The organism is Streptomyces sp. CB03234 (genome assembly GCF_001905885.1).
Classification (GTDB): domain Bacteria; phylum Actinomycetota; class Actinomycetes; order Streptomycetales; family Streptomycetaceae; genus Streptomyces.
The window spans coordinates 230,115-683,017 of record NZ_LIYH01000005.1 but is presented as its reverse complement, the minus strand read 5'-3'; the positions used below and the strand labels follow the sequence as shown (position 1 = coordinate 683,017).

Genomic DNA, 452,903 nt, shown 5'->3' with positions numbered 1-452,903 from the left:
GTCCGAAGGCAGGGGCCACGGGCTCTTCCAGAACTTCAACCTGGACCCGCTGCGACAGGTGGCTGCCGAGCGGCACCCAGAGGACATCATCCTCAGTCGCGCCATCGAGGATGCCACGGAGACGATCAACGAAGGCGTACGCAAGGTACAGGAGGTCATCGCCCAGTTCTCCCGCCTCGCGACGCTGGGCACCCTGGTCGACGTCGTCCTCCACGACGGACGTACCGCCCTTTCCCGCATCGGCGTGGGCCTTCGTCGTCTCGGCAAGATCACCACAAAGGTCGAGACCCACGATGTGGAGCTGTCAGCTGCGCTGGACAAGCTGCGGACGGACTTCACCGCACAAGAAAGGGCTCTCGACCGGCTCTTCACTCGCATCGAGCCCCTCAGCGGACGGAAGCGTGGACGGCCCCGCCGGCTCTCTCTACACCAGAGCATTTCTGAAGCCGTTGACGTGCTGGAGTCGGAGATCACCAAGCACGGTGTAGATGTACAGATCAGCGGGGAGGACGTGATCGTCACCGCCGAGCCGGGTGACATCAGGACTCTTGTGGTCAACCTCGTGAGCAACGCCGTGTACTGGCTCTCCACAATGCCCAAGGGCACTCCCCGCGAGATCCTGATCGAGACGGAGCGCAATCACGAGGGCGAACTGGACGTGGTCGACATCACGGTCAGCGACAACGGCCCTGGGGTGCGCGAGAAGATCAAGGACCTGATCTTCGATACCTACTTCAGTGAAAAGCCGGATGGCGTCGGCCTCGGTCTCAGCATCGCAGGCAGCGTCGTGAAGGACTTCTACGACGGCGAATTGGGGCTGGTGAGCCCCGGCACCCTCTCGGGTGCGAGTTTCCGGGCACGACTGCGAAGGAGAGTTGGGTGACGTCGACCGACGTTGCGTATCGGGTGCTCATAGTCGATGACGACGCCCAGATGATCGCGGACCTTCGCGAAGTGCTGGCCGAGGAGCTCACAGACCTCGGGGAGATCCACTTCGAGTCCGAGCAGGACTTCTCCGCAGCCGAGCAGCGGTTGATTGACGAGGACTTCGACCTGGTCATCCTCGACGTCCGCGACGCCGCCGATGGCATACCCTCCGCTGCCGTCGAAGGACGCGGACACGAACTGTACGACGCCATCGCCGGCGCTCGGTGGCTGCCCGTGGTCTTCTTCACAGCTGTCCCCCAGCAGGTGCGTGACCTGGAGAAGCCTCCCCTCATCCGTGTGGTGACCAAGAACGCCTGGGACGAGGTCGCTCCCGCAGTCCGGGACGGGTTGCTCTCGGGAGTGTCGGAGTTGAGACGCCGTATCTCCGATCTCGTCGAACGCAAGGTCCGCGTTTTCCTCCGTGACGTCGTGGCCCCGCACTGGCACGAGATGGCGGGCGCTGATCCCCACGAGATCACCCCGATCATCGTCAACCGCCTCGCGGCCGAGCTCCGGGAGAACGGCCCCAGCGAACTGGGATACGCCGGGGACGGCGAGGCGGTCGCTACTGCTGGTCAACCCTCCGCTGCTCGGGTCTACTTGAAGCCGTTCGTGACCCATCACCTCACCGCCACGGACCTCGTGGTCAGCCCCGAGGGCGATTGGTGGATCGTCCTCACCCCTGCTTGCGACCTGTATGAGGACCACCCGGACGCCAACGTGGCGAGACCTCGTAAGGCCAAGGCACAGTACGTTCGCCTGGCCAAGGCTGACCGCATCTTCACCGAGGACGGCGAGGAGTCGGAGTCGCCAGCGATCGCCACATGGCTGGCCAGCTCGAAGAGCAACAGCCACAAGGACCAGGCCAAACAGGTCTTCGGGGACAAGCAGAACCGGTACCGCGCTCTTCCTGGCTACCTCGACATCCCCGACCTCTTGGTCGACTTCGAGAACGTGGTATCGGTCCCGCTCGCCGAGGCACGAACCTGGCGACGTGTCGCAACCCTCGACAGCCCGTTCTCGGAGGCGATGCTCATCGCCTACAGCCGCTCGGTGGGGCGTATCGGAACCCCGGACCTCAGCTTCGAGGACGTGAAAGTGCGGTTGGAACTCGAGAAGCCGAAGGCCAGGCACGTGCCGACGCAGGCTTCAACGTCATCAGCGAACGGCGAGATTGTGAAGGACTGAGCTTCCAGGCATTCGGACAGCGTGCGCGATCATCAGCGGAGGGTACGCCGGGCTCGGAAGCCTTGGCCCTCGTTGTGGTCGACACAGGGATGCCTTGGCATAGACGTACACGCAGCCGGTGGGCACCACGCCCGGGGAGCCATCTGGGAGCCGACCCGCTCCCCGAACCCCTTCCAGGCCCCGCGACACCAACCGAGCCCACCCATCTGACCTGCGGAAACGCCATCGAGGCTGGCAGGATCACCAACCGAACCTCATTCGGGACGAAGAGGTCGTGGGTTCAAATCCCGCCACCCCGACAGCTGAAACACCAGATCAGGGGCCTGATCCGCGAGAGCGGGTCGGGCCCCTGAGTGGTTTCCGGAGCCTTGCCTCGGCGTCGTCCAGCGCGGTCCGTCGGCCAGCGCGGTCCACCGTGGTCCGTGCCCCTGGTGGCCGGCTGGACCCTTCGCGGGCCTTCGCCGTGATCGCGCCTGCGCCGGACGCCTCGTACCGGCCCGCGCGCCCTCCATCCGCCGCGTCGTTCGGCACCGGTCCCTCCCCTCGTGGGGACCGGTGCCGAACGATACGGGCGGCGTCGATCCGTGCCGTAGCGGCGGATCGCGTAAGGGCCTGACCCGTGGTCTGGTACGGGCTGTCCGGGCGATGCCCGGGTAGGTGCGCTACTGGTCGAGATCCTGCCAGCCGTGGCCCCCACCGAGGAGGCTCCGGCATCGAGTCGGCGACTTAACCGCAGGTCAGCCATATAGGGTGTGTTTTCCGGTCCGGATGTCCAGGTGCGGGGGAAGTAAGGAGTGGAGACCTTGAGTTCCGACTCAGGGGCACGCACAGCCTTCGCGGAACGTCTTGCGCTGCTGTACAAGGAGGCCGGTAACCCTCCCCTCAAGCGCGTGGCCGAGGCCGTCGTCCGGCTTCAGCGGGTCGACGAACGTGGCCGGCCTGTGCGGGTGTCCGCCCAGCGGATCAGCGACTGGCGGCGGGCCAGGAACGTGCCCGCCCAGTTCGCCGCCCTCGCAGTAGTGCTGCACATCCTGATACCCGAAGCGCGGCGCTCGCGGCCCCAGCCCGTCTCCCCCGGCCTGTACGACCTGGCCCAGTGGCAGCGCCTGTGGGAGCGGGCGGTTGCCGACCCGGTCGGCGAACGCCCCGAGGCACCCGCGGAACAGGAGGAACGGCCCCCGGGCGAAGCCCCGGCCGTCCCCGGTGGTGTGTGCCCTTACCGGGGGCTGGCTCCGTACCGTCAGCAGGACGCCCGGTGGTTCTTCGGCCGGGAGCGGAGCACGGACGCCCTCGTCGCTCAGCTCCGCGCGGCGGAGAGGACCGGTGGCCTGGTCATGCTCGTGGGCGCCTCGGGGGCGGGGAAGTCCTCCCTGCTGAATGCCGGTTTGGTGCCCACCTTGCGCAACGGCGCGAGGGAGGTGCTCCAGCTCGTACCGGGAAGCCATCCTGTCGCAGAGCTGACCCACCGGATCCCTGAGCTCGCACCCGTCGTCGCCGCGGAGGAGCCCGGTACGCCGCGATTCGAGCACGCCGCGAGGGAGGCCTTCACCGCATGGGCGCGACGCCGGACGTCCGCCCCCGCACGTCCCGTCGTCATCGTGGACCAGTTCGAGGAGGCGTTCACCCTCTGCTCCGACGGGGCGGACAGGCGCACGTTCATCCAGCTCCTCCACGCCGCGTGCACGCCCGCCGACTCGGATGAGCCGGCCCCCGTGCTCGTAGTCCTCGGCATACGCGCCGACTTCTACGAGCAATGCCTCTCGTACCCCGAACTGGCCGACGCGCTGCAGCACCGGCACATGGTGCTCGGGCCGCTGACCACCACGGAGCTGCGCGAAGCGGTGACCGGCCCGGCCAAAGCCGTGGGTATGGAACTCGAACCGGGGCTGGCGGAGCTGATCGTCCGGGAAGTGAGCGCCGACGGCCCCCGCGGGGGGCACGGCGCGGGCGCGCTGCCGCTCCTCTCCCACGCCCTGCTCGCCACCTGGCAGCGGCGGAAGGCGGGAAGGCTGACACTGGCCGGCTACCGCGCGGCGGGCGGAATCCAGGGAGCGGTGGCGGCGACCGCCGAGCGGGCCTGGTCGAGCCTCGACCCGGCGGCACGCACGGCCGCGAGGCTGCTCCTGCTCAGGCTCGTCCGGCTGGGCGAGGACACCCAGGCCACCCGTAGGCGGGGGACGCGGCGCCAACTGGCGGAGGAGTCGACGGACCCCGGCAAGACGGAGGAATCGCTCGAAGCGCTGGTGCACGCCCGATTGGTGACGCTCGACGCCGAGACCGTGGAGATCACCCATGAAGCGCTGCTCCACGCCTGGCCACGCCTGCGGGACTGGATCGACGAGGACAGGAACGGGAACCTGCTCCGCCAGCGGCTGGAGGAGGACGGCAGGGCCTGGGAGGGCGCGAACCGCGACACGTCGCTGCTCTACCGGGGTTCTCGTCTGGAGCAGGCCCGCACATGGGCGAAATGCGCCGGTGACGCCTCGCTGACCCGGAGCGCGGTGGAATTCCTGGCTGCTTCGGTCAGGCTGCGCAGGCGCACGGTCTGGCTCAGCCGTGGTGCGGTGGCGGCTCTGGTCGTCCTGGCGATGCTGGCTGTCGGTTCGGCGGTGGTCGCGTGGCAGCAGCGGGACGATGCCGTCTTCGAGCAGGTGGTCGCCGAGGCCGATCGCGTCCAGTACACGGACCCCTCGTTGTCCGCCCAACTGGACCTGGTGGCCCACCGCTTGCGGCCGGACGACGAAGGCACGAGCAATCGGCTGATCTCGATTGTGAACTCGCCGCTGGCCACGCCGCTCCTCGGCCACACCGGCGCCGTCTACCTCACCTCGTTCAGCCCGAACGGGCGGGTCCTGGCCACCGCCGGCTACGACCGGACCGTCCGGCTGTGGGACGTGGCGGATCCGTCCCGCCCGGCACCACTGGGCAAGCCGCTGACGGGCCACACGAGTTGGGTGAGCAGCGCGGTGTTCAGCCCGGACGGCCGCACCCTCGCCAGCGCTTCGGACGACGGCACGGTCCGGCTGTGGGACGTACGGGATCCCAGCCGGCCCAAGCCGCTCGGTACGCCCTTGACCGGCCACGACGGCACGATCTACCTGCTCGCCTTCAGCCCGGACGGGCACACCCTGGCCTCCGCCAGTGAGGACCGCACCGTCGGGCTGTGGAACGTGGCCGACCCGCGCCGTCCCACGGCGCTCGGCGCCTTGACCGGCCACGCCGAAGCCGTGCGCTCCCTGGCGTTCAGCCCCGACGGGCGGACGCTGGCAGCCGGTGGCGACGACGACACGATCAGGCTGTGGAGCATGGCCGCTCCGCGCCGTCCGGCACCCGTCGACACGGTGCTGACCGGCCACGCGGGCACGGTGCACTCCGTCGCCTTCAGCCCCGACGGCCGCACTCTCGCCAGCGGCAGCGCGGACGACACCATCCGGCTGTGGAACGTGGCCGACCCACGTCACGCGGTACCGCTCGGCGCGCCGCTCACCGGCCACACCGGTCGCGTATGGTCCGTGGCCTTCAGCCCCGACGGATCCATGCTCGCCGCCGGCAGTGCGGACAGCACGGCGACCTTGTGGAACGTCAGCGACCCGGCATACCCGTCGCAGGTCGGCGAGCCGCTGGCAGGAGGCAGCGGCGAGATGTACGCGGTGGGCTTCAGCCCGGACGGCCGGACCCTCGCCACCGGCAACGGCGACAACAAGGTCCGCCTGTGGTCGATACCGACGTCGGACATGATCGGCCGTATCGGAGCGTTCCGCCCTGACGGGCGGGTGCTCGCCACGGCCGCGCGTGACGGAAGGGTCCGGCTGTGGAACGTGGAGAGCCCCAAGCGGCCCGTCGCGCTGGGCAAACCGTTCATGCCCGGGGAGGGCGACGTCCGTTCGCTGGCGGTCTCCCCCGACGGCCGCACACTCGCGGTGCTGACGGGAAGCCGCGCAGTGCAACTGTGGGACGTCACCGACCCGGCCCGGCCTGCCCCTCATGGGCCGCCCGTCGCGCTGCGGACGCGGTTCGCCGGCCCCGGCGCGCTGGCGTTCAGCCCGGACGGCCGCACGCTGGCGACCGCCCATGACGACCGCACCATACAGCTGTGGAACGTCAGCGATCCGTCCCGCCTCCGTCCCCTCCACGCGCCGCTCACCGGCCACAAGGGCTACGTCAACGCCCTCGTCTTCAGCCCGGACAGCCGCACTCTGGCCAGCGGCAGCGCGGACGACACCGTCCGGCTGTGGAACGTGGCCGACCCGCGTCACGCCTCCCGGCTCGGCGCGCCGCTCACGGGGCACCTCGGCCCCATCAACGCGCTCGCCTACAGTCCGGACGGCCGTACATTGGCCAGCGGCAGCGACGACAACACGGTCCGGCTCTGGAACGTCACCGACTCCCGTGAGGCGACCCGGCTGCGCTCTCCCCTCACCGGCCACACCGAAGCGGTCGTGTCGCTGACGTTCAGCCCGGACGGCAGCACCCTGGCGAGCGGTGGCAACGACAACACGGTCCGGCTCTGGAACGTCACCGTCCCGTCCAAGGCCGCTCCGATCGGCCAATCGATGAGCCCCAACGCCAAGACAGGCAACTTCCTGTCGTTCAGCCCCCGGAGCCACATGCTCGGAGTGTCGAGCGGGACCGATACCGTCCGGCTGTGGAATCTGGATGTCGACGAGGCCATCAGCCGCATCTGCTCGACCACCCGGGGCGTTCTGACGCCGGAAAAGTGGCACGAGTACCTGCCCCGCCTCTCGTACGAGCCTCCGTGCGATCAGTGACGGAGCCCGCGTGATCCCGGTCACAGGCGGTTACAGCTGAGCATTCGGCTCCCGCCGCACAAGCAGCCTTGTTAGTCTTGCCCACAGCCCGACCGCTGGTGCATCCCCCGTCGCCAGCGGTCGGGCACTTTTCTGTCCTGTGGGCAGGCCCACCTCCGGTCGTCAAGACCTCTTGAGGAGTCATATGCTGGCAATGGCCCTCGATCGGAACGGTGAGCACCATGGCAAAGGCGTACGAGAAGATCGCCGATGAGCTGCGAGATGCCATCCGCGCCGGCCGCCTGCACCCGGGCGACCGGCTTCCGGCCGAGTCCGCGCTTGCCGAGCGGCACAGGAAGAGCGTCCCGACGGTGCGCGAAGCGCTCCGCCTCCTGCAGGACGAAGGGCTGATCGAAAAGCAACACGGCCGCGGCAACTTCGTCCGCCGGCCCCGGACCCGCGTACTGCGCACCAACACGCGCCACCAGTGGGAGAAGCGCCGCGCCCGCGAGCCCGAGCAGGAGCGGCTGCAGACCGGCGCCACCGAGCACGACACCGGCCTCCAGGTGAACGACCTCGTCTTCCACGCCTCCTACGGCGAGGCCAAGGCGGACACGTCCCTGGCCGAGGCCTTCGGTGTTCCCGAGGGCACGGCCCTGGTCGAGCGGATCTACCGGACGCGGTACGCGGCGGAGACCGCGCCCTTCGCACTCGTGAGCTCCTACCTCGTGCGCGACATGGTCGCCGTCAACCCGGACCTGCTGGACGAGACCAAGGAGCCCTGGCCCGGCGGCACGCAGAATCAGCTGCTGACGCTCGGTATCGAGCTCGACCGCATCGAGGAGCGGATCACCGCCCGCCCGCCGACGCCCGAAGAGGCCGAGGAACTGGAGCTCCCACCGGGGACGTCAGTCATCGTCCTCCGCAAGACCTCCTACGACACCGACGACCGTGCCGTGGAGATCTCCGACGTGACGCTGCCCGGCGACCGCACGGAACTGCTCTTCACCACTCCTCTGGAAAGGTGGTGAGTGCCGTGACCCGGCGCATCGTCATCGTCACCGCCGTCCACGCCCCGTCGGCCCGGTTCCTGCCGGACGCGTACAAGTCGATCTGCGAGCAGGAGCTCCCGGACGGCTGGGAGTGGCACTGGGTGATCCAGGAGGACGGCAAGACCGACCGGGTCGCCCCGCACGTCCCCGACGATGAGCGGGTGACCTTCCGGCAGGGCCGGCCGGGCGGCCCCGGCGTCGCGCGCATGATGGCGCTGGCCCACGCGGACGGTGACCACATCAAGGTCCTGGACGCCGACGACCAGCTGGCCCCCGGGGTGCTCGGCCGCGATCTGGCCGCGCTCGAAGCGGACGCGTCCATCGGCTGGGCGACCTCCCGCGTGCTCGACCTGCTGCCGGACGGCTCGACCGCCGGCTTCCCCGGCGACCCGGAGCCCGGCGCGATCGAGCGCGGCGAGGTCCTGGCGTACTGGAAGGCGAACAACTTCCGTGCCCAGGTCCACCCGGCCACGCTCCTCGTCCGCCGGGACCTGCTCCTCGCCGTCGGCGGCTGGATGGCTCTCCCCGCCTCGGAGGACACCGGACTGCTCCTGGCCCTCAACGCGACGAGCCGCGGCTGGTTCTCGCCGGAGGTGGGCCTGCTCTACCGCAAGTGGCCCGGACAGGCGACGAGTCAGCCGTCCCACACGGAGGCCGCGGAGCGGGATGCCCGGATGGCTGTCGTGGAGGCGCGGGCACGCTCCCTCGCGGACCTTCAGTGGCGCTACCCGGCCGAGGGCCGACGGCTGACCTGAACCTCGTACGCCCTCGCGCACAGCGCCCTCGGCCGCCTCGCCTCAGGGGAGCGTGTCGGCGTCCACCCTGGAGAAGACCAGATCGCTCTCGCCCGTGAGGGGCCCGTCGAGTCGTTCCGGAACGCGGGCGGCCCCGCGAAGCGCCGCCACGTAGCTCTCCGGCGTGTAGTCGTTGACGAGCCGGTACGGATGGAAGCCGTACGCCCCCATCGCCTCCAGGAGTTCGTCGGCGGAGTCTCCGAGCCGCGCCATCCGCTCCGGGGTGACCTCCACGGTGATCTCCGCGTCCGGCCGGAGCCGGGAGAGCAGCGGAGCCATCCCGCGCACGACGCTTCCCTCGGCGCCCTCCACATCGATCTTGATCACGCGGGCCCCGGCGATCTCCTCCGCCGTGAGGAGATCCGGCAGCGGTCGCGCCTCGGTCTCGAAGGCCGACTCGGCCGGCCCCTCATACGGAACGATGCTGTTCGCGCCCATGTTGGCGGAGCTGGCCAACACGAACGTCAGGGTCTCCCGGGTGTCCGAGACGGCGCCGTTGACCGCGCGGATGTTGCCGTAGTCGTTGAGTGCGACGTTCCGGAGGAGGTGCTGGTGGAACACCGGCGACGCCTCGATGGCGACGACCCGGCCCTCGTCCCCGACCAGCCGCGCGGCGAGGAGGCTGTAGTAGCCGATGTTGGCGCCGACGTCGATGTACGTGTCCCCGGGGCGTAGTCGCCTCCGGAGCCAGCCGGTCATGTACGGCTCCCAGACCCCGAACAGGTAGAGGTACCGCTGGATGAGGTCCTGGGTGTCGACGGCGACCAGGGCGCCGAACCCGGTCTCGGTGACGCGCCGGCGGGGGTGTTCCCGCAGGTGGGGGTTGAGGACCCGGCGGGCGAGCAGGGTCTTGCCCGCGGAGACCGGAGCATCACGTACGTACCGGCGTCCGAGGGTCACCAGGGCCTCTGACACGGGGGTGATCATCCGCTTGCCTCTCTGTGGGCGTCACCCGGAACCGTAGCGCTCGGCGCCGCTCCCGCGCCTCGTTGCCTCGGTCAATTGGTTCCGGCATCGCTCTGGCCTCCTCGAAGGGTGCGTGTCACCCTGCCGCCGACGAGCGCACCGCTAGACGAGGAGACGGCCATGACCGCACCCCACGGCACCGCCCAGTCCGAGGCAGCCCTTCGCGCCCGCCACGGTGCCCGCGCACGGAGTGCCGTGGACCGGGCGGTGGCGGCGTGCCGCCACGCCCGAGTCGACGACAGCCAGGCGAAGCTCGTGCCCAACAGCCCGGAGTCGAAGGCCGCCCACGCGGTGCGCCTGGCCGGCCAGGCCGTGGACGCCCTGGCAGGGAGCGTTCCCGACGCCGCGGCCGACGCGCGGTGTGCCCGGAACGCCGCCGCCACCGCCACCGTCGCCGCCCAGGTGGCGCTGGCGCACGACGGCGGTGGCGAGCTTGCCGAGGCCGCCTGTCGGAGCGCGCTCCGGGCATCCCTGGCCGCCGCGGAGGCGGCGGGCGGCCGGGCCCTGGGGCGGGACGAAGAGCTGAACATCAGGGCCGAGGACGCGGAGGCGGCGGCCGTTGCCGCGGCCAGGGCGGCGGGCTGGATCTAGCACCGTACGGCGCTTCCGTACGGCGCTTCCGTACGGCCATTACGTCCGGCCATTACGTCCGGCGGTCGGCGTGCGAGCCGGCCGCCGGACCGCGTCCTGCCGCTCAGCGGCTGCCCGGGACGGCGGACAGGTCCCGGTCGAAGGGCAGATCGAGCATCCGGATCGCGTTGCCCCGCAGGAGCTTGTACACGACATCGTCGGGAAGACCCGCGACGTGATCCGCCGCCACCTGCTTCGTGTGCGGCCACGTCGAGTCCACGTGGGGGTAGTCGGTCTCGAAGGTGGCGTTGTTGACGCCGACCGTCTCGATCGCCTCGATGCCGTGCTTGTCGCGGAAGAAGCAGCAGAAGATCTGCCGGTAGTAGTACGTGGACGGGGGCTCGGGGATCAGGTCGCGGACCCCGCCCCACGCCCGGTGCTCCTCCCACACGTCGTCGGCGCGCTCCAGGGCGTACGGGATCCAGCCCATCTGGCCCTCGCTGTAGGCGAGTTTCAGCCGGGGGAACTTCACCAGGACCCCGCTGAACAGAAAGTCCATCATCGATGCCATCGCGTTGTTGAAGCTCAGCGCGGCCTGGACGGCCGGCGGGGCGTCCGGGGACGCCGCGGGCATCTGCGACGACGAACCGATGTGCATGTTGACCACCGTCCCGGTCTCCTCGCATGCCGCGAAGAAGGGGTCCCAGTAGCCGGAGTGGATGGACGGCAGCCCCAGGTACGTCGGGATCTCGGAGAAGGTCACCGCGCGCACGCCCCGGGCGGCGTTGCGCCGGATCTCCGCCACCGCCAGGTCGATGTCCCACAGCGGGATCAGGCAGAGCGGGATCAGCCGGCCGCCGCTGTCACCGCACCACTCCTCCACCATCCAGTCGTTGTACGCCCGGACGCAGGCGAGGCCCACCTCCTTGTCCTTCGCCTCGGCGAAGGTCTGCCCGCAGAAGCGCGGGAAGGTGGGGAAGCAGAGCGAGGCCTCCACGTGGTTCATGTCCATGTCGGCGAGCCGGGCCTTCGGGTCCCAGCAGCCACGGCGCATCTGTTCCCGGGTGATGCCGTCGAGAGTCATCTCGTCGCGGGAGAAGCCAACGGCGGCGATGATCCGCTTGTACGGGAAGATCTCGCCCTCGTACCGCCACCAGTCCGTGAGCTGGCCGTCCGGGTCGGTCGTGAACCGGTACTTCCCGCCGATGTACTCCAGCTCCCCGATGCCGGCGGTGAAGGGCTTCGGCCCCCGGTCGCGGTACTTGCCCGGCAACCAGGTCTCGAAGAGGTGGGCGGGCTCGATCACGTGATCGTCCACGCTGATCACCCTCGGGAGATCCATGGTGCCGCTGTCGTCGGTAGCCACGCCGCTTACCCCCTGCCCCTCGCCGGTCTCCCGACAAGGATCTGACGATCCATCAGATCCAGGTTATGGGCAGGCCCCGTAAGCGGCAAGGCCGGGCGGGGCGGCGGTACCCCTTGTCAGCCGAGCGCCGTTCCGCTGAACTGACGATCCGTCAGAACAATTCTGGGAGGGCCCTCGATGCAGACGATCTGGCTCGACGGAGCCGAGTGGACAGCGGTTCTTCGGATAGGCCTCGGCCTGTGGTGGCTGGAAAGCTGGCGCCACAAGGACAAGAAGGACTGGTTCGCCGGCGGCGGGATCCGCTGGGCGGCGGGGGTGGCGGCCGAGCACCGCTGGGGTTTCGTCCGCCAGGGCTTCGACCGCGTCGTGAAGCCCCGCCCGCGCCTGATGGCCCACCTCGTCGCGCATGCGGAGCTGGCCCTCGGCCTCGGGCTCGTCCTCGGCTTCCTGACCCCGATCGCGCTGATCGCCGGGCTGATCCTCAACCTGATCTACCTGATCCTGATGATTCACGACTGGGGCGAGCAGGGACAGAACCTGATGATGGCGCTGATCTCGGCCGTCGCGTTCTTCGGCATGGGATGGCAGACGTGGTCACTGGACAGCGGCCTGGGAATTTTCGGCTAGTACGGGCCGCACCTCGGACAGCAACTCCTAATATCCTCTGGACACCTGAATCAGCATCATGTCCGGGGGACGGGGACGCATGGGGAGCGCCGAGCAGTGGGTCACGATCGCCGCGGTGTTGCTGGGCGCGCTGACCACCCACCTCACGACGTACGCCATGGAGCGCCAGCGCAAGAAGCACGAACTGGTGACTCGCTGGGACGGCAGGAAACTCGAAGCGTACGAGCACTACATCGACAGCGTCCGCGCCTGCGTCTTCCTGGCGGTCCACCTCTATGAGTGCCGCGAGGGCCTCCGGGAGCGGGACAAGTCCGACCAGGAGCTGCTGGCCGAGATGTCGGAGGCCGGCCGGACCCGGGGCCGGGCCTTCGAGCGGATCATGCTCCTCGCCGGTGACAACGTGGTGGAGGCCGCGCACGAGCTGAACGCCGTCGCCCTCCAGGTCGACTGGCAGGCCAACGGCAAGGTCGACGGGACGCTGGAGGAGTGGCGCGAGCGGAACCGTGCTGCGTTCCGGGCGATCAACGAGTTTCACGAGCAGGCACGCAGGGACCTCGGCGTGGACGGCAGCGTCTCCGGCGAGAAGCACCCCGAGCGCGACCTCCTGCTCCCCTCAGCTCGTCGCCAGGGCGACACCCCCAACAGCTCCTGAGTGCTCGGGCACGCGCGGGGCACCGGGGGTGCTCGGGGGTGGCTCCGGGGGTGTCGGGGGACGCTCGGGGGGTGTCGGGGGACGCCCCGAGGGTGTCGGGGGTCGCTCCGGGGGTGTCGGGGCGCCTCGCCGACGTGAACCGGCCGGCGTGGGCGCCCCGCACCAGAGACGCGGTCAGGCGTCCGGGGCACCGCCGAAGCGCGCCCGGTAGGACTCCAGGTCCTCCTCCGTGATCTTCGCGAAGAGCACCGGCGGCACGGTGAACGCGGTGCCGGCCGGGACCGCGTCCAGGGACTTGGCCTGCTCAGCGGTCACCCAGGTCGCGGTGTCGTTCTCCAGCGCGAAGGCCCCGCGCATAGCGGCCGCCGAGGCCGGGATGAAGGGCTCGGAGACGACCGCGTACAGGTGGATCAGGTTCATCGCGGTACGCAGGGTCAGCGCCGCGCCGTCCGGATCCGTCTTGATCTCCAGCCAGGGAGCCTTCTCCTCCAGGTAGGAGTTGCCCGCCGACCACAGGGCACGCAGCGCGGCGGCGGCCTTGCGGAACTGGAGCGCCTCCATGTGCTCCTCGTACTCGGCCAGCAGACGCGCGATCTCCTCGCCCAGCTTCGCCTCCGCCTCGCCGGCGGTGCGGCCCGCCGGGACGTCGTCGCCGAACCGCTTGCGGGAGAAGGACAGCACGCGGTTGACGAAATTGCCGAGGGTGTCGGCCAGGTCCTTGTTGACCGTGGCGGTGAAGTGCTCCCAGGTGAACGACGAGTCGTCCGACTCCGGGGCGTTGGCGATCAGGAAGTAGCGCCAGTAGTCGGCGGGGAGGACCTCCAGGGCCGCGTCCGTGAAGACGCCGCGCTTCTGGGAGGTGGAGAACTTGCCGCCGTAGTACGTCAGCCAGTTGAAGCCCTTGACGAAGTCGACCTTCTTCCACGGCTCACGGACACCCAGCTCGGTGGCCGGGAACATCACCGTGTGGAAGGGGACGTTGTCCTTGGCCATGAACTCGGTGTAGGTGACGTCGTCGGCCTCGTACCACCAGGACTTCCAGTCGCGCCTCTCACCGTCCGGGGCCGCGTCCGCCCATTCCTTCGTCGCGCCGATGTACGCGATCGGGGCGTCGAACCAGACGTAGAAGACCTTGCCCTCGGCGGCCAGCTCCGGCCAGGTGTCGGCGGGGACGGGCACGCCCCAGTCCAGGTCACGGGTGATCGCACGGTCGTGCAGGCCCTCGGTCAGCCACTTGCGGGCGATGGAGGAGGACAGGTGCGGCCACTTCTCGCTCACCGCGTCGATCCACGCCTCGACCTCGTGCTGGAGCTTGGACTGCAGCAGGAACAGGTGCTTGGTCTCACGGACCTCCAGCTCCGTGGAACCGCTGATCGCGGAGCGCGGCTCGATCAGGTCGGTCGGGTCCAGGACGCGCGTGCAGTTCTCGCACTGGTCACCGCGGGCCTTGTCGTAGCCGCAGTGCGGGCAGGTGCCCTCGACGTACCGGTCCGGCAGGAAGCGGCCGTCGACCGGCGAGTACACCTGGCGGATCGCGCGCTCCTCGATGAAGCCGTTCTCCTTGAGCTTGCGCGCGAAGTGCTGGGTGATCTCGCGGGTCTGCTGGGAGGAGCTCCGGCCGAAGTAGTCGAAGGCCAGCTCGAAGCCGTCGTACACGGCCTTCTGCGCGTCGTGGGCCTGCGCGCAGAACTCGGCGACGGAGAGCCCCGCCTCCTTGGCGGCCAGCTCGGCCGGCGTGCCGTGCTCGTCGGTGGCGCAGATGTAGAGGACGTCGTGACCGCGCTGGCGGAGGTACCGGGAGTACACATCCGCCGGAAGCATCGACCCGACCATATTGCCCAGGTGCTTGATCCCGTTGATATAGGGAAGCGCGCTGGTGATCAGGTGTCGAGCCATCCTGGGATGCTCCATTTCGTGCGTACGGCGCCGGTGACAGTGCCACGGCGGACCCAAGTCGGGAGGCTGCAGCCGGTGCGATCACACGCACCGGGACGTCGACGTCACACATGGTGACGGAACGGGTCTACAGGCCATCGCCATCGTATCGAAGCGGGGGTTTCTCCATCCCCAGGGTTTTCCGGCCGGCCCCGGCGGAGCGCGAAAGGGAACTCGGCCGTCCGGGACGGGTGGCGGCCAGGCGAGTCCCGTCACCCGGATGGGCTTGGTGGGGTCGCGGGGTGGGTGGGGGCGCGGGACGCTCGGGGAATGAGCAACCCGTCCGAGGGGCCGAGTGGCCCGGTTCATCACGCGTATGCCCATCACACCGCTCACCAGGAAGCCGGGGGCGGCGGTGGGGGTGGGTGGGCTTCCGGTGGAACCATGTTCGCCGGCGTACTGCTGATGGTGGGGGGCGTGCTGGGCATGCTCCAGGGGATCGCGGGCATCGCCGAGGACGACGTCTATGGGCGCGTGGGGGAGTACGTCTTCGAGTTCAGCGTCAGTGCGTGGGGCTGGATCCACCTGGCGCTCGGGCTGCTGGTCGCCGCCATCGGTGCGGGGATCCTCAGCGGGGCGGAGTGGGCGAAGGCGATCGGGGTGGCACTGGCCGCGCTGGCGGTGATCGCGAACTTCATCTGGCTGCCGTACCAGCCGGTCTGGGCCATCGTCTCGATCGCGATCGCCGTCTTCGTCATCTGGGCGCTGTGCGCCGAGGACACGACTCCCGTGGCGCCCATGAAGCATTGAGGGGCCGCCGGCGCAGCAGTCGCGGACGAGCCGTGAGCCGGCCTCGTCGTCCAGCCCAGGACGTCGGTGAGCGGGGCGCTCAACCGGCTGCCTGACGTGGACCGCCGGCCGGGACCGCCGCGTCGCTCGTCGCGCCCGGCGGGTTCCTCCAGGTGCCCGCGCGGACGATGTCGTACGCGGTGTCCGGCACCGCCTCGGCCGCGTCGTACACGTCGGCGGTCACGAACGCGGCCCGCTCGGGCGTGAACCCGATGCCGGCGGCGAGGGACCGCGGGCTGCCGGCCTCACCGATGGTCGGGGAGTACACGCGCCGGAGGTTATCCACAGGCTGGGGGCGCGGCGAGCGCATTGTCGTGGCGACCGGGTTGACTGGGGAAGCAGGCGGCGGACGGTACGCGCCAGGTCACCGACGTGTGCGCCCAACTACCGCTGGGGGCCCGCTCTTGTCACCCAGCCTGCGAAGACCACTTGCGATCGCAACTGATAGAAAGACAGCTCTGGAGCACTGGGCATGTCACGTGGGTCAAAGGGGGCTCACGGCACAGGCGAACGCGAATCGGGAGGTACGGGGTGACGTTCGCGGACGAATGGACTCATGTCAAACAGGACGCCGCAGCACGGATGAACCTCGCCGGCGCGGACGGCGACGGCTGGGGCGGGGGCGAGGGAAGCGACGGGCTCAAGACCAGTAAGGCCGCCTGGACGAAGGCGGGAAGCGGCGTCGGGTCGCTGAGAGGCACCATCAAGGAGGGCCTGACCAAGCTGGAGGACGCCCAGCAGGGCCTCGGTGCGGGATCCACCGGCAGCGGCGCTCTGCAGAGCGCGGCCGCCCAGCGGGAGCTGCACACCTCGTGGAAGCGGTACATGGAGAACGTCAGCGGCAGGTGCGGGGCCATTCAGAGCCTGCTGGAGAAGGTCGGCAGCGACCAGCTCAAGACCGACCAGGCGATTGAGTCCGAGTTCGCGAAGCTGGGCAAGTCGTACGAGGACACTCCCGCCGTCGGCGGCCAGAGCCGAGGCCGGTGATCGGCGGCCATGGACTACGCGACGCTCAAGGCCCTGAAGATCTCCGAGTTCGAGGAGGCCGCGGACGGGTACCGCGCGGCCTGCGACATGGCCGGCAAGGCCAAGGACCGGATCGAGAACGAGATCACCGCCGGCATGCGCAAGCAGCTTGAAGGCAAGGCCCTGGACGCCGCCGCCGCAGAGCTGCGGGACCTGGCCACCAACTTCCACTACACGCAGGTCGAGTGCGGTCTCATCAGCACGGCGCTCAACGCGCTCGCGGCGGACCTGACCGGCCCAAAGAAGGCACTTGACGCCGCCGTCGCGGACGCGGAGGCCGCCAACTTCGCCGTCCTGCCGGACGGTTCGGTCCGCTATCCCGCCGGTGGGGAGAAGGTCGACGGCAAGGTCCCGGAGGGCGGCACGGTCACCGGAAGTGCCAAGGGAGCCGGATCCTCCGCCCCGATCGACCCAGCCGGGGACGCGAACGACCTGGCTAGCGCCCTGGAGCGGCAGGCGGCCAACATCCACCCCAACCCGAACTTCGGCCGGGCGGTCGAGTTCGCCAACCGCATAGCCCAGGCGATCTCCGACGCCACGGAGGCGGACGCGCGGTGGGCACCGAAGCTGCGCGCGCTGAAGGCCGACGACGACCTGACCGTCTCGAAGGAAGACTGGGCGGACGTTCACGCCGACACGGGTGGGGTCCGCGCGGGCGCCAAGGACTACCTGAAGAGCATCGAGGCACCGCCCAAGGACGGCAGTCCGGCGCAGAACGCGGCATGGTGGCAGGGCCTGTCCCAGGAGGAGCAGGAGAGCTACCTCTCGCTGAATGCGGCCACGATCGGTGCGATGGACGGTCTCCCGGCCACGGTCCGCGACGAGGCCAACCGCGTGGTGCTCCGCGACGAGCAGAGCAGTACGGCCATCGCACTCCAGAAGCACCTGTCGGGCGAGCCGAAGCGCTACGAGATGAAGTACACCCTTCGCGGTGACCCGATCGGGGAACGGGAGACCGACGAGTGGAAGAAGTGGAACGAGGAGAGGGAACGGCTGCAGGGCCGTCTGGACGGGATGAGCGCCATCCAGAGCCGCTTCGACGCGACGGGCAAGGACGGCCTCCCCGAAGCGTACCTCCTGGGCTTCGACCCCGAGGGCATGGGCAAGGGGAAGGTCATCCTGGCCAACGGCAACCCGGACACGGCGGACCACACGGGTATCTATGTGCCGGGCACGGGTACGAAGCTGTCCGACATCGGCGGCGATCTGAAGCGGGGCGACGTCTTGTGGAGGGCCAGTGACAGCCTCTCGGCAGGACAGAAGGTGTCGACGATCACCTGGTTCGACTATGACGCCCCGCTCTCGGCGAAGCCGTACACCGATGGGGGCGGGCTGTTCCCCGAAGCGATGTACGACGACCAGGCGAAAGAAGGAGGCCCTCTCCTGCGCTCGTTCCTCGACGGGAACCGTGAGGCCCACTTGACCGCGACCGGAGAAAAGGGTCACACGACCCTTATCGGGCACAGTTATGGCACCACTCTTATCGGCGACGCCGTGAAGTCCTACTCGCCGGGCTTTTTCGACGGTCCGCTGAAGGCGGACGACATCATCGCGGTGGGAAGTCCCGGCATGCAGGTGGACCACTCCGCCGACCTGGGCGTGGAGAAGGGCCACATGTGGGCCATGGCCGCCGAGCCCTCGAAGGACCAGGTGCCTTCGATCGGTCGCGTGGTGGGCCTGGGCGACCATGGGGTCGTTCCGACGGACCCTGAGTTCGGGGCGAACCTCATGCGGACCGACTCGGACGACCACAGCGGCTATTGGCACATGGACGAGGAGGGTCACGCGTCCCTCAGCCTGCGGAACCAGGCCCTTGTCATCATCGGAGACCACGAAAGGGTGGCCCTTGAGTAAGGGAATGCCGGTAAGGGTGCCCAACATCTACCGAATGGCGGTGCATTGCTGCGTCGCATTGGGTCTTCTACTGATGGCTGGATGTGGAAACATGGACGAGAAGAACGCGGAGGAAGTACTCGGCTACCAGCCCGAGGTGCGAGAGATCGCCCCGGCCAAGCGCGAGGTGAATGACATCTCGAGCCGGGTCCTGGACTGGATGGGGGTCGAGGGGACCACGTCGCAGTCGGGGGCGACGGCCACCCACTGCGATGCGGTGGATCCGGACCTGAAGACGCACTACAGGATCTACCACCCGTGGGGAATCCACGACCTGCGCAAGGGCACCTTCGAGCAGGCGATGCAGAACCTGCGCGTGCAACTCCCCAAGAACGGATGGAAGATCACCAAGGACGGTCCGGCGAAGACCAAGGCGAAGGACCCGCAGATCATCGCCGTGAACACGGCGAGCCATCACACCATCGCGATCGAGTGGCTCAGCAACAGAGCCGGCACGCTCAAGGACATGATCAGTGTCGATGTCACCTCGCGCTGCTACCGCGCGCCCGAGGGCACGGACATCTACCAGGAGAAGTGACCCGCACGAGCCGCTGCGACCATCGGGTTACATGGACGCATGACTGAACCGACAGATACGCAGGCACAGGCCATGCCCGATTGGGAGAAGCGGTTCCGGGCGCCGCGGGTGTCGTTGCCGGAGTGGGCGTGGGACGCGCCGGGCAGGGCGTTGTTCGTGTCGAACGCGACCGGGACGTACGAGCTTTACGCCTGGGACCGGGGCACCGGTGAGCAGCGGCAGGTGACGGACCGGACCAACGGGACGACGGACGGCGTGTTGTCGCCGGACGGGGAGTGGATCTGGTGGTTCTCGGACACGGACGGCGACGAGTTCGGCGTGTGGATGCGCCAGCCGTTCGGGGGCGGGGAGGACGAGCCGGCCACGCCGGGGCTGGAGCCGTCGTATCCGGCGGGGCTGGCGATCGGGCGGGACGGCACGGCGGTGGTCGGGCGGTCGACGGACGAGGACGGTTCGACGATCCACGTCGTACGGCCCGGGCGGTCGCCGCTGGAGATCTACCGGCACCGGGAGTCGGCCGGGGTCGGTGACCTGTCGCACGACGGGACGCTGATCGCGGTCGAGCACACCGAGCACGGTGACGCGATGCACGCGGCGCTGCGGGTGGTCCGGCCGGACGGGGCCGTGGTGGCCGAGCTGGACGACACCAAGGGCGGGACGGAGGAGCTGGGGCTCACCGTGCTCGGCTTCGCTCCGGTGGACGGGGACACCCGGCTGCTGGTCGGGCACCAGCGGCGCGGGCGCTGGGAGCCGATGCTGTGGGACGTGGCGTCCGGTGCGGAGACGGAGCTGCGGCTGGACCTGCCCGGTGACGTGTCGGCGGAGTGGTACCCGGACGGGTCCGGGCTGCTCGTCGTCCACAGCTTCGAGGCGCGCAGCGAGCTGTGGCGGTACGAGATCGCGACGGGCCGCCTGGCGCGGGTGGACACCCCCGCCGGGTCGGTGTCGAGCGCGACGGCACGGCCGGACGGCACGGTGGAGTATCTGTGGTCGTCCGCCGCGCACCCCCCGGTGGTGCGGTCCACGGCGGGCGGCGTCGTCCTGGAACCGCCCGGCATGAAGGCGCCCTCCTCGGTGCCGGTCGAGGACGTGTGGGTCGACGGGCCCGGCGGGCGCATCCACGCGCTCGTGCAGCGGCCGGCGGGCGTCGCGGACGGGCCGCTGCCGACGGTGTTCGAGATCCACGGCGGGCCCACCTGGCACGACAGCGACGCGTTCGCCGCGGCACCCGCCGCCTGGGTCGACCACGGCTACGCGGTGGTCCGGGTCAACTACCGGGGCTCCACCGGGTACGGGCGGGAATGGACGGACGCGCTCAAGCACCGGGTCGGGCTGATCGAGCTGGAGGACATCGCGGCGGTACGGGAGTGGGCGGTGACCTCCGGCCTCGCCGACCCCGGCCGGCTGGTCCTCACCGGCGGCTCGTGGGGCGGTTACCTGACCCTGCTCGGGCTCGGCACGCAGCCGGACGCCTGGGCACTGGGCCTGGCCGCCGTACCGGTCGCCGACTACGTCACGGCGTACCACGACGAGATGGAGGCCCTGAAGGCCCTCGACCGCACCCTCTTCGGCGGGTCGCCGGAAGAGGTGCCCGAGCGGTTCGAGGCGTCGTCGCCGATCACCTACGTGGACCGGGTGCGGGTGCCGGTGTACATCTCGGCGGGCGTCAACGACCCGCGCTGCCCGATCCGGCAGATCGACAACTACGTGGACCGGCTCGCCGCCCGGGACGCGGTGCACGAGGTGTACCGGTACGACGCCGGGCACGGCTCGCTCGTGGTGGAGGAACGGATCAAGCAGGTACGGCTGGAACTGGACTTCGCGGCCAGGTATCTCGGGACCCGGGCGTAGGGGAAGTGGGAGTGTTCCGTACCGTGGGGGTGTGTACCGGTTCCTGACGACGCCCCGCTGGTGGGGGATCAACATCTTCGTCGTGCTGGCGATCCCCTTCTGCGTCTTCATGGGGACCTGGCAGCTCGGCAGGTTCGAGGACCGCGTCGACTCCCACCAGGAGGCGGAGCGGCGGCCGGATCCGGGTTCGGTGAAGGCCGCGCCGCTCGACGAGCTGCTGCCCGTCGACAAGGAGACCTCCGGCCGCCACGCCACGGCGACCGGGCGGTACGGGGATCAGTTCCTGGTCCCGGGACGCGAACTGGACGGCAAGGACGGCTCGTACGTCCTGACCCTGCTGCGCACCGAGGGCGGTAAGTCGCTGCCGGTCGTACGCGGCTGGCTGCCCGACGGCGGCAAGGCCCCGGCCCCGCCGGCCGGCCCGGTCACGGTGACCGGCGCCCTCCAGGCGTCCGAGCACACCGGCAGCGCGGGTGTGCACGCGACGGGCGCCCTTCCGCGTGGCCAGGTCGGCATGATCAGCGCGGCGTCCCTGGTGAATGTCGTCCAGGACGACGTCTACGACGCCTGGATCACCCTCTCGCACTCCCCGGCGGGCCTCACCCCGGTCCCGGCTGCCGCCGCGGAGGGCAGCGGGCTGGACCTGAAGGCGTTCCAGAACCTCGGGTACACGGGTGAGTGGTTCGCCTTCTCGGGCTTCGTGCTCTTCATGTGGTTCCGCCTGTTCCGCCGGGAGGCCGAGCAGGCGCGCGACGAGGCCCTCGGCCTTGGCACGCCCCTGCGGCCCGGGGCGGAGGCAGGGGCGGCTCCTGAGCCCCGGCCGGGAGCGGAGCCTGCCGCACGCTGAGGCCACGGCGCCGGGGCCTCCCCAGGGCCGGCGCCCGGAACCGAGCCGGCGCGCGGTGGCGCTGAGGGCTTGGCACTGAGGGCTCGGCGCTGAGGGCTTGGCGCTGAGGGCTCGGCTTGGGGCGCCTCAAATCGGGTCCCTGCGGCCGGGCGTGAAACGCCGGTGGTCGCGCCGGGCACACCGGAGCGACGGAGACCTTCCGCACGCCCCAGCGGGCCACCCCGCAGGGGCCACCGCCCTCGAACGCCCGCCCCGCGCCCGCCCACCGGGCACACTGCGCGCTCCCCCGCCCCGGACCAGGGCGGCCTCGGCGCCCTCCCGGCGGGCCGCCCGCCGCCCCGGCACGTCCGGGAGCCCTCGCGCTGGGGCCGAACCGCCGCGTTACTGAACCGGCAGCAGGCCCGTCCGGTAGATGGTGCCCGCACAGGCGTTGGGGATGGCGGCTTCGGCCGACGGGGCGCCCGGCTCCGCGGTGTGGGTGACCGTGACGCTGCCTTCCGCGCGGGTGCCGGTGCCGTCGTCCTCCTTGCCGAGCTGCGGTTCCGTGGCGGCCGGGCCCGTACCGTCCGAGCCTGCGCCCGCCGACGACGTACCGTCCGTGGGCGTGGTCGGGTCGGGCGAGGCTTCGCCGCCGCCCGCGCCGCCGCTGCCGTCACCGCCGCCGTCCACCGGGCACGTCTCGCTCGGCACCCAGGCGAACTTCACCTCGTACGCGCCCGACGGCTTGAGGAGCATCGGCGCCGGTGCCTCCTGGGACGGGTCGGGCAGGCCCGTCGCGGGGTCACCCGCCGCGTGGGCGACCACCGTGATCTTCGCCTGGTCGGCCGCGCCCATCGCCTGGAAGGCGACGCTTCCGGCGCCGGCGATCGAGCAGTCGGTGCCCGATACGTTCGCGATGCGGAAGGTGCCGTACACCTTGCCCTCCGCGTCCGGCTGGCCGGCCGCCGCGGAGGCCACACCCAGCTGGGCCGCCTCGCACAGCGGCACGCTCTCCGGGACCGAACTGGTCGGTGCCGCCGTGCCACCCACGGTGCCGTCCGAGGTGCCGACCGCGGGCTCACCCGGCTTCTCCACGGGGTCCTCGCCGTCCTTGCCGCCACCGCCGGTCCCCTGACCTGCCGCGGTGCTGGGCGCGCCCTGTCCGGCCTCGCCGCCGGTCTCCTCACCCGTGCCGCCCTGCACCTGCTCGCCGTGCCCGGCGTTCACGGGGCGGTCGTCGGAGGTGCCGCCGGAGCTCGCGACGTGGACGAACGCCGGGACCGCCGTGCCGAACAGCAGCGCGGCGGCGGCCGCCCCCACCAGGGCCTGCCGCTTGCGCGCCCGCCGCGCGGGCACCGCCCGGCGCAGGTGGTCGAGGGAGCCGTCGGCGGGCCGCAGGTCCTGCACCGCGCCATGGAGCATCCGGCGCAGCGCCAGCTCGTCGGCACCCAGCTCACCGGCGTCCGGGAGGCCCGGGACGTCGGGGGCGTCGGGGGCGTCGGGGGCGTCAGGGGCATCCGGATGATCCGAGAGATCCGACAGCTTCTTTTCCGGCCTGTTGTGCCCGTTGTGGCCGTTGTTCACAGTTCCGTTCCCAGTCCGGTCGTTCTCGTTCAACGGCCCGTCCGGCCCATACCGCTCAAAAGAACTCATGCCGTGGCCTCCATGGCGACGCGCAGCGCCGCTATGCCACGTGACCCGTACGCCTTGACCGAGCCGAGCGATATGCCCAGCGTCTCGGCGACCTGCGCCTCGGTCATGTCCGCGAAGTACCGCAGCACCAGCACTTCCCGCTGGCGGCGCTGCAGCCCGCGCATGGCCTTGATCAGCGCGTCGCGCTCCAGCTGGTCGTACGCGCCCTCCTCCGCGCTCGCCATGTCGGGCATCGGCTTGGAGAGCAGCTTCAGGCCCAGGATGCGGCGGCGCAGCGCGGACCGGGACAGGTTGACCACGGTCTGGCGCAGATACGCCAAGGTCTTCTCGGGGTCACGGACGCGGCTCCGCGCGGAGTGGACGCGAATGAACGCCTCCTGAACGACGTCCTCGCACGAGGCGGTGTCGTCCAGCAGCAGCGCGGCGAGACCCAGCAGCGACCGGTAGTGGGCGCGGTAGGTCTCGGTGAGGTGGTCGACGGTCGTACCCGCGGTCGGCGTCGCCTCGGCGCTCTCGGCGGTCTCGGCGCCACGCTGGGACGGGATACGGGTCGTACGCCTAGCGGCGGGCATGGGCGCGATCACCGGCATGCCGCCGGGCCGACGAGGCCGCCGGAGCGGGCGCACCGCGCCCATGCCCACGCCGACCCCGCCGCCGGTCCCTGCTCCGCGAGTGCGGAGCGGAACCACCGCTGTGATGTCGAGTACCTCTGCCACGCCTGTTGGACACGCTTCCCCCCGTCAGGGTTGTACGCGCACGCAGCCGCTTTTGACGGTGCGTCGTTTGCCCTCATGCGTACCCGCTCTTCCCCAATGCCCCGAAATGGCGGGCGCCACGAAGGGGCGACCGCATAGACGCTTCCCGCCCGACCACCGGTTGCGGCAAGGGGGTACAGCATCGTCGAACATGCCATCGCCCCAGTTCAAGTGGCACAGACCGAAGACTTGCTCACAGGGCGTTCACAGATCCTACAAAGATCCGACGATCCGATCATCGCGGATTACGCCGAGATCAGGCGGAGATCAGGCCGAGATCAGGCCGAGAACTCGGCGGCGACGGCCTCCGCGATCTGAGCGGCGTTCAAAGCGGCGCCTTTGCGTAGATTGTCGCCGCAGACGAACAGCTCCAGCGCCCGGTCGTCGTCCAGCGACCGCCGCACCCGCCCCACCCACGTCGGGTCGGTGCCCACGACGTCGGCCGGCGTCGGGAAGTCCCCGGCCGCCGGATCGTCGTACAGCACCACACCGGGCGAGGTCGCCAGGATCTCGTGCGCCCGCGCGACCGTCACCTCGTGCTCGAAACGAGCGTGTACGGAGACGGAGTGGGCGTTCAGGACCGGTACACGTACGCAGGTCGCCGCCACGCGCAGCTCCGGCAGGTCCAGGATCTTGCGGGCCTCGGCCCGGATGCGCAGCTCGTCCGAGGACCAGCCCTCCTCCAGGAGCGCCCCCGACCAGGGCACCACGTTCAGCGCCAGGGGGGCGGCGAACGGCCCGGTGTCGTCGCCGACGGCCCGGCGCACATCCCCGGGGCAGGCGCCCAGCTCCGTACCGGCGACCAGCGACAGCTGCTCGCGCAGCGCGGTGACGCCGGCCTGCCCGGCGCCGCTGGCTGCCTGGTACGCGGAGACGACCAGTTCGCTCAGACCGAACTCGGCGTGCAGGGCGCCCACCGCGACGATCAGCGCCAGCGTGGTGTCACCGGGGCACGCGACGATCCCGCGCGGGCGTACGCGTACGCAGTGCGGGTTGAGCTCGGGAACGACCAGCGGGACGTCCGGGTCCATCCGGAACGCCGGCGAGGCGTCCACCACCACCGCGCCCTTGGCGGCCGCGATCGGCGCCCACTGGGCGGCGACGGCCTCGGGCACCAGGAACAGCGCCACGTCGGCGCCCTCCAGCGCCTCCTCGCCGAGTGCGAGGACCTCGACCTCCTCCCCGCGCACGGCCAGCTTGCGGCCGGCCGAGCGCGGGGAGGCGATCAGGCGTATGTCGCCCCAGACGTCGGCGTGCTGCGACAGGATCTGGAGCATCACCGCACCGACGGCCCCGGTCGCTCCCACGACCGCGAGCGCCGGCTTGCGGCTCGTCACCGGCTCGTCACCGCCCGGTGCCTCCGTACACCACTGCCTCGTCGGAGTCGGAGTCCAGGCCGAAGGCGGTGTGGACGGCGCGGACGGCCTCCTGGACGTCGTCGGCACGGGTGACGACCGAGATGCGGATCTCGGAGGTCGAGATCAGCTCGATGTTCACGCCCGCGTCGGACAGCGCCTCGAAGAAACCGGCCGTGACACCCGGGTTCGTCTTCATGCCCGCGCCGACCAGGGAGATCTTGGCGATCTGGTCGTCGTAGCGCAGCGACTCGAAGCCAATGAGGGCCTTCTGCTTCTCCAGGGCGTCGATGGCCTTGCGGCCCTCCGCCTTGGGCAGCGTGAAGGAGATGTCGGTCAGCCCGGTCGACGCGGCGGAGACGTTCTGCACCACCATGTCGATGTTGACCTCGTTGTCCGCGATGGTACGGAAGATCGCGGCGGCCTCGCCCGGCTTGTCCGGCACTCCGACGACAGTGATCTTCGCCTCGGACGTGTCGTGGGCGACACCGGAGATGATGGCCTGCTCCACCTTGCGGTCCCCTCGCGGTTCGTTGCTGACCCACGTGCCCTGGAGGCCCGAGAAGGACGACCGGACGTGGATCGGGATGTTGTAACGGCGTGCGTACTCGACGCACCGGTGCAGCAGCACCTTGGAGCCGGAGCTGGCGAGCTCCAGCATGTCCTCGAAGGAGATCCAGTCGATCTTCCGGGCCTTCTTCACGACCCGGGGGTCGGCGGTGAAGACACCGTCGACGTCGGTGTAGATCTCGCACACCTCGGCGTCGAGCGCCGCGGCGAGCGCGACGGCGGTCGTGTCCGACCCGCCGCGTCCGAGGGTGGTGATGTCCTTCTTGTCCTGGGAGACGCCCTGGAAGCCCGCGACGATGGCGATGTTGCCCTCGTCGAGCGCCGTACGGATCCGGCCCGGCGTGACATCGATGATGCGCGCTTTGTTGTGGACCGAGTCGGTGATGACGCCTGCCTGGCTGCCCGTGAACGACTGGGCCTCGTGGCCCAGGTTTTTGATCGCCATGGCCAGCAGGGCCATGGAGATCCGCTCTCCGGCGGTCAGCAGCATGTCGAACTCACGCCCGGCAGGGATCGGGGATACCTGCTCGGCGAGATCGATCAACTCGTCCGTCGTGTCGCCCATCGCCGAAACCACGACGACCACCTGGTGGCCGTTCTTCTTGGCATCGACGATTCGCTTGGCGACGCGCTTGATGCCCTCGGCATCGGCAACGGAGGAGCCTCCGTACTTCTGCACGACAAGGCCCACGTGCGCTCCTCGCTCAGTCCGTTTGCGGTCAGCTCAGTCTAACGAGCGGCCGGGAAACGCCCCCGCCATATCAGATCGTGAGATGTCCCGCTCACGACGTGATCATCGCGGGGGCGCCTCCACGGCCGCTCGGCTTGTGCCTGCCCCTCCCCACGGGGCGTACGCGGAATGTGTGGCGGGTCACGTGCCGGGGCAGGTCGCGGGCCCCGCGTGCCGGAGCAGGGCGCGGGTCCCGCGCCGCGGTACGTGGCAGGTCACGTACCGGAGTACGGCGACAGGCCACGCGCCGGCCACGCGCGCCGGACCGTGCCCGGAAGCCCGACGCCGGGTCTACTTGACCGTACGCATCCCCAGCGGGCCGAGGATCTCCTGGGCCATCACCCGGCCCGCCTCCTCCGCGAGCGCCTCCTCCGTCAGGTCCTCGTCCGTGTCCAGTCCGTCCAGTTCCTCCAGCGGCTGGTCCAGGCGGACGTGGGACACCAAGGACTGCAGGGCCCGGAGGGTCGCCGAGGCGGTCGGGCCCCAGTTGGAGAAGTACGAGAACTGCCACCACCACAGGGCCTCCGTGGTGCGGCCCGCCCGGTAGTGGGCCAGCCCGTGGCGCAGGTCCATGACGATGTCGGCCAGGTTGTCGGAGATCCGGCACGGCACGGGCGCCTTGCGCGGCTCGTACGGGTCGAAGACCTCCGAGAAGACGTCCACCGGGTCGAGCATGGCCGCGAACCGCATCCGCAGGTCGTCGACGTCCTGGTCCGGTCCCGTGTCCGGTTCGTACCGCTCCTCCGGGATGATGTCCTCGTGCGCCCCCAGCCGGCCGCCGGTGAGCAGCAACTGGGAAACCTCCAGAAGCAGGAACGGGACCGCGCTGTCGGGCTCGTCGCCCTTGGCCACTTCCGTGGTGGCGACGATGAAGGACTCGATCGAGTCGGCGATCTGGACCGCGAAGCTGTCGGGGTCCAGGGAGTGCGCGTGCAGTGTGGCGTCAGACATCGAGGAGTCGTCTCCCTTCGAACGCACGCCCGAGCGTGACCTCGTCGGCGTATTCCAGGTCTCCGCCAACGGGAAGTCCGCTGGCGAGGCGCGTGACCTTCAGGCCCATGGGCTTGACCATGCGCGCCAGGTACGTCGCGGTGGCCTCCCCTTCCAGGTTGGGGTCGGTCGCCAGAATCAGCTCGGTGACCGTCCCGTCCGCCAGACGGGCCAGCAGCTCGCGGATCCGCAGGTCGTCCGGGCCGACGCCCTCGATCGGGCTGATCGCGCCACCGAGGACGTGGTACCGCCCACGGAACTCGCGCGTCCGCTCGATCGCGACGACGTCCTTCGGCTCCTCGACCACGCAGATGACCGCCTCGTCACGGCGCGGATCCCGGCAGATGCCGCACCGTTCCTCCTGCGCGACGTTGCCGCACACGGCGCAGAACCGCACCTTGTCCTTGACCTCCAGGAGGGCATGGGCGAGGCGGCGTACGTCGGTGGGCTCGGCCTGCAGGATGTGGAAGGCGATCCGCTGGGCGCTCTTGGGACCGACGCCTGGCAGCCTGCCCAGCTCGTCGATGAGGTCCTGAACCACGCCTTCGTACAACGGAACGCCTCTCGTGGAGTGCTGTGATGCTTACGGTAGTTGCTGTGCGTACGGGTTAGAAGGGCGGGCGCCGGCGCCCGTACCGGAAGGGCTAGAAGCCCAGGCCCGGGATGCCGCCGCCGCCCAGGCCCTGGGCCAGCGGGCCGAGCTTCGCCTGCTGCAACGCCTGCGCGTTCTCGTTCGCGGCCTGGACGGCGGCGACGACGAGGTCGGCGAGGGTCTCGGTGTCCTCCGGGTCGACCGCCTTGGGGTCGATGACCAGGGAGCGCAGCTCTCCGGCGCCGGTCACGGTGGCCTTCACCAGGCCGCCGCCCGCCTGCCCGTCGACCTCGGTCCGCGCCAGCTCCTCCTGGGCGCGCGCGAGGTCCTGCTGCATCTTCTGGGCCTGCTGGAGGATCTGCTGCATGTTGGGCTGGCCACCACCGGGAATCACGGTCACTCCTGGCATTTCGACGACGAGTATTCGGTAGGCCGAGCCTACGTGGTCGCCGGACGGTGTGCCCCATCCACACGGCCTCACTCTTTCGAGTGAGAAACGGGCGCGCCCCCTTCGTGCCCCCTAGCTGATCAAGACGCTCTTGCGGGCGGAAATACCGGGATTCCGCACTTCTGGCCCACCATTCGGCGGTAGGAAAGGGCATGCGCACCAGTACGCACACGCGCACCGCACCGCCCGCACGATACGGATTGTCACGCAGAGCGCAGAGGAGTGCCCCGGTGAGCCAGCCGGAGATGCAGCCCGGGGGCCCCGCCCGGGGGGAGGGCGACAGCCACGACCGGTACGGCGGCCACGGCGGTGATCTGACCGGGCGGCCGTTTCCGCTCGGCGACTGGGGCGAACCGGCGGAACGGCTGGACGAGCTCTACCGGTGGGTCGAGAGCCAGGCGCTGCGGACGGCCGAGTGGTACCTGGAGGACCGCCTCTGGAAGCGGCGCGGCGCCCGGGCCCTGCGGATCGGTACGGCGCTGGGCGCGATCGCCGGCGCCGGGCTGCCGCTGCTGGACCTGACGGGCGCCCTGGACGGGGCGTCGGGGTGGGGGTACGTGTCGCTGCTGCTGGGCGCCGCGTGCCTGGCCTGCGACCGGTACTTCGGGTTCACGTCCGGGTGGATGCGGGACGTGGCGACGGCGCAGGCGGTGCAGCGGCGGCTCCAGGCGTTCCAGTTCGACTGGGCGGCGGAGAGCATCCGGGAGGTGCTGGGCCCGACGGAGGGCACGGCGAGCGAGGCGGCGGAGCGGTGCCTGGGGGTGCTGCGGCGGTTCTCCGAGGACGTGACGGAGCTGATGCGGGCGGAGACCGCGGACTGGATGGTGGAGTTCCGGTCCGGCCCGGCGCCGCTGGTGATGCAGTCGACGCTGTCGTGCGCCCCGCCCCGGGCGGAGGGCGGCCACCCTACGGGCCGCTTTCCGCTCCCTCCCGGCACCCGCCCCAACATGCCGCGCCAGCGCCCGCCGGAGCCCCGCTGAGGCCGTGGGCCGGGCCGCGATCAGCTGAAGATGATCATCGAGCCCTGACCCAGGCTGCGCGTCGCCGCGGCGTGCAGCCCCAGCCACACATGGCGCTCGCGGGCGAAGGGACTCTCGTCGTACGGGATCGGCCCCGCGGGCTCCTCCAGGGCCGTGGGCCGCTCCGGCGGGTGCGGCGCGGCCGGGGGGTTCGCGGGGTCGATGCCGATCGACGGGGCGACGTACTCAAGCTCCCGCAGCAGGCCCTGGGCGGAGCCCAGCGGGCCGCCGCCCGCGAGCAGCTCCTCGTTGGACAGCGGCGCGGGGAAGTCGACGGGCACGTACGCGCCCGCGTGGTCGTAGTGCCACACCAGGTGCGACTGCTGGGCCGTCGACTCGAACATCTCCAGCAGCTGCTCGTAGTCGCCGCCCAGCTCGTCGACCGGCGTGACGGCGAGGCCGCAGATCTGCAGCAGGTAGGCGCGGCGCAGGAAGTGCAGGGCGTCGTAGTCGAAGCCGGCGACCGGCGCGACGTCGCCGGACAGGCCCGGCATGTAGGCGAAGACGGGCACGGTCGGCAGGCCGGACTCGGTGAGGGCCTTGTCGTACGCGGCGATCTCTTCGGCGAAGGGGTTGTCGGGGCTGTGGCACAGCACGTCGACGAGGGGGACCAACCACAGGTCACAGGCCAAGGGAGACTCGCTCTCCTTCAGTTCGCGTTCACGGCAGGCGGTCGGGACGGGCGGTCGGGACGGGCAGTCGGGACAGGTTAATGCGCGGCTCGAGTGCACATCCCATACCCATACGGCACGGGCGGTAAGAGCGGCACGAGCCGTCAGCGCAGCCCGTCCAGATGGTCGGCCCACCGCATCGAGTGCTCGTTGTACGCGTCGACGACCGCCATCACCGCCTCGGGGTCGGCGCGCGTGACCGCGTCGACAAGCTCCTCGTGGCCCTTCCACAGCCACGCGCCGGGCTCCCGGGCGGCGCGCAGGTGCGGCACCGCGAACACCCAGGCCTGGACGCGCAGCCGGTGCAGGAAGTCGGCGATGTAGCGGTTGGCGACGAAGCCGCTGAGCTCGCGCCAGAACCGCAGGTCGTACCCGATCAGGACGTCCAGGTCCCCGGCGCGCGCCGCCCGCGCCGCCTCCTCCGCCCGCCGCCGTACCGAAACCAGCGGCGCCCCGTGGACGGCGTTCATATGGGCGCACAGGCGGCGGAAGATGCCGTCCACGATGAGCGCGCGGGCCTCGACCATGCCCCGGTAGTCCTCGACGGAGAACTGGTGGACGCGGAAGCCCTTGTGCTGGTCGGAATCGAGCAGGCCCTGTGCCGTGAGGTCGACCAGCGCTTCCCGTACGGGCGTCGCCGACACCCCGTACTGCTCGGCGATGTGCTTGACCGTGAACTCCTGCCCCGGCTGGAGACGGCCCGCGAGCACTTCGTCACGCAGCGCGTCCGCGATCTGCTGCCGCAGGGTGTTGCGGGTGACAGCTCCGCTCGCGGGCATGGCTTCTGGCCCCCTCCGTCCGGTTCCGGACACCTTAAGCCAGCCGGAGGGGGCGTACGGAGACGGTTACGCGGTGTGCTCGTCGGCGACCGAGAGGGCGGCGTCGAGGGCGGCGAGGCCCTCCTTGGCCTCCGCCTCGGTGATGTTGCAGGCGGGGACGGCGTGGGTGCGGTTCATGTTGATGAAGGGCCACAGGCCGTTCTTCCTGCAGGCCGCGCCGAAGGCCGCCATGGGGGCGTTCGCCTCGCCGGTCGCGTTGTACGGGACGAGCGGCTCGCGCGTCTCCTTGTTCCGGACGAGGTCCAGCGCCCAGAAGGCGCCCAGGCCGCGCACCTCGCCGACGGACGGGTGGCGCTCGGCGAGCTCGCGGAGGCCGGGGCCGAGGACGTTCTCGCCGAGGTGGGCGGCCTGCTCGACGACCTTCTCGTCCTCCATGACCTGGATGGTGGCGACGGCGGCGGCGCAGGCGAGCGGGTGGCCCGAGTAGGTGAGGCCGCCGGGGTAGGGGCGCTTGTCGAAGGTCGCGGCGATCTCGGCGGAGATGGCGACGCCGCCGAGGGGCACGTACCCGGAGTTGACGCCCTTGGCGAAGGTCAGCAGGTCGGGCACGACGCCGAAGTGGTCGGCCGCGAACCACGCGCCGGTGCGGCCGAAGCCGGCCATGACCTCGTCGAGGATGAGGACGATCCCGTACCGGTCGCAGATCTCACGTACGCCGGCGAGGTAGCCGGGCGGCGGGGTCATGATGCCGGCAGTGCCGGGGACGGTCTCCAGGATGACCGCGGCGATGCTGCCCGGCCCTTCGAAGGCGATGGTGTCCTCCAGGTGCTGGAGGGCCCGCTCACACTCCTGCGCCTCGGTCTCGGCGTAGAACGGCGAGCGGTAGAGGAACGGCGCCCAGAAGCGCACGACGCCGGCGGAGGCGGTGTCGGAGGCCCAGCGGCGCGGGTCGCCGGTGAGGTTGATCGCGGTGGAGGTGGCGCCGTGGTACGAGCGGTAGGCGCTCATGATCTTGGGGCGGCCCGTGTGCAGCCGGGCCATCCGGGCGGCGTTCTCGACGGCCTCGGCGCCGCCGTTGGTGAAGAAGATCTTGTCGAGGTCGCCCGGGGTGCGCTCGGCGATGAGGCGTGCGGCCTCGGAGCGTACGTCGATGGCGAAGGCGGGCGCGAAGGTCGTCATCTTCGCGGCCTGCTCCTGGATCGCGGCGACGACCTTGGGGTGCTGGTAGCCGATGTTGGTGTAGACGAGGCCGCTGGTGAAGTCGAGGTAGCGGTTCCCGTCGTAGTCCCAGAAGTACGCCCCTTCGGCGCCGGCGACGGCGAGCGGGTCGATCAGGCCCTGGGCGGACCAGGAGTGGAACACGTGCGCGCGGTCGGCGGCCTTGACGGCGGCACCGGCCTCGGGATCGGCGAGAGCGGGATGAGGGGTCATGCCGCCCAGGGTAAGGACGCGCTGGTGGGCGCCGGTATGGCCATCTTGTATGCCGGAAGGCGCGGGGGTCGGCAGGGTGTCGGGCGTGGGCGCGCGAGAAAGGATGTTGACAGCATTCTGTCGATGTGACAGCATTCTGTCATCGTCAACGAACGGCTGAACGACTGAACGGCTGAACGACCGAACGCACGGGCTCAGGAGGCCACCATGTCCGGCACCACCCCCGCCCCGGGAAAGACCGTCCATCTCGCCGTCTACGACACGCTGGCCGACTGGGAGACCGGACACGCCACGGCCTGGCTCGCGCGCAGCGGGTACGACATCCGCACGGTCGGCCCCACGACCGACCCGGTGACCAGCATCGGCGGACTGCGCATCACGCCCGACCTGGCCCTGACCGACCTGCGACCCGAGGACAGCGCGCTGCTGATCCTCCCGGGCGGCGACCTGTGGGACGCGGGCGACGACCTGGCGCCGTTCGCCGCGAAGGCGCGGACGTTCCTCGACGCGGGAGTGCCGGTGGCCGCGATATGCGGCGCGACCGCCGGCCTGGCGCGCGAGGGGCTGCTGGACGACCGCGACCACACCAGCGCCGTCTCCTTCTACCTCGCGGCCACCGGCTACAAGGGCGGCGATCGGTACGTGGAGGCCGACGCCGTCACGGACGGCGACCTGATCACCGCCGGGCCGACGGAGCCAGTCGCCTTCGCCCGCGAAGTCCTCGGCAAGATGGGCGCTTTCGAGGGTACGAAGCTGGACGCCTGGTACCGGCTGTTCCACGACTCCGACCCGGCCGCCTTCGAGGAACTGAACTCGTGACCCGTCTCGAAAAGGACCTCCAGGAGCTGCTCAGCCGCACGGCGCTCGGCGTCTTCCGGCTGAACGGCCAGTTCCTCGCCGTATCGGAGAAACTGGCCAGGCCGGCCGGGCTCACCGCCGCGTGGTGGCAGGTCCTCGGGGCCGTGCTGTCCGAACCGCTGCCGGTCTCCGGGATCGCCCGCACGATGGGCATCACCCGGCAGAGCGTGCAGCGGATCGCGGACCTGCTGGTCCACGAGGGCCTGGCCGAGTACCTGCCCAACCCGGCCCACCGCCGCGCCAAGCTCCTCGCACCGACGCACCTGGGCCGGGTGACGGTCGCCCGCATAGAGCCCGCCCACGCCGAACTGGCGGCCCGCCTGGCCACCGAGCTGGGCGAGGAGGGGTTTGCCGAGACGGCACGAGTACTGGAGCGGCTGTCGGAGGTGATGGACACCGTCACGGCGTCACCGATCCCTGCGGCCGGGCCGGTTGACCCGACGGGAAGCGGCTGACACGGCCGGTACGGGAAGGGCGGTCGGGTAGTGTTGTCGTCTTCAGCAGGAGACCCACCGAGGAGGTGAGACCCATCAACGCCAGGTCAGGCCGGGCTCTCCCCTCCCACGGCTCGTAGGACACGGACACAGGTCACCGAGTCACGCGGGAGCGCCCACAGGCGTCCCGAAAGGCTTCCGCTTCCCATGTCCGCGACACCGGTTCCTCTCTCCTTCTCCACCACCGTCACCAGGCTGCGCGCCGCTGGCTGCGTATTCGCCGAGGACGAGGCGGAGTTGCTCCTGTCCACCGCCCGCACCGACGACGAACTCGACGCGATGGTCGCGCGTCGCGCCGCCGGGCACCCGCTCGAACACGTCCTGGGCTGGGCCGAGTTCCGTGGCCTGCGCATCACCGTCGACGAGGGCGTCTTCGTGCCACGCCGCCGCACCGAGTTCCTCGTCGCCCAGGCCGAGTCCCTCGCCCCGCCCGGAGCGGTGGTCGTCGACCTGTGCTGCGGCACGGGCGCGCTGGGCGCCGCCCTCGTCTCCGCCCTGGACGGTGCCGACTTGTACGCGGCCGACATCGACCCGGCGGCCGTACGGTGCGCCCGGCGGAACGTCACGGCAGCAGGGGGGCGGGTATTCGAGGGCGACCTGTACCAGCCGCTCCCGGACGAGCTGCGGGGCCGCGTCGACGTCCTGCTCGCCAACGTTCCCTACGTACCGACCGAGGAGGTGGAGCTGCTCCCCGCCGAGGCCCGCGTCCACGAGGCCCGCGTCGCGCTGGACGGCGGCGCGGACGGGCTGGACGTGCTGCGCCGGGTGACCGCCGAGGCGGCGGCATGGCTCAGGCCGGGCGGCAGCCTGCTCTTCGAGACCAGCGAGCGCCAGGCATCCACCGCCACGGCCGTCGTCGCCGCCGACGGCCTCACCCCGCGCGTGGTGACCTGCGAGGACCTGTACGCCACGGTCGTCATAGGCACCCGGGAGTAGCCAAGCCGCCGGACCGCCGGCCGGCGATCAGCGTGCTGTGGAGCAGCACGGGGCGCACGAACCGATCGGCGGCGGTCGGCGGCGGTCGGCGCCGGGCAAGGACCAGGTACGTTCGCCGAGCGCGGGCACCAGCACGTAACTCACGGTGCCGAGACACGCGTTGAACGGCACCCACCCCACGCCCCCCGGGGGGTGGGCCGTCCGGTACTGGTCACCGTTCCGGGCCGCCCTCCCTCCCGAGAGTCGCGGGCTCCGGCACCCCCAACCCACGCCCCAGGGGCGGGCCATCCGGTACTCGTCACCGTTCCGGGCCGCCCTCCCACCCGAGAGTCGCGGGCTCCGGCACCCTGTCAAGGGCGCTTCGCGTCGGCTTCGCCGATGGGCTTCGCCCACCCTTGACAGGCCGCCTCCGCCCGCGCGTTTTCTCTCGGAGGGCGGCCCCGGGAGCAGGCATCCCGGGGGGCCAGCCCCTTCCCGGGCGCTCGTTGCCGAGGCGGCCCGGCCGGGGCAGGCGCGGCAGAGGAATGGGGCGGTGACGGCTCGGCTAAGCGGCTGCGGCCCGTCTTCCGGTTGCGGCACAAGACCTCGCTCCGGTGAGTGGTGGGTGCGCCTCAGTGCAATGGGGCTTCTGGGCTGGGTTCGGCGACTGCGGGCGGGTGAGGGGCCGGGGTTCAGGCAGGTGGCTGAGGTGGGTGCGGGGCTGGGCCCGGGTGTTGCCCTGTCCGGCCGGGGGCACGGCGGGGACGTCGGGCCCCGGGACGGTGAAGCTCCCGGCGTGGTCCGGTCTCCGGCTCGGGCGCGGGCCGGGGCCGGTCCGGCCGCCCCGCTGCTCCCCCACCCGGGACAGCCCGGGAAGGGGTGGCCCCTCCAGTCACAGCCGTGACAGCCCCCCGGGGTTGTGTGCGGGATCGGACACCCCTGCCCGGATGCGCCTGGCCGGGAGGTGTCCCACGCCGCCCACAACACCCCAGCCCCGATACCGGTGTGACGGTGGGGACCAGTGAGGCGTCCTGGTGGGGCAGGCGGGGTCCCTGGGACTCTCGAGCCCGGCACGCCACGCCCGCGAGGCGCCAAGCGACGGCCGTCATGCCCCGTCAGGGACCAGGGCGAGGCCCAGCCGACTTCCTGTCCGGCACCCTCCTGGGGCGCGCCCTTCCCCTGGCAGCCCCCAGGGCCCCGGACACGTCATCGGACCCACCGGGCGGGCCCCTCCGCCCCCTCCAGTCACACCCGTCTCGCCTCACCGGAGTTGTGGGCGGGATCGGACACCCACAGCCCCCGACACCACGGCGGGGAGGTGTCCCACACCGCCCACAACTCCCCGACCCCGGCACCACTGTGACCAAGGGGACGGGTGGGGCTTCCCCTGTGGGGCAGGCGGGGCCGGTGAGGTGCCCGGGAGCAACCACGGGCGGCACAGGCCCCCGACCGGGCCCGCGAGCCGACCGGCCGGGCAGCCGGGCAGCCAGCCGCCCACCCACACCCACGCCTCCACCCCCGCCGCCAGGCGGGGCAACACCCAGGCCCAGCCCCGCACCCACCCCAGCCACCCGCCTGAACCCCGACCCCTCACCCACCCGCAGACGCCGAGCCGACCCCAGAAACCCCATGCCACTGCCGCGCACCCACCACCCACCGAAGCGAGGTCCTGTACCGCAACCCACAGACGGCCGCCAGCCGCCTAGCCAAGCCGCGCCGCCCCATTCCACTGCCGCGCCTGCCCCGGCCGGGTCGCCTCGGCCACGAACCCCGCACCGCAGGGCGCCCCCCCCGTGGGCCCGTTCCCCCGGGCCGCCCTCCGAGTGGGAAAAGGCGGGCGGAGGCGGCCGGTCAAGGGTGGGCGAAGCCCATCGGCGAAGCCGACGCGACCGAAGGGAGCGCCCTTGAGGGGCCGCCGGAGCCCGCCACACTCGGAGAGAGGGCGGCCCACACGCCCACCATGACCAGCACGCCCACCCCCGGGACACGGCGAGCCCACACGCCCACCATGAACAGCACGCCTACCCGCCGGGCGCGGCCGAGTAGGGTTGATCGTAGGAATCACCCGAAAGGGGGCGACATGTCCGCGATCAGGCAGAGCGTCGAGATCTCGCGTCGTCCCGAGGACGTCTTCTCCTACATGACCGACCCCTCCCACCTGCCCGAATGGCAGGAGAGCGCCGTATCGGCCACCCCGGTAGGGGACGCCCCCGTGGGCGTGGGCTCGCGGGTCAGGGTGACTCGGCAGATCGGTCGTCGGCAGATGCCGATGACCATGGAGATGCGCGAGTACGACCCTCCGCGAAGCTTCCGGATGGACGGTATCGACGGCCCCGTCCGGGGTCATGTGCACGGGACGGTCGAGCCGATCGGCGACGGCGAGCGGTCGCGCGTGACGCTGGACCTGGACTTCGAGACGCACGGGATCGGAAAGGTGATCGTGCCGCTGGTCGTCCGCCCGCAGGTCAAGAAGGAGCTGCCGAGGAACGAGCAGCACCTCAAGGACCTGCTCGAACGGCGCGCCTAGGCGAGAAGCGGGGCCCGGAATCCGGGTCCCGCATCCTGTTACTGGTCGGAGTACTACTGGTCGGGTCCCGCCCAGTCGAAGGTGATGTGCTTGCTGGACTGGCCCTCGCGGCTCCACTGGAATCCGTACGCGTCCGCCCGGTCCGCCGTTGCGCGGCCCCAGGTCGCCACCTGTCCCGGCCCCGTTTCGGAGCCCGGCAGGTTTGTGGTCTGGACGCGTGCGCCCTCCGGGGTCGTCGGACCGGTGAGCGCCTCGGCGCGGGCCTCGACGCGCCCGGGGATGCCGGCGCGCCAGGAGCCCAGGTCGTCCTCGATCGCGAACTCGATGGGGGCGAATTCCATGCCCCGCATCTCCATGTCGGCGACCTTGACGAATTCGGCGGGCCAGCTGCCCGCCTGACCGCTGAAGATCGTCTGTATGGCGTCGCGCTGGGCGTCGTCCGCGCGCTCGTCGATGAAGATCGCGGCGTACGAGTCGGTGTGCTCACCCCAGACGTTGCCGACGAAGGAGCCGAGCATCAGGACGTTGAGGCCGTCGAGGGTGACATCCCCGTAGCGGCCCTCGCGTATGTGCCAGGCCAGGATCCCGTCGCATTCGCCGAAGGTCGGCGGCTGCGCGAAGGAGCAGGGGCACGGGACGTTGCATTTGCAGGTGTCGAACCAGTCTCCCTTGACGTGCCATCGGGGAATGGTCTTCGGTGTCTGAGTCGTATCGGTCATCTTCGGACCTCCTCCACCTCACCTTCCATGCTGCACCCTCCACCGATCGCCGGACCAGGGTCGGCGTGCTGTCCTGGAAGGGGAGGAGGAGTGCTGTGACGACCGCGTATCACCGCCGGATGACCACCGAGCCGCCGCTGCGGCCGGGCAACCTGCTTCCGCCCCGGGTGCTCGTGACCGCCTGGTCCCTGCTCGTGCTGATCGCCCTCCTCGCGTGGGTGCTGACCGTCGGACAGGCCCGGCACATGGGCATCGAGCCGGGGACCATGGGGATGGGCGTCCCGCTGTTCCTGCTGCTGTGGCTGGCGATGATGGCCGCGATGATGCTGCCGTCGGTCGCTCCGGTGGCGATCACCTGGGCGCGGAGCATCGGCCGGGAGTCGGCGGGCGTGGCGCGGGCCGCCCGGACGGCCGGTTTCGTCGGGGGCTACCTGCTGGTCTGGACGGCCTTCGGGCTTCTCGCGTACGCGGCCCTGGCCGCGACCGGAGACCTCGTCCGCACGCACCCCGACGCGGGGCGGTGGATCGGCTTCACGGCGTTCCTGCTGGCCGGGCTCCAGCAGCTCGGGCCGCTGAAGAACGTCTGCCTCCGGCACTGCCGCAGTCCGATGAGCCAGCTGATGCGTTACGCGCAGTTCCGGCCGTGGGCCCGGGATTTCCGGGTGGGGGCACACCACGGGCTGTACTGCGTCGGCTGCTGCTGGGGGCTGATGGTCGTCCTCATCCCACTCGGGGTCATGAACATCGCCGCGATGGCCGGGGTGGCGGCGGTGATCTTCACCGAGAAGCTGTGGCGGCTGGGGCCGGTGTTCTCGACGGCGGTCGGGCTCGCCTTCCTGGTGCTGGCCGGTCTCGCGCCGTCCCAGGACTGGCTGCTGCCGGGGCTCCAGCCGTCCGACGCGCCGATGCCGCCGATGCCCTGACGGGTGGTGCGGAGCCGGGCGCGCTCCGGTCCCGCACTCCACGACGTGGTGGCCCCGGTAGCGCCCGGGATCGGCGCTGAGGACCGGGCGGCCCCGATGTTGGCGCATCGCGGGGGCATTTCGTTTGGGTGCCGTGAATCCAGCGCCAGGCGAAGCGAACACCGCAATCAACAACGGTCGGCCATACGGTCATTCCAAAGCCGGAGGCCTGAACCCCGGTCTCCGGTGCGACCTGCGGACCAGCAGGCGTCGCGGCATGGGCGGGCCTTTCCGTGGGGGGATCGGCCCTGCGGAAGCGCGAATGGTCTGCACCTGTCAAAGCCGGGACCAGAGCCCGCGACGGTTGAACATTGGGCGAACTCCTGCTCGTACGCCGCCAGTTCGAGCGGCGCGTGCCTACCGTGAAGCGTGTGGAGTGGCTGAATCCCGAGAATGTCATCGCCGTCGCCACGGCCCTGCTCGGCGTCCTCGTCTCGGCCGCCATGCTCTGGTACGAGCGCCGCGTCCCGCCCCGCCGCAAGCGGATCGGTTACCGCGTCCAGCTCGACACCCCCATCGGCAGCGACCCCCGCAACGGCGGCCGGGCCAACGTACGGCTCGGGCTGTTCAACGAGACGCCCGACATGTCCGACGCCACGCTCGTGCTGCTCCGCGTCGAGAACGACGGCGCCCAGTCCATCGCCGGGGACGACTACACCGCGCGCGGCTCCCACGGCCTCACCGTGGAGTTCACCGACCGGACCGTACGGGCCATCGCGGTCACCCAGTCCCCCGGCGCCGACCACCTCATGGAGCACTTCACGGCCGCCGCCGGGCTCCAGCACCGCGACGGCACGATCCACCTGCCCCGCGTCCCCCTCAACCGGGGCGAGCACTTCAAGCTCCTCGTGCTGCTGACCGGCGCCGGGGTCGGCAGCCCGGTCACCGTCACCGGCGGCATCCGGGACGGCAAGGTACGGCCCAACCGCGCCGCCACCCCCGACGAGAAGCCCCCGCTCTTCAGCCGGGCCGCCCGCACCGTCACCGTGCTCCTCACCGCCTGCGTCATCACGCTCGCCGCGATCATCGTGCGCGAGGAGCCCCCGCCGCCCATGGGCTGCGCCAAAGGCACCCTGACCGTCACCGGCTCCACGGCCTTCGCACCCGTCGTACGGGAGCTGGCGGCGAAGTACGAGAAGGACTGCCCCGGCGCGACCGTGCAGGTCGACGCGCACGGCAGCACCGCGGGGATACGTGAGCTCGCGGACCGGGGCGCGAAGAGCAAGGACGGATCCCCGGCCGTCATCGCCCTGTCCGACGGCCCCAAGCCCGGCGGCTACCCGCAGCTTCGCGAGAGCCGCGTCGCCGTCTCCCTCTTCACCCTCGTCGTCAACGACAGCGTGACCGTCGGCAACCTCGCCCTCAAGGACATCAGGCGGCTCTACAGCGGCGGCGTCACCAACTGGACCCAGCTCGACGGCCCCGACCTGCCCGTCCTCCTCGTCAGCCGGGACGCCAACTCCGGTACGCGGGAGGTCTTCCAGCGCCGCGTCCTCGGCCGCAACGAGCCCGGCCCGTCGTCCCGCGACTGCGCGACGAAGGACGACCGCGAGGCTCCGGTGCTGCGGTGCGAGCTGGACAGCACGGAACAGGTCCTGGCGACCGTGGCCCGGCTGCCCGGGGCGATCGGGTACAGCGAGGTCCGCTCGGGCAGCGACCTCGGCGGGCTGCACCGGCTCGCCATCGACGGGCGCAGTCCGGATGTCGACCAGATCCGCCAGAGCGGCTACCCGTACCGGGAGATCGAGTACGCGTACACCTACGGTCAGCCGCCCGCCGACTCGCTCACCTCCTCCTTCCTCACCTACCTCAGCCGGGGCAGCGGCCAGGACGTCATCCGTACGCACGGACACCTGCCCTGCGCGACGCCGGAGGGGCTGCGGGTCTGCGGTGAGGGGTGACCCGCCTCGGGACTCTGGCATGCTCTGTTCGCGTGGAGCCTCTGAGTGGTGAAGACCCCGTCCAGATCGGCCCGTTCCGCCTCCTCGGCAGGCTCGGGTCCGGCGGCATGGGCCGCGTCTACCTGGCCCGGTCGGCCGGTGGCCGGACCGTCGCGGTCAAGGTCGTGCACGCCGAACTCGCCGCCCAGGACGAGTTCCGGCGCCGCTTCGCCCGGGAGGTGGCCGCGCTGGAGAAGGTCGGCGGCGCCGGCACCACGCCCGTGCTGGGCGCGGACACCGCCGCCGAGGCGCCCTGGGTGGCCATCGGGTACGTCGCCGGACCGTCCCTGCGCACCGTGGTCGGGGACGAGTACGGGCCGCTGCCGGCGGCGTCCGTGCGGTCGCTGGCCGTCGGGCTGGCCCGCGCCCTGGAGCACATCCACGCCGCCGGGCTGGTCCACCGGGACCTGAAGCCCGGGAACATCCTGCTCACCGTCGACGGGCCCCGCATCATCGACTTCGGCATCGCCCGCGCCGTCGACACGGTCACCGACGGCGGGCTGACCAGCACCGGCGCGGTCGTCGGGTCACCCGGCTTCATGTCGCCCGAGCAGGTGCGGGGCGAGCGGCTCAGCCCCGCGTCGGACATCTTCTGCCTCGGCTCGGTCCTGGCGTACGCGGCGACCGGCCGCCCGCCGTTCGGCACCGCCGACAGCGGCGTCCACGCCATGATGTTCCGCATCGCCCACGACGAGCCGGACCTCACCGGGCTGCCCGCCGAGCTGGACGGCCTCGTCCGTTCCTGCCTCGCCAAGGACCCGGCGGCCCGCCCCACCGCCGCCCACCTGGCCGCGCACGTCGAGCCCGCCGACCCGTGGCTGCCCGCCGGGCTGCTCGCCCAGCTCGGCCGACTGGCCGCCCGGCTCCTGGACGAGGACGGCGAGCCCACCCCCGTACCGGTCCGTAAGAAGAGCCGGCGCCCGCTCCTCATCGGCGCCGCCACCGTCACCGCCCTCGCCGTCGCGGGCGGCCTCGCCTTCACCTTCTGGCCCCGCACGCACAACGCCCCCATGGGCGGGTCCAGGGTGGAGAACCTCATACCCGTCGCCTTCCACGGCGCCTGGGAAGGCGTCGTCAAGGGCACCCGGGAAGCCCCGTACGAGACCGCCCGCATCGAGATCGTCCCCGGCGTGCCCGGCGAGAAGACGGGCACGTACGTCCAGGTCACCGGCGAGCGGCTGTGCATGGGCCGCTCGAAGCTCGTCTCGGCGGACGAGAACAAGGTGGTGTTCGGCGAGAGCGACGTGACGACGAGCGTGCCCGCCAGGGAGTGCACCCCGGCCGCGCACCAGACGCTCACCCTCACCTCCCCCGACGTACTCCAGTGGAGGTCGGGCGCGGTGACGGCCACGTTCCGGAAGGTGCAGGCGGCGCCGGAGATCATGCCGCCGAAGATGGTCGGCACCTGGGAGCAGGTCCCGCACGCGGAGGTCCCGGAGGCGGAGCGCGACCTCTTCACCTCCGAGATCACCATCAGCCAGGGCCCCATCGGCGCCCAGCTCGTCCACTTCCAGGACAGCCACCCGAAGACGGACGAGGAGACCGGCGAGCTGACCGGCGGCTCGCTGAACTGCGCGAGCACCTCGGTCGTCGGCGGCGCGGGCGGCCTGGTGGTCATCGGCCCGCCGACCCTGGACCCCGGCGCCGACCCGGAGTGCCGGGACTACCTGCTGGGCTCGTCGCAGAACCTGCGGATCCAGCGCGCCGAGGGCAAGGACGTGCTGCTGGTGTACGGCATGAGCGCGGACGGGGAGCCCGGCGAGTACGTCAAGACGTACTGACCGGGCCCCCCGTCGTCCGCGCCCTTACAGGAACGAGTTGATCTCGATCGTCTCGGTGCGGCCGGGGCCGACGCCGATCGCCGAGATCGGCGCGCCCGACATCTCCTCCAGCGCCTTCACGTACGCCTGCGCGTTCTTCGGCAGGTCGGAGAAGGTCTTGGCCTTGGAGATGTCCTCGGACCAGCCCGGCAGGTACTCGTACACCGGCTTCGCGTGGTGGAAGTCGGTCTGCGAGTACGGCAGCTCCTCGACGCGCTTGCCGTCGATCTCGTACGCGACACAGACCGGGATCTGCTCCCAGCCGGTGAGCACGTCCAGCTTGGTGAGGAAGAAGTCGGTCAGGCCGTTGACGCGGGTGGCGTACCGGGCGATGACCGCGTCGAACCAGCCGCAGCGGCGGTCGCGGCCGGTGGTGACGCCACGCTCGCCGCCGATGCGGCGCAGCGCCTCGCCGTCCTCGTCGAACAGCTCGGTCGGGAACGGGCCGGCGCCCACGCGGGTGGTGTACGCCTTGAGGATGCCGATGACCCGGCTGATCTTCGTGGGGCCCACGCCCGCGCCGGTGCAGGCACCGCCGGAGGTCGGGTTGGAGGAGGTCACGAAGGGGTACGTGCCGTGATCGACGTCCAGGAGGGTGCCCTGGCCGCCCTCGAAGAGGACGACCTTGCCCTCGTCGATGGCGTTGTTGAGGATCAGGGTCGTGTCGGCGACGAACGGCTTGATCTGCTCCGCGTACTGGAGCATCTCCTCGACGATCCGGCCCGGCTCGATGGCGCGGCGGTTGAAGACCTTGGCGAGGAGCTGGTTCTTCTGCTCCAGCGCCGCCTCGACCTTCTGCGTCAGGATCGACTCGTCGTAGAGGTCCTGGACGCGGATGCCCACGCGGTTGATCTTGTCGGCGTACGTCGGGCCGATGCCGCGCCCGGTCGTACCGATCTTGCGCTTGCCGAGGAAGCGTTCCGTCACCTTGTCGAGGGTGACGTTGTACGGAGTGATCAGGTGAGCGTTACCGCTGATCAGGAGCTTCGACGTGTCGACGCCACGCTCGTTCAGCCCGCTCAGCTCGGAGAGCAGGACCGCCGGGTCGACGACGACACCGTTTCCGATCACCGGGGTGCACCCCGGCGAGAGGATTCCGGAAGGGAGAAGGTGCAGCGCGTACTTCTGGTCGCCTACGACAACCGTGTGGCCGGCGTTGTTGCCGCCCTGGTAGCGCACCACATAATCAACGGATCCACCGAGGAGGTCGGTGGCCTTTCCCTTGCCCTCGTCACCCCACTGAGCACCGAGCAGCACAAGTGCGGGCACAGGCGTACACCCCTTCCGGGCGGGGCATGTCCAAGGCGCGGGGAGTACATACGTCGTACGACGGTGTACGACACAACCTGAGCCGTCGGACCGGGTGCCCCGGAATAGACGAAGCCCCTGGCGCAATAGCGCAAGGGGCTCTTGCACAAAGATGCTACCCGAGGAAGGACCGAGGTGTCGGCTCCCGACCAGCTGCTGGTCGTCATCGACGCGGTCGCGCGCCGGAACGACGGTGAATCCGTACGGATCGCGAAGGACGTCCTGTGCGCCGGGGCGAGCGCGAAGATCTGCCTGCCGGACACTCCGGCGGAGTTCGCCCGGGCGCTTTCCCGGCGTGGTGCGCGCCGGCCGGTGGTGATCGGGGACGACCGGGCGCTGCTGCGGGCGGTGGGGCTGCTGCACCGGGAGCGGGAGCTGGCGGACGGGGCGCTGTCGCTGGTTCCGGTGGGGCCGCGCGGGGCGGTGGAGCTGGCCGGGGCGCTGGGCGTGCCGCTGGGCGCGGTGGCCGCCGCGCGGGCGGTGCTGGACGGGGCGGCGCGGCGGCTGGACCTGCTGGTCGACGACAGCGACGGCGTGGTGGTGCGGGGGCTGCGGATCCCGGAGGGGCCTTCGGGGCTGTCGGTGGTCGAGCCCGGCTCGGTGTGGGACACCTGCCGGTCCCTCGTCCGGACGCTGGTCCGCCCGGCGCCCTCGGTCCCGGCGATACGTACGGCACGGCCGCACCGGCTGCGCGTGGAGGCCGACGGGCGGCTCCTGTGCGACCTGAACGACCCGGTGGAGGGCGTGACGGTGCTCTCCCGGGGCGGGATCGCCGAGGTCGTCGTACGCCCCAGGGCGGCGGAACCGGTACGTGCGGAGGCGACCGCCGTCACCATCTCGGGCGCCTCGTTCCGCTACCGGGCGGACGCGCTGGTGACGGGGCCGGTGTGGACGCGTACGTGGACGGTGCGCCCGGCGGCCTGGTCGCTGACGCTGCCGGCGGGGTAGGGCGGCGCCTACAGGGCGTCGAGCGGGCCGGTCATGGGCGGGGTCGACGTGTCGTCCTCGTCGTCGTCCGGGCTCCCGGGGAACAGCAGCCACGCGCCGGCACTGATCATGCCCAGCGAGGACAGGCCCAGGGCGGACTTCAGCAGCCGCATGCCACCCACCCGGTCGTGGGGCGCTCCGAACACGACCCAGAAGCCGGGGGCGGCCCCGGCGATCAGGACGGCGACAGCGGCGGTGCGACGCAGGACGACAGACATTCGTCCATGATCTCATTCGGGCCGCGTCGCACTCCGGTGCTCCCGCCAGCGGTCCAGCAGTTCGCGCATCTCCTTCTGCAGGAAGGCGAAGAACTCCGCCGTCTCCGCCACCCGTGCCCCCGCCGCCGAGTCGGGGCCCAGCGTCTCGGCACCGTCGCGCAGGACCGTCTCCCAGCGGGAGAGGATCTGGTCGCGACGGGTGAAGGTCTCGTACCAGAGCTCGTTGTGCAGGACGTACCGGTCGCGCCGCGAACCCGGCTCGCGCTCGCGGCTGACCATGCCGACCTGGTTGAGGTAGCGGATGGCGCCGGACACGGCGGCCGGACTGATCCGCAGCCGCTCGGAGAGCTCCGCGGAGGTCAGCGAGCCGCTCTCGGAGGCGAGCAGCGCGGCGAACACCCGGGAGGCCATGCGCTGCATGCCCGCCTCGGCCAGCTCGGCGGCGAAGCGCTCCACGAAGCGGCCGGCCGGCTGTTCTCCGTCGGAGCGGCTGACCGGCTCCGGCGATTCCTCGTTCCCCATGGACATGCCCCTGACTTTATACGGTTCCTTAACTTCACAAATTTGTGAAACCACCCTACGTTCAGAAGCATGACGAACGCCATCACCGTCTCCGGACTCCACAAGTCGTTCGGACGGACGCACGCACTGGACGGGCTCGACCTGACCGTCGCGACCGGCGAGGTCCACGGCTTCCTCGGCCCCAACGGCGCCGGCAAGTCCACCACCATCCGCGTCCTGCTGGGTCTGCTGCGCGCCGACTCCGGCGCCGCCCAGCTCCTCGGCCGCGACCCCTGGCACGACGCCGTCGAGCTGCACCGGCGCGTGGCGTACGTCCCCGGCGACGTCACCCTGTGGCGCAACCTCTCCGGCGGCGAGGTCATCGACCTGTACGGGCGGCTGCGCGGAGGGCTCGACACCGCCCGCCGCGCCCGGCTCATCGAGCGGTTCGAACTCGACCCGACCAAGAAGGGGCGTACGTACTCCAAGGGCAACCGCCAGAAGGTCGCCCTCGTCGCCGCCTTCGCGTCGGACGTGGACGTGCTGATCCTCGACGAGCCGACGAGCGGCCTCGACCCGCTCATGGAGGAGGTCTTCCAGCGGTGCGTCACCGAAGAGCGCGAGCGCGGCCGGACGATCCTGCTCTCGTCCCACATCCTCAGCGAGGTGGAGAGCCTCTGCGACCGCGTCAGCATCATCCGCAAGGGGCGCACCGTCGAGACCGGCTCCCTCGCCGAGCTGCGCCACCTCACCCGTACGAGCGTCACCGCCGAGCTGGCCGGGCCGCCCAACGGCCTCGCGCACCTGCCGGGCGTCCACGACCTCGACGTACGGGGCAACCGCGTCAGCCTCCAGGTGGAGAGCGACCGGCTGGACGCGGTGCTCAGGTCCCTGACGGAGACCGGCGTCCGCTCCCTGACCAGCACCCCGCCCACCCTGGAGGAGCTGTTCCTCCGCCACTACGAGGAGGCCGGGCGATGAGCGCCCTCACCGGGACCGGTACCCTCACACGGCTCGCGCTGCGCCGCGACCGGCTGATGCTGCCGCTGTGGACCGTGGTGGTCGGCGGCATGGTCGCGAGCGGCTCCGGCTCGCTGAAGGCCCTGTACGACACGCCCGCGAAGCGTGCCGACGTCGCCGCGTCGATGACCGCCAACAGCTCGATGCGCTCGCTGTACGGGCCGGTGTTCGGCGACTCGACCGGCGCGCTGGTCGCCTGGCGGTTCGCCACGTTCGCGGCGGTGCTGGCGGCCGTGATGAGCCTGATCATCGTCGTACGGCACACCCGGGAGGAAGAGGAGACGGGCCGTCAGGAGATGCTGTCGGCCGCCCGGGTGGGCCGCCGGGCGCCGCTGACGGCCGCGCTGCTCACCGCCCTCGTCGCCAACGCCGCCGTCGCGCTGATCATCACCGCCGGGCTGTCCGGCGAGGGCGTGGCAGGGGCGCTCGCGCTCGGCCTCGCGGTCGGCGGCACCGGCATGGTCTTCGCCACCATGGCCGCGATCGTCGCCCAGCTCACCGAGAGCGCCCGGCTCGCCAAGGGCCTGACGGCGGCGGTCCTCGGTCTCGCCTTCGTCCTGCGGGCGGCCGGTGACGCGGGGGACTCGCGCGCACTGACCTGGCTCTCCCCCGTCGGCTGGGCGGAGAACGTCCGCGCCTTCGCCGGCGAGCGCTGGTGGGTGCTCCCGCTGATGGCGGGGGCGGTCGCCGTCCAGGGCACGGTGGCGTACGCGCTGGCAGGGCGCCGCGATGTCGGCATGGGCTTCCTGCCCGCCCGCCCCGGCCCGGCCTCCGGCCGCATCGCCACGGCGGGCGGCCTGGCCTGGCGGCTGCAGCGCGGCAGCCTGCTGGGCTGGACGCTCGGCTTCCTGGTCGCAGGCGTGGTCTTCGGCGGCATGGTCGAGGGCGCGAGCGACCTGGTCGGCGACAACGAGCAGGCCAGGCAGATCTTCGAGCGGATGGGCGGGCAGTCGGGCCTGGAGAACGCCTTCCTCGCCGCCATGGTCGGCCTCTTCGGAATGGTCGCGGCGCTGTACGTCGTCGGATCGGTGCTCAGGCTGTACGGCGAGGAGACCTCGCAGCGGGCCGAGCCGGTCCTCGGATGCGCGGTCGGCCGGCTGCGCTGGGCGGCGGGCCATCTGGTCATCGCCTTCGGCGGCGCGGCACTGCTGATGGTCGCGGCGGGCGCCGGGCTGACGCTCTCGTACGGCAGGGACGGCGGCCCCGTGCTGGGCGCCGCGCTCGCCCAGCTCCCGGCGATCTGGGTGCTCGGGGGCCTGGCGGTGCTGCTGCACGGGGCGTTCCCGAAGGCGGCGGTCGCGGCATGGGGCGTGGCGGGGCTGTGCCTGGTCCTGGGCTGGATCGGCCCGGCGCTGGACCTGCCGCAGGCCGCCCTGGACCTGTCACCGTACGGGCACCTGCCGAAGCTGCCGGGCGCGGAGATGTCCTGGACTCCCGTCCTGCTCCTCGCCGCCCTGGCGGCCGCCCTGGTGGCGGGCGGCCTGGCGGGGCTGCGGCGGCGGGACGTGCTGACCTGAGGACCTGGAGGCCCATGAGGCCGGACCCGGAAGCACGGACCCTGACAGGCAGGCTCAGACCTCCACCACCAGCCCCTCCAGCCCCCGGATCACGAAGTTCGGCTTGCGCTCCGGCTCCTTCACGAGCCGGAGCGCGGGCGCCCGTTCCAGCAGCGCCTCCATCGACGCGGCCAGCTCGATACGGGCCAGCGGGGCGCCGATGCAGTAGTGGACGCCCGCGCCGAAGGAGATGTGCGGGTTGTCCCGGCGGGACAGGTCCAGCGTGTCGGGGCGGTCGAAGGCGTCCGCGTCGCGGTTGGCCGAGCCGAAGAGCAGGGCGATCTCCGAGCCGCGCGGGACGGTGGTGCCGTCGATCTCGATGTCGTCCAGCACCCAGCGCTCGAACATCTGCAGCGGGGTGTCGTGGCGGAGCAGCTCCTCCACAGCTGTGGACACCTCGACGCGACCGGCGCGCAGGGCGGCGAGCTGCTCCGGGTGCCGGAACAGGGTCCACCAGCCGCCCACCGTGGCGTTCACCGTCGCCTCGTGGCCGGCGTTCAGCAGCAGGACGCAGGTGGAGATCATCTCCTGCTCGCTGAGCCGGTCGCCCTCCTCGTACGCGCCGATCAGCGCGCTGATCAGGTCCTCCCCGGGGGATGCGCGCCGCTCGGCGATCAGCTCCCGCAGGTACGCGGAGAACTCCAGCGACGCCCTGACCGCGCGGGCGGCCGTCTCCTCGTCCGGGTTCAGCTCGTACATCCCGCAGATGTCCGCCGACCACGGCCGCAGCGGCGCCCGGTCGGACTGCGGGATGCCGAGCATCTCCGCGATGACGGCGACCGGCAGCGGTTCGGCCACGGCCGTCAGCAGATCGCCCCCGCCGTCCGCGACCAGGGTGTCGACCAGCTCGCCCGCCAGCCGGTGGACGTACGGTTTCAGCCGCTCGACCGTACGCGGGGTGAACGCCTTCGACACCAGGCGCCGGATGCGGGTGTGGTCCGGCGGCTCCAGGTCCAGCATCCCGTGGTCGTTCAGGACGTGGAACGGCTCGTGCGCGGCCGGGGGCGGCGTACGGCCGAACTCCTCGTGCGTGAACCGGTGCCGGTACGTCCGCCCCAGCCGCCGGTCACGCAGCAGCGCGGACACGTCGGCGTGGCGCGGGACGAGGAACTGCCGGGCCGGCTCGAACCAGTGCACCCGGCCCCGCGCACGCAGCTCGGCGTACGCGGGGTACGGATCGGCGACGAACGCGGGCGACCACGGGTCGAAGTCCATGCGCCCGACCTTATGCGGGGCTCAGCCGGGAGTCACCAGCCTCGCCTCGTACGCGAACACCGCCGCCTGCGTACGGTCGCGGAGGCCGAGCTTCACCAGGATGCGGCTCACATGCGTCTTGATCGTGGACTCGGCGACCACCAGGTGGGACGCGATCTCGCCGTTCGACAGGCCCTGGGCGATCAGCACCAGCACCTCCGTCTCCCGTTCCGTCAGGTCGCCCACCTGGGCCAGGGCCGGCGGGCGGGACGCTTCGGCGGTCTTGGCGAACTCGGTGATCAGGCGCTTGGTGACCGTCGGCGCCAGCAGCGCCTCGCCGCCCGCCACCACTCGTACCCCGTCCGCGAGCTGCCGCGCGGAGGCGTCCTTCAGCAGAAAGCCGGACGCCCCGGCGCGCAGCGCCTGGTAGACGTACTCGTCCAGGTCGAACGTCGTCAGGACCAGCACCTTCGCGTCGCCGTCCGCGGCGACGATCTCGCGGGTGGCGTCGATGCCGTTCATCTCCGGCATGCGGATGTCCATCAGGACCACGTCCGGGCGCAGCGCCTCGACCTGCCGGACCGCCTCCCGGCCGTTGACGGCCTCGCCGACGACCTCGATGTCGGGCATCGCGTTCAGGAGGACCGAGAAGCCCTCCCGGACCATCATCTGGTCGTCGACGATCAGTACGCGGATGGTCATGCCGACTCCTGCCGCTGCGCGGGGATGAAGGCCGCGACCTCGTAGCCGCCGTCCCCGGTGGCCTCGGCCGTCATCTCGCCGTTCAGCATCGCCACCCGCTCCCGCATGCCCGTGATGCCGTGCCCGGCACCGGGGGACGGCTTCACCAAGCCGCGCGCCGGGCCGTTCACCACCCGCAGGCCCAGGCCGCCGAGCACGTACGACACCTCCACCTTCGCCGCCGCGCCCGGCGCGTGCCGCAGCACGTTGCTGAGCGCCTCCTGCACGATCCGGTACGCGGACAGCTCCACGCCCTGCGGCAGCTCGCGCGCCGCGCCGGTGACCGTGGCGTCCACGCTCAGGCCCGCGTCACGGACGTTGGCGATCAGGGCGTCCAGGTCGGCGAGCGTCGGCTGGGGCGCGTCGGGCGCCTCGTAGTCCTCGGCCCGTACGACGCCGAGGATGCGGCGCAGCTCGGTCAGCGCGGCGACCGCGTTCTCGCGGATGGTGGCGAAGGCCTGCTCCAGCTCGGGCGGCGGGTTCTCCACGCGGTAGGGGGCGGCCTCCGCCTGGATGGCGACGACCGACATGTGGTGGGCCACCACGTCGTGCAGCTCGCGGGCGATGGTGGTGCGCTCCTCCAGCAGCGTGCGCCTGGACCGCTCCCGCGCGGTGACCGTCTGCTGGGCGGTGACCTCCTCCTTCGCCTCGCGGCGGGTGTGGAGGACGGTGACGACGAGCAGGGCCATGGCCGAGACGACCAGCATGGGCCCGACGGTCGAGCTGTACCCCCGGCCGAGGACGGCTTCGGCGAAGGCCCCGTACAGCGCGGTGAGGGCCCACATCCAGACGGCGGTGCGCGGCCGGGTCCGGGCCGCCACCACGGTCAGCACCACCAGGTGCGCCACCATGTAGTCGGGCGACCAGGGCCAGTCGCCCCAGCCGCCGCCGCTCACCAGCACGACGAACGGTGCCGACAGCAGCGACAGCCAGAACGCGGCGACCGGCCGGACGAGCGTGAGCAGGACCGCGGCGGCCGGGACGACGCCGAACACGAAGTGGCGCACGTCGTGCGCGACGGCCAGCACCAGCAGGGCCGCGCCGGCCACCAGGGCGTGCGGCGTCCAGGCCGCGTACCGGCGTATCCGGCCCGGGAGCCGCCTGGTCACCGGGCCGTCGGTGCGCATGGGCGGCAGCAGCCGGTAGGCGAGGACGTCATGGAACAGCTCGCGGCGCAGCCCTTGGAGCAGGCCCTGCGCCAGCCGGTACTCCGGGCTGCGGGTCTTGGTGTCGGTCACGTCAGCAACGGTAAGCAAGGGCGGGGACGCGGTCGTCACCTTGAATGCGGATCCTTCCGCGTCCCCCTGGAGTACTACACCGCTGATCCAGCGGCTGATCAGGGGCATGATCAGGCGCCTGATCAGGCGCGGAACGTGTCCGCGTGCTCCCTGGCCCACTGGGCGAACGTCCGGGCCGGGCGCCCTGTGACCTTCTCCACGGTGTCGAGGACCGTACGCCCCTCCACCGGGGTGTCCCGGTACACCGCCACCAGGAAGTCGATCACGTCCCACGGCCGGCCCTCCGCCCGCCACCGCTCGACCGCCTCCGCCTCGGACATCTCCACCAGCCGTATCTCCCGGCCCCGGGCCGCCGCGATCGCGTCGACCTTGTCCTGGAGCGTGAGCACCTCGGGACCCGTGATCAGGTACTCCTGCCCGGCGTGCCCGTCCTCGGTGAGCGCCACCGCCGCGACGGCGCCGATGTCGCCCTCGTGGACCATGGCGCTGAGCCGGCCGGTGAAGGGCTCGCACACCTCGTCCTTCGTACGGATGCCCTCCGCCCACTCCAGGGCGTTGCCCATGAACTCCACCGGCATGAGCACCGTCCATGGCAAGCCGCTCCCGCGCACCGCGTCCTCCAGCGGGGTGGGGCCGCCGCCGTTGAGGACGGTGACGCGCCGTACGCCGGCCTCGCGGGCCAGCTCCATGATGCGCGGGCCGGTCTCCAGCGGGGCGAAGTACGCGCCGCCGAAGGTGATCAGGTGCAGGCCGGTGGCCCCGTCCAGGGCGGCGGTGAGGGTGCCGGGGTCGGTGAGGTCGCCGCGTACGACCTCGACGCCGTCCGGGAAGTCCGCCGTGGCGGGGTCACGGGTCAGGGCGCGGACGGGCTGCCCGAGGCGCAGCAGTTCGGCGACCACCTGGCGGCCGACGGTTCCGGTTGCTCCGGTCACGAGGTTCGTGTGGTTCGTGTGGTTCGTCATGCCGCTGACGCTACGCACCCTCGCGGTCAGCTCCTGTCCTCAACGGCGGGGCTCACCAGGCCAGTTGGGCGATCTCCTCCGCGACCACCGCGCACGCGTCCGCCGCCGGGTCGATCAGCGGGAAGTGCCCGACACCGTCCAGCAGCGTCAGCCCGACCATCTCGCCCGCCTTCGCCGCCGCGTCCACATACGCCTCGGCGACGGCCTGCGGTACGACGGTGTCCTCGCGGCCCTGGACCACCGCCGTGGCGATCCCGGTCGGCAGCAGCGCGGCCGGGTCGGCGTACCCGGCGCGCAGCTCGGCGCCGGCGCCCTCGCCGAGCAGCTGCGTCACCGCGCCCCCGCACACGTCCAGCTCCACCGCCCGCTCGAAGTGCGCGATGGGCGACAGGGCGACGACCCCGCGCAGTGGAGGCGGGGCGTCCAGCCACCAGCGGGCGTCGACGGGCAGGACGTGCCGGGCGGCGGCCCACAGCGCCAGGTGCCCGCCCGCCGAGTGGCCGGTGACGACCGTACGGCGCGGGTCGGCCTGCGGCAGATGGGCGCGTACGAGACCGGGCAGCGCGTCCAGTGCGGCGGCCACGTCGTCGAACGTCTCCGGCCACCGCCCGGCGACCGGTCCGGCGGCGCCCTGCGCGGGGATGTCCCTGCCCCGCCGGTACTCGACGTTGGCCACGGCGAAACCGCGCCGGGCCAGATAATCCACGAAAGGAGTGATGTGCCGCCGGTCGTACGGCGCCCGCCACGCCCCGCCGTGCAGCACGACGACGAGCGGTGCGCGGTCGCCCCCGCGCGCCTCGCGAGGGGCGTAGAAGTCCACGACCTGGTCCGGGTGCGCACCGTACGAAGCGGTGGAGTCCGGGTCGACGGCCGGATGCGACAGGGCCGATGCTTCCTCGGCGGCGTCGCGCGCGGCGGGGTCGGGCATGGTGCTCAACCTTTCGGTGACGGGGCCGAATTGACCTGACCTGCGGGGACGGTACCAGGACTGGCGCCCCCGCAGATCAGGCCGAACATCAGCCCAGCACCTGCGCGAGAACGCGCGCCGCGCGCTCCGCGTCCGCGAACGAGACGTACAGCGGTGTGAAGCCGAACCGCAGCACGTCGGGGCGGCGCAGGTCGCCCACGACGCCCCGGGCGATGAGCTCCTTCATCACGGTGGGGGCGTCCGGGCAGCTCAGTGCGACCTGGCTGCCGCGCTCGTCGTGCGCCTCGGGCGTGACGGACGTGACCCGGCCGTCCGGGACGTACGCCCGTACGCACTCCAGGAAGAAGTCCATCAGGGCCAGCGCCTTCTCCCGTACCGCCTCGATGGGCACCCCGTCCCACACGTCCAGCGCCGCCTCCAGCGCCAGCATGGACAGGATGTCGGGCGTGCCGACGCGGCCGCGCACCACGCCCTCCGCCGCCGTGTAACCGGGCGTCATCGCGAAGGGGTCGGCGTGCGAGTTCCAGCCGGGCAGCGGGGAGTCGAAGCGCGGCTGGTGCCGTTCCGCGACGTACAGGTAGGCGGGCGCACCGGGGCCGCCGTTGAGGTACTTGTACGTGCAGCCGACGGCCAGGTCCACGCCGTGCGCGTCCAGCCCCACGGGCAGGGCGCCCGCGCTGTGGCACAGGTCCCACACGGCGAGTGCGCCCGCCGCGTGGACGGCCGCCGTGATGCCGGGCAGGTCGTGCAGCCGGCCCGTGCGGAAGTCGACGTGGTTGACGAGCGCGACGGCCGTACGCGGGCCGACCGCGTCCGCCACGTCCCCGGGCGCCACGGCCACCAGGCGCCTGCCGGTCAGGCGGGCGGCCGACTCGGCGATGTACCCGTCCGTGGGAAACGTCGTGGCGTCCACGACGATCTCGTCCCGCGTCTCGTCGGTCAGCCGTACGGCGCCCACCAGCGCCTTGAAGACGTTGACGCTCGTCGAGTCACCGACCACCACCTGGCCGGGCGCCGCGCCGACGAGCGGCGCGATCCGGTCGCCGATCCGCTCCGGCGCGGTCCACCAGCCGCTCTCCTCCCAGGACCGGATGCGCAACTCGCCCCATTCGCGACCGATGACGTCGGCCATGCGGTCCGGTACGTGGCGGGGAAGCGCGCCGAGCGAATTGCCGTCGAGGTACACGACACCGTCGTCGAGCGCGAACAGCTCGCGGTGCTTGGCGAGTTGGTCGTGGGCGTCGAGCGCCGCCGCCTTCGCTGTCAGATCAGACATGGCTGCGCGCCGTCCACACCTCGGGGAACACGTTCTTGCGGGCCCGCTTCTCCAGCCAGGCCACCCCGGCCGAGCCGGCCGTGCCCGTCTTGGAGCCCATCGCGCGCCGCGTGGCCACCAGGTGGTCGTTGCGCCAGCGCCACACCAGCTCGCCGACGTCCGTCAACGCCTCGCCGAGCCGGATCAGCTCACTGTGCTGGTCCGGGTCGGCGTAGATCCGGGCCCAGATGTCCTCGACCGCCTGCGACGGCTCGTACTTCTGCGACAGGTCGCGCTTGAGGACACTGTCCGGCACCGGCAGCCCGCGCCGTGCGAGGAGCCGCAGCACCTCGTCGTACAGGCTCGGCTCGTGCAGCGCCTTCTCCAGCTCCGCGTGGACGCGCGGCGCGCCCCGGTGCGGCACCAGCATCGACGCGGACTTCTCGCCCAGCAGGAACTCCAGCCGCCGGTACATCGCCGACTGGAAGCCGGAGCCCTCGCCCAGGGCGCCACGGTAGGAGTTGAACTGGGCGGGTGTGAGCCGGGCGAGCGGCTTCCAGGAGGCGTTCAGCGCCTCCAGCTCGCGTACGGAGCGCTCCAGCGCGTCCATCGCCACCGGGATCCGGTCTTCGCGCAGGGCGCGGCTCGCGGTCTCCCACTCGTGGACGATCACGGTGAACCACAGCTCCATGACCTGGGTCGTGACCAGGAAGACCATTTCTCCCGGATCGTCCGAGAGCGGGTGCTGGAGGTGGGTGAGGACATCCGCCTGGACATAGTCCTCGTACGGCGTCGTGCCTGTGTACTCCAGGTTCGGGGTGTCCGAACCGGGCGCGGAGGCATCGGGGGAAGTAGACATCGCTGTCTCCATCAATGCGTGCTACCGGGTAGCGGTCTGCTCCTCCCTTTTCGGGCGCTCGGTTCGCCTCCGGGGCGCCTGCTGCGTGCGTCGACGGTCGATCGTGCTCGGGTCACTCGTACCTCGCGACCCTCCGCGCGTTCTCCCTTTCGACGCCCGCGCGCCCCTTTGGCTCACTCGCGATGCGACCCGGCAGGTGGAGCCCCGGTCCCCTCGGGACCGCGGCTCTGTTCCGGGTCCCAGTCGCATCATGACATGAGCGGCCCTTCGATGTACCGGCCGCCGGGGTCGTACGGCACGGCGTGGGACACGCACCCGTGCAAGCCCTTGATCTGCTGTGTCATCGCGGGCGCGGGCCGCGAGCGAACCGTTCAGCAAGATCCAAAACTGAGGCCCGCCTCACCGCGACCGGAAGTAACCGGTCCGGGCGGGCGGGCCTCAGCAGGGTGAGAACCCCCAGGTCAGCCGAGGGTGTCCGCGGCCAGGGGCGACGATTCACGGAGGAACGTCGAGCATCGCTCGTACTCCTCCTGCTCACCGATCGCCTGCGCGGCGCGCGCCAGGGCGTTCAGCGCCCGGAGGAAACCGCGGTTCGGCTCGTGCTCCCACGGCACCGGGCCGTGGCCCTTCCAGCCGCTGCGGCGCAGGGCGTCCAGGCCCCGGTGGTAGCCGGTCCTGGCGTACGCGTAGGACTCGACGGCCCGGCCGGCCTCGAACGCGTCGTCGGCGAGCTGGGCCCAGGCGAGGGAGGAGGCGGGGTACTTCGCGGCGACGTCCGCCGGCGCGGCGCCGCTCGCGAGCAGCTCGCGCGGCTCCGGGTCGTCGGGCAGGTGAGTGGGGGGAGGTCCCCCCAGCAGGTTTTCGTGGATACCCATGCCACCAGTGTCACAGGCCCGGCACCGCGGAGGCGATGCCGGGCCTGTGCGTGGCGCTCGGAAGCGTTACTTCAGCTTCGTACCGGTCGAGCGCAGCGCCGCGCACGCCTCGGTGACGCGCTTGGCCATGCTCGCCTCGGCCAGCTTGCCCCAGGTGCGCGGGTCGTAGGTCTTCTTGGAGCCGACCTCGCCGTCGACCTTCAGCACACCGTCGTAGTTCTTGAACATGTGGTCCGCGACGGGGCGGGTGAAGGCGTACTGGGTGTCCGTGTCGAGGTTCATCTTCACGACGCCGTTCTCCAGCGCGGTGGCGATCTCCTCGGCCGTGGAGCCGGAGCCGCCGTGGAAGACGAAGTCGAACGGGTCGGCCTTGCCGAAGCGCTCGGCGACGCCCTGCTGGAGGTCCTTGAGCAGCTCGGGGCGGAGCACGACGTTGCCGGGCTTGTAGACGCCGTGGACGTTGCCGAAGGAGGCGGCCAGCAGGTAGCGGCCCTTCTCGCCCAGGCCGAGCGCCTCGGCGGTGCGGATGGCGTCGTCGACGGTGGTGTACAGCTCGTCGTTGATCTCGTGGCTGACGCCGTCCTCCTCGCCACCGGTCGGGGTGATCTCGACCTCGAGGATGATCTTTGCGGCGGCGGCCTTCGCGAGCAGCTCCTGGCCGATGGCCAGGTTGTCGGCGAGGGTCTCGGCCGAGCCGTCCCACATGTGCGACTGGAACAGCGGGTTCTCACCCTTGGCGACACGCTCGGCGGAGATGTCGAGCAGCGGACGTACGTAGCCGTCCAGCTTGTCCTTCGGGCAGTGGTCGGTGTGCAGGGCGATGGTGACGTCGTACTTCGCGGCGACGATGTGGGCGAACTCGGCCAGGGCGACCGCGCCGGTCACCATGTCCTTGCTGTACTGGCCGCCCAGGAACTCCGCACCACCGGTCGAGATCTGGATGATGCCGTCGCTCTCTGCCTCCGCGAAACCACGCAGGGCGGCGTGCAGAGTCTGCGACGAGGTGACATTGATGGCCGGGTAGGCGAACTTGCCTGCCTTCGCCCGGTCGAGCATCTCGTTGTAGATCTCGGGGGTTGCGATGGGCATCTGTCCGCTCCTTGTGATCTGCGGTTGCGTTGCGTTGCTGATCCCTGACCTGGGGGCGACGTCATCGTCGCACCTATCTTTCCAGACTCCGCCGTGGGCTCCACCCCGCGTGCCGCGAGGGGCGGACCGTTTCACGTGAAACAGTCCGCCCCTCGGAAAATCCGCAGGTCAGGCCCTATGCGGCTCAGGCCAGGCCCAGCTCGTCCAGCGCGTACGCGTACAGGTACGGCACCCCGGCCGTCTGGCTGATCTTCTCCGCGGCGCCGGTCGCCCGGTCCACGATCGTCGCCACGGCCACGACCTCGGCGCCGGCCTCGCGGACCGCCTCCACAGCGGTCAGCGGCGAGCCACCGGTGGTGGAGGTGTCCTCCACCACCAGGACACGGCGGCCCTTGATGTCCGGGCCCTCGACGCGGCGCTGCATGCCGTGCGCCTTGGCCGCCTTGCGGACGACGAAGGCGTCCAGCGTCCGGCCACGCCCGGCGGCGGCGTGCAGCATCGCCGTCGCGACCGGGTCGGCGCCCAGGGTGAGGCCGCCGACGGCGTCGAAGTCCAGGTCGGCGGTCAGATCGAGCATGACCTGCCCGACGAGCGGCGAGGCCACGCCGTCCAGGGTGATCCGGCGCAGGTCGACGTAGTAGTCGGCCTCCAGACCCGAGGAGAGGGTCACCTTGCCGTGCACCACGGCCTTGTCCTTGATCTGCTGGAGCAGATCGGCTCGTACGTCAGTCATGCCCCTGAGCTTAAGCGCCGCCGCTCAGGCCGGCCGCAGCCGCCGCCAGGTCCAGGTGGTGGCGATCTCCAGCGGCTCGATCGGTGTGACCAGCTCGGGAGCGGTGGTGAGGCCGTTCGGCGGGCCCGACTGGGGCTCCACGCAGACGGCGGCCTCCTGCTGGTCGTACACGACGACCCAGGGGGCGCGGCTGGTCACCTTGAGCTTTAGCTGCCCGGGCCAGGTGAGGGTGACGTCCACCCCGTCCGGCATGCCGAAGCAGTCGTCCCAGGGGCCGGGCGTGGGCGCGATCCGGCGGCCGGTGGGCAGATGGTCCTCGCCCCGCTCCTCCTGCCACTCGGGCGTGAAGTCGATGCGTACGGCGCTGTCACCGAGGGTGCGGTTGAACCACGGGTGCCAGCCGGCCTGGGCCGGGAAGGAGTCGCCGTACGTCTCGACACCGAGCTGGAGCGTGAGCGCGTCCTCGGTCAGCCGGACGGTCTGGGTGACCCGGCCGGGATACGGCCAGGGCTCGGCGAGGTCGTAGGTGAACACCGCCTCCGCCTTGTCGGCGAGGGCGACGCGCCACGCGGTGTCACGGCCGGTGCCGTGGATGGCGTGCGGCGGCGAGTTGAGCGGCAGCTGATGCCATGTCGCCCCGCTGAGGAACCGGCCGTTGGCGATCCGCCCGCACCAGGGCACCATCGGGAAGCAGCCGTACCTCTCCCCTTGCCGCAGCAGTTCCGACCCGCCGATCCGCAGGCTCTCGATGCGGCATCCGTTGTCCGGACGCACCGTCAACTCGACGTCTCCGGCCGCGAGCCGGACGCTCTGTTCGCTACTGGTCACGTCACCGACACTACTTGCGGCGCCGCAGCGCGCGCCCGACCACCACCGCCGAGGCGAGGGCAAGCGCGGCGGCGGGGGCCAGCCACCGCAGCGTGGCGGTCGTCGACGCGGCCTCCGGCCCGGGCGTGGGCGCGTACCGGCCGCGCGGCGGGGCGTGGTCGACCTCCTCGGCGCTGCGCCCGATCATGGTGCGCCGGGCGTGCGCCGCCTCGACGCCCGGGTCGGGCAGCGCGCCGTCGGGCATGTCGGGCACCTCGAACTCGGCCTCGGCGAGCGGGTCCAGCGACGGCGGCGGTACGGGGGCGTCGAACACGGACCCCGCGCTCTCGGCGCCCTGGTCCACCCCGTCGTCGTCGACGTCCTGGTCGTCGGTGACGTCGTCGGTGACGTCCTGGTCGTCGGTGGCGTCGTCGGTGACGTCATCGGGAGCCTCGGCCGTTGCGGAGGCGGCCGACGCGGCCGAGGTCGCGGTCGTCGCCGCGAGCGACTCGGCGAAACGGTCCAGCAGGCGGTGGGCCGCCGAGACCGCCGCGTCGTCCGACAGCTCCGCCAGCCGGCCCTCCGCGCTCGTCGTCCCCGAGAAGCGCAGCGTCGTGCCGCCGTCCACCGGGGACAGCCGTACGGTGAGGGCCAGCTTCGCCGAGCCGGTGCCGCGCACCTCCGCGCCCTCACCCTCCACGGCGTAGGCGCCGTCCTCCTGGGCGACGATGTGCAGGGCGCCCCGGTAGGTGATCGAGTGCCCGCCTGCGCGCACCTTCAGGCGGCCCGAGAGGGGGCCGGCCGACGCGTCCGCGTCCTGCTGGAGCCCCGGTACGCACGGGGCGACCCGCGCGGGGTCCGCCAGCACAGCGCGGAGGGTCTCGACGTCAACCGGAACGAACACCTCATGCTCCATGGAGCCCGAGCCTACCCACGCCCGGCGCTCACGTCTGCCATGTGCGCAAGGCCAAAGGGGTCACTCCCCGTACCTGGGGTGCACCAGCGTCGACGGCGGCAGGCCCATGGGCCGCGCCCCCGCCGGGCGGCGCACCCCCACCACCTCGCCCGGGTCCGGCGGCGCCCGGTGCCGCGCGGCGAGGAAGAAGCCCCAGTCGTACGGCGCCGCCGTGCCGTCCGTGGACCGGTCGGGGCCCGCGGCGAAGCCGGACAGCCGCCCGGTCGCACGGTAGGGCCGGGTGGTGAAGCCCGCCGACCGCAGCGTGGCGTCCACCGTCCAGTACGTGTGCGGCCTCGACGCCATCGGCCCCGCGTGGACCGCGAGCCGTCCGCCGTCGGTGAGGACCCGCGCGGCCAGACCGTAGAACTCCGCCGAGTACAGCTTCGTGCTGGCCGTGATGCCCGGGTCCGGGAGGTCCGAGATCACCACGTCGTACGCCGCGCCCGTCGCCGCCGCCTCCCGCAGCCGCACGAACGCGTCCCCGTACACCACCCGCACCCTCGGGTCCCCGTACGCCTGCCCGTTCAGCCGGGCGAGCGCCCGGTCCTTCCGGGCGAGCCGCACGACGCCCGGGTCCAGCTCGACGACCGTCACCGACTCCACGCCGCCGTGCCGCAGCACCTCCCGCGCCGCCAGCCCGTCGCCCCCGCCCAGGATCAGCACGCGCGCGTGCGGCCCACGCATCACGGGGTGCACCAGCGCCCGGTGGTACCGGTGCTCGTCCCGGCCGCTCACCCGTAACCGCCCGTCCAGGAACAGCTCGGGCGGCTCCCCCGGCCCGCCCGTCAACACCACCTCCTGGACGTCCGTCTGGACGGCGATCCGCACCCGCTCCCCGTACACCGCCCGCCGCGCCGCCCGCTCGAAGTCGTCCACCAGCACCGTCGCGGTCGCCAGCACGCCGAGCACCGCCACATTGCCCACCACCACCAGCCACCGCCCCCGCGCGGTCAGGTCCCGCCCGAACAGCCACAGCACCAGCGCCCCGCCCGCCACCGCGTTGACCGCCCCGGTGAGCAGCGCGCTTGTCAACTGCCCCAGCCACGGCAACAGCAGGAACGGGAACGCCAGGCCGCCGACGAGCGCCCCCACGTAGTCGGCGGCGAACAGGTCCGCGACCGTCCCGCCGGCGTCCTGCTCGGCCCGCCGCGAGATGCGCTGGATCAGCGTCATCAGCAGCGGTATCTCCGCCCCGATGAGCACGCCGATGGCCAGCGAGAACGCCACCAGCGCGTACCGCGACTCGCCGATCCACGCGAACGTGGCGTACAGGACGAGGGCCGAGCAGCCACCGACCAGCGCGAGCGCGGCCTCCAGCAGCCCGAAGCCGACGGCCGCCCGGCAGCGCAGCCGTTTCGCGAGGAGCGAGCCCACGCCCATCGCGAAGACCATCACCGACAGGACGACCGACGCCTGCTTGACGGAGTCCCCGATCAAATACGAAGCGAGCGCGACCAGTTCCAGCTCGTACACCAATCCGCACGCCGCGCAGATGAAGACCGTGGCCAGCACCAGGAAGCGCCCCGCCCGCTGCCGCACGGACGGCGATGCCGGACCGCCGCCCGGTGCGGGCGGCACGGCGACGGAGACGTGCGGCGCTTCGATCACGCACTTAACGCTACGTCACGACCCCATGGCTAATTGTCACCCACACGGGTGTTACTAGAGCGGTGTGTGCATACGGACGCCCACGCTGGTCCTGGTGACCACCAGCTGTCCCTCTTGCGGATAGGCGTGCCACGTGCGCCACCGCACCTGGCCCTCGTCCCGCTGCGCGAGCATGGCCGTGAAGGCGTGCGGCGAGCCGGGGAACGTACCGGCGAGACCGTTCGGGTGGTCCGCCACGAGCGCCAGCAGCTCCTGCGCGCGCCCCGCGAACGACCCCTTGGACAGCGTCTCGACGCGCGCGGCGAACTCGTACTCCCACGCCCCGATCCGCTTCGCCACACCCAGCGGCAGCGGGGTGCTGCTCCCCGGCATGCAGGCGACGGTCTCCGAACAGCGGCCCCGCTCCTCCTCCAGCAGCACCTGGTGCGAGGCGCCGAGGAGTCTGAGCTGGAGCGTGGCACCGGACAGTTCGAGGTCGAGCACGGCGAGGGCGGGCAGCGCCTCGCGACCCAGCGCCCAGGCCAGGTCGGCGGCGCGCGTGTCGGTGTAGGAAGTTTTGAGCGTCGTGAGCATGGTCGGCTCCGCAAACAGGGTTTGACGGGTGGACCGGGGGCGTCCCGGAAGACGTTCAGGGGGACGAGGGGATCTCCGTCTCGAAATCCACACACGAGGTCCGCGGGCTGGATGTTTTCGACAGCGAGGGAATCATGAACTGCGACTGACTCACAGCGTTTTTACCCAACTTGACGTGGTTTCCATCCCCTGGGGGGCCTGCCGGTTCAACTGTTCAACAGGAACCGACCGAGTGGTTCCACAAAGTGCCAACACGAAGGCGCCCGGCGGTAGTTCACTGCCGAGCGCCTTCCCGTGGTCGCGGACCGGCTGCCCCGTGTCAGCTGCCTCCGCCACCACATCCACCGCCGCCGCCCCCACACGACGACGACCCTCCCCCGCAGGACGATCCGCCCCCGTCCCCGGACCACCAACCGCCGCCGGCGGCGGAACCGCCGGCGCCGGAGCGCGAACGGCGCCGGCTCTTGCCACCGCCCGCCGCGCCGACCGCGATGAGGAACCCCACCAGAACGATCAGTCCGGCGACGACCAGGCCCATCTCCATTCGGATCACCATCCCCCGTGTCGTACGTGAGAGGGGGATGCCCCCGCTCCCACCCCTCCCAATCCGAATTGAGGAAGTCCAGAGGTTCAGCTGCAGGACGATCCGCCTCCGCCTCCGCACGAGGAGCTGGAGCCGCCGCACGAGGACCAGCCGGAGGACGACGATGACGAGGAGGACGAGGCCGAGGAGTCCCCGGACCACCAGCTGTCACGCCGCTTCGGGGGCTCGCCTCCCAGCGCGGACCGTACGATCCCTATGACGGCGAGGACCCCCACGAAGATGAACCACGCCTCGAAGAACCCTGCTTCCACCATGGCCCCCACCTGCCTTCGCTCCGGATGTTCCGTATGTGTGGCAGGGAGATCCCCCCGGTGATCACGCCTCAAAGCCCACTTGAGCAACTCCAGAGCTTCGCCCCAGGATGGCCGCCATGAAACGACCGCCGCTCAACCGCCGCCTCGCCGAGTTCGGAACGACGATCTTCGCGGAGATGTCCGCCCTCGCCGCCTCCACCGGCTCGGTCAACCTCGGCCAGGGCTTCCCCGACACCGACGGCCCCGAAGCCGTCGCCGAGGCGGCCGTCCGGGCCATCCGGGACGGCCGGGGCAACCAGTACCCGCCCGGCCCCGGCATCCCCGAGCTGCGTACCGCCGTCGCCGACCACCAGCGCGAGCGGTACGGCCTGGCGTACGACCCCGACACGGAGGTCCTCGTCACGGCCGGCGCCACCGAGGCGATCGCCGCCGCCCTGCTCGGGCTGGTGGAGCCGGGCGACGAGGTCATCGCGCTGGAGCCGTACTACGACTCGTACGCCGCCTGCGTCGCCATGGCGGGCGGCACCCGCGTCCCGGTCACCCTGCGCCCGCGCGACGGCCGGTTCGTCCTCGACCTGGACGAGCTGCGGGCCGCCGTCACCGACCGCACCCGCCTCATCCTGCTCAACACCCCGCACAACCCCACCGGCACCGTCCTCACCCGTGAGGAGCTGGCCGCCATCGCCGCGCTCGCCGTCGAGCGCGATCTGCTCGTCGTCACCGACGAGGTGTACGAGCACCTCGTCTTCGGCGGCGCCGAGCACCTCCCCATCGCCGCCTTCCCCGGCATGCGGGAGCGCACGGTGACCATCTCCAGTGCGGGGAAGACCTTCTCGTTCACGGGGTGGAAGGTCGGCTGGGTCACCGCCGCGCCCGAGCTGATCACGGCGGTGCGCTCGGCGAAGCAGTACCTGACGTACGTCTCCGCCGGGCCCTTCCAGTACGCGATCGCCGAGGCGCTGCGCCTGCCGGACACGTACTTCAGCGAGCTGCGCGAGGACTTGCGGGCCAAGCGGGACCTGCTCGCGGACGGGCTGGCGCAGGCGGGATTCGAGGTGTTCCGGCCGCAGGGCACCTACTTCATCACCACCGACATCCGCCCGCTGGGCGAGCACGACGGCATCGCGTTCTGCCGCGCCCTGCCCGGGCGCTGCGGTGTCGTCGCCATCCCCCACGCGGTCTTCTACGACCACCGCGACCAGGGGGCGCCGTTCGTGCGGTTCGCGTTCTGCAAGCGGACGGAGGTGCTCCAGGACGCGGTGAAGCGGCTGGCGGGCCTCTAGCGGTTCCGGGGCGCCCTGTCACGGCGACACGCGCGCGTGCGGCGGTCCGGCGGCCGGGACCACCCGGGCGGGCTGCCAGCACTCGCGCCGGGCGCGGGCCGCGCCCAAGGTCGGGGTGACCGTTCACGCGCGCACGGAGGTGCCCCCTGTCCGCCGAGACCTTCGACCATGCGACAGCCTCCCGTGCCCGCCCGGTGCCGCGCCCGCTGGCGGCGTTGCACCGCGCGGCACCGGCGCTGGGCCTGTTCGCCGCCGCCCGGCTCACCGGGATGCTGGTGATGGCGCTGTGGGCGTGGCACACCGGCCGCTCGCCACGCGCCCTGCTGGCCCTGTCCTGGGACTCCGACTGGTACCTGGGGATCGCCGCGTACGGCTACGGCACGACCCTGTACTGGCCGGACGGCACCGTCCAGTCCGACCTGGCGTTCTTCCCGCTCTACCCGGCGCTCGTCCGGGCGGTGACGACCGTGCTGCCGGTGGCGGGCGGGACGGCTGGGCTGCTGGTGTCCTGGGCGGCGGCGGGGACGGCCGCGTGGGGGATCTTCCTGCTCGGCGAGCGGCTGTACGGGCGGGGCGTGGCGACCACGCTGGTGCTGCTGTGGGGCCTGCTGCCGCACTCGATCGTGCTGTCCATGGCGTACACGGAACCGCTGCTGACGGCGTTCGCGGCCTGGTCGCTGTACGCGGTCCTCACCCGCCGCTGGCTGTGGGCGGGCGCGCTGGCGGCGCTGGCGGGGGTGGCCCGGCCGAACGGCATCGCGGTGGCGGCGGCGGTGCTGGTGGCGGCCGCCTGCGCCCTGGCGCGCGACCGGGCCGACCGGCGGGCGTGGGCGGGTGCGGCGGTGGCGCCGGCCGGCTGGGTGGGCTACCTGCTGTGGGTGGGGGTGCGCAAGGGCGATCCGCTGGGCGGGTACTTCGCCGTGCAGGCGGGCTGGACGTCGCGGTTCGACTTCGGGGTGGGCACCTTCGGCTTCGTACGCACGGTGGTGACCAGGCCGATGGACCTCGGCTTCACGATGGCGCTGGCGCTCACGGCCGTCGGGGTCGTGCTGTTCGCGCTGCTCGTGCTGGAGCGGCCGCCGCTGCCGCTGCTGGTGTACACGGCGGTGCTGGTGGTGATCGCGGTGGGCGGGTCGGGGTTCTTCGAGTCGAAGCCGCGCTTCCTGCTTCCGGCGTTCCCGCTGCTGGTGCCCCTCGCGTGCGCGGTGCGCAGAGCCCGGCCGAGGGCGGCGGCCGTGGTGGTCGCCGCCCTGGCCGGGCTGTCGTTCGGCTACGGGACGTATCTGCTGACGCTCGCCCCGATGGCGCTGTGAGGGCTCAGGCCTCTTCTTCGCCCTCGGACGACTCCAGGCCGAACTGCTCCACGAGCCACTTGTCGAACTCGATCGACGCGCGTACCCAGCTGACCGTCGACTGCACGAAGTGCTCCAGGCTCACGCCCGTGCCGATCAGCATCTGCGCCTCGCCGATGAGCCGCACGGTCGCGCCGCCCTGCTCGTCCTCGTGGAGGTGCGTGTAGACCTTGGGCCACAGGGTGCGGCGGTTCCAGTCGTCGATCGTCTCCAGGATCTGCGCGCGGTTCTCGACCGGGTGCGGGCGGTCGTAGAAGGTCCGCACCGAGAAGACCTGCTGCTCGTCCTCGCCGCGGAACATGAAGTACGTGCGGAACTCCTCCCACGGCGCCGCGAGGTCACCCTCGTCGTCGACGACGTACTTGAGCTCCATCTGCTCCAGGAGCTGCTTGACGAGGTCCTGGTCCGGGACGACGGGGCCCGCCGGTCCTGCGGCCTGCTGGGGCTCGGGCTGCCCACCGAAGTTCGGAATGGAGGCCGGGTCGATGCTCACCGTGAATTTCCCTTCGTACGATTCCTGCCATCCTCTCCCATGGCGGGCCGTGGCTGGCAACCCCGGACACGGGCGATCCGCTGCGAGCTGACAGGATCCCGGCCGTACGAGGGCGGGGGCACCTCCCTCGTACGCCTCCTCGCGTGCACCACCTGACCTACCGCGCCGCCCCCACGACGAGCCCGTCCCCGTCCCGCTCCACGCGCACGGTGTCGCCGTCCGTGACCTCGCCCGCGAGGATCTCCTTGGCGAGGCGGTCGCCGATGGCCGTCTGGACCAGGCGGCGCAGCGGGCGCGCGCCGTACGCCGGGTCGAAGCCCTCGACGGCGAGCCACTGAAGGGCCTCCGGGGTGACCTCCAGGGTGAGCCGGCGCTCGGCGAGGCGGGCGGCCAGGCGGTCGATCTGGAGCCGGGCGATGTGGGCGAGCTGGTCCCGGTCGAGGGCCGAGAAGACGACGATGTCGTCGAGGCGGTTGAGGAACTCCGGCTTGAAGGAGGCCCGTACCGCCTCCAGCACCTGCTCCTTCTTCTGCTCCTCCGGCGTCACCGGGTCCATCAGGAAGTGGCTGCCCAGGTTGGAGGTCAGGATGAGGATGGTGTTGCGGAAGTCGACCGTGCGGCCCTGCCCGTCGGTCAGGCGGCCGTCGTCCAGCACCTGGAGCAGGATGTCGAAGACCTCGGGGTGGGCCTTCTCCACCTCGTCCAGCAGCACCACGCTGTACGGGCGGCGGCGCACCGCCTCCGTCAGCTGGCCGCCCTCCTCGTACCCGACGTAGCCGGGGGGCGCGCCGACGAGCCGGGCGACGCTGTGCTTCTCGCCGTACTCGCTCATGTCGATGCGGACCATCGCCCGCTCGTCGTCGAAGAGGAAGTCCGCCAGCGCCTTGGCCAGCTCGGTCTTGCCGACGCCGGTCGGGCCGAGGAAGAGGAACGAGCCGGTGGGCCGGTCCGGGTCGGAGATCCCGGCGCGGGTGCGGCGCACGGCGTCCGACACCGCCCGTACGGCCTCGGTCTGGCCGATCAGACGGCGGCCGATCTCGTCCTCCATGCGCAGCAGCTTCTGCGTCTCGCCCTCCAGCAGCCGCCCGGCCGGGATGCCGGTCCAGGAGCCGACGACGTCGGCGATGTCGTCGGGCCCGACCTCGTCCTTGACCATCGTGTCCCTGGCGGCTTCCTGCTCGGCCTCGCTGGCCGCCTCCAGCTCCCGCTCCACGGCCGGGATCTCGCCGTACAGCAGCTTGGAGGCGGTGTCGAAGTCGCCGTCGCGCTGGGCGCGCTCGGCCTGGCCGCGCAGGTCGTCGAGCTGCTCCTTGAGCTCACCGACGCGGTTGAGGCCCTGCTTCTCCTTCTCCCAGCGGGCGGTCAGGCCGCGCAGCTCCTCCTCCTTGTCGGCGAGGTCGCGGCGCAGCTTCTCCAGGCGCTGTACGGAGGCGGGGTCGGACTCGTTCTTCAGCGCCAGCTCCTCCATACGGAGGCGGTCGACGGCGCGCTGGAGTTCGTCGATCTCGACCGGCGAGGAGTCGATCTCCATGCGGAGCCGGGACGCGGCCTCGTCGACGAGGTCGATGGCCTTGTCGGGCAGGAAGCGGGAGGTGATGTACCGGTCCGAGAGCGTGGCGGCGGCCACGAGCGCGGAGTCGGCGATCTGGACCTTGTGGTGGGCCTCGTACCGGCCCTTGAGGCCGCGGAGGATCGCGATGGTGTCCTCGACGCTCGGCTCGGCCACCAGGACCTGCTGGAAGCGGCGCTCCAGGGCGGGGTCCTTCTCGATGCGCTCGCGGTACTCGTCGAGGGTGGTGGCGCCGACCATGCGCAGCTCGCCGCGGGCGAGCATCGGCTTGAGCATGTTGCCGGCGTCCATGGCGGAGTCGCCGCCGGCGCCCGCGCCGACGACCGTGTGCAGCTCGTCGATGAACGTGATGATCTGGCCGTCGCTGGCCTTGATCTCGGACAGGACGGTCTTCAGCCGCTCCTCGAACTCGCCCCGGTACTTGGCGCCCGCGACCATCGCGCCGAGGTCGAGCGCGACCAGGCGCTTGTTCTTCAGGCTCTCCGGGACGTCGCCCTTGACGATGCGCTGGGCGAGGCCCTCGACGACGGCGGTCTTGCCGACGCCGGGCTCGCCGATGAGCACGGGGTTGTTCTTGGTGCGGCGGGACAGCACCTGCACGACGCGGCGGATCTCCTGGTCCCGGCCGATGACCGGGTCCAGCTTGCCGTCGCGGGCGGCGGCCGTGAAGTCGGTGCCGAACTTCTCCAGGGCCTTGTACTGGCCCTCCGGGTCCGGTGTGGTCACGCGGCGCCCTCCCCTCGCCTTCTCGAACGCTTCCAGCAGCTTCTTCGCACTCGCGCCCTGCCGCTCCAGCACCTCGCCGGCCCGGCCGCCCTTGGCGGCGATGCCGATGAGCAGGTGCTCGGTCGACAGGTACTCGTCGCCCAGCTCCTTGGCGCGCTGCGAGGCGTCGGCGATCACGGCGAGCATCTCGCGGTTGGGCTGCGGCGGGGCGACGGTGGAACCGGTGACGCTGGGCTGCGCGGCGAGCACCTGCTCGGCCCCGGACCGTACGGCGGCCTGGTCGGCGTCGACGGCGGCGAGCAGGTCGGTGATGTTCTCGTTGTCCTGGCCCGCGAGCAGCGCGAGCAGCAGGTGCGCGGGGGTCAGGTCCGGGTGTCCTTCGGACACGGCGCGGCTGGTCGCGGCGTTCAGCGCATCCCGGCTCTTGTTGGTCAGCTCGGCGTCCACGGGCGGTCTCTCCTCCTCGTTGCTGCGGGTCCCACTACTATGACTCGTCCAACGTCTGCAAAGTTGAGTCTATTCCACTCAAGGTGGTTCGCGACACCCGTCGCCGGTAGGTTCGCGGCATGGCCATCGACCCCCGTGACCCCGGCGACTCGTATCTAGGCTTCTGGCGCGAGTACCACATGTGCACCCTGACCACGCCCCGCCCGGACGGCACCCCGCACGTGGTGGCGGTGGGCGTGACGTACGACCCCGAGGGCGGCGAGAAGGGCATCGCCCGGGTGATCACCAACAAGCACAGCCACAAGGTCGCCAACGTCCTGGCGGCGGGCCCCGAGGGCGCGCGGGTGGCGGTGTGCCAGGTCGACAAGGGGCGCTGGGCGACGCTGGAGGGCGTCGCGACGATCCGTACGGAGCCGGAGGCCGTCGCGGACGCGGTGGAGCGTTACGCGGCCCGCTACGGCCGCACGCCGACGCCGAACCCGGACCGGGTCGTCATCGAGATCGCCCTGACGCGGGCGATGGGGCGGGCGTAGCGCCCGGACCCGTACGCGCGCAGCACAGCGGCGCCATCGTGTTCAGGTCCACGATGGCGCCGCTGTGTGGGGGAAGCACCTGGGCGATTTACAACGACGGGGGAATCGCTCAGGCGCTGCGGGGGGTGGCGGTGGTGGTCTCCGGCTCGACCAGCTGGTGGTCACGCTGGTCGAGGTTGACGAAAATCATGCCGTACCGGATGGCACATCGGACGGGCTGCGGAGCTCCGCGGGGCCGCCGAAGGCATCGGTAGGCTCGGATGTCCTCGTCGTCTCCGCGCGTGATGACGATCGGCTCCCCGAAGAGGGTGACCATCAACGAATCGCCACTGTGCGGCACAGCCGTGACGAGGTCGATGAAATGCCACCCGGACCGGTAAGCGGATGCCATCTCGCGCCGGAAGCGCGAGTCGTCGGGAACGTTCATGCGCCGACGCGAGTCCAGCTGGGGTCGTTCTCCGCCAGGCCCGACCCGGCGGGCACGGCGGTCCAACTTGGGTCCTGTGCGACGGCCGTACCCGACCTGACGGGTTCGGCGGTCCAGGAGGGGTCGTTCACGATCAGGCCCGACTTGGCGGGCGCGGCGGTCCAGCTGGGGTCCTGCGTCGTGGTTCCGGTGCCGGGAGCCGCCTGCGAGTCCTGACCCTCGGCCGCCCCCAGAACCCCTACCGCGCCGGCAGCGATGAACGCACTGGCAACCACTGCGCGTATGAGTCTCTTCGTCATCACCGAGCAACCTCACTTGAAGGCAACGTCTCTTTCCAACCCCCGCGGCTACGACGATTGCTCACTCTCCACGCTTCCACCACCTACGACAGGCATCATGTTCCTGAGATGCAGGAGCCTGGGGGTGTACAGATGAGCGCAAAATCGGACAAGCCTGGCCACCCCCATTCCCACGCGGAGTTGTGCGAGGCGGGTTCGGAGCTCTATGCCAACGCCTTGCGCAGCGGGCGAATACCCCGGTCAGAGGCGGATGAGGTGCCGTGCCTGCTCGACCTGGCGCTCCTGCACCCCGACCCGGACGACGCCCAGTGGCTGCGTCCCCTCCCGCCCTCCTCGGCCCTGGCGCAGCTGCTCCAGCCCATCGAGCGCGAGATCCTGGAGCGTAGACGTCTCACCGTCGAGCTGTCCGACGCGTTCGAGCCATTCATGGCGATCAGCGCCCAGAACGCGCCCACCACGCACGCCATCACCGTGCTGGAGGGCCTGAGCCGGATCAACGCGACGCTGGACCGCGTCGTCGCCGGCTGCGAGAAGGAGCTGCTGACCGTCCAGCCCGGCGGCGGGCGCCCCGCCCACGGGCTGAGCGAGGCGCTGCGCCGCGTACGGCCGCTGCTCGGCCGGGGCATCCGGATGCGCACGCTGTACCAGCACACGGCCCGGCACACCGAGTTGACGCTGACGTACCTGGAACACGTGGGGCCCGAGGTGCAGGTGCGCACCCTGGAGCAGATCATCGACCGGCTGATCATCGTCGACCGCGAAGTCGCCTTCGTACCGGCGCGCAGCGACCGCCAAGTGGCCCTGGAGCTGCGCCACCCCGGCCTGGTCGCCTACCTCGCGGGGGTCTTCGACCAGTTCTGGCAGCTGGCCGTGCCGATCAACGAGGAGATCCCGTACGACCTGAAGTCCGACGGCATCAGCGGCGTCCAGCGCTCCATCGCCAAGCTCCTCGTCGAGGGCCATGTCGACGAGGCGATCGCCCGCCGCCTCGGCATGAACGTACGGACCTGCCGCGCCCACATCGCCAAGCTGGCGTCCGTCCTCGGCAGCGGCAGCCGCGCGCAACTGGGGTACCTGATCGCGCAGTCCGGCATCCTGGAGCGGGACCACTGACCATGCGCGACCACGTCCCCGCCACGCCCACCGTCATGCTGCGGTCCGGCGCCGGCACGCTCGACGTCAGGGGCCCCGGCCTCCCGTACGTACGCCTCGTCCGCGCGCCCGGCACGGAGCCCGGCCCGCACATCCCGATCGGCACCCGCGACCCCGCCCTGCTGACGCTCACCGTCGACGGGCGGCCGGCCCGCGTCTCGCCCGCCAAGGGCCGGCTGTCGCGCCGCTCCTACCGCGTCGACGCCCGCGTCGGTGACGCCCGCTACCGGCTGGTGCCCTGCGGCGACGAGGAGAGCCGGCTGCTGCGCGACGGCCGCCGGCTCGGCGAGCTGGAGTCCTCCGGCGACGGCCGCGTCACCGCCGACTGGGACGAGGACGCCAGGCCGACGGCCCAGGACGTCGCCGTGGGCACGGCCCTGGCGGCGGCCTTCGGGACGGGCGCCCAGCCGCTGTGGGAGACCACCCTGGACGCCGTGACCGAGCTGATCCCCTAGGCCCGGTCGCAGGGCGCCCAGGGCGTGACCTCGACCACGCCCGTACGAACGAAAGGCCCCCTCCGCCGCAGCGGAAGGGGCCTCACCAGGCGTGTCACTCGCCGCGCTTGGGCGGACGCCACACCACCAGCGCGCTCGCCTGCTGCACGTCCTGGTACGGCACCAGGTCGCGCCGGTACGAGGCGTGTACCTGGGCCTCGCGCTGCCGCATCGCCGCCGCCGCGCCCTCGACCGCCGCCGTCAGCTCGGCGACCCGGGCCTGGAGGGCGGCGACCTGGTTCTCCAGCTCGATGATCCGCTTGATGCCCGCCAGGTTGATGCCCTCGTCCTGCGACAACTGCTGCACCTGCCGCAGCAGTTCGATGTCACGGGCCGAGTAGCGCCGGCCCCGCCCGGCCGTACGGTCCGGCGAGACCAGGCCCAGCCGGTCGTACTGGCGCAGGGTCTGCGGGTGCAGCCCGCTGAGCTGGGCCGCCACCGAGATGACGTACACCGGTGTCTCGTCGGTCAGCTCGTACGGATTGCGACGGCGTCCGTCCATCTCAAGCCCCCTTCGCGGCCTGGAACAGCTCGGCCCGCGGGTCCACACCCGCTGTGGCCTCCCGGTACGTTTCGAGCGCCTCGCGCGCCTTGTCGCTCAGGTCCTTGGGCACGGCCACCTCGACCGTGACGAGCAGGTCCCCGCGCGTGCCGTCCTTGCGGACCGCGCCCTTGCCACGGGCGCGCATGGTGCGGCCGTTGGGCGTGCCGGCCGGGATCTTCAGCGTGACCGGGGGCCCGCCGAGGGTCGGCACCCTGATCTCGCCGCCGAGCGCCGCCTCGTCGAACGTGACGGGCACCGTGACGGTCAGGTTGTCCCCCTTGCGGCCGAAGACCGGGTGGGCGTCGACGTGCACCACCACGTACAGGTCACCGGCCGGGCCGCCCCGCTCGCCGGGCGCGCCCTTGCCGCGCAGCCGGATGCGCTGCCCGTCGAAGACGCCCGCGGGGATGCGGACCTGCATGGTGCGGGACGACTTGGCGCGGCCGCTGCCGTGGCAGACGTCGCACGGGTCCTGGGCGATGAGCCCGCGGCCCTTGCAGTCCACGCACGGGTCGGTCAGCGAGAAGGAGCCGCTGCCGCCGCGCGAGACCTGTCCGGTACCGACACAGGTGGGGCACACGCGCGGCGTGCCGTTCTTGTCGCCGGTGCCCGAACAGGCCTTGCAGGGCTGCTGGCTGGACATCCGCAGCGGGACCGTGGCCCCGTCCACCGCCTCGGTGAAGCTGAGCGTCACCTCGGACTCGATGTCCTGGCCCCGGCGCGGCTGCGTGCGGGTGCCCGTGGTGCCGCCCCGGTTGAACAGGCCGCCGAACACGTCCCCGAGGCCGCCGCCGAAGCCGCCGGCACCACCGGCTCCGCCCTGGGCGCCGCCGAAGAGGTCGCCCAGGTCGAAGTTGAACGTGCCCCCGGCCCCGCCGCCGGGACCGGCGCGGAAGCCACCGTTGCCGAACAGGGCGCGGGCGTCGTCGTACTCCTTGCGCTTCTTGGGGTCACCGAGGATGTCGTTCGCCTCGGAGATCTCCTTGAAGCGCGCCTCCGCGCTCGCGTCACCCTTGTTGGCGTCCGGGTGGAACTCACGGGCGAGCTTCCGGTACGCCTTCTTGATCTCAGCCTCGGTGGCGTCCTTGGGGACGCCGAGAACCTTGTAGTAGTCCTTCTCCACGAAGTCCTTCGTGCTCATCGACGTCCCTCCTTCCGATGACCGGTCAATGCGTCAGCCCTCCTCGGGGCCACCGCTCTCCTCGTCGGCCGACTTCTGCTGTTCTTCCTTGGGCGCCTCGGCGGCCTGGCCCTGGGTCTGGGCCGCCGGGGCCGCCGGGGCCGCTCCGGGCTGGGGCTCGGCCACCGCCACGCGCGCGGGCCTGATGGTCCGCTCGCCGATGCGGTACCCCGGCTGCAGGATCGCCACGCAGGTCGTCTCCGTGACGTCCGGTGCGTACGAGTGCATCAGCGCCTCGTGGATCGTCGGGTCGAAGGGCTCGCCCTCCTTGCCGAACTGCTGCAGGCCCATCTTGGCGGCGACCGTCTCCAGCGATTCGGCCACCGACTTGAAGCCGCCCACCAGCTCGCCGTGCTCACGGGCGCGGCCGATGTCGTCGAGCACCGGCAGGAGCTCGGTCAGGAGGTTCGCCACGGCGATCTCCTTGACCGTGACCCGGTCGCGCTCGACCCGGCGGCGGTAATTCTGGTACTCGGCCTGGAGCCGCTGCAGGTCCGCGGTGCGCTCGCCGAGCGCGGTGCGGGCCTGGTCCAGCTGGGCCGTCAGGCCGGCGACAGTTGCGGTCGCGTCCCCTGCCGGGGCCGCCGGGCCCTCCTCCGCGGGGTTCGCGGAGGGAGTGGCAGCGGCGGCTTCGGCGGCGTCATCAGGCGTGGCGCCGGAGGGGACGTCGGGCTTCTCCTCGAAGCCCGGGGTCTCCTCCGTCATGCGGCCCCCTTCGGCTTCTCGTCGTCGACGATCTCGGCGTCGACGACATCGTCGTCGGCAGCGGCACCCTGGGCGGCACCCGGAGCCTCACCGGCACCGGCGGCCCCGCCCGCGGCCTGGGCGTCCGCGTACATGGCCTGGCCGAGCTTCTGCGAGACGGCCGCGACCTTCTCCGTGGCGGTGCGGATCTCGGCGGTGTCCTCGCCCTTCAGCTTCTCCTTGAGCTCGTTCACCGCCGTCTCGACCTCGGTCTTGACGTCGCCCGGAACCTTGTCCTCGTTGTCCTTGAGGAACTTCTCCGTCTGGTAGACGAGCTGCTCGCCCTGGTTGCGGGTCTCGGCGGCCTCGCGGCGCTTGTGGTCCTCCTCCGCGTACCGCTCGGCCTCCTCACGCATCCGGTCGACCTCGTCCTTCGGCAGCGAGGAGCCGCCGGTGACGGTCATCTTCTGCTCCTTGCCCGTGCCGAGGTCCTTCGCGGTCACGTGCATGATGCCGTTGGCGTCGATGTCGAAGGCGACCTCGATCTGCGGGACGCCGCGCGGGGCCGGCGGCAGGCCCGTCAGCTCGAACATGCCGAGCTTCTTGTTGTACGCCGCGATCTCGCGCTCGCCCTGGTAGACCTGGATCTGCACCGACGGCTGGTTGTCCTCCGCCGTCGTGAAGATCTCCGAGCGCTTCGTCGGGATCGTGGTGTTGCGCTCGATCAGCTTGGTCATGATGCCGCCCTTGGTCTCGATGCCGAGGGACAGCGGGGTGACGTCGAGGAGCAGGACGTCCTTGACCTCGCCCTTGAGGACACCGGCCTGGAGGGCGGCGCCGATGGCGACGACCTCGTCCGGGTTCACGCCCTTGTTGGCCTCGCGACCGCCGGTCAGCTCCTTGACGAGCTCGGCGACGGCGGGCATACGGGTGGAGCCACCGACGAGAACGACGTGGTCGATCTCGGAGAGGGCGATGCCCGCGTCCTTGATGACGTTGTGGAACGGGGTCTTGCAGCGCTCCAGCAGGTCGGCGGTCAGCTGCTGGAACTGGGCGCGGGTGAGCTTCTCGTCCAGGTGCAGCGGGCCCTCGGCGGACGCCGTGATGTAGGGCAGGTTGATCGAGGTCTCGGTGGACGAGGACAGCTCGATCTTGGCCTTCTCGGCGGCCTCACGGAGGCGCTGGAGGGCCATCTTGTCCTTGGACAGGTCCACGCCGTGCCCGGACTGGAACTGCTTGACCAGGTACTCGACGACGCGCTGGTCCCAGTCGTCACCACCGAGGTGGTTGTCGCCGTTGGTGGCCTTCACCTCGACGACGCCGTCGCCGATCTCCAGCAGCGAGACGTCGAAGGTGCCGCCACCGAGGTCGAAGACCAGGATGGTCTGGTCGTCCTTGTCCAGGCCGTACGCCAGGGCGGCGGCCGTCGGCTCGTTGACGATGCGCAGGACGTTGAGGCCCGCGATCTCACCGGCCTCCTTGGTGGCCTGGCGCTCGGAGTCGTTGAAGTACGCCGGGACGGTGATCACCGCGTCGGTGACCTTCTCGCCCAGGTACGCCTCGGCGTCGCGCTTCAGCTTCTGCAGGATGAAGGCGCTGATCTGCTGCGGGTTGAAGTTCTTCCCGTCGAGCTCGATCTTCCAGTCGGTGCCCATGTGACGCTTGACGGACCGGATGGTCCGGTCGACGTTCGTGACCGCCTGACGCTTGGCCACCTCGCCGACCAGCACCTCGCCGTTCTTGGCGAAGGCGACGACGGACGGCGTGGTCCTGGCGCCCTCGGCGTTGGTGATGACGGTGGGCTCGCCGCCTTCCAGAACGCTGACGACGGAATTAGTCGTGCCCAGGTCGATGCCGACCGCACGTGCCATTTTCGATTCCTCCAGCTGACTTGAGTGGAACAGGCTCAAGGATGCACGACAGCCAGACCGGAGTCAACAGAGTTGAGCCACTTACGCTCAACTTATACGCGGGGCGGAAGCGCGGGCGGCGGCGCGGGCCGGACGCACGGGCCTGCGCACGCGTCGGACGCACGGGCCGGACGTACGGGACGGAAGCACGACCCGCCGCGTACCCGCGAACCACCGTCCCCTCACACACCACCGTGCGATCGTTTGACCAACGAAGCAAAAGCCGCATGAGCGGCCATTAGCCGCAAAGTCGTCAGGTGTGTACCCATGCGCCCCTCCCCCCACCCCAAGCGCATCCTCGATCTGGTCCTCGGCTCGGCCCTGCTCGCCCTGGCGGCGCCGCTGCTCCTCGCGGCCACCGTCACCACCGCCCTGAGACGCCCGCCCGGCGGTGTCTTCGTGACGGAGACCAGAACCGGCCTCGACGGCCGGCCGTTCACCCTGCGCCACCTGCCCGTCCGCCGCTTCCGGCTCGACGCGCTCTCCCGCCTGCCCCATGTCGTACGCGGCGAGATGTCGCTCGTCGGCCCGGCACCCCTGCCGCCCGGCGCCCCCGCCGCCGACGCACCCTGGCGCCGCAGCGTCAAGCCGGGCCTGACCGGCCTGGCCCAGATCCGGCGCTCCTCCACCCTGCCGTGGGACGAGCCGCTGCTGCTCGACCAGCACTACGTGGAGCACCACTGGATCGGCCTGGACCTCGCCCTTCTGCTGCGTACGTTGCGGAGGGTGGCGGGTCAGGCTCGCCTGAGCGACGCAGATCACCGCCTGCGCGGCTACAGTGCGGCCGATTAAGTGGGTACGCTCAGCACGAACTGAATAAGTTACCGCTTAGTAGTACTCAGGCAGTACGCCGAGCGGTGACACTGGTTGTGCCGAATCTCCCACCTCGCAGGCCCGAGGAGCCCCCATGCAACTCGCCGCGATCATTGTGTCGCTGACCCTGACCGTGGTCGGCGTTGCTCTCATCGCCCGAGCCGTCGCGCAGATCTACCGGTTCGTGAAGCTCGGTCAGCCCGTGCCGGCCGGCAGCCGCACGGACGACCCGAAGGCGCGGACGATCACCCTGGTCAAGGAGTTCCTCGGCCACACCCGGATGAACCGGTGGGGGATCGTCGGCTTCGCCCACTGGTTCGTCGCGATCGGCTTCCTGACCCTGCCGCCCACGCTGGCGCAGGCGTACGGGCAGCTGTTCCAGGCCGACTGGGTGCTCCCGGTCGTCGGCGGCTTCCTGCCGTTCGAGATGTACATCGAATTCATCGGCCTGATGACGGTGGTCGGCATCGCCGTCCTGATCGCGATCCGGCTGCTCAACCTGCCCTCCCGGGCCGGCCGCAAGTCGCGCTTCGCGGGCTCCAAGGCGTGGCAGGCGTACTTCGTCGAGTACGTCATCCTCACCATCGGCCTCGCCATCCTGGTCCTGCGCGGCCTCGAGGGCGCGATCCACGGCGTCGAGCACTACGAGGCCGCGTACTTCGCCTCGTACCCCCTGGTCCTGGCCTTCGAGGGGCTGGACGTCGGCACGCTCCAGACGCTCATCTACTTCACCGCGATGATCAAGATCGGCGTCTCGCTGATCTGGATGATCACGGTCTCGCTCAACACCAACATGGGCATCGCCTGGCACCGCTTCCTCGGCTTCCCGAACATCTGGTTCAAGCGGAACGCCGACGGCTCGACCGCCCTGGGCGCGCTGCAGCCGATGACGTCCGGCGGCAAGGAGATCGACTTCGAGGACCCGGGCGAGGACGACGTCTACGGCGTCTCCCAGGTCGAGCACTTCTCCTGGAAGGGCATCCTCGACTTCTCCACCTGCACCGAGTGCGGCCGCTGCCAGTCGCAGTGCCCCGCCTGGAACACCGGCAAGCCGCTCTCCCCCAAGCTCCTGATCATGTCGCTGCGCGACCACGCGCACGCCAAGGCGCCGTACCTGCTCGCCGGCGGCGGCAAGACCATGGAGGGCGAGGAGAAGGCCTCCGAGGAGGCCCTGAAGGACGTCCCCGCCTCCGCCCTCGCCGAGGCCGAGCGCCCCCTCATCGGCACGCTCGAAGAGAACGGCGTCATCGACCCGGACGTCCTGTGGTCCTGCACCACCTGTGGTGCGTGCGTGGAGCAGTGCCCGGTCGACATCGAGCACGTCGACCACATCGTCGACATGCGCCGCTACCAGGTCATGATCGAGTCCGCCTTCCCCAGCGAGGCCGGCACGATGCTGAAGAACCTGGAGAAGAAGGGCAACCCCTGGGGCCTGGCCAAGAAGCAGCGCGTGGAGTGGACCAAGGAGGTCGACTTCGAGGTCCCGATCGTCGGCAAGGACGTCGAGGACCTCTCCGAGGTCGACTACCTGTACTGGGTCGGCTGCGCGGGCGCCCTGGAGGACCGGGCCAAGAAGACCACCAAGGCCTTCGCGGAGCTCCTGCACATGGCGGGCGTCAAGTTCGCGATCATGGGCGGCGACGAGAAGTGCACGGGTGACTCGGCCCGCCGCCTGGGCAACGAGCCGCTGTTCCAGCAGCTCGGCCAGGAGAACGTGGCGATGCTGAACATGGCGTTCGGCGAGGACGAGGACGACGAGTCGACTCGTAAGCCCAAGTCCGCGAAGAAGATCGTCGCCACCTGCCCCCACTGCTTCAACACGATCGCGAACGAGTACCCGCAGCTGGGCGGCGAGTTCGAGGTCATCCACCACACGCAGCTGCTCCAGCACCTCATCGACGAGGGCAAGCTGATTCCGGTGACGGCGGTCGACGGCCTGATCACTTACCACGACCCGTGCTACCTGGGCCGCCACAACAAGGTCTACACGCCGCCGCGCGAGATCATGTCGGCCGTCCCGGGCCTGCGCCAGCAGGAGATGCACCGCCACAAGGAGCGGGGCTTCTGCTGCGGCGCCGGCGGCGCGCGGATGTGGATGGAGGAGCGGATCGGCAAGCGCATCAACACCGAGCGTGTCGACGAGGCGCTGTCCCTCAACCCGGACATCGTCTCCACCGCCTGCCCCTTCTGCCTCGTCATGCTCACGGACTCCGTGAACGGCAAGAAGAACGACGGCAAGGCGAAGGAGTCCCTCCAGGTCGTGGACGTGGCCCAGCTGCTGCTGGAGTCCGTCAAGAAGCCGGTGGACCGGACCCCGGCGGAGGGCGACGGCGACGGCCAGGACCAGGGCGCGGACGCCGAGCCCGAGCCGGTGAAGTAGCCCGTCGTACGGAAGCGGCCGGACCTGCCCCCAGGGGGCGGGTCCGGCCGCTTCGTCTCCCCTAGGGGATGTCACAGCTCCGCAGCAAAGGCGCCCTTCGTCCCGGCCCCGGACTCCGCCCACAGCGGGAGCCGGTAGTTTCAAGGGGTGGCTGGATTCAGGATCGGACGCGGCCGGGACAACCGCACACGGCAACAACACCCGCAGGCACCGCAGCAGGCGCCGTACGGCAGCGCGCCGCCGCCCCCGTACGCGGGGCCGCAGCAGCAGTGGCCGCAGGGCCGGCAACCGTACGGTGAGCCGGAGTACTTCGGCGACCCCTACGCGCAGCAGCCCCCGGCCGCACCGCACGACCCGTACGCGGCGAACAACCCGGGCCACACGCGCGCCTTCAGCATCCACGACGACGCGTACGGCGAGGGCGCCGCGTACCAGGACGGCGCCACCTACCAGGCGGGCGCAGCCCCGTCCCCGGCCGGCCCGCGCCTGCACTGGAAGCAGCTGCTCAGCGGCATCGTGCTGCGCCCGGGCCCGACGTTCTGGCAGATGCGCGACCACGCCGTGTGGGGCCCCGCGCTGGTGGTGACGTTCCTCTACGGCCTCCTGGCCCTCTTCGGGTTCGACCAGGCCCGCGAGGAGGCGATCAACGCGACGCTGTCGACGGCGATCCCGTACGTCCTGGTCACCGGCGTGATGTTCGTCATCGGCGGCCTCATCATGGGCGCGGTCACGCACACCCTGGCGCGCCAGCTCGGCGGTGACGGCGCATGGCAGCCGACGGTCGGCCTCTCCATGCTGATCATGTCGATGACGGACGCGCCGCGCCTGGTCTTCGCCCTCTTCCTGGGCGGCGAGAACACCCTCGTACAGGTCGTGGGGTGGCTGTCCTGGGTGGCGGCGGGAGCGCTGTTCACGTCGATGGTCAGCAAGTCGCACGACCTGCCGTGGCCGAAGGCGCTGGGCGCGTCGGCGATCCAGCTGGTGGCGCTGCTGTCGCTGATCAAGCTGGGCACGATCTGACACACGAAGGCCCCCGGGTGAGGCGAATTCCAGGGGTCGATGCAACACCGCGGTGAGTTGATCAAGCCGTGAGCAGTTCGGACAGACGCTCGGCTGGGGTTTCCCAGCCGAGCGTCTTGCGTGGACGGCGCTTGGGGGGTGTGCCGGGACAGGTCGGTGCCCTTCGGGAAGTACTGCCGCAGCAGGCCGTTCGTGTTCTCGTTGGAGCCGCGCTGCCAGGGGCTGGCGGGATCGCAGAAGTGGACCGGGATGTCGGTGGCGACAGTGGACGAGCGGTGAGCGGCCATCTCGCAGCCCTGGTCCCAGGTCAGGGAGCGCTTCAGATGAGGCGGCAGCGTCTGGACGGTGTCTGCGAGCGCGGTGCGGACCTGGGCGGCTCCGTGCCCGGGCGGGAGGTGGACCAGCGTCAGGTAGCGGGTGCTGCGTTCGACCAGGGTGGCGATGGCGGACCGGGACATGCTGCCAACGATCAGATCGCCCTCCCAGGGGCCGGGACGGCCCGGTCGTCGGCTTCCGCGGGCCGCTCGCTGATCATGACCATCTCCCGCGGGAACCGCTGCCTGCGGCGTGCCGAGCTGCGGTGCGGCACCTTCTCCCTCAGCCGGTCGGCGATATGGATACGGTCGGCCTCGCCCAGGTACCGGGACGGGCCGCCGGTCGGTTCAGGATCGCCATCGCTTGCCCGTGCGGCGGTTGACGCCGACGATCCGGCAGGCTTCCGTGTTCCCTATTCCAAGATCCACAAGCCGAAGGTATTCCTCCCGCTCACGGACCAATTTCCTGGGCCCCTGGGGCCGCCGGTCCTCCCGGATCTCGAAGTCCATCGCACCCCTTGAGCTGGGGTGTTGCAACGACCACTAGAACGGAAGCAAGGCGGGGGCCTTTCACGTATCCGGCCGGACTCAGGCGTCCAGCACCTGCCCCGACCTCTGCACCACGGGCTTCTCCACGCTCCAAGGGAAGTTGACCCAGTCGTCGGTGCGCTTCCAGACGTACTCGCACTTCACGAGGGAGTGCGACTTCTCGTAGATGACCGCGCTGCGCACCTCGGCGACCGTGCCGAGGCAGAAGTCGTGCACCAGCTTCAGGGTCTTCCCGGTGTCGGCGACGTCGTCGGCGATCAGCACCTTCTTGTCGCTGAAATCGATCGCGTTCGGCACGGGAGCGAGCATGACCGGCATTTCCAGGGTGGTCCCCACCCCGGTGTAGAACTCCACATTGACCAGGTGGATGTTCTTGCAGTCCAGCGCGTAGGCGAGCCCACCGGCCACGAACACCCCGCCGCGGGCGATGCTCAGCACGATGTCCGGCTCGTACCCGTCGTCGGCGATGGTCTGCGCGAGCTGGCGGATCGCGGTCCCGAACTTCTCGTAGGTCAGGTTCTCCCGTACGTCACTCATGCTCACACCTGCGTCCGATGGAAGTTCTGGAAGGACCGCGAGGCGGTCGGCCCCCGCTGCCCCTGGTACCGCGACCCGTACTTCTCGGAGCCGTACGGGAACTCGGCCGGCGAGCTGAGCCGGAACATGCACAGCTGCCCGATCTTCATCCCCGGCCAGAGCTTGATCGGCAGCGTGGCGAGGTTCGACAGCTCGAGCGTCACGTGCCCGGAGAAGCCGGGGTCGATGAACCCGGCGGTGGAGTGCGTCACCAGCCCGAGCCGCCCGAGGGAACTCTTGCCCTCCAGCCTGCTCGCGAGGTCGTCCGGCAGGCTGATCACCTCGTAGGTGGACGCGAGCACGAACTCCCCCGGGTGCAGGATGAACGCCTCGTCACCCTCGGGTTCGACCAGCCGCGTCAGATCCGCCTGCTCGACGGCCGGATCGATGTGCGGGTAGCGGTGGTTCTCGAACACCCGGAAGTAGCGGTCCAGCCGCACGTCGATGCTCGAGGGCTGCACCATGGAGTCGTCGTACGGGTCGATGCGTACCCGCCCGGCGTCGATCTCGGCCCGGATGTCCTTGTCTGAGAGAAGCACTCCCCGAGGATACGCAGAGCGCGCGGGCCCGCCCCAATCGGACAGCCTCCGCGCGCTCGCCACCCCTCTCCGCTACCGCCGCTGGAGCCCCACGGGCACGGCCTGCCGCAACCGCGCACACCGCGGACACCGCAGCAACCGCCCGGGCCCGATCCGGCCGGCACCGAGCTGCTGCATCGGGAACGAAGCGGTACTGAAAACGTGCCCTTCGGCACAGCGGACGACGGTGCGCTCCATGGAGTCCATCGAGTCCCTTCCCCAACCAATGCGTGGACGAGAAAGCCACATTAGGGGATCAACAGGACACCATTCCAGGCGGCACTCCGCACCCACACGGTACGCCTCAACTCCCGCCCACCGCACCCGGATCCATCCCCCACACAGCACAAAGACCCCGCGGCGCGATACACCGGGGGCCTGCCAATGAGGTACAGTGAGCGACGGTACGGCACCGGTCCTCCGGTGCGTATTACGCGGGTGTAGTTTAATGGTAGAACATGAGCTTCCCAAGCTCAGAGCGCGGGTTCGATTCCCGTCACCCGCTCCATGACGAAGGCCCTGGTCAGAGACCAGGGCCTTGCTTGTTGTCTAGACCATTTTGGGGCGGCGTGCCATTCGCCTGCCATAAAACCGCCTCTGACCAGCGCCAACCGCGCCGAGGAAGCCCCGGGCACGCCACCTGACCCGGCGTCGTCTCATATTGCGAGATCGACTTTCGGTGACCTGCGTCACGGTCGTGCGTCGAAGGCGTCGTACGCGAACGCGAAGACGTCCTCCCCTCAGCGCCTGGCAGCGCCGCGTCCGGCTCCGGGCGAGCGCGGCACGAGAGGGTGGACGGTCGCGCCACCGCCGCCACTCTGCACCGCCTTGATCTGCTGGCGGCGCACGTCCAGATCGATGTCGGCTGCCAGCTTGCGCTGATGCTCCTTGGTGGAGTGCTGATAGATCAGCTGCGCCTTCTCGGACGACTGGCCGGCGCGGACCATGAGGTCCTTCAGCTTGGCGCCGGTGTCGGCGGCGAGCGTGTTGCCGGTGTGCCGCAGGTCGTAGAAGCGGAACTCCTTCGGCAAGCCCACCGTGTCCCGGGCCTTGCGCCACTTGCGGCCGAAGGTGGTCCCGCGCAGTGCGGCGCCCTTCTCCCCCACGAACACCAGCCCGTCCAGGCCCGGCTGAGCGAACCACTCAAGATGGCGGCGAACGTCCTCGTGCAGGAAGGAGGGCAGCACGATCTCTCGCCTGCCCGCCCGGGACTTGGGGCCGCCGATGACCCGGCGGCCGGTGTTCAGCTCAGGCGCGGCGCGGCGCACCCACACCGAGCCGACGTCCAGATCGACGTCGCTACGACGGAGCTCGGCCAGCTCCTCTGGACGCATCGAGGCGAATGCGCCGAGCAGGACCATCAGCCGCCACCGCAGACCAATCACGTCGGCGACCGCGAAGACCTGCTCGACCGTGGCGACGGGACGCTCGTCGGCGTCCTCGCGACCGGCACCGCGGATCCGGCAGGGGTTCTTGCGGATCATGTCGTCCTCGACGGCCGTCTCCATGATGGCCTTCAGCAGCCGATACGACTTGGCGACCGTGGTCGCGCCCGTGGCCCTGAGCCGCTCCGCCCGCCAGGCCCGGACCCGTGCCGGGCTGATCCTGTTCACGTAGAGGTCCCCGAACGTCGGCTCCAAGTGCAGCCGCAGGAGCCTGCGGTACAGCTCGTCCGTCGTCGGCGCGACACCTCGCTCGTCGATCCAGCGCGTCGCGTACTCGGCGAACAACACCTCACCGGCGGATGGGTCGATCCAGTCGCCCCGGGTCTGGTCGGCCTGGATCTGTGCGAGGAAGACCTCGGCGTCGCGCTTGGTCTCGTAGGTCTCCGGAGCTGCGCGGAGCACGCCGTCGGTGCCGGGGTAGCGGGCCTGGTAACGCCCGGAGGGCAGCTTGCGTATCGCCCCGAAGCTACGGCGCGGGGCGCGCGTGCGGCTGCGGGGCATCAGGCCGCCTTCCCGTAGCGGGAACGCCTGCTGGGCACAGGCTCGACGGTGCGCTCCTCTATATAGGCGGCCAGGGCACTCTCGGCAATGCGGACGTGCTTGCCGACCTTGACGTACCGGATGCGGCGCTCGGCGACGAGGCGCCGGATAAAGCGCACACCGGTGCCGAGCCGCTCGGCGGCGTCGGCCACGGACAGGAGCCGATCAGGTTGGCGGGTCACCTCCTTCGCGGCAGGGGTGGCGTGGAGGCCGACGGAAGGCATGGCGGATCGGGGCAAGGATGTTCCTCTTCTGGCGCGCGAGGGTCAGGCTCCCTGGGCAGCGCCGTGGGCGTAGTTGACGGAAGGCGAAGCGGCTCGGGCAGTGCCGGCTTACGAAGAAGTGCGCCCCTGGAGAAGGGCGAGTGGCGAGACGTGCAGGGCGTGGGCGATGGCGACGAGATCGTCCATGTCGCAGCGGCGCTGGACACGTTCGATGCGGGACACCGTGGTGTTGGACATGGGGTGGCCGAGCGCGGTGCAGCGGGCAGCGAGTTGACGCTGGGAAAGGCCGCTCTCGGTGCGAAGGATTTCGAGGTTGCGGGCGGCCTGTATCCCTGCGGGGCCGATTTCTAGCGATCGAGCTGGCATATCTCCGTTGTAGCTTCCATTCGCCGGTTTGGTGAACCGGCGATCGTCGTCTATGTTCCGTCGGCGCGCGCCGCAAGAGGAGGGTCGCTTCGCGAGTTCTGCGGCCTCGGCGTGCACCGGACAGCCACGTCACAAGCGTGCTGTGACCTGGGGTGTTGTGTTGTAGCTTCCCCATCGGCCAGAGGTCAACGGTTTGCCGATGTGATCTTCCTGGCTCGCCCCGGCGGGCAACTATTTGGTCAACCGCCGATCGCCATTTACTGTTTTGGCACCGCGACACCGACCCATTTCCCTAACTGGCTTCTGCCGTGAGAGATAGGGCTGGACTTGTGCGGTCCGGGTGTGGCTATGTTGACGACACCCCGGGAATTGCACGACATACCGTCAGCGCCCGAAGCGCGCGGGGCAGTAGAAGCCACCGCACCCACCCACATCCCCACGCCGCCTTGCCGCGACGAACGACGGTGAGCCCTGGGCACCTCCGGCCCGGCCACCAGGAGAGGACCGCCTCACTTGGCACGCATCCGCACCATCAAGCCCGAAGCCTTCGCCTCCGAGTCCCTCGCCTCGGTCAGCCTCAGCGCCGAGCGGACCTTCTTCGGCCTGCTGACCCAGGCCGACGACCACGGACGCTTCCGCGACCAGGCCGCCGTCATCGCCGGCCTGCTGTGGTCGCTACGCCCGGATCACGGCCCGCTCGGCGTCGAGGACGACCTGACCCAGCTCGCCTCGGCCAACCTGATCTGCCGGTACGAGGGCAGCGATGGCAAGCGGTACCTCCACATCGTCACCTTCGACAAGCACCAGAAGATCAACCGGCCCAGCGGCGTCCGCTACCCCGACTGCCCCCACCACCACGGCGGCCAGCCCGCCGCCTCGGCGCTGGCACCCTCGGCGCACGGAACCCTCACGTACGCCTCCGTGCGCCCTCACGGAGGCGTACGTGAGGACGCACCGCGAACACGCGAGCCCGCAGTGAATGGCGAAACCGCAGGTCAGGAGCACTTCAGTGAGCCCTCACCGCAGCCTCACGGCGAAGTACGTGAACTCGTGGTGAGAGCTCAGGGTCCGGATCTAGGACCTAGGACCCTGGATCAGGGATCTACCCCGTTGGGGGGCGCGAGCGCCCCCGCGCCCGAGGCCGTCTCGGCGAAGCACCTCGTCACCGAGTACGTCGCCGCGTGCGCCCACCGCCCGCCCAGCAGTGTGCTCGCTCGCCTCGGCCAGGAGATCGCCAAGCTCCTCGCCGACGGCATCGCCCCCAGCCACATCCGCGCCGGACTAGAACGACTCCGAGCCAAGGGCCTGCACACCAGCGTCCTGCCCAGCCTCGTCAACGAGGCCATGAACGCCACGCCTTCCGTCGCAGCAAGCCCTTCGAGGCACCGGCCCTACACCAACCCCACGGACGCCGAGGCCGCCTACGGGGGCGCCCTGTGACCGCACCCACCCGGCAGGCGCAGCGGGCCGAGCGGCTGACCCGCCGACTCGACGGGATCCTCGCGTCGCTGACGATCGATGTCGGCACCGTCCCCGAGGAGCCGCAGCAGGCCCCGGTCACCGCGTTGGAGCTCGCCGACCGCCGGATTCCGGCCCGCTACCACCGCGCCGTCGCCGATCACCCGGACGTCCTGGCCTGGGCCAGTGAGATCACCCGCCGGGGGCGCCCCGGCCCTGGCGGAACGACCGGCATCGCCAACGGCCCATCACTGCTGATCGCCGGCCCCACCGGCACAGGCAAGACGCACCAGGCGTACGGCGCCGTCCGCACCCTCCTTGCAGCCGGGGTACGCCTGCGCTGGGCGGCCACTAACACCGCCGACCTCCACGCCCAGCTCCGTCCCCGCCAGGGCCACGACCCCGAGCGCGTCTTCCAGGACCTGGCCCACAGCCCCCTGCTCATCCTCGATGACCTCGGCGCCGCCAAGCAGACCGAGTGGACCGAGGAACTGACGTACCGGCTGATCGACCGACGCTACACGTGGATGCTCCCCACACTCATCACCACCAACGTCCCCATCCCTCAGCTCCGCGAAGCCCTCGGCGACCGCGTTGCCTCCCGCCTCGCCGAGATGACCACCCGCGTCATCCTCCAAGGCCCCGACCGCCGCCGCACACCCGTGCCAGCCACAGTGGCAACCCCTCCGCCGGTTTCGGTTCCAGGACGCACCCGCTGAGCAGCAGTCCGCCCGAGGAGCGTCTGCGCGCCAGCCTCCACTGAACGCTGCGGCCAGACTCGCGGAACCCACCGAACGGGACCGTCGACCTTGGCGCCGGAGTACCTCGGGACGGGGACCGCGGACCAATCGAAACCGCACGGCCCCCTCCATGACCGGGCACCGGAGCAAGTTCGGGACCGGGGACCACACTCGGGACACGCTCCCCTCGGGGACCGGGGATCGAGCCTCGTTCGAACTGGGGACCACGCTGGGGACCGGGGACCACGGTGACGGGACCGCGCGCAGCGGGACCGGGAGCGAGGCCCGCGCGCAGGGGACCGGACCATAGGCCCGCCGTACCAGCATCACCGCAGGTCACCCGCCGATATGCCGGTCCGCCACACCGGTCCCGCAGCAAGACCCGGGGACCGAGCCACGGTCCCGTGGGGACCGTGGCTGCCTGCGCACCCCTAGACGGTCCCCGTGATCCGCAGCAGACCCCGTTCGGGGACCGTCCCCATGTCTGGGAACGAGAACCACCCGGGACCCGGGACCGCGCGCTGGGGACCGCGCACGATCGGGGACCACGGTCCGCAGGGGACCGAGACACACAAGGGGTGGGGACCAGACACGGTCCCCATCAAGCCGCTGGTCCCGGGTGAAGGCCATGGGCCAAGAACATCCCCGAGACGGCAGAGGCAGATCACGCGCCCACCATTCCCCGGGCCGCTCCCCTCGGCGCATTCGGCATCCCACCAAACACAACCACCACGGAGACACCGCGCATGCACCGCCCACACACCAACCACACGCCCGCGCAGCAGGAGGCGACCACCCCAGCCACGAGCGCAGCAAGGTATGGCGTTGGACCGTCCAAGGGCCGGTCCAACGCAGGGTCCTCCGCCCCGGGGGTGGCGGAAGACCTCGGGCACCAGGGGGTGCCCGAGCAGGAGAAGCCCACCGACGCCGCCGTGCCGCTGCCGCGTGCCGCTGACGCCGCCGCGCTGCGTCGTGCCGCCCGTCGCCGCAAGCGCAAAGACGAGCAGCGAAAGGAGCGTGTCGACGTGCGCTACAGCGTCGACGAGAAAACCGACATCCTCGCCAAGGCCCGATCTCTGAACGTCGCCGGCGCCCACTACGTCGGCGCCGTCGTCATGGCCCACGTCCACGGCGACCTCACCCTTCCCGGCCAGCGCACCCAGCTCGACGACTACATCGACGAGCTGACCGCCCTGCGCCAGCAGGTCTCCAAGATCGGCCACCTCGTCAACCAGGTCACCAAGAAGCTGAACTCCGGCGGCCATCCACACCCTGGGGACACCGCCGTCCTGGCCCAGGCCGAACGCACCCTGGGCGCGGTCGGCACGGCCGTCAACCACATCAGGGAAGCCGCCAACCAGGCCGTCTCCACCAAGGCAGCCGGGTGATCGCCAAAATCAGCAGCGGCAAGGACACCGCCGGCCTCATCCGCTACCTCTACGGCCCCGGCCGGGCCAACGAGCACACCGACCCCCACCTGGTCGCCTCCTTCGACGGCTACGCCCCCGACCCCGGCCGCGCCGACGACCCCGCCGCCACAAAGAAGCTCCTCGTGGCGGACCTCGACCTGCACGTGAAGCAGGCCCGGCGCCACGGCCGTGCGCCCGAGCGGCACGTGTGGCACTGCTCCATCCGCGCCGCCGAGACCGACCGCCACCTCAGCGACTCCGAGTGGGCCGACATCGCCCGCCGCGTTGTGGCGGCCACAGGCATCGCCCCCGACGGGGACCCGGACGCGTGCCGCTGGGTCGCGGTGCGGCACGCCGACGACCACATCCACATCGCCGCCACCAAGGTCCGAGGCGATCTCCGGCCAGCGCGCCACTGGAACGACTACCTCACTGCTGACAAGGAACTGGTCGCCATCGAGAAGGAGTACGGCCTCCAGCAGGTCGTACGCGGCGACCGGACCGCCGCCAAACGGCCAACCCGCGCCGAGAAGGAGAAAGCCCAGCGGGCCGGCCACGCGATGACCGCCCGCGAGCGCCTGCGCTTCACCGTCCGCACCGCGGTCTCGGTGGCCACCAGCCCCGAGGAGTTCCTCGGCATCCTCGCCGCCACCGACAGCGTGCTCGTCGAGATCCAGCGCTTCCCCTCCGGCGACATCCGTGGATACAAGATCGCCATCGAAGGCGACACCAACGCCGTCGGCGAACCCGTCTGGTACTCCGGCTCCAGACTCGCCCCCGACCTGTCCTTCCCCCAGATCCGCGACCGCCTCACCGCCGCCGACCAGCTCACCCAGACGCAGCAGCACCGGCCCGACCCGTGGCACCAGGCGACCGCTGCCGCCGAGCACATCCCCCACCACCTCGACCAAAGCGACGATGCAGCCGCCCAGGCCCACATCGCCGCCTTCGGCCAAGCCCTCGACGCCCTGCCCCTCCTCACCCTCAAGGAAATCCGCCCCCAACTTCGCCAGGCCGCTGCCGCCTTCGAACGCGCCACCCGCTCCCGCATCCGCGCCGAACATGAACACGCCCGCGCACTGCGCGGCGCCATACGAGCCCTGCGTACGCAGCCGGCACCGCGCGACGGAGCCATGCTGGCGATGTTCCTCGACGTGGCCATCCTCGCGGTCATCGCTGCCGGACGCTGGCACCAGCTCCGCCAACACGACCAGCAAGTCATCGCCGCCCGCCAAGCGCTCGTCCACCTGCAGGCTGCTTACGACCAAGCCGCCGCAGTCCCGCTGGCCACCCTCGACCACCGCAAACCGTCAGCGCCCACGGTCGAGCGGCTCGCCGCCCTGGTCTACGAAGCCGTACCCACACACGCCCAGCGAGTCCTCGACGACCACGCCTGGGCAGCACTCGCCACCGCCCTCTCCGACGCCGAAGCAGCCGGGCACGAACCCACCACGCTGTTGAAGCAGGCAGTCGACCAGCGGCCACTGGACGACACCCGATCACCGGCACGCGCACTCATCTGGCGCGTCAGCCGCCTCGTCCAGCTGCCTACCTCCAGCTCCCGAGCCGCCCAGGCCCGCACGGTCACGGATACGCGAACCGTCCGCCCAATCCAGACGGAGTCGCTGCCCCCGCACCAGCCGAGCGCGCCAGGGATGCAGGGACGAGGTCGCTGACGGCTGAAGATCAGGCAACAGCAGCCAAGCAGGTCCGACGAGCCATCACGACATACGCGGCGGGCTCTGACCTCCGGTAGGAGAGGTCAGAGCCCGCATCGAGAGGAGGCCCCGCCCTTTCGCGAGACCCGTCGACCACCGTAGACCTGCGGTTCCGTCGGCGGCATCACTCGATAGAAGGTGTTTCGAGCCCGGCTATCACGTTGGGTACCCAGACGTATGAAGCCGCGGGCTGTCCAGCCAAGGACAGCCCTGTCGGCTTACGTTCAAGGCACCGAGAGCGTCAACACCTGCCTCCAGCGGTCCGCTCACCGGTTTCTCCGGTAACCGTGGGGCGTACCGCTGTTGGTCGGCCGGCCCCGTCGCTGCGCACCACCGTTCATCACGGTAGGCACTGATGTCATCACTCCCAAGTGCACTAGGTTCCGTTTTGGGGAAGCGGTACCCGTCCTCGATCCCGCAGAGTCCTCGGGGGACGGGACGGACATTCCACGGCCTCCTCCGGAGGCTCGCCTCGGCCTGCTTCACTCCTATGCGATCAGGGCAATTGGTCGCTGTATCCACAGACCCAAGCGAGGGCGTCATGTGCTCCGCGGGTGTAGTCACGGTTGCCGACTGGGGTGGTGGGATCCTCAAGTTGGATGACCGCCGCGTCCACTTCGGCGGTCAGGAGCCCTAGGTCGGGGATGCCGTGCACCTCTGCGCCGGTGACTGGTGAGCGGACAGTCTGGCCCATGGCCCACTCATACGCGGCAGCCGCGCCTGCGGAGAACCGGGGTGCTGATTTCCGGCGAACTACCAGACCGTTGAGCGCGACGTCAACCTCCGCGTAGCTGCGAACACCGACACGCCGCTCATCCGAATGCATGTTCGCGGCCACGTTGGTCACCTTCCCTTCGTCAGCCGGGGCTGAGTCCGTCCTCCACTGCCTCTGCTGCCGAGTCCCGGCAGCACTGCGGCCGGCCTCGGCAGTGGCGCAAGGACAGCCCGGACCGGATCGTCAAGTTCCCGCCATCTTGAAGGCTCACCAGGGCAGGAACGCGTGAACCTCCTTCCCTCCCTCGTGAGGCACGATGCTGACCTGGCGAGAGAGCGCCTGGATGAGATGCCAACCGAGGCCGCCGGCACCGCGCGCCGGGTCACAGGGCCGGGGTGCGGGTGGGCTGGGGTTGTGGTCCCCCACTGCCACATGCACCCCGTCGAAGGCGCGTCGTATCCGCAGAGTGAAGGGGCCGGGGGCGTACTGGATGGCGTTGGCCGCCAGTTCGGTCACCACGAGCAGGATGTCGCCCCAGCTCTCCGAGTCGGTCGGCGGGTCCTGGTGCGCCAGGCTGCCGAGAAATAGCCCTGCCGCCCGACGCATGTCGGTAAGGTCGCCGATCTCGCCTTAGAAGCGGACCGCGAAAGCATCGACGGCCTCGGGTCGCACGCTGCTTGCGTCGTCGCTGAGGGGCCCGGCAACCATCGCGCCCTCCTACCTTCCGTCGTAAAGTGTCCGTTTCATGATGGATTGCGTCTTCCCGTTCTCCGGCCAACTACTCGCACAATCCAGAGAGGCAGCGGGTTGCTGTCCGAGTTCATCGGTCGGACGCCTATCTGCCTGCCATTTCTTTCGTTGTGCAGCGCAAGCAAGAACCGCACCTATCACAGTTTCTTCCGTAAAGAAGCAGAATCACCTGAATGGGGCAGGCTGCGACGACCGACACCGGGCAGGTAAAGATCATGACTGACCTTGCCCAGCTGCTGCAAAGTGCGATGCGACGCACGCACCTGAACGCGCAGGCCCTCGCCGACCGTACAGGGATTCGCACCCCGCGGATCCGTGTCTTCGCTGAAGATGGCGCCAGTGGCCCCGTACAGCCCACTCAACTGGAACTGGCCGAACTCGCGGAGGCTCTGGCATTGCCCCAGTCCGATGTCCGGCAAGCCGCTCGTACGGAGGCTGTATTGTCCGGCTGACCGCGACACCGGGAAGTCATCCCTGCTGTCAGACGACCTATCGCTCGAGTGGGCGGCGGCATGCGGGGCGACCGTGCCGTTGATGAACCAGCGGAACTGGGTCACCTTCTCCTGACCACCGCCCATTCGTATGTCCAGCGCGGCCCGATCGGCGTCGACCTGGTAGCCGTCCATACTGGTCCAGATCAACGGCGGCCAGCCCTTGAACGCCGCCTCGTCCTTCAGGGCCGGGCCCCGGATCCGGTCTGGCTGGGCGACAGGCCGCTGGCGCGGACCAACTGAGGGAACTCAAGCCAGGCGGGGCTGACCTCGAGCGACACTAAGCGGACGGTGACCGCATACCGCCCGGCGGCATCTATCCGCCGCCGCGAGGCGCGGGGCACCTCTACTCGCCCTTCAGCAGACTGGCCAGCTCGTCGTCCATGTCGAACCACTGCGCCACATTCTGCACGTCGAGCAGACCTCCCGGCGCCGACGCCCCTGCCGCCGCTGGGCCAACACCGCCAGTGGGGGATTCGGTCGCGGCCCAAGACCCCCTTCGCCTTCGGTTCCGCAAGTCCTTCCCGGGCAGGAGGGTGCCAGACCCAGTTCGTGACAGGCGCATGGCGAGCGCCTTTTGGGGTAGCGGCTTGTCGCAACTGGCTTGATCACTAGGCTGGGTTCCGTGATGGCGATGGTGGAACGTCTGGTGCCGGACGGGTTATGGGAGTTGTTCCAGCGGGTGGTGCCGGCTGCTCCGGTGCGGCCGCAGGGCGGTGGTCGGCAGAGGTATGGCGACCGGCAGGTACTGGCGGCGATCTTGTTCGTGGCCACGTCGGGTTGCACGTGGCGGCAGGTGCCGCCGGGCTTCGGCCCGTCCGGGCCGACCGCGCACCGCCGCTTCACGGAGTGGAGTCGGGCCCGCGTATGGGGCAAACTCCACCGCCTGGTCCTGGATGAGCTCGGCGCCCGAGGCGAGCTGGACTGGTCGCGGTGCGCCATCGACTCGGTGAACATGCGCGCGATGAAAGGGGGGACCTGACGGGTCCGAATCCCGTAGATCGCGGCAAGAAAGGATCAAAGATCCACTTGATCACTGAGCGGACTGGTCTGCCCCTCTCGATCGGCATCTCCGCTGCGAACACCCATGACAGCCAGGGTCTGGAGCCACTGGTGCGGGGTATCCCGCCGATCCGCTCCCGGCGCGGGCCCCGCCGGAGGCGGCCCGCCAAACTCCATGGCGACAAGGGCTACGACTACGACCATCTGCGGAAATGGCTCCGAACCCGGCACATCGTGCCTCGCATCGCCCGCAGAGGCGTCGAGTCCTCCGCCCGACTCGGTCGGCACCGCTGGACCGTCGAGCGCACGGTGAGCTGGCTGGGCGGCTGTCGGCGCCTGCATCGCCGCTACGAGCGCAAGGCCGAGCACTTTCTCGCCTTCACCGGCATCGCTGCGGCTCTGATCTGCTATCGCCGACTCCCCACCTGACGGCGTCAGAGCCAGGTCCCGTCAAGGATGATGGTCCCTGTGAATGGAGAGATTGAGCGCGAAGCCCTCGTAGCCCGTCTGTGGCAGGAACACTTGGACGCGCCGTTCCCCGCCAGGCTGCGCGGCGCGGAACTGGAGGGCATCGACATGGTGATGCTTGACGCGGACATCGCCGGATGCGTATCGACCTGGCGCGACAACGGCGGCTCCCTCGACGCATGGCGCTACCAGGTCCTGCGCGACTGCATTTCCGAACTCGACAAGATCCTGCCCCACCTCATGGAAGCGGAAGATCTCCGGTACTACGAGCGCCTACACCAACTGGCGACACTCACTTCGCAGACTGCCCCACGCCTCAACAAATGACACGACGTCTAAGGAGAGGGCCGGTGAATCAGGGAGGGGTCTTGGCAGTGCTGACGACGGCGACGAAGACGAGTTCGGATCGCAGCCAAGTGGACACGCCACTGGTGGAGGACCCAGGAGGGCTCGCCCCGCAGGACGCTCGTACGCTGTCGAAGCACTTCTTCGATCAGCTCGCCTCGCTGGAGAGGGGACACCGGAGCATCAGTACGCGCGCAACACGCTGATCGAGATGAACATGTCCCTGGTCCGCTACGCGGCCAGACGGTTCCGTCATCGCGGCGACGACATGGAGGACGTCGTCCAGGTCGGCATGATCGGACTGATCAAGGCCATCGACCGGTTCGAGCTGTCCCGCGAAACCCAGTTTGTCACCTTCGCCGTCCCCTACATCGTCGGTGAGATCAAGCGGTTCTTCCGCGACACCTCGTGGGCCGTACACGTGCCGCGCCGTCTGCAGGAGGCACGCCTCGAACTCGCCAAGGCCACCGACGAACTGAGCACCCGACTCGGCCGTGCACCCACGACCAGCGAGCTGGCCGCCTTGATGAACCTCACCGAGGACGAGGTCATCGAAGCCCGTCTGGCCGCGAACGGATACAACTCCACCTCCCTCGACGCCGCCAGCAACGGCGACCACGAAGACAGTGAAGCCGCGCTGGCCAACTTCATCGGAGCCGAGGACCCGGCCATGGAGCTCGTGGAAGATTTCCACAGCCTCGCCCCGCTCGTCGCCCGACTCGGCCACCGCGACAAGAGGATCCTGCACCTGCGCTTCGTCGAGGAACTCACTCAGTCGCAGATCGGCGAGCGCCTGGGCATCTCAGATGCATGTCTCACGCCTGCTTTCCCAGACCCTGGCTCGACTGCGCAAGGGCATGCTCACTCACGCCTGACCGCGCCATGCTTCGCGTCAGGCGCCTGCTCACCATCGCGTCGCAGGAGCGCGTCTTGGGTACGACCGCCTCTCCGCCGGAGCGATCCCGCTCCGGATGCGGAACCGAGCATTTGTAGCGCCTTCGGCTGAACGAAGGTCGACAACGACCGGGCCGACGAAGGTGTAGCCGTGTTCGGCGGCGTGACGGCGTACCTGGTTCGCGAGGAGTGACTCCACCGGCACGGCGTGGGACGAGAGCTGCCGATGGATGTCCGGACGCAGTTCAATGACGAACTTGTTCGGGGCCACGACTCGCTGCCGGCCAAGGATCAGGCTGTTGTCGTCGCATTGCCGCAGGAGTATGGCGAGCACCTCGCCCTGCTGCTGTCTGGCGGGAAGCAGGAAGCCCCACAGGGCTGTTGTCCATCGCTCCACCACGTGTTCGGCGGTTCTGAGAAATCCCATCGTGTGCGCCTGCCCGACAGCCTGGCCGACAGGCTCGCCCACGAGGGTGCACTTGGCGCCGGTGCGGAGGTGGTGTTCTCGATGGCGGTCGAGTCCGTTTGGCCCTAGAGGGGCGCTAGCATCAGTGCGCCGCTGATGTCCGATCGAGAAGGCGATGCCTGCGATGGCCGATGACGCTCACCTCTTCTTGCTTCCTGACCGGCATCCGCTGCTGGGGGCCGCCTTGGCCGCTGTCGGTCCGCTGGAGTGCGCGGAGACACCAGCCGTACGCGGGTGGCTGCAAGCCCACGCCGTCTCGGCCGCTTCCGAGCAGGTCCGGATCCTTCCCGCCGGGTCGGAGGTACTCATCCCCGAGGACGCCGAGCACCTGCCCGTGCCACTGAGCGAGGACGAAGCACTGCGGGTCCAGCAGGAGTGCGCACCCCAGTCCGTCACGGACGTGGAGGCCGAGCTCCTTGATTTCCGCGAGACGACCCAGGACTGGGAAGCCCTCGTCCACCGCGCGCTGACCGCAGGCATCCCGGCACCCCGGATCGCCCAGCTGACCGGTTTGCCCCCGCAAGAGATCGGGCGCCTGACGCAAGCATGACTTCATCGGTGCCGCCTGGCGCCACGATGCCTGTTCGTGCCCTCCGCTCCACAGACGCACATGAATTCGGGCGGTTCACGCCGGATCCGTACGGCCGAACAGTCCGGCATGCCCCGGCGGAAGCTGCGTCAGAATACGGCGCAACAGGACGTCGTCCGCCACCTCCGCGAGGGTGGCAAGCACCGCGGTGACAGCGCGGCGAGCCGCCGCCGCGTCCATCTCGTCGCGTGCCGCCACAGCGTCGATGAAGCCCGAAGGCGTCAGTGGTTCGCTGGCCGGCGCTCCGTCGGTGAGCAACGGAGCGCACTGACGCGGCAGCAGACGTGCGAGATCCGTACGGTCATCTCCCACAAGGTGCGCTCCCAGGACATCGAGCACGCTTTGCACCGCGCGGACCGCCTCTTGCCGGCCGGCGTAACCGCCGCGTACCTGGACCTGGTCAAGCAGTGCTTCGACGGTTCTGTCCACGACTGGCTCCCATCGTTCCCCTGGTCAGGGAGTTCGCCCTGGCGCACACCCTGACCGAACGTGAGAGGTCGCCTACCCCCAGTCATGCCATTAATTCGGCCCATTGGGCGGGGTGCCGGGACACCCCGTTGAGAGCCCCGCGCCGGGCGTACTCACGGAGCGGATGAGTGCTGCGACGCGCCCACCCGCAAGAGTGACACGCTACGCGTTCGAGTGATTGCGCTGGGTAATCAAGTAGGTGGTCAGCCCGGCACCCGCACCCCCGTGGCGGCCGGGCGAAACGAGAGGATGAAGCAGTGGCAGAGATCACCAAAGTCAACGTCCAGTTGATCACCGCGACCGAGAGCGAAGCCAACGTCGGCGGATGGGTGTACGTCAGCATCGCCGGCCGGGAATTCAGCCTGGACGCGGACCACAACGACTTCGAACCCGGTGACAACTTCACCTACACGTTCGGGGAGGGCTCCAACGTCCTGTACGCCGACCGCAACGACCCGCGCTTCCCAGCCCTGGACACCGACGATCTGGATCGCTACCCCGTCTACCTGCGGTACGAGCCGCCTGGCAGCGAGCCGAACGAGAGCTGGTGCCTGGAGCGGGTCATCGTCACGGTCAACCCGGGAGGCGAGTTCACCGCGCGGTACGACAACCTGCGCCTGGCCGGCAGCGCCGCCAACCAGAAGATCTGGCTCGGCCAGCGCTACGGCAAGGCCGTGAACCTCCGCCGGGTCTAAAGCCTTCCAGAAGCGGCCCCGGACGCGGACGACGCACGTCCCGTTCGGGGCCTGCGCTCTTCGCTCTCGATACATCTGGTCGCTCTCGATACACCTGGCTGAGCACACCGCTGGTCAAAGTCCATGGACGTCAGGGATTGGATCCACGTTGTCGACCCAGAGGCCGTTTTCGTCCAGGCAGAGATCGAACTCGACCCGTTGCCCCTCCCTCAGCCCCCATGCGCAATCGACGGCATTGCGCTCCACAGTCACTGGGGAGCCGCCACTATCAGGCTGGATGACGCCGACGCCTTTTCGTGGATCGAATGACCGTACGAAGCCATGGGGCATGTGTCACCTGCGCTGAGGCGCAGGACGAACAGTGAGAGAAGTGCGGATATGAACCATGGTCATCCTCCCGGCCTCACACGGGCCCGAAGAAGCGGGACGGGTCCGTAACATGCGCGACGACCGCCTACCCATCATCAAGGTGGACGGGTGGCGAAGCGTGGCGATACTACGGCTACCAGGCACTATGAAGATACGGTGAACGTTCATTCTGTGGACACGACTTCGCTCATGAGGGCACCTCCACAACGCCAGTGGCCACGGGCCGGCTCATACGCTGCCCCGGTCGCTGCATCACCGCTCGACCGACGCAAGAGAGCTGCCGAACCAGGGTGGGCAGCATCCCGGCCATTCAGCAGGAAAGCGAGAGAGAGGAAGCGTGAGCGGAAGGTCGGAGTGCGCCCCGGCGGCTCCGTCCAGCTGCCGCCGTCCCCCGTTCCATGACCGAACCACCGGGTAGCCGCCGATGCGCAGGTCGGAACGGCGTCCTTGCGCGACATCTGTTTCACGTTGCGCAGTTCCTGGTTGAATCCGAAAGTAGCGACCCCGCCACCCGACCATATTTGAACTTTGCATATTGTCCTATTTTTCTCTCCAGCTCTTGTCATGCCATCCGGTTATGCACATAGCTATGTGCTGCGCCCGCTTCCGCTCCGGGTTCCCGATGAGCCCTGGGCAAGGCCGGCAGTGCATCGGAGCCCCCGTGCGCCGCCGGCCAGGAAAGCGGTCGTGAAACCTGCACCTGAGGAGAGGTCATGAAGAAGGCTTACGAGGCGCCGACGCTGGTCCGGCTGGGGACGTTCCGCAAGAAGACCGGGCTCCTGCAGAGCTCCGGCAACGACCGGCTCATCCTCAGCAAGAACTGACGACCGACGGTTCCTGACCTGACGTCATGACTGAACTGCACGCAAGTGCGGGGACGGGCCCCGGCGACGCGCACTTCGCGGTCTTCACCGACCGCGAGGACGCGGCCGCCGTGGCCCGCTCCTTCGCCCTCCCCGGAACGCGAACCCTTCGACACGCCTCCGGCCGGCCGTGGCTGGTGGGGCACTGGGACGACCAGGAGCTCGTCACCGCGCACACCGGTCGCGCGGCCCTCGCCATTATCGGCTGCTGCCCGATCGATGCCGCCGGACTGAAGCGCCACGCAGAACGCCTGCGCGATCTGGCGGAACTGGACGCGCTGGCCCGGTCCCTGCCCGGGAGCTTCCACCTCGTCGCCACCCTCGACGGCCGGCTCAGGGTGCAGGGCACAGCGTCCGGGCTGCGGCTGGTCTTCCACGCCGCCGTGGACGGCGTACAGGTGGCCGCCACCCGCGCCGACGTACTCGCCGACGCGCTCGGCACCGCTCCCGACGAGCAGCAGCTGGCGGTACGGCTGCTGTGGCCGGTGCCCTATCCGCTGTTCGAGGCGCCGCTGTGGCGCGAGGTCACCGCCGTGCCCCCGCATGACGCGCTGGTCATCGGGGCGGACGGGCACAGCGCACGTCACTCGCGGTGGTGGACACCGCCGGAGCCGGTCCGCACGCTCGCCGACGGCGCCCCGCTGGTCCGTGAGGCCCTCACCGAGGCCGTCGGCGCCCGCACCCGCCAGGGCGGTGTGGTCAGCTGTGACCTGTCCGGAGGGCTGGACTCCACCTCCATCTGCTTCCTGGCCGACCGCTCGCCCGCCCGGGTGGTGGCCAGTACCTGGCCGGGGCGCGATCCGGCCGACACCGATCTGTACTGGGCCGGGCAAGCGGCGAAGCACCTGCCGCACGTCGAGCATGTGGTGTGGGACGCCGATGCCTCGCCGCTGGTCTACGACGATCTGCTCTCCATCGACGACCTGCTGGACGAACCCACCATCGGCGTCATGGACCGTTCGCGGGTGCTGCACCACCTGCCGGGCATGGCGGAGCGGGGCAGCCGGCTGCACCTGACGGGCATCGGGGGCGACCATGTGGCGTGGTGCTCCGAGGCGTACTACCACAGGCTGCTGCGTACGCGTCCGCTGTTCGCGATGCGGCAGTTGCGCGGCTTCCGGGCACTGTGGCAGTGGCCGCTGGGCAGCACCGTCCGTGCGCTGGCCGACTCACGGCCGTACGGGAAGTGGCTCGCCGATCGCAGCGGCCGGCTGCGCGATCCCGTCCCCGCCACGGTCACCACCAGCCTCGGCTGGGGCATGCCTCCCCGCCTCTTCGACTGGGTGACGCCCGACGCGGAACGGCTGGCACAGCGGGCGCTGCGGGAGGCGGCCGCGACCGTCACGCCGCTGCACCCGGACCGTGGCCTGCACACCGACCTGGAGCAGATCCGCTCCTGCACCCGCATCATCCGCCAGTGGGACCGGATGGCGGCCCGTGCCGGCGTACCGATGGCCTCGCCGTTCCTCGACGACCGCGTCATCGAGGCGTCCCTCGCCGTCCGGCCGAGCGAGCGCGTGTCGCCCTGGCAGTACAAGCCCCTTCTCACCGCCGCCATGCGCGGCATCGTGCCCGACGGCTGCCTGCGGCGCACCACCAAGGCCGCCGCTTCCATGGACGCCGCCGACGGACTGCGTCGCCACCGTGGCGACCTGCTGACGCTGTGGGAGGACTCGCGGCTGGAGCAGCTCGGGCTGGTCGACGGGAACGCGCTGCGCCGCCTCGCCCAGCGGCCCTCCACCCCGGCCCTGCGCGACGCCATCCTCTACTCGACCATCGCCGCCGAAGTCTGGCTGCGCGGCTTGTCTGCCGCCCGTACACGCTAGGCCCTTCACCGGAGAAAGGCAGTCACCCACCATGGCATTGCGGTTCGGCCCCGATGTCTCCGCCGCGGAGACCGACTACGGCACCGTCCTGCTGGATCAGCGCAGCGGAAACTACTGGGAGCTCAACCCCACCGGCACCCTGGTGGTGAAGACCCTCCTGGAAGGCGGCGACGAAGCGGCGGCCGTCGACGCGCTCGTCACAGAGTTCGACATCGACCGGGCCCGGGCGGAGCCGGACGTCACGGCTCTCGTGCAGGAACTGCGGACGTCGGGGCTGGCCTCATGACGACCCCGAGCGCGCTGGAGCGGCCCACCGGCGTTCCCCTCACCCGGCGTCTGGCCGCCCGCCTCGTACTGCTTCCTGCCGTCGTCCTGTCGCTGTTGCCCCCGCGCCGGATCCGCGCCGTCCTCGGCGCCGTACGCCGCGGAGCCGCGCCCGCCACCGCCGCGCAGGCGCAGAGCGCCCGGGACGCGATGTGCGCGGTCAGTCTCCTCTGCGCCGGGCCGAAGGGCTGTCTGCCCCGTTCGCTGGGCGCGGCCTTGCTGTGCCGGCTGACGGGCAGCTGGCCCACGTGGTGCACAGGGGCGAGCGTGGTGCCCCCCTTCAACGCGCACGCCTGGATCGAGGCGGAGGGCCGGCCCATCGGCGAAGGCGTGCCCGACGACTACTTCAGGCGTTTGCTCGCGGTGGGGCCCGTGACCGCGAACCGGCCGAGCCGCCCATGACGGCCGCCCCGGCACAGGTGCCGGACCGCTCGACACGGGCCGCGGTGGCCACCATGTACCGGTTGACCACCGGGCACCGGGCCTCCGTCGTCGTGGCGACCGTGCTCACCCTCGTGGGCTCCGCGCTGGGGTTGGCGCAGCCGCTCGTCGCCAAGCAGATCGTGGACGTGAGCGGCGACGGACGGGTGTTCTGGCCCCTGCTGCTCCTCCTGGCCGTTCTGTTCGTGACCGAAGCGGCCACGGGGGCCGTCGGCCGCTTCGTCCTGGAACGCATGGGTGAAGGGGTCGTACGGCAACTCCGCCACGGGCTGGTGGGACGGCTGCTCAGGCTGGAGATGAGGGAGTACGACCGGCACCGCAGCGGCGATCTGATCTCCCGCGTGACCGCCGACACCACCCTGCTGAGGGAGGTGGTGTCCCAGGCCCTCGTCGACCTGGTGACCGGGGCGCTGGTCGCGGCCGGTGCGGTCGCCCTGATGCTGTGGATCGACCCGCTGCTGCTTCTCCTGGTCGCCCTGACCGTGGCGGCCGCGGCCGCGGTGGTGGCGTCGCTGCTGAAAGGCATCCGGGCCGCCTCCGAGCAGATGCAGAACTCCGTCGGCGCGATCGCCGCCGACCTCGAACGCGCGCTGGGCGCACTGCCGATGGTGCGAGTACACCGCGCCGAGGACCGTGAGGCGCGGCGCATCGGCGAGCGCATCGAGTCGGCACACGATGCTGGCGTACGGACCGCGAAACTCGCGTCGGTGATGAGCCCGGCGGTCGAACTCGCCGTCCAGGGTTCCTTCCTGCTCGTCCTGGTCATCGGCGGCCTGCGTGTCACCGGCCACGCCACTTCCCTCGGCGACCTCGTGGCCTTCCTCCTCTATGCCTCCTACCTCGTTCTGCCCCTGTCGTCGGTCTTCCGCGCGGTCGGCCTGATCCAGCGCGGCATGGGCGCATACCAGCGCATCGAGCACGCCCTCGCCCTCCCCGTAGAGCCCTCGCAGGCCCAGATGCCGGCGGTACGGGCGCGTACCCGTGAACCGGCTCGGCAGGCCGCCGCGTACGAGGAGCCCGCCCTCGCCCTGCGGGACCTCACCTTCGGCTACGACCCGGACCGGCCGGTCCTGCGCGGCGTCACCCTCACCGTCCCGCACCGGCGCCAGACGGCCCTGGTGGGCCGGTCGGGAGCCGGCAAGAGCACGATCTTCGCCCTGGTCGCCAGGTTCTACGAACCGGACTCCGGAGCCCTCCTCTTCGACGGACGGCCCGCCGGCGAACTGACCCGTGCCGAGTGCCGCGAACGCATCGCCATCGTCGACCAGAACACCCATGTCGTCCACGGCACCCTGCGCGACAACATCACCTACGCCGTACCGGACGCCCCGGAGGCCGAAGTACGGCGCGTCGTCGAACTCGCCCAGCTCGACGATGTCGTACGCCGACTGCCCGGCGGCCTGTCCGGTCTGCTCGGCGAGCGCGGCAGCACCCTCTCGGGAGGTGAGCGCCAGCGCATCGCCCTGGCCCGCGCCCTGCTGGGCCGCCCCGAACTCCTGCTGCTCGACGAGCCCACGTCCCACCTCGACGCCATCAACGAAACCGCGCTCACCAAGGTGATGAAGGACATCGCGGGGGAATGCGCCCTGCTGGTGATCGCGCACCGCCTCTCCACCGTCCAGCACGCCGACCAGATCGTCGTACTGGAAAACGGCCGAACCACCGCCTGCGGCCGCCACGAGGAACTGCTCACCTGCAGCCCCACCTACCGCGAACTGGCGGCCGGGCAGATGCTCCGCCCGGCCACCCCACACCCCTCCCCTATGACGACCGCTCGGTCACACCCGCACAACCAGCTATAAGCCGGAGCGGACACAACGGTGATCGCGGACGGACTGCGAAGGCACCCCATACGAGGTGTCGCCGCCGAGTCCGATGCCGCCGGGCCGCGCTCCGCCGAGGGCATTACCCGGAAGCGGCACATGAGCGGCCTCGACCTGACCACCCTCGTGAACCGGGGACCTTGACCGCTCTCGTCCGGCAGCCAACCCGCACAGCGACTCGTGGGCGCCGGCTGAATTGTGGCTCTGGCTCCCATTCCAGGTCTGCGGAGCGTGAACGCGGATCCCAGGCTCGTACACCGATGTGACCGGCCCCACGATCGTGGTCAGCAAAGAGGTCACAGCCCGCTGGGGACCGCCTTACAGTGCCAGTAGGCATGGACAGTTGGCCCATGCCCTGATCGCAGCCGGGCGGTGAAGGGCCGGAGGACATATGCGTCTGACGTTGGCAGTCCACGAGGGCAGCAACAGGCAGGAGGCAGACGCGCTGCGCGTCTGGCTCACGCAGGAGCAGATGCTGCGTGGCCAGGTGCGGATACCCGTAGACAGCGTTCCCCTGCCTGGGGCCATGGGCCAGCCGCTCGAACTGGTCAGCGTCCTCCTGTCGAACACCATAGCCCTGGGCAATCTGCTGGTGGCGGTAGCAGCCTGGCGGCAGTCGCGACCCCGGCAGCCTTCCGTACGCATCGAGGTCAATGGCCGCTCGTTCATACTCGATACGAGCAATCCCGGCGAATTGGAAGCACTTGCCCGCGCGCTGCGCGAGGCCGACGGGTCCGCTACGGACGGCTGAAGGTGAGCCAGGAATCCGCCGGTAGCGTCTCGTACCCGAAAAGGTCACGAGCAGTGCTCTTCGGATGCCATGCCTACCGCCACCTGGACGGCATCCCCGCTGTGCAGAACAACCTGGCGGCCTTGCATGAAATGCTGCTCGACCCCAAGTGGGGCAAGCCCGGCATGGACGTCACTTCATTGAGCCCGTGGGCCGGCGCCGACGAAATCCTTGAAACGGTGGCAACCGCAGGCGAGCAGGCGCAAGACACGCTCATCGTCTACTTCGCAGGCCATGGCCTGATCCATCCGAAAAACGGGGAGCTCTATCTTGCACTGCACAATTCGCGCCTGCAGCGCTGGGGCGTAGCCGCTGGCCTCCCGATCAGCGACCTCAGACACGCCATCCTCGACCACGAGAACACTGCCGACAACAAAGTACTGCTCCTCGATTGCTGCTTCAGCGGGCGCGCTATGGCAGGTGGCATGGGCCCCGCTGGTCCGGAGAACAAGGCCGACCTCGCGGCGATCGAGGGAACCTGCGTCACCACGTCCTCGTCCAGCACGTCCCTCTCCTTCGCCGTGCCAGGAGACCGGTACACCGGGTTTTCCGGCGCGTTGATCGAGGTGCTGGAGTCCGGCGCGCCGGGTGAAGGCCCGATGCTTACCATGGAGGCCGTCTACCGGCAGGTCGATGCCCGATTACGGGCCAGAGGACTGCCTCGCCCCCAGCAGCGCAACAGCAATCTGGCCGGCCACATCCCGATCGCCCGCAACCGCGCTTGGATCCCGTCCGCCGGAGAACAAGCGCCTCCACCCGGGCCGGCGCCGCGGACCGTCCCGGCCCGGCGCAGCCGCGTCCAGAGCTTGCGCATCCACTGGCGTCGGTACCGGAACAGATACGCCGCAGCCCTTTTCGCCATCGTCATCATGACCATAGCCGTAGCGTCTTCCGTTCTTCCTGCTGGTACTCCTGATCGCGGCACACCTGCGCCTTTCCCGCCCAAGCGACAAGACGCTGGATTACTCCAAAGCGCTTCCAACAAGGGAAAGGACTGCGTCCGACATATCGGTGACCCGCCGCTAGGGAGCGCGCCCATCGGGGCATGCGACGCGGCACAGGTGGACTGGTCGATGTGGACCTTCCCCAACGACCATGTGCGGTTTATCAGCCAGCGCATACCCGGGGTGTGTCTAGGGGCAGACATTCACGCGCCCGCCAAGCCCGTCGGCACCTGGGGCTGCGACGACCCCGCCTCCGCCTGGGTACTGCAGCCACAGACAGACGGGTCCTTCCATCTGGTGAACGAGCAAGCTCTCGACAATGGCTTGAAGAAGAGGTGCGCTGCTCGCCATGACACTGCCATTTATCTCGACGAATGCAGAGATGACACCAACCATGCATGGCTCGTCCCACAAAGTCACTGATCGAATGCCGGGTCCTGCGGACGATGCGGATGGCGCCCTTCACCTCCGGGCCGGTCGTGGCCACAACAACGCGGCCCGGATCGCAACTCGTGATCGCGGGAGTGGTCCCCCTCCGTGGGTCTGGCGCGGAATGTGAGCCAGAGCCCGTATTCGACCGGCCGAGACGACTCGCTGCCTACATTCCGGGCATACGTCTGACCCAGGAACTGTCAGACAGCGCCCGGAGGAAGCGATGGTGCAGCCACCCGAGGCACAACACCCCGACCCCTCCGGCAGGAGGCATATCCGCACAGCCGGACAGGCACGAGATGTCACGCGAGGCTTCCTGTCCTCCGTGGGCCCTTCCGACAACGCCGAAGCGGAAGCCGTGGTTTTGGCTGTGTCCGAGCTGGTGACCAACGCGGAACGGCATGCAGGCGGCGTCACAGGATTCCGGCTGGACGCCGCACCCGGCAGCGTCACCGTGACCGTCTCCGATGCCAGCACAACCCCGCCACGCTTCCGGCGCACCGACGCCTTCGAACCCGGCGGGTTCGGCTGGCCCCTCGTCCAGGAGCTGGCTACAAAGGTGAGCGTCACCATCCACCCACACGGCAAATCAGTCCGAGCCGTGCTTCCGCTGGCGCACTGACCACAGGAGGCGGGACCAGTGTGGACATCACAGCCCGCTGTTTTGGCCGCGTCGGCTTGCCATTGCTCCGCAACCCCGCACCTGCACGCCTCCGCGTGTCCTGTCATGGGCTGCGCTGGAAGCCTGTCTCGGGTCCGCCACGACCGGTGAGCCGTCACACAGCAGCGGTGCAGAAGCGGTAGCGTCCGCCCGGCTGGGGTCGGTGATCAACCTTGTCGGGTGCCGGCCCCAGTGCGTTGCAGACGCTGGTGGTTCAGCATCTCGCGTCTGCCGCACAAGGGCCGCCACGTGGGCGGGTGACGGATGGGCTCGGGGCGCTGGTGGTCATCTCGAGGGCGGCTTTTGGGACCCCGTGTTAGTCAGTCTGGTGGAGGCTGATGGCCTCGCGCCACGGGGGCACGCAGGTTCTCATGCCCCACCAGGCACGGACAGACCCCAAGCGGCGTAGTAGGCGTGCAAGGCGGCTTCGCTGCCCGAAGCCCATGGCCGTCATGATCCGCTGGAAGCGGGCGGAGCGAAGGTCGCCGGCGACGATGACCCGGGGTGCTGTTCCGACGGGAGGCAGTAGCCGGTCGCATTGCGGATGACGCCGCCGGCAGGGGCGGCAGAAGCGTTGTCGATGCTGAGGAAGACGCCGTCCGGCCGTGATGGTCTGCCGTTCGCCGCCCCGGCCCAGCACTTCGGCCGTCGTCGCCGTGCCTTCCGCCGCATGCAGGGTCAGGTGCTCCATCGAGAGGAGGGTGACGCGGGGGTCGTTGTAGATCTCCTCGACCTTGTAGTCGTCGCTTTCCGGGTACACCACGAGCAGACGGGTGTCGGTGGCCTCGTGGGCGCGTAGGAAGGTGCCGATCGGGCGGTCGCCGCCGAGGATGAGGAGGGTGCGGCCTTCGGCGTCGTCCTGTTCTGCCTGCCACAACGGGGGGAGAGTAAGACCGGAGGGGGCAGTGATCCAGGGAACGTCCCCTGGCTGTAGAGCCCCGACACCCGTGGCGACGATCACGTACTGAGCGGTCAGGTGGGTGCCGGCGTCGAGCGTGACGGTGACGTGGTCATCGTAGGCGCGGAGTTCCGTAGCGCGGCGGCCGAGTTCGAGGCGTCTCCCGCGCCGGCGCCGCCAGGCTGCCGTACAAGATCGCCTGGAAACTGCACCTCCCCCTCGACGGCGCGGTCCGCTTCAGCGAACCCCGCGCCATGCGCGCCGACGTCTTCGCCTACGGCATCGTCCCCGGACAGCGGATCGTCCTGGTGGACGACGAGATCACCACCGGCAGGACACTGGCCGACCTCACCCGTCGGCTCCGAGAGGCCGGCACCGTCCCGCTAGCGGCTGCCTGCCTCGTGGAGGACACCACGCGCGGTGGCCGCGCGCTGCTCGCCGACCTCGGAGTCCCGCTGGTCTCCCTCACCACCATCGAGGGACAGACATGAGCACACTCGCCTCGGCGGGGAACCGTTTCCATCCCGGCACGCAGATCCACCCCGCCGGAGCCATACACACCACACCACTTGGTTATGACCGCATCGACCTTCCCGTCGGCACACCGCTCCCCATACCCGCCTCCACAGAACTCGTCGACCCTCTGAACACCTGCGGCGAGATGGAGGTGGCCTTCGCGGGGAAGCTCGGAGACACCCTGCTCGCCCTGTCAGCCGTCCGTGGGGCTTCACCGCACGGGTCAGCTGCACATGAGGCTGCGGGCCTTGGGCGACGGTCGCGCTGGTTCACATGCCGGGGGCCGGCCAGGAGTCCGCATCGGCCGCTGCCGGTCGATCGGTGCACAGCTCACGCCGGCATTGCAGGGAGTGGGGGCGTGCGCGCCCCAGGCAGGCGGAGTGCGGCGGTGTCCCGCGGCGTCAGCAGGTCGCGCCCGGCTTCACCGGCTTGAGGTCGATGAGGTAACTGTCCACGGCGGTATCCACGCAGCTACCGCCGCGCCCGTACGCAGTGTGTCCGAGTCCCTCGAACGTCAACAGCATGCCCTGGGGTAGCTGCCGGGCCAGGCTCTCGGCCTCGTGATAGGGCGTGGAGGGGTCGCCGGTGGTGCCTACCACGAGGACCGGCGGAAGACCATCGGCACTGACCCGGTGCGGGCCGGGCCCGCGATGCGGCCAGCCCTTGCAGCCGAGCGCGGCGACCACGCTCTCGGACCCGTAGTCGCCCTCGGCGCGGTGTGCCTGGTCGAGGGCTTGCCAATACTTCTGGGAGTCCCTCGGGTGGGGAATGTCGACGCAGTCGACCGCTGTGATGGCCACGTCGGAGTTGTCCGGGTGGCTTTTCTCCCCCTGTTCCTCCTCGTCATCGCTGCCGGTGTCCTCGTCCTCTGAGGCGTCTTCCTCTCCCGCGGCGATGCCGGCGAGCCGCGTTCCGTCACCGCCGGCCGCGTCGCTCAGGCCGTGGGACAGCGGCTTCCACTGCTCTTCGGGGGTGTACATCGACGTGACGATGGCGCTGTGCAGGGTCGCCGCGTCCAGGCCCCCGTCGCTGTCGTCGACCGGCAGCGGCTCCTTGGCGGTCTGCTCGTAGAGACCGTCAAGGAGCTCGCGGATGCCTTCAGGGGTGTCGGCGGGGCAGGCGTCTCCTACCACGTCGGCGCAGTGCTCGGCGTAGTCGTCGACCGCCTTGCGGAATCCGGCGGCCTGGCTGAGGGCCCGCTCGGACCAGTCCAGCGAGGGGTCGACTGCCCCGTCCAGCACCATCGCGCGTACCCTCCAGGGGAACAGCTCGCCATAGGTGGTGCCCAGAGACGTGCCGTAGGACCAGCCGAGATAGCTCAGCTTGTCCTCGCCGAGCGCGGCGCGCAGCACGTCCATGTCGCGTGCGGCGTCAGCTGTTCCGACGTGCGGCAGGATCGAGCCGCTGTACCTCTTGCAGGCCGCGACCGCGCTCTCGGCGTCGGCCAGGGCGGCCCGGCGCTGCTCAGCCGTCGCGGGGTGGAGCGGCTGCGGTGAGACGTCACCGGCCTGCGTATCAGCCCCTCCCTCTTCGTCAGGGCCGCAGTCGACGGCGGGCTTGCTGCCGGCCACGCCGCGCGGGTCGAACCCGACGATGTCGAAGCGGGCCCGTATTTGCTCACTGAACGACTCTGCTCCGCCGTCCTTGAGCAGGGCGACCCCGGATTCTCCGGGGCCGCCTGGGTTGAAGACCAGCGATCCGATGCGGCGGGCCGTGTCAGTCGCGGTGGCCCTTACCAGGGGGAGGGTGAAGGTCTTGCCGTTGCCGGCCGCCGAGTAGTCCATGGGGACCTTCAGCGTGGCGCACTCCTCCTCGCCGCAGGGCTTCCACTGCGGCTTCTGGTGGTAGAAGACGCGCAGATCAGCGCGGGCAGCCGGATCGGCGGCGGCATCGGGGGCGCCCTGAGTACAGCCGCTCAGCGAACCGGCGGCGAGGGTCGCCGCCACGGCCAGGACGACGGCACGGCGGTGCCGCTTGCCATGAGTGAACAAGGGAGGTGCTCCGAGGTCAGAGTGAGCATCGCTGCGGCGTGTCAGCGTCGAGGACACGGTACGAGCAGAATCCCAGACCCACATCGTTCTCAGGTAGAGGCCGCCTTTCCCCTTTTCGTCCGGAGGCATGACAACCAATGCGCCGCCGAAAAGCTCACCCGGCCTTTCGCCACTGAGCCGATCCGCCCCGCCCTCGCCGCCCACTGGCCTGCGGCCGAACCTGTGGTGCCAAGCCCCGATGACCGGGACCGGAGGGCAGTGGATGACAGGCCGGGGGCAGCCCCAAGAAAGCCAGCGTGGTGCGAGGGCCATCATCCCTCGACCGCGCGTCTTGTACCGCGCACACCACGAGCGGCGGATGCAGGCCGCCCAGGACCGGTTCGCCATCCGTGTGAATCACGGGGCCGTCGCCGCCCGGAGCGCGTGGTGGCTCGCCGAGGCCCCGCCGAGCCGATAGGTCTTCGCCATGGCCTTTTGACCAATGTTTTCGACCGGCCAGGCCGGTATGCGTATGAGGTGACCCGGGGGCTTGTCGAGGCATTCGGCGCGGAGCTGTCCCACTGGCCCCAGGGCTTGGAGGACACGGCGGAGTTGCTGTTCGGCCTGTCTCGGAACCTCCCCCACCAGTCCTTCCGGCGTGTCTTGGAGTCCGTCGGTCCCATGGGCAGTGCGGCCTGTCTGACGAGCCAGGAGGAGCAGTTCGCGCACTCGGTTCTCGCGAAGGCAGCGTCCGGTCTGGAGCAGGATCTCTGGATGAAGCTGTACGGCTGTGCCCTGGTTGTCGACGAGCGGCGTAACGAAGTGGCGTCATCGCACCTTGGGTTCGAGCAGTTCGAGGGCCTGCTCCCATCGGAACTTGTCACGCCCGCCGCCCGCCTTGGGCTGGTGGGGTTCGTACTCCCCGATCAGGACGCCCATCTCGCGTAGCCGGTCCAGGCTCTGCCGGTACGCGGGGTGGGCGGCCTGGGCTGCGTTCAGGTAGGGCAGGACGGCGGTCGGGATGCCGAAGCCGTACGCCTCGCACAGAATGCCCAGCGCGAGGGTGTCGGAGATCCCGGCGGCCCACTTGTTGATGGTGTTGAAGGTGGCCGGGGCCACGGCGATCGCGTTGGCAGGCGGCAGTGGCCGAGGGTCGTCGGGTGAGCGCCACGCCGAGCGGATCGGGTACCCGGTCTGGGCCTGGACGGCGGCCACGTCGATGAAGCCGAGGCCCTGGGGGGTGGCGACCACGCCGACATCCCAGTGCCGCTCCTGCGCTGCGGTGATCAGCTTCGCCACGTCATCGGCGATACCGGCCGCGCAGACGACGACGTACAGGAAGGGCTTCTTCGGCTGATCACTCACGCGGGGACCCCCAGTTGGCGACTGAAGTGGTGCAGCTCTGGAAGCGTACGACGGCGGTCGCGGGCGGCCATGTCGGCGACCAATTCGCGGACGGCCGGGCGACGGATGTCCTGGGCAGCGCAGCTCTCGGCGATGCGCAGCGCCTGGTAACCGTCGGCGAGCCGGCCCTGCTGGCTGTAGGCGCGCGCGGTCTCCACCCACAGTGCCGCGCGCCGCTCGGGCACTGGGATGTGCCGGCGCATGAGAGGGCGGGCGGCCTGGAGGGCGATTCCCGCGTCTCCGAAGGCGACGGCGGCGCTCACCTCGTGGAGCGCCACGTTGGTGAGGCTGAAGTTCGCCCAGGCGTCCGGACGGTCCAGGGCCACGAAGCGCGCGACCTCCTTCGCCTCCGCCAGGAACTCCTGGCTCGCCGTCCTGTTGCCCCCGCTGCTGGCAGCGGTGACGCCACGCAGCAACAGAAGCCCGAGCGCCGCGAGGTATCGCGGTGATCGTTGGTCGTAGGCCCCGGTGAGCTGGTCGGCGGTGTGCCGGACGAGCGTGATTGCCTGGCCGGTGTGCTTCTCGCGGGCCAGAACGTGCGCGTGGACTCGGACGCTGGAGGCGAGGACGACCGGGTCGCCGGAGCGTTCGGCCTCGGCCATGGCTCGGCCCACGGCGAGCCAGGCGTTGCCATGGTCGCCCTGCTTGAGCAGCAGGCTCACCGAGGTCTGGTACGCGGTGGCCAAGAGCCCCGACAGGTCGGCCGATCCAGGAGAAGCGCCGACGGCCTCCCGTAGATCGCCGATGAGACCGGGCAATGTGCGCACAAGCTCCGCGTAGTCGCAGGTGCAGAAAAGCCGACGCACCGTGGTGACACGACCACGCAGTCCGGCCGGGTCCATGCTCTGGCCGGTGGGATCAGGGGTGGGGCCAGGGAGAAGTGCCTGGACGAGCGCGTGCTGGGCGGTGGCAGGTGTCGCCGGGGTCGCCATTGCGGCTATACCCGCAGCGAGGAAGGTACGGCGGTGCATGTCCTCAGTCTCGGGATCGGTCGGGCGGGCCTCCGAGCCAGCTGCGAGGCCCAGGGTCTGCAGCGGAATGTCGAGGACCCTTGCGATCTCTCGGAGTACACGGACGTCCCCAGTCCCTCGGCCGGCCTCCAGGCGGCTGACCTTCGACTGGTGGTAGCCAAGCGCATCGGCAACCTGCGCCTGGGAGCGCCTCTGTAAGACACGCGCCTGGCGGATCACCTCACCGATCCGTCTCGCTTCGCTCTGCGCGTCGGCCATCTGTGCCACGGCTCCTCCCGCCGTCGCCGATCCTGCCTGCTCAACCGAGCGTAATGGCATCGCACTTGGCCGTGATGCGGGACGTGCATAAGCGATGCAGGCGCAGCACATAGCGTCGCAGACGGTCTTCCGGAACCGGTTCCTTGGAGTGGCCGCTCCCGACCAGGAGGCCGCTCATGGAAGCGCACCAACTGAGCCTTTCCGTATCCGGAACCCCTTTGGCTGCCGCTGAAGCACGACGGCAGATCGCAGGTGAGATACGGAGCTGGGACACGGACATCGACTCCGATGCGCTGCACAGCGCGGAGTTGGTGACCGGAGAACTGATCGCCAACGCGGTGCAGCACGCGGGCCACGGCCCCGTCTCAGTGACTGCCCAGCTCAACGGCACGGCTCTGCGGATCGAGGTGTGCGACTCCAGCGGTGAGCTGCCCTCTCCAGGACTACCGGGCATGCACGACGAGTGCGGACGAGGACTGTTCATCGTCGCTGCTCTGGCCGACCGCTTCGGTGTCGAACCGACCCCGTCAGGCAAATGCAGCTGGGCCGAAATCTCGGCCGCCGGCAGACCTGCTCATCTTCCCCTGACGCCTCAAAGGAGTTGATCGTGACCATCATCCAGGCCCGCGCTCGTGCCGATGCCGCCGAGGTGATCGCGGTCCGACCTGGGCGCCCGCTCTCCGGCGCGGTGAAGGTCGACGGATCGAAGAACGCGGCGCTGCCCCTTCTCGCCGCCGCTGCCGCGCTGCACCGCACCGTGCACCTGAGCAACGTCCCGGCGAGTACGGACGTCCAGACCATGCTGGCACTGCTGCACCAGGCGGGTTGGCATGTGGCCAGCCCCGTCGACGTGCCGGACTCCGTCGTGGTCCTGCCGGCCGGTAGCGCCGGCCGGACTATCCCTGACCTCCCTGATGCCGCCCGCATCCGGGCGTCGTACTACCTCGTGCCCGCATTGCTGGGCGCGTACGGCCTGGCTCGCCTTCCCTGGCCGGGCGGATGCCAAATCGGTAATCGCGGAATGGACCAGCACTTCCGGGTCTACGGGGCCTTCGGCGACCGCGTGACGGTCGATGACGGCGGATACCTGGTCGAGAAGGTCAAGCCGCGACCCGGCACGGTGTCACACGTGCTGCCGTTCCGCTCCCGCGGGGCGACGATCGCCGCCGTGTTGCGGGCCGTCGTCGCCGGACAGCCGTTACGCCTCGGGCAGCCGAATCTCTCACCCGAGGTCATCAGCGTCCTGGAGGCGCTTCGATCCGCGGGTTGGGAGAGCCGGGCGAGCGACCGGGTCCTCACCATGGAACCGCCTGCCACTGCAGCGGACGAAGCAGTGGTGTGGGGGGTGCCGGGCGACAAGATCGAGGCTGGGACGCTGGCGTGCGCTATGGCCACGACCGGCGGCACCGGCCGTATCGAAGGCGTACGTGGCAAGGACGTCGCTCCTCTGGTCTCCGCCCTTCGGTGGCTGGGCATCCCCGTGCGTACCGAAACCGACGCTCTCACTGTCCACGCCCAGGAAGCACGGCCGACCGGCCACCCCCTACGCGCCGTCGCCTCGCTCTCGCCCGGTGGCTTGGACGCTGACTTCGAGCCGCCGCTCATGGCCTTGGCCCTCGGCCTGCCCGGCACCCATCTCTTCGCCGACGCGATCAACACGGGTCGGCACGGCAACCTGCTCCCGCATCTCGCCCGGCTCGGAGCGGTCATCGAGGAAATCTCCCTCACACAATGCCGCCTGACCGGCCCGCAGCGGCTCACAGGAGCCGGCGTGGAAGCGACCGATATCCGGACCGGATCCGCCCTGCTGATCGCCGGCCTCACCGCGCGCGGCGTCACCACCCTCGGCGGCCTGAAGCAGCTCCGCCGTGGCCACGCCGACCTCCCGGGAAAGCTGCGAGCGCTGGGCGCGGACATCTGTGAGGTAACGACATGACCTCCCGTGTCCTGAACAGGATCGTCGCCACCACCGACGTCCACTCCTCCTTTGCCGCTGCGGACCCGATGCTGTCCCACCTGCACGCCGCTCGGCGGGACTCCCTCATCGTCGACTGCGGCGACTTCTTCGAAGGGACTGGGTACTACCGACTCGGTCGGGGCGAGATCGAGCGGGCAATCCTCACCGGCCTGTACGACGCGATCGCACCGGGCAACCACGGCTGGTCCCACCACTTCGAACCCGCGTTGCACCGTCTGACCGTGTGCGCCAACGCCGTCGACGCATCCTCCGGTCGCCGGCTCTTCCGCTCGCTGCACATCGCCGTCATCGGCGGCCAGCGGATTGGCGTGACCGCCGTGATCGGCCAACAGGCTTTCAGCGCTATCCCCATCGGGCAACGCGCCTCACACCGAACCACCGACCCGGTTGCTGCCCTGCGGGAAGTGATGCTGGCCCATCACGACGAGGTCGACACCTGGGTCCTGCTCAGCCACTCCGGCTTCAGCGAAGACCTCACCCTGGCCGCTGCCTGCCCGTTCCTGGACGTGATCTTCTCCGGCCACTGCCACAGCCCTCAGTACGGGCCTGTCCACGTCGGCGACACCACGGTCCTCAAGGGGCCGGAACTCGGTGCGGGCTACGCACTTGCGCGACGCGAAGGAAGCGCGTGGTCCTGCCACAGCGCGTCCTTCCCTCTCACAGCCCTCAGCGACTTCCCCGCCACTCTCACTCCCGCACGAGACAAGATCACAGAAGCTCATCGGAGGCTGTCCTCCCGTCTCGGCACCGTCGCCGCGCCCTATCGCAACCGGCTCGCCGATCGACGCGAACTCCTGACGGACCTTGCCGTTCGCCTGCGCGGCGGTCTAGGCGCGGACGCCATCGTCTTGAACGAAACCGCCCTCCGCCCTGCTCCACTCGGCGAGCACCTCTCTCTCGGAGATCTCGTCGCCATCGAGCCGTTCGGCAACCAGCTCGTTCACGCACACGTGCCGGCCGCCCACCAAGATGCTCCTGAATCGCTCCTCGCGTACCTCGCCGAGCGGGCCGGCCCCCTGGTCGCCGCACCGGGTCCGCTGCCCCGTCACCTCACCACCGTGCTGACCACCGACTACCTGGCCAACAGCTACCTGGGCGGCCGCACCCACCAAGCGGGCCTCCGCCTCGGTCAAGCCCTCCAGCACCTCCTCACCGAAGGAGACGAGCGATGATCCTCACCGGCCCCGAGATCAGCGCGGCCGCACACGACGGCCGCCTGCGCATCACTCCGTTCGACCGCGCGCAGGTGAACCCCAACAGCTACAACGTCCGCCTCGGCCACACCCTGCTGACGTACAGCACACCCGTGATCGACGCTCACCGCCCCAACCCCACCCGCGAAACCACGATCGACGACACCGGCTTCGTACTCCAGCCTGGCGAGCTCTACCTCGGCCACACCCTCGAAGAGGTCGGCTCCGACACCTTCGTCCCCCTCCTCTTCGGCCGCTCCTCCGTCGGCCGACTCGGCCTCTTCGTCGAGATCACCGCCCCGATCGGCGACATCGGCTTCCACGGCCAGTGGACCCTCATGCTCTCCCCGATCCGACCGCTGCGCGTGTACGCGGGAATGAAGATCGGCCAGATCATGTTCTTCGTCGCTATCGGCCCCGTCGACCTGTACGCGGGCAAGTACCAGGCCGCCGCCGGCCCCCAACCCTCCGCGTTCTGGCGTGACACCACCCCGCTGCGGTCGGTGGCATCGTGATCCTCACCGGCCACGCCATCGCAGCTGCCCATGCTGCGGGCGAGATCACCATCGACCCCTACGACCCCGCCTGCGTGTCTCCGAACGCCTACGACTGGCGGCTCGGCGACACCCTCCGCGTATGTGACGGCGACCTCGACGCCGCGGCCCCCACCGCCTTCACCGAACTCCGTCTCCCCTGCAGCGGTCTGGTCCTGGAGCCGGGGGTGCTCTATCTCGGGGTCACGTACGAGAAGACCGGCTCGGAGACGTACGCACAGTTCCTCAACGGCGACCGCACGATCGGGGCTCTCGGCATCTGGGTCCATGTCTCCGCCCCGCTCGGCCACCAGGGCCACGCCATCCGTTGGACGCTGGAGATCCGCGCCGCCCGTCCCGTACGCGTCTATCCGCGCATGACCTTGGGGAAGCTGGTGTTCCTCCAGCCCTTCGGTGCCGCCGCCAGCTACCAGCAGCACGGCCTCAAGTACATGGCCAGCCAGGGCATCGAGACCTCCCGCCTGTACGAGGAGATCGTCGGAGGCTGTGCGTGAACCCCGTGGTGGCAACCGTCCTCGACCTGCCGTTCGGCAGCCCCGGCGGAAGCGTCGAGCTCTTCCAAGACCTCTACGTCGGCCCAGAGCCCCTCATCCCGTCCCGCGCCTTCATGCTGAAGCCGACAGGACCACACCACCGACCACCCATCGGGCTGGAGCTGCTGCCCGGCGCCGGTAAGTGCCTCGACGGGCCGGGGTTCCGTCGCTATGTCGCCATGCTGCGCGACGCCTTGACCAGTGCCTTGCGTCCCTCCGAGATCGACCTTCTCCACCTCCAGCACCTGGCCTTCGGTGGCACGCCGGCCCTCCTCCGGGCTCTTCCCCGACACCCCCGCATCGCCCTGGTGCACGGCACCGACCTGCTCTTCGCCGAGACGCACCGAGACCAGCACCAGGTTCTCGGCGAGGCCGCGCGAGCAGCCGACGCCATCGTCGTCCCCACAGGTGCCATGGCCGACCGTCTGCTCCGCCTCGCGCCCAAGACCGATCACCGCAAGATCGAGCAGATCCCATGGGGTATCCCCGACCACCTGCTGACCGATCCGCCGCCACGGCGGGCCTACAGGCCGACCGGCCACCTGCGGCTGCTCTACGCAGGACGCCTCACCGCCGAGAAGGGAGTCGAATCCCTGCTCCAGGCCCTGCCGCTCATACAAGCCGCCGAGCTCAGCATCGCCGCACCCCGCGCCCAGGTCCACGCCCTTGCTCCACTGCTCCGCCGCCAAGGCATACACGTCCGCTACCTCGGCTGGCTCGGCCGTCCACATCTGTGGAAAGCCTTTGCCGGCCATGATGTCCTCGTCATGCCGTCCACCACGATCGAGGCCATGGGCCTGGTCGCGCTCGAAGCCCAGGCGTGCGGCCTACCGGTTCTGTACCAGCCCGTGCCCGGCCTGACCGAGGCCCTCGCCGCCTCCGGCGTAGCTACCGACTTCACCGACCCAGCCACCCTCGCCCGCGACCTCGACCGGCTCCGCACCACTCCTGGCCTGTTCGCCGCCCTCCAAGCAGCCGGCAGGAGCAACGCAGCCCGGTACCCGCTCACCGCTACCGCGTCGGCTCTGACCGACCTCGGCAAACAGCTCATCTGACGTCCCCGTGGCGCAACCCGGCCAGCCGCGGTCGCGTCACTACGCTGCCGACGGGACGTCGCACGCCACAAAGATCGGGAGACCATGAGGCTCAACACCGACCGCATCGAGAAGCTCCTCCAGGACGGCGTGCGCGACACGGTCTACCCCGGCGCGGTCTGGGCCGTCGGCGATGCCGACGGCACCTATGCCAGCGGAGCGGTGGGCCTTCTCGACCCCACACGGCCGGACGAACCCATGCGACCCGACACCGTCTTCGACGTCGCCAGCCTCACCAAGATCCTCGCCGTCTGGTCCTCCATCGGCACCCTCGTGGAGGACGGCAAGCTCCCGCTCGACGCCCCACTCGGCAGCTTCTGGAGGGAGGTCGAGGGCTACCCCCTCGCTGACGTCACCGCACACCACCTGCTCACCCACACGGCCGGCGTCCCCTTGCGCGCCAGCCTGAAGGCTCTCTACGGCACCGACTCCCAGGACATCCGCGACGGCGTCCTCCACGAAGCCCTCCACCGCCCGCCCGGCGAAGCCGTCGAGTACACCGATCGCGCCGCGCTCATCCTCGGCTACCTCGTCGAGCACCTCTTCGACCAGCCCCTCGACAAGGTCGCCGCCAGCCGCGTCTGGGAACCGCTCGGCATGACCGAAACCCGCTTCGGCCCCCTGCCACCCAGGGTGAAGGCACGGTGTGCACCGACCGAACTCGACGAGGTGACCGGTGAGCATCTCAAGGGCATCCCTCATGATTTCTCCGCCCGCCTCCTGGGAGGGGTGTGTGGCATTGCCGGGGCCTTCTCGGTGCTGGACGACGTGGTCCGGTTCCTGCGCTATCTGCTCGCCCCTGCCACTGCGGCAGAGAAACCGGGATTTGGTACGGGCTGGGTCGAGGAATCCCTGCAGATCCACACGGGTGGGCTTGCTCCGCCGCGCGGTTTGTTCTGGCACCCGGCTCCCGGCTGCTCACCGATGGACGACGTCTGGGTGCACTACGGCTTCACCGGCACAGGCATGTGGGTGTCCCCCAAGCAGAGCCGTTGGGCTGTCCTCCTGGCCAACAAGCTGTACTACACCCGCGAGCGCGAACCTCTCACCGCGCTCCGGAACAGCTATCGCACATTGGCCTTCTTGCCCGGCTAGGCCGAAGTCCATGTCTCCGGTCCCCCACCCCTCCACTCGCACACCTCACGGTCGTCCAAGCAGACGTCGTCAGGCTCTGCGCCGGCCGCTTGGAGGAGCTTCGCGATGTCGCTGAGCCGGAACGCCCAGCCGAGGACGCGGCCGCCGTAGGTCACCATCCGTACACCCGCGATGGCGGGTGGATAAATGATCAGGCGCGGAGCAGCCATACCTCAATTGTGGGACGGTCCGGGCTAAGAGTGCCCAGGCAGTCCCACAGACGGCGGCCCTGTCAAAACTTGATCTTCGACGGGGTACAGGGCTGGCGCTCGACCTCCACCTACGCCGGGACGAGGTCACCCAGTACGCCGAGCAGGGCCGATCCGGCAGCCGACCCTGCTCGGGCCATCTGCCGGAGATCGTCGCTGTTCAGGTAACGGTAGCTCTGCGGGGGATGGAAGGCACCCATGGCCCGAAGGGCATTCAGCGGCACCGGCTCGTCGAAGGCCACAGGATCTTCGAGCGTGACGCCGCTGGCCTGGGTGGCGCCGCTCATGTATTCGTCGTACTCGCGTCGGCTGATCCCGGTGTGCACGCGGTGTGCCGTCCATACCTGCCTGGGGGAGCCGACGTGGACCGCGGCGATGCGTGCCTTGCCCACCAGGGCCATGGTGGGTGCTGTCGCATACAGCAGGACTGTCGTCCCTGGCGGTGCGGCGACGCGCTGGCGCCTCACCTCCACCGTCTTGCTTCCCGCGAGGATCGCTGTCGCGAAACGGGGATGGACAGACAGCAGCATCGCGCGGTCCAGATCGTTCACGTCCTTCGGTGCCCCTCTTCGTAGACCGCCTGGAACAGCTCGTTGCTGATCTTCGACAGCGACATCAGGGACAACCGTAGTCCCAGGCTTCCGGCCAGTGCGTTCAAACGCCGCAGCGTCACCGGCTTCGGGAAGATCTCGGTGTCCGAGAACCTCAGGGCCATGGCTCGGCCGGATGAGTCGGCGGCTGCGCGAACCTCATCCCGACCATATACGCCCAGGTGTTCGAATTGCGAGAAGAGCACATCGGGTATGTCGATCAGCACGTCGTCCAACCGGGAGCAGGCGACGACCTGTTGGCCCTCTTGGTTGCCTGTTCCTTTGCTGACGTACCAGAGCAGCCGGGCGGGAACGCTCTCGTTGCGGTGCCCGGACGAACGGTAGTAGACGTGCTCCCTGCTGATCCCGAGCACGTCGCTGCGCGGCAGCAGCATGGCAGGCACGTTGAACAGCTCCGTGGACCAACGGGGCTCGATCGGCACCAGGAAGGAAGGCATCAGGGAATCGATGACCTTCGCCGGCCACCAGGCGCGCTCCACCACGCTCGCCACCTCTGCCGGCAGTTCGGCGTGCAGTTCGGCGACTTCCACGCCCAGCTGAGGAGCCAATCCCCCGGCGGCCGCCGCGACTTCGTCTGCGGTTCCGCAGACGTCCACGAGCAGTGCTACGAGTCCACCGTCCCCCTCGAAGAAGCCATCGTCTCCCGAGGCCGCCTTCGCCACCGGAGAGGGAGCAGTGTCGGTGATACGGATGATCTGCGCTCCGCACTCCCTGCCGAGCCGCTTCAAGGAGAACAGCAACTGCCGTGCCAGCGTCTCCTCAAGCGGGTGGGCAGCGGTACGCAGCACGGGCACCGTCAGCGTCCGGCCATCGAGGGCCCATACGTAGAGAGCGATGGGACGCCCTTGCCCATCACGCAGTAGCTCGCGATGCCAGACAACCGCATCTGTGCCCAAGGACTTGAGTCTCTCGGCGAACTCGGAGCCGCTGTCGCTTCCCGACTGGTCGAAGAACGCGACCAGCTCCTCTTCCGCCCCTGGTGCTACTTCTCCCGCCCTGAACTCCGTGCCCAGAAGGTCCGCCGGGCGATACACCTGCGCCTGCCGCAACTCGTCCACATGCAGGGTCACAACGCTCGGCGAGACGACTCGGACACGGGCGACTTCCCACGCCACGTTCGCCAAGCGGGTCAGCAGCGGATCCCGAGTGGCCAGGACCTGAAGGCCGGCACACGAGGTCTCCGCCACGTACTGCAGGCCCCGTCGCAGCGCCTCATCGTCGGGCAGTTGCGGCAGCGCCTTGCGCACAGCGTGCAGCAGTTCGCCGTGGCGCGCCGCCACCGCGTCTGCGTCCGGCGTGATCTGGCGCAGCCCGTGCAGAGCAGCACGTTGGTGCTGGCGCTCGCCCGTGTCAGGGATATCCCGTACATCCCGGTGCAGTTGGGGTGTGAAGGCCAGCTCGACGAGATCAGCCAGCCATCCCGCCTCAAGGGCCTGGGACTCGCGCACATCCCTGGTGTGCTCGGTTCCCCGCAGATCCATGAACACGCCGTGGTCGACGGTCACCACCAGCAGGGCGTCGCTCTCCACCCCGGTGAACAGGTCCGGATGCCCCAGATCAAGCCACCAGCCGTCCAGCATCTCGCCGTCACGACCCCGTCCGCGCACTTCGCCGCGGGGTACGAAGCCGAGGCTCGTCCACATGCCGCTCAGGCCGTAGTCGCGTCGGCACTTGGCCTTGATCCCCAGCCGCTGCGGGTACCGCTTCTTGATCGCATCCACCAGCATGCGGGCGACACCCTTGCCGCGATGCTCTTCCGCCACGCACAGATGCGCCAGACCGATATGCGGGCTCCGCTTCGGCAGACGAAACAGCGCGTAACCGATCAACTCGTCGCCCTCAAGAGCTACGAGAAGCCCTCCGTCCCCTGCCATCTTGCGGTACGCGGGCGGCGTCATCAGGCCCAGCGTCTTGGTGTAGCGGTCCCCTAACGCCACCGCCGCGTCGATCAACTCATCCTGCGCCTCAGTTACGGGCAGCACCTTGATCCCCATCGACTCCCCTCCCCGGAATACCGGCCACCGGCCGGCCGAGCCTCTGGTGTCAGTACATACAGGCAAACGTGACCCAAACCAAGACCGCGATCAGTACCCGCGGCGGGCCAGCCGGACTCCGTGCCGACGGTTGCTCGGGCGTCTCTTGCCGCCAGGGCTGGTACTGGCACGGCCAAGACTGTTCCGGCGGGCAGGGGCCTGCCCGCCGGACCGGGTGACTTTCATGCCGCGATTCGCTTGCAGGCTTCCGCCCAGGCTGCTCGGTCGCCGCTGATGTGCAGGGAGGTGTCGCCTTCCCACAGTTTCCTTCGATGCCGGTCTGTCGCGCCGGCCAGCAAGTTCCTGACCGTCTGCTCCCGCAGCTCCTCTGACAGTCCCGTGGGAACGCAGACCCACAGCTTGCCGCCGGGACTGCTGTCTCCCACCGCGTACCCCAAGGAGCGGGGGTCGAGCCGCGGGTCTTCGACCACGTTCGCCCCCATATGAGCTGTCACCGTTTCGAGCAGTGGCAGGGCGTCCGGGGTGGCGCACTCTTCCGCTACCGCGATGAGCTCACCGAGGTCGGCTCGGAGCTGCCTGGCCTCTGTCAGCGACAGGTACCCGAAACCGCCGCCGTGACCCTCGATGGCGAGAGCAAGGGCGGGAAGGCGCCCGTACGCCAACTGTTCCAGGTGCACTTCCACACGTTCAGGCAGGATCGCCCCGTCGCGGCCCTTCTCCGGATGTTGCAGGGTCAGCTCTACGGAGCGTTCCGCCCCGCAGTGGTAGCGGTCCTGCAGACAGTCCGCGCCGTGCCCTTCCGTTCGATACTTGCACCAGGCAGGGCAGGGGGCGGTGATCTCCACCGGATGGCTGGGTGCCGGGTCACCGATGGGGGTGCTCGTCAAGTCGGTGCCGGCGAGTACGGCCGCATAGCGGTGCCGCAGAGCATGCAGGGCGACGGTGTACTCCTCCAACTCTCGGATGACCGACCCCAGCTGTGCCAGATCGAGCTCGCACCAGCTTCCCGAAGTCCCGAACCAGATTTCCGGTTCATGCCCATCGGCCTCGTCGTCGCACAGAAGCGCGATGGACGCGGAGAGCGCCGCTGCACCGCTGGGACCACTGGGCCCAGTCCACTGCACCTCGGTGCTTTCATGGGCGCCGTGGTCGCTTCCCTTGGTGCTACCGGCGCACCAAGGCGGACAGATGAGGGGGACCGGTTCGGTAGCTTCATCCCTCGTGACCTGCATGGCAGTGTCTGTCATGACTCCTCCTGTCAGCGTTTGCCCTTTAATGCAGCATGGCTTGACAGAGGGGAAGAAACTCCAGAAAGATACTTTTTGGCACTATTAGCCGCTTCAGCCCACTAAACTTCGCATCGCCATCCCGGAGGCATGGTTTGTCCGCCGAGCCTGTGCGGAGTGGCGCCCGCACCATGGACCTCAACCGCGCCGGTCTCTACGGCACTCCGCCAGCCGACTGCTGTACGGGCACGGCGTCGTTTCCGAGCGACATGAAGTCTGCGGCCGCTCCTGCCTCAGGAGCGGCCGCAGACCGTAGGGGTCGCGGGCGCGCCGAACCCTTGAAGGACCTATGCGGCCTGCAAGCCCATCAACCGGGCAATCAGGTCGTCCAGGCTGATCAGGCCGGTGAGACGGCCCTTCCGGTCACGGACCAGGGCCAGTGAGGCACGGTTCCGGCGGAGTTGCTCGACCGCGTGGGAGACGCTGTCGTCTTCGTTCAGCTCCGGTACCGGGCGAGCCAGCTGGCGTGCGGTGACCTTGCGGCCGCGGGTGCGGGCGACAAGGGCGTCGCGGGCGTGGACCGATCCCAGGATGGTGTCGCCGTCGTGGACGAGGAGGCGGGAGCGGTCGGCCTCCGTGGCCTTGGCCAGGATCGCGTCCAGGTCGGCGTCGGCGGGGACGGTGATGATGTCGCCCGCCGGGGTCTGGAGGCCGGAGACCGGCGTCTGGGGTTCGGTAAGGGAGCGGGTGATCAGTTCGGAGTCGGTTCGGTTGATCAGGCCGAGGCGTTCGGACTCGGCGACCAGGTGGGTGAGCTGCTCGCGGTTGTGGACGGCCGTCAGCTCGTCGCGCGGGTGGACGCGGCACAGCCGTACCAGTGCGTTGCTGACCTTGTTGAGCAGCCAGATCAGCGGCCGGACCGTCTTCACCAGGGCGCGGAAGGGCGGTGTGAGGAGCATCGCGGATCGCTCGGGGTGGGCGATGGCCCACGACTTGGGTGCCATCTCGCCGAGCACCATGTGGAGGAAGACGACGACGATCATGGCGAAGGCGAAGGCGATGCCGTAACTGAGCCCGCTGGGCAGGCCGAGCTTCACCAGGAGCGGGTCGACCTGGTGGGAGATGGCGGGCTTGGAGATCGAGCCGAGGCCCAGGGTGCAGATGGTGATGCCGAGCTGGGCTCCGGCGAGCATCAGGGACAGCTCCCGCATGCCGGCGAGCGCGGCCTTGGCGCCGCGCTGCCCGTCGGCGGCCGCCTTCTCCATGCGGTGCCGCTTGGCGGCGACCAGCGCGAACTCGGCCGCGACGAAGAAGCCGCTGCCGATCAGAAGCAGCACGGTAACGAAGAGGGCCATCGGGAAACTCATGCCTGTGCCTCCTCGGCCGGCTGCTCCATGCGCTGCATACGTACGCGTTCGGGGACGTGCCGGTCCAGGCTCAGGACCTGGATCTCGACCCCGTCCACGGTCAGACGGTCCCCGATCGCCGGGAAGCGGCCGAGCCGGTCGATGATCAGGCCGGCCACGGTGTCGTAGTCCTCTTCCTCGGGCAGCGCGATGCCGGTCGTCTGCTCGACCTCGTCCAGGCGGCGCCCGGCGTCTACCAGCCAGCCGTCCCCGTCGGCGACGGCGAGCTCGACGACGGTGTCGGTCTCGTCCGCGATGTCGCCGACCAGCTCCTCGGCGATGTCCTCGTACGTGACGATCCCGGCGACGCCGCCGTGTTCGTCCAGGACGACCGCGAACTCGTCGTCCCGCTCACGCATCTGCGTCACCGCGTCAGGCAGCGGCAGCGTGTCGGGCAGGAGCAGCGGTCGGCGAGCCGCTTCCCCGGCGGTCGTGCGCTCGAAATCGGCGGCGGGCAGCCGCATCAGGTCCCGTACGCCGAGGACGCCGGCGACGTCGTCGGGGTGGTCGCCGAGGACCGGGTAGTTGGAGTGGCCGTGCTTGGCGATCAGCTCGACGGCCTCGGCGACGGTGGCGTCCTTGCGAACGAATAGGGCGTCCACGCGCGGCACCATCACCTCGTCCAGGGTGCGCTCGGAGAACTCCATCGCGTGGTCGAGGAGTTCGGCGGTGTCGGCGGGCAGGTGACCCTGCTCGTGGGACTCGCCGATCAGATGGCTCAGCTCTTCGAGGGTGGCGCCGTGGTGGAGCTCCTCGACCGGTTCGATGCCGACCTTGCGCAGCAGCCTGTTGGCGGCGCCGTCGAAGACGTGCACGACAGGTCCCACGATCTTCAGGTAGACGAGGGTCGAGCCGGCCAGGGACTTCGCCAGCCGCTCGGGAACGGCCAGCGCGAGGTTCTTCGGCGCCAGCTCACCCAGCACCATCTGCACGACCGTTGCCAGAACGAAGGCGAGTAGGACGGAGACCACCGAGACGGCACCGTCGGGCAAGCCAAGGCCACCCAGCACGGGCTTGAGCAGCGCGGAGACGGACGGCTCGGCGAGGAAGCCCACCACCAGGCCGGTGACGGTGATGCCCAGCTGAGCGCCCGACAGCATGAAGGAGAGCCGCTCCAGCACCTTCAGTGCGCGGGCGGCCCGCTTGTCACCCGCTTCCGCCTCGCGAGCGAGTGCGAGGCGGTCGGCGGCGACGTACGCGAACTCCTGGGCGACGAAGTAGCCGGTGCCGGCGGTCAGGACGAGGACGGCCAGCAGGCCGAGTACGGCGGCAGTCATCGCGGTGCCGCCGGGGGGTCCGTCGGTCTGGCGGACAAGTGGTGCTCCTTCTGGATGGCCTTCTGGATGGGTGGATCAAGGCAGCGCTGGTGTCGGCCGGTTACACGGGGGCTGCCGGGCCGACGAGCTCTTCGAGCACGTCCTCCATGGTCACGAAGCCGATGACCGCGCCCGCTTCACCGGTGACGGCGGCCAGGTGGCTGCCGGCGGCACGCAGCGCGGTGAGGGTGTCGTCCAGCGGCGTGTCGATGCGGACCCGGGTGACCGGGTGCAGCGCGGTGCGCGGGAAGGGCTTGTCCCGGTCGGCCACGCCCAGAGTGTCCTTGATGTGCAGGTAGCCCAGGACGGCCCCGGTGGGACCGGTGACCGGGAACCGGGAGAACTTGGCGGCCGCCGCAGTCCGCTCCAGGCCCGCCGGGGTGATCGTGTGGGGGACGGTGTGCATCTTCTGGGCGGGTACGACGATCTCGCCGACCGGCCGCGTACCCAGCTCCAGGGCGTCCCGCAGCCGCTCGCTGTCGGCGGGCGAGAGCAGCCCGGCCTCGCTGGAGTCCTCGACCATGCGGGCGAGCTCGTCATCGGTGAAGACCGACTCGACCTCGTCCTTCGGATCCACCTTCATCAGCCGCAGCAGGGCGTTGGCGAAGGCGTTGATGGAGAACACCAGCGGGCGCAGGGCGCGGGTGAGGGCGACCAGCGGCGGGCCGAGCAGCAGCGCCGTCTTGGCCGGAGCGGCCAGAGCGATGTTCTTGGGGACCATCTCGCCGATCAGCATGTGCGCGTACGTGGCGAGGGACAGCGCGATGACGAAGGCGACCGGGTGGACCAGGACGTGCGGCAGGTGGACGGCTTCGAAGCCCGGCTCCAGGAGGTGGGCGATGGCGGGCTCGGCGACCGCTCCGAGGACCAGCGAGGACGCGGTGATGCCGAGCTGGGCCGTGGCCATCATCTGGGAGAGGTGCTCCAGACCCCACAGGGTGATCCGGGCCCGCGTGTTGCCCTGCCTGGCGGCCGGTTCGACCTGGCTGCGGCGTACGGAGATCAGGGCGAATTCGGCCGCGACGAAGAACGCGTTGGTCAGCAGGGTGAGCGCCCCGATGAAGAGCTGCACAGTGGTCATCGGGCCTCCTCCAGCTGCCGCTCCCGGGCCGGCTGCTGCTGTGTCTCGCGGGCGGGCTCGGTGATGTGGACGCGGTCGGCGCGGTGGTGCTCGACGTCCAGGACGTCCAGTCGCCACCCGTCGACGTCCACCGTGTCTCCCTGGGCGGGGATGCGCGCGAGGCGGGTGGCGATCAGGCCGGCCACGGTCTCGTACGGCCCTTCGGGCGCGATGAGCCCTATGGCGGCGAGCTGGTCGATCCGTACGCTGCCGTCGGCTTCCCAGGTGGCGCGGCCGTCCTCGGTCGCGGGCGCGGGCAGCAGGTCGGGGATCTCCAGCGGGTCGTGCTCGTCGCGTACCTCTCCGACGACCTCCTCGACGATGTCCTCCACGGTCGCGACGCCCGCCGTGCCGCCGTACTCGTCGATGACGACGGCCATGGTGCGCTGGGCGCGCATCCGCTCAAGGAGCCGGTCGGCCGGGAGGGTGTCCGGCACGAGCAGCGGCGGGGTGGCGAGGGCGGTGACCGGGGTGGTCGCCCGCTCCTGCGGGGGCAGGGCGAGGACGTCACGGATGTGGATCGTGCCGATGACCTCGTCCAGGCTGTCGCGGTAGACCGGGAAGCGGGACAGGCCGGTGGCCAGGGAGAGGTTGGCGGCGTCGGCGACGGTGGCGTGCGCTTCGAGCGCGACGACGTCCACACGCGGGGTCATCACGTTCTCGGCGGTCAGCTCGCTCAGGTGCAGGGTGCGTACGAAAAGCTCGGCGGAGTCCTGCTCGATCACGCCGCGCCGTGCGGAGTGCTCGGCGAGTGCCACGAGCTCCTCCGGGGTACGGGCCGAGGCCAGCTCCTCGGCCGGCTCCAGGCCGAAGCGGCGTACGAACCGGTTGGCGGTGTGGTTCAGGTGCCGGATGAACGGTCCGAAGGCGGCCGTGAAGCCGCGCTGCGGCCCCGCCACCACCTTGGCGACCGCCAGCGGATGCGAGATCGCCCAGTTCTTCGGGACCAGCTCACCGATCACCATCAGCACGACCGTGGACACGGCGACGCCCAGCACGGTGGCGACGGACGAGGCAGCGCCGCTCAGGCCGATGGCCCTGAGCGGGCCACGCAGCAGGGCCGCGAGTGACGGCTCGGCGAGCATGCCGATCACCAGCGAGGTGACGGTGATGCCCAGCTGGGCGCCGGAGAGCTGGAAGGTGAGCTTCCGTACCGCCTTCAGTGCGCCTTCGGCGCCGCGCTCACCGGCATCGGCGGCGCGCTCAAGCTCGCCGCGCTCGACAGTGGTGAGGGAGAACTCGGCCGCGACGAACAGCGCACAGGCCAGCGTCAGAGCCAGAGCAAGGAGCAGCAACAGGACTTCGATCACCGTGCCACCCCCGATCGCTCGCTCCTGTGGTGCGGGCAGGCGGCGGCACGGCTGGTACTGGGAGGTTCACCCATCGCGGGTCCGTAGCTCCTTCTCATACGCGGAAGACAGTGAGTCAGAAGCGGCATGCTTCTACACCCACTGTAAAGGAAAGGCAAACGAAGACGGCAGGCGTGCCGTGGGGCGCTGCCGCGCCGGTGCAGGCCAGGCTGTCGGCGAAGCCGTCCGGGGCCATATCAAGACTCGCCATCCGAAGTCTCGGAGTTTCCTGCCACACGAGGACAGCCCGCCCCTATGCTTCTACATGCGTGTAGATGAAGCACGCGCTGTTCTCGAAGCAGCGAAGTAATCACCGGCCCGCCGCCCGGCCGGGGCGGCGGGCCATGACGAGAGAACCACACGCATCACAAAGGAGTGAACGCCACGATGGTGTTCAAACGGCTGCTCGGCTCGATCGGTGTCGGCGGTCCCGCCGTGGACACGGTCCTCACGCCAGGAGCGGTACTTCCCGGCGGAAGCCTCACCGGTGAGGTCCAGCTCAAGGGCGGCAACGCGGACTTCGACATCGAGCACATCAGCCTGGAGCTGGTCGCCCGCGCCGAGGCCGAGACGGACGACGGTGAGCACGAGGGCACCGTCGCCTTCGAGCGGTACACGGTGGCCGGCGGCTTCCGGCTGGCCGAGGGCGAGCAGCGCAGCATTCCGTTCTCGGTGACGCTGCCGTGGGAGACCCCGATCACCGAGCTGCACGGACAACCGCTGGGCGTCGTACTGGGCGTACGCACGGAGCTCGGCGTGGCCGGCGCCAAGGACAAGGGCGACCTGGACCCGCTGACGGTGGGCCCGCTGCCGGTCCAGGAAGCGATCCTGGAGGCGTTCGGGCAGCTCGGCTTCGGCTTCAAGTCGGCCGACCTGGAGTACGGCCACATCGGCGGTACCGGCCAGCATCTGCCGTTCTACCAGGAGATCGAGATCACCCCGTCGCCGCAGTACGCGCACGCGGTCAACGAGATCGAGGTGACCTTCCTCGCCGGCCCCGGCGGGATGGAGGTGATCCTGGAAGCCGACAAGCGCGGCGGCCTCTTCTCCGGCGGCCACGACGCGCTCACCCGCTTCACCGTCACCCACGACAGCGTCGCCCACACCGACTGGAACACCGAGGTCGACGGCTGGGTACGCCAGCTGATCGAGCACCGCTCCTCGCACGGCACCCACGCGTCGTACGGACACGGTGACCACCACCACGGCGACGGACATGGACACCGCTCCGGCCCCGGCATGGGGACCGTCGTCGCGGCCGGTGCGGCCGGACTCGCCGTCGGCGTGGTCGGCGGCATGGTCGCAGCCGAAGTCGTCGACGAGGTCGGGGACTTCTTCGAAGGCGAGGAGGACGAGGGCGAAGAAGGCTGAGGCACTCTTGCGCCCCTGATAGCTTCTACAGCAATGTAGAAGACGCGGTGGTCCGGGTCGGCTGGAGCCCCCGTCCGGTCCGGACCACCCCGACGATTACGGAGTTCTCATGGCCCTGTGGGACCGCCTCAAGGAGTCCGCATCGACGATGCAGACCCAGCTCATGACGAAGAAGAACGACCTCAAGAGCGGTGCCTTCCGTGACGCGTCCATGGCGATGTGCGCCTTGGTCGCCGCCGCCGACGGCACCATCGACCCCTCCGAGCGACGCCGCGTCGCCGAACTGATCGCCACCAACGAGGTGCTGCAGAACTTCCCCGCCGACGACCTCCAGCGCCGCTTCGACGACAACCTCAACAGGCTCACCGCCGACTTCGACTTCGGCAAGGTCAGCGTGCTCCAGGAGGTCGCCAAGGCAAAGAAGAAGCCCGCCGAAGCCCGCGCCGTCGTCCAGATCGGCATCATCATCGGCGGTGCCGACGGGGACTTCGACAAGACCGAGCAGGCCGTCGTACGCGAAGCCTGCTACGTGCTCGAACTTCCGCCGCACGAGTTCGACCTCTGATGCGGTAGCCGCTGCCCGCCGCCCCGATTCCCTATGGGGCGGCGCCAGTGAGGAGCACCTGCACAGCGGACAGCCTGGGAGGGGACTGCCATGGGGAATTCGTGCATCGTGGCCGCGATCCTGATCGCCGCCTTCTGGGCCTACTCGGCCGACTGGTCCCGTAGAGACACCGACGTGCCGGCGCCTTGTGGCCGGCCGTCACCAGAATGGGCGTCACCGCCGCCCGGGTGTCACGAAGCACGAGGGCATCGCATGGTCCGTTCGCAATCTCCCGTGCCCGGCAGGCGTGGCGTCACTCGGACGCGGCGAAGCCCCCTCCGACCGCCTTCCCGCCCTTCTGCCCGTTGAAGGGCGGGAAGGCCCGCAACGAAATCCCGGCCCCGCCGGCCAAGCGTCTAGAGCGGGGTCGCCGCCTTCAGGATGAAGAAGAGGGTGACGGCCGAGTTCGCCGACGACAGCGCCGACACCGTGGTACCGGCTGCCGCCCCCCAAGCTGCGAGCCCCACCGTCGTGGAGACGGGCGGCCAGACCCGTTCGGCAGGCGCGGGTTCCAGCAGGGCGGCCACCCGGCGCGGAACCGGGCCGGTGGTCGCGAACCCCGCGAGCGTCGCGATGGGTGCCCCGCGCGAGACCAGAGCCGCCTTGCCGATCGCCCGCGCCACCACACGCCGGCTGCCGACCGTCGCGGCCGCCTCCTCGTCCGCCCACCGCTCCGCGGTGTAGGTCACGGCGGTACGCAAGGGACGCAGGAACGGATTGGCGCGGGCCGCGAGCTGCACCACCAGCAGGAAGCGATGGTGCCGGCCCACCAAGTGCGCCCGTTCATGCGCGAACAGCGCCCGACGCTCGGGCGCGCTCAGCCCGTCCAGCATCCCGGTCGTGACCACGACCCGGCCGCGCCGCTTGCCGGGAAGGGCGTACGCGTACGGCGTCTCGTCGGGCAGCACGGCCACCGAGCGGGAAGGCACCGATGACAGAACATGCGCGGCGCTTCTGCGTACGCGCACGTGCCGCCACACCGTCCTCGCACAGGAAGCGATCACCACGATCAGGGCCGGGATGGACACCTTGCCCGCGATCTCGTCGTACGGCACCGCCTCCCGCACTTCGGGATCCGACCAGCCGTCGGGCAGCGGATTGCCGGGCAGTTGCGCGGTCCCCACCACCACGAGCAGCGCCAGGCACAGGGTGCTGCACACGGCCAGCACGCCGGCGACCCCGGACAGGAGCCAGGTGGCCGCGCGCGGATGCAGATGCTGCTCGGCGAGCCGGGCGATCGGCCATGCGCTTAAGGGCAGCACCAGCGGCAGGAAGACGAAGACCCCCATGACGGTCAGTCTTCCCCTTCGTCGGCCGCCTGGGCCAGCAGGTCGCGCAGCAGTTGCTCGTCCCCCGGCGACAGCGCGGTCACGAAGCTCGCCAGGACGGCCTCCCGGTCCGACTCCGCGTCCAGCACCTTGCGCATCCGCAGGGCGGCCAGCCCGGCCTCGTCGGCGGTCGGCGTCCACTCGAAGGAGCGGCCGGCCCGCTCCCGCGTGACCGCGCCCTTCGCATGCAGGCGGGTCAGGATGGTCACCACGGTGGTGTACGCGAGTCCGCCCCCGAGCCGCTCCTGCACCCACCCCGCGTTCACGGGACCGGGTGCTTCGCGCAGCGCGGCCAGCACCTGCGCCTCGAGCTCACCCTGGCCGCGCCGACGGGGTTGGTGAGGGGCACCGCCCTGGTTCTGGTCCGTCATGCCGTCTCCCTCCCGTCCCCTCCGGCCCGCATCCGTTCGCTGGAGCGGTTCATCGTACTGAGTCGTGGCGCGGTCGTCGGCCGTTGTTCGGCTGGTGTTGGCGAGGCTGCGGCACGGCACGCGAGCCATGACGCGCCACAGGCGCCGAGCATCCAGATGTGCTACCCCTCACCACTCATCTTCTACGTCGTTGTAGATTCGTGCATCCGTCGACACGGATCGGGGACCGGACGGACACGTAACAGACAGCAGGGCCTGTGGGGCCGGGGTGCGGGAGGGCAGCAACATGAGCGGGCAGCGGGGCCGCCGCAGGCGAGCGGAGCGCGCGACGAAACTTCGGTTGACCCGGCGCGGCCGGTACATGGCCTGGACGGGCGGCGTCCTGGTCGCGCTGCTTCTCGGTGCGGGCGGGGCGGGAGCGTGGCTCTACCAGCAGCTGGACGGCAACATCCGCGCCGGTGACATCGACAACAGGATCGGGCAGGACCGCCCGGTCAATCTCAGCCCGGGCGCGAAGAACATCCTCGTCGTCGGGTCCGACAGCCGGGCCGGCGCGAACGCCAAGTACGGCAAAGACCTGGACACCATGCAGTCGGACACGCTGATGGTCCTCCACATAGCCGCCAACCGGGAATGGGCCGCGGTCGTCTCCCTGCCCCGGGACTCCTGGGTCGAGATACCCGCCTGCGACCGCGGCGACGGGACCACGTCCGCCCCGCACCGCTCCAAGATCAATGAGGCGTTCGCCATCGGCGGCACCAAGGGTGACGTCGGTGGAGCCGCCGCCTGCACCATCAAGACGATCGAGCAGAACACCGGGCTGCGCATCGACAACTTCCTGTCCGTCGACTTCCAGGGCTTCAAGGGCATGGTCAACGCCCTGGACGGCATCGAGGTCTGCCCCGAGCAAGCCATACGCGACAAAAAGGCGCACCTCGACCTTGAAGCCGGCTGCCAGACCATCAAGGACGAGCAGGCCCTCGGCTACGTCCGCACCCGCTACAGCGTCGGAGACGGCTCCGACATCGGACGCATCGGACGCCAGCAGGAGTTCATGGAGGCTCTCGCCGCAAAGTCGCGGGAGAAGCTGACCAGCCCAGGCGACCTGTACGACGTACTGGACTCGGCGACCAAGTCCGTGACCACCGATCCGTCCCTCGCCGGGATAAAGCCCCTGACCGACCTCGCCACCACCCTCCAGGGCATACCGAAGGACCGCCTCACCTTCCTGACCGTCCCCAACTACCCGCGAGAGCTGGACGTCCCGACCGACAAGGCCAACATCTCCTGGCAATATCCGCACGCCCAGGAACTGTTCACCGCCCTGGCGAAGGACCAGGAGGTCGACAAGTCCCGGATGACCACCCCCGCCCCGGCACCGGCCCGCAGCGTCAGGGTCCAAACACTCAACGGAACGGGGACCACGGGCGCGGCGGCCGCAGCCGCGGAGCATCTGCGTACGGCCGGCTACACCGTCACCGCGACCGGCAACGCCCCCGAACCCACCGCGACCACGACCGTGACGTATCCCCCCGGTCTCGAACAGCAGGCGCTCGCCGTGGCGGCGCGGTTGAGGACCACGGTCGTACCGCGGGACGACGCGAACGCCGCAGCCGACGTCGTCACCCTGACCATCGGCCGGGACTACTCCGGCCTACGAGGCTGAAATACGGGCATGCCGACCAAGCGAGCCCCCGTCACCTTCTACAGTGCTGTAGATTTTTGACGGACTTCAGCCGGACCGACGGCCCGGCACCGCGTACGACGGGAAGGGATGCGACATGGGTGTGAGCCTGGCCAAGGGCGGCAACGTCTCACTGAGCAAGGAGGCCCCCGGGCTGACCGCCGTACTGGTCGGCCTGGGCTGGGACGTCCGTACGACCACCGGCACCGACTACGACCTCGACGCGAGCGCGCTGCTGCTCAACGAGACCGGGAAGGTCGCCTCCGACCGGCACTTCGTCTTCTACAACAACCTCACCAGCCCCGACGGCTCGGTCGAGCACACCGGCGACAACCTCACCGGTGAGGGCGAGGGCGACGACGAGGTCATCAAGGTCGACCTCGCCGCCGTCCCCGCCGACGTCACGAAGATCGTCTTTCCGGTCTCCATCCACGACGCCGAAGCCCGCGGGCACAGCTTCGGCCAGGTACGCAACGCCTTCATCCGCGTGGTCAACCAGGCCGGCGGCACGGAGCTCGCCCGCTACGACCTGTCCGAGGACGCCGCGACCGAGACCGCCATGGTCTTCGGCGAGCTGTACCGGCACGGCGCGGAGTGGAAGTTCCGGGCGGTCGGCCAGGGTTACGCCAGCGGGCTCTCCGGCATCGCCGCCGACTTCGGCGTCAACGTCTGACCCGTCGCCTCCATCCCACGGCCACTTCGAGAAAGCGGGAACCGATGTTCGGACTCAGCGAGCTCGCGATACTCCTGATCATCATCCTCATCGTGTTCGGCGCGAAGAAGCTCCCGGAACTGGCCCGCAACGCGGGAAAGGCGGGACGCATCCTGAAGAGCGAAGCCAAGGCGATGAAGGAGCAGGACTCCTCCCCCGAACAGCAGTCGGCTCCCCGCGTGATCCAGGTCCAGCCCACCAACGGCCCCGCCTCCCAACCGGGCGGCGAAGGGCCGGGCAACGGCCCCGTACGCACCTGACCCGTGCAGCCGGCTCCAGTCCACACACCCGTACGAACGAAGAGGCACACCGCATGTCCGTGAACCTGACCAAGGGCCAGCAGATCAGCCTGAGCAAGTCCGACGGCGGCGCACTGAGCGTCGTACGCATGGGCCTGGGCTGGAAGTCCGCACCCCGTAAGGGCTTCCTGGCCCGGATGACCGCACGGGAGATCGACCTGGACGCCTCGGCGGTGCTCTTCGCCGACAAGCAGCCGGTGGACGTCGTCTTCTTCCAGCACCTCGTCAGCGACGACGGCTCCGTACGCCACACCGGCGACAACCGCGTCGGCGGCGCGGGCCAGGGCGGCGACGACGAGTCGATCCTCGTGGACCTCCAGCGCGTCCCCGTACACATCGACCAGATCGTCTTCACGGTGAACTCCTTCACCGGGCAGACCTTCGAGGAGGTCGACAACGCCTTCTGCCGCCTCCTGGACGAGACCACCGGCCAGGAACTGGCCCGCTACACCCTCACCGGCGGCGGCCGCCACACCGCCCAGATCATGGCCAAGGTCCAGCGGGGCGGCACCGGCTGGCAGATGGCCGCCATCGGCAGCCCTGCCGACGGACGCACCTTCCAGGACCTCATGCCGGCCATCGCCGCGCACCTGTGACCACCACCTGATCCAGTGATCACCAGCGCACCGGGCGCGCCACGGCTGCCGGTGTGCTGTTCGAACGGGCCGGCTCATCACCGCGGCGCCCATCGGGGTGGGCGTCCGTGATGGGCCGGCCTTCGCACAGGCCAAGACCAGTCGGCCCGATGCATGATGCAGCGGCTCGATGGCGCGGACTGAGCCGACGGGCTTGATCCCCCGAGATGAGGGCCGGAGAGGCTTGTGTCGCCTCCGCCCTCCGAACTCGCGTCGAGGGTGCGGCATGCCCTGAGCCAGGCGGGTTTCCACCTGGCCGGCGATACGGACGACGGCAGGCCGGGGCTTCGGGTGACAGCACGAAGGCCATCGTGCAGGCGGCGGTCACGGGCTTGCTGGTGCAGATCGGACACAGGTCGCAGACCCGGGCCCTTCTTGTTGTCCGGATCCCGGAGGGGCGCCGCGCCTGTCATCGACCCAAGGCTTCGTCGTTGCCCAGGAAGCGAGATTCATTCCGCGACCGGCCGTCGCCCGCATCACCCGCGAAGACGACCCCGGCGGCCATGCCGGCGCGCGTCACCGGCTCCTTGGACATGGCCTGGGGCAGCGGAGGTCGCACATGTCGATCACCGGTCGCCGCCGCGGCGCTTCCCTCAAGGCGCACGCCGAACGGTTACCTCGGCACCTTCGGTCCCGTCATGATCATGACGGAGTTCGCGCGAGGAAGGTAACGACATGACCGGTTCCGGTCCGCACGAAGCATTGGCGGGAGCCTTCGAACAGCAGCGTGAGCGTCTGGTGGCGGTCGCCCACCGGATGCTCGGGTCGCGGGTGGACGCCGAGGACGCGGTGCAGGAGGCGTGGATCCGGCTGGCGCGACAGGACGCGGCCGCGATCGACAACCTGGCCGGCTGGTTGACCACCGTGGTCGGCCGGGTCTGCATCGACGTGCTGCGCTCGCGCAAGACCCGGCCCGAGTTGTCGTACGACAACCAACTGCCCGAGCTGGTGGTGACCGTGGACGGCGGGGCGGCACCCGAGGACGACGCGATGCTCGCCGAATCGGTCGGGCTGGCACTGCTGGTGGTGCTCGAAACCCTCACGCCGACCGAACGGTTGGCGTTCGTACTGCACGACATGTTCGCGGTGCCGTTCGCCGAGATCGGCGAGATCACCGGGCGGTCCACCGACGCGACCAAGATGCTCGCCAGCCGGGCCCGCCGGAAGGTGCAGAGCACATCGGTGCCGGACGAGGAGCCGCGGCGGCAGCGCGCAGTGGTCGACGCGTTTCTTGCCGCGGCGCGGAACGGGGACTTCGAAGGGCTCGTACGGCTGCTCGATCCGAAGGTGACCTGGCGCACGTACCACCCGCAGGGCGTGATGACCAGGGCAGGGGCGGCCGAGGTCGCCGAACCGGTCCTGCGCGGCGCCCGGTCGATGACCTCGGTGCTCCCGGTCCTGGTCAACGGCGTGCCGGGGTTCGTGGCCTGGGGTGCGAGGGGCAAGGTGCTCGGCGTGGTGGCGTGCACCGTGGTCGACGGCCGGATCGTCGAGCTCCTGACCGTCAGCGACCGCAAGCGCCTCGACGCCATGGGTCTGCCCGCGCGACCCGAGTAGCGCACGTCGAGACGTCGAGCGCATGGGGTTGTTACCTCTTGGATGAGTCCTTCGTCGTAGTGGTGCAGGCATCCGAAGGCGAAGGAGACCGAGATGGAATGCCGGATCAGGCGGAGCGGGCGGCACGGGAACTCACCGAGCAGGGCACGCGCCTCGCCGACTCCAGCGGCGTCACCGATGAGGCGTGGGCGAAGGCGGCGAAGCACTACGACGAGGACCAGCTCATGGCCCTGGTGGCCCTGATCTGCGTGATCAACGCCTTCAACCGGCTGAACGTGATCACCCGGACGCCCGGCGGTGAGTACCAGCCCGGTCAGTTCGGCTGACGCGGACCTTTCCCCTCAGGCTCCCAGGCGGACCCGGGACGACCCCGGGCGTCCCCTCGCCCCCCCCGACATCGTGCCAAGGGCAGGACTCATGAACATCGCACTGTGGATCATCACCGGCCTGCTGACCGCCGTCTTCCTGTTCTCCGGCTTCGGGAAGCTGTTCGTCCCGCGAGAGAAGATGGCTGGGATGGCCGAGGCCGCGCGCTGGGTCCTCGACTTCAAGCCCGGCACCCTCAAGGCCATCGGAGCACTCGAGATCCTCGGTGCCGTGGGCCTGGTCCTGCCGGCCTTGCTCGGGATCGCGCCGATACTGGTACCGCTGGCGGCCGGCGGCCTGGCGCTGATCATGACCGGCGCCATGATCCTGCGGATCCGCCGTGGTGAGCCCAAAGCCGCGCTGGGAGACGGGGGCTACCTTGCCCTGACCGCCTTCGTGGCGATCGGCCGCTTCGCTCTGGAACCCTTCACCGGCTGACCGGCCCGTCACGCGCGCGCGGGAACGCCGTTGGTCGATTCGAGTCCCGCTCCCCGGCTGATCCCCTGGACCACGGCAGGGGACATGATCGACTGGAACCGCGCCGGAACCGCAGCCTCCGCCATCCCGGCAACGAGCGCGGGCCCATCTTGCCGGTCGATGGCATGGTGTTCCTTCGGGTGGTCAGGGAGCATGGGGAGCCTTGCAGGGGACACCGGTGCGGAGGCGAGACGCCGATGGGTCATGGAAAGCAGGACAACCCTCTGACCCGTCCCAGGCCCTACATCGCGCCATACCGACCGCGGGAGGGATCGTGCCGTACAGCAGGAAGCGGAGGGCGGAGCCGGATCCGGACCTCGCGGCCGAGGTGACGGCCTTCGGTGAACTGCTGACCGCGCATTCCTTCCAGCCGGGAACTCCCGGAACTCCGCCGGAAGCGGTGGAAGACTGGGCGCGCGCCCTCGACGCGTACGAGGCGGCCGGTCGGGCCCTGCGCCGCGACGGCCGCGAGGACGTCCTTCGGCACCTGGACGACGGCCGGAACGCCATGGCCTGTCTGGAGTCACGCCTGACGGGTGGGCCGTTGCCCGCACGGCTCCCGCTCTGCTTCTTCGACCCTCGGCACGGACCATCGACTGCTGAAGTGCCGTGGACGCCCCCGAGTGGCACGCGGCGCCCGGTCCCGGTGTGCGCGGCGGACGAGGTACGCCTGCGCGAGGGCTCGTTCCCGATCGCCAGCGGCCACCCCGCACGGCGCCCGCCGGCCCCGTTGCCGTCGCTGCGCGACCGTATCGACTGGGGCGATCTGGTGGTGCCGGGAGTGGCGACCGCGCTCATCGGCTACGCGGCACTCCTGTATGCCGCCGGCGACGTGGTGGGAGCCGTCCTCTATCTTGCCGGAGGCTTTGTCCCGGCGGCCTTCGCCTTCATATCGGGCTTCTATCTCTTCTCATCGGTATCCGGCCTGTGGGCGCTGATCCGCCGGGGCCACCGGACCCGCGCGGACTTCGACCGCTCGGAAGTGACCTCGTCGGGCCACCAGGACGTCCACGCCGTCACCGACGTCGCCGGTCGGCGGTACGAGCACGTACGGAAGGTGAGCCGTCCCGCCGTGAGACCCCTGCCGTATCAGCGCGTCTGGTACGTGCGCGGACGTGCGAGTGCGGGCGAGAACGAGGGCGGGGGCGAAGTCCTCGGTTTGTGGGCCGTCCTGCGACTGCCTCTCGTCGTCCTGGTCTCGCTGCCGGTCTTCGCCGCGAGCGCGGCCGCCACCCTCTACCTGATCCCGGGGCGGTTGTTCCTCGCCCTCCTCTCGTGACAGCCACAACCGCACAGGCCGACACCGGCCTCGGCGCTTTCGCAGCGGGGCCGCTGCTCCGGTCACCGGCTGACGTTGCGCGAGGGGCGTGCCACAACGTGCCAGTAGAGGCGGTCAACAGCGGTCGCCACGGCTCCGCCCGAAGCTGCCAGGAGGAGCCATAGCTGCGTGTTTACGCTGGTCAGACGATATGCACCCACTCAACTCTTCAGGGCCCCGCGTCCTCCGCGTGCCCCAAGCCGACGGAAACGCCTTGCCGGAGGGCCATCGGCGCACGGCGGGCGATCACGCACGGGTTGCGACGAACGACCTGCATCGTCGCGCCTATCGCCGGGTTGATGACGGGGTAATCACCGCGTATTTCACCGAGCCCCAGACCAACCACGCTGTTCCGCACTGACGCCCCCTTGGTCGAAGCCGGATCCGTGCGCCTGACATGCGCGGCAGGGCATGACATACCCGCGCCGCCAGTGCCCCGAACGGGGTCACCGCGGCGAGTTCCAGCGCCCGTGGCCCCAAGCGGTTGCTGAGCGACTCCAGGAACTGGAAGGCCCACAGGACAACTGATCGCCTCCGTCATTGCTCCACAGTTCCTCGGCAGGCTCAGCGCACCGAACGTCACGCCCTCCACGTAGCCCGAGAGGTCTGGATGCAAGCCCTCCTGGGGGCACGGAAGCACATCGGCACAGTCGCCGGCAGCCGACTTGCTCACGCCCGGAGAATTCATTGAACGGATGTCCGAACGCCGCCCTCGCGCGGTCGGTTCGATGCAGGACCAGTTCGTGGGTCGTCGATGTCGACTGTGATCTCGAACCCCGAGGTCGAGCTGAAGGCAGCGACGTTCTGCGACAGTTGAAGCCGATCAAATGGGTTGGATTCCGCTGCGAAGGACACGTGGGAGCGGTCAAGGTTCTTGCCTGCCGGGTCCCACGCCCGCCGGTAGTTCCCCGCGTCGACCGGCCGGGGTCAGGCCGTGGCCAGCGACATCTCGGTCGACTTGATCAGGGCGACGACGGAGGAGCCGGCCGCGAGTTCCAGGTCGTCGGCTGCTTCCTTCGTGATGGCGGCTGTCAGCTCGGCGCCCTGGACATCGATCTTGACGCCCGCCATGGCACCGCCGGTGGCGATGTCCGTAACGGTCCCGGGGAGCTGGTTGCGGATGCTCAGGCCCCGCACCGGGCCGGTGGCGAGCGACACCTCGGTGGACTTGACGAGTACGCGCACCGCCGAACCCTCGCCGATGCCCAGGTCCTCGACCGCGTCGACCGTGATGGCGGCGGTGACCTGCTGCCCGCCGTCGAGCCGCACCTTCACGGTGGCCATGACCTCGCCCCGCGTCACGGATACGACGGTGCCTGGGATCTGGTTCCGAATGCTCAAGGTCATGATGAATGCTCCACAGGGGGCGAATTGCCAGGGTTTGCCTGTCGGGTCGTGATCACTGTAGCCACGCTCGCGGCAGCCCGCCGGGCCCGCCTCTCAGGGGCCGGTCCACGCGCCTTGGCGCTTTCTCCATTCGTATCGCATCTGCCATGGAGAAAGGCTCAAAGGGTTGGATATAAGAGCCGCACCCTCCTATCGTGTCGCATATGCAGTCCTACACAATTGGTCAGGCCGCGCGGCTCCTGGGCGTCAGCCCCGACACCGCGCGCCGCTGGGCGGACGCCGGCCGGGTCGCGACCCACCGTGACGAAGCAGGCCGCCGCCTCATCGACGGCCGGGACCTGGCCGCGTTCTCGATCGAGGTCGCCCAGGGCGGCCAAGGAGAGGACGACAGCTCGTACACCACGGCCCGCAACGCCTTCCCCGGCATCGTCACCGCCGTCAAGCTCGGCGATGTCGCGGCCCAGGTCGATATCCAGGCCGGGCCGCACCGCCTCGTCTCCCTGCTCACCCGCGAGGCCGTCGAGGAACTGGGGCTGGAAGTCGGCATGCAGGCCACCGCCCGCGTGAAGTCCACCAGCGTGCACATCGACCGGACCTGATCAGCGGCGTCGCCGTCCCGGCGCGGCTTGCCCACCCCGTCCAGCGCCCCGGGCGGTGCCCGCCCGTACGCACGTCACACCAGGAGTCGACCCTCATGTCCCAGCGCCCCACCCGTCACCGCGCGGCGGCGGCCGTGATGACCGCCGCCCTGCTCGTGCCGCTCGCGGCCTGCGGCAACGACGACGACGGCAAGGAGGACCCCGCGGCGTCGCCCAAGGGGAGCGCCGGCTCCGTGCCGAAGGCGAACCTGACCGTGCTGGCCGCCGCGTCGCTGACGAACGTGTTCAAGACGGCGGGGGCCGCGTACGAGAAGGCCCACCCCGGCACGAAGATCACCTTCTCCTTCGCGGGCTCCCAGGAACTCGTGGCCCAGGTGAAGCAGGGCGCCCCCGCCGACGCGCTGATCACCGCCGACGCCAAGAGCATGCACGGCGTGGAGGGCGAGACCGGCACACCGGCCGTCATCGCGAAGAACCGGCTGGTCATCGCCACCGTCGAGGGCAACCCCAAGAAGGTCGACGGGCTGAAGGACCTGGGCGACCCACGGCTGAAGGTCGTCCTCGCGGCGCCCGAGGTGCCGGCCGGCAAGTACAGCCAGAAGATCCTGGACGCGCAGAAGATCACCGTGAAGCCGGTGTCCCAGGAGCCGAACGTCCGCGCCGTCCTCAGCAAGGTCGAGCTCGGCGAGGCCGACGCGGGCCTCGTCTACAAGACCGACGCCGACAGCGCGCCGGGCAAGGTCGACGCCGTCGCCATCCCCGACGCCCAGAACGCCATCGCCGAATACCCCGCCGCCGCCCTGAAGGGCTCCAAGAACGCCGAGGCCGCGGCCGCCTTCGTGGCGTGGCTGTCCTCCCCCGAGGGCCAGAAGATCCTCCAGGACGCCGGCTTCCAGAAGCCGTAGTCCCCGATGCCGTACGAGGGTTGCCCGCTCGGGGGACCGGGCAGCCCTCGTGCCCGTACCAGCAGGAACCGCCGATGAAACGCTTCATCCCGCGCACGCCCGTCGCCCTGGTGCTGCCCGCGCTGCTGGCGGTGGCGCTCCTGCTGCTGCCCCTGGTCGGCATCCTGGCCCGTACGTCCTGGGGCGAGCTGGGCACGCACCTGAGCAGTGAGCAGTCCGTGGAGGCCCTGCGGCTGTCGCTCGTCGTGTCGTTCTGGGCGCTCGCCCTGTCCCTGCTGCTCGGCGTGCCGCTGGCCTGGCTGCTCGCCCGGGTGTCCTTCCCCGGCAAGGCGCTGGTCCGCTCGCTGGTGCTGCTGCCGATGGTGCTGCCGCCGACCGTGGGCGGGGTGGCCCTGCTGCTCGCGTTCGGGCGGCGCGGGGTGCTCGGGCCGTGGCTGGAGGACTGGTTCGGCATCACCCTGCCGTTCCACACCTCCGGCGCGGTCGTCGCCGCGACGTTCGTCGCCATGCCGTTCCTCGTCATCAGCCTGGAAGGCGCGCTCGCCGGGCTGAACAAGCGGTACGAGGAGACGGCGGCCTCCCTCGGCGCGTCGCCGTTCCGGGTCTTCCGCACCGTGACCCTGCCGATGGTGGCCCCCGGGCTCGTCGCAGGCGCCGCGCTGACATGGGCGCGGGCGCTCGGCGAGTTCGGGGCCACGATCACCTTCGCGGGCAACCTGCCCGGCAGCACCCAGACCCTTCCCCTCCAGGTCTACCTCCTCCTCCAGGACGAGCCCGAGGCGGCAACGTCCGTGTCCCTGCTGCTGCTCGTCATCGCCATGGCCGTCCTCGTCGCCCTGCGCGGCCGCTGGACCAGCACGGCCGGCGGCACCGCGCGAACAGTGCGGAGCCAGGCCCCCGATCAGGCTCCGGATCCCGCCCCGGATCAGGCCGCGGATCACGCCCCGGACGAGGACGACGCCGCCCCACCGCTCACCAGTCCCTCACCCACCGACTCACCGGCATCTCGAGGATGGGCCCTGCACGCCGAGGTCACCGGCTTCAACGACCTCGTCCTCGACGCCGCGCCGGGCACCACGATCGCCGTCGTCGGACCCAACGGCGCCGGCAAGACCACCCTCCTGCGCGCCCTGCTCGCCCTCACCGACCGCGCCCACGCCCGCCTCCGGCTCGGCGACACCGACGTCACCGGCCTCCCGCCCCACCGGCGCGGTGTCGCCTGGGTCCCGCAGGACGGCGCCCTGTTCCCGCACCTGACCGCCCTCGCCAACACCGCGTACGGGCTGCGCACCCGAGGCGTACCGCGCGGCGAGGCCCGCCGCACCGCCCAGCAGTGGCTCGACCGCCTCGGCGTCGGCCACCTCGCCCACCGCCGCCCCGGCCAGCTCTCGGGCGGCCAGGCCCAGCGGGTCGCTCTCGCCCGCGCACTCGCCGCCCGCCCCCGGCTGCTGCTCCTCGACGAACCGCTCGCCGCGCTCGACCAGACCACCCGCGCCCACGTCCGCCACACCCTGCGCCGCCACCTCGACGGCTTCGGCGGCGTCTGCCTCATCGTCACCCACGACCCGGTCGAAGCCGTCTCCCTCGCCGACCGCGTCCTCGTCCTGGAGGACGGCCGGGCGCTCCAGGACACCTCGCCGGCCGAGGTCACCCGCCACCCCCGGTCCCCCTGGGTCGCCCGCATGCTCGGCCGCAACGCCTGGCCGGGCACCGCGACCGCCGACGGTCTCGCCCTCCCCGGCGGCACCGCCGTCATCGCCGCCGACCCCGTCCCGCCCGGCACCGAGGCACTCGCGGTCATCGCCCCCGAGGCCGTCTCCCTGCACCGCGACAAACCCACCGGCAGCCCCCGCAACACCTGGCCCGGCACCGTACGCGAACTCACCGCCGTCGGCAGCCGACTGCGTGTCCTCGTCACCTCCGACCACGCCCCCGACCTCGTCGCCGAGATCACCCCGGCCGCCGCGGCGGACCTGGGCCTGACCGACGGCACAGCGGTGTTCGCCAGCGTCAAGGCCACCGAAGTCACGCTGGTGGCCCGGTAGGGCCGTGGATCCCGGCAGGGCAGTGGACCCGGGTAGAGCCGTGGAGCCCGGGTAGTGCCGTGGAGCCCGGCAGGGCCGTGGATTGCGCACCATCGCCACGGGCCCCCGCTCCACGACAAGCGAGGCCCTGGTCACAGGGACCAGGGCCTCGCTTGTCGTCGTTGTCCGACGTCCTAGAAGAGCCGGAGCTTCGACTGCCAGCCCGTGCCGATCTTTACGGTGGAGCCGAAGGAGCCCTTGCCGTTGCCGTTGTTGCGGAGCAGGTCGCCGGCGGTGTTGCGGGTGATCAGGTCCGGGCGGCCGTCGCCGGTCACGTCGCCCGCGCCGACGAAGGCGTTGCGTCCGGTGGCCCAGTTGGTGCCGAAGACCAGGGCCCGCGGCTTGAGGGTGCCGGTGGCGGTGGAGTCGTAGCGCCACAGGCTGTTGGCGCCGTCGACGGCGAGGAGGTCGCCGAGGCCGTCGCCGTTGAGGTCGCCGGCGCCGAAGATCGCCCGGTAGCCCTTCCAGCCGGTGCCGATGCGGCCCCGGGGCTTCAGGCCGCCCGCGCCGTTGTCCGCGTACAGGTAGACGTCACCGGTCGTGGCCTGGCGGGCCACCAGGTCCGGGCGGCCGTCGCCGGTCAGGTCGCCCGGCGAGGTGAGCACGTTGAACTGGCCCCACACCGTGCCGAGGGAGGTGTACGGGTGCTTCGGGTTCAGGTAGCCGTGGCAGGAGCCGTGGTAGCGGCGCAGCTCGTTGCCGAGGCGGACGAGGACGTCGCTGCAGCGGTTGCCGTCCATGTCGCCCATCGGCACCACGAGGGCGTTGGTCGGCCAGCCGGTCACCGACGTCGTACGGGAGTAGCCGCCCGTTCCGTTGGCGGCGTGGACGGCTATGTCGCCGCCGGAGCCGAGCGACAGCAGGTCGGGCCGGCCGTCGACGGTCAGCGAGGTTTCCGGCGTCGTTCCGGTCGAGCTGTGGTCACGCCAGACCGCGGCGCCGGTGTCGAGCATCAGCGGCCCGGACGTGGACAGGGCTGGGCCCTGGCCGTTGGCGGGCTGGGCGGTCAGCTCCCAGGTGTAGGCGCCGTTCGGCGCGTACCCGTCGGCGGTCCTGCCGTCCCAGGTGAGCTTGACGAGGCCGTTGTGGTCGGTGCCGGTGACGGTGTGGAACACCCGGCCGGTGGCGGTGTGCCGGAACTGGAGCCGCCAGCTGCTCGTCGGCCGCGACAGCTGCAGGCGGAGCCGGAGCTCGTAGCGGTACGGGTCGAACAGGTACGTGTCCACCAGGGCCAGCGGGTCGGTGGGGACACCGCTGGGCGCGAGGTGGATCTTCCCGTCCGCCGCCACGTAGGCGACGGGTCCGCCGAACCGGTCGACCGTCCAGGTCACCCCGCGCTGCGGGGCCGTCGTGGCGGGCAGGTCGCCGACGGTCTGCGTGGTGTCGGCGACGCCGTCACGGAACTCCGTCAGCAGCAGCTTCCCGGCCGCCTTGTCGTGCCGTACGAGATAGCCGTCGCCGATCAGGGCCTCACCGGACGGGACGGGGATGCTCTTCCTGGCCGTACGGTCGTACACGCCGGCCGGGCCGGAGGCGCCGCAGGACCAGTAGAGCCAGCGGCCTACGGCCTGGAGTTCGGTGGCGCGGCAGGGTGCGCCGGTGGAGAAGGTGGAGTGGGCGCCCGTGACGAGGTTGTCGACCTTCAGCTGCCCTGCCGTCGTGGTCTGGCTCCAGACAAGCCGACCCCACACGGTCGTGGCGGTGATGGCCTGGGTGCGCAGGGTGTTGCGGCCGTACACGGTCGGGCTCAGGTCTCCGATGTACTGCTTGCCCGTGTCGGTGCCGTTGACGACCGCGTAGCGGCCGGTGATCTCGACGAGACGGGCCTTGGTCGCCGGGGCCTGGTAGCCCGCCGTGAACTCCCCGGGTTCGAGGAAGGCGTTCACGCCCCAGGAGGTCCCGTCCGCCGCCTCTGCGGTGAGGACCGCTCGGCCCTCGCCGGTGGCGTGGGGGCCCTCGACGCCCGTACGGAAGCTGTCCGAGCGGAACACGTTACGGCCCGGGACGAGCCGCGCCCCGTCGGTGGTGACGGACCGGGTGTAGTAGGTCGGGTAGTTCCGGTCCGCCGATGTCTCCTTGGTGGCGAGGAGCCCGTTGGCCATCGACAGCCGGGAGATGCTGGACGGCATCGGCGGGACGTCGGCGAGGGCGCCGACCGTGGGGGCGCCGCCGTTCTCCCCGGCGGTCACCCGGTGCACCGCCCAGTGCGACGAGTCGGTACCGCCCACCGCAAGCAGGCCGCCGCCCGGTACCTGTCGCAGTGCGGGCACGGCGTGCTCCAGCAGCGGCACGGCCTGTCCGCCGTCGAGCGGCAGGGCCGTCAGGGACCCTCCTCGGTAGCCGTCGTCGGTCCTCACACGTCCTGCCACCACGACCCAGTCGCCGAGCATGCCGAGGGACAGGTCGTCGGTGCTCGGCGCGGGCAACGTGACCGGTGCCGACAGGGGCGCCGAGCGCGGTACGACCTTGATGGTCGCGCTGAGGTCGTCCCTCCAGGCCAGCCGGTCGTGGCCCAGGGAGACGACGTGGCCGTGCGTGTACGAGGTCACCTTCGGACCCGTCGTCAGGCGGCCGGTGCCGACATCCAGCAGGCCGAGCCGGTCACTGCCGGCGGAGTCCTTGACGTTCAGCACCACGGTACGGGCGTCCGAGGCGTACCTGTGCGCGGACAGGACGATGCCCGCGTCCGCCTCCACCTGCCGCGTGACGGTGCCGCCGTCGTCACCCAGCCGGTGCAGGTACAGGTCGGTCGCGGACGACGTACGAGTGAGGACCGTGTCACCGTAGGTGCCGAGGTAGGTGTGGTCCGCCGGCAGGGTGAGCGTGCGGGACGTGCCGTCGGCCAGGTTGCGGAGCTCGACGGACGAGCCGTTGCCGATGCCGATGACGTCGGAGCCGGAGCTCCCGCCGATGTACGTGTCCAGACCGGGGACGGGGGTGCTGCGCCCGTCGGCCAAGCTGGTCCACAGGTAGCCGCTGGTGCCCTCCTGGGAGCGCAGGACCCCGTGAGGACCGACGGAGTAGAGCCCGGTGCTGCGCGGCGTGTAGCGGTCGTTGTCGATGACGGTGTGCGCCGGCAGCGGTGCCGGCTCGGCGGCCACGGCAGCGCCGCCGAGCGGCGCGACCGTACCGATGACGAGGCCTGCGACCAGGGTGGCGCGGACGATGGCATGACGTGACAAGAGATCCCCTCCCCTGAACCGCCTGAGTGTGGGGAGGTGTTGGCGTACGCCGCCGTCCACCCCTCGCATGGCCCCCCGGCCGAAGATCCCCACCTCGCGGTGGCTGGATCGTAACAGGGGGGACTGACACACATGTGCGAGGTCAGGTGGCCGGCAGGACGGGTTGGCGCGCCGGCGCTCGTGGGCACGCCCGGGACCGCCACGGGATCGCCCCGGTGCGGGCCGGGATACCGGCGGCGGGGTGTTGCCGTCGGGCCACCGGCCCTCATCATCGCCCCGCTGGGCGGCTTCGCCGTCGCCTGCTCGGCCGAGAACGCCGACGGGCGGCGTGCGCCGACGGGTGTCGGGGTACGCCGCCCTCCGGCGGGATGGCCGCGGGACGCGGCCCGCATGGTCGCGGTCACTTCGGGTCGCGATTGAACACCGCCTTCGACCACAGGTAGCCGAGAACGGTCAGCGCCAGGCACCAGGCGATCGCGAGCCATCCGTTGTGGCCGATCTCGGTGCCGAGCAGCAGGCCGCGCAGGGCCTCGATGGCCGGCGTGAACGGCTGGTACTCGGCGATCGGCTGGAACCAGCCCGGCATCGCGTCGACCGGCACGAAGGTGCTGGAGATGAGCGGCAGGAAGATGAGCGGCATCGCGTTGTTGCTGGCGGCTTCGGCGTTCGGGCTGACCAGGCCCATCCCGACCGCGATCCAGGTGAGCGCCAGGGCGAACAGCGTGAGCAGCCCGAACGCCGCCAGCCACTCCAGGGCGGTGGCGTCGGTGGAACGGAAGCCGATGGCCGCGCCGACGGCTCCGACGAGGACGACGCTCATGATCGACTGGAGCACGCTGCCGACGACGTGCCCGACGAGCACCGAGGGGCGGTGGATCGCCATCGTGCGGAAGCGGGCGATGATGCCCTCGCTCATGTCGTTGGCGACGGACACCGCGGTCCCGATCACGGTGCTGCCGATGGTCATCAGCAGCAGGCCCGGCACGAGGTAGGCGATGTAGTCGGAGCGGTCCCCGCCGCCGATTCCCGCGCTCATCGTGCCGCCGAAGATGTAGACGAACAGCAGCAACAGCATGACCGGGGTGAGCAGCAGGTTCAGCGTGAGCGAGGGGTAGCGCCGGGCGTGCAGCAGGTTGCGGCGCAGCATCGTGGACGAGTCGCGCACGGCCAGGGACAGGGAGCTCATCGGACCGCCTCCTTGGGCTGGTTGGGGACGCCCGCGCCGGCGCCGGTCAGGGCGAAGAACACGTCGTCGAGGTCGGGGGTGTGCACGGTCAGCTCGTCGGCCTCGATGGCGGCCGAGTCGAGCCAGTCGAGGATGGCGCGCAGCTCGCGCTGGCTGCCGTCGCTCGGGAGCTGCAGCGCGAGCGCCTCGTCGTCCCGGGAGGCCTCGCGCAGGGCGGAGGCCGCGCTCCGGTACGCGGCCGGGTCGGCGAAACGCAGTCGTACGTGCCCGCCGGGGACGAGCCGCTTCAGCTCGCCGGCGGTGCCCTCGGCGGCGATCCTGCCGTCGTTGAGCACGGCGATACGGTCGGCGAGTTCGTCGGCCTCCTCCAGGTACTGGGTGGTGAGGAAGACGGTGACGCCGCCCGTGACCAACTCGCGGATGATGCCCCACATGTTGTGCCGGGAGCGGGGATCGAGGCCGGTGGTCGGCTCGTCGAGGAAGATGATGCGCGGGCTGCCGACCAGCGTCATGGCGATGTCGAGGCGCCGCTTCATGCCGCCGGAGTAGGTGGAGGCGGGCTTCTTCGCGGCCTCGGTGAGGTCGAAGCGCTCCAGCAGGCCGGCGGTGACCTGCCGTCCCTCGCGCCTGGAGAGATGGTGGAGGTCCGCCATGAGGAGCATGTTCTCCTCGCCGGTGATCAGGCCGTCGACGGCGGAGAACTGCCCGGTGACGCCGATCGCGGCACGCACGGCCTGCGGATCGGCGGCCGGGTCGTGTCCACCGACGCGGATCGCACCGTCATCGGCGCCGATCAGGGTGGAGAGGATCTTGACGGCGGTGGTCTTGCCGGCGCCGTTCTGACCGAGCAGGGAGAAGATGGTTCCTTCCGGGACGGCCAGGTCGACGCCGTCGAGCACGACCTTGTCGCCGTAGGACTTGCGCAGCCCGTTCGCCGCGATGGCCAGGTTCGTCATGAGGGGTGATCCTTTTCGAGGTCAGAGGCTGCGGGCGGTGATGTCGCCGTGGGAGGTGGTGGCGCGGATGTCGAGGCCGGCGGCGCCTCCGGTGTTCCTGAGCGCGTTGTGGATCCGGCCGTAGCCGGTGCCGGCGTCCAGCGAGGCGGACACTCCGTGGGCGGCACCGATGGAGACGTCGCCCATCAGGGTGGTCAGTACGACCGCGCCACCGGCGGCCTCGGCGATCTTGATGTCGCCCTGCTGCGTGCTGATCTCCGCGGGGCCGCCCAGGCGGCCGACCACGACGTCCCCGGCGAGGGCGGTGAGGCGGACACTCGCGGCCTCGTCGATCTTGATCGCGCCGTTCGCGCCGTCGAAGGCGACGTCGCCGAGCCGTCCGACGCCCCGGAATTCGGCGCAGGACGACTTCCCCTCGACGCGCGAGCCGGCCGGCACCTGGACGGTGACCTCGATCGAGCCGGAGGGGCCGAAGTACTGGCTCTTCGCCGCCGGGGCCTCGATCCGCAGGATGCCGTCGCGGTAGTCGACGGTGGCCTGCTCGGCGGCCTTGACGTCGCGGCTCTTGGCGGGGTCGGCGGGGCGGACCTCGACGGTGGCGTCGGTCCGGTCGGCGGCGATGACCTGGACGCGGCCGGCGGGGATGTCGACGACAGCGGCGACCGGGGCGGGGGTCTCGAACTTCTGCATCGTGCTCTCCTGTGCTCGTTGACGTTTCCGGCATCGCAAAAGCTACGTTGCGTTCGAGAATGTGGCAACGCTGTCGTTGCACACTAATCGCGTCAGCGCAGGTGGACGCCGTAAATTCGTTGCAACGGCCATGGATTCAACGCAACGTCCGTGAGTCCGTTCGTTGCATTGGATAAGGAGTGAAAGCTACAGTGGCGGCAAGAAGGAAGCGTGGAGGGAGATCACGGTGCCGGGAGGCAGACTCACCCAGCAGGAACGTCAGCAGATCGCGCTGGGGCTGGCCGACGGGCTCGCCTACGCGGAGATCGCCAGACGTCTCGACCGCCCGACCTCGACCATCACGCGCGAGGTCATGCGCAACGGTGGTCCCGTCGCCTACCGTGCCGACCTGGCCCACCGCGCCACCGAACGCCGCGCCCACCGGCGCAGGCAGGCCGCCCCCCGAGGGCAGCAGCCCCCGGCACCGGCCCAGGGACGCGACGCCGAGGCCGTGCGCGAGTACGAGGAGACGTTCACCACCCTCTTCATGCAACAGGGCCTGCCCAAGATGACGGCTCGGGTGCTGACCTGCCTCTTCACCACCGACGCGGGCAGCCTCACCGCGTCCGAACTCGTCCAGCGCCTCCAGGTCAGCCCGGCGTCCGTCTCCAAAGCGATCGGGTTCCTCGAAAGCCAGGGACTCGTCCGCCGTGAACGCGACGAACGCCGCCGCGACCGCTACATCGTCGACAACGACGTCTGGTACCAGTCGACGATGGCCGCCGCCCGGTCCAGCGCCCAGCTCGCCGAGATCGCGCGGCAGGGGGTCGGCATCCTGGGCCCCGACACCCCCGCCGCCGTCCGCCTCGAAAACATCGCCCGCTTCAGCGACTTCATCAGCGAGAGCATCATCCGCGCCGCGGAGCAGTCCCGCGAGGTCCTCTACACCAGAGCCGGAACGACCTCGGGCGGCACCGCCGAGCCACGTCCGGATCACTGACGCACAGCCGTCCCGGTGACCACCGCGCCGCACGGGAGGCCCCTATGGGCCGAGGCCGCCCGCCACGGAGGCCCGCGGCCTGCTCGACGCCTCGCGCACGGGTGCTCCCGCGCGGGTCAGGGCGAGCGAACGTGTCGGGGGCCGACTCGGCACACCTACGCCGACTCGGCACACCTACGGGGTGAAAGGATGGCGCTGCCCGAGCGCCTCGGTCCGGCCGGGAGTCAGGTGCGGGGCTCCCAGCGGAATTTGCGGGCCGCGATCCAGGCGAACAGAGCTGTCCACGCGATCGCCAGCACGCTTCGGACCAAGCCACCCCCCGCTGTCAGCTCACCGGTCCACCCGGAGCGCACCAGGTCCACCGTCGGGGACAGCGGCGCGAACAGCAGTGCGTCGCCGAGCGCCTCGGGCAACACCTCGCGGGGGACGTAGATCCCGGAGATCATCGGCAGGACGAAGACGGCCGGGAGCGTGGCGACCAGCACGGACTCGACGGTCCGGCACAGTGCGGCCGTCGCGGCCGCCATCGCCGTCATCAGTACGACTCCGGTGAGCAACCCGGCGGCTGCCGCCAGCGGTTGCCGGGGCGCCACACCGAACATCACCGACAGCACGGCCGTGACCGCCAGGATCTGCACCACGGCGATCGTGATGTACATGGACGCGCCGCCGGCGAGGATCACCGGGTCGGAGACCTCTCCCGTACGCAGCCGCTTGAGCACCAGTTCCTCCCGGCGCGCCACGTACAGTCCGGTGACGGACGAGTACAGGGAGAAGATCAACAGAATCCCGGCGGCGGTCGACACCATCACCGGGCCCGGGTTGAGGCCGTGTTCGGTGAGCTCCATCTGGTCCTGCACGAACCTCATCGACACCAGGAGCATCAACGGCACGAACAACACGAAGATGTAGTTCGCCTTGATCCGGTTGAACAGCTTCCACTCGATACGGAACAGGGCCTTCATGTGCCGCATGGCCGGACCGTTCACTCCGCCGCCCCTTCCTGGCTCGCGATGCTGATGAACGCCTCTTCGAGGGAGGCCGGACGCGCGGTGAACCGGTCCAGCGTCACGCCGTGGTCCTCGGCCCAGGCCAGGAGCCGGGTGGCGTCCTGCTGCAGCTGCCCGGTCGTGACGGTCACCCGCCCACCCCGCTGCTCCGCCCTGCCGCTGACGGGCAGGTCGTGAACGCCCCACGTGTCCGGCAGGCCGAACGACAGCGTCGACGAGTGGCCGGCGACGATCTCCGAGACGGTGCCGGAAGCGGCGATCCGTCCCCGGTGCATGATCGCCAACTCGTCGGCGAGGGACTCGGCTTCTTCCAGGTAGTGCGTGGTCAGCAGGATCGTCGTGCCCTGCTCCTGCAGGCTCCGTACGAGCTGCCAGGTGGCGTGGCGCCCCTCGGCGTCCATGCCGGCGGTCGGCTCGTCGAGGAACAGCACGTCGGGATGGGACAGCGTGGCGACGGCCAGATCGAGCCGGCGCCTCTCGCCGCCCGAGAGGTTCTGCACCATCACGTCGGCGCGGTGGGGCAGCCCGGCGAGTTCGATGGCCTCGGCGACGGGGCGGGACCGGGAGGTGAGCTGGGTCCACATCTCCACGCTCTCCGCCACGGTCAGATGGGATATGAAGCCGCCCTCCTGCAGCATCGCCCCGGTACGGGGCCGGATCCGGGCCCGGTCGGCGACCGGGTCGAGGTCGCCGAACAGACGGATGCGACCGCGATGCGGGACGGCGAGGCCCTCGAGGAGTTCGACGGTGGAGGTCTTGCCGGCGCCGTTGGTTCCGAGGAGAGCGAACAGCTGCCCGGGCCGGACGGTGAAGCTGACACCCCGTACGGCGTCGAACGCGCCCTTCCCCCGCCCGTATCGGCGCCATACGTCCTCGGCATGAATATGACTACGTACCTCTTGCCCCATGGACCCTTCCTCAAATGAATGCGTGAGGGATCGATCCTTTCACGCGGGAACAGTGAGAGGCGAGGCTCGGAATTGCAGATTCCGTGAAAGCGGACAGACGCAACCGGAACCTCAAATTCCACGAAAATAATCACGCTGTGACGCCGGTCACGCAGGTAATTACTTGATCAAGTGGAGCTGGTCGCTCATATACTGACGGCACGTTCACCGACGGCGGGGACTGACCATCCTCCGCCCGGTGCCGCGGACCGCCCGATGCTTTCTCGCTTCCTCGCCCCGCCCTCCAGGTGTGGCCGTCCCGGGCCGTCCGCGTAGTTCACGTGATCTCAGTCAAGGGGGAATCTCATGCTTCTGGACAAGGTGAATCAGGACGTCTCGCTCGCGGGTTTCGTCGCTGAGCACGGCCCCGGGGCGCGTATCGCGCCCGTCATGGCCACTCCTGCCATCTTCACGCCGGCCGCCGTCAAGGTGGGCGCCTGCGTCGGCGCCGCCGTTGCCACGTACGTGGCAACCAAGGCGGTCAAGTAGTCCTCGCGGCGCCCGTCACGGCCGCCGCCACCACACCCGCGTACGCACGCCCGGTTCTCCGTGGCCCGCGTATGCCCCGGTGCAGCACTTCGGTAAAGCCGGCGCAATAAGCCATTCATCGAGGGTTTTCTCCACACGGCGGCCATCGCTGCGGCTTTCCATATCCGGGCCTACCGTTTATTCGGGCGAGTGCATCGGCTTTCTCGACTCTCTGAGTGACATCGCCCTTTCCATCCGACTTCCCGCCGCGGGCATTCTGCGCGGTGGCGGGATATTCCCTGCCCCGACACACAACGGAGAGGAGGAAAACACATGCTGACGCAGAAGGTGAACGCCGACGCGTCCCTCAAGGGGGCGCTCGATGCGGGCGCGCCCGCTCGCGGCACGGCTCCCGTCATGGCCACTCCGGCCATCTTCGCGACCCCCGTGATCGCCAAGGCCGCTGGTGCCGTGGTCGGTGCCGGTGCGGTTACCGGCGCTGCCTACGCGGCGTACAAGGTGGCCACCGGCTGAGCCCGGTGAGCCCCCGGTTCCGGGGGACTCCGGTTCTGGCAGACAGTCCACGTGTCTGCCAGAACCGGAGCGCTTCCCATGTATCAGATTATTGGAGGATGCACCATGTCCGTGCTCGTTGAGAAGGTCAACGCAGGCGCCGGCCAGGCGGCCGACGGCTCGGTCGCTCCGGTGATGGCGACCCCCGCCGCGTTCGTGGCGGGCGTTGTGGCCGGCGGCAAGGTGTCCGCCGTCATCACTGCCGCCGCCGGCGTCGGCGCCGCTGTGAAGGCCGCCCAGAAGTAACGGGTGTTGGCGGGAAGCCTCCAGCGGTTCGGGGTTTCCCGCCTCTCCCTTTCACCGCCCGCGCGTCCTCGCCGCCCCGCGCGTCCTCGCCGCCCCACGCCACCTCACGCCCCGCGCGCCCTCGCCGCCCCGCGCCACCTCAACTGACATGCGACCAGGAACAGATCATGCTGTCACGTCTCCGCAGAGCCGCTGAGTCGGCGTGCGCCAAGCCGCTCACGACCGCCGAGCGGCTGTCCGCCGCCACACACCTGCTGTCCAGCCTCGAGTACCTGGTGCGCAGGACCGACCGGGAACCCGGTGGCCTGAACGACTGGACCCACACCAGGTCCCAGGTCCCCGCCAAGACGAAGGCGATGCAGGCCGTCAAGGACTTCATCGCCCGCGAACCGGTCACGCAGGCCCTCCACGGCTCCCGTGCCCTGGCAGCGGCGGTACTCATCTCGCCGGTGAAGAGCAACAAGGTGCGCATGGCCGCCAACGCCTACCTGGCGGGAAGCCAACTCCTCATCTATCCTCGCCACTTGTTCGGCACCGACGGATCCGATCAGGTGTCGTTCCTGGTGCAGACCGCCGCCGCACTCGGCCGGGCCGGCGGCACCGACGCCACCCGTACCGCCGCCGTCCAGTTCATCGGCGCCCAGACCGTCCTGTCGTACGGGGCGTCCGGGTGGGCCAAACTCCCCGGCGACGCCTGGCGGTCCGGCGACGCCCTCGCGAAGATCATGCGTACCCAGACGTACGGCGACGAGTGGTTCTACAACCAGCTGGAGAAGTACCCGGCCGTCTCCCGGGCGGTGTGCCACACCGTTCTGGCCCTGGAGTGCGGATTTCCGCTGCTGCTGCTCAAGAAGGGCAAGTACATCGACGCCGGGCTGCTCGTCATGGGCGCCTTCCACATCGCCAACGCCCGCTTCATGGGCCTGTCCCGCTTCGCCTGGGCGTTCGCGTCCACGTATCCGTCCGTCAGGGCACTCGCCAAGAGGACGGGGGAGGCGGCATGAGCAGGCTGACGTTCCCGAAGCTGACCACGGCCGGTCTGGCCGCGTGCCTGGCCGCCGGTCTCGCCCACCAGGGCTACGCCACACTCGCCTCCCGGTCCGGCCACGCCGGTTTCGAGCGGCGCCGTCTGCGCTGCGACAGCGGCAACCTCATCACGTACCACGTACGGCGTGGTGAGGCGGGCGGTCCGACGCTGGTGTGCGACGCCGGCCTGATGAACTCGTCCGCGGCGTGGCTGCTCGTCGCCGACCACCTCGACCCGGCGATCTCGCTGGTGCTGTACGACCGGGCCGGATACCGGTCGTCACTGCGGCGCTGCCCGGAGGACTACGCGCTCGGCGAGTCCGTCAACGACCTGACCGACGTCATCGCCGACGCCGTCGCCACCGACGGCCCCTGCGTGCTGGCCGGGCACTCCCTGGGAGGCTACCTCGCCCACCGTACGGCCGCCGCCTCCCCCGACCGGGTCCACGCACTGGTCCTGGTCGACCCCACCCATCCACGTGAACTGCTGCACTCCCGCAGGCAGCGCGAAGGCTCCCGCGGGGTGAACCTGACGATGAAGCTCGGCCCGTGGTCGTCGGTGTTCGGCGCCGGCCTGCTCATCGACAAGAAGGGCCTGTTCTCCTTCGCGGAGAACAGCCCCCACCTGCGGACGCTGCGTCTGGAAGGCTCCGCCCCCGCCACCTGGCGCGCCGGGCGGCGCGAGTGGGACTACTCGTACGCCTTCATGCTCGACGGCGGGCGGCCCCTGGACCGGCTGCGGATCCCCGTCTCGGTGGTGGCGGCCGAGTCGACCATGCGGGACACCCCCGAGCACCAGGACCTGTACGACGAGTACGTCACGTCGGGCAGCGGCGGCCGGATCGTGACCATCCCCGGCTCCACCCATCTGTCCATCACGGGCGGGGTCGCGCACGCCCCGCTCACCACCAGGGCCATCGAGGACGCGGTGGCCGCGGCCGCGGCGCGGTACGCCGGAGAAGACCGGCACGAGCAGGGGGATACGGCGTGAGCAGGACGTCCACGGTGATGGAACGGGCGGTACCGGCGATCCTCGCCGGCTGGTTCGTGGCCTCGGTACTGGGCCAGCACCCCGACCGCAGCTACGACAAGGTGCGCAGCGGTGACAAGACGGGCACGGGGATCCTCATCCCCAACTGGCGGTTCTTCGCCCCCAACCCGGCCGTCGAGGACCAGCACTTCCTCTACCGGCTCGCCAATGAGGACAAGACGGAGCACACCGAGTGGCGGGAGGTGTACTCCATCGCGCCCCGCAAGCTGCTCCACGCCTTCTGGTTCCCCGGCCGCCGCGCCGAGAAGGCCATCTTCGACGTGGCGTCCACCCTGTTGAACAACCCGGGTGCGATGACCCCGCTGCACAAGGAGGCCAAGGAGTCCGCGTACCGGCTGGTCAACGAGTTCGTCCGTCAGCGCCTCACTCCGGAGCCGGGGTTCCCGCTGTTCCAGGTGCTGCTGGTGCGCTACTCCGGCTACGACCACAGCGAGGACCCCACGTACGACATGGTCTTCGACTACGAAGAGGTGAACCCGTGACTCAGCACGCGCTGGACGCGATACACGCGCTGGACGCGCCGGACGCGCCGGTCACGCGGGACGTGCAGTACGGGACCGCGGTCGCGTCCGTGTACGACTCGCTGATCGCACCCGCCCTGCCCGCCGAGGCCACCGTCGTCCGGCTCCGCCCACACGTGACCGGGGCCCGCGTCCTGGAGATCGGCGTCGGGACGGGCCGTGTCGCCCTGCCCGTCGCCGCCATCGCCGCCCAGGTGGTCGGCCTGGACAACTCCCGCCCCATGCTGGAGGCGCTGCGCGCCAAGACCGTCCCCGGGAACGTGTCGCTGGTGCGGGCCGACTTCCGGGAACCGCTGCCGGTCACCGGCCCGTTCGACGCCGCGTACTCCACCATGGGCTCGCTGGCGTGCGTGGCCGACCGCGACGAGCTGACGGCCGCCCTCGCCCACGTACGCGCCGTACTGGCACCGGGCGCGACCCTGTCGCTGGAGTACTACGCCACCGGCACCTACCGGCCGCTCGTGGCACAGCACACGGTGACGCTGCCCACCCCGCACCATGGCGGCACGACCACCTTCACCATCACCCTCGACGACGCGGACGTCCTCACCATGGGCACCCGCATCGACGCGGACGGCGAGCCGCCGGTGGAATTCAGCGAGCGTGTCCTCCTCATCGAGCGCGACGAGGTCGAAACCTGCCTGCGCCGGGCCGGATTCACCGTCGAGCACGTGTACGCGGCACAGAGCCCGCAGCCGTACGACTGGTACACCGCGCGCGCCGCCAGGTAGACGCCGCCCAGTAGACGCCGTCACGTAGACGCCGTCACGTAGACGCCGCCGAACAGACAGGGAAGGGAGGGGTCCGGCAGTGCTGACAGCAAGCCGTCTGACGTGGTTCGTCATCGCCTTCGCCTTCGCCCTACCGAGCACGCTGGTGATGTTCCGCGACAACGGCGTGGTCACTCGGGACGCGTGGGTCAAGAGCTTCGTCTTCGCCGCGGCCGTCGCCGCGGTCATCGCGGTCGTCTTCGGTAAGGGCAGCCAGTGAACATATCCTTGATCGTCCGCCGTCACCGGCTGCTGCTGGGCGCCGGCACCCTCCTCGGCCTCATGGGCACCGCCGCCACCCTCGTACAGCCGCTTCTCATCGGCGACCTGATCGAGGCCGTCGCGACGGACCGGCCGGTGCTGTGGCCGATCGTGTTCATCGCCGCCCTGTTCGCCGCCGACGCGGCTCTGGCGGCGACGCACTTCTATCTGATCGGACGTGCCGGGGAGAACATCGTCCTCGACATGCGCACCACGCTCACCGGCCGTCTCCTGCACGCCCAGGTACGGGCGTTCACCAAGCTGGAGCACGGCGATGTGTTCACCCGGACCGTCGCGGACACCTCGATCGCCAGGATCGCCCTGTCCTCGTCCGTGGCACAGATGATCACCTCCGGGTTCACGGCCGCCGGCTGCATCGCCGTCATGGCGTGGATCGACTGGCGGATGCTGCTGGCCACGGCCGGCTGCCTCGGTGCCGCCTCGGTGGTCTCCCTCGGGCTGGCCCGCGCGGTCCGCCAGGCGGCGGTGGACAACCGGGAGGACACCAGCGACTACGGCTCCGGGCTCCTGCGGGTGCTGGGAGCCCTGACCACGGTGAAGGCGTCGAGGGCCGAGCAGCGCGAGGAGGAGCGCCTCCACGCTCTCGCCGACGCCGCACGCGGCAGCGGGCTGCGCGTCACCCGGCTGTCGGCGATGCTGATGCCCGCCATGAACGTCGGTACGCAGGTGTCCCTGGCCGTGGTGATCGCCTGGGGCATGGCGCGCACCGCCACCGGAGCCCTGCCCGTCCAGGACCTGACGGCGTTCATCATGTACCTGTTCTATCTGGTGGCTCCGCTGGTGATGCTGTTCATGTCGCTCGGGGAGTTCCAGCAGGGCCGGGCCGCCATCGACAGGGTGCGGGACCTGGCCGCCATCGAGCAGGAGGAGACCGGCGACGCGACCGGCTCCAACGCCGTCGAGGGGGCGCCGGCGGTCGAGTTCGAGGCCGTCACCTTCAGCTACGGCGACACCGCCGCCCCCGCGGTGAACGACGTGTCGTTCACCCTGCCCGCCACCGGAGTGACCGCGATCGTCGGCCCGTCCGGCGCCGGCAAGACCACGCTGTTCCAGCTCCTCGAGCGTTTCCTCACACCCGACCGGGGCACGATCCGCATCGCCGGAGCCGACACCTCGGCCATGCCGCTCGGCGAACTGCGGGCCCGGATCGGTCTGGTGGAGCAGGACTCCCCGCTGATGCGCGGCACGGTGCGGGAGAACCTCACGTACGCCCGCCCGGACGCCACCCCCGCGGACATCGCGGAGGCGGTGGAGGCCGCCCACCTGACCGAGGTCGTCGACGCCCTGCCGGACGGCCTGGACACCGAGCTCGGTGAGGGCGGCACCGGGCTGTCCGGCGGCCAGCGGCAGCGCCTCGCCATCGCCCGGGCCCTGCTGGCCAGGCCCGAGGTGCTGCTCCTCGACGAGGCCACCTCGAACCTCGACTCCGACTCCGAGACGGCCCTGCGCGACGCCCTCACGACCATCGGTGCCCGCTGTCAGGTCCTCACGATCGCGCACCGCCTGTCCACCACCATCGGCGCCGACCGCATCCTCGTCGTCGAGGACGGCCGCCTGCGCGCCATCGGCACGCACGCCGAACTGATGGACGGCGACAGCACCTACCGGCGGCTCGCCGGCCGGCAGCTCGCCCCTCCCGGGACCGCCACCACCGGGACGGCAACCGCCGGGACCGCCACCGCCGGGACGGCAACCGCCGGGGCCGCCCGTTCGGGGGTCGCCTCATGAGCCGTACGACGGACGCCGCGATCGTGGGCACCGGGCCCAACGGGCTCGCCGCCGCCGTGACCCTCGCCCGGGCCGGCCTGAGCGTGTCCCTGTTCGAGGCGGCCGACACCATCGGCGGCGGCCTGCGTACCGAGCCGCTCTTCGACCAGGACGTGGTGCACGACATCTGCTCGGCCGTCCACCCGATGGCCGCCGCCTCCGCGTTCTTCCGCCAGTTCGACCTGCCCGCGCGCGGAGTGCGGCTGCTGCAGCCCGACATGCCGTACGCCCATCCCCTGCCCGGCGGGCGGGCGGCGGCCGCGTGGCGCAGCGTCACCCGCACCGCCGGCCACCTGGGCGCCGACGGCCCGCGCTGGGCGCGGCTCATGGGCCCCCTGGCCGCCCGGTCCCGGGCCGTGGTCGACCTGCTCCTGTCCAGCCAGCGCACCCTGCCACCGGATCTTCCGACCCCCCTGCTCCTCGCGCCCCGCGTGCTCGCCCACGCCACCGAGCGCACCCCCTTCACCACCGAGCCCGCGAGGGCGCTGCTGGCGGGTGTGGCCGCGCACGCCGTCGGCAAGCTGCCGTCGGTCGCGTCGGCGGCGGTCGCGATGCTCCTGGCGCACACCGCCCACAGCAGCGGCTGGCCCCTGCCGCAGGGGGGCAGCGCCCGCATCGCCGACGCCATGGCCGCGGACATCACCGCGCACGGTGGCGTCTTCCACACCGGGCACCGCGTCAGGGACCTGTCCGAACTGGGCGACGTCCCGCTCGTCCTGCTGGACGTCGGCCCCAAGGAACTCCTGGCCATCGCCGGCGACCGGCTGCCCTCCGGCTACCGGCGCGCCCTGCGCCGCTTCCGCTACGGCCCCGGCGCGGCGAAGGCCGACTTCCTCGTCTCCGGCCCCATCCCGTGGGCCAACCCGCTCGTGGGGCAGGCCGGCACGGTGCACCTCGGCGGCACCCGGGCCGACATCTTCCGCCAGGAGACCGCCACCGCCGCGGGCCGGGCGGTCCCCGACCCGTTCGTCCTGGTCGTCGACCCGGCCGTCACCGACCCGTCCCGGGACGCCGGGGGCAGACGCCCTGTCTGGGCCTACGCCCACGTCCCCCACGGCGACACCCGCGACCCGGTCGAGCTGATCCGCCGGCGCATCGAGGGGTACGCACCGGGCTTCACCGACACGGTCATCGCTTCCCGTGGCGTCTCGGCCGCCCAGTACGCGACGTACAACCCCAACTACGTGGGTGGCGACATCGCCGCCGGAGCCATGACCCTGCGCCAGTCGCTGGCCCGCCCGACGGCGCGCTGGGACCCGTACACCACGCCACTGCCCGGGGTGTACCTGTGCTCGGCGTCCACCCCTCCCGGGCCTTCCGTGCACGGCATGTGCGGCCATCTCGCCGCCTTGTCCGCGCTCCGCCGCCACCACGGCATACGGACCCCGCCCGACCTGTCCCCATCGAAGAAGGAGTTGATGTGATGCGCGCCGGCCTCCCGGTCGCCGCGGCGGCCACCGCCGCGGCCACCGTCTGCGGCCTGCTCGCCGCCACCGCCCCGGCCACCGCCGCGTCCACCACCGCGGACGGCAGCACACCCGCCCGTACCGTCGCGTGGTCCGCCGGACACGGGAGCGCCACCGCCGCCGGCGACCGGTGGATCGAGCAGCCCGGGAACCTGGTGCTCCGCGGAACGCTCTCCCACACCGGTGAGGGCTGCTACTCGCTGTGGACCCGGTTCGTCAACGACTTCGCCCCTGGCCCGCTCACGAAGCAGGCCGAAGTGTGCGGCCCCGGCACTGTCGCCCTCACGGCACGACACGCCTACCGGCTCATCACCACCGGCCGGCTCGCGGTCTGCAAGGGCACCGAAGACGTCCAGGACTGCGGTCCCTGGCACACCATCACGTCGTGGCCGGTCAACCGGGACCGACCACGCCCACCGAAGGGAGAAACAGCATGAACGGCATCGACAAGAAGGACCTGGACGAGGTCATCGCCAAGACCTTCAACGAGGTCAAGACCGCCGTGAACTCGCACAGCGAGAAGAGCATCCAGATGTACAGCACCGCCCTGCGGGCACTGGTGGAGCTGCGGCAGCAGATCCTCTCCGAGGAGCGCGCCGGCAACTAGCCTCCGCGAAGCGCCGGTCCTCAGCCCCTGATCGCGGTCCTGAGGACCGGCGCTGTCGTCTACGAGGCCGCTGTCCGGCGGCCGCGCCGGGACGACCCCGCCCGTCGCAGGCCAGACGGATCTATGCTGCCGTGGGCATGCCAGCTGATCGCGCGCTCCGGCGCAACGGGGATGGCGGGGACATGAAGAAGCACGTCACGTACACAACGATCGCCACGGTCCTGATGTTGTCGCTCGGACTCGTCACAGGCTGCGACGCATCCGGCGACACGCCATCCAACGGGGGCAAGGAGGGCAGTTCCGGAGCTCCGGACAACGGCGAGAAGCCCAAGGGCCCGGTCTACGACGGCCCGGCGATACCCGGCCTCGGCGAGCAGCCCGCATGGAGCATGCCGCGGGCCGACGCCATCGACCTCGGTGACACCTTCCTCTTCGTCTCGTACGCCGACGGCCGGTACTCCACAGACGACAAGCCCTCCTACGTGCCGCCCGGCGCTGAGACCAGCACGCTTCACGCCAGCGACGAGCCGGAGCCCGTCACCCTGGAATTCCGGGATGTGAAGACCGGTGCCGTACGCAAGACCCTGAAGGTGAAGGCCACCTACGTCACCGCGACCACCTGGCACAACGGGGTCTCGGCGCTCGAAGTGCGCACTAGCAGCACCTCGGCGGCAGACGGACTGACCGCGGAGAAGACCGTCCACACCGTCACCGTCTACGGAGGCGACGGTTCCCAGCTGGGGAAGGCGGAGCGCCCCCAGGGCGACTTCGACGTCCACGAAGGCCACATCATCGAGTCGGTCGACGCCGCGACCCTGCAGTTGACCCCCATCGACGGCGGGAAGCCCCGCAAGGTCACCTGCACCGGACGCCTGGCGAAGTGCCGCTTCGACGGCGGCAAGGACGTCTACGGCCAAGGGGCGCGCGGCCCCCTGGTCACCGGCGGCTACGTCTTCCACGTGGCGTTCGCGCCCACGTACAAGAAGGAGCAGGCGCAGCTCGTCATGTCCGACCTCGCCACCGGCGAGAAGGTGTGGAGCACGGCGGACGTCACACCGCCCGCGGGCGTCGAGCTGAACGAGAACAAGCAGCCGGCCAGCGGCGAGATCCGCGTACTCGACGTACGCGACGGCAAAATCCTCACCGCGTGGGGCGCGGACACCTTCGCGTCGGACACATGGGTCACGGCGACGTACGACGTGACGACCGGCAGGCAGATCGGCGGCGCGGTCAAGTACGCCTACGTCGATGCCGCCGCCGACGCGGTCAACAGCGACGGCTCCTTCATCCGCTCCCCCGACCACCAGCTGGCCGCGTCCGCGACGGAGAACGGCACCGCCGTCTGGCAGATCGCCGAGGGCAAGGAGCTCTGGGCCCAGCAGGCCGGTGAGAACCCCATGACACCGCGGCGCTTCTCCCCGAACGGCGTGCTGTACGGCACCGTCGGCACGGACGACATGACGGCGCTCGCCCTCGAGTCCCGCACCAAGAAGGTCCTCGCCAAGAACCTTCCGACGGCGAACATCCCGCTGTTCAACGAGCCGTCCGGATACGGCTACTTCAGCACGGGCAGCGGCTTCTTCGTCTTCCCGTCGCGCGCGGCGTGGTAGGAGCCGGCGCGGGGCAGCGCGGCCGGTCGTGGACCGGGCGGAGCCGCCGCGCCCGACGGGGGGACCGGCGCGGATGTCACCGGGCGGTGGGCTGTCGCTCGCGCCACCAGGCGACCGTGGCCTTGACCTGCTCGTCGACCGGTGTGGCCCGTACGGCGAACTCGGCCTCGTAGGCGCGGGAGTCGACGACGAAGGGGCGGTCGAACTGGTAGCGGATCTTCTTCAGTTCACGGATCAGCGGGGAGAACAGCGACGCCACGCCCAGTACGGCCGGTGGCAGCCTGCGGACCGTGATCGGTGCCGTTCCCGCGTGGGTGGCGAGGCGGGTGACCATGTCGCGGGTGGACAGTGGGGGCTCGGTCGGGATGTGCCAGGCGCGACCCCAGGCGCGTTCGTCGACCGCGGCCTCGGCCATGGCCCTGGCCACGTCGGGGAGGTAGCTCCAGCTGTGCGGGGCGTCGAGGTTGCCGAGGGTGGAGACCGGTTTGCCGCGCAGCAGGCGTGGCATGACCCGCGCGGCCAGGTGCCCGCCGTCGGTCACGCCGGGGCCGAAGAAGTCCGAGGCGCGCAGCTCGACCGCCTTGATACGCCCCTGCTCGTGCAGTTTCCGCGCCCGCTCCCAGACGGCGGCGCGTACGCGGCCCTTGGTGCCGGTGGCCGCGAGGGGAAGGTCCTCGGTCATGGGGCCGTCCACCGGGCCGTAGCCGTAGAGGTTGCCCAGCATGACCAGGACCGCGCCGGTCGCCTCGGCCGCCGCGCAGAGGGACGCGGCCAGCGGTGGCCATTCGCTCGCCCAGCGATGGTAGGGCGGTGCCGCACAGCTGTGGATCGCGGCCGCGCCCCGCGCCGTTTCGATCAGCCGCGCGCTGTCCGTGGCGTCCAGCGCGACATGCTCGATACCCGGCTCGGGGCTACCGCCCGACCTGGTGACGACCCGTACCTCATGGCCCTGTTCGGCCAGTAGCCGAGCAGTGGCCGCTCCGGCGGGCCCGAATCCACATACGACATGAAGGCTCACGCCCGCACACTAGCGCGAGCGGTCGGAACAGTAGGCGGCGATGGGCAGTTGGAGGCGCTGATCACGTGACAGCAGCTCCCCGGGGCGGCGGTCCACCGCCACGCGGGCGTGAGCCCCTCGACGACGCACCAGGTGGGTGCCTCCGTCGACCCGCCGAGGGCCGGCACGGGCGGACCGTCAGCGACTACCAGGCCGTCACGGCCGGCCGGCCGGTTCCAGGCCCGGGTGGGTGGCGTCCGGCTCCTCCTCGCTCGGCCCGGCGGCCGGCCGCCGGCGCTGCTGGGCCGCGCCCGGGCCCGGGTCGGCCGCCGTACGGCCCCATGCCGTACCGGCCAGGATCAGCACCACGCCCACGAGGCCCGGCCATCCCGGCCGGTCACCGGCCAGGGCGATACCGGCCACGGCAGCCCACACCGGTTCCGTACCGAGCAGCAGGCTGACCCGGGAGGGGGAGGTACGCCGGACCGCCCACATCTGGACGAAGAAGGCGAACAGGGTGCAGAACACCGACAGGTACAGCAGCCACGCCCAGTCGGCGGGCCCGAAGTCCGCCGCTGCCGCCCACGGGGTGGCACCCATGCCCGGGGCCGCGCACAGCAGGGCGAACACCAGGACCGAGCCGCCCAGTTGGACGGTCGTCAGCGACATGGCGTCCGCGCCCTGGACCGAGCGCATCCGCGACATCGCCAGCACGTGCACCGTACGGGCGACGGCGGCGCCCAGCATCAGCAGGTCGCCCAGCGACGGCTCGCTGAAGCCCGCCCCCTGGGTCAGCAGCAGCACACCGGCGACCGAGAGCCCCGCCGCCGCGACGAACGAGCGCGGCAGGCGTGTGCCGCGCAGCCGGCTCTCCGCGAGGGGCGTGAAGATCATGGTGAGGCTGATGATGAGCCCGGCGTTGGTCGCGGAGGTGTGGACGACGCCGTACGTCTCCAGCAGGAAGATCACGGCCAGGATCAGCCCGAGCACGCCCGCCCCGCGTATCTGCGCGCCGTTCAGCGCGCGCAGTTTCCGCCACCCTGCGGCCACCAGCACGGGCAGGACGACGGCGAACCGCAGTACCAGGACGGCCAGTACGGTGCCGCTCGTGGTGACGCCCTTCGCGGCCAGGTAGCTGGAGCCCCAGACGACGGCGACCAGCAGTACGGGCAGGTCGGTAAGCCAGGCACGGCGGGCCGCGGTGACGGTCATGGGTCTCCTCGGACGGAAGGGCTGCGGCGCCCCAGCAGCAGCTCCGCCCGGGCCGGCACAGCGTAGTGGCGGACCGGCGTCCGGCTCCGTCCGTTTTTCGTCCCCGTCCGCCCGCACCCGGTGGCGGGACCCACCCTCCCTCCGCTAAGTTAGGCAAGCCTTACCTAATACGCACGCCCGCGAAGGACGAGGAGCACGTGATGAGCAGCGACACCGGCGCCCGCCCGCCCGAACCGACCCCCGCCGAACGGGTCCGCTCGGTGCTGGCCGCCGCGCGGTCGCTGACGGTGGTCACCCACGGGTACCGCTGCGACCTGACCGGCGCCCACCGCCTCGACGACCGGGCCCGGCTGACGTTGCGCCTGCCGGCCGACGGGCACCTCGCCGCGGCCGTGGGCGGCGCGCCCCACGGCGACCTCGCCGCCATGCTCCAGTTCACCGATGTGGCGCCGACCGCCGTACGGGACCGGGTACGCGCCCGCGTGACGCTCTCCGGGTGGCTGACCCAGGCCGGTGCGGCCACCGCGGCGGGCGGCGTCGACCTGCGCCTGGACCCCGTGCGCGTCACCTTCGGCACGGCGGACGACGTCGTCTTCGTAGGCCTGGACGAACTCGTCCTCGCCGAGGCGGATCCGCTCGCGGAGCACGAGGCCGGGCTGCTCCTCCACCTGGCCGACGACCACCCCGACGCGGTGGAGCGGCTGGCGCGCCTCGTCCCGCCGCACCACCTGCACGGCGTACGCCGCGTGGCGCCCCTGGCCGTGGACCGGTACGGCGTGACGCTCCGGCTCGAACACGCCCGCGCCCACCACGACGTCCGGCTGCCGTTCGCCGTACCCCTGCGCGACGCCGCCGAGTTCGGCGACCGCGTCCAGGCCCTGCTCACCGCCGCCCACGGCTGCCCCCGCCGGCGCCGCGGCCTGCGCACCCGGCCGTGACACGGCAGCCCGCCCGGCGCGATCACGTCGCGGCGATCATCCGCGCCGCCCCCCTCGCCGCCGCGCTCTACACGCCGCCGGCCCGCGAACCGTCAGCCGAGGCGTACGGGCAGCGAGGTGTGCCCGTTGGAGATGAACGAGTCCACCGGCCGCAGCTCCTCCGGCGGCACCGCCAGGACCATGTCCGGGAACCGCTCGAAGAGCGCCGGTAGCGCGATACGCGCCTCCATGCGGCCCAGCGGGGCGCCCAGGCAGTGGTGGACGCCGTAGCCGAAGGCCAGGTGCTCCTTGTCGGCCCGGGTGACGTCGAAACGGTCGGCGTCCTTCCCGTACCGCTCCGGATCGCGGCCGGCGGCGGCGTACGCGGCGAGGATCGCCTCGCCCTTGCGGATGACGCCCCCGCCGCCCGGGCAGTCCAGCGCGATGTCCTCGACCGCGTACCGCAGGGGCAGGCTGGCGACCGGCGCATCCGAGCGCAGCGTCTCCTCGATCACGTCGTCCCACGAGGCGCGGCCCGACCGCACGTGCGCGAGCTGGTCGGGGTGGGTGAGCAGGGCGTGGATGGCGTTGTCGATGAGGTTGACCGTGGTCTCATGACCGGCCCCGATCATCAGCACCAGGGTGTCGAGCAGCTCCGCCTCGGTCAGCCGGGTGTCGCCCTCGTCGTCACGCGCGGCGATGAGGCCGCTGGTCATGTCGTCACCGGGGGCCTGCCGCTTGGCGGCGACGAGGTCACCCATGACGGCGTAGAGCCGGGCGTAGGTGGTGGTGACCTCGTCCGGGTCGGCGGAGGTGTGGAAGATGCTGTCGACGATGGACCGCAGCTCCTCCTGCCGCTCCTCCGGCAGCCCGAACAGTTCGCTGATGACCTGGATGGGGAGCGGGTACGCGTACGACTCGCGCAGGTCCACCACGGCGTTGTGCCGCCCCGCCTCGGCGATACGGTCCAGCAGGTCCGTGGTGATCTCCTCGACGCGCGGCCGCAGCGCGGCGGTCCGGCGGGCGGTGAACGCCTTGGCGACCAGCGTGCGCAGGCGCCTGTGCTCGCCCCCGTACGCGGTGAACATGTTCTGCACCGCGACCCAGGTGAACAGGGGCCACTGCGGGGAGATCTCCCCGTTGATCCAGGCCGGCCAGTGGCGGCGCGGATCCTTGGACACCCGGGGATCGGTGAGCAGCCGCTTCAGCAGCTCGGGGCTGCTGACGGCCACCGCCTCCACCCCGCCGGGGAGTTCGACGCGCGCGAAGGGTCCTCGCGCACGTAAGCGGGAGGCTTCTCCATGTATGTCGCGGCCGGTCGGGTCGATCACCAAGCGGGCCTGTTCGCGCATCAGCGGCTCCCTGCCACTCGCATTCCAGTAGGGCGCATCACGCTACGCGCGGTACGGCTCCGGAACGAGACGGCACCGGGTCGATCGTGAATGGGCGAAACCAGCCAGTAACCACATCGCCATATGGTGTGCTTTTCCCCGCCGTGGAATCCACGGTTCACCTTGGGGAGGACTTTTGAAGGCTCGTTTCGCCGTCTCGGCCGCCGTGGTGGCCACCGCCGTCGCGGGCGGCCTGCTGACCACCGCTCCGGCCGCCCAGGCCGCCGGGGGCGTCAGCATCTACCGCGTGTACTACAACTCACCCGGCAGCGACGACCGTTCCAACACGTCGCTGAACGCCGAGTGGGTGCAGCTGTACAACTCCAGCTCCTCCGCCATCTCCATCAGCAACTGGAAGCTGAAGGACCGGGCCGGCTGGACGTACACCTTCAGCGGCACGATCGGCGCCAAGCGGTACGTGACGGTCCACACCGGCAAGGGCAGCAACACCGCCGGGCACCGGTACTGGGGCCGGGCGGCGTACGTGTGGAACAACGACGGGGACACCGCGTACCTCCGTAAGTCGTCGGGCACGCTCGTCGACTCCTGCTCGTGGGGCTCCAGCGGGTCGTCGAAGTACTGCTGACGGTCCAGGCCCCCGCCCCGCCCCGCCCCGGCGACGCGGAGCGGGCGGGGGCCTGCGGCGTACCCCGCCGCCCTGCCCGTACGTACGGCGGGCCGACGGCCCCGTACGCCTGGGCCACCTAGCCGGTGCGGCCGATGGAGCCGGTGCGGCCGATGGAGCCGAGCGCCGCACCGACCGTCGCCCTCAGCGCCGCCGCCTCGACTCCGCGCGCGGGCGCGGAGGTTCAGCCCGTAGGCGACCAGGGCCAGCAGCTCGGCGGTGGCGTCGAGGCCGGCGCCGCCGTCGACGCCGACGAGCTGCCCCCGCGCCTCGGCCGAGCCGAGCGCGGCGCGCATCGCGTCACGCAGGAGCCGGTGGTGCTCATCGAGGAGTACGCGGACGTCCGGGTCGCCGTTCTCGGCGCCGGCGTGGGCGTTGCAGACCATGCAGCCCCAGCGGGCGAACTCGCCCGTACAGCCCGCCTCGATGAGCACGGAGAAGAAGTCCACGATGGCGGGCATACCGCGCCCGTCCTCCGCGAGCCCGCGGAACAGGGGACGGGCCCGCTGGTCCATGTAGCGGCGCAGGGCGGCGAGGTAGAGGTGCTGCTTGCCGCCGAAAGTGGCGTACAGGCTCGACCGGTTGACGCCGGTCGTGGTGACGTCGGCGCCCAGGCCCCGCGCTTCACCCTGCCCGCCGCGAACGGACGCACCGTCAGCCTGGATGCCCTGCTCGCCGAAGGCCCGGTCGTCCTCACCTTCTACCGCGGCGCCTGGTGCCCGTACTGCGACATCGCCCTCCGCGCCCTCCAGCAGCACCACCACGACATCACGGCGCGCGGCGCGCGGCTGGTCGCCGTCTCGCCGCAGGTCCCCGACGAGTCCCTGACGACGGCCGAGAAGCACGGGCTGGTCTTCGACGTCCTCAGCGACGTCGGCTCCGACACGGCCAAGCAGTACGGCCTCGCCTTCGACCTGCCCGACGACCTGCCCGACGACCTGGCCGCCCTGGACGCCCTGGACGCCCTCGCCGCCAACGGCTGATCCAGCGCCGGAACGAAGAGCGTGCGTGCGCAGTGGGACGGCCCTGGAGCCGGCGTGGGCGCCGGAAGTGTCCCACCGCGCCCACTCCTCAGGGGGTCGCCGCGGCGTGCAGTCGGCGCATGACGTGCCGGCTGGGGACCACGAAGAGGGCGCCGTCCTCCGGGAGGCCGCGCCCGGTCACGGCGTGCAGCAGCGCGCCGCTTTCGGTGCGCATGGTCTCGTGCTCGACGGGCTCCTCGATCAGGTTCGCGCGACCGGCCGCCCGCAGCGCCTCCAGCCCCCGCGCTGGTCATCTGCTTGCGGATGATCGAGTTCTCGTCGTACCCGCCCGTCATGGCTCGGTGGGTGTCTCCGAGGTGAAGCAGTGGCCGAGTTCGGGGGCGAGGCCCTGATAGTGACGGAAGTTGAAGATGAGCGGGCTCCAGAGCGTGGGGTTGATGTGCTGGGTGCCGGGCACGACGATGCGCCGGTCGGCGTGGACACGTGCGACCGCGCACTCCACGATCAGGAAGTGGCCCTCCACGTCCGGTGACCTTCGCCGGACCTGGGCCTCGAGCTGGAGCGGGCACTCGGCGACGCGCGGAGCGCGTACCGTCTCGGACGGTACGGGCGTGAGCCCAGCCGCGGCGAACTTGTCGGGCTCGTAGCGGTAGCCCCGTGCCCGCTTGGCGGCGGGCACGGGGGATGCTCCCGTGAGCGGGGCGAGCCGCTCCACCGCGCCCCAGAGGCCGGGCGACGGAAGGTTGATCACGAGTTCCGGCCGGGTGGCCAGGTTGGCTGCGGTCTGGCTGTCGGCGCCGAGGCCGAGCACCACGGTCTGCCCGAGCGCCCAGGCAGAGGAGACCGGGGCCAGGTTGGCCGAGCCGTCCTCGTTCTCGGTGGTCAGCAGGGCGACGGGGGTACCGAAATAGAGAATGCTCGGGGTTATCGCGATGTGCGAGGGCGCGTATGTCGCTGTCGTCATGGACTGGAACCCTAAGGTCCGGACCCTTCGTCGGTGGCCGAACTGTCGCCGGGCGAGACTGTAGGGGTGACCAGCTTCGACCGAACTCATGCAGACGGCCCCGACCTCGCTGACTTCGCGGGGCTATTGGCGGACCGTACTCGCGCGGCGTTCTGTCTGGCGTTGCTTGACGGCCGTGTCTGGACCGCGTCGGAGCTGGCACGCACCGCGGGTGTCGCACAGTCCACCGCCAGCGCGCACCTCGACCGGCTGGTGCGGGGCGGCATCCTGGCCGAGGAGCGGCAGGGGCGGCATCGGCTGCTGCGGCTGGCGACCGCGGACACCGCCGAAATGATCGAGAACCTGGCCGCCCGGGCCCCGTCCCGGCCGGCCCCGGTGCGCTCGCTGTCTGATTTCAACCGCCGCCGCGCCTTGGCGCACGCCCGTATCTGTTACGACCATCTCGCAGGCGCGCTGGCCGTGGCGATCAACGATGCGATGACGGAACTCGGGCTGTTGGCCTGGGACTACGGGCCGGCCCTCACCGCGGCGGGCCGGGACTGGCTGCGCGACCTCGGTATCGCTGACGACCGCCCGAACGCCTCATGGCGACCTCATGTCCGTACGTGCCTGGACTGGACGGAACAGCGCCCGCACCTGGCCGGCGCAGTGGGCGCGGCGCTCTTCCGACACGCGCTGGACTCATCCTGGCTGGTGCACCGGAGCACGACCCGGATGGTCACCGTGACCGATGCGGGCCATGCCGCCCTGCGCACACGGCTCGGCCTCACCGACGATGTGCTCGCCTGTTCAGCGGCGCAGGCCGGGGGGTCGGACAGCGGGGCTGCCGCTGGGCAGCTGTAGAGGGGCAGGCCGACAGGCTCGGTGCCCGTGACAGCTTTCCCACGGCACTGCCGTCATTTCTCCTCGATATCCATGGGCTGGTTGATCGCCAACTGCCTCCCAACCTCGCCGACAAACGCTGTTGCCAGAGATGCACGAAGCCACTGCCCGCCAACGTGAATGCACAGCGCGACAAGTCCAGTGCTCATTGGACAGATGCATGCTCAGTCACACGAGTGCGACCAGCCCACGCCACTGGTGGTGCGCGCCGTTGCCAATCTCCTCACATCGCTGTTCGGCGTCAGTCGTCAGCGCGGCCACGACGCCGGGTTCAGCGTCGCTCACGTCCGGTCCCCTCGGGTCGCCTGGACCTCGGCCACAGCCGCGCTGACGGCCTGGTCAAAAAGCGGGTCCTGGCGTGCGGCGACGCGGCCCCGGAACTCTTCGATCACGGCGACGACGGCGGAGAAGTCGGCGGGGTCGGCGTGGTTGATTTCCCTCGCGAGGGCTGCCTCGAACTCGTCGGCGTTCCCCGGGAAGCCATACCCAAGCGTCAAAGCGGCGCGGATCTCGCCCACTGTGCGTAGCGGTGGGAGATCGCCCGCGCCGCGGTCAGGCTGTGCTGTCATCTCCTGCACCCCTTCCTGCTTCCTTGACCTTCCCGGTGCTGAGGTTACGCGCCGACGGAGCTTTCCAGTGATGCTCGCCGCCACTGCGACCGGCCGAGGACCGACTCAGAACCCGTGGCGAGACCGCGCTCATCGCTCGTCCGCCGCCCGGTCGTGCCGGCCGGACGCCAGAAGGTCGAGCGCGTCGGGCAGCTTCGGGAACAACGGCGCGCAGTCGCAGCAGGCGTAGACGTTGAAGCCGGGACCCGATCCGGAATGCACCTCGGAGACGAGGACCGGAGCGGTGGTGAACCGGTCGCAGCGTACGCACATCCGCACCGGCTTCCGTGCGTCCACCCGCCGCGCACGGGCCTCCGCGCCGGTGGTGGCCGTGCCCGGCGGGCCACCTACCGCCGTGCCGGCCGGGCAGCCCGCGGCGCACACGACCGCCTTGGCGCCGTACGGGTCCGGACGCCACGGGCCGCGCCGGTTCCCGCACCGGGCGCACTCGGGCACCTGCGGCTCCAGGCGCTCCCCCGTCGCGCTCACCAGGCCACCTGCCCAGCACCTGCCAGATGCGGGTCCAGGTCGATCCCGAAGTCCGCCGCGAGCACCAGCGCCAGCCGCCGCTGACGCTGCTCGTCCGCCACGAGATAAGGGCGGACCATGGCGCTCCCACGCCCGTCCAACGGCACGTCCAGCCCATACGGCGACCGCGCCGCGGGCAGCGGTACCGGCCGGGGCGGCACGGGAACGGCGGCGCGATCAGCCGCGCGGGCGGCTGGACGAGCACGATGCCGGCCCCCGGCACGCGGCCGGAACACCAGCCTCGCCCACAGGGCGAAGGCGCGGATAAGGTCATGCATGTCGACGCTCCGATTCTTCAGCGTTGGCCACGCCCCGGGAGGTCTGGCCACCTCGCCGGGGTCCTCAAGGAACGCACCTACTTATACCTGTATATAGCTGTGGGCACCTACAGATGTCTATGTCCGGCCGTGCGCTGCTGCGTACAGTCCTCAACGTGATCGAATTTGACCCCACACGGCCCAAGTGGGTGCAGATCGCCGACGTCATCCGGGAACGGATCGCGACCGGCGAGTACCCGCCGCGTCATCTGATCTCCGAGGTGCGGCTGGAGCAGGAGTACGGAGTCGCGCGAATCACCGTCCGGAAGGCCACCGCGGCCCTTCGAGAAGAGGGCCTGATCACGACGACCCCGGGCATGGGATCGTTCGTCGCCGAGCGGCCGCCCTCCAAGCAGTCCGAAGACGGCACCCCCGCCGACTGACCCGACCGCCCACGCTTTCGGTCATAGCGGTGCTCCGCCGCCGTCGCGGCGCCATGTGGTCAGCGGTACGCCGTCCTCATCCCACGTGTCCTCGTCGCGGAGTGAGGCGGGGGTGCTGTCGAAGAACTGCCGGGACCGCAAGACCCCGTTGGGATACCACTCCTTCCATTCGCCCACCGACTGCCCGTGCCGGGCCACGCCTTCGGACCGCGGGGACCCGTCCTGGTACCACTCACGGGACAGTCCGTTCGGGACCCCATCGGTGTACTCGTCCAGGCTGATCAGGTGTCCGCTCTGGTACTCGGCCACTTCGCCGGTGAAAAGCCGGCCACGGTAGAGCAGGCGCTGGGCACCATCCATGTCGACATCTGGATCGTCGATGTCGATTCGCGGTACAGAAGCCATCAGAGATCAGGTGGGGTACTCCCCGAGCCAGGCCCGGTTGAGCAGCTCGCTGGGGAGGTAGTCCGACTCGACCTCGATCGGGAAACCGGCGTCGTGGGCGAGGCACGCGATGGCGAGCGGGCCCAGCGCCAGGTACCCGGCGACGCTGCGTTCCCGCTTCTCGGATGCCGTCCAGTACAGCTTGTGCATCTCCAGGGCTTCGACGAGGGCCTGGTTGAAGGCAGCGTGGTCCTTGCGCAGGAAGCACTGGAAGAGGTTGACCGGCTGGTAGAGGATCCGCTCCACCAGCTCCATGTCCGCCACCGCGATGGCGTTGGGGTGCGAGGCCTCGATCGCGGCCAGCAGCTTCTCGCCGAGCCCCGGGCGCTCCAGCCAGTACGTCTGGAGGGCGTCGATCCAGAGGTAGACGAACTCGTCGTACTCAGTGCCCGAAGCGCGCAGCACGTCGAGCGGCACCTCGCACAGCGCGGTCATCCGCGCCTGATCACGGCAGACGATGGCCAGCCAGAACGCGGTAACCCAGTTGCCGGGGTTGGCGTGCAAGCCCGCGCCCAGCGCGCGCAGGGTCCGCGTCTCGTCGGCGATGCGGCACTCGACGGTGCCCTCGGACCGAGTGGCGACGGCGAACATCGCCGAGCCGACCTGCATCGCGGCGACGACGGCTTCCCACGTACGGAGGTCGGACGCGTCGGGATTGACCGCCAACCGCGCCTGCACGTGGAGCATCGCCGTATCCAGAGCTCCGTCCAGCCTTCCGGGCGATTCCTCCAGGGACGCGACCGTCCGCAGCAGGTCCCTGCCCAGGGACTCCGCGTACCTCTGATCGTCAGGGCCGGGCCCGCCGTGCCGGACCACCGTCACCGTCATTGCAGCCCTCAGGTCGGGTACTCCCCCAGCCAGCCGTGCTGGAGGAGTTGCTTGGGCAGGTACTCCGACTCCACGTCGATCGGGAGCTTCCCGTCGTACGCCAGACAGGCGATCGCCAGCGGGCCCAGCGCGATGCTCCCGTCGATGTCGGTCGCTCGGTCCTCGGTCAGCGTCCAGTACGCCTTGTGCAGCTTGAGCGCTTCCACCAGGGCGGGGCTGAAGCCCTCCTCGTCACGGCGGACGAAGTGGTAGAAGAGGTTGATCGGCGGATAGAGCAGGCCCTGCAACATGTCCCTCGGGGCGATTCGCGCCACCGACGGGTCGGAGGCCTGAAGCGTGGCGGTGAGTTTCTCCACCAGTCCGGGACGACGCAACCAGTACGTCTGGAGCGTGTCGACCCAGTGGTAGACGTACTCGTCGTAACGCCCGTCGGGCGACCGGAGACGGTCCAGCGGGATCTCGCACAACTGCGTCATCCGCTGCTGCTCACGGCAGACGACGGCAAGCCAGAACGCGGTCAGCCAGGCACCGGCGTCGGCGGTCATCAGCGGTCCGACAGCCGGGAGAGTCCGGTTTTTCCGGTTGATACGGCACTCGACGGTTGCCTCGCTCGTGCCCGTCACGGCGAACAACGCCGAACCCACCTGCATCGCGGTGACCACGGCGTCCCAGGTCTCCACGAGCGCTGCTCGTGGGTCGACAACACAACGGGCATGGAGGACCAGAAGGGCCGTGTTGAACGTCGAGTCGATCAGAGCGGTGGAGGACTCAAGGTCCTCCACCCGCTCGGCGAGGTGATCACTCAGCCGCTCCGCGAGCCCTTCGGCGTCCGGTCCCGCCGGTATGCCGTGACGGCCTACGGTTCCGATCACGGTGTCCGTCACAGCAGGTCGGTGAGGTCGGGCCCGAGTCCGTCGATGATGTCGGGCGCCTTGAGCCCATGCCCCTCGGCGACACCGAAGTACGTGGGCTCACCGGGCTCGGCCGCCACTCCCAGCAGGGCGTCCAGACCGCTCAGTGCCGCTGCGAGGCGGGGGGCGTTGCGCGTGTACACCTGGGGGTGCGGTTTTCCCCTGAAGTCGCAATGGCCCCAGACATCGTGGTGAACGGAGACCTCCGCCCAGACGCTGACCGGATCCGGAGACACAGTGAGCTCCACCAGGCGGGGTTCGTGATGGCCCTTGCCATCGGCGTCGAACCATGTCCCCGAACCCACCACGGTGAACGATGACATCTCGGCCGCCGGATGGCCCACCGGCTGGCATGCCCTCATCTCAGCGGCGACCGCGGCGTCGTCGAGGGCACGGCCCGTGAGGTCCAGGCGGCTGTGAATTCCCAGGCCACCCTGGCCCACTTCGAACCAGTTCCACTCCAAGGAGCCCGGCTCCAGCAACTCGTGTTCCCGCAGGACGGCCGACATCCGTGCGGCCGTCTCAAGCGCTGCGTCCAGACCCGGCGCCATCACATCGTCGAGGTCCCAGAACCACGAGCCGCATTCTCTCGGCGCGCGCATCAGCATCGACATGTACGTTCCTTACGGCTTGGTCGCATTGGTCGGGAAAACGGTGATGGAACCGTCTTTGAAGCGTAGCTCAAACGACGCGTTAGTCCGGTCCGCCGCCCTCTGAACGGCCTTCAGGGCTCGCTCGTCCATGGCGCTCTTCACGTCATTGATGTCGAGAATCCCCACCTTGACCTTGACTCCAGAACCCGCGAGCTGCTTTTCCGCAATCTTAGTCACTGCCGACTTGATACCGTTGGCGCTTTTCACGTCCTTCAACTGAGCGCCGTATTCAATGCCGTTTTCGGACCTGACCAGAACGTCCAGGTCGAGATTCTGCTCAGGCAGCTTCAGCTCGAACCCGATGTTGTCCACTCCCTTCGCCTGCAATTCGGCGGCATGCTCCATTGCCTGGTGGACCGCAGGCATCATGTCCTTCTGCTTCACCTGGGAAATCAGATCCTTGTAGCCCGGCATGTCGGCGAACCGTCCGCTCGCGATGTACTCCGCGACAGCCGCGCCATACTCCGACTTCCGGAGCTGGGTCAGCATGCGTCCCTGGTCCACCGGAGCGACCTTCGACTGCACCAGCGCCTCGGTGACGGCCTCTTCCAGCTGGGAAGATTCCATCTTGCCGGTGCCCTGCTGCGCCACGCGATCGCCTTCGAGCACGACCGGAGGCTCACCGGAGTTACCTCCCCCGGTGCCGTCGCCGCCGGAACCGCCACCGCCGGTACCGCCACCGCCCTCGGCGCCGGACCCGCCCTGTCCGTCATGGCCGCCCGGCGTACCGCTGTCGGTCGTCGAACCGCCCGGTACGCCGTTGTCGGCCGTGGAGCCACTCGGGACGGCGTTGTCGGCCGTCGAGGCGCCGGGCGGGACGTCGCGGGAGCCGCCGGTGGTGGGGGTGTCCGCATGGCCGCCACCAGGCACGTCGCGGTTGCCGCCCGTGCTCGGCGTGTTGTCCAGGTTGTTGGTGGGCAGGTGGTCGCCCGCGCCGCCGCCGGGGAGGTTGTTGCCGGCCTGGCCCGTGGGCATGTTGTCGGCGAGGCCGCCCGGGGTGTCCGGGACGCGTACGGGGGCGTCGTCGCCGACGCGGCCCACGTCGCCCAGGTTGGTGTCCAGGCTGTTGCCGAGGCTGATGGCGGTGTTGTCGCCCGCGTGGACCGCCGCGCCCGCCATGGCCGGGACCTTGGCCGGGGTGTCCACGCGGGGGTTGTCCGCGCCCGTGGTGGGCGTGGCGTCGGGGTCGGTGCCCCGGTCCACCACGTCCTTGGGCGCGTTCTTGACGTCGCCGACGACCTTGCCGTTCTCGTCGAGGATGTTGCCCTTGCCGTCCAGGTACTGCGGCGGGTCGCCCTCCTTGACGGGGAGGGGCGTCGCGTCCGCGGGCACCGTCGGGGTGTCCTTGGGGACGGCGACCGTGCCCTCCTGCAGTGGCGTCGAGCCCGCCGGGGCCGGGGTGTCGTCCGGGAGCCTGACCATGCCGTCGCCGAGGTCGACCGCGCCGGGCGGGACCGCCGTGCCCTCGGGGAGGCGGACCGTGTTCGGGGGCACCTCGACGGCGCCGGGAGGCACCGGCGTGCCGTCCGGGAGGTGGATCGTGCCGTCGGGGCGCATCAGGGAGCCCTCGGGGAGGACGACCGTGCCCTCGGGGATGGGCGGCAGGTCGATGTTGCCCATGCCCTTGAGGCCGGTCATCACGTCGCCGATCTTCGTGATGCCCGCGCCGGCGCCCTTGAAGAGGTACGTCGTCGGGTCGATCGCCCGGCCGGCCTTGCCCGCGAAGGAGATCGCCCGGGCCGCCGCGCCCGCCTTGCCCGCGCCCGACACCGCGCCGCCCGCGCCGCCGGTGAAGACCGTGGTGAGGACGTTGAAGGTGACCGCGCCGGCCGCGCGGGCCGGGTTGGAGCCCCACTGGTCCCAGGCGACCAGCGCCTTGCCGGTCTCCTTCATGGCCGTACGGGAGTCCCGTATCCAGCCGGGGAGGTGCTTGTCGTCGGCCGTCCAGTACACCGCGGCCAGCGGGGTGGCGCTGATGACCAGGCCCGTGGCCAGCAGGCCCAGGCCCTTCCACGCCTGCCCGGCCGCCTCCCAGCCCTGGAAGCCGACCAGGGTGCCCAGGCCCTTGATCGTGCCCCACACGCCGTCGACGATGACGCCCTTGCCGAAGTCGTAGGCGTGCTCCCACACCTGCCACCACGGCGTCGACTCCTCCACCGCGTCGCCCCACGGCAGGCTCTTGGCCTGCTTGAGGGCCTCGGCGTCGTAGCCGTACATGCCTTCGCCGTTGGAGCCGTCGTTGACCTTCAGCGCCTTGCCGCCGACCAGGGCGACGATCTTGGCGTGGGCGGCGCGCTCGGCGGCCTGGAACTGGGTCCAGACCTCGGCGATCTCGTTGCGGCGGTCGTTGTTCTCCTCGACCAGGTCGCCGTCCTCACGCCACTTGTCGTCCTCGGCGATCTTCTGCCGGAAGGCGACGGCGTCCTGGCGCAGTTCGTCCAGCCGCTGCTTCAGGGGGCGGATGTCACTGGCGTACGTGCCCAGTGCGCCGGCGATGGTGCACATGTCGCCACTGATGTCGAGCGCCTTGTCCTTCACCGGCTGGGTGGTGGCGAACAGCTGGTCCGCCTCGGGGGCCTTGTAGAAGGCGCTCAGGCCGCCGAAGGAGCTGTGGACGTCGCCGGCGGCGGTGGCGATCTTGCCGCCGGCGCCGGACAGCGCCTTCACCTTCTCGTCGAGCAGTTCGAGATCGCCGGTGAAGACCGGCACTTCGGCCGGGTTGACCGGCTGGTTCTCGCTCACTTCTTCCCCCCGAGCTCCTTCAGCAGGTCCAGGCGCACCTGTCGGGCCGCGTCCTGGGCCTCCTTGGCCTGGGTCAGGTCGCCCTCGACGTACTCATTGGTCGCCGTGGCCGCGCCGATGACCGCCGCCTGGATCCGCTTCGCCATGGGCTCGAAGTGCGTCTTCTGCCGGCCGGCCATGTACTCGGCCAGCGCCGCGCCCACCGGGCCCGTCGCCTTCTGCGTCAGCGGCGCGCCCGAGGCCGTCGGCCCCTGCAACGGGATGTTCGCGGCCGAACCGGGCACCGCCGTACCCGCCGCCTGCGCGGCCTGCTGCATGTCCGTGACCAGGGCGTTCAGGGCCTTCTCCAGGTCCCCGGCATGCGTGCCGACGACCTTCAGCTGACCTTGCACCCCCTGGGGCTGGATGTCCCACGCCGTCATGAGAAACGCTCCCCCGGTACCCCGCGTCAGCCGATGTTGTCGACCGCGGCCTTCGCGCGCTGCAGTGTCGCCTGCGCGGTCGCGTCGTTCTTCTCCAGCGTCGTCTTCAGCAGCTGGATGATGTTGCGGACCTCCTGCGAGGCCGCGTTCCAGCGCAGTTCCTTGCCGTGGTACTCGTCCGCCACGCCGTCGGCGGCGAAGTCCGTCATCGCGGCCTTCACCTGCGCGTCCCGCGCCGTGATCACCTGCTCCAGCCGCGCGATCACCGCCTGGATGTTCATCTGTGCCTCGGACGAGGCACCCGTGTCGTACGAACGACGGTCGCTACCCGCAGCAGCCATCAGCAATCAACTCCCCGTGTACGGATCGGTGTACGGATCGATGTACGGATCGGTCTAGCGGCCCGAGAAACGCGCCGCGTCGAAGTTCGCCGACGACATCTGCGTCCGCGCGTTGTCGCCCTGCTCCTGGTCACCGGTGCCGAACGCCGACTCCATGCCCGACTGGCCGCCCAGGATGGCCGCCAGCGAACCGTTCAGCGCCGCCGTGATCTCGTCCGAACGCGACTTGAACGAGTCGAACGCCACCTTGCCCGCGCCGTTGAACTTGCCCTCCAACGGTGCCGCCGCCTGGACCAGCTGACGGATCAGCAGGCCGAGGTCGTTGCTCGAACCCTGCGACTGGGACATCAGGGTGGAAAGGACCTGCGCCCCCATATCGAACTTCATCGGGCTACCCCCGCTGCGATGGACGATCGTATGGATGGATCGAATGTACGACTACATGCCTATCAACTCACGCGTCGCTCCTGCAATCAGCAATCGCGCACAGGCGGTCGTCTGTGACGAACACATGACATCACTCGCCCTTCAGGTGCCGCACCAGCCGCTCGAAGTCCTGCCACCCCGACAGGTCGGACGGGTCGCCGGGCAGCGGGTAGTACAGCGCCGGCCGGGATTTCGGGCCGAGTTGGACCGGCGCCGCTCCCAGCGGCGTGTTCCGGGCCCGGTCGGCGGGCATCGCGCGGACCTCCTCCGCGCCGAGCACGAAGGCCAGCGGCACGCCCGGCCCCTCGAAGCGCGGCGGAACCGCCAGGTCACGGCGGGCTTTGCGGAGTTGTACGAGCATCGACCGCAGGCGGTGCCGGGTGGCCAGCACCTCGGCCGCCCTCGGCACGGCGTCCACCGGCGGCTCCTCGTCCGGCCCGTAGCCGAACGCCAGCGTGACCTCCTCCTCCACGCCCGCCTTCGTACGGCTGACGCGTACGGTGGCGAGTCCCGGCCGCTCCGGGCTGCCGACCACGACCACCCAGGTCGGCTCGGGCGCCCGCTCGTGCGCCACGTCCGTCAGCCGGCGCAGCGACCACGGCAGGTTGGCGGGCTCCGCCGTGCCCCACCCGGCCGGCGCCCCACCGGTCAGCTCACGCCACACCGCCTCCAGCGCGCCGCCCAGCACCAGCCGGTCGTCCGCCGGGTGCACCGTGCGGAACGTCACCGCCAACTGCCGCTCACCGGTGTCCTCGACACCCTCCTGGTACGAGGCGGCCACCCGCGCCCGCACCTCCTCCTCCGTCGACTCGGGCCCGGCGACCGGGAAGAACATCCCCTCCTGCCACGCCAGCACCGCCCCGGACAGCCCGTCGTAGTAGCCGTCCCGCTCGTCCTGCACGACCCACCGCGACGGCCAGCCGGACAGCGCGCCCCGTACCGCCGGGGAGAGCGTGGAGCCTGCCGGGCTGACGATCTGGAGGCCCAGCCCGCCCTCGGCGGCCGCCCGGAACGCGTCCGCCAGCCATGCCGTCATGGCCACCACCGGGCGGTCCTGGATGACGACGGCCACCTTGTCGGTGAGGACGTCCACGGCGGGCCGTTCGGCGGCCTGCGGCGGCGCGACGCCCACCCCGTCCGACGCCACCACGGCCAGCGACCGGGCGGCCTCCGGCGGCCACGCCGAGCCGCCCGTCAGCGACACCAGCCGGGCCGCGAACGTGCCCGCCAGCCGCTCCGCCTCCGCCACCCCGGTCGTGGCCCGCGCCTCCGTCCACCAGAACGGCACCGGCGGAGGCGTCGCCCCCAGCAGCCGCTCGGCCTCGCCCGCGACCTGCACCAGCAGCGGCGCCTCGACGGAGACGAGCGGCCGGCCCTCCTCGTCGCAGAGCTGTACGACGGCGTCCTCACCGGCCGTGTTCACCAGCTTGTCGGGGCCGCCGGAGAGCAGGCCGGCGAGCACCGCCCACGGGTCGGGCATGCGCTCGGTGAGGGCTATGACGTCCTTGGTCATGGGTACGTCCGGTCCTTCTTCGTCATGAGGTTCAGGGTTCGGGTGTGAACACCGTCTGGATCAGGCGGTTCGACTGGCCCCTGCGGATGAGCACGCCCCGCCCCGGCGGCTGCTGTGAGGCGTACACGCCCGGGAACAGCTGTCCCTCGCTGCGGTCGCCCGCCATGAGGATCGCCGACGCGCCCGACTCGCGCAGGCCCTGCACCAGCGGCTCGTACATACCGCGTGAGGCGCCCGCGACGCGGCGCGTCAGGACGAAGTGGAGGCCGATGTCGACGGCGGAGGGGATGTACGGCAGGAACGGCGCGAGCGGCGCCTGCCCGGCCGTCGTCAGCACGTCGTAGTCGTCGACGAGGACGACGATCCGCGGGCCGCTGCCCCAGATGCCCGGCTCCAGGTCCTCCAGGGCGGCGCTCTCGTCGGGAAGCCGCTTCTCCAGCTCGGTGGCGATACCGGCGGCGAGTCCCCCGCACAGCTTGGCGTTGTACGCGTACCCGCCGAGGAACTCCTCGGGCACGACGCCCCGCAGGCCCCGCCTCGGGTCCATGACGGCGAGGACCAGCTCGTCCTCCCCGTACCGCTCGATCAGCCCGGCCGCGATCGTCTTCAGCAGGTTCGTCTTGCCGCACTCGCTGTCGCCCATCACCAGCAGGTGCTGGTCATGGGCGAACAGGTCCAGCAGCACGGGCGCGAGCGCCGTCTGGTCCAGGCCGATCGGCACCCGCTTGGGCTCGGCGACCGGCCCGGGCAGCAGGTGCGGCTCCAGGACGTGCGGCAGGACCCGCACCGGCTGGGCGACCTCGCCGCTCCAGGCGGCGCGGACCTGCCGGGCGGTGCGCTCCAGGACGGCGCCCAGCTCGGTGGCGTCGGCGAGGGAGTCCGTACGGGGCAGGGCGGCCTGCGCGAACAGCTTCCCGTCGGTGAGGACGCGACCCGGCTCGTCGGGCGCGAGGGTCTCGGCGAGCTTGCGGTCGATGCTGGTCTCGGTGGCGTCGTTGAGGCGCAGCTCGACGCGGGTGCCGAAGTACGACTGGGTCGCGATGCGGACGTCGTTCCAGCGGAGCATGCCGGCGACGACGTGGATGCCGTACCCGCCGCCCCGCTTGAGGATGTCGACGACGGCGTCGTCCAGCTCGTCGAAGTCGTCGCGCAGCGCGCCGAAGCCGTCGATGACGAGCACGATCTCGGCGGAGGCCAGCTCCGGCAGTCGGCCGGCCGCGTGGAGGGTGCGCAGCTGCTCGACGGAGTCGATGGTGTGCTCGCGGAACAGGTCCTCGCGCAGGGCGAGCATGTTCCGTACCTCTTCGACGGTACGGGCGGCCCGCTCCCGGTCGGCGCGGCTCGCGATGCCGCCGACGTGCGGCAGGCCGGCCAGCGCCTGGAGGCCGCCGCCGACCAGGTCGAGGCCGTAGACGCCGACCTCCTGCGGGGTGTGCGTCAGGGCGAGCGAGAGGACGAGCGTACGGAGGAGGGTGGTCTTGCCGGACTGCGGGCCGCCGATGACGGCGGCGTGGCCGCCCGCCACCGTCAGGTCCAGGAACCACTGCCCCTGCCACTGCTTCGTCGGGTCGTCGAGCAGGCCGAGCGGCACCTGGAGGGGACCCCGGCGGGCGGCGAGCTGCATGCCGCGCGGGCCGGCCTGGAGCGGGCCGGCGACCTGGTCGAGGGCGATGGCGGCGGGCAGCGGCGGCAGCCAGATGCGGCGTACCGGATCGGTGGGGGCGTTCTCCAACTGCTCGACCATGACGCCCAGTTCGGTCGGCCCTGTCTCGCGGCGCCGTACCGTGCTCTCCTTGGGGCCGGTCTCCTCCGAGGCGCCGAGGGTGTTGTACGCCTCGTACTCCAGGGCGAGCGGCCCGGTGTCCTCGTCCTCGGCGCGCCGCACCGGGCCCCGGTAGGCGCCGGAGACGTAACTCGCCTTGAACCGCTCGTAGTGGCTGGTGTCGACCTTCAGGTAGCCGAAGCCGGGCAGCGGCGGCAGGTGGAAGGCGTCGGTGGTGTCCAGGACCGTCCGGGACTCGTCGGCGGAGAAGGTGCGCAGGCCGAGCCGGTACGACAGGTAGGTGTCCAGGCCCTTCAGCTTGCCGCCCTCGATGCGCTGGCTGGACAGCAGCAGGTGCACGCCGATGGACCGGCCGATACGGCCGATGGACAGAAACAGGTCGATGAAGTCCGGCTTGGCAGTGAGGAGTTCGCCGAACTCGTCGATGACGATGAACAGGTGCGGCAGCGGCTCCAGGTCGGGCCGCTTCTCGGCACGCAGCGCCGCGTAGTCGCCGATGTCGGCGACGTTGCCCGCGTCCTTGAGGACCTGCTGGCGGCGCTTGACCTCACCGGCGAGGGAGGCGTGGACGCGCTCGACGAGACCGGCCTGGTTCTCCAGGTTGGTGATGACCCCGGCGACGTGCGGCAGGTCCGCGAACGGGGCGAAGGTCGCGCCGCCCTTGTAGTCGACGAGGACCAGGGCGAGGTCCTCCGGCGGGTGGGTGGCCACCAGCGCCAGGACCAGGGTGCGCAGCAGCTCCGACTTTCCGGAGCCGGTTGCGCCGACGCACAGCCCGTGCGGGCCCATGCCCAGCTCGGAGGACTCCTTCAGGTCCAGCAGCACTGGCTCGCGCGCGTCGCTGATGCCGATCGGTACGCGGAGGAAGGCGCGCTCACCGCGCGGCGCCCACAGGGTGGCGAGGTCGAGGCGTGCCACGTCGTCGATGCCGAGCAGGTCGGCGAAGTCGACCGGCCCGGACAGCGGCGCGTCGACCAGCGACTCGGCGGACAGCCGCAGCGGGGCCAGCATCCGGGCGAGGCCCTCGGCGAACGGGACGGACACCTCGTCGACCGTGCCGTGCGCGCTGATCGGCTCGTCCTGGCGGAGGTCCTCGATGACGACCTGGTCGCCGTCGACGGTGATCCGTACGCCGACGTGGCCGGGCTCCTGGACACGCCGCTCCAGCAGGTGCAGGACGGTCACGCCCATCTCGCGCAGGCCCACCGCGTCGTCGGGGCGCGGCAGCTCCACGGCGTCCTCACCGTGCCCGTCGGTGACCACCAGCAGCCGGGACGACATGGACAGGGCGTCCTTGCCGGACAGGCCGCGGCGCACCTCGGCGGCGTAGGAGGCGCGGCGGCGCAGCTCGGGGCCGAGCTGCCGGGCGAGCTGGGGCGCGGACGGGGCGATGCGGCGGGCGGCGACGGGCCCGTCGAACTGCTCGGTGTCGAGCAGGTGCGGCATCCACTTGGCCCACTCCCAGTCGGCCAGCCGCTCGCCGGGCACCGCGAGCGCGATGGCCACGTCGTCGGGGGCGTGCAGGGCGGCGGCCTGTACGAGCAGGGCGCGCGCGACGCGCAGGCAGTCCTCGCGCGGCCCGACGACGCTGATGTTGCCGACGCGGTCGAGCGGGACGGTCAGCGGGAGTTCGGTGCCGGTGCGGAAGCGGTCCATCAGCGCCGACGCCTCGTTGAGCATGAACCGGTCGGGCGGGGTGAGGACGGACGAGCCGCCCTGGTCGCCGATCCTCAGGTCGCGTACGGGCATCTCGCCGGTGCCGACGCGTACGCGCAGGAAGTCGGCGTCCAGCCGGCGCCGCTCCCACAGGCGCGCCGGGTCGCGGACGATGTCGTACAGCGCGTGCGGCGGCGGGTTGAGCACGTCGGCGCGCTCGCGCCGCTCCCGCTCCTCGCCGGACAGCTCCTCGCGCAGGTCCTCCAGGTACGCGAGGTAGGCCTCGCGCTGGGTACGGCGGGTGCGCTGCGCCTTGCCGCGCTGCGAGAACACCAGCACGAGCGAGCCGATGATGGTGACGACGAGGATCAGCGCGCCCAGCGCGGCGAACTGGCTGTTGCGTACGACCGTCATCATCACGACGGACGACATGACACCGGCGACGGGAAGCAGCGACATCGCGATGTTGCCGGCCTTCCCCTCCGGGAGGTTGGGCGGGGCCTCGATGGTGCGCGCCTCGGAGGCGGCGGGGGGCCGGGTGGTGCGGGCGGGGCGGTGTATCAGCCGGGTGCTCATCGGTCTCCTCCCCCTCAGTGGCGCTTCTGGGAGAGCTGGAAGACGTCGGCGGCGAGGCGGGTGGCGGCCTGCCGGGTGGGGTGGGCGAGCAGCTCGGTACGGATCGGGCCGCCGGCCGCCAGGTGCCGGTCGTACGGCAGCACGTGGACGGTGGCCCCGGTGGAGCCGAGCTTCCGCGCGGCCTGGTCGAGGTCGAGCCCGGCGTGCGGAACGAGTTGGGTGAGGACGACGACGGTGCCGGCGATGACGTGGCGGGGCAGGCCCTGCATCCACTGGAGCACCGCATGGGTGCTGACGACGCCCTCCATCGTGGCGGGCGTCGTCAGGACGCGTGCCTGGGCGGCGGACAGCGCCACGCGGGCCACCTCGGCGGGCAGGGTCTCGCAGTCGACGACGGTCACGCCGAAGTAGCGGCGCAGCGCCACCATGACGCGCTCGTACGCCTTGGTGTCCAGCATCGCGCCGATCTGGCCCTGACTGCCGGGCAGGAGCCAGGCGTTGTCGGGGAGCTGGACGAGGTAGCCGGTGATGTCGAGGAGCGACATCTGCGGCTCGACGATCCCGGCGACGTCCCCGGTGGTCCACCGCAGCGTCTCGGCGCCGAGCCGCAGCGGCAGCGACCCGAGCGCCGGGTCGGCCTCGACGAGGAGGACGGGGTCCTGCCGGTAGTGCGCGTACGTCAGCCCCAGCAGCGCGGCGACGGTCGACTTGCCGGCGCCGCCCCGGATGGACGTGACGGCGATCTGCCGCCCGGTCGTCACCGGCTGCTGCAGCGTCTCGGCGGTACGGGTGGTCTCGGCGACCTCCCGCGCGGCGGAGGAGGAGACGGTACGGCGGACGGCCCGCACGGCCCGGGTGGCGAACCCCTCCCCGTGCCGCGGCTTCCGCCCGGCGGCGGCGAGCCCCTTGTCGACGACGGGACGCGAATCGGGGGTGGCGGGGTGTTGCGCGTACCCGGCCGGGGCGGGCGGAGTCCCGCCGTGCTGGGCACGGGCCTGCCGCTCCTGGGCGGCCTGCGTCAGCCGCGCCTGGGCGTGCGGGTCGTGGGCCTCCTGGGGCGGGACGTACGCGGCGGGCGTGGGCACCTGGGGTGCCTGCGCTTGAGCCTGAGGCCGCGGCGCCTGCCCGGGATGGGCGTGGGCGTGCGCCGCCGGGACGGCCCCGGCCCGGCGGGACGCGCCGGGGGCGCCCTGACCCGGCGCGCCGTGTCCGGGCACGCCCTGTCCGGCGGCGACCGGGGCGCCGGGGGGCTGGGTGTGGGCCACGGGGGCCTGGGGGTACCCCGCCGGGGCGGGCGCGCCCTGCGGGCCGGGGCCGTGCGGCGTCTGCGCCCCGCCCGGAGCAGCGGCCTGCGAGGCCTGGGGCCGCGTACCGGGCCCGGGCGCGCCGGTGGCGATCCCCGTACCGGAGGCACCCCCGGGCCCGGGGGCACTCCCCGCGCCCGGCGTCGCGGTGGGGGCCTGTGGGGCCCGCGCCCCGCCCGGCGTGGACGTGCCCGGGGTGTCCGGGCCCGTGCCCGGCGCCGCGGTGGGGGCCTGCGGGGCCGACGCCCCGCCCGGCGTGGACGTGCCCGGGGTGTCCGGGCCCGTACCCGGCGTCGCGGTGGGGGCCTGTGGGGCCCGCGCCCCGCCCGGCGTGGACGTGCCCGGGGTCTCCGGGTCCGCGGCCGGGGTCTGGGCGCCCTCCTCCGGTGTGGCCTGCCGGGGTGTGCCGGCGCGCAGGTCGCGCAGGACGTCGCCCTGCCAGTTGTCTCCGTTCGGCATGTCTGCCCTTCTCCCGCCCTGCCGCAGAACTCAGAACTTGTCGAGCAGCTGTCCGTACACGCCGAACACACCGACCGCCAGCGGGAACAGCCCCACCATGCCGATGGACTCGACCAGGTCGGCCATGCGCCGCAGCCGCACCCGCACGTGCTCCGGCGGCTGGACCGCCAGGGCGGCCAGCGGCAGCACCGCGGCCGCGCACAGCACGGTGAGCGGCCCGGCGCCGCCCGCGTGGTCCATCCACAGCGTCACGAGCCGTACGACCAGGACGGCCGCCGCCACGAACAGCGCCACCACCTCCGCGACCAGCGGGAAGGCCCGCGCCCTGGACAGCAGCACCACGGCGATGACCGACGGCAGGACGACCGTCCAGACGGTCGGCCGGTCCGCCAGGGTGAGCAGCCAGCCGCCCGCGGCCGCCGACAGCGCGGTGACGATCGTCGCGAGGGCGAGGCCCCGGTGCGTGGCCGCGAGGGCGTTGGCCACCTGGTGGCGGCTGACGGAGGCACCGCCCGAGCGGCGGTCGTCGAGCGCGGTGAGGCCGGACGCCATCAGGGCGAGCCGGGGCAGCAGGCCGAGCAGGACCACGGAGAAGACGGCCATGACGGCGCCGAGCCGGGCCGGTTCGGCCTGGACGGCGGCGACGGCCTCCCAGACGAGGGTGATCCCGGCGGTGGCCGCGGCCCCGACGAGCCCGCCCCGGCCGAGCGGTGAGAAGTACCCGAGCGCCGCCAGCGTCACGACCAGCGCGCCCGCCACGGCCGCGAGCCGCACGGCGCCGGACCAGTCGTACGCGTCGGCGGCGTTCCAGGCCGAGAGGACGCCGAGGCTGCCGGAGGCGAGCAACAGCGCGGTCGCGAGGCCCCGGTTGCCCTGCCCGATCCGGGCGACGAGCGCACCGGCGGCCAGGAGGACCAGCGTGACGGCGGCGAGCGCACCGGCCAGGGCGCCCGGCGCGAACTCCCGGCGGGCCAGCAGGGCGGCGATCACGGCGAAGGCGACCGTCGCCACGCCCGCCCCGGCCCGGCGGGCGGCGGGGCGCCACCGCCAGGCCTGGAGGTCGAGGTCGTCGGCCACCTGGTCGGTGACGTCGTGCACCACGGGCGCGGGCGGCGCGGAGTGCGCCCTGACGAGCCGGAGGACGGCGCCGTCGGCGACCTGGGCCGACGCCAGCGTGGCGTCGTGCGGCAGCGCGGAACCGTCGGAGGTGATCAACTGCCGTGTCATCGGCCGGGACGCGGCCCGGTCGTCCAGCAACTGCAGGATGTCCGGGAGCAGCTGACCGATCGGGGTGTCGGAGGGCAGGACGATGTCGGCCCGGCGTCGCTCACCGACCAGGGTCACCCGGCTCAGTTGCGCCCGGGAAGTCGTTGCTGTGGTCACCACTTACGGGAACCTATCAGGCCGGTTCCACCGGTTTCGATCGTCTGCATTGCCAGCGTTCCCCCATTCCCTTTACGGGAGTTACTGCGAACTCTTCCCGGATTCCGCGGACTTCTCCTGCTTCTCCTGCTTCGCCGGTTGCTCGTACCGCTGTTCCTGCTTCCGCTGCTCGGCCTTCTGCTTGGCCAGCGTGTGCTGGAGGAAGGACCACCCGACGCACCCCGCGCACAACACGGCCGCGATGGCGATGCCCGCGAAGACCTTCCCGAGCCGCTCGTCCGCCGTGCGCCGCGCCCGCTGGGCGCCGAACAGCAACGCGTCCCGCATTCTGCGCCGGCGTACCGCCACCGACTCCAGGAGCTGACTGTCGTAGTCCCGTGCCATGTGTCGTCCGTCCCCCTTGCTTTGCCTCCGCAACATAAGGCATCGGCGAACGGGCAGTACACCCCAGGGCTGCCGGGCCCGGCGGCCCGACCGGCGGCCCGGTCAGTGGCCCGGTCAGTGGTCGGCGTGTTCGCCGTGGTCGGAGGTCTGTGCGGCGCCCCACCGGTGCAGGGCGTCCACCAGGGCGGGGTCGGTGGTGCGGAACCGTACGACGGCGCCGTCGGGGAGGTCGGCGTACGAGATCCGGATGCCGGCCGCGCCCGCGGCCAGTTCCTTGAGCCCGGGCATGTCGGTGCCGTGGATGCGGGCGGGGTCGGCGTAGTCGCCCTGGCGGAACCGCCGCGCCTCGTCCGCCAGGTGCTCCCGGATCAGCCTGATCTGCCCGGCGTCCCCGGGCTCGTCGGCGACGACCTGCTGCACCAGCCCGTCGGCGTCCGGTGTGAACCGATGGGTGGTGCGTTCGAGGTCGAACGGCATGACGGAGGCGCCGTTGCGGGCCACTTGTTCCTGCCGGGACGGTGCCCCCTCCGGGGACGCGCCGCATCCGATGCTCAGCAGCGCCACGAACGGCACGAGCAGACGTACGCCTCTACAGGTCACGGCTTGCTTCCTCCAGCAGGCGCAGTGCTCGGATCACGGCCGGGCGCTGCGCCTTGGGCACCCTGTCGAGGAGTGTGGAGAGCCGGTCGGCGCGGCGGCGTGCCACGTCGGCCGCCACCCGCCGGCCGTGTTCGGTCAGTCCGACCAGTTGGACGCGGCCGTCCGTGGGGTCGGCGGACCGGTCGGCCCAGCCACGCGTCATCAGCTGGTCGACGAGCCGGCTCGTGGTGGATTTGGTGAGGTTCAGCCGTTCGCCCAGCGCCCGCTGCGACATACGTCCGGGGCGCAGCACGGTGACGGCGTGGGCCTCCGCCGTGGACAGCGGGGCGCCGCAGGGGGTGCGATCGGCGTCGAGCAGGCCGAAGGTGCGTACGAAGCGTACGAAGGCATCGGAGAACGCTTCCGCCGAAGCGTCGTCGGGGCGACCGGACATGGTTGCAGACTAGAACTATCTAGTCCCGTTCTGCAACTACTTTCGGGCGCGGCCGGGTCCGGCTCACGGTGCTGCCGGGCCCGTGCCCGTGCCGGTGCCGGTGCCCGTGCCGGTGTCGATGAGGATGTGGGTGGCGTCGGTGACGTTGTCGGCCCGGACCGCTCGGGCCATCGCGCTGCGCGCCGCGTCCGCAGTCGCGTGCGGGGGGACGACCAGGAGGGTGAAGTAGTCGCGTTCGCCCCGGGTGATGAGGACGGTGTCGTCGCCGACGGGGAACGCGTCGATGTGGACGACGCGATCGTCGATGACCAGACGTACCGGGAGCCCTTCCCATGCGTCGGCGTCCAGGCCGACGCGCGTGACCGGGCCGAGGTGCTCGGTCAGCGCGCTGATCAGGTTGGGCAGCTCGGTGCCGATGTCGCGCGAGCGCGGCCACCACGCGCCGTCGAGGATTCCCTCACGGGATCGGGTGGTCTGGAGCCTCAGCAGCGCCGTACCCGGCTTCACCTCGTGGTGAATGGCGTCCGGGAGGAGCTTGCGCGGGGGCGGGGGCGGGGAGGAGGAGTCCGAGTGCGTCATGGTGGTGCCGCCCGTCTACGGATCCGGCGCTTCGGCCGGTCGGTGATTTCACCGTACTCCGCCCGCCCTCCCCGCAGTGACGTTACGGACGCCGCGAGCCGGGAAGACGCAGGGGGTGACCGACGGCGGAGCAGCGGCGGCACGCTCGGCCCGACGCACCCGACGCACGGCCCCCTCCCCCCGCGTGAGGAACGACCTGACCATGAGCACCGCGGAACCCATGCCGGCGGCCGGACACGCCGAGGTCCGGATCGTCGCCGCGTCTCCCGAGACGGCGCGGCGCGTCGCGGAGGTCCTCCGGCGCTGCTTCGACGCCACGGAGCAGCGCAGCTACCCCGCCGGGGGTGAGGGAGGGACCAGGCTCCACCTCACCCTCGACACCACCCGCGCGGCCGAACCCGCCCGGTCCTGGCTGGCCTCCAGCAGGTCGGCGGACGACGCCCCGCCGCGGGAGGACGAGACCTGACGTACCGGATCCGCCGGTGCGGTGGCGCCCGTCGGCGCGCGGGCGGAGGCTGGACAGCGAGAACGCGAGACCGACCGTACGGACCCGCTCAGAGGGCAGAACGCATGATCCAGTCAGCAGATATCCGCGAGTGGCGCAATCACGACGTCGTCGACCCCAAGGGCCACAAGATCGGCGTGCTGGAAGCCATCTACGTGGACACCATCACCGACGAACCGGCCATGGCGACCGTCAAGACGGGGCTGCCCACCCGGCAGCGGCTGGTGTTCGTCCCGCTCGACGGGGCGATCGTCGGACCGGGCTACCTGAAGGTGTCGCACCCCAAGGGTGAGGTCCGCAAGTCGCCGTCCATCGGCACGGACGACGTTCTGCCCGCCGAGAGCGAAGTCGCGATCTTCCAGCACTACGGCATGTCCTACGAGCCCGGCGCCAACGGCGAACGGAAGCTCGCGCGCCGCTGACCGTCCGCCCCGTCCTCCAAGAGGTGCTCATCCCATGGCGCTGTTCCTGTTCCTGATCATCGTCGCCATCATCCTCGGGCTCATCGGTGTCGTCGCCGAGGGCCTGATGTACCTGCTGATCATCGGCATCGTCGTGCTGGTCATCGACGTGATCTTCTTCGCCGTCCGCTGGTCCCGCCGCTCCCGCAACCGCCCGCTCCGGTAGGCGCGTCAGGCCGGCCCGCCCAGCAGCGGGCCGAAGACGTCGCGGCCGAGCGCCTCCGCCCGGTCGTGGCCGAGGATCTCGACGGGCACCTCCGGGTGGTCGTCCGCCCAGCGCCGGGCCGAGGCGGGACCGGCGAAGAAGTTCAGGGTGCCGCAGCAGACGTCCACCGCCGGGCCGGCGCACGACCCGGTCCGGGCGAGGACCACCGCCGAGGGCGGCTCCCACACCGCCGTACCGTCCCGGAAGGCGACCGTGACGGCCTGCCCCGTCACCGGGTCGGCCGACCGGATCTCCACGTCCCGCCCGAGCATCGGCGCGATACCGAGGGCGTCGACCGCGCACATGGCCCACACCTCGGGGCCGCCCGCGATCCGGACGCGGTGCGCGGTGGGGACGGGCGAGAAGGGGTACGCCGCCCGGATGCGGCCCCGGGCGTCGACGCTCAGGTGGTCGGCGGCCGACAGGGCGGCGAGCACCCGGTCCACCGGAACCCCGTACGGCTCGGCCGCCGCCGTCAGCTCCGCCTCCGTGGGCGCCCGGCCGTGCGTGGCGAAGGCACGCAGCACCGCCTGCTGCACCGCCCGCTGCCCGCCGTCCACCGGCGCCAGGCGCCCCCGGCCGCCCCGCGCCACCATCCCGGCGGCCCCCGCCCCCGGCCCCGCCTCCGCGAGGGCGGCACGCAGCCGCTCCACCGACGGCGCACCCGCGCCCACCCGGCACGACAGGCTCGCCGTCTCCCCGTCCCGTACGAAGGGATCGGCACCGTTCACCAGCAGGGTCGGCGAGCCGTGCATGCCGAGCCGTACCGCCTCGGCCTCGTCCCGCACCTCCCGCCACTCCACGCGTACGTCGTCCCGCCCGGCGAGGGCCTCGGCGAGCCGCTCCCGCAGCACGCCGGCCGTCGGGCACTCGGGCACCATCAGCACGGTCAGTCGCATGTCGTCCATGTCGTCCATACCGGCGACGCTAGACCTTCCAGCGCGGTGGAAGGTCAAGGCGTACGGTGGAGACATGCGTATCGGAGCCCTCGCCACCACGGCCGGGATCAGCACCAAGGCGGTCCGGTTCTACGAGCAGGCCGGGCTGCTGCCCGAGCCGCCCCGCACCCCCTCCGGCTACCGCGACTACCCGCCCCGGGCGGCCGACCGGCTGGCCTTCATCCGCAACGCCCAGGCCGCCGGGCTCACCCTCGCCGAGATCCGCGAGGTCCTCACCGTCCGCGACAGCGGCGAGGCCCCGTGCCGCCACGTCGGCACGCTGGTCGCCCGGCACCTCCAGCAGGTCGAGGAGCGGATCGCCGAGCTGACCAGGGCCCGCACCGCGCTCCTCGACCTGAAGGACAAGGCCGACGCCACCGACCCGGCCACCTGCCCGGAGGGCCCCATCTGCCGGATCCTCGGCACCGGCTGACGCGGCACCGGCACCGGCTGACGCGGCACCGGCGCCGCGTACGGCCCGCCGCCGCGTACGGCCCCGCGACGCATTCCGGCCGGTGTCGCGTACGACCCGCCGCCTACGTCCCGGTGTCCCCTACGTCCCCTTCTCCGGCCCGGCGCCGGTCGGTTACGGACCGGTGGGGCGTACGGGCGACGACACCGGCGCGGTCGGCGCCTTCGCGCGGGCCGCGCAGGAGGCGGCCCGGCGGGTGGGAGCGGCTTCCGGCGCGGGGTGATCGCGGCACGCGCGGGCGACGGCGTCGGCCTGCTGGACCATCGGGTAGACCGCGTTGATGCTCGGCACGCGTGACGACGAGGTGACGCCCACGGCCCAGATGCGCTCCGGCACCGGGCTGCCGGGGAAGCGGACGCGCACGTCCTCGCCGATGCCGGGTGCCGCTCCGGGGTGACGGCACCCGGCACCGGTCAGGTGGAGGTGGTCGCCGGACACGTGGAGCGGCGGATCGCCGTACCCGGCGGCGGTGACCACGGCGTCGTACCGCTCGGCCGCCTCTCCGCTCCACACCGCCCGCCAGCGGCGCGGGCCGGGTGCGATCTCCACCGGCACGCCCCGGCGGATCGTCAGCCGCCCGGCCTCCACGTGCCGCAGCAGGGTCCGGGCGGTACCGAGCGGGATGGCGCCGAGGTAGCGGAGCAGAGGCGCGCACCGCCGCAGCGCGGCCGCCCGCGTCGGGGCGTCCAGGGCGGGCAGCACCTGGTTGGCCGCGTCGACCGTCGCGCACAGGATGTCCTGCCAGTCGGTACGGCCCTCCTCCGCGAGCCGGATCTCCCGGCGCAGCCGCTCCACCGGGTCGTCCGGCACGGGCACGGGCACACGCACCGGCGTGGCCACCTGGTCACGGAGCCGCCGGCCACTGACGGTGGACGCCGCCCTGGCGACGAGCGCGACGAGCTGCCGCTCGAACCGGGGGCCGGAGAAGTCCAGGGCGGCGAGGTCCGGGGTGAGCGGCGGGCCCGGGCGTGAGCCGGTGCGTGTGCGTACGGCGGGCAGCTCGCCCGAGGGGGACGCCATGACGACGCGGTGGCCGGCCCCGCACAGGAGCAGGCCCGCGTCGATGGCGGACAGCCTGGTTCCCAGGACCAGGACGCGGGAGGCGGGCCCCGGCATCGCCGTGAGCAGGGCGCCCTCCGGACAGGGCCCGATGAAGAGCCGGTCGGCGCCGAGATGGGGGCGCAGTGTCCCGGGTACGACAGGGTCGCCGTAGCCCTGGCAGAGCAGGACGTCGGTGGCGTCGAGGCGGCGGCCGTCGTCCAGCACGACCTCGTACCCGCCACCGGGGACACGGCGTACGAAGCTCGCCCGCCCGCGCACGTGCCCGCCGGCCCCGCCGCCCCGCCTGTGCAGCACCCGGTACGCCAGGTAGCGGTCCCTGACGTACCGGGAGAAGTGGAAGCGGGGGACGAAGGCGTCCCGGTCGGCGGGGACCCCGCGCGCCAGCAGGTGGTCGAGGAAGTCGTCGGGGGCGCCCGCCACCAGGGACATGATGCCCACCGAGGTGTTGCACAGCAGCGCCGGCCGGGTCGTCGCGAACGCCCTGCCCGAACCCACGGGCAGCGGATCGACGATGTCGACGCGTGCCGCGACCCGATGCCGGACCAGCGCGGCGAACGCCGCGACACCAGTGGCGCCCCCGCCGACGATGACCACGCGCCGCCGCACCGGTCACCCCACCTCCCCGTGCGACGCCCCGCCGAACCGGTCCCGGTGCGCGGCGAGTTGGCGCGGGTCGTCCCGCAGGAACGGCAGGTCGGTGCGGACCATCGCCCGCATGGCCAGCAGCGGCACCGGGCTGCGCAGCGGGCGGAAGTCCCTGTTCCACAGGCCGGGAACGGCGGGCGGACCGTCGTGGAACTCCCCGACCATCAGCCCCCGTTCGACGAACTCGGTCTTCAGCGCACGCTGGGCGCCGTCGATGGCCCAGACCACGTCGTCCCGGGTCAGCGCCGGGAAGAGGACCAGCAGCGCGGCCCACCGCCGGTCGCCCACCCCAGGCACGGCGCCGCCGCTGCCCATGAACCAGTCCCGGTACGCGCGCATCACCGCGACCACCTGCCCCACCCCCGAGGGCCGGTCCGGCCACACCACCGCCCGCAGACCCCGGTGGGCGAGCGCGCCGGGGACGTACGGGCAGACGGGGCCCGGCCGCCCGAGGTCGCCGTGCGGGCGGGCCAGGTACTCCCGTACCCACTCCACGACCGTGCGGCAGGCGCCCGGGTGCGCCACATCGGGCGGTACCGCGTCGAGCGGCCACGGGGCAGGCAGCACTGCCGCCCCATGGCCGTCGTCCGCGCACCGCCGGGCTGTCCGCTCCCGCGTCGTCGCCGGTCCGGTGAGCATGTTCAGCGCGCCACCGCGAAGTCGGCGATCGGCTCCTCCGTGGTGTAGAACCGCACGGCGGTGTTCAGCACCTCGTCCACCGAGACCAGCCCGTCGCCGTCGGTGTCGAGCTGCGCCGCCTTGACCCGCGCCCGCTCCGGGGTGGCCCGCATCGCCCGGAGCATGCGCTCCCACTCCTCGACGGTCACCTCGCCGCTGTCATCGGCGTCCGCGACATCGACCACGGCGACGGCCCAGGGCCGCACCATGTCCACGAATCCGGCGGGGTTGTCGAGGAGGTGGTCGCAGGCGGCCTGCACGAACTCGTCCTCGGTGATCCGGCCGTCGCCGTCCCTGTCCGCGATGTCGGCGAAGGACTGCCAGAAGTGCTGCGCGCCCCGGAGCAGGGCGTTGCCCTTGGGCGCACTGGGGGATTCGTCGAACTCGGCCAGGATCGACCGGGCCAGCTGCTGGAAGTCCGCCTCGGTCACGACGCCGTCTCCGTCACGGTCGAATGTGTCGAAGCGCGAGGCGATCTTCTGGCGGTAGTCACTCAGGCTCACGGAGATGTCTCCTTCTGTTGCGAACCGCTTCCGCGGCCGGACCGGCCGGACCGGCCGAGACAAGCTGTAGCGACGGGCGTCCGGAGCGACCACCTGGCGCGGCGCGCGAAACGTGCCGCCGATTGCAGCAAAACGGCAGGTCACGCCACCGTGTCCGGTCACCTTGAGGAGCGGGCTGAACGGTGGAGGCTCCGCCGTGCGCGTCGCCGGCCGGGGCTCCGCCGCCAGGCGGGTGGAGGACCGGGACCGGATCGCCGCGCCCCCGAAGTGGATCAACATTCAATTGTTGAAAACGATTGTCATTGTGTTACGGTCCCGTCCGCCCCCCGCCGCTCGTCCCCGCCCGGAAGGGTTCCCGTGCGCCTGCCCACCCGTCTCCTCCACGCCGCCGCCCTGGCCTCCGTGTCCGTCCTGCTCACCGGCTGCTTCAGCGCGCCGGACAGCGCCTCGGGCGGTGACGGCAAGCGCATCCGCGTGGCGATGATGAACCCGCCGCGCTCCGGGCTGTCCCCACTCTCCGACGACGCCTTCAAACTGTCCCGCTGGTCCACCGCCGAGACCCTCGTCACCCTCGACGCCAACGGCGACCCGCGCCCCGCCCTGGCCACCGCCTGGCGGCAGACCGGCCGGACCTGGACCTTCACCGTCCGCGACGGCGTCACCTTCCACGACGGCAGCCCGCTCACCGCCCGGGCCGTCGCGCACTCCCTCACCAAGGCCGCCACCGCCTCGCCCAAGCCCCGCATCCTCGACGGCGTCGACCTCTCCGTGACGCCCTCGGGCTCCGGCAACACCGTCACCGTCACCACCGCCACCCCCGACCCGCTCCTCCCGCAGCGGCTCAGCTCGCCCCAGCTGTCGATCCTGTCGGCCAAGGCCTACCGCGGGAAGACCGTCAGCCCCGTCGGCACCGGCACCGGCGCCTTCCGGCTCACCAAGGTCAACGGCACCTCGTCCGCCGCCCTCGACCGGTACGACGGCTACTGGGGTACGAAGGCCAAGACGCCCGGCATCGACGTCACCTTCGTCCCCGACGGCACCGCCCGCGCCGCCGCGCTGCGCAGCGGGGAGGCCGACATCGTGGAGGCCGTCCCGGTCTCGCAGGCCGCGCTGCTCGACCAGGAGCTGATCACCGAGGTGCCGATGCCGCGCACCAACACCCTCTACCTCAACACCGCCAAGGGCCCCTTCAAGGACCCCGGACTCCGGGCCGCCGCCCGCGAGGCCATCGACCCGAAGGCGATCGTCGACGGCGTGTACGAGGGACGGGCCGACGTCGCCCGCGGCCTGCTCGGACCGGCCCTCCCGTGGGCGTCGTCCCTTCGCTCCGAGCCCAAGCGCGCCAAGGCCGCCAACCCGTCCGGCGCCGCCATCACCATCGGCACCTTCACCGACCGCGCCGAGCTGCCCGAAGTCGCCCAGACCCTCCAGCAGCAGCTCCAGAAGGCCGGGTTCACGGTGAAGCTGGAGGTGCGCGAGTACGCGAACATCGAATCCGACGCGCTGGCGGGCGCGTTCGACGCGTTCATCCTGTCCCGGGCGACCGTCCTCGACTCCGGCGACCCCGCCGCGTACCTCTACAGCGACTTCGCCTCCCGGGGCTCCTTCAACATCTCCCAGCTCGCCGATCCCACCGTGGACAAGGCCCTGGACAAGGCCGCCGCGACGGCAGCCGGTGACGCGCGCCGAAGGGCCGTGATGGCCGCCGAGGCCTCCGTACTCGCCACCGACGCCGCGATCCCGATGCTGCACGAGCGGGTCGTCCAGGGCGACGCGGCGGGTGTCGTGGGCGCCGAACACGACCCGCGCGAGCGGCTGCTCGTCACACCCGCCACGTACGTCAAGTGAAAACCGGCGTCACGCGCGGCGCCGGGCTGGCCGGGGCGCTCGCCGCCGTCCTCGCGGTCGTCGGGCTGCTGCCCTGGCTGTCCGGCCGCGACCCGGCGCTGACCGTGCTGCGCGCCCGATCCGCCGAGCAGGAGGCCACGCCCGAGGCGCTGGACGCCATCCGCGCCGACCTCGGGCTGGACGCCGGACCGCTGTCGCTGCTGGGCGGCTGGGCCGCCGGCCTCGTCCGGGGCGACCTGGGCACCTCGTGGGTGTCGGGCACCGACGTCCTGCCCTCCGTTACAACCGGGCTCCAGGTGTCGCTGGCCCTGATGGGCGCCGCGCTCGCCGTCGCGCTGCTGGTGGCCGTCGCCCTCGCCGCGCCGGTGCTCATCAGCGGCCGGGGCACGTCCGGGGCGTTCGCGGCGATGCTCGCGGCCGTGCCCGAATTCCTGCTGGCCACCGTGGTGTTGATCGTCGCCGGGGTGTGGCTCGGCTGGCTGCCGACGTCCGGCTGGCAGGGGCCCGCGCATCTGGTGCTGCCCGCCGTCGCGCTGGGCGTTCCGGCGGGCGGGCTGCTGGGGCGGCTGGTCGCCGACGCGCTGCCCGCCGTGTACGACGAGCGGTGGGTGGAGCTGTGGCGCGGGGCGGGCGTCTCGCGCGTACGGGTCGCCCTGGCCGCGCTCCGGCGGGTACTGCCGCCGCTGGTCCCGCAGTTCGGCATGGTGGCGGTGGGGCTCACCGGCGGGGCGGTCGCCGTCGAGACGGTGTTCGCGGTACCCGGCATCGGGCGTACGTCGCTGGGCGCGGCCAAGTCCCAGGACCTGCCGCTGCTCCAGGGCTCCGTACTGGCACTGCTCGCCCTCGGGCTGACCGTCGGCGCGCTCACCGCCCTGGTACGGCGGCGGCTGCTCGGGCCGGGCCTGCGGGACGCGGGCCTGACGCTGCCCGCCGCCCGGCCGGTACGGGTGGCCCCCGCCGTACCGGCCGGCCTCGCGGTGGTGCTGGCGGCCGTCATCGGATGGGGCCTGCTGCGCGACCCGTACACCGTCGACACGGCCGCCCGGCTCGCCCCGCCGTCCCTGGTCCACCCGCTGGGCGCGGACGGCCTCGGGCGTGACGTGCTCGCCCGGCTCGGGCACGGGGCGGCGACCACGGTCGGCACGGCGGCCGCCGTGTGCGCGCTCAGCTGGCTGCTGGCGGTCGCCCTCGGCTTCGTACCGAACGTCACGTCCGGCCTCTCCGACATCGCCAACGCCCTGCCCCCGGTCATCGTCGGCATCCTCGTCGCCGCCGTCCTCGGCCCCGGCACGGGCGGCGCCGCGCTCGCCGTGGCCCTGATCTCCTGGCCCCCGCTCGCCGCCCACGCGGCGGCCCTGGTCCAGGAGGTACGGGCGTCGGGCTTCCTGCTCGCCCAGAAGGCCATCGGGGCGACGCCCCGCTGGATCCTGTGGCGGCACGTCCTGCCGTCCGTCACCGCCCCGGTCGCCCGCCACGCCGTCCTGCGCCTGCCCGGCATGGCCCTCGCCCTGGCCTCGCTCGGCTTCCTCGGCCTGGGCGCCCAGCCGCCCGCCCCGGAGTGGGGCCTGCTGCTGGACGAGTCCCGCGCCTACGTGGAGCGTGCGCCGTGGGCCGCGCTGGCCCCCGCCATGGCGCTGGCGCTGCTCGCCGGGCTGGCGGTGTCGCTGTCCGCGTACACGACCCGCCCCGGGAAGGGGACCGCCCATGGCCGCTGAACCACTCCTCTCCGTACGGGACCTCTCGGTCTCCTTCGGGGCCGTGGACGCCGTACGCGGGCTGTCCTTCGACGTGTACGACGGTGACGTCCTCGCCCTCGTCGGCGAGTCGGGCGCCGGGAAGTCCCTGACCGCCCGCGCCCTGCTCGGCATGGCGCCACGCGGGGCGACGGTGAGCGGCAGCGTCCGGTCGCGGACGACCTCCGGCGGGGCCGACGAGCTGGTCGGCGCCCGCGCGGACGGCCTGTGGGGACGGCGCGTGGCCCTCGTACCGCAGGACGCGCTGTCGGCGCTGTCGCCCGTGCACCCGGTCGGCGACCAACTCGCCGCCGCCGTCCGCTCCGTACAGCGCCTGTCCCGCCGCGACGCCCGCGCCAGGGCCGCCCTCGCCCTGGAACGCGTCGGCGTCCCGGCGGCCAGGTCCCGCGCGTACCCGCACGAGCTGTCCGGCGGGATGCGGCAGCGTGCCGTGATCGCCATGGCGACGGTCAACGAACCCGAACTGATCGTCGCCGACGAGCCGACCACCGCCCTCGACCCCGACCTGCGCGACCAGGTCCTGCACGTCCTCACCGAGCAGCGGAAGGCGGCGGGTGCGGCGCTCGTCCTGGTCACCCACGACCTGGACGCGGTCCGCGCGCACGCCGGCCGGGTGCTGGTGATGTACGCGGGCGGGCACGTCGAATCCGGCCCGGTGGACCGGGTGTTCGCCCGCCCCCGCGCCCCGTACACCGCCGGGCTCCTCGCCTCCCTGCCCCCCGCTACGGGACGGGTCCGCCGACTGCCCGCGATGGCCGGGGCGCCGCCCGCCCCCGGCGCGCTGCCGCCCGGGTGCGCCTTCGCGCCGCGCTGCCCGCTCGCCGAGGACCGCTGCCGTACCGAACGCCCGGTGCCCCGGCCCGTGGACGGCCGCGAGGTGTCCTGCCACCGCTGGGACGCCGTGCCCGAGTCGGCCGCCGACCTGTTCCTGGAGCACGTATGACGCCCGACAGCCTCCTCGAGGTCCGTGACCTGGTAGTCCAGTACGGACCGACCGTCGCCGTCGACCGCGTCTCCTTCGACCTGCGCGCCGGGGAGACCCTCGCCCTCGTCGGCCCGTCCGGCTGCGGCAAGTCGTCCACGGCCACCGCCGTGCTGCAGCTGCGCCGCCCGGCCGCCGGCGAGGTGTGGTTCGACGGCCGCGAGCTGACCCGGCTGGGCGAGCGCGAACTGCGGCCGCTGCGCCCCGCCATGCAGCCGGTCTTCCAGGACCCGTACGGTTCCCTCAGCCCGCGCCGCACCATCCGCGACGCCGTCGCCGAACCGCTGCGCGTCCAGCGCCGCTGGGACGCCGCCACCGGCCCGGCCCGGGTCGCCGAACTGCTCGCCCTGGTCGGCCTCGACGACGCCGCCCACGGCGGCCGGCTGCCGCAGGAGCTGTCCGGCGGCCAGTGCCAGCGCGCCGGGATCGCCCGCGCCCTGGCGAGCGAGCCCAAGCTGCTCGTCCTCGACGAACCGGTCTCCGCCCTCGACCCCTCCGTCCGCGCCGGCATCCTCAACCTCCTCTCCGACCTCCAGGAACGCTTCCGGCTCGGCTACCTCTTCATCTGCCACGACATGGCCCTCGTACGGCACTTCGCCGACCGGACCGCCGAGATGCGGGCGGGCCGGATCGAACGGATCACCACCCCATGAGCCCCCTCGCCCGCCTCCTCATCGGCAGCCAGTTCGCCTTCAACACCGGCTTCTTCGCCGTCCTCCCCCACCTCGCCGACCACTTGAGCGACTCCCTCGGCCTCGGCGGCTGGCTGGTCGGCCTCGTCCTCGGCCTGCGCACCTTCAGCCAGCAGGGCCTGTTCGTCGTCGGCGGCGCCCTCACCGACCGGTTCGGTCCACGCCCCGTCGTGCTGGCCGGCTGTGCCCTCCGCGTCGCCGGGTTCCTGTGGCTGGCGGTCGCGGGGACGGTGTGGACGGTGACCGGCGCGGTCCTGCTGGTCGGTTTCGCCGCCGCGTTGTTCTCGCCCGCCGTCGAGTCGGAGATCGCACGGGAGGCGGTACGCCACGAGACGGCCACCGGCACCCCGCGCACCCGCCTGCTCGCCCGCTTCTCGGCGGGCGGCCAGGCGGGCGCCCTGATCGGCCCGGTACTGGGCGCCCTGCTGCTGTACGGGGGGTTCGGCGCGGCCTGCGTGGCGGGGGCGGCGGTCTTCACCCTCGTACTGGCGGGGCACTGGCGGCTGATGCCCCGCCGGCAGCCGACGGCAGTGGCCGGCCCGCCCGCCCCTCCGCACCCCGTACGGGAGCTCTTCCGCCACCGCCGCTTCCTCGCCCTCACCTTCGCGTACTCCTCCTATCTGCTGGCCTACAACCAGCTGTATCTGGCGCTGCCCGCCGAGCTGGAACGGGCGACGGGGTCGCAGGCCGCGCTCGGCTGGCTGTTCGCGCTGTCGTCGGTGCTCGTGGTGGCGGGGCAGCTCCCGCTGGAACGGTGGGCGGCGGCCCGGCTGTCGTGGGGCGCCGCGATCCGTACCGGGCTGCTGCTGATCGCCGCCTCGTTCGCGGCTGCCGGGGCGCTGCTGCCGGTGGGCGGGCTGTGGCCGTCGCTGGTCTTCGTGGTGCTGCTGACGGTCGGCCAGATGCTGGTGGTGCCCGCCACCCGCGCATGGCTGCCGGACCTGGTGGACGAGCGCCGGCTCGGGTTCTGCACGGGCGCGTTGTCGTCCCTGTCGGGTGCGGTGGTACTGGCGGGCGGCGCCCCGGCCGGTGCCCTGGTGGAGGCGGGCGGCGCCTGGCCGTGGGCGGCACTGGCGGCCGTGCCGCTGGTGGGCCTGACCCTGGTGCCCCGCCGGTCGGGCGGCCGGGTGGCGGTCAGTCCCCCAGCCGACCCGGCGGGGTGCCCGGACGGTGCCGCCCCAGGACGGTGACCGCCCCGTTCGGTCGGGCTGGGCCGGCGCACGCCGTCATGCACATACGTGGCAGTTCGTTGCGCCGTCACGCCTCCATTCGGCGCCATGGCGGGCCCGGACCGTGCCTTCCGGCCGGTCGGTGACGTTTACGGAGTACCGCAGACCGACCCGGAAGCCCGACCGGAAAGAAGCTCATGACCAGGACCCGCCGCGTCACCGCCCGTATCGTCGCCACCACCGCCGCCACCGCGACCCTCGCCCTCGGCGGCGCCGCCACCGCCCAGGCAGCCGCCGCCGACCCCCTGAGCGGCGTCACCGGCGGTCTGCCGGGCGGCCTGCCGGGCGGTCTGCCCGGCGGTCTGCCCGGCGGCCTCACCGAGAACCTGGGTGGCGGCCTCCTCGACAGCGCTTCCGGCCCGCTCGGCAGCGTGACCGCCCCTCTCAACAGCGCCAGCGCACTCGGCCTCTCGGGCGCCACCCAGTTCGCGCAGGGCCTGCTGAGCACGCTCACCGCCGTGCGCTGACGGCGGCACCGAGAGCAACGCCAAGAGCGCGGGGCCGTGACCGGGACGTCCGGTCACGGCCCCGCGCCGTGCGGTGCGAGCGGCGGTCAGCACCCGCCGGACGTCACCGTTCCGCCGATCTGGAGGGTGGCGGGCGTGCCGCAGCAGCCGCCGCCGCTCTGCGGGGCCTCGGACGCGTCCGGCTCGTCGAAGACGCCCGCGCCGCCGCACACCCCGGTCTCCGGGAGCGTCAGCTCGACCCGCTCGGCGGCCTCCCGGTCGCCGGCGAGGGCGGCCGCGACGGAACGGACCTGCTCGTAGCCCGTCAGGGCGAGGAACGTCGGGGCGCGCCCGTAGGACTTCATGCCGACCAGGTAGACGTCCTTCTCGGGGTGCGTGAGCTCGTTCACGCCGTGCGGGTAGACCGTGCCGCAGGAGTGGACGTTCGGGTCGATGAGCGGGGCCAGCGCGAGGGGCGCCTGCAGGCGCTCGTCCAGGCCCAGGCGCAGCTCGCCGAGGAACGACAGGTCGGGGCGCAGCCCGGTGAGGACCACGACCTCGTCCACCGGGTCCAGGCGGCGGCCGTCGTCGCCGACGAGCACCAGGCCGCCGTCGGGGCGGCGCTCCACCGCCTCCGTACGGAAACCGTTGACCGCGCTCGCGTGGCCGGCCTCGACGGCCGCCTTGGCGCGCAGGCCGAGGGCGCCGCGCGCCGGGAGCTGGTCGGCCTCGCCGCCGCCGAACGTGGAGCCGGTGATGCCGCGGCGCAGGATCCACACGGCGTGGGTGTCCGGTTCGTCCTTCGCGAGGTCGGCGAGGAGGGCGAGGGCGGTGAAGGCGGAGGCGCCGGAGCCGACGACCGCGGTGCGCTTCCCTGCGTAACGGGCCCTGACCGCCGGGTCGGCGAGGTCGGGCACGCGGTACGCGATACGGTCGGCGGCCGTCCGCTCGCCGAGTGCCGGGAGGCCGTCGCCGCCGAGCGGGTTCGGGGTGGACCAGGTGCCGGAGGCGTCGATCACGGCACGGGCGAGGATCCGCTCCTCGCGGCCGCCCCCGCTGCCGTCCGTCCACAGGATGTGGACGGTGAAGGGCCGGTCCTCGCGGCCGGCGTCGACCACGCGGTCGCGTCCGGCCCGGGACACCCCGGTCACCCGGGCACCGAAGCGGACCCGGTCGCCCAGGACGTCGGCGAGCGGCTGGAGGTAGGCGGCCACCCAGTCACCGCCGGTGGGGTACGTGTTCCCCGCGGGCGCCGTCCAGCCGGTGGGCGCGAGCAGCTTCTCGGCCGCCGGGTCGACGAGCTCCGCCCACGTGGAGAAGAGCCGCACGTGCGCCCACTCCCGTACCGCCGTACCGGCGGAGGGCCCGGCCTCCAGTACGAGCGGTTCCAGGCCGCGCTCGGCCAGGTGCGCCGCCGCCGCCAGGCCCACCGGGCCGCCGCCGATCACGACCACCGGAAGGTGCTGCTCGCTCATGGCTGGTCTCCCTCACTGATTCGACAAATGTCGATGTCCTGGCTCCGAGCTTGCCAGTTGTATCGATAGACGTCAACATAGACGTATGTCGAATACGAAGCCGGCCGGCCTGCCGCTCATCGAGCCGGGGGAAGCCGTGCCCTGCTGCCCGCCGCTGACCTCCGAGGCCCTCTCGGAGGAGGACGCGGTCAGGACGGCGGCCATGTTCAAGGCGCTGGGCGATCCGGTGAGGCTGCGCCTGTTCTCGCGGGTGGCGTCGCACCCGGGCGGCGAGGCGTGCGTGTGCGACATCTCCGACGTCGGCGTCTCGCAGCCGACCGTCTCCCACCACCTGAAGAAACTCAAGGACGTCGGACTGCTGACGTCCGAGCGGCGCGGGACCTGGGTCTACTACCGCGTCTCCCCCGGCGTCCTCGCCGCCATGGCCGCGATGCTGACGACGGGGTGACCCGTCAGCCGCCGCGCGGCGCGTACATGATGACCGCCATGCCGACGAGGCAGACGAGCGCCCCGACGACGTCGAAGCGGTCGGGCCGGTAGCCGTCGGCGACCATGCCCCAGGCGATCGACCCGGCGACGAACACCCCGCCGTAGGCCGCCAGGATGCGCCCGAAGTTCTCGTCGCTCTGGAACGTGGCGACCACCCCGTACAGACCGAGAGCGATCACTCCCGCGCCGATCCAGACCCAGCCCCTGTGCTCACGGATGCCCTGCCACACGAGCCAGGCGCCTCCGATCTCGAAGAGCGCGGCGACGGCGAACAGGGCGGCGGAACGGGCGACGAGCACGGCGGCAGGGTCCTTCCGGGCGGAGTGCGTCGGGGGGAGCGGGGCGAGCGGGCGAGGGGGCGAAGGGCGCCAGGGGGCGACTCCAGCTTGGCGCATGCACCAGCCCAGTACGCACTCGCCAAGACCCCAAGGCCACCGAGGCCACCGAGGCCACCAAGCCCACCCGCGTACCCCGCAGACCCGACCACCCCCGCACCCGCACCCGCACCAATCCCGCCATTCCCCACACCCCCGGGCAACGCAACGCCCCTCCACGCCCTCTTCCGGCTCGGCAACCGCAACCCGACCCCCCACGAAGGGACGCATGGTGGTTACGAGCAACGCGAGACGAGCGACCCTGGCACTCACCGCGATCGGCGCCGTACTGGCGCCCATCTCACCGGTGCACGCCGCCCCAGCCCCGCCCCGCGTCGACCTCCGGGCGGACGTCGACCGGGACGGACGCGTCGACGTCACCGGCGCGACCGACACCGCCGGTGAGGACACCTGGACCCCCGCCCGCGGCACGGTGTTCCTGCCCAACATCGACGACGACACCAAGCGGTGCCCGACCGCCGGGCCCGGCGGCAAGCCGCTGTCCGACGCCAAGCTAGCCGCCTGCAACGACGCGGCCGACGCCGTCGTCAACGGCACCGCCGACCTCGCCGACCTGGCCCGCGTCCGCGCCGTACCGATGGCGAACCTGCCCGCCACGGCGACCGGCGCCGTGAGCGTCCCGGCCGGCGGGAAGCACACCCGGGTGTTCGTCAAGCGAGCCACCGGCTGGGCCCACGTCACGGGCAAGACCCGCCTGAGCGCCGCCGAGTTGCGCGCCGGCGTCGAGTTCGGGGTCGAGAGCACCGACATCGTCCGCGACAGCAAGGTCTGGGACGGACGTGCGGTGATCCGCCTGACCGTGACGACGCCCAACGGACCGGCCACCACCGACGACATCACCCTCCGCGTCGCGCCGCTGCTGACCCACCACCACCTCCAGCGGGCCCAGCAGGTACTGGTCACCAAGGTGCCCGGCAAGGACGACTACGCGCGCCGTCAGCAGGCGTTCGTCAACGGCCTCGCCAAGGAGGTGAAGTCGGCGGGAATCAGCCAGCCGCTGATCACCTTCGACAAGTACCAGGACATCTGGGCACAGGACTTCGTCGAGCCCGGCTATGTGAGCATGACCGGCCCCGGCGGGCGCCGCCAGGTCATCCGCGTGATGCTGCGCTCGGCACAGCCCGACCGTGAGGCGGGCCGCGAACTGTTCGAGAAGATACGCGGCAACGGCATAGGCGTCGTCCAGGTCTCCGGGGTCCGCGACTCGGAGGAGTGGACCCTGAACTCGATGGGGAACCTGGAGACCATTCCCCCGTACACGAACGGCGGCCGGTCCTTCCCCGCCGGGCGGATCATCATGGGCGAGCGCAAGGACGACGGCTCCAAGCCCGCGCGAGTCATGCGCACGATGCTGGCGTCCCAGGGCTTCCAGGACCCGCTGCTCCTCGACACCTCCTGGCTGCACGTCGGGCATGTGGACGAGTTCGTGCAGTTCCTGCCCGCGCCGGGCACCCCGCGCGGCTGGAAGATCGGCATCGCCGACCCCGAGGCGGGGCTGAAGCTGCTGCGGGACGCGCAGAAGGCCGGGCACGGCAAGACCAAGATGTTCTCGGTGCCGGGCAGCAAGGACACGCCCGCGCCCAAGGAGACCATCGACCAGGCGCTCGCCTCCAAGTGGCTCGTCACCGACAACACCATGGCCGCCGCACGCATCAAGGCGAACCTGGCGGTCCTCCAGCGGGAGACGGGCGTCACGGACGCCGAGGTCGTACGCGTACCGGCGCTGTACACGCGCGGTACGGAGCAGGTGGGCGAGCGCGGCGACCGGATGCCCCGGCTGTCGCGGCTGGGCGCCGGTGAGGTGCCGGAGGCGGTCAGCGAGTACGGCCAGCAGAAGGCCATCGAACAGCGGGACGGCCGGGCCGCCGGCCCGGGCACGGTCATGACCAGCGCGTACGTCCCCGGCGCGGTCAACGGCATCCTGCTCGGCAACGACCGGTACCTCGCCCCGCGCCAGTGGGGGCCGGTCATCGGCGGCAAGGACATCTTCACCGCCGCCGTGACCGCCGCGTACACCGGCGCCGGGATGAAGGTCTCGTACATCGACGACTGGGACACCTACCACCTGGGCATGGGCGAGGTGCACTGCGGGACGAACACGCTGCGGGACGCCTCCGCCGCGTGGTGGAAGCGGTAGCCGGCGGGGAGCATGGGTGATGTGCCCATGCTTGTCGGAACCTCGGGGTGGCAGTACGCGGACTGGCGCGGCGGGCTCTACCCGGCCGGGCTGCCGCAACGGCTGTGGCTGGAGGAGTACGTCCGCCACTTCGCGACCGTGGAGAACAACAACGCCTTCTACCGGCTGCCGTCCACGGAGGTCTTCACCGCCTGGCGCGAACGGACCCCGGAGGGGTTCGTCATGGCGGTGAAGGCCAGCCGCTACCTGACCCACATCAAGCGGCTGCGCGACCCCGAGGAGCCGGTGCACCGGCTGATGAGCCGCACGGCGGGCCTCGGCGACCGGCTGGGGCCCGTCCTGGTGCAACTGCCGCCGAACTTCCGCGCGGACACCGGCACGCTCGACGCCTGCCTGCGCTGCTTCCCGGGCACCGTCCGGGTGGCCGTCGAGCTGCGCCACCCCTCCTGGTGGGAGGCGGAACGGGACCTGCGGGCGGTGCTGGAGCGGTACGGCGCCGCCCTGTGCTGGGCCGACCGGGACTCCCGCCCCGTGACGCCGCTGTGGCGCACGGCGCCCTGGGGGTACGTACGGTTCCACGCCGGCGCCGCCCGGCCGTGGCCGCGCTACGGGCGGCAGGCGCTGGCGTCCTGGGCGGGGCGCGTCGCCGCCGCCTGGGCGGACGAGGCCGACGTGTACGTGTACTTCAACAACGACCCGGGCGGCGCGGCCGTCCGGGACGCCGCCCTGTTCGCGCGGGCGGCGGCCGGACTGGGCCGGACGGTCACCCGAACACCGCCACCGTGACGACCCGGCGCCCTAGACTCACCGAACGGTGCTTGTTCCGGGGCGACTTGGGGGGAACATGGTCACGGTCCTGTTCGTGCACGGTACGGGGGTTCGCGAGCCGTCCTACGCCGCCGCCCTGGAGACCGTCCGCGGCGGCCTCGCGCGCGTGCGGCCCGATGTGCGGGTCGAGCCGTGCGACTGGGGCTCCACTCTCGGCTCGTACCTGCGCGCGGGCGGCGTCTCCATCCCCGGGTACGTCACCGACTCCGCCGACGAACCGCTGCCCGTGCGGGAGGACGACGAGGACCGGCTGCGGTGGGCGATGCTGTACGCCGACCCGTTCGCCGAGCTGGGCGCCTACGCGCTCGCCGACCACCCCTCGGGCGACACGCCCGCCTTCGTCCCCGGCACGGTCGCGCCCGGCGACGCGCTACTGGACCGGATCGGCCGGCTGGACGGCTCGCAGGCAGTACGCACCGCCTGGGACGCCGCCGTCCCCGCCGTACCACTCCCCGAGGCCGTCGCCGCCCTGCTCGCCGCGCCGCGACTGCGCCGCGCCGCCGCCACGGCCGCCCCCGAGGGCGACGCCCTGCCCCGGCTGACCGCCCGCGCGCTCACTGCCTGGGCGCTGGTACGCGCGGAGGGCGCGGCGGGCCAGGTGCCGGTCGCGGCGCGCGACGACCTGGTGGACACGGTCACCGCCGAACTGGGCGGTGACGTCAAGGGCCTGAGCGACGCGCTGGTCTCCGCGCTCGGCTTCTCCGCCCGGCTCTTCGAGCGGTCCCTCGGCTCCCGGCTGCTGGTGTCCCGGCGGGCCGCGCTCAGCGGCCGCTCGGTGGGCTTCTTCGGCGACATCCTCAGCTACCTCACCCGGGGCCAGGCCGTGCGCGACCACGTCGCCGCCACGATCCGCGCGCTGCCCGGCGACGCCGGCCCGGTCGTCGTCCTCGGCCACAGCCTCGGCGGGATCATCGCCGTCGACCTGCTCACCGATCCGCCCACCGGCGTGTCCGTCGACCTGCTGGTGACGGTCGGCTCCCAGGCACCGCTGCTGTACGAACTCGACGCGCTGCCCTCCCGCCCGTACGGGACCGGGCTGCCCGGCGCGTTCCCCCGCTGGCTCAACGTCTACGACCGCCGCGACCTGCTGTCCTACCTGGCCGCCGGGGCGTTCGGGAACGACCCGAGGATCACCGACGCCGAGGTGGACAACCGCCAGCCGGTCTCGGCCGCCCACAGCTCCTACTGGGCCAACGATCAGTTCTACCGGGTGTTGTCCACAGCGCTTCCCGGCTGAACGGAAAAGCCCTTAATCTTGGCCATCCGGTCGGCAGGGCAGCACACGGCACGGTGCGAGGGGGGACGCGCGTGGCCGCCACGGGAGTTTTCGACGGCGTACAGCTACGGATCCTGCGCGCGTTCGTGGAAGCGCTGGAGGATCCGGCCGTCCGGCTGATCAACGACAGCGGCAGGGACCTGTGGCGCCAGATGGTGCACCAGCACATCCCCGGCCTGACGGCCGTCAGCTTCTCCGTGCCGCGCCAGGAGTTCCTCAGCGTCGTCAACAACTGCGCGGCGATCGACGGCGGCATGGACGGGCTCGTCGACGCCACCTGCCTGGTCGCGCCCGCCCTGGAGCCGGTCCTGGCGCTGCTGCTGGCCGAGTGGAAGGCCCGCCTCGCCTTCCCCGGCCCCGACTGGACACCGTTGCGCCGCGTGCTGGAGGTCCCGGTGTCCGAGCTGGGCGCCCTGGTGGACCGGGCCACGGACGGCCTCGTACCGCTGCCGGAGCACTGCACCACGCCGTGGGAGGCGTTCGTCCACCTCGCCGACCGCAACAGCCGGCCCGGCGACCTCATGCCGGCGCTGGCGTTCCTGGAGTACACGGCAGCCCTGTGCCCGGAAGTCGCCTCCGGGATCGGCGAATTACGGGCGTGGAACGATCACTTCGCCCGGCAGTGGCACCTGACCGGCCCGCTGACCGCGCTGCGTACGAGCCTCAGCGGCGCGCCCCTGACCGAAAGCGTCACCCACGACCCGCACCCCGGCCGGCCCGCCCCGGCCGTCAGACCGCTGATCAGGATCTACGTCAAGGTCGAGCCCGACCGCACCCCCCAGGGCGGCGTCGGCCGCCGCCGCGCCGCCCGCACCCAGCGGTACTACGTCTCCGCCTGCGTGAAGTACACGGACTCCAGCGCCCTTCACCGCGACCCCCACACCGAGCCACGAGAGTCCGTGACCCGCTCCCAACTCCCCGTCGCTGTGGCAGAGTTGCTCACGCATATGACACAGCTACGCCACTCCCGCGCCGAGAACGCCGCCCTGGAGCTGTTCCTCCCGGCGGAGCTCCTCAACGAACCCGTGGAGTGGTGGGACCGCGACCCGTCCCTGGGGTTCCCCAACTCCCTGCTGAGCCGCTACCGGGAGATCCTGCTGCACAGCCTGGAGCGGGTGCAGCGCCCCGCCTTCCACAACGCCTGGCGGGCCCGCTGGGCGCACTGGCGGACCGGCGAGGGCCCCGGTCTGGTGCACGAGTGCGACCCGGAGACGCTGTCCGACACCGAGCACCTCGCCCTGCTGGACGCCAAGATCGGACGGGACGACGACGTGGTCGGCATGGTGCTCAGCAGACCGCCCCACCGGGACAGCGAGTTGGGCTTGAGGGAGATGAGTCTGGCCCTCGACCTCGGGGTACCCATAGTGGTGTATCACCGCGACGACCCGGCGTCGGAGGTGTTCCGCAGCATGATCCGAGAGACCTTGGCCAACGAAGGACTGGCAGGGCTCCCCGAGCGTGCGCAACAGTGGAAGTCCGACGTCGCCGTCCGTGCCACCACCACCGCCGCAGGCGGGGCGAGCGCCGTGACCGACAGGGACGTCGAAGCGATCCGGTCCATGAGCATGATCTGGGACGACCCCGAGCTTCTTCTCGAGGGCGGGCAGAGCGCTCCCGCCACCTTTGTAGGGGGGACCGAGTGAACGCGGCGCACCATGGCGGGCCGCTCTACCGGGGCACCGGAGAGCTGTTACCGGACACACCGTACGAAGACAGGAGCTGGCCCGAGGGCCCGCCGTGGCGCGACTTCCGCGCCCCGGCGACCATGCCCCCGCCGCCGGAGGACGACGAGGCCGACCGGCGCCTCGGCCCGCCCGGCCGGCCCCGCACGCCGCGCCCGGAGGAGGTGCGGCTGGTCAACGCCGCGCTGCTGCTGCGCCGCCCGCTGCTGGTGACGGGCCGCCCCGGGGTGGGCAAGTCGGGCCTGGCGTACCGGATCGCGCGTGAGCTGCGGCTGGGCCGGGTGCTGCACTGGCCGGTGACCAGCCGCACCACGCTCGCCTCGGGGCTGTACGAGTACGACGCCATCGGCCGCGCCCAGGCGACCCGGGAGGGCGGCGACGACGACGCCCCCGCGACCCGGCCGGGCATCGGGAACTACGTACAGCTGGGACCGCTGGGCACCGGGCTGCTGCCGTACCGGCTGCCGAGGGTCGTCCTGATCGACGAGATCGACAAGTGCGACGCGGACCTCCCGAACGACCTGCTCACCCTCTTCGAGGACGCCTGGTTCGAGGTGCCGCCACTCGTCCGGGTGAAGCAGGCGGAACCGACGGCGACCGTCCATACGGCTGATCCCGGAGGCACCGCCGTCGTCGAGAACGGGGTGGTCCGGGCGCATACGTTCCCGGTCGTCGTCATGACGTCCAACGGCGAACGGGAGTTCCCCGAGGCCTTTATGCGCCGCTGTCTGCGGCTCGACATTCCCGACCCGGACGCCGAGACATTGGGCGAACTCGTCTCGGGCCATTTCGGCGACCGCCTCGGACCGGCGCAGGAAGCACTGATCCAGGATTTCCTCCGGCGCAGCGGCCGGGTGGGCGGACTGGCCGCCGACCAGTTGCTGAATGCCGCCCATTTGGCGACCTCGGGCCTCTACCGGCAGGACGGAAGCGATGCGGGGGAGTGGCAATCGGTCCTCGCCGCCATTTGGCACCCTCTGGGTGGTGAAGGGGCGGATACGGCGTGACCGGCGAATCATCGGCGGCCCGCGGCGCTGAAGGGCGGCACCGGCGGGACGGCCCGGCAGACCTGCCGGGCGACCCCCGCCTGCCCAACCCCGGCCTGCCCAACCCCGGCCTGCCCAACCCCGGCCTGCCCGGTACCGGGCTGCCCGACACCCGCCTGCCCGTCACCGGGCTGTACGCGTGGGAGGTCGCCGACGCCGTGTGGCTGGCGGCCAACCACCCGTGGCTGGCGGGCGGGGAGGCGGCCGAGGGAGCGGAGGAGGTCAAGACCGACGCGCCCGGGCAGCCGCGGCCCCCGGCTCCCGGCCGGCCGTCACAGCAGGACGCCACCCCCGACGCCCCCACCGACGACACCCCGCCGCCGCAGGCCCCGCCCGAGGCCCCCGGCACCCCCGACACCCTCGACGCCCCCGTACCCCTGGACGACGAGCCCCCGCACCCGGCTCCCTCCCCCTCCCCCTCCGCCGTCCCCGCACCCGCCCACGCGCCCGCCGCCCTGACCCGGCCGCCCCGCCCGCCCGGGCCACGCGAGCTGGGCCGGGCACTGCGCCCGCTGCGTACGCACCGCGACTCGGCGCACACCCACGCCCTGGACGAGGCGGCCACCGCCGAGCGGATCGCGACCGCCCCGCACCTGCCGCCCGCGTTCGCCCCCGAGCCGGAACGGCAGTGGAGCGCCGTCCTCGTCGTGGACAGCGCCCCGCACATGGCCCTGTGGCGGCCCGCCGTCGACCGGTTCCGCGCCGCCCTGGACGGGTACGCCGGGCTGCGCGGCGTCGACGTCCTCGCCCTCGACACCGCCCACCCCGAGCGGGCGGTGCTGCACGCCCCGGGCACGGCCGGCCGGCCGCAGCCACCGCGCGGCCTCGTCGACCCGACCGGGCGGCGCATCGTCTTCCTGCTGACGGACGGGGCCGCACCCGCCTGGCGGTCCGGCGCCGCCCAGCGGCTGGCCGCCCTGTGGGGCAGGTACCAGCCGGTCACCGTGGTGCAGACGCTGCCGCAGCGGCTGTGGGCCGGCACCGGCCTGTTCCCGGTCCGGGTACGGCTGCACGCCCACGGGCCCGGGTCGGCGGGCGGGCAGGTGCGGTGGACGCCCGCCGAGCCGCTCGCCGCGTCGCTGCTGCCCGACGCACCCGGCCGCGTGGTGGCCGTACCGGTCCTGGAGCTGAGCCCCGACTGGCTCGGCCCCTGGGCCCGGTTCGTCTCCGGGACCGGCCCGCGCTGGGCGGACCTCCCGGCGATCCTCACCGGCACCCGCCCGCCGCGGCCCGCCCCGCCACCCCCGTCGCGGCGGCCGACGGCGGCCGAACTGGTGGCCCGCTTCCGCAACCGCGCCTCCCTGGCCGCGTTCGACCTGGCCACCCGGCTGGCCGCCGTCCAACTCGACCTGGACACCATGCGCGAGGTGCGGCGCCAGACCATGCCGCACGCCACGGACGCCCATCTGGCGGAACTCGTCATCAGCCCCCTGGTGGAACCCCTCCCCGGCTGCGACGGGCATTCGTATCTCTTCGTCGACGGCGTACGGGAGGAACTGCTCGCCGCCGGCAGCAGGACCGCCACCGAAAGCGCCCTGAGAAAAGCCGCCGAATTCCTCGCCCCGCACAACGAGGCGGCCCGCGAACTTCTCGACTACCTGGAAAGCGCCGCCCATTCACCCGCCCCCGCGTTCCGCGAGGAAAGCCTGGCGGCCGTCGAGGCGACAGCCGAGAACCTCCGTTTCCGGCAGGCCGAGCACGCCGCGCTCCAAGCTATTTCCGGTTCCCATCTGCGCCGCGCCCGAAAGCTCGGAGAACAGATCGGAACCACACCTCCGAACGGCCAGACCGGCGTTTCACCGGTCGCCGCCGATGAGAGACTCCCCGACGACAGCGACTACCCCGTTCCCCCGTTTGGAGGCCCCCACGTGAGCACGGTCCCCGCCCCGGCACAGACACCGGCCCAGCAGCCTCCGGCCGGAGGGGGTGCGCGACCGGCCATGCCCGCCGTCTGGGGGAACATGCCGCCCAGGAACGTCGTGTTCACGGGCCGGGAAGAGCTGCTGGTCGCCCTGGAGAACGGGCTGCGCCACGGCCCCACCGCCGTCCTCCCGCACGCCCTGCACGGAATGGGCGGCGTCGGCAAATCGCAACTGGCCCTGGAATACGTCTACCGGCACGCGTCCGAATACCAGGTCGTCTGGTGGATCCCCGCCGAACGGACCACGCAAATTCAGCAGGCGTTCGTCGAACTCGCCCGCCGTCTCCACCTCCCGGCCAGCACCGAGGCCATTACCGCCGTACCCGCCGTACTGGAAGCACTGCGCACCGGTAACCCGTACAACAGCTGGCTACTGGTGTTCGACAACGCCGAAAGCCCGGCAGCCGTACAGGAATACTTCCCGAGCACTCCCGAGGGCGGGCCGGTAGGCTCCGTCATCGTGACATCGCGCAACCCTCAGTGGAACACCTTGGCCCATCCGCTGGAAGTCGATGTGTTCGAACGGGAAGAGAGCATCCAGCTGCTTCGGCGGCGCAATCCCGACCTGTCCGACGAAGACGCGGACATGCTCGCGGAAATCCTCGGCGACCTGCCGCTCGCCGTGGAACAGGCATCGGCGTGGCGCGCCGAAACAGGAATGCCCCCGGCCGAATATCGGAGGGTGTTCGAGGAAAAGAGCGCCGAGCTGATGGCGGTGTCACCGCCCACCCAGTACGAGAAGACCGTCGCCACCGCGTGGAACGTGTCCCTGGACCACGTGGAGGGCAAGAACGCCGGCGCCATCCAACTCCTCAAGCTGTGCACGTACTTCGCGCCCGAACCGGTCAACCGGCAGTTCTTCTCCAACTCGGTGTCCGAACCCATCGCCCCCGAGCTGGACCGCATCTTCACCGACCCCATCCGGCTCAGCCGCGCGATCCGGGAGATCAGCCGGTACTCCCTGGCGAAGATCGACCACCGCACCAACTCGATCCAGATGCACCGGCTGGTCCAGGCGGTGCTCGAAGCGCGCATGACCGAGGAACAGCGCCGGATGTTCCGCCACGGCGCGCACCTGCTGCTCGCGGCGAACGCCCCCAGCGACCCGCTGGCACCGCAGAACTGGCAGCGGTTCGGGGAGCTGTATCCGCACGTCATCGCGTCGAAGGCGGCGCTGTCGGCGCACCGCAACGTACGCCAGCTGGTCTACAACGTCGCCCGGTACCTCTTCTACTGGGGCGACCACGCGGCGGCCCTGGAGTTCGCCCAGGAGACCTACCGCGACTGGTGCCGGCTCTTCGGCGAGGACGACCAGCAGACCCTGGCCCTCGGCAGGCACCTGCGGTTCGTCCTGTGGCGGGACGGCCGCTACAAGGAGGCCGCCGAGCTGGGTGAACGGATGCTCGCCACGCTGGAGGGCGCCGGACCCGACCTGGAGGAGGAATACCTGCGCGTCAAGGGCCAGGTCTCCGGCGACCGCAGGGCACGCGGCGACTTCCGGGGCGCCCTGGAGTTCGACGAGGAGGTCTACGAGCGGGCCGTACGGGCGTACGGCGACGAGGACCCCGAGACGCTGCTGCACGCCCACAACCTGGGCGTCACGCTGCGCGTCAACGGCCTGTACGCGCGGGCACTGGAGCTGGACCGGGCGAGCTGGCACACCAAGGTGCAGCTCTTCGGGGCCGACGCGCCCACCACCCTCAGCTCCGAGGCGTCCCTCCACCTGGACAAGCAGGAACTCGGGGAGTACGCGGCGACGGAGAAGGCGTACGAGGAAGCGATCGACATCCACCGCGACACGTTCGGCGACATGCACCCCAACACGCTGAAGGCGATCGCCCGCCTGGGTGTCGCCCAGCGCAAGGCGGGCCACCACGCGGCCGCCGAGGCCAACACCCGCAACGCGCGCAGTGCGCTGGCCGAGCGGTACGGCGAGCGCAGCCCCGACACCCTCCAGGCCTCGCTCAACCTCTCCATCGACCTGCGCCAGAACCGCTCGCTGGAGGAGGCCCTGAGGCTGAGCGAGCGGACGAGGGCCCTGTACGCGGAGATCTTCGGCCAGGAACACCCGCACACCGCCGCGGCGGACGCCAACGCCGCGATCACGCTGCGGCTGCTGGACCGGGTGGACCAGGCCCGCAAGCTGAACGAGTCGGCGCTCGCCCGCTTCCGCGACAAGCTGGGCGACAGCCACCCGCACACCCTGATCTGCGCGATCAACCTCGCCAACGACCTGTTCGCGCAGGGTGACGCCGCCGGTGCCCTGGCACTCGACCAGCGGACGCTGCCCCTGCTGGTCGAGGCCCTCGGCGATGAGCACCCCACGGTGCTCGTGCTGCGCGGCAACATGGCCGCCGACCTGCGGGCGCTGGGCCGCACAGGCGAGGCGGAGGAGCTGCACAGGGCCGCCATCGACGGCGTCCGGGCCAAGCTCGGCGAGAATCACCCGGCGTGCGCGGACATGCTCGCCTGGCGCCGGGCCAACTGCGACATCGATCCGATGCCGATCTGACTCCGGCGCCGGTCAGGATCCGGTGCTGATCCGGATCAGGTGCCGATCAGGATCAGGTGCCGATCCGGACGTCCGCAGGGGCGCCCTGGCCCAGCCACCGGGCCAGGGCCACCGGGTCCGGCGGGCGGCCCGAGCGGCCGCTGACCGCCCGGTGGACGGCCGCGACCAGCTCCGGCACCTCCGTCAGGGCCCTGACCGCCTCCGGCGCCTCCCCGGTGTCCATCAGCACCAGACGCAGACCCGTCCACGCCCCGGGCCGCCGGCTCAGGTCCCGGAGGTGAAGGCGTCGCGCGCCGGCCGCGTCCCCGCAGGCCCACAGCAGGTCGCCCCGGCTCGCCCCGGTGACGCCCGGCACGGTCTCGCCGGGGCGGTCACGCATCGTGTCGAGGGCCGCCGGGTCCATCAGGCCGATGCGTACGAGCATGGCGCGGGCGTCCAGGTACCGGGTCCCCCGGTCCCGTGGCGCCGCCTGGCGCACCGGAAGCCCTGGGCGCCTCCCCGCGCTCCAGGCGGCCGCCAGGGCCACCACGTCCTCGGGACACGGGCGTACGTGTGCCAGTCGCCACGAGGCCCGGTGGTCGGCTGCCATCCGGCGGGCGAGCCGCTCCTCGGGGCCGTCGCCGCACGCGTCGCCCAGCCGGCGCACGGCACCGAGCAGGTCCTGTAACGCGCTGCGGCCGGTGGTGGTCAGCGCCGGATCGGCGGCCAGTTCCGGCACGACCCGTCGCAGCTGTCCCAGCCACAGGGTGCTGTCGAACCGGGCGAGGCCACTGCCCGCGTCCCCGGGGTGCCGGATGGCGTACGCCTGCCAGAACCGGGCCACCGCCGCGAACGCGTACGCCCCCTGGAGCATTCCGCCGAGCGGGCGGGGATCGTCGCGCCAGGGCGCGTAGTACAGCCGCCCCGTCTCCCGCGCCTCGTACAGCGGACGCAGGTGCATCAGCGCGCTGAGCTTGCTGTGCTGGAGTTCGTGGACCAGCGTCGCCGCGCACAGGGCCACCGACTCGGGCAGCGAGGACGCCATGCCGCCGACGCCGTGCCCGCTGGTGACACTGCGGACCCGGAAGGGTTCGTGGGCGGGCATGGGCTGGAGGGAGCGCAGCAGTACGGCGGCGGCGCGGGCGGTCGGCGGGTCGACGTCGGCCAGCAGGGCGTACGCCTCGCGCAGCAGGCCGCTCCAGGTGCCGTACGCGGCCCGCGTCAGCCGCTCGGCCGCCCCGTGGGGCAACGGGGCTATCCGGTGGGTGCCCAGGTCGTCCAGGACGATCCGGCGCGGGCCGCCGGGGGTGAGGGCCGTACGGCGCACCGGCAGCCATCCGGGTGCGTGCCGCTCGGGCCGGCTCGGCGGGGACAGCCGGCCGTACCGGCCGCTGATCGTCAGCCGCCCGGCGCAGGCCCGTATCTCGGCCGTGTCCCAGGGGGCGTGGTGGCGATGCGGCGTGGCGAGCCGGGCCAGGCCCAGCGTGGGCAGCCGGACCGCGCCCCGGTGAGCGGGGACGGGCAGCGAGAAGTCGAGTCCGGCACGGGCGGCGGCGACAGCGGCCAGCGTGTGGAGGTGGCCGCTGTCCGCCCACAGCGGTGTGCCGTCCCGCCCGGGGGCGCGCAGCCGGGCCAGCAGCCGGTTGAGCCAGAGCCCCGTCTCGGGCAGCAGGAGGAGTTCCTCCACAGGAGCCGGGGCGTGCCGCTGCGCGGCGGCCAGGAGGTCCCAGGCCCGCTGGGGGGCGGGCAGGGGCCCGGTCACCCCGGTCAGCGGGGTGAGGGTGTCCATCAGCAGATCGAACAGCAACAGGCGATGGCTGAACTCGGCCCGGGCCAGCGTGGTCAGAGCGCCGGTGCCGCCCTCACCACGGGCGAGTTCGTGGAATTGGCGTGAGGTGAGGGAATGCCGCGACTCCGCTTCGTGCGTCGGGTCAGGGCGCATACCGTCCCTCTGCGTCGCCGCCGTGCCGGCGCATCAGACCGTCCAGCTGCCGTTCTCGCTGCCCGGTGATTCGTTCCCGGCCGCGCGTCCCGCGTCCGCCAGCAGCCGGGCCTTGGCCGCCGCTCTGCTCTCGTCGGGACCGGAACGCAAGTCCTCCAGGGAGGTGCCCGTGAGATCGGGCAGGTCCGACATGATGGCGGTTTCCGGCTTTTCCACTGCCGTAGACCTCCCCCGGTGTCCGAGCGGTGTTCGATCCGCCGCCCTTACATGATGTCCTAAGCACCCACCGCTGGAAACATGCGCTACCGGACAGCCTGCACCCCGCCCGGGGCGCCGTGGCCGAATCGCGGAGGCTCAACCGCCGTTCGCACCGGGGTCGGTGAACCATTCCGGGTAGTCCCGCAGAACCTCCAGGAGGGCCTCCGCCGCCGGTGTCCCCGGGTCCACCAGGGACACCGCCTCCCACAGGGGGGTCAGTCCGTCGCTGAAGGTCACGCACGTGTCGATGAGCCCCAGGATCTCCAGGCGTGTCTGCGCCTGTCTCGGGACGCTGCCCGCCATGGCGTCGGGCAGGAGGCCGATGATCTGGCCGCGCGACTCGGGGCGGCGCATCACGTCGACGGCGGCGAGCGCGTCGTGCAGGCGGCGTTTGTCGGCCAGTTCCAGTCTGCGGCCCGGTGTCGCCCGCCGGGGGGCCGGGACCGTGGGGCGGTGGCCCACGGTGCGGTGCGCTTCGCCGTCGCCCTCGAACCAGAGGGAGGTGGTGTTGCCGAACGTGCCGCGCAGCGCTTCGGCGAGCGGCCGGGGCGAGGTGCGCCAGTCGGGGTGGTCGCGCAGCAGGCGGAGGGCCTCGGTGCTGAACACACCGGAGCGCATGCCGTTGCGGGTGGTTTCGCCGGGGCCGCAGGCGAACAGGACGTACTGGTCGGCCTGTTGGCGTGGGGTGGCGCGGGGCAGGGGATCGGGGCGCAGCGCGCCGGCGGTCGCCGTCGTGTCGGCGTACGTCTGGCAGGCGTCGAGGAGCCACAGCTGGCGCGGGTGGCCGGGGGCGCCGTCGGAGCGGTAGAGGGCGAGGGCGGCTTCGACGTCGAGGCACCGCAGGTCGCGCTGGACGGCGTCGGCGAACAGCAGCCGGCGGTTGCGGTCGGCGTCGATGAGCCCGTGGCCGGACCAGGCGACGAGGAGCCAGTCGCTGCGTTCGTCGGCCAGTTCCCGGGCCAGCACCCGGTGGACGGTGTCCCGGTCGGCCGGCCGGTGGGGCAGGCCGGCGGTGTCGGCGAGCGCCCGGTTGCGGGCGAGCGGTGACAGCAGGAGCGTCATGTCCCGTTCCGCCACGCCGAGTTCGCGCAGCCAGCGTACGTAGCCGAGCGCGTCGCGCACCGGTCCGTCCAGGTCCCAGGCCGACCCCGCCTCGTAGGACTCCACCCCGGCCACGAGCGCCCGCATCCGTACCTCCCCTGCTCCAGGGTAGACCTCAACGGCCGTTGTCAGCACCGATGTTCAGCAGCTCCAGGGCCTCCTCCCAGCGGAAGCCGTCGGCCGTGGTGCGGCCGGGGTCCTGGGTGCCGATACGGACGCCCATCTCGCGCAGCGCGTCCAGGCTGCGCCGGTAGGCGGGGTGGGCGGCCTGGGCGGTGCTGAGGCACGGGAGGGCGGCGGTGGGGACGCCGGCTCCGTACGCCTCGCAGAGGATGCCCAGCGCGAGGGTGTCGGACATCCCGGCGGCCCACTTGTTGAGGGTGTTGAAGGTGGCGGGCGCGACCGCGATGGCGTCCGGGTCGGGCAGCGGGCGCGGATCACCGGGGCGGCGCCAGGCGGACCGGATCGGGTACCCGGTCTGCGCCTCGATGGCGGGGGCGTCGATGAAGCCGAGGGCGAGGGGGGTGGCGACGACACCGACGTCCCACTGCCGCTCCTGCGCGGCCGTGATGAGCTTGCCGACGTCGCCGGCGACTCCGGCCGCGCAGACGACGACGTACAGGAAGGACTTCGGCCGGCGCTGGTGGGGCACGTGCGGTCTCCGCTCGGTGAGGGTGGCGTGGCGTACGTCGATGGTGGCGCAGTGCGCACGGCGCGCGGTAGGTACCCTGAGCCCGTCGCGGACTCTCCCATCACCTCGCCCGTACGGCGCAGTTGTTCCGCCGGCGTCGGCTGGGGTGGCGGATCGATCGGAATCAGGCAGGTGCACAGGGTGCTGGTGGCGGATCGGTACCGGTTGGAGTCGCCCATCGGCCGCGGCGCGATGGGCGAGGTGTGGCGTGCCACGGACGAGGTGCTGGGCCGGCCGGTGGCCATGAAGCTGCTGCTCGGGGACGATTCGGACGCGGAGACGGCGGCGCGTTTCCGGCTGGAGGGGCAGACGGCGGCCCGGCTGAGCCACCCGCATGTGGTGGCGGTGTTCGACTTCGGGGCGTGGGAGGGCCGTTTCTACCTGGTCATGGAGCTGGTGGAGGGCCGAAGCCTGGCGCAGGAGCTGGCGGTCGACGGGTCGCTGCGGGCGCCGCGCGTGGCGGCGGTCGCCGCGCAGACGGCGGCGGGGCTGGCGTCGGCGCACCGGCAGGGCATCGTGCACCGGGACATCAAGCCCGGGAACCTGATGTCGGACGCGGACGGGACGGTCAAGCTCGGGGACTTCGGGATCGCCCGGTTCGTCGACGATCCGGCCGCCGCGCTCACCACGGCCGGGCAGATCGTCGGCACCAGCCTCTACCTGGCGCCCGAGCGGGCGCTGGGGCAGCCGGCCGGTCCGGCGTCCGACGTGTACTCGCTCGGGTGCGTGCTGTACCAACTGCTGACGGGACGCCCGCCGTTCCACGCCGACACCGCGACGGCGATCCTGTACCAGCACATCGACGCCGCGCCGGTGCCGCCGCTGCGGCTCGGGGTGGACGTGCCGCCCGCGTTCGAGAACTACCTGCTCGGGATGCTCGCCAAGCAGCCGGAGGAGCGGCCCACCGCCCAGGAGGTCGCCGACTGGTTCGCCTCCGGCGCCTGGCAGGGGCGGGCGCAGTCACTCCCGGACCCGAACCCGGCGCCGGCCGCCGGGCCCGCCCCCGCGTCGGGACCCCGGCACGCGCCGGGCGTACACGCGCAGGGCCCCGGGCACGCCGCGCCCATGGCGGCGCCGCCCGCCCGTCCCGGCGGCCCGCTGCCGACCCCGGCCCCGGCCCCGGCGCCCGCGCACGGGTCGCCGGAGAGCGGCACCGCGACCACGTACATGCTGCCCAGCACCCCCCGCCAGGGCGGCCGGGGCCGCCGCGCCCTGCCCGCGCAGACCGGCACGGGCGCCGCCCGGCAATTCGTCAGGCGGCGGCCCCGGGTGGCGAGCCTGATCGCCGGGTCCGTGGCCTTCTTCGCCGCCGTACTGGTCGGCATGGCGCTGTTCTCGCCCGACACGACCTCGCCGGACACGCCCCAGGTGGAGATCGCGGTGACGCCGAGCACCCTGGGCGCGCACGACGGGCACTGAGCGGCCCGGCGCGGCCTGGAGCGGCCCTACGGCACGTCGGTCATCGTGGGCATGTCCCCCTGGGCCGTGCTCATGTCGATGACGGAGAACGACGCGCCCTGCGGGTCCCTCAGCGTCGCGAACCGGCCGAACGGGGTGTCCATCGGCCCCCACAGCACGGCCCCGCCGCGCTCGGTGGTCTTCGCCACCGCCGCGTCGCAGTCGTCGACGCCGAAGTACACGTTGATGTACGGCGGGACCTCCGGCAGGAACTCGTCCGTCATCGCCATCCGGCCCAGTACGGGGTCGTCGCCCACGTGGAAGACCCTGAAGTCCATGTGGTCGGGGGTCTCCATCGTCTTGGCGCGGTACGGGAAGACGGCGGGGAAGAAGGCGTCGGACGCCGCCGGATCGCGGGTGAAGACCTCGGACCAGCAGTACGCGCCGGTCGCGCCACGCGCCTGGAACCCCTCATGGGTGCCCGCCTGCCACACCCCGAAGACGACACCACCCGGGTCGCGGGCCAGCACCATGGACCCGAAGTCGCCGACCCGCATGGGGCCCGTCATCACCTCGCCACCGTTGTCGCGGATCTTCCGCGCGGTGGCCTCCGCGTCCGGCGAGGCGAAGTACAGGCACCAGGCCGACTGCTCCTCCGCGCCGGGCATCGGCGGCACGACGGCCGCCACGGCCTTGCCGTCCGCGTACGCCTCCGTGTAGTCGCCGAACTCCGACGACGCCTCGCCGAACGTCCAGCCCAGTACGTCGCCGTAGAAGCTCTTCGCGCCCTCGACGTCCGTGAACATCGCGTCCGCCCAGCACGGCGCGCCTTCGGGTTGTACCGCCATGGTTCCGTCCCTTTACCGCTCACACTCGATACGTGGTCCGATTTGTCACGCTAGCGAGCGATACCCCGGTACGCTCGCCGAAACCGGGAGAGGCGCGGACGGAAACTCGACCGAAGGTCGACCCGACACCCTTGACGAGGTGTCATAATGCGAACGTAGCCCATCGTGCATCCCCCGTCGCGATGGGCTACATCCCTGTCCGGGCCCCGGCCCCGGCCCCAGTCCGGGCACATCGCATCAGGCATACGCCGGCATACACGGGCAAGGGACTCCCCTCGTGGCCCCCTGCCCGTGTTTTTTCGAGTTAACAGTGACGTAGAGTGCTTGCGCAAGTCTGCTTCTGATGCTGGAGTGGGATGCTCCACTTTGTCGCTGATGCAAAGACGCCAACGTTCTGTGTCGATTACAGTACGAGCCCGTTGACCGAACTCGAACATCGCGCGACGTGGGGACCCGGATGGACAACGGCGAACAGCGCAACGGCGAACAGCGCCCGCCCGAACTGCGGACGTTGCGGCAGAAGGTCGAGTACATGGTCGAGAAGACCTTCCCGGGCCAGAAGATCTCCGGACGGGTCTTCGCCGACCTGGTCAAACAGCGCGGCGGCTCCCTCTCCCACAGCTATTTCTCCAACATCCTGGCCGGCAAGGTCACCCACCCCTCCGAGGACATCCTCAAGGCGCTGGGCCTCGGCTTCGGCGTCGACTGGCGCTTCTTCAAGGACGAATCGGAAGTCGTCGGCGATGTCGTCGCCGGCCTGCAATTCCTCGCGAAACGGCGCACCGGGGACATCAGCGCGGTCGCCGCACGCGGCAACGACGAGGACGGGATCCCGGCGGAGCTGCTGGAGTTCGCCCTCTCCCTGCTGGAGGAGACCAAGCAGAAGGACTCCGACGAGCAGCGACCGGACGGCCGGTAAACTCGCGGATCATCACGAGGGCAAGAGGCGTTCATGTCCATGCGCGAGCTGCGGAAAGAGTGCGAAGCCGGACTCGCCGACCTTCCCATCCCGGCCCCCTTCACCATCGAAGGGCTCGTGGCCAACATGGAGGTCGCCCGGGGCCGCACCATCGTCCTGCGCGAACTGCCCGACCACCTGGCGCGCGTCAACGCCGCCTGCGGGCTGCGCCTCAGCTCCGGCACGACCAGCATCGTCCTGTACCGCAAGCGTCCGACCGCGTACCAGACGCAGCACGTCATCCTGCACGAGCTGTGCCACGAGTGGTTCGACCACGGCACCTCCCTCGACGCCGGCCAACTGCGCCGCCTCCTCCCCGTGTTCGACACCTCGCTGATCTCCCGGGTCCTGGACTCGGGCGCCACCGTCCAGGCCCGTGCGCAGTACGACACGCACGACGAGCGGGTCGCCGAGTTCGGCGCCTCGCTCATACCCCGGATGGCGCGCGACGTGACCAGCGACGACATGGTGGGACGGCTCGCCAACTCGCTGTCCCGGCCCGTCGCCCACCGGCGGCGCCGCCTCTTCCGACGTACCCCCAAGGATTCCGCGTGACCGCCCTCGACCTCGCCGGCTACCTCATAGCCGGCCTGATGACCGCCGTCGCCCTGTGGCGCATGCCGGCCGCCCTGTGGGGCGACGAAGAGGACCGGCGGCGACGGGCGCTGTGGGGCTGTTACGCGGGGTTCGCCGCCGCGCTGTGGACCAAGACCGAGGCCGTACGCACCGGGCTCAACAACAGCCCCGTCGTGGACCTCGCCGTCCTCATCAAGCACTACACGGCGACCATCGCGATCCTCGCCATCCTCAGCTACATCGTCGCCATCTACGGCCACTACCCGGAGGGCGGCGGCGTCCCCCGGCACGTGCGGTTCGCACGCGTCGTCCAGCACGTGGCGGCGAAGGCGTCCGTCGCGACACTGATCCTGCTGACCGTGCTGTTCTTCACGGTCGTCGACCGGTCCGTCCCCTCCGACCGGTTCGTCTCCGACCACGCCGGGCAGTGGGGCGCCACGCTCTACATGAGCGTGTTCTACCTGTACTTGGGCGCCGCGTCCGCCGTCTGCGCCTACCAATGGGCGCTCGCGACGGGCAACGCGCGGCTGCGGCACCTCAGGGCCGGGCTCGGCATGATGACCGCCGCCATGTTCATCGGCGTGGGCTACACCGTCAGCCGCACGCTGTTCATGTGGATCAGCGTCGTCCACCAGCCCGGCCACGGCTTCGCGCAGACCTTCGACAAGGTCACCGAGCTGGCCCAGATCCTGCTGTTCGCGCTCTTCGCGGTGGGCGCTTCCCTCCCCGCGTTCAGCAAGGGCTGGCGGCGCGTGAAGCTGTGGCGGGCGCAGGCGCGGCTGCACCCGCTGTGGCGGGAGCTGATGACCGCCTTCCCCGACCAGCCCTTCGAGCCGCCGGCCCCGCTGGTGCGGGAGCTGACCCGGTTCGACACCCCCGCCGACCTGCGCGTCGACCGGTGGGCCGCCGACATCGCCGACGCGGTCGAGAAGCTGCGGCACTACGTGCCCGACGGCCTGGTCGGCGCGGCCGCGCACGCCGCCGGCGGCCCCGGCCCGCTCGCCGACGCGTACTGGATCAAGGCCGCCCTCGCCGCCAAGGCGGGCGGCGCGCCCGCCGGGAAGGCCGCCGCCGTCGAGGCCAGGCACGCCACCGACCAGGACGACGAGGTGGCGTGGCTGGTGCGGGTCGCGGCCGCGTACCGCAGAGCCGACGACGACCGGGCGCGTGCCCTTCTCGCGCCCCTGGAGCACAGCGCATGACCAGCACGGACACCACCGCCCGTACCGACACCGCCCGTACCGTCACCGACGTCCTCCAGCCCCGCAACGTCCTGCTCGTCGGCATGCTCGCCATCGGGTGGGCGGCGGCCGGTCACTGGAGCGGCCTGCCGTGGGGCCTCCTCGGCGCGCTGTGCGCGGGGCTGATCCCCGCCGGGTACATCGAGTGGGAGCGGGGGCGCGGCACGTGGGGCGACCGGCACGTCGTCGACCGCACGAAACGCGCGCCGATCTTCTTCGTGATACTCGGCTCCATCGGTACGGGCTCGGTGGTCATGGTCCTCGGGCACGCCCCCACGGGCATCCTCGTGGCGATGCTCGCGCTGTGGGTGATGACGGTCGGGCTGCTGGTGGTCAACACCGTCTGGAAGATCTCGGTCGACTCGGCCGTCGCCTCGGCCGTCGTCGCCCTGCTCTCGGTGGTCCACTCGCCCTGGTGGCTGGCGGCGTACGCGATGACCGTCGCCGTGTGCTGGTCACGCGTGGCGCTCGGGTACCACACGGTGGCGCAGACGGTGGCGGGCGCGTCGCTGGGCGCGGCGACGGCGGCGGCGTCCTGGCTGATGTGAAGCGCGGCTGATGTGAAGCCCGGCTGATGTGAACCGGCGGCCGTGAACCGGCGGCCGTGAACCGGCGGCCGTGAACCGGCGGCCGTGAATCAGCGGCTGTGAAGCCCTGCGGCTGTGAGCCGGCGGCTGTCAAGCCCGGCGGCTGTGAACCAGCGGCTGTCAAGCCCGGCGGCTGTGAACCGGCCCCCGCCCGGTGTCACCCGGTGGCCAGCAGCTCCGCCAGGAACGCGTCCAGGTCCTCCAGCCGCTCCTGCCCCGCCGGGACCTCCTCGTAGGTCCGCGCCAGGAAGCGCCACAGCGACGGCACCCACACCGTGAACACGGCGGTGTTCAGCAGCTCGATACGCAGCTCCTCGCGGCTGCCGTTGAGCGCCGGCCACATCCGTACGTCACCCTCGCCGACCGGCTGCGCCATCCCGTCCCGCAGCATGTCGCGGTCCAGGCGCCATTCGGCGTACACGAACCCGCCGTGGGTGAAGCCGACCGTGACCGCGTACGGGTCACGGGCGTCGTAGACCAGGTGGGCCAGGACGGGAAGCTCGTGGCCGTCCGGCGAGAGAAGCCGCATGAAGACCTTGTCGCGCAGGACCGCGTTCATGTCGTTCCTCCAGAGGGATGGGGGACGAGGACCCCCTCTCAGGTGCCCCGGGAAACCCGCGATACTCCGGTCGGCCGCACATCACCCTGCGGCCGCTCCGGCCCGTCCATACCGTGGCTGAATGATCGTCAGTTCCCTCGTGGCCGCCGCCCTGCTGCTGCTCCCGTCGATGCCGGCCGCCGACCCCGCCACCGGCCCGCGCCCCGTCGAACCCGTGCCGCCACCGGCCGCCGTACCCGTCGACCCGGCGGTCCTGCACCGCCCCGGCACTCAGGTGCGCCTCCCGCCCGGCGTCAAGGCCCCGCCCCGGCTGTCCGCCCGGTCGTGGCTGGTCGCCGACGCCGCCACCGGTGAGGTCCTCGCCGCCCGCAACGCCCACCGGCGCCTGCCGCCCGCCTCCACGCTCAAGGCCCTGTTCGCACTGGCCGCGCTGCCCGGCGTATCACCCGAGCGGCAGCACACGGTCAGCAGGCACGAGCTGCGGGGCATCGGGGACGGCAGCAGCCTGGTGGGCGTACGCGAAGAGGTCACCTACCGGGTCGCCGACCTGTGGCGCGGGGTGTTCCTCAGCTCCGGCAACGACGCCGTCCGCGTCCTCGCGGGCCTCAACGGCGGCTGGGCGGAGACCGCCCGCGAGATGCAGGCCACCGCCCGGTCGCTCGGCGCCCTCGACACCCGGGTGGTGTCCCCCGACGGGTACGACGCGCCCGGCCAGGTCTCCTCCGCCTACGACCTGGCGATCTTCGGCCGAGCGGGGCTGCGCAACCCGGACTTCGCCCGCTACGCCGCCACCGCCTACGCCAAGTTCCCGGCCGGCCGCTGGTCCTACAGCATCCGCAACACCAACCGGCTGCTCACCGGCGCCGACGGCGTACGGCGCTACCCGGGGATCCTCGGCATCAAGAACGGCTACACCACCAACGCCGGCCACACCCTGATCGCCGCCGCCCGCAAGGGCCCGCGCACCCTGGTCGTCTCGGTGATGAACCCCCGCCGGGGCGGCGCCTACGCCGTGTACGAGGAGGCCCGCGACCTGCTCGACTGGGGCTTCGCGGCGGCGCCCCACGCCCGCCCGGTGGGCTCCCTCCTCCCGCCGCGCGCTTCCCTCCCGGTCAGCGCGGCGGCCCCGCCGGCCCCGGCGCCCGCGCGCTCGGTCCCGCCGACCGCCGCCGTCTCCGTCGCCACCCTGCCGGACGGGGCCCACGGAGACGGCCCGCACCTCTTCCTGCCCCTCACCTTCGTCGGGTCGGCGTGCCTGGCGGCAGCCACGCTGTGGCTGGTGCGCCGCCGTGCGCCGCGCTGATTCACAGGGGCAGGTCGTCCGGTTCCGGCAGAACCCGGAACGCCTTGTGACGGCCCAGCGGCCGCACGGCACGGAAGTCCTGGCGGTCGAGGGTGAGAACGACGTCGGTGTCGTACTCGGCGGCCAGGGCGACGTTCACCGCGTCGGCAAGGCCGAGGTCGAGCGCGCGGTGGCGGGCGCGCACCGACTGCGCCACGCCGAGAGGGTCGTCGGTGATCTCCGGAACGGCGACGCGCCCTCTGCGCGTCCAGAGCCGGATGTCGTCCACGGCGCTGACCGCGGCCTCCCGGCCCAGCTCCCGCGTGGCGACGTGGTCCGGCTCCGCGAGCAGCGACGCCGTCCTTCGTGGGCGTGCGTCCCGCGCCCTCGAAGGTGCGGGAGAACAGCGGCTCGTCCCATGTGACGCCTTGCCGCGCGTGCCCGCCCGCCCTCCGCCGTCATCCATGACACTGCCTCCATGACACCCATCCCCGTGATCCTGGACTGCGACCCCGGGCACGACGACGCCTTCGCCATCCTGCTGGCCGCCGCCCACCCCGCCATCGAGCTGCTCGCGATCACCACCGTCGCCGGCAACGCGAGCGTCGCGAGGACCGCCCTCAACGCGCGCCGCGTGTGCACGGTCGCCGGTATCGGGGGCGTACCGATCGCCGCCGGGCTGGCGCTGCCGCTGCACGGGGCCGGGATCGTGGCCGGCGACCTGCACGGGGAGTCGGGCCTCGACGGCCCCGGCTTCGGCGAGCCGACCGTCCCGCTCGACCCTCGCGACGCGATCACGCTCCTGCGCGAGACGCTGCTCGCCCACCCCGCCCCCGTGACGCTCGTCCCGACCGGACCGCTCACCAACATCGCCGCGTTCCTGCTCGCCCACCCGGCCCTGGCCGCCGACCGGGTCGACCGGATCGTGCTGATGGGCGGCTCCACCGGGCGCGGCAACCGCACCCCGGCCGCCGAGTTCAACATCGCCGCCGACCCGGAGGCCGCCGACATCGTGTTCTCCAGCGGGCTGGACGTCACCATGATCGGGCTGAACGTCAGCCACCAGGCCCCGGCCACCCCCGACGTCCTCGCCCGCCTGGAGGCGCTCGGCACGCCCCTGTCACGGCTGTGCGTCGACCTGCTGACGTACTTCGGCACCACCTACCGCGAGGTCTTCGGCTTCGCCGCCCCGCCCCTGCACGACCCGCTGACCGTCGCCCACCTCATCGACCCGGACCTGATCACCACGGTCCGCGCCCCGGTCGCCGTCGAGCTGACCGGTACGCACACGCGCGGCGCCACGGTCGTCGACCTCGACGGCGTCACCGGCCGCCCCGCCAACGCCCGCGTCGGCACCGCCGTCGACGCCCCCGCCTTCTGGGACCTGATCATCGACGCCGTACGCACGCTGTCCGGTCGCGCCGCTACTCCTCCGAGCAGTCCAGCCCCTCGCGCGAACCGCTGAGCCGTTCCAGGAGGGTGCGCAGCGAGGCGCGATCCCGCTCGGAGAGGGCGGCGAACAGCTCGCGCTCAGCCGCGTTCAGGGCGGTGTCGACCTCACGCAGCGTCGCCGCGCCCTTGTCGGTGATCTCGACGATGTGGCGGCGGCGGTCGGCGGGGTCGCGGCGGCGTTCGGCGAGGCCGGCGCCCTCCAAGTCGTTGAGGATGGCGACCAGTTGGCTCGGGTCGACCTCCATCGTGTCCGCGAGCGCCCGCTGGCTCGTGGGGCCGGCCGCGAGGTGCATGAGCGTCATGGCCTGACGCGGCGGCAGTCCGGTGACGCCGAGCGCGCGGCGGATCCGGGCACCGGCCAGCTCACCGCGCCAGGCGAGGACGAATCCGAGGCGGTCCGTGGGGGCGGGGTTGCCGTCTGCTGCTGCCATGCGCACACCGTAACAGTCACTCCATTGTGGAGCTGAAGAAATGATTGATACTCTTCAATCATTCCGAGCCATCCACTATTGGGGTGCATCAGATGTTCATCGCGTACGCCGTCGTCGCCGGGGCCCTCGCCCTCGTACTCACCGCCTCCGCCACCTTCACCTACGCCCGCAACGAGCAGATCACCGGCTCCATGACCAAGCTCGGCGTCCCGGACACATGGCTGCCCGGCCTCGCCACCGCGAAGGCGGCCGGCGCCGCGGGGCTGCTCCTCGGGCTCGTCGTGCCGTTCATCGGGTCCGCCGCCGCGATCGGCGTGGTGCTGTACTTCCTCGGTGCCGTCATCACCCACGTACGCGCCCGGGACTACGCGCTCGCCCCGGCGGCCGTCCTCACCCTGGCCGCCGGAACCGCGCTGATCCTCCGGATCGCGTCGATGTGACGGCCGGCGGTCAGCGACGCAGCGCCCACTTCTGTACGGATTCCAGCGGACCCGTCGGGAAACGGCGCAGCCACAGCTTGGAGCCCACCAGCAGCACCACCGACACCGCCGCCCACAGCCCCATCACCCACCACGGCCGCCACGGCTCACCGAGCTCGGCCGCCAGGCCCAGGCCGATGCCGTACGAGACGAGCATGCAGATCACGTTCTGCGCGACGTAACCCGACAGTGCCATCCGGCCCACGGACGTCAGGCCGTTCATCACCGGCCCCGGACGCCGCACACGGTCCACCACCGCCCCGATCAGGCCGATGTACCCGACCGCCATCAGCGGCGCCGCCCCGTACCGCCCCAGCAGGAAGAAGTCCCCACCGCCCACCGCGACCGCCACGTTCAGCGGAACACCCAGCCCCAGCCCCCACGCCAGCATCCGCGCCCGGATCCGCCGCGCCGCCTCGTCCGCCCCGAAGGCGCCCGCCCGGAAGAGCCGTACGCCGAGGAGGAAGAGGAACAGGAGCAGGAAGAACGTCAGGACCGGCTCCATGCGCAGGGCGATCGCGTTCTCCAGGCGGAAGGCGATCTGGTCCGCCCAGCTGCCGTGCGCGTACAGGTCGACGACCTCCCGCGAGACGCCGCCACCGTCCGCCGGGGAGCCCTCCGGGGCCGACGCCAGCGCCGCCGTCAGCAGCCCGATCACCGTCAGGTGCACCCCGGCCGCCCACCACATCACGCGCCGCCACGCCCGCTCCGAGCGGGTCAGCAGCCAGGCCACGAGCAGCGCGGTCACCGCGTACCCCATCAGCACGTCCCACGCGAAGACCAGCACGAAGTGCACGGCCCCCTCCCCGAACAGGAACAGCGCCCGCCACTTGTACCGCCCCGGCCACGGCTGCCCGCGCCTGGCCGCCGAACCGTACTGGATCGCCAGCCCGACCCCGAACAGGATCGTCAGCATCGACAGGAACTTCCCGTCCGCCAGCAGCCGGAACACACTCTCGGCCGCGTCCGGGAACGACCCGAACGACGTCTCCCCCAGGGAACCTTGCAGGACGCCCCACTCCGCCCCCGGCCCCGTGAACACCCACACATTCGTCATGAGCGTCCCGAGGATCGCCACCCCGCGCAGTACGTCGAGGAGGGCGAGCCGTTTCGGGGAACCGGCGGTCGTCGGTGCGGGAACGCGAAGAGTCTCGGTCATACGTCCAGCGTCCCGGCGGCCGGGGCCCGAAACGTCGTGAGCACAGACGAACTCGCGCTACATCGAAGGATGTACGTCCACGCAAAACGCGGTGGACAAGCGGACCACCCCCGCCGGATAGTGCGCCTCATGGCTTCTCTCGTGCGCCACCTCACCTTCGACTGTTCCGACGCCTACAGCCTGGCGCAGTTCTGGGCCGCCGTCCTCGACGGCAAGGTCACCGACGAGGACTCCCCCGGCGACCCCGAAGCCCTGGTCGTCGCGCCCGGCTCGGCGCTGCTGTTCGTGGCCGTGCCGGACACCAAGACCGTCAAGAACCGGGTCCACGTGGACCTCCAGCCCCAGGACCGGTCCCGGGACGAGGAGGTCGAGCGCCTCGTCGCGCTGGGCGCCACGGTCGTCGCCGACCACCGCGTGCCCGACGGGCGAGGCTGGGTGACCCTGGCCGACCCCGAGGGCAACGAGTTCTGCGTCGAGCGGGGCCTCGCCGAGCGGGACGACGCGCCCTAGAGGGAAGACCGGCTCACGCTACGGCGCCCTCCCCGCCCCGGGGCGGGCGTGCTGGTCATCGCTGGCCGTGTGGGCCGCCGCCCTTGGGGTGGGCGGTCCGGTCATGGTGACCGTGCGGGCCACCGCCCTCGGGCTGGGCGCCCAGCCCATGGTGGCCGTGTGGGCCGCCCTCTCTCCGAGTGTGGCGGGCTCCAGCGCCCCCTCAAGGGCGCTTCGCGTCGGCTTCGCCGATGGGCTTCGCCCACCCTTGACCGGCCGCCTCCGCCCGCCTTTTCCCACTCGGAGGGCGGCCCGGGGGAACGGGCCCAGGAGGGGCGCGCCTTTCCCCGTGCCGTTCGTGGCCAGGAGGCGGGCGCTGGAGGGGCGCGGCAGTGGAATGGGGTGCTCACTGTCGGCTCGGCGGCGGGCCGCCGTCTGTGGGTTGCGGTACAAGACCTCGCTCCGGTGAGTGGTGGGTGCGCCCCAGTGGCATGGGGCATCCGGGCCCGGCTCGGCGGCTGCGGGTGGGTGAGAGGTTGGGGTTCAGGCGGGTGGCTGGGGTGGGGCGGGGGCTGGGCCGGGGTGTTGCCCTGGCGGAGCGGCGCCCGAGGCTCACCGGCCCCGCCTGCCACGCAGGGCAGGTCCCACCCGTCTCCTCGGTCACAGCAGCGCCGGGATGGGGGAGTTGTGTGCGGTGTGGGACACCTCCCCGCCGTGGTGTCGGGGGCTGTGGGTGTCCGATCCTGCCCAGAACTCCGGTGAGGCGAGACGGGTGTGACTGGAGAGGGCGGAGGGGCCCGCCCGGTAGGTCCGATGACGTGTCCGGGCCCCCCGGGGACGCACCTTGCGGGGCACCGGTGACCGGACCCCGCCCGACTCCTCGAGGCGAGGGGGCTGGGTCCCGGATGCCGGGGCCGACCTGGCACCGTCACGGGGCACGACGGCTGACAGGACGCCTCACCGGTCCCCGCCACCACACCGGCACCACAGCCGGGGAGTTGTGTGCGGAGCAGGACACCTCCCGACCACGAGCATCCCGACACGCGTGTCCGATCCCGCACACAACCCCAGTGAGCCGACACGACTGTGACCGGAGAGGCCGAAGGGGCCGCCCCTTCCCGGACTTCGAGCGCCCCGGGCAGGGCAGCAGCAGGCATGCCACGGCGGCCGGTGTCGGAGGCCGGGCCGACCCGGCCGCGCCCGACCGTCCGGAGGCCCCGGCCCCGGGCCCGCCGGAGACCAGGCCGCGCCGGGAGCTTCACCGCCCCGGCACCCGGTGCCCCCGCCGGGTCCCGGCCGGACAGGGCTACACCCCGGCCCAGCCCCGAACCCACCCCAGCCACCTGCCTGAACTCCGACCCCTCACCCACCCGCAGCCGCCGAACCCAGCCCAGATGCCCCACACCACTGGGGCGCACCCCCACCCACCGGAGCGAGGTCTTGTACCGCAACCCACAGACGGCGGCCCGCCGCCGAGCCGACAGCGAGCACCCCATTCCACTGCCGCGCCCCTCCAGCGCCCGCCTCCTGGCCACGAACGGCACGGGGAAAGGCGCGCCCCTCCTGGGCCCGTTCCCCCGGGCCGCCCTCCGAGTGGGAAAAGGCGGGCGGAGGCGGCCGGTCAAGGGTGGGCGAAGCCCATCGGCGAAGCCGACGCGAAGCGCCCTTGAGGGGGCGCTGGAGCCCGCCACACTCGGAGAGAGGGCGGCCCACACGGCCACCATGGGCTGGGCGCCCAGCCCGAGGGCGGTGGCCCGCACGGTCACCATGACCGGACCGCCCACCCCAAGGGCGGCGGCCCACACCGGCCGCCATGAACAGCACGCCCACCCCCGGAGCCTGTTGACCGTTTCGTCCGCGTTTATGGGGTACCCGTATCGCATGAAGACGCAAGCAGGGCCCAGCAGCGAGTCCGTGCCCGGCATACCCGAGGTCACGGAGTCCCTTGACCGGCCGATCGCGATGAGGCGTGAGCTCCGTGGACGTATCCGCCTGTACCAGGCCGCCGTTGTCGGTACGGAGCCCGAAGCTCCCGTGCGGGACGGCAACATCGTCCGGGGCGAGGACTGACAGGAGCCGGTGACCCGTTCGGCGGGTCCGGCCGTGCGGGCGGGCCCGGGCGCACGCACCGTGGGGGAGTGACAGCGACAGGCAACGCGTACGTCTCCGGCCTCGTGGCGTTGCTCCTGGCCGCCGCCACCGGATGTGCGGCCGACGCGGCACAGCCCGAGGCACAGCCCGAGGCGCCGCCCTCGGCCAGGAGCAGCGCCGGCGCGGCCGAGTCGACCGCCCCGCCCCTGCCGGAGCTGGCGTCCCGGCTCCAGGGGTACGTGGCCGCCGTCTGGCCCCGCACGGCGCGCATCTGGCCCGGTGCGGACTTCACCCGCCATGTCCTGCTGGTCTCGGACGGGCGGGGCGCGTGGGCCGTCGACAAGGACGGGAAGCGGGAGGTGCCGCTCGCGGACCTGGCGAAGGGCGGGATCACCGTCCCGCCGAACGAGGACGGTTTCGAGGCCGTGACCTGGGGCGGGCGCCGGGGCATCATCGTCAGGCCGCCGCGCACGGCGGGTGTGGGCCCGACCGGCTTCGACACGGCCGACGTGGCGGTACACACCTTCGGCCTCGCGACGCACGAGCAGTTCCACACCTACGTACAGAAGGACAAGGGCGGCGGCTGGGCCTGGCAGTCGCTCCGTGCGCTGGAGGAGCGGGCAGAGGGCAGCGAGGACAGCCGGGCTCAGCACTATCCGACGCGGTCCGACCCCGTGCGTACCGCACGATGGTCTACAACAGCCTCCTCGCCGCCTACCAGGAGCCGGGCGAGCGTCGCCGGAAGCACCTGGCGGCAGCGGCGCACTGGCAGCGGAGCTGGGCGGCGACGTACCCGGATGAGGCGAAGACCCAGCCCATGCTGGACGCGATGGAAGGTTCGGCGCGCTACTTCGAGTCGATGGCCGTGGCCATGGCGTCGGTGGAGGGCCCCGACGACCCCGCCCAGGTGCGGGGCCGGCTGACCGGCACGCTGAAGCCGCTGAGGGCCGTGAACAAGAACTTCGAGCCGTACGCGGTGGGCGCGAACGCCCTCTTCACCGCCGACGCCATGGGGCTGAACGCGCGGCGGATCCTCGTCGAGGAGCCGGAGCCGGTGACCCCTCAGGACATCGTGCTGAAAGGCGTCGTCCCCGCCGCACAGCCCCTGCCACCGGACGTGAAGCGCGGCATCGAGGACAGCGCGGCCGCCCTGGACAGGAAGCTGGCGCCGGACATCGAACCGTTCGTCGCCGGCATGAACGACAAGAGCAAGTGGATTCTGCTGGCCCCCCTGAGCGCGGCCACCGGCACCCTGGGCGGGACGGGTTTCTACACCACGGACGAACTGCCCCTCACCATCGTCACCAAGGCCCGTCTGCACTTCAGGCTGCGCGGTGGAAACCTCGGCATCGACGGCGTCACCGTCGCCGAGGTGCCCATGCAAGGACAGCTCTACTACGGGACGCCCCTCGACCCCCGGGACAGGGACGTGTCCCTGAAGGGCGGGACGCTGACGCTCACGTCCCCTCGCCTGAAGGGGACCTTCCAGGTGACGTCCAGGACGGACGAAGGGCAGCGTTTCCTCTACGCCCGGGCTCCATGACGTCAGACCAGGTGGGCGTATGAGCGGGGGTGGGCCGTGAGGTATTCGCGGAGCGTCATCGGGGCGTGGCCGGTGAGGCGGCGGACCGTGTCGGCTACCGTGCTCATCTCGCCGGCGGCGATCGCCTCGTAGGAGGTGACCCAGCCGGTGACCTCCCAGTGCTCGGCGCCGTACCGGGCGCGGGAGGCGTAGGCCTCGGCGCGGGTCTCGGGGACGTAGGTGATGGTGCGGCCGGTGGCGCGGGAGAGTTCGGCGGCCGCTTCGGCGAGGGTGAGGGCCTCCTCGCCGGTGACGTCGTAGGTGGCGCCGTCGTGGTCCCCGTTGCCCAGCAGGACCGCCGCCGCGACGTCCGCGATGTCCTCGTGGGCGACCGCCGCGACCCGCCCGTAGCCCGCCGGGCCACGGATGACACCGTCCTCGCCGGTCATCGCGGCGAACCCGGCCAGGTACCAGCTGTCGCGCAGGAACGTGTGCGGGACGCCCTGTCCCTCGATGTACCGCTCGGTGTGCCAGTGGTCGCGCGCGAAGGTGAACGTGGCCTGCGGCGCGGCGCCCAGGAACGACACGTACACGATCCGCCCGACGCCCGCCGCGAGCGCCGCGTCGATCGCCGTGCGGTGTTCCTGGATCCGGTCGGGGCTCTCGTGCGCCGACACCAGGAACAGCGTGCCGGCGCCGTCCAGGGCGCGGCGCATCGCCTCGCCGTCCCCGTACGGCGCGGGCGCCTTCACCGCGCCCGGCAGCTCCGGCAGCCGGGCCGGGTCGCGGCCGAGCAGCCGGGTCTTCACGCCCCGGTCGGCGAGGCGGCGGGCGACGCGGCCGCCGATACGGCCGCTCGCCCCGGTCACAGCGATCACGGAGGACATACGGCCGAGTCTGTCAGCCGTGGACCTCCGTGACCTCCAGCACGCGCGCGGTGATGCGGCCGTCCGGCGTACGCTCCGGGTCGGCCAGGTAGGCGCGGTAGGCGTCCTTCGACGGGAACGTCAGCAGGTGGACCTCCGACAGGCCGTCGGCCGTGCGCAGCCGCCGCTCCAGCCGGCCGCCGTGGCGCGGGAGGAGGGCGAGCGCCTTGTCCTCGTACGCCAGGGCGTCCTCGACCGCGTCCGCCGGGTGGTCCAGCAGCACGGCCAGCCGGAAGAGGGGTGCGGCGGACGGCTCCAGGGACTTGTAGAAGTGGACGTCGACGTTCCCGCCGGGGATGCCCTCGGAGCGGCCCGTCTCGACGTACCCCAGGCGCCGGTAGAAGGGCGGCGCCTGGAACGAGAACGACGACACGATCATGCGGTCGCAGCCGCGCCGCCGCGCCTCGTCCTCCGCCGCGCGCATCAGCTTCGTACCGAGGCCGGTGCCGCGCTGGTCCTGCCGCACCCACAGCATGCTGACGCCGCCGAGGCCGCCCCACGTCCAGCCGGTGAGCCCGCCGATGATCTCGCCGGACTCGTCGTCGGTGGCCCGCACCGACAGTTCGGCCTCGTCGTGGGCGCCGGTGGCCGCGTTGTTGAAGGCGGTCAGTTCCTTGTCGAGGCGCGCGGACAGTTCCTTGTCCTCGCCGCCCACCGTGATGGTCACTTGTCCTCCAGGTCGCCCTCGGTCTCCAGGAACACCTGCCGCAGCTGCTCCAGGACGGCGGGGTCGGGCTTGGCCCACATGCCGCGCGACTCGGCCTCCAGGAGCCGTTCGGCGATGCCGTGCAGGGCCCAGGGGTTGGCCTCCTGGAGGAAGGCCTTGTTCTCCGGGTCCAGGACGTACGTCTCGGTGAGCTTGTCGTACATCCAGTCGGCGACGACGCCGGTGGTGGCGTCGTACCCGAAGAGGTAGTCGACGGTCGCGGCCAGTTCGAAGGCGCCCTTGTAGCCGTGGCGGCGCATCGCCTCGATCCAGCGCGGGTTCACGACGCGGGCGCGGAAGACGCGGGAGGTCTCCTCGACGAGCGTGCGGGTGCGGACCGTCTCGGGGCGGGTCGAGTCGCCGATGTACGCCTCGGGGGCCGTGCCCTTGAGCGCGCGGACGGTCGCCACCATGCCGCCGTGGTACTGGAAGTAGTCGTCCGAGTCGGCGATGTCGTGCTCGCGGGTGTCGGTGTTCTTGGCCGCCACCGCGATGCGCTTGTACGCGGTCTCCATCTCGGTGCGGGCGGGCTTGCCTTCGAGGCCGCGCCCGTACGCGTAACCGCCCCACACCGTGTACACCTCGGCGAGGTCGGCGTCGGTGCGCCAGTCGCGGGAGTCGATGAGCTGGAGGATGCCCGCGCCGTACGTGCCCGGCCGGGAGCCGAAGATGCGGGTGGTGGCGCGCCGTTCGTCGCCGTGTTCGGCGAGGTCGGCCTGGGCGTGGGCGCGTACGTGGTTGTCGGCGGCCGGCTCGTCGAGGGAGGCGGCGAGGCGTACGGCGTCGTCGAGGAGCCCGATGGTGTGCGGGAACGCGTCGCGGAAGAAGCCCGAGATGCGGAGGGTGACGTCGATGCGCGGGCGGCCCAGCTCGGCGAGCGGGATGGGCTCCAGGCCGGTGACGCGGCGGGAGGCGTCGTCCCAGACGGGGCGGATGCCGAGCAGGGCGAGCGCCTCGGCGACGTCGTCGCCTGCGGTGCGCATCGCGCTCGTACCCCACAGGGACAGGCCGACGGAGGTGGGCCAGTCTCCGTTGTCGGTGCGGTACCGCTCCAGGAGGGAGTCGGCGAGCGCCTGTCCGGTCTCCCAGGCGAGGCGGGAGGGGACGGCCTTGGGGTCGACGGAGTAGAAGTTGCGGCCGGTCGGCAGGACGTTGACCAGACCCCGGAGCGGGGAGCCGGACGGGCCGGCCGGGACGAAGCCGCCGCCCAGGGCGTGGACGGCGTTGTCGAGTTCGTCGGTGGTGGCGGCGAGGCGCGGGACGACCTGGCGGGCGGCGAAGTCGAGGATGGCGGCCACCTGCTCGCCGTGGCCCTCGGCGACGGAGGCGACGGCGGCCGGGTTCCAGTCGGCGGCCTCCATCGCCTCGACCAGGGCGCGGGCCTTGGCCTCCGCCTCGTCGGCGGTGGTGCGGGTCGCGGCGGACTCGTCCAGGCCGAGGGCTTCGCGGAGGCCGGGCAGGGACTGCGTACCGCCCCAGATCTGGCGGGCGCGGAGGATGGACAGGACGAGGTTGACGCGCTCGGGGCCGGTCGGGGCGCCGCCGAGGACGTGCAGGCCGTCGCGGATCTGGGCGTCCTTGACCTCGCAGAGCCAGCCGTCGACGTGGAGGAGGAAGTCGTCGAACCCGTCGTCGTCCGGGCGGTCCTCCAGGCCCAGGTCGTGGTCGAGCTTGGCGGCCTGGATGAGCGTCCAGATCTGGGCGCGGATGGCGGGCAGCTTGGCCGGGTCCATGGACGAGATCTGCGCGTACTCGTCGAGCAGCTGCTCCAGGCGCGTGATGTCGCCGTACGACTCGGCGCGGGCCATCGGCGGCACCAGGTGGTCGACGAGCGTGGCGTGGACGCGGCGCTTGGCCTGGGTGCCCTCGCCGGGGTCGTTGACGAGGAACGGGTAGATCAGCGGGATGTCGCCGAGGGCCGCGTCGGGGCCGCAGGCGGCGGACAGGCCGGCGTTCTTGCCGGGCAGCCACTCCAGGTTGCCGTGCTTGCCGAGGTGGACCATGGCGTCCGCCCCGAAGCCGCCGTCGGAGGCCGGGGTGCCGATCCAGCGGTAGGCGGCCAGGTAGTGGTGCGAGGGCGGCAGGTCGGGGTCGTGGTAGATCGCGATCGGGTTCTCGCCGAAGCCGCGCGGCGGCTGGATGAGGACGAGGAGGTTCCCGCGCCGGAGGGCGGCCAGCACGATGTCGCCCTCGGGGTTGCGCGAGCGGTCCAGGAACATCTCGCCGGGCGGCGGGCCCCAGTGCTGCTCCACGTTCTCGCGCAGCTCGGCCGGAAGGGTGGCGTACCAGCGCTTGTAGTCGGCGGCCGGGATGCGGACCGGGTTCCTGGCCAGCTGCTCCTCGGTGAGCCAGTCCTGGTCGTGGCCGCCCGCCTCGATGAGGGCGTAGATCAGCTCGTCGCCGTCGCCGGAGGCGAGGCCGGGAACCTCGTCGTCGCCGAAGTCGTAGCCCTCCTCGCGGAGTCGGCGCAGCAGTGCGACGGCGGAGGCGGGGGTGTCGAGCCCGACGGCGTTGCCGATGCGGGAGTGCTTGGTGGGGTACGCGGAGAGGACCAGCGCCAGGCGCTTGTCTGCGTTCGGGATGTGGCGCAGCCGGGCGTGGCGTACGGCGATCCCGGCGACGCGCGCGGCGCGCTCGGTGTCGGCGACGTACGCGGGCAGGCCGTCGGCGTCGATCTCCTTGAAGGAGAACGGGACGGTGATGAGGCGGCCGTCGAACTCGGGGACGGCGACCTGGCTGGCGGCGTCGAGCGGCGACAGGCCCTCGTCGTTCTCCTCCCAGGCGGAGCGCGAGCCGGTCAGGCACAGGGCCTGGAGGATGGGGACGTCGAGGGCGGCGAGCGCGCCCGCGTCCCAGGACTCGTCGTCGCCGCCCGCCTGGGCCTCGGCGGGCTTGGTGCCGCCGGCGGCGAGGACGGTGGTGATGACCGCGTCGGCCATCCGCAGGCTCTCCAGGAGCTCGGGCTCGGGGGCGCGGAGGGAGGCCACGTACAGGGGGAGGGCCTGGGCGCCGGCGTCCTCGATGGCGTCGCACAAGGTGTGGACGAAGGCGGTGTTCCCGCTCATGTGGTGGGCGCGGTAGTACAGCACGGCGACGGTGGGGCCGGTGGTGGTGCGCGCGGTCCGCTCCAGGGGGCCCCAGGTGGGGGCGGCGGCCGGGGGCTCGAAGCCGTGGCCGGTGAGCAGGACGGTGTCGGAGAGGAACCGGGCGAGGTGTTCCAGGTTGTCCGGGCCGCCGTGGGCGAGGTAGGCGTGCGCCTCGGCCGCGATGCCGATCGGGACGGTGGAGGTCTCCATCAGCTGGGCGTCGGGGGCCTGTTCGCCGGTGAGGACGACGAGGGGCTTCTCCGTCGCGCGGAGGACCTGGAGGCCGTCCTCCCAGGCGCGGATGCCGCCGAGGAGGCGTACGACGACGAGGTCGGCGCCGTCGAGGAGGCCGGGGAGGTCGTCGGCCGCGAGCCGGGCGGGGTTGGCGAACCGGTACGCGACGGGGCCGGCGGCCGCGCGGGCGCTGAGCAGGTCGGTGTCGGAGTGCGACAGCAGCAGGATCGTCGTCGCCTCGCCACTGGTGGCGGGCGTGGTCGCGTGCGTCATGGCGTGCGCAGGCCTTCCTCGGGGTGTCCGCGCCCCGGGTGGTCGTAGGACGGCGGGAGTTCCTGACTCGTCCGGTTTCCGTGGCCGGACTCACAGTGGCGGGACCGCGCCGGATTCTCACCGGGCTTCCTCCCTAGGGCCCTGGGACCCTGTGCCGTCTGCATAGTAGAGGCTGCGCGTATGCTCGCCGCCATGCCGCCCAGCTCACCAAATCCCCAGGACCGGGGTGAAGCTCACATACGGGACCGTGTCCGCGACCGTGGTGACGCCTGCCCGGGTGCGCTGCGGCTGCACCATGCCGATGACGGCGCCCTGGCCCGCCTCCGCCTGCCCACCGGCGTACTGACACCTCGTCAGGTCCGGTCGCTGGCCGACGCGGCCGACCGCCTGGGCGACGGGCACCTCTCCCTCACCTCGCGCGGCAACATCGAGCTGCGGGGCCTCGGCGAGGGCTGCGGGCTCGGGCTGGCGGACCTGCTGCGGGAGGCGGGTCTCCTCCCCTCCGAACGGCACGAGCGGGTACGGAACATGGTGGTCTCGCCGCTCGCGGGCGCGGAGGTGCAGGCATGGGCCGCGCGCCTGGACGAGCTTCTGTGCGCCGAGGACTGGACGCCCGAGCTGTCGGGGCGCTTCCTGTTCGCCGTGGACGACGGGCGGGGGGACGTGGCGGGCCTGGCCCCCGATGTGACGTTGCTCGCAGCCTCCGGGGGCGGTGCCCTGCTGCGGGTCGCCGACCGGGCGTACCGCGTGGCGGCCGCCGACGCGCCGCGCGCCGCGCTCGCGGCGGCCGGGGCGTTCCTTGCGGCCGCCCGGGAGGCGGGCACCGGCGCGTGGCGGGTGCGGGAGCTGCCGGCGGGGCAGGACGTGGACGTGACGGGACACCTGCGGCGGGCGGGCATCGCGGCGCAGCCCGTACCGGACGCCGCCCTGCCGGCCGGGGGGCCGCCCGCGCCGGGCGTCCTCGGCGACGGCACGGACTTCGGCGTCTCCGTCCTGGCCCGCCTCGGCCGGGTGACGACGGCCCAGTTCCGGGCGCTGCTGCCCGCGCGGGAGGTACGCGTCACCCCGTGGCGCGGTTTCGTCCTGCCGGGCCTCGCCGGCCGGGCGGCGGCCGAGGAGCGGCTGCGCGCCCTCGACGAGGCCGGGTTCATCACCCGTACCGACTCCCCCTGGATCGGCGTCACCGCGTGCACCGGGCGCCCCGGCTGCGGCAAGTCCCTGTCCGACGTACGGGCGGACGCGCGGCCCCGCGAGGACGGGTTGCCCGTCCACTGGTCGGGGTGTGCCCGCCGCTGCGGCCACCCGCAGGGCGTCACGTGGACCGACAGGGTGGCGACCGCCGAAGGCGCGTACGAAACGACCGTGGTGACCGTACAAGGATCGACGAAATGAGCGAGAGCGCAGTGTTCGACTACGAGAAGGACGGGGCGGAGATCTACCGCCAGTCCTTTGCCACCATCCGCGCCGAGGCGGACCTCGCGGGCCTGCCGGCCGACGTCAGCCAGGTCGCCGTGCGGATGATCCACGCCTGCGGCATGGTCGACCTCGTCCGCGACCTGGCGTACACGCCGGACGTGGTGGCCCGCGCCCGCGAGGCGCTGCGCGCCGGCGCGCCGATCCTGTGCGACGCGCAGATGGTCGCGAGCGGCGTCACCCGCAAGCGGCTGCCCGCCGGCAACGACGTGATCTGCACGCTCTCCGACCCGTCCGTCCCGGCGCTCGCCGCCGAGCTGGGCACCACGCGCAGCGCGGCCGCGCTGGAGCTGTGGCGTGACCGCCTCGAAGGGTCGGTCGTCGCGGTGGGCAACGCCCCCACCGCCCTGTTCCGGCTCCTGGAGATGATCGGGGCGGGCGCGCCGCGCCCGGCGGCGGTGATCGGCATCCCGGTCGGGTTCATCGGGGCGGCCGAGTCGAAGGACGCGCTGGCGGCGTTCCCCGGCCTGGAGCACCTGGTGGTGCGGGGCCGGCGGGGCGGCAGCGCGATGGCGGCCGCCGCGATCAACGCGATCGCGCACGAGGCGGAGATCCAGGCATGACGGGCGTGACGGGCATGACGGGCGTGAGCGGCATGAGCGGCAAGCTGTACGGCGTGGGGCTCGGCCCCGGCGACCCGGACCTGATGACGGTGGCGGCGGTCAGGGCCATCGCGGCCGCCGACGTCATCGCGTACCACTCGGCACGGCACGGCCGCTCGATAGCGCGGTCGATCGCGGCGGAGCACATCCGCGAGGACCACATCGAGGAGCGGCTGATGTACCCGCTCACCGTCGAGACGACCGACCATCCGGGCGGCTACCGGGGCGCGCTGAACGACTTCTACGAGGAGGCGTCGGCGCGGCTGGCCGCCCACCTGGACGCGGGCCGGACCGTCGCCGTCCTCGCCGAGGGCGATCCGCTCTTCTACGGCTCGTACCAGCACATGCACAAGCGGCTGGCGCACCGCTACGAGACGGAGGTGATCCCCGGGGTCACGTCCGTGAGCGCGGCGGCCGCCCGGCTCGGCGAGCCGCTGTGCGAGGCCGAGGAGGTCCTGACGATCATCCCCGGCACGCTGCCGGAGGACGAGCTGACGGCGCGGCTGGCGGCCACGGACTCGGCCGTCGTCATGAAGCTCGGGCGGACCTTCCCGGCCGTGCGCAGCGCCCTGGAGCGGGCGGGCCGGCTGGAGGACGCCCGGTACGTGGAGCGGGCGTTCATGGCGGGTGAGCGGACCGGGGCACTGGCGGACGTGGACCCGGAGTCCGTGCCGTACTTCTCGGTGGCCGTGCTGCCCTCCCGTATCGACGCCGAAGCGCCCGCGAGCCGGGAGACCGGCGGTGAGGTCGTGGTCGTGGGCACCGGACCGGCGGGCGCGCCGTGGCTGACGCCCGAGTCGCGCGGCGCGCTGGTGAACGCCGACGACCTGGTCGGCTACACCACCTACCTGGACCGGGTCCCGGTACGCCCCGGCCAGAACCGGCACGGCTCGGACAACAAGGTCGAGTCGGAGCGGGCCGAGTTCGCCCTGGACCTGGCCCGGCGCGGGCGCCGCGTGGCGGTGGTGTCGGGCGGCGACCCGGGCGTGTTCGCCATGGCCACGGCGGTCCTGGAGGTGGCCTCGGAGCCCGCGTACGCGGACGTCCCGGTCCGCGTCCTGCCGGGCGTGACCGCCGCGAACGCCGCCGCCGCGAAGGCGGGCGCCCCGCTGGGGCACGACTACGCGACGATCTCGCTGTCCGACCGGCTCAAGCCGTGGGACGTGATCGCCGAGCGGCTGCGCGCGGCGGCGGGCGCGGACCTGGTGCTGGCCCTGTACAACCCGGGCTCGAAGTCCCGTACGCACCAGGTCGCGGCGGCCCGCGAGCTGCTGCTCGAACTCCGCTCGCCCGAGACGCCGGTGGTCGTGGCGCGGGACGTCGGCGGGCCGGAGGAGTCGGTTCGCGTGGTGACCCTGAAGACCCTGGAGCCGTCGGAGGTCGACATGCGCACGCTGCTGCTGATCGGCTCGTCGCAGACGCGAGCGGTCGAGCGGGGCGACGGCCGGACGATCGCCTGGACGCCGCGCCGGTACGGCTAGCGGTCCGGACGTCCGAGCGGTCCGGACGTCCGAGCGGTCCGGACGTCCGAGCGGTCCGGACGTCCGAGCGGTCGGGTCGTCCGAGCGGTCGGGTCGTCCGTCTCGAAGAAGCGTGCGGGGGCGGGGCAACCCTGCCCCCGCCTCACGAGTCACCCCGCACCTCCGCCACGGCCGACGGCAGCGTGGCGGGCGTCTACGACTGGTACGCCGTCGTCCAGGGCCGCGTCCGATCACCTCTCGCGCATGACCCAAGCGGCCGCCTCCTCCACGGAGGCGGCCGTTTCCACGTCCTGCGGGACCGGTGGGCGGCGGACGACGACCACCGGGATGCCGGCCTCGCGGGCCGCCGTGAGCTTGGGGGCGGTGGCGGCGGCCCCGCTGTCCTTGGTGACGAGGACGTCGATCCGGTGCCGGGCCAGCAGCTCCCGCTCCCCTTCGAGGGTGAACGGGCCGCGGTCCAGGAGGACTTCGGTGCGGGCCGGCATCGGGGGCTCCGGGGCGTCCACGGACCGGACGAGGAACCACTGCGGGCAGGCGGCGAAGACGGCGAGGCCCATCCGGCCGGTGGTCAGGAACACCTTCTCGCCGAGCCCGGGCAGGGCGGCCGCGGCCTCCTCCAGGGAGCCCACGTCGTGCCAGTCGTCCCCGTCGACGGGGACCCAGCCGGGGCGGCGCAGGGCGAGCAGGGGAACATGGGCGGTGGCGGCCGCCCGGGCCGCGTGGAAGCTGATCCGCTCGGCGAAGGGATGGGTGGCGTCGATGACCCGGTCCACGCCGTGCTCGCCGATCCACCGCGCGAGCCCGTCCGCCCCGCCGAACCCGCCGATCCGCACCTCGCCCTCGGGAAGCCGCGGCGCGGCCACCCGCCCGGCCAGCGAGCTGGTCACCCGGGCGTGCGGGCGGAGGAGGCCGGCGAGGACGCGGGCCTCGGCGGTCCCGCCGAGAATGAGAACGTGCACGGGAGTCCCTTCATGAGCGCAGGCGGCGGTCGCGAGGCCCAACTCAAGCACACCGGTCTGCGGCCGGGGTGGACGACCGGGGCGTGCGCGACGGCGGCGACGACCGCCGCGTACACCGCCCTGCTGGCCGGGGACTTCCCCGACCCGGTGACGATCACCCTGCCGAAGGGCCAGACGCCGTCGTTCGCGCTGGCGGCGGAGGAGCTGACCGGCGCGTACGCGATGGCGGGCATCGTCAAGGACGCCGGCGACGACCCGGACGTCACGCACGGTGCGCTGGTGCGGGCCACCGTGCGGGTGCTGCCCGCCGGTTCCGGTGTGGTGTTCCGGGCGGGTACGGGCGTGGGGACCGTCACCCGGCCGGGCCTGCCGCTGGAGGTGGGTGAGCCCGCCATCAACCCCGTGCCCCGGCGGCTGATGCGCGAGCACGTCGCGCGGGTCGCGGCCGCGTACGGCGGCACCGGGAACGTCGAGATCACGGTGTCCGTCGACCACGGCGAGGAGATCGCCCGCTCCACCTGGAACCCGCGCCTGGGCATCCTGGGCGGGCTGTCGATCCTCGGTACGACGGGTGTCGTCGTGCCGTACTCGTGCTCGGCCTGGATCGACTCCATCCGGCGCGGTGTGGACGTCGCGAGGGCGGCGGGCCGCACACACGTGGCCGGGTGCACGGGCTCCACGTCGGAGCGGACGGTCACCTCCCTGTACGGGCTGCCCGAGGACGCCCTGCTCGACATGGGCGACTTCGCGGGCGCGGTCCTGAAGTACGTACGCAGGCACCCGGTCGACCGGCTCACCATCTGCGGCGGCTTCGCGAAGCTGTCCAAGCTCGCGGCGGGGCACCTGGACCTGCACTCGGCGCGCTCCCAGGTCGACAAGGGCTTCCTGGCGGAGCTGGCCCGCCGGGGCGGCGCCGACGAGGAGCTGGCGGCGGAGGTCGCGGCCGCCAACACGGGGCTGGCCGCGCTCCACTTGTGCGCGGCGGCCGGTGTCCCGCTGGGCGACCTGGTGGCCGGGGCCGCCCGCGACCAGGCCCTCGCGGTGCTGCGCGGCGCGCCCGTCACGGTCGACGTGGTGTGCGTCGACCGCGCGGGCACGGTGGTGGGACGCAGCGAGCCCCGGGCCCTTCAGCAGACGTGACGGTCGCGTTCCGGTGAGTACAGGTGGCTGTCGCGGAACTGCGTGGCCGCGAGGGTGCGGCCGACCAGGATGACGGCCGTACGCGTGATGCCGGCGTCCTTCGTGGCGGCCGCGATGTCGGCGAGCGTGCCGCGCAGGATGACCTCGTCGGGGCGGCTGGCCATCGCGACGACGGCCGCCGGGCAGTCGGCGCCGTAGTGCGGGGTGAGTTCGGCGACGACCCGGTCGACGTACCGGGCCGCCAGGTGCAGCACCAGCAGGGCGCCGCTGCGGCCCAGGGTGGCCAGGTCCTCGCCCTCCGGCATGGCGGTGGCCTGCTCGGCGATCCGGGTCAGGATGACCGTCTGGCCCACGGTCGGGACGGTCAGCTCCCGCTTGAGCGCGGCGGCGGCGGCCGCGAACGCCGGGACGCCCGGGACGACCTCGTACGGGATCCCCGCCGCGTCCAGCCGCCGCATCTGCTCCGCGACGGCGCTGAAGACGGACGGGTCGCCGGAGTGGAGGCGGGCCACGTCGTGGCCCTCCTCGTGGGCGCGGACCAGTTCGGCGGTGATGGCGTCCAGGTCGAGGCGGGCGGTATCGACGAGGCGGGCGTCCGGCGGGCACTCGGCGAGCAGCTCGCGCGGGACGAGGGAGCCCGCGTACAGGCACACCCGGCAGGAGGCGAGGGTGCGGGCGCCGCGCACGGTGATCAGGTCGGCGGCGCCGGGGCCCGCGCCGATGAAGTAGACGGTCATCCTTCTGTCTCCTGCTTGGTTGCGGACCATTGCGTGACCGGCATGGCCTGGCGCCAGCCGGTGAAACCGCCCACCGGGACGGCGTGCGCGACGGCGAGCCGTACCAGTTCGCCGCCGTGGCGCCGGTAGTGGTCGGCGAGCAGCGCCTCCGATTCGAGGGTCACGGTGTTGGCGACCAGCCGCCCGCCCGGTCGCAGAGCCGCCCAGCAGGCGTCCAGCAGGCCGGGCGCGGTCAGCCCGCCGCCGATGAACACCGCGTCCGGCGCCTCCAGTTCCGCCAGCCCGGCCGGGGCGGCGGCGGTGACGACCTTCAGTGCGGGTACGCCGAGGGCGGCGGCGTTGCGGGCGATACGGGCCGCCCGCTCGGGGTCGCGTTCGACGGTGATCGCGCGGCAGGCGCGGTGCGTACGCATCCACTCGATGCCGATGGAGCCGGACCCGCCGCCGATGTCCCACAGCAGTTCGCCGGGCGCGGGCGCCAGCGCGGCGAGCGTCGCGGCGCGCACGTGCCGCTTGGTGAGCTGGCCGTCGTTCTCGTACGCCGCGTCCGGCAGCCCCGGCACGGCGCCGAGCCGCAGGGCGTCGCCGGAGCGCGCACACGACACCGCGATGACGTTCAGCGGGTCGCCGGGCGGGTGGGGCCAGTCGTCGGCGGTGCCGGTCACGGCCCGTTCCCGGCCGGAGCCGAGCTGTTCCAGGACGGTGAGCCGGCTGGGCCCGAAGCCCCGGTCGCGCAGCAGGCCCGCGACCTCGCCCGGGGTCGCCGCGCCCGCGCTCAGCACCAGCAGCCGGCGCCCGTCGTGCAGCGCGGCGGCCAGGGAGGCGAGGGGCCGCCCGACGAGCGTGACGGTCTCGGTGTCCTCCAGCGGCCAGCCGAGGCGGGCGCACGCGTACGAGACGGAGGACGGGTGCGGCAGGACGTGCAGCCGCTCGGGGCCGGCCGTCTCGGCGAGGGTGCGGCCGATCCCGTAGAACATGGGGTCGCCGCTGGCGAGCACGGCGATACGCCGGCCGGTGTGCTCGGCCAGCAGGGCGGGAACGGCGGGCCGCAGCGGGGAGGGCCAGGCGACCCGCTGGGCCTCGCATTCCTCCGGTACGAGGGCGAGTTGCCGTCCGCCGCCGATGACGACGTCGGCGGCGCGCAGGGCCGCGCGGGACGTCTCGGGGAGCCCGGCCCAGCCGTCCGCGCCGATGCCGACGACGGTCACGGGCGGAGAGGTGCTGGTTACGGGGCCGGGGCTGCTCACGGGCTGGAACCCTACCCGCCGGTCGCCGGACCTCGGGGCCGGGGGCACGACCAACACCGCACCCGGCGGCCCACCACTCGCGCCGTCGGCGAGGCGGGCCCTACTTGCGGTTGTACAGCCGCATCGTCACCGCGCCGAAGACCGTCACGAACAGCGCCGACCAGCCCAGCGACCAGCCGATGTCGGCCGCCGGCCACTCGCCCGCCATCAACTCCCGTACCGCGCTCGCCAGGTGGGTCACGGGGCTGTTGTTGACGAACGCCTGGAGCCAGCCCGGCATGGTCCTCGGGTCGACGAAGATGTTGCTGAGGAAGGTCAGCGGGAAGATCACCATCATGCTGACGCCCATCACGGACTTCTCGCTGCGCATCAGCAGGCCGAACATCGTCCAGATCCACGAGAACGCGAACGAGAACAGCAGCAGCAGCGCCACCCCCGCCGCCACGCCGACCACCCCGCCGTGCGGGCGGTAGCCGATGACCAGGCCGACCGTCAGCATCACGGCCGACGCGATCAGATAGCGCAGGACGTCGCCGAGGAGGTAGCCGACCATCGGGGCGGGCCGCCAGATCGGCAGGGTACGGAAGCGGTCGAAGACGCCCTTGGTGATGTCGGTGTTGACCGAGACACCCGTGTACATGGTGATCATCACGACGCTGAGGGTGAGGATGCCCGGCAGCAGGAACTGGATGTACGCCGAGACGGACCCGGCCAGCGCGCCCCCGAAGAGGTACGTGTACATCAGCACCATCATGATCGGGAACGCGGTCACGTCGAAGAGCTGCTCCGGCACGTGCTTGATCTTCAGCATGGCGCGCCAGCCGAAGGTCAGGGAGGGCGGAGAGCGCGCTGGGGCGCGGGGGCCGGTCGCCCGCGACGAGCAGGGCCGCCAGGTCCTCGGTGCGGGGGCCGGTGAAGGTGGCGTCGTCGGTGGCGGTGCTCATGCCGTGGCCTCCCCGGCCTTGTCCGTACGGTCCGTGAGCGCCAGGAACACCTCGTCCAGGCTCGGCTGGCCCAGCGCGAAGTTGTCCACCATGACGCCCGCCCGCGCCAGCTCCGCCAGCGCCCGCGCCGCCTGTTCGGCCGCGCCCAGCTCCGTGCCGTGCCCGTCGACCGTCGCGGTCAGCGCCACCGGGTCGGGGTCGAGCTGCACGGTCGCGTTCAGCGCCGCCGTCAGCACCCGCTCCGCCTCCGGCCGCTGCCCCGCCTCCCGCAGCCGTACGTGCACGGATCCGGAACCGACCGACGCCTTCAGCTCCCCCTTCGTACCCTCGGCGATGACCCTGCCGTGGTCGATCACCGCGATCCGGGAGGCCAACTGGTCGGCCTCGTCCAGGTACTGCGTGGTCAGCAGCACGGTGGTGCCCTGGGCGACGACCGCGCGGACGATGTCCCACACCTGGTTGCGGCTGCGCGGGTCCAGCCCGGTCGTCGGCTCGTCGAGGAAGAGCAGGTCCGGGGTGTTGAGGATGGACGCGGCGATGTCGATACGGCGCCGCATGCCGCCCGAGTAGTTCTTCACCTGCCGGTCGGCGGCGTCCGCCAGCCCGAACGCCTCCAGCAGCTGCCCGCTCCGCTCCCGCGCGGCCCGCTTCCCGTGCCCGAGGAGACGGCCCAGCAGCACCAGGTTCTCGGTGCCCGTCAGGTCCTCGTCGACCGACGCGTACTGCCCGGTGAGGCTGACCCGCCCGCGCACGGCGTCCGCGTCCCGCACCACGTCCTTGCCGAAGACCCGCGCCTCCCCGCCGTCCGGCCGCAACAGCGTCGCCAGCACCTTCACGGCGGTGGTCTTGCCGGCGCCGTTCGGCCCGAGGACGCCGTAGACGGTGCCGGCGGGCACCCGCAGGTCGACGCCGTCCACGGCCCGGTTGTCGCCGAAGACCTTCACCAGGCCGTTCGTCTCGATGGCCAGGTCCGTGCTCGTCATCGTCACTGTCCTCGGGGGAAGGCGGGCGTACGGGCGGGGCGGCATCCCGCGGCACGATCCCTCCCAGTGTCCGGCCCGCGCCCGTAGCCCGCCACCGGTTTTCACGGCGGCGTGGCGACGCTACTCGTGTGTGTAGAACACGTAGAACGCCATCAGCCCCGACGACACCGCCAGGACCAGCGAGACCACCGCCACCGTCAGGACGCTGTTGCCGGACAGGCCGTACAGGAAGCCCACGCTGAGGCCGAACAGGAGCCCGAACGCGGCCGCCCGGGACTCACGCGGCAGTGCGCGGCGGACCCGGAGATAGCCGTACCAGAGGGCACCGAAGCCCACCATGCTCACCACGGCGAGCACGGCCTGCCCGCCGGTGAAGGGACCGTCACCGTGGCGGACGATCACCTCGGCGTAGAGGCCGTAGAGGACGGCGCACACCGCGAGCACCATCAGGGTGGACCGGCGTACGTGGTGGCGGGTCGCCGCCCGTTCCTCGGTGCGGCGGTGCCGTCCGGGCAGCGTGACGTGTGCGGCCATGGCGCGCTCCTTCCACTGGCCTCCCTCCAGGGCACACCCGCGACCGGCCCCCGGCAAGTGGATCAGACCGACCCGGGGGACGGGCGCCGCAGAGCCGTGAGAGGGTGACGGCTTGGCCGATTCGTACACCTCGCACCTGCTGCGCCGGGCCGCCACGTGGGCCGCCGGGCTGCTGCTCGTCGTGCCCACCGCCGTCACCGGCTGCCGCCTCTTCGGCACCGACGCCGTCACGCCCGTACCGCAGCTCCTCGCCCTCCTTCCCTGGCTCGCCGTCCCCGCCGGGCTCGCCCTGCTGCTCTCCCTGCCCGCCCGCCGGCCGCTGCTGACCGCCTGGGCGGGCGGGGCGCTCGCCGTCACCCTGTGGTTCACCCAGCCGTACGGGCCCGCCGGCACCCCCGCCCACGGGCCCGTCACCGCGCGGCTGCGGGTGCTGACCGCCAACGTCGAGTTCGGCGACGCGACCGCCGAGCTGCTCGCCACCGCCCGCCGCGAACGCCCCGACCTGCTCTTCGTCTCCGAGTGCGACCCCGACTGCGCGCGCACCCTCGGCGCCCGCTATCCCTACGGCGCCCACGTCGCCGCCGCCGGATCCGCCGGTTCCGTCATCCTCGGCGCCCGGCCGCTGACCGCCGAGCCCGCCCTGCCCGGCACCACCATGGGCATGCCCGGCGCCACCGCCCGCGTCGGGGGGAAGGACGTGACCCTCCGGCTCGCCCACCCCATGCCGCCGCTGCCCGGCCGGATCGGCCTGTGGAAGCACGAACTGGGCCTCGTCGGCGCATTCGCCGCCGCCCACAAGGGCCGCCCCGTCATCCTCGCCGGCGACTTCAACGCCACCCAGGACCACGCCGCCTTCCGCTCCGTCCTCGACGCCGGCGCCCTCCACGACGCCGCCCGCCTCGGCGGTGCCGCCCGGACCGGCTCCTGGCCGCAGGACGGGACGCTGCCGCCGTACGCGCAGATCGACCACGTCCTGGTCAGCGACGACTTCTCGGTGCGCGGCGCCCGCTTCCTCGACCTGCCCGGCAGCGACCACCGCGCGCTGCTCGTCGACCTCGACCTGCACGCCCGGCCGTGAAGCGGGAAGGTGGACACCATGGACAACGAGCAGATCCTCGACCACATCGGTGCGCTCGTCCGCGAGGAACACGCCCTGCGTGACCGGGAGGGCGGCCTCACCGACGACGAACGCGTACGGCTGCGGACCCTGGAGGTCCAGCTCGACCAGTGCTGGGACCTGCTGCGGCAGCGGCGCGCCAAGTCCGAGTTCGGCGACAACCCGGACAACGCGACGACCCGGCCGCCCGGCGAGGTGGAGGGCTACCTCAGCTGAGCCCCACGACCGTACGGCTCGCGCCGCCCGAGTGGCTCATGCGCGGACTGCGCCCGCAGCCCGCGCCGGTTCCCTGGGCCGCCGTCGCGCGCGCCGCCGTCGCCCTCGCCGCGCCGCTCGCCGTCGGCCTCGCGGCCGGCCGGCCGCTGTACGGCGCGCTGGTCTCCATGGGCGCCCTGTCCGGCGTCATCGGCGACACCGCCGACGCGTACCGGATGCGGATCCTCAACATCGCCGTACCGCAGCTGTTCGGCGCGCTCGGCGTCACCCTCGGCACGCTGGTGTACGGGGAGGGCTGGGCGGCCGTCGGCGTCCTGACGCTCGTCGCGCTCGTGTCCGGGATGATCTCCTCGATCGGCGCCGTCGCCTCCGCGTCCGGGCTGCTGCTCCTGCTCAACGCCGTCGTCGGCGCCGGCCTGCCGATGCCCAGCCCCTGGTGGAAGGCGCCGCTGCTGCTGACGCTCGGCGGCGCCGTCGTGCTCGTCCTCACCCTGCTGGGCTGGCCGCTGCGCGGCGGCGTCCCCGAACGGTCCGCCGTCGCCGCCGCCTACCGGGCGGTCGCGGATGTGCTCGCGGTGGCGGGCACGCCCGCGTACGACGAGAAACGGCAGGCCGTCACCCAGGCGCTCAACACCGCCTACGACCTCGTCCTCGCCCGCCGCACCCGCGACCGGGGCCGCACCCCCGGCCTCGTACGCCGACTCGCGCAGCTCAACGCCCTCATCCCGGTCGTCGAAGCCGCCCCGGCCGCCCACCTGAGCGGCCGCCCGCTCCCCGCCGAGATCCCGGCGGCGGTCCGGGCCCTCGCGACCGCCGTCGAGACCGCCGACGGTCCGCGCCGCCGCAAGCCCGCCGGCGGTCCCCCGGGCAGCCACCTCGGCCCGCCCGGCACCCCGGGCAGCCCCGTGGGCCCCACCGGCCCGTTCGCGCTCCGCCTGCCCCCGCCCGCCACACCCTCCGAGCGGGCCGTCGACCACGCCCTGCGGCACGCCGCCACCGTTGTCCGCCACGCCGAACCCGACCCCCACAACGTCGACGACCTCCTCGGTCGCCCCGCCTCCCTCCGCATCCGCACCCGCCGCGCCCTGCGCGACGCGCTGCTGTCGCGCGGCTCCTGGCGCTACGGGCTGCGCCTGGCGCTGTGCATCGGGCTCGCCCAGGCGCTGGTCTCGCTGATCGCCGTGCCGCGCTCGTACTGGGTGGCCCTCACCGTCACGTTCGTCCTCAAGCCCGACTTCGGGTCCGTCTTCTCGCGCGCCGTGCTGCGTGCCCTCGGCACGGCGGCCGGGCTGGTCGTCGCCGCGCTCGTCCTGGCCGAGGTGGAGCGCGGGTGGTGGGACGTGCCGGTCATGCTGGTGCTGGCGGCGCTGATCCCGGCGTCCACCGCCAAGGGGTACGCCTTCCAGACCGCCGCGATCACCCCCGTCATCCTGCTGCTGTCCGACTGGCTGAACCAGCAGGGCTTCGACCTCGTCCTGCCGCGCCTGTACGACTCGCTCCTCGGCTGCGCGATCGTGCTGGTCGCCGGGTACCTGCTGTGGCCGGAGAGCTGGCACACCCGGATCGGTGACCGGCTCGCGGACACGGTCGCGGACGCCGCCCGCTATGTGGCGTGCGCGTTCGGACCGGAGGCGGACGCGGACCCGGCAGCGCGGGGGCGGGCCAGGCGGCGGCTGTACCGGGACCTGGCGGCCGTACGCAGCGAATTCCAGCGCGCCCTGACGGAGCCGCCGCCCACCGGGACGCGCGCCGCCGCGTGGTGGCCCCTGTGCGTGGCCGTGGAACGGATCGTGGACGCCACGACGGCCGCCCGGGTGCGCGTCAGTCACGGCGCGCCGCCGCCCCCGCACGTGGAGGTCGCCGACGTCGAGCGGCAGCTGCGCGAACTCGCGGCGGGGCTGCGGACCAGCCACGTCCTGGTGGAGGTCCGGGCGGAGCTGGAGGGCGACGAGGAGGGCGTACTGGCACCCCTGCGCCAAGAGGTCCGCGCGGCCCGCGCCATCGCCTCCCCGCAGCCGAACCGCCCCTGACCATGCGCCGCAAGGGACGCCCACCAGGACGTGGCTGGTCCGCAGCCCATGGGCGCCGCCCGCGCGCACCGGCCGGGGCGCCCACCGGGCACCGCCCATGGACGCCAACCACGCGCAGCGTCCAGGGCACCCGCCCAGGGCACCCGCCAGGCACCGCTCAGGCACCGCCCGTTGGCCCCACCCACGCGCACCGACCGGGGCCCCCGCCCAGGCCCCCGCCAGGCACCGCCAAGGGCACCCGCCCAGGCCCCCGCCAGGCGCCGGCCAGCGCCCGACTGGCACCGCCCATGGGCGTCCACCACGCGCGCCCCCGCATTCCGGACGGCATCCTTCCGGGCGGCGTCACCGCACCGCTTCCGCCCGACTACGATGCGCACGACTCGCGCGTGCCGCCCCATGCCGCAGCATGCGGGGGCTGCTCCTGTTGTTCCGCCATATGCCGTGCCATACAAGGACATTCGCCATGCGCAGCGTCACTCCCAGGGGTCTCCAGCCCAATGTCCTCGGTAGGCTCGACACGATCGTGATGGCCGTCGCGGGCAGCGCGCCCGCCTACTCGCTCGCCGCCACCAGCGCCGTACTCGTCGGTGCCGTCGGCTTCGCCGCGCCCGCCGCGCTGCTGTACTGCGCGATCCCGATGCTCGGCATCGTGCTGGCGTTCAGCCGGCTCGGCCGGATCGACGTCAACGCGGGCGCCAGCTACTCGTGGGTCGGCCGAACTCTCCACCCCGCCCTGGGTTTTCTGTCCGGCTGGGCGCTGATCGTCGCCGCGACGATCTTCATGGTGGCCGGTTCGCTGCCCGCCGGGCAGCTCACCCTGGCGCTCCTCGCGCCCGGTCTGGCCGCCGACACCGCACTGGCCACCGCCGTCGGCGCCGGCTGGTTCCTGCTGATGCTGCTGGTGGTGCTGGGCGGCGCCCGGCTCACCGTACGGGCGCAACTGCTCATGACGGGCGTGGAGTTGCTCATCATGCTGCTGTTCATCGTCGGTGTGGTCATGCACCGGGGCGCGGCCACCGCCTTCGACTGGTCCTGGCTGGGCTTCGGGCACTTCGACGGGGTGTCCGGCTTCGCCTCCGGGGCGCTGGTCGCCGCCTTCTACTACTGGGGCTGGGACGTCACCAGCAACCTCAGCGAGGAGACCCGCGACAGCCGCCGCACGGCCGGCCTCGCCGCCCTCGTCGGCATCGGGGTCGTCTTCCTCCTCTTCGAGGCGTTCACCATCGCGGTCAACGTCGTCCTGTCGGCGCAGGAGGTCGGCGCGGGCGGCGCGAACGTACTGGTGCTGCTCGGCGACGCCGTCTGGCCGGGCATCGGCGGCAAGCTGCTGATCGTGGCGGTGATGCTGTCGAGCGTCGCCACCCTGGAGACCACGCTGATCCAGGTCACCCGCTCCCTGTTCGCGATGGGCCGGGACCGGACGATGCCCGCCGCCCTCGGAGCCGTACACCGCCGCTGGAACACCCCGTGGGTGGCGATCACGGTGGTCGGGGCGGTGGCGCTGGCGATGTTCGTGGCGGCGACGGCGCTCGGCTCGGTCGGCGACATCCTCAGCAGCGCGGTCCACGCGATGGGCCTCCAGATCGCCTTCTACTACGGGCTGGCGGGCATCGCCGCCGTGGTGGCCTACCGTGGGATGCTGCTGAGGTCCGTACGTGACTTCGTCCTGGGCGGCGCGTGGCCGCTGATCGGCGCGGCCTTCATGTTCTGGATCTTCTTCGAGTCGCTGGGCGGCCTGACCGGTACGGCGGTCGCGATCGGCCTGGGCGGACTGGGGGCGGGCATCGTGCCGATGGTCTGGTACTGGCGGCGGGGAAGCTCGTACTACCGTCCGGCACGCCTGGACGCGGTACGCGTGATGGCGGCGGCGGGGCCGTACGACGACGTACCGCGACAGCACCACCGCGCCGATGGGAACGAAACGCTGGCGACCGACTTCTAACACCCCGACGGGGATTGGTTTTCGCGCTTTTGACGGGGGGACAGTGAATTGGCCGTACGCCGCAGCCGCCGCTCCATACGTTTCGAGCCGGAATTCGACCCGGACTCCGGCGACCGGGCGCTGGGCCGCGCCCGGCACGACATCGTTATCGGCCGCTGGCAGGGCGTACGTGACCTGCTGCGCGACACCGGTGACGACTGGGAACTCCGTACGCACCGGCTGCGGCTGCTGTCGCACGCGGCGGCCGGCAGCACGGCCGTCGAGGCGTGGCGGGCGGCCGAGCCGGACAACCCGGACGCGGCGGTGCTGCGGGCGGCGACCGAGGTCGTACGGGTCTTCAACAAGGCCATCGCGGTGGGGCGCGGCGGGGCGGTGGACCGGGCGCGGCTCGACGTCACGGTCATGGCCTGCCTGGGTGCCGCCGACGCGCGGCCGGCCGACCCGATGCCGTGGGTGTCGCTGCTGACGGTGGCGCGGCTGTACGAGGGCGGGGTGGGGCGGGCCGAGCTGCGGCGCTGGTGGGACGAGCTGCGGCGGCGCGACCCGCACAACCTGGAGGGCCATGTGCAGCTGCTGCGGTACTGGTCGGCGCGGTGGCACGGCACGCACGGCTCGATGTACGACTTCGCGCGGGACGCGGCGGGGGCGGCGCCGCCCGGGTCGCCGCTGCCGGTGCTGGTGCAGATCGCGCGGGTGGAGGAGTACCGGTACATCGCGGACGCGGCGCGCGGCCAGGGGCCGGTGCGGGGCTTCGACCAGCACTGGAAGCACGAGCTGGCGGCGACGGAGGTACGGCGGACGTGGGAGCGGTGGCTCGGTGGGCGGCCGCCGGGCCCGGTCCTGCCGGAGGAGGTCGAGCCGCTGAACTACCTGACGCACGCCGCCTGTTACGCGGGGCTGCGCGAGGTGTACGAGGGGCTGTTCCGGCTGCTGGAGACGCGGGCGTCGTGGGTGCCGTGGTCGTACACGGGGGATCCGGCGGAGCAGTTCACGAGGTGGCGCGGGGGGACGGCCCGCGCCACCTCATGACCCCCGTGCGTCAGACGCCGATGTTCCGGCCGTCCTTGCGGTACACGACGACGACCGACGGGCGGACGATCTTCCCGGGGCCGTCGGGCCAGGTGGAGGCGGGCTTCTCGACGGACGCCCCGTCGACCTCGCCCGGGTGCTGTACGGCGACGAGGACGCGGCGCTCCTGGATGATCGGGCCGCACGTCTCGGCGCCGGTCGGCACGGTCAGGAACTGCTTGATCTCACCGCGCCGCTCGCCCTGCGTGGCCACACCGAACAGGCCGTCGTGCGAGCCGAGCTGGTTGCCGTCCGTGGACAGCCACAGGTTGCCGTACGGGTCGAAGGCCACGTTGTCGGGGCAGGAGATGGGGCTGACCTTCTCCTTGGGGTAGCCCGCGAAGTACGTGGCCGGGTCGTTCGGGTCGCCCGCGACGAGGAACAGCCGCCAGGCGAAGCCGTCGGAGGCGGGGTCGTCCCAGTGCTCGGCGAGCTCCAGGACGTGGCCGTGCTTGTTGTTGTTGCGCGGGTTGGCCTCGTCCGCGCCCGCCTTGCCCGCCGCGCCACGGTCCTTGTTGTTGGTGAGCGCGACATACACGCGGCCGGTGCGCGGGGACGGCTCGACGTCCTCGGGGCGGTCCATCTTGGTGGCGCCGACCTTGTCACCGGCGAGGCGGGTGAAGACGTACACCTCCTCGGCGGTCATGCCGGGGACGTGACTTGTGTCCCCGGTCGCGAGCGGGATCCACTGGCCGCTGCCGTCGAACTCGCCGTCGTTCGGGAGCTTGCCGGTGCCGTCGATGTCCTGCGGGCTGTCGCCGGTGAGCTTGGCGACGTACAGCGTGCCCTCGTCGAGGAGGGTGAGGTTGTGCTCCCGGGCCTTGCGGGAGTCGCCCTTCATCATCCGCTTGGACGAGACGAACTTGTAGAAGTAGTCGAACCGCTCGTCGTCGCCCATGTAGACGACCGGGCGGCCGTCGGCGGTCAGGCGCGGCTGGGCGGCCTCGTGCTTGAAGCGGCCGAGCGCGGTGCGCTTACGGGGCGTGGAGTCCGGGTCGTACGGGTCGAGCTCGACGACCCAGCCGTGGCGGTGCGACTCGTTGGGCTCCTGCTTGGCGTCGAAGCGCTTGTCGAACCGCTCCCACTTGCGCTCGGTGGCGCCGGTTCCGATGCCGTACCGCTTGTCGGTCGGGCTCGATCCGTTGGCGAAGTACTGGTTGAAGTTCTCCTCGCCGTGGAGGGTGGTGCCCCAGGGGGTGGTGCCACCGGCGCAGTTGTTGAGCGTGCCGAGGACCTTGCGGCCGGTCGGGTCGGCGCTGGTGCGGAGCAGCTTGCCGCCCGCCGCCGGGCCGGTCAGCTCGAACTCGCTGGTGGCGGTGAGGCGGCGGTTGAGCGGGTGGCGGGTGACGGGGGTCAGCCGGCCGTCACGGTGCTGTTCCTGGACGACGACCACGGACAGGCCGTGGGCGGCCCAGGCGATCTCGACCTGCTCACGGGTCGGGTTCTCCGGGTCGTACCCCTTGAACATCAGGACTTCGTCCGTGTACTCGTGGTTGGCCACGAGGACCTGGCGGCCGTGCTCGCCCTTCAGCGGCAGCAGCGACAGGAAGTCGTTGTTGTACCCGAACTGCCCGGCCTGTGCCGTGGCGGTCTGCTTGTCCGGGTCGAAGGCGGGCGCGCCACGGAGGATCGGCTCGCCCCACCGGATGACCACGCTCTGGGCGTAGCCGTCCGGGACGGTGACCTTGTCGTCCCGGTTGGGCGCGACGGGCGTGAAGCGCAGCCCCCGGGCGCCCGCGCTCTTCCCCGCCGTACGGGGCGTCGCGTCGGTGCCGGGCGTCGCGGCGACCGCCTCCTGCGCGGCTCCCTGCGCGACGACGGCACCGCCGGCGGTGGCGGCGACGGTGACGACGGCGGCGGCGCGCATCATGGAACGGCGCGACATGGCGCCGGCTATGACGTCGCCGACGTACTCGTTGTCACTGGTGTTGGGCACCTCGTGGAAACAGGCGTCACCGCACCGGTAACGGCAGGTGAGGGCGGACCGACCGCCCCCGTGCGGGTTGGTGCTCAGCAGCGGCAGCAGCTTGCGCACTACATCCTCCTCCGGCGCAGCCTGCGCCGACATGGTGTCGGGAATTGGTCCGGCGGTGACGTTAGAAGCGTAGATGTGCAGGTCGGCGGCGGTGGGGTGAACGCGGGGTGAATCCGTCGCGTCGGGGGTGGGGTTGACGCGAATGCCCCTTGCCTTTACGCGCCACTCGGGGCGGCTAACCTTACGTGTCCGCCCTGGCCAGGGATGATTCCCAGCAGTACGGACATACACGGCACCCAACATGCGAAAGGCCTCGCCCATGGGCATTCGGAGCTTGCTGCGCAAGGTGTTTGGACGCGACCGTGCGGAGCGCAACGAGACGGCAGCCGCCTCCGTCCCGCCCCAGACGGAACGCGCGGTGCCCCGGGAGGAGCCCACGGCGACGGTTCCCTCCCCGACGTCCGCGTCCGCGTCCGCGTCCCCGTCCTCGGCGGACCGCGCCGCGGAACGGGCCGCCGAGCTGGCGGCGGCGGACCTGGTGGCCGCGTCGTTCGACAAGGCGCGCCGCGCCTCGGTCCCGGCGGCCCGGGAGGCGGCCCCGGAACCCCCCACGCCCCCGAAGGCGGGCATCCCGCCCCAGGCGGAAGCGGAACCGGCCCCCAAGCCGGAACCGGCCACCGCCGCCGAGGAGGCCCCCGCCCCGGAAGCCGAGGTCCCCGAGGCGGACGAGCCCGCCACGGAGCCCCCCGCCCAGCCGGAACCGGCCGCCGCCACGGAGGAGGTTCCGCAGGCGGACGAGGCCCCGGCCGACACTCCCACGGCACCGGAACCGGCCGCCGCCGCGACCCCGGCCGCCACCGAGCCCGAGCCCGAGCCCGAGCCGGAGCAGCCCACCGAGCCGCAGGCCGAAGCCCCCGCCGAGGAGGCCCCGACCACCGCCCCCGCCCCGGACGCCGACGCCCCGCAGGCCGACGAACCGGCCGCCCAGGACGCCGAAGCCCCCGAACCGAAGGCCGACGCCCCGGAGCCGCAGGCCGACGAACCGGCCACCGCTCCCGCCACCGCCACCGCCACCGCCACCGCCGCCGGGGCGGACGCCCCGGCCCAGGACGCCCCCGGCGCCAGCAGCGACGACGCGCCGACCGGCGAACCGGCCGCCCCGCAGGGGGACGCCCCCGCCCCCGCCGCCGAGGCGGACGCACCCGCTCCGAAGCCCGCCCTCACCGCCGCGCGGGTCAAGGCGCGAGCGCCCCAGCTCAGCGACGCGTACAAGGCGGCGGGCGCGGCCCTCCGCAAGCGGGGGCTCGTGGGGGCGCGGGCGACCGTGTACCTGGTCCTCGACCGGTCGGGGTCGATGCGGCCGTACTACAAGGACGGCAGCGCCCAGCACCTCGCCGAGCAGGCCCTCGCGCTGGCCGCGCACCTCGACGAGGCCGCCACCGTGCCCGTCGTGTTCTTCTCGACCGAGATCGACGGCACCGGCGAGGTCACCCTCGACGACATCGACGGCAGGATCGAGGCCCTGCACAACAGCCTCGGCCGCATGGGCCGGACGAACTACGACCGGGCGATCGCCGAGGTGCTGACCCACCACGGGAAGTCCGGCGCGGCCGGCCGCCCCGCCCTCGTGCTGTTCCAGACGGACGGCGCCCCCGAGTCGAAGACGGCCGCCACCCAGGCCCTCACCGACGCGGCGACCAGTGCCGAGAACGTGTACTGGCAGTTCGTGGCGTTCGGCGAGGAGGACTCCAAGGCGTTCGACTACCTCCGCAAGCTGGAGGCACCCAACGCCGGCTTCTTCCACGCGGGCCCCGCACCCCGCGACGTCCCGCACGCCACCTTCTACCGCGAGGTCCTCGCGACCTGGCCCGCGCCCGGCGCCTAGCCGACGCCGACGCCCGGGGCCTGGTCGTCCGCCGCCGACACCGGCAGCCGCACCGTCACGACCAGGCCCCCGCCCGCCCCGCCGGGGACAGCCGTCACCGTCCCCCCGTGCGCGGCGGCGACCGACCGCACGACGGAGAGCCCGAGCCCCGCGTCGGGCCCCATCCGGTCCCGCCCCTCACCTCGCCATCCGGGCAAGTCGTTCGAGTTCCCGGAGCTGGTGTCGCGAGTGCGGGCCCTTCGGCGGCGCAGCGCCCGGCCGCCACCCGCGGCAGGTCGTGGTCCAGGACGCCGGCGTCGTAGTCGTACAGACCCAGGTACGCGAGGGCCGCGTCCCCGCTGTAGACGGTGTAGACGGTGTAGACGGTGTGGACGGTGTGGACGGTCTCGACGGCGAATCCGGCACGCCGCAGTCGTCTCCATCCCCCCACGTTTCGCGAACGTCTCCGCCTCCGTCTCCCTCTGTGAACGGAAATGAGGACGGCTTTTGCCGCCCGATAGGATTTCGACCATGGCGGCCACTGGATCCGAGAAGCAGGGGACGAAGGCGTACTACGTCTCGACCCCCATTTACTACGTCAACGACGCTCCTCACCTGGGCCACGCCTACACGACCGTCGCAGGCGACGTGCTCACCCGCTGGCACCGCCAGCGCGGCGAGAAGGTGTGGTTCCTCACCGGCACGGACGAGCACGGTCAGAAGATCATGCGCACGGCCGACGCGAACGGCGTCTCGCCGCAGGAGTGGTGCGACAAGCTCGTCGAGGAGGCCTGGAAGCCCCTCTGGGAGCACCTGAACATCGCGAACGACGACTTCATCCGTACCACCGAGAAGCGGCACACGGACCGCGTCCGGGAGTTCGTGCAGGACCTGTACGACAAGGGTGAGATCTACAAGGGCGGGTACGAAGGCCCGTACTGCGTGGGCTGCGAGGAGTACAAGCTCCCCGGCGACCTCATCGAGGCGGAGGACGGCACCGAGCTGTGCCCCGTCCACAAGAGGCCGGTGGAGATCCTCAAGGAGGAGAACTACTTCTTCAAGCTGAGCGAGTACGGCCCGAAGCTCCTGGAGCACTACGAGGCGAACCCGGACTTCATCCAGCCGGAGTCGGCCCGCAACGAGGTCCTGAACTTCGTGAAGCAGGGCCTTCAGGACCTGTCCATCTCGCGCTCCACCTTCGACTGGGGCGTCCCGGTCCCGTGGGACGACAAGCACGTCATCTACGTGTGGGTCGACGCGCTCCTGAACTACGCGACCGCCGTCGGCTACAACGAGAACCCGGCGAAGTTCGACGAGACCTTCCCGGCGAACGTCCAGCTGGTCGGCAAGGACATCCTGCGCTTCCACGCCGTGATCTGGCCGGCGATGCTGATGGCGCAGGGCCTGCCGGTGCCGGGGAAGATCGCGGCGAACGGCTGGCTGATGGTCGGCGGCGAGAAGATGTCCAAGTCGAACCTGACGGGCATCAAGCCGCAGGACCTGACCTCGCACTTCGGCGTGGACGCCTACCGCTGGTACTTCCTGCGGGCGATCGCGTTCGGCAGCGACGGCTCCTTCTCGTGGGAGGACTTCACCGCCCGCTACACCTCCGAGCTGGCCAACGACTACGGCAACCTCGCCTCGCGCGTCGCGGCGATGGTCGGCAAGTACTTCGACGGCGCCCTGCCGGAGGCCACGGCCGCCGGTGACGCCGAGCAGGCCATCCACGACGGCCTGGCCAAGGCGGTCGCGGAGGCGGACCGGAGGATCGGCGACGAGCTGGACTTCCAGGGCGGCATCCTGGCGATCTTCGACTTCGTGAAGCAGGTCAACGGCTACATCACGGAGCAGGAGCCCTGGAAGGTCGCCAAGGACACGTCCGACGAGGGCCGCGCCCGCCTGGCGACGATCCTCTACACCGCCGCCGAGTCGCTCCGCGCGGTCGCCGTCCTCCTGAACCCGGTCATGCCGGAGACCTCCCAGCAGCTCTGGACCTCCCTCGGCGCGGAGCCCGCCCTCGGCCCCCTCGCCGACCAGCGCGTCCAGTCCGCCGCCACCTGGGGCCAACTCCCCCCGGGGGCCACGGTGACCAAGGGCGCGGTCCTCTTCCCGCGCCTGGAGGAGCCGAAGAAGGACTGATCGCCCTTCCCCGGACGTTACCGGGACGGCAACGGGGACGCCGACGCCGTGGCGATCGCCTCGTCCAGGACGTCGCGGGAGCGGAGCAGGTCGGCGATCAGGCGGTCGATGCGGTCACGTTCGGTGGTGAGGTCGGCGACCAGGCGGGCGGTGGCGATCTCGGAGGGGCCGCCGTCCGCGTCCCGCATGCAGGGGAGGAGCTGGGCGATCTTCTTGCTGTGCAGGCCGGCCGCGTAGAGGGCCTGGATGCGGATGACCCGGTCGACGGCCCAGTCGCCGTAGGTGCGCTGGCCGCCCGGGGTGCGGTCGGCCGTGAGCAGGCCCTGCATCTCGTAGTAGCGCAGCGAGCGTTCGCTCACGCCTGTACGACGGGACAGTTCGCCGATCCGCATGGCTCACCTCGGGTGCCGGAAAAGGGACTTGAACCTGACACTGATGTCAACTCCTACCGTACCGACATGACGAACACACCCGAGAAGTCCCGCCTGTTCCAGCCCGCCCGGCTCGGCGCCCTGGCCCTGCCCAACCGCCTGGTCATGGCCCCGTTGACCCGCAACCGGGCCGGCGCCGACGGTGTCCCGCAGCCGGTCATGGCCACGTACTACGCCCAGCGCGCCTCCGCCGGGCTGATCATCGCCGAGGCGACCACGCCCAACGCGGTGGGGCAGACCTACCCCAACATCCCCGGGATCCACGACGACGCCCAGGTGGCCGGGTGGCGGCAGGTCACCGACGCGGTACGCGCGGCGGGCGGGCGGATGTTCGTGCAGTTGCAGCACGGCGGCCGGGCCGGCCACCCCGACAACAGCGGGCTGGTGCCGGTGGCGCCGTCGCCGGTTCCGCTGCCGGAGACCATCCACACCCCCGGCGGGCGCAAGGACGCCGTCGTACCGAAGGCGATGTCCCTCGACGACATCCGGTCCACCGTGGCCGATTTCGCCACCGCCGCCCGCAACGCCGTCGACGCCGGCTTCGCCGGAGTGGAGGTGCACGCGGCCAACGGGCACCTGCTGCACCAGTTCATGGCGCGGAACACCAACCACCGCACCGACGCCTACGGCGGTTCGGTCGCCGGCCGGATCCGGTTCGTGGTGGAGGTGGTGCGGGCGGTCGCCGCGGCCGTCGGACCCGAGCGGGTGGGCCTGCGCGTCTCCCCGGGAGTCACCGTCAACGGCATCGACGAGGGCGACACCGACGACATCTACCCCGCGCTCGTCGACGCCCTCGCGGACACCGGCCTGGCGTACCTCCACTACGTGTTCGCCGACCCGGACCAGCCCCTGTTCCAGGAGGTCCGCAAGGCCTGGCCGGGCAGCCTGGTCGCCAATCCGAACCTGGGCTGGGGCGGGCCGCTGCCCGCCGACGGCGGCAAGGAGGCGGGTGAGCGGCTGCTGGCCGCCGGTGCCGACCTGATCTCGCTGGGCCGCGCGTTCCTGGCCAACCCCGACCTGGTCGAACGGCTGCGGACCGGCGCGCCACTCAACCCGCTGCGGGACGAGGGCTGGATGTACGTGGGCGGCGAGACCGGATACACCGACTACCCCACGCTGGCCGTGTGAACAGCGAAGGGCCCCGGCACCGTGCACACGGTTCCGGGGCCCTCGCTCGTACGGATCTACTTGTCCGCGACCGGCTTGCGCAGCGCGATGTTCAGCTCCTTGAGGCGGGCCTCGTCCAGCTCCGTCGGCGCGCCCATCATCAGGTCCTGCGCGTTGCCGTTGAGCGGGAAGGCGATCGTCTCGCGGATGTTCGGCTCGTCGGCGAGGAGCATGACGATGCGGTCCACGCCCGGGGCGATGCCGCCGTGCGGCGGGGCGCCGTACTGGAAGGCGCGGAGCATGCCCGCGAACTCGGTCTCGACGGTCTCGCGCGAGTAGCCGGCGATCTCGAACGCCTTGAACATGATGTCCGGCTCGTGGTTCCGGATGGCGCCCGAGGACAGTTCGACGCCGTTGCAGACGATGTCGTACTGCCAGCCGAGGATGTCCAGCGGGTCCTGGGTCTCCAGGGCCTCCAGGCCGCCCTGCGGCATGGAGAACGGGTTGTGCGAGAAGTCGATCCTGCCGGTCTCCTCGTCCTTCTCGTACATCGGGAAGTCGACGATCCAGCAGAAGCGGAACACACCCTCCTCGAAGTGGCCGGCCCGCTTGGCGGCCTCGACGCGGACCGCGCCCATGATCTTGGAGACCTCGTCGAAGTCACCCGCACCGAAGAAGATCGCGTGGCCCGGCTCCAGGCCGAGGCGCTCGGTGAGGACCTTGACGTTCTCCTCGGTGAGGAACTTGGCGATCGGGCCGGTGAGGGCGTTGTTCTCGCCGACGCGCACCCAGGCCAGGCCCTTCGCGCCCTGCTCGACCGCGAAGTCGCCCAGGCCGTCGAAGAACTTGCGCGGCTGGTCGCCCGTGTCCGGCACCGGCAGGGCACGGACGTGCTTGCCCGCGAACGCCTTGAACTCGGAGTCGGCGAACACGTCCGTGATGTCGACGAGCTCCAGCTGGGCACGGAGGTCCGGCTTGTCGGAGCCGTACTTCAGCATCGCCTCGCGGAACGGGAACCGCGGGAACGGCGAGGTGACGTGGCGGCCGCCGCCGAACTCCTCGAACAGCTCCGTCATCAGCTTCTCGATCGGCTGGAAGACGTCCTCCTGCTCGACGAAGCTCATCTCGACGTCGAGCTGGTAGAACTCGCCCGGCGAGCGGTCGGCGCGGGCGTCCTCGTCGCGGAAGCAGGGCGCGATCTGGAAGTACCGGTCGAAGCCGGAGATCATCAGCAGCTGCTTGAACTGCTGCGGGGCCTGCGGCAGCGCGTAGAACTTGCCCGGGTTCAGGCGGGACGGGACGACAAAGTCACGGGCGCCCTCGGGGGAGGTCGCGGTGAGGATCGGGGTCGCCATCTCGTTGAAGCCGAGGGCCGTCATCTTCTGGCGGATGGCGGCGATGACCGCCGTACGCAGCATGATGTTGCGGTGCATGCGCTCGCGGCGCAGGTCGAGGAAGCGGTACTCCAGGCGCCGCTCCTCGTTGACGCCGTCGTCCGTGTTGATCGTGAACGGCAGCGGGGCGGACGCGCCCAGGACCTCGACGTCGGAGACCTCGACCTCGATCTCGCCGGTGGGGAGGTCGGTGTTGATGTTCTCGGCACCGCGCGAGACGACCTTGCCGTCGACGCGGACGACCGACTCCTTGGTCTGCTTGTCGAGCGCCTCGTACGCGGCGGTGCCGGGACGGGCGACGAGCTGCGTGATGCCGTAGTGGTCGCGCAGATCGATGAAGAGGATGCCGCCCAGGTCGCGCCGATTGTGCAGCCAGCCGCTCAGCCGGACGTCGGTGCCGACGTCAGAGGCGCGGAGCTCGCCGCAGGTGTGGGACCTGTACCGATGCATCGTCGTTCATCCAGTCTTGGGGGAGAGGGTTTGGCTCGACTCGTCAAGGTTACCGGGCCTGCCGGGATCGCCGGGGCGCAGCTCGGTGGCGGTTGATCCGTTCATCTTCTTAGAGTGGGGCAATGCGCACCGAGGACGTCCTGGCCGCCATCGCGACGGGCCTGTGGCGCTGGGACAACGCATCCGGGATCGTCACCCTCGACGCGGAGGCCGCCCGGCTGCTCGGGCTGCCCGCCGAGCCGGCCGAGCTGACCGAGGCCGCCGTGCGCTCCCGCTTCCACCCGGTCGACTGGAACGAGATCGACGGGATCGTGAACCTCGCCGTGGCGGAGGGCACCCTCGCCGAGGCCCGGCTGCGGATCATGGACGAGAGCGGGCGGGTGATCCGTACCGTACGCAGCCGGTCGAAGCCGCTGGTCGAGGGCACCGACTACCAGCTGGTCGGGACGTTGCAGGAGGTCGCCGAGCCGCAGCCGGGTACCGCCGCCCGTACGCCGGTCACGGGGGACTGGCGCCGTTCGCGCGAGGCGTTCCTGCTGGACGCGGGGCGGGCGCTGGCGGAGGCGCGGTCGACGGCGGAGGTGCTGCGGGTGGCGGCGTCGCTGTCGATGCCCGGGTTCTCGCCGGACGGGCTCGCGGTCTTCGGCGTCTCGGGCGACCGGCTGACGATCATCGGCCACCACGGGCACAACGCGGGCGACGACGGTCCGTTCTCGGACATGCCGCTGGACACCGACTATCCGGCGGCGGAGGTGGTACGGACCGGGCGCGCGATCTATCTGCCGTCGCCGGAGGAGTACCGGGCCCGCTTCCCGGCGACCTGGCCTCTGGCGCAACGTTTCGGCAGGGAGTCGTGGGCGTTCCTGCCGCTGATCGTCGCGGGGCGCACCATGGGCGCCTGGATGGCCGCCTTCACGTACCCGGTGCCGTTCACGCCCGACGAACGGTCCGTCCTGACGACCGTGGCCCGGATGCTGGCGCAGGCGCTGGCCCGCGCCGGGGTCGCCGAGTCGGAGCGGGAGCTGTCGCTGGGCCTGCAGCGCACGATGATGCCGGTCCTGGGCCCGGCGATCCCCGGCATGGAGGTCGCCGCGCGGTACGTCCCGACCGGCGGCGGGCTCCAGGTCGGCGGCGACTGGTACGACATGATCCAGCTCCCCGGCGGACGCATCGCGCTTGTCATCGGCGACGTCCAGGGGCATGACGTGCGGGCGGCCGGGCTGATGGGCCAGCTGCGGATCGCGCTGCGCGCGTACGCCTCGGAGGGCCACCGCCCCGACGCGGTGCTGTCCCGGGCGTCCCGCTTCCTGTACGGGATCACGGACGGGGCGGAGGGCGACCACGGGGCGGCCCGGTTCGCGACCTGCCTGTACCTGGAGGTCGACCCGGCGATCGGGACGCTCGACATCGCGCGGGCGGGCCACCCCGACCCGGCGATCCGGATGGCCGACGGGACGGTGATGCTGCGGCCGACGGCGGGCGGCCTGCCGCTGGGCATCGTCCCCGACACGGACTACCCGACGACCCGGCTCACCCTGGAGCCCGGCGAGACCCTGATGATCTGCACGGACGGGCTCCTGGAGACCGGCGGCCACGACCTGGAGACCGGCTGGACCCGCATCCGCACCCTGCTGGAGCGGCACGACACCGAGGGCGAGTCGCTGGAGGTGCTGGCCGACAACCTGGTCCAGGCCGTGCACGGGCCCGGCTCCCACCACACCACCGGTCCGCTCGCCGACCGCCGAGAGGACGACATCGCGGTCCTGCTGCTGTCCCGGACCGCCGGGCCGCTGCGGACGGCCGCGGCCCGGCGTACCGCGATGACCGTCGCGCAGGCCGAGCCGGAACGGATCGCGGCCGCCCGGGCGCACCTGCGGGAGCTGCTGCACGACTGGGCGGACGCGGAGCAGGTCGACTCGGCGGTCCTGATGGTCTCCGAGATGGTCACCAACGTGCTCGTCCACACCGACGGCGACGCGCTGCTGGTGGCCGAGGCGAGGGGCGACCACGGCAAGCGGCGGCTGCGCGTCGAGGTCGCGGACGCCAGCGACGAGCTGCCGCACCGGCGGCGCCCGGGCGAGATGGCGTCGTCGGGGCGCGGGCTGATCCTGATGGAGATGCTGGCGCACGAGTGGGGCGTGGACCCCAGGGGCGAGGGCAAGTCGATCTGGTTCGAGCTGCACGAGGACCGGGACGGGGAACCCTAGGTGTATTGCCTTGTGAGGTTGGGGACGCGGCTGGCGGGTGGTTGCCCTTTCAGGGCGGTGTGTCCGCGGTGGTGATTGTAGGAGTGCAGCCACTGTGGGAACGCTTTGCGGCGTTCGGTCTCTGACCGATAGGGCCGTGCGTAGGCCCACTCGTCCAGCAGGGTGCGGTTGAAGCGTTCGACCTTGCCGTTGGTCTGGGGCCGCCAGGGCCTGGTCCAGCGGGGGCTGATGCCCAGGTCGCGGCAGGTGTCGCGCCAGGTGTTCTTGCTGTAGGCCCAGGCGTTGTCGGTCAGGACCCGTTCGATGCGGATGCCCAGGGACGCGAAGTAGGCCGTGGCCCGAGCCAGGAAACCTGCGCAGGTCGGGGCGGTCTCGTCGGGCAGGTCCTCGGTGTAGGCGATCCGGCTGTGGTCGTCGAGGGCGGTGTGCAGGTAGGCGTATCCAGCGCCGTTAACCCGGTCCTTGTGCGGGCTGCCGGCCGCCCGGCCGAGGACTTTGTGGCCGCCGCCGTCGGGGATTCTCCCAAGCTTCTTGACGTCGATGTGGACCAGTTCGCCGGGTCGGGCGCGTTCGTAGCGGCGAACGGGTTCGCCGGTGGCCCGGTCCAGAGCCGCCAGGGGCGGCTGGCCGTTGCGGACGAGGATGCGGTGGGCGGTCGAGGCCGCGATATGGCACCGGACGGCCAGCCGTAGCGGACCGATGCGGTGTTCGCGGCGGAGCCGGACCACTTCCGTCTCGATCTCGGCCGGCGTCCGTCGGGGCTGGTGGTGGGGCCGGCTGGAGCGGTCACTCATTCCGGCGACGCCGAACTGCCGGTAGCGGCCGGCCCAGCGGGCGGCGGTGGTGTGGCTGACCTGGAAACGCTCCGCTGCCCGGCGCAGCGGCCAGCCGTCCTCGACGACACAGCGGGCCAGCCGAAGACGCCCGGTCTCGGTCAGCGGGGCATTACGGTGGGGCACGAGGGCCTCCTCGGATCGGTGCAGATGTCGCAATCCACACCGAACCCGGAGGCCCTCACCCGTTCAAGAACCCAGCACGCGTGTCACCAACGTCTCCGGACAGCACACCTAGGCCGTGGCCGCCACCGGGTGCGTGAGGCGCAGTTTGGACTGGCCGTGCGGCAGGCGCTCCCAGTCGTCCATGAAGTGGGCGGCCAGACCGTGCTTCTCCGCCAGCCGCACCAGCGTCTCCGTACGGTAGTAGAAGTCCTCGCCCAGCACCTGGTGCTCACGGCCCTCGGTGCGGTCGTACGTGAAGTCGAAGAAGCCGCCGGGGGCGAGGACCCGGCCCACGTGCGCCAGGCACTCGTCGATGACCTCCAGGGGCGAGTGGGAGAACACGCTGTGCGCGTGGACCACCGTGAACCAGGAGTCGGGCAGGAAGTCCAGCTTCAGGTTGTCGACGGGCGTCAGGTACGGCATCTTCCGCTGGAGTCCGTACCGTACGAGGGTCTTCTTCGCCTCGATGAGGATGTCGGGCGAGATGTCGATCCCGTAGTAGTGGCCGGGCTCCAGGTGCTCGATGAACCGCCACCCGGCGCGCAGGTTGCCGCAGCCGATCTCCAGCATCCGGTCCTCGGGCCGCAGCCCGTGCTCGACGAGGTAGTCGTACTGCATCTGCCCGATGGCCAGCCAGCGCGCGTGCGACGGCCGGCCGCCCACCGCGGCCTCCGGGCTGCGGGCGGTGTCGGACGCCATGACGGCCCGGTAGTACGCGATGTGGTCGCCGCCGTGCTTCAGCCGCAGTCGCGCGTTGCGGGCCGCCCGGCGCAGGTGGGGCACCACCCGCTGCGGGTGCGTCACCGCGTACCGCACCTTGTGGCCGATCCGGGACCGGTTCTTCAGCAGGCGTGGGTCGCGTGGTGTCTGGTGCTTCTGCTCCTGCATGACGGCCTCCGTACGTGCCCGGGCTGCCCCCTGTCGCGGATGCTAACCGGGTGCCGGGCCGGCGGCGGTCCGGGACACGGCCTACGTACCGCCCGCCGCGTACAGCCTGCGCAGCTCGCCGACCACCCCGAACGCGGCGGCCGTCAGCGGCACGGCGAGCAGCATGCCGAGGATCCCGGCGACGGACGCGCCCGCGGTGATGGCGAGCATGACGACGGCCGGGTGCATCTGGACCGTACGGCTCTGGATCACCGGCTGGAGGACGTGCCCTTCGATGAGCTGTACGGCGAGCACGACGCCGACCGCCCACAGCGCGATGACGACGCCCCGGTCCGCGAGCGCCACCAGGATCGCCACGGCTCCGGAGATGAACGCGCCGAGGTACGGGATGTACGCGCCGACGAAGACGAGCGCGCCGAGCCCGACCGCGCCCGGGACGCGCAGGATGAGCAGCCCGGCCGTGATGAGGAGCGCGTCGATGAGGGCGATGAACGTCGTACCGCGCATGAAGCCCTCCACGGCCCCGAAGGCGCGGCGGGCCATGGCCTCGACGTGGTCGGCGCTGCCGCGGGGCACGAGGCCGCGCAGGGCGCGCATGGCGCGGCCCGAGTCGCGGAGGAAGAAGAAGACCAGGAGCAGGGCGAGGACGGCCATGGCGATCACCTCGCCGACGACGCTGAGCCCGCTGATCACCCCGGTCGCCGCCGTGCTGCCGAACCTCCCGAGGAGGTCCCTGGCGTTGGCGGCGAGGTCGTCGAGGGAGGTGCCGGCGGCGCCGAAGTGCTGGGCGAGGTCGGTGGCGGCGCGGCGGAGCGAGGTGAGGATCTGGTCGCCGGTGTCGATGAGCGCGGCGACCACGATGTACGTGGCGCCGCCGACGACGGCGACCACGGCCGCGCAGGTCAGCCCGGCGGCCAGGGACCGCTGGACCTTCATGGCGACGAGCCGCCGGTACAGCGGCCCGAGCAGCGCGGTCCCGAGCAGGGCGAGCAGCACGGGCGTGACGGCGGTCTGGAACGTCACGCACAGCCACACGCCGACCGCCGCCACGCCGGTGACGAGCAGGATGACCACGCACCAGGCGGCGATGCGGCGGACGGGCTCGGGCAGCGTGTGCACCCCACCACGCCACCACGCCCACCCGGGCCCCGCCCGTGGACGGGCCCGGCCGGGTGACACCCAGTCAGGGCCGCGCGGTCGGGGGCGGGGGCCGCGTTACGGCCACCGGCCGGGCGGGGGCGGGGCGGCCGGGCGGGGGCTGGCCGGCCCGTCGCGGTCACCGGGGCGTCACGGCCACCGAGCCGTCACGGGCCGCCCGGCCCGTACCGGGTCCGTTCAGGCGCCCGGGGTGATTTCGTGGCCCGTGCCGTCCTGCATGCCGTGGACCGCCGGGATACGGCCGAGGCGGCCGGCCTGGAAGTCCTCGAAGGCCTGCCGCAGCTCGGCCTGGGTGTTCATGACGAACGGGCCGTAGTGCGCCATCGGCTCCCGGATCGGCTGCCCGCCCAGGAGGATGACCTCCAGGTCCGGGGTGTGGCCGTCCTGCTTTTCGTCGGCGCGGACGGTCAGCGAGCCCCCGTCGCCGAAGACGGCCGTCTGGCCCATGTGGACGGGCCGCCGCTCGCCCCCGACGGAACCGCGCCCGGCGAGGACGTACGCGAGGCCGTTGAAGTCCTGCCGCCACGGGAGGGTGACCTCCGCGCCGGGGCGCAGGGTCGCGTGGATCATGGTGATCGGGGTGTGCGTGATGCCCGGGCCCTCGTGCCCGTCCAGCTCGCCGGCGATGACGCGCAGCAGCGCGCCGCCGTCGGGGGAGGTGAGGAGCTGGACCTGGCCGCCGCGGATGTCCTGGTAGCGGGGGTCCATCCACTTGTCCTTGGCGGGCAGGTTGACCCACAGCTGGAGCCCGTGGAAGAGGCCGCCGGACATGACGAGGTTCTCCGGCGGCGCCTCGATGTGCAGCAGCCCGGACCCGGCGGTCATCCACTGGGTGTCGCCGTTGCGGATGGTGCCACCGCCCCCGTTGCTGTCCTGGTGGACGAAGGTGCCGTCGATGAGGTACGTGACGGTCTCGAAGCCGCGGTGCGGGTGCCACGGCGTTCCCTTCGCCTCCCCGACGCCGTACTCCACCTCGCCCATCTGGTCCATCATGATGAACGGGTCGAGGTAGCGGTAGTTGATCCCGGCGAACGCGCGGCGCACCGGGAAGCCCTCCCCCTCGAAGCCGCTCGGTGCGGTGGTCACGGCCAGCACCGGGCGCTGCACGGTACCCGCGGGCGTGTCGACGCGCGGCAGGGTGAGCGGGTTCTCGACGGTTACGGCAGGCATGACGGTCCTCCTCGGGGCCGCCCCTCCGGGCGGCATACCCCCAGATTAGTTGAACACTGAACTTCCTGCCACCGGAACACGGCTCCCCGGCCACCCATTCCCGCCCACACCCGCACGCGGTACCCCCGACGCGCTCGGTGATACTGCAAGCGACATCGCAGCGATCCGTAGCGATCCGTAGCGATCAGTAAGTGCGAGCGAGTGCCAGTGAGTGCAGTGAGTGCAGTGAGGAAGCCCGTGTCCGAAAGACCGCGCCGCCCGCGCCCCGGCGTCCGGCGCACCGACTGGGCGATCGCGGCGGCCGCCTCGCTGGAACTGTTCACACTGGTCGGCGCCCTCGACATCGAGTCCGCCGCCGTCTGCCCGCCGGCCCTGCTCGGGCTCGTCCTGCGCCGCCGGTTCCCCGTGCCGGTCCTGCTCGCCACCCTGCCGTCCATGGCCACCGGCCACCTGTGGCTGGCGCCCATGATCGCCATGTTCACCGTGGCGGCCGAGCTGCCCCGCCACCCGGTCCGCCGCCCCGCCGTCATCGGCTGCGCGGCGGCGGTGTTCGCGTCGTCCATGCAGTGGGGACTGGTCGCGGAACCCGCCCTGACCTGGACCGACCACCTGATCACCGTCCAGATCGCCCTGATGTTCAGCATCGGGCCCACCGGCCTGGGCCTGCTCGCCCGCACCCGCTCCGAGCTGCGCTCCCGCCTGGCCGAGCTGACCGAGAGCCAGGCACGCGGGCGCCGGCTGGAGGCCGAACAGGCCGTGGCGCGGGAGCGGGCCCGCATGGCACGGGAGATGCACGACACCGTCTCGTACCACCTGGGCATCATCACCGCCCAGGCCGGAGCCCTGTGGGCCACCGCCCCCGACGACACCGTCCGGGAGGACGCCGAGACGATCCGCCGCCACGGCGCCGACGCGATGCGGGAACTGCGCGACGTCGTCGGCGTACTGCGCGGCCCGGACGAGGAGGAGGCGGGCCACGCCCGCCTGGACAACCTGCCCGCCCTGGTCGAGGAGAGCCGGCTCGACGCCACCCTGAGCCTGACCCTGCCGGACGGGGGCCACCCCTGCGCGGCCGCCGTCGAGCGTGCCGCCTACCGCACCGTGCAGGAAGCCCTCACCAACGTACGCAAGCACGCCCCCGGCGCCCCGGTCACCGTCTCGGTGGGTCCGTCACCCGACCGCCGCGACACCCTCGTCATCGAGGTACGCAACGGTCCCGCCACCGCCCCGCCGCCACCCGGCCCCTCCGGCGGGTTCGGCCTGCGGGGCCTGAAGGAGCGCACCGCCCTGGCCGGTGGCCGCCTCGACGCCGGGCCCACGGACGACGGCGGCTTTCTCGTACGTGCCGTACTGCCGCTCTCGCCACCCGCCGTCAGTGAGACGCCGCCGCCAACGCGAGCGGCGGGCGGGACGAGGTGGTACGGGAAGAGGTGGTACCGGACGAGGTGGTACGGGAAGACGCGGGCACCCCGGCCGCGATGCTGTGCGCCAGCACCGCCGCCTGAACTCGATTGGCCAGGCCCAGCTTGGACAGGATCGCGCTGACGTGTTCCTTGGTCGTGGACGCGCTCATCAGCAGCCTGCGCCCGATGTCGGCGTTGGTGAGCCCCTCGGCCACCAGCTCCAGCACCTGGCGCTCCCGCTCGGTGAGACTGTCCAGGCGCGGGTCCCTCGGCGCCGGCCGCGTACGACCACCGCTGAGGTATCCGTCGACCACGACCCGGGCCGCCGTCGACGACAGCACGGTGCCGCCGGACGCCAACACCCGTACCGCGTCGGCCAGTTCCCGCGGAGTGGCGTCCTTGAGCAGGAAGCCCGACGCCCCGGCGCCCAGCGCGGCCGCGATGTCCTCGTCGGCTGAGAAGGTCGTCAGGACGGCGACCGCGGGACGCACGGAACGCGCCTGGAGCGCGGCCAGTACGGACAGCCCGTCGACGTCCGGCATGCGCAGGTCCAGCAGCACCACGTCGGGCCGGTGCCTCTCCACGGCCTCGACGGCGCCCCGCCCGTCACAGGCGGCGGGAACCTCGATGTCGGGCTCGCTCTCCAGGATGCGCTGCATGCACGAACGCAGCAGAACCTCGTCGTCGACCACCAATACGCGGATCATCACGCCCCCCTTGCGAGCGATCAACATATCAATCGAACCGGAGGAGTTGATTCAGACGCGTGCCGCCATGGTGTCGGTGACCAGCTTCACCAGCGCCGGGTCCCACGTCTGTACGAGCAGCTCGACCGCCCCCGCGCCCGCCGCCTCGCAGACGATGACGGTGCCGCCCCTGCCGCCACCGGTCGCGACGTTTCCCGGGGAGGTCAGCCGGAGCCTCTTCGCGCCCCCGGTACGGTCCAGCACGGCACCCGCCCGCGTCAGCGTGAGCTTCCCCCGGCACATGGCGGCGGCCGGGCCCTCGGCGCGCATCCGGTAACGGCAGCGCAGCACCGCTCCCTTGCCGCGCCGGAAGGACGCGATCCGGCGGGCGGAGACCGACGCGTCGAAGGTCCTGCCGAACAGCCGCAGAGCCAGGTCCATCAGCGAATGCAGGGCGAATTCGAACAAGAGCACCATGCGCACAAGGATCACCGACGCCCCGGAGGCGGCGGTACCCGCCGACCTTCCGTTCCCGCTCCCCCCACTTGGGGCGCCGCCCCGGCCGGTCAGCGGGCCGTCGGCGGCGCGTCAGCGGTCGAAGTGGTAGACGAACGGCACCGGGAGCGGGAACGGCAGCACCGCGTCGACCGCCTCCCAGCCCCGGCGGGCCAGCGCGATCCCCAAGCGCTGCGCTCGGTCCCCTTCACCGCCGGCTGCTCGCCCTCGGCGCCCTGGGTCAGATGCCAGGTGGACGGGAGCAGCGAGGCCTTGGCGTCCTCGCGGAACGTCCCTATGGAGGCGCCGTCCGGCCCCGTCACGTCATACGTGGCCCCCAGGTCGACGACCTGCCGCGCCTTGAAGCCGCCGAGCACCTCGGAGCGGTCCTCGCCGGTCCAGAGCGTGATCTGCTCCTTGAGCTTGAACCGCTTCTGCCCGGCGAAGGCGACGACGCCACCGCCGCCCGGTTCGGTGATTACGGTCGGCTCGGGCGGCTCAGCCGTACATCCGCCGCATGGCGAAGTCGACCATCTGCTCCACGGCCTTGGCGTCGAACACCATCCGGTGGTCGCCCTCCATGTCCAGGACGAAGCCGTACCCGGTGGGCAGCAGGTCGATCACCTCGGCGCCGGTGATCACGAAGTACTTGGACTCCTTGCCCGCGTACCGGCGCAGTTCCTTGAGCGACGTGAACATCGGGATGACCGGCTGCTGAGTGTTGTGCAGCGCGAGGAAGCCGGGGTTGTCACCGCGCGGGCAGTAGACCTTCGAGGTCGCGAAGATCTGCTGGAAGTCCTCGGCCGACAGCGACCCGGTGGTGAACGCCCGCACGGCATCCGCGAGCGAGGGCGGCGACGGCTCGGGGTACAGCGGCGGCTGCTGCGCGTACCCCTGCTGGGGCGGGGCGTAGGCGCCCTGGTTCTGCTCGTACCCGTACATGCCCGTAAGCCTACCGAGCCCCACCCCCACCCCGGAGCCCCACAGCCGCCCAGGCTCCCGGGTACGGGCCCGCTTACGCCCCGGAGGTGGCCGGTCCGCTCATGGCGACCGTGCGGGGCGCGCCCTCGGGGTGGGCGCCCCGCCCACGGTGACCGTGCGGGCCACCGCCCTCGGGCTGGACGCCTTGCCCATGGTGGGCGTGTGGGGCGCCGCTCTCGGGCTGGATGCCCTGCTCACGGTGACCGTGCGGGCCACCGCCCCCGAGGCGGACGCCCAGCCCACGATGACCGTGCGGGCCACCGCCCCCGAGGCGGACGCCCAGCCCACGATGACCGTGCGGGCCACCGCCCCCGAGGCGGACGCCCAGCCCACGATGACCGTGCGGGCCACCGCCCCCGAGGCAGACGCCCCGCCCACGATGACCGTGCGGGCCACCGCCCCCGAGGCAGACGCCCCGCCCACGATGACCGTGCGGGCCACCGCCCCCGAGGCAGACGCCCCGCCCACGATGACCGTGCGGGCCACCGCCCCCGAGGCAGACGCCCCGCCCACGATGACCGTGCGGGCCACCCTCTCTCCGAGTGTGGCGGGCTCCGGCGTCCCGTCAAGGGCGCTCCCTTCGGTCGCGTCGCTTCGCGATGGGCTTCGCCCACCCTTGACCGGCCGCCTCCGCCCGCCTTTTCCCACTCGGAGGGCGGCCCCGGGGGAACGGGCCCAGGAGGGGCCCGCCTTTGCCGGTGCCGTTCGTGGCCGGGAGGCGGGTGCCGGGGCAGGCGCGGCAGAGGAATGGGGCGGCGCGGCTCGGCTAAGCGGCGAGCGGCCGTCTTCCGGTTGCGGTACAGGACCTCGCTCCTGCCGGTGGTGGGTGCGCGGCAGTGGCATGGGGCTGCCGGGGTCGGTCCGGCGGCTGCGGGTGGGTGATGTGCCGGGGTTCAGGCAGGTGGCTGGGGTGGGTGCGGGGCTGGGCCTGGGTGTTGCTTCGCCCCAGCGGCACCCGGCCGGTCGGCTCCCGGGCACCTCACCGGCCCCGCCTGCCCCACAGGGAGGCCCCACCCGTCTCCTTGGTCACAGCAGCACCGGGATGGGGGAGTTGTGGGCGGTGTGGGACACCTCCCCGCCGTGGTGTCGGGGGCTGTGGGTGTCCCATGCCGCCCACAACTCCGGCGAGGCGACACGGCTGTGACTGGAGAGGGCAGGGGGGTCGTCCTGTGGTGTCGGCTGGGGTGTCCTGGGCCCGCGGGACCGCCAGCGGGTCCCGTAGAGCATCAGCCGGGCCGGGAAGGCCACGCCTCCAGGCGGACCCTGCGGGGCACCCGGTGTCCGGATCCGTCCCTCTGGCCCCGCCTGCCTCACCACGTCGCCCCACTCGCCCCCACCGTCACACCTGCACCACAGCCGGGGAGTTGCGGGCGGTGTAGGACACCTCCCGGCCAAGCGCATCCGGGCAGGGGTGTCCGATCCCGCCCACAACCCCAGGGGGCCGATACGGCTGTGACTGGAGGGCCGCCCCTTCCCGGGCTGTCCCGGCAGGGGAGCAGCGGGGCGTGCCCCGGCCGCACCCGAGTCGCCGGGAGGCCGTGGGCCCGGGCCCGAGCCGAAGGCCCGACCGGGCCGGGCGCTTCACCGTCCCGTGGCCCGACGCCCCCGCCGTGCCCCCGGCCGGACAGGGCAACACCCTGGCCCAGCCCCGCACCCACCTCAGCCACCTGCCTTAACCCCGGCCCCTCACCCGGCCGCAGTCGCCGAGCCGACCCCAGAAGCCCCATTGCACTGGGGCGCACCCACCACTCACCGGAGCGAGGTCTTGTGCCGCAACCCGAAGACGGCCGCCAGTCGCTTAGCCGAGCCGTCACCGCCCCATTCCACTGTCGCGCCTGCCCCGGCCCGGTCGCCTCGGCAACGAACCCCGGCACAGTGGTGCGCCCCCCGGGATGCCTGCTCCCCGGGGCCGCCCTCCGAGAGAAAACGCGCGAGTGGAGGCGGCCTGTCAAGGGTGGGCGAAGCCCATCGGCGAAGCCGACGCGAAGCGCCCTTGACAGGGCGCCGGAGCCCGCGACTCTCGGAAGGGAGGGCGGCCCGGAACGGTGACCGTGACCAGACGGCCCACCCCGGGGACGGTGATCAGCGCATCGCGTCCAGCGTCGGGAGCAGGGTGCGCGGGTCGTGGCCGGTCAGCCACAGGCCGATGAGGAACGCGGTCGTCGCCTCGAGCAGCCGGGCGCGCCCGAGGTCGCCCACGACGAGCGGTTCGCCGCCGACGTCCCGTACCAGCGTGCGTACCGTCTCCAGGGCCGCCTCGTCGTCGCCGCACAGCGGCACCGTGGGCGGGGCGGTACGCCATACCGCGTCCGCGCAGTGGTTGAACGCCTTCACCACGCGGGCGCCGGACGCCTCGGCGATCCGCTCGGCGGCGGAGGGACCGCCCCCGGTGGTGAGCGTGAAGCCCGGCCCGATGGGGTTCGTACAGTCGATGAGCACGCGCCCCGCGAGGGCGCCCCCCGTCCCCTTCAGTACGGCGAGCGCGCTGTCGTACGGCACGGCGAGCAGCGTGGCGTCGCCGAAACCCGCGACGTCCGCGACCGTACCCCCGCCCTCGGCTCCGATGCGGCCGGCCAGCTCCGCCGCCTTCCCGGGCGTGCGGCCACCGATCCGTACGCGGTGCCCGGCGCGCACCCAGTGGGTGCCGAGGGCCTCCGCCATGTTGCCGTTCCCGAGGATTCCGATGCGCATGGCCGCTCCTTCGTACGCTGACGTGGACGTGGACGTGGACGTGGACGTGGACGTCTTCGTCGACGACGCTAAGCGGCTGGTCGCGTACCGAATGGTGCCCAACGGCCGTGATAGGGAGGGCGTTTCATGAAAGATCGGATCCTCGCGGACTGCCGGGCGCGTCTCGGTTTCGACCTGCTGGCCAACACCTGGAACGCCGTGGTCATCTACGCCCTCGCCGACGGCCCGTGCCGCCCGCGCGAGCTGCGCGCCGCGATCGGTGGCATCAGCGCGAAGGTGCTCACCGAGACGCTCCGCCGCCTGGAGGGCCACGCCCTGGTCACCCGGCGCGTGCACGCCGAGTCGCCGCCGCGCGTCGAGTACGCCCTCACCGACCTGGGCGTCACCCTGCTGCCAACCCATCACGGCACTCGGCCGCTGGTCCGCCGAGCACGGCGACGCCTACGCCGCCGCGCAGGGCTGGGACGCCCCGGACTGAAACGTTCAGCCCGCGAGCCGCCCCGCCTTCACGGCCTCCACGAACGGCGCCCACGCGCGGGCACGGACGACGAGCGCGGGCCCGTGCGGGACCTTGGAGTCACGAACGGGGACGACGCCGGGGAGGTTGCCGGCGACTTCGACGCAGTGACCTCCGTCGCCGTTGCTGTAGCTGCTCTTACGCCACATCGCTTTGCTCAGGTAGCCCAGGCCACCCTCCGGGGCCTCCGCACCGCGCTCGCCGCACACGGGATCACGCTTCCCTCCCTCGGCCGCGACTTCGGCACCCCGCCTCTCGTCATCCTCGGCAACTGCGACATCGCCACTGCCCGTACCCTCACCGCCGCGCTGCGTGAGGCGGCCGGCCGGTGAGGCCCTCGGACGAGCGCCGCTCACCGTGATGCTGCTCGCCCTGCTGAAGGAGGCGCCCGCCCGCCAGGGCGCGCCCTGGCGGGGTGGAGGTGACTGGTCCGGGGCGTAACGCGTCACAGATCGGCCGAAAGGGTTGCTCTTATTACCGGCGGGTAGCATCATCGTAGCTACTTGCTGGTACGTGTACGAGGATTCCGCCTCCCCGAGCCTTACGGAGCCGTCGCCATGGGGCACTACAAGTCGAATCTCCGCGACATCGAGTTCAACCTCTTCGAGGTCCTCGGACGCGACAAGGTCTACGGCACCGGTCCGTTCGAGGAGATGGACGTCGAGACCGCGAAGAGCGTCCTCGACGAGCTGTGCCGTCTCGCCGAGAACGACTTCGCCGAGTCGTTCGCGGACGCCGACCGCAACCCGCCGGTCTTCGACCCGGAGACGAACACCGCGCCGATACCGGAGACGTTCAAGAAGTCCTACAAGGCCTTCATGGACTCCGAGTACTGGCGCCTCGGCCTGCCCGAGGAGATCGGCGGCACCACCTCGCCGCGCTCGCTGATCTGGGCGTACGCGGAGCTGATCCTGGGCTCGAACCCGGCGGTCTGGATGTACTCCTCCGGCCCGGCCTTCGCCGGCATCCTCTTCGAGGAGGGCAACGAGGCGCAGAAGAAGATCGCCGAGATCGCCGTCGAGAAGCAGTGGGGCTCGACGATGGTGCTGACCGAGCCCGACGCGGGCTCGGACGTCGGTGCCGGACGCACCAAGGCCGTGCAGCAGGAGGACGGCTCCTGGCACATCGAGGGCGTGAAGCGTTTCATCACGTCCGGTGAGCACGACATGTCGGAGAACATCCTCCACTACGTGCTGGCCCGCCCCGAGGGCCACGGCCCGGGCACCAAGGGCCTGTCGCTCTTCCTCGTGCCGAAGTTCCACTTCGACTGGGAGACCGGCGAGCTGGGCGAGCGCAACGGTGTGTACGCGACGAACGTCGAGCACAAGATGGGCCTCAAGGCGTCCAACACGTGCGAGATGACCTTCGGCGACAAGCACCCCGCCAAGGGCTGGCTGATCGGCGACAAGCACGACGGCATCCGCCAGATGTTCCGCATCATCGAGTTCGCCCGCATGATGGTCGGTACGAAGGCCATCGCCACCCTCTCCACGGGCTACCTGAACGCGCTGGAGTACGCCAAGGAGCGCGTGCAGGGCCCCGACCTGGCGAACTTCATGGACAAGACCGCGCCGAAGGTCACCATCACGCACCACCCGGACGTGCGCCGCTCGCTGATGACGCAGAAGGCGTACGCCGAGGGCATGCGCGCCCTGGTCATGTACACCGCCGCGATCCAGGACGAGATCCAGATCAAGGAAGCGGCCGGCGAGGACGCCAAGGCGCTGATCGGCCTGAACGACCTGCTCCTCCCGATCGTCAAGGGCTACGGCTCCGAGCGGTCCTACGAGCAGCTCGCCCAGTCGCTCCAGACCTTCGGCGGTTCCGGGTACCTGCAGGAGTACCCGATCGAGCAGTACATCCGTGACGCCAAGATCGACACCCTGTACGAGGGCACGACCGCGATCCAGGGCCAGGACTTCTTCTTCCGGAAGATCGTCCGCGACCAGGGCGCTGCGCTGAACGCCCTCTCCGAGGAGATCAAGAAGTTCCTGGCGGTCGGCACCGGCGGCGAGGAGCTGGCCCCGGCGCGCGACGCGCTCGCCAAGGCGGCCGTGGACCTGGAGGGCATCGTCGGCACGATGCTGACGGACCTCACGGCGACCGGCGAGGACGTCAAGAACATCTACAAGGTCGGTCTGAACACCACCCGCCTCCTCATGGCCTCCGGTGACGTGGTCGTCGGCTACCTGCTGCTGCGCGGTGCCGCTGTCGCGGCCGAGAAGCTGGAGACGGCCTCGGTGAAGGACCGGGCGTTCTACCAGGGCAAGATCGCGGCCGCGAAGTTCTTCGCCGCGAACGTCCTGCCGGGCGTCTCCACCGAGCGCGCCATCGCCGAGGGCGTGGACAACTCCCTCATGGAGCTGGACGAGGCCGCGTTCTAGTCCCAGTTCGCGACCGGTCCATGGCGGCCCGCCTCCGGAGGTTCCCGGGAGGCGGGCCGCCGCCGTTCACCCGGCCGCCACCGCGGTCACCAGGGTGGTGACCGGGCCGGTGACCGGGGCGCGGCCGGTGACCGGGGCGGTCGCCGGGGCAGTCGCCGGGGTGGTCGCCGGGGTGTCACCGGCCGCCCCGGTGACCGCCCCAGGACCCGCCGTCGCTCAGCGCCCCGCGCACACCGAGAAGTGGCTAACCCGGCAGGTGTCCGACGGCGCCGCCCCGCGCAGTTGGACCGCCGTGCCGTCGCCCGCCACGTACCACCGCTCGCCGCGCGGGACGCCCGCGGTGGGGCGCTCGCCCGGTTCGATCGCGACCCAGCGGCCGTGCACCGTGCGGTGCCACCGGGCCTCGGCGCCGCACAGGCGGCAGGTCATGAGCGAGCCGGTGCGCGGCGGGCGCGGCGCGGGTATCGAGGCGCGCAGCGTCGCGGCGGTCACGGGCAGGATGTCCCCGAGGCGCACGGGGTCGCGGTCCGGGGTGCCCGTCGCGGCGGTGGTGCAGGCCGCGCAGAGCGGCATTCCGAGCGGGGCGCTCCACCGCGCCCCGGGCGTTTCGCATGCGGCACAGACGGGCGAGGCGGGCGAGACGGGCGTGGTCATCGTGGTCACCAGTGCACCTCCGGTCGCGACCGGCGAGTCAGCGGAGTGCTGTCCCGCTACGTCCTCCGATAGTCGCAGCCGCCACTGACAATGGGCCTTTCACAACGGCTCCGCTCAACTGACCCGCCCGTAAAGTGAGGGCATGAGCAGCTCATCCCCCCGCTTCGACCGCGGCCACACCGACGACCTCATGACCTTCCTGGCGGAGTCCCCGACGCCGTACCACGCCGTGGCGAACGCCGGGGAACGGCTGGAGAAGGCCGGTTTCCAGAAGCTCGACGAGACCGCCGCGTGGGACGGTACGAGCGGCGGCAAGTTCGTCGTCCGCGGCGGCGCGATCATCGCCTGGTACGTGCCGGAGGGCGCCGCCCCCCACACCCCGTTCCGGATCGTCGGCGCCCACACCGACTCGCCGAACCTCCGGGTCAAGCCGCAGCCCGACATGGGCGCGCACGGCTGGCGGCAGGTCGCCGTCGAGACGTACGGCGGGACCCTGCTCAACACCTGGCTGGACCGCGATCTGGGCCTGTCCGGCCGGCTGACGCTGCGCGACGGCAGCCACCGGCTGGTGAACGTCGACCGGCCGCTGCTGCGCGTACCGCAGCTGGCGATCCACCTGGACCGGCAGGTCAACGAGGGCCTCAAGCTGGACCGTCAGAGGCACATGCAGCCGATCTGGGGCCTGGGCGACGACGTCCACGAGGGCGACCTGGTCCGGTTCGTGGCCGAGGAGGCGGAGGTGGCCGCCGGGGACGTGGCGGGCTGGGACCTGATGGTCCATGCCATCGAGGCGCCCGCCTACCTGGGCCGGGACCGGGACCTGCTGGCCGGGCCGCGCATGGACAACCTGCTGTCGGTGCACGCGGGCGTGGCCGCCCTGGCCGCCGTATCGGCCGCCGGGGACCTGGAGTTCATCCCCGTACTGGCCGCCTTCGACCACGAGGAGAACGGCTCCGAGTCCGACACCGGCGCCCAGGGGCCGCTCCTCGGCGGCGTGCTGGAGCGGTCCGTCTTCGCGCGCGGCGGCGGTTACGAGGACCGGGCGCGCGCCTTCGCCGGGACGGTGTGCCTGTCGTCGGACACCGGTCACGCCGTGCACCCTAACTACGCCGAGCGCCACGACCCGACGCACCACCCGCGCGCCAACGGCGGGCCCATCCTGAAGGTGAACGTCAACCAGCGGTACGCGACGGACGGCAGCGGCCGGGCCGTCTTCGCGGCGGCGTGCGAGAAGGCGGGCGTGCCGTGGCAGACGTTCGTGTCGAACAACGACATGCCGTGCGGCACGACGATCGGCCCGATCACCGCCGCCCGCCACGGCATCCGGACCGTGGACATCGGCGTGGCGATCCTGTCCATGCACAGCGCCCGTGAACTGTGCGGCGCCGACGACCCGTACCTGCTGGCCAATGCCCTCGTCGCGTTCCTGAAGTAGCCCGCCCCGCGTAGGTGTTGCGGGGCGGGGTACCCGCAACACCTACGCAGACGAGGAGGCGGGAATCATGGGCCTGGGTGGCTGCATCATTCTCATAGCGGTCGGGGCGATCCTCACCTTCGCGACCGACTGGGAGGCACAGGGCGTCAATCTGGACCTGGTGGGGCTGATCCTCATGGCGGTCGGCATCATCGGTGTCGCGACGTTCACGAGTATCGCCAGGCGCCGTAGGGCGGTTGTGCCGCCGGTGGCGCCGACGGTGGTCGACCCGACGGACGAACGGCGCTACTAGGACCGGCGGTCCGGCGGAAACATCTGCGAAGGCCGTGCCTGACACCGTGTCGGCATGGTTCTGCTGGGACAACGGACGGCTCTCGTACGTCATCGAGGGCCGAGGCGGCGGGTGTTCTGGAGCGTCGCCGGGGCGGCCGTGGCGCTGGTCGTGGCCGTGGGCGGTTACGCGATCGGCGCGTACGACGAGCGGCCCCGTGGGGCACGGACATCGCCTATGAGGCAGGTTTCCTCCAGGGGAACCGCACCCGCCACTACGACGTGACCGGCGAGCGGGTGCGGGACCTGCTGGAGGGCGGCTGCGCCCGTATGGAGGCCGAGGGGCTGGGCGGCCGGAAGGCCACCCACAACCCGGCGGTGTGGGTGGCCGGCTGCCCGGACGGGGCGGCGGGAAGGCCGCCCACCCCGGCACAGGGCCTGGCGTACTGATCCCTACGCGGTGTCCAGTCCCGCGAGGATCAGCGGGAGCCGGGTCGCGCCCGCATCGGTGACCTTGACCGGGACGCCCCAGTCCTGCTGGTGGACGTGGCAGGCGGGGTACTCGTTCGCCGGGTCGTCGTCGCAGGACGCGGCCATGGCGGAGACGTGCAGGACGCCCTCCGTGACGGCCGGGTTCAGGGCCAGCTCCCGGGACAGGTCCGTCCCGGTGCCCTCACCGGACGCGATCAGCTCGGGCGGCGTGGACGACACCAGGAGCCGGGTGGAGGGCCCGTACCTCTCGTCCAGCTTCTGGCCGGCCGGTGCACGGAAGACGACGTCCAGCTTCAGCGTGCCCGGCGCGATCTCGGTCGCCTCGCGCTGCGTACGGTGCGCCACGGCGTCCACCTGGACTGCCTCCTCGGGCAGCCGCAGCCGGGTCAGCCGGTGGCGGGCCGATTCGACGACCACGATGTCGTCGCCGACGAGCACGGCGTCGCTCGGCTCGCGCAGGTCGGTGGCGAGGGTGCTGACCTCACTGGTGACCGGGTCGTAGCGGCGCAGGGCGTGGTTGTACGTGTCCGAGACGGCGACCGACCCGTCGGGCAGGGCGGTGACGCCCAGCGGGTGCTGCAGCAGCGCCTGGCCGGCCTCGCCGTCGCGGTGGCCGAAGTCGAACAGGCCGGTGCCGACGGCGGTGTGGACGGCGCCCTCGGGGTCGACCCAGCGCAGGGCGCTGGTCTCGGAGTCGGCGACCCAGAGGCGTTCGTCGGTGGCGGCGAGCCCGGACGGCTGGGCGAACCAGGCCTCGTCGGCGGGCCCGTCGAGGAGCCCCTCGTTCGCCGTGCCCGCCGCTACGCGCACCGTCCCCTGCTCGGGGTCGTACGCCCACAGCTGGTGGACGCCCGCCATGGCGATCCACACCTCGCCGCGCCACCAGGCGACGTCCCACGGCGACGACAGGGCGACCTCGCGGGCCGGCCCGTCGGTGGCGGAGCCCCGCCACCACTGGGCGCCGGTCCCGGCGAGCGTGGAGACCTCACCGCTGCCGAGGTCCAGCACCCGCAGCGCGTGGTTGACGGTGTCGGCGACCACGATCCGGCCGTCGGGCAGCGCGCACAGTCCCTGCGGCTCGTTGAACCGCGCCTCGTCCGCCTTGCCGTCGGTGAGGCCGCGCTCGCCGGTGCCGTACCGGCGTACGACGCTCTCGCCGTCCGCCGCCAGCTCCACCACCTGGTGGCGGGTGGTGTCCGTCACCAGCAGGTTGCCGCTGTCGAGCAGGAGCGCCTTGCCGGGGAAGCGGAGGTGCGTGGCGACGGGCTCGGGCGGTACGTAGGGCCCGTCGCCGCGCCGCAGGGTGCCCTTGGCCTCGTGCTCGGCCTCCAGCTCCTCGACGAGCGTCTCGATGGCCTTGGCGTGGCCCTCGCCGGCGTGCTGGGCGACGACGTACCCCTCGGGGTCGATGACGACGAGCGTGGGCCAGGCCCGTACGGCGTACTGCTTCCAGGTGGCGAGCTCGGGGTCGTCGAGGACGGGGTGGTGGACCTCGTACCGCTCGACGGCGTCGACGACGGCCTGGTGCTCGGCCTCGTGCACGAACTTCGGCGAGTGGACGCCGATCATGACGACGGTGTCCCGGTGCTTCTCCTCCAGCTCGCGCAGCTCGTCGAGGACGTGCAGGCAGTTCACGCAGCAGAAGGTCCAGAAATCGAGAATGACGATGCGCCCTCGAAGGCCGGCGAGGGTGAGCTGCTCACCTCCCGTGTTGAGCCAGCCCCCCTTGCCGATCAGCTCGGGGGCACGGACACGGGCACGGGCGGACCGGGGCGCGGAAGCGGCATCGTTCATGGTTCAAGGGTGCCATCCGGTCGTGAGCGGCCGGTCACGCCCGTACGGCACGGGCCACCTCCCCGGGCGGGACGGGCCGCTCTCCCGCCTCCGCCCGTGGGGTGGCGTCCGGTGCGCCCCGGAATCAGAACAGGCCCTTGTACCCCTGCCAGCCGGTGCCGATCTTCGTGGTGGACCCGAACGAGCCCGTGCCGTTGCCGGAGTTGCGCAACAGGTCACCGGCGGCGTTGCGGGAGAGGAGGTCGGGCTTGCCGTCGCCGGTGATGTCACCGGCACCGGCGAACGCGTTGCGGCCGGTGGCCCAGTTGGCGGCGAACACGGCGGCGCGCGGCTTGACCGTGCCGGACGCGGTGCCGTCGTAGCGCCACAGGGTGTTCGCCGAGTCGACGGCCAGGAGGTCGCCGAGGCCGTCGCCGTTGATGTCGCCGGCCCCGAAGACCGCCCGGTACGGCTTCCAGTTGGTGCCGATCCGTCCCCGGGCCTTCAGCTTGCCGGCGCCGTCGTCGGCGTACAGGTACATGTCCCCGGTCGACGACTGGCGCGCCACCAGGTCCGCACGGCCGTCGCCGGTGAGGTCACCGGGCGAGGTCAGGACGTCGAACTGGGCCCACACCGTCCCCAGGGAGGTGTACGGAACGGTGGGGACGAGCGGCTTTCCGCAGCCCGGGCGGTAGGCGCGCAGCTCGCCGCCCAGCCGTACCAGTACGTCGTTGCAGCGGTCGCCGTCCAGGCCGCCGAAGGGCACCGCGACGGCGCTGGTCGACCAGCCCGAGCCCGTGGTGGCCCCGGAGAGCGAGCCGGTGCCGGTGCCGTGCCGGAAGGCCAGCGCGCCGGAGGTGCTCAGCGTGAGCAGGTCACCGACGCCGTCGGGTGCTCCGGCGCTGCCCGCGTGGTCCCGGCGCACCGCCGTGCCGCCCGTCAGCGTCATCGTCCCGGAGCGGACGAGGGCCGCGCCCTGCCCGTCCGCCGGTCTCACCTCGGCCGTCCAGGTGTAGGCGCCGTTGGGCACGAGCTCCCCGGCCACGTTGCGACCGTCCCAGGTGGCCGTGACGAGGCCCCGGGCCAGGCCACCGGTGAGGGTGCGCACCGTCGTGCCGGTGGCCCGGTTCTTCAGCGTGACCCGCCAGGACGCGGCCGGCTTGGACAGCCACCACCGGGCGGTCCAGCTCCGCGTGCCGGTGGCGACGTTGCCCAGGCCCGGTACGTCGGTGTCGATGACGGACAGCGCGGAGGCCGGCGCACCGGCCGGTACGACGTGGAGGGCGCCGTCCTCGCCCACCCGCGTCAGGTGGCCGCCGAACCGGTCGACGGTCCACCCGTAGCCCGCGTAGGGGATCCCGTGGGTCCGGCCGACCACCCGGCCGGACGCCGACGTACCGCGGACGTCGATCATGCTGACGGTGGTCCCGTCGACCGTCCCCAGATACCCGTCCGCGAGCCTGGCCGCCATGTCGCCGCCGGTCGAGGGCACCTTGAGGTTCCGCTTGGTGGCCGTGTCGAAGACGCCCGCGGTCTGTGTCGTGTGGCACGCCCAGTAGAGGCGGGTGCCCACGGCCTGGAGGTCGGTCAGGTCGCAGTCGCCGAGGTCCACGCTCGTGATCTGCTTGCCGGTTCGGATGTCCGTGGCCTTGACCACGCCGGACGTCATTTCCTCGACCCAGAGGGTGCTTCCCCAGAGCGCGAAGGCCTCGCCCGGGTCACCGGGGCGGTCGAGGGCGGGCTTGCCGGTGTCGAGGTTCATCACCTGGAGCCGCAGATCGTCCGGGGAGTCGTACGAGGTGCTGTAGTAGGCGGCGTACCGGCCGGACACCTCCATGGAGGAGGCGTTCCCCTCCATCGACCTGCCGAGGACGATCTCCTTGCCGGGAACGCTCTCGCCGGGGCCGACGAGGTGGATGACGCTGCGGTCGGGCGACACCGACCGGTACACCAGCCGGCCGTCGCCGGTCGGCAGCAGTTCCGCGCAACCGGTGCCGCTGCACCCGGTGAATCGCGGGCCGGTGCCGCGGTCGGTGCGGGGGCCGGCGGTCGGCGGTACGCCCGCCGACAGGTCGATGGAACGCACCTGGCCGGACGCTCCGTACGGCGCCTCGTAGGTGGCCAGCTGTCCCTGGGCCGCGGACACCACGAGGGGGACCTCGGGCACGGTCGGGATGTCCGCCACCTTCGCCGCCCGGAGGGCGCCGTCCTCGCCGCGCTCCAGGGCGTGGACGCTGCGCTCCATGCCCTCCCCCGCCCGTACGAGCAGGATCCGGCCGTCCGGGCCCGCCGGCGGGGCGGCGGTCGCCCGGTCGAGCAGGAGCTGCCGGGGGCCACCGTCCATCGGCGTGGCCCAGATCTGGTGGACGGGCTCCGGGCTGGTCTGGCCGGTGCCGCCGGTCGCGGTCAGGAAGCTGTCCCCGACCACGCCCAGGGGCCTGGCGGCCGTGTCGTACGCCAGGTCCAGGGTGGTGTGGGGCCGGGTGAAGTCGGCGACGTCCCACACGACGACCTTGCCGGCGGAGGTCCAGTAGGCGAACCGGTCCCCGCTCAGCACGGCGCGGCCCGCACCGGCCTTGTGGTCCTCCAGGTGGGTGGGGCGGGCTTCGCCCGAGTGGTCGATCCACACCACGTAGGGCTTGGTGTCGAGGGTGTACGTGACGATCGCGCCGCGCCCGTTCGAGGCGAAGGCGGTGGTGGGCAGCTTGGCGCCCGCGGGGAACCCGGTGACGACCCGGTCCGTCGTCCCTCCGTCCGCGGCCGTCAGCAGGTGCCAGGCGACGACGGTGGAGCCGTTCATCTCCCTGGTCACGACGGTTGTTCCCATGGCCGTCACGAACGACTGGCCCCGGGGGATCACCACGGTCTGTTCGGCCCGGGTGACCATGTCGCGCAGCCGTACCCTGGTGCCGGTCGTCGTGGCGTACGTCACGAAGGCCACCACGTTGGTTCCCGTGCCGTACACGGATTCCTGCCCGGACGGGACCGGGGTCACCGAACCGTCGGCGTACGAGGTCCAGACGTGACCGCCACCGGACGCACGGCGGAGGAACCCGTCCGTGCCCGCGCCGACCAACTGGGATGCCCCCGGGTCCACTCGCCGCTCCGCCGGGATGACCAGGCTCCCCGGCAGCACCGGATCGGCGGCGGCCGCCGGTGGTGCGATGCCCGCCATGAGCGTCGCCGAGAGGGCGACGCCCAGGGCCGTACGTCCGAGCGTACGACTGGACATGAAGGTACGGCAGATCACGAAAGTCCCTCCCCAGGAAACCGGGCAGGGGGTGAGCGGGCAGCGGTCGACAACAGGGTGAACGCAACCGTTGGAGCCCCCCCCTTGCCGTGCCCCCCACCGCAAGTAGGCGGATCGTAACAGCAGCCACAGCGGGCGAAGTCGGCCCGGCCGGGTACGCATCCCTCATGAAATACCTCGTACGCGACAAGATCTTCGCCATCGGCGACGACTACTGGATCGAGGACGAGAACGGCCGCCACGCCTTTCTCGTGGACGGCAAGGCGCTGCGGCTGCGCGACACGCTCGAGCTGAAGGACCCGGCGGGGCGGGTGCTGGTGACGCTGCGGGCGAAGGTGTTCAGCCTGCGCGGGGCGATGACCGTCGAGCGGGAGGGGCAGACCCTCGCCACCGTTCGCCGCAAGCGGCTGTCGCTGCTGCGCAACCACTACCGCGTGTCCTTGGCCGCGGGCCCGGAGCTGGACGTGACCGGGCGGATCCTGGACCGGGAGTTCAGCGTCGAGCGGGACGGGGAGGTGCTGGCGCGCATCTCGCGCAAGTGGCTGCGGGTCCGTGACACGTACGCCGTCGACGTCGTACGGGAGGACGCGGACGCGGGCGCGGACGCGGACGCGGACGCGGCGCTGCTGATCGCGGTGGCGGTGTGCGTTGTCCGGATGGCGGAGAAGGACTGACGGCCGTACGAGCGCGCGGGCCGGGCGGCGGCCGACCCCGGGTGGAGATGCCGGTTGCCCGGCCGGGGTGGGGCCGGGAGGGGTCAGGGGCGGGGTGGAGGGGTGGCGAGGACGCGGTCCTTTAGGGCGGGGAATTGGGTGCGGGTGGTGGTGACCTTGGCCGGGTCGAGGTCCACCGTGAGGGTCTCCTCCGCCTCGCCCGCCTCCGCGAGGACCTCGCCCCAGGGGTCGACGACGAGGCTGTGGCCGGCCTGGGGGACGCCCGCGTGGCTGCCGGCGGTGGAGCAGGCGAGGACGTAGGCCTGGTTCTCGACCGCGCGGGCGCGGGCCAGCAGGGTCCAGTGGTCGCGGCGGCGGGCGGGCCAGCCGGCCGGGATGGCGAAGGCGAGGGCGCCGGCGTCGACCAGGCCGCGGAAGAGTTCCGGGAAGCGGAGGTCGTAGCAGGTGGCGACGCCCAGGGGGAGGCCGGGCAGCGGGACGGTGACCAGCTCGTCGCCGGCCGCCATCATCGTGGCCTCGCCCTTGTCGAAGCCGAAGCGGTGGATCTTGCGGTACGAGGCGACGAGGTCGCCGGACGGGGAGAAGACCAGGGCGGTGTTGTACAGGGCGCCGTCGGGGGCGCGTTCCACGATGGAGCCGGCGTGCAGCCAGACACCCGCGTCGGCGGCGGCCTTCGCCATCGCCTGGTGCGTCGGGCCGGTCAGCGGCTCGGCCTCCGCCTCGAACGACTCGTACGCGAAGGCTCCCACCGGCCACAGCTCGGGGAGGATCACCAGGTCCGCCACCCCACGCTGTCCGGCCACCAGGGAAGTGACGCGAGCACGACGGGAATTGGGGGATTCGTCCGGGTCTACTGCGATCTGGATCAGCGAGGCGCGCACACTACCACCGTCCTGGCATTCGAGCCGTCAACACGGGCCTACGATCGTCACACGAAAGCACTGCCGGGGTGCCTGATCGCAGCGTAACTTAGCTGCCACAGCACCCAGCCCGCGTACGAACCGCCCGAGGGGTCCCGTGACCGTCCATCCCAGCCTCCAGCCCTACGCCGACGCCTGGACCCACTCCATCGAAGCGATATCCGAGCTGGTGCAGCCACTCGTCGAGGGCGAGTGGAATCGAGCCACGCCCTGCCCCGGCTGGTCGGTGCGCGACATCGTGTCGCACATCATCGGCATGGAGTGCGAGATGCTCGGCGACCCGCGCCCCATCCACTCGCTGCCGCGCGACCTCTACCACGTACGCAGTGACTTCGCGCGCTACATGGAGATGCAGGTCGATGTGCGCCGGCACCACACCGGGCCGGAGATGACCGCCGAGCTGGAGTACACGCTCATCCGCCGCGCCCGCCAGCTGCGCAACGAGAACCGCTCCCCCGACACGCTGATCCGCGCGCCGCTGGGCGCCGAGCAGTCCCTCGAACTGGCCTACCGGATGCGGGCCTTCGACGTCTGGTGCCACGAGCAGGACCTGCGCACCGCGCTGGGCATGCCGGGCAACCTCGACTCCCCCGGCGCGTACGTCGCGCGCGACAACTTCCTGACCGTCCTGCCGAAGGTGGTCGCCAAGGACGCGGGTGCCCCGCCGAACAGCGCGGTCGTCTTCGACGTCCACGGCCCGGTGGAGTTCCTGCGGACGGTACGGGTCGACGCCGCCGGCCGCGGCTCCGTCGACGGCGCGCCCTCGCTGGGCCCCGCCGTGACGATCGCGATGGACTGGGAGACGTACGTACGCCTCGCCTGCGGGCGGGTGCGGTCGGCGGCCGTCGCCGACCGGGTCAAGGTCGAGGGTGACACGGAGCTGGCGGACGCGATCCTCCGCAACTTCGCGGTGACGCCGTAGCGTCGGCGGTGACCCCGTAGCGTCACACGGGTACGTGCACGGCCTCCACCCGGCTCGCCACCAGCCGGTCCCGTTCCCGCCGGGCCGTGCGCGCCCTCAGGCGCAGGATCTGCGCGACTCCCAGGGCCTGGAGCAGGAAGACGGACGAGAAGGCGATCCGGTAGTCGTCGCCGGTGGCGTCCAGCAGCACGCCGACGGCGAGCAGGGTGGTGATGGAGGCGGTGAAGCCGCCCATGTTGACGATGCCCGACGCCGTGCCCTGCCGCTCCGGCGGGTTCGCCGGCCGGGCGAAGTCGAAGCCGATCATCGAGGCGGGCCCGCAGGCGCCGAGGACCACGCACAGGGTGGCCAGCAGCCACATCGGGGCGTGGTCGCCCGGGTGGGCGAGGGTGGCCGCCCACACGACGGCGGTGGCCGCGACCGTACCGAGCGCGAGCGGCACCCGGGCCCCGTGGTGCCGGGCGATGATCTGGCCGTAGGTCATGCCGAAGACCATGTTGGAGAGCACCGTCAGGGTCAGCATGTCGCCGGCCGCTCCCCGGGACAGGCCCTGGTCCTCGACGAGGAAGGGCAGTCCCCACAGCAGCAGGAACACCATGGCCGGGAACTGGGTGGTGAAGTGCACCCACATGCCGAGCCGGGTGCCGGGCTCGCGCCAGGACTGGGCGATCTGGCGGCGGACGTACGCCACGCCCGCGTGGGGCGCGGGTTCCGGCTCGTACCCCTCGGGGTGGTCCTTCAGGAACAGCACCAGCAGCACGAGGACGACCACGCCGGCCAGCGAGCTGCCCGCGAACGTCGCCGTCCAGCCGAGCCCGTCCAGGGTCCGCGCGATCACGATCGTCGAGACGAGGTTCCCGACGACTCCGAAGAGCCCCGCGACCTGCGCGATCAGTGGCCCGCGCCGGGCCGGGAACCAGCGGGTGCCGAGCCGCAGCACGGAGATGAACGTCATCGCGTCGCCGCAGCCGAGCAGCGCGCGGGAGGCCAGCGCCATGCCGTACGAGGGGGAGAGCGCGAAGCCGAGCTGGCCGAGCGTGAACAGCACCACACCCAGGGTGAGGACCTTCTTGGTGCCGAGCCGGTCGACCATCAGGCCGACGGGTATCTGCATGCCGGCGTAGACCAGCAGCTGGAGTATGGAGAAGGTGGACAGGGCGGAGGCGTTGACGTCGAAGCGGTCGGCGGCGTCGAGGCCGGCGACGCCCAGGGACGTACGGAAGATGACGGCGACGAGGTAGACGCAGACGCCGACGCCCCAGACGAGGGCGGCGCGGCGGCCGCCGGGGGGATCGGACGGGAGGGCGGCGTGGCTCACCTGTCCTCACCCCTGACCAGGACCTTCACGCGGCTGACGTGGCGGTGCACGCACCGGGCGGCGCCCTCGGCGTCGCCGGCGCGGAGGGCGTCGAGGATCTCGGCGTGCTCGGCGATGTTCTTGGCGACGCGGTCGGGGTGGGCCTCCATCACGGCGACGCCCATGCGCAGTTGCCGGTCCCGCATCTGGTCGTAGAGGCGGGAGAGGATCTCGTTGCCGGCGTGGCGGACGATCTCGGCGTGGAAGGACCGGTCGGTGACGGCGACGGCCGCCAGGTCGCCGTCCTCGGCGTGCCGCCGCTGCTCGTCCAGCAGCTCCTCGAGCCGTTGCAGCAGGGGCGCCGGGGCGGGGACCGCCTTGCGTACGGCGAACTCCTCGACGAGGAGCCGGGTTTCGACGACGTCGGCGATCTCCTGCGCGGAGACGGCGAGGACCAGGGCGCCCTTCTTGGGGTAGAGCTTCAGCAGCCCTTCCATCTCCAGCTTGAGCAGCGCTTCGCGTACGGGCGTACGGGACACCCCGACGGCCTCGGCGAGCTCCCCTTCGGTGAGGAGCGTCCCGCCCTGGTAACGGCGGTCGAGGACGGCTTGCTTGACATGGGTGTAGACACGGTCGGCTGCGGGAGGGGCGGAAGGCATGCACACAGCATAGATACAAGAGGGGTGCATCAGAGGCCGCCTACGGGGATGTAGGACGGAACTCACAGCCCCCGGAAGCTTCCTGTGTCCCACGTCACGTGTCCTGCGTCACACACACCGCTGATCCTCAGGAATCCCGGATTCCTGTACATCCCTTGGGCCGGTTCGGAGGTCTCCTCATGGGCACTGGTTTTCCAGCCCGCCAGGTTGAGGCGTTTTCGACGCACTTGAGACTCGAACTCGGAGCGTTTTCTTTTGATATCGATGAACACGGCCGTGCGCCGCACCGCCACGGTTGTCCTCACGGGTGGCCTCCTGCTGACCGCCTCCCCCCTCGCCGCACCGGCCGCGGCGGCCACGCCGATCCCGTCCATCAGCGCCAAGGGCGGCTTCATGGTGGACCAGGCCACCGGCAAGGCCATCTACGGCAAGGCGAACACCACGCGCCGCCAGATGGCCAGCACGACGAAGGTCACGACCGCGATCGTGGTCCTCACCACACCCGGCGTGGACCTCAACCGCAAGGTGACCATCAAGCAGGAGTACCGCGACTACGTCACCCGCAACGGTGCCAGCACCGCCGACCTGCGCACCGGTGACAAGCTGACCGTCCGCCAGCTGCTGTCCGCGATGATGCTGCCGTCCGGCAGCGACGCCGCGTACGCCCTCGCCGACACCTTCGGCACCGGCACCACCACCGCCGCCCGCACCAAGTCGTTCATCGGCAAGATGAACGCCAAGGCGAAGCAGCTCGGCCTGACGAACACGATGTACGACTCGTTCGACGGCATCTCGGCGGCCGGCAACAACTACACGACCCCGCCCGAGCTGGCGAAGATGGCCCGCCACGCCTTCAGCAGCGCCGTCTTCCGCGACATCGTCAAGGCGACGTCGTACAAGGCCGCGGCGACCACCAGCACCGGCGCGACGCGCACGTACACCTGGTACAACACCAACAAGCTGCTCGGCTCCTACAGCGGTGCCGTCGGCGTCAAGACCGGCACCGGTACGGCCGCCGGCCCGTGCCTGGTCTTCGCGGCCACCCGCGGCACCCAGACCTACGTGGGCGTCGTCCTGAACGCCCCCGACCGTTTCAACGACGCCGCCAAGCTGCTGGACTTCGGCTTCGGCTCCACGACGGCCAGGACCATGGAGCTGCGCTCCCTCCCGGCGGGCGCCCAGCGCGACTGACCGGCACGCACATGGTGAAGGGCCCGGACGCGCCGTCGCGTCCGGGCCCTTCCGTCCACTGGGCTCAGGCCCAGGTGATCAGCCGCTTGGGCTGCTCCAGGATCGCGGCGACGTCCGCGAGGACCTTGGAGCCCAGCTCCCCGTCGACCAGCCGGTGGTCGAACGACAGGGCCAGGGTGGTCACCTGTCGGGGCTTCACCTTGCCCTTGTGGACCCACGGCTGGAGCTTGATCGCCCCGACCGCCAGGATCGCGGACTCGCCGGGGTTGAGGATCGGCGTACCGGTGTCCACGCCGAAGACGCCCACGTTGGTGATGGTCACCGTGCCGCCCTGCATGGCCGCCGGGGTCGTCTTCCCCTCGCGGGCCGTGGCCACCAGCTCACCGAGGGCGGCGGCCAGTTCGGGCAGCGTCTTGTCGTGCGCGTCCTTGATGTTCGGCACGATCAGGCCGCGCGGCGTGGCGGCCGCGATGCCCAGGTTGACGTAGTGCTTGAGCACGATCTCCTGGGCGGCCTCGTCCCAGGAGGCGTTGATCTCCGGGTTGCGCCTGATCGCCACGAGCAGGGCCTTGGCGACGAGCAGGAGCGGGTTCACCCGGAGCCCGGCCATGTCCTTGTCGGACTTGAGCTCCTCGACGAGCTTCATCGTGCGCGTGACGTCGACCGTGACGAACTCGGTGACGTGCGGCGCGGTGAAGGCCGACCCGATCATCGCCTGGGCGGTGGCCTTGCGGACGCCCTTGATGGGGATACGGGTCTCGCGCACGCCGGCCGCGGGCTGCTCCTGCGGAGGCCGCGGCGCCTCGGCCGGCTTCGGCTGTACGGGTACGGCGGCGGGCGCGGCGACCGAGGCGGCGGCCAGGGACACCGCCGCGTGCACGTCCTCACGGGTGATGATCCCGTCCGGTCCGGTCGGCGTCACGGTCGCCAGGTCGACCCCGAGGTCCTTGGCCAGCTTCCGCACGGGCGGCTTGGCGAGGGGCCGGGTGCCGGGGACTCCCGCCGGGGTGGCGGCGGAGGCCGGAGCGGCGGGGGCCGGAGCGACCGGGGCGGCTGGGGCCGGGGCGGCAGCGGCAGCCTGGCCCGCGTGGCCGTTCAGTTCGCCCTGGACGGCGGCCTGGGCGGCCGCTTGGTCCGACGGCGCCGTGGCGCCCTTGCGCGGGCGGCGCTTCGTGGACGACTCGGCGACGCCGTAGCCGACCAGGACCGGCTGGCGGCCCGTCGGCTCGGCGCCCTCGGCGGCCCCACCGGCCGGCACGGCGGCCGGCTCGGCGGCCGGGGCCGCGGGGCTCTCCGGGGCGGCGGCGCCCGTCGCGACGTCGACCGTGATGATCACCTGGCCGACGTCGACCGTCGTCCCCTCCGGGAAGCGCAGCTCGTGCACGACCCCGTCGTACGGGATCGGCAGCTCCACCGCCGCCTTCGCCGTCTCCACCTCGCAGACGACCTGGCCGTCCGTGACGGTGTCACCGGGCTGGACGTACCACTTGAGGATCTCGGCCTCGGTGAGCCCCTCGCCGACGTCCGGCATCTTGAAATCGCGGATCACAGCGGCTCTCCTCAGTACGCGAGCGAGCGGTCGACGGCGTCGAGCACCCGGTCCAGGCTCGGCAGGTATTCCTCTTCCAGCCGTGCCGGCGGATACGGCGCGTGGTAGCCGCCCACCCGCAGGACCGGTGCCTCCAGGTGGTAGAAGCACCGCTCCGTGATGCGTGCGGCGATCTCGGCACCGGAGCCGTAGAAGACCGGCGCCTCGTGGACGACGACCAGCCGGCGGGTCTTCTCGACCGACGCCTGGATGGCGTCGAAGTCGATCGGGGACATCGACCGCAGGTCGACGACCTCCACGGACCGGCCCTCCTCGGCGGCGACCGCGGCCACCTCCAGGCAGAGCTTCACCATGGGGCCGTACGCCACGAGGGTCAGGTCCGAGCCCTCCCGCACGGTGCGGGCCTTGTGCAGCTCGCCCGGGATGGCCTCGGTGTCGACCTCGCCCTTGTCCCAGTAGCGCCGCTTCGGCTCGAAGAAGATCACCGGGTCGTCGCTCTGGATGGCCTGCTGGAGCATCCAGTACGCGTCCGACGAGTTCGACGGCGAGACCACCTTGAGACCCGCGACGTGCGCGAACAGCGCCTCGGGCGACTCGCTGTGGTGCTCGACGGCGCCGATGCCGCCGCCGTACGGAATGCGGATGACGACCGGCAGCTTGATCGTGCCGAGCGCGCGGGCGTGCATCTTGGCGAGCTGCGTGACGATCTGGTCGTACGCGGGGAAGACGAACCCGTCGAACTGGATCTCCACGACCGGTCGGTAGCCGCGCAGCGCCAGCCCGATCGCCGTGCCGACGATGCCCGACTCGGCGAGCGGGGTGTCGATGACCCGGTCCTCGCCGAAGTCCTTCTGCAGCCCGTCGGTCACGCGGAACACGCCGCCGAGCTTTCCGACGTCCTCGCCCATGACGAGGACCTTGGGGTCGGTCTCCAGGGCCGTGCGCAGCGACTCGTTGAGCGCCTTCGCGAGCGGGAGCTTCTGTACAGCCATGGTTACTTGACCTCCCCGTCCGCGAAGGATGCCTGATACGCCGCGAACCGCGCGCGCTCCTCGTCGACGAGCGCGTGCCCGTCGGCGTACACATGGTCGAACATGGCCATGTGGTCGGGGTCGGGCATGGCTCGAACGGCCTCACGGACGCGCTTGCCGAGCGTCTCCGACTCCGTCTCCAGCTCCTCGAAGAACGCCGCGTCCGCGAGTCCCTGCTTCTCCAGGTACGTACGCATCCGCAGGATCGGGTCCTTGGCCTCCCACGCCGCCCGCTCGTCGTCGAGCCGGTAGCGGGTGGGGTCGTCGGAGGTGGTGTGGGCGCCCATGCGGTAGGTGAAGGCCTCGACGAGCGTCGGGCCGTCGCCGCGGCGGGCGCGCTCCAGGGCGGAGCGGGTCACGGCCAGGCAGGCGAGGACGTCGTTGCCGTCGACGCGGACGCCGGGGAAGCCGAAGCCCTGCGCGCGCTGGTAGAGCGGGACGCGGGTCTGCTTCTCGGTCGGCTCGCTGATGGCCCACTGGTTGTTCTGGCAGAAGAAGACGACCGGGGCGTTGTAGACCGCGGAGAAGGTGAACGATTCGGCGACGTCGCCCTGGCTGGAGGCGCCGTCCCCGAAGTACGCGATGACCGCGCTGTCGGATCCGTCCTTGGCGATGCCCATGGCGTAGCCGGTGGCGTGCAGGGTCTGTGCGCCGATGACGATCGTGTACAGGTGGAAATTGTTGCTCGCGGGGTCCCAGCCACCGTGGTTCACGCCACGGAACATTCCGAGCAGATTGGTCGGATCGACCCCCCGGCACCAGGCGACTCCGTGTTCGCGGTAGGTCGGGAAGATGTAGTCGTCGTCGCGCAGGGCGCGGCCGGAGCCGATCTGGGCGGCCTCCTGGCCGAGCAGCGAGGCCCACAGGCCCAGCTCGCCCTGTCGCTGGAGGGAGGTCGCCTCGGCGTCGAACCGGCGGGTCAGCACCATGTCGCGGTACAGGCCGCACAGCTCCTCGGGGCTGAGGTCGATGTCGTACTCCGGGTGCTGGACGCGCTCACCCTCGGGGTTGAGCAGCTGTACGAGCTGGGGCTCGTTCGCGTGAGCGCTCGCGCTCGCGCTGGTGCGCTTACTGCTGCGTCGCGGCTTGCGCGCGGCAGTGCCTTCCACGGTCACGTGCGTGCTCCTCCGTCTGTCCGGCCCCCGGGGTCCGCCGGGTACCAGTGCGGCTCGCCTGTCTCCGTACGTGTGCACGGGGTGGGTGCCCTCGGCCGGGAACAGGCGTGACAGGTGCCCCGGCGAGCCCCCTGTCATAGGCACGTTACCCAGTGCACCGCATTACTGCGAAACCCCCTTTGACCTGCGTTTTTGCTTGGATTTCCAAGTAAATCGCAAAGGGGTGGACAAATGACTGGTCACAGCCTTGTGAGCCGCCGGAACAGGGGGCACGTTATCCCGCGCACCCCGGGCACGGGAAGAGTGAGTGTGTGAGACTGATTCCGTGCGCGAAGACGGAAAAATCACGGTATTTCTGCTGGACGACCACGAAGTCGTCCGGCGTGGCGTCCACGAAATGCTCTCCGTCGAGGACGACATCGAGGTCGTCGGAGAGGCAGGCACGGCGGCGGACGCCCTGGTCAGGATCCCTGCGACGCGTCCGGACGTCGCCGTCCTCGACGTACGCCTCCCCGATGGCAGCGGTGTCGAGGTGTGCCGGGAGGTCCGGGCCCGGGACGAATCCATCAAATGCCTGATGCTCACCTCCTTCTCGGACGACGAGGCCCTCTTCGACGCGATCATGGCCGGTGCGTCCGGGTACGTCCTGAAGGCGATCCGCGGCAACGAGCTGCTGACGGCGGTACGGGACGTGGCGGCCGGCAAGTCGCTGCTGGATCCGGTGGCCACCGCGCGGGTGCTGGAGCGGCTGCGGGACGGCAACGGCCCGAAGGGTGACGACCGGCTGGCGGCGCTGACCGAACAAGAGCGCAGGATCCTCGACCTGATCGGGGAGGGGCTGACGAACCGCGCGATCGGCGAGCGGCTGCACCTGGCCGAGAAGACGATCAAGAACTACGTGTCCAGCCTGCTGTCGAAGCTGGGCATGGAGCGGCGCTCGCAGGCGGCGGCGTACGTGGCCCGGATGCAGGCCGAGCGGCAGCACTGACGCGGTCGCCGGGCACTTCGTACGCGTACACGGGACCTAGGTCCCGGTTCGGGGGGCCGGGAGGCCCCTTTCAGGGGCGGGAGGCGTCGCCGAGAGTGGAGGGCATGCCCTCCACCGACGCCACCGACGTGCCCGATGCGATCGAGTTGCTCGGCCGGGTCCGCCACGGCCGGGTGGCGACGACCCTGCGGGCGATGCCGTTCCTGGCGCCCGCCCGGCACGCCCTGGTCGACGGCCGCGTCGTCCTGCGGCTGCACCGCGGGCTGGGCTGTCACCGGACCTGTGACGGCGGCGTCGTGACGTACGGCGCCGACAACTTCGGCTCCGGGGCGGACCTGTTGTGGTCCGTGCAGCTCACGGGCACCGCGCACGTCGTCGACCGGCCGACCGAGGGCGAGCTGGCGCTGCTGGGGCCGGGGCCGCACCGGATGGACGGCGAGCCGTTCGACCCGGCGTACCTGCGGATCGAGCCCCGGTTCGCCACCGTCCACTCACTGGACTGTTCCGCCGAGCGACATTCTCACCACGCTCCGTGATCTAACATTTGGTGAGTGCCGCGCTCATCTGCAACCGCCGCCCCACCCGTGAGTGCGCTCCTGCGCCGCTACGACAACCCGGGCGAGCCCCTGTCCTGCGTACCGGTCACCCAGGGCCTGCTCAACCGCGGTTACCGCCTGGCCACCACCCACGGCGCCTACTTCCTCAAACAGCACCTGGACGCGCCCACCGCCGACCGCGACACCATCGTCCGCCAGCACCGCGCCACCCAGCGGCTGCACGACCTCGGCGTGCCCGTCGCGCCGCCGCTGCCGGACGCGGAGGGCGACACGGTCGCGGAGATCGGCGGGCGTTGCTACGCCCTGCACCCGTGGATCGAGGGGCGCCACCGGGCCGGCGCGCAGCTGACGACGGTCGGCTCCCGCCGCCTCGGCGCGCTGCTCGGGCTCGTGCACACCTGCCTGGAGCAGGTCATGGAGCCGCACAGCGACCACCAGTACCGCAGCGCCGACCCGGAGGAGACGTTCCGGGTCATCGACCGGCTGCTGGCCCTGGCCCGCGCCCGCCGCCCCCGGGACGCGTTCGACGAGCTCGCCGAGCACCGGCTGCTGGAGCGGCGGCGGCTGCTGGCCGAGCACGCGCACCGGCGCCCGCTGGCCGCCGACGCGGGCGGCTGGGTGCACGGGGACTTCCACCCGCTGAACCTGCTCTACCGGGGCGCGGAGCCCGCCGCGATCATCGACTGGGACCGGCTGGGCGTGCAGCCACGGGCGGAGGAGGCGGTTCGGGCCGCGGCGATCTTCTTCGTACAGCCGGCCGGTGGCCTGGAGCTGGCGAAGGTACGCGCGTACGCGCGCGCGTACCGGCGGGCGGCGGGGGCCGACCCGGCCGAGCTGGCGGCGGCGGTGCACCGGGTGTGGTGGGAGCGGCTGAACGACTTCTGGATACTGCGCTGGCGCTACCAGCTGCACGACGGCAGGGCCGACCCGCAGTTTCCTGCGGCGTCGGCCCTGGCGGTGTGGTGGACGCGGGAGTACGAGGCGGTGTGCGACGCCTTCGCGGGGTGAGCGGACCCGGGGCCCTGGTGGGGCGGGCCCGGACGCCCCCTGCCCGTGCGGGCCGGACGTCCCCTGCCCGTGCAGGCCGGACGCCCCCTGCCCGTGCGCTCACACAGGCGTCAGACGCCGCTGCCGGCGGTGGCGCCACCCTGGTCGGTGCTGCCGGTGGTGGTGCCGCCGTTGGTCGTCCCGCCGTCGGTGGTGCCGCCCTGGTCGGTGCCGCCGGTGGTGGTGCCGCCGTTGGTCGTCCCGCCGTCGGTGGTGCCGCCCTGGTCGGTGCCGCCGGTGGTGGTCCCGCCCTGGTCGGTACCGCCGTCCGTCGTCCCGCCCTGGTCGGTACCGCCGTCGGTCGTCCCGCCCTGGTCGGTGCCCTCGGTGGTGCCGGGGGACGACGGCGCGCCGGTCGGGGGCGTCGGGTTGTCGGTCTGGGGATGCGACGGGGTGTCGGGTGTCCGGTCGTTCCAGTTGCCGCCGTTGCTGCCGCCGCCGCCCGTCGAACCGCCCGGGTCCTGCGTGTGCTCGTCCGTCTCCTTGTCGGAGGGCGAGGGGCTGGTGGTGTCACCGGGCTTGGACGGCGCGGTGGTGGCGGGCGGCTTCTTGTTCTTCTCGTCCGGCGTCGTCCTGGTCTGGTCGAGCGCGTACGCCACACCCGCCACGATCGCGATCAGCGCGAGCGCCGCGAACAGCCACATCTTGCCGCGGCCACCGCGCCTGCCGCCCTGCCCGCCGTCGTACGCGTACGCGCCGTCGTCCGGGTTCGACGGCGGCAGGATCGGGCCCTGCGAGGTGTCGCCGTGCATCGGGTGGCCCATCGCGGTGGTCGCCGCGACGCCGCCGGCCGGCGTGCGGCCGCCCTCGTGCATGTCGACGGGGCCGGTGTTCCAGGTGCCGGTGTGGCTGCCCTGCTGCTGGAGCATCTGGAGCCCGTACTGGACCAGCCCGCGCATCTCCTCGGCGCTCTGGAACCGGTCGTCCGGGTCCTTGGCGAGGGCGCGCATGGCCAGGCCGTCCAGCTCCGGCGGGGCGACGTCGGAGACCTCGGACGGCGGCACCGGGATGTCCTGGACGTGCTGGTAGACCACCGACAACGGTGTCTCGCCGGTGAACGGCGGCCGCAGCGCGAGCAGCTCGTACAGCAGGCAGCCCGTGGCGTACAGGTCCGAGCGGTGGTCGACGGCCTTGCCGAGGGCCTGCTCGGGGGAGAGGTACTGGGGGGTGCCCATGACCATGCCGGTCTGGGTCATCGTCGACTGCGCGCCGTGCAGGGCACGCGCGATGCCGAAGTCCATCACCTTGACGGCGCCGCTGTGCGTGATGATCACGTTCGCGGGCTTGATGTCGCGGTGCACGATGCCGTGCTGGTGTGAGTAGGCGAGGGCTTCCAGCACACCGGAGACGATGATCAGCGCCTGCTCGGGCGGCGGCGCCTCGGCGTTGATCAGCAGGTCGCGGATGGTGCGGCCCTCGACCAGTTCCATCACGATGTACGGGACGGACTGGCCGTTGACCTCGTCCTCGCCGGAGTCGTACACGGCGACGATGGCGTGGTGGTTCAGCCCGGCGACGGACTGGGCCTCGCGGGTGAAGCGGGCCTTGGAGACCGGGTCCTCGGCGAGGTCGGCACGCAGCAGCTTCACGGCGACGGTCCGGCCCAGCCGTACGTCCTCTGCCGCGAACACCTCGGCCATGCCGCCGCGGCCGAGACGATGGGTCAGCCGGTAGCGGCCGTCTCCGACGAGTCCGCCGGCGCCCCACTCGGCGGCTTCCGGCACTCCGCCGCCGCCTGCCTCGGATTCGGATGCCATCAGTCCTCGCCGTCGTTTCTGTCCGCTTGCTGTCCGCGTGCGGTGTGCCGCCGTGTCTTAAGGGGTACTACGTCACGTCACGCTACAGCCTTCGCGTGCCGCGCCGGTTCGGGATGGACCGGCCATCCAACCGGTTCCCCGTACGCCTGTGCAAATTCCATGCCCGGCGTGTAACGCTTCCGAGACGCTTGCTGTGCGTACGGTCACGGAACGGGCACCCGGCTTGACGTGTCCCGGCCCTGGGGCAGACTGGGCCCGTAAAACGGGATCACCGCATCACCGCGGCCACGGGCGCGCGCACGGGGGAGCAAGATCATGAGCCAGGACGGCGCACAGGGCCGCTATGCGGGCGGCTCGGTGGCGGGCGGCCGGTACCAGCTTCGCGACCTGCTCGGCGAAGGCGGTATGGCGTCCGTCTATCTGGCGTACGACAGTGCGCTGGACCGGCAGGTCGCCATCAAGACGCTCCACACCGAGCTGGGCCGGGAGCAGTCGTTCCGCGAGCGCTTCCGCCGCGAGGCGCAGGCCGTCGCCAAGCTCCAGCACACCAACATCGTGTCGGTCTTCGACACCGGCGAGGACGACCTCGGCGGCTCGCTGATGCCGTACATCGTCATGGAGTACGTGGAGGGCCAGCCCCTCGGCTCGGTGCTCCAGGCGGACATCCAGCAGTTCGGCGCCATGCCGGCCGACAAGGCGCTGAAGGTGACGGCCGACGTGCTGGCCGCGCTGGAGACCAGCCACGAGATGGGTCTGGTCCACCGCGACATCAAGCCGGGCAACGTGATGATGACCAAGCGCGGTGTGGTCAAGGTCATGGACTTCGGCATCGCGCGCGCCATGCAGTCGGGCGTCACGTCGATGACGCAGACCGGCATGGTCGTCGGCACGCCGCAGTACCTGTCGCCGGAGCAGGCGCTGGGGCGGGGCGTGGACGCGCGTTCCGACCTGTACTCGGTCGGCATCATGCTGTTCCAGCTGCTGACGGGGCGCATCCCGTTCGACGCGGACTCGCCGCTGGCCATCGCGTACGCCCATGTGCAGGAGGAGCCGGTCGCGCCGTCCTCCATCAACCGGTCGATCACGCCGGCGATGGACGCGCTGGTGGCGCGTGCGCTGAAGAAGAACCCGAACGAGCGCTTCCCGAGCGCGGCCGCCATGCGGGACGAGTGCCTGCGGCTGCTGTCGGCGGGGCAGGGCCAGACGGGCGCGCCGGTGATCGTGCAGGGCGCGCCGCACGCGAGCAGCGGCGCCGGGGTCGGTTCGGCGGTGTTCCCGCCGGTCGACCACACCACCCCGGCGCCGGGGCCGCACAGCGTGCAGACGCCGTACCAGCCGTACGGGACGCCTGCTCCGACGCCCGCTCCCTCGTACGGCTACCCGCAGCAGCCGCAGACCCCGGCTCCGGCGTACCAGACGCCTGCGCCGCCGCCGTACACCATCTCCCCGCAGACCGCCGCTCCGGCGCCGTCGAGCGGTGGGGGCAAGAGCAACATGCCGGTCGTCGTGGGCGCGATCGTGGTCGCCCTGCTCGCCATCGGCGGCCTCGTCGCGGCGATCTCGCTGAGCGGCGGCGACGACGAGGACCCGGCCACGGAGGCGGGCGGGGGTGGTACGAGCCAGTCGGCGGAGCCGGCCGAGGCGGGTCACAAGCCGCCGGAGCGGCACCGGACGATGGAGACGACCGAGTGCACGGACGCCTCGGAGGACAGTGACGATCCGTCGAAGGTGCAGGCGCCGAGCTTCACCTACAAGGACGTCATCTCGGTCAAGAGCTGCCTCCAGGCGGCGGGCTGGAAGTACACGGTCAAGGAAGAGGACAACCCGCAGTACGCCGAGGACCAGGTGATCTCCCAGTTCCCCACGGAGGGGACGGCCGTGGTGCCCGGCAACCAGACGTTCGAGCTGACCGTCGCGACGGGTGACCCGGGCGAGTAACCCCTGCGGGTGGCTGTCGGGCCGCCCGGGATGCCGGAGCACGTCCACCGTGTGACGCTGAGTGCGTTGTGGGGCCGTGGACAGTGACGGCTCCTGGCGGTTCGCACGGGAGGGGGTCACCCGGTGGCTCCAAGGCTCGACTCACGGTGTGCGACGGCGGTCGCGGTTCTGGTGCTGGCCGTGTCCTCAGGCTCGGTCTCTTCGGCGTACGCGGAGGAGACGGCGCCCGCCGCCGACTCGGGCGTGGGGATCGTCCGGCCGAGTGACGACGCCTCCGGCTCACCCGCCACCCCTTCTCCTTCCGCGTCCCCCTCGGCCTCGGCGTCCGGTACGGGCCCCGGGGCCGGCACCGGGCCCGGTTCCGTCCTGGGGCCGACGCGGCACGCCGCCGCCTCGCCGTCGCTGGCCGGGCGGCCGGCCGGGGAGGGGCGGCAGCGGCCCGGGCGGCCCACGTCGCCGTCGGTGAGCGCCTCCGAAGCGGCGTCGCCGGGTTCGCCATCCGGCTCGGCCGACCCCGCACGTACCAAAACGGCAACAGCGCCGGGCCTTCCCCGGGGTGAGGAACCGGAGGGCGAGGCGGTACCTGAGACGGAGTCCCCGGCGGCCGCCGACCCGCCGCACTCGCCGCCCGCCGCCGCGTACGAGCCCGCCGCGCGGGCCGCCGGCACCGTCGCTGACCGGCAGATTCCGGTGCTGACGCTGGGCGTCGGGCTCGCCATGATGGGCCTCGGTCTGGGCTTCCTCGGGCTGCGCATAAGGCGCCGCTGACCGCTGCCCGTCCGCCTTGAGACGGACGTTCCAGGTCCTTCTGAGGACCCTTGTCGGCGTGGGCATACTCGGTATACATACTGAGTATGTCGATCCGCCACGGCCTCCTCGCCCTTCTCGAACGCGGTCCGCGCTACGGCTCCCAGCTCCGTACGGAGTTCGAGTCGCGCACCGGGTCCACGTGGCCGCTCAACGTCGGCCAGGTCTACACGACGCTCAGCCGGCTGGAGCGGGACGGTTTGATCGAGCAGGGCGGTGAGGACGAGGCGGGGCACGCGCTCTACGCGATCACCGACGCGGGCCGTGAGGAGCTCAGGCTCTGGTTCGAGAACCCGGTCGACCGCACCAGCCCCGTCCGTGACGAGTTGGCCATCAAGCTCGCCATGGCGGTCGGGGCACCCGGTGTCGACATCCGGAACGTGATCCAGTCGCAGCGCCGCCACACCGTCAAGGCGATGCAGGACTACACCCGGCTCAAGGCGCAGGCCATCACCGCCGTGGAGAGCGGGGCGTCCCAGGAGCGGGACGACGTGGCCTGGCTGCTCGTCCTGGAACAGCTCATCTTCCGGACGGAGGCCGAGGCGCGGTGGCTCGACCACTGCGAGGCCCGGCTCATCCGGCTCTCCGCCGGTGCCGCCCCGCAGGCCGCCGCCCAGGCCGTACCCCCGCGCGTTCCCGAGGCGGGCCGGGCGACGTCCCGGCTGCCGGGGACGTGACCGGCCGCGTCCGCCGCCGCACCCACCATCCCGTACACATCCGCTCCGTACGCCTGTCCCTGCACGCGTACGCCCAAGGGGGGACCCCTGTCCATGTCATCACCCTCGTCGCAACAGCCCCCGCAGCCCGTGCTGCGACTGAAGAACCTGACCCGTGTCCACGGGTCAGGGGCCACCGAGGTGCACGCCCTGCGCGGGATCGACCTCGCTGTCTTCCCCGGTGAACTCGTCGCCGTCATGGGCCCGTCCGGCTCCGGCAAGTCCACGCTTCTCACCATCGCGGGCGGCCTCGACAGCCCCACCTCCGGCCAGGTGATCGTGGAGAACACCGACATCACCGCCGCCGACCGCAAGACGCTCGCCGCCCTCCGGCGCCGCAGCATCGGGTACGTCTTCCAGGACTACAACCTCATCCCGGCGCTCACCGCCGCCGAGAACGTCGCCCTGCCGCGCGAACTCGACGGCACCTCCGCCCGCAAGGCGCGACGGGAGGCGATCGCCGCGCTGGAGGAGATGGACCTCGGGCACCTCGCCGATCGGTTCCCCGACGAGATGTCCGGCGGTCAGCAGCAGCGTGTGGCGATAGCCCGGGCCCTGGTGGGCGACCGGCGGCTCGTCCTCGCCGACGAACCGACCGGCGCCCTGGACTCCGAGACCGGCGAGTCCGTGCTCGCGCTGCTGCGCGCCCGTTGCGACGCGGGCGCGGCGGGCGTCCTGGTCACCCACGAGCCCCGGTTCGCCGCCTGGGCCGACCGGGTGGTGTTCCTGCGGGACGGCGCGGTCGTCGACCAGACCCTGCGCAGCGACGCCGACTCCCTGCTCACCGGCCAGGCGGCCGAGCGGTGAACAACTGGTTCCACTCCTGGCGTGCCGCGGTGCGCATCGCCCGCCGTGACGCCTGGCGCTACAAGGGCCGGAGTTTCCTCGTCCTGGCGATGATCGCCCTGCCGATCCTCGGTGTCAGCGCGGCCGATCTGACGCTGCGCAGCTCGGAGTTGTCCACCGAGGAGAAGCTGGCCCGGTCGATCGGCGCCGCCGACGCGCGGATCTCCGACTCCGGCTACGGCGGTACGCCGGTCCTCCAGCACCCGCTGGAGGGATCCGCCATTCCGGTGGAAGCCTTCGAGAACAAGCCGTGGCCCGAGGGCAAGGCGGACGTCACCAAGGTCTTCCCGGCGAACTCCACGGTGTTGACGGACTCGGTAGGGGCCGGGAGGCTGCGTACGGCCCACGGTCTGCTCCAGACGGAGATCCGGGAGCTCAAGGCGGCCGACCCGATGGCCAGGGGCATCATGGTCCTGCGGGACGGCCGGTTCCCCGGGAAGGCCGACGAGGTCGCCGCGACCACACACTTCCTGGAGTCCAGCGGGCTGAAGGTCGGTTCGACGCTGACCGCGCGCGGCCTCGACCGCGAGTACCGGATCGTCGGCTCCTACGAGCTGCCCAACGAGCTCAAGACCGACCAGGTCAACGCGCTGCCCGGGGCCTTCCTCGACCCGCTGGGGAAGGCGCTCGAAGCGGCCGGGATGCCCGGGACGGACAAGAGCACCACGCATCTGCTGACCCTGCCCCGTCCGGCGGGCGGCACGGACGGTTTCACGTGGAACATGGTCAAGGAGGCCAACACCAAGGGCGTCGTGGTGACATCGCGCGCGGTCGCCCTCGACCCGCCGGCCGACTCCGACGTACCGCTGTTCCAGAGCGAGGGGTGGGGCGACTACGGCAACAGTACGGCCGCCCAGGCCGCCGCGCTCGCCGCCGCCGGGACCGTCGTCGGCCTCGCGATGCTGGAGATCTGCCTGCTGGCGGGTCCCGCCTTCGCCGTCGGCGCCCGCCGCTCGCGGCGACAGCTCGGGCTGGTCGGTGCCAACGGCGGCGACCGCCGCCACATCCGGGCCATCGTCCTGGCGGGTGGTCTGGTCATCGGTGTCGCCGCGGCCGTCGTCGGCACGGTGCTCGGACTGATCCTGACGTTCCTCCTCCAGCCGGTGCTGGAGGACTACATGGGCCGGCGGTTCGGCGCCTTCGACGTCCGGCCGCTGGAGCTGCTCGGTATCGGGCTGCTCGCCGTGCTGACCGGCCTGCTGGCCGCGGTCGTACCGGCCGTCACCGCGTCCCGTCAGACGGTCCTCGCCTCGCTCACCGGCCGCCGCGGGGTGCGCCGCAGCAGCAGGGTGCTGCCCGTCGTGGGCCTGATCGCCGTCCTGCTGGGCGCCGCGATCGCGCTGTACGGGTCGGTGGTCTCCGACCAGTTCGTCATCGTCGCGGGCGGCAGCGCCCTCGCCGAGCTGGGCGTCGTCGCGATGACCCCCGCCCTGGTGGGCCTGTTCGGGCGCGCCGGCCGCTGGCTGCCGCTGTCGCCGCGCCTGGCGCTGCGGGACGCGGTGCGCAACCGGGGGCGTACGGCTCCGGCGGTCGCCGCGGTGCTGGCCGCGGTCGCGGGCACGGTCGCCGTGGCGACGTACCAGGCGAGCGACGACGCCCAGCAGCGGGCGGCGTACGAGGCGCGGCTGCCGCATGGAGCGGTCTCCGTGATGGTCAGGGAGGGCGGCGGCCGGGACGTCCCGGTGGTACGTGACGCGGTGCAGAAGAACCTGCCCGTCGATGTGCGGGCCGATGTGGACCGGATCGCGGTGGGCAGGGCGGGGTGCGACATGTACGGGCAGGGTGAGGGCTGCGGCCGTCACGAGGTCGTCATCCCCGAGGCCAACCAGTGCCCTCTGTGGGCCACCTCGCCCGACGGCTCCGACCCGGCGGAGAAGTACTCCAAGGCCGAGCGCCGCAAGCTCGCCCAGGACTGGCGCTGCAAGGACTCGCCGGACATGGCGTACACCGAGAGCGGGCTCGTCGTCGCCGACGGCACGCTGCTGAAGGTGCTGGGGATCAAGGACGCGGCGGCCGAGAAGGCGCTGGCCGAGGGCAGGGTCGTGTCCTTCTCCCGTGTGCTGATCGACGCCAGGGGCAAGCTGGGCATCAAGCTGATCACCGACTCCAGGAAGGCCGAGGAGGCCATGGCGCAGGGCAAGGAGCCGCCGGGCGAGGTCGTGTCGTTCGACACGTACCAGGCCGCCCGGGGGACCGAGTCCTACGGCCTGGCGGGCATCGTGCCGCCGGCCGCGGCCAAGGCGGCGGGCCTCACGACGGTGCCGTTCGGCGCGTACTTCTCGACCGACAGGATGCCGAGCACGGAGCAGCGCCAGCGGCTCGACGACGAACTCGCCCAGACGGGTGCCGGCGTCGACCTCCATGTGGAGGAAGGCTTCGTCAGCGAGAACAGCATCGTGCTGCTGTCGCTGACCGTCTTCGCCGGGCTGATCACCATCGGCGCGGCCGGTATCGCCACCGGGCTCGCCCAGGCGGACGCGGAGGCCGATCTGAAGACGCTGGCCGCGGTCGGTGCTCCGCCGCGGGTACGGCGGACGCTGAGCGGTTTCCAGTGCGGGGTGGTCGCCGTGATGGGTGTGCTGCTCGGTTCGGCGGCAGGGGTCCTGCCGGCGGTCGGGCTGCGACTGACCGAGCGGCGCCAGATGATGAACTGGTACGAGACGGCACTGGATCAGGGCGGCCTGATGGACGTTCCGCACGTGCCGATCATCGTCCCGTGGGAGACGCTGGCCGCCCTGCTGGTCGCCGTCCCGCTGGGTGCCGCGCTCCTCGCCGCTCTGGTGACGCGCTCGCGCGGGGCGGTGGCCCGCCGCGCGGCGACGTAACAGGGGCTGCCGGGCCGGTTGTGCCCCCGTACGAGGGTGGATCACCCGCGTACGGGGGCAGACCGTCTGGTGACGCACCCGTGCGAGAGAATGGCTGGCATGGAGATGCCGAGGAATGAACGGTCGCACGAGAACCCCCAGATCCTGGTCGTAGGACAGGACGGAATGGCTCTCGGCGGCGGTGACGGTGACGACGAGTCGCGCGAGGTCCCGGTGACGGAGATGGTTGAACAGCCTGCGAAGGTCATGCGTATCGGCAGCATGATCAAGCAGCTTCTGGAAGAAGTCCGTGCGGCACCTCTCGACGAGGCCAGCCGGGTACGCCTGAAGGAGATCCACGCCAGCTCGGTGAAGGAGCTGGAGGACGGCCTGGCGCCCGAACTGGTGGAAGAACTCGAACGCCTGTCCCTTCCGTTCACGGACGAGGCCATCCCCTCCGAGGCGGAACTGCGCATCGCGCAGGCGCAGTTGGTGGGCTGGCTGGAGGGCCTGTTCCACGGCATCCAGACGGCGCTGTTCGCCCAGCAGATGGCGGCCCGCGCCCAGCTGGAGCAGATGCGCCGGGCGCTGCCCCCGGGCGCGCCGACCGATGACGACGACGAGCGCGGCCACGGCGCGATCCGCTCGGGGCCGTACCTGTAGCCGGTGCCTTTGCCGGGCCGACCTGTAACCGGTGCCTTGCCGGGCCCCGTACCTGTAGCCGGTGCCTTTGCCGGGCCGTACCTGTAACCGGTGCCTTGTCAGGCCGTACCTGTAGCCGGTGCGTCCGGGAGGCCGTCCCGGGGCCCGTCACACCGCGCGTGTGCCGGGCCCCGTCACTCCCGGCTTCCCGCCTCCCGGCCTCCCGCCCGCGTGGTCATGACCACGCGGGCGGACGTGGTCCGGCGTCGGGCTCAGGCGGTGGTCGGCGTGACCAGCAGGACCTTGCCGACGTGAGAACTCGACTCCAGCGTCCGGTGGGCTTCCCGGGCCTCCGGCATGGGGAACGTGCGGTCCACCACCGGGCGGACCGTGCCCGCGCCGATCAGCGGCCAGACGTGCTCGCGTACCGCTGCGATGATCGCCGCCTTCTCGTCCAGGGGCCGCTTGCGCAGCGACGTCGCCGTCACCGCCGCGCGCTTGTTCAGCAGGGCGCCCAGGTTCAGCTCGGCCTTCCGGCCGCCCTGGAGGCCGATCACCGCGAGCCGCCCGTTCACGGCGAGCGCCTTCACGTTCCGGTCCAAGTACTTGGCGCCCATGATGTCGAGGATGACGTCCGCGCCCGCCCCGTCCGTCGCCTTGTGCAGCTCCTCGACGAAGTCCTGCTCGCGGTAGTCGATCAGGATGTCCGCGCCCAGCTCGGCGCAGCGCGCCAGCTTCTCCGGGCCGCCCGCCGTCACCGCGACCCGGGCGCCCACCGCCTTGGCGAGCTGGATCGCCATGGTGCCGATGCCGCTGGCACCGCCGTGCACCAGCACCGTCTCGCCCGGCCGCAGGTGCGCCACCATGAACACGTTCGACCAGACCGTGGCGGTGACCTCGGGCAGCGCCGCCGCCTCCACCAGGTCCACGCCGTCCGGGACGGGCAGCAGTTGCCCGGCCGGTACGGCGACCTTCTCGGCGTATCCGCCTCCTGCCAGCAGCGCGCACACCTCGTCGCCGACGGCCCATCCGGCGACCCCGGGCCCGAGCGCCGCGATACGGCCGGAGCACTCGAGGCCGGGGTAGGGGGACGAGCCGGGCGGGGGATCGTAGAAGCCCTGCCGCTGCAGGAGATCGGCACGGTTGACGGCGCTCGCCGCCACCTCGACGAGGACCTCGCCCTCGCCGGGCACGGGATCGGGCACCTCGGCCCAGACGAGCGCCTCGGGACCACCGGGTTCGGGAATCGTGATCGCATGCATGGCCGCGAGGCTACTCCGGCGGCGTGCTCAGCGGCGCCACACTCCCTGCCCGTACGATCGTGATCAGACGGTCCGTCAACTGCAGTGGGCTGGCCGCCGGGTCGTCGTAGCCGAGCAGCCGGTGCCCGCGCAGGACGCTGATCACCAGGTCGTCCGTCTCGCGGACGCTCTTGCCCACCTCGGCCTTTATGACCGGCCGCTCGATCAGGTCGAGACCGCTGCCCTGCTGGATCAGGTCCTCCATCACCGTGCCGGCGCTGGGGCTCAGCACGGACAGGCCCAGCAGCCGGCCGGCCGCGCTCGCGCTGGTGATCACGGCGTCCGCGCCGGACTGGCGCAGCAGCGGCGCGTTCTCCTCTTCCCGTACCGCCGCGACGATCTTCGCCCCGCGGTTGAGCTGGCGGGCCGTCAGTGCGACCAGGACGGCGGTGTCGTCGCGCTGGGTCGCGATGACGATCTGCCGGGCGCGCTGCACTTCGGCGCGCAGCAGCACATCGCTGCGGGTCGCGTCACCGATCACGCCGGTGAACCCGTCGGCGTTCGCCGTCTCGATGACCTTGCTGCTCGGGTCGACGATGACGATCTGGTCCCTCTTCAGGCCGGTGGCGCACAGCGTCTGGATCGCCGAGCGGCCCTTCGTACCGAAGCCGATGATGACGGTGTGGTCGCGCAACGTGGTCCTCCAGCGCTTGAGCCGCCACTCTTCCCGGGTCCGTTGGGTGAGGACCTCAAGAGTGGTACCGACCAGAATGATCAGGAACAGCACGCGCAGCGGGGTCACCAGCAGCACATTCACCAGCCGCGCGCTGTCGCTGTGCGGAACGATGTCGCCGTAGCCCGTCGTCGACAGGGTCACGGTCGCGTAGTAGATGGCGTCGAGGAGGTCGACGCCCTCGTCGGCGTTGTCGTGGTAGCCGCCGCGGTCGATGTAGACGATGAGGACGGTCAGCGCGAGGACGAACAGGGCCATCAGCAGCCGCTTGCCCACTTGGCGCAGGGGTTTTTGGACGATCGGGTTCGGAAGCCTGATCTGGCCGCCCACGAGATATTCGTCGGCGCGGCGAGCCATCGCGTCCTGGCCGGGAAGTTTCACGTGAAACACCCTTCGGTGGTCGCCGCCCAGGGCAGGTCGAGGATCTCCAGTACGTCCCCGGCCCGGGCCCCTCCTGGCGGGACGACCGCGAGCCCGTCCGCGACGGCGATCCCACGCAGCATGGCGGGCCCGTTGTAGTGCAGCGGTACGACGTGCCCGGAGCTGACCTGCCCGGTGGCGTGTCCGGAGCCGTGCCCTGCCGCGTGTCCGGAGCCGCGCCCCGCAGCGTGGGTGACCGGCACCAGCCTGGTGTCGTGCGGGTGGCCGTGCACCTCGTCGCGTACCGCGGCCGTGTAGGGCGCCCGGGCCCGGCGCCCGGCGAGGCCACGGAGCAGCGGCTCGGCGAGGGTGAGCAGCCCGGAGACGGCCGCCAGCGGGTTGCCGGGCAGGCCGACCAGGTACGTGGCCGGGCTGAGCCGGGCGAGCAGCATCGGGTGGCCGGGGCGCACCTTCACGCCGTCGACCAGCAGCTCGGCGCCCGCCTTGCGCAGGACCGGGTGGACGTGGTCGACCGGACCGGCCGCAGTGCCTCCGGTGGTGATCACCACGTCCGCCTGGGAGTCGGTGACCGCCGCGTAGAGCGCGTCGGCGTCGTCGCCGATACGGCGGGTGGCGATGACGTCGGCGCCGAGGGCGTGCAGCCAGGGTGCCAGCATCGGGCCGAGGGCGTCCCGGATGAGCCCGTCGTGCGGGAGGCCCGCCATGAGGAGTTCGTCGCCGAGCACCAGGACCTCGACCCGCGGGCGCTCGACGGTGTGCAGCTCGTCGTACCCGGCGGCCGCGGCCAGGCCGAGAACGGCGGGCGTGACGGGTGTTCCGGCGGGCAGCAGGGCGTCGCCCGAGCGGCACTCCTGGCCGCGCGGCCGGATGTCCTGCCCGTGGGTCACCTCGCGCTGGGCGTGCAGATGGCCGGTCGTGTCCGTACGGGAGTGTTCGCTGCGGATCACGGCGGTGGCGCCGGGTGGGACGCGGGCGCCGGTGGCGATCCGTACCGCCTCGCCGTCGGGGAGCGGGGGCGTCTGCGCGTGCCCGGCCAGGACGGAGTCGCCTTCGCGGATCTGCCAGGGGCCGGGGCCCGCGACGGCCCACCCGTCCATGGCGGAGGTGTCGAAGGAGGGCAGGTCGGTGAGGGCGGCCAGCGGCTCGGCGAGCACACCGCCCAGCGCCTGTCCGAGACCCACTCGCCGCGTCCGGGCCGGGCGTGCCGCGCCCAGGCGTGCGGCGACGGCACGGGCCTCGGTCCAGGGCGTGGCCCTGTGCTGCTCCTGCTTCGGGGCCGGTGGGGACGGGGGCCCGACCAGGGCGAGGGCTTCGTCGACGCCGTCGACCTCCGGGTCGGTCATCCCGCGCCGGCCCCGTTGTCGGTCCCGCTGCCGGTTCCCTGACCGGTGCCGGTGCCGGTGCCGGTGTTGGGGCCGGTGCCGGTGCCGGTGTTGGGGCCGGTTCCATGACCGGTGCCGGTGTTGGGCCCGGGACCGGTGCCGGTGTCGGTGTCGGTCTTGGTACCCGCGCCGTCGGTGGCCTCGTTCGCCCAGCGGTCGGCGAGGGCGGCCGCCTTGCGCGCGGCATCGGCCACGGCTTGGGAGACGGCTTCGGGCCCGTTCCCGGCGGCCTGGGCCGCCGCGTAACCGACCAGGAAGGTGGTGAGCGGCGCGGCGGGCCGCGCCACGCCGTGCGCGGCGTCGCGCGCCAGGTCGAGCAGGACGCCGGTGTCGACGTCCAGTTCGATGCCGAGCTCGTCCTTGACTGCGGTGATCCATTCGTCCAGCACGTTCCCATGCTCCCTGATCGTGGTCCGGGCCGTGGCGATGTCTTCCCAGGTGTCGCAGTCGAAGGAGGCGAGGGGGTCGGCGGGGATGCGGCGGACGTCCAGCTCCTGCACGAGCAGGCGCAGCGGCAGTCCCGTCAGGTTTCCGTGCTCCGTTGCCAGGAGGGCCAGTTCGCGGCGCAGCGGCTCGGTGCGGTACGCGGCGACGAGCGGCTGGTCCCGGCCGTCGGGGTCCACGGACAGCACGGCCTCGGCGCTCCCGCCGGCCAGCGAGTCGGCCAACTTCCGTACCCCGCCGTCCCGGAGGAACGGCAGGTCGCCGCTCAGCACCACCACGGTGTCGGCCTCCACGTGCCGGACCCCGGCCGCGAGCGCGGCCAGCGGCCCGCTCCCGGGCGGCTCCTCCCGTGCCCACACCACGGGGCGCACGGTGCCCCGCCGCCCGCCCACGACAACGGTACGTCCGGCCTCGCGGCAGGCCCGCAGCACGCGATCCAGCAGGGCCCGCCCGCCGACACTCACGCCTGGCTTGTCCGCGCCGCCGAGCCGCCTGGCGGCACCCCCGGCGAGCACGACGACGTCATATGGGGTCACGCCACCAGTATCCCCAGGCGTGCGGTCCCGCCCACCCCCGGGGCGACCCGGACAGCCGGGGCAGCCGCGGCCGGGGCCCCGGGCCGGAGGTCCGGCCGGGGCCCCGGGGCCGTCAGAGCGTCCGCAGCAGCACCGCCGGGTGCTCCACGCAGTCCGCGACGTAGCGCAGGAAGCCGCCCGCCGTCCCGCCGTCGCACACCCGGTGGTCGAAGGTCAACGACAGCTGGACGACCTGCCGGACGGCCAGTTCGCCCTCGTGCACCCAGGGCTTGGGGACGATCCGGCCGACGCCCAGCATCGCCGCCTCGGGGTGGTTGATGATCGGCGTGGAGCCGTCGACCCCGAACACGCCGTAGTTGTTCAGCGTGAACGTCCCGCCCGTCAGCTCGGCGGGCGTCAGCGTCCCGGCCCTGGCGGCCTCCGTCAGCCGGGCGAACTCCGCAGACAGGGACTCCGCCGTCCGGCTGTGCGCGTCACGGACGACGGGGACGACCAGGCCCCGGTCGGTCTGCGCGGCGAAGCCCAGATGCACCTCGGGCAGGCGCACGATCTCCCGTGCGGCCGTGTCCACCCTGGAGTTCAGTTCGGGGTGGCGCGCGAGCGCGGCCGTGCAGATCCGGGCGAGGAGCGCCAGCAGGGAGATCTTGGGGCCCCCGGCCGCGTTCATCGCGGCGCGCGCGGCCATCAGCTCGGTCGCGTCCGCGTCCACCCAGCAGGTCGCGTCGGGGATCTCGTGCCGGCTGCGGGACAGCTTGTCGGCGACCGCACCGCGTACGCCGCGCAGCGGCACCCTTTCACCGACGCTGGCCGGGATCGCGGCGGTCGCGGGGGCGGTCGCGGGGCCGGGCGCGGTCGTGGGGGCGGGTGCCGAGGTGGCCGCCGCCACCGCACGGTCCACGTCAGCCCGCAGGATCAGCCCGTCGGGCCCGGAGCCGCGCAACTGCCGCAGGTCGATGCCCTTTTCCCGGGCCAGCTTCCGTACGAGCGGCGAGATCACCGGCACGGGCCCGTCGGAGCGCACGGGGGTGACCGGAGCGGTGACCGGAGCGGCGACCGGTACGGCGACCGGTGCCGGTGCCGGAGCGGACGGTGCGGCCACCGCGGTCACCGGCTCCCGCCGTACCCGCCGCCTCCGCGCCGCCGGGGCAGCCGTGCCGTACCCGACGAGCACGTTCCCGGAGCCCTCCCCGGACGAACCGGAGTAGCCGGACGAGCCCGCCGCACCGGCCGAGCCCGCCCCGCCGGAGGAAGGGGCCGACGCCGGCGCCGACGTGGCGCCCACCGCCACGGTCAACAGGGGCGCGCCGACGGGCAGTTCCGTACCCTCCTCGCCGAACCGCGCGGTCACCACGCCCCCGTAGGGGCACGGCACCTCGACCATCGCCTTGGCGGTTTCGACCTCTACGACCGGCTGGTCGACGGCGACGACGTCCCCGACGTCCACCAGCCAGCGCACGATCTCGGCCTCGGTGAGGCCCTCGCCGAGGTCCGGCAGCTTGAACTCCAGCACCTGGGCCATCAGCTCTGCGCCTCCCACTGCAACCGCGCCACGGCGTCCAGGATGCGGTCCACGCCCGGCAGATGGTGCCGCTCCAGCATCGGCGGCGGGTAGGGGATGTCGAACCCGGCCACCCGCAGCACCGGCGCCTCCAGGTGGTGGAAGCACCGCTCCGTGACCCGGGCGGCGATCTCCCCGCCCGGGCCGCCGAAGCCGGACGACTCGTGGACGACGACCGCGCGCCCGGTGCGCCGCACCGACGCGCAGACCGTCTCGTCGTCGAACGGCACCAGCGAGCGCAGGTCCACGACCTCCAGGTCCCAGCCCTCCGCCTGCGCGGCCTCGGCGGCCTCCAGGCACACGGGCAGGGACGGCCCGTACGTGAGGAGCGTGGCGCTGCGCCCGGTCCGCCGCACGACCGCGCGCCCTATCGGCTCGACGGTGTCGGGTGCGTCCGGCGACCAGGGGGACTTCGACCAGTAGAGCCGCTTGGGTTCCAGGAAGACGACCGGGTCGTCGGAGGCGATCGCCGCCCGCAGCAGTCCGTACGCGTCGGCGACCGTCGCGGGCGTGACGACATGGAGCCCCGGAGTCGCCACGTAGTACGCCTCGGACGAGTCGCTGTGGTGCTCGACGCCGCCGATCCCGCCGCCGTACGGCACGCGCACGACGATCGGCAGCGGCATCGCGCCCCGGGTCCGGTTCCGCATCCGTGCGACATGGCTGATCAGCTGCTCGAACGCCGGGTAGGCGAAGGCGTCGAACTGCATCTCGACGACCGGCCGCAGCCCGTACATCGCCATGCCGACGGCCGTGCCCAGGATGCCCGCCTCGGCGAGCGGGGTGTCCGTGCAGCGGTCCTCGCCGAACTCCTTGGCGAGCCCGTCGGTGACGCGGAAGACGCCGCCGAGCGTGCCGACGTCCTCCCCCATGACGTGGACGGACGGGTCCTCGGCCATCGCGTCGCGCATGGCGCGCTGGAGCGCCTGCGCCATGGTGGCGGGCTTGGTCGCGGGCTTGGGTGCCGCGTTTGCCACGGTCGTCATCAGGCATCACCTTCGGCGTCGAGCTCGGCGCGCAGCTGGGCGGCCTGCTCCCGCAGTTGTGCCGTCTGCTCGGCGTACACGTGCGCGAACAGGTCCATTGGGTCGAGCTCGGCGTCCGCGTTCATCCGCTCCCGCAGCCGTGCGGCCATCGTCTCGGCGTCCTCGGCCGCCTGCCGTATGCCGTCCTCGTCGAGGAGGCCGCGCTCGGTCAGCTCGTGCTCCAGCAGCCGGATCGGGTCGTGGTCGCGCCACGCCTCGACCTCGCTGTCGCCCCGGTAGCGGGTGGCGTCGTCGGCGTTGGTGTGGGCGTCGATGCGGTACGTCACGGCCTCCACGAGCGTGGGCCCGCCGCCGCGCCGGGCGCGGGCGACCGCCTCGGAGAGCACCTGGTGCACGGCCGCCACGTCGTTGCCGTCGACGAGCCGGCCCGGCATCCCGTACCCGACGGCCTTGTGGGCCAGGGACGGTGCCGCGGTCTGCTTGGCGAGCGGGACGGAGATGGCGAAGCCGTTGTTCTGTACGAGGAAGACGACGGGGGCCTGCCAGACGGCCGCGAAGTTCAGCGCCTCATGGAAGTCGCCCTCGCTGGTGCCGCCGTCGCCGACCATGGCGAGGGCCACCACGTCGTCGCCCTTGAGGCGGGCCGCGTGCGCCAGTCCCACGGCGTGCGGCAGCTGGGTGGCCAGCGGTGTGCACAGCGGTGCGACACGGTGCTCGTGCGGGTCGTACCCGGTGTGCCAGTCGCCTCGCAGCAGGGTCAGCGCCTGGACGGGGTCGAGGCCGCGCGCCACGGCGGCGAGGGTGTCGCGGTACGACGGGAAGAGCCAGTCCCGGTCCTCCAGCACCAGGGCGGCGGCGACCTCACACGCCTCCTGGCCGGTGCTCGAGGGGTAGACCGCCAGCCTGCCCTGCTTGGTGAGGGCGGTCGCCTGCGCGTTGTAGCGGCGGCCGCGCACCAGCTCGGCGTAGAGCCGGCGCAGCAGCTCGGGCGGGAAGCCGGCCGCGGCGTCCGTGCCCAGCACCCGGTACGGCTCGGGGTCCGGGAGCAGCGGTGCGGGGTCGGTGCGCGGCTTCCACGCCGGGGGCGGGGTGGGCCGGTAAGGGGCGGCACCGGGCAGCTCTTGGACCGTCATGACAGCACCTCCTCGTGGGAGCGGGCATAAGACCCGAGGGGGGACGCGACTGTGACGCGCCTCACCTACCGATTGTTCGGTCGTGGCGGCATTTTGGCTACAGGCGCCTTCAGCCTGTGGACAAACGGTTCTCCACAGCCTGGGATAGAGGCAGGTCGTCCATGGATGAGAGGCGGGGGGACATGGCAGCTGAACAAATGGCCGACGGCAGGGAGCAGGGGCAGCCGAGCGGCGAGCAGCAGGCGGCGCCGCGGCCGCTCGACGCGATCGACCGCGACATCCTCCGCATCCTCCAAATGGACGGTCGCGCCTCGATACGCTCCGTGGCCGACCGGGTCCATGTCTCACGCGCCAACGCGTACGCGCGGATCAACCGGCTCATCGAGGACGGGGTGATCCGCGGCTTCAGCGCCCGGGTCAACCACGAGCGGGCGGGGCAGGGCGCCTCCGCGTACATCACGCTCAAGATCGTCCAGAACTCCTGGCGCACGGTCCGCGAGCAGCTCCAGGCGCTGCCGGGGGCCGCGCACATCGCTCTGGTCAGCGGGGACTTCGACGTCCTGCTGCTGGTGCACACGCCGGACAACCGGACCTTGCGTGAGCTGGTCCTGACCAGGCTCCAGGCGATCCCGGAGGTGCTTTCCACGCGCACGCTGCTGGTCTTCGAGGAAACGGACCTCAACCGGCGGATCGCGCCGGACGAGATCTAGAGGGCACCTAGGGGACCGTACGCAGGCCGTCGAACGCGAGGTGGACGACGGTGTCGACGACCTGCCGGCGCTCGGCGTCGCCACCCGGCTGGGGCCGGTACCACTCCACCAGCGAGTTGATCATGCCGAAGAGCAGCCGGGTGGCCAGCCGTATGTCCACGTCGGCGCGCAGGTCGCCGTCGGCGGCGGCCGCTTTGAGCAGGTCGGCGACCCGGTGGTCGAACTCGCGGCGCCGCTCCAGCGCCCACCGCTCGGTCTTGGTGTTGCCCCGTACGCGCAGCAGGAGCGTCACGTACGGCAGTTCGTCCATCAGGACCTCGACGGTGCGCCGGGTCACGTACTCGACCCGTTCGATGGCCCGTCCGCGCGCGGCGCCGGGCTCGTCGAGGACCGCGAAGAGGCCGTCGAGCGCCCGGCTGACGGCGCGCCGCAGCAGCTCCTCCTTGCCCGTGACGTGGTGGTAGATCGAGGACTTGGAGATACCGGCCGCCTTGGAGAGGTGCTCCATGGAGGTGCCGTCGTAGCCGCGTTCGTTGAAGACGCGGACGGCGACGGAGAGCAGCGTCTCGGGGGTGTACGTATCGCGCTTGGCGGTGGTCATCGGCTGTCCTGGTCCTTCATGGCGGCCCTCTCCTCGTGGTCCTTGCGGGCGACGCCGAGGCAGGGGGCGTAACGGCCGGTCGGGTAACGCTCGTGCAGGGCGCGCAGCACGTCGGCCACGTACTCGTAGCCGAGCAGCGCGCCCCACTCCAGGGGCCCGGCCGGGTAGTTGACGCCGAGGCGCATGGCGGTGTCGATGTCCTCGGCGGAGGCGACGCCGCGCTCGACGGCGTCCACGGCGAGGTCGACCAGCATGGCGACGGTACGGGCGACGATCATGCCGGGGACGTCGCCGATCACCGTGACGTCCTTGCCGAGCGCCTGGAAGAGGCCGACGGCCTCCTGGAGGGTCTCGGCGGAGGTGGTGGGGGCGGTGGCCAGGGCGATGCGGGTGGCGGTCCTGTAGTCGTGGGCGAGGTCGAAGTAGATGATCTCCTCGCCCTCGTACTCGAAGACCGCTTCGCCGTCGGCGAGGGTCAAGTGGCCGCCACTCGGGAGGGTGAGGTAGTTGCCGCGCTTGCGGCGGCGGACCGTGATCCCGGCCTGCTCGATCATGGCGACCAGCGGCTCGGCGTGGCCGAGGTGGCCGTGGACGGTGACCGCGGCGGGCGCGGGTGCGGGCGCCTCGGTGGGCACGGCCGGCCGCTCGGCGTCCTCGCCGTACGCGTACCAGCCCTGGCCCGTCTTGCGGCCCAGGCGCCCGGACTCGACCAGGCGCCGCTGGGCGAGGGACGGGGTGAACTTGGCGTCCTGGTGGAAGGCCTCCCAGACGGACCGGGTGACGGCCTCGTTGACGTCCTGCCCGATCAGGTCGGTCAGCTCGAAGGGGCCCATCCGGAAACCGCCGCACTCGCGGAGGACGGCGTCGATGGTGGCCGGGTCGGCGGCCCGCTCCTCGTACAGGCGCAGCGCCTCGGCGTAGAAGGGGCGGGCGATGCGGTTGACGATGAAGCCGGGGGTGTCGGCGCAGCGCACCGGCGTCTTGCCCCACTCCTTGGCGGTGGCGTACGCGCGCGTGGCGGCGGTTTCGTCGGTGGCGAAGCCGCTGACGACCTCGACGAGCGGGAGGAGGGGCGCGGGGTTGAAGAAGTGCAGCCCGACGAAGCGGCCGGGCACCCGCAGCGCTCCCGCGATGGCGGTGACGGAAAGGGAGGAGGTGTTGGTGGCGAGCAGGCAGTCGTCGGCGACGGTCTTCTCCAGTTCGGCGAAGAGCTCCTGCTTGACCGCGAGCTGCTCGACGATCGCCTCGATGACGAGCGCCGCGTCGGCGAGGTCGCCGAGGGTCTCGGCCACGTGGAGCCGGCCGGCTGCCGCGTCCCGCTCCTCGGCGGTGAGGCGGCCCTTTTCCGCCAGTCGGTCGAGCCGTGCGGTGATGGCCGCGGCGGCCTGCTGTGCGCGGCCGGGCCCGGCGTCGTAGAGGCGTACGGGGTGGCCGGCGACGAGGGCGACCTGGGCGATGCCCTGGCCCATGGTCCCGGTGCCGACGACGGCGACGGTACGGCTCCGCTCGATGGCCTTGGTGTCGGTCATGACAGTGATCCTCCCCGATGAGTTGTCCACAGGTTCGGGAGGCCCCCTTGTCCCGACCGATCGTTCGGTTACTCTAGCTCTGTCCGCCTGTCCCTGCCCAGCTCGACGAGGAGTTGGTCCGTCATGGCCGCCGCTCAGCTCACCACCGACCACCTGACCGAGAGGCACCGCTCCACGCTGGAACAGGCCCTCGAAGCCATCCGCACGCGGGCCTACTGGTCCCCGCACCCCGAGCACCCGAAGGCGTACGGGGAGAACGGCTCGCTGAGCGCCGCCGACGGCCTCGAAGCCCACAAGGCCACTCTGGGCACCCGCTTCGAGCTCGACCAGCCGGGCACGGACGGCTGGACCGGCGGCGAGGTCTCGCCGTACGGCCCGCAGCTGGGCGTGGAGTATCCGCACGCCGACGTGGACGTCCTGCTGCCCGCCATGCGCGCCGGCATGGGCGCCTGGCGGGACGCCGGTCCCGAGACCCGCGCCCTGGTCTGCCTGGAGATCCTGGCCCGCATCAACGCCCGTACGCACGAGTTCGCGCACGCGGTGATGCACACCAGCGGGCAGGCGTTCATGATGGCGTTCCAGGCGGGTGGGCCGCACGCCCAGGACCGCGGCCTCGAGGCGGTGGCGTACGCGTACGCGGAGCAGGTCCGCACCCCGCTGGTCGCCGACTGGTCCAAGCCGCAGGGCAAGCGGGACCCGCTGGAGCTGCGCAAGGCGTTCACGCCGGTGGCCCGCGGCATCGCGCTGCTGATCGGCTGCAACACCTTCCCGACGTGGAACGGCTACCCGGGCCTGTTCGCCTCCCTGGCCACCGGCAACCCGGTCCTGGTCAAGCCCCACCCGCGCGCGGTGCTCCCCATGGCGCTGACGGTACGGGTGGCGCGCGAGGTGCTGGCGGAGGCGGGCTTCGACCCGAACCTGGTGGCGCTGGCCGTGGAGCGGCCGGGCGAGGGCATCGCCAAGGACCTGGCCGTCCGCCCGGAGATCCGGATCATCGACTACACCGGTTCGACGTCGTTCGGAGACTGGCTGGAGGCCAACGCCCGGCAGGCGCAGGTCTACACGGAGAAAGCGGGCGTCAACACGGTCGTCATCGACTCGACCGACGACTACAAGGGCATGCTGTCCAACCTGGCCTTCTCGCTGTCCCTCTACAGCGGCCAGATGTGCACCACCCCGCAGAACCTGCTGATCCCCCGCGACGGCATCACCACGGACGCCGGACCCAAGCCGTACGACGAGGTGGTCGCCGACCTCGCTGCCGCGGTCGGCGGGCTGCTGGACGACGACGCCCGGGCCAACGCCCTGCTGGGCGCCATCGTCAACCCGGACGTGAAGGCCCGCCTGGAGGCGGCCGCCGGGCTCGGCGAGGTCGCCCTGGCCTCGCGCGAGGTCGCCAACCCGGACTTCCCCGAAGCCGTGGTCCGTACGCCCGTCCTCGTCAAGCTGGACGGTTCCAAGCCGGACGCGGAAGCGGCGTACATGTCGGAGTGCTTCGGCCCGGTCGCCTTCGCCGTCTCGGTCGAGTCGACCGCCGACGCGCTGGAGCTGCTGCGGCGCACGGTGCGCGAGAAGGGCGCGATGACGGTCGGCGCGTACACGACCTCGCCGGACGTCGAGCGCGCGGTCGAGGAGGTCTGCCTGGAGGAGTCGGCGCAGCTCTCGCTGAACCTGACGGGCGGGGTGTACGTCAACCAGACGGCGGCGTTCTCCGACTTCCACGGCTCGGGCGGCAACCCGGCGGCGAACGCGGCGCTGTGCGACAGCGCGTTCGTGGCGAACCGCTTCCGGGTGGTCGAGGTGCGCCGCCCGGCGTGACGGCTCCGGGTCAGGCCTCCGGCCCGGAGATCTCCGCGTACCGCTGCACCCAGGCGTGCATGGCGATCGCTGCGGCCGCGCCCGCGTTGATCGACCGGGTGGAGCCGAACTGGGCGATCGAGCAGACCATCGCCGCGTGCTTGCGGGCCTCGTCCGTGAGGCCCGGACCCTCCTGCCCGAAAAGCAGCACACAGCGGCGCGGCAGCTCCGTCCGCTCCAGCGGCACCGCGCCGGGGAGGTTGTCGATCCCGATGATCGGCAGCCCCTCGGCGTCCGCCCAGGCGGTCAGCGACTCGGTGTCGGGGTGGTGGCGCACATGCTGGTACCGGTCGGTGACCATGGCGCCCCGCCGGTTCCAGCGCCGTCGGCCCACGATGTGGACCTGCTTCGCCAGGAAGGCGTTGGCGGTCCGCACGACGGAGCCGATGTTGAAGTCGTGGCCCCAGTTCTCCACGGCCACATGGAAGTCGTGGCGCCGGGTGTCCAGGTCGGCGACGATCGCCTCCCGCCTCCAGTACCGGTACCGGTCGACGACATTGCGCCGGTCGCCGCCCGCCAGCAGCTCGGGGTCGTACCGCTCGTCCTCCGGCCAGGGCCGGGGGTGCGGGCCGACACCGATCTCGGGGCCGTAACCGTCGTCGTACTGGAGGGGGGCCTCCAGGGGGGTCTCGCTGCTCACCCCACGAGAGTACGGGGAGCCTCCGCCTCGGCGGCGTGCGCCGGCCGCGGCACCTTCCTGGTGCCCGGCAGCAGCCGGTCCCGGCCGCGCCGGACGCGGGTGCCCAGCCACACAAGGAAGACGGTCGGCAGGAAGACGGCATCGGCGGCGATCATGGCGAGCGAGAAGAACGGCAGCCCGAGCAGCAGCGCGATACCGGCGTGCTCCAGCATCATCGCCACCAGCAGGACGTTCTTGACCTTGCGGTTGAACAGGGTGAAGGGGAAGGCGACCTGCACGATGACCGTGCCGTAGGTCAGCACCATGACCATCACGCCGCTGGCGGCGAGGAGGTCGGAGAGGAACGGCCAGGGGGTGAAGTAGTCCAGCTTGAGCGGGTAGTACAGCGCGGTGCCGTCCTGCCAGCGCGAGCCCTGGATCTTGTACCAGCCGGCCGTGGCGTAGATCAGGCACACCTCGGCCATGATGACGGCGAGGGTGGCGTTGTGGACGAGGTTGGCGAGCACGTCGGCCAGGACACGCGGCTCGCCGGGCGCGTACCGGCACACCAGCCACCACACGCCCTGCGCGGCCCACAGCAGCCACAGCATCACCAGGAGCCATGTCTCGCCGGTCCGGTCGATGAACAGTGTGGCCGCCACCAGCCCGAAGGCCAGAACCGCCCACATCACCGGCCCCAGCACATCGCGCCGCGGTCCGGGGCGGGCGGCTCGGCGGGCGTCCACGGACCAGACCTGGCTGCAACGGGTCAGGACGAGGTAGATCGCCATCAGGTGGACGACGTTGTCGCCGCCGTCGCCCATGAAGATGGAGCGATTCTGCAGCGACAGCACGCCCACCATGAACAGCACCGACATGGTGCGGGTGCGCCATCCGATCAGCAGCAGGACGCTGGAGAGCACGGCGAGCGCGTACACCGTCTCGAACCAGAGGGTGCTGTCGGACCACATCAGGACCGTGAACGCGTGGTTGTTCGCGATGAGCTGCTGGCCCATGTCCCAGGACCAGGGTCCGTCGGGCCCGTACAGCTCGTGGCGGTGGGGGAACTCGCGCAGCAGGAACAGCAGCCAGGCGCCGGCGAAGCCGATGCGTACGACGGCGGTCTGGTACGGGCCGAGGGCCGTGCCGGTGACGCGCTGGATGGCACGGGCGAGCCGGCGGTCGAGCGGCTCGGTGTGCGCACGGGTACGGGTAGGGGTCGTCACCGGCCCGCCTCCGTACGGCCGCCGCTGACGCCACCGGGCAGGTCGGCGGCGGTCACGGTCCACCAAGGGAGCACCCGGTAGTAGGGCCGCGTGTCGGTCTTCTCGTCGCTCCACACCGGAGCCTCGACGCCCTGCGTGGCGGAGCGGAGCTGTATCCGCTCGATCCTGCCGCCCAGGTGGTGGGCTTCGAGCCGCAGCATGGCGATGCGCCGGATGTAGCGCTCGGAGAGCTGCCCGCGCAGACCGTTGGGGCGGTTGTCGTTGGTGTGCGAGTTCACGTAGAAGTCCCAGCCCCGCCGCAGCTCGTTCTGGTTCACATGACTGGGGAGGAGGTTGCCGCGGATCGCTTCCCCGTCGTCACCGGAGAGGTCGATCCATCCGGTGGTCCTGCGCCCGCCGTCGCCGTCGACGACCTCGGCGCGGGCGTGGACGGCGATGTTCTGCTGGAGGGGATTGGGCGCGAAGAGCTTCCAGTTCTGCTCGAACTCGGGGAAGACCCAGTCGTCCACGGCCTTGCCGTGCTGTTTGGTGAGCGTGTTCGACGGCGCGACGTGCAGGAACGCCATGGCCAGGTGCACGCACGCGAGCATCCCGACGACGGCGAGCGACACGGCCGCCACGACCTGATACGGCAGTGACAACGCGGTTATCCCCGCCCCGGGCCGCCCACTGGGCGGCCCTCCCGACGCCTCCCCCGGCTCACCGGCCGCTGCCCCGGCACCCTCCTCCGGTGCGGCCCCGGCCGCGACCGCCCACGCGGGCCTTGCCGGCGGCCCATCGGCGGCCCCCGCCGCGACCAGCGGATCGTCCCCTCCGCTCCCACGGCCCGCCGTCGGCAACGTCAGGTGCTCCGAAGCACGCTCACCCCCCACGGACGAACCCCGCCCACTGCCCCCGGCGCCGCCGGCACCCGGCACGGGGCCGGTGCCCGACGCTCGGTCCGTGCCCGACGCGGGGGCGGCACCCGACGCTCGGTCCGTACCCGGCGCTCGGTCCGTATCCGACGCGGGGCCGGTGCTAGGCACGGAGCCGGTGCCCCGCACGGGGGTGGCACCCGGCACGGGGGCGGCACCCGACGCTCGGTCCGTGCCCGACGCGGGGGCGGCACCCGGCACGGGGGCGGTCCCCGGCACGGGGCCGGTGGCCGACGCGGGGGCGGTGGGGGTCGCTCGGGTGGCGTAGTCGGGGGCGGCGGATGTGCCGGCGGGTGGCGGCGCCGGCGCGGGGCCTGGTTGTGGGGCGGATTCCGGTTCGGAGCCGGCCGGGGGCGGAGGGGTCACGCGGCCGGGACCTTCCGCGTCGGTGGCGCGCCGGGCGCGGCCGCCGGCCTCCTTGTCGTACGAGTCCATCCCGCCCCGTTCCCGTTCCCATCGATCCGCCGGGTTATCCACAGGGTTGACACCATACGGGCCGCCGACTCACCATTGAAGTCATTCAACCGAACGATCGGTCGGTAGGGGGCCCGATGACGGCAGTGACTGCGGACACGCAGGAGGCGTACGAGGCGGTGTTCGACGCCGCCGTGGCCGCCGACGAGCGGATCGAGCCGCGCGACTGGATGCCGGAGGCATATCGCGCCACGCTCGTCCGGCAGATCGCCCAGCACGCCCACTCCGAGATCATCGGCATGCAGCCCGAGGCGAACTGGATCACGCGCGCCCCCTCGCTCCGGCGCAAGGCGATCCTGATGGCCAAGGTGCAGGACGAGGCCGGGCACGGGCTGTATCTCTACAGCGCGGCCGAGACCCTCGGCACCAGCCGCGACGAGCTGCTCGACAAGCTCCACACCGGCCGCCAGAAGTACTCCTCGATCTTCAACTACCCCACGCTGACCTGGGCCGACGTCGGCGCCATCGGCTGGCTCGTGGACGGCGCGGCGATCACCAACCAGGTGCCGCTGTGCCGCTGCTCCTACGGCCCGTACGCCCGCGCGATGGTCCGGATCTGCAAGGAGGAGTCGTTCCACCAGCGCCAGGGGTACGAATCGCTCCTCGCCCTCTCGCGCGGGACGCCCGAGCAGCACGCGATGGCGCAGGACGCGGTGAACCGCTGGTGGTGGCCGTCGCTGATGATGTTCGGTCCGCCGGACGACGAGTCGTCGCACTCGGCGCAGTCCATGGCCTGGAAGATCAAGCGGCACTCGAACGACGAGCTGCGCCAGCGGTTCGTGGACATCTGCGTCCCCCAGGCGGAGACGCTGGGCCTCACCCTCCCCGACCCGGACCTCCGCTGGAACGAGGAGCGGGGGCACTACGACTTCGGCCGGATCGACTGGACCGAGTTCTGGGAGGTCCTCAAGGGCAACGGGCCCTGCAACGAACAGCGCATCACCCAGCGCCGCCGCGCCCACGAAGAAGGCGCCTGGGTCAGGGAGGCCGCGGCGGCGTACGCGGCGAAGCACGGGGAGGCGAAGGCATGACGACCAGCGACTGGCCGCTGTGGGAGGTGTTCGTGCGCTCGCGTCGCGGGCTGTCCCACACCCACGCGGGAAGCCTGCACGCGCCGGACGCCCAGATGGCGCTGCGCAACGCCCGCGACCTGTACACCCGCCGCAATGAGGGCGTCTCGATCTGGGTGGTGCCGTCCACGGCGATCACCGCCTCGTCCCCCGACGAGAAGGACCCGTTCTTCGAGCCGTCCGCGGACAAGCCCTACCGGCACCCGACCTTCTACGAGGTCCCGGAGGGGGTGAAGAACCTGTGACCGCCGCAGAGCCCGTGCCCGCCGCCGTGAGCACCGCCGCCGCGCTCGCCCTCGGTGACGACGCGCTGGTGCTGTCGCACCGGCTGGGGGAGTGGGCGGGCCACGCCCCCGTCCTGGAGGAGGAGGTCGCGCTCGCCAACATCGCGCTGGACCTGCTCGGCCAGGCGCGGGTGCTGCTGTCCCTCGTCGGTGACGAGGACGAGCTGGCCTATCTGCGCGAGGAGCGGGCGTTCCGCAACGTCCAGCTGGTCGAGCAGCCGAACGGCGACTTCGCCCACACCATCGTCCGGCAGCTGTACTTCTCCACCTACCAGCGGCTGCTGTACGGCCGGCTGGCGGCGGCCGGCGAGGGCGAGTTCACCGGGCTCGCGGCGAAGGCGGTCAAGGAGGTCGCGTACCACCAGGACCACGCCGAGCAGTGGACGCTCCGGCTGGGTGACGGCACCGCCGAGAGCCATCGGCGGACACAGCGGGCCTGCACGGCGCTGTGGCGCTTCACGGGCGAGCTGTTCCAGCCGGTGGCGGGGCTGGACGTCGACTGGCAGGAGCTGGAGTCCGACTGGCTGGCGTCGGTGACGGCGGTCCTGGAGCGGGCCACGCTCACCGTGCCGGACGGCCCTCGCACAGGAGCGTGGAGCGCCGGTGCGGGCCGCCAGGGCCTGCACACGGAGAGCTTCGGCCGGATGCTGGCCGAGATGCAGCACCTGCACCGCAGCCACCCGGGGGCGTCATGGTGACCGGTACGGCGCGGATGACGGCGCTGGAGGAGGAGCTGAGCCGGCTGGCCGGCGCGGTCCCCGACCCGGAGCTGCCCATACTGACGCTGGAGGAGCTCGGTGTTCTGCGCGGGGTGCACGTTCTCGCCCCCGGCCGGGTCCGGGTCGAGCTGACCCCGACGTACACCGGCTGCCCCGCCGTCGAGGCGATGTCCTCGGACATCGAGCGCGTGCTGCACGACCACGGCATGGCCGAGGTCTCGGTCGTCACGGTCCTCTCGCCCGCCTGGTCGACGGACGACATCAGCACGGAAGGGCGCCGCAAGCTCGCCGAGTTCGGCATAGCGCCGCCCCGCCACCAGGGCACCGGCGGTGGGCCGGTGCCGGTCTCGCTGGCCATCCGCTGCCCGCACTGCGGCTCGACCGACACCGAGCTGCTCAGCCGCTTCTCCTCCACCGCCTGCAAGGCGCTGCGCCGCTGCACCGCCTGCCGTGAACCGTTCGACCACTTCAAGGAGTTGTAGATGTTCCATCCGCTCCGGGTGAGCGAGGTCGAGCGGCTCACGGACGACTCTGTCGCCGTCACCTTCACGGTGCCGCCCGAGCTGCGTGAGACCTTCCGCCACACCCCCGGCCAGCATCTCGCCCTGCGACGCCGGAGCACGGCGGGCGAGGAGATCCGGCGTACGTACTCGATCTGCTCCCCCGCCGCCCCCGAGGGTGAGGACCCGGTGCTGCGGGTCGGCATCCGGCTGGTGGACGGTGGCGAGTTCTCGACATACGCGCTCAAGGAGCTCGCGGTCGGCGACACGGTGGAGGTCATGGAGCCGATGGGCCGGTTCCTCCTGCCCCCGCGGCCCGGGCACTTCGCCGCGATCGTGGGCGGCAGCGGGATCACCCCGGTGCTCTCCATGGCCTCGACGCTGCTGGCCCGCGAACCGGAGGCCCGGTTCTGCCTGATACGCAGTGACCGTACGGCCGCCTCGACGATGTTCCTGGAGGAGGTCGCCGACCTGAAGGACCGGTTCCCCGACCGCTTCCAGCTGGTGACCGTCCTGTCGCGGGAGGAGCAGCAGTCCGGGCTGCCGTCCGGGCGGCTGGACCGGGAGCGGCTGACCGCGCTGCTGCCGCGGTTGCTGCCGGTCGACGAGGTGGACGGCTGGTTCCTGTGCGGGCCGTTCGGGCTGGTCATGGGTGCCGAACGGGCAGTGCGGGGCCTTGGCGTGGACCGTGGCCGGATCCACCAGGAGATCTTCCACGTGGATGACGGATCGGCGCCCGCCGCCGTACGGGCGGCCGCGATACCCGCGCACGCCACGCTCACCGCGACTCTGGACGGCCGGTCGGGCACCTGGCCGGTGCGGGAAGGGGAGTCGCTGCTGGAGACGGTGCTGCGCAGCCGCGCGGACGCGCCGTACGCCTGCAAGGGCGGCGTCTGCGGCACCTGCCGCGCGTTCCTGGTCACCGGTGAGGTACGGATGGACCGCAACTACGCCCTGGAGAGCGAGGAGACCGACGCGGGTTACGTACTGGCCTGCCAGTCACACCCCGTAACGCCGGAGGTGGAGCTCGACTTCGACCGCTGAAAGCCCATTCCCTTCGCCTAGAACCTGTTCTATCTTGACGGTCCGTCAGATGAGGTGGGCGCGCGGGGAGGCAAAGGGCTGTGGACTTCACCTTCAGCGAGGAGCAGCAGGCGGCCGTCGAGGCGGCGAGGGCGGTCTTCAAGGGCGTCGCGCCCGACGGCGTACCGAGCCCCGCGCTCACGCCGGGCGCGGTGGCCGAGGAGTTCGACCGGCCGCTGTGGGCGAAGCTCGCGGCGGCGGACCTGCTGAGCCTCGTGCTGGCGCCCGGGTACGGCGGCGCCGGCCTGGACCCCATCGCGCTCTGCCTGGTGCTGCGCGAGTCGGCCAAAGTGCTGGCCCGGGTGCCGCTGCTGGAGACCAGCGCGGTCGCGATGGCCCTGGAGCGGTACGGCGACGCGGAGCTGGCCGCCGAGCTGCTCCCCCGGGTCGGCCGCGGCGACCTGGTGCTCACCGTCGGCGCCAACGGCCGCAGCGGCCACGATCCGGCGGAGCTGGCGGTGACGGCCCGCCGGGACGGCGACCGCTGGGTGCTCGAGGGGATGCACACGGGCGTCCCGTGGGCACGGTGCGCGGACCGCATCGCCATACCGGCGCACACCCCCGAGGGCCGTGCGGTCCTCGCCCTGGTGCCCCGCACCCACGCGGGCCTCACCCTTGCCGACCAGGTGTCCACGAGCGGCGAACTGCTCGCCGAGGTACGGCTCGACGCCGTGCGGGTCACCGGCCGCGAGGTGATCGACGGCGAGGGCGCCTGGGAGTGGCTGCGCGGGCTGCTCGCCACCGGGACGTGTGCGCTGGCGCTCGGCGTCGGGGAGGCCGTGCTCGCGATGACGTCGGCGTACACCGGCAAGCGTGAACAGTTCGGGTTCCCCATCGCGACGTTCCAGGCCGTCGCCGTCCAGGCCGCCGACCGTTACATCGACCTGCGCGCCATGGAGGCCACGCTCTGGCAGGCGGCCTGGCGGATCGGCTCGGGCGCCGGCGGGGCGCTGCCCGCCGCCGGGGACATCGCGGTGGCGAAGATCTGGGCCTCCGAGGGCGTACGGCGGGTCGTGCAGACGGCTCAGCACCTGCACGGCGGCTTCGGCGCCGACACCGACTACCCGCTGCACCGCTACCACGCCTGGGCCAAGCAGCTGGAACTGTCACTGGGCCCGGCGGCGGCCCACGAGGAGGCGCTCGGCGACCTGCTGGCCGCGCACCCCCTGGGCTGAAACCGGGCCGGTCACGGCCTACAGAACGACGGCGGGGCTGCCGTTGTCGGTGACCATGGGGCGGCCGGCGCCTTCCCAGGCGAGCATGCCGCCGTCGATGTTCACGGCGTCGATGCCCTGCTGCACCAGGTACTGGGTGACCTGTGCCGAACGGCCGCCGACCCGGCACATCACATAGGCACGGCGCCCGTCGGCGACCGCCTCGGTCACCTCACCGAACCGCGCCACGAAGTCGCTCATCGGCACGTGCAGCGCGCCCTCGACATGCCCGGCCGCCCACTCGTCGTCCTCACGGACGTCCAGCACCAGTCCGTCGGCCGGTACGGAGGCGGCATCCACGGTGGGCAGTGGTGCGAAGTTCATGGGTCAGGCCTTCTCTCATCCGGTGGGATCGTCGCTCGTGGAGACATCCCGACGCTACTGCACAACCACTACCGCGCCAGCGCCGCCAGCTCCGCCTCGCGCTCGGCGACCTGTGCCAGCAGCTGCTCGGCGATCTCCTCCAGCAGCCGGTCGGGGTCGTCGGGCGCCATCCGCAGCATCGCGCCGATCGCGCTGTCCTCCAGGTCCCGCGCCACCACGGTCAGCAGCTCCTTGCGGCGGGCCAGCCATTCGAGCCTGGCGTACAGCTCCTCGCTCTCGCTGAGCGCGGCGGCCGCAGGCGCCGGGCCCACCGCCCACTCCTCGGACAGTTCCCGCAGCAGCGCCTCGTCCCCGCGCCCGTACGCGGCATTGACCCGGGTGATGAACTCCTCGCGCCGCTGCCGCTCCTTCTCCTCGCGCGCCAGGTCCGGGTGCGCCTTGCGGGCCAGCTCGCGGTAGAGCTTGCGCGCCTCGTCGCTCGGCCGCACCCGCCTGGGCGGCTGCACCGGCTGGTCGGTGAGCATCGCCGCGGCCTCGGGGGACAGGCCGTCGGAGTCCACCCAGTCGTTGAACAGCTCGTCGACACCCGGCATCGGCATCACCAGCGCCCGCGCCGACTGGGCCTTGCGCACATCCTCCGGATCACCGGTGCGGGCCGCCTTCGCCTCCGCGATCAGCGCGTCCAGCTCGTCCAGCCGCGCGTACATCGGGCCGAGCTTCTGGTGGTGCAGCCGGGAGAAGTTCTCCACCTCCACCCGGAACGTCTCCACCGCGATCTCGAACTCGATCAGCGCCTGTTCCGCCGCACGCACCGCCCGCTCCAGCCGCGCCTCGGGCCGCTCGGCCGTACCGGCCGTATCAGCCGTACCGGCGGCCTCGGCGGCTTCAGCGGCGGCCCCAGCGGCGGCCCCAGCGGCCTTTGCCGCGTCAGCGGTCCGAGCGGTCTCGTCGGCGGTCGGGGCACCGGTCACGTCGTCGTTCGGGGTCGTCACCCGACCAGCGTACGGGCGAGAGGCCCCGGCCCGTCACACCCCCAGCTCGGCGGCCACGCGCCCGCTCCTCACCGCCGCGAGCAGATCGGCGTGATCCGCCTCCGTCCGGTCCGCGTACGCCACGGCGAACCGGGCCACCGCCTCGTCCAGCTCCTCGTTCTTGCCGCAGTATCCGGCGATGAGCCGGGGGTCGGCGCTGTGGGCGTGCGCCCGGGCCAGCAGGGCCCCCGTCATCCGCCCGTAGTCGTCGACCTGGTCGGCCGACAGCGCCGCCGGGTCCACGCTCCCCTTGCGGTTGCGGAACTGCCGCACCTGATACGGCCTGCCCTCGACCGTCGTCCAGCCCAGCAGGTTGTCGCTGACGACCTGCATGCGCTTCTGCCCGAGGACCACGCGCCGCCCCTCGTGCTCCACCTCCCCCACGGGGAAGCCCACCCGCGGCAGGTACGGCAGCAGCGCGGAGGGCCGCGCCTCCTTGACCTGCAGCACCAGCGGCTCGCCCCGGTGATCCAGCAGCAGCACCACGTACGAACGCGTCCCCACGCTCCCGGTGCCCACCACCCGGAACGCCACGTCGTGGATCGCGTACCGCGCGAGCAGCGGCAGCCGGTCCTCCGGCAGTGTCTCCACGTACGCGCCCAGCGACGCGGCCACCGCCGCCGCCTCCGCGTCCGGCACCCGGCGCAGCACCGGCGGGGCGTCCACGAACCGCCGGCCGCCGTCCGGGCACTCCTCCGTCGCCTTGGCGGCGAACCGGGCACTGGTGTTGGCCCGTGCCTTCTCCGACACCCGCTCCAGCGTGCCCAGCAGATCCCGGGCGTCGGTGTGCGAGACCAGTTCCTCGTCGGCGATCGCGTTCCAGGCGTCCAGGACGGGCAGCTTCGCGAGCAGCCGCATGGTCCGCCGGTAGGCGCCCACCGAGTCGAACGCCGCCGCCCGGCACACGTCCTCGTCCGCGCCCGCCTCCCGCCCGGCGAGCACCAGCGACGTCGCGAGCCGCTTGACGTCCCACTCCCAGGGGCCGACCGCCGTCTCGTCGAAGTCGTTCAGGTCGATGACGAGCCCGCCGCGCGCATCGCCGTACAGCCCGAAGTTCGCCGCGTGCGCGTCCCCGCATATCTGCGCGCCGATGCCGGTGACCGGCGTACCCGCCAGGTCGTGCGCCATCAGCCCGGCGGCGCCGCGCAGGAACGCGAACGGCGTGGCGGCCATCCTGCCCACCCGTATCGGCGCCAGCCCCGGCACCCGGCCCCGGCTCGACTCCTCCACCGCCCGCACGGCATCCGGCCGGCCCTCGGGGAGCTCCAGCATCCCGTGCGACGACCGGGGCACCCGCTCCCGCAGCGCCTTGCCCCGCCCCTTCGGCGAACCCTCTCCGCGGTCCACGACGGCGAACCCCGGCACCACCGGTATGCGCCCGCCACCGCCGGCCCCGCGCTGCGCCGGTACCGCCGCCCGGATGTCGCCCGTCCGGATGTCACCCATGAGCCCCGCCCCCGTTCACCGTCGCCCTCGCCCTCGCCCAGCTGGCACTCGCCCAGTTGGCCACCTGCCCAACTGCCCAACTGCGGCCGGCTGACCAAGAAGGTACCTCCGCCACCGCCACCCCGTCCCGGCCTGTGGACAACCGCGCGAGCCGCCCTCAGACGGCGACCGCCTCCTCCATCTCCTCCTCCGCACCGGGCCCCGCCTCCACCGAGCGCCGCCGGGCCTCCGCCACCCCCGCAACGGCCACCGCGGCGACACCCGCGAGCAGCCACAGGGCCAGCACCAGCACATTGCCGCCGAGGCCGTGCCCGCCGAAGTACACATGGGCCCGTACGCCCTCGACGAAGCCGGCGCCGTTCCAGAAGGCGTGCAGCGACGCGAAGAACCCGGGCTGGAGCTCCGGCCGGAAGACCCCTCCCGAGCTGGTGAAGTTCAGCATCACGAACAGCACCATCACGCCCAGCGTCGTCCACCGCTTCAGGAACGTGTGCAGTCCGACGCCGATCAGCAGGATCCCGGCCGAGTACAGCCACGCCATCGCCCAGACACCGCCCAGGCCCTCGTCCACCAGGTGGAACAGCGGCCCGGCGAACACCGCGCCGATCACGCTCACCACCAGCGACATCCCGGCCGCCAGCAGCGCCCGCAGACGCAGCGGCAGCACGGCACCGGCCCCGCCGATCACCGCCACCGACGCGTACGAGCCGATCGACAACGCCACCAGCAGGAAGAAGATGCCCTGCCCCGTCGGATCGCCCTCCGCCACCGGCACCACATCCGTCACCTTCAGCGGCGCGCCCTGCTCCGCCGCGACCCCGGTGAAGACCTTCTCGACGACCGTGGCGCTGGTGTCCGAGGCGGCCGACGCGACCAGCAACTCAGGCTTCGCTCCCGGCACATACGCCCCGAAGGCCTCCTGCCCCTCCAGCGCCTCGACCGCCTCGTCCCGCCCGGGGACGGTCCGCACGTCCAGGGCGCCGTCGCCCTGGTCCTGCAGCGTCTGCGCCAGCACCTGGGCGCTGGGCCCGGACCCGACCACATCGACCCGCAGATCGTGCGGTTGGGGTGCGTGGAAGGCCCCGAGGTACGCGAGCCCCATGCCGACGCACATCAGCAGGGGCGTCAGCAGATGACCGAGCACATGACGGAGCGCACCCGCGGTACCCGTACCGGCGCCGGGACCGGCGTGCGCCCTCCGCGGCGGGGCCGGTGGTGAAGACGGCGAGGGCGACATGACGGACAACCTCCAGCAGTTGGCTTTTACAACCTTTCCTATCGTTGTACTATACAACTGAATTCGGAAGAAGAAGGTGACCCCCACATGTCAGCCGGACGCGACGAGTCGGTCGACACCATCCAGCGCGAGCTGACGGCGTTCGCCCGCCGCGCCCGCGCCACGGCCGCGCGGCTCCACCCCGAGCTGTCGCTCGTCTCGTACACGCTGCTGTCGCACATCGACGAGCAGCACGGCTGCCGGGCCACCGACCTCGCCGCCCACTACCTGCTCGACAAGTCGACCGTCAGCCGGCAGGTCGCCACCCTCGAAAAGCTGGGCCTCGTCGAGCGCCGCCCCGACCCCGCGGACCACCGCGTCCAGGTGCTGCACCCCACGGCTGCCGGCACCCGGGTCCTGTCCTCCACCCACGCCAGCCGCCGCGCCGCCTACCAGGAACGCCTCGCCGACTGGTCCACCGAGGACCTCGACCGCTTCGCCGCCTACCTGCTCCGCTACAACCGCAACGCCTGAGCGTCCACACCGAACGCCTACTCCAGGAACAACCAGGTGGTGAGGTCCGCGCCGAGCCCGCCTGCGAGGTGGTGCCCGGGTCTTCAACGTCTTCCGTCAGGTCGGCAGCGCGGTCGGTGTCGCGGTCGGTGTCGCGCTGTTCGGCACCCTCACCGCCTCGGCGGGCGACTTCACCTCGGGGTTCCGGCGGTCGGCGGTCATCGCGGCAGCGGCCTTCCTGGCCGGCGCCCTGTTCGTCGTCGCGGTCCGGCGCCGCGACGGCCCCTCGTACGCCGCTGAGACCTTGCTCACACGGGACGCACGGGACGCACGCCGCACGGGCCGCACGGGCCGCACAGATGTGCTCGGACACAGCAGAACGGGTGGCATCGTGATCGATGCCACCCGTTCTGTGGTGGTGCGCGAGGGGGGAGTTGAACCCCCACGCCCTTGCGGGCACTGGAACCTGAATCCAGCGCGTCTGCCTATTCCGCCACCCGCGCATTGGGTGTTGCCGCTTGGTTCCCCCACCGTTCTTCCGGTGCGATCGCCTGGCGACATCTGAAGATTAGCACGCCGCGGGAGGTGGATTCACATCCGTTTGTTTCGGGCGCCCCGGCGGCGAACAGAGAGGGGACGGGGGCCGTGAGGCAAGGCGTAAGGGGTAAGGGGAGAGGGTGCCGACGTACGAAGCGGAAGCACGAGCCACACCCGGCAGAACAGGGAACGGCTTCCCGCCGTACCCACTCCTCCAAGGTGCACCTCAGGTGCGGGACACTGTCTGGAGGGCGCCTCTACGATCCCTGTGAGAGGTGACACTCGTCCACAGGGCAGAGAAGGGGAACCAGCCGATTTCCCGACGCGTGGATACGATCAGTAAGCAGTACCAGGACGGCAACGACGGAGGAGGTGCCCCATGGGAGTCCTGAAGCGTTTCGAGCAGCGTCTCGAAGGTCTGGTCAACGGCACCTTCGCCAAGGTTTTCAAGTCCGAGGTCCAGCCCGTCGAGATCGCAGGTGCCCTCCAGCGCGAGTGCGACAACAACGCCTCGATCTGGAACCGCGACCGTACGGTCGTCCCCAACGACTTCATCGTGGAGCTGAGCGCGCCGGACTACGAGCGCCTCAGCCCCTACTCGGGCCAGCTCGGCGACGAGCTGTCCGGCCTGGTCCGCGACTACGCCAAGCAGCAGCGGTACACCTTCATGGGCCCGATCAAGGTCCACCTGGAGAAGGCGGACGACCTCGACACGGGCCTGTACCGGGTGCGCAGCCGGACGCTCGCGTCGAGTACGTCACAGTCGCAGGCACCGTCCGCTCCCGCCGGACACGCCGGTCACGCCGGCCCCGCCGCGCCGCCGGCCGGTGGCCGCCCCGGTGGCTATGGCTACCCTCCCGCCGCCGCTCCTCCGATGCCGGCGGCCCCGCCGCCCGGTATGAACCGTCCGCCCGTGGCAGGCCGCCCGCCGGGCGCCGCGGGCCCCATGCCCGGCGCCCAGGTGCGCCGCTGGATCGAGATCAATGGCACCCGCCACCAGATCTCCCGCCCGACGCTGGTGCTGGGCCGCAGCACCGAAGCCGACGTGCGGATCGACGACCCCGGCGTATCGCGCCGCCACTGCGAGATCCGGACCGGAACGCCCTCGACGATCCAGGATCTCGGGTCCACCAACGGCATCGTGGTGGACGGGCAGCACACCACCCGCGCTACGCTCCGCGACGGCTCGCGGATCGTCGTGGGCAGTACCACCATCGTTTACCGGCAAGCCGAAGGGTGAAGCGGGGGCAATGTCAGAGCTGACCCTCACGGTCATGCGGTTGGGTTTCCTCGCCGTACTGTGGCTGTTCGTCATCGTGGCCGTTCAGGTCATTCGCAGCGACCTGTTCGGGACGCGTGTCACGCAGCGCGGTTCGCGCCGCGACAGCGCGCGGCCCCAGCAGGCCGCCCGCCAGCAGGCCGCGGCACCGCCGCAGCAGCGCCAGCAGTCCGGCCGTCAGCGCCGCGGGGCCCCGACCAAACTGGTCGTCTCCGAGGGCACCCTCACGGGCACCACGGTCGCCCTCCAGGGCCAGACGATCACCCTGGGACGCGCGCACGACTCCACGATCGTCCTGGACGACGACTACGCGTCCAGCAGGCATGCCAGGATCTACCCGGACCGTGACGGCCAGTGGATCGTCGAGGATCTCGGGTCCACCAACGGCACGTATCTCGACCGGACCCGACTCACCACCCCGACACCGATTCCGCTGGGCGCGCCGATCCGCATCGGCAAGACCGTCATCGAGCTGCGGAAGTAGTACGACAATGAGCGAGCGGAGCGAGCGAGCCGCAGCGGTGCCCTCAGGTGACCGGCACAGGCTCCCGACCGGAGGGTGGGCAGTGTGGCTCGAGACCGGCTGTACCCGGAGGCGTCGGAGTCGACAGGGCAGGTGCGCATGAGTCTGTCACTGCGTTTCGCCGCCGGATCGCACAAGGGCATGATCCGCGAGGGCAACGAGGACTCCGGGTACGCCGGTCCCCGCCTGCTCGCGATCGCCGACGGCATGGGCGGCCAGGCCGCCGGTGAGGTCGCCTCGTCCGAGGTGATCTCCACGCTCGTCACGCTCGACGACGACGTACCCGGCTCCGACATCCTCACCTCGCTCGGTACGGCGGTGCAGCGCGCCAACGACCAGCTGCGGCTGATGGTCGAGGAGGACCCGCAGCTGGAGGGCATGGGGACCACCCTGACCGCCCTGCTGTGGACGGGCCAGCGCCTCGGCCTGGTCCACGTCGGCGACTCCCGGGCGTACCTCCTCCGTGACGGCGTACTGACGCAGATCACCCAGGACCACACATGGGTGCAGCGCCTGGTCGACGAGGGCCGCATCACCGAGGAGGAGGCCACCACCCACCCGCAGCGCTCGCTGCTGATGCGCGCGCTGGGCAGTGGCGACCACGTCGAGCCGGACCTCTCCATCCGTGAGGTACGGGCCGGCGACCGGTACCTGATCTGCTCCGACGGCCTGTCCGGCGTCGTCTCCCACCAGACGATGGAGGAGACGCTCGCCAGCTACCAGGGCCCCCAGGAGACCGTCCAGGACCTGATCCAGCTCGCGCTGCGCGGCGGCGGGCCGGACAACATCACCGTGATCGTCGCCGACGTCCTCGACGTCGACGGCGGCGACACCCTGGCCGGGCAGCTCAGCGACACCCCCGTCATCGTGGGCGCGGTCGCCGAGAACCAGCAGCAGCTGAACGACGGTGGCGCCATGGAGACCCCCGCGGGCCGCGCCGCCGGCCTCGGCCGCCAGGCACCGCAGCCGCCCGGTGGCGGCTTCGGCCCGCCCGGCAGCGGCGACGGCCTCGGGTACGGTGGCATGCCGCCGGAGGGCAGCTTCGGCGCGTACAGCGATGAGGACTTCGACAAGCCGCGCAGCGGCCGCAAGTGGCTGAAGAGATCGTTCTTCCTCCTGCTCGTCCTGGCCGTGGTCGGCGGCGCGACGTACGGCGGCTACCGCTGGACCCAGACGCAGTACTACGTCGGTACCAAGGACGAGCACGTCGCGCTCTACCGTGGCATCAGCCAGGACCTGGCGTGGGTCTCGCTCTCGGAGGTCGAGAAGGACCACCCGGAGATCGAACTGAAGTACCTCCCCGACTACCAGCGCAAGCAGGTCGAGGAGACCATCGCCGGCGGCAGCCTCGCCAAGGCGCAGGACAAGATCGAGGAACTCGCCGCCCAGGCGTCCGCCTGCAAGAAGCAGGAGCAGCGCCAGGCGGCGGCCGACCGGGTACCCGCCGCACCTCCCGGTGAGGGCCAGGCCGGCGGCACGACCGGCCTCCCGACCGAGCCCACGCCCAAGCCCACCACCAGCACCGCAGCCACTCCGACTCCGGGCCCCACCCTCTCGGAGGAGGAGCAGAAGCTGGCCTCGAACTGCGGCAAGAGTTAAGCACCCGTAGGGGGCCTTTCACCACCATGAGCGTTGTCACCAACACGACCACCATCGGCGCGATCGACTTGCCGAGCCGCCGCAACACCGAGCTGGCGCTGCTCGGCTTCGCCGTCGCGATCCCGGTGTTCGCCTACCTGAACGTGGGCCTCGCGCTCGACGGCAAGGTCCCGGCGGGCATGCTCGGCTACGGCATCGGGCTGGGCCTGCTGGCCGGCATCGCCCATCTGCTGGTGCGGAGGTTCGCCAAGTACGCCGACCCCATCCTGCTGCCGCTGGCGACCCTGCTCAACGGGCTCGGGCTGGTACTGATCTGGCGGCTGGACCAGTCGCCGCGCATCATCGCCCGGTACGACACCTTCACGCCGGACGCGCCCAAGCAGCTGATGTACTCGGCCATCGGCGTCGCGCTGTTCCTGCTGGTGCTGATGTTCCTGAAGGACCACCGCGTCCTCCAGCGCTACACGTACATCTCCATGGTGGCGGCGGTCATCCTGCTGCTGCTCCCGCTGGTGCCGGGCCTCGGCTCGGACGTCTTCGGTGCCAAGATCTGGATCAAGGTCGGGCCGTTCTCCATCCAGCCCGGCGAGTTCGCGAAGATCGTCATCGCGGTCTTCTTCTCCGGCTACCTGATGGTGAAGCGGGACGCGCTCGCGCTGGCCAGCCGCCGCTTCATGGGCCTCTACCTGCCCCGTGGCCGTGACCTCGGCCCGATCCTGACGATCTGGGCCGTCAGCCTGCTCATCCTGGTCTTCGAGAACGACCTCGGTACGTCGCTGCTGTTCTTCGGCATGTTCGTGATCATGCTGTACGTGGCGACCGAGCGGACCAGCTGGATCATCATGGGTCTGCTGATGGCCGTGGGCGGCGCGGTCGTCGTCGGCTCGACCGCCACCCACGTCAAGTCCCGGGTGGCCGCCTGGCTCGACCCCTTCGGGTGCGTCAAGACGGCCCCCGAGGGCTCCAACATGGCCGCCGCCTGCGACCAGATGACCCAGGTGCTGATGTCCTTCGGCTCCGGCGGCACTCTCGGCACCGGGCTCGGCCAGGGCAACTCGGACCTGATCGGCTTCGCGGCCAACTCCGACTTCATCTTCGCCACCGTCGGCGAGGAGCTGGGCCTGGCCGGTGTCATGGCGTTCCTGCTGCTGTACGGCCTGATCGTCGAGCGGGGCATCCGTACCGCGCTCGCCGCCCGTGACCCGTTCGGCAAACTGCTGGCGACCGGTCTGTCCGGTGCCTTCGCCCTCCAGATCTTCGTCGTCGCCGGCGGTGTGATGGGCCTCATCCCGCTGACCGGTATGACCATGCCGTTCCTCGCGTACGGCGGTTCGTCCGTGATCGCCAACTGGGCGCTGATCGCCATCCTGCTCCGGATCAGCGACACCGCCCGCCGTCCCGCGCCGGCACCCGCCCCGTCCCCCGACGCCGAGATGACCCAGGTGGTCCGACCGTGAACAAGCCCCTGCGCCATATCGCGATCTTCTGCGGCCTGCTGGTGCTCGCCCTGCTGATCCGGGACAACTGGATCCAGTACGTCCGCGCCGGGGAGCTCAGCTCTCACGAGAAGAACCGGCGCGTCACGATCGAGCGGTACGCCAACGTCCGCGGCAACATCATCGTCGACGGCAAGCCGATCACCGGCACCGTCGACTCGAAGGACCCGTTCTACAAGTACAAGCGCACCTACGTCGACGGCCCCATGTGGGCGCCCGTCACGGGCTACGCCTCGCAGGCGTTCGACGCCAACCAGCTCGAGAAGCTCCACGACGGCATCCTCACCGGCAACGACGACCGGCTCTTCTTCGACCGCACCCTGTCGATGTTCACCGGCGACAAGAAGAAGGGCGGTGACGTCGTCACCACCCTCAATGGCGCCGCCCAGAAGGCCGCCTTCGAGGGGCTCGGCGACAAGAAGGGCGCCGTCGCCGCCATCGAGCCGTCGACCGGCAAGATCCTCGCGCTCGCCTCGACGCCCTCGTACGACCCGTCGTCCTTCGCCGGCTACCACGACAAGGACGCCAAGGCGTGGCAGGCGCTGGAGAAGGACAAGGACAAGCCGAAGCTGAACCGCGCGCTGCGCGAGATCTACCCGCCCGGCTCCACCTTCAAGGTGCTGACGGCCGCCGCGGCGCTGGAGAACGGCAAGGTCACCGACATCGACGCGGCGACCGATACGCCCGAGCCGTACATCCTGCCCGACACCCGTATCGCGATGAAGAACCACGCCCGGGGCTGTGAGAACGCCACGCTGAGGTACGCGATGGAGGTGTCCTGCAACTCGGTCTTCGCCAAGCTCGGTCATGAGGTCGGCCGCGACAAGATGGTCGAGATGGCGGAGAAGTTCGGCTTCAACAACGCGGAGATCGACACCCCGGTCCGCGCCGCGAAGTCGATCTACGACCGGAACATGGACCGCCCGCAGAACGCGCTGTCCTCCATCGGCCAGTTCAACACCAACACCACTCCGCTCCAGATGGCCATGGTCGCCGCGGCGATCGCCAACGACGGCAAGCTGATGAAGCCGTACATGGTGGACGAGCTGCGCTCGCCGGACCTCGACGTGCTGGAGAAGCACGAGCCGGAGGAGATGAGCCGGCCGATGTCGCCGAAGACCGCCCAGCTCGTCCAGGAGATGATGGAGAGCGTTGTCGAGAGCCGGAACGGCACCGGCGGCCGGGCGAAGATCGACGGGGTGAAGGTCGGTGGCAAGACCGGTACCGCCCAGCACGGCGAGCTGAACAAGGCCCGCCCGTACGCCTGGTTCATCTCGTACGCCAAGACCGACGACGGGGCCCCGGTCGCCGTCGCCGTGGTGGTCGAGGACTCCAACGCCACCCGTGACGACATCAGCGGTGGCGGCCTCGCCGGGCCGATCGCCCGCGATGTGATGAAGGCGGTACTCGACAGCAAGAAGTGACGCGGGAAGCCGCGGCCGCGCCTGAGCACCGGTGTGTACCGGTCCCGTATCAGGTAGTGGTCGCGGTTCGATCGACTTCCCGTGGCCGGTAGCGTATGCGCGAACAGCACACCGCCGGACCACACACGGGTGCGGTCGGGACTGACGGAGAGGGCTGGAACAGTTATGGAAGAGCCGCGTCGCCTCGGCGGCCGGTACGAGCTGGGCTCGGTGCTCGGCCGTGGTGGCATGGCGGAGGTCTACCTCGCCCACGACACCCGGCTCGGCCGCACCGTCGCCGTGAAGACGCTGCGGGCCGACCTCGCCCGTGACCCGTCCTTCCAGGCCCGGTTCCGCCGTGAGGCCCAGTCGGCCGCCTCGCTCAACCACCCGGCGATCGTCGCGGTCTACGACACCGGCGAGGACTACGTCGACAACATCTCCATCCCGTACATCGTGATGGAGTACGTCGACGGCTCCACCCTGCGTGAGCTGCTGCACTCGGGGCGCAAGCTGCTGCCCGAGCGCACGCTGGAGATGACGGTCGGCATCCTCCAGGCGCTGGAGTACTCGCACCGGGCCGGCATCGTCCACCGCGACATCAAGCCGGCGAACGTCATGCTGACCCGCACCGGCCAGGTCAAGGTCATGGACTTCGGCATCGCCCGCGCCATGGGCGACGCCGGGATGACCATGACGCAGACCGCGGCCGTGATCGGCACCGCCCAGTACCTCTCCCCGGAGCAGGCCAAGGGCGAGCAGGTCGACGCCCGGTCCGACCTGTACTCCACCGGCTGCCTGCTGTACGAGCTGCTGACCGTCCGCCCGCCGTTCGTGGGCGACTCCCCAGTCGCGGTGGCGTACCAGCACGTACGCGAGGAGCCGCAGCCGCCCAGCAACTTCGACCCCGAGATCACGCCCGAGATGGACGCCATCGTCCTGAAGGCGCTGGTCAAGGACCCGGACTACCGCTACCAGTCGGCGGACGAGATGCGCGCCGACATCGAGGCGTGCCTCGACGGCCAGCCGGTCGCCGCGACGGCGGCGATGGGAGCGGCCGGGTACGGGGGCTACGGCGGCCCCGACGACCAGCCGACCACGGCGATGCGTCCGGCCGATCCGGCCGGGCAGACGTCGATGCTGCCGCCCATGAACCCGGACGACGGCGGTTACGGCTATGACGACCGGCCGGACCGCCGCCGCCAGAAGAAGTCGAACATCTCGACGATCCTGCTGATCCTGGCGGGCATCCTGGTCCTGGTCGGTGCCATCCTGATCGGCAAGTCCGTCTTCGGCGACCAGGGCGGCTCCGACTCGGTGGACGTACCGAATGTGGTCGGCAAGCCGTTCCCGGAGGCCGAGCGGACGGTGGAGGACGCCGGGCTGAAGATCGCCCGGTCCGGCTCCGACGCCTGCGACCGGCCGAAGGGCACGATCTGCAGCCAGTCGCCCGAATCCGGGACGTTGCAGGAGGGCGGGACCGTCTCGGTCGTCGTCTCCGAGGGTGCCGCGAAGATCGAGGTGCCCAATGTGATGGAGCAGTCCGAGAACACCGCGCGGCAGTCCCTGGAGGACAAGGGCTTCGAGGTCAAGGTCGAGTACAAGGAGTCCGACAAGGACCCGGGCGAGGTCATCGAGCAGGACCCGTCGGGCGGCACCCAGGCCGAGAAGGGCACCGAGGTCACCATCACGGTGTCCAAGCAGGCCGAGCGGACCGTGCCGCCGGTCACCGGTCAGCAGTTCGACGCGGCCAAGTCCCAGCTGGAGACGCTCGGCTTCACGGTCAAGCGGGAGGACGTCGACTCGGACCAGCCCGCGGGCACCGTCACCGAGCAGAGCCCCGGCGGGAACTCCAAGGCGCCCAAGGGCAGCGAGGTGACCCTGAAGGTCTCCAAGGGCCCGCAGCAGCCCCAGCAGGTCCCGGTGCCCGAGGTGCGGCTGCAGAACCTGGGCCAGGCCAAGCAGACGCTGGGGGCCAGCGGCTTCACCAACATCCAGGTCGCCCAGGGCTGCCCGGCGGACGACAACGCCATCGTGGCCGACAGCGACCCGAAGCCCGGTACGCAGGCGGACCCGGCGTCCACCACCGTCACGCTGACCACCGTGGGCTGCCAGGGCGGCGGCAACGGGAACAACGGCGGTAACGGGAACAACGGGGACACCGACGAGGACGGCGGCTTCTTCGGCGGCCCGTCGGGGATCACCTTCCGCGAGCAGGGCTGACGCCGCTCACGTACGACGAAGCCCCGGCGCCCTGAGGAGGGCGCCGGGGCTTCGTCGTGTCGCCGCCGGACAGGGCCTAGCGCAGCTCCGCCGGGCGCGTACGGGCGCTGTCGACCTTCTCGGTGCGCTCCAGCTCGCCCCACACGATGTAGCGGTACGTCGAGCTGTACATCGGCGTGCAGGTGGTGAGGGTGATGTAGCGGCCCGGCTTGGTCTTGCCCGACTCCTTGGGGACCGGCTGGAGGACGTCCACGTTGTACTTCGACGTCTCCGGCAGCGTCTTGTAGACCTTGTAGACGTACCAGGTGTCCTTGGACTCGAAGACGATCGAGTCGCCGGTCTTGAGCTTGTGGATGTTGTGGAACTTCGCGCCGTGTCCGTCGCGGTGCGCGGCCAGCGTGAAGTTGCCCTGCTTGTCGGTGGGGAGGGCGGACTTGACCGGGGCGGTGTAGTAGCCGGCGACGCCGTTGTTGAGGGTCTCCGGGTCGGTGCCCTTCTTGACCAGCACCTCGCCGTTCTTCATCGCCGGCACGTGGAGGAATCCGATGCCGTCCTTGGTGTCGAGGGCGCCCGGGCCCGACGCGGCCCAGTGGTGGCGGACCTCGTCGCCCTGCTTGTCGGCCTCGCGGTCGGCCAGGACGTTGGTCCACCACAGTGAGTAGACGACGAAGAGGCCCATGAGCACCCCAGCGGTGATCAACAGCTCGCCGAACACACTGATGACGCCGGCGATCCGGTTGCGCGCACGTGCCACTACATCTGTCCCGTCTGAAGGTCGAAAGCCAGGCCGCCCTAGCCTACGAGCGCGTCCGGTTTCCCCTTGCTGCGCGGGCGTTCGTCGACCATCTTGCCCCACACGATCATCCGGTACGTACTGGTGAACTCGGGCGTGCAGGTGGTGAGCGTGATGTACCGGCCCGGTCCGGTGAAACCGGAGCCCTCCGGGACGGGCTGGATCACCGAGACGTTCGAGGGCGGGGTCTGCGGCAGGATGCTCGCCATCTCGTAGGTGTAGTACGCGTCCTGGGTCTCCACGACGATCGGGTCGCCCGGCGTGAGCCTGTTGATGTAGCGGAACGGCTCGCCGTGGGTGTTGCGGTGGCCGGCGACCGCGAAGTTGCCCTGCTTGTCGGAGGGCATGGCCGTCTTGAGCTGGCCCTCGGCGTAATGGCCGACCATGCCCCGGTCGAGGACCTTCTCCTTGTTGATCCCCTCGGCGATGGGTACGACGACGTCCAGCTTGGGGATGTACATGATCGCGAAGCCCTGGCCGGGCTCGAAGGCGTCCGGCTTGCGGCCCTCGGCCCAGGCGTCCTCGATGCCCTTCTTCGCCTTGTCGACCTCCAGGCCGGCGCGGATGTTCGTCCACCACAGCTGGTAGGTGACGAACAGGAGCATGACGACGCCGAAGGTGATGAACACCTCACCGACGACCCGGCTGGCGACGACCCCGACGCTGTCCTTGCGGGCGCGGGCGGCGCGCCGGGCCTCCACGCGGGTGAGCGGCCTGCCGGGGGCGGCGGGAGCCGGCGGTGTGGGGGACGCGCCCTTGCGGCGGCGGCCGCGCCCCTTGGCGGCCTTGCGGCGCTCGGCGCGGCCTCCGGTCGGCCGCCGGGTGGCCGGGTCGGCCACTATTCGCCGGGTGTCCTCCGTGCGGAGGGCCATCGTCTCGTCGTCCGGTACGGGGGCGGTGGGCTCGGGTGCCCAGGCCTCGGCATAGGGCGCGGGTGCGGGCTCGGGATCGGGCACGGGTGCCGGCGTGGGTGCGGGCGCCGGATCCGGAGGCTCCGATTCCGGCAGGTTCGCCGCCCGGAACCACGGCGAACCGTGCTCGTGCTCCGGGCGCACGGGGGTCACGCGACGGCCTTGCCCACCACCGGCGCGAGCCCTGCCGACCGGCCGACCGCGCCGGTGTCGCCGCACTGCTCCAGCCAGTTGGCGAGCATCAGGTGCCCGTGCTCGGTGAGCACCGACTCGGGGTGGAACTGCACGCCCTCGACGGCGTACTCACGGTGCCGCAGCCCCATGATGATGCCGTCCTCGGTCCGCGCGGTGACCTCCAGCACGTCCGGCAGGTCGGCGGGCTCGGCGGCCAGCGAGTGGTACCGGGTCGCGGTGAACGGCGACGGCAGCCCGGCGAAGACACCTCGCCCCTCGTGCACGACCGGGGAGGTCTTGCCGTGCAGCAGCTCGGGCGCGCGGTCGACGACACCGCCGTACGCCACCGCCATCGACTGCATGCCCAGGCACACGCCGAAGACGGGGATGCCGGTGCCGGCGCAGTGGCGCACCATGTCGACGCAGACGCCGGCCTCCTCGGGCGTGCCGGGCCCGGGCGAGAGCAGCACGCCGTCGAAGCCGTCCTGTGCGTGGCTCAGCTCGACCTGGTCGTTGCGCCGGACCTCGCACTCGGCACCGAGCTGATACAGGTACTGGACCAGGTTGAAGACGAAGCTGTCGTAGTTGTCGACGACGAGAATGCGCGCGCTCACTGACCGTCCACCGTCACATCGTTGAACGGAAGCAGAGGCTCCGCCCAGGGGAACACGTACTGGAAGAGCACATAGACCACCGCGAGGAGCAGTACGAGCGAAATCAGCGCCCGCACCCACGCGTTGCCCGGCAGATGCCGCCAGATCCAGCCGTACATGAGGCCTGCTGGTCCTTCCCTCGATACTCGTCGACTGCTCGTCGAATGCCCTTCGATACCGCACCAGAGTACGGGGCGATGCCCGTGGGGTGGGTCACCTGTGGAAAGCCGGGGGCTTGCCCTGCGTCACAGGCCGGGTGGCCTCCAGCCGCGCCCAGGCGATCAGCCGGTGGCTGCTGCCCCACTCCGGGTCACAGGTGGTGAGGGTCAGGTAGCGCCCGGGGCCGCCGAACCCCGACTTCGCCGGGACCGGGTCGACGACACCGGTGTCGGCGGGGACGGTCCGGTACGGCTTCCTCGCGACGCGGTACGTGAACCAGGTCGTCCCGTCGTTGAGGATCACCGCGTCGCCGGGGCGCAGCTCGGGGAAGTCCTTGAAGGGGTCGCCGTACGTACGGCGGTGGCCGGCCACCGAGAAGTTCCCCGTCGCGCCGAGCCGGGCGGTGGCGGCGTAGTGCCCGAGGCCCTTCTTGAGGGTGGCGGCCTCGGTGCCTTCCAGGACGGGCCAGTCCCAGTCCGCCCCGAAGCGGGGGATGTACATGACGGCGAACGGTTCGCCGTCCTCGTACGGCGGAGGCGGGGGCGGGGGCGCGGGCGCCGTTTCCGGTGCCGGGGGCGGTACCGGTGCCCGGGCCCACCGCTCCTCCAGCGCGCCGATCTCGCCGACCGTGGCGCCCTCGGCCTCCACGCCGGTCCAGTGGACGACGTACACCACGAACAGCACGATGACGGTGCCGGCGGTGAGGCACAGTTCGCTGAGGCTCCTGACGATCAGCCGCACAGGCCCCTCCCGGAACCAGAGCTAGTCGGTCACAGGCTTCGCGTAGTGGAGATCCACTGTGCCCGAGTAGCCGGGGAGAGTCACCGTCTCGTGCTCGTCGACTTTCCAGCCGAGCCCGTACGCCTTCACATACAGCAGGTAGTTCTGGATGGCGGTGGAGTCGTCGAGAGCGCGCTGGAGCTTCCCGCTGTCACCGACGGCGGTGATCCGGTACGGCGGGGAGTAGACGCGGCCCTGGAGGATCAGGGTGTTGCCGACACAGCGCACCGCGCTGGTGGAGATCAGCCGCTGGTCCATCACGCGGATGCCCTTGGCGCCGCCCTTCCACAGGGCGTTGACGACGGCCTGGAGGTCCTGCTGGTGGATGACCAGGTCGTTGGCCTGCGGCTCGGGGTAGCCGGGGGCGGCCTGGGCGCCGGGCGGGGCGTCGTTGAGCGTGACGGTGAGGCCCTGGCCGCCGACCTCGGTGGTGCCCGCGGCCTTCTCCAGGGCCCCGAGCTTGGCGTCCTCGGCCTTGGTGGAGCCGTCGTCGCGGCGGGCGAGGGTGTCGACCTGGTCCCGTACCGTCGCGGTGGTCTCGTCGAGTTCGGCGTTCTTGTGGCTGCGCTCGCGGATGAGGTCGGAGAGCTTCAGCAGCGAGGCGTCCGTACGGATGTTGGTGCCCTTGGCGGTGTTGAAGCTGGTGACGAAGATCAGACCGGCGAGGGCGAAGACGGCAGCGGTGAGCAGCCGGACCGGCCGCCAGTTCCTGCGCCCGGCCTGCTCTTCGGGAGAGTCGGCGGAATTGCTCAACGTACCCTTATCTCCTTCAGCGCCGCGGAAGCACTACGCTAACGGACGCCCGGGTGAGGCAGTGGTCCCCCTCGTCTCCACCCCGGCGACCAGCCACAAGGCCAGCACAACACCCACAGTTCCCTGCGCGGTCACGCAGCGCATCGACAGGAGAGTCCCTCGTGCCGAAGTCACGTATCCGCAAGAAGGCCGACTTCACGCCCCCGCCGTCCGCGAAGCAGGCGACCAACATCAAGCTGACCAGCCGCAGCTGGGTGGCTCCGGTGATGCTGGCGCTGTTCGCCATCGGCCTCGCCTGGATCGTGGTCTTCTACGTCACCGACGGCTCCCTGCCCGTCGAGTCGCTCGGGAACCTGAACATCGTGGTCGGCTTCGGCTTCATCGCGGCCGGCTTCGGCGTCTCCACTCAGTGGAAGTAGCTGTCAAGCCTTGCCCTGAGTTATCCACAGCGTTGTGCACAGCGGGTGGAAAAGGTCAGACGATCTGTGGATAACTTGCATCGGGTTGACGCCGATGTGACTGCGGACGCTTGTTCCCACAGGTCGACGTGCCCCTCATCCGGGTTGGAAAACACCAGGTCAGAGGCGAGGGGCACAGATGTTCCCCTCATGGCGCGCACGATCGGGCACACGCTGTGGACAACGGTGGGGACAATCGGCGCTCAGCTGAGCGCGGCCGTCCTCAGAACCACGGTCACCAGGGTCAATCCGAGGACCAGCGCACAGGCCGCGCCCTGCAGCACGGCGCGTCGCTCACGCGCGCCGTTGACCATGGCGTAGGCGATGATCACACCGGCGATCAGCCCGCCGATGTGCGCCTGCCAGGCGATCCGGTCCCATGTGAAGGTGATCACCAGGTTGAACACGACCAGCGCCATAATGGGCCGCAGGTCGCGGTTGAGCCGGCGTACGAGGACGACGGTGGCGCCCAGCAGTCCGTAGACGGCGCCCGAGGCACCCAGCGAGCCCTGGTTCTGCGCCGCGATCAGATAGGTGAAGGCGCTGCCGGACAGCCCGGACAGCAGATAGAGCGCCGCGAACCTGGCCCGCCCTAGCTCCTCCTCCAAGGCACCGCCGAGCAGCCACAGCAGCAGCATGTTGCCGGCGATGTGCCAGATCTCCGCGTGCAGGAACATCGAGCTCACCAGCCGGTACCACTCGCCGTCCGCGACCCCGACCACCCGGCCGAGATCGGGGTCGAAGGCGAACCCGATGAGCACCATCTCGTCGATGAGGGCCGGATTCAGGCTGCCGAGGAGGAAGACCAGCAGGTTGACGCCGATGAGGACCTGGGTGACCAGGTGCGGCCGGCCGGCCGTGATCCTGCCGCCGGCGATGGTGCGCGGGTGGTTGGCGGTGCGCGAGTGGCCGGTGCCGGACCCGCCGCGTACACACTCCGGGCACTGGAAACCGACCGACGCGTTCACCATGCACCGGGAACAGATGGCCCGCTCGCAGCGCGTACAGCGGACCCCCGTCTCCTCGCCGGGATGGCGGTAGCAGCTCGGCAGCTTCGCCTGCTCCATGGGATCCCCTCGTAGGCCTCACGGCCCCTGCGTACGACGAACAACGCCTCGTCCATCCTTACGGATGGACGAGGCGAAAAGGTTCCCTCGGGAACAGCCCCTGCCGGACAGACCCGCGTGATCAGGCCTGGCGGGACTCGATCTGGACCGACTCGATGACCACGTCCTTGACCGGGCGGTCGGTGCGCGGGTTGGTCTGGGTGCTCGCGATCTCGTCGACGACCTTCTTGCCGGCCTCGGTGGAGACCTCGCCGAAGATCGTGTGCTTGCCGGTCAGCCACGTGGTGGGGGCCACGGTGATGAAGAACTGCGAGCCGTTGGTGCCCGGGCCGGCGTTGGCCATGGCCAGCAGGTACGGCTTGTTGAAGGAGAGCTCCGGGTGGAACTCGTCACCGAACTCGTAGCCCGGGCCGCCGGTGCCGTTGCCCAGCGGGTCGCCACCCTGGATCATGAAGCCGCTGATGACGCGGTGGAAGACCGTGCCGTCGTAGAGGCGGTCGGTGGACTTCTTCCCGGTCTCCGGGTTCGTCCACTCGCGCTCGCCCTTGGCGAGCTCGACGAAGTTCCTGACCGTCTTCGGCGCGTGGTCCGGGAAGAGCCGGATCTCGATGTCGCCGTGATTGGTCTTCAGGGTGGCGTAAAGCTGCTCGGCCACGATGTGCCTTCCGTAAGTCTGCTCTGACGTCTGCCGATCCTCGCACGGAAGGGCCATCCACGAAGAAAGGTGGACCCGGCGTCGCCGAAACGCCGCGCGACAGGGCGAACCGTGGGACCGTCGGGTTGCACCGCATTGCCCCGGATGCCCCCGTACCGCATGCCGATCATGAGGTGGGCAGGCATGATTTCAAAAAGGACGGAAAGGCGAATACCGACCCCGCCACCGAGGAGGAGGATCCCGTGACCCGCAAGGACAGCGTGCGCGCCGCGACCAGTTCGGCAAAGGACAGCGTGCGGCACGCCGCGGAAGTGGTGGCGCCCTACGCCGGAACGGCAAAGGACACAGCCGCGCACTACGCGCAGCATTACGCGCACGAGGCACGTGTCAGGGTCGCGCCGAAGGTCTCCAAGGCCGCGCAGCAGGCCCGTACGCAGGCACGAGTTCAGTACGGCACGCGGGTCGCGCCGCATGTGCCGCCGAGGGTCGACGAGGCCGCGCATCGCGCCGCGGTCCGGACCCGTAAGGCCGCACGGCAGGCGGCGGACTACACCATGCCGCGGGTGGAGCAGGCGGTCGCCGCCGCTCAGCCCGTACGGGAGCAGGCCATGGCCCGCTCTGCCGCCGCCATGGCCGCGATGCGCGGTCAGGTGACGGCGAAGGACATTCAGAAGATCGTCAGGAAGCACGAGCGTCGGGCCAGGGCGGGACGCCTCGCCAAGGGGCTCGCGGTCTTCGGCATTCTGGCCGGCGGCGCGGTCGCCGCCTGGAAGTGGTGGGACAAGCAGGCCAACCCGGACTGGCTGGTCGAGCCCCCGGCTCCCACCGAGGTCTCCGAGCGCACCCCGCTGACCTCCGTCGACGGTACGGGCCCGGCTTCACTCGACCCCGAGGTGGAGGCCAAGCAGGCGGAGGCCGAAGCAGACGCCGACGCCGAAGCGGGCAACACGGGCAACGCCGGTAACGCGGGCACTGACGACGAGCGCCGCTAGGCGGCGAGCGCGAGGTCGGAGCGGTCGAAGCGGTCGAAGCGCTCGGCCTCTTCGGCCTGGTGGGCCTGGTCGGTCACGTCCGTGGCATCGGCCAGGCCCGGCTGCGTCCGAGCGGGTACCACAACGGCGGGCAGATGGCGTACGGAAGGCGAGGTGCCGTGCGCCTCTGCCCTGATGCGCTGCTTGATGGTGGGCGGCAGGGACAGGTCGCGTGTCCAGTCACCCACCGCGGGTCCGGAGCAGCGGGGCGCGGGAGCCGGGGCGGCGGCAGTGGCCGTGGCAGTGGCCGTGGCCGGTGCCTGGTCGGCGTACACCGGAATGGCGGCGCTCGGCGTGCGCTTCAGGCCGAGGGCGGTCAGGATCGCGGACAGGAGAGAGAAGAAGGCGGTCCAGAAGTGCGTGACCTCGTGCGTGCGCTTGACGGCAGCCATGACCCCTCGCTTTCGGGTTGGGCGATCTACATACCTTTCTCATGATGTGTACGCATCTCGGGATCCCGGGGAGCGACGCCGCCGCTGCGCAGATCTTCCGATGAACACCACCCGTCCGGCTCAGGCGGCGGACGCGGACGCGGTTGTGGCCGCGGGGAAGTAGCGCGTGAACGGGTCCGGGCTGACGCCCATCACGTCCCCGAAAGGCGTCGAGAGGTAGTGGATGAGGAGCCCGAGGAAGACGGTGAGCACCACCATGCCCATCGCCATCATCAGCTGGCCCGGACTGCGCCCGATGCCGAAGAAGAACAGCATGCCGACGGACAGGAGCGCGCCCACGAAGATCCCGGCCCACAGCACCGGTGACAGCGTCTCCTGGGAGACGGCCTCGCGGCCGCGGCGGGCGTCGTCGAGCGCGCTGAGCTGCCCGAGCAGTTCCAGGGCGGTCACCTCCTGGGACGGGGTCGCGTCGGCCGGGGCGGCGGACACCGCGCGCAGTTGCCGCACCAGGCCCCAGCCGGGCTCGGCCAGTTGTCCGGCCTCCTTCATCTGCGGCCATTCGCCTTGGACCACATGTACGGCGTAGCGCTCGGCCACCGACTCGATCCGCTCCTTCTGGGCCGGGGGCAGGCCCTCGGCGAGGACCGTCATCTGGTGCAGGGCGCCCGCCTCGGTGGAGGTGTGGGACTCGGCGTCGCCCCGCAGCTCCCAGACGGAGACCAGGGCGAGGCCGAGGAGCAGCGCGTACAGCAGGGCGATCATCATCGACATGTACTCGGCGACTTCCCCGCCGCCCTCTTCCTCGTCCGCCTCGGCGGGATGGAAGTGACGCCAGGCGACGACCGCCGCGGCGGCGACCAGCGCGGCGAGCAGCCCGAAGGCCAGCGTCCCGATCACATGCTCCATGGCCGTTCCTCCTCTGTCGTCACGGGTCTCGTCATGGGTCTCGTCGTGGGTCTCGTCACGCCGGTCCTCACAGACGGCGGCTTGCCAGGGCGACCAGAGCCGCCGCGGGCAGGAAGAGCAGCAGCAGGAACACCACCGGGCTGACCGACTCGTCCCGCCGGTACGCCCCGTCCGCCCGCGCGGTCAGGCCCCGCCGGCCGGGGGTGTCGGCGGGCCGGGAGCGGTCGCTCTGGCGGCCGGGCGGTCTGGGGCCGACGCCCGGGGGGATGCCCACGCCGGCGCCAGTGCCTGGGCCGGTGCCGGTGCCGGTGCCGGTGCCTGTCCCTGCTCCTGTCCCTGTGCCGGTGCCGGTGCCAGGGGCGAGACCGGGGGGCGCGAGGCCGCCGCCGGCGGTCGCGGCCGCTCCCGCTGGGCCGGCCGCGGCTCCGGGGGCCGCGGCTCCGGCGAGGGCTCCCGCACCCGCGCCCGCGCCCCCGCCCGCAGCCGCAGCGGCAGCCGCAGCGGCAGCGGCCGTGCCGGGGGCGCCGGGCGCACCGAGGGCGCCAGGCGCGGCCAGGAGCCCTGCGGCGGCACCAGCGGCAGCGGCTCCGGGGGCGGCACCGGCAGCAGTGCCGGCAGCGGCACCCGCCCCGGCGGCACCCGCAGCACCTGCGCCCCCACCAGCACCGGCACCACCGGCGCCCCCAGCACCTCCGCCACCCGCCCCACCGGCACCACCGCCACCGACCCCACCACCGCCACCCGCCCCACCCGGCGGCACGAGCCCGCCTCCGCCCGGCGGAGGCACCGCACGCGGCGGCGGAGGGGGCGGCGCCGGGCGCGGGCGCACCACGAACGGGGCCGACGCCCGCGCCACCAGCACCGGCGGCGGAACGAGCCGCCCGCACGTCGGGCCCAGGGTGAACAGCCGGTCGCTCCCCCGCACTTCGGGCGCGCTGCGATACGTACCGGGCCGAAGGCCGCTTAATCGCGCGACGCACACCACGACGGCGCCCGGCCCGAGAGCCTGTGGCGGTCCCGGGCGCCCGCCGCAGTCGACGGGGGGCCGCCCCAGGGCCGGGTCGACGAGCCGTGCGCCGTGGACGGTGCGGTTGCCCGGGTTGGTGATGGTGTACCGGACGACCGCGCGGGGCGCCACGGTGTCGTGGACGCTGACGGCCAGCGCGAGGGCGCCCGTCACGCCCTGGTAACCGGCCCGGACGGAGGCGGTGGGGCGCATGCCGAGCGACGGGACCTCCCCCCGGGCGCGCACGGTGGCGGTGTGCCGTCCCGGTGCGGCGCTGAAGCGTGCCGTACAGGTGACGGTGCTCATCCCCCGCATCCAGAAGCCCTGGCCGCGCGGGCAGCGCAGCGCGTGCGGCGGTACGGAGGGGTCGGTGAGGGTGACGCGGTGGAGGTCGGCGCCCGAGCGGTTGGCCAGCCGGTACCGCTTGATCACGGGGTGGCCGACCCGGATGCCGACCCGTTCCGCCTGCCGCGGGGACTTCTTGTTGACGGTGACCGACAGGACGAGTGCCCCGCGCCCCACTCCGTCGGCGGCGGCCTGCGGGGGCCGCGAGGCCGGCGGCCAGCCGCTCGCATGGGCCACCAGGAGGAGTGCTCCGGCGGAGAGGAGAAGCGTTCGGGTACGGGTGGTGCGCCTGACCGCCATCCAGGGGGCCCCTTCCGGTCCTCGGGTGTGCCCGGACTGCGGCCAGCGTCCGTCAGCGGCAGGGGGCGGGAAAGCCGGGGGCCCGGCAATTGCGCTGTCCGTGCGCGAGTGCACCGTGATGGCGGACCAGGACAAAGATCTTGACGGGGATTAAGTTACCGGTAACATCAGCAGCGTTCGAACCGCGTACCACCAGTCCATCCCCTCTGTGCTCCATGAGCGAAAGGCGTGCTGTGCCGCGGGAGAGACGTGTATTCGACAGCAGGCGACCGGTGCTCAGCGTCGTGGTCCCTTGCTACAACGAGGCCGAGGTCCTGACCCACACCCACGCCCGGCTCACCAGGGTCCTCGCCGGACTCACCGGCTTCACCTGTGAACAGATCTACGTGGACGACGGAAGCACCGACGGCACGTGGGACGTGCTCAACTCCGTCGCCGAGGAACACCGTTCGGTCCGCGCCCTGCGGCTGAGCCGGAATTTCGGCCACCAGTCGGCCTGCCTCGCCGGGCTGCGCGAGTCCACGGGCGACGCCGTCGTCGTCATCGACGCGGACCTCCAGGACCCGCCGGAGCTGATACCGGACATGGCGGCACTGTGGCGGGACGGCTGGTCGGTCGTCTCCGCGCGCCGCCGCAGCCGTGCGGGCGAGACGCTGTTCAAGAAGGCCAGCGCCTATGCCTTCTACCGGCTTCTGAACGCCCTGTCCGACCACCCGCTCGCGCTCGACACCGGCGACTTCCGGCTGCTGGACCGCGAACTGGTCGCCCTCATCACCGCCGTGCCCGACAAGAACCTCTATCTGCGCGGCGCCGTCAGCTGGTTCGGCTTCCCCGAGACCAGCGTGACGTACGACAGGGAACCGCGGCACGCGGGCGAGTCCAAGTACACCGTCCGCAAGATGCTGGCGCTGTCCCGGCGCGGCCTGCTGGCCGGGTCGGTGGCGCCGCTGCGGCTGTCGACGTACCTCGGTACGGCCGTACTGGCCGGCGGGCTGGCCGCCGCGGCGGTCCGGCGCGACCCGAGGCTGCTGGCCCGCCCCGGAGCCTTCGGCGCCCACGCCCTCGCGCTCGGCGTGCTCGGCGAGTACCTCCACGCGGTGTACCGCCAGGTGCAGGGCCGGCCCGACTACGTCGTGGCCAAACGGCTCGCCGACCCCGAACCCCCCGGGCCGGGACCTCGGCCCCTTCCCGAGAAGGAGCGTGTCACCCTGTGAGCACGGACGCAGCACAGGCCGCGGGCAGCACCACCGTGCCCGTGGACGCCGTCATCGTCGGAGCCGGTTTCACCGGACTCGCGGCGGCGCTCGAACTGGCCTCGCAGGGCCGCAGCGTACGCGTCATCGAGCGCGAGGACCTCGTGGGCGGGCTCGCCGCGAGCTTCGACGTCAGCGGCCGGCGCCTCGAACGGTTCTACCACCACTGGTTCTCGTCGGACGCCGAGATGATCCGGCTGTGCGAGAGCCTCGGGATCTCCCACCTGCTCGAAGCGCACGAGACCCGGACGGGCCTCTACTACGCCAACTCCGTCTACCGCCTCTCCGCCCCCCTCGACGTCCTGCGCTTCGCGCCGCTCCCGCTGCGCGACCGGATCCGCCTGGGGCTGCTGGCACTGCGCGCCCGGCGCGTGAAGCACTGGCGCGAGCTGGAGTCCCGGACGGCCGAGGAGTGGCTCGTGGCGCTCGGCGGACGGCGGGTGTACGAGGTGGTCTGGCGGCCGCTGCTGGAGGGCAAGTTCGGCTCGTACGCGGACCAGGTGGGCGCCACGTGGATGTGGACCAAGCTGCATCTGCGGGGCGGCAGCCGCACCAGGTCCGGCAAGGAGACCCTGTACTACATCAAGGGCGGCTGCGAGGCCCTGCTCGACGCGCTGCGGAACCGCCTGGAGTCCCTGGGCGTCGACATCCGCACCGGAACGCCCGTCGAGGCCGTGCACACCGACGGCGCCGGGGTGAGCGGTGTGACGGCGGGCGGGGAGTTCCACCCGGCCCGGCAGGTGCTGATCACCACCGCTCCCCGCCTCGCGGCCGGGCTGCTGGACCACGAGGGGGCGGACCACCCGGCCGTACCGGAGCTGCTGCGGCGCTGGTCGGCCGTCGACTACCTGGGCAATGTCTGCCTGGTGCTGGAGAACAACCGCCGGCTCTCCGACACGTACTGGCTCAACGTCAACGACCCCGACTTCCCCTACGTCGGCGTCATCGAGCACACCAACCTCGACCGCCCCGAGCGCTACGCCGGCAAGCACGTCGTCTACCTCTCGAAGTACCTGCCGACGGACGCGGAGCTGTACCGGATGTCGGACGACGAGGTCTTCGCGTACAGCCTGCCGTACATCCGGCGCATGTTCCCCGGCTTCGACCACACGTGGGTGGAGCGGTACCACGTCTGGCGCGCCGAGTACGCCCAGCCCGTGATCACGCCGCACTACACGCGGGTGATGCCGCCGGTCGAGTCCGGTGTGCGGGGGCTGTACCTCTCCGGGATGGCGCAGGTGTTCCCCGAGGACCGGGGGACGAACTACGCCGTACGCGACGGCCGCCGGGCCGGACGCCTCATCGCCGACCGTCTCGCCTCCGCGTCCGGTTCCGCGTCCGCGTCCGCGTCCGGCTCCGGCTACGGCTCCGGCTCCGGCTCCGGCTCAGCGGTCGCCTCTGTCTCCTCTTCTGCCCACGGGAGCCACGATGCCTGACCTCCTGACCCTCGACCAGGCGGAGGCGCTGACCACCGAGCAGGTCCACGACCTGTACCGGCGGTTCGTCAGCCGCAGCCAGGTCTCGCTCATCGGCTCGTTCGGCTTCGGCCGCGACCAGGTCGACCATGCCCAAGGGGCGTGGATCCACCTGCGCGACGGCCGCCGCGTCCTGGACTTCACCGGCGGGGTCGGCGTGCTCAGCCACGGGCACAACCATCCGCGGATCCTCAAGGCGCGGCGCCGCTTCCAGGAGGCGCGCCGCATGGAGGTGCACAAGAACTACCTCTCGCCCTACGTGGCGGCGCTCAGCCACAACCTGGCGTCCCTGCTGCCCGGGGACCTGAACATCAGCTACTTCCCCAACTCCGGCGCGGAGGCGGTGGAAGGAGCGGTGAAGCTGGCCTACAAGTACCACCGGGGCCGCCGTGGCACCGTCCTGCACACCGACATCGCCTTTCACGGCAAGCTCCTGGGGGCCGGCAGCCTCACCGCCTCCCCGGAGATCCACTTCCCCTACCCGCGGATCCCCGGCACGGACACCTTCGCCTACGACGACCTCGGTTCCTTCCTGCTCGCCCTGGACCGGCACACCAACGGCCCGGGCGAGAGTGACGTGTACGCCGTCGTCCTCGAACCCTTCAGCGCCTCCAGCCTGCGCGAGTGCTCGCCGGAGTTCCTGCGCGAGGTCCGCCGTATCTGCACCGAGCGCGACATCGTGCTGATCTTCGACGAGGTGTACACCGGCTGGGGCAAGACCGGCGCCCTCTTCCACTTCATGCACCACCCGGGGCTCGTGCCCGACATCGTCACGACGTCCAAGTCCTTCGGCGGCGGCAAGGCGTCGATCTCCGGCTACATCACGCGGGAGCCCGTCTTCCGCGCCGCGTACGACAACCTGTCCGACGCCACGCTGCACAGCACGACGTACTACGGATTCGGCGAGGAGACCGCGACCGCGCTGGAGGCCGTGGCCGTCGCCGTCGAGGAGGACTTCCCCGGCCGCGCCCGCGACCTGGGCGAGCGCCTCACCCGGGGACTCGCCGGGGTCGCCGCCCGCCATCCCCGCCTGGTCCGGGAGGTGAAGGGGCGCGGCGCCCTGCACGGCGTGTTCCTCACGCCCGGCCCCGACGTGCCCGCCAGGCTGCGGGCCCTGCTGCCCACCTCGGTGGCCAGGGACCCGCAGGCCGTGCCGAAGCTGCTGACCGGCGCCGTGGTCGCCGCCCTCTACCGCGAGCACGGCATCCTCACCTTCTTCGGCTCCAACCGCGCCATCGCCCTGATCGTCTCGCCGCCGCTGGTGACCCGCACCGACGAGGTGGACCTGTTCGTCTCCGCCCTCGACGAGGTGCTCGACCAGGGCGCGACGCGGCTCGTGGCCGGTCTGGTACGGGAGAAGGTGGCCGGATGAGGGGCACCGAGCGCGTGCTGTACGCATCGGGCCTGCCGGCCTGCTGGGCCGCCGCGTACGACGCGCTGCGCCCCGCCGATGCCCTGACGCGGGCGGTCCGGCACACCGCCGGGAGCCTGGACCGGATGCCGACGGGCTACCGGTGGGCGACCGTCGCCGCGCTGCGCCTGTTCCCGGCGGCCTTCTACGCCCTGACCCGCCGGTGGCCCCGGTCGGCCTCCCCCGAGGAGATCCGCCGCGCCCTGGCCCGGCTCCGGGCCCTGCCCGGCTTCGGCGAGCTGCTGCGCGCGACCACGGCCCTGGCGCTCTACGGCGCCCTGGACGGCGTAACCTCCCGGGCCGTACGCCCCAAGGAGGGCGCCCTGTGAGCCCGCTGACCGCACCGCGCGCCCGCTCCGCCCGTTCCGGTCGCCCCGCCGACGTCGAGTGCGACGCCCTGGTCGTCGGCTCCGGAGCCGGCGGCGCCGTCGCCGCGCTCGAACTGGCCCGCGCCGGGCGGTCCGTCACCGTCCTGGAGGAGGGCCCCCGGGTCGGCACCCGGGAGCTGGCGGCGGCCAGTCCGGCGGAGTCGATGCGCCGCCTGTACCGCAACGGCGGGGCCACCGCCGTCTTCGGCACCCCCACCATCGCCTACGGCGAGGCCCACGCCGTGGGCGGCACGACCGTGGTCAACGGGGGCCTGCTGTGGGAGCCATCGGCGGCCGTCCTGGACTGCTGGGCGGCCTGGTCCGGGTACGGAAGCTACCGCGCGCCCGTCATAGGGCCCCGCTTCGCCGAGGTGCGGCGGCGCCTCGGCATGATCGTGCAGGAGCACGGGGACGGCAACGAGGACTCCCGGCTCCTGGCGCTGGCCGCGGAGTCCCTCGGCTGGCGCTGGCAGCACCCGCAGCGCGTGGTGCGCGGCTGCGAGCACCGCAACCAGTGCGCCACCGGCTGCCCGAGCGGCGCCAAGCAGAGCATGGCCGTGACGTACCTGCCGGAGGCCGAGGCGCTGGGCGCGCGCGTCAGCCCCGGCGTACGCGTGGAGCGGATCACCCACCGGCACGGGGTGGTGCGCGGCGTGGAGGCGACCGGTCCGGACGGCCGCCGCGTCCGCTACCGCCCGCGCACCCTGTTCGTCGCCGCGGGCCCCATCGGGACCCCCGTGCTGCTGCGCCGCAGCGGCATCCACGCGCGCACGGCCGGACGGCGGATCGCGCTGCACCTGAACCTGCGGACCGTCGCCCGCTTCCCACGGGTCGTCGACGCGGTGCGCGGCACCATGTTCACCGCCCAGGTCCAGGAGCACTCCGCGCTCGGGATGCTGGTCATGCCGTCCAACCTGACACCCGGCGGCCTGGGCGCCGCGCTCGCGGGCCGTGCCCCGGACCTCGTCGACGACCTGCTCGCGGCCCGCTCCCAGCTGGGCATGTTCACCACCCAGGTACGGATGCAGGGGTACGCCCGCATCGCCGGGACCGTGGCCGGCACCCCGCTGCTGCGGCACGGCATGACACGGGCCGACCACCACGCGCTGCGGCTGGCGTTCCGCCGGACCGCCCGGCTGCTGTTCGCGGCGGGCGCCGTGGAGCTGCTGCCGCCCACGAGCGCCGCCGGGCCGCTGCGTACGGAGGCGGACGTCGAGGCGTACTGCGCCCGGGTGCGCCCCGGCGACTGGGAGCTGGTGTCCGTGCACGCCATGGCCGGCTGCCCCATGGCGCTGCCCGGGCGCGGCGGGGTGTGCGACGAGCTGGGCCGGCCGTACGGCTTCGGCAACCTGCACCTGTGCGACGCCAGTGTGCTGCCCGGCGCCCCTGGCATCAGCCCGCAGGGAACGATCATGTCCTTCGCCCACGAGATCGTGGCCCGTCATCTGGAGTCCGCGTGACCGAGCCCCCCACCGCCCGGCCCGCCGGCCCTGCTCCGGCCACGCGGCACGCCCCCGACGCTCCGGCCACGCGGACCACCGGCGGAAAAGCAGCCGCGCCGCATGCTCCCGTCTTCAGCCCGGCCGCCGTGGTCGCGTCCTGCGTGGGCTTCGTCCTGATCGGCGCGCTCCAGGCGTTGTACGGGCCCGCCATCCCCGCCTTCCGCGAGGAGTTCGGCCTCAGTCCCTCGGCCGCCGGGCTCGGGCTGAGCGCCCACTTCATCGGCGGGGTCGCCGGTGTACTGCTCTTCGACCGCCTCTACGGGAAGACCGGCAACAGGCAGCTCCTGGGCGGCTCGTACCTGCTGATGGCGGTCGGCGCGGCGGGCTTCGCGCTGGCGCCGAACTGGCCCGTCGGGCTGGCCACCGCCCTGCTGGCCGGGCTGGGCTTCGGCGGCATCGACTACGGCCTCAACCAGCTGTTCGCCGTCGGCTTCGGCCGCCGCTCGACCGCCATGCTGAACGTCCTCAACGCGCACTTCGGCGTGGGAGCGATCCTGGGCCCGGCGGTGATCGGCGCGGTCGGCTCCGCGCACTACCCGGCCGTCTTCCTGGTCTTCGCGCTGGCCAACCTGCCGCTGCTGCTGTGCCTGCGCGGCGTACGCGACCGGGCCCCGCAGCCGGCCGGCACCGAGGGGGCGCCCGGCGGCCGGGTCCTGGGCCGCAGCCTGGGCTCGGTGCTCGCCGTGTTCGTCGCGCTGTACGTCCTGCACGTCGGCGTCGAGGCCGGCGTCGGCGGCTGGGAGCCCACCCATCTGGAGACGGTCGGCTACAGCGCGGGCGTCGCCGCCACCGCCACCTCCGTGTACTGGCTGATGATGACCGCCGGCCGCTTCCTGGTCGCGCCGATCGCGCTGCGCTTCTCGGCGCAGGCCATCATCACGGTCTCGTGCGCGGGCATGACGGTCTGCCTGCTGCTGGCCTCGGTACCGGGCCTCGCCCCGTACGCGTACGCCGGTGTCGGGCTGTTCATCGCGCCGATCTTCCCCACCGGGCTGCCCTGGCTGAACCGGGCGGCCCCGAGGGCCCGGCGGGCCGGCGCGGTGGTGATCGCCGCGTCCATGGTCGGCGGGGTCGCCGCGGGACCCGCGCTCGGCAAGGCCATCGAGTGGTCCGGGATCCGCGCGGTGCCGCTCCTGCTGTGCGGCGTCTCGGCGCTGTGCCTGGCGGCCACGCTCTGGCTGATCCGCAGCACCCGGCCCCGCTGACCCCACGGTCCCGTACCCCGAAGCGAAGGGAAGCTTCCGCATGCCCGCCCTGACGACGACGCCCGACGGTTTCCTGCTGCACGGCGAGCCGTTCCGGATCATCTCCGGCGCGATGCACTACTTCCGCGTCCATCCCGGTCAGTGGGCCGACCGGCTGCGCAAGGCGCGGCTCATGGGGCTCAACACGGTGGAGACGTACGTCCCGTGGAACGCCCACCAGCCCGACCCGGGCGGCCCCCTGGTCCTGGACGGCCTCCTCGACCTGCCCCGGTACCTGCGGCTGGCACAGGAGGAGGGCCTGCACGTCCTGCTGCGGCCCGGCCCGTACATCTGCGCCGAGTGGGACGGCGGCGGCCTGCCCTCGTGGCTCACGTCCGACCCGGACATCCGGCTGCGCAGCAGCGACCCCCGCTTCACGGGGGCGGTCGACCGCTACCTGGACCTGCTGCTGCCCCCGCTGCTGCCGCACCTGGCCGCCTCGGGCGGGCCCGTGATCGCGGTGCAGGTGGAGAACGAGTACGGGGCGTACGGCGACGACGCCGCGTACCTGAAGCACCTGGAACAGGGGCTGCGGGCACGGGGCGTGGAGGAACTGCTGTTCACCTGCGACCAGGCCGACCCCGCGCACCTCGCCGCCGGGAGCCTGCCGGGCACGCTCGCCACCGGGACGTTCGGCGGCCGGATCGAGCAGTCGCTCGCCCGGCTGCGCGCGCACCGGTCCGAAGGCCCGCTGATGTGCTCCGAGTTCTGGGTCGGCTGGTTCGACCACTGGGGCGGCCCCCACCACACCCGCGACGCGGCGGACGCCGCCGACGGCCTCGACCGGCTGCTGGCGGCGGGCGCGTCCGTCAACATCTACATGTTCCACGGCGGCACCAACTTCGGCTTCACCAACGGCGCCGTCCACGAGCACGCCTACACCCCGACCGTCACCTCGTACGACTACGACGCCCCGCTCGCCGAGTGCGGCGACCCCACCCCCAAGTACCACGCCTTCCGCGAGGTCATCGCCCGCCACGCGCCGGTCCCCGGCGAGCCCGCCCCGGCACCGGGCGCCAAGCTCCCGCCCACCCCCGTCGTCCTGGACCAGCGGGCGCCGCTGCTGCCGCTCGCCGGCGCACTGGCCGAGCCGGTGCGCACCGACGACCCGCCGACCATGGGCGACCTCGGCCTGCGGGCCGGGTTCCTGCTCCACCGCACCACCCTTCCCGGCGCCGGTGAGGGCCTGCTCACCTTCGCGGGCGGCGTCGGCGACCGCGCCCAGGTCTTCGTGGACAGCGCCCCCGTCGGCGTACTCGAACGGGAACGGCACGACGAGACCCTGCCCCTGCGCGTCCCGCGCCCCGGCGCCGTACTGGACGTCCTCGTCGAGGACTTGGGCGGCGTCAACTACGGTCCCCGCATCGGCACCCCCAAGGGCCTGCTCGGCCCCGTCGCCTTCAACGGCACCGTGCTGCGCGGCTGGGACTGCCACCCGCTGCCCCTGGACGACCCGCGCGCCGTGCCGTTCGGCCCCTCCGCCGCCGCCACGGACGCCGGACCCGCCTTCCACCGCGGCACCTTCGACGTCCGCGCCCCGGCCGACGCCTTCCTCGCCCTGCCCGGCTGGACCAAGGGCCAGGCGTGGATCAACGGCTTCGCCCTCGGGCGCTACTGGAACCGCGGCCCGCAGCGCACCCTGTACGTCCCCGCCCCCGTCCTGCGCCCCGGCACCAATGAGCTCGTCGTGCTGGAGCTGCACGCCACCACCGGCACGCGCGCCCTGCTCACCGACACGCCCGACCTCGGACCGGAGAAGTCCTGATGACACACCCGCCCCGCCCCCACCTCCTGCGCGTCCCGGCACCCGCCGCGCCTCCGACGACCGGCCACCTGCTCTTCGCCGACGCGCCGGGCGTACCCGACCCCATCGAGGTGAACAGCCGCTGGCTGACGCGCGGGGGCCGCCCCTGGTTCCCGGTCTCCGGGGAGTTCCACTACTCCCGCTACCCCGCCGGGGAGTGGGAGGAGGAGCTGCTGAAGATGAAGGCGGGCGGGGTGACCGCCGTCGCCTCGTACATCATCTGGATCCACCACGAGGAGACCGAGGGCCGCACCCGCTTCGACGGCGACCGCGACCTGCGGCGCTTCGCCCGACTGTGCGCCCGCCACGGCCTGGACTTCATCCCCCGCATCGGCCCCTGGTCCCACGCCGAGGTACGCAACGGCGGCCTCCCCGACTGGCTGCTGGCCCGCCCCTGCACGCCCCGCACCGACGACCCCGCCTACCTGGAACCCGTACGCACCTGGTTCGCGGCCGTCGCCGAGCAGCTGCGCGGCCTCGACCGGGCCCACGGGGGCCCCATCGTCGCGATCCAGGTGGAGAACGAGCTCTACGACCAGCCCGGCCACCTCCTCACCCTCAAGCGGATGGCCCAGGACGCCGGGCTGAGCGCGCCGCTGTGGACGTCGACCGCCTGGGGCGGGGTCCAGCTGCCCCCCGACGAACTGCTCCCGCTGTACGGCGGTTACCCCGAGACGTTCTGGACGGAGGCGGACGGCGGCTGGCCCGACACCTGCCGCAAGCACTTCTTCTTCACCCACCAGCGCGACGACGAGGGCATCGGCGCGGACCTGCGGCCGACGACCGTCCGGGGCGGTGACCCCGTCCCCGCCGACCGGTACCCGTGGGCCACCTGTGAGCTGGGCGGCGGCATGGCGGCGGCGTACCACCGCCGGCCGCGCGTGGAGGCGGCCGACGTCGGCGCGCTCGGCCTCACCAAGATCGGGTGCGGCTCGGTGTGGCAGGGCTTCTACATGTTCCACGGCGGTACGAACCCGGCCGGTGAACACACCACCCTCCAGGAGTCCCACGCCACCGGCTACCCCAACGACCTGCCCGTCCTGACGTACGACTTCCAGGCACCGCTCGGCGAGTACGGCCAGGTGCGCCCCTCGTACCACGAACTGAGACTCCAGCACCTGATGCTGGCCGACTTCGGGCACCTCATCGCGCCCATGCGGTCCGTGCTGCCCGAGGACCGGCCGACGGGGCAGCACGACCGGGACACCCTGCGCTGGGCCGTCCGCGCCGACGGCACCTCCGCGTTCCTCTTCCTCAACAACTATCAGCCGCACGAGCCACTGCCGGACCACCCGGACACGGCCTTCACCGTCGAACTCCCCGGCACCGGCCCGGTGACCCTGCCCAGCACCCCCGTCACCGTCCCCCGGGGCGCCTACTTCTGCTGGCCGCTGCGCCTCGACGTGGCGGGCCTGCGGCTGGAGTGGGCCACCGCGCAGCCGGTGTGCACCGTGGACGTCGAGGGGCGCACGGTGCTGGTGCTGGCCGCCACCGACGGCATCACTCCCGAGCTGGCCCTGGACGCGGGCACGGTGACGTCCGTGACCACGCCCTCCGGTGACGTCACGGACATCGGCGGCCGGGTCCTGGTCACCGGGATCCGCCCCGGCACCGGCGCCCTGGTCGAGGTGGACACGGCGGACGGCGGGCGGGCCGGCCTGCTGGTCCTGGACGCCGCGACGGCCCGTACCGTCTACCGGGGCGCCGCGTGGGGGGCCGAGCGGCTGGTGCTCTGCCCGGACGGCGTGGTCTTCGACGACGGCGAGGTACGGGTCCACAGCCCGGCCGCCCAGCCGTCGTTCGCCGTGCTGCCCGCACCGGACAAGGCCCCGGTGGTGGCCGGCGCGGCGGTGCGGGACGCGCGGGACGGGGTGTTCACCCGCTACCGGGTCGTCCCGGACGGCGCCGGTACCGCCGGTACCGCCGGGCAGGCCGTCCCGGCGGCCGTCCCGGTCCTGGTCCGCGCGGCCGGGCCTGCGCCGGAGACCGTGACGGGCGTACTGGGCCGGGCGAGCGTGCCCGAGGACAAGCACTTCGAGACCGTGGCCGCCGACTACCACGTCGACGTACCGGACGCCCTGCTGGACGAGCCGGCGGGGACCCTCCTGCGCGTCCGGTGGACCGGCGACGTGGCACGGGCGTACGTGGGGGACACGCTCGTCGCCGACCAGTTCTTCTCGGGGCGCGTCTGGGACATCGGCCTCGACCGGCTCCCGATCGACGCCCTGCGCGCCCACGGCCTGCGCCTCCGGGTGCTGCCACGGGCCGTCGGCGCCCCCGTGTACGTCCCCGCGCCGGCGGGCGAGACCGGGGCGGCGGCCTCCGTCCCGTACGCCGAATGGGTCACCGTCCGCTCCTGGACCGTGCGGGCGGGCTGACCGCTCCGCCCGGGGAACCGCCCCGGAACGCCCGGCCTATGCTGTGGGCGTGCCGGGGCGGACAGGACCGCCGAAACGACGTCGAGGACAGCCGCCATGACCCCAAGCGCCGCCGACGGCCCCGCTCCGAAGTGGCGCAGCAGACGGAACTTCGCGGGATCACGCCCCGTGATGGACGACGTGGCCCGGCTCGCAGGCGTTTCCAAGCAGACCGTGTCGCGGGTGCTCAACGACCATCCGTCCGTCCGCCCCACGACCCGCGAGGCGGTCCTGGAGGCCATGCGGTCGCTCGGCTACCGCCCGAGCCGCAGCGCGCGTTCGCTGGCCAGCGGCAAGACCCGGATGCTCGGTGTCATCTCCTTCGACGCGGCGCGCTACGGGCCCGCGTCGATCCTGACCGCGATCAACACCGCGGCCCAGGACGCCGGATACCTGGTGAGCTCCATCGCCATCGACACGGCCGACCGAGGCACGGCCGACCACGACACGGCCGACCACCACACGGTCGCACGCGCGGTCGACCGGCTGTCCGCCGAAGGCGCCGAGGGCGTGATCGCCATCGCTCCGCAGCTCTGGGTGGGCCGGGCGCTGGCGGACGCCCGCCTGGACACCCCCCTGGTCGTCCTGGAGAGCGACCTCGAGGACGGCACCCCCCTGGTCACCGCCGACTCCCGCACCGGAGCGCGGGAAGCCACCGAGCACCTGCTGCGCCTGGGCCACCACACCGTCTGGCACATCGCGGGGCCCACGGGCTGGACCTCCGCCGACCGGCGGCTGGCGAGCTGGCGCGACACCCTCGCCGCGGCCGGCGCCGAGATCCCCGACCCGCTCATCGGCGACTGGAGCGCCGACTCCGGGTACGACCTGGGCCGCCGCCTGGCGCTGCGCCCGGACGTCACCGCGGTCTTCGCCTCCAACGACCAGATGGCACTCGGCCTGCTGCATGCCCTCCACGAAGCGGGACGGTCCGTACCCGGCGACGTCAGCGTCGTGGGCTACGACGACATCCCCGAGGCCGCCCACCTGCTGCCCCCGCTGACCACCGTCCGCACCGACTTCACCGAGATCGGCACCCGCTCCCTCCGGCTCCTCCTGGGCCGCATCGACGGCCCGGCCGAGCCCCGGATCGACCCCGTCGTCCCCGTCGAGCTGATCGTCCGCGACAGCAGCGGTCCGTCACCCCGGCGCTGACCCGCACGGCAGGGCCCTCGGCGTCCCCACGGAGCCGCCGCTGATCCTGACCACCTGTTGCGCCCTGCTCCGGAAGGCGCATACACCCGCCTGTTCGGTGGACGCCCCGGTGCCCACCAGATCTGGCAGTCCGTGCTCCTGCTGCGCCACGTACGAACCGTCCTGGCCCAGGTGATCGCAGGCGAAGCGTCCCGTGTCCGCGACCTCGTCGCCCACGGCGATCTCCTGATCGCCCATCTCGTCTTCCAGAGCATCGGCTCTGACGCCCTTGAGGAACTGCGCGAGCCCGACGACGTGCACGACGCCTGGCTCACCGAGCGCACGCTGAGCATCGCCGGCCTCCTGGCCGCAGCGGTCGAACGCCTCTACGGCCGGCATCTCTTCCTTGCCAGCGTGTTCGCCGACGAGCGCAAGTGCCACGTCCTGGCCGACGATGTCGCACACTCCCCGGCCGACCCGCCGGTACCTCGCCACCTGGACCAACGACCGCCGCCGTCCCCTGCTGTGGGCCGCCGACGGGCAGGCATACGCGCCAAGCGCTCTGATTCGCCGTATCTGGAGCGAAGCCCAGTGGGACCAGGCCCCGTCCGCGGTCAACGACGCCCTCCGTTGGCTGCTTCCCGACGAAGGCACGCTCGCCGACCTCGCCGAGGCATTGTTGGCCTCGGCGGGACACGGCGGTGACGCCCAGCTCGACGGCGGCCCGAAAGACCTTTACTTGGTCTGGGAGTTGGTCGTGGGCGAGAACCTCGCTCAGATCCTGACCCAGGAAGGAGGCCGCCTGCCCCTGGCCCGGGCGTTGTCCCTAGCCGCCCAGATCACAGATGTCCTGGCCTGCATCCACGAAGACCCCGTCGTACACAGGGACCTCAAGCCCGCCAACGTAATGATCACCGAGGGCTGGAAGGCCAAACTGCTCGACTTCGGTGTTGCGGCCGTCTTCGGCGCCGACCATCCCCGCCTCACCCAGGCTGGCCAAGTTCTCGGCACCGTCGCCTACATGGCGCCCGAGCAGCTCACCGACCGAGGCCTCATCGACCCGAAGACAGATCTCTATGCGTTGGGCTGCCTCCTGTACGAAATGCTCACCGGGCAGCCCCCGTTCATCGGCGACCACGCCCAGGTGATGCACGACCACCGCTTCCGTACGCCCGCCCCGGTCCGGGAGCTGCGCCCGGACGTTACGCCCGACATCAACGATCTCGTGATGAGCATGCTGGCGAAGGACGCCGTCTTGGCGTCCCTTTCCCACGCCAAGACACTGCCCCAACAAAATGAGCGTCCGCTTCCGCGTCCGGCGGAGGCATTTCGTTCAGCCCGGTGACAGGGTCACGGGCACGCCTGCCCCTGTTGCATGCCAGCAAGCGGTCCCTCGGCCAACGTCTCGACGTCCGCATTCATGCGAAGCCCTCCGCAACGGTTCTCACACATGGCCAAGACAGCAACTGCCACCCACTTCCGGCGACGGCCTATTCGTAGGGGTTGAGCGCTTGCATGCTGGTGAAGCGGTAGGCCTCGTCGCGCAACGACAGCACGGTGACAGGCTCGCCCGCCGTCGCCATCTGCCAGGCCACCGCCGCAGCGTGAGCAACGGCGTGCTCGGCTCGGGGCCAGGACACCGCCTCCATCGCGTGAGCCGTGGTGAAGGGAACGCCCTCGGCGTACCGCAGGCCGGCTGCGTACGCCCCGCAGCCGGGTTTGAGCCGGTCGGCTGCCAGGACGCACAGCGACGGCACAAGGATGCGGCCGCGCTGGTGACTGGCCTCGATGTACAGCCCCGTGAAGAAGGCATCCCCCTCATACAGCGCGACTAGGCAGGTGTGGTCCAGGACGACGGTCTCGATGTAGTCGCTCACGCGGCGCGACCACCACGACTGGCACGGTGGGCGCGGATCTTCGCCCAGGCATCGGTCCCTTGGGCCCTCACCTCAGGCGTGTACTCCACACCGAGTTCCTGGGCGGCGTCCCGGGCGCGCTGCTCACGCTCCTCCTCGGTCAGCTCCCGGAACGCCATCTGCTCAAGAAGACCGTCCATCGTCGTGCCGTGCTCGGCCGCGAGCACCCGCAGCCGGGCGGCGACCGCTTCCTTGGTCTTGATGCTCGTCCACTTCTGATCAGCCATACCCGCGATTCTACCGCCGGTAGAAACGAGCCGTCTGCCGTTTCCGTCCACCACCCGAGCCGATCGCGAGCACTCACCAAGACCGCGGTACCGGGGGATCCACAGGGGAGACGTGGCCCCCGAAGCCCCACGAGCACGGGCCTCCGCGAGCATTCGGCAGCACCGGCATACTGACACGTCAGCACGAAAAAGAGACAAAAAGACCCCTCCAACCGTGTTTCCGCAGGTCGGAGGGGTCTTGCCGTGTGGAGCCTAGGGGAGTCGAACCCGAAATTGTTACCTTCCTGACCTGCGGAAACGCCGGAGAATCGGACATTAGACCCTGTTTCCATCCGCCTACATCCGGCTCCATCCGCCTCGATCCGGCTCCCGTGCTGACGTGTCAGCACGGGGCCCATGTGCGTTGCTACAGCGAATCTCCCTTATCGAGCATGCTTCTACCTGCCCTGCCAGATAAGCGAGTTGAGCATCCAATGCTATCCCTTGCAGAGCAAAGCACGTGCGACACCGGAGCCCCCCGGTGGAGGTCTTATGCCGTGCATGACTTCCCTGGACACAACGGGTAGGGCGGGGTTCCATGGCACTCATGATGCGTCGAGCGTTATCCACCGCCGTTGTCGCCGTCGTGTTCGCCGCTCTCCCGTCGTGTTCCTCGGATTCTTCGGACGGGTCCCCCGCTGCGGGCCGGCCCAGCGGATCGGGCTCCAGGGCGCCGGCGTCCATCCCCACGCCGACTCCCACGCGGATGGTCACGCCGGCGCCGTCGCTGACCGGGCCGTGTGGTGACGGGACGTGCGAGATCAAGGTCACCGTGGGAGACGTCGTGACAGTGCCGGAAAGGTATGGCCTCGGGCCGATCAAAGTGACTGCGATCACCGGCGACGCGGTCGAGATGGCCGCGCCACTGACGGGGTCGGGCTACAGCGTTTCAGGTTGTTCCGGTGGCGGCGGTGTGTCATCGGACGGGGGCGGCGGCGTCGGGCTGAACTGCGGTCTGGGAACAGTCGCGACCATCAACGACGCCATGAGCCTGGAGGTCATCGAGATCCGCGCCAACGCCGCCGTCCTCCGTATTGCACCTGCCGGGTGACGGCGGCGTCAGGACGCTTCGGGCACGGCGCGGGTCAGGGGTTCGAGGTCGCCGTACAGGGCGGCGTGAAGGGCAGCGGCGAGCTCGCGGGCCCGGTGCTCAGTCTCCACGTCGTACAGCACGAAGTAGACCGGGCCCGCGGAGGAGTCGGAACGGATCTCCCTCGCCTGGATCAGGCGGATGACGGCGGCGCGGATCGCGTCGTACGCGTCGTCGCCGACGGTGTGGTCCTGGCCGGCGGTGAGCGCGTCGGCCTTCACCGTCCACCGACGGCCTTGGTTCTCAACGGCGACGAACACCGCGTGCTGCCGTTTGGCCTGCCGGTAGGCGGCGTTGAAGGCGTCGACGGCGGTGGCGTCGGGCACCTGGCCAGCGGGGCAAGGGATGGGCAGCGGCTGCATGAGGGCATCGTCCCAGCAGAGGCGGACACTCGCTGTGGTGTTGACGCCGATCGTGTCCTTGTCGGCTCGGTGGCGTTGAAACGTCTGACACGTGCACTGGTCTGGACCCCCACGTCGGGCCGGTGCAGTCCGCGGCTCCGATTCCCGCGCTGGCGTCGGGGCCGCGTCTACGGCTCGGCGGTTCCCCTTCCCGGACCGTGACCGGCAGCCCTGGTCTCCCCCTCGGGACCAGGGCTTCGTTCTGCTGCGGGGGTGGTGTTCCGTACGGGCCTGGCCCTGGTGGTGGACTGGTGTGGCTGCCGGGCCGGTGGGCCCAACCACGGTGTGCCGGTCCGGCAGCCCGGGGAGCGCGGCGCCGTACGGCGCCGGCGGGCTCCTCGGGGGTGCGGTGCGGGTGGCGGTGGGGGCCGTGCCCGCACCGCGCGGTCAGCCTACGGGCCAGGGGCAGCGGCGGGCGAGGATCGTCCACTCCTCATCCGGTCGGCCGGGCACGGCCCGGCCCGAGCTTTCCCACCGCGCGGCGAGCGCGGTGAAGATCGACTCCAGCTCGGGCTCCAGAGCCAGGCCGTGCGCGGTCAGCTCGGCGGCGTCGCGGCCCAGCCGCTTCATCTCGTACGCCGTGACGATTACCCGGCACTGCGGGGCGTGCGCCTTGGTTCGGTCGCCGTCAAGCAGGCCGTCAAAGACGCGGAATGGTCTCCGTGTCATTTGTCACGGGTATCTGGGCGGGCAATGATGCGGAGCCCTGCCCCCGCCATTTGGAGTGAATCCTCGTGACAAAGATCCAGACGCTCGACGGACTCGTCGACGAACCGCTCTCCACCATCGAGGGGCTCGTTGCCGCCCTGCGCCGCAACGAGGAACAGCAACAGGGCCTGCGCAACCTGCACGCCGAGTTCACCCGCCAGATCGTCCGCAAGGCCGGCGGCGTCCAGCAGGCCGCCGAGATCCTCGGCATCGACCCCAAGACCGTCCGCGCTCACGAACGGGCCGCAGGCGTCGTGATGGTCGTCTACCGCGGCCGGAACACGGAGAAGGTCGACGCCGACGGCCGCGTCTACGGCGAGACCGGCCAGGGCGAGGAGAGCGATGGCCAGCTCGAAGCCGACCGCAAGTGGTTCAAGATCTCCCCCGGGCACCAGGGGAGGCTCCTCGCCGTCGTCTACGTCTTCGACGGGACCGTGGTCCGCGTCCGCGAGGTGGAAGACCGCCGCTGGGAGTGGGACGACAACGGCGAGAAGGCCGCCCTGCCGCTGGGCGCCCCGCTCACCGCAGAGGAACTCGCCGAGCGGTTCCCCACCCTGCCCTTCACCCTCGGCGGCGCCCATCCTATGGTCCGCGGCAAGATCCGCGAGTACGTCGCGCTGTAACCCAGAGGGCCGCGTCAGAGAGAACAGGCCGTCAACCGGGGAGCGCTATCGCTGGCCACCCTGCCGCCTTCGCGCGATCATGGCAGTCTCCGCAGCCCGCCCGGGGGCGCAGCAGCAGGCGCGGGGCGTCCGGGCCTTGCCCGGTCAACCGAGAGGCGAGACCACCACGTCCACATCACCGGTGTAGACGACTGCTTCCTCATCGTCGCCCGGGGGCTCGAAACGGGCGAAGAAATCGTCTAGCGCCTGGGGGCTGACGGTAAGCGCGTTGGCGTCCTGACGCCTGTTGCGCTGGTCCAGGCGTCGCAGCAGCTCGGCTTTGGCGACGGGCAGGTACACCAAGCGCGGGCGCCCGCCCGCGACCGACACGGTCTTCTTCCACTCTTCGCGGTCGGAGCGCAGCCACAGGCCGTGGTCCAGGACCACATTACGACCGGCGGCCAGATGCTCGATGAGTTGGCCGCGTACGGCCTCGATGACGGGACGCTCGCGCTCGAAGTACTCGTGCTCGGGGTAGTCGACGCCGTACCGGCCGTGCAAGTGGTGGACCTCCTCGTCGACGGACAGGCGGACGAAGCCGCGTTCGGCGAGGGCTTGGGCGAGCACGGTCTTGCCAGAGCCTGTGATCCCGACCAGCAGTACGGCCAGCGGACCGGTCACGTCTTCCTCGCTCCTCCGTCGACTGTCCTACAGGGCTCATTCTCGCTGATCCGGCGGCTAGCGCCGGGAATCGGCCCGGGTCGGCCGGCGCCAGTGGGAGGCGATCGTGCGCGCCTCGGCGGCCCAGCCGTCGGGCAGGCGGTTCAGGGCGACGCGGCGGAAGGCCAGGCGTGGGTCCGCGACGTCGATACGTCCGCCGTGCCGACCCACGTGTTCCAGCAGGCGGGACGCCTCATCGCGTACGGCTGGTGTGTGCTCGGCCCACTGGCCGGTGGAGAACCGTTCCACCCGGCGCCGCAGGTCCTCCAGGACGCCCGAGCGCCACTTGAAATGGTGCACGCACGCGAGCGCCCCGGGGTCGGGCTTGTGCCCGGGGGCTCGGTGGTTGCCGGAGGCCACAGCGATCCCAGATTGTACGAGGACGATCTTTCTGGGGTCGCCGTGCAGGAGGCGGTGGGTGAGGTGTCCGCCGAGCGGAAAGGCGTGGTCCAGGCCGGTGGCCGGGCTCCAGTGGGCGAGCTGTCCGTCGGCGGCGACGCGGTCGAGCATCAGGCCGCCCACCACTGGTGACCCTGCGGCCTCCGCCTGCGCGATCACCTCGGGCAGCGGGGCGGGGTAGGTCTGGAATTCGTCGGCGTCGGCGAGCAGGTGCCATCCAGTGCCGGCCTGCTCGCGCAGGGCCTCGCGGAGGTGGGTGTTGGTGTGCTCGTGCCACGGGCCGGTGCTGACGGCGGTCGGGGTGATGCCGAGCTCATGGCTGGCGGCGACGAGCTGGTGGCGCCAGGCGTCGGGGACGTGTTCGGGGAAGTGGAAGGCGAGATGGAACCGCTCGATACCGAGCGCGCGGTAGTGGGTGGTCCATGCGGCCAGCAGGGCGGGTTCGACGGGGCCGATCACGGCGATCAGCGGCGGGTGCGCGGACGGCATCGTCAGGACTCCTTGGCCAGCAGTCGGGTGTAGACGTCGGTCAGGAACGCGGCCTGCTCCGCCGCGGTGCGCAGTCCCACCGCTTGCGCGGCGTCCGGCCCGGGACGGGGTGGCGGGTCGGCGGCGAGGCCGCCCAGGACCTTCGCAAGCGCGTCGGCGTCGCCGGCGGGGAAGAGGCGGGCCCATCCCTGTCCGGCGAGGCGGGCGGTGAGGGCGGGGTCGTGGTCGGAGACGATCAGCGGGACGCCGCGGCGGACGGCGTCCATGACCAGCCCGGATTCCTTGCCCACCCCGGGGCGGCGGGCGACCAGGGCCGCGTCGGCAGCGCCGTAGACGATCCGCAGCACCTGCTCGCTGACGGGGCCGGGGACCGTGTGGAGGCGGACCTGCGGCAGTGTCCGCCACCCCTCCAGTACGGTCTCGTCGATCGGGTGACCGGTGACGACCAGGTGCAGCGGGCTGGTGAGCCGGGCGAGAGCGGCGTTAATGACGTCGATGTCCTTGTACGGCCACCACCCGCCGACCAGGCTCACCACCGGCTCGCCGGGCGGGATGGTGAAGGCGGCCCGGGCGCCGTCGCGCTCTTGGTCGGTGAGCGGGTTGCCGTCGTTGACGGCGAAGGGGCGGACCTCCCCGGCCAGGCGGGGGAAGGCCGGGGCGAACTGGTCGCGTACGGCCGCTGTCGGGTACAGCGCCCGCACCCGCGCTTCGCCGTGGCGCGTGAGGCGGCCGAGGAGCCGTACGACCATGCCCTCAGCGGTGACCGCCTCGTGGAGAAACCGCAGATGGGGCAGTCCGCCGAGGAGGGCAGCCGCGCCGTGCAGGGCCTCGCTGGCGCTGAGCACGACGACCGCGGCGGGGTCGGGGGCGAGGCGGCGGGCGGTGCGCAGGCACGCCGCCTCGGTCAGGCACCGTGCGAGCAGCGTGACCTGGTGCGGAGCGCGCCGCATCACATCCGGCCAGCGGCGCGAGGCGAACGCACGTTGCCCGGCTGCCGAGGCGGCGCCCGCCCAGCGGGCGGCGGCCAGCAGCACCGCCGAGGCCAGCCCAGCCGGACCTGCGGGCACCCGCGCACCGGCTGCCCGCAGAGGGGCGAGGTCGCCCGCGACGCCGTACGGGGTGATGACCACGCTGCCGGTCCGGGCAGTGGCGAGGGCGGTCAGGGCGTGCTGGTGGTGGCCGCCGAGCCGGTGCGCGTAAGGCTCGATCAGCACCAGCGGTCCGCCGGCGGTCATCCGGCGACCGCCTGTTCGCCGTGGGTGGCGGTGAACCGGGCCAGCAGCCACGCCGGATCGTTCAGTGCGTCGAACCGCCCCGGATCGCGCGCGGCCTCGGCGGCGAACGCCACCCCCTCGCGGGCGCCGGCGGTGGCGTAGTCGGCGAACTCGCCGGTCCCGCCGGAGGTCCATGCCGCGATCCGCGCGCGGCTGTCGGTGGTGTCCATGCCGTACTCGCTGCCGCGAGCGAGCATCGAGCACTCCCGAAAGCCCGCCTTCCACGCGTGGTACGGGCTCTGGTTGATCCTGGTCGTGCCGGCCACCGCCTGGGCGAACTCGATCCGGCCGGGCAGGGCTGCGAGCACGTCGACCGCCTCACCGAGCTCCCGTAGCGCCGAGCGCCGGATCAGCTTCAGCCCGCCGTAGCCGTAGACCAGACCGTTGAGCGGGTTGATCGCCCGCCACACCCGCATCGAGACGTCCTCGCTAAGCGGCTCGACGTCGCCGAGGGCGAACTCGGTGTCGATGACGAAGTCCCCGTCCGCCAGCAGGAACTGCTCAGCGTCGACCACCTCGGCGGCCAGCCGGTAGGCGCGGCGCATCCCGTGCACCCCATGCAGCCGCTTCACCCGCAGCCCGAGCACCCGCTGAAGACGCGCGTGGAGCTTGTCGGCCAGCGGCTCGTCGTAGGACAGCATCACCGCGTCGAAGCCGCCGGTCATGAGAGCGCCTGAAGGTAGCGGGCGGCGACCAGGGCGGGGGTGAAGTCGGCGGTGGAGGCGTGGGCGCGCTTGGCGTGCACGGTGTAGAACTCGGCGTCGGTGGCCAGCCGCTCGGCGAGGGCGACCGCCTCGGCGTCGGTGTTGAACAGCAGCTCGGCGTCGATGTGCTCCGCCAGCCAGCCCAGACGCGGGGCGATGACCGGCAGCCCCATGCCCTGACAGTCGATCACCGACATGGACCACGGGCAGCCCTCCCTGAACGGCGCGATGCCGAAGTGCGCGCCGGCCAGCAGGTTCCGGTACCGGACGCGGTCGCCGCGGTCGGAGACGACCTCCACCCCGTCCAGGGCGGCGAGCTGATCGCGGTGCCGCTCGGGGCTGGAGTCCAGGCGAGTGCGGTCGGTGCGACGGGCCCCGAACAGGTCCATGACCTTCAGCCGTACCGGCGCCTGGGCGGTGATCTGGCGGGCGAGGTCGGCGAAGCGGGCGGTGCCGTAGTGCGCGTAGAGCCGGTGGTTGTAGACCCCCACCGCCCCGTCGCCGTTCGGCGCGGCGACCTCGGCGGGGTCGCGTACCAGGCGCTCGTCGCGCGGTGCGGGCACCACGCGCAGTTTCTCGCCCAGGTCCACGGCCATCCGCAAGGCGGCGGCCGTCGTCCACGAGGCGGCGGTGGAGGAGTGCACCAGGACGCGGTCGCAGGCGGCGAGCCCGGCGGCGAAGGCCAGCAGCACGCTGCGGCCCAGCCCGGCGTCGTTCAGGGAGGGGTCCACGAGCAGCTGCTGGTCTCCGGTGAAGGAGAACGGCAGGTAGTGGCAGTACCCGGCCAGCACCGCGTCCGATCCGGCTTCCAGCAGGGCGGTGCGTACGGCGGGCGCGGCTTCGATCTGGTTGGCGACCACCGCCTCGGGGCGGACCTCGCGGATCAGGTCGGCGAGCTGGTTCAGGTCGTGGGCGAAGCGGGCCCGGTACTTCGTGCCGGGCACCGCCGTGCGCTGGAAGCCGGCCCGCCCGTCACCGGCCGGGGCCGGGGCGGCGACGGTGACCTCGGCTCCGGCGTCGGCCAGGGCCGGGGCGAGCAGGTCCGCGAAGATCCACCCGGAGTCGGCCATCAGCCGGTCGGGGTTGGAGATGTTGAGCAGGTACAGCACGCGCATCGCGCCCTCGCCTCCCTCATCTGGGGCCCGGCGGAACCGGGCCGCTCACGAGAAGGAAAGCGGTGACCTTGACGGTGACGGGATGATGAACTGAGGTCACTCACGGTTCATTCATCATCACCATGCCGGGCGGTTCGGGGGGCGTCGATGGACACAGCTGCGGACACGGGCACGACGGTGGAGCAGGCGGCGGAGGCGTTCGCCGCGGAGGTCTCCTACTGGCGCGAGGTCCGGGGCCTGGCGAAGCGGGCCCTGGCGGCGGCGATGGGCTTCGACCCGTCCTACGTCAGCCACATCGAGTCCGGCCGGGCCAAGCCCACCGAGGAGTTCGCCCGCCTCGCCGAAGAGGCGCTGAACGCGGGCAAGGCGATCTGGCGCCGGTGGACCGACTACGAGGCCGCCAGGGCCCGCGCCAAGCACCCCGCCGCCCCGCCGGCCCCGCGACAGGCCGAGCAGCCCTATGCCACCGGGTCCGCGCTGGTGGTTGAGCACGACCAGGCCCGCCTGGAGTACGACGGGCACGCCTACCGCCTGACGATGCGGCGCCGGCTGCGCAACACCGGCAGCGAGCCGGTCACCCGCTACCTGATCCGCATCTCGGTGGACCGCTACCCCGGCGAGCCGGAACGCTCCAACGCCCACTACCGCGCGCATCCGCTGACCTGGGAGGAACTGGCGCTGAGCGCCACCTGCCGGGGCGAGGCGATGCGGTGGGAGGCCAAGCACGACCGGGACGCCTTCAAAGAGGTCTGGCTGCTGTTCGACAACGAGCAGGGCCGCTTCCCGCTGTATCCGGGCGAGTCGGTGTGGATTCAGTACGCCTACAGCGTTGGCGACGACAAGTGGGGCCGCTGGTTCCAGCGCGCCGTACGCCTGCCGACCGAGCATCTCGAAGTACAGCTCGCCTTCCCCGCCCACCTGGACCCGGTGGTGTGGGGCACCGAGACGTCCATGACGGCCGAGGCGGCACCCTTGCGGACCGCGCTGGTCCGCAGCGAGGAGAACGGGATGCGCGTGTTCACCTGGACCACGACTTCCCCGGCCCTGCACGCCCGCTACCGTCTCGAATGGCGCCTGCGCGCCGCCCGACCCCAACCCGATACGACCCCGGGAGAGCCCAGGTGAGCACGGTCCAACCCAGCCAGCGGATGCGCGAGATCGGCGTCGTCCAGTACGGCGCCCCCGTACTCGCCGAACCGGCCCGGCCCTTCGACCTGCCCGCCGAGCGCGAAGCCGCCGAGCGGTGCGTCGACCACCTCTACGCCGCCATGGAGCGGATCGGGCAGGTCCACCCCTTCGCAAAGGGCATGGGGCTGGCGGCCCCGCAGATCGGCATCGGCCGCGCCGCCGCCGTCGTCCAGCCGCCCGGCCGTGACACGCCCGCGATTGTGCTGCTGAATCCCCGGGTCGCCGAGACCTCCGAGGAGGCCGACGAGCAGTACGAGGGTTGCCTGTCCTTCTTCGACGTCCGCGGCATGGTCCCCCGTCCGCTGACGATCACGGTGGAGACCACGGCGTTGGACGGCAGGACGGTCACCACCGTGTACGAGCGCGGGCTCGCGCGGCTCGTCGCCCACGAGATCGACCACCTCGACGGGCTGCTCTACACCTCACGGATGCGGCCCGGCGTCGAGCCCATTCCTGTCGAGGAATACCAGCAAACGGGCCGGGCCTGGGCATACGACTCCTGAGCCGCCCCTCAGACTTCCTGGAAGAACACCGTGATCTACGACAATCCTCACCGCATGAAGGGCGCCCCTGTCCTCGGTGTGGGCCCGGGCTTGCCCGGACCGTTCGGCCGCTGGCCCGACGACGGCGAGGACGAAGACCAGAGCGAGCCCGACAAGGACTATCCGGCCGAAAACAAGCCGTAGGCCGCCCGACCACCGGAACAAGATCCATCTCAGCACCAGCGGCCGTACGCCGCCGGCATTACCAGGGGGACTCGACCATGGGCAAGACGACCAAGAAGGCCCGGCAGACACCGCCGCTGTCCGCCGACCGCGTCCGCACCGGCTGGCAAGGCCCGGTCGGGCGCTACTACGAGCGGCGCGGCCTGCTGGCCGAGCCGGGACGAAGCATGGCGGTCACCGCCTGTGCGGCGAGGAGGCGGTGACCGCGCTGGGAGTGATCAAGGCGGCCCAGCGGCTCGGGTTCACGCTGGAGGAGGTCGCCGAGCTGCTGGAGGCCGGCCGCCACCGCCACGGCTGCCCCGCGGCGGGGCTCCAGGAACGTGCTGCGGCCAAGCTCGCCGAGGTCGACGCAAAGATCGCCGACCTGGCCACCATCCGCACCGCCCTGGTCGCCGCCGTCGGGCCTGGCCACCTTCGCGTGTGGCGCCATGACTTCAGCGGTCCACAGATCTTGACTCTTGCTCCGACCGTCCACACAGCGCACAGGCCACGGCAGTCTCCACGCAGGTCTTCCCGGCGCGGAAGTCACTGCCAGCGAACATCTCCGGAGAGCCCGGCACGCAGTCATAGAACTTGCTCATGAACGCGTGCGCCTGCTGCTCGGCGCTCTTGGCCGTGGCCTTGTCGGGCAGAGCGTCGGAGAAATGGGCCTGGATCAGCGTGTGTTGCCAGCGATTGGCTTCCCCGATGTGCCGGGTGAGGCGTTCCCATGGAGCGCTGCTGTACCCGATCTTGATGCGGGGTGTGTGTCCTGCGATCTCCAGGACGTAGAGCCGATGTTCACGGTACCCGTGCTCGCGAAGGAAGTCATTGGCGGTGGCGCGGGCGCGGTCCTGGATGCGCAGGGCAAGAACGGGCAGCGGCCCGCTGCCGGCCTCCTGCATGAGCCGTCGGGCCAGGCTGCGGGGCTTCTTGATGATGACGCTCCGCTGCGACGGTGGAGGAGGGGGGGAACGGTGCCAGCATGCAGAGATTGTCGCCCAACAACCCTACGCGGTGGGCGGGTTCGCCGGAACTGCATGCAAAAGAACCTACTCGTCACCTGTAGACGCACGCCTAGTCGTCGTTCGGCAGGTACCACCCGTGCTCGCGATGCCTGGGCTCTGGTGGGTTCGGGTTCTCGCGGGCATAGGCATCGTTTGCACGGCGAATCATCTCTGCGTCGTAGCGCTGCAGCTCGTCGTACAGTTTATCCGCTTCGTTGACATCCGCGGATACGTAACGCTCTCGCAGCGCCTCGCGTTCGTCTGCGAGTTCCGCGTCGGACAGCGGGCGGAGGCTACCGAGGCCACGCGCGATGGAGTTGAAGATGCCCATGCGTTGATGTTGTCACGCTGGGGGCTACCGCCGCGCTGTTGTCCGCCGACCGTAGCCACTGACCGACCCAGTCCACCGTTTGTCAGCACCCAGCAGAGATGACCTGATCTCCGCTCTGGTGTTCCTCAGTGTCGGACTCACCATGCTCGTTGCCACTCGCCACTCTGTTGAATCCCTGACCGAGTGGGGCGACGAGCAGCCCTGGCCGTTTTCAAGAATCCCCATCATCACCACACGAGTGCCGACCAGAGGGCCGGTGGAGTGCACGTGTCGCCCCCTTCAACGCGGACTGCCGCAGGAAGGTCACGGTGCCAGGAGGCGGCTGGCCGTAAGCACGCGTGCCGTGTCGTTTCGGGGGTATCCGGGTGCCGTTAACCGTGTTGCTCAGGACGAGGGTGGCGGTGTGGGCCCAGTGCTGCACGAAAACGAGGATCAGTCGCGGGCCCGCCGCCCGGTGTTGTCGGCTCTCGCCTTCGAGGGCAGCGAGCCGATCGCCGAGGCCCGCGAGGCGGCCCGCCAGTTCATGACCGACGTGCAAGCCGTGCACGGCATCCCCGTGTCGAACCGTGCGATGGGCGCGGTGGAGCTAGTGGTCAGCGAACTGATGACCAACGCCTACAAGTACGCACCCGGCCCCTGCCTGCTGGACCTTGAGGTCAGCGACGGCACCGTCCAGATCAGCGTGTGGGACACCAACCCGACCCTGCCGGCGGCATGCGCTGGAGACCCGGGCCGGGTCGGGCAGCACGGCCTCGAAATCGTCATCGCGCTGTGCCACAGCTTTGAGATCCGCCGCGAGCCAGTGGGTAAACGCGTCAGGGCCGCCGTCGTGCTGGCCGACGACCCTGGCGGAGCACCATCTGGCCGCCTGCTATGACCGGCCCTGGGTGCCGGGGCCTGCCTGACCTGGGCGCCTACCGGCCCTCCAGGTAGTCGGCGGCGCGTTCGGCAGCCTCATGAACAGTCAGCCGCCGGGCCGGTCGCCTATCTCGCCAACCGACGCCCTCCAGGTCGTCGGCCGCTCGCTGAGCTGCGTCCTCCAACGACCGCCGCCGCGGCCCACGCCTGCGACACGCCTCCCGCCGACGTTCAAGGAATCGGGCCAGCCAGCTACCGCGCTTACCAGAATTCTGCTCATCAATCACGGAGCAAGATCATCCCATGGCCCCCGTTGGGCTCGTCTCGGAAGTTTGCACGGATCCCCGACGAGCTCCCGCCGCATCACGCAGGCTGCGGTGATTGGGGCGCTCGCACCCAATCACCCGCGCTCCATGTAGCCGCCTTACGCCGCAGCGCTTGAGCTTGAGATCTCCCGGGGTACCGGAGCGAGGGTCTGCCCCATCGCCCGATCGACCGTGATGAGGATGACCACCCGCTCAGGGTCCGGGGCGGGCGTCCTCCTGTATCGCTCTGCGTAGCGGGCGACGGCGTCCTCGACCGTCGCGGCGTCCGTGCGGACCTCCGCCACACCCTCAAGGGTTGCCCACCGGCCGCCATCGACTTGGCACACCGCGACACGGGCCGCGTTCCCGCCTGCAAGGACGTTGGCGACTTTACGACTGGATTTGCGGGTGATAACTCGGGCCACTCCAGCGGCGGCATCGACCGTCACGCCGACGGGTACAACGTGCGGGCGGCCATCAGGCCGCAGCGTGGTCAATGTGCACAGATGGTATTCGCCCCAAAACTCCAAGTAGCTATCCGACTGGCTCAATATCGCGTTCGGCATGCCTAGAAGCGTAAAGGGGAAAGTGCCCGAACTGCCCCAGAGTGACCACGGCCACATACGCTCCGAGTTGGGCATTTGCCCTATTCGAGCCTGTTTGCGATAAGCCTTTCAGGATTGAACATCTCGGATTCATAACGGACCTGTTGGCACCACCGATCACCTTGAGGCGTCCACGCCAGGACGTGAAGTCGCAGCTCAAGGAGGTGCCTGATCGCCGAGCCTGGCCGATTTGGCACAGTTTGATCGGTCGCGTTTACCTGCGGTCTACAAGAATTGATCATGCCTTTCAAGCCATGCCTTGTCTGAACCGTCACGTACTGTCCAAAGAGGTTCCTGGGGGCTCCACCGAGACAGCTCGCTCGATGTCCCAGCTCGGATTCGCGTAAGTGACATCTAGGTGGGCGAGAGGATCTCGAAGCCGGGTGTCCGGCCTTCCCTTGCGGGGCTGTGGCGGGGCACAGGCGTATCTGCCTGCGCTCGTTTCCGGCGCCGGGAACCAGACGTCATCGACACGGGCGGAGAGTTGCCCGGCTCGGGAGCCATCACGGCCGGTTGGAGGGATTACTCGGTGTGGTCAGGTAAGGGTGGTCGAACGGCGAAGTCCGGGGTGCCTGTGCAGGGCGGACTCAGCCGTCGCCGATTCGGGCGCTGGCGCTCAGCCGCGAACCGGACGGTGGAGAGGGACCTGCATCGTCTGATTCGGCGTGAGCTGCAAGACCTCGGGGTGACTCCCCCGCTCGATGTTGACGAACTCTGCCAGGCATTCAGCCGACGGCGGGGGCGCCCCCTGTACCTGCGCGAAGCTCCGCTGCCGAAGCCGGGGCCTTCGGGTATGTGGGTTGAGTACGAGGATTACGACGTGATCCTGTACCAGCAGGAAACAACCCGCCTGCATCAAGATCACATCAAGCTTCACGAGATAGGTCACATCCTCGTAGCGGAGAACGAAGCGGCCGCAGAAAAGGCCGCGGACGAGGAGACGGAAGCAGTTTCCGCGGTCGACTCCGACGAGGAGACGGCCGTCTACGTTGAGGGCTGGGCCACCATGCTGCCGGTCTTCAGCCCCGAGGCGATCAAACGCGTCGCGCAACGCCGCTGCTCGTACGAGGACGGCGAGGAGTGCTCCGTCGAGCTAGTCGCCACCATCATCCTGGAGTGGTCATCCCTGCTGGACGGCTCAGCTCCGCTGTCGGACGACCCGTCCCTTCGTCGTGTGGAGTCGGCTCTTGCTGACCGGCGAGGGTGGCTGTAGCTCATGGCACTGCTACTCCTGGGGCTCGTGGCCGCCATCGTCTGGAAGCTCTACCAGCTGAAGCGTTCTCCTCATGACGCACCGCTGCGTTCTGTCACCCTCTGTCTGCTCTGTGCTGGGCTGTCGTATCCCGTCGCCATGCCTGGCGGCGCGTCCGGCGTCGATACGGTCGCCGGCCACGGGACAGCGAAGCTGATACAGAACGTGCTGTTGCTCCTCGCGATGTACTTCCTGATGTGCTTCTACCTCTACTCCGCCGCCGACGAAGAGGCGGGCCGTCGCCGGGCGCGCAAGGAAGCCGTCGTCGTCGGGGTCGTCGCGGTAGCCATCACGGTGGCTGCGGTGTCCGTGCCGCACGAGGTCTTCGCTGGCAGCTTCAGCACGGCCGACATGACGATTCCGCAGATCGCCTTCTTCTACGGCGGGGCCGGGCTCTACCTCATGTACGCCCTGGGCATGGCGTGCCGGTGGACTCGCCGCTACGCCCGCATGTCCCGACGCCCGCACTCAACCGGGCTCTGGATGGCGGCTGTCGGCCTGGGGGCGATGGCTGTGGCCTGTGCGATCCGTGCTGTCATCGTCGCCGTTCGCTGGGCCGGTGTCGTCGTGCCCCATCCTCTTATGGCCGCCGTTGCCTTCCTCCTGGTGGCGTCCGTCCTGCTGTTCGCGGCGGGTATCACGTACTCCGGAGCGCGAGCCCGGATTTCCTCCCTGCGGCTGTGGCTCCGCCACCGGCGTGATCATCGTCGCCTCGCTCCTCTATGGGAGCTGCTGGCGGAGGCGTACCCCGAGAACGTGCTGAGGCCGGCGTCTCCTGCCGCGCTGGACCGGTGGCGGGCTCGTGGTGTGCACCGGCGTTACCACCGCCGCATCGTGGAGTGCCGCGACGGATTGGTGGACATCAGCCCCTACCTGCTGGATGAAGATGACGACGGCAGCGCGCTCTTCGACATCGACTCCGCAGAGCTTGCGGTCCGGCTTCGCCGGGCTTCCGCCCGGATCGAGAAGGGCGTCCCCGCACCCCGCCGGGCTGTCCCCCTCGCCATGGCTCTGGGAAGCGACCGGGAGTCGGATGTGAAACAACTGATTGCAGTGTCCGACGCGCTGCGTGATGCGGCGTGACCCGCGATGATCAAGGAGGCAAGATGCTGATCACCGGTGGCCGTGTGCTTGTCGGCTCGGGGGCCTATCTGGAGGACGGTGCCGTTCTCATCGAGGGCGACTCGATCACTGCTGTCGGGCCGCGTAAGGAGATCGAGCAGCAGGCCGGCGTCAACGTACCTCGGTTCGCGTTCGACGGAACCGTCATGCCTGGGCTGATCGACGCGCACGTTCACCTCGCATTCGACGGCGGGCCTGATCCGGTGGCCACCCTCCAGAACTCGACGGATGAGGTGCTGTTCGAGGACATGCGCCGGCGGGCGGAACAGCTCCTGCACAGTGGTGTCACCACGGTCCGTGACCTCGGTGACCGGGGCGGGCTGGCGCTTCGTCTAGCAGCGGAGATCAGCGATCGTCGTACACCGGGACCGAGGATCGTGTCCGCAGGCACCCCCGCAACCACCGTGGGCGGGCACTGTCACTTCCTCGGCGGTGAGGTTTCCGGTGAAGCCGAGATCCGCAACCTCGTACGACGCAACCTCGCGGCGGGCGCCGGGGTTATCAAGGCGATGGTCACTGGTGGCGGACTGACGAAGGACGGCCCCAAGAGCCACCAGTCCCAGTTCACCGCCGGGGAACTGGCCGCCCTGGTGGACGAGGCCCACAAGGCAGGTGTTCCCGTCGCGGCCCACGCGCACGGTGCCGACGGCATCGCCGCCGCCGTGGAGGCGGGCGTGGACACCATCGAGCACTGCACGTGGATGACGAGCGATGGCCTCGACTTCCGCCCGGACGTGGTCCAGAAGATCATCACGCAGGGGATCGCTGTCTGCCCGGCGGTAAGCCCTCACTGGCAGATGTTGCCCCGCTTCTTCGGCGAGGAGCGCGCCGCTGCGATGTTCGACCTCGTGCGGCGGATGGCCGACGCTGGCGTTCGCCTGATGGCAGGAACCGACGCGGGCGTGCAGCGCGCGGGCTTCGACGGCTTGGTCCCGGCCCTGTCGTTCTACTCGTACCTGGGCCTGCCGAACGCTTCGATCATCGACATGGCGACGTCCGACGCGGCCACGGCCCTGGGGCTGGGCTCCGTCACGGGGCGGATCGCTCCGGGCTATCGAGCGGATCTCCTTCTGGTCGACGGCGACCCGCTCGCTGAGCTCGATGCGCTGAAGGACGTCCGCGCCGTGTTCGCCTCCGGCCTGCGTTACGAGCCGAACGCCGCAGCGGAGTAGAAGTGGCCGGTCAGTGCCCTGTTTCCGTGACTTCCTGAGTCCTGGGGACGGGGCACTACCCGTTGGCGTCCGGGTCGGTCTTCTTGTCCAGCTCGCTCGCGAGATCGTTCAGGATCGAGAGGACATCGGCCGGCAGACCTTCGGCACCGAGACCGCGGGCTCGGACTCGGCCCACCTTCCCCTGCTTGGCCGCGGACATCAGGCGAAGCCCCTCGTAGACCTGCCGGGCTACGGCGTCGTCCGGCTCGAAGTACATACGCGTGACGCCGAAGAAGTCGGCGAGACCTTCCAAGACGACCGGGGTGGGGGCTTCGTCAGCACCCGTTCGAAGGGCCTCGATGTTCTCGGCTGTGGTGACCTGCGACCCCGCGTGCGCGTTCACCGCCTCCGCGATCTCTTCGTCATCCGGCGCCGTCCCCGCCGGGTACGAGCGCTCCAAGAAGTGGGTGATCTTCTCGGCGAGCGTTCGGGGAGGGCCCTCGACCGCAGCGCCAGCGGCAGCCTCGCCCTTCACCTCTTCACCCCGGGCCTTAGCGAAGGAGCGCTCTTGCGCTCGCTTCAGCTCGTCCTCGGTCACGTGATAAGCCTTCGCCAAGGCAGGGAGGTACCTGTCCTTGAGGCGCCGGACGCCTTGCTCCGCGCCGGCCACTGGACCGTCGCTCTTGGTGCCAATGACCGCTGCCATCTCGTACCGGTAGAGGCCGGCGTCGCACCGCAGATCGGTGAGGTCGGGCAAGCCGTCGCGGGGGAACAGGTCGTCAAGCGGCTGCTTGAGCACCTTGGCAAGGGCGGGCAGCTTCTCCTGGTCTGGGACGCTTGCACCCGACTCCCACCCCGCCACCGTCGAATCCGCAGCACCAAGGGCAGAGGCCACGTCGGACTGCGAGACCTCGGCGGCTCGACGTACCGCGCGCACACGGGCTCTATCGAAGCGGCGAGCTGGCATCGGACCTCGTTTTTTGGACGAACCGAGGAAACCTCGGTCTGTTGACTTTTTCTGGGAACCGGGATAGCTTCAGTTTAGCGAAAAACGAGGGGGTTCGCACCCCCCTCTGTCTTCGCCCGCCTGTCGAACCCCACCTGGGGCAAGGCTCGGTGGAGAGGAGAAGCCGCGCTCGACTCGTGCGCGTTCCTTCCCCCTGAACGCCATCGGCGCCCGAGAGTTCGCACCTCCCGGACGCCAGACAGCTCGTGATCCGCAACCCCCGACAGGGGCACCGATCACTCGCACAGCCGCTCCGTGTCCTTTCGCACGGCGCTACGGAGCGGCGTACCACATAGAGGAGTGTCGCATGTCCCCTACTGCGGGCTGCAACCCCAAGCCGGACATCGTTTCGAGCCCCGCTGAACGGTTGGCCGCACAGCTGACGTCCATGTTGCCCCCCGAGGCTGCCGTCGTAGAGGTCCGCCTCAAAGGTCCCCGGACCCTGTGGCCCCACCTGGGACTCACCGCCGTAAACGAGCGCGGGCACGCCGTCCGTGTCCCCCGCGCGAAGGCGCTGACCATCGCACGGTGGATCATCCGCTCGTTCCCGCAGGCCGGATGGGCAGCCTCGGGCGGCCATGCGTTCGACCTGCGGACGGCTCAGCTCCGCGGACTGGAAGCATGATGTCGGCCGTGGCACCGGCGAACGTAGGACCTGCCGCCTTTGAGCCCACCGAATTGCAGGGTCTCGCCGCCGTAATCAACCTGCTGGCTCAGGCCGGCGGCATCGACGCACTGCTAACCAACCGGACGTCAGAACCTCGCGATAAGCGTCTCCATATCGGATACAGCGAAGCCGCCGAACGGCTGAACATCCCGGAAAAGTGGCTACGGGAACACATCTCCAAGCTGCCTCACCGGAAGTTCGGGAAGTTCGTGCAGTTCGCGGAGGAAGACCTCCGCGCTATTTCGGACATGCATCTGGTAACTCCGGGCATGGCGAGCGAGAAAGAACGCGAGTCGGCACTGATGTCGCTACAGCCTTCCAAGCGTTCGCGCCAGCGTTTCTGATCTCCTTTGCGTTCGGGTGCATGTAAGCGCTTGGCGCCGTGAACAACGCGAGACACAAATGAGCACTGACATACGCGGCCTCATCGAGGCTGCATACCAGGGGGACTGGTCTCCTCTCATAGAAGAGTCGAAGAAAGCCCCCGGGAAGCACTGGGCAGAAGAAGCCCGGTGCTCCAACCAAGACATCGACATCTTCGTCCCCCTTGGGGATGGCCCCCGCGAAGATCCTGATGCGGTAAAGAGCAAGCTGGGTACGTCCTTTAACCGGCCGCGCAACCTCTGCGCATCGTGTCCGCTGGCTGTGGCTGCCCGATGTCTAGTCGAATCGCTCAAGTACGACGACGAGTTCGGTATTCGGGCTGGTCTCCTAGCCTCTGAGCGGTCCGCACTGCGCGCCGCGTGGCACCAGCGAGTGAACGAAGAAACCATACAGAGAGCCCTTCGGGGCTGTACCGCGGTTCTCAACAAGGCGGAGCGGGACGCGGTGATTGCTCGATTCGCGGCAGACCCGTCACTCGAACCTACCGCTGTTGCTCGGGGGCTCGGCGTCACGCACGACTACCTCTTGAAACTCGCGCGACGCCACCGACAGAAGTCCCGGTCCTGGACGACCGCGCCACTGCCTGTTCACAGCGCCGACGCTGCCTGACTCAGCTCTACCGAGGAAACGATTCTCCTCGTACGGTAGCCGTTGCGATTACGGAAGTTCTCCCCATGCCACAAAACGAGCCCGGCGCTTCGCCGTGCGTGAATCTCGGTGCCGCGATCCGCGAAATAGCACCCACGGCCGTTCTAGTGCGGGTATATCCAGAACGCCAGTCTGTTACCCACCTGTTCGAATCGGACTTCTACCGCATGCTCATTGACCGCCGATCCGGAGAAATGGTGGCCCGCATGATCAGGCGCAAGTTCGGCGACGCTGCCGACTGGCGCCGCACCCATGACTTCTATCTCCCCACCGGCACGCTGTACCTCACTCCCGAGCCGCATCAAAACGGGTACGTACCCGAAGATGACCACTCCTTTGGCCTTTCCCTCGCCCGCCGCATAGCGATAGCTGACGGGAGTTTCCGATGAGCGATATAGCGACTGAATTGGTTTGGACACACTCCAAGTCGTGCAGGGGTTCCCGTCTCGTCATGCTGGCACTCGCCCGTGAGGCCGACGATAAGGGCAGGGCAACGCTGACCTTGGAAAAGATAGCAACCATCACCCGTCTCACCCCGCGTTCAATAACGAAGTGCCTCGGCGAGCTGGCGACGCTCGGTGAACTCAGCCACGAGCGCGGAGGGGGCGCCTCGAACCCAAACAGCTACTCGATACTTCTGGTCAACAAGGTCGCCGAGACAGAGACGGAAGTTCCCACTTCGCCTTCCGAAGCGCCGGGAGAGGGAACACACTTCCAGGAAGCCCCTTCCAAGAAATCTGCCTCGACGGCTGCAAGTGGGAAGTCTCTGCACCGCGATTCGGAAGTTTCGTCCTCGCGTGCGCGTGGTGGTAATACTCCCTACGGGAGTATTACCACCACTAAAAAGCAAGCTAGCTTGCCTGGGTCGAACCGCGAGAGCCGCGCCACCAATCAGGAATCGGTCAAGGTTCCCGATGGCGCCAAGGAGCTGGTAACAGCCATAACCGGTGTCGGCATGCTCGTGGGATGGCGGCTGACCGAATCGGAATGGGATCGGGTAACAGCTCTCGCAGGCCGTTGGGGACCTGACCGGCTAGTCGAGATGGTCGCTCGGCGGTGGAACGCAGATCGACCGCCGCAGTCGGCCCGCTACCTGCTCCGCATCTGGGCGGACCTCCCGTCGCACGCCCCCGCTGCGGCATCCCAGGGCAACGTCGTTCCCCTGCGGCGCCAGACCGGCGGCTGGGTGCCATTTCAGAACACAGCCGAACCCAGCGCTTACCAGAACGGATTTTGACCATGGCGGAGCCGGAACGCGCGGGCAGCGCCAGGTCAATGCGCGCCCTGGAACGAATACTCGCCACGAAAGGAATTCAGGTCGTGCCTGACAGCCCTGCCGACGACTCACCGGAAGAAAACCCGGGCGACCGCGAATGGCACCATCGCGCTCGCGCCGAGTACGCGCTGAGCCGGTGGCGGACCGCGACCCCTCCCCGGTTCGGTGACGCTGAAGCGACGGTCCCGGAGGTCATGGCCTGGGCCGATCGCGCTCTCGCAGACAATGCTGCCGCTGGCGCCCTACTCCTCACCGGCCTCACCGGGACGGGCAAGACTCACCAAGCCTATGGAGCCTTGAGGCGGATCGCGGCCGGCGGCCCCGAGCGGTTCGAGCTGATCGCCGTCAACTCGGCGGACATGTACGGCAACCTGCGCCCGTCCCATGTCATGGGGGCGGCGGAGCGGGAGCTGAGGAAGCTCAGCGAGGTGCAGTACCTGCTGCTCGATGACCTCGGTACGGCGAAGACCTCGGAGTGGACCGAGGAGGTGACGTATCGGCTCATCAACTACAGGTACAACCACTGCCTGCCAACGATCATCACCTCTAACCTGCCCGCTCGCGACGACAACGGGCCGGACCTGACCGACTTCGTCGGGGCTCGGGTGGCGAGCCGTCTGGCCGAGATGGTGACGAGCCTCGTGCCGATGATCGGTGCTGACCGGCGCCGTGGCGGGAGGGCAGCCTGATGCCCGTCCGTCTTCGCGGAGGGTCTGGAGACGCCGCAGCACTGTCCACAGCCTGTGCATACGTCGGCCCTTGCAGTCGGTACGAGAACCCGTTCAAGGCGGGTGACCGCTCTCCTTCTCCACTCGGCCCGCCGATGGACGCGGCGGAGGCAGTAGACCTCTTCGCCGCCACGCTCCGGGGCCCGGTGGGCCGCTGCTACGCGGCCCGGTTCGCGCGAGCGCTACGCGGCCTCGACCTGATGTGCACATGCCCCCTCGACATGCCGTGTCACGCGGACGTGCTCCTCCGCCTCGCCAACGAATCCGTCGAAGGCGACACGGTCCCAACCCGCTTTTTCCTGGAAGGCCCCCGATGAGTCACCCGCTTATGTTCGCTGCGGCCAAGCGCCTCACGACCGCCGAGGAGCGGCGCACAGCCGCGCGGGAGAACGCCTTCCGCACCTGGGGCCCGAGGTCCATCACAGCGGCGACGAAGTACGCACGCCGTCTTCTGGGTGACGAGGCGGTCACCCTCGACTGGGAGGTCCTGGGGCTCCTCTCCTTCGAAGAACACCTGCAAGCCTTCGCGTCGCTCGACACCGTCGGTGGACAGCACCTGGAGCTGTACTACACCGACCAAGGAGGTACGGAGCGCATCCTGCTGCGGGTCTCATGTGTGAGCTGCCCGAGTCAGCATGTGCACGAGGTGACGTCCCTGGAACAGCTCGGACAGTTGCTCTCCCAGACCCCGGCCTGGCAGTCGATTGACCCTCGTGACGGAGGCAACCTCTGATGTCTCGGCCGCACATAGTGTCGACGGCGCCGGAGCCGCAGGGCGTCTACAGCCTCCGCGGTATGACGGCCTGGGACCGCTCGGCGATCATCCTGCTCGGCGCGGCCGGCTTCGCGTTCTCCTACGACGCACTGCGGCAGATCGCCATTGCGATACATGCGCGGGAGGCACTGAGCTACCTGTTCCCCGTGTTCATCGACGGGTTCATTGCGTACGGCGTCCGGGCGATCGTGCTCCTACGCCACCAGCGCTTCGTCGCTCGTCTGTACACGTGGTTTCTCTTCCTCGCGGCCACCGGCGCGAGTCTCGGCGCGAACGCGCTGCACGCCATCACGCTGAACCACGGTCCGCAGGCCGGACGGTCCGCGCTCCACCTCGCGGACAGCGTCGTCGGTGTGTTGTCGACGCTCGCACCGCTTGCGCTGGCGGGTTCCGTGCACCTCTACATCCTGATGGCGCGGACCGCCGAATTGTCGGTCCGGGACGGCACAGACAGCGGTCCCGGACCGGTCCGCCGAGACGTCTCGCCGCTCGGCGGCATCGCGGGCCAGCCGGAGCCTCCTCGTCCGATGGGGGCGGCGGCGGACGAAACGCGAAGCCTTCCGGCTCGTTCGTCCGCGGCGGACAGCCCTGCTGGCGCCCGAGTGGACCTGCTGAAGCCCGAATTTGCTCATACCGGTGAGCCTCATGACGACGAGCCGAATAGCAACTCCTCCGCAGGTGCGGACAGCGCGGGTGCGGCGCCGGACCAGGCGGACGGACCGCCCGCCGCCCCGGCGGACCGAGGGGCGGCTACGGCGGCGCCGGCGGCAGCCGAACCCTCCGTCTCGGTGACGGTCCGCACCCAAGCGGACGGGGAAAAGACCCCCGTCCCGGACGGCACCGAGTCCCCGCAGGACCGGGAGGTCGACGATGAGTGGCTGGCGGATCTACTGCCGATCGCACGGGCGGCTTCGGAGAAGGCCGGACGGATAAGTCGTGACGCCGTGAAGCAGGCCGTCCGGGCACACCAGCCGATCAGCAACGATCGTCTTGGCCTGCTGCTGGCCCGGTTGAAGGAAGAGGAAGACGAGGCAGCGAAGACACCCGCGGCTGCCTCCAGCGCCCTCTGGTGATTTCATCTCACAGGTGCCCATGGCCTCTGCGGCTCCTCGCTGTAGAGGCCATGGACGGTCTGCTTGATCAGAAGGGAAGGACCATGTGGCGACGCCGACAGGGCTGGTCGGAGGACGCCGCCCGCCCTGATGCCGCTCACGCGGCGGCAGCGCTCGCGCTCCACCTCCAGAACGGAGGCGAACTTGCACCTGTCCAGGTGGACGACCTACCCCTCGCAGACGGGGAGATCGCCCTGGCGGATGTCGTGTGCTCGGTCGCCCGGTTCTACGGAACTGACGTCGTCCAGGCGCGGCCGGCGGGCTACTTCGAGAACCACCCGGCCTTCGGCCGGCGCTGGGTGCCCAACCACCGGTTGGACACCCAGCGGCGCCAGGAGGCAGAGGCTGCCGCTGAGCCGCAGTGGCGAGATCACACCATGGCTCGGGTGGCACTGACCTCCGCCGGAGTACGGCTCAGGCCGTTCGGGTCTTCTGCTTGGTTGCCGTTCGACCATGCCCTCCTGGCCGGGGTTACGACGGGACAGCCCGAAGTCGTGCTCTCGTACACCGTGTGCGCGCCGCTGCTCCTCACCGGCCCGCCCGCGCCGTGGCTCGGCGTGGCGATCGAGCACTTGCACCGCACGACCTTTTAGGGCCAGACCGCCCGAAACACCCTCCCGGCCGCAGAAGTCGGAACCTAATTCCTGGAATTAGGTTCCGACTTTTTTGTTGATTCGAGTTGTCCGCGAACCCCTGCGAGGATTCAGGCACGGCCAACGCCACAAGGCGCTTTCTGGCCGATGGATCTGTTCGGCGATCTCGCTAAGCGATTGAGGGGTTGATGGCCTTGATATGAGTAATGAATCTTGCGTGACTCACCCTCGTAGCGCATGACGCGGGGTTGACGATGGGCACGGGGTTCGGCGCTGACGTGAAGAACGGTTGAACCTTCCCGTGAATCAGAAGTACTCCGGATAGGGGCCCGCAGGCCCCGGTCCAGTCCTCTAATTCTTCGGCAATCGCCGGTAAAGCCCGCAAGAGGAGTTCCCCCCTCCTTCTGCGAAGGGGTGTTGCGGCCCCTCTCTCAGGGGCCGCAACACCCGATCTCTCGAAATCCCTGCATCAAGATTGTGGTTCCCGCATGCCTCGATCCAGCCGTTTTATACCTATATCTGCCACCTTGGGGATAGTCGGTTCCCTGGCAGCTCTGTCGACCGGCTGCTCCAGCTCGACAGACAGCCCGCCCCAGACCACGACCGCACCACCGCATTCAGTCTCGGCGGGCATCACCGAGACGGCCTCACCGAGCACGGGAAGCGCCGCAACACCGCCAAGTACCGCCTTGCCGAGGGACGTTGAGCACACGGCGCGGGCCTTCACCACGGCCTACGCCGAGCACGATGCACGTGACGGCAAGGACGACTCGTACGCCGATGCCGGCGCTCGGGCGGCCAGGCTCGCGACAGGTGAACTGGCGGGCGTCCTGGCCCAGAAGCGGCCGAGTCAGGACGCCGCCTGGGCAGCCTTGCGTGCCGAAAAGGCCCGTCAGACAGTCGAGATCACCTCTGCCGTGGTCCCCGACGGGGCACCGGCCGTGACGAAGTCCTCCGCCCTGGTCCGAGTGGCTTACACCCTTACGACGACCCCGCAGTCCGGGCCCGCGCGCCGCAGCAGCGAACACATCGCTCTGCGCCTGGAGCACACCCCCGCGGGCTGGCGCGTCACCGCCTTGCCCTGGGCGTGACAGGCCGCGATGAACAAAGGCACGCAAGCCGGCCTGGCAGTGTTCACGGCCGCGGTCGTCTCGGGTATCGCCCTGCTGACGACCTTCGGTGGAGCCGATAGCGCCTCGGCGCAGGAGACCGGCCCCGGCGGCGGTATCACGACGGACGCACCTGTTCCTGGCTGGGTCCGCGAACTCATCAACAAGCACGCGGGCGAGTGTCCACAGGTAACGGCCTCGCTCCTGGCGGCTCAGCTCTACACGGAGTCCAAGTTCGACTCCGGCGCGACGTCACCTGTGGGTGCTCTTGGCATTGCGCAGTTCATGCCAGCGACCTGGGCTCAGCACGGCGTGGACGGCGACGGTGACGGAATCAAGGACATCCGTAACCCGGCCGACGCCATCGCTGCACAGGCGAAGTACGACTGCGTCCTCGCCAAAGAGGTCAAGAAGGTGCCGGGGGACTCGACGGACAACATGCTCGCCGCGTACAACGCGGGCGGCGGCGCCGTGATCAAGTACGGCGGCATCCCGCCGTACCCCGAGACCCGCGACTACGTGCGGAACATCCGTGAACTCGCCGCGAAGTGGGCGGAAGCCGTCCGGCCGAACGCTCCAGCGGGCAAGGGCGCCGCCCGTGCGATCTCCGCAGCGAAGACCGCCCTGGGCACCTGGTACCGGTGGGGTGGCAGCTGCGTCATGCCGTACGAGGGCATGGGCGGCTGCGACTGCTCGTCGCTCACGAAAATGGCCTGGGCTGCGGCGGGAGTGAACCTCCCACGGACCACCTACGACCAGGTCCACGCCGGCACCCCGGTCAAGAGCGTTTCGCAACTTGCGCCTGGTGACCTGCTGTTCACCGTTCCCGGCAGCGCTGGCCCCGAACACGTCGGCATGTACATCGGCGACGGCCAGGTAATCGACGCCCCCCACACGGGCGCCCAGGTGCGGATCAAGCCGCTCAGTTACTGGAAGCCGCAGATCATCGCGATGCGGCACATCGGCTAATCGCCACATAACTCCCCCTAGTCACCTAAAGCACCAAGGACTCAACATGCACAGCCTCCTGTCTGCCGCTGCCGATCCCTCCCTGCACACCACCCTCGCCGCGGGGGCCGACGTCGTCTCCGGCGTGAAGCCGGACTGGGGCCCCTTCGGCAAGCTCGGCAACACGGCGAAGGTCATCCTCGGCGTCATCGCCGCCGTGGTCCTTGTCGTCGGCGCGGGCGCGTTCCTCGCAGGCGTCGGCAAGTCCAAGGGGTGGTTCGGTGAAGGCCACTCCACCATGGACAGCTCGCGCGGCAAGGGCATGATGGTCGGCGGCCTGGCCTGCGTCTTCCTCGTGGCCTCATTCGGCACGATCTTCGCGATCACGTACGGCATGGGTGTGTGACCCATGGCCCCTCGATCCCGACGGAGGAACGATTCCTCCGCGAAGGCGGCCGGAGCACGCAAGCCGTCCCCGAAGCTCTGGGGCATCGCCGCCGGTGGAGCAGCGGTCGTCACCGTGGCCGGGGTGATCGTCAGCCTGGCCACCGGCAACCCGACCGCCCCCGCCCCCGCCTCATCAGCACCCGCCCACACGGCACCGCAGGCGAGCGGTGGGGGCGTGCGTGAGGTGCACGGTGTCCCCGTGGGATACCCGCACACGGAGGCCGGCGCCAAGGCTGCGGCAGCCAACTACACGACGGTCAGTGGCAGTGCCGGGTTCCTCACGAACAAGGAAATCCGCCACCGCGCCGTGTCGGTCATGGCGGCCCAGGGCACTGCCGCCACGGCGACGAAGAAGGCCGACCACGCCGCCGCTGGAGCAGTCAGTGCCCTCCGGGGCGACAACTCCAAGGTCTCCGCCAAGCAGGCCATCGCCCGTACCGGTGTCCTCTCGGCTCACGTCCTGGGCTTCGACGCTCACGGGGCGATGGTCCGACTGTGGACGACGACGGTTCGCGGCAGCGCTGCCGGGCACGCGACGCCGAAGGCGGGCTTCCAGTCGGTGACGGTCACGCTCACCTGGGAGTCCAACGACTGGAAGCTGAAGGATAGTTCGAGCACGACGGGGCTCGTTGCACCGATCGACGCACGGCAGGCGTCGAACGTTACGAGCGACTTCTCCGACTACGTGCCGACCGCTGCAGAAGACCCCGTCCTGAGCGGCGCCGCCGGACGGGACGGATTCCCGGCAGTGTACGGACGAGACGAGCGCGGCGCCCGCGCCGCCGCCGTCAGCGCCACCATGCTCTACGGCGATCCCAGGTTCTTCACCGATGAGGACTGGCGGCACCGGATGCTGGCGGCTACCGCAGCGCCGAGCGTGCTGCACTCGGTCACTTCGGACACGGACTCGACGGCCCGCCTGGTAATGGAGAACCGCGGGGTCGGCGTCGATGGTAAGACCGCCGACGGAAGCGAACTGATCACGCGGACGGCAGCACTCGCCACCCGTTTGATCTCGTACTCCGGCCAAGCCGCGAGCGTGGAGCTGTGGACCGCGTCGGTGGGCGGCGTTGCCGGGAAGGACGAGACGCAGCGCCCGCAGGTTGCCTTCCTCCGGATGACCGTGGACCTCGTTTGGGATGACGGCACCTGGAAGACGACGGCCGTCACGCCGTCCGAACCGCTCGTACCGTCGCCGCCCGCCATGCAGGAGGCCGCTCCGGCCGACAGCTTCGCGGACGTGGGGGGTGCAAGCAATGCGCCTGCGACTGCGTGACGACGCCCCGGGCCTGCTGACCATCGAGCGGGGCACCCCGGGCCGCTGGAGGCACCGCCTCCAGACGGTAGCCATGGTCAACGTGATCATCGGGTTCCTCTTCATCCCGTCCGCGGTCGCCAATCCGTTCTGCTACATCCCGATGGTGTGCGAGGCGAAGGCGGCGATCGACTTCGTCAAGGACCCGTTGGGCTTCCTGCTCCAGAAGCTCACCGAGGCCAACATCTGGTTCCTGCGCAAGATGCTGGAGCTGATCCAGAACACGACGAAGGTCGACCTCACGTCGGCTGGCTTCCTGAAGCAGTACGCGATCATTTTTGCGGCCTCCAGCCTGCTCACCGTGGCCCTGTGGCTGATCGCCGTGGCCAAGCGGGCGGTCCGCGGGGTCGCCGTGACCACCGCAGTCTCCGAGGCGATCGGCTTCCTGCTCCTCCAGTTCGTGGTCAACGCGATGACACCGGGCGCGATCGCCCTGCTGATGAAGGCCATTGACGAAGTCACGGCCATCTTCGAGCCGTACGCCACCTCGAACTTCAAGCCGTTCCTGGAAAACATCCTCAAGGTGATGGCAGCGAACCCCACAGAGGGTGTGGGTCAGCTGCTGGTCGTCAACCTGATCATGATGTTCGGCGCGCTGCTGATGTGGGTCGAGCTGCTGATCCGCAGCGCGGCCATCTATGTGGCCGTCGCGCTCGGACCCATCGTGAACGCGGGGCTGGTGGACAGGGATCTGTGGGGCAAGAGCAAGAAGTGGGTCGGAGCGATCGTGGCGATCGGCCTCACCAAGCCCGTCCTCTTCGCCCTGCTCGGCCTCGGCGGCGCGATCCTCAGCGACTCGTCGGGCAGCATGTCCGACGCGGTCTCCAAGACGCTGGTCGGTGCGCTGATCCTGCTCTTGGCGGTGTTCGCCTCTGGCACGCTCTACAAGTGGGTGCCCGCCTTCGGTGACGAGATGGCCCAGCTCCACCACGACCGGAAGACCGCCCAGTCCTCCGGCCCGGCCGCTGTGATCGACGGTCCCGGCCAGCATGCGAACCGTGCGATCAACTCGCACGTGCAGGACGCCTTGGTCGGCGGCACGAAGACGGCGGGCAGCAAGGCGGCCGGGGCCACCAAGATGGGCGGCGGAACGGCCGCAGCCGGGCCGCTGGTCGCCGCAGGGGCGGCCGTGGCGAAGGCCGGCGTCGATGTGGCGAAGAACAAGGCCGCGAGTTCTCCGGGCATGCAGGGCACCGATGCCGCCAACGGCGGCGGCTCCGAACAACCTCAGAACCCGCACAGCAGCGATGACCAGGCCAGTTCATCCGGTGCGCCGGCCGCTGCTCGCCCCGAGGGAGCCACCTCCGGCCCGGTCGTCAGCGCTCCTCCGGACTGGTCCTCGGCCAGCAGCCACGCAGCGTCCGGACGTCCGCCGGGAACCAGTGGAGCCCCGAGTACGGCGCAGCCGCCCTCGCCGCCGCAGGGCCCGGCCCCGGCGGCCTCTCCGACGCCGGCGCCCACATCCCCTTCCTCTGCATCAGGAACCGCCTCGGGCTCCGGGCCCTCGGTCACGCCCCTGCCGCCTTCGCGGCCGTCGGGCGGCCAGGCTCCCGGACGGCCGACCCCCAGCAAGGACAGTGACTGACCCATGTCGACTCGTACGTATCAGTTCGGAAAGCACCGCCCCACGGGCCTGGTCGGCCGTCGCGACCTCGGTGAACAGGTCATTCTCGGTGCCGGTGCGGTCACCGGCATCCTGTTCGGCTACCTCTTCAACGGCGTGACTGCTGTCGCCGCGACCTGCCTCGTCTTGCCGATCCTGGTCGCCCTCGTCATCGTGTACGCCCCGTATCGGCCGAAGGGCACGTCCCAGCGGCGCACGCTGTACCGCTGGTGGCGGATCAACCGCTACCACCGCAAGGCGCTCCGCCGTACCGGGGGCGTGTGGGTGTCCCCGGCCTTCGAGGCCGGCGTGGGCCGCGACGGTACCCCGCCCGACGCCGCCCTGGCGGAGCCGGAGGGCATCGCGGGCATGACGTGGGTGCCGGTCACGGTCCGCGGGCAGCAGGCGGTCGTGGTCCTTCAGCCGGAGGCCCGTTGCGTCACGGCCGCCCTGGAGATTGCCTCTCCCGGCCTGGGCGGCAAGGAGGTAGGGGAACAGGTCGTTGCCCTGGAGCGCTGGGGCGAACTTCTCGACGCGTTCGGCAACGTCGAGGAACACCCGGTAAAGCGGATTCAGGTCCTCGCCCGGCAGATGAAGTCCGACCCCTACGCCCATCAGCGCTTCATCGCGCAGCGCGACGAGTCGGCGGCGACGGCTGACGCGCCGCAGTGGCTGAAGGACTCGTACGACGTACTGGCCAATGCCGTGTCCACCTCGGCGGAAGAGCACCGCTACTACATCACCATCCACGCGAAGTTCACCCGAGACCTGGCGGCCGAAGGCGCGGCCCGAGGCGTCGGTGACGAGGGGGTCGCCGCCGCTATGGCCGCGTACCTGGAGGAACTGTGGTCTCGCGCGGAGGACGCCGACCTTTCGGTGATCGCGCCCCTGGATGAAGGCCGGATGACCGCGTTCATCCGCAACTCCTACGACCCGGACCACGCCATCTGGGACACGGACCTCCCGCGGGCTCACGCGTTCCCCCGCAACGTCGACGTCCGAAACGGCGCCCACGTCGCCACCCGCGCAGCGGGCTCCACCGAGAGCTGGTTCCACGCCACGGCGGCCGTCGTCGGGTGGCCCACCACACCCGTGGGCCCTGACTTCCTGTCGCCGCTGCTGATCGGGATGCCCGACGTGATCCGCACCGTCTCGATCACGCAGCAGCTCGAACCGAACGACAAGGCCGTGGAACGGATGCTCGCGGAGGACACGAACAATCAGGCGGAGATGCACCGGGACCGTCAGCGCGGCAAGAACATCGACCCCCGCGACCAGATCGCGGCCAGCGCCACCGGCTCACGGGGCATGGCCCTGGCCTCGTCGGGCGCGGCCGGCTCCGCCGTCGTCGGCTACATCACCGTCTCCGCGCGCAGCGCCGAAGAGCTGGAGCGCACGAAGCGGACGACCGCTTCCCGTGCCCGCAACGCCCACCTCCGGATCGAATGGCTCGACCTCGAACACGCTCGCGCCTTCGCCACGACCCTCCCCCTCGCCGGAGGCATCAAGTGACTGACCTGCTCGACCTCGCCCCGCTGTCCCCGATGTACGAAACGGTGCGCCGCCCGCTCTACACGGAGACGACCACCAGCCAAGCCTTGTACCTCCCCATTGCGCCGCCCACCCTCGGTACTGCGGGCGCGATCATCGGCCGGGAGCTGTACAGCGGGAAGGCGTTCATCTACTGCCCGTTCTCGGCGTTCGGTGACGGCCTTCCCGGTGGCAACATGATCGTGATGGGCGACACCGGCCGGGGGAAGTCGGCGCTCACCAAGACCTACACCGCCCGGCAGATCCGGCTTGGTCGTCAGGTGGTCGTGCTCGACACGAAGGAACAGAAAGAGCGGGAGGAGGGGGAGTGGGCCGCGCTTGGCCGCTCGCTGACCGGCAAAGCCCCGGTGAAGTTCGCCCCGGGTGGGGGCCGCGGCGCCTCGTGCATCAACCCGATGGACCCTGCCATCGCGGGCAAGCGGCAGATCGAACTGGTGCGGACGATCGTCGAACTCGGCCTGGCCAAGCCCCTGGATGAGTTCGCCGGCTCCGCACTGCGCATCGCGATCCGCCGAGCCCACCAGCGGGCGGGCGACCTCGGCCGCACACCGGTCCTGGCGGACGTCGCCGCCGCGCTCCGGTCGCCGGAGGAGTCCGACGCCACGGCTAAGCAGCGGACGCGGGACGAACTCCTTGGTGACGGACTGGAAGCGTCGTACGTACTCGACAGGCTCTGTGGGAGCGAACAGGACGCGACCGGCGACCTCACCGGCATGCTCGACGGACCGACCAGCCTCGGCGTGGATCTCGACGCCGACATGATCGTCTTCGACCTGACCAAGGTCCCGTCCGGCGGCGTCGCCATGACGATCCTCGTCGCGGTCATCAGCGTCTTCCTCGAAGAGGTCTGGCTGCGCCCGCTGTGCGAGTGCGGGACAGATCCGGGCCAGCACGAACGCGTCGTGGTCGACGCGAACTCCGGGGCCTGGGAGCTCGGGCCGAACCCGGAATCGGGCTGCCGCCGCTACACGCAGCGGAAGCGCATCCTCGTCTGCGAGGAGGCATGGCACGTCCTCGGGACTCCACAGCTGGCCAGCCTTCTGGAGAAGTTCCTGAAGTTCGCTCGCGGCTATGGGCTGAGCTGCATTTTCATCGTCCACCACCTGTCGGACATTGACGACAGCCCGGAGACCCAAGCGGCTTTGAAGATGGCCGACACCATCGTCATCTACTCCCAGAAGAAATCCGAGGCAGAGGCCACAGTGTCACGGCTGGGGCTGCCGTCCTGGACGGCCGAGCACATCATGCGCCTGCGCCGCGGGATCGCGCTGTGGAAGGTCGGTGAGGTCATCTACCCCGGCGTCCAGCATCTCCTGGTCGAAGCCGAGCAGCACCTGTGCTTCTCCTCCGGCTCTATGACCGACCTGACCAGCACTTCCCCGGACACCGAATGAGCAGCTACCGCCACCTGTCCGCCGCCGACCCCTTCCACGCAGATTCGGAGCGCGCCCCTTCCATGACCACCACTACCGACGAGACCACGCTCCCGGCTGACGAGCGTGCGGTGCGACAGGACATCGACCAGCTGCACGCCGATGCACTCGACCTCGCCCGACGTATGAAGACGCTGGCCACCGTGCTCGACCACGGCGACTACTCCGCCGCAGGTGGCCGCGTCCGTACGGCCGTCACCCATATCTGGCGCGCGGCGGAAGACCTCCACAGCGCTTTCCACACAGCTCCACCACGCTGTGCCGGGCCCGACGCATCGCTGTCCCGGCTGTGCGGTCGGCGGATGCGCTACCTCGCGGCTCGGGTCGCCCGGAGGGCCGAGTAGTGGGTCTCATGCCGAGCGGGGTCTCCCTGGCCCTCTGCGCCGCCACCGCCGTGTGCGCGGTGACCTTGATCACCGTCTGGGTTCTGACGAACCGAGGCCGACGCAACGCCGGCTTCGCCGCTAAATCCCAGCTCAGGCGCCAGATGTCCGCCAAGGCCGTCCTGAAGGCCACCGAGATCCGCCCATCCCTCATCCGCGATGAAGACCGACCCGCCCGTACACCACCGGTGAGCTTCGCGAAGGACCGTTCCGCCGGTTCCTGACCCGCCTCTGCTCACCCACCTCGTTCCGGAGCTCGTTATGCGCCACCCCCTCGATCCTCACGATTTCGGCTACTCGCTGGGGACCTCCCAACGCCCGAAGGGCGTAGAGCTGTGGTCCCGCGCCGACAAGGCATGCCGGGTCATCGGCCCCATGGGCAGCGGAAAAACCCTGCGCTTCTTCGCACCGACCATCCGCAACTGGGCCGGTCCGGTCCTCGCCACCTCGACCAAGCCGGACCTGGTCGAACTGACCCTCGATGCTCGGCGGCGCGACGACCGACCGGTCATGGTCTTCGACCCCCAGAACCTCGCGCCTTCCCTCCCGAAGTTCCGTTGGACGCCGATCACCGGCGCGTCCGAAACGGAGGTCGCGATGATGAGGGCCAAGGCGTTCGTCGCCGGTTCCCGGACTCCCGGGTCCGCGACACGGTCCAGCGAGGGCAGCGCCTTCTACAAGGGGCAGGCGTCCAAGATCCTCGCCGCGTTCTTCCACGCCGCTGCTCTCGACGGCGCCACCTTGGACTGGGTGCTGAAGTGGGCCCGCAAGCTCACCGACCCCGCGCCCCTCGGCATCCTCAACGCCCACCCTGGCGCCGGCCCCGGCTGGGCGGACATGCTCCGGACCGCCACCACCGGCGACAGCCGCACCGTCGGCAACACGGCCTCGACCCTCGACGCGGCTCTCGAACCCCTCATGCACCAGTCGGTGCTCCGTGCTCTGCAAGGAGACGGAGAGGACCCCACGGACTTCCACGAGTTCCTTGACGCGGAAGGCACCATCTATCTGCTCGGCAAGGACTCGGAGGTGAACAGCGTCGCTCCGCTGACCACAGCGATCGCCGAGGACCTGCTAGACGTCGCGGAGGCTCACGCCGTCGCGTCCCCGGCGGGTCGACTCGACCCGCCCCTCCTCGCCGCTTTGGACGAGGCGCCGAACATCGCGCCGATCCCCAGCCTTCGTCAACGCGTAGCCGATGGCCGGGGACGAGGCGTCACGGTGATCTATGGTCTACAGGGCTGGGCGTCGGCTCGCGCCCGCTTCGGCGAGGACACCGCGAACGAGCTGGCCTCCTTCACCAACCACGTCGTGGTCTTCGGAGGAGCGAAGGACCCCGTCTTCCTGAAGGACATGTCCGACCTGTGTGGCCAGGTCGAACGGGAGCGCACCACGAAGACGACGACCGGGGGAGACCGCGGCGGCCACTCGACCGCCACGCACATGGCGCTGGAGCCGGTCCTGCGCGGGGACGAGATCAGGTCCCTGCCCGAAGGGCACGCCCTGGTCCTCGCGGACAACCTCCCCCCTGTCGTCACCCGTCTGGACGGCATGTGGAGCTGGGAGTCCTGGGCCGAGATCCAGGGCCACGTCCGTAACCTGCGAGCGGCCAACGAAGCGGAGCGTTCACGCGAGGCCGCAGCGAAGAAGACCCAGGCGAAGGCTCACGCCGCCGCGTGGGCCGGCCATGAGGAGGCGGCTGCCGCATGACGAATCAGCTTGCTCACTTCGAGCCCTTCCCCGAACCACCCGCGCTGATCTTGGAGTACATCGCGGCGCGGAGCGCGGAGGACTCGGTAGTTGACGGCCCCGCCCCGTGGGATCTCGGCGCTCTGTCACCTGAGCTGATCCAGCCGATGCCCGCATGGCTCGACTCCGTGTGCCGCTGGCTGAACCGGACGTATGCCTGGCAGCCGCAGGACGTCATACCGCCGTGCTGGACGAAGCACGAGGGCCTTGGATACGAGATCGCGGCGCTCGCCTTCGCCAGAACCGACGCCTTCGCGGACGCGGGCTCGGTCGTGATCTGGCATGAGCAGTACGACCGCTTCGTGGCCCGGATGAACAGGGTCCTCGGCAAAGCCGGCGACGAATGCCGAGTCGGACGCCACGAAGACCGTCCAGCACGGTTCCAGCTCGCAGCCTGGCCCGCACAGGCCCCTGGAGGCGACGAAGAACCCCTGCTTACGGAACGAGTCGAGGAGACGGCAGGATGATGCCGAACCCCGATATGGTCTTCTCCACGGACCCCCGTCACGGCCTGATCGCGCGAAGCGGCTGGGAGCAGGAAGAGGCTCGAACCGTGCTCCGCGATCTCGGCTGGGAGTGGGCGGAGGAACTGCACGCGCTGGTCCCGCCGGATGATGTGCAAGAGGTCGACGCCGGCGTTCAGGCCGTGGAAGAACTGCACCTGCACGGGCACCGCACCGGTTACGCGGTGGGGCCGTACGGCACGATGCGGCTGACCCTGGACCGGGCGGAGCAGGTGTTCACGAGAGTCACCGCGCGAGAGACCCGTGAGGCTCGACCTGACCGAACCGTGCACAATGATCAACCCCCTCGGCCGGTGCGACCGCGGTCATCGTATGGAGGCATCGCTCTCGCAGAGGGTCCGTTCTCTCCGCATGACCCCGAGCTCCCTACGCTCTAGACCTGAACTTCGCTGGTCGTTGATGCGTATTCTGCCGATCGGCACACCGACGGACTAACCGCCCACCAATGGGGACTAACTCCGCTTTGTCAACACTGACATCCAACAGAGCCGCTGGGAACGTATTTTTAGCGCAGGGCAGTTACATCGGTCGCTCACTTTTCTTCGAGAGAATCCAAACGTAATACCACTTGTCTTCCGTGAGAGTCTTCTTACTGTTTTGGGTCGCGACGTTGAGGTAGCTCCAAACACCGCCCCCCGCACTGGCCACGCCCAAGATCTGGATCGCTTGCTCCAGCGCAGGTCCGTACACTGCTGCGAGCAGAGTAGTCACACTGCCCACTGCCACGCCTGTGGCCGAGACAGCGCGCGTTCGTCGGACTCGATCGATGTTCGACTTAACGGCGCGAACCTGGTCGCGCATCGCGATCTCAATACGGGCCAACTCGCGCTCCGACTGCACTGCATTCAGCGAATCGTCTAGGCTGAGCAGCACATTCCTTACGTAGTCGCGGAAGGCGCAGTAGGAGGCGAATTCTTCGATCGTTATTCTGCTGAAGTCGCGCATGCTGACGCCGGTGAGGAATGGGAGTTCGAGTTCAAGAATGGGTCGCACCAGCTGACTCTTCACCGGGGTGGCGCCGGACGCGTCGACTACCCTTCCATCCCGAATCAGGTAATCGATCGCTTCCGGGTGGCGGACCTCCCGCTCCCCGGGTCGCACATGCTGATCTAGTAGTTGGTATCGCGGCAGGTACCATGCCAAACCGGCACGGAGCAGCGGCTCCGCGTCCGCGATCCAATTACCAAATGCGTCCCACTCGGGGCATATGACCTCGACAGTGGTCTCAAAGGGACGCCGCGGAAGGTTCCACCTTTCACGCCGCTCGGCCCTTGCCAGGTGCCGACCAGCCTGCCGAAGCCAGCGTCGGGGATTTTGAAACGCGAGATTCGAATCGATCACACTACGGGTGACACCGCTCCCGTCGTGGGTTAGTAAAAGCGTGTCGCTGATTAGAGCGCTGCGCTTCGTAAGTTCACTGAGACCGTAGTCCTGAACCGACAGGCCAAGATAGTAGCGCGATGTCGACAACCGCTTCGCATCTTTGAGAGATTCACTTCTCTCATTCCACAGGTAGCGGCAGTACATTTCTGCAAGTCTAACCGGCCAGATCCCGTTCGCTCGCTGCTGACGATGTCCCTCATAGAACTCACGCATCAGTTTCGCGACGTGCCTGTTTCGGCCGTCGTTTTCGCTGGAACTAGTCACCCTTCCCCGATTCCGGTCTGTAGCTCCTGTTGCTGTGCCCCGATCAGATGCGCCCTTTATGCAGGGGCCAACCCCGACAACAGGTCTCCTCGCCCTCGAACCTGTCCGGGCTGTCAGGCCGGAGCCGGGTCAAGGAGGAGAGAGTCCAGGGTGGCCGCCGTACCAGTGGGATCAGTTGTGTGGTGCACAGTGCGGATACCCAGGGCCTCAGCGGGCGGCAGATTTTCCGCGTGGTCGTCCACGAACACGCACTCCGGTCCGGTCAGCTCCAAAGCGTCGAGCGCCCGCTGATAGATGAGGGGGGACGGCTTTCGTACCCCCTCCAGCTCGGACAGGATCACGGCATCGAAGAAGTCCGTCCATATCCCCTTGTCCTCGTAGGGGTTGTAGGGCTCGATGCCGAACGAGTTGCTGAGCATGGCCACCTTGATGCCGGCCGCGCGAGCGCGCTTCGCCGCGGCGACGATCGCGGGCTCGGGGTGCAGGTTGGCCAAGGCCCGCCGCATCAGGTCCGTGGGGTCGATGCCGAGGATGCCGCCGATGACGCGGTTCCAGTCCTCCTGTGTCGCCTCCCCGACCTCCAGCGCGGCGTAGATAGCGACGCCGTCAGGATGCTCGTTCAGGGCCGCGAAGTAGGCGCCGGGCGCCAACCCCTCCGACCTCTCGAACGCCTGCCCGTTCAGTCTCATTCGGGTGGTGAGCACACCACCGAAGTCGAGGATCAGGCCACGGTATGGGGCTGGCAAAGGGGCCTCCCTGCCGATCTGCTCGTACGTGTACGCGGTCCCCCGGCCGCCAGGCGGCAGGGGGACCGTTGAGTGCCCTCCCGGAGGGAGAGGCCACCAGTATCGCCCCTGCCTGACGCGCGCGGGCATACGCTTGACACGAGTGCCCTGTCCACTACGACGAATGGTCAACCCATGGCGTATGACGGAGAGTTGTTCAGCATCGGGCAGAGGATCAAGTGGTGGCGTGAGCGCCGGGGCTTGTCCCAGAAGATGCTGGGAGACCTTATCGGCAGGTCAGAGAACTGGGTCTACAAGATCGAGAACGACCGGATGCCCCTGGACCGGCTCCCGATCCTGATCGCGCTCAGTAAGGCCCTGCGGTGCAGCCTGGAAGATCTGACCGGCGGCTATGTGTCCGGAATCGCCACCGGCGGGACCGAGCACGAGAACGTCCCGCTCATCCGACAGGCCCTGTCCCTGCCCGCGTCGCTGCTTCCGCTGCGTATCGGATCGATCAGCGCGGACGACTTCGAGTCGTCCGTCACGGACGCCTGGAAGGTCTACGAGACGCAGGCCGACGACCGGTACCGCGACGTAGGCGCCCGACTGCCCATTCTGCTGCGGCAGGGGCACGCCGCCCTGCGCGACGCCCCGGCTGAGCAGGAGAGCACCGTCCTTCGGCAGCTCATCAGCCTCTACGGCCTGCACCAGATCTGGCTGCGCCGCGTCGGCGAACCGACGCTGGCGCGCGTCGCAGCCGACCGCGGCCTCGCCCTCGCGGACAACGCAGGCGACCCGGCCCTCCTTGCAGCTGCGGCCTGGAACCTGGCATGCGTCCTCACCTCCGCTGGAGACGTGGACGACAGCTACGAGCTGGCCCAGCAGACCATCGCGCAGTGCCGGCCAAACGAGGACTCCAGCCCTGAGCACTGGTCCGCGTACGGCGCGCTGCACCTGCAAGGCGCCGTCGCCGCCGTCCGTGCGACCAAGGGTCCGAGGGCCTGGGACCTGTACCACGGGGCAGAACAAGCCGTGCAGCGCGTCGGCTCGGACCTCAACCATTGGCACACGTGCTTCGGGCCAACCAACTTCGCCATGCACGAGGTGCACCTGAAGGCGGAGGAGGGCGACACCAGCGAAGCGCTCCGCGCCGCTGACCACGTCCAGGTCAACCCCGAAGTTCCGCTCGAACGGCGAACCCGGTACCTGATCGAGGTGATGAACCTCAACCGCATCCAGCGCGACGACTACGCGACCGTCCACATCCTCGGCAAGCTGCTGAAGCAGTCACCGGAGGAGATCGTGTTCTCTCCGCTGGTCAGGGAGGCGGTGGCCGACCTGCTGAAGCGCGAAAAGCCGATGTGGCGCGACGACCTACGCGCGGTCGCCGTCCATATCGGCCTCGCTGCGTGAGCATATGCCAACCCTGAGTGTTACTCAGCCCTGATTTTTTCTCAGGGGTAAGGCGCCCAAGTCGCCCTACCTTTACGGGCTATGACGAGAAGTCACGCTCAGACGGTACCTGGCGCGGCGCCTTTACCGCCCATCAAGCGCCATCTCCGCCTTGCCAGTGAGGCTGAGGTCGCGCCGACGGAGGCCGGCCGTTTCGCGGTGCCCCTCGACCTGCACGAGGGGGCCGCGGAGCCCGCGACTGTCCCGCTGGTCCTGACGGCTGACGAAGCGGTCGCTCTGTACAGCAAGCTCGGTGCCCTCTTCCCGATCGCGGAAGGGGATGCCCGATGACCACACGGACTCCCGGAGACCGCCACCGCCGCCGCAACCTGGCCGACGCCTCGGTCACCCCTCTGCCTGCCCTGGCCGGACTGCTCCGGCGCGTCCCGGGGCAGCGGCGCCGGACGGGAGCCTTCTCCTCGATCGACGATCCGGACGCCCGGCACGACCGGACATCGCAGATCGGAACGGAGCGGTGACGGCCCCGGCGCCGCAGCGCCCGACCGTACTTCGCGACGGCTGCCTGGTGAGGGAGGACTTTCCCATCACCGAGCACGCGCCGGGCGAAGTCCCCCCACGTGAAGACGAACTCCGGGTCCGTGCCATGAGGCGCGTGACCCGGGAGCGACTTCGCTCGTACGGTCTGGACTGCGTCGCTGAGGAAGCGACCCTGGTCGTCTCGGAGCTGGTCACCAACGCCATCCTCCACAGCGGTGGCCGCCGCGTTCGCCTCACCCTCGATCTCGAAGACGACCTCCTCCGTATCCGCGTGCACGACGGCGTCTCCGGACGTCGTCCGACCGTGCAGCACCCCGGCGATCAAGACGAGCACGGTCGCGGCCTGGCCCTCGTCACAGCGATCGCACACAGCAAACGAGGGGCCTGGGGTGTCGATGACGACGGAGCCACGACATGGTGCGACCTGAGTTTGGCGGCGAGCCGATGACGAGCACCGCGGTACAGCACCAAAGCGAGCGGGCCGAGCGGATTCCGATCCGAGTCAAGGACCCCTCCGTCCCCACGCATCCTTGGACGGCACCGCTCGACAGGGCGGCCATTGAGCGGTACCTGAGCGCCGTACGCGAGTGGGAGCCGGTGGACTGGAGCGCCGTGTTCGAAGATGTGGACGCGCTCCTCAACGGCGAGGTCAGCCACCATGCCGCCGGGTCAACCGGACGCAAGCGGGCCGTGGCGCCGCCCGAGTACGACGACGCCGACGAACTCGCCCAACGGTTCCGCGGTGCCCTCATGCAGCTCGTGCACCGAGGTCTGCGCGACGAGGCGGACAAGAAGCACCCGGACATCGCGGCCCTGATCGAACAGGCCCGCGTGCTGCGTTCCGAGGAGCTGCCCGGCGACCCATGGCAGGCCCTCGGGCACCTACGCAGGCTCGGGCGGGTCACCCTGCAACTCGCCCAGCGCCTGGACGAAGTCGGCATCGTGAAGGGGCTGATCGAGTGATGAGCACCGCTATGAGGCCGGCGCGCGCCATCACCGTCTCGCTTCGCCCGGCCGAGGAGGCGTACGACTTCGAATACTTCCGTGACCGCCTCGCCGAGCCAGCAGTTCTCGATTGCGCTGTTGCCGTGCGAGTTTTCCGGGCGCCCCTGCTCGCCGTACCGGTCGGCGGCCCTCGCCGCGGCGGTTACATGTCCTTCGAGCTGCTGTCACTGGCGATCGCGACGCGCGGCCTCCTCGCGGACCGGCCCGGGTTCCCGGACCTCCGCGTCCGGTGGTCGCCGTACCGGGACACCTGTCACACGGTCGAGTGGGGCGAGCCCGCTCCCGAGTGGTGGGAGGACGACGCGGTCTTCGGCCGGTTCTACGGATACAGCGAGGCCGCCATCGCCGAGTTCGTACGGCAACACCTACCGACTCCCTCTTCGGCCATCTCCGAACCGTCCCCCACGGCCCCGTAGAGGCCGAAGAGGGCCTGACTTCCCGCTCCGCACCTGAGAGGACGAGCACCATGTGCGCGCACACCCCGCCGTGCCCCACGGCTGAGGCTCCTGACAGGGATGCCGCGCGGCCCATCGCGTACCACCCGGAACAGGGCTGGAGCCTGTTGTGCAACCAGGTGCTGCTCTTCGAGGTTATGTCGATCTCTGGCGCTGATAGTGCCGCTGAGCAGGGACTTTGCCTGGTGGACATGTCTTCGTCGGGCAGTGGCAGCGGTCGGACTGTGGGCTCAGCGGGGGCCAAGGACGGTGGCCGCGGGTGGCTGGGCCAGGGTGCGGAGACGGCGGATCTCGCCGTGGGCGTTCTCCAGTTTTCGGGTGAGGTCGGCGACCTGGTCGCGGAGTTGCCGGTTGCGTTCGAGCGCGGTCTCCAGCCTGCGTTGCAGGGAGGCATCACTGGCAGCGTGCCGAGTGTTGCGGTGGGGTGCCGGGGCTCGCTGCTGGAGCTGGTTGATCGCGGTGATGAGGTCGGTCTGCGTGTATAGCCAGGACCTGGAGACGCCGGCCGCGTTCGCGATGCCGACGACGGTGGGCCGTTCGCTGCGCCGGGCTGCCGTCTTGATGGCCTCTTCGGCGCGCTCGCGTGCCTGCCGGCTGCGTGTCTTCGAGGCTTCGACGAGGAAGCGGGCGTTGTCAGCCGGTGGCATCGAGATCGGTCACCTTCCCGCCGGCCACGATCTGCTGCGGGCCGGCCTGTTCCAGGGCGTCGATGATGGTGTCGAGCTTGCCGAGCGTGCGGGTGTTCTTCTCGACGATGCGCGACAGTCCGGCTTTTTCGGCGTCGCCGATGAGCTTGCGGGTCTCTTCGCGCTGGCGTCGGTGCTGGTCGAGGAAGTCGCCGGTGGTGATGAAGAAGCGGCAGTCCAGGCAAGGGTTCGCGTACTCGCAGTCCGTCTGGATCGGGGCTCCGCAGTAGCCGTTGGGGAGACTGACCTTGGCGCGGACCAGGGACAGCCGCATCCAGGTCGCATCGGCAAGCGGGTGGTCCGCGGGCAGGGCGACGGCTTCGCCTTCGGCGTTGATCTTGAGGGATTTCTCCCAGTGCTCGCGCAGGGTCTTCTGGTGCAGCCGGGCGTAGATGGCCGTCATCTGCGGCGACATGTGGTCGAGCAGTTGCTGGACGATGTGCTGCGGGACGTTGGCGTTGATCAGCCGGGTGCCCAGCGTGTGGCGGAACTGGTGGAAGGTCACGCGAGCTGGGCGGCCGTGCTCGTCGATGAGGCGGATGCGCTCCAGCCAGGTCTCCATCTGTTCGCGGCACCAGGTGTCCGAGACGGCCTTGCTGCCGTTGAGGTTGGCCATCCAGCCGGGGAACAGGAAGCGGCTTCCGGCAGGGAAGCGGGCTTGGACGCGCTTTTGTTGTGCGGCGATCTCGTCGGCCAGGGCCTGGCTGATGGGGAAGAACGCGATGCGGCCGTGGATCTTGTGGTTGACCCAGGTCAGGTAGGGGGCGCCGGTGTCGTCGTGGGTGACGCAGTCGAACCGCAGGCGCCGGGCGTCCTTCATCCGCAGGCCGCAGGAGATCAGCAAGGGGACCATGAGGCGGAGGTCGTCGGTGGAGATCAACGCCAGGTTCTCGGGGTTCTCCATCTGCCGCATCAGGTGTTCGGAGATCCACCGGGGCTTGGCCGGCGGCGGTGGCGGAGCGTCGTTGTAGATGATCGCGTCGCGCGGCAGGACCGGCTGCCAGTCGTGGGCGCGGGCGTCGGCGACGAAGCGGCCCAGCGAGTTAACGGTGGCCCGGCGGGTGAACACGTCCGGGTAGTCGACGGCCAGGGCGGCGAGCCACGTCTCGATCCTGGCGCGCGTCAGGTCGGCCGGCGCGGCGTGCGGTGGCAGATGCCCGGAGAGATGGGTCAGGGAGCGCAGGTTCTGCGCGACGGTGTTGACGCTGATGTTCGTACTGATGCGCCAGCGGCACCATCGTTTGACCAGCTCGCGCAGCCAGGGCTGGGGTATGGGGCCGAAGCGGAGGTAGCGCGTCTCTCCTTCGGCCAGGGCGAAGTGCCGCAGGTCCCAGACGTCGCGCGGGTACTGGTCAGCCCATGGATCATCGGCGATGAGCAGGTGCTTCAGGGCGAAGCGGGTGTCCGCGATGAAGCGGAAGGCCACCACGTTGTGGCCGTGGCGTTTCCCGCCGGGTCCGAGCGGGGCGACGTGGTCGCGCCAGGTGCTCTCGTCCCAGTCGAGGAGGCTGGTGATGGGTGCCTCGCAGGCCCAGGTGACCGCGCGGCGGACGTCGCGGGCGGGGGTGAAGCGCAGTCCTTCGTCGAGCCGGTGTTGCAGACCGAACTGGAACTCCAGGCGCAGGGCGGGGGTCAGCTGGTCCAGGCGGATCTTCGGGTCTCCGCGGTGAGCGAGGTCGTCGTACCAGGTGTCGAGGGTCGGTCGGCCGTGCTTGCGCCACCGGTTGTGGTGGGTGTGACACAGCGGAGCGTCGGTGCTGTCGGTCCAGCGCGGGCAGTCGGGGAAGTCGCAGGTCCGCTCGGCGGACCAGGGTTTGCGCGGAGGTTGATAGAGGGTCCGTCCCAGCCAGGATTCGAGGGGTGGGCGTCCGGCGTGGTTCCACCGCGAGGCGTGGCGGTGACACAGACCGTGGGCGGCTCGGGCCCGATTGCACCCGGAGACCCGGCAGGCCGAGACCTGGCGTCGTTCGCGCAGTCGCGCATCCTCCTGAGCGAACCACCCGTCCAGATCGGCTGGTCGTCCCGCCGCCGCCCAGCGGTGGTGGTGGGTGCGGCACAGCTTCAGCCGGCCCATGGTCAGCGTCGTCGGGCAGGCCGGAATGCGGCACTCGCCGGGGAAGAACACCGGGCTGTCCCGCGGCGGACAGAACACCTCGGCCCGGAACTCCGGGCGCACCGTCTCCATCAGCCTGGCCAGCAGGCCGTCGGAGCCTGCTCTCGCGCGGGGCGTGTTCACCGGGTCGGTGCCCTGTCCTTGATGATCCCGGCCGACAGGAGTACCCGGCGATGATCCTCGACATCGAGATGGCTGTAGATCTCGGCGGTGGTCTGCGGGCTGGCGTGACCAAGGAGTTCGGCCACGACCTCGATCGGCACCTCTGCCCGCAGCAGTCGTGTGGCGTAGGTGTGCCGGCAGACATGCGGCGAGAAGTGCGCGATCCCGGTCCGCTTCTGCAGCCGCTCGACCAACTCGTTGACGTTCGCCCGGGTCATCGGGGAGCCAATCGGCGCGCGGAAGAGGTTGGCGAACACGAAGTCGCAGTCCAGCGTCCCGTACTCGCTCTCCATGTAGACGGCGTAGCGGTCGAACAGCTCCGGACGCACCGGGATGATCCGGCCCTTCATGCCCTTGACCCGGGCATGGTTCGCGTTGTTCTCGCGCGGAACGACGTGCACCTCGCCCTTGCGGAGGTTCAAGTCAGCGTGCCGCAGGCCCAGTGCCTCGCTGATCCGCAGCCCCGCCTCGTCCAGGAGCGCGATCAGGAACCGGTCCCGGCGCCTGTTGCAGGCGCCCATCAGCCGCCGGACCTCGTCATCCGTCAGCGTCCGGGGCGGCTTGCGGTGGGCGTGGATGCGGATCGGGCTGTACTCGACCTCGCCCCCTCGCTGGGTGTGCGCCAGCATCGGTGTGTAGGAGCCTGTCGGCTGCCTGGCCAGCAGGTTTCCCAGCAGCGCGGGCACGCTCTCATCCCGCCTGGCGTGGAACCGGTAGAACGACGCGAGCGCGGCCCGCTTCCGCTGCAGCGTGGTGTTCTCCAGCGCCTGGCCGACACCCGGCAGCACGAAAACCTCCGGCGCTCGGGCAGGCTTCGGACGGCGCAGCCAATCGAAGAACTGGGCGACCACCTCCAGCCGCACACGCCGGAAGTCCAAGCCCACCTGACCCAGCCAGACGAAGAAGTCGCGCAGGTCGTAGGCGTAGCCCTGGACCGTGTTCGGCGATGCACCCCTCGCCGTCAGGTACGCGAGGAAGTCCTCCACGTCATCGACGGGCAAGCCGTCGTCCCCCACCACGGTGTACGAGACCGGACCGTCCTCGGACAACCGCAGCCTCTGCACTGCGAACGACACACCACACCCCAGAACGACATGGACAGGCGAACAGAACCCGTCCATGTAGCACCGAAAGGCCCCTTCATGGCAGCGAGTTGGACATCAAAGACACCCGCAAGGCTGATGGACATAGTCGAGGACACCGGCGAACTGCTGCCCAACGGCACGATCGTCGCGCCGCGCCGGTCCCTGGCGGCCCCCGTAGGAGGCGCGGCATGACCACTGCAGCCGACCTGATCGTCCCGTATATCACCGCCCGCGAGGGCGAGGAAGCGGAATCCCTCCTCAACCTGCGTGTACGCCTTGGTCCAGATCGCCGCCCACGGCTGGCGTACGTGGACGAGGAACCGCCCGACCGGGACCTGCGAGGCGTCCTGTGGGCCCGGTACTCAATGTCGCTCGGTAACGACGGAATGCCCACCGGAACCCCGAGGTGGCGGCTGGTCCATCCCCTTCGCCAGCGCTCGACAATGGCTCTGCTCCGGTGCCAGGTGTGCACGGTCCAGTTGAAGCGCAGCGACGGCATCCTCTTCCTGGAGACAGCCGATGACCTCGACTACACCGGTCCCGTGAAAACGGCACAGCCGCCGGTCTGTCTCGCGCACGCCCGGATGGCGGCGAGCCGGTGCCCCCGGCTCAGGCGCAAGGGGCACGTAGCCCTCCTCGCCAGGCGATTTCCGCTCTACGGCGTGATCGGCACGGCGTACCAGTACGGTCCCAACGGCATCCAAGCCCTCTCGGGCACAGACAGGCCCCTCCCTTACAGCCACCCCCAGATCGGTTGGTTCCTCGCCTCTCAGCTCGTACGCGAACTGCGGGACTACGAGGTCGTCAAACTGGACGATCTTGTGCCTGCCGCCTAGACGGCCGCCCGGTGGTCCTGAGTGATACGGACAGGGCCGCCGGGCGGCTCACCACCGGCGCCGAGCCCTCGCGCGCCGTCCGGCACGAAACCGCCAACCTTCGGCGGTCCGGCAAGAACGGAGGACGTTCGCCGATAACCTCCCGGCCCACCGGCACGCGGTGCCGACCTACCTCCCCCGAACACGAACGACCGAAGGAAGTCCATGACGAACACGACCGTCGATCCCGACGAGGCGACCCGCCTGCGGAACAAGGTGGTGGACGAGCTGTGCGCGGACGGCAACATCTCCTCCCCGGAGGTCGAAGCCGTGATGCGCAAGGTGCCCCGGCACGAGTTCACTCCCGACACCCCGCTGGACAAGGCGTACGACACGTACGCCGCCGTGATCACCAAGACGGACGAGCACGGTGTGCAGCTCAGCTCCGTCTCCGCGCCGCAGATCCAGGCCATGATGCTGGAGCAGGCTCAGGTGAAGCCCGGGATGCGGGTCCTGGAGATCGGCTCGGGCGGGCTGAATGCGGCCTACCTCGCCGAGCTCGTCGGTGAGGGCGGTGAAGTCGTCACCGTGGACATCGACCCCGTCGTCACCGACCGCGCGCGCCGGCTCCTGGACGAGCACGGCTACGACAGGGTGCGCGTCGTCACCGCCGATGCCGCCGAGCCGATTCCGGACCTCGGCGAGGTCGACGTCGTGATGGTGACCGCCGGGGCTTGGGACATCTCCCCGGCCTGGACCGCGCAGCTCAAGCAGGGTGGTCGGCTCGTCGTCCCGCTGCGGATGCGCGGCCTGACCCGGTCGGTCGCTTTCACCCAGGTCACGGGCGAGCACGGCACCTACCTGGAGAGCGAGTCGGCGCGTATCTGCGGCTTCGTCCCGATGCAGGGCTCGACCGCCCACCGGGAAGAACTCCTCCTCGTCAACGGCACCCCGGAGATCGGGCTGAAGTTCGATGACGGCCTGCCGGCCGACCCGCACCGACTCGACAACGCCGTCACGTTCCCGCGCCACGAACTGTGGACCGGTGTCACCGTCCGCGTCCAGGAACTCATCGACACCCTCCAGATGGCGATGGCGATCAGTCTGCCGGGCTTCTGCACGATGGCCGTCGATGAGAACTCGGACACGGGCCTGGTCGCCCCCGTGAACAAGCGGTTCGCCCTCGCGGCCGTCGAGGACGACACCTTCGCCTACCTCGTCACCCGCCGCACCGAGGACAACAAGCACCTGGAGTACGGCGTGCACGCCCTCGGCCCGCACGCGGAGCAGTTCGCCGACAAGATCGCTGACGTGCTCCGCGACTGGGAGGCCAACCGGCGCGGCGGCCCCAGCCCGGTCATCCGGGTCTATCCGGCCAGCACCCCCGATGAGCAGATCCCGGCCGACCGGGTCATCGACAAGGTGCACACCCGGATCTCGCTCTCCTGGCCCTCGGCGTAACACCGGGAGCCAGGTCATCCCGCACCACCCCAACAAGAAGAAGGGCACATCATGACGAGCGCCACTCTCGCCCCGCCCCCGGTCGCGCCCGCGCCGTCGGCGGACCTGGACGACGACTTCGCGCCCCTGGACGTGAAGGTCGTCATCGCCGAGCACTCGTACGGCCACCTCATGTGCTCCACGGGCGACGGCTGCGGCACCACCTGCGCGACCGGTGCCTCCGCCTGCGGTTCCTTCACCGAGGACCCGGCCTGATCAGGCCAACCCCTCACCTGTGGGCCGGGCGAAGCGCTTCGCCCGGCCCACAGGCCCCTCTCCCCTCCCCGCGCCGCCTCATGGAAGGGCCTCATGGCTTCCCGAGCAGCCGCCGGATACCTGTGGCAAGGCGTTGCGATGCTGCGCGCCACGACCAGCCCCGGGCCGGCAGACATCCCCCGTACCCTCAACCTGGACAACGTGGCCGTCACCCGCGGATGGCTGAACCGCATCTGGCAGCGCGAGGACTTCCGCAGCGCGCTGGAGCTGGCCACCCCCGTCCTGTCCGACGCCATCGAGGCCGTCGTCCAGGGCCGGCGGACCGAGCCCCGTCACGTCCGCCGCACCGCGCTCTCGGCCGTCTCCTACCTCCTGCGGTGGCAGCACCGGCCGACCCCGCTCGGCCTGTTCGCCGGCACCGCCCCGGTGTCCGTCGGGCCCCGGGCGAGCGCGCGGTGGCGCGACAAGCACCGCGCGATGATCCGGCCGGACGCCGAATGGGTCACCGACTTGGTGCTCCGACTCCAGGGCACCCCCGCGTTGCTGAAGCGGTTACCGCTCGTCGCCAACAACGCCGCCCGCGTCCGCGGTGACCGGCTCGTGGCGCCGGGCCCGCCCTCCGACGGCCACGCCGTCCTCCTGGCCCCGGTCGAGATATCCGTCCGCAACGCCCGGCCGGTGGCCGCCGCCATGGACGCGGCCCGCACCCCCATCCCCTACGGCAACCTCCACGGCCACCTGCGCGACCGCTTCCCGCAGGCCACACCGGAGAAGATCGACGCCCTTCTCACCAGCCTGGTCGAGCAGCAATTCCTCATCGCCAGCCTCTGGGCGCCCATGACCACCGTGGACGCCTTCCAGCACCTGTGCCGCGAACTGGACCGGCTCCAGGCAGACAGCATCCCGGAGGTGCGGGACCTGGTCCACGAGCTGTACGCCCTGCGCGACGAGCTGTCCGCCCACCAGCCGACGCTCTCCGACACCAGCGTGAGCGCCGTCGCCGCGCGGATGCGCGCCCTCACCCCCGTCACCCCGACACCGCTGCTCATCGACACCGCCCTCGACTGCGAGACCCAGCTCCCGCAGGCCGTGATCGCGGAAGTGCAAGCAGCCGTGTCCGCCCTCTACCGGACCACCCCGCAGCCCTACGGCTACCAGCACTGGCGCGACTACCACCGCCGCTTCCGGGCCCGGTACGGCGTCGGCGCCCTGGTGCCGGTGATGGACCTGGTCGCCGACAGCGGCCTGGGCCTGCCCGCCGGATACGTCGGCTCCGAACGCGGCGCCGCCCTGAAGGTGCGCACCGACCGCGACGAACTGCTGCTCGCGCTGATGCAACAGGTCCTCCTGGACGGCGGCAGTGAACTGCGGCTGACGGATGACATGGTCGACGCCTTGGAGAAGGCGGCCGGGAAGGACGAGCGGTTGTTCGTGCCCCGGGTGGAGGTCGCCTTCGAGGTCCACTCACCCAGCACCCGGGCACTGTCCAGCGGCACCTTCGACGTCCTCCTCACCGCGGTCCCCCGCCCCGGCAGCAGCATGGCCGGCCGGTTCGCCCACGTCCTCCCGCCCCAGCATCAGGACGCGCTCGCCGCCACGTATCGCGGGGCGCCGGACGGCCTCACGGCGCAGCTCGTGTTCCCTCCGCGCCGCCACCGCAACGAGAACGTCACCCGTACGCCGCGGCTGCTGCCGCACGTCATCGAGCTGTCCGGACACCAGGAGACGGACGAGGCGACGATCCCGCTCGCCGACATCGCCGTCACCGCGGACCCGCGCAGCTTCCACCTCGTGCAGCTCTCCACCGGCCAGCGCATCGACGTGCGGGTCCTGCACGCCCTGGAAGGTGGGACGCAGACCCCGCCGCTGGCCCGGTTCCTCGCCGAAGTGGCCCACGGGCGGTTCGCCGCCTACAAGCCGTTCGACTTCGGCGCCGGCTCCCGGCTCCCGTTCCTCCCCAGGGTGCGCTACCGCCGCACCATCCTCACGCAGGCCCGATGGCTGCTGATGGCCGACGACCTGCCCGGCCGCAAAGCCTCGACCGAGGAGTGGGAGAACGCCTTCGCCGTCTGGCGGGGCCGGCTGCGGGTCCCGATGCAGGTCGCCATCATCGAGTACGACCAGCGCCTCCCCCTCGACCTGTCCCACCCGGTTCACCGCCGGGCGCTGCGCGCCCACCTCGACAACGCCCGGCGCCTGGAGCTGCGCGAGGTCCCTGACGCAGACGCCCACGGCTGGATCGGGCGGGCACACGAGATCTGGCTCTCCCTTGGCCGGTCGGAGCCGGACACCGCCGATGTGCCCCGGGCGCGCCCCGCCACGGCGCTAGCCGCCGGGCGGCATCTTCCGGGCGACGGCGACGTCCTGCTCGCGCAGCTCCACGCCCACCCGCGCCGCTACGACGAGATCCTGAGCCGCCACCTGCCCAGCCTCCTCGCCGCGTTCGGCGACACCCCGCCACTCTGGTGGTTCACCCGGCACCGGGAGATGGCCCGCCCGGATGCCGACCAGCACCTCAACTTCACGCTGCACCTGCCGCCAGACGCATACGGGGCCGCCGCCCAACACGTCCGCAGGTGGGCGGACAGCCTGCACGGGACCGGTCTGGCGGCCGGGCTCGTCCTGGCTCCCTACCAGCCGCAGACCGGGCGCTTCGGCGGCGAGGCGGCCATGGACACCGCGCACCAGGTGTTCGCCGCGGACTCCGCCGCCGCCCTCGCGCAGATCCAGCTCACCGAGCGCACCGACGCACTCGCCCCGCAGGCCCTCGCCGCGGCCAGCGCCCTGCACCTCGTCACCCCCCTGGCGCCGGACACCGCGGCGGCCGAAGAGTGGTTGGTGCGCAACCTCCCCCAAGGCACGGGACGACTGAGCCGGGCCCTGCGTACCCAGGTCCTCGAACTCGCCGCGCCGAACGGCGCCTCCGTGCTCGCGGCCCTCCCCGGCGGCCCTGCGGTCGCCGAAGCATGGCGGGCTCGCGCCGCCGCCGTGGACGCCTACCGGAAGACCTTGACCGGCCAGCGTGATCCGCTCGACGTCGCCCGGTCGCTCCTGCACCAGCACCACGTCCGAGCCCTGGGCGTCGATCCGCGCGCCGAGGAGACCACGATCCGGCTCGTACGAACCGCAGCCCTCCAGCACCGGATGGCGGCCCGATGACCGCGCCGGCCGCCACCACCGCGGCAATCCTGGAGCAGTACACCGCCCACCTCGCACAACCCGCTCCTCCGCCCCCGGACGAGCCGTGGGCGGTGCAGTCCCTCGCCGACGGCGCCGCCGGAATCAGCCTGCTGCACATCGAGATGGCCAGCCGTCACGGCGGCTCCTGGCGCCCCGCCCACCGGTGGATCACCGCCGCAGCGGCCGGGCACATCAGCGCGGCCGACACCGCGGGGCTGTTCCTCGGCGCCCCGGCCCTCGGCTTCGTCCTCACCACCGTCCCTCCGTCCTTCCAGCACCTGTACGAACCGGCGTGGCGGACCCTGCACCAGCACATCATCGACCTGACCCACCGCCGCGTGGACGCCGCGCTCACCCGCATCCGCAAGGGGTACCTGCCCACGTTCTCCGAGTACGACCTCTTCTACGGCCTCACTGGCATCGGCGCGTACCTCCTGCGGACCGACCCAGAAGGGCTGCCACTGGAACGAGTCCTGAAGTACCTCGTCGCCCTGACCCGCCCCCTCGCCCCCGACGGCCGCGGCCTGCCGGGCTGGTGGGTCCCGTACGATCCGGCCCGCGGTGACTCCCCCCACTTCCCGGGCGGTCACGGCAACTTCGGCGTGGCCCACGGCATCACCGGCCCGCTCCTCCTGCTGGCCCAAGCCCTCCGCCGTGGCATCACCGTCAGCGGCCACCAAGACGCCATGTGGACCATCTGCGCACACCTCGATATGTGGTGCCAGACCGGGCCCGCCGGCCCTTGGTGGCCCGAGCACATCTCGCGGCGCGACCTTGACCGCGGACGGCCCCACCACGATGCGCCCGCACGTCCGAGCTGGTGCTACGGCACGACGGGCATCGCGCGGGCCGGGCAACTCGCCGGGCTTGCCCTCCGTTCCCCTACGCTCCAGAAGTTCTACGAGGACGCCCTGTATCGCGCCCTGACCGACCCCGAACAGCTCGCGCATGTCACCGACTCCGGTCTGTGCCACGGCTGGGCAGGCATCTACCAGACCGCCGCCCGCGCCGCCGCCGATGCTCTCGACCCTCGCCTTCAGACCCTTCCGAAGGGCCTCGGCGACACCCTCGCGGCGAACGCCCAGCCCGGCCTTTCCGGGCCCGGTCTGATCAACGGTGACGCCGGCACCGCGCTCGCCCTGACCACCCACGCCTCACAGCAGGCCCCGATCACCGGATGGGACGCATGTCTCTTGATCAACTGATCTTGACGGAGCCGAGCCCGATCGAGCGTGCGGTCGCCGCCGCCCTCACCGGCCTGCCGATCCCCGAGGTCGCAGCCCAGTACGGGATGGAGCCGACGATCCTGTCCGACGCCGTGGCGGTCTACGACCAGGCCGGTCGGGAGGCCCTGGCCCGGCACACCTCCACGGTCGACTGGTGGCAGGTGTACCTCCACTTCACCGACTGGGCGAAAGCCGACGAGACCTTCACCGCGCACGTCCTGCCCCTGCTACAGGAGGCGGAGACCGCCGGCGTCATCGGCGGCTGGTGGTACACCAGGAAGCACCCCTGCTGGCGCCTGCGTCTCCGCGTCCGGCCGGGGATCGGCGCCCAGCTCGGCGCCGCGGAGGGCCTGGACCGACTCGGCTTGCACCGCCTTGTGGCCGACGGCCACCTCGTGCGCTGGTGGCCCGGCATCTACGAGCCTGAAACCGCAGCGTTCGGGGGCGAGGCCAGCATGACGGCCGCGCACGCCCTGTTCATCGCCGACAGCCGGGAAGCGCAGCGGCTGCGGCAACACGACAGCCCGACCGTCGGGCTGCGGGAACTGTCCGTCCTCCTCTGCACGCACATGATGCGCGCGGCGAAGCTGGAGTGGTACGAGCAGGGCGACGTCTGGGACCGCGTCATCACGATCGAACACCGCTCGGCCCTCGGCGATGTCCCGGCGGCCCGACTCAACGCCCTCGCCCAGGGCATTCGGCCCCTGCTCCTCGCCAATAGCGACACCATGGTGCGCCCCGGCGGGCCGCTGGAGCCTGTCGCCGAGTGTGCCGCCGCCTTCCGCAGTGCCGGGCAGGCACTCGGCCACGCCGTCCAGGAAGGAACGCTCGACCGCGGGCTGAGGCAGGTGCTCAGCTACCACGTGATCTTCCACTGGAACCGGCTCGGCCTGTCCATGCGGGCCCAGAGCGTACTTGCCTGGGCAGCCAGGGCGGCGATCCTCCACGGGGAGAGCGGGACATAGGTCGGCCGCTAGCCGTGCAAATCGCCGGGGCCACCAGGTATAAGCCCAGGCGACGCGACCCGTAGTTGTGCGAGATAGGACTTGCCATGACCGTTCCATCGCGGCACAGCGATGGGTGAGCCTCGGATTGCTGTTCGGGGGACACACCCAGAGCTTCGAGCTCCCGCCGCCCGTCTCCGGGCCCACGCCCACCACCGAGGTGACCGCCGATGAACAGGAGGCCGAGGAGGTGATGCGTGCGGCCGGCTACGAACCGAAGGGACCTTACCCCGGTGCCCGCTCGATGCCCTGGCCGAGCGAATGCATCGACTGCGGGGCGTCCCGCAAACCCTCGCTTCAGGATGTCGAACGAGGTGTGAGGTGCAAGCACATCCGGCGTAGGTCCGCCTCTTACGGCGCGTGAGGCGGGCGCGCGTACCCGAGGGGTACGAGTTGTTCCAGTGCAAGTTGTGCCCGAGCAAGGGGAACAATCAGGAGATCCGGGGTGTCGGCACGCGGATGGCTGCGTACCGGGTGTGCAGCTCGTGTGATTTCTGGCTGACGTGCTGGGGCTACGCGATGCTCGGGGATCGAGATCCGGACGGTCGTCGCGTGCTGCGGATCGGAGGCCGCCACTACCTGACGTGGACCGAGGAGCAGGGCTTCCCGCCCGAGATCGGCTACGCGGGGGTCGAGGTGCGCCACTACGTCCTGTTGAACGATCCAACGGGCGCCGTGCACGCGACACACCGACTTTGGCTGATGGGCACCATCCCGGAGAGTTTTCGTGACCGGATGCCGGACAACGCAGTCTTCGTCACGGAGGCGTAAGCGCCCCGAGCCTCTTCTACACGGACGGTGCGTCCTGTACGGCCTCTGAAGGCGGATACTGCTGCGGGAAATCCGCGGTGGTGCGGTCGGCATACGAGGACTCGGGCTTCGGGGCGGACGGCGACGCGGACTCCTCGGCGTCGGCGTGCTGGAGCCCACGTTGAGTTCGCCGTGCCATCTCCTCTTGGAGGCCGGCCGCCCGCTGGTCGGCGCCACGAGCAGTACTGCGTGCCTTAGCTGCCTCCGCCTGGAGACGCTTCGCTGCTTGGTTGTCCTTCTCCTTGGCACGTCGCAGGAGCGCGGCCTTGTCCTGCTGCGGCATATCCGCTTCGGTCAGCACGGCTTCGTGTTCGCTGACGGGTCCAGCCTGCTCGGCAACCTCGTCGAGCCGCTTGTTCATCTGCTCCAGCTCGCGCCCGGTCTCCTCGTACGAACGAAGCAGTTCCATGCGGTCCGCCTCGACCGCAGCCCGCGCGTCCCTCCGCAGCACCGGGCGCCCGAATCGACCAGTGGCGGCCAACTGCTGGTCAAGACCATCGATGCGCTCCTGCGTGTCGCGCAGTCGAGCAGTGTGTTCGCCGATGGTGCCGCCCAGTGCTCGGAGTTCGTGGATTGCCACGGCCCGGTCGGCAATGGCCTGGTGTCGACGGTTGAACGCGAGCGCGTTCGGCCCTGTCCCGGCGGCGGCCTGCTGTGCGGCGCGGTCCGCGGTGGCCTCCGCCTTCTCTGCCGCCGTCCTCGTGGCGCGCGCGGCCGTGACGGCCTTGCGCGCCGCGTCGCGCAGGGCTGCGCTGCTGAGGTGAGCGTACGAGCGGTCAGCCCTCGGCGCCGGTCCCGGAAGTGTGGTCGGCGTCGCGGGCCGCTCAGTGGTGTCCGCGGTACGCCGGTCATCGGACTCCGGCGCGTCATGGGCGGCGTCCGCCTCGTGCGGGGTGCCGGTTCCGGAAGCGTACGGGGTCGGTAGATCGGCTACGGCCTGACGAACGTGGGCGGGGACCATGTCCTTCGGGAGTTCGGTGAGGATCATGCGCTCCTCGGTTCCGCTCTCGATCTCGCGGATGAGGCCGGCAACAGCGCGGTCAAGCTGTTCCTGCTCGGTGAGCGCGGTACCGCCGCGTGCACGGTCGGCGTCGGATTCGTAGACGGACAGCGGCAGGAAGAGGTGGGACTCCTTCTTGTCGCGGCTCATCATCGTGTACAGCGCGTTCGCCTGCGCGCCGGGACCGTAGACCAGGGCCTCGTGCACACTGAGGCCCTGGGACTTGTGGCCAGTGATCGCGTATCCGAGGCTGAGTCCGCCTTGCGCGATGTAGTCGGCGTCGACCCATTCGGCGACATCGTGGTGTCCGTCGGCGGTCTTCTCGCGCCACTCGACCAGGACACGTCGTCCCTCGTCCACGGCTCGCACGATCCCGCGGTAGCCGTTCAGCACGTCTTCGTTCTCGCCTCGGCTCCTCTTGCCCCGGTAGTCGTTGATCCGGAGGAGGACCTGGTCACCGATGGACAGCGTCAGCTCGCCGCCGCCCGGCAGGGCGTACGTGTGCTCCGGGCCGGTGAGATTGCCGCTCGCCTTGCGCAGAGCGCGCGCACCGAGATTCAGCTCCTCCACGATCTCGTTGGTGGCGGCGAGCATGAGGAGTTGCTGCACGGCGGTGTGGTCGTCGGTGTGCGCGGCGCGCTTGTCCGCCCAGACGGTGAGCATCGCGGCGAGGGTGGCGTCCTTGTCCGCGAGGGCGTGCACGCGCCCTGTTCCGGCGAAGGTTCGGAGCGCTTCCACTCGGTTGTCGTCGCGCCACAGCTCCAGTGCCCGGCGCTCGACCATGTCCTTCTGCCGGAAGTTTTGGCTGAGGGTGAGGCCGCCAACAAGGTGGTGGACGGCAGCGAAGCTGCCGCCGATGCCCGGCGAGTGCAACTGCTTCGGGTCGCCGATGCCGACAACCTTCGTTCCAGTCTTCGCCGCGTGGGTGAGGAGTTCGGCGATGTCGCGGTCATCGCACATCGCCGCCTCGTCCACGACCAGGACGTCAACGCCGTTGAGGCCGGCGCCGCCCGTACGGATGCCGGTGAGCCAGGACGCGAGGGTGCGCGAGGTGATCCCCGCTTCGGCCTTCAGATTCGCGGCGGCGACCGCGGCCGTGCTGGCGCCGGCAACGACGAGTCCGTGGGCCTCCCACGCCTGCCGGGCGGTGTCCATGATGGTGGTCTTGCCCGCCCCGGCGATGCCCACCACGGCGTCGATCCCGTGTCCGGCGGTGAGCAGCCGGTCGAGGACGGCGCGCTGTTCGTCGGAGAACTTGAAGGTGCCGCCGTGCTGGGCTTCGACGGTGGACAGGGTCATCTCGACCGTGTCGCGGCTGACGACGGCGGCCTGCGCGCCGAGACGGCTTGTCGCCTCCGAGACGATGAGCGTTTCCGCGGCAACGACGTCCGCCGTCGTGTACCGGTCCGCATGCGCGAAGTGCTGTGCACCCTTCGGGTTGAGCTTGACCGCGTACCCCGCGTGCCGGAGGACAGAGTCGGTGAGGCGTTCGGCCTCCTCGGCGTCCGCGACTCCGTACGGGAGGGCATCCAGGACGGCGGCGATGGCGGCGGCGTGGGTGAAGTCCTTGGAGTGGCTGGTCAGGCCGGTCTTCGGGTCGAAGATCGTGGCACACAGCTCGTCCAAGCCCGGGTTCTGCTTCGGGCTGTCCTGCTGCATCGCGCTGGCCGCGATGGCCTCGGGCTCATCACCGGCGGCGCGGCCTTCGGCCTGCCAGTACTCGCGCAGGACGTCGTCCGCGACTCCTGCGGCTTCTCCGTTCTTCGCGGCTTTGGACGCGGTGGAAGCCGCTGTGCGCTCGCGGGTGGTGGCGCTGTCGTAGTCGATGCCCAGCTTCGTCAGCAGGTCCCGGACCTGGTTGTCACGCTTGCTGAAGAGGCGGATCGTGGCCTCGGGGATCGCCGCGATCTCCCACGCGCCGGTTCGCTCCTCGCGGCGGAAGCTGATGCCGAACTTGTCGGTCAGCTCCCTCCGGATACGGGCGTTCATGAGGGACTGGGTGGCCCGGGCGTGCCGGTGGAGGTCGCGGCCCCCGCTGGCCATGGTGGACCACTTGCCGTCAATCCCCTTGACCATGTTGGCCAGGGTGAAGTGCAGGTGGAAATGAGGGTCGCCGTACGGCGCGCCGTCCACGGGCCGGGCGGCGCGGTGCACCATCATCCAGCCGGAGAACCCGCTCGTCCCCACGGTCTCCGCCTCGTCACCGTCACCGTGGCGACCGCGCATGCCGTACGCGGTCCACCGCTCCAGGGCACTGATGGACTCGCGGCCGGCGGAGGTGTAGATGCCCTCCACCTGGGCGGCGATCTCCTCCGGCGCGTAGGCGAGGAACGCGGACTTCGACTTTGCGAGATCCAAGGTGACGTCGGCGCCGAAGTTCCCGACCTGCACTCGCCCTTCGAGGAGAGCGGCCTTGATCTCCTCCGCGTCCCACACGTCCTCGGGCGCGAGCCCTGCCGCCTTGGCCATGGCGACGGCTTCGCGTACGGCCATGGGGAGGTCTCGAAGGCGGCGTTCGCCCTCGCCCGCCGTCTGGACGTACCGGCGCTTCATGGAAGCTGCGGTGAACAGGTCGGCGGGCTGCTGCCCGGTCTCAGTGGCGCGGGCCTCGACGGAGCGCAGGAGTGCGCGGGCGTCCAGGTGGCCGCCCGCCTCGGCGGCCACGGCCTTCCCCAGCACGTCTTCGCCGTAGAGGGCGACGGCGTCGATGCCGACGGCGTCGGCGAGCTTGAGCACGGTGGAGGCCGGCACCCGGTGCGATTCACCGAATCGCTTGAGCTGGCTCTCCATCCGACGGAAGGCGTCCTGCTTCCTCTTGGAGTCCAGCAGGGTCACGGGGTTCACGCTGCGTTCGGCAGCGGCGCGGCGGATCGCACGAGCCAGCGGAGCGGCCGGGAGCTTCGCGGCCGGCGCGATGGCGAGCTTGGGCTCCACGAGGGTCTGCCCGGTCCGAGGGTCCTCGCCATGCATAAGGCGGCGGGCCGCCTGGAAGTGCTCCGGGGCAAGGACGCTGCCAGGGGTGATGTCGAACTCGTTGAGGCCGTTGCCGATCCACACCAAGGGGCGTTCGCTGGCGTCCAGGTGGTAGTCCACCTGTCCGTCGGCGGCCGGTCGGGGAAGGACCTGTTCGCCGTACAGGTCGCGGGCGTCGAGTCCGGCTGCGGAGGCGACTTCAACGGCGTCAAACCCGGTGAACCGCGCGGCACCCTTGCTGCGGATCAGTCCGCGGGCGCGGAAGAAGGCGCGCTTGGCTTCACGGGAGCCGAGCAGGGATGCGACGGGTGCGCCCGCCGCTTCGGCCTTGGCCTCGATGGCGGCGACGAGGAGGGCCGCGTCGACCGTGGTGGACTTCCCGCAGCCGTGACCGCCGGTAAGGCGGTACTCAACCTGCTCGTCGGAGGGGCCGATCATGGTCACCCATCCCACCGGCCCGCTCACCCCCCGCTCTCACCCGATCAGATTCGGTCATCTTGGCCGATTGTATCGTCACGGAGTGACGATACCTTGGTCCTCTAGATTCAAGATCATGATCAACGAGGGAAGCCTCGGGCACTCGGATCGGCCTCGTCGCTCCTGAGGATCAGGCTCCTGGAGCCTGATCTCCTGTTGGACTGTTACCTCTGGAGACGGCACGGGCCGGGGTGCCCAGGCCATCCTGGAGACATGGCGAACCGGAACGACGATCTTGCTGACCTCACCCGCCAGGCTGTCGATACCGCAGGCGCGCTCCGCATGCTGGTCGAGCGGATGAACGATCTGGGCCTGCGCATGAGCGACCACAGCGACGCGGACCTGCTCGCCGTCGCATCCGACTACAGCGATGAGGACCTCCGCACCGTCGCCTCCGCACTACGCGGCACCGCGATGATCATGCTGATGGACAGGGCCAACGCCGAGCTGCTGAGTGAGTGGCTGCGGAAGCTGCGCAGCGAGGCGACATGACGAAGGTCCCCGCTCCGGATCGGAGCGGGGACCTTCGTCATGCTGGCCATGCGGCTTCTCGGCCGGCGGCTATGTATTCAGGGGCCACTCGCCGAACGGCACCGGCGCCTGACCTCGGGCTTCACGCACGGCTTCGTCCGTACCGCACGCGGTGCAGATGAAGACCTCGCGGTCGGTGGTCAGCCGGGAACGTGCGGGCCGTTCACCGAGCGGGCCGCCGCAGCGCGGACAGCGGGCGTCGGGCACAGGTCACTCCTCGGGGTGCTCACGGGCGGACTTGAGGATCAGGTTCCAGACCGTACGGGAGTAGGTCTTCTCCGTCTGCTCCTGGAGCTGCGGGATCAGCTCGGCGTTCTTCGCGCCAGGGTTCGCCTTGATGGCCTGCCGTGCGAGGGTCAGCCGCTCGTCTCCCTGGTAGGGGTAAGCCAGCCCGCGGCGGCCGGCGGGCCGTCCGCCGGCGTGACCGCGACCCTTGCGGTCAGCGAGGTACTGCCACAGCCTCCAGCGCTTCCACTTCGGACGCCGCCGGGTGGGAAGCTCGTCCCAGCCGTCCGGCTCGGGCCACCCTTCGGGCGGGTTCTTGACGTAGTGGGAGACCGTGGTGGAGTCGGCGAACCCGCAGACCTTCGCGGCTTCGGCGGGGCCGACCATCTCTTCGGGGTCGCCGTCGAGCTTCGGCGGGTTGGTGGTACTGGCTGCGGCACGCTGCCGCTGAAGCTCGTGGTGCCACGTCGCCCATGCATCGCCGTCCCAGTGCATGACGCCGTCGATGGTGTCCGCGACGGGCGGGTGCCCGTTGTTCTCCCGGTCGGTCCAGAGGTTCTGAAGGGTCGACTCGCTGATGCCGTGGACCCTGCGCAGGTCCGCGCGCGAGTAGAGCGTGCGGCCGGTCTTGCGGGACACGGTCGCCTCCTGTTCTTGGTCGGGGTCGTGACCGCGGGGCGCGGTTACTGGATGTCGTCCGGGTCTGGGGCTGGCGTCCACGTACGGCTGCCCGCCGGTTCGAGCCGGGTGAGGGTGGCTATGTCGGCCAGGGGGACGGCGGCGGCCCAGTCGGCGCGGTCGGGGTGGTCGACGGGCAGGTTGAGCACGAGGTGCCGGCCGGTCGGCGGGAAGTCCTCGACGATGACGAAGGTGTCGGTGGGATCGGCTCCGATGCTGTTACCCCTCGTGAGCTGGGCGATGTCGCCGGGCTGGGGACAGTCGGGGTGTCGGTCACATAGCATGGTGGGGTTCTTTCTGGTGAGAGAACGCTGACGGCCAGCGCCTTGTTGCCCTTGTGCGCTGGCCGTCGTCTGTTGTCTGGGTGCGCGGCGTCCTGTGGGACGCGGCCGGCCGGAGGTTGCCCGCTCCGCTGACGGCGGGGTAATTAAACCACCTTTGGGTTCGCAGGGCGGGGCCCTGATCTGGAGGGCGGCGGCCATCAGAAGAGGGCCCCCTGATCTGCGGGGCTGTGGACCCGGTCGCGCGGTGGCCGGGTAATGCGGAGTTCGTAGCGGGGGCGTCCCGCGTGCGGCGGAGCGTGAGCTTCGCGGCGGTACCGTCTCCAGGCCACGACGGGGGCGCCCTGGTCCACCCAGCCCGCCGGGTACTGGGCGATGAGCTGAGCCCAACGGCTCCGGCTCCGCGGAACGGCCCACCGGTCCTCGACCGTGGTGATCGGCGGCAGTGTCCGCCAGCCGGGGAAACAGTGGTCGTGGGCGTCCTCCACCGCCTCGTTGTCGCCGTCCCCGAACCCGTCGCCGGAGTACACGGGGCCTTCCCAGTCGCACGCGAGACAGCCGCCCCGGAACTCCTGCTCGTACCCTCGGCGGCCGGTCGGCCGGCTACGGGAAAGCAGGGTCGGGGTGTGGTGTGAGGGCGGCTCCAGCTCGTGGCCGAGGTCGCAGTACGCGCCGCCGGGATGGCCGGGCTGTATGTGCCACACGTGCCCCGCGCTCATGGGCGGCTGGGGCGTCCGCGCGTTGCGCACCCGCCAGTAGTACGTCTGTCGTGCCCGTGCTCCGGTCGGCTCGGTGGTGGACGCCGTCACGACTTCCCGCTTCCGGCGGCGAGCACTTCGCGGAGCGGGTCAGCGAGTACGGCCTGTTCGTCGGGGGCGTCGAGGAATCGCGGCCCGTACGCACGGCGCACTGCGCGGAGGGCCTCCTGGTGGCGGTCGAGCTCCGGGTAGTACGGCGATCGGTCGAGCACGTCGTAGCCGTGCTGAGTGAGCACGTCGGCGATGAGCGAGCGGGTCTGTACGGGATCGAGGGTGGAGAGGTCGGTTTCCACTGGGGCCGCGAGGAGTGCGCGGATCAACTCGGTTGCACTGAGCCGGGGGGCGAGGGGCACGCTGAGTCGGTGGACGCCGTCCCGGCTGGGGGTGGCGGCTCCTCGGCGGCTCGGCGTCCTGGTGGTGCTGCGGGAAGCTGTCGTCTCGTTCATCGTGCTGGCCTTCGATGACTTGGGTTGGTGGCGGGTGGCTGTCAGAACAGGGCGTGTGCGGCGCGAGCGGCGGCAGTGCGGAACGCGTGGGCGGCGTCGGCGGCGGTCCGGCCGGGCTCGGCGCTCCACCGGTCGATGACTTCCCGGTGCAGGGCCTTGGCGGAGGCGGGTTCGTCAGCCTCGATGGGGTGACCGGTGAGGGTTTCCGCGAGGAGGCCGAACGCCTGGTCGCGGGCGTGGTTGATGCGGTCCCAGTCGTACGTCCGGCCGGCGGCGCCCCGCCCGTGGCCGGCTGCGACTTCGAGCGCGCCGCGCGGCCAGCACGGCAGCGTGGCCGTACGGCCCGGACCGGCGAACAGACGGCGGCCCTGGTGGATGCCGACGTGTTCGATGTGGCGGGCGGCCCATTCCAGGATCGCGGCCGGGGTGTCTGCGATGAGGAGGCTTTCGGGGGTGTGGCGGGTCGGCACGGTGCTGTCCTTCGGAAGGGCGGGGGCGGCGGCGCACTGCCGCCGCCCCCGGTGGGGCTGCTACTGGTAGGCGGGGATCAGTCGGCGGACCTTGTCCTCTCCGATGCACCCGCCCTTGTGGCGGCGCGGGCTCGGCGGCTCTCCGTTGCGTCCGCGCAAGTGCGACCAGAACTTCGGACCTTCCCAGTCACACAATTCGCAGCTGAGGTACCAGTGGTTGTCGCTGCCCGGGAACCCGGTCAGGACTGCCCGCCAGTGGTGGGCCGCGAGCCCCGCGAACGCGGTCAGCGCGCTCTCGATGTTGCGATCGGTGACCGGCATCCGGGGGTGCAGAAGAGGTACCGGCCCGCAGAGTGGAGTGGGGGCCTCGGCAAGCACCTGGTCCAGGGGGACGGTGCCGATCCGACCGGCGGCGTACTGCTGCACGAGATGGGCGGCGGCCATGTCGGTGCCGGGGACGCCCTTGGGCGGTCGGCGGAGGTTGTGTTCGCCTTCGGTGGTGAGGACGAGCCAGTCTCGGTGCCACCTGTAGGCGCGGCCGATGACCTGGTCTTCGCCAACGATCACGGGGTACCGGCACTGGATGTCAGGGGCGCCGACGCGGTACGTCGGGACAGTGGTGGTGCCCTCGGTCGCGGGGACGATGAGCCTGCCCGCTCCGGTGTCCGGGACGGTGACGGTCGCGGGTCGTTCGAGGAGTTCAGCGGTCATGGTGGTGCCCTGTTCTGGTGAGAGAGGGGCCCGCCCCGGCGCGCTCGGCCGCGGGGGCGGGCGGGGGCCTGGTTACGCGGCCTCGGCCGCGGTCTTCGGGGCGGTGGTCCACTCGCGGCGCGGGGTGATGCCCAGGTCTTCAAGGACCGGGTCGAGGCTCCCGTTATCCGGAACCCATTCCCAGTCGGTGCCTTCAGTGCCGGGCCGCTCGGTCCAGGTGAGCATGTACGAGCGGCCGGAGGTGCGGGGGTCGCCGCACACGGCCTGTGCCTCGCGGCGGGTCATCGCCCACAGGGCGCGCTTGCGGGTGCGGCGGGAGTTTTTCGAGGCGATGAGCACCAGCGCCATGCCCTCCTGCCAGTTCGCCCCTGCGGCGGGGGCTGACGCGCACGTCTCAGACGCCGGTACCGGCTCCTCGATCGGCGGGGACTGCTCGGCCTGCTCCTGGTGTTCGGCGGCCTCGGCCTGGGGCGGCTGCTGCATCTCGTCGGCGCTCTTGCGTCCGGATACGTCGTCGTAGGGGGCGGTCCAGGTCCAATCGTCGTGCCGGTTGCCTGTGGCGCGGACGATGCGCTTGCCGGTGCCGTTGTGGATGTGCGGGATGGTGACCGACTTGGGGTTGACCCGCAGGACCTCGTACCAGGTGCCTCGGTAGAGAACGAAGTCACCGCGAGTGAAGTCGGCCTTCGACCAGACTTTGAAGCCTTCGGCCTCGGCGTCCTTGATGATCTGTTCCCAGTGCTCGATCTCTTCGGTCAGTTCCTCGTGCCGGATCGTCAGCTCCGGGTCGTTGGGGTTGCGGGAGTAGCCCTTGGCGGACTCGCCGCGCTGCCACTTCTCGACTGCGCGGAGGTCGGCCCGCAGTTTGTCGAGACGGCGGAGGGTGCGGCCGGGGTCCTTCTTGAATCGCTCGTAGTTCGCGGCGGCCTGCGCCCGGCCGGTCCAGTGGTCGGCGCGGTCACGCTCGCTGATGCTCTTGCGCATCGCGTTGTCCAGCCGCGCGTGATCACGGCGGGCGCGGCCCTCGGAGTGGTGTCCGACGAGGATGGGCTGCCCGAAGGCGAACCGCTCGGATATCTCGTGGCTCGACTTCCACGCGGCCTCGGAATTCCGGGCGGCGCTGGCGGCGTATCCGCCGAACCTCTCCGCTCGGCCTTCGGCCTTCTCCTCCCGCTCCTTCTCGGCGTCGGAGAACGAGCGGCGGTCGGCGTTGTCGATGGTCAACGTGACCTCGAAGCCCGCGTCTCGGAGTCGCTGCGCGAGGAGTTCGAGCGAGGGGGTGTAGGTGGCGTGGTCACGGCTGTGCGGGAGGTACCAGCAGTCAAGGTTCCTGCTCCAGCGGAAGGGCTGGCGCTGGGTCCGGCCGTACTCGCGAAGTCGCAGGATCTCGGCCGATCCGTCGCCCCGGCTCGTGCCCTCGATCAGGGTTCCTTCTCGACGGGTGTGGGTGATCTCGATAGTCACTGAACTGGTCTTTTCTGGTGAGAGTTTGTGGTCCGGCCGCAGGGCGGACCGTGCGTTGGCAGCGGCGCTGCACCACCGGCGCGGGCCGTGAGGGACGATCGGCTCGCGGGTCGTCGCGCCTGCGCGACGACAGGGGCTGCCGCGCCCCCGCGGGGCGCGTCCGCTGCGGTCCGGTGCCCGTCGTCGGTCGGCGGAGCCGCCTGCGGCGGAGTCGGCCGGCGGCGGTGAACGCACCGGACCTGTCCTGCCGCCCCGAAGGGGTGTCCGCTGGGTGCTGGGGGGCCTGCCGGTCCGGAGGTGTTGCCCTCCCCCGGACCGGCGGGGCCTTGGTCAGCTGCGGTGGAGGGTGTGCCGGGCGGCCGGGTCGGCGTCGGCCAGTCCGGCTCGCTCGCGCCATGCCTGGCGGACGGCGGCGCGGAGCGCGTCCCCGTCGTCGTAGGCGAACCGGCCACGGCGCAGGCTGCGGACGATGTCGCGGAACGTGTCCTGGTGCATCGTGGTCAGCGTGTCGTCAAGCGGAGTCAGCTCGTGCGGGAACATCGCCTGGACGCTGTCACCCGGCTGCGGGGCCCCGAGGGTAAAGAACCAGACCACGGACATGGTGGCCTCGTCCGCGAACTCCGGCCCGCCGAACGGGCCGACGACGACGGCGGGGCGGGTGTCGAGCTGGTGGCCCCGGAACCAGGGTCCGGCGATGACGAGCGTCGCGGTGGGGAAGTCCTGGACGGTGGGCTTCTGGTCGGTGGTGAGCATGTCGTGTCCTGTCTGGTGAGAGGTTCCGCCGGGGTCGGTCGACCCCGGCGGGGGTCTCGGTCGGGGGGTTGCCCTCCCCCTTCCGATACCATTAATTAAACCATGTTCTTAGGTCTGGGTCAACTGGTCACGGCAAGTTCGCGGCGGCGCTCGGCGGCCGTCGTGACGGCGCGGGCGATGGCGCGGCCCGTCTCGATGACGCGCACGGCTGACTCATGCACCGGGGGCTTCTTGTCCTGGGTGATGATGCCCGCGAGCGGCGGCATGACGGCGGGGCCCGGAGTGATTCCGAGGATGAGTGCGGCGACGTGGGCGGCTGAGGCGACTTCGGCGGCGTGCTGGCCGGGAAGTGGGGCGTCCGCCTCGGTGATGCGTCGCCACGCATGGCCGTACAGCAGGATGCGGACGGCGTTGTCGGGGGCTTCCTGGGTGAAGTCGAACCCTCCCGCCCGTTCCGGGTCCTCGTGGTACTGGTCGCGGTACTGGTTCACCAGGACATCGCGGATGACCTCGGCGGCGAGCGGGGCGGCGGCGGGCGGCTCGTAGGCGTCGCCGTCGGTCTGGCTGATGTCGAAAACCGGCCCGGCCTTGAAGCCGGACACCTTGCGCACCTCGTCCCCGGCGGTCTCCCCGGTAGCCTCGCGCTGCCCGCCATCGGCAGAGGCCGCGGCCTCCTGCCCCTCCTCGGGCCGCCGCTTGATCGGCGTCCAGATGCGGAGGGAGGTGGAGCCCTTGACCGGGAAGCGTCCGGCCTTTCGCCAGTCTCCGGAGCTGAGTACGTGGGTGGCGTTGGGGTGCTGGGCGGCGATGGCGATGCAGTTGGTGGGGCTGCGGTCGTCGCGGTCCGGGTGGGTCAGGTTCGCGGCCGTGCGCATGACGGTGGCCCAGAATTCTTCACTGCCGACCATCGCGCCGTACGCGCGATCCATGACGGCTTCGAGCTCACCGCGCATCTTGGCGGAGTATGCCCGGCGCTCTTCGTCGGTCATCTTCGGCTTACGGGGCATGTCGCGGTCCTCCTGGTGAGAGATCGTCCGGGGCCGGCTGGCCCACGGTGTCGGTCGGGGGGTTGCCCTCCCCCTTCCCGACATCATTAATTAAACCATGTTCTTGAGTGCTTGGCAACCCTCTAAATCCAGTACAACCCGGCTTCGTTGCTCACGGCCCGGTATGCGGCTATGACCTCGTCCTCTATTTGCGTCCAGTGTTCGAGGATATCGGGGGCGGTTTTCTTGTCGCTGGCCGCACGCCTGGCCCTGCGCCACTCAATGGCGATTTTCAGTGTGCGGAGTTGGGAGTGGGTCAGTTCCCATCGGCTGGAGTCCGGAAGTTGATCGCCGTAGGCCATTGCCACGGCGTTGTTGATGTGTTCGGTACTGGACCACACATTTTGGGTGGCCTGGAGAGCAAGGGCGCGTTTGAGGGTGCACCGGAGGTGCGGGGCCTGCACGATCCATTGCGGCTCGATAACGAATACGTCGGCGCTCATCACGGGGCCTTTCTGCCCAGGGCGGCGCGCTACGGAAGCGCGCCACCCTGAAACGTTGGGAATTAGAGGGCGTATCCGTCGACGTATTCGCCGTACTCGTCTTCGGGGGTCTGGACGCTAGGGAGAAAGCGACTCACCGCGAATACAACGGCGTCGGCGATAATCCGGGGTACGTCGTTGAGTACGAGGCTCACCGCGTCGCCGTCGAGCCCGATACGGACCTCTCCCGGTTCAAGGTTCATGTAAACGAAAGCAGATGTGCCATCAACTCGGGTCCGGGCTCCGGGGAGGCGGGCGGAAAGATCGCGTGCGGCCTCCTCGACATCCCGCCGCATCTCGGCCTGTGCGCGGTTGTGCTCGGTCACCCGCTCGTGAACGTCGCGGTGGGCGGGGATGAGGTCGGCGGCGATCCGGGCCGCGATGTCTGCCGGGTCCTCGGTCATGGCGACTCGGACGGTGTCGCGCTCGCCCCTGCGGAACGGGTAGTCGGTGGCGGGGAACGCGCCTCGGATGTGCAGGTGGCCGGGGTCGTCGAACCGCTCGGAGAGGTGAAGCTGTCGGCCGTCCAGATGAGTGAAGGTGGCGGCGTGCTCCAGCTCCTGGACGCCGTGGCGCGCGGGTTGCGGTCGCCAGTTCCCGCCGAGTTCGAGAGCAATCGGGTGGGCCAGCTCTGCGACGGTGAGAGGCGTGTTCATCGTTTGTCTCCTGGTGAGAGAGTCTGTCGGCGGCCGGTCGGCCTACCGGTGCCGGTCGGGGGTTGCCCTCCCCTTCCGACATCAGTAATTAAACCATGTTCTAGGGATTGGGTCAACCCGGATATGGCTCTGAACTGGCCTTTTCTCACCACGCCCGACCCGCGCCCGCTCTGCCGGGCCCGGCCACAACGGGCCCTGGGCGGGGTTCCCTCCTCGGTCGGACAGCTCCACCGGATCAGGGTTCCGGGCGCGGTGTCCAGGCTCGCGCAGCGACCGCGCAGCGGCTCGGCCTGGACGCCGTGACCGGGTTCCTGATACGCCCCTGGGTGTCCGACCGAGGAGGGAACCCCGCCTTCCCCCACCCGCACCACAACGACGCCGCACCCAACCAACCAGCCCCCACCCCCTCCGAGAGAGGACCCGCCGGAGGCAAGAAGTCGTTCCGGCCGGCACCAGATGTCACCACAAGGTGAACTGCTCGGCGGGCTTCCCGCTCGACCATGTCGTTGTCGGGGCCAAGGACGGCTCGGCCGGGGTGGATGGCGGGCGCGGCGCCTTCACCGCGGGGCAGGAACCGCCTTCGCCTTCCCACCGGTCGACGGCGTCACGCTCGGCGCGGGCCTGCTGTTCGGTGAGCAGAAGCGGCTTCCGGTACAGGTTCCGTGCGCTGGAGTCGAGCGGCGGGAGCAGGCGGGCGGCAGCCTTCTGGTCGTCGCGGCGCTTGTGGCGTCGCCTGACCTTGGCGAACCGCGCTTCGTAGGCGGCCTGGTCGCTGTCGTACAGCCCGGCCGGATGGAGACGGGCGAGTTCTAGGGCGACCTGGCCCATCGGGCTGGGGACCAGGGTTCGGGTGTTGTCGTCCTGGCGGACGGCGACGAGGAATCGGGCGGCGAACAGGGCCTGCGTCCGTTCGCGGCTGAGCCGCCGGCCGCCGTCCCAGACGCCGTGTCGTGCTGCCTGCCGGGCTCGTCCGCCCCGCCAGTACAGACGGCCGGACTCGGCGGCCTCCATCACACGGACGTGTCCCGCCGTCCAGCCGAGTTCGGCAACATGCCCTTGGGCGAGATACCGGTTCCTCGCCGCGCGGTCCCGGTTCTCCCGGTCCATGCCGGTGGCCGCCCGATCCTCGGCCTCCTGCTCGGCCTCCCGCTGACGGCGGGCGCTCTCCTGCTCGGCGTACTCGGCCGCCGTCAACTTCCGCTCCAGCTCGGCCCGCAGGTCGGCGGCCGTCGTCTCGACTCCGGCGGCCGACTGAGCACGCAAGGCGTGGTCCACGGCCTGGCGGGCGCAGTACAACGGCGCGCCGCTCGGCATCGCGGGGTCGTCGGCGTACTGCTCCGCGCGGTCGGCGTACTCATCGGCTTCGACGGCTTCCTTGTGGGCGGCGTGCATGACCGCCTCCAGGCGGGCGGTGGCGCCCGATCGGCTGCGGCACACGGCGGTCATGGCGTCGTCGGCTGCGGTGACCGCGAGGATCGCGGCCTGTCTGGCGACCTGGATGCACGTCTGCGGAGACGGGTCTCCTGCCGTGGCGGCCTGGGGGCTGACGGCGCACGCGTTCTCGGGCATAGGGGTGTTCCTCGGGGTCTCTCGGTGGTGCGGGCGGCGACGTGCCGTGCCTCCGTCGTGGGGGGGCCGCCCTTGGTCGCGCGGAGCGCGACGGACAGCGCCGTCGTGCCCGAAGGGCACGCCCTTCGGTCCGGCGTCCGGACGGGGCGGGAGGGCCGCCCGCGGCCCGGACGTTCCGGCCGGCTGCGAGCCGGGCCAGGCTGAGCCGTCCCGGAGGGACGCCCTTCGTACTGGGGCCGGTGAGCGGGGCTGGCCGCCGACGCGGTCGGGCCCGGACGGCAGTGGGCGGAGCGTGGGGTGGGCGGCTCGATGCCGTCCACCCCACGGCCCGGCGGCCGGGGTCCGGCCGGGCGGTGCCTCCCGCCCGGCCGGGGGCCTGCTACGCGGCGACCGGTTCCCGTGCGGCGACGCGGCACCGGGTGAGTACGGTCTGTGCGGTCTCGCCGTAGATGCTGTGGTCCTTGACCGTGCCGGTCACCTCGACCTCGTCGCCCTGGTCGGGGACGTCGGCGGCGGAGCTGAACCAGACGAACACGTTGCCGCTCGGGTCCTGGAACTTCACCAGTCGGCGGCGCTGGGTGTGGTAGCCGTACGTACGGCCTTCCAGCTCGATCACGGTGGTGACGGTGGCGTTCGTGGTGATGCGCTCGCCCACGGTGCCCTGCGGTCGGGAGTTCTGGGCGGCCCGCTCGGTGGCCTCCTTCTCCTGGTCGCGGTACCACCCCGCGATAGCGGACACGAGCGTCGGCAGGTGGCGCGGGTCGACGGTTTCGCCCTTCGCCAGCTGGCCTACCTTGTGGCGGTAGTCGGAGAGGCTGCCGTACCCCTGGACGGCCCATGCCCGGACGGCGGCGGCGGTGCTCGATGCGTCGGGGTCGGCGTCGAGCGCGGCCCGCCACTCCATCGGGGCCTTGCGGTCGAAGAAGTACGCTTCGACCCCGTCGGCGGTCGGCTGGGTGTTCTTCCACTGCTCGGACCGGCTGTAGAACCGGCCTTCGGCCTTCACGATGGCGGCGGTCACCCGCAACACTTCGGCCACCGGGATGCGGAGATCGGCCGGTATGCCGCCCTCGTCGCCGTCCCAATCGGAGTCCTTCAGCGTGCCGAACCTCCACAGCGCCTCAAGCCCCTTGATCGGCAGACCCGTGTACGGCTCGACGCACGTCGTGCCCAACTGCCGCATCTCGCCGTTCTCGTGGCGGGCGAGATAGGTGGCGGTGCGGTGGCGGGCGACGGCGCACCCGTGGCAGAAGTTCTCGATGGCGCGGTACTGGCGCGCGGCCTCGGCGTCCTGCTCGGGCAGACCGGGGAACAGGCTGGTGATCGTCTCGCCCTCCGCGTCGTGGTCCAGGCGGGCGATGACGGTCCAGCCGTGGTGACGGGGGATGTCACCGGAGATCGTCACGGTGACGGTGGGGCGCTGGCCAATCAGACGGCCGTCGATGTCGTGGTAGTCGGCGAGGAACGGCTTGGAGATATCGAGCGTGTACGCGCTGAGGTGGTGGACGGCGGCGCGGGCGTTGGTGGCCTCGACAAGCTGACGGACGCGGGACTGAGCCGTGGCGGGGATGGAAAAACGCATGGCTGCGCTGGTCATCGTGGGTGCTCCTGCTGGTGAGAGAGGAATCGCGGCCCGGCCGGGCGGGTTGCCCTCCGCGTGCGACCGGGGTCAGGCCGGCTGGCGGCCCGTGGTGTCGGAGGGGGGGTTGCCCTCCCCCTCCGACACCATTAATTAAACCAGGTTTTGGGGTGTGGGGCAAGCATCCCGACCGGGGATGTCGAGTGCGGCGCGGTCGCGCAGGAAGGCGGCGAACAGGGCGGCGGTGTAGCTGTCGGCGGTGCCGTACGTGCGGCGGCAGTCCAGCGCGCCGATGCGCTCGCCCCGGTGACGGACGGGGAACGGCTGGCCGGGGGCCGGGATGGCGAGCGCGTACAGTCCGCGCGGGGTGTCCACCCGCAGGACGACGGCGGCGGCCTGGTGGTCGTAGGCGGCTGACCAGCGGGCGGGCCCGATGCCGAACTCCGCGAGACCGGACGCGATGGCGCGGGCCTGCATGATGTCGGCGGTGGTGCCGGGGTCGGGCTCGGCGGGGGCGGGGACGCATCCGCAACCGTGGTCGTCGGCGTGGGTCTCGAACAGAGCTGTACGGGTCACTGTGGGGCTCCTGGGGCTGCCGGGGCGGGCGGTTCCCGCCCCCGACGTCGGGCGGCTGAGGTGGCTAGGCGGCGGCTTCGTCGTCGCTGGCCGGGTCGTCGGCTTCCTCGGCCTCCGGCTCGCTCGCCTCCTCGTCGGTGCCGGGCTCCTGCTCGGTCTCCGGCTCGCTGCCGGACGTGATCGCGGCGCGGGGCTTCTTCTTCGACGGGTCGTAGGGCTCCTCGTCCACGACCGACTGCTCAATGGGCGTGAGCGGGTACCCGAGGGACGCGAGCACCTGGAACCACCGGCCTGTGGGCTTCCGCGTCCACGGGGCGTGCTGGCTGTCCGTCCGCCACGCCGACCGGTTCGCGCACTTCTCCCGGACGGCGGCGATGGCGGCGAACTGGAGCTGAGGGGCCCGGCGCGGGTCCTTGGCGACGTGCCCGGCGAAGCTGCCCCGGTCCTTGGCCTGCTCGGCGTTCAGCCCCAGGAATCCAGCCAGGATCTCGGTGGTGCCCTCCTTGTTCAGGTCGTCAGAGATTCCCCAACTTCCGTTCAACAGAGCGTTATTGACGTGCCCGATCAGGGTGTTGGTGGTGTTCTTCGGGAGGTCGCGCCGCTTGACCAGATCCGTGATCCACTTCCGGCGCAGAGCCTCGGCCGCGTCCCAGTCGATGTTCCCCTTCTTGACGGCGGCGCGGGCGGCCCGCTCGGCCTCCACCTGGGCGGCGGTCTTCGCGCCACCGGTGCCACCGCTGCCCTCGGGCACCGTGTGCCCGTACAGGCCGGGGGCGGTGCAGTAGGGCTCGTACCGGTCGCCCCGCCGCTCGTCGAACACCCACACCTGCCCCTTGCACTCGGCGTGCTCCTCGGTGCTGATGCCGCGCAGTCGCCACACCGGCATGGCCCGCTCGGACAGCTCCTCTGCCTCCCGGATCTTCTGTCCGGCGGCCTCCAGCTCGGCGCGGTGGACCTCGGCCTTGATCCGCTTGTCACGCTTGGTCCGCTCGACCGCAATGGCCCAGTCGACATCTCCGGCGTCGGCGTCGTCCTCGGCGGCGGCCTCGCTGATCGCGGCGAGCGCTTCGGGATCGTCCGCGAACTCCGAGAGTGCGGCCAGGTGCTCGAAGGTCCACTCGTAGCTGCTCGCACCACTGACGGCGGCGCTCAGCTTCTCGTCGGACCGGACCTTGACCAGGGTCTTGACGTCCTTCTGCCGCACGCCTGCGGCCTTGGCGATGCGGCCTACCTGAGCGCCCGCCTCGGCGGCGCTGAACATGGCCTGGTTCATCTCGGACGCGGTGAGGCTCTTTCGGTGCTGGGCAGTGGTGATCATGTCGAGGAACTGCCCGGCCTCGTCGCGGTCCTCGTCGTCCCACTCGTACGGCAGGTGAGTAAGGCCCGCGTCCGTCGCGGCGTGGTAGCGGCGGTTTCCGTCGTTGACCTGGAGGACTCCGCCGTCGAGCCGCTGGATCTTTACGGGGATGCGGCACCCCTCGGCGCGGAGCGATTCCACGAACGGTGCGTTGATGTCGAGATCTTCGCGGGCGTTCTTCGGGTGCGGGGTGAGCGCGTCGATCCGGATTACGGGGCGGGGCGTGACCGGCACGGTCTCCAGCCCCGCGGCGACGGCGGCGGCCAGTCGCTGAAACCCGTCGATGATCTGCGGCACGTCGCCGTGGGTGCGCACGACGTACAGCGGCTCCACGACGCCGTTGTCCTTGACGTCGGCCAGCAGATCGGCCGGGGCCTCGATGTCGCGGACGTTGCCGGGGTGCGCGGCGAGTTCGGCGACCGCGAGGGTCGGCCACGGGGCAGGGGCGGTCTGGACGCCGGCCTGGGTCTTGGTGTTCGCCATCGGTCCTTCTCTTTCTGGTGAGAGTTGGCCGGGCCGTTCGGCCCGGTGAAGGTGTCGGTCGGGGGGTTGCCCTCCCCCTTCCGACACCATTAATTAAACCATGTTCTTGAGAGTGGGGCAACCGGGCATGCTGTGATCGCCGTCACTCGGGTGCAGGGCCGCGGCGGCGCGGATCATCGCGGCGGCCTCGGCGGTGGTCCTCTCGGGCTCGTCTCCCCAGCACCACAGCAGGGTGCGCCGGTAGGCATCCTCGGTGAGCCGCAGCTTGCGCCACCGGACGCCGGACACGGGTCGGCCGTGGATGTGGTTACTGAGCACCACAAGGGAGTCAAAGCGGGCCCGCTGGAAGATGTCCCACGGTTCACCGCGTACGGACCAGCGGGGTCGGACGGATCGCACGCCGCGCTCCCACGCGTGCAGCACGGTGCACGGGGCGTTGTCGCCCATCCGGCCGCGCTGCCAGAGGTGGTCACCCTGATAGAGCCCGACCCGTTCGATGTGGTCGGCGGCGGCCGTGAGGATGCGGGCGGGGGTGGCGGCACTTCGACGCTGGGGCATGGCGTCCTCCTGATGGGGCGGAACGGTCAAGAGCGGCTGACGGAAGGCTTGACCTCGCTCAGTCCGGACCACTCAATGAAGTCCTGCCGGGCAGTGTCGTAGCTCTCGCCGTGGTAGTGGCCCTGCCACCATTCGGAAGGGTCGGGGCCGAACGACTTCGGGATGACGGCGGTAACCCATTCGTCACCGTTGTGGAGCAGCACCGTACGCATGCCGTTCTTGCGGTTGGTGTGGAAGCTGAGCACTTCGTGATTGCCGATCTTCACGGCTTACCCTTCAAGGCGACTGAGGAATTCCGGGGCGCGGCTGATCCTGAACCGTGCCGGGACTAATGGCCGGGGGCGGCGGACGGCCACCCCCGGCCCTGACGGGGTTACGCGGCTATGGACCCAGCCGAGGTGCGGCCGATCCGCTTACCGCCGATGTCGGCGCGGCTTCCCGCCATCCATCCGGCCCCGTACCCGTTGCCGGTCATGGTGGTGGTGCCGCCCTTCCGTGCACGCGGGTAAGCCTGCCGGTAGCTGCGTGAGACGACGGCCTTGCGGTCCGCGAGCACGAGGGCCGCGCTGCGGCCGGTGGCGGTGGTCTCGCCCCTGGCTTCTTCGCGTGCGCCGCGCTCGGCCTCCTCGATGCGGTCACCCACCCGGTTGATGAAGCCGAGGAGCCAGGATCGACGCCAGGCGCGCGCGCCCTGCCCCGGCGGGACCGACTGAGCGGCCAGTCCGCTGTTCATCTGGAGGAGAAGGGAGGTGTAGAGCAGTTCGACGCGCTGAAGATCGCTCGCGTACCCGAAGATGTGCACTCGGCGGGCCGGTCCGCTGCCGTCTCGGCCAAGGTGAATCAGCTCGCAACCGAGTGCGAGCGCGATGCGGTTGATGAGGCGGACCCGCTCCATCGCCCACGGGTTGTCCAGAACGATCTTGCGGTCCGTCGGGGCATCGCTGGCCGGGTTGGAGTCGTTGAGCATTGCCTGCTCGACGCCGTACTTCGCCATCATCTCGAACGCCCGCTTCCGGGCCAGCTCCGCCTCCGATTCCGGCGTACGGGGGTCCTCCGCCTTGGCGAGCAGGGCGCGGATGGTTTCGAGCTTCGCGGGGGCCTTCGTGGTGCTCACGTACGTTCTCCTGGTGAGAGTGGTTGTTGGCGGCCGGTCGGCCTGCCGAGTGCCGGCCGGGGCGTTGCCCTCCCCTTCCGACATCATTAATTAAACCATGTTCTGAGGGTTGGGTCAACCCGAACAACGGCCCTGACCTGCCCTTATCGGGTCACCGACCCGCACCCGCTCTGCCGGGCCCGGCCACAACGGGCCCTGGGCGGGGTTCCCTCCTCGGTCGGACAGCTCCACCGGATCAGGGTTCCGGGCGCGGTGTCCAGGCTCGCGCAGCGACCGCGCAGCGGCTCGGCCTGGACGCCGTGACCGGGTTCCTGATACGCCCCTGGGTGTCCGACCGAGGAGGGAACCCCGCCTTCCCCCACCCGCACCACAACGACGCCGCACCCAACCAACCAGCCCCCACCCCCTCCGAGAGAGGACCCGCCGGAGGCAAGAATGCTCTGAAGCCGGCGTCGACTGGGCGTCTGTGCCGACCGCTGCGGTCCGTGCCGTGCTCGACCTGATACTGGGTGCATGACCAACCCACCGAAGCTGATGACGACGGAGGAGGTGCGCGCGTTGGTCGTTGCCGCCGTTGCGGACCCGACCATCGATCTCGCCGTACCCCTCGGCCTGTCGCTGGCCATGCGTGAGGGCCTGCGCTCCACGGTCCTCGCCACGCTCACCCGCGGGGACTATCACCCGGCGGTGGACGACGTGCCGGGGAGCCTGACCTACCGCGACGGTGATCAGGTTCGGGCCGCCTCGCTTTCCCCGGAGTCGGAACTGCTTCTGGCTGCCTACCTGAGCCGATGAACGCCGCGGGGGAGGCGTAGTACGCCCCCGCACCCCCAGATCTCCTGCTACCACCATGACCGGCACCGGGCTCTTGGTTCGAGATGTCCGCGGACCTGTGCTTACGGTGCGCGCGATGAGCAGTGATTTCGAACAGGACTGGGGGCACGGGTGAGCACGACTCCGTCAGCATCGGTGAGCGCGGCAGAGTTGCGGCGGCGGGTTCGCGCCGTCGAAGCGCTCCAGGCGAAGACGCGGGAGATGGCCGCGGCGAACGTGTTGACGACGCGTGAAGCCGCAGCGAAAGCGGCACGAGCGAAGGAGGAGGCCGACGTCGCGGCGCGGGAGGCCGCTGCTGTAGCTCTGCGGCTGTTCGACAACGACGCAGAGCTGGTGGCGGAACTGCTGGGTGTGCCGGCGGAGGAGCTGGAACGCGAGGCGAAGCCTGTTACCGCCGCTCGCGCGAAGGAGATCATCGAGGTGCTGCGGGCACGTGCTGAACGCCCGCGCTCCAGCCGACCCCGTAAGCCTCGATCGGAGGGGTCGGCACCGTCGCCCCCGGCACCGGACACCACGGCCCCGGTTTTCACACCGGACGGCAGCCGGGCTGATGCCGCCTGAGAACGAACCCGGGCCCGGACTGTTCCCGCTCGCGGCGGTGAACGGGTCCGGGCCCGCTCCCATTGATGAACAGCTTGCCCTCATCGGTGAACCAACGCCGGTACGGATACCGGCGGTTGAGTGGGCGACCTGGCTGGCCGACGAGTCCGTTCAGGCCCGCTACTGGGCAAAGGTCTACCGCACCTCGTCAACTGAGGACTGCTGGTTTTTCTTCGGCGGGATCTCCAGCACCGGTCACGCCAGCTTCAGGGCCGCGTCGCGCCCGGGCAGAACGCGGCGCGGCACGGTGCCGGGGCACTTGTACGGGTACCAGCTAGCGCACGGCGTCATCCCTCGCCTCGGCTGGGGGACTGACAGCCCGACCGTCTGCCACACCTGCGACAACCACTCCTGCCAGCAGCCGGCGCACCTCCGGCTGGGCACGGCTGCGGAGAACCGGGCTGAATGGCTGGCCCGCCGCAGAGACCCGGGCAGCCCCCTCGCCGACCTCCGTGGCCCGGCCGGACGCTCCCGCGCGATCGGCGCCGCCATCCGGGCCGGTCAAGAACGCGGGGAGTCCGAAGCGGAGATCGCGGCACGCATCCGGGCGGCGGTCGCAGCAGGCCGCCCTCTCAGCCTCTGGTGATGACAGACCAACACCAGACCAATCCACCTTGGGAGAGAGCGCGAAGACACCGGACCCCGGACCGCACCGCGCGACCAGGCCAGCGTCACCCTGCATGAAGTCGCCGCACCCTTGGGTGACTTGGAACTGCCGGTCATACCTCACAGGCGTGTTCCTGAACCTCGGGAATTGATCAATCGAAGCGAGCTATCGTGATGGGACCTCATCTCTGAGAGGGGGGCGCCTTGTCGCACACGGCGACGAGACGCAGCCCCAGAGGTGAGGTGGAGTGATGGAAAAATCGCATCCTTCCCCGGAAGGCAAGGGGAAAGTCCGCGAGATCGCTGGTCGGCTCGTGATCGCGTTAGGAGCTCGTGCTCTTTGGGCGTTGATCGAGGAGCTACTTGGCCAGCACATCGAGCGGTAAGGGCTGGAATCCCATGTGCTGGCCCTTCGAGACTCGGTGGCCTCACTCCACCCGTCCCGAGGCAGTCCCCCTCTCTGCCTCGGGGCCTCACCCTCCACCTGCGCCCGCTGGATCTGCAAACCGTGGGGTCCGCACTGGTCACCGGCTACCGGGCGACCAGCTGCATTCCTGCTGATCGTCCGGTGGCAGCCCCTCGTGCATCCGGGCTGCCTGTCTGCGTAAGCGAGCCACCACCTCCGTCATCTCCTGCGCCGCGTGCTCGCCAGCCTCCTCACCGACGGTGCCCGTCCGCGGCTCCTCCTGGCCGTCCCCATCCTGGTCGCCGTCCATAAGACGCGGGTGCCCGCGACGCCCCGGCGGCAAGCCCACCCGATCCAGTGACGCCGTGGCACCTGGCAGTTTCCTCACCCTCCCGCCCCCCGGTTGCCCGGACGGCGCTGCGGTTGAGGCACGGCGGTTTGCTCGACGCTCCGCTACGGCGTCATGCCTGCGTACTCGCGAGGTCGGCGTCCGGGTGCTTGGCGCACACCTCCAGAGCCTCCACGCGGGCCTGCTCAAAGGCCCGGGACACCGCCGACCTGTTGATTCCCCGGGCGTGCGCCTCCGTGCTGCCGCCGGGGCGGAACTCGGTCCGGAACTCGGCGGCCCGCGTGGTGAAACCGTCGGGCTCGAACTCCCACGTCCACCGGCCACTCACCGGAAGCGGATCGTACGTCAAGGTGCCGTCCGCTTCGTACGACGCCAGAGAGGAGTACACGAACTGCCGCTCTGGCATCCGTGTCCAGACGGCACCGCCGCCGGTCCATCGCTCGCGTTCTTCGGGGCCGAGGGCTCCACAGCGAGCGATCTTCTCCTCTGGCCAGCCTTCTGTCCGCATGGCCGCGATCTCGTCCTGGTGGTCGTCGTTCCACTGGTCGGCGACATCCTGCGCGTGCTGGCGGTCCGCGAACGGCACTTCCCTGCCTCCCAGGGTGACGACGAAGACTGGGTCTTCTCCGTGCTCCGTAGCGTCGAGTGGCATGTCGCCGGCGTCCTTCCAGGTCTCCTGAGCCAGGCCAGAGGACTGGCGGGGTACCCGCGGTAGACCGCCCGTCGCAGACGCGAGGCCGGATTGCTCCAGGAAACCAGGCAGCGGTGCACTGGGGTCCATGGCCCATTCGACGGCGGCCACGACCTCGTCGTCCAACGCGTCCAGCAGGTGCCCGTACGTGTCGACCGTGGTGGTGATGGACTCATGACCCATGCGCCGCTGGATGGCGGGCAGGGGCACCTTCGCCGCGATCAACCACGACGCGTGGGAGTGCCGGAGATCATGGATGCGCGGGCGCTTGATCAAGCCGTACTTCTCGGCGGCGAGCTCGATCGCCGGCACCCAGCGCAGGCGGCGGAAGGTGCCGGGGTCCCACTTGCCCCCTTCGGGGCCGGTGAAGATCATGGCATCGGGAGCCAGGCCCTTGGCGCGACGCCGAAGCATCCGGTCCAGCCGGTGGGTGATGACGACGGTGCGGCGCGACTTCCGGGTCTTCGGGGGGCCGAGCACGGACTTGCCGTCCTCGTCCTTCTTCCAGGCCCTCTGTACGCGGATGGCGGGGCGGCCGTTGCGGCGCCGGAGGTCGCGGGGCTGGAGCGCGGTCGCCTCACCCCACCGGAAGCCGGTCTCCGCGATGGTTTCGGCAAGATCCTTGGCATCGTCGCGGAGGCATTCGTAGATCCACGCCCACTCCTCGCGTTCGAGGAAGACGATCTCTTCCTCGTCCTCGGTGGAGTCGAGCCGAGGCAGGCGCGTCTTGGCGCACGGGTTGGAAGCGCGCAGTGACGTTTCTGCATCGACGGCGGACTGCATGATCGCGCTGAGCAGACCGTGCTTGTTGTGTATGGTCTTCGGCTTGTACGCGGTCCGGGGCTTCCGGTCCCGGGGATCGAGCGGAGCCAGGCGTCCGGCCTCCAGGTCGTTGACCCAGTCCTGGACCATGGATCGGACGATGCTCCCCTCGCCGTCCTCGACGGAGTACGGCCCGAACCAGGGGACCATGTTGTCCAGAATGTCTTTCCGGTACTTGGCGCGCGTATCGCCCTGGATGCCGGTGAGGCGATCCACGTAGGCGAGGGCGAAGGGCTCGAACATCGTCTCCGCGCGGCGCCGCTCGGCGACGAACCCCTGCCCGCGTATCCACCCGGGGGGCCAGTTCTGACCGTGTCCGTTGACCAGGTCCTTGAAGCGCTCGGCGTCCGGCTCCTCGTCAAAGACCTCCGACTCCTGTTTCCCTCCAGCGGTCCCGCCGGCTCGCCACATCACGGTGTAGTAGACCGATCCGTCGCGTCTGACCCTGTCTTTCACGTACGCCATGCCCAGCACCGTAAATCAGGTCGATGCTGACGCGGTGCTGACGTTATGAACACGGAGAGCCCCCCTGACCCGCGTTTCCGCAGGTCAGGGGGGCTCTCGGGGTGTGGAGCCTAGGGGAGTCGAACCCCTGACATCTGCCATGCAAAGACAGCGCTCTACCAACTGAGCTAAGGCCCCGGGACTGCCGCCGAGCGGCGGGTGTCGCAGACCAGAGTACCGGGTGCCGGGGGGTGCCTCGCAAAAGGTTTGGGACTCCCGGTCGACGACCACTCTCCGTAAGATGCTGGACGAGGTTCGCAGCAGCGAACCGAAGCGATGGGGAGACGCAATGGATGCAGCGCAGCAGGAAGCGACCGCGAGAGCCAGAGAGCTTCAGCGCAGTTGGTACGGGGAGCCGTTGGGGGCGCTCTTCCGTAGGCTCATCGACGATCTGGGCCTGAACCAGGCCCGTCTCGCCGCGGTGCTCGGGCTGTCTGCTCCGATGCTGTCCCAGCTGATGAGCGGCCAGCGGGCCAAGATCGGGAACCCGGCCGTGGTCCAGCGCGTCCAGGCCCTTCAGGAGCTGGCCGGGCAGGTCGCCGACGGCAGCGTCAGCGCGGTGGAGGCCAGCGACCGGATGGACGAGATCAAGAAATCCCAGGGCGGCTCGGTCCTCACCGGCACCAGCCAGACGACGGCCAGCTCCGGCGCGCCGACCGTCCGCCGCGTGGTGCGCGAGATCCAGTCGCTGCTGCGCTCGGTCGCGGCCGCCGGTGACATCATCGATGCGGCCGACTCCCTCGCCCCCACCCACCCCGAACTGGCAGAGTTCCTCCGGGTGTACGGCGCCGGGCGCACCGCTGACGCGGTCGCCCACTACGAGTCGCACCAGAGCTGATCGCAGCAGGACGCCGGAACGACGCCGGAACAGGGAACTGGGAGCGGGCGCAGCGCAATGGGTGAGGTCTTCGCTGGTCGGTACGAGCTGATCGACCCGATCGGACGTGGTGGTGTCGGCGCCGTGTGGCGAGCCTGGGACCACCGCCGGCGCCGCTATGTGGCGGCCAAGGTCCTGCAGCAGAGCGACGCGCACACCCTGCTGCGCTTCGTGCGCGAGCAGGCGCTGAGGATCGACCACCCGCATGTCCTCGCCCCGGCCAGCTGGGCGGCCGACGACGACAAGGTGCTGTTCACCATGGACCTGGTGGCCGGCGGGTCGCTGGCGCACGTCATCGGCGACTACGGCCCGCTGCCGCCCCGGTTCGTCTGCGCCCTGCTCGACCAGCTGCTGTCCGGACTGGCCGCGGTGCACGCTGAGGGGGTCGTGCACCGCGACATCAAGCCGGCCAACATCCTGCTGGAGGCGACCGGGACCGCACGGCCGCATCTGCGGCTGTCCGACTTCGGCATCTCCATGCGCAAGGGTGAGCCCCGGCTGACCGAGACCAACTATGTGGTGGGTACGCCCGGTTACTTCGCGCCCGAGCAAATGATGGGCGCGGAGCCGGACTTCCCGGCCGACCTGTTCGCGGTCGGCCTGGTCGCGCTCTATCTGCTGCAGGGTCAGAAGCCCGACTCCCGGGCCCTGATCGAGCACTTCGCGGCGTACGGCACGCCCAGTGCCCCGGCGGGCATTCCGGAGCCGCTGTGGCAGGTCCTCGCGGGCCTGCTCCAGCCCGATCCGCAGGCCCGGTTCCGTACGGCCACGGGCGCGCGCAAGGCGCTGACGTCGGCGGTCGAGATGCTGCCCGCCCCGGCGGCCGACGAGGAGCCGGTCGAGGTCTTCGACCAGATCGGGCCGCTCCCGGCCGGGTTCGGCCCCGAGGGCCCTGTGGCACCGTCCGCCGCGCCCGCCCGGCCCGCCGCCCAGCCCTCCGTACCCTCCGTACCCTCCGTACCGGACCCACAGCCGCAGGCCCCGTCGGAGACGGGAAGCTTCCACCTGGCCCCGCCGCCGCAGCAGCCCCCGCCCCCACCCCTGCCGCAGCCGCAGCCGCAGCCGCAGCCGACGCCACCACCGCGGCCCGCCGCGGCCGCCCCGCCCCCGGCGCCCGCACCCATGCCCACGGGCATCCCCTCGAGCCCGCCCGCGACCGCTGCTGTCCACGCGCACGCTGCCTCCCCCCATCACGCCGCCGCGGTGCCTTACGCGTCCGCCTCTACTCGTGAATACACCGGTCACGCCCCGCAGGTTCCCGTCCACGGCCGGCCGCCCGCGCAGAAGCGGCCGGGACCGCCCCCGAAGGTGGCGGTCCCGGTGCTGATCGTGGCCCTGGTCTGTTTCGCGGTGGGGATCTGGGCGCTCACCCAGGTCTGAGCCCTCCCGCTCACCCGCTCACCAGGCGGTGGGCGGCCCGTACTGTGTCGGTCCCTCGTCCACCGCCCGCGCCGCCGACCGGGCCGCACGCCGCCGCGCCAGCAGCGTCCACGCGCCCAGCCCGAGCACGAGCACGGCACCGGCCCCGATACCCGCCGCGCCGACCAGCTTCATCGTGCCGCTCTTCGCCGCCTCCGGCCCGCTCTGGCCGTTCGCCGCCGCGTCCTCGTCCGCCTCCGTGACGGCGAAGATGCCGGCCGGCCCGTCGTAGGCCGGGGCCGCCTGGGGCGTGCCCTCCACGCTGACCCGCAGCGTCAGACCGTACGGCTTCTTCCCGAACTCCTCCCCGACCTTCGGGCTCAGGCTGACCCGCAGGTAGTACCAGCCCGCGAACCTGGTGTTCACGAACGAGGAGCCGGAGTCGAAGCGGTTCTCGTACTTCACCGGCGGCATCGGGTCGAGGTCGGCGGACTTCTGCTTGCCGTCGTAGGTGACCGACTCGGAACTGCCGACCACGCCCTGCATCGGGTTGTAGAGCGTCACGGCGAGCGCGCTGCCCACGAAACCACGGCCGGAGGTGCTGCCGAGGTCGGCGCCGGCGAAGAGCTGCTGGCCCCAGTTCACCGGCACCCGGTAGAAGAGGGACTGGCCCGGCTCGATGCGGTCCGTCCACTCGCCCTCGGACAGGCCGGTCGCGTCGTGGAAGCTCGCGCCTCCGGCCCGCTCACGCGGTTCGCCGGCCACGGCCGGTGGCGAGGCGCTGGGCCAGTTCTCGGGAGCCGCCGTCGGGCCCTCCGTCCTCAGCCCGGGCTCCAGTTGGTGCCGGATCTCCAAATCCCACGCATCGGGGGTGGAGGCGGCCCTGCTGCCGCGCTCGATGACGACGTAATACCGGCCGGCCTCCTGGCAGGAGGAGCGGTCCCTGTTCAACGTCCGGTGCGCATAGGCCGCGACCGGGCGGGGAAACTCGGCCGCACCGAAACGGGTCTCGTTCGAGCTGCAGTCGTAGCCGTTCCGGTCCTGGAGTGCCACCTTCAGGCTGTCCGAACTGCCGACCTTGCTACCGGGTTCCGGTACGGCGACGGCGGAGACGTACGCGTTGGTCTTCGCGTCCAGGTCCAGGCGGTAGACGAGCTTGGCACCACCCTTGATGGCGTCCTTGTACGTCCCGCCCGCGTCGAGCCGGGGCGCCTCACTGGTGCTCGCCGCCCCGCGGATCTGCTGGATGCCGTCGGCGAAGACGTACGCACCGGACGCGCCCGCCGCCTCCGCCCGGCCGGCGGCCGGCTGAGCCGCCCCTGCCTGGCCCGGCGCCACCGCCGTCACGCACACCGCCGCGAGTACCGCCGACAGCGCCGGCACAGCCCCGCCGCCGGCCGTACCGCCCCTCCGCCTCATCACGCGCTCCCCCCTCGTCCGCTCCGTGGCCGCGCGGCTCCCGCGATCAGGACCACCGCGCCGCCCACCGCCGCGGCGACCGCGGTGCCGGTCCATCCTGCCCCGCCCGTCCCGCCACTGTCTGCGCGCCCGGCCGAATCGTCCCGCCTGTCCTCGCCGTGCCCCGCTCTTCCCACGCGAAGTCCCCCTGACCGCGATCATTCAACTTTGCCCTCGCAAGCTAATGATTTGCGTAGGTGAACTCAAGGGACTCTCTGTCACGGTACGGCAACAGCACGAAAGGGCCGCGGAAGGGCCGCGGAAGAGCTGGAAAAGCAATGGGCCCCGGCCGCTTCTCCAGCGACCAGGGCCCATACGCGGACTGCTTGCGTGCGTCTCACACACCCGAACCTGCGGGCACGGAGTCGGTCGCCTCCGTCCACAGATCCTGCTCGGCGCGATCCGCCT

At 71.2% G+C, this 452,903-nt stretch carries 430 protein-coding genes, 3 tRNA genes, 14 pseudogenes and 1 riboswitch (2 of these 448 cut by a window edge); of the genes and pseudogenes, 231 read left to right on the top strand and 216 right to left on the bottom strand.

Annotated features, from left to right (window positions below):
• The 5 genes from AMK26_RS24535 to AMK26_RS24515 all read left to right on the top strand — a co-directional run.
• Positions 1-883 carry the 3' end of a sensor histidine kinase gene (locus tag AMK26_RS24535; RefSeq protein ID WP_055704540.1) on the top strand. 1,358 nt of this gene lie to the left of the window's left edge, so 883 of the gene's 2,241 nt are visible here — the last part of the coding sequence; its start codon lies beyond the left edge, outside the window; the stop codon is at positions 881-883.
• On the top strand, positions 880-2,115 hold the full coding sequence (locus AMK26_RS24530; protein WP_073756860.1) for a hypothetical protein: 1,236 nt from the start codon (positions 880-882) through the stop codon (positions 2,113-2,115). The genes AMK26_RS24535 and AMK26_RS24530 overlap by 4 nt, the downstream gene beginning before the upstream one ends.
• 794 nt (positions 2,116-2,909) lie before the next feature.
• Positions 2,910-6,884 carry an nSTAND1 domain-containing NTPase gene (locus AMK26_RS24525; RefSeq protein ID WP_073756859.1) on the top strand — a complete coding sequence of 1,325 codons (3,975 nt, stop codon included), beginning with the start codon at positions 2,910-2,912 and terminating at the stop codon, positions 6,882-6,884.
• A 221-nt stretch (positions 6,885-7,105) separates the two neighbouring features.
• A complete protein-coding gene (locus tag AMK26_RS24520) occupies positions 7,106-7,894 on the top strand; it encodes a GntR family transcriptional regulator (RefSeq protein ID WP_073757105.1) in 789 nt (262 codons plus the stop codon).
• A 5-nt stretch (positions 7,895-7,899) separates the two neighbouring features.
• Positions 7,900-8,670, top strand: a complete 771-nt coding sequence (locus AMK26_RS24515; RefSeq protein ID WP_073756858.1) for a glycosyltransferase family 2 protein — start codon at positions 7,900-7,902, stop codon at positions 8,668-8,670.
• Between the two features lie 42 nt (positions 8,671-8,712).
• Here AMK26_RS24515 and AMK26_RS24510 read toward each other — a convergent pair whose 3' ends face one another.
• Positions 8,713-9,636, bottom strand: a complete 924-nt coding sequence (locus AMK26_RS24510; protein ID WP_073756857.1) for an FkbM family methyltransferase — start codon at positions 9,634-9,636, stop codon at positions 8,713-8,715.
• A gap of 159 nt (positions 9,637-9,795) precedes the next feature.
• On the opposite strand from AMK26_RS24510, the gene AMK26_RS24505 reads away from it, so the two are divergent.
• Entirely contained in the window at positions 9,796-10,266 is a 471-nt protein-coding gene (locus AMK26_RS24505; RefSeq protein WP_073756856.1) for a hypothetical protein, read from the top strand.
• Positions 10,267-10,369: 103 nt separating this feature from the next.
• Here AMK26_RS24505 and AMK26_RS24500 read toward each other — a convergent pair whose 3' ends face one another.
• Complete coding sequence (locus tag AMK26_RS24500; RefSeq protein WP_073757104.1) at positions 10,370-11,587, bottom strand: amidohydrolase family protein; 1,218 nt, start codon at positions 11,585-11,587, stop codon at positions 10,370-10,372.
• Positions 11,588-11,788: 201 nt separating this feature from the next.
• Here AMK26_RS24500 and AMK26_RS24495 point away from each other — a divergent pair, with 201 nt between their 5' ends.
• Together AMK26_RS24495 and AMK26_RS24490 are read left to right on the top strand one after the other, a co-directional pair.
• Complete coding sequence (locus AMK26_RS24495; protein WP_073756855.1) at positions 11,789-12,238, top strand: DoxX family membrane protein; 450 nt, start codon at positions 11,789-11,791, stop codon at positions 12,236-12,238.
• A gap of 79 nt (positions 12,239-12,317) precedes the next feature.
• The gene (locus tag AMK26_RS24490) at positions 12,318-12,890 is read left to right on the top strand and encodes a hypothetical protein (protein ID WP_073756854.1); all 573 of its coding nucleotides are present in this window, start codon (positions 12,318-12,320) and stop codon (positions 12,888-12,890) included.
• A gap of 174 nt (positions 12,891-13,064) precedes the next feature.
• Here the strand turns inward: AMK26_RS24490 and metG (AMK26_RS24485) are convergent, their stop codons facing one another.
• Positions 13,065-14,786, bottom strand: coding sequence for a methionine--tRNA ligase (gene metG / locus AMK26_RS24485; protein WP_073756853.1), 1,722 nt, complete (start codon positions 14,784-14,786; stop codon positions 13,065-13,067).
• A gap of 309 nt (positions 14,787-15,095) precedes the next feature.
• Between metG (AMK26_RS24485) and AMK26_RS24480 the strand changes: the two genes are divergently transcribed.
• Together AMK26_RS24480 and AMK26_RS38740 are read left to right on the top strand one after the other, a co-directional pair.
• Positions 15,096-15,575, top strand: a complete 480-nt coding sequence (locus tag AMK26_RS24480; RefSeq protein WP_443333185.1) for a DUF7144 family membrane protein — start codon at positions 15,096-15,098, stop codon at positions 15,573-15,575.
• Positions 15,576-15,647: 72 nt separating this feature from the next.
• A pseudogene (locus AMK26_RS38740) lies at positions 15,648-15,724 on the top strand (SAM-dependent methyltransferase); the annotation flags it as partial.
• Between the two features lie 5 nt (positions 15,725-15,729).
• Here the strand turns inward: AMK26_RS38740 and AMK26_RS36385 are convergent.
• Positions 15,730-15,846: pseudogene (locus AMK26_RS36385) on the bottom strand (SAM-dependent methyltransferase); the annotation flags it as partial.
• A gap of 299 nt (positions 15,847-16,145) precedes the next feature.
• On the opposite strand from AMK26_RS36385, the gene AMK26_RS24470 reads away from it, so the two are divergent.
• The 5 genes from AMK26_RS24470 (at position 16,146) to AMK26_RS24450 (ending at position 21,769) form a co-directional block, all read left to right on the top strand.
• The gene (locus tag AMK26_RS24470) at positions 16,146-16,601 is read left to right on the top strand and encodes a hypothetical protein (protein WP_241838044.1); all 456 of its coding nucleotides are present in this window, start codon (positions 16,146-16,148) and stop codon (positions 16,599-16,601) included.
• Positions 16,602-16,610: 9 nt separating this feature from the next.
• The gene (locus AMK26_RS24465; RefSeq protein ID WP_073756849.1) at positions 16,611-18,494 is read left to right on the top strand and encodes an alpha/beta hydrolase; all 1,884 of its coding nucleotides are present in this window, start codon (positions 16,611-16,613) and stop codon (positions 18,492-18,494) included.
• Positions 18,495-18,585: 91 nt separating this feature from the next.
• Positions 18,586-19,071, top strand: a complete 486-nt coding sequence (locus AMK26_RS24460) for a hypothetical protein (RefSeq protein ID WP_073756848.1) — start codon at positions 18,586-18,588, stop codon at positions 19,069-19,071.
• 39 nt (positions 19,072-19,110) lie between these two features.
• Positions 19,111-20,922 (top strand): S9 family peptidase, encoded by a 1,812-nt coding sequence (locus AMK26_RS24455; RefSeq protein WP_073756847.1) that lies wholly within the window; start codon positions 19,111-19,113, stop codon positions 20,920-20,922.
• A 31-nt stretch (positions 20,923-20,953) separates the two neighbouring features.
• Positions 20,954-21,769, top strand: a complete 816-nt coding sequence (locus AMK26_RS24450; protein WP_073756846.1) for an SURF1 family protein — start codon at positions 20,954-20,956, stop codon at positions 21,767-21,769.
• A 381-nt stretch (positions 21,770-22,150) separates the two neighbouring features.
• Here the strand turns inward: AMK26_RS24450 and AMK26_RS24445 are convergent, their stop codons facing one another.
• The 7 genes from AMK26_RS24445 to AMK26_RS24415 all read right to left on the bottom strand — a co-directional run bounded on the left by AMK26_RS24445 (position 22,151) and on the right by AMK26_RS24415 (position 28,787).
• Positions 22,151-23,332 (bottom strand): hypothetical protein, encoded by a 1,182-nt coding sequence (locus AMK26_RS24445; RefSeq protein ID WP_338015595.1) that lies wholly within the window; start codon positions 23,330-23,332, stop codon positions 22,151-22,153.
• A 65-nt stretch (positions 23,333-23,397) separates the two neighbouring features.
• Complete coding sequence (locus tag AMK26_RS24440) at positions 23,398-24,117, bottom strand: SigE family RNA polymerase sigma factor (protein WP_079277785.1); 720 nt, start codon at positions 24,115-24,117, stop codon at positions 23,398-23,400.
• Between the two features lie 317 nt (positions 24,118-24,434).
• Positions 24,435-25,493 carry an aspartate-semialdehyde dehydrogenase gene (locus AMK26_RS24435; RefSeq protein ID WP_073756844.1) on the bottom strand — a complete coding sequence of 353 codons (1,059 nt, stop codon included), beginning with the start codon at positions 25,491-25,493 and terminating at the stop codon, positions 24,435-24,437.
• A gap of 7 nt (positions 25,494-25,500) precedes the next feature.
• Entirely contained in the window at positions 25,501-26,772 is a 1,272-nt protein-coding gene (locus AMK26_RS24430; RefSeq protein WP_073756843.1) for an aspartate kinase, read from the bottom strand.
• Between the two features lie 330 nt (positions 26,773-27,102).
• Complete coding sequence (locus AMK26_RS24425; RefSeq protein ID WP_073756842.1) at positions 27,103-27,762, bottom strand: DUF5063 domain-containing protein; 660 nt, start codon at positions 27,760-27,762, stop codon at positions 27,103-27,105.
• Entirely contained in the window at positions 27,755-28,354 is a 600-nt protein-coding gene (gene recR / locus AMK26_RS24420; protein ID WP_064067261.1) for a recombination mediator RecR, read from the bottom strand. The genes AMK26_RS24425 and recR overlap by 8 nt, the downstream gene beginning before the upstream one ends.
• 91 nt (positions 28,355-28,445) lie before the next feature.
• Positions 28,446-28,787, bottom strand: a complete 342-nt coding sequence (locus tag AMK26_RS24415) for a YbaB/EbfC family nucleoid-associated protein (RefSeq protein WP_073756841.1) — start codon at positions 28,785-28,787, stop codon at positions 28,446-28,448.
• Positions 28,788-29,071: 284 nt separating this feature from the next.
• Between AMK26_RS24415 and AMK26_RS24410 the strand changes: the two genes are divergently transcribed.
• On the top strand, positions 29,072-29,821 hold the full coding sequence (locus AMK26_RS24410; protein ID WP_073756840.1) for an SLATT domain-containing protein: 750 nt from the start codon (positions 29,072-29,074) through the stop codon (positions 29,819-29,821).
• A 20-nt stretch (positions 29,822-29,841) separates the two neighbouring features.
• Here AMK26_RS24410 and AMK26_RS24405 read toward each other — a convergent pair whose 3' ends face one another.
• From AMK26_RS24405 to AMK26_RS24395, 3 genes are all read right to left on the bottom strand, one after another.
• Positions 29,842-30,492 (bottom strand): hypothetical protein, encoded by a 651-nt coding sequence (locus tag AMK26_RS24405; RefSeq protein WP_073756839.1) that lies wholly within the window; start codon positions 30,490-30,492, stop codon positions 29,842-29,844.
• A gap of 143 nt (positions 30,493-30,635) precedes the next feature.
• Positions 30,636-31,310 carry a GntR family transcriptional regulator gene (locus AMK26_RS24400; protein WP_073756838.1) on the bottom strand — a complete coding sequence of 225 codons (675 nt, stop codon included), beginning with the start codon at positions 31,308-31,310 and terminating at the stop codon, positions 30,636-30,638.
• Positions 31,311-31,376: 66 nt separating this feature from the next.
• A complete protein-coding gene (locus tag AMK26_RS24395) occupies positions 31,377-32,741 on the bottom strand; it encodes an aspartate aminotransferase family protein (protein WP_073756837.1) in 1,365 nt (454 codons plus the stop codon).
• Between the two features lie 207 nt (positions 32,742-32,948).
• Here AMK26_RS24395 and AMK26_RS37410 point away from each other — a divergent pair, with 207 nt between their 5' ends.
• From AMK26_RS37410 to AMK26_RS24375, 4 genes are all read left to right on the top strand, one after another.
• The gene (locus tag AMK26_RS37410) at positions 32,949-33,560 is read left to right on the top strand and encodes a type 1 glutamine amidotransferase family protein (RefSeq protein ID WP_073756836.1); all 612 of its coding nucleotides are present in this window, start codon (positions 32,949-32,951) and stop codon (positions 33,558-33,560) included.
• The gene (locus AMK26_RS37405) at positions 33,557-34,054 is read left to right on the top strand and encodes a MarR family winged helix-turn-helix transcriptional regulator (RefSeq protein ID WP_073756835.1); all 498 of its coding nucleotides are present in this window, start codon (positions 33,557-33,559) and stop codon (positions 34,052-34,054) included. The genes AMK26_RS37410 and AMK26_RS37405 overlap by 4 nt, the downstream gene beginning before the upstream one ends.
• Positions 34,055-34,240: 186 nt before the next feature.
• Entirely contained in the window at positions 34,241-35,029 is a 789-nt protein-coding gene (locus AMK26_RS24380; RefSeq protein ID WP_073756834.1) for a putative protein N(5)-glutamine methyltransferase, read from the top strand.
• A gap of 2,059 nt (positions 35,030-37,088) precedes the next feature.
• A complete protein-coding gene (locus tag AMK26_RS24375; RefSeq protein ID WP_073756833.1) occupies positions 37,089-37,535 on the top strand; it encodes an SRPBCC family protein in 447 nt (148 codons plus the stop codon).
• 53 nt (positions 37,536-37,588) lie between these two features.
• Here AMK26_RS24375 and AMK26_RS24370 read toward each other — a convergent pair whose 3' ends face one another.
• Positions 37,589-38,254 (bottom strand): DUF1326 domain-containing protein, encoded by a 666-nt coding sequence (locus tag AMK26_RS24370; RefSeq protein ID WP_073756832.1) that lies wholly within the window; start codon positions 38,252-38,254, stop codon positions 37,589-37,591.
• Between the two features lie 119 nt (positions 38,255-38,373).
• Here AMK26_RS24370 and AMK26_RS24365 point away from each other — a divergent pair, with 119 nt between their 5' ends.
• From AMK26_RS24365 to AMK26_RS24355, 3 genes are all read left to right on the top strand, one after another.
• Entirely contained in the window at positions 38,374-39,177 is an 804-nt protein-coding gene (locus AMK26_RS24365) for a DUF2182 domain-containing protein (protein ID WP_073757102.1), read from the top strand.
• 410 nt (positions 39,178-39,587) lie between these two features.
• Entirely contained in the window at positions 39,588-41,117 is a 1,530-nt protein-coding gene (locus tag AMK26_RS24360; RefSeq protein WP_073757101.1) for a substrate-binding domain-containing protein, read from the top strand.
• 32 nt (positions 41,118-41,149) lie between these two features.
• The gene (locus AMK26_RS24355) at positions 41,150-42,937 is read left to right on the top strand and encodes a serine/threonine-protein kinase (protein WP_073756831.1); all 1,788 of its coding nucleotides are present in this window, start codon (positions 41,150-41,152) and stop codon (positions 42,935-42,937) included.
• A gap of 24 nt (positions 42,938-42,961) precedes the next feature.
• Here the strand turns inward: AMK26_RS24355 and AMK26_RS24350 are convergent, their stop codons facing one another.
• Positions 42,962-44,245 (bottom strand): adenylosuccinate synthase, encoded by a 1,284-nt coding sequence (locus AMK26_RS24350; protein WP_073756830.1) that lies wholly within the window; start codon positions 44,243-44,245, stop codon positions 42,962-42,964.
• 174 nt (positions 44,246-44,419) lie between these two features.
• Here AMK26_RS24350 and AMK26_RS24345 point away from each other — a divergent pair, with 174 nt between their 5' ends.
• Positions 44,420-45,232, top strand: coding sequence for a diacylglycerol kinase (locus AMK26_RS24345; protein ID WP_073756829.1), 813 nt, complete (start codon positions 44,420-44,422; stop codon positions 45,230-45,232).
• 8 nt (positions 45,233-45,240) lie between these two features.
• Here the strand turns inward: AMK26_RS24345 and AMK26_RS24340 are convergent, their stop codons facing one another.
• The gene (locus AMK26_RS24340) at positions 45,241-45,489 is read right to left on the bottom strand and encodes a hypothetical protein (protein WP_073756828.1); all 249 of its coding nucleotides are present in this window, start codon (positions 45,487-45,489) and stop codon (positions 45,241-45,243) included.
• Between the two features lie 12 nt (positions 45,490-45,501).
• Entirely contained in the window at positions 45,502-46,011 is a 510-nt protein-coding gene (locus tag AMK26_RS24335; protein ID WP_073757100.1) for a GbsR/MarR family transcriptional regulator, read from the bottom strand.
• Between the two features lie 69 nt (positions 46,012-46,080).
• Between AMK26_RS24335 and AMK26_RS24330 the strand changes: the two genes are divergently transcribed.
• Both AMK26_RS24330 and AMK26_RS24325 read left to right on the top strand, forming a co-directional pair.
• Entirely contained in the window at positions 46,081-46,971 is an 891-nt protein-coding gene (locus tag AMK26_RS24330; RefSeq protein WP_073756827.1) for an ABC transporter ATP-binding protein, read from the top strand.
• Positions 46,968-48,527, top strand: coding sequence for an ABC transporter permease (locus AMK26_RS24325; RefSeq protein WP_073756826.1), 1,560 nt, complete (start codon positions 46,968-46,970; stop codon positions 48,525-48,527). The genes AMK26_RS24330 and AMK26_RS24325 overlap by 4 nt, the downstream gene beginning before the upstream one ends.
• Positions 48,528-48,581: 54 nt before the next feature.
• On the opposite strand, the gene AMK26_RS24320 is transcribed toward AMK26_RS24325, so the two are convergent.
• The 15 genes from AMK26_RS24320 to AMK26_RS24250 all read right to left on the bottom strand — a co-directional run bounded on the left by AMK26_RS24320 (position 48,582) and on the right by AMK26_RS24250 (position 62,942).
• Positions 48,582-49,781, bottom strand: a complete 1,200-nt coding sequence (locus AMK26_RS24320) for a cytochrome P450 (RefSeq protein ID WP_073756825.1) — start codon at positions 49,779-49,781, stop codon at positions 48,582-48,584.
• Between the two features lie 21 nt (positions 49,782-49,802).
• Positions 49,803-50,462 carry a response regulator gene (locus tag AMK26_RS24315; RefSeq protein WP_073756824.1) on the bottom strand — a complete coding sequence of 220 codons (660 nt, stop codon included), beginning with the start codon at positions 50,460-50,462 and terminating at the stop codon, positions 49,803-49,805.
• Positions 50,459-51,826, bottom strand: a complete 1,368-nt coding sequence (locus tag AMK26_RS24310) for a sensor histidine kinase (RefSeq protein ID WP_443333189.1) — start codon at positions 51,824-51,826, stop codon at positions 50,459-50,461. The genes AMK26_RS24315 and AMK26_RS24310 overlap by 4 nt, the downstream gene beginning before the upstream one ends.
• 35 nt (positions 51,827-51,861) lie before the next feature.
• The gene (locus AMK26_RS24305; protein WP_073756823.1) at positions 51,862-52,701 is read right to left on the bottom strand and encodes an NAD(P)H-binding protein; all 840 of its coding nucleotides are present in this window, start codon (positions 52,699-52,701) and stop codon (positions 51,862-51,864) included.
• Positions 52,702-52,753: 52 nt separating this feature from the next.
• On the bottom strand, positions 52,754-53,629 hold the full coding sequence (locus AMK26_RS24300; RefSeq protein WP_073756822.1) for an alpha/beta hydrolase family protein: 876 nt from the start codon (positions 53,627-53,629) through the stop codon (positions 52,754-52,756).
• 88 nt (positions 53,630-53,717) lie between these two features.
• Entirely contained in the window at positions 53,718-54,905 is a 1,188-nt protein-coding gene (kynU, locus tag AMK26_RS24295) for a kynureninase (RefSeq protein ID WP_073756821.1), read from the bottom strand.
• Complete coding sequence (locus tag AMK26_RS24290; protein ID WP_073756820.1) at positions 54,898-55,743, bottom strand: tryptophan 2,3-dioxygenase family protein; 846 nt, start codon at positions 55,741-55,743, stop codon at positions 54,898-54,900. Before AMK26_RS24290 ends, kynU begins: the two co-directional genes overlap by 8 nt.
• A gap of 461 nt (positions 55,744-56,204) precedes the next feature.
• On the bottom strand, positions 56,205-56,618 hold the full coding sequence (locus tag AMK26_RS24285) for a DUF3151 domain-containing protein (protein WP_073756819.1): 414 nt from the start codon (positions 56,616-56,618) through the stop codon (positions 56,205-56,207).
• Positions 56,619-56,684: 66 nt separating this feature from the next.
• Positions 56,685-57,725, bottom strand: coding sequence for a class II fructose-bisphosphate aldolase (gene fbaA / locus AMK26_RS24280; protein ID WP_274536131.1), 1,041 nt, complete (start codon positions 57,723-57,725; stop codon positions 56,685-56,687).
• Between the two features lie 166 nt (positions 57,726-57,891).
• A complete protein-coding gene (gene pyrE, locus AMK26_RS24275; RefSeq protein ID WP_073756817.1) occupies positions 57,892-58,440 on the bottom strand; it encodes an orotate phosphoribosyltransferase in 549 nt (182 codons plus the stop codon).
• A 24-nt stretch (positions 58,441-58,464) separates the two neighbouring features.
• Positions 58,465-59,268, bottom strand: a complete 804-nt coding sequence (locus AMK26_RS24270; protein WP_073756816.1) for an aldose epimerase family protein — start codon at positions 59,266-59,268, stop codon at positions 58,465-58,467.
• Positions 59,269-59,278: 10 nt separating this feature from the next.
• Positions 59,279-60,163, bottom strand: coding sequence for an SRPBCC domain-containing protein (locus AMK26_RS24265; RefSeq protein ID WP_073756815.1), 885 nt, complete (start codon positions 60,161-60,163; stop codon positions 59,279-59,281).
• A 60-nt stretch (positions 60,164-60,223) separates the two neighbouring features.
• Positions 60,224-61,813, bottom strand: coding sequence for a polyamine aminopropyltransferase (locus AMK26_RS24260; RefSeq protein WP_443333184.1), 1,590 nt, complete (start codon positions 61,811-61,813; stop codon positions 60,224-60,226).
• A gap of 54 nt (positions 61,814-61,867) precedes the next feature.
• Positions 61,868-62,386 carry a DUF2617 family protein gene (locus AMK26_RS24255; RefSeq protein ID WP_073756814.1) on the bottom strand — a complete coding sequence of 173 codons (519 nt, stop codon included), beginning with the start codon at positions 62,384-62,386 and terminating at the stop codon, positions 61,868-61,870.
• A gap of 319 nt (positions 62,387-62,705) precedes the next feature.
• Positions 62,706-62,942, bottom strand: a complete 237-nt coding sequence (locus tag AMK26_RS24250; protein ID WP_198944147.1) for a hypothetical protein — start codon at positions 62,940-62,942, stop codon at positions 62,706-62,708.
• Positions 62,943-63,360: 418 nt separating this feature from the next.
• On the opposite strand from AMK26_RS24250, the gene AMK26_RS24240 reads away from it, so the two are divergent.
• Positions 63,361-64,527, top strand: coding sequence for a pyridoxal phosphate-dependent aminotransferase (locus tag AMK26_RS24240; protein WP_073756812.1), 1,167 nt, complete (start codon positions 63,361-63,363; stop codon positions 64,525-64,527).
• A gap of 194 nt (positions 64,528-64,721) precedes the next feature.
• The gene (locus AMK26_RS24235; protein WP_073756811.1) at positions 64,722-65,840 is read left to right on the top strand and encodes a hypothetical protein; all 1,119 of its coding nucleotides are present in this window, start codon (positions 64,722-64,724) and stop codon (positions 65,838-65,840) included.
• Positions 65,841-65,844: 4 nt separating this feature from the next.
• On the opposite strand, the gene AMK26_RS24230 is transcribed toward AMK26_RS24235, so the two are convergent.
• Complete coding sequence (locus AMK26_RS24230; protein WP_073756810.1) at positions 65,845-66,372, bottom strand: YbjN domain-containing protein; 528 nt, start codon at positions 66,370-66,372, stop codon at positions 65,845-65,847.
• 157 nt (positions 66,373-66,529) lie between these two features.
• Complete coding sequence (clpB, locus tag AMK26_RS24225; protein ID WP_073756809.1) at positions 66,530-69,115, bottom strand: ATP-dependent chaperone ClpB; 2,586 nt, start codon at positions 69,113-69,115, stop codon at positions 66,530-66,532.
• Positions 69,116-69,234: 119 nt separating this feature from the next.
• Here clpB and AMK26_RS24220 point away from each other — a divergent pair, with 119 nt between their 5' ends.
• The gene (locus tag AMK26_RS24220; RefSeq protein WP_073756808.1) at positions 69,235-69,648 is read left to right on the top strand and encodes a pyridoxamine 5'-phosphate oxidase family protein; all 414 of its coding nucleotides are present in this window, start codon (positions 69,235-69,237) and stop codon (positions 69,646-69,648) included.
• A gap of 109 nt (positions 69,649-69,757) precedes the next feature.
• Here AMK26_RS24220 and AMK26_RS24215 read toward each other — a convergent pair whose 3' ends face one another.
• Positions 69,758-70,075, bottom strand: coding sequence for a (2Fe-2S)-binding protein (locus AMK26_RS24215; protein WP_073756807.1), 318 nt, complete (start codon positions 70,073-70,075; stop codon positions 69,758-69,760).
• Positions 70,076-70,506: 431 nt separating this feature from the next.
• Between AMK26_RS24215 and AMK26_RS24205 the strand changes: the two genes are divergently transcribed.
• Together AMK26_RS24205 and AMK26_RS24200 are read left to right on the top strand one after the other, a co-directional pair.
• Positions 70,507-71,487: a helix-turn-helix transcriptional regulator gene (locus AMK26_RS24205; protein ID WP_073756805.1), complete on the top strand. Its 981-nt coding sequence runs from the start codon at positions 70,507-70,509 to the stop codon at positions 71,485-71,487.
• A gap of 2 nt (positions 71,488-71,489) precedes the next feature.
• On the top strand, positions 71,490-71,981 hold the full coding sequence (locus tag AMK26_RS24200) for a hypothetical protein (protein ID WP_073756804.1): 492 nt from the start codon (positions 71,490-71,492) through the stop codon (positions 71,979-71,981).
• Positions 71,982-72,075: 94 nt separating this feature from the next.
• Here AMK26_RS24200 and AMK26_RS24195 read toward each other — a convergent pair whose 3' ends face one another.
• From AMK26_RS24195 to dnaK, 4 genes are read right to left on the bottom strand one after another with little or no spacing between them, the layout of a single operon-like run.
• Positions 72,076-72,522 carry a heat shock protein transcriptional repressor HspR gene (locus AMK26_RS24195; RefSeq protein WP_073756803.1) on the bottom strand — a complete coding sequence of 149 codons (447 nt, stop codon included), beginning with the start codon at positions 72,520-72,522 and terminating at the stop codon, positions 72,076-72,078.
• Position 72,523: 1 nt separating this feature from the next.
• A complete protein-coding gene (gene dnaJ / locus AMK26_RS24190; protein WP_073756802.1) occupies positions 72,524-73,705 on the bottom strand; it encodes a molecular chaperone DnaJ in 1,182 nt (393 codons plus the stop codon).
• Between the two features lie 33 nt (positions 73,706-73,738).
• Entirely contained in the window at positions 73,739-74,449 is a 711-nt protein-coding gene (gene grpE / locus AMK26_RS24185; RefSeq protein WP_073756801.1) for a nucleotide exchange factor GrpE, read from the bottom strand.
• The gene (gene dnaK, locus AMK26_RS24180) at positions 74,446-76,299 is read right to left on the bottom strand and encodes a molecular chaperone DnaK (RefSeq protein WP_073756800.1); all 1,854 of its coding nucleotides are present in this window, start codon (positions 76,297-76,299) and stop codon (positions 74,446-74,448) included. Before dnaK ends, grpE begins: the two co-directional genes overlap by 4 nt.
• 306 nt (positions 76,300-76,605) lie before the next feature.
• On the opposite strand from dnaK, the gene AMK26_RS24175 reads away from it, so the two are divergent.
• The 3 genes from AMK26_RS24175 (at position 76,606) to AMK26_RS24165 (ending at position 80,551) form a co-directional block, all read left to right on the top strand.
• A complete protein-coding gene (locus tag AMK26_RS24175) occupies positions 76,606-77,130 on the top strand; it encodes a sugar transferase (protein WP_073756799.1) in 525 nt (174 codons plus the stop codon).
• A gap of 115 nt (positions 77,131-77,245) precedes the next feature.
• Entirely contained in the window at positions 77,246-79,531 is a 2,286-nt protein-coding gene (locus tag AMK26_RS24170) for a (Fe-S)-binding protein (RefSeq protein ID WP_073756798.1), read from the top strand.
• A gap of 147 nt (positions 79,532-79,678) precedes the next feature.
• Positions 79,679-80,551 carry a Yip1 family protein gene (locus tag AMK26_RS24165; RefSeq protein WP_073756797.1) on the top strand — a complete coding sequence of 291 codons (873 nt, stop codon included), beginning with the start codon at positions 79,679-79,681 and terminating at the stop codon, positions 80,549-80,551.
• A gap of 61 nt (positions 80,552-80,612) precedes the next feature.
• On the opposite strand, the pseudogene AMK26_RS37400 reads toward AMK26_RS24165, so the two are convergent.
• From AMK26_RS37400 to dcd (AMK26_RS24150), 3 genes and pseudogenes are all read right to left on the bottom strand, one after another.
• Positions 80,613-81,143, bottom strand: a pseudogene (locus tag AMK26_RS37400) (IS30 family transposase); the annotation flags it as partial.
• 310 nt (positions 81,144-81,453) lie between these two features.
• The gene (locus AMK26_RS24155; protein ID WP_073756796.1) at positions 81,454-81,951 is read right to left on the bottom strand and encodes a phosphoribosyltransferase; all 498 of its coding nucleotides are present in this window, start codon (positions 81,949-81,951) and stop codon (positions 81,454-81,456) included.
• Between the two features lie 2 nt (positions 81,952-81,953).
• Entirely contained in the window at positions 81,954-82,529 is a 576-nt protein-coding gene (gene dcd / locus AMK26_RS24150; protein WP_073756795.1) for a dCTP deaminase, read from the bottom strand.
• A 473-nt stretch (positions 82,530-83,002) separates the two neighbouring features.
• Here dcd (AMK26_RS24150) and AMK26_RS24145 point away from each other — a divergent pair.
• Positions 83,003-83,076 (top strand) — tRNA-Gly (locus tag AMK26_RS24145).
• 232 nt (positions 83,077-83,308) lie between these two features.
• Here AMK26_RS24145 and AMK26_RS24140 read toward each other — a convergent pair.
• The 3 genes from AMK26_RS24140 to AMK26_RS24130 form a co-directional block, all read right to left on the bottom strand.
• Positions 83,309-84,514, bottom strand: a complete 1,206-nt coding sequence (locus tag AMK26_RS24140) for a tyrosine-type recombinase/integrase (RefSeq protein WP_079277782.1) — start codon at positions 84,512-84,514, stop codon at positions 83,309-83,311.
• Positions 84,514-84,735 (bottom strand): helix-turn-helix domain-containing protein, encoded by a 222-nt coding sequence (locus AMK26_RS24135; protein WP_443333188.1) that lies wholly within the window; start codon positions 84,733-84,735, stop codon positions 84,514-84,516. Before AMK26_RS24135 ends, AMK26_RS24140 begins: the two co-directional genes overlap by 1 nt.
• 150 nt (positions 84,736-84,885) lie before the next feature.
• Positions 84,886-85,143 carry a helix-turn-helix domain-containing protein gene (locus tag AMK26_RS24130; protein ID WP_073756793.1) on the bottom strand — a complete coding sequence of 86 codons (258 nt, stop codon included), beginning with the start codon at positions 85,141-85,143 and terminating at the stop codon, positions 84,886-84,888.
• A gap of 513 nt (positions 85,144-85,656) precedes the next feature.
• Between AMK26_RS24130 and AMK26_RS24125 the strand changes: the two genes are divergently transcribed.
• The 4 genes from AMK26_RS24125 (at position 85,657) to AMK26_RS24105 (ending at position 90,426) form a co-directional block, all read left to right on the top strand.
• Complete coding sequence (locus AMK26_RS24125; protein ID WP_073756792.1) at positions 85,657-86,583, top strand: hypothetical protein; 927 nt, start codon at positions 85,657-85,659, stop codon at positions 86,581-86,583.
• The gene (locus tag AMK26_RS24120; protein ID WP_073756791.1) at positions 86,580-87,320 is read left to right on the top strand and encodes an ATP-binding protein; all 741 of its coding nucleotides are present in this window, start codon (positions 86,580-86,582) and stop codon (positions 87,318-87,320) included. Before AMK26_RS24125 ends, AMK26_RS24120 begins: the two co-directional genes overlap by 4 nt.
• Positions 87,321-88,213: 893 nt before the next feature.
• The gene (locus AMK26_RS24110) at positions 88,214-88,729 is read left to right on the top strand and encodes a mobilization protein (RefSeq protein ID WP_079277781.1); all 516 of its coding nucleotides are present in this window, start codon (positions 88,214-88,216) and stop codon (positions 88,727-88,729) included.
• Positions 88,726-90,426 carry a relaxase/mobilization nuclease domain-containing protein gene (locus AMK26_RS24105; protein ID WP_073756788.1) on the top strand — a complete coding sequence of 567 codons (1,701 nt, stop codon included), beginning with the start codon at positions 88,726-88,728 and terminating at the stop codon, positions 90,424-90,426. The genes AMK26_RS24110 and AMK26_RS24105 overlap by 4 nt, the downstream gene beginning before the upstream one ends.
• A 538-nt stretch (positions 90,427-90,964) precedes the next feature.
• Here the strand turns inward: AMK26_RS24105 and AMK26_RS36775 are convergent.
• From AMK26_RS36775 to AMK26_RS37085, 3 genes are all read right to left on the bottom strand, one after another.
• On the bottom strand, positions 90,965-91,306 hold the full coding sequence (locus AMK26_RS36775; protein WP_143608617.1) for a hypothetical protein: 342 nt from the start codon (positions 91,304-91,306) through the stop codon (positions 90,965-90,967).
• 144 nt (positions 91,307-91,450) lie between these two features.
• Positions 91,451-91,789 (bottom strand): ATP-binding protein, encoded by a 339-nt coding sequence (locus AMK26_RS24095; protein WP_073756787.1) that lies wholly within the window; start codon positions 91,787-91,789, stop codon positions 91,451-91,453.
• A gap of 281 nt (positions 91,790-92,070) precedes the next feature.
• Positions 92,071-92,574 carry a hypothetical protein gene (locus AMK26_RS37085; protein ID WP_158071145.1) on the bottom strand — a complete coding sequence of 168 codons (504 nt, stop codon included), beginning with the start codon at positions 92,572-92,574 and terminating at the stop codon, positions 92,071-92,073.
• 484 nt (positions 92,575-93,058) lie between these two features.
• Between AMK26_RS37085 and AMK26_RS36380 the strand changes: the two genes are divergently transcribed.
• The 3 genes and pseudogenes from AMK26_RS36380 to AMK26_RS24070 all read left to right on the top strand — a co-directional run bounded on the left by AMK26_RS36380 (position 93,059) and on the right by AMK26_RS24070 (position 95,114).
• Positions 93,059-93,855 (top strand): IS5 family transposase gene (locus AMK26_RS36380; protein WP_198944158.1). Its coding sequence is split into 2 segments (ribosomal slippage): positions 93,059-93,392 and positions 93,392-93,855, totalling 798 coding nucleotides; the frame shifts between segments, so codons are not numbered across the junction.
• 30 nt (positions 93,856-93,885) lie between these two features.
• Positions 93,886-94,221, top strand: coding sequence for a hypothetical protein (locus AMK26_RS24075; protein WP_073757093.1), 336 nt, complete (start codon positions 93,886-93,888; stop codon positions 94,219-94,221).
• Positions 94,218-95,114: pseudogene (locus tag AMK26_RS24070) on the top strand (RNA polymerase sigma factor SigF). Before AMK26_RS24075 ends, AMK26_RS24070 begins: the two are co-directional and overlap by 4 nt.
• 29 nt (positions 95,115-95,143) lie before the next feature.
• Here the strand turns inward: AMK26_RS24070 and AMK26_RS38735 are convergent.
• Positions 95,144-95,560 (bottom strand): FhaA domain-containing protein, encoded by a 417-nt coding sequence (locus AMK26_RS38735; protein ID WP_073757092.1) that lies wholly within the window; start codon positions 95,558-95,560, stop codon positions 95,144-95,146.
• A 163-nt stretch (positions 95,561-95,723) separates the two neighbouring features.
• On the opposite strand from AMK26_RS38735, the gene AMK26_RS24060 reads away from it, so the two are divergent.
• Positions 95,724-96,149, top strand: coding sequence for a DUF6003 family protein (locus tag AMK26_RS24060; RefSeq protein ID WP_073757091.1), 426 nt, complete (start codon positions 95,724-95,726; stop codon positions 96,147-96,149).
• A 75-nt stretch (positions 96,150-96,224) separates the two neighbouring features.
• Here the strand turns inward: AMK26_RS24060 and AMK26_RS24055 are convergent, their stop codons facing one another.
• Complete coding sequence (locus AMK26_RS24055) at positions 96,225-96,617, bottom strand: DUF2267 domain-containing protein (RefSeq protein ID WP_073756785.1); 393 nt, start codon at positions 96,615-96,617, stop codon at positions 96,225-96,227.
• Positions 96,618-96,913: 296 nt separating this feature from the next.
• On the opposite strand from AMK26_RS24055, the gene AMK26_RS24050 reads away from it, so the two are divergent.
• The 9 genes from AMK26_RS24050 (at position 96,914) to AMK26_RS24010 (ending at position 105,785) form a co-directional block, all read left to right on the top strand.
• Entirely contained in the window at positions 96,914-97,351 is a 438-nt protein-coding gene (locus AMK26_RS24050; RefSeq protein ID WP_073756784.1) for a hypothetical protein, read from the top strand.
• A 1,082-nt stretch (positions 97,352-98,433) separates the two neighbouring features.
• A complete protein-coding gene (locus AMK26_RS36370) occupies positions 98,434-98,544 on the top strand; it encodes a keywimysin-related RiPP (RefSeq protein WP_107050258.1) in 111 nt (36 codons plus the stop codon).
• A 26-nt stretch (positions 98,545-98,570) separates the two neighbouring features.
• A complete protein-coding gene (locus tag AMK26_RS24040) occupies positions 98,571-100,409 on the top strand; it encodes a lasso peptide isopeptide bond-forming cyclase (protein WP_073756782.1) in 1,839 nt (612 codons plus the stop codon).
• 31 nt (positions 100,410-100,440) lie between these two features.
• Positions 100,441-100,695, top strand: a complete 255-nt coding sequence (locus tag AMK26_RS24035; protein WP_073756781.1) for a lasso peptide biosynthesis PqqD family chaperone — start codon at positions 100,441-100,443, stop codon at positions 100,693-100,695.
• Positions 100,692-101,135, top strand: coding sequence for a lasso peptide biosynthesis B2 protein (locus AMK26_RS24030; protein ID WP_073756780.1), 444 nt, complete (start codon positions 100,692-100,694; stop codon positions 101,133-101,135). The genes AMK26_RS24035 and AMK26_RS24030 overlap by 4 nt, the downstream gene beginning before the upstream one ends.
• Positions 101,132-102,976 carry an ABC transporter ATP-binding protein gene (locus AMK26_RS24025; protein WP_073756779.1) on the top strand — a complete coding sequence of 615 codons (1,845 nt, stop codon included), beginning with the start codon at positions 101,132-101,134 and terminating at the stop codon, positions 102,974-102,976. Before AMK26_RS24030 ends, AMK26_RS24025 begins: the two co-directional genes overlap by 4 nt.
• A gap of 412 nt (positions 102,977-103,388) precedes the next feature.
• Positions 103,389-103,748 (top strand): effector-associated constant component EACC1, encoded by a 360-nt coding sequence (locus tag AMK26_RS37080; RefSeq protein WP_073756778.1) that lies wholly within the window; start codon positions 103,389-103,391, stop codon positions 103,746-103,748.
• 2 nt (positions 103,749-103,750) lie between these two features.
• Positions 103,751-105,154, top strand: a complete 1,404-nt coding sequence (locus AMK26_RS36365) for a caspase, EACC1-associated type (protein WP_338015593.1) — start codon at positions 103,751-103,753, stop codon at positions 105,152-105,154.
• A gap of 232 nt (positions 105,155-105,386) precedes the next feature.
• Positions 105,387-105,785: an ATP-binding protein gene (locus tag AMK26_RS24010; protein ID WP_073756776.1), complete on the top strand. Its 399-nt coding sequence runs from the start codon at positions 105,387-105,389 to the stop codon at positions 105,783-105,785.
• A 408-nt stretch (positions 105,786-106,193) separates the two neighbouring features.
• Here AMK26_RS24010 and AMK26_RS24005 read toward each other — a convergent pair.
• A pseudogene (locus tag AMK26_RS24005) lies at positions 106,194-106,881 on the bottom strand (pyridine nucleotide-disulfide oxidoreductase); the annotation flags it as partial.
• A 95-nt stretch (positions 106,882-106,976) separates the two neighbouring features.
• Between AMK26_RS24005 and AMK26_RS35830 the strand changes: the two are divergent.
• Positions 106,977-107,213: a phosphoribosyltransferase family protein gene (locus AMK26_RS35830; RefSeq protein WP_073756775.1), complete on the top strand. Its 237-nt coding sequence runs from the start codon at positions 106,977-106,979 to the stop codon at positions 107,211-107,213.
• A gap of 426 nt (positions 107,214-107,639) precedes the next feature.
• On the opposite strand, the gene AMK26_RS23995 is transcribed toward AMK26_RS35830, so the two are convergent.
• From AMK26_RS23995 to AMK26_RS23985, 3 genes are all read right to left on the bottom strand, one after another.
• On the bottom strand, positions 107,640-109,229 hold the full coding sequence (locus AMK26_RS23995) for an alpha/beta hydrolase (RefSeq protein WP_241838038.1): 1,590 nt from the start codon (positions 109,227-109,229) through the stop codon (positions 107,640-107,642).
• Positions 109,230-110,036: 807 nt separating this feature from the next.
• Complete coding sequence (locus AMK26_RS23990) at positions 110,037-110,573, bottom strand: flavoprotein (RefSeq protein ID WP_073756774.1); 537 nt, start codon at positions 110,571-110,573, stop codon at positions 110,037-110,039.
• Positions 110,570-111,841, bottom strand: a complete 1,272-nt coding sequence (locus tag AMK26_RS23985) for a helix-turn-helix domain-containing protein (RefSeq protein ID WP_079277776.1) — start codon at positions 111,839-111,841, stop codon at positions 110,570-110,572. The genes AMK26_RS23990 and AMK26_RS23985 overlap by 4 nt, the downstream gene beginning before the upstream one ends.
• Before the next feature lie 176 nt (positions 111,842-112,017).
• Between AMK26_RS23985 and AMK26_RS23980 the strand changes: the two genes are divergently transcribed.
• From AMK26_RS23980 to AMK26_RS23950, 7 genes are all read left to right on the top strand, one after another.
• Positions 112,018-112,446 (top strand): ATP-binding protein, encoded by a 429-nt coding sequence (locus AMK26_RS23980; protein WP_073756773.1) that lies wholly within the window; start codon positions 112,018-112,020, stop codon positions 112,444-112,446.
• Between the two features lie 44 nt (positions 112,447-112,490).
• Positions 112,491-113,777 (top strand): UDP-N-acetylglucosamine 1-carboxyvinyltransferase, encoded by a 1,287-nt coding sequence (locus tag AMK26_RS23975; protein ID WP_073757088.1) that lies wholly within the window; start codon positions 112,491-112,493, stop codon positions 113,775-113,777.
• Positions 113,774-114,991 carry a metallophosphoesterase gene (locus tag AMK26_RS23970; protein WP_073756772.1) on the top strand — a complete coding sequence of 406 codons (1,218 nt, stop codon included), beginning with the start codon at positions 113,774-113,776 and terminating at the stop codon, positions 114,989-114,991. Before AMK26_RS23975 ends, AMK26_RS23970 begins: the two co-directional genes overlap by 4 nt.
• Complete coding sequence (gene dcd / locus AMK26_RS23965; protein WP_073756771.1) at positions 114,988-115,527, top strand: dCTP deaminase; 540 nt, start codon at positions 114,988-114,990, stop codon at positions 115,525-115,527. The genes AMK26_RS23970 and dcd (AMK26_RS23965) overlap by 4 nt, the downstream gene beginning before the upstream one ends.
• Positions 115,524-116,060, top strand: coding sequence for a dCTP deaminase (locus AMK26_RS23960; protein WP_073756770.1), 537 nt, complete (start codon positions 115,524-115,526; stop codon positions 116,058-116,060). The genes dcd (AMK26_RS23965) and AMK26_RS23960 overlap by 4 nt, the downstream gene beginning before the upstream one ends.
• A complete protein-coding gene (locus AMK26_RS23955) occupies positions 116,057-117,154 on the top strand; it encodes a glycosyltransferase family 4 protein (protein WP_073756769.1) in 1,098 nt (365 codons plus the stop codon). The genes AMK26_RS23960 and AMK26_RS23955 overlap by 4 nt, the downstream gene beginning before the upstream one ends.
• Positions 117,155-117,238: 84 nt before the next feature.
• Complete coding sequence (locus AMK26_RS23950; protein WP_073756768.1) at positions 117,239-118,288, top strand: serine hydrolase domain-containing protein; 1,050 nt, start codon at positions 117,239-117,241, stop codon at positions 118,286-118,288.
• Here AMK26_RS23950 and AMK26_RS23945 read toward each other — a convergent pair.
• The 8 genes from AMK26_RS23945 to AMK26_RS23910 form a co-directional block, all read right to left on the bottom strand.
• Positions 118,285-118,497 carry a hypothetical protein gene (locus AMK26_RS23945; RefSeq protein ID WP_073756767.1) on the bottom strand — a complete coding sequence of 71 codons (213 nt, stop codon included), beginning with the start codon at positions 118,495-118,497 and terminating at the stop codon, positions 118,285-118,287. The two genes, AMK26_RS23950 and AMK26_RS23945, sit on opposite strands and share 4 nt — an antisense overlap.
• A gap of 110 nt (positions 118,498-118,607) precedes the next feature.
• The gene (locus AMK26_RS23940; protein WP_241838037.1) at positions 118,608-119,087 is read right to left on the bottom strand and encodes an ASCH domain-containing protein; all 480 of its coding nucleotides are present in this window, start codon (positions 119,085-119,087) and stop codon (positions 118,608-118,610) included.
• Positions 119,084-121,141 (bottom strand): GNAT family N-acetyltransferase, encoded by a 2,058-nt coding sequence (locus AMK26_RS23935; RefSeq protein ID WP_079277775.1) that lies wholly within the window; start codon positions 121,139-121,141, stop codon positions 119,084-119,086. Before AMK26_RS23935 ends, AMK26_RS23940 begins: the two co-directional genes overlap by 4 nt.
• 221 nt (positions 121,142-121,362) lie before the next feature.
• On the bottom strand, positions 121,363-122,388 hold the full coding sequence (locus AMK26_RS23930; protein WP_073756766.1) for a DUF6907 domain-containing protein: 1,026 nt from the start codon (positions 122,386-122,388) through the stop codon (positions 121,363-121,365).
• A gap of 326 nt (positions 122,389-122,714) precedes the next feature.
• Positions 122,715-123,734, bottom strand: a complete 1,020-nt coding sequence (locus tag AMK26_RS23925; protein ID WP_073756765.1) for a hemolysin family protein — start codon at positions 123,732-123,734, stop codon at positions 122,715-122,717.
• On the bottom strand, positions 123,731-125,050 hold the full coding sequence (locus AMK26_RS23920; protein WP_073756764.1) for a hemolysin family protein: 1,320 nt from the start codon (positions 125,048-125,050) through the stop codon (positions 123,731-123,733). Before AMK26_RS23920 ends, AMK26_RS23925 begins: the two co-directional genes overlap by 4 nt.
• Before the next feature lie 100 nt (positions 125,051-125,150).
• Positions 125,151-126,170: a hemolysin family protein gene (locus AMK26_RS23915; protein ID WP_073756763.1), complete on the bottom strand. Its 1,020-nt coding sequence runs from the start codon at positions 126,168-126,170 to the stop codon at positions 125,151-125,153.
• On the bottom strand, positions 126,167-127,519 hold the full coding sequence (locus AMK26_RS23910; protein ID WP_073756762.1) for a hemolysin family protein: 1,353 nt from the start codon (positions 127,517-127,519) through the stop codon (positions 126,167-126,169). Before AMK26_RS23910 ends, AMK26_RS23915 begins: the two co-directional genes overlap by 4 nt.
• A gap of 426 nt (positions 127,520-127,945) precedes the next feature.
• Here AMK26_RS23910 and AMK26_RS23905 point away from each other — a divergent pair, with 426 nt between their 5' ends.
• Positions 127,946-128,929: a sporulation protein gene (locus AMK26_RS23905; RefSeq protein WP_073756761.1), complete on the top strand. Its 984-nt coding sequence runs from the start codon at positions 127,946-127,948 to the stop codon at positions 128,927-128,929.
• A 109-nt stretch (positions 128,930-129,038) separates the two neighbouring features.
• Complete coding sequence (locus AMK26_RS23900) at positions 129,039-129,494, top strand: tellurite resistance TerB family protein (RefSeq protein WP_073756760.1); 456 nt, start codon at positions 129,039-129,041, stop codon at positions 129,492-129,494.
• 395 nt (positions 129,495-129,889) lie between these two features.
• On the opposite strand, the gene AMK26_RS23895 is transcribed toward AMK26_RS23900, so the two are convergent.
• The gene (locus AMK26_RS23895) at positions 129,890-130,822 is read right to left on the bottom strand and encodes a M56 family metallopeptidase (RefSeq protein WP_073756759.1); all 933 of its coding nucleotides are present in this window, start codon (positions 130,820-130,822) and stop codon (positions 129,890-129,892) included.
• A gap of 5 nt (positions 130,823-130,827) precedes the next feature.
• Complete coding sequence (locus AMK26_RS23890) at positions 130,828-131,232, bottom strand: BlaI/MecI/CopY family transcriptional regulator (protein WP_073756758.1); 405 nt, start codon at positions 131,230-131,232, stop codon at positions 130,828-130,830.
• A 286-nt stretch (positions 131,233-131,518) separates the two neighbouring features.
• Between AMK26_RS23890 and AMK26_RS23885 the strand changes: the two genes are divergently transcribed.
• From AMK26_RS23885 to AMK26_RS23845, 8 genes and pseudogenes are all read left to right on the top strand, one after another.
• The gene (locus AMK26_RS23885; RefSeq protein ID WP_107421045.1) at positions 131,519-132,898 is read left to right on the top strand and encodes an LCP family protein; all 1,380 of its coding nucleotides are present in this window, start codon (positions 131,519-131,521) and stop codon (positions 132,896-132,898) included.
• Positions 132,899-133,013: 115 nt separating this feature from the next.
• Entirely contained in the window at positions 133,014-133,589 is a 576-nt protein-coding gene (locus tag AMK26_RS23880) for a TerD family protein (protein ID WP_073756757.1), read from the top strand.
• Between the two features lie 44 nt (positions 133,590-133,633).
• A complete protein-coding gene (gene tatA, locus AMK26_RS23875) occupies positions 133,634-133,888 on the top strand; it encodes a twin-arginine translocase TatA/TatE family subunit (RefSeq protein ID WP_073756756.1) in 255 nt (84 codons plus the stop codon).
• Between the two features lie 53 nt (positions 133,889-133,941).
• Positions 133,942-134,523: a TerD family protein gene (locus AMK26_RS23870; protein WP_073756755.1), complete on the top strand. Its 582-nt coding sequence runs from the start codon at positions 133,942-133,944 to the stop codon at positions 134,521-134,523.
• Positions 134,524-135,237: 714 nt separating this feature from the next.
• Positions 135,238-136,119, top strand: a complete 882-nt coding sequence (locus tag AMK26_RS23865; RefSeq protein ID WP_073756754.1) for a sigma-70 family RNA polymerase sigma factor — start codon at positions 135,238-135,240, stop codon at positions 136,117-136,119.
• 107 nt (positions 136,120-136,226) lie between these two features.
• Positions 136,227-136,445: pseudogene (locus AMK26_RS23860) on the top strand (carboxymuconolactone decarboxylase family protein); the annotation flags it as partial.
• A gap of 91 nt (positions 136,446-136,536) precedes the next feature.
• Positions 136,537-136,923: a DoxX family protein gene (locus tag AMK26_RS23855; protein ID WP_073756753.1), complete on the top strand. Its 387-nt coding sequence runs from the start codon at positions 136,537-136,539 to the stop codon at positions 136,921-136,923.
• Between the two features lie 313 nt (positions 136,924-137,236).
• Positions 137,237-138,241: a hypothetical protein gene (locus tag AMK26_RS23845; RefSeq protein ID WP_073756751.1), complete on the top strand. Its 1,005-nt coding sequence runs from the start codon at positions 137,237-137,239 to the stop codon at positions 138,239-138,241.
• A 966-nt stretch (positions 138,242-139,207) separates the two neighbouring features.
• Here the strand turns inward: AMK26_RS23845 and AMK26_RS23840 are convergent.
• Positions 139,208-139,627, bottom strand: a complete 420-nt coding sequence (locus AMK26_RS23840; protein WP_073756750.1) for a TOBE domain-containing protein — start codon at positions 139,625-139,627, stop codon at positions 139,208-139,210.
• A gap of 203 nt (positions 139,628-139,830) precedes the next feature.
• On the opposite strand from AMK26_RS23840, the gene AMK26_RS23835 reads away from it, so the two are divergent.
• From AMK26_RS23835 to AMK26_RS23825, 3 genes are all read left to right on the top strand, one after another.
• The gene (locus tag AMK26_RS23835; protein WP_073756749.1) at positions 139,831-140,226 is read left to right on the top strand and encodes a TOBE domain-containing protein; all 396 of its coding nucleotides are present in this window, start codon (positions 139,831-139,833) and stop codon (positions 140,224-140,226) included.
• 95 nt (positions 140,227-140,321) lie between these two features.
• Positions 140,322-141,131, top strand: coding sequence for a molybdate ABC transporter substrate-binding protein (gene modA / locus AMK26_RS23830; protein WP_073756748.1), 810 nt, complete (start codon positions 140,322-140,324; stop codon positions 141,129-141,131).
• Positions 141,132-141,205: 74 nt separating this feature from the next.
• Entirely contained in the window at positions 141,206-143,176 is a 1,971-nt protein-coding gene (locus AMK26_RS23825; protein WP_073756747.1) for an ABC transporter permease, read from the top strand.
• A gap of 173 nt (positions 143,177-143,349) precedes the next feature.
• Here AMK26_RS23825 and AMK26_RS23820 read toward each other — a convergent pair whose 3' ends face one another.
• The 4 genes from AMK26_RS23820 to AMK26_RS23805 all read right to left on the bottom strand — a co-directional run bounded on the left by AMK26_RS23820 (position 143,350) and on the right by AMK26_RS23805 (position 149,229).
• Positions 143,350-146,397, bottom strand: coding sequence for an FG-GAP repeat domain-containing protein (locus AMK26_RS23820; protein WP_073756746.1), 3,048 nt, complete (start codon positions 146,395-146,397; stop codon positions 143,350-143,352).
• Positions 146,398-146,797: 400 nt separating this feature from the next.
• The gene (locus AMK26_RS23815; RefSeq protein ID WP_073756745.1) at positions 146,798-147,583 is read right to left on the bottom strand and encodes an ABC transporter permease; all 786 of its coding nucleotides are present in this window, start codon (positions 147,581-147,583) and stop codon (positions 146,798-146,800) included.
• Complete coding sequence (locus AMK26_RS23810) at positions 147,580-148,539, bottom strand: ATP-binding cassette domain-containing protein (RefSeq protein WP_073756744.1); 960 nt, start codon at positions 148,537-148,539, stop codon at positions 147,580-147,582. The genes AMK26_RS23815 and AMK26_RS23810 overlap by 4 nt, the downstream gene beginning before the upstream one ends.
• Before the next feature lie 21 nt (positions 148,540-148,560).
• Entirely contained in the window at positions 148,561-149,229 is a 669-nt protein-coding gene (locus AMK26_RS23805) for a DUF4097 family beta strand repeat-containing protein (RefSeq protein WP_073756743.1), read from the bottom strand.
• A gap of 226 nt (positions 149,230-149,455) precedes the next feature.
• Here AMK26_RS23805 and AMK26_RS23800 point away from each other — a divergent pair, with 226 nt between their 5' ends.
• The gene (locus AMK26_RS23800) at positions 149,456-150,208 is read left to right on the top strand and encodes a GbsR/MarR family transcriptional regulator (protein ID WP_073756742.1); all 753 of its coding nucleotides are present in this window, start codon (positions 149,456-149,458) and stop codon (positions 150,206-150,208) included.
• 224 nt (positions 150,209-150,432) lie between these two features.
• On the opposite strand, the gene AMK26_RS23795 is transcribed toward AMK26_RS23800, so the two are convergent.
• Both AMK26_RS23795 and AMK26_RS23790 read right to left on the bottom strand, forming a co-directional pair.
• Positions 150,433-151,182 carry an ABC transporter permease gene (locus tag AMK26_RS23795; protein ID WP_073757084.1) on the bottom strand — a complete coding sequence of 250 codons (750 nt, stop codon included), beginning with the start codon at positions 151,180-151,182 and terminating at the stop codon, positions 150,433-150,435.
• Between the two features lie 11 nt (positions 151,183-151,193).
• A complete protein-coding gene (locus AMK26_RS23790; protein ID WP_073756741.1) occupies positions 151,194-152,126 on the bottom strand; it encodes an ABC transporter ATP-binding protein in 933 nt (310 codons plus the stop codon).
• A 345-nt stretch (positions 152,127-152,471) separates the two neighbouring features.
• On the opposite strand from AMK26_RS23790, the gene AMK26_RS23785 reads away from it, so the two are divergent.
• The 13 genes from AMK26_RS23785 to AMK26_RS23730 all read left to right on the top strand — a co-directional run bounded on the left by AMK26_RS23785 (position 152,472) and on the right by AMK26_RS23730 (position 162,552).
• Positions 152,472-152,654, top strand: a complete 183-nt coding sequence (locus tag AMK26_RS23785; protein WP_073756740.1) for a hypothetical protein — start codon at positions 152,472-152,474, stop codon at positions 152,652-152,654.
• Positions 152,655-152,966: 312 nt separating this feature from the next.
• Positions 152,967-153,167: a hypothetical protein gene (locus AMK26_RS23780; protein WP_073756739.1), complete on the top strand. Its 201-nt coding sequence runs from the start codon at positions 152,967-152,969 to the stop codon at positions 153,165-153,167.
• Positions 153,168-153,272: 105 nt separating this feature from the next.
• Complete coding sequence (locus tag AMK26_RS23775; RefSeq protein WP_073756738.1) at positions 153,273-153,452, top strand: hypothetical protein; 180 nt, start codon at positions 153,273-153,275, stop codon at positions 153,450-153,452.
• 167 nt (positions 153,453-153,619) lie between these two features.
• The gene (locus AMK26_RS23770) at positions 153,620-154,456 is read left to right on the top strand and encodes a hypothetical protein (protein ID WP_073756737.1); all 837 of its coding nucleotides are present in this window, start codon (positions 153,620-153,622) and stop codon (positions 154,454-154,456) included.
• Complete coding sequence (locus tag AMK26_RS23765; protein ID WP_073756736.1) at positions 154,453-155,469, top strand: alpha/beta hydrolase; 1,017 nt, start codon at positions 154,453-154,455, stop codon at positions 155,467-155,469. Before AMK26_RS23770 ends, AMK26_RS23765 begins: the two co-directional genes overlap by 4 nt.
• Positions 155,466-156,011, top strand: a complete 546-nt coding sequence (locus AMK26_RS37075) for a hypothetical protein (protein WP_158071144.1) — start codon at positions 155,466-155,468, stop codon at positions 156,009-156,011. The genes AMK26_RS23765 and AMK26_RS37075 overlap by 4 nt, the downstream gene beginning before the upstream one ends.
• The gene (locus AMK26_RS23755; RefSeq protein ID WP_073756734.1) at positions 156,008-156,781 is read left to right on the top strand and encodes a class I SAM-dependent methyltransferase; all 774 of its coding nucleotides are present in this window, start codon (positions 156,008-156,010) and stop codon (positions 156,779-156,781) included. The genes AMK26_RS37075 and AMK26_RS23755 overlap by 4 nt, the downstream gene beginning before the upstream one ends.
• A gap of 79 nt (positions 156,782-156,860) precedes the next feature.
• Entirely contained in the window at positions 156,861-157,040 is a 180-nt protein-coding gene (locus tag AMK26_RS23750; RefSeq protein ID WP_073756733.1) for a hypothetical protein, read from the top strand.
• Complete coding sequence (locus AMK26_RS23745; protein WP_079277773.1) at positions 157,037-158,830, top strand: ABC transporter ATP-binding protein; 1,794 nt, start codon at positions 157,037-157,039, stop codon at positions 158,828-158,830. Before AMK26_RS23750 ends, AMK26_RS23745 begins: the two co-directional genes overlap by 4 nt.
• The gene (locus AMK26_RS23740) at positions 158,827-160,293 is read left to right on the top strand and encodes a phytoene desaturase family protein (protein ID WP_073756732.1); all 1,467 of its coding nucleotides are present in this window, start codon (positions 158,827-158,829) and stop codon (positions 160,291-160,293) included. Before AMK26_RS23745 ends, AMK26_RS23740 begins: the two co-directional genes overlap by 4 nt.
• Positions 160,293-160,772, top strand: coding sequence for a hypothetical protein (locus AMK26_RS23735; protein ID WP_073756731.1), 480 nt, complete (start codon positions 160,293-160,295; stop codon positions 160,770-160,772). Before AMK26_RS23740 ends, AMK26_RS23735 begins: the two co-directional genes overlap by 1 nt.
• Positions 160,769-160,942, top strand: coding sequence for a hypothetical protein (locus AMK26_RS37395; protein ID WP_198944145.1), 174 nt, complete (start codon positions 160,769-160,771; stop codon positions 160,940-160,942). Before AMK26_RS23735 ends, AMK26_RS37395 begins: the two co-directional genes overlap by 4 nt.
• 182 nt (positions 160,943-161,124) lie before the next feature.
• Positions 161,125-162,552, top strand: a complete 1,428-nt coding sequence (locus AMK26_RS23730; protein WP_073756730.1) for a hypothetical protein — start codon at positions 161,125-161,127, stop codon at positions 162,550-162,552.
• A 76-nt stretch (positions 162,553-162,628) separates the two neighbouring features.
• Here the strand turns inward: AMK26_RS23730 and AMK26_RS23725 are convergent, their stop codons facing one another.
• Positions 162,629-163,570 (bottom strand): NAD-dependent epimerase/dehydratase family protein, encoded by a 942-nt coding sequence (locus tag AMK26_RS23725; protein WP_073756729.1) that lies wholly within the window; start codon positions 163,568-163,570, stop codon positions 162,629-162,631.
• 195 nt (positions 163,571-163,765) lie between these two features.
• A complete protein-coding gene (locus tag AMK26_RS23720; protein ID WP_073756728.1) occupies positions 163,766-164,761 on the bottom strand; it encodes a DMT family transporter in 996 nt (331 codons plus the stop codon).
• Between the two features lie 200 nt (positions 164,762-164,961).
• Between AMK26_RS23720 and AMK26_RS23715 the strand changes: the two genes are divergently transcribed.
• Complete coding sequence (locus AMK26_RS23715) at positions 164,962-165,699, top strand: DUF2470 domain-containing protein (RefSeq protein WP_073756727.1); 738 nt, start codon at positions 164,962-164,964, stop codon at positions 165,697-165,699.
• A gap of 92 nt (positions 165,700-165,791) precedes the next feature.
• Here the strand turns inward: AMK26_RS23715 and AMK26_RS23710 are convergent, their stop codons facing one another.
• A complete protein-coding gene (locus AMK26_RS23710) occupies positions 165,792-167,030 on the bottom strand; it encodes a cytochrome P450 family protein (RefSeq protein ID WP_073756726.1) in 1,239 nt (412 codons plus the stop codon).
• Positions 167,031-167,205: 175 nt separating this feature from the next.
• Here AMK26_RS23710 and AMK26_RS23705 point away from each other — a divergent pair, with 175 nt between their 5' ends.
• The 3 genes and pseudogenes from AMK26_RS23705 to AMK26_RS23700 all read left to right on the top strand — a co-directional run.
• A complete protein-coding gene (locus tag AMK26_RS23705; protein ID WP_073756725.1) occupies positions 167,206-167,655 on the top strand; it encodes a lamin tail domain-containing protein in 450 nt (149 codons plus the stop codon).
• Positions 167,622-167,777: a hypothetical protein gene (locus AMK26_RS37070; protein WP_158071143.1), complete on the top strand. Its 156-nt coding sequence runs from the start codon at positions 167,622-167,624 to the stop codon at positions 167,775-167,777. The genes AMK26_RS23705 and AMK26_RS37070 overlap by 34 nt, the downstream gene beginning before the upstream one ends.
• A gap of 519 nt (positions 167,778-168,296) precedes the next feature.
• Positions 168,297-168,623 (top strand): annotated as a pseudogene (locus AMK26_RS23700) (peroxiredoxin-like family protein); the annotation flags it as partial.
• 142 nt (positions 168,624-168,765) lie between these two features.
• Here the strand turns inward: AMK26_RS23700 and AMK26_RS38420 are convergent.
• Entirely contained in the window at positions 168,766-168,891 is a 126-nt protein-coding gene (locus AMK26_RS38420) for a hypothetical protein (protein ID WP_274536128.1), read from the bottom strand.
• Positions 168,892-169,008: 117 nt separating this feature from the next.
• Positions 169,009-169,641 carry a flavin reductase family protein gene (locus tag AMK26_RS23695; protein WP_073756724.1) on the bottom strand — a complete coding sequence of 211 codons (633 nt, stop codon included), beginning with the start codon at positions 169,639-169,641 and terminating at the stop codon, positions 169,009-169,011.
• Positions 169,642-169,674: 33 nt separating this feature from the next.
• Between AMK26_RS23695 and AMK26_RS23690 the strand changes: the two genes are divergently transcribed.
• Positions 169,675-170,484: an ArsR/SmtB family transcription factor gene (locus AMK26_RS23690; protein ID WP_443333183.1), complete on the top strand. Its 810-nt coding sequence runs from the start codon at positions 169,675-169,677 to the stop codon at positions 170,482-170,484.
• Between the two features lie 320 nt (positions 170,485-170,804).
• Here the strand turns inward: AMK26_RS23690 and AMK26_RS23685 are convergent, their stop codons facing one another.
• The 3 genes from AMK26_RS23685 to AMK26_RS38730 form a co-directional block, all read right to left on the bottom strand.
• Positions 170,805-171,101, bottom strand: a complete 297-nt coding sequence (locus tag AMK26_RS23685; protein ID WP_079277772.1) for a hypothetical protein — start codon at positions 171,099-171,101, stop codon at positions 170,805-170,807.
• A 120-nt stretch (positions 171,102-171,221) separates the two neighbouring features.
• Positions 171,222-171,620, bottom strand: a complete 399-nt coding sequence (locus AMK26_RS38015; protein ID WP_241838036.1) for a hypothetical protein — start codon at positions 171,618-171,620, stop codon at positions 171,222-171,224.
• On the bottom strand, positions 171,617-171,739 hold the full coding sequence (locus AMK26_RS38730) for a hypothetical protein (RefSeq protein WP_443333182.1): 123 nt from the start codon (positions 171,737-171,739) through the stop codon (positions 171,617-171,619). The genes AMK26_RS38015 and AMK26_RS38730 overlap by 4 nt, the downstream gene beginning before the upstream one ends.
• 353 nt (positions 171,740-172,092) lie before the next feature.
• On the opposite strand from AMK26_RS38730, the gene AMK26_RS23670 reads away from it, so the two are divergent.
• Positions 172,093-172,359 carry a GntR family transcriptional regulator gene (locus AMK26_RS23670; RefSeq protein WP_073757080.1) on the top strand — a complete coding sequence of 89 codons (267 nt, stop codon included), beginning with the start codon at positions 172,093-172,095 and terminating at the stop codon, positions 172,357-172,359.
• A gap of 21 nt (positions 172,360-172,380) precedes the next feature.
• On the opposite strand, the gene AMK26_RS23665 is transcribed toward AMK26_RS23670, so the two are convergent.
• From AMK26_RS23665 to AMK26_RS23590, 16 genes are all read right to left on the bottom strand, one after another.
• Positions 172,381-172,764, bottom strand: coding sequence for a toxin-antitoxin system YwqK family antitoxin (locus tag AMK26_RS23665; protein WP_073756722.1), 384 nt, complete (start codon positions 172,762-172,764; stop codon positions 172,381-172,383).
• A 6-nt stretch (positions 172,765-172,770) separates the two neighbouring features.
• Complete coding sequence (locus tag AMK26_RS23660; protein WP_073756721.1) at positions 172,771-173,631, bottom strand: immunity 49 family protein; 861 nt, start codon at positions 173,629-173,631, stop codon at positions 172,771-172,773.
• Between the two features lie 8 nt (positions 173,632-173,639).
• Positions 173,640-174,503, bottom strand: coding sequence for an immunity 49 family protein (locus tag AMK26_RS23655; protein ID WP_073757079.1), 864 nt, complete (start codon positions 174,501-174,503; stop codon positions 173,640-173,642).
• An 8-nt stretch (positions 174,504-174,511) separates the two neighbouring features.
• On the bottom strand, positions 174,512-175,150 hold the full coding sequence (locus AMK26_RS23650) for a hypothetical protein (RefSeq protein WP_241838065.1): 639 nt from the start codon (positions 175,148-175,150) through the stop codon (positions 174,512-174,514).
• A gap of 15 nt (positions 175,151-175,165) precedes the next feature.
• Complete coding sequence (locus tag AMK26_RS23645) at positions 175,166-177,937, bottom strand: hypothetical protein (protein ID WP_073756720.1); 2,772 nt, start codon at positions 177,935-177,937, stop codon at positions 175,166-175,168.
• Positions 177,934-178,359, bottom strand: a complete 426-nt coding sequence (locus AMK26_RS23640) for a DUF6507 family protein (RefSeq protein WP_073756719.1) — start codon at positions 178,357-178,359, stop codon at positions 177,934-177,936. The genes AMK26_RS23645 and AMK26_RS23640 overlap by 4 nt, the downstream gene beginning before the upstream one ends.
• 26 nt (positions 178,360-178,385) lie before the next feature.
• On the bottom strand, positions 178,386-178,700 hold the full coding sequence (locus tag AMK26_RS23635; protein ID WP_073756718.1) for a pore-forming ESAT-6 family protein: 315 nt from the start codon (positions 178,698-178,700) through the stop codon (positions 178,386-178,388).
• Between the two features lie 54 nt (positions 178,701-178,754).
• Entirely contained in the window at positions 178,755-179,087 is a 333-nt protein-coding gene (locus AMK26_RS23630; RefSeq protein ID WP_073756717.1) for a hypothetical protein, read from the bottom strand.
• Positions 179,088-179,217: 130 nt separating this feature from the next.
• Entirely contained in the window at positions 179,218-180,639 is a 1,422-nt protein-coding gene (locus AMK26_RS23625; RefSeq protein WP_073756716.1) for a DUF6177 family protein, read from the bottom strand.
• A gap of 31 nt (positions 180,640-180,670) precedes the next feature.
• Positions 180,671-184,654: a type VII secretion protein EccCa gene (eccCa, locus tag AMK26_RS23620; protein ID WP_073756715.1), complete on the bottom strand. Its 3,984-nt coding sequence runs from the start codon at positions 184,652-184,654 to the stop codon at positions 180,671-180,673.
• A gap of 14 nt (positions 184,655-184,668) precedes the next feature.
• Positions 184,669-186,417, bottom strand: a complete 1,749-nt coding sequence (locus tag AMK26_RS38725; RefSeq protein WP_073756714.1) for a MinD/ParA family ATP-binding protein — start codon at positions 186,415-186,417, stop codon at positions 184,669-184,671.
• 30 nt (positions 186,418-186,447) lie between these two features.
• A complete protein-coding gene (gene eccD, locus AMK26_RS23610) occupies positions 186,448-187,803 on the bottom strand; it encodes a type VII secretion integral membrane protein EccD (RefSeq protein WP_073756713.1) in 1,356 nt (451 codons plus the stop codon).
• A 78-nt stretch (positions 187,804-187,881) separates the two neighbouring features.
• Complete coding sequence (locus AMK26_RS23605; RefSeq protein ID WP_073756712.1) at positions 187,882-188,184, bottom strand: hypothetical protein; 303 nt, start codon at positions 188,182-188,184, stop codon at positions 187,882-187,884.
• 114 nt (positions 188,185-188,298) lie between these two features.
• A complete protein-coding gene (locus tag AMK26_RS23600) occupies positions 188,299-188,784 on the bottom strand; it encodes a hypothetical protein (RefSeq protein WP_073756711.1) in 486 nt (161 codons plus the stop codon).
• A complete protein-coding gene (locus tag AMK26_RS23595) occupies positions 188,774-189,217 on the bottom strand; it encodes a MarR family winged helix-turn-helix transcriptional regulator (protein WP_073756710.1) in 444 nt (147 codons plus the stop codon). The genes AMK26_RS23600 and AMK26_RS23595 overlap by 11 nt, the downstream gene beginning before the upstream one ends.
• Positions 189,218-189,280: 63 nt before the next feature.
• On the bottom strand, positions 189,281-189,796 hold the full coding sequence (locus AMK26_RS23590) for a DUF5994 family protein (protein WP_073756709.1): 516 nt from the start codon (positions 189,794-189,796) through the stop codon (positions 189,281-189,283).
• 202 nt (positions 189,797-189,998) lie between these two features.
• Between AMK26_RS23590 and AMK26_RS23585 the strand changes: the two genes are divergently transcribed.
• The 3 genes from AMK26_RS23585 to AMK26_RS37390 all read left to right on the top strand — a co-directional run bounded on the left by AMK26_RS23585 (position 189,999) and on the right by AMK26_RS37390 (position 190,928).
• Entirely contained in the window at positions 189,999-190,262 is a 264-nt protein-coding gene (locus tag AMK26_RS23585) for a hypothetical protein (RefSeq protein ID WP_073756708.1), read from the top strand.
• Between the two features lie 104 nt (positions 190,263-190,366).
• Positions 190,367-190,723, top strand: coding sequence for a PRC-barrel domain-containing protein (locus AMK26_RS23580; protein WP_073756707.1), 357 nt, complete (start codon positions 190,367-190,369; stop codon positions 190,721-190,723).
• Positions 190,724-190,757: 34 nt separating this feature from the next.
• Positions 190,758-190,928 (top strand): hypothetical protein, encoded by a 171-nt coding sequence (locus AMK26_RS37390; protein WP_198944144.1) that lies wholly within the window; start codon positions 190,758-190,760, stop codon positions 190,926-190,928.
• A gap of 5 nt (positions 190,929-190,933) precedes the next feature.
• Here AMK26_RS37390 and merB read toward each other — a convergent pair whose 3' ends face one another.
• Positions 190,934-191,884 (bottom strand): organomercurial lyase, encoded by a 951-nt coding sequence (gene merB, locus AMK26_RS38415; protein WP_274536127.1) that lies wholly within the window; start codon positions 191,882-191,884, stop codon positions 190,934-190,936.
• A 55-nt stretch (positions 191,885-191,939) separates the two neighbouring features.
• Between merB and AMK26_RS23570 the strand changes: the two genes are divergently transcribed.
• On the top strand, positions 191,940-192,338 hold the full coding sequence (locus tag AMK26_RS23570; protein WP_073756706.1) for a heavy metal-responsive transcriptional regulator: 399 nt from the start codon (positions 191,940-191,942) through the stop codon (positions 192,336-192,338).
• 153 nt (positions 192,339-192,491) lie between these two features.
• Here the strand turns inward: AMK26_RS23570 and AMK26_RS23565 are convergent, their stop codons facing one another.
• Genes AMK26_RS23565 through AMK26_RS23555 form a run of 3 tightly spaced genes read right to left on the bottom strand, consistent with a single transcriptional unit; the run spans position 192,492 to position 195,265 of the window.
• Complete coding sequence (locus AMK26_RS23565; RefSeq protein ID WP_073756705.1) at positions 192,492-194,045, bottom strand: FAD/NAD(P)-binding protein; 1,554 nt, start codon at positions 194,043-194,045, stop codon at positions 192,492-192,494.
• 3 nt (positions 194,046-194,048) lie between these two features.
• Complete coding sequence (locus tag AMK26_RS23560) at positions 194,049-194,723, bottom strand: DUF6875 domain-containing protein (protein WP_107421029.1); 675 nt, start codon at positions 194,721-194,723, stop codon at positions 194,049-194,051.
• A gap of 2 nt (positions 194,724-194,725) precedes the next feature.
• The gene (locus AMK26_RS23555) at positions 194,726-195,265 is read right to left on the bottom strand and encodes an EF-hand domain-containing protein (protein ID WP_073756704.1); all 540 of its coding nucleotides are present in this window, start codon (positions 195,263-195,265) and stop codon (positions 194,726-194,728) included.
• A gap of 357 nt (positions 195,266-195,622) precedes the next feature.
• On the opposite strand from AMK26_RS23555, the gene AMK26_RS23550 reads away from it, so the two are divergent.
• The 6 genes from AMK26_RS23550 (at position 195,623) to AMK26_RS36355 (ending at position 202,237) form a co-directional block, all read left to right on the top strand.
• Entirely contained in the window at positions 195,623-197,113 is a 1,491-nt protein-coding gene (locus AMK26_RS23550) for an ABC transporter substrate-binding protein (RefSeq protein ID WP_073756703.1), read from the top strand.
• Positions 197,110-198,828: an ABC transporter permease subunit gene (locus AMK26_RS23545; RefSeq protein ID WP_073756702.1), complete on the top strand. Its 1,719-nt coding sequence runs from the start codon at positions 197,110-197,112 to the stop codon at positions 198,826-198,828. Before AMK26_RS23550 ends, AMK26_RS23545 begins: the two co-directional genes overlap by 4 nt.
• Entirely contained in the window at positions 198,818-199,810 is a 993-nt protein-coding gene (locus tag AMK26_RS23540; protein WP_073756701.1) for an ABC transporter ATP-binding protein, read from the top strand. The genes AMK26_RS23545 and AMK26_RS23540 overlap by 11 nt, the downstream gene beginning before the upstream one ends.
• Positions 199,807-200,502, top strand: coding sequence for an ATP-binding cassette domain-containing protein (locus AMK26_RS23535; protein ID WP_073756700.1), 696 nt, complete (start codon positions 199,807-199,809; stop codon positions 200,500-200,502). The genes AMK26_RS23540 and AMK26_RS23535 overlap by 4 nt, the downstream gene beginning before the upstream one ends.
• The gene (locus AMK26_RS23530; protein ID WP_073756699.1) at positions 200,499-201,731 is read left to right on the top strand and encodes an MFS transporter; all 1,233 of its coding nucleotides are present in this window, start codon (positions 200,499-200,501) and stop codon (positions 201,729-201,731) included. Before AMK26_RS23535 ends, AMK26_RS23530 begins: the two co-directional genes overlap by 4 nt.
• Positions 201,732-201,907: 176 nt before the next feature.
• Complete coding sequence (locus AMK26_RS36355) at positions 201,908-202,237, top strand: hypothetical protein (protein ID WP_073756698.1); 330 nt, start codon at positions 201,908-201,910, stop codon at positions 202,235-202,237.
• 86 nt (positions 202,238-202,323) lie between these two features.
• Here the strand turns inward: AMK26_RS36355 and AMK26_RS23520 are convergent, their stop codons facing one another.
• The gene (locus AMK26_RS23520; protein WP_073756697.1) at positions 202,324-203,691 is read right to left on the bottom strand and encodes an FAD-dependent oxidoreductase; all 1,368 of its coding nucleotides are present in this window, start codon (positions 203,689-203,691) and stop codon (positions 202,324-202,326) included.
• An 85-nt stretch (positions 203,692-203,776) separates the two neighbouring features.
• Here AMK26_RS23520 and AMK26_RS23515 point away from each other — a divergent pair, with 85 nt between their 5' ends.
• A complete protein-coding gene (locus AMK26_RS23515; RefSeq protein ID WP_073756696.1) occupies positions 203,777-204,139 on the top strand; it encodes an ArsR/SmtB family transcription factor in 363 nt (120 codons plus the stop codon).
• Between the two features lie 4 nt (positions 204,140-204,143).
• Here AMK26_RS23515 and AMK26_RS23510 read toward each other — a convergent pair whose 3' ends face one another.
• A complete protein-coding gene (locus AMK26_RS23510) occupies positions 204,144-204,479 on the bottom strand; it encodes a YnfA family protein (protein ID WP_073756695.1) in 336 nt (111 codons plus the stop codon).
• Positions 204,480-204,783: 304 nt separating this feature from the next.
• Here AMK26_RS23510 and AMK26_RS23505 point away from each other — a divergent pair, with 304 nt between their 5' ends.
• The 6 genes from AMK26_RS23505 to fxsT all read left to right on the top strand — a co-directional run bounded on the left by AMK26_RS23505 (position 204,784) and on the right by fxsT (position 215,977).
• On the top strand, positions 204,784-206,712 hold the full coding sequence (locus tag AMK26_RS23505) for a protein-arginine deiminase domain-containing protein (protein WP_073756694.1): 1,929 nt from the start codon (positions 204,784-204,786) through the stop codon (positions 206,710-206,712).
• Between the two features lie 21 nt (positions 206,713-206,733).
• A complete protein-coding gene (locus tag AMK26_RS23500; RefSeq protein WP_073757075.1) occupies positions 206,734-207,498 on the top strand; it encodes a DUF72 domain-containing protein in 765 nt (254 codons plus the stop codon).
• Positions 207,499-207,556: 58 nt separating this feature from the next.
• Positions 207,557-208,777 (top strand): alpha/beta fold hydrolase, encoded by a 1,221-nt coding sequence (locus AMK26_RS23495; RefSeq protein WP_073756693.1) that lies wholly within the window; start codon positions 207,557-207,559, stop codon positions 208,775-208,777.
• Between the two features lie 71 nt (positions 208,778-208,848).
• Positions 208,849-210,459 carry a VMAP-C domain-containing protein gene (locus AMK26_RS23490; RefSeq protein WP_073756692.1) on the top strand — a complete coding sequence of 537 codons (1,611 nt, stop codon included), beginning with the start codon at positions 208,849-208,851 and terminating at the stop codon, positions 210,457-210,459.
• Positions 210,456-211,505: an AAA family ATPase gene (locus AMK26_RS23485; protein ID WP_073756691.1), complete on the top strand. Its 1,050-nt coding sequence runs from the start codon at positions 210,456-210,458 to the stop codon at positions 211,503-211,505. Before AMK26_RS23490 ends, AMK26_RS23485 begins: the two co-directional genes overlap by 4 nt.
• Positions 211,502-215,977, top strand: a complete 4,476-nt coding sequence (gene fxsT / locus AMK26_RS23480; protein ID WP_274536126.1) for an FxSxx-COOH system tetratricopeptide repeat protein — start codon at positions 211,502-211,504, stop codon at positions 215,975-215,977. The genes AMK26_RS23485 and fxsT overlap by 4 nt, the downstream gene beginning before the upstream one ends.
• 52 nt (positions 215,978-216,029) lie before the next feature.
• On the opposite strand, the gene AMK26_RS23475 is transcribed toward fxsT, so the two are convergent.
• The 4 genes from AMK26_RS23475 to AMK26_RS23460 all read right to left on the bottom strand — a co-directional run bounded on the left by AMK26_RS23475 (position 216,030) and on the right by AMK26_RS23460 (position 219,909).
• Positions 216,030-217,898, bottom strand: coding sequence for an HEXXH motif domain-containing protein (locus AMK26_RS23475; protein WP_073756690.1), 1,869 nt, complete (start codon positions 217,896-217,898; stop codon positions 216,030-216,032).
• 33 nt (positions 217,899-217,931) lie between these two features.
• Positions 217,932-218,114, bottom strand: a complete 183-nt coding sequence (locus AMK26_RS23470; protein ID WP_073756689.1) for a hypothetical protein — start codon at positions 218,112-218,114, stop codon at positions 217,932-217,934.
• 138 nt (positions 218,115-218,252) lie between these two features.
• Positions 218,253-219,344 carry an effector-associated domain 2-containing protein gene (locus AMK26_RS23465; RefSeq protein WP_073756688.1) on the bottom strand — a complete coding sequence of 364 codons (1,092 nt, stop codon included), beginning with the start codon at positions 219,342-219,344 and terminating at the stop codon, positions 218,253-218,255.
• 28 nt (positions 219,345-219,372) lie between these two features.
• The gene (locus AMK26_RS23460) at positions 219,373-219,909 is read right to left on the bottom strand and encodes a flavoprotein (RefSeq protein ID WP_107421028.1); all 537 of its coding nucleotides are present in this window, start codon (positions 219,907-219,909) and stop codon (positions 219,373-219,375) included.
• A gap of 180 nt (positions 219,910-220,089) precedes the next feature.
• On the opposite strand from AMK26_RS23460, the gene AMK26_RS23455 reads away from it, so the two are divergent.
• On the top strand, positions 220,090-221,367 hold the full coding sequence (locus AMK26_RS23455; RefSeq protein ID WP_073756687.1) for a serine/threonine-protein kinase: 1,278 nt from the start codon (positions 220,090-220,092) through the stop codon (positions 221,365-221,367).
• 26 nt (positions 221,368-221,393) lie between these two features.
• Here AMK26_RS23455 and AMK26_RS23450 read toward each other — a convergent pair whose 3' ends face one another.
• Positions 221,394-222,194, bottom strand: a complete 801-nt coding sequence (locus AMK26_RS23450; RefSeq protein WP_073756686.1) for a VOC family protein — start codon at positions 222,192-222,194, stop codon at positions 221,394-221,396.
• 457 nt (positions 222,195-222,651) lie between these two features.
• Here AMK26_RS23450 and AMK26_RS23445 point away from each other — a divergent pair, with 457 nt between their 5' ends.
• The 4 genes from AMK26_RS23445 to AMK26_RS23430 are packed head-to-tail and all read left to right on the top strand — an operon-like array spanning position 222,652 to position 225,517.
• Positions 222,652-223,113, top strand: a complete 462-nt coding sequence (locus tag AMK26_RS23445) for a hypothetical protein (protein WP_073756685.1) — start codon at positions 222,652-222,654, stop codon at positions 223,111-223,113.
• A 33-nt stretch (positions 223,114-223,146) separates the two neighbouring features.
• Entirely contained in the window at positions 223,147-223,707 is a 561-nt protein-coding gene (locus AMK26_RS23440) for a toxin (RefSeq protein ID WP_073756684.1), read from the top strand.
• Positions 223,704-224,930 carry an MAB_1171c family putative transporter gene (locus AMK26_RS23435; RefSeq protein ID WP_073756683.1) on the top strand — a complete coding sequence of 409 codons (1,227 nt, stop codon included), beginning with the start codon at positions 223,704-223,706 and terminating at the stop codon, positions 224,928-224,930. The genes AMK26_RS23440 and AMK26_RS23435 overlap by 4 nt, the downstream gene beginning before the upstream one ends.
• Positions 224,927-225,517, top strand: coding sequence for a hypothetical protein (locus AMK26_RS23430; protein ID WP_073756682.1), 591 nt, complete (start codon positions 224,927-224,929; stop codon positions 225,515-225,517). Before AMK26_RS23435 ends, AMK26_RS23430 begins: the two co-directional genes overlap by 4 nt.
• 196 nt (positions 225,518-225,713) lie before the next feature.
• Here AMK26_RS23430 and AMK26_RS23425 read toward each other — a convergent pair whose 3' ends face one another.
• Positions 225,714-226,115, bottom strand: a complete 402-nt coding sequence (locus tag AMK26_RS23425; protein ID WP_073756681.1) for an SsgA family sporulation/cell division regulator — start codon at positions 226,113-226,115, stop codon at positions 225,714-225,716.
• Positions 226,116-226,236: 121 nt separating this feature from the next.
• Between AMK26_RS23425 and AMK26_RS23420 the strand changes: the two genes are divergently transcribed.
• A complete protein-coding gene (locus tag AMK26_RS23420; protein WP_073756680.1) occupies positions 226,237-227,418 on the top strand; it encodes a D-alanyl-D-alanine carboxypeptidase family protein in 1,182 nt (393 codons plus the stop codon).
• 1 nt (position 227,419) lies between these two features.
• On the opposite strand, the gene AMK26_RS23415 is transcribed toward AMK26_RS23420, so the two are convergent.
• A complete protein-coding gene (locus AMK26_RS23415) occupies positions 227,420-227,863 on the bottom strand; it encodes a VapC toxin family PIN domain ribonuclease (RefSeq protein ID WP_241838035.1) in 444 nt (147 codons plus the stop codon).
• Positions 227,864-227,875: 12 nt separating this feature from the next.
• Between AMK26_RS23415 and AMK26_RS23410 the strand changes: the two genes are divergently transcribed.
• Positions 227,876-228,862: a nucleoside hydrolase gene (locus AMK26_RS23410; RefSeq protein WP_073756679.1), complete on the top strand. Its 987-nt coding sequence runs from the start codon at positions 227,876-227,878 to the stop codon at positions 228,860-228,862.
• Here the strand turns inward: AMK26_RS23410 and AMK26_RS23405 are convergent.
• A complete protein-coding gene (locus AMK26_RS23405; protein WP_073756678.1) occupies positions 228,822-229,280 on the bottom strand; it encodes a MarR family winged helix-turn-helix transcriptional regulator in 459 nt (152 codons plus the stop codon). The two genes, AMK26_RS23410 and AMK26_RS23405, sit on opposite strands and share 41 nt — an antisense overlap.
• Positions 229,281-229,372: 92 nt before the next feature.
• Here AMK26_RS23405 and AMK26_RS23400 point away from each other — a divergent pair, with 92 nt between their 5' ends.
• Positions 229,373-229,720, top strand: coding sequence for a DoxX family protein (locus AMK26_RS23400; RefSeq protein WP_073756677.1), 348 nt, complete (start codon positions 229,373-229,375; stop codon positions 229,718-229,720).
• A gap of 10 nt (positions 229,721-229,730) precedes the next feature.
• On the opposite strand, the gene AMK26_RS23395 is transcribed toward AMK26_RS23400, so the two are convergent.
• Positions 229,731-230,918, bottom strand: a complete 1,188-nt coding sequence (locus tag AMK26_RS23395; RefSeq protein WP_073756676.1) for a DUF418 domain-containing protein — start codon at positions 230,916-230,918, stop codon at positions 229,731-229,733.
• 129 nt (positions 230,919-231,047) lie between these two features.
• On the opposite strand from AMK26_RS23395, the gene AMK26_RS23390 reads away from it, so the two are divergent.
• The 3 genes from AMK26_RS23390 (at position 231,048) to AMK26_RS23380 (ending at position 235,041) form a co-directional block, all read left to right on the top strand.
• Positions 231,048-231,428 carry a VOC family protein gene (locus tag AMK26_RS23390; RefSeq protein WP_073756675.1) on the top strand — a complete coding sequence of 127 codons (381 nt, stop codon included), beginning with the start codon at positions 231,048-231,050 and terminating at the stop codon, positions 231,426-231,428.
• 1,860 nt (positions 231,429-233,288) lie between these two features.
• Positions 233,289-233,477, top strand: a complete 189-nt coding sequence (locus tag AMK26_RS36765; RefSeq protein ID WP_143608611.1) for a hypothetical protein — start codon at positions 233,289-233,291, stop codon at positions 233,475-233,477.
• Between the two features lie 709 nt (positions 233,478-234,186).
• Positions 234,187-235,041, top strand: a complete 855-nt coding sequence (locus AMK26_RS23380; RefSeq protein WP_073756673.1) for a hypothetical protein — start codon at positions 234,187-234,189, stop codon at positions 235,039-235,041.
• Positions 235,042-235,043: 2 nt separating this feature from the next.
• Here AMK26_RS23380 and AMK26_RS23375 read toward each other — a convergent pair whose 3' ends face one another.
• Genes AMK26_RS23375 through cobN form a run of 3 tightly spaced genes read right to left on the bottom strand, consistent with a single transcriptional unit; the run spans position 235,044 to position 240,245 of the window.
• The gene (locus AMK26_RS23375) at positions 235,044-235,907 is read right to left on the bottom strand and encodes an SDR family oxidoreductase (RefSeq protein ID WP_073756672.1); all 864 of its coding nucleotides are present in this window, start codon (positions 235,905-235,907) and stop codon (positions 235,044-235,046) included.
• A 13-nt stretch (positions 235,908-235,920) separates the two neighbouring features.
• Positions 235,921-236,613 carry a GNAT family N-acetyltransferase gene (locus AMK26_RS23370; protein WP_107421026.1) on the bottom strand — a complete coding sequence of 231 codons (693 nt, stop codon included), beginning with the start codon at positions 236,611-236,613 and terminating at the stop codon, positions 235,921-235,923.
• Positions 236,610-240,245, bottom strand: coding sequence for a cobaltochelatase subunit CobN (cobN, locus tag AMK26_RS23365; RefSeq protein ID WP_073756671.1), 3,636 nt, complete (start codon positions 240,243-240,245; stop codon positions 236,610-236,612). The genes AMK26_RS23370 and cobN overlap by 4 nt, the downstream gene beginning before the upstream one ends.
• Before the next feature lie 36 nt (positions 240,246-240,281).
• Positions 240,282-240,414: riboswitch (cobalamin riboswitch) on the bottom strand.
• 11 nt (positions 240,415-240,425) lie between these two features.
• Between cobN and AMK26_RS23360 the strand changes: the two genes are divergently transcribed.
• Genes AMK26_RS23360 through AMK26_RS23350 form a run of 3 tightly spaced genes read left to right on the top strand, consistent with a single transcriptional unit; the run spans position 240,426 to position 243,801 of the window.
• The gene (locus tag AMK26_RS23360; RefSeq protein ID WP_073756670.1) at positions 240,426-241,637 is read left to right on the top strand and encodes a cobalamin biosynthesis protein CobG; all 1,212 of its coding nucleotides are present in this window, start codon (positions 240,426-240,428) and stop codon (positions 241,635-241,637) included.
• Positions 241,634-242,281 (top strand): precorrin-8X methylmutase, encoded by a 648-nt coding sequence (locus AMK26_RS23355; protein WP_073756669.1) that lies wholly within the window; start codon positions 241,634-241,636, stop codon positions 242,279-242,281. Before AMK26_RS23360 ends, AMK26_RS23355 begins: the two co-directional genes overlap by 4 nt.
• Before the next feature lie 32 nt (positions 242,282-242,313).
• Positions 242,314-243,801, top strand: coding sequence for a precorrin-2 C(20)-methyltransferase (locus AMK26_RS23350; protein ID WP_073757071.1), 1,488 nt, complete (start codon positions 242,314-242,316; stop codon positions 243,799-243,801).
• Positions 243,802-244,031: 230 nt separating this feature from the next.
• Here AMK26_RS23350 and AMK26_RS23345 read toward each other — a convergent pair whose 3' ends face one another.
• Positions 244,032-244,760 carry a cobalt-precorrin-6A reductase gene (locus AMK26_RS23345; protein WP_073756668.1) on the bottom strand — a complete coding sequence of 243 codons (729 nt, stop codon included), beginning with the start codon at positions 244,758-244,760 and terminating at the stop codon, positions 244,032-244,034.
• A gap of 12 nt (positions 244,761-244,772) precedes the next feature.
• Here AMK26_RS23345 and AMK26_RS23340 point away from each other — a divergent pair, with 12 nt between their 5' ends.
• A complete protein-coding gene (locus tag AMK26_RS23340; RefSeq protein WP_073756667.1) occupies positions 244,773-245,900 on the top strand; it encodes a cobalt-precorrin-5B (C(1))-methyltransferase in 1,128 nt (375 codons plus the stop codon).
• Here AMK26_RS23340 and cobM read toward each other — a convergent pair.
• The 5 genes and pseudogenes from cobM to AMK26_RS23315 form a co-directional block, all read right to left on the bottom strand.
• Complete coding sequence (cobM, locus tag AMK26_RS23335; protein ID WP_073756666.1) at positions 245,888-246,637, bottom strand: precorrin-4 C(11)-methyltransferase; 750 nt, start codon at positions 246,635-246,637, stop codon at positions 245,888-245,890. The genes AMK26_RS23340 and cobM overlap by 13 nt on opposite strands.
• Entirely contained in the window at positions 246,634-247,884 is a 1,251-nt protein-coding gene (gene cbiE, locus AMK26_RS23330; protein WP_073756665.1) for a precorrin-6y C5,15-methyltransferase (decarboxylating) subunit CbiE, read from the bottom strand. The genes cobM and cbiE overlap by 4 nt, the downstream gene beginning before the upstream one ends.
• A gap of 100 nt (positions 247,885-247,984) precedes the next feature.
• Positions 247,985-248,828 (bottom strand): annotated as a pseudogene (locus AMK26_RS23325) (ABC transporter permease).
• Entirely contained in the window at positions 248,825-249,811 is a 987-nt protein-coding gene (locus tag AMK26_RS23320; protein WP_073756664.1) for an ATP-binding cassette domain-containing protein, read from the bottom strand. Before AMK26_RS23320 ends, AMK26_RS23325 begins: the two are co-directional and overlap by 4 nt.
• 120 nt (positions 249,812-249,931) lie before the next feature.
• Positions 249,932-250,345, bottom strand: coding sequence for a hypothetical protein (locus AMK26_RS23315; RefSeq protein WP_073756663.1), 414 nt, complete (start codon positions 250,343-250,345; stop codon positions 249,932-249,934).
• 112 nt (positions 250,346-250,457) lie between these two features.
• Here AMK26_RS23315 and AMK26_RS23310 point away from each other — a divergent pair, with 112 nt between their 5' ends.
• From AMK26_RS23310 to AMK26_RS23290, 5 genes are all read left to right on the top strand, one after another.
• The gene (locus AMK26_RS23310) at positions 250,458-251,423 is read left to right on the top strand and encodes an endonuclease/exonuclease/phosphatase family protein (protein ID WP_073756662.1); all 966 of its coding nucleotides are present in this window, start codon (positions 250,458-250,460) and stop codon (positions 251,421-251,423) included.
• Between the two features lie 18 nt (positions 251,424-251,441).
• The gene (locus tag AMK26_RS23305; RefSeq protein ID WP_073756661.1) at positions 251,442-251,678 is read left to right on the top strand and encodes a DUF2630 family protein; all 237 of its coding nucleotides are present in this window, start codon (positions 251,442-251,444) and stop codon (positions 251,676-251,678) included.
• A 38-nt stretch (positions 251,679-251,716) separates the two neighbouring features.
• Positions 251,717-253,708 carry an FUSC family protein gene (locus tag AMK26_RS23300; RefSeq protein ID WP_073756660.1) on the top strand — a complete coding sequence of 664 codons (1,992 nt, stop codon included), beginning with the start codon at positions 251,717-251,719 and terminating at the stop codon, positions 253,706-253,708.
• Between the two features lie 463 nt (positions 253,709-254,171).
• Positions 254,172-255,650 (top strand): APC family permease, encoded by a 1,479-nt coding sequence (locus tag AMK26_RS23295; RefSeq protein WP_073756659.1) that lies wholly within the window; start codon positions 254,172-254,174, stop codon positions 255,648-255,650.
• Positions 255,651-255,698: 48 nt separating this feature from the next.
• Positions 255,699-256,679 carry a hypothetical protein gene (locus AMK26_RS23290; protein ID WP_073756658.1) on the top strand — a complete coding sequence of 327 codons (981 nt, stop codon included), beginning with the start codon at positions 255,699-255,701 and terminating at the stop codon, positions 256,677-256,679.
• A gap of 10 nt (positions 256,680-256,689) precedes the next feature.
• Here the strand turns inward: AMK26_RS23290 and AMK26_RS23285 are convergent, their stop codons facing one another.
• A complete protein-coding gene (locus tag AMK26_RS23285; RefSeq protein WP_073756657.1) occupies positions 256,690-258,753 on the bottom strand; it encodes a PhoX family protein in 2,064 nt (687 codons plus the stop codon).
• Between the two features lie 259 nt (positions 258,754-259,012).
• On the opposite strand from AMK26_RS23285, the gene AMK26_RS23280 reads away from it, so the two are divergent.
• A complete protein-coding gene (locus tag AMK26_RS23280; RefSeq protein WP_198944142.1) occupies positions 259,013-260,578 on the top strand; it encodes a VWA domain-containing protein in 1,566 nt (521 codons plus the stop codon).
• On the opposite strand, the pseudogene AMK26_RS23275 reads toward AMK26_RS23280, so the two are convergent.
• Both AMK26_RS23275 and AMK26_RS38720 read right to left on the bottom strand, forming a co-directional pair.
• Positions 260,575-260,772, bottom strand: a pseudogene (locus AMK26_RS23275) (ATP-binding protein); the annotation flags it as partial. The gene AMK26_RS23280 and the pseudogene AMK26_RS23275 sit on opposite strands and share 4 nt — an antisense overlap.
• A gap of 41 nt (positions 260,773-260,813) precedes the next feature.
• Positions 260,814-261,008 (bottom strand): annotated as a pseudogene (locus tag AMK26_RS38720) (hypothetical protein); the annotation flags it as partial.
• An 80-nt stretch (positions 261,009-261,088) separates the two neighbouring features.
• Between AMK26_RS38720 and metG (AMK26_RS23270) the strand changes: the two are divergent.
• A complete protein-coding gene (gene metG / locus AMK26_RS23270; RefSeq protein ID WP_073756656.1) occupies positions 261,089-262,696 on the top strand; it encodes a methionine--tRNA ligase in 1,608 nt (535 codons plus the stop codon).
• Positions 262,697-262,713: 17 nt separating this feature from the next.
• Here metG (AMK26_RS23270) and AMK26_RS23265 read toward each other — a convergent pair whose 3' ends face one another.
• Positions 262,714-263,088 (bottom strand): MerR family transcriptional regulator, encoded by a 375-nt coding sequence (locus tag AMK26_RS23265; RefSeq protein ID WP_073756655.1) that lies wholly within the window; start codon positions 263,086-263,088, stop codon positions 262,714-262,716.
• A 66-nt stretch (positions 263,089-263,154) separates the two neighbouring features.
• Here AMK26_RS23265 and AMK26_RS23260 point away from each other — a divergent pair, with 66 nt between their 5' ends.
• Entirely contained in the window at positions 263,155-264,255 is a 1,101-nt protein-coding gene (locus AMK26_RS23260; protein WP_073756654.1) for an alkene reductase, read from the top strand.
• Positions 264,256-264,311: 56 nt separating this feature from the next.
• Here AMK26_RS23260 and aspS read toward each other — a convergent pair whose 3' ends face one another.
• Entirely contained in the window at positions 264,312-266,078 is a 1,767-nt protein-coding gene (gene aspS, locus AMK26_RS23255) for an aspartate--tRNA ligase (RefSeq protein ID WP_073756653.1), read from the bottom strand.
• A 122-nt stretch (positions 266,079-266,200) separates the two neighbouring features.
• On the opposite strand from aspS, the gene AMK26_RS23250 reads away from it, so the two are divergent.
• A complete protein-coding gene (locus AMK26_RS23250; RefSeq protein ID WP_073756652.1) occupies positions 266,201-268,285 on the top strand; it encodes an ATP-binding SpoIIE family protein phosphatase in 2,085 nt (694 codons plus the stop codon).
• Here AMK26_RS23250 and AMK26_RS23245 read toward each other — a convergent pair.
• From AMK26_RS23245 to AMK26_RS23230, 4 genes are all read right to left on the bottom strand, one after another.
• Complete coding sequence (locus AMK26_RS23245) at positions 268,282-269,244, bottom strand: IS481 family transposase (RefSeq protein WP_073756651.1); 963 nt, start codon at positions 269,242-269,244, stop codon at positions 268,282-268,284. The genes AMK26_RS23250 and AMK26_RS23245 overlap by 4 nt on opposite strands.
• Before the next feature lie 108 nt (positions 269,245-269,352).
• Positions 269,353-270,171 carry a class I SAM-dependent methyltransferase gene (locus AMK26_RS23240; RefSeq protein ID WP_073756650.1) on the bottom strand — a complete coding sequence of 273 codons (819 nt, stop codon included), beginning with the start codon at positions 270,169-270,171 and terminating at the stop codon, positions 269,353-269,355.
• 81 nt (positions 270,172-270,252) lie between these two features.
• Positions 270,253-271,290, bottom strand: coding sequence for an AI-2E family transporter (locus AMK26_RS23235; protein WP_073756649.1), 1,038 nt, complete (start codon positions 271,288-271,290; stop codon positions 270,253-270,255).
• 216 nt (positions 271,291-271,506) lie between these two features.
• Positions 271,507-272,499 carry a pirin family protein gene (locus AMK26_RS23230; protein ID WP_073756648.1) on the bottom strand — a complete coding sequence of 331 codons (993 nt, stop codon included), beginning with the start codon at positions 272,497-272,499 and terminating at the stop codon, positions 271,507-271,509.
• Between the two features lie 435 nt (positions 272,500-272,934).
• Here AMK26_RS23230 and AMK26_RS38590 point away from each other — a divergent pair.
• Positions 272,935-273,801, top strand: a pseudogene (locus AMK26_RS38590) (sensor histidine kinase); the annotation flags it as partial.
• A 70-nt stretch (positions 273,802-273,871) separates the two neighbouring features.
• On the opposite strand, the gene AMK26_RS23220 reads toward AMK26_RS38590, so the two are convergent.
• The 5 genes from AMK26_RS23220 to AMK26_RS23200 form a co-directional block, all read right to left on the bottom strand.
• Positions 273,872-274,609 (bottom strand): response regulator, encoded by a 738-nt coding sequence (locus tag AMK26_RS23220; RefSeq protein WP_079277765.1) that lies wholly within the window; start codon positions 274,607-274,609, stop codon positions 273,872-273,874.
• Positions 274,610-274,660: 51 nt separating this feature from the next.
• On the bottom strand, positions 274,661-275,065 hold the full coding sequence (locus AMK26_RS23215; protein ID WP_143608609.1) for a hypothetical protein: 405 nt from the start codon (positions 275,063-275,065) through the stop codon (positions 274,661-274,663).
• 516 nt (positions 275,066-275,581) lie between these two features.
• Positions 275,582-276,025, bottom strand: a complete 444-nt coding sequence (locus AMK26_RS23210; protein ID WP_073756645.1) for an SseB family protein — start codon at positions 276,023-276,025, stop codon at positions 275,582-275,584.
• A gap of 99 nt (positions 276,026-276,124) precedes the next feature.
• Entirely contained in the window at positions 276,125-276,595 is a 471-nt protein-coding gene (locus tag AMK26_RS23205; protein ID WP_073756644.1) for a hypothetical protein, read from the bottom strand.
• Between the two features lie 1,551 nt (positions 276,596-278,146).
• Positions 278,147-278,755: an NADPH-dependent F420 reductase gene (locus AMK26_RS23200; RefSeq protein WP_073756643.1), complete on the bottom strand. Its 609-nt coding sequence runs from the start codon at positions 278,753-278,755 to the stop codon at positions 278,147-278,149.
• On the opposite strand from AMK26_RS23200, the gene AMK26_RS38410 reads away from it, so the two are divergent.
• Both AMK26_RS38410 and AMK26_RS23195 read left to right on the top strand, forming a co-directional pair.
• Positions 278,754-278,885, top strand: a complete 132-nt coding sequence (locus tag AMK26_RS38410) for a hypothetical protein (RefSeq protein WP_274536125.1) — start codon at positions 278,754-278,756, stop codon at positions 278,883-278,885. The genes AMK26_RS23200 and AMK26_RS38410 overlap by 2 nt on opposite strands.
• A pseudogene (locus tag AMK26_RS23195) lies at positions 278,882-279,233 on the top strand (winged helix-turn-helix transcriptional regulator). The gene AMK26_RS38410 and the pseudogene AMK26_RS23195 overlap by 4 nt, the downstream one beginning before the upstream one ends.
• Before the next feature lie 5 nt (positions 279,234-279,238).
• On the opposite strand, the gene AMK26_RS23190 reads toward AMK26_RS23195, so the two are convergent.
• The gene (locus tag AMK26_RS23190; RefSeq protein ID WP_073757069.1) at positions 279,239-279,421 is read right to left on the bottom strand and encodes a DUF397 domain-containing protein; all 183 of its coding nucleotides are present in this window, start codon (positions 279,419-279,421) and stop codon (positions 279,239-279,241) included.
• 408 nt (positions 279,422-279,829) lie between these two features.
• Between AMK26_RS23190 and AMK26_RS23185 the strand changes: the two genes are divergently transcribed.
• Positions 279,830-281,656 (top strand): acyl-CoA dehydrogenase, encoded by a 1,827-nt coding sequence (locus AMK26_RS23185; RefSeq protein ID WP_073756642.1) that lies wholly within the window; start codon positions 279,830-279,832, stop codon positions 281,654-281,656.
• Positions 281,657-281,872: 216 nt separating this feature from the next.
• Here AMK26_RS23185 and AMK26_RS23180 read toward each other — a convergent pair whose 3' ends face one another.
• A complete protein-coding gene (locus AMK26_RS23180) occupies positions 281,873-282,310 on the bottom strand; it encodes a DUF6083 domain-containing protein (RefSeq protein WP_241838061.1) in 438 nt (145 codons plus the stop codon).
• Between the two features lie 142 nt (positions 282,311-282,452).
• Here AMK26_RS23180 and AMK26_RS23175 point away from each other — a divergent pair, with 142 nt between their 5' ends.
• The 3 genes from AMK26_RS23175 to AMK26_RS37065 all read left to right on the top strand — a co-directional run bounded on the left by AMK26_RS23175 (position 282,453) and on the right by AMK26_RS37065 (position 284,465).
• Entirely contained in the window at positions 282,453-283,745 is a 1,293-nt protein-coding gene (locus AMK26_RS23175; RefSeq protein WP_073756640.1) for a M18 family aminopeptidase, read from the top strand.
• Positions 283,746-283,812: 67 nt separating this feature from the next.
• A complete protein-coding gene (locus AMK26_RS23170; RefSeq protein WP_073756639.1) occupies positions 283,813-284,037 on the top strand; it encodes a DUF6458 family protein in 225 nt (74 codons plus the stop codon).
• A gap of 260 nt (positions 284,038-284,297) precedes the next feature.
• Positions 284,298-284,465 carry a hypothetical protein gene (locus AMK26_RS37065; RefSeq protein ID WP_158071142.1) on the top strand — a complete coding sequence of 56 codons (168 nt, stop codon included), beginning with the start codon at positions 284,298-284,300 and terminating at the stop codon, positions 284,463-284,465.
• A 3-nt stretch (positions 284,466-284,468) separates the two neighbouring features.
• Here the strand turns inward: AMK26_RS37065 and AMK26_RS23165 are convergent, their stop codons facing one another.
• Both AMK26_RS23165 and AMK26_RS23160 read right to left on the bottom strand, forming a co-directional pair.
• Positions 284,469-286,301, bottom strand: coding sequence for an NHL domain-containing thioredoxin family protein (locus tag AMK26_RS23165; RefSeq protein ID WP_073756638.1), 1,833 nt, complete (start codon positions 286,299-286,301; stop codon positions 284,469-284,471).
• A 124-nt stretch (positions 286,302-286,425) separates the two neighbouring features.
• Positions 286,426-289,512: an FG-GAP-like repeat-containing protein gene (locus AMK26_RS23160; protein WP_073757068.1), complete on the bottom strand. Its 3,087-nt coding sequence runs from the start codon at positions 289,510-289,512 to the stop codon at positions 286,426-286,428.
• Positions 289,513-289,697: 185 nt separating this feature from the next.
• Between AMK26_RS23160 and AMK26_RS23155 the strand changes: the two genes are divergently transcribed.
• Positions 289,698-290,204 (top strand): LURP-one-related/scramblase family protein, encoded by a 507-nt coding sequence (locus AMK26_RS23155; protein ID WP_073756637.1) that lies wholly within the window; start codon positions 289,698-289,700, stop codon positions 290,202-290,204.
• An 83-nt stretch (positions 290,205-290,287) separates the two neighbouring features.
• Here the strand turns inward: AMK26_RS23155 and AMK26_RS23150 are convergent, their stop codons facing one another.
• Positions 290,288-291,085, bottom strand: a complete 798-nt coding sequence (locus AMK26_RS23150) for a carbon-nitrogen family hydrolase (protein ID WP_073756636.1) — start codon at positions 291,083-291,085, stop codon at positions 290,288-290,290.
• Positions 291,086-291,221: 136 nt separating this feature from the next.
• Here AMK26_RS23150 and AMK26_RS23145 point away from each other — a divergent pair, with 136 nt between their 5' ends.
• Positions 291,222-292,046: a maleylpyruvate isomerase family mycothiol-dependent enzyme gene (locus AMK26_RS23145; RefSeq protein ID WP_073756635.1), complete on the top strand. Its 825-nt coding sequence runs from the start codon at positions 291,222-291,224 to the stop codon at positions 292,044-292,046.
• A gap of 22 nt (positions 292,047-292,068) precedes the next feature.
• Here AMK26_RS23145 and AMK26_RS23140 read toward each other — a convergent pair whose 3' ends face one another.
• On the bottom strand, positions 292,069-293,364 hold the full coding sequence (locus AMK26_RS23140; protein WP_073756634.1) for an MFS transporter: 1,296 nt from the start codon (positions 293,362-293,364) through the stop codon (positions 292,069-292,071).
• Positions 293,361-294,032, bottom strand: coding sequence for a GntR family transcriptional regulator (locus AMK26_RS23135; protein ID WP_079277763.1), 672 nt, complete (start codon positions 294,030-294,032; stop codon positions 293,361-293,363). Before AMK26_RS23135 ends, AMK26_RS23140 begins: the two co-directional genes overlap by 4 nt.
• 234 nt (positions 294,033-294,266) lie before the next feature.
• Between AMK26_RS23135 and AMK26_RS23130 the strand changes: the two genes are divergently transcribed.
• Positions 294,267-295,193, top strand: coding sequence for a D-alanyl-D-alanine carboxypeptidase family protein (locus AMK26_RS23130; protein ID WP_073756632.1), 927 nt, complete (start codon positions 294,267-294,269; stop codon positions 295,191-295,193).
• 64 nt (positions 295,194-295,257) lie between these two features.
• Here AMK26_RS23130 and AMK26_RS23125 read toward each other — a convergent pair whose 3' ends face one another.
• The 3 genes from AMK26_RS23125 to pdhA (AMK26_RS23115) are packed head-to-tail and all read right to left on the bottom strand — an operon-like array spanning position 295,258 to position 298,888.
• On the bottom strand, positions 295,258-296,724 hold the full coding sequence (locus AMK26_RS23125) for a dihydrolipoamide acetyltransferase family protein (RefSeq protein WP_073757067.1): 1,467 nt from the start codon (positions 296,722-296,724) through the stop codon (positions 295,258-295,260).
• A gap of 29 nt (positions 296,725-296,753) precedes the next feature.
• The gene (locus AMK26_RS23120) at positions 296,754-297,734 is read right to left on the bottom strand and encodes an alpha-ketoacid dehydrogenase subunit beta (protein ID WP_073756631.1); all 981 of its coding nucleotides are present in this window, start codon (positions 297,732-297,734) and stop codon (positions 296,754-296,756) included.
• A 2-nt stretch (positions 297,735-297,736) separates the two neighbouring features.
• On the bottom strand, positions 297,737-298,888 hold the full coding sequence (pdhA, locus tag AMK26_RS23115) for a pyruvate dehydrogenase (acetyl-transferring) E1 component subunit alpha (RefSeq protein WP_073756630.1): 1,152 nt from the start codon (positions 298,886-298,888) through the stop codon (positions 297,737-297,739).
• A gap of 325 nt (positions 298,889-299,213) precedes the next feature.
• Between pdhA (AMK26_RS23115) and AMK26_RS23110 the strand changes: the two genes are divergently transcribed.
• From AMK26_RS23110 to AMK26_RS23100, 3 genes are all read left to right on the top strand, one after another.
• Complete coding sequence (locus tag AMK26_RS23110) at positions 299,214-299,876, top strand: response regulator (RefSeq protein WP_073756629.1); 663 nt, start codon at positions 299,214-299,216, stop codon at positions 299,874-299,876.
• A gap of 104 nt (positions 299,877-299,980) precedes the next feature.
• Positions 299,981-300,412, top strand: coding sequence for a pyridoxamine 5'-phosphate oxidase family protein (locus tag AMK26_RS23105; RefSeq protein WP_073757066.1), 432 nt, complete (start codon positions 299,981-299,983; stop codon positions 300,410-300,412).
• A 15-nt stretch (positions 300,413-300,427) separates the two neighbouring features.
• Positions 300,428-301,441 (top strand): phosphotransferase, encoded by a 1,014-nt coding sequence (locus tag AMK26_RS23100; RefSeq protein WP_073756628.1) that lies wholly within the window; start codon positions 300,428-300,430, stop codon positions 301,439-301,441.
• A 110-nt stretch (positions 301,442-301,551) separates the two neighbouring features.
• Here the strand turns inward: AMK26_RS23100 and AMK26_RS23095 are convergent, their stop codons facing one another.
• Positions 301,552-303,237, bottom strand: a complete 1,686-nt coding sequence (locus AMK26_RS23095) for a protein kinase domain-containing protein (RefSeq protein WP_073756627.1) — start codon at positions 303,235-303,237, stop codon at positions 301,552-301,554.
• 315 nt (positions 303,238-303,552) lie between these two features.
• Between AMK26_RS23095 and AMK26_RS23090 the strand changes: the two genes are divergently transcribed.
• The 6 genes from AMK26_RS23090 (at position 303,553) to AMK26_RS23065 (ending at position 311,011) form a co-directional block, all read left to right on the top strand.
• Entirely contained in the window at positions 303,553-305,175 is a 1,623-nt protein-coding gene (locus tag AMK26_RS23090; RefSeq protein WP_073756626.1) for a protein kinase domain-containing protein, read from the top strand.
• 180 nt (positions 305,176-305,355) lie between these two features.
• Positions 305,356-305,943 (top strand): hypothetical protein, encoded by a 588-nt coding sequence (locus AMK26_RS36760; RefSeq protein WP_143608607.1) that lies wholly within the window; start codon positions 305,356-305,358, stop codon positions 305,941-305,943.
• Positions 305,944-306,029: 86 nt separating this feature from the next.
• On the top strand, positions 306,030-306,659 hold the full coding sequence (locus tag AMK26_RS23080) for a PadR family transcriptional regulator (RefSeq protein WP_079277762.1): 630 nt from the start codon (positions 306,030-306,032) through the stop codon (positions 306,657-306,659).
• Positions 306,660-306,752: 93 nt separating this feature from the next.
• Positions 306,753-307,505: an ABC transporter ATP-binding protein gene (locus AMK26_RS23075; protein ID WP_073756624.1), complete on the top strand. Its 753-nt coding sequence runs from the start codon at positions 306,753-306,755 to the stop codon at positions 307,503-307,505.
• Complete coding sequence (locus tag AMK26_RS23070; RefSeq protein ID WP_073756623.1) at positions 307,502-310,369, top strand: FtsX-like permease family protein; 2,868 nt, start codon at positions 307,502-307,504, stop codon at positions 310,367-310,369. The genes AMK26_RS23075 and AMK26_RS23070 overlap by 4 nt, the downstream gene beginning before the upstream one ends.
• Before the next feature lie 99 nt (positions 310,370-310,468).
• Complete coding sequence (locus AMK26_RS23065; protein WP_073756622.1) at positions 310,469-311,011, top strand: bacterial proteasome activator family protein; 543 nt, start codon at positions 310,469-310,471, stop codon at positions 311,009-311,011.
• 251 nt (positions 311,012-311,262) lie between these two features.
• Here the strand turns inward: AMK26_RS23065 and AMK26_RS23060 are convergent, their stop codons facing one another.
• From AMK26_RS23060 to pdhA (AMK26_RS23030), 7 genes are all read right to left on the bottom strand, one after another.
• The gene (locus tag AMK26_RS23060) at positions 311,263-312,252 is read right to left on the bottom strand and encodes an NAD(P)H-quinone oxidoreductase (protein WP_073756621.1); all 990 of its coding nucleotides are present in this window, start codon (positions 312,250-312,252) and stop codon (positions 311,263-311,265) included.
• A 10-nt stretch (positions 312,253-312,262) separates the two neighbouring features.
• Positions 312,263-313,321 (bottom strand): potassium channel family protein, encoded by a 1,059-nt coding sequence (locus AMK26_RS23055; protein WP_079277761.1) that lies wholly within the window; start codon positions 313,319-313,321, stop codon positions 312,263-312,265.
• A 20-nt stretch (positions 313,322-313,341) separates the two neighbouring features.
• On the bottom strand, positions 313,342-314,688 hold the full coding sequence (locus AMK26_RS23050) for a molybdopterin molybdotransferase MoeA (RefSeq protein WP_073756620.1): 1,347 nt from the start codon (positions 314,686-314,688) through the stop codon (positions 313,342-313,344).
• Positions 314,685-315,707: an NTP transferase domain-containing protein gene (locus AMK26_RS23045; protein WP_079277760.1), complete on the bottom strand. Its 1,023-nt coding sequence runs from the start codon at positions 315,705-315,707 to the stop codon at positions 314,685-314,687. Before AMK26_RS23045 ends, AMK26_RS23050 begins: the two co-directional genes overlap by 4 nt.
• A 112-nt stretch (positions 315,708-315,819) precedes the next feature.
• Positions 315,820-317,226, bottom strand: a complete 1,407-nt coding sequence (locus AMK26_RS23040; RefSeq protein WP_073757064.1) for a dihydrolipoamide acetyltransferase family protein — start codon at positions 317,224-317,226, stop codon at positions 315,820-315,822.
• A complete protein-coding gene (locus tag AMK26_RS23035; RefSeq protein WP_073756619.1) occupies positions 317,226-318,251 on the bottom strand; it encodes an alpha-ketoacid dehydrogenase subunit beta in 1,026 nt (341 codons plus the stop codon). Before AMK26_RS23035 ends, AMK26_RS23040 begins: the two co-directional genes overlap by 1 nt.
• Positions 318,251-319,384, bottom strand: coding sequence for a pyruvate dehydrogenase (acetyl-transferring) E1 component subunit alpha (gene pdhA / locus AMK26_RS23030; protein WP_073756618.1), 1,134 nt, complete (start codon positions 319,382-319,384; stop codon positions 318,251-318,253). Before pdhA (AMK26_RS23030) ends, AMK26_RS23035 begins: the two co-directional genes overlap by 1 nt.
• Positions 319,385-319,566: 182 nt before the next feature.
• On the opposite strand from pdhA (AMK26_RS23030), the gene AMK26_RS23025 reads away from it, so the two are divergent.
• A complete protein-coding gene (locus AMK26_RS23025; protein WP_443333181.1) occupies positions 319,567-320,094 on the top strand; it encodes an Lrp/AsnC family transcriptional regulator in 528 nt (175 codons plus the stop codon).
• Between the two features lie 7 nt (positions 320,095-320,101).
• Here the strand turns inward: AMK26_RS23025 and AMK26_RS23020 are convergent, their stop codons facing one another.
• On the bottom strand, positions 320,102-320,695 hold the full coding sequence (locus AMK26_RS23020; RefSeq protein ID WP_073756616.1) for a TetR/AcrR family transcriptional regulator: 594 nt from the start codon (positions 320,693-320,695) through the stop codon (positions 320,102-320,104).
• Entirely contained in the window at positions 320,692-322,224 is a 1,533-nt protein-coding gene (locus AMK26_RS23015; RefSeq protein WP_073756615.1) for a 3-hydroxyacyl-CoA dehydrogenase, read from the bottom strand. Before AMK26_RS23015 ends, AMK26_RS23020 begins: the two co-directional genes overlap by 4 nt.
• A 123-nt stretch (positions 322,225-322,347) precedes the next feature.
• On the opposite strand from AMK26_RS23015, the gene paaN reads away from it, so the two are divergent.
• Positions 322,348-324,042 (top strand): phenylacetic acid degradation protein PaaN, encoded by a 1,695-nt coding sequence (gene paaN / locus AMK26_RS23010; RefSeq protein ID WP_073756614.1) that lies wholly within the window; start codon positions 322,348-322,350, stop codon positions 324,040-324,042.
• Between the two features lie 10 nt (positions 324,043-324,052).
• Here paaN and AMK26_RS23005 read toward each other — a convergent pair whose 3' ends face one another.
• From AMK26_RS23005 to AMK26_RS22995, 3 genes are read right to left on the bottom strand one after another with little or no spacing between them, the layout of a single operon-like run.
• Entirely contained in the window at positions 324,053-324,721 is a 669-nt protein-coding gene (locus tag AMK26_RS23005) for a TrmH family RNA methyltransferase (protein WP_073756613.1), read from the bottom strand.
• Positions 324,718-325,926, bottom strand: coding sequence for an HTTM domain-containing protein (locus tag AMK26_RS23000; RefSeq protein ID WP_073756612.1), 1,209 nt, complete (start codon positions 325,924-325,926; stop codon positions 324,718-324,720). Before AMK26_RS23000 ends, AMK26_RS23005 begins: the two co-directional genes overlap by 4 nt.
• Positions 325,923-326,771, bottom strand: a complete 849-nt coding sequence (locus AMK26_RS22995; protein WP_443333187.1) for a DUF5819 family protein — start codon at positions 326,769-326,771, stop codon at positions 325,923-325,925. The genes AMK26_RS23000 and AMK26_RS22995 overlap by 4 nt, the downstream gene beginning before the upstream one ends.
• A gap of 620 nt (positions 326,772-327,391) precedes the next feature.
• Here AMK26_RS22995 and paaA point away from each other — a divergent pair.
• The 6 genes from paaA to AMK26_RS22965 all read left to right on the top strand — a co-directional run bounded on the left by paaA (position 327,392) and on the right by AMK26_RS22965 (position 332,145).
• Positions 327,392-328,345: a 1,2-phenylacetyl-CoA epoxidase subunit PaaA gene (gene paaA / locus AMK26_RS22990; protein WP_073756611.1), complete on the top strand. Its 954-nt coding sequence runs from the start codon at positions 327,392-327,394 to the stop codon at positions 328,343-328,345.
• Positions 328,342-328,629: a 1,2-phenylacetyl-CoA epoxidase subunit PaaB gene (paaB, locus tag AMK26_RS22985; RefSeq protein ID WP_073756610.1), complete on the top strand. Its 288-nt coding sequence runs from the start codon at positions 328,342-328,344 to the stop codon at positions 328,627-328,629. The genes paaA and paaB overlap by 4 nt, the downstream gene beginning before the upstream one ends.
• Entirely contained in the window at positions 328,626-329,366 is a 741-nt protein-coding gene (gene paaC / locus AMK26_RS22980) for a 1,2-phenylacetyl-CoA epoxidase subunit PaaC (protein ID WP_241838034.1), read from the top strand. Before paaB ends, paaC begins: the two co-directional genes overlap by 4 nt.
• Positions 329,360-329,869 carry a 1,2-phenylacetyl-CoA epoxidase subunit PaaD gene (gene paaD, locus AMK26_RS22975; RefSeq protein WP_073756609.1) on the top strand — a complete coding sequence of 170 codons (510 nt, stop codon included), beginning with the start codon at positions 329,360-329,362 and terminating at the stop codon, positions 329,867-329,869. Before paaC ends, paaD begins: the two co-directional genes overlap by 7 nt.
• A complete protein-coding gene (locus AMK26_RS22970) occupies positions 329,870-330,931 on the top strand; it encodes a 2Fe-2S iron-sulfur cluster-binding protein (protein WP_073756608.1) in 1,062 nt (353 codons plus the stop codon). It abuts the gene before it with no gap.
• 80 nt (positions 330,932-331,011) lie between these two features.
• Positions 331,012-332,145, top strand: coding sequence for an acyl-CoA dehydrogenase family protein (locus AMK26_RS22965; RefSeq protein WP_073756607.1), 1,134 nt, complete (start codon positions 331,012-331,014; stop codon positions 332,143-332,145).
• A gap of 18 nt (positions 332,146-332,163) precedes the next feature.
• On the opposite strand, the gene AMK26_RS22960 is transcribed toward AMK26_RS22965, so the two are convergent.
• From AMK26_RS22960 to AMK26_RS22945, 4 genes are all read right to left on the bottom strand, one after another.
• Positions 332,164-332,508, bottom strand: coding sequence for a rhodanese-like domain-containing protein (locus tag AMK26_RS22960; protein WP_073756606.1), 345 nt, complete (start codon positions 332,506-332,508; stop codon positions 332,164-332,166).
• Positions 332,509-332,576: 68 nt separating this feature from the next.
• Positions 332,577-333,332 carry a hypothetical protein gene (locus AMK26_RS22955; protein WP_241838060.1) on the bottom strand — a complete coding sequence of 252 codons (756 nt, stop codon included), beginning with the start codon at positions 333,330-333,332 and terminating at the stop codon, positions 332,577-332,579.
• Between the two features lie 201 nt (positions 333,333-333,533).
• On the bottom strand, positions 333,534-334,985 hold the full coding sequence (locus AMK26_RS22950; protein ID WP_073756604.1) for a DUF2252 domain-containing protein: 1,452 nt from the start codon (positions 334,983-334,985) through the stop codon (positions 333,534-333,536).
• A 157-nt stretch (positions 334,986-335,142) separates the two neighbouring features.
• The gene (locus AMK26_RS22945; RefSeq protein WP_073756603.1) at positions 335,143-336,222 is read right to left on the bottom strand and encodes a hypothetical protein; all 1,080 of its coding nucleotides are present in this window, start codon (positions 336,220-336,222) and stop codon (positions 335,143-335,145) included.
• An 87-nt stretch (positions 336,223-336,309) separates the two neighbouring features.
• On the opposite strand from AMK26_RS22945, the gene AMK26_RS22940 reads away from it, so the two are divergent.
• Complete coding sequence (locus AMK26_RS22940) at positions 336,310-336,735, top strand: MarR family winged helix-turn-helix transcriptional regulator (RefSeq protein ID WP_073756602.1); 426 nt, start codon at positions 336,310-336,312, stop codon at positions 336,733-336,735.
• Between the two features lie 96 nt (positions 336,736-336,831).
• Here the strand turns inward: AMK26_RS22940 and AMK26_RS36755 are convergent, their stop codons facing one another.
• Together AMK26_RS36755 and AMK26_RS22935 are read right to left on the bottom strand one after the other, a co-directional pair.
• Entirely contained in the window at positions 336,832-337,026 is a 195-nt protein-coding gene (locus tag AMK26_RS36755; RefSeq protein WP_143608605.1) for a hypothetical protein, read from the bottom strand.
• Positions 337,027-337,130: 104 nt separating this feature from the next.
• A tRNA-Leu gene (locus tag AMK26_RS22935) sits at positions 337,131-337,217 on the bottom strand.
• Positions 337,218-337,630: 413 nt separating this feature from the next.
• Here AMK26_RS22935 and AMK26_RS22930 point away from each other — a divergent pair.
• The 6 genes from AMK26_RS22930 to pknB all read left to right on the top strand — a co-directional run bounded on the left by AMK26_RS22930 (position 337,631) and on the right by pknB (position 345,774).
• Positions 337,631-338,491 carry an FhaA domain-containing protein gene (locus AMK26_RS22930; protein WP_073756601.1) on the top strand — a complete coding sequence of 287 codons (861 nt, stop codon included), beginning with the start codon at positions 337,631-337,633 and terminating at the stop codon, positions 338,489-338,491.
• Between the two features lie 10 nt (positions 338,492-338,501).
• On the top strand, positions 338,502-339,014 hold the full coding sequence (locus AMK26_RS22925) for an FHA domain-containing protein FhaB/FipA (protein ID WP_073756600.1): 513 nt from the start codon (positions 338,502-338,504) through the stop codon (positions 339,012-339,014).
• A gap of 138 nt (positions 339,015-339,152) precedes the next feature.
• Positions 339,153-340,652: a Stp1/IreP family PP2C-type Ser/Thr phosphatase gene (locus AMK26_RS22920; RefSeq protein ID WP_073756599.1), complete on the top strand. Its 1,500-nt coding sequence runs from the start codon at positions 339,153-339,155 to the stop codon at positions 340,650-340,652.
• A 26-nt stretch (positions 340,653-340,678) separates the two neighbouring features.
• A complete protein-coding gene (locus AMK26_RS22915; protein WP_073756598.1) occupies positions 340,679-342,109 on the top strand; it encodes an FtsW/RodA/SpoVE family cell cycle protein in 1,431 nt (476 codons plus the stop codon).
• A complete protein-coding gene (locus tag AMK26_RS22910; protein WP_073756597.1) occupies positions 342,106-343,572 on the top strand; it encodes a peptidoglycan D,D-transpeptidase FtsI family protein in 1,467 nt (488 codons plus the stop codon). The genes AMK26_RS22915 and AMK26_RS22910 overlap by 4 nt, the downstream gene beginning before the upstream one ends.
• 165 nt (positions 343,573-343,737) lie before the next feature.
• A complete protein-coding gene (gene pknB / locus AMK26_RS22905; RefSeq protein ID WP_073756596.1) occupies positions 343,738-345,774 on the top strand; it encodes a Stk1 family PASTA domain-containing Ser/Thr kinase in 2,037 nt (678 codons plus the stop codon).
• A gap of 76 nt (positions 345,775-345,850) precedes the next feature.
• Here pknB and AMK26_RS22900 read toward each other — a convergent pair whose 3' ends face one another.
• The 6 genes from AMK26_RS22900 to AMK26_RS22880 form a co-directional block, all read right to left on the bottom strand.
• A complete protein-coding gene (locus AMK26_RS22900) occupies positions 345,851-346,528 on the bottom strand; it encodes a class E sortase (RefSeq protein ID WP_073756595.1) in 678 nt (225 codons plus the stop codon).
• Between the two features lie 38 nt (positions 346,529-346,566).
• Positions 346,567-347,631, bottom strand: coding sequence for a class E sortase (locus AMK26_RS22895; protein ID WP_443333180.1), 1,065 nt, complete (start codon positions 347,629-347,631; stop codon positions 346,567-346,569).
• Complete coding sequence (locus tag AMK26_RS22890) at positions 347,628-348,266, bottom strand: aminodeoxychorismate/anthranilate synthase component II (protein ID WP_073756593.1); 639 nt, start codon at positions 348,264-348,266, stop codon at positions 347,628-347,630. Before AMK26_RS22890 ends, AMK26_RS22895 begins: the two co-directional genes overlap by 4 nt.
• Entirely contained in the window at positions 348,263-348,424 is a 162-nt protein-coding gene (locus AMK26_RS37385) for a hypothetical protein (RefSeq protein ID WP_198944140.1), read from the bottom strand. Before AMK26_RS37385 ends, AMK26_RS22890 begins: the two co-directional genes overlap by 4 nt.
• A 94-nt stretch (positions 348,425-348,518) precedes the next feature.
• Positions 348,519-349,205 carry a class E sortase gene (locus tag AMK26_RS22885; RefSeq protein WP_073756592.1) on the bottom strand — a complete coding sequence of 229 codons (687 nt, stop codon included), beginning with the start codon at positions 349,203-349,205 and terminating at the stop codon, positions 348,519-348,521.
• Positions 349,206-349,226: 21 nt separating this feature from the next.
• Entirely contained in the window at positions 349,227-349,997 is a 771-nt protein-coding gene (locus AMK26_RS22880) for a DUF881 domain-containing protein (RefSeq protein WP_073756591.1), read from the bottom strand.
• A gap of 161 nt (positions 349,998-350,158) precedes the next feature.
• Here AMK26_RS22880 and crgA point away from each other — a divergent pair, with 161 nt between their 5' ends.
• Positions 350,159-350,416, top strand: a complete 258-nt coding sequence (gene crgA, locus AMK26_RS22875) for a cell division protein CrgA (protein ID WP_073756590.1) — start codon at positions 350,159-350,161, stop codon at positions 350,414-350,416.
• A 242-nt stretch (positions 350,417-350,658) separates the two neighbouring features.
• Here the strand turns inward: crgA and AMK26_RS22870 are convergent, their stop codons facing one another.
• Together AMK26_RS22870 and AMK26_RS22865 are read right to left on the bottom strand one after the other, a co-directional pair.
• Positions 350,659-351,522, bottom strand: coding sequence for a rhomboid family intramembrane serine protease (locus tag AMK26_RS22870; RefSeq protein ID WP_073756589.1), 864 nt, complete (start codon positions 351,520-351,522; stop codon positions 350,659-350,661).
• A gap of 121 nt (positions 351,523-351,643) precedes the next feature.
• Entirely contained in the window at positions 351,644-352,177 is a 534-nt protein-coding gene (locus AMK26_RS22865) for a peptidylprolyl isomerase (RefSeq protein ID WP_073756588.1), read from the bottom strand.
• Between the two features lie 242 nt (positions 352,178-352,419).
• Between AMK26_RS22865 and AMK26_RS22860 the strand changes: the two genes are divergently transcribed.
• Positions 352,420-353,169 carry a DUF5324 family protein gene (locus AMK26_RS22860; RefSeq protein ID WP_073756587.1) on the top strand — a complete coding sequence of 250 codons (750 nt, stop codon included), beginning with the start codon at positions 352,420-352,422 and terminating at the stop codon, positions 353,167-353,169.
• Here AMK26_RS22860 and AMK26_RS22855 read toward each other — a convergent pair.
• From AMK26_RS22855 to AMK26_RS37060, 3 genes are all read right to left on the bottom strand, one after another.
• Positions 353,166-353,600: a DUF6344 domain-containing protein gene (locus tag AMK26_RS22855; protein WP_073756586.1), complete on the bottom strand. Its 435-nt coding sequence runs from the start codon at positions 353,598-353,600 to the stop codon at positions 353,166-353,168. The two genes, AMK26_RS22860 and AMK26_RS22855, sit on opposite strands and share 4 nt — an antisense overlap.
• A gap of 120 nt (positions 353,601-353,720) precedes the next feature.
• Positions 353,721-354,506 carry a bestrophin-like domain gene (locus AMK26_RS22850; RefSeq protein WP_073756585.1) on the bottom strand — a complete coding sequence of 262 codons (786 nt, stop codon included), beginning with the start codon at positions 354,504-354,506 and terminating at the stop codon, positions 353,721-353,723.
• Between the two features lie 67 nt (positions 354,507-354,573).
• Positions 354,574-354,780, bottom strand: a complete 207-nt coding sequence (locus AMK26_RS37060) for a hypothetical protein (protein WP_073756584.1) — start codon at positions 354,778-354,780, stop codon at positions 354,574-354,576.
• Between the two features lie 1,649 nt (positions 354,781-356,429).
• Here AMK26_RS37060 and AMK26_RS22835 point away from each other — a divergent pair.
• The 9 genes from AMK26_RS22835 to AMK26_RS22795 all read left to right on the top strand — a co-directional run bounded on the left by AMK26_RS22835 (position 356,430) and on the right by AMK26_RS22795 (position 368,783).
• Entirely contained in the window at positions 356,430-357,371 is a 942-nt protein-coding gene (locus AMK26_RS22835) for a glycosyltransferase family 2 protein (RefSeq protein ID WP_158071141.1), read from the top strand.
• A complete protein-coding gene (locus tag AMK26_RS22830; protein WP_073756581.1) occupies positions 357,368-358,846 on the top strand; it encodes an NAD(P)/FAD-dependent oxidoreductase in 1,479 nt (492 codons plus the stop codon). Before AMK26_RS22835 ends, AMK26_RS22830 begins: the two co-directional genes overlap by 4 nt.
• Complete coding sequence (locus AMK26_RS22825; RefSeq protein WP_073756580.1) at positions 358,839-360,257, top strand: aspartate aminotransferase family protein; 1,419 nt, start codon at positions 358,839-358,841, stop codon at positions 360,255-360,257. Before AMK26_RS22830 ends, AMK26_RS22825 begins: the two co-directional genes overlap by 8 nt.
• A complete protein-coding gene (locus AMK26_RS36745; protein WP_073756579.1) occupies positions 360,254-360,625 on the top strand; it encodes a hypothetical protein in 372 nt (123 codons plus the stop codon). The genes AMK26_RS22825 and AMK26_RS36745 overlap by 4 nt, the downstream gene beginning before the upstream one ends.
• Entirely contained in the window at positions 360,622-362,124 is a 1,503-nt protein-coding gene (locus AMK26_RS22815; protein ID WP_073756578.1) for a GMC family oxidoreductase N-terminal domain-containing protein, read from the top strand. The genes AMK26_RS36745 and AMK26_RS22815 overlap by 4 nt, the downstream gene beginning before the upstream one ends.
• Before the next feature lie 128 nt (positions 362,125-362,252).
• Positions 362,253-363,371: an MFS transporter gene (locus AMK26_RS22810; protein ID WP_073757061.1), complete on the top strand. Its 1,119-nt coding sequence runs from the start codon at positions 362,253-362,255 to the stop codon at positions 363,369-363,371.
• Between the two features lie 40 nt (positions 363,372-363,411).
• On the top strand, positions 363,412-365,175 hold the full coding sequence (locus AMK26_RS22805; protein ID WP_073756577.1) for a glycoside hydrolase family 35 protein: 1,764 nt from the start codon (positions 363,412-363,414) through the stop codon (positions 365,173-365,175).
• On the top strand, positions 365,175-367,592 hold the full coding sequence (locus AMK26_RS22800) for a beta-galactosidase (RefSeq protein ID WP_073756576.1): 2,418 nt from the start codon (positions 365,175-365,177) through the stop codon (positions 367,590-367,592). The genes AMK26_RS22805 and AMK26_RS22800 overlap by 1 nt, the downstream gene beginning before the upstream one ends.
• Positions 367,593-367,688: 96 nt before the next feature.
• On the top strand, positions 367,689-368,783 hold the full coding sequence (locus tag AMK26_RS22795; RefSeq protein WP_073756575.1) for a LacI family DNA-binding transcriptional regulator: 1,095 nt from the start codon (positions 367,689-367,691) through the stop codon (positions 368,781-368,783).
• Here the strand turns inward: AMK26_RS22795 and AMK26_RS22790 are convergent.
• On the bottom strand, positions 368,769-369,203 hold the full coding sequence (locus tag AMK26_RS22790; protein WP_143608603.1) for a hypothetical protein: 435 nt from the start codon (positions 369,201-369,203) through the stop codon (positions 368,769-368,771). The genes AMK26_RS22795 and AMK26_RS22790 overlap by 15 nt on opposite strands.
• A gap of 13 nt (positions 369,204-369,216) precedes the next feature.
• On the opposite strand from AMK26_RS22790, the gene AMK26_RS22785 reads away from it, so the two are divergent.
• Positions 369,217-370,107, top strand: coding sequence for a serine/threonine-protein kinase (locus tag AMK26_RS22785; protein ID WP_073756573.1), 891 nt, complete (start codon positions 369,217-369,219; stop codon positions 370,105-370,107).
• A 145-nt stretch (positions 370,108-370,252) separates the two neighbouring features.
• Here the strand turns inward: AMK26_RS22785 and AMK26_RS22780 are convergent, their stop codons facing one another.
• Both AMK26_RS22780 and AMK26_RS22775 read right to left on the bottom strand, forming a co-directional pair.
• Positions 370,253-370,639: a hypothetical protein gene (locus AMK26_RS22780; RefSeq protein ID WP_241838033.1), complete on the bottom strand. Its 387-nt coding sequence runs from the start codon at positions 370,637-370,639 to the stop codon at positions 370,253-370,255.
• A complete protein-coding gene (locus AMK26_RS22775; protein WP_073756572.1) occupies positions 370,636-370,905 on the bottom strand; it encodes a hypothetical protein in 270 nt (89 codons plus the stop codon). The genes AMK26_RS22780 and AMK26_RS22775 overlap by 4 nt, the downstream gene beginning before the upstream one ends.
• Positions 370,906-371,650: 745 nt before the next feature.
• Here AMK26_RS22775 and AMK26_RS22770 point away from each other — a divergent pair.
• Positions 371,651-371,995, top strand: coding sequence for a hypothetical protein (locus tag AMK26_RS22770; RefSeq protein WP_241838032.1), 345 nt, complete (start codon positions 371,651-371,653; stop codon positions 371,993-371,995).
• Positions 371,996-372,003: 8 nt separating this feature from the next.
• Here the strand turns inward: AMK26_RS22770 and AMK26_RS22765 are convergent, their stop codons facing one another.
• On the bottom strand, positions 372,004-372,396 hold the full coding sequence (locus tag AMK26_RS22765; RefSeq protein ID WP_073756571.1) for a hypothetical protein: 393 nt from the start codon (positions 372,394-372,396) through the stop codon (positions 372,004-372,006).
• Between the two features lie 426 nt (positions 372,397-372,822).
• Positions 372,823-373,104: a hypothetical protein gene (locus AMK26_RS37985; RefSeq protein WP_073756570.1), complete on the bottom strand. Its 282-nt coding sequence runs from the start codon at positions 373,102-373,104 to the stop codon at positions 372,823-372,825.
• Positions 373,105-373,169: 65 nt separating this feature from the next.
• On the opposite strand from AMK26_RS37985, the gene AMK26_RS22755 reads away from it, so the two are divergent.
• Positions 373,170-373,766, top strand: a complete 597-nt coding sequence (locus AMK26_RS22755) for a hypothetical protein (protein ID WP_073756569.1) — start codon at positions 373,170-373,172, stop codon at positions 373,764-373,766.
• Between the two features lie 144 nt (positions 373,767-373,910).
• On the opposite strand, the gene AMK26_RS22750 is transcribed toward AMK26_RS22755, so the two are convergent.
• Genes AMK26_RS22750 through AMK26_RS22730 form a run of 5 tightly spaced genes read right to left on the bottom strand, consistent with a single transcriptional unit; the run spans position 373,911 to position 378,446 of the window.
• Positions 373,911-374,426: an AAA family ATPase gene (locus AMK26_RS22750; RefSeq protein ID WP_079277757.1), complete on the bottom strand. Its 516-nt coding sequence runs from the start codon at positions 374,424-374,426 to the stop codon at positions 373,911-373,913.
• Positions 374,427-374,483: 57 nt separating this feature from the next.
• A complete protein-coding gene (locus AMK26_RS22745; RefSeq protein WP_073756568.1) occupies positions 374,484-375,353 on the bottom strand; it encodes a glycosyltransferase family 2 protein in 870 nt (289 codons plus the stop codon).
• A gap of 2 nt (positions 375,354-375,355) precedes the next feature.
• Positions 375,356-376,588: a glycosyltransferase gene (locus AMK26_RS22740; RefSeq protein WP_073756567.1), complete on the bottom strand. Its 1,233-nt coding sequence runs from the start codon at positions 376,586-376,588 to the stop codon at positions 375,356-375,358.
• Positions 376,585-377,292: a hypothetical protein gene (locus tag AMK26_RS22735; RefSeq protein WP_073756566.1), complete on the bottom strand. Its 708-nt coding sequence runs from the start codon at positions 377,290-377,292 to the stop codon at positions 376,585-376,587. The genes AMK26_RS22740 and AMK26_RS22735 overlap by 4 nt, the downstream gene beginning before the upstream one ends.
• The gene (locus tag AMK26_RS22730) at positions 377,289-378,446 is read right to left on the bottom strand and encodes a glycosyltransferase (protein WP_073756565.1); all 1,158 of its coding nucleotides are present in this window, start codon (positions 378,444-378,446) and stop codon (positions 377,289-377,291) included. Before AMK26_RS22730 ends, AMK26_RS22735 begins: the two co-directional genes overlap by 4 nt.
• A gap of 147 nt (positions 378,447-378,593) precedes the next feature.
• On the opposite strand from AMK26_RS22730, the gene AMK26_RS35805 reads away from it, so the two are divergent.
• From AMK26_RS35805 to AMK26_RS37975, 5 genes and pseudogenes are all read left to right on the top strand, one after another.
• Positions 378,594-379,571, top strand: a complete 978-nt coding sequence (locus tag AMK26_RS35805; RefSeq protein WP_079277756.1) for a helix-turn-helix domain-containing protein — start codon at positions 378,594-378,596, stop codon at positions 379,569-379,571.
• Entirely contained in the window at positions 379,568-380,137 is a 570-nt protein-coding gene (locus tag AMK26_RS35800; protein ID WP_241838031.1) for a peptide deformylase, read from the top strand. The genes AMK26_RS35805 and AMK26_RS35800 overlap by 4 nt, the downstream gene beginning before the upstream one ends.
• Positions 380,138-380,167: 30 nt before the next feature.
• Positions 380,168-380,320, top strand: a complete 153-nt coding sequence (locus AMK26_RS37380) for a hypothetical protein (RefSeq protein ID WP_198944139.1) — start codon at positions 380,168-380,170, stop codon at positions 380,318-380,320.
• 77 nt (positions 380,321-380,397) lie between these two features.
• Positions 380,398-380,562 carry a hypothetical protein gene (locus AMK26_RS37980; protein WP_241838030.1) on the top strand — a complete coding sequence of 55 codons (165 nt, stop codon included), beginning with the start codon at positions 380,398-380,400 and terminating at the stop codon, positions 380,560-380,562.
• Positions 380,559-380,693, top strand: a pseudogene (locus AMK26_RS37975) (MerR family DNA-binding protein); the annotation flags it as partial. The gene AMK26_RS37980 and the pseudogene AMK26_RS37975, both read left to right, overlap by 4 nt.
• Before the next feature lie 100 nt (positions 380,694-380,793).
• Here the strand turns inward: AMK26_RS37975 and AMK26_RS22715 are convergent.
• Positions 380,794-381,243 (bottom strand): hypothetical protein, encoded by a 450-nt coding sequence (locus tag AMK26_RS22715; protein ID WP_241838029.1) that lies wholly within the window; start codon positions 381,241-381,243, stop codon positions 380,794-380,796.
• 172 nt (positions 381,244-381,415) lie between these two features.
• Positions 381,416-381,676, bottom strand: a complete 261-nt coding sequence (locus AMK26_RS22710) for a hypothetical protein (RefSeq protein WP_073756563.1) — start codon at positions 381,674-381,676, stop codon at positions 381,416-381,418.
• A gap of 415 nt (positions 381,677-382,091) precedes the next feature.
• Here AMK26_RS22710 and AMK26_RS37970 point away from each other — a divergent pair, with 415 nt between their 5' ends.
• The gene (locus AMK26_RS37970; protein ID WP_073757057.1) at positions 382,092-382,553 is read left to right on the top strand and encodes an ATP-binding protein; all 462 of its coding nucleotides are present in this window, start codon (positions 382,092-382,094) and stop codon (positions 382,551-382,553) included.
• A gap of 405 nt (positions 382,554-382,958) precedes the next feature.
• On the opposite strand, the gene AMK26_RS22700 is transcribed toward AMK26_RS37970, so the two are convergent.
• Positions 382,959-383,405, bottom strand: a complete 447-nt coding sequence (locus AMK26_RS22700) for a pyridoxamine 5'-phosphate oxidase family protein (RefSeq protein ID WP_073757056.1) — start codon at positions 383,403-383,405, stop codon at positions 382,959-382,961.
• An 859-nt stretch (positions 383,406-384,264) separates the two neighbouring features.
• Here AMK26_RS22700 and AMK26_RS22695 point away from each other — a divergent pair.
• From AMK26_RS22695 to AMK26_RS22685, 3 genes are read left to right on the top strand one after another with little or no spacing between them, the layout of a single operon-like run.
• Positions 384,265-384,657: a hypothetical protein gene (locus AMK26_RS22695; RefSeq protein WP_241838028.1), complete on the top strand. Its 393-nt coding sequence runs from the start codon at positions 384,265-384,267 to the stop codon at positions 384,655-384,657.
• Positions 384,658-384,660: 3 nt separating this feature from the next.
• Positions 384,661-385,779 (top strand): MAB_1171c family putative transporter, encoded by a 1,119-nt coding sequence (locus AMK26_RS22690; RefSeq protein WP_073756561.1) that lies wholly within the window; start codon positions 384,661-384,663, stop codon positions 385,777-385,779.
• A 23-nt stretch (positions 385,780-385,802) separates the two neighbouring features.
• Positions 385,803-386,990, top strand: a complete 1,188-nt coding sequence (locus AMK26_RS22685) for an amidohydrolase family protein (protein WP_073756560.1) — start codon at positions 385,803-385,805, stop codon at positions 386,988-386,990.
• 55 nt (positions 386,991-387,045) lie between these two features.
• On the opposite strand, the gene AMK26_RS22680 is transcribed toward AMK26_RS22685, so the two are convergent.
• Complete coding sequence (locus AMK26_RS22680) at positions 387,046-387,906, bottom strand: helix-turn-helix transcriptional regulator (protein WP_241838027.1); 861 nt, start codon at positions 387,904-387,906, stop codon at positions 387,046-387,048.
• A 702-nt stretch (positions 387,907-388,608) separates the two neighbouring features.
• Between AMK26_RS22680 and AMK26_RS22670 the strand changes: the two genes are divergently transcribed.
• From AMK26_RS22670 to AMK26_RS22575, 21 genes are all read left to right on the top strand, one after another.
• A complete protein-coding gene (locus tag AMK26_RS22670; protein WP_241838026.1) occupies positions 388,609-388,986 on the top strand; it encodes a helix-turn-helix domain-containing protein in 378 nt (125 codons plus the stop codon).
• A gap of 58 nt (positions 388,987-389,044) precedes the next feature.
• On the top strand, positions 389,045-389,635 hold the full coding sequence (locus AMK26_RS22665; RefSeq protein ID WP_073756556.1) for a WhiB family transcriptional regulator: 591 nt from the start codon (positions 389,045-389,047) through the stop codon (positions 389,633-389,635).
• A gap of 65 nt (positions 389,636-389,700) precedes the next feature.
• Positions 389,701-390,063 (top strand): hypothetical protein, encoded by a 363-nt coding sequence (locus AMK26_RS36740; RefSeq protein WP_143608601.1) that lies wholly within the window; start codon positions 389,701-389,703, stop codon positions 390,061-390,063.
• 62 nt (positions 390,064-390,125) lie between these two features.
• Positions 390,126-390,911, top strand: a complete 786-nt coding sequence (locus AMK26_RS36735; RefSeq protein ID WP_143608599.1) for a hypothetical protein — start codon at positions 390,126-390,128, stop codon at positions 390,909-390,911.
• A gap of 2 nt (positions 390,912-390,913) precedes the next feature.
• Positions 390,914-391,639, top strand: a complete 726-nt coding sequence (locus AMK26_RS22655; RefSeq protein ID WP_073756554.1) for an ATP-binding protein — start codon at positions 390,914-390,916, stop codon at positions 391,637-391,639.
• On the top strand, positions 391,639-391,995 hold the full coding sequence (locus AMK26_RS22650; protein ID WP_073756553.1) for a DUF4326 domain-containing protein: 357 nt from the start codon (positions 391,639-391,641) through the stop codon (positions 391,993-391,995). The genes AMK26_RS22655 and AMK26_RS22650 overlap by 1 nt, the downstream gene beginning before the upstream one ends.
• A complete protein-coding gene (locus AMK26_RS22645; protein ID WP_073756552.1) occupies positions 391,992-392,411 on the top strand; it encodes a DUF6195 family protein in 420 nt (139 codons plus the stop codon). The genes AMK26_RS22650 and AMK26_RS22645 overlap by 4 nt, the downstream gene beginning before the upstream one ends.
• Before the next feature lie 62 nt (positions 392,412-392,473).
• Positions 392,474-393,526 carry a DUF2637 domain-containing protein gene (locus tag AMK26_RS36315; protein ID WP_241838025.1) on the top strand — a complete coding sequence of 351 codons (1,053 nt, stop codon included), beginning with the start codon at positions 392,474-392,476 and terminating at the stop codon, positions 393,524-393,526.
• Between the two features lie 50 nt (positions 393,527-393,576).
• Complete coding sequence (locus AMK26_RS22635; protein WP_241838024.1) at positions 393,577-394,158, top strand: hypothetical protein; 582 nt, start codon at positions 393,577-393,579, stop codon at positions 394,156-394,158.
• A 689-nt stretch (positions 394,159-394,847) separates the two neighbouring features.
• Complete coding sequence (locus tag AMK26_RS22630) at positions 394,848-395,249, top strand: hypothetical protein (protein WP_241838023.1); 402 nt, start codon at positions 394,848-394,850, stop codon at positions 395,247-395,249.
• 9 nt (positions 395,250-395,258) lie between these two features.
• On the top strand, positions 395,259-396,236 hold the full coding sequence (locus tag AMK26_RS22625; protein ID WP_073756550.1) for a bifunctional lytic transglycosylase/C40 family peptidase: 978 nt from the start codon (positions 395,259-395,261) through the stop codon (positions 396,234-396,236).
• Between the two features lie 46 nt (positions 396,237-396,282).
• Complete coding sequence (locus tag AMK26_RS22620) at positions 396,283-396,621, top strand: hypothetical protein (protein ID WP_079277754.1); 339 nt, start codon at positions 396,283-396,285, stop codon at positions 396,619-396,621.
• Positions 396,622-396,744: 123 nt separating this feature from the next.
• Positions 396,745-397,938, top strand: a complete 1,194-nt coding sequence (locus AMK26_RS22615; protein WP_241838022.1) for a hypothetical protein — start codon at positions 396,745-396,747, stop codon at positions 397,936-397,938.
• The gene (locus tag AMK26_RS22610) at positions 397,919-399,562 is read left to right on the top strand and encodes a hypothetical protein (protein WP_241838021.1); all 1,644 of its coding nucleotides are present in this window, start codon (positions 397,919-397,921) and stop codon (positions 399,560-399,562) included. The genes AMK26_RS22615 and AMK26_RS22610 overlap by 20 nt, the downstream gene beginning before the upstream one ends.
• 3 nt (positions 399,563-399,565) lie before the next feature.
• A complete protein-coding gene (locus tag AMK26_RS22605) occupies positions 399,566-401,092 on the top strand; it encodes an SCO6880 family protein (protein WP_073756548.1) in 1,527 nt (508 codons plus the stop codon).
• Positions 401,089-402,525 carry an ATP/GTP-binding protein gene (locus tag AMK26_RS22600; protein WP_073756547.1) on the top strand — a complete coding sequence of 479 codons (1,437 nt, stop codon included), beginning with the start codon at positions 401,089-401,091 and terminating at the stop codon, positions 402,523-402,525. The genes AMK26_RS22605 and AMK26_RS22600 overlap by 4 nt, the downstream gene beginning before the upstream one ends.
• A 62-nt stretch (positions 402,526-402,587) precedes the next feature.
• The gene (locus tag AMK26_RS22595; protein ID WP_241838020.1) at positions 402,588-402,908 is read left to right on the top strand and encodes a DUF6238 family protein; all 321 of its coding nucleotides are present in this window, start codon (positions 402,588-402,590) and stop codon (positions 402,906-402,908) included.
• Positions 402,909-402,916: 8 nt separating this feature from the next.
• The gene (locus AMK26_RS22590) at positions 402,917-403,171 is read left to right on the top strand and encodes a hypothetical protein (protein WP_143608597.1); all 255 of its coding nucleotides are present in this window, start codon (positions 402,917-402,919) and stop codon (positions 403,169-403,171) included.
• A 37-nt stretch (positions 403,172-403,208) separates the two neighbouring features.
• Positions 403,209-404,657 (top strand): type IV secretory system conjugative DNA transfer family protein, encoded by a 1,449-nt coding sequence (locus tag AMK26_RS22585; protein ID WP_073756544.1) that lies wholly within the window; start codon positions 403,209-403,211, stop codon positions 404,655-404,657.
• Positions 404,654-405,163, top strand: a complete 510-nt coding sequence (locus AMK26_RS22580) for a hypothetical protein (protein WP_073756543.1) — start codon at positions 404,654-404,656, stop codon at positions 405,161-405,163. Before AMK26_RS22585 ends, AMK26_RS22580 begins: the two co-directional genes overlap by 4 nt.
• The gene (locus AMK26_RS22575; protein ID WP_073756542.1) at positions 405,160-405,597 is read left to right on the top strand and encodes a hypothetical protein; all 438 of its coding nucleotides are present in this window, start codon (positions 405,160-405,162) and stop codon (positions 405,595-405,597) included. The genes AMK26_RS22580 and AMK26_RS22575 overlap by 4 nt, the downstream gene beginning before the upstream one ends.
• 142 nt (positions 405,598-405,739) lie before the next feature.
• Here the strand turns inward: AMK26_RS22575 and AMK26_RS36730 are convergent, their stop codons facing one another.
• Complete coding sequence (locus AMK26_RS36730; protein ID WP_143608595.1) at positions 405,740-406,747, bottom strand: hypothetical protein; 1,008 nt, start codon at positions 406,745-406,747, stop codon at positions 405,740-405,742.
• Positions 406,748-406,980: 233 nt separating this feature from the next.
• Positions 406,981-407,613 carry an HAD-IA family hydrolase gene (locus AMK26_RS22565; protein ID WP_073757051.1) on the bottom strand — a complete coding sequence of 211 codons (633 nt, stop codon included), beginning with the start codon at positions 407,611-407,613 and terminating at the stop codon, positions 406,981-406,983.
• A 174-nt stretch (positions 407,614-407,787) separates the two neighbouring features.
• Between AMK26_RS22565 and AMK26_RS22560 the strand changes: the two genes are divergently transcribed.
• The 6 genes and pseudogenes from AMK26_RS22560 to AMK26_RS37965 form a co-directional block, all read left to right on the top strand.
• The gene (locus tag AMK26_RS22560) at positions 407,788-409,008 is read left to right on the top strand and encodes a helix-turn-helix domain-containing protein (RefSeq protein WP_073756540.1); all 1,221 of its coding nucleotides are present in this window, start codon (positions 407,788-407,790) and stop codon (positions 409,006-409,008) included.
• A 326-nt stretch (positions 409,009-409,334) separates the two neighbouring features.
• Entirely contained in the window at positions 409,335-409,526 is a 192-nt protein-coding gene (locus AMK26_RS35785; RefSeq protein WP_079277752.1) for a hypothetical protein, read from the top strand.
• Positions 409,527-409,651: 125 nt separating this feature from the next.
• Complete coding sequence (locus tag AMK26_RS22555) at positions 409,652-409,993, top strand: ATP-binding protein (RefSeq protein WP_079277803.1); 342 nt, start codon at positions 409,652-409,654, stop codon at positions 409,991-409,993.
• The gene (locus AMK26_RS22550; protein ID WP_073756539.1) at positions 409,990-410,508 is read left to right on the top strand and encodes a DUF6415 family natural product biosynthesis protein; all 519 of its coding nucleotides are present in this window, start codon (positions 409,990-409,992) and stop codon (positions 410,506-410,508) included. Before AMK26_RS22555 ends, AMK26_RS22550 begins: the two co-directional genes overlap by 4 nt.
• Positions 410,508-410,966, top strand: coding sequence for a DUF6302 family protein (locus AMK26_RS22545; protein ID WP_073756538.1), 459 nt, complete (start codon positions 410,508-410,510; stop codon positions 410,964-410,966). The genes AMK26_RS22550 and AMK26_RS22545 overlap by 1 nt, the downstream gene beginning before the upstream one ends.
• 50 nt (positions 410,967-411,016) lie before the next feature.
• Positions 411,017-411,139, top strand: a pseudogene (locus AMK26_RS37965) (DUF5999 family protein); the annotation flags it as partial.
• Positions 411,140-411,235: 96 nt separating this feature from the next.
• Here AMK26_RS37965 and AMK26_RS22540 read toward each other — a convergent pair.
• From AMK26_RS22540 to AMK26_RS22530, 3 genes are read right to left on the bottom strand one after another with little or no spacing between them, the layout of a single operon-like run.
• The gene (locus AMK26_RS22540; RefSeq protein ID WP_073756537.1) at positions 411,236-411,652 is read right to left on the bottom strand and encodes a DUF6262 family protein; all 417 of its coding nucleotides are present in this window, start codon (positions 411,650-411,652) and stop codon (positions 411,236-411,238) included.
• Positions 411,639-413,927, bottom strand: a complete 2,289-nt coding sequence (locus AMK26_RS22535; protein ID WP_073756536.1) for a tyrosine-type recombinase/integrase — start codon at positions 413,925-413,927, stop codon at positions 411,639-411,641. Before AMK26_RS22535 ends, AMK26_RS22540 begins: the two co-directional genes overlap by 14 nt.
• Entirely contained in the window at positions 413,924-415,042 is a 1,119-nt protein-coding gene (locus AMK26_RS22530) for a tyrosine-type recombinase/integrase (RefSeq protein WP_241838019.1), read from the bottom strand. Before AMK26_RS22530 ends, AMK26_RS22535 begins: the two co-directional genes overlap by 4 nt.
• A gap of 197 nt (positions 415,043-415,239) precedes the next feature.
• Here AMK26_RS22530 and AMK26_RS22525 point away from each other — a divergent pair, with 197 nt between their 5' ends.
• The 7 genes from AMK26_RS22525 to AMK26_RS22490 all read left to right on the top strand — a co-directional run bounded on the left by AMK26_RS22525 (position 415,240) and on the right by AMK26_RS22490 (position 423,763).
• The gene (locus tag AMK26_RS22525; RefSeq protein ID WP_073756534.1) at positions 415,240-415,887 is read left to right on the top strand and encodes a hypothetical protein; all 648 of its coding nucleotides are present in this window, start codon (positions 415,240-415,242) and stop codon (positions 415,885-415,887) included.
• A gap of 204 nt (positions 415,888-416,091) precedes the next feature.
• Entirely contained in the window at positions 416,092-417,327 is a 1,236-nt protein-coding gene (gene fxlM / locus AMK26_RS22520; protein ID WP_073756533.1) for a methyltransferase, FxLD system, read from the top strand.
• 51 nt (positions 417,328-417,378) lie between these two features.
• The gene (gene fxlA / locus AMK26_RS22515; RefSeq protein WP_030881377.1) at positions 417,379-417,582 is read left to right on the top strand and encodes an FxLD family lanthipeptide; all 204 of its coding nucleotides are present in this window, start codon (positions 417,379-417,381) and stop codon (positions 417,580-417,582) included.
• A gap of 93 nt (positions 417,583-417,675) precedes the next feature.
• Positions 417,676-420,741 (top strand): lantibiotic dehydratase, encoded by a 3,066-nt coding sequence (locus AMK26_RS22510; protein ID WP_073756532.1) that lies wholly within the window; start codon positions 417,676-417,678, stop codon positions 420,739-420,741.
• Positions 420,738-421,967 carry a lanthionine synthetase C family protein gene (locus tag AMK26_RS22505; RefSeq protein ID WP_073756531.1) on the top strand — a complete coding sequence of 410 codons (1,230 nt, stop codon included), beginning with the start codon at positions 420,738-420,740 and terminating at the stop codon, positions 421,965-421,967. Before AMK26_RS22510 ends, AMK26_RS22505 begins: the two co-directional genes overlap by 4 nt.
• A gap of 2 nt (positions 421,968-421,969) precedes the next feature.
• Entirely contained in the window at positions 421,970-422,953 is a 984-nt protein-coding gene (locus tag AMK26_RS22500) for a thiopeptide-type bacteriocin biosynthesis protein (protein ID WP_338015592.1), read from the top strand.
• A 432-nt stretch (positions 422,954-423,385) separates the two neighbouring features.
• On the top strand, positions 423,386-423,763 hold the full coding sequence (locus tag AMK26_RS22490) for a hypothetical protein (RefSeq protein ID WP_158071140.1): 378 nt from the start codon (positions 423,386-423,388) through the stop codon (positions 423,761-423,763).
• A 16-nt stretch (positions 423,764-423,779) separates the two neighbouring features.
• Here AMK26_RS22490 and mobF read toward each other — a convergent pair whose 3' ends face one another.
• Positions 423,780-428,213: a MobF family relaxase gene (gene mobF, locus AMK26_RS22485; RefSeq protein WP_241838018.1), complete on the bottom strand. Its 4,434-nt coding sequence runs from the start codon at positions 428,211-428,213 to the stop codon at positions 423,780-423,782.
• A 252-nt stretch (positions 428,214-428,465) separates the two neighbouring features.
• On the opposite strand from mobF, the gene AMK26_RS22480 reads away from it, so the two are divergent.
• On the top strand, positions 428,466-428,744 hold the full coding sequence (locus AMK26_RS22480) for a hypothetical protein (protein WP_073756527.1): 279 nt from the start codon (positions 428,466-428,468) through the stop codon (positions 428,742-428,744).
• A 249-nt stretch (positions 428,745-428,993) separates the two neighbouring features.
• Here AMK26_RS22480 and AMK26_RS22475 read toward each other — a convergent pair whose 3' ends face one another.
• The 18 genes from AMK26_RS22475 to AMK26_RS22390 all read right to left on the bottom strand — a co-directional run bounded on the left by AMK26_RS22475 (position 428,994) and on the right by AMK26_RS22390 (position 443,989).
• Positions 428,994-429,647: a hypothetical protein gene (locus AMK26_RS22475; protein ID WP_241838017.1), complete on the bottom strand. Its 654-nt coding sequence runs from the start codon at positions 429,645-429,647 to the stop codon at positions 428,994-428,996.
• Between the two features lie 44 nt (positions 429,648-429,691).
• Entirely contained in the window at positions 429,692-429,970 is a 279-nt protein-coding gene (locus tag AMK26_RS22470; protein WP_073756525.1) for a DUF6211 family protein, read from the bottom strand.
• A gap of 197 nt (positions 429,971-430,167) precedes the next feature.
• The gene (locus AMK26_RS22465; RefSeq protein ID WP_073756524.1) at positions 430,168-430,776 is read right to left on the bottom strand and encodes a DUF6349 family protein; all 609 of its coding nucleotides are present in this window, start codon (positions 430,774-430,776) and stop codon (positions 430,168-430,170) included.
• On the bottom strand, positions 430,773-431,171 hold the full coding sequence (locus AMK26_RS36725) for a DUF6181 family protein (protein ID WP_143608593.1): 399 nt from the start codon (positions 431,169-431,171) through the stop codon (positions 430,773-430,775). The genes AMK26_RS22465 and AMK26_RS36725 overlap by 4 nt, the downstream gene beginning before the upstream one ends.
• A gap of 41 nt (positions 431,172-431,212) precedes the next feature.
• The gene (locus AMK26_RS22455) at positions 431,213-431,641 is read right to left on the bottom strand and encodes a DUF6197 family protein (protein WP_073756522.1); all 429 of its coding nucleotides are present in this window, start codon (positions 431,639-431,641) and stop codon (positions 431,213-431,215) included.
• Positions 431,642-431,701: 60 nt separating this feature from the next.
• The gene (locus tag AMK26_RS22450; RefSeq protein ID WP_073756521.1) at positions 431,702-432,352 is read right to left on the bottom strand and encodes a hypothetical protein; all 651 of its coding nucleotides are present in this window, start codon (positions 432,350-432,352) and stop codon (positions 431,702-431,704) included.
• A 72-nt stretch (positions 432,353-432,424) separates the two neighbouring features.
• On the bottom strand, positions 432,425-433,816 hold the full coding sequence (locus AMK26_RS22445; RefSeq protein WP_073756520.1) for a DUF3560 domain-containing protein: 1,392 nt from the start codon (positions 433,814-433,816) through the stop codon (positions 432,425-432,427).
• 330 nt (positions 433,817-434,146) lie between these two features.
• Positions 434,147-434,569: a DUF6409 family protein gene (locus AMK26_RS22440; protein ID WP_073756519.1), complete on the bottom strand. Its 423-nt coding sequence runs from the start codon at positions 434,567-434,569 to the stop codon at positions 434,147-434,149.
• Between the two features lie 119 nt (positions 434,570-434,688).
• Complete coding sequence (locus AMK26_RS22435; protein WP_073756518.1) at positions 434,689-435,576, bottom strand: hypothetical protein; 888 nt, start codon at positions 435,574-435,576, stop codon at positions 434,689-434,691.
• 122 nt (positions 435,577-435,698) lie between these two features.
• Complete coding sequence (locus tag AMK26_RS22430; protein ID WP_143608591.1) at positions 435,699-436,058, bottom strand: hypothetical protein; 360 nt, start codon at positions 436,056-436,058, stop codon at positions 435,699-435,701.
• 62 nt (positions 436,059-436,120) lie between these two features.
• Positions 436,121-436,753: a hypothetical protein gene (locus tag AMK26_RS22425; protein ID WP_073756516.1), complete on the bottom strand. Its 633-nt coding sequence runs from the start codon at positions 436,751-436,753 to the stop codon at positions 436,121-436,123.
• 459 nt (positions 436,754-437,212) lie between these two features.
• Positions 437,213-438,322: a hypothetical protein gene (locus tag AMK26_RS22420; RefSeq protein ID WP_073756515.1), complete on the bottom strand. Its 1,110-nt coding sequence runs from the start codon at positions 438,320-438,322 to the stop codon at positions 437,213-437,215.
• Between the two features lie 379 nt (positions 438,323-438,701).
• Complete coding sequence (locus AMK26_RS22415; RefSeq protein WP_073756514.1) at positions 438,702-439,919, bottom strand: hypothetical protein; 1,218 nt, start codon at positions 439,917-439,919, stop codon at positions 438,702-438,704.
• A gap of 135 nt (positions 439,920-440,054) precedes the next feature.
• The gene (locus tag AMK26_RS22410) at positions 440,055-440,477 is read right to left on the bottom strand and encodes a hypothetical protein (RefSeq protein WP_073756513.1); all 423 of its coding nucleotides are present in this window, start codon (positions 440,475-440,477) and stop codon (positions 440,055-440,057) included.
• A gap of 64 nt (positions 440,478-440,541) precedes the next feature.
• Entirely contained in the window at positions 440,542-442,317 is a 1,776-nt protein-coding gene (locus AMK26_RS22405) for a ParB N-terminal domain-containing protein (protein WP_073756512.1), read from the bottom strand.
• A gap of 93 nt (positions 442,318-442,410) precedes the next feature.
• Positions 442,411-442,875 carry a DUF6197 family protein gene (locus AMK26_RS22400; RefSeq protein WP_073756511.1) on the bottom strand — a complete coding sequence of 155 codons (465 nt, stop codon included), beginning with the start codon at positions 442,873-442,875 and terminating at the stop codon, positions 442,411-442,413.
• A 26-nt stretch (positions 442,876-442,901) separates the two neighbouring features.
• Positions 442,902-443,141, bottom strand: a complete 240-nt coding sequence (locus AMK26_RS22395; protein WP_073756510.1) for a hypothetical protein — start codon at positions 443,139-443,141, stop codon at positions 442,902-442,904.
• 107 nt (positions 443,142-443,248) lie between these two features.
• On the bottom strand, positions 443,249-443,989 hold the full coding sequence (locus AMK26_RS22390; protein WP_073756509.1) for a DUF2786 domain-containing protein: 741 nt from the start codon (positions 443,987-443,989) through the stop codon (positions 443,249-443,251).
• A 513-nt stretch (positions 443,990-444,502) separates the two neighbouring features.
• Here AMK26_RS22390 and AMK26_RS22385 point away from each other — a divergent pair.
• The 3 genes from AMK26_RS22385 to AMK26_RS38405 all read left to right on the top strand — a co-directional run bounded on the left by AMK26_RS22385 (position 444,503) and on the right by AMK26_RS38405 (position 446,796).
• Positions 444,503-444,784: a hypothetical protein gene (locus AMK26_RS22385; protein ID WP_143608589.1), complete on the top strand. Its 282-nt coding sequence runs from the start codon at positions 444,503-444,505 to the stop codon at positions 444,782-444,784.
• 150 nt (positions 444,785-444,934) lie between these two features.
• Complete coding sequence (locus AMK26_RS36720) at positions 444,935-445,384, top strand: hypothetical protein (protein WP_143608587.1); 450 nt, start codon at positions 444,935-444,937, stop codon at positions 445,382-445,384.
• 1,286 nt (positions 445,385-446,670) lie between these two features.
• Entirely contained in the window at positions 446,671-446,796 is a 126-nt protein-coding gene (locus tag AMK26_RS38405; protein ID WP_274536124.1) for a hypothetical protein, read from the top strand.
• Positions 446,797-446,896: 100 nt separating this feature from the next.
• On the opposite strand, the gene AMK26_RS22370 is transcribed toward AMK26_RS38405, so the two are convergent.
• The gene (locus tag AMK26_RS22370) at positions 446,897-448,762 is read right to left on the bottom strand and encodes a tyrosine-type recombinase/integrase (RefSeq protein WP_241838016.1); all 1,866 of its coding nucleotides are present in this window, start codon (positions 448,760-448,762) and stop codon (positions 446,897-446,899) included.
• Positions 448,763-448,866: 104 nt separating this feature from the next.
• Positions 448,867-448,939 (bottom strand) — tRNA-Ala (locus tag AMK26_RS22365).
• Between the two features lie 151 nt (positions 448,940-449,090).
• Between AMK26_RS22365 and AMK26_RS22360 the strand changes: the two genes are divergently transcribed.
• On the top strand, positions 449,091-449,639 hold the full coding sequence (locus AMK26_RS22360) for a helix-turn-helix domain-containing protein (protein WP_073756505.1): 549 nt from the start codon (positions 449,091-449,093) through the stop codon (positions 449,637-449,639).
• Between the two features lie 57 nt (positions 449,640-449,696).
• Positions 449,697-451,058, top strand: coding sequence for a serine/threonine-protein kinase (locus tag AMK26_RS22355; protein WP_073756504.1), 1,362 nt, complete (start codon positions 449,697-449,699; stop codon positions 451,056-451,058).
• 18 nt (positions 451,059-451,076) lie between these two features.
• Here AMK26_RS22355 and AMK26_RS22350 read toward each other — a convergent pair whose 3' ends face one another.
• Both AMK26_RS22350 and AMK26_RS37960 read right to left on the bottom strand, forming a co-directional pair.
• The gene (locus tag AMK26_RS22350) at positions 451,077-452,456 is read right to left on the bottom strand and encodes a hypothetical protein (RefSeq protein ID WP_073756503.1); all 1,380 of its coding nucleotides are present in this window, start codon (positions 452,454-452,456) and stop codon (positions 451,077-451,079) included.
• Positions 452,457-452,832: 376 nt separating this feature from the next.
• A protein-coding gene (locus tag AMK26_RS37960) for a DLW-39 family protein (protein ID WP_003958712.1) crosses the window boundary here: on the bottom strand, positions 452,833-452,903 show its 3' portion. The gene runs 64 nt beyond the window's last position; the window shows 71 of its 135 coding nt (coding positions 65-135); its start codon lies beyond the right edge, outside the window; its stop codon occupies positions 452,833-452,835.

Coding starts and splice junctions, on each gene's coding strand:
- AMK26_RS23120 (WP_073756631.1), bottom strand. CDS start 297,734: ATGGCTGTACAGAAGCTCCCGCTCGCGAAGGCGCTCAACGAGTCGCTG.
- AMK26_RS24025 (WP_073756779.1), top strand. CDS start 101,132: ATGACGGCCGCCCCGGCACAGGTGCCGGACCGCTCGACACGGGCCGCG.
- AMK26_RS23805 (WP_073756743.1), bottom strand. CDS start 149,229: ATGCAGAAGTTCGAGACCCCCGCCCCGGTCGCCGCTGTCGTCGACATC.
- AMK26_RS23250 (WP_073756652.1), top strand. CDS start 266,201: ATGCGCACCGAGGACGTCCTGGCCGCCATCGCGACGGGCCTGTGGCGC.
- AMK26_RS22850 (WP_073756585.1), bottom strand. CDS start 354,506: ATGGAGCATGTGATCGGGACGCTGGCCTTCGGGCTGCTCGCCGCGCTG.
- paaB (WP_073756610.1), top strand. CDS start 328,342: ATGACGACCAGCGACTGGCCGCTGTGGGAGGTGTTCGTGCGCTCGCGT.
- AMK26_RS22645 (WP_073756552.1), top strand. CDS start 391,992: ATGAGTCACCCGCTTATGTTCGCTGCGGCCAAGCGCCTCACGACCGCC.
- AMK26_RS23915 (WP_073756763.1), bottom strand. CDS start 126,170: ATGACCACTGTGCAGCTCTTCATCGGGGCGCTCACCCTGCTGACCAAC.
- AMK26_RS22825 (WP_073756580.1), top strand. CDS start 358,839: ATGCCTGACCTCCTGACCCTCGACCAGGCGGAGGCGCTGACCACCGAG.
- AMK26_RS22770 (WP_241838032.1), top strand. CDS start 371,651: ATGGTCACGCCGGCGCCGTCGCTGACCGGGCCGTGTGGTGACGGGACG.
- AMK26_RS23465 (WP_073756688.1), bottom strand. CDS start 219,344: ATGCGGGCGCTCGTGGCCGGGGTGGAGTCCTACGAGGCGGGGTCGGCC.
- AMK26_RS23815 (WP_073756745.1), bottom strand. CDS start 147,583: ATGAGCTCCCTGTCCCTGGCCGTGCGCGACTCGTCCACGATGCTGCGC.
- AMK26_RS23280 (WP_198944142.1), top strand. CDS start 259,013: ATGGGCATTCGGAGCTTGCTGCGCAAGGTGTTTGGACGCGACCGTGCG.
- AMK26_RS23560 (WP_107421029.1), bottom strand. CDS start 194,723: ATGCTCACCGGACCGGCGACGACGCGGGAGCGGACAGCCCGGCGGTGC.
- AMK26_RS36745 (WP_073756579.1), top strand. CDS start 360,254: ATGAGGGGCACCGAGCGCGTGCTGTACGCATCGGGCCTGCCGGCCTGC.
- AMK26_RS23710 (WP_073756726.1), bottom strand. CDS start 167,030: ATGCGCGAACAGGCCCGCTTGGTGATCGACCCGACCGGCCGCGACATA.
- AMK26_RS22690 (WP_073756561.1), top strand. CDS start 384,661: ATGGCACTGCTACTCCTGGGGCTCGTGGCCGCCATCGTCTGGAAGCTC.
- AMK26_RS23640 (WP_073756719.1), bottom strand. CDS start 178,359: ATGACGGCGTGGGACATCCAGCCCCAGGGGGTGCAAGGTCAGCTGAAG.
- AMK26_RS22650 (WP_073756553.1), top strand. CDS start 391,639: ATGCCCGTCCGTCTTCGCGGAGGGTCTGGAGACGCCGCAGCACTGTCC.
- AMK26_RS23890 (WP_073756758.1), bottom strand. CDS start 131,232: ATGACGGACCAGAACCAGGGCGGTGCCCCTCACCAACCCCGTCGGCGC.
- AMK26_RS23450 (WP_073756686.1), bottom strand. CDS start 222,194: ATGGCGGTACAACCCGAAGGCGCGCCGTGCTGGGCGGACGCGATGTTC.
- AMK26_RS22665 (WP_073756556.1), top strand. CDS start 389,045: ATGAGCACTGACATACGCGGCCTCATCGAGGCTGCATACCAGGGGGAC.
- AMK26_RS23175 (WP_073756640.1), top strand. CDS start 282,453: ATGAGCAGCTCATCCCCCCGCTTCGACCGCGGCCACACCGACGACCTC.
- AMK26_RS22610 (WP_241838021.1), top strand. CDS start 397,919: ATGCGCCTGCGACTGCGTGACGACGCCCCGGGCCTGCTGACCATCGAG.
- AMK26_RS37385 (WP_198944140.1), bottom strand. CDS start 348,424: ATGTACGGCTGGATCTGGCGGCATCTGCCGGGCAACGCGTGGGTGCGG.
- AMK26_RS23585 (WP_073756708.1), top strand. CDS start 189,999: ATGAGCACCGCGGAACCCATGCCGGCGGCCGGACACGCCGAGGTCCGG.
- AMK26_RS35785 (WP_079277752.1), top strand. CDS start 409,335: ATGACCACACGGACTCCCGGAGACCGCCACCGCCGCCGCAACCTGGCC.
- AMK26_RS22740 (WP_073756567.1), bottom strand. CDS start 376,588: ATGACCGCCGGCGGACCGCTGGTGCTGATCGAGCCTTACGCGCACCGG.
- AMK26_RS23050 (WP_073756620.1), bottom strand. CDS start 314,688: ATGACCGACCCGGAGGTCGACGGCGTCGACGAAGCCCTCGCCCTGGTC.
- AMK26_RS36315 (WP_241838025.1), top strand. CDS start 392,474: ATGACGGCCTGGGACCGCTCGGCGATCATCCTGCTCGGCGCGGCCGGC.
- AMK26_RS24240 (WP_073756812.1), top strand. CDS start 63,361: ATGAAACGACCGCCGCTCAACCGCCGCCTCGCCGAGTTCGGAACGACG.
- AMK26_RS22420 (WP_073756515.1), bottom strand. CDS start 438,322: ATGCCCGAGAACGCGTGCGCCGTCAGCCCCCAGGCCGCCACGGCAGGA.
- AMK26_RS24075 (WP_073757093.1), top strand. CDS start 93,886: ATGGTCCCTGTGAATGGAGAGATTGAGCGCGAAGCCCTCGTAGCCCGT.
- AMK26_RS22730 (WP_073756565.1), bottom strand. CDS start 378,446: ATGCGCGTGCTGTACCTGCTCAACATCTCCAACCCCGACCGGCTGATG.
- AMK26_RS24500 (WP_073757104.1), bottom strand. CDS start 11,587: ATGGATCTCCCGAGGGTGATCAGCGTGGACGATCACGTGATCGAGCCC.
- AMK26_RS23810 (WP_073756744.1), bottom strand. CDS start 148,539: ATGACGAACCTGGCCATCGCGGCGAACGGGCTGCGCAAGTCCTACGGC.
- AMK26_RS23200 (WP_073756643.1), bottom strand. CDS start 278,755: ATGCGCATCGGAATCCTCGGGAACGGCAACATGGCGGAGGCCCTCGGC.
- AMK26_RS24035 (WP_073756781.1), top strand. CDS start 100,441: ATGGCATTGCGGTTCGGCCCCGATGTCTCCGCCGCGGAGACCGACTAC.
- AMK26_RS23715 (WP_073756727.1), top strand. CDS start 164,962: ATGAGCAGCGACACCGGCGCCCGCCCGCCCGAACCGACCCCCGCCGAA.
- AMK26_RS36370 (WP_107050258.1), top strand. CDS start 98,434: ATGAAGAAGGCTTACGAGGCGCCGACGCTGGTCCGGCTGGGGACGTTC.
- pdhA (WP_073756618.1), bottom strand. CDS start 319,384: ATGACGGTCCAAGAGCTGCCCGGTGCCGCCCCTTACCGGCCCACCCCG.
- AMK26_RS22400 (WP_073756511.1), bottom strand. CDS start 442,875: ATGCCCCAGCGTCGAAGTGCCGCCACCCCCGCCCGCATCCTCACGGCC.
- AMK26_RS22715 (WP_241838029.1), bottom strand. CDS start 381,243: ATGCAGGAGGCCGGCAGCGGGCCGCTGCCCGTTCTTGCCCTGCGCATC.
- paaD (WP_073756609.1), top strand. CDS start 329,360: ATGGTGACCGGTACGGCGCGGATGACGGCGCTGGAGGAGGAGCTGAGC.
- AMK26_RS36355 (WP_073756698.1), top strand. CDS start 201,908: ATGACCAGGACCCGCCGCGTCACCGCCCGTATCGTCGCCACCACCGCC.
- merB (WP_274536127.1), bottom strand. CDS start 191,884: ATGGACGACATGGACGACATGCGACTGACCGTGCTGATGGTGCCCGAG.
- AMK26_RS22735 (WP_073756566.1), bottom strand. CDS start 377,292: ATGACCGGCGGCTTCGACGCGGTGATGCTGTCCTACGACGAGCCGCTG.
- AMK26_RS24315 (WP_073756824.1), bottom strand. CDS start 50,462: ATGACCATCCGCGTACTGATCGTCGACGACCAGATGATGGTCCGGGAG.
- AMK26_RS22620 (WP_079277754.1), top strand. CDS start 396,283: ATGCACAGCCTCCTGTCTGCCGCTGCCGATCCCTCCCTGCACACCACC.
- AMK26_RS22765 (WP_073756571.1), bottom strand. CDS start 372,396: ATGCAGCCGCTGCCCATCCCTTGCCCCGCTGGCCAGGTGCCCGACGCC.
- fxlA (WP_030881377.1), top strand. CDS start 417,379: ATGACGAGCGCCACTCTCGCCCCGCCCCCGGTCGCGCCCGCGCCGTCG.
- AMK26_RS22405 (WP_073756512.1), bottom strand. CDS start 442,317: ATGGCGAACACCAAGACCCAGGCCGGCGTCCAGACCGCCCCTGCCCCG.
- AMK26_RS23060 (WP_073756621.1), bottom strand. CDS start 312,252: ATGCATGCGATCACGATTCCCGAACCCGGTGGTCCCGAGGCGCTCGTC.
- kynU (WP_073756821.1), bottom strand. CDS start 54,905: ATGTCTGATCTGACAGCGAAGGCGGCGGCGCTCGACGCCCACGACCAA.
- AMK26_RS22470 (WP_073756525.1), bottom strand. CDS start 429,970: ATGCTATGTGACCGACACCCCGACTGTCCCCAGCCCGGCGACATCGCC.
- AMK26_RS24490 (WP_073756854.1), top strand. CDS start 12,318: ATGGGGAGCGCCGAGCAGTGGGTCACGATCGCCGCGGTGTTGCTGGGC.
- dnaK (WP_073756800.1), bottom strand. CDS start 76,299: ATGGCACGTGCGGTCGGCATCGACCTGGGCACGACTAATTCCGTCGTC.
- AMK26_RS22775 (WP_073756572.1), bottom strand. CDS start 370,905: ATGGCTGATCAGAAGTGGACGAGCATCAAGACCAAGGAAGCGGTCGCC.
- AMK26_RS23515 (WP_073756696.1), top strand. CDS start 203,777: ATGTCGAATACGAAGCCGGCCGGCCTGCCGCTCATCGAGCCGGGGGAA.
- AMK26_RS24175 (WP_073756799.1), top strand. CDS start 76,606: ATGCGCCCCTCCCCCCACCCCAAGCGCATCCTCGATCTGGTCCTCGGC.
- AMK26_RS23130 (WP_073756632.1), top strand. CDS start 294,267: ATGAACACGGCCGTGCGCCGCACCGCCACGGTTGTCCTCACGGGTGGC.
- AMK26_RS23740 (WP_073756732.1), top strand. CDS start 158,827: ATGAGCCGTACGACGGACGCCGCGATCGTGGGCACCGGGCCCAACGGG.
- AMK26_RS23605 (WP_073756712.1), bottom strand. CDS start 188,184: ATGGCACGGGACTACGACAGTCAGCTCCTGGAGTCGGTGGCGGTACGC.
- AMK26_RS23210 (WP_073756645.1), bottom strand. CDS start 276,025: ATGTACGGGTACGAGCAGAACCAGGGCGCCTACGCCCCGCCCCAGCAG.
- AMK26_RS22580 (WP_073756543.1), top strand. CDS start 404,654: ATGACGAATCAGCTTGCTCACTTCGAGCCCTTCCCCGAACCACCCGCG.
- AMK26_RS37985 (WP_073756570.1), bottom strand. CDS start 373,104: ATGACACGGAGACCATTCCGCGTCTTTGACGGCCTGCTTGACGGCGAC.
- paaA (WP_073756611.1), top strand. CDS start 327,392: ATGACGGCAGTGACTGCGGACACGCAGGAGGCGTACGAGGCGGTGTTC.
- AMK26_RS23425 (WP_073756681.1), bottom strand. CDS start 226,115: ATGAACGCGGTCCTGCGCGACAAGGTCTTCATGCGGCTTCTCTCGCCG.
- AMK26_RS23625 (WP_073756716.1), bottom strand. CDS start 180,639: ATGACCAAGGACGTCATAGCCCTCACCGAGCGCATGCCCGACCCGTGG.
- AMK26_RS36740 (WP_143608601.1), top strand. CDS start 389,701: ATGCCACAAAACGAGCCCGGCGCTTCGCCGTGCGTGAATCTCGGTGCC.
- AMK26_RS23170 (WP_073756639.1), top strand. CDS start 283,813: ATGGGCCTGGGTGGCTGCATCATTCTCATAGCGGTCGGGGCGATCCTC.
- tatA (WP_073756756.1), top strand. CDS start 133,634: ATGTTCGGACTCAGCGAGCTCGCGATACTCCTGATCATCATCCTCATC.
- AMK26_RS36730 (WP_143608595.1), bottom strand. CDS start 406,747: ATGTACTGCCGCTACCTGTGGAATGAGAGAAGTGAATCTCTCAAAGAT.
- AMK26_RS23535 (WP_073756700.1), top strand. CDS start 199,807: ATGACGCCCGACAGCCTCCTCGAGGTCCGTGACCTGGTAGTCCAGTAC.
- AMK26_RS23630 (WP_073756717.1), bottom strand. CDS start 179,087: ATGAAGTTCGATATGGGGGCGCAGGTCCTTTCCACCCTGATGTCCCAG.
- AMK26_RS23775 (WP_073756738.1), top strand. CDS start 153,273: ATGTCCGTGCTCGTTGAGAAGGTCAACGCAGGCGCCGGCCAGGCGGCC.
- AMK26_RS23880 (WP_073756757.1), top strand. CDS start 133,014: ATGGGTGTGAGCCTGGCCAAGGGCGGCAACGTCTCACTGAGCAAGGAG.
- AMK26_RS24290 (WP_073756820.1), bottom strand. CDS start 55,743: ATGTCTACTTCCCCCGATGCCTCCGCGCCCGGTTCGGACACCCCGAAC.
- AMK26_RS23795 (WP_073757084.1), bottom strand. CDS start 151,182: ATGCGGCACATGAAGGCCCTGTTCCGTATCGAGTGGAAGCTGTTCAAC.
- AMK26_RS23220 (WP_079277765.1), bottom strand. CDS start 274,609: ATGATCCGCGTATTGGTGGTCGACGACGAGGTTCTGCTGCGTTCGTGC.
- AMK26_RS23095 (WP_073756627.1), bottom strand. CDS start 303,237: ATGGCATCCGAATCCGAGGCAGGCGGCGGCGGAGTGCCGGAAGCCGCC.
- AMK26_RS22555 (WP_079277803.1), top strand. CDS start 409,652: ATGAGGCGCGTGACCCGGGAGCGACTTCGCTCGTACGGTCTGGACTGC.
- AMK26_RS22505 (WP_073756531.1), top strand. CDS start 420,738: ATGACCGCGCCGGCCGCCACCACCGCGGCAATCCTGGAGCAGTACACC.
- AMK26_RS24140 (WP_079277782.1), bottom strand. CDS start 84,514: ATGCCCCGCAGCCGCACGCGCGCCCCGCGCCGTAGCTTCGGGGCGATA.
- AMK26_RS22950 (WP_073756604.1), bottom strand. CDS start 334,985: ATGGGTGACATCCGGACGGGCGACATCCGGGCGGCGGTACCGGCGCAG.
- AMK26_RS23520 (WP_073756697.1), bottom strand. CDS start 203,691: ATGAGCGAGCAGCACCTTCCGGTGGTCGTGATCGGCGGCGGCCCGGTG.
- AMK26_RS22450 (WP_073756521.1), bottom strand. CDS start 432,352: ATGACCGCTGAACTCCTCGAACGACCCGCGACCGTCACCGTCCCGGAC.
- AMK26_RS23420 (WP_073756680.1), top strand. CDS start 226,237: ATGATCGTCAGTTCCCTCGTGGCCGCCGCCCTGCTGCTGCTCCCGTCG.
- AMK26_RS23055 (WP_079277761.1), bottom strand. CDS start 313,321: ATGGCTCGCCGCGCCGACGAATATCTCGTGGGCGGCCAGATCAGGCTT.
- AMK26_RS23580 (WP_073756707.1), top strand. CDS start 190,367: ATGATCCAGTCAGCAGATATCCGCGAGTGGCGCAATCACGACGTCGTC.
- AMK26_RS22970 (WP_073756608.1), top strand. CDS start 329,870: ATGTTCCATCCGCTCCGGGTGAGCGAGGTCGAGCGGCTCACGGACGAC.
- AMK26_RS23405 (WP_073756678.1), bottom strand. CDS start 229,280: ATGGCAGCAGCAGACGGCAACCCCGCCCCCACGGACCGCCTCGGATTC.
- AMK26_RS24040 (WP_073756782.1), top strand. CDS start 98,571: ATGACTGAACTGCACGCAAGTGCGGGGACGGGCCCCGGCGACGCGCAC.
- AMK26_RS24365 (WP_073757102.1), top strand. CDS start 38,374: ATGACCACCGAGCCGCCGCTGCGGCCGGGCAACCTGCTTCCGCCCCGG.
- AMK26_RS23185 (WP_073756642.1), top strand. CDS start 279,830: ATGGGGCACTACAAGTCGAATCTCCGCGACATCGAGTTCAACCTCTTC.
- AMK26_RS23785 (WP_073756740.1), top strand. CDS start 152,472: ATGCTTCTGGACAAGGTGAATCAGGACGTCTCGCTCGCGGGTTTCGTC.
- AMK26_RS23035 (WP_073756619.1), bottom strand. CDS start 318,251: ATGACGACCGTGGCAAACGCGGCACCCAAGCCCGCGACCAAGCCCGCC.
- dcd (WP_073756771.1), top strand. CDS start 114,988: ATGATCCTCACCGGCCCCGAGATCAGCGCGGCCGCACACGACGGCCGC.
- AMK26_RS22585 (WP_073756544.1), top strand. CDS start 403,209: ATGCGCCACCCCCTCGATCCTCACGATTTCGGCTACTCGCTGGGGACC.
- AMK26_RS23375 (WP_073756672.1), bottom strand. CDS start 235,907: ATGTCCTCCGTGATCGCTGTGACCGGGGCGAGCGGCCGTATCGGCGGC.
- AMK26_RS23530 (WP_073756699.1), top strand. CDS start 200,499: ATGAGCCCCCTCGCCCGCCTCCTCATCGGCAGCCAGTTCGCCTTCAAC.
- AMK26_RS23190 (WP_073757069.1), bottom strand. CDS start 279,421: ATGTGGCGTAAGAGCAGCTACAGCAACGGCGACGGAGGTCACTGCGTC.
- AMK26_RS23015 (WP_073756615.1), bottom strand. CDS start 322,224: ATGACCGACACCAAGGCCATCGAGCGGAGCCGTACCGTCGCCGTCGTC.
- AMK26_RS36725 (WP_143608593.1), bottom strand. CDS start 431,171: ATGAACGAGACGACAGCTTCCCGCAGCACCACCAGGACGCCGAGCCGC.
- mobF (WP_241838018.1), bottom strand. CDS start 428,213: ATGATCGGCCCCTCCGACGAGCAGGTTGAGTACCGCCTTACCGGCGGT.
- AMK26_RS24460 (WP_073756848.1), top strand. CDS start 18,586: ATGGACGAGAAGAACGCGGAGGAAGTACTCGGCTACCAGCCCGAGGTG.
- AMK26_RS22915 (WP_073756598.1), top strand. CDS start 340,679: ATGAGCGTTGTCACCAACACGACCACCATCGGCGCGATCGACTTGCCG.
- AMK26_RS23855 (WP_073756753.1), top strand. CDS start 136,537: ATGAACATCGCACTGTGGATCATCACCGGCCTGCTGACCGCCGTCTTC.
- AMK26_RS24425 (WP_073756842.1), bottom strand. CDS start 27,762: ATGTCTGACGCCACACTGCACGCGCACTCCCTGGACCCCGACAGCTTC.
- AMK26_RS23355 (WP_073756669.1), top strand. CDS start 241,634: ATGAGCGAGAGCGCAGTGTTCGACTACGAGAAGGACGGGGCGGAGATC.
- AMK26_RS23265 (WP_073756655.1), bottom strand. CDS start 263,088: ATGCGGATCGGCGAACTGTCCCGTCGTACAGGCGTGAGCGAACGCTCG.
- AMK26_RS23075 (WP_073756624.1), top strand. CDS start 306,753: ATGTCATCACCCTCGTCGCAACAGCCCCCGCAGCCCGTGCTGCGACTG.
- AMK26_RS24300 (WP_073756822.1), bottom strand. CDS start 53,629: ATGCCCGACCCCGCCGCGCGCGACGCCGCCGAGGAAGCATCGGCCCTG.
- AMK26_RS22435 (WP_073756518.1), bottom strand. CDS start 435,576: ATGCCCCGTAAGCCGAAGATGACCGACGAAGAGCGCCGGGCATACTCC.
- AMK26_RS23885 (WP_107421045.1), top strand. CDS start 131,519: ATGAGCGGGCAGCGGGGCCGCCGCAGGCGAGCGGAGCGCGCGACGAAA.
- AMK26_RS22590 (WP_143608597.1), top strand. CDS start 402,917: ATGCCGAGCGGGGTCTCCCTGGCCCTCTGCGCCGCCACCGCCGTGTGC.
- AMK26_RS24285 (WP_073756819.1), bottom strand. CDS start 56,618: ATGGGTATCCACGAAAACCTGCTGGGGGGACCTCCCCCCACTCACCTG.
- AMK26_RS23300 (WP_073756660.1), top strand. CDS start 251,717: ATGCGCGGACTGCGCCCGCAGCCCGCGCCGGTTCCCTGGGCCGCCGTC.
- pyrE (WP_073756817.1), bottom strand. CDS start 58,440: ATGACTGACGTACGAGCCGATCTGCTCCAGCAGATCAAGGACAAGGCC.
- AMK26_RS23835 (WP_073756749.1), top strand. CDS start 139,831: ATGCAGTCCTACACAATTGGTCAGGCCGCGCGGCTCCTGGGCGTCAGC.
- AMK26_RS22510 (WP_073756532.1), top strand. CDS start 417,676: ATGGCTTCCCGAGCAGCCGCCGGATACCTGTGGCAAGGCGTTGCGATG.
- AMK26_RS23665 (WP_073756722.1), bottom strand. CDS start 172,764: ATGGCTTCTGTACCGCGAATCGACATCGACGATCCAGATGTCGACATG.
- AMK26_RS22595 (WP_241838020.1), top strand. CDS start 402,588: ATGACCACCACTACCGACGAGACCACGCTCCCGGCTGACGAGCGTGCG.
- AMK26_RS22525 (WP_073756534.1), top strand. CDS start 415,240: ATGACCACTGCAGCCGACCTGATCGTCCCGTATATCACCGCCCGCGAG.
- AMK26_RS24370 (WP_073756832.1), bottom strand. CDS start 38,254: ATGACCGATACGACTCAGACACCGAAGACCATTCCCCGATGGCACGTC.
- AMK26_RS24250 (WP_198944147.1), bottom strand. CDS start 62,942: ATGGTGATCCGAATGGAGATGGGCCTGGTCGTCGCCGGACTGATCGTT.
- AMK26_RS22940 (WP_073756602.1), top strand. CDS start 336,310: ATGTCAGCCGGACGCGACGAGTCGGTCGACACCATCCAGCGCGAGCTG.
- AMK26_RS23305 (WP_073756661.1), top strand. CDS start 251,442: ATGGACAACGAGCAGATCCTCGACCACATCGGTGCGCTCGTCCGCGAG.
- AMK26_RS37395 (WP_198944145.1), top strand. CDS start 160,769: ATGAACGGCATCGACAAGAAGGACCTGGACGAGGTCATCGCCAAGACC.
- AMK26_RS24060 (WP_073757091.1), top strand. CDS start 95,724: ATGGCCGATGACGCTCACCTCTTCTTGCTTCCTGACCGGCATCCGCTG.
- AMK26_RS23155 (WP_073756637.1), top strand. CDS start 289,698: ATGAAATACCTCGTACGCGACAAGATCTTCGCCATCGGCGACGACTAC.
- AMK26_RS23090 (WP_073756626.1), top strand. CDS start 303,553: ATGAGCCAGGACGGCGCACAGGGCCGCTATGCGGGCGGCTCGGTGGCG.
- AMK26_RS24395 (WP_073756837.1), bottom strand. CDS start 32,741: ATGACCCCTCATCCCGCTCTCGCCGATCCCGAGGCCGGTGCCGCCGTC.
- AMK26_RS22930 (WP_073756601.1), top strand. CDS start 337,631: ATGGGAGTCCTGAAGCGTTTCGAGCAGCGTCTCGAAGGTCTGGTCAAC.
- AMK26_RS22545 (WP_073756538.1), top strand. CDS start 410,508: ATGAGCACCGCTATGAGGCCGGCGCGCGCCATCACCGTCTCGCTTCGC.
- AMK26_RS23945 (WP_073756767.1), bottom strand. CDS start 118,497: ATGGCTGCTCCGCGCCTGATCATTTATCCACCCGCCATCGCGGGTGTA.
- AMK26_RS37390 (WP_198944144.1), top strand. CDS start 190,758: ATGGCGCTGTTCCTGTTCCTGATCATCGTCGCCATCATCCTCGGGCTC.
- AMK26_RS23970 (WP_073756772.1), top strand. CDS start 113,774: ATGACCTCCCGTGTCCTGAACAGGATCGTCGCCACCACCGACGTCCAC.
- AMK26_RS22385 (WP_143608589.1), top strand. CDS start 444,503: ATGACCAACCCACCGAAGCTGATGACGACGGAGGAGGTGCGCGCGTTG.
- AMK26_RS23215 (WP_143608609.1), bottom strand. CDS start 275,065: ATGGTGCTCTTGTTCGAATTCGCCCTGCATTCGCTGATGGACCTGGCT.
- AMK26_RS23870 (WP_073756755.1), top strand. CDS start 133,942: ATGTCCGTGAACCTGACCAAGGGCCAGCAGATCAGCCTGAGCAAGTCC.
- AMK26_RS23825 (WP_073756747.1), top strand. CDS start 141,206: ATGAAACGCTTCATCCCGCGCACGCCCGTCGCCCTGGTGCTGCCCGCG.
- AMK26_RS24330 (WP_073756827.1), top strand. CDS start 46,081: ATGACGAACGCCATCACCGTCTCCGGACTCCACAAGTCGTTCGGACGG.
- AMK26_RS23230 (WP_073756648.1), bottom strand. CDS start 272,499: ATGCCTGCCGTAACCGTCGAGAACCCGCTCACCCTGCCGCGCGTCGAC.
- AMK26_RS37980 (WP_241838030.1), top strand. CDS start 380,398: ATGGGCAAGACGACCAAGAAGGCCCGGCAGACACCGCCGCTGTCCGCC.
- AMK26_RS23410 (WP_073756679.1), top strand. CDS start 227,876: ATGACACCCATCCCCGTGATCCTGGACTGCGACCCCGGGCACGACGAC.
- metG (WP_073756853.1), bottom strand. CDS start 14,786: ATGGCTCGACACCTGATCACCAGCGCGCTTCCCTATATCAACGGGATC.
- AMK26_RS23180 (WP_241838061.1), bottom strand. CDS start 282,310: ATGACCACGCCCGTCTCGCCCGCCTCGCCCGTCTGTGCCGCATGCGAA.
- AMK26_RS22785 (WP_073756573.1), top strand. CDS start 369,217: ATGTCGCACACTCCCCGGCCGACCCGCCGGTACCTCGCCACCTGGACC.
- AMK26_RS23650 (WP_241838065.1), bottom strand. CDS start 175,150: ATGCTGATGCGCGCGCCGAGAGAATGCGGCTCGTGGTTCTGGGACCTC.
- AMK26_RS22480 (WP_073756527.1), top strand. CDS start 428,466: ATGGCGAACCGGAACGACGATCTTGCTGACCTCACCCGCCAGGCTGTC.
- AMK26_RS22605 (WP_073756548.1), top strand. CDS start 399,566: ATGTCGACTCGTACGTATCAGTTCGGAAAGCACCGCCCCACGGGCCTG.
- AMK26_RS23240 (WP_073756650.1), bottom strand. CDS start 270,171: ATGCAGGAGCAGAAGCACCAGACACCACGCGACCCACGCCTGCTGAAG.
- AMK26_RS36765 (WP_143608611.1), top strand. CDS start 233,289: ATGAAGACGCAAGCAGGGCCCAGCAGCGAGTCCGTGCCCGGCATACCC.
- AMK26_RS23985 (WP_079277776.1), bottom strand. CDS start 111,841: ATGGCCGACGCGCAGAGCGAAGCGAGACGGATCGGTGAGGTGATCCGC.
- AMK26_RS24520 (WP_073757105.1), top strand. CDS start 7,106: ATGGCAAAGGCGTACGAGAAGATCGCCGATGAGCTGCGAGATGCCATC.
- AMK26_RS24335 (WP_073757100.1), bottom strand. CDS start 46,011: ATGGGGAACGAGGAATCGCCGGAGCCGGTCAGCCGCTCCGACGGAGAA.
- AMK26_RS22945 (WP_073756603.1), bottom strand. CDS start 336,222: ATGTCGCCCTCGCCGTCTTCACCACCGGCCCCGCCGCGGAGGGCGCAC.
- AMK26_RS23660 (WP_073756721.1), bottom strand. CDS start 173,631: ATGACGGTGACGGTGGTCCGGCACGGCGGGCCCGGCCCTGACGATCAG.
- AMK26_RS22550 (WP_073756539.1), top strand. CDS start 409,990: ATGACGAGCACCGCGGTACAGCACCAAAGCGAGCGGGCCGAGCGGATT.
- paaN (WP_073756614.1), top strand. CDS start 322,348: ATGGCCGCCGCTCAGCTCACCACCGACCACCTGACCGAGAGGCACCGC.
- cobN (WP_073756671.1), bottom strand. CDS start 240,245: ATGACGCACGCGACCACGCCCGCCACCAGTGGCGAGGCGACGACGATC.
- aspS (WP_073756653.1), bottom strand. CDS start 266,078: ATGCATCGGTACAGGTCCCACACCTGCGGCGAGCTCCGCGCCTCTGAC.
- AMK26_RS22960 (WP_073756606.1), bottom strand. CDS start 332,508: ATGAACTTCGCACCACTGCCCACCGTGGATGCCGCCTCCGTACCGGCC.
- AMK26_RS23475 (WP_073756690.1), bottom strand. CDS start 217,898: ATGCGCCCTGACCCGACGCACGAAGCGGAGTCGCGGCATTCCCTCACC.
- AMK26_RS24320 (WP_073756825.1), bottom strand. CDS start 49,781: ATGGACTTCGACCCGTGGTCGCCCGCGTTCGTCGCCGATCCGTACCCC.
- cobM (WP_073756666.1), bottom strand. CDS start 246,637: ATGACCGTCTACTTCATCGGCGCGGGCCCCGGCGCCGCCGACCTGATC.
- AMK26_RS22575 (WP_073756542.1), top strand. CDS start 405,160: ATGATGCCGAACCCCGATATGGTCTTCTCCACGGACCCCCGTCACGGC.
- AMK26_RS23595 (WP_073756710.1), bottom strand. CDS start 189,217: ATGTCCGGTCGCCCCGACGACGCTTCGGCGGAAGCGTTCTCCGATGCC.
- AMK26_RS23840 (WP_073756750.1), bottom strand. CDS start 139,627: ATGACCTTGAGCATTCGGAACCAGATCCCAGGCACCGTCGTATCCGTG.
- AMK26_RS24030 (WP_073756780.1), top strand. CDS start 100,692: ATGACGACCCCGAGCGCGCTGGAGCGGCCCACCGGCGTTCCCCTCACC.
- AMK26_RS23920 (WP_073756764.1), bottom strand. CDS start 125,050: ATGACTGCCGCCGTACTCGGCCTGCTGGCCGTCCTCGTCCTGACCGCC.
- AMK26_RS23390 (WP_073756675.1), top strand. CDS start 231,048: ATGGCTTCTCTCGTGCGCCACCTCACCTTCGACTGTTCCGACGCCTAC.
- AMK26_RS24220 (WP_073756808.1), top strand. CDS start 69,235: ATGGCCATCGACCCCCGTGACCCCGGCGACTCGTATCTAGGCTTCTGG.
- AMK26_RS35805 (WP_079277756.1), top strand. CDS start 378,594: ATGGACACAGCTGCGGACACGGGCACGACGGTGGAGCAGGCGGCGGAG.
- AMK26_RS24305 (WP_073756823.1), bottom strand. CDS start 52,701: ATGACGAACCACACGAACCACACGAACCTCGTGACCGGAGCAACCGGA.
- AMK26_RS22350 (WP_073756503.1), bottom strand. CDS start 452,456: ATGAGGCGGAGGGGCGGTACGGCCGGCGGCGGGGCTGTGCCGGCGCTG.
- AMK26_RS23540 (WP_073756701.1), top strand. CDS start 198,818: ATGGCCGCTGAACCACTCCTCTCCGTACGGGACCTCTCGGTCTCCTTC.
- AMK26_RS37410 (WP_073756836.1), top strand. CDS start 32,949: ATGTCCGGCACCACCCCCGCCCCGGGAAAGACCGTCCATCTCGCCGTC.
- AMK26_RS38410 (WP_274536125.1), top strand. CDS start 278,754: ATGGCCGCTCCTTCGTACGCTGACGTGGACGTGGACGTGGACGTGGAC.
- AMK26_RS24130 (WP_073756793.1), bottom strand. CDS start 85,143: ATGCCAGCTCGATCGCTAGAAATCGGCCCCGCAGGGATACAGGCCGCC.
- AMK26_RS23780 (WP_073756739.1), top strand. CDS start 152,967: ATGCTGACGCAGAAGGTGAACGCCGACGCGTCCCTCAAGGGGGCGCTC.
- AMK26_RS24380 (WP_073756834.1), top strand. CDS start 34,241: ATGTCCGCGACACCGGTTCCTCTCTCCTTCTCCACCACCGTCACCAGG.
- AMK26_RS23900 (WP_073756760.1), top strand. CDS start 129,039: ATGGCCCTGTGGGACCGCCTCAAGGAGTCCGCATCGACGATGCAGACC.
- AMK26_RS23635 (WP_073756718.1), bottom strand. CDS start 178,700: ATGGCTGCTGCGGGTAGCGACCGTCGTTCGTACGACACGGGTGCCTCG.
- AMK26_RS23125 (WP_073757067.1), bottom strand. CDS start 296,724: ATGCCGGACGTCGGCGAGGGGCTCACCGAGGCCGAGATCCTCAAGTGG.
- AMK26_RS23415 (WP_241838035.1), bottom strand. CDS start 227,863: ATGGATGACGGCGGAGGGCGGGCGGGCACGCGCGGCAAGGCGTCACAT.
- grpE (WP_073756801.1), bottom strand. CDS start 74,449: ATGACGGAGGAGACCCCGGGCTTCGAGGAGAAGCCCGACGTCCCCTCC.
- AMK26_RS22710 (WP_073756563.1), bottom strand. CDS start 381,676: ATGGGCATCTTCAACTCCATCGCGCGTGGCCTCGGTAGCCTCCGCCCG.
- AMK26_RS24480 (WP_443333185.1), top strand. CDS start 15,096: ATGAGCAACCCGTCCGAGGGGCCGAGTGGCCCGGTTCATCACGCGTAT.
- fxlM (WP_073756533.1), top strand. CDS start 416,092: ATGACGAACACGACCGTCGATCCCGACGAGGCGACCCGCCTGCGGAAC.
- AMK26_RS22425 (WP_073756516.1), bottom strand. CDS start 436,753: ATGAACACGCCTCTCACCGTCGCAGAGCTGGCCCACCCGATTGCTCTC.
- AMK26_RS23905 (WP_073756761.1), top strand. CDS start 127,946: ATGGTGTTCAAACGGCTGCTCGGCTCGATCGGTGTCGGCGGTCCCGCC.
- AMK26_RS23295 (WP_073756659.1), top strand. CDS start 254,172: ATGCGCAGCGTCACTCCCAGGGGTCTCCAGCCCAATGTCCTCGGTAGG.
- AMK26_RS22440 (WP_073756519.1), bottom strand. CDS start 434,569: ATGCTCACCACCGACCAGAAGCCCACCGTCCAGGACTTCCCCACCGCG.
- AMK26_RS24340 (WP_073756828.1), bottom strand. CDS start 45,489: ATGTCTGTCGTCCTGCGTCGCACCGCCGCTGTCGCCGTCCTGATCGCC.
- AMK26_RS22745 (WP_073756568.1), bottom strand. CDS start 375,353: ATGCCGTCCGCGCACCCGCCGCTGATCGCCGTGATCGGCCCCGTCGAA.
- pknB (WP_073756596.1), top strand. CDS start 343,738: ATGGAAGAGCCGCGTCGCCTCGGCGGCCGGTACGAGCTGGGCTCGGTG.
- AMK26_RS22360 (WP_073756505.1), top strand. CDS start 449,091: ATGGATGCAGCGCAGCAGGAAGCGACCGCGAGAGCCAGAGAGCTTCAG.
- AMK26_RS23340 (WP_073756667.1), top strand. CDS start 244,773: ATGAGCGCAGGCGGCGGTCGCGAGGCCCAACTCAAGCACACCGGTCTG.
- AMK26_RS24215 (WP_073756807.1), bottom strand. CDS start 70,075: ATGAACGTTCCCGACGACTCGCGCTTCCGGCGCGAGATGGCATCCGCT.
- modA (WP_073756748.1), top strand. CDS start 140,322: ATGTCCCAGCGCCCCACCCGTCACCGCGCGGCGGCGGCCGTGATGACC.
- AMK26_RS24325 (WP_073756826.1), top strand. CDS start 46,968: ATGAGCGCCCTCACCGGGACCGGTACCCTCACACGGCTCGCGCTGCGC.
- AMK26_RS23020 (WP_073756616.1), bottom strand. CDS start 320,695: ATGACCACCGCCAAGCGCGATACGTACACCCCCGAGACGCTGCTCTCC.
- AMK26_RS23315 (WP_073756663.1), bottom strand. CDS start 250,345: ATGGCCGCACACGTCACGCTGCCCGGACGGCACCGCCGCACCGAGGAA.
- AMK26_RS24195 (WP_073756803.1), bottom strand. CDS start 72,522: ATGGACGGACGCCGTCGCAATCCGTACGAGCTGACCGACGAGACACCG.
- AMK26_RS23105 (WP_073757066.1), top strand. CDS start 299,981: ATGCCCTCCACCGACGCCACCGACGTGCCCGATGCGATCGAGTTGCTC.
- AMK26_RS23065 (WP_073756622.1), top strand. CDS start 310,469: ATGGAGATGCCGAGGAATGAACGGTCGCACGAGAACCCCCAGATCCTG.
- AMK26_RS22795 (WP_073756575.1), top strand. CDS start 367,689: ATGACCCCAAGCGCCGCCGACGGCCCCGCTCCGAAGTGGCGCAGCAGA.
- AMK26_RS38420 (WP_274536128.1), bottom strand. CDS start 168,891: ATGCGCACCGAAAGCGGCGCGCTGCTGCACGCCGTGACCGGGCGCGGC.
- AMK26_RS22415 (WP_073756514.1), bottom strand. CDS start 439,919: ATGACCAGCGCAGCCATGCGTTTTTCCATCCCCGCCACGGCTCAGTCC.
- AMK26_RS23895 (WP_073756759.1), bottom strand. CDS start 130,822: ATGGGGGTCTTCGTCTTCCTGCCGCTGGTGCTGCCCTTAAGCGCATGG.
- AMK26_RS38725 (WP_073756714.1), bottom strand. CDS start 186,417: ATGCCGAACGGAGACAACTGGCAGGGCGACGTCCTGCGCGACCTGCGC.
- AMK26_RS22635 (WP_241838024.1), top strand. CDS start 393,577: ATGGACGGTCTGCTTGATCAGAAGGGAAGGACCATGTGGCGACGCCGA.
- AMK26_RS24400 (WP_073756838.1), bottom strand. CDS start 31,310: ATGCCCGCGAGCGGAGCTGTCACCCGCAACACCCTGCGGCAGCAGATC.
- AMK26_RS24010 (WP_073756776.1), top strand. CDS start 105,387: ATGGTGCAGCCACCCGAGGCACAACACCCCGACCCCTCCGGCAGGAGG.
- AMK26_RS23695 (WP_073756724.1), bottom strand. CDS start 169,641: ATGACGACAGCGACATACGCGCCCTCGCACATCGCGATAACCCCGAGC.
- AMK26_RS23765 (WP_073756736.1), top strand. CDS start 154,453: ATGAGCAGGCTGACGTTCCCGAAGCTGACCACGGCCGGTCTGGCCGCG.
- AMK26_RS22625 (WP_073756550.1), top strand. CDS start 395,259: ATGAACAAAGGCACGCAAGCCGGCCTGGCAGTGTTCACGGCCGCGGTC.
- AMK26_RS24200 (WP_073756804.1), top strand. CDS start 71,490: ATGCGCGACCACGTCCCCGCCACGCCCACCGTCATGCTGCGGTCCGGC.
- AMK26_RS24170 (WP_073756798.1), top strand. CDS start 77,246: ATGCAACTCGCCGCGATCATTGTGTCGCTGACCCTGACCGTGGTCGGC.
- AMK26_RS23720 (WP_073756728.1), bottom strand. CDS start 164,761: ATGACCGTCACCGCGGCCCGCCGTGCCTGGCTTACCGACCTGCCCGTA.
- AMK26_RS37080 (WP_073756778.1), top strand. CDS start 103,389: ATGCGTCTGACGTTGGCAGTCCACGAGGGCAGCAACAGGCAGGAGGCA.
- AMK26_RS23980 (WP_073756773.1), top strand. CDS start 112,018: ATGGAAGCGCACCAACTGAGCCTTTCCGTATCCGGAACCCCTTTGGCT.
- AMK26_RS23495 (WP_073756693.1), top strand. CDS start 207,557: ATGGTCACGGTCCTGTTCGTGCACGGTACGGGGGTTCGCGAGCCGTCC.
- AMK26_RS38730 (WP_443333182.1), bottom strand. CDS start 171,739: ATGGTCCGCCCTTATCTCGTGGCGGACGAGCAGCGTCAGCGGCGGCTG.
- AMK26_RS22685 (WP_073756560.1), top strand. CDS start 385,803: ATGCTGATCACCGGTGGCCGTGTGCTTGTCGGCTCGGGGGCCTATCTG.
- AMK26_RS38735 (WP_073757092.1), bottom strand. CDS start 95,560: ATGGGATTTCTCAGAACCGCCGAACACGTGGTGGAGCGATGGACAACA.
- AMK26_RS22920 (WP_073756599.1), top strand. CDS start 339,153: ATGAGTCTGTCACTGCGTTTCGCCGCCGGATCGCACAAGGGCATGATC.
- dnaJ (WP_073756802.1), bottom strand. CDS start 73,705: ATGAGCACGAAGGACTTCGTGGAGAAGGACTACTACAAGGTTCTCGGC.
- AMK26_RS23360 (WP_073756670.1), top strand. CDS start 240,426: ATGCTCGCCGCCATGCCGCCCAGCTCACCAAATCCCCAGGACCGGGGT.
- AMK26_RS24510 (WP_073756857.1), bottom strand. CDS start 9,636: ATGATCACCCCCGTGTCAGAGGCCCTGGTGACCCTCGGACGCCGGTAC.
- AMK26_RS22560 (WP_073756540.1), top strand. CDS start 407,788: ATGGCGTATGACGGAGAGTTGTTCAGCATCGGGCAGAGGATCAAGTGG.
- AMK26_RS23935 (WP_079277775.1), bottom strand. CDS start 121,141: ATGGGGATCAAGGTGCTGCCCGTAACTGAGGCGCAGGATGAGTTGATC.
- AMK26_RS23350 (WP_073757071.1), top strand. CDS start 242,314: ATGAGCGGCAAGCTGTACGGCGTGGGGCTCGGCCCCGGCGACCCGGAC.
- AMK26_RS22430 (WP_143608591.1), bottom strand. CDS start 436,058: ATGAGCGCCGACGTATTCGTTATCGAGCCGCAATGGATCGTGCAGGCC.
- metG (WP_073756656.1), top strand. CDS start 261,089: ATGGCGGCCACTGGATCCGAGAAGCAGGGGACGAAGGCGTACTACGTC.
- AMK26_RS24155 (WP_073756796.1), bottom strand. CDS start 81,951: ATGAGTGACGTACGGGAGAACCTGACCTACGAGAAGTTCGGGACCGCG.
- AMK26_RS23430 (WP_073756682.1), top strand. CDS start 224,927: ATGACCAGCACGGACACCACCGCCCGTACCGACACCGCCCGTACCGTC.
- AMK26_RS22655 (WP_073756554.1), top strand. CDS start 390,914: ATGGCGGAGCCGGAACGCGCGGGCAGCGCCAGGTCAATGCGCGCCCTG.
- AMK26_RS24375 (WP_073756833.1), top strand. CDS start 37,089: ATGTCCGCGATCAGGCAGAGCGTCGAGATCTCGCGTCGTCCCGAGGAC.
- AMK26_RS36735 (WP_143608599.1), top strand. CDS start 390,126: ATGCTGGCACTCGCCCGTGAGGCCGACGATAAGGGCAGGGCAACGCTG.
- AMK26_RS23790 (WP_073756741.1), bottom strand. CDS start 152,126: ATGGGGCAAGAGGTACGTAGTCATATTCATGCCGAGGACGTATGGCGC.
- AMK26_RS23440 (WP_073756684.1), top strand. CDS start 223,147: ATGTCCATGCGCGAGCTGCGGAAAGAGTGCGAAGCCGGACTCGCCGAC.
- AMK26_RS23320 (WP_073756664.1), bottom strand. CDS start 249,811: ATGACGAGCACGGACCTGGCCATCGAGACGAACGGCCTGGTGAAGGTC.
- AMK26_RS23735 (WP_073756731.1), top strand. CDS start 160,293: ATGCGCGCCGGCCTCCCGGTCGCCGCGGCGGCCACCGCCGCGGCCACC.
- AMK26_RS24495 (WP_073756855.1), top strand. CDS start 11,789: ATGCAGACGATCTGGCTCGACGGAGCCGAGTGGACAGCGGTTCTTCGG.
- AMK26_RS22800 (WP_073756576.1), top strand. CDS start 365,175: ATGACACACCCGCCCCGCCCCCACCTCCTGCGCGTCCCGGCACCCGCC.
- AMK26_RS22805 (WP_073756577.1), top strand. CDS start 363,412: ATGCCCGCCCTGACGACGACGCCCGACGGTTTCCTGCTGCACGGCGAG.
- AMK26_RS23135 (WP_079277763.1), bottom strand. CDS start 294,032: ATGCACCCCTCTTGTATCTATGCTGTGTGCATGCCTTCCGCCCCTCCC.
- AMK26_RS23025 (WP_443333181.1), top strand. CDS start 319,567: ATGGCAGCTGAACAAATGGCCGACGGCAGGGAGCAGGGGCAGCCGAGC.
- AMK26_RS24465 (WP_073756849.1), top strand. CDS start 16,611: ATGGACTACGCGACGCTCAAGGCCCTGAAGATCTCCGAGTTCGAGGAG.
- AMK26_RS23080 (WP_079277762.1), top strand. CDS start 306,030: ATGTCGATCCGCCACGGCCTCCTCGCCCTTCTCGAACGCGGTCCGCGC.
- eccCa (WP_073756715.1), bottom strand. CDS start 184,654: ATGAGCACCCGGCTGATACACCGCCCCGCCCGCACCACCCGGCCCCCC.
- AMK26_RS22540 (WP_073756537.1), bottom strand. CDS start 411,652: ATGCCACCGGCTGACAACGCCCGCTTCCTCGTCGAAGCCTCGAAGACA.
- AMK26_RS22370 (WP_241838016.1), bottom strand. CDS start 448,762: ATGGCGTACGTGAAAGACAGGGTCAGACGCGACGGATCGGTCTACTAC.
- AMK26_RS23400 (WP_073756677.1), top strand. CDS start 229,373: ATGTTCATCGCGTACGCCGTCGTCGCCGGGGCCCTCGCCCTCGTACTC.
- AMK26_RS24255 (WP_073756814.1), bottom strand. CDS start 62,386: ATGCTCACGACGCTCAAAACTTCCTACACCGACACGCGCGCCGCCGAC.
- AMK26_RS23165 (WP_073756638.1), bottom strand. CDS start 286,301: ATGAACGATGCCGCTTCCGCGCCCCGGTCCGCCCGTGCCCGTGTCCGT.
- AMK26_RS24205 (WP_073756805.1), top strand. CDS start 70,507: ATGAGCGCAAAATCGGACAAGCCTGGCCACCCCCATTCCCACGCGGAG.
- AMK26_RS22855 (WP_073756586.1), bottom strand. CDS start 353,600: ATGGCTGCCGTCAAGCGCACGCACGAGGTCACGCACTTCTGGACCGCC.
- AMK26_RS22925 (WP_073756600.1), top strand. CDS start 338,502: ATGTCAGAGCTGACCCTCACGGTCATGCGGTTGGGTTTCCTCGCCGTA.
- AMK26_RS22870 (WP_073756589.1), bottom strand. CDS start 351,522: ATGGAGCAGGCGAAGCTGCCGAGCTGCTACCGCCATCCCGGCGAGGAG.
- AMK26_RS23590 (WP_073756709.1), bottom strand. CDS start 189,796: ATGACGCACTCGGACTCCTCCTCCCCGCCCCCGCCCCCGCGCAAGCTC.
- AMK26_RS23505 (WP_073756694.1), top strand. CDS start 204,784: ATGGTGGTTACGAGCAACGCGAGACGAGCGACCCTGGCACTCACCGCG.
- AMK26_RS23930 (WP_073756766.1), bottom strand. CDS start 122,388: ATGACAGACACTGCCATGCAGGTCACGAGGGATGAAGCTACCGAACCG.
- AMK26_RS24095 (WP_073756787.1), bottom strand. CDS start 91,789: ATGCGTCGGGCGGCAGGGCTATTTCTCGGCAGCCTGGCGCACCAGGAC.
- AMK26_RS24265 (WP_073756815.1), bottom strand. CDS start 60,163: ATGGAGCATGAGGTGTTCGTTCCGGTTGACGTCGAGACCCTCCGCGCT.
- AMK26_RS35830 (WP_073756775.1), top strand. CDS start 106,977: ATGCGCGCCGACGTCTTCGCCTACGGCATCGTCCCCGGACAGCGGATC.
- AMK26_RS23730 (WP_073756730.1), top strand. CDS start 161,125: ATGAAGAAGCACGTCACGTACACAACGATCGCCACGGTCCTGATGTTG.
- AMK26_RS23570 (WP_073756706.1), top strand. CDS start 191,940: ATGCGTATCGGAGCCCTCGCCACCACGGCCGGGATCAGCACCAAGGCG.
- AMK26_RS22355 (WP_073756504.1), top strand. CDS start 449,697: ATGGGTGAGGTCTTCGCTGGTCGGTACGAGCTGATCGACCCGATCGGA.
- AMK26_RS23770 (WP_073756737.1), top strand. CDS start 153,620: ATGCTGTCACGTCTCCGCAGAGCCGCTGAGTCGGCGTGCGCCAAGCCG.
- AMK26_RS23040 (WP_073757064.1), bottom strand. CDS start 317,226: ATGGCCCAGGTGCTGGAGTTCAAGCTGCCGGACCTCGGCGAGGGCCTC.
- AMK26_RS22700 (WP_073757056.1), bottom strand. CDS start 383,405: ATGCCGAACGCGATATTGAGCCAGTCGGATAGCTACTTGGAGTTTTGG.
- AMK26_RS23260 (WP_073756654.1), top strand. CDS start 263,155: ATGACGAACACACCCGAGAAGTCCCGCCTGTTCCAGCCCGCCCGGCTC.
- AMK26_RS23395 (WP_073756676.1), bottom strand. CDS start 230,918: ATGACCGAGACTCTTCGCGTTCCCGCACCGACGACCGCCGGTTCCCCG.
- AMK26_RS23950 (WP_073756768.1), top strand. CDS start 117,239: ATGAGGCTCAACACCGACCGCATCGAGAAGCTCCTCCAGGACGGCGTG.
- AMK26_RS23160 (WP_073757068.1), bottom strand. CDS start 289,512: ATGTCCAGTCGTACGCTCGGACGTACGGCCCTGGGCGTCGCCCTCTCG.
- AMK26_RS23445 (WP_073756685.1), top strand. CDS start 222,652: ATGGACAACGGCGAACAGCGCAACGGCGAACAGCGCCCGCCCGAACTG.
- AMK26_RS23380 (WP_073756673.1), top strand. CDS start 234,187: ATGGTCTACAACAGCCTCCTCGCCGCCTACCAGGAGCCGGGCGAGCGT.
- AMK26_RS23865 (WP_073756754.1), top strand. CDS start 135,238: ATGACCGGTTCCGGTCCGCACGAAGCATTGGCGGGAGCCTTCGAACAG.
- AMK26_RS24455 (WP_073756847.1), top strand. CDS start 19,111: ATGACTGAACCGACAGATACGCAGGCACAGGCCATGCCCGATTGGGAG.
- AMK26_RS23925 (WP_073756765.1), bottom strand. CDS start 123,734: ATGAGTTTCCCGATGGCCCTCTTCGTTACCGTGCTGCTTCTGATCGGC.
- AMK26_RS24505 (WP_073756856.1), top strand. CDS start 9,796: ATGACCGCACCCCACGGCACCGCCCAGTCCGAGGCAGCCCTTCGCGCC.